Below are 417,245 nucleotides of genomic sequence, written 5' to 3' on the forward strand. Positions count from 1 at the left end.
TGTTAGGCCTGCCGCCAGCGTTCAATCTGAGCCATGATCAAACTCTTCAGTTCAATACTGCTTGGGTTTTTAAGAAACCCTAAACTTGGCTCAGCAATCTCAAATGACTATGTGATTTCTCGCATGGTCACTTGTGATGCTGATAATCTTTTTGACTATCAGTCCGTACTCACAAGCACCCACACGAATTGCTTGATTCGATTTGTTAAAGAGCGTTTGGTTAAGAGCTTTTCGTCTCAACCGAGGCGCGCATTCTACGCTTTCCTCAGAGCCTGTCAAGCGTTTATTTTGAAGTTTTTTGCGAGAAACTCGTTTAGCTTCAAACACTTGGCTCGCTTCGATCTCTCGTAGCGGGAGGCGAATAATACAGCGTTTAGAAGCGCTGTCAACCACCATTTCAACCGCTATCGATCAGATGACCGAAGCACCTCCAGCACTACCTGGATTAAGCAACTCATTGAATTTCAAGGAGTTTCTCGTTCCGACTACGCTGGAAGTGGGGCGCATTATAAGGGGATTCGAGAGGGCGTCAACCTTTAATTACAAGAAAATGACACATAGACGGTAGTGGCTAGATAAAGCGTAAGGATGGTTTGACGTGATCTTCTAGCACCTAAGAAGCCACCCTTCCCCGCCGCCCCATGATTCGAGGCACGCGCCGCGCCACCGCTGGCACCCGCAGCACCATCAACAAGACCCCGATGGCCGCGTAGATCGCCCACTCACGGAGATCGGAGCGCACGATCCACAGGAAATGCAGCAGGCCCAACCCGAGAATCACATAAACCAGCTTGTGCAGTTTCTTCCAGCGTGCGCCCAAGCGCCGCTGGCTGTAGCGATTGGAAGTCACCGCCAGCGCCAGCAAACCCAGGAAGCCGAGGGCACCCACAATAATGTACGGCCGCTTGCGCAGCTCGACGGCAAACTGCCCCCAATCCAGCCCCAGGATAAAGAACAGGTAGCAAAGCAGGTGCAACACGATATAGGCAAAACACCACAACCCCAGCTGCCGACGCACAACGATCCACCCCGACCACCCCGTCAACTTCTGCAGCGGCGTCATGCTCAGCGTGATCAAAAGGAAGATCAACGCCCCCAGCCCAAGCCGATCCATAAGGATCTTCCCCGGGTCCGGTCCAAGCAGGTTCATGGCCGCCTCATACAACCACCACAGCGGAAACAGGCAACCGACGATAAAGATCGCCAAGCGCAGCCAGGGATAACGCATCAATAGTTCTTCCGCAGGTCGAGGCCAGCGTACAGCGACGCCACTTCATCGGCGTAGCCATTGAACATCTGTGTCTGTCGCACATTGGGGCTGAACAGGCCACTGGGCAGGCGCCGCTCGCGCGCCTGGCTCCAACGCGGGTGATCGACCTCAGGGTTCACGTTGGCATAGAAACCATATTCATCAGGCGCAAGGCTCTCCCAGGTGGTGCGCGGCCGTTCGGCCACCAAGCTGATTCGAACGATCGACTTGATGCTCTTGAACCCATACTTCCACGGCACCACCAGCCGCAGCGGCGCACCGTTCTGGTTGGGCAGCTCCCGCCCATACATGCCGACCGCCAGGATCGCCAAGGGATTCATCGCCTCGTCCAGGCGCAAGCCCTCCTCATAAGGCCAATCGATCAAGGCGAAGCCCGAACGCTGCCCCGGCATGTTTTGCGGATCCTGCAGGGTCTCGAACCGCACATAGCGCGCCTTCGAAGTCGGTTCAACCTGCTTGAGCACCTGGGCCAGGGGAAAGCCCAGCCAGGGGATGACCATTGACCAGGCCTCCACGCAGCGCAACCGATAGATACGCTCTTCAAGCGCGTAGGGTTTGACAAAATCTTCCAGCGCATAGCGCCCGGGCTTGCCAACCTCGCCATCGACCACCACCGACCAGGGCTCGGTCTTCAGGCTCCCGCCATTGGCGGCTGGGTCGCCTTTATCAGGCCCGAACTCATAGAAGTTGTTGTAATGCGTGGCATCCTTGAAGGGCGTTATCGCCTCGTCTTTTACCGTCACGGCTTGCCAACGCGTTTCAGCCAGCTTGCTGGTGAACCAGGCCGGTGCGTTGCCTGCCTCGACATCTGCGTAACGCGATGCTTGGGCCGCGCGCGCCGCAAAGGGCATCGCACCCAGCGCAACGGCGGCCATGGAGCCACCCAACAGGGTACGACGGGAAAGGTAGATGCTTTCGGGCGTGATCTCCGATGCCTTGCAATCGGAAGACCTGGGAAGCTTTATAAGCATGACGGCTCCACAGCACTGGTTAGCGGATGTACCAGTAAGACTATGGAGCCGCAGGGTTATTCCATCATTAAATCATTCAAGATTTACGATGGCGGCCTTTGAGCAGGAACTGGATCGGGCCGGAAGCGGCGTAGGCGAGGAAGATCAGCAGCAGGATGCGCGGCGGATCGCTGAATACCACGGCAAACACCAGCACCACCGCCAGGATCGCCACAAACGGCACGCGCCCCTTGAGGTCGAGCTCCTTGAAGCTGTTGTACTTGATGTTGCTGACCATCAGCATACCGGCAGCGGCAACCAGCAGTGCCACCAGGAACGACAACTTGGACCCCTGGATGCCATAGTCGCTGAAGGCCCACACGGTGCCGGCCACCACCCCAGCGGCAGCCGGGCTGGCCAGGCCGATGAAGTAGCGCTTGTCAGCAGTACCGACCTGGGTATTGAAACGCGCCAGGCGCAGCGCGGCGCCAGCGACATAGATGAAGGCGACCATCCAGCCGACCTTGCCCATATCGCCCAGCGCCCAGCCGAAGGCCAGCAGGGCCGGGGCCACGCCGAAGGCGACCATGTCCGACAACGAATCGTACTCGGCCCCAAAGGCGCTCTGGGTGTTGGTCATGCGGGCGACGCGGCCATCGAGGCCGTCGAGCACCATGGCCACGAAGATGGCAATGGCGGCAAAGGCAAAGTACTTGCTCGCCTCGCGCGGGTCGCCAGCACTGAGGGCGCTCTGCGCGCTCATCGAGTTGATGATGGAGTAGAAACCGGCAAACAGGTTGGCGGTGGTGAACAGGTTGGGCAACAGATAGATACCGCGATGGCGCACCTTGCGCCCTTCGGCATCATGCCCTTCTTCAACGTGCTCATCGACAGGTAGCAGGCTTTCGGCGTCGGAGGGCTTGTTCGGCTCTTCGGGACGTTCGCTCATGGAGGGTACCTTGCAACAGGATGGAAAATGTTCGACACGGGCCCGCGAAACAGGTTCTGACGGCAGGCCACTGGTCTGCTTTATACCAGAAGCTGAATGCCAGAACGAAAAAACGCGGCCGAAGCCGCGTTTTTCATCATTCGATAAGACTCAGTTCTTGGTCTTGTCGACGATTTTGTTAGCCGAGATCCACGGCATCATCGAACGCAGTTGCTCGCCGATGACTTCGATACCGTGAGCGGCGTTGTTGCGACGCTTGGCGGTCATCGATGGGTAGTTGGTGGCGCCTTCGGAGATGAACATCTTCGCGTACTCGCCGTCCTGGATGCGCTTCAGAGCGTTGCGCATGGCCTTGCGGGATTCTTCGTTGATGACTTCGGGACCGGTGACGTACTCACCGTACTCGGCGTTGTTGGAGATCGAGTAGTTCATGTTGGCGATACCGCCTTCGTACATGAGGTCGACGATCAGTTTCAGCTCGTGCAGGCACTCGAAGTAGGCCATTTCCGGCGCGTAGCCAGCTTCGACCAGGGTTTCGAAACCGGCTTTGACCAGCTCGACGGTACCGCCGCACAGAACGGCCTGCTCACCGAACAGGTCGGTTTCGGTCTCGTCCTTGAAGGTGGTTTCGATGATGCCGGTACGGCCGCCACCAACGCCCGAAGCGTAGGACAGGGCGACGTTCTTGGCGTTGCCGGAGGCGTCCTGGTAGATAGCGATCAGGTCAGGGATACCGCCGCCTTTGACGAACTCGGAACGCACGGTGTGGCCCGGGGCCTTCGGCGCGATCATGATCACGTCGAGGTCGGCACGTGGAACGACCTGGTTGTAATGGATCGAAAAGCCGTGGGAGAAGGCCAGGGTGGCGCCCTTCTTGATGTTCGGCTCGATTTCGTTCTTGTACAGAGTGCCCTGGAACTCGTCCGGGGTCAGGATCATGACCAGGTCGGCAGCAGCGACGGCGGTGGCAACATCGGCCACTTTCAGGCCGTGGGCTTCAGCCTTGGCAACGGTAGCCGAACCTTTACGCAGACCGACGGTAACGTCTACACCGGAGTCCTTCAGGTTGCACGCTTGAGCGTGGCCCTGAGAACCGTAACCGATGATGGCGACTTTCTTGCCCTGGATGATGGAAAGGTCGCAGTCTTTATCGTAGAAAACTTTCATGAAATACCCCTGGTTATATCTCGGCCCCTACGGAGCCATCGCTAATTTTGAATTCAGATGCTGAGCACTTTGTCGCCACGGGCAATGCCGGTGACGCCACTGCGCACGGTTTCGAGAATCGATGCAGTGCCGATGGCCTGGATGAAGCTGTCCAGTTTGTCGCTGGTACCGCTGAGCTGCACGGTGTACACGCTGGCGGTAACGTCGACGATCTGGCCACGGAAGATGTCCGTGGTGCGCTTGATCTCGGCACGCTGGGCACCGGTGGCCTTGACCTTGACCAGCATCAGTTCACGCTCGATGTGAGCGCTTTCCGACAGGTCGACAAGCTTGACCACTTCGACCAGCTTGTTGAGGTTCTTGGTGATCTGTTCGATCACTTCATCATGGCCAACGGTGGTCAGCGTCAGACGCGACAAGGTCGGGTCTTCGGTAGGCGCCACGGTCAGGCTTTCAATGTTGTAGTTGCGCTGGGAGAACAGGCCGACCACGCGGGACAGAGCTCCGGGTTCGTTTTCCAGCAGCAGGGAAATGATGTGCCGCATATCAGGTACGCTCCGTCTTGCTCAGCCACATGTCACGCATCGAGCCATCCTTGATCTGCATCGGATAGACGTGCTCGGTACGGTCGACCGCGATGTCGATGAACACCAGGCGGTCCTTCATCGCGAAGGCTTCCTCGAGCTTGGGCTTGAGGTCCTTCAGGCTGGTGATGCGGATACCCACATGGCCATAGGCCTCGGCCAGCTTGATGAAGTCAGGCAGCGACTCGACATAGGAATGCGAGTGGCGGCCGTTGTAGGCCATGTCCTGCCACTGACGGACCATGCCCAGCACGCCGTTGTTCAGGTTGACGATCTTCACCGGCAGGCCGTACTGCATGCAGGTGGACAGCTCCTGGATGTTCATCTGGATGCTGCCTTCGCCCGTCACGCAGGCCACGTCCTGATCCGGGAAATTGAGCTTGATGCCCATGGCCGCCGGGAAACCGAAGCCCATGGTGCCCAGGCCACCGGAGTTGATCCAGCGGTTCGGCTTGTTGAAGCGGTAGTACTGCGCCGCGAACATCTGGTGCTGGCCGACGTCGGAGGTGACGAAGGCATCGCCATTGGTCACTTCGCACAAGGTCTCGATGACGGTTTGCGGCTTGATGACGCTGCCGTCGCCCTTGTTGTACGGGAACAGGTCGCCATTACCGCGCCATTCGTCGATCTGCTTCCACCAGGCATCGGCCGCGGCCTTGTCTGGCTGCTCGCCGATTTCCTTGAGGATGCCCAGCATCTCGCTCAAAACGCTGTCGACCGGGCCCACGATCGGCACGTCGGCCTTGATCATCTTGGAGATCGACGCAGGGTCGATGTCGATGTGAATGATCTTGGCATTCGGGCAGAACTTGGCCGGGCCATTGACCACGCGGTCATCGAAACGCGCGCCGACCGCGAAAATCACATCGGCATTGTGCATGGCCATGTTGGCGGTGTAGCTGCCGTGCATGCCGAGCATGCCCAGGAACTGGCGGTCGGTACCCGGGAAGCCGCCAAGGCCCATCAGGGTATTGGTGACTGGCAGGTTCAGCGACTTGGCGATTTCGGTCAGCGCTTCGGAGCCGCCACCGAGGATCACACCGCCACCGGCATAAACGATCGGACGCTTGGCAGCCAGCAGCATCTCGGCAGCCTTGCGGATCTGGCCGGAGTGGCCACGCACTGCCGGGCTGTAGGAGCGCAGCTTGACCTTCTTCGGGTAAACGTATTCGAACTTCTCGGCCGGGTTGGTCATATCTTTTGGAATGTCGACCACGACCGGGCCTGGACGGCCGGATTGCGCCAGGTAGAAGGCTTTTTTCAGGATTTCAGGGATCTCGGTGGCATGTTTGATCATGAAGCTGTGCTTCACGATCGGCCGCGAGATGCCGATCATGTCGGTTTCCTGGAAGGCATCGGTACCCACCATGGTGCTAGGCACCTGGCCGGACAGGATGACCATCGGAATCGAGTCCATGTAAGCGGTGGCAATACCGGTGATGGCATTGGTCGCGCCCGGGCCGGAGGTTACCAGCACCACACCGGCCTTGCCGGTGGCGCGGGCGTAGCCATCCGCCATATGGGTAGCGGCCTGCTCGTGACGAACCAGGATGTGCTCGACTTCCGGTTCTTTGAACAGGGCGTCGTAAACATGCAGGAGAGCACCACCAGGGTACCCGTAGATGTGCTTAACGCCTTCGTCACGCAAGAAGCGGACGACCATCTCAGCGCCAGATAAAAGCTCCACGTTGTTCACCTCTAAAACGCCAGAATACCGTCCCTAGTGGACGGGTCTTAATAGGTTTACTGCCAAGCAGAGCATGAGCGAACGTCAGCACTGACTGAGCAAGTATTGGGAGCGCCCCAGAGTGTTGCGGGGTTATCCCACCCAGCGCGAGGTAACGCGTTGCGGGGTGTAACAGGTCGGCGCGGGTGTGCGCCTCATGATCTGCTTAGCGGGTCTGCTTCTGGCAGTCCCTCTAAAGCGGAATCTGGATTCTTGTGATTTGGCGCCTACAAGTCAAGAAAAATTATTGCCAATTTTTCCTAAAGATGAATTCCAGCCACCACTAAAAACCGACACTGCAGCAGAAAAAATAACATTTACACAAAAAAGGGCCACAATCTGCGGCCCTTGAAGGAAAAATAGAAGAAATCAGGCTCAACTCGCGATCAATCGATCGAACTCTGCCAGCAGGCGCCGCAACTCACGACTCTGCTCCGGCCTGTCGACGAACACCGTCTCGGCCATCACCAGGATGCCCGAGGCGTTGGGCAGCGGTTGACCCAGCTCGATGATGATCTTCATGCGCGGCAGGAAGATCCACTGCAACCACTGCTCGAAGCTCATGCTGTCCACCGCAAAAGGCACCGTGCTGGCCAGCGCCTCATCGCTTGGCGGCTCGTCAGCCCACCACCCCTGCACGATCAACTCACGCTCGATGAGCAGCAGGTGGTCAGCGATATCCAGAATGCGCTGCTCGATCATCACGAGTTGACCCGCGCTTTCTGCCGGGCCAACGCGGCGCCAGCGCTGTCGCCCTGCTTCTCACGAGCCTGGGCGATGGTGTTCCACAGCTCGGCCTGAAGGTCAGGACGGCCATTGGCGTAAGTCAGGGCACGGCGCGCCAACTGCTCGGCCTGTGCTGCATCGCCTTGGGACAGGCGCACCTGCGCCAGACGGAACAGTACCTGCGGCTCGCGCGGGGCGATGCGCTGGGCGCGCTCCAGGCTCGAGGCTGCACCGTTGAAGTCGCCGCTGCCCTGTTGCGACTGGGCAGTGGTCAACAGGGCCAGCACCGGACCATCGAGCTGCTCGTCAGCCGACAGCCCACCGGATGCCGCACTGCTGCGCGGAATGCCGGTTGGCGCGCTGGCAGCGGCCGAGGCACTGTTCATCGACGCGATGTCGAACGGTTCGTCGGCGATCGGGTTGGGGTTGGTCTCCATCGGCGCAGATGTGCCGGGGCCAGGGGTAATCGGCGTGGTGCTGATCGGTGCCACGCCACTGCCTGCTGGGAACGTCTGGATGCCCGTGGCACCGGCGCCTTGCGGAATCATCACGGTCACGCCGGAGTCCTCGGGCAGGGTTTGCGCTTGCGAGGTGCCGTTGTTGATGCCGGCCGCCGAGCGGTTGGCCGTCACCCGTTCGCTGTTGGACACCCGAGTGCTCGAGTCCACGACCGGGATGTTGCCACGCTGAACGCTGGAACAGCCCTGAAGCACCACCAGTGCCGTCACGGCAGGAAACCACCACTTTTTCACTTCACACCTCATCAATGCTGCCAGGGCTTAATTCATCCAGCCTTTGACCCAGTCCATGACCGATTCTGCCGGATTTTGCTCGCCGCCGCAGATTGCGCCGGCGGGCGGTTCGCTGCCGCGAATATACGGCATCTGCACCGCTCCCGGACAGCTTGCGTCGGAACCCTGCCCACTGTAGGGGTCGATCCAGGCCTGTACCACGTTGTCTGGTTGCGGCATGTCCAGCGGCAGCGGGTCAGCCTTCTTCATGAAGCTGGTCCACACCTGCAGGGCACCGGTGGCACCGGTGAACGGCGTCTTGCCGTTATCGTCACGGCCCATCCACACCACCGCCAGCAGGTCCTGGCTGAAGCCAGAGAACCAGCTGTCACGCGAGTCGTTACTGGTACCGGTCTTGCCCGCCAGCGTCAGCGACCTGGGCAGCACGTTGTACACGGAGCGGCCGGTACCTTCGCGCATCACCCGCTGCATCGCGTTCTGCACCAGGTAGATAGAGCCCGGGTCGAAGGTCTGCTGGATCTGAAACGGGTAACGCTTGAGCGGCTCACCTTCGGCGGTAAGCACACTGCGGATGCCGCGCATCGGCGTATTGAAGCCGCCGTTGGCGATGGTCTGGTACATCGTCGCCACCTGCATCGGCGACATGCCACCGGCCCCCAGCAGCATTGCCGGGAACGGCTGCCAATCGACATTGACCCCGAGCCGGCCAATGGTCTTGATGACGTTGGGCACACCTACTTCCAGGCCGATCTTGGCGGTCGACAAGTTGTAGGAATTGGCCAGCCCCTGGTACAGGTAAATGGTGCCATGCGGGCGGCGATCGTAGTTCTGCGGGCGCCACACTTGGCCATTGGCGCCCTTGACCGAAAACGCCTCGTCCTGCACCCAACTGGTCAGGGTGTACTTGCTCGGCTGCTCCAGCGCGGTGAGGTACACCGCTGGCTTGACCAGCGAGCCAATCGGCCGCACGGCATCGATGGCACGGTTGAAGCCGGCGAATCCGGCCTGACGGCTGCCGATGAGCGCCTGCACCTCACCGGTTTCCGGGTTGGTCACGACCATCGCCGATTCGACCTCGTCAGCGCCTTTGCGCCCTGCCAGACGCTTGAAGGTCTCATTCATCGAGGTTTCGGCCTTCATCTGCAGGATCGGGTCGAAACTGGTGAAGATGCGCAGGCCTTCTTCAGTAAGGTCCTCGTCGCGATAGTCCTGGCGCAGTTGACGCTTGACCAGGTCGAGGAAGGCCGGGAACGAACTGTCGGCCAGGCTGCCCCGCTTGGTCACGCCCAGCGGCATCTTCTTGGCCGCATCGACCGCCTCCTGGCTGGCAACGCCCTGCTCGGCCACAAGGTCCAGGACCAGGTTACGCCGCGCCAGGGCCCGCTCAGGGTGGCGACGCGGGTTGTAGTAGGACGGCCCCTTGACCATACCCACCAGCAAGGCGATCTGGTGCAACTTGAGTTCCGACAGCGGTTGGCTGAAGAAGAACTGGCTGGCCAGGCCAAAGCCGTGCACGGCGCGCTGGCCATCCTGGCCGACGAACACCTCGTTGAGGTAGGCCTCGAGGATTTCGCGCTTGTCGTAGTGCATCTCCAGCAGTACGGCCATCATCGCTTCAGTCAGCTTGCGGGTGAGGGTGCGTTCGCTGGTCAGGTAGAAGTTCTTCACCAACTGCTGGGTCAGGGTACTGCCACCCTGGCGCATGGTACCGGCGGAGGTGTTGACCCACACAGCACGCGCGATGGACTTGGGCGACACGCCGAAGTGGCTGTAAAAGTCTCGGTCTTCGGTTGCCACCAGGGTTTCGAGCAAGTACGGGGGCACCTGATCGATCTTGATCAGGATGCGGTCCTCGAGGTTCTTCGGGTAGATGCCGCCGATCATCAACGGCTCGAGGCGCACCACATCCAGCTTGGCATTGTTGGCGCCGGACAGCCCGGCAACGTAGTCGCCGGAGAAGCGCACACGCACGAACTGCGCAGGTTCCATCCCCTCATAGAACTGGAAGCCGCGGGTGTTGAGGTCGACGGTATTACCGTTGACAGCCGCAGCGCCCGGGCCATTGGCCGCGCTTTCTCGACGGTAGCCGAGGGCATCGAGTTCGGTGAGGAAGTCGTTCTTGCTCAGCTTCTGGCCGACGAACAGCTCCAGCGGCCGGGCATATACCTTGGCCGGGATGGTCCAGCGCTTGCCGGAGAACTTCTCCTGGACGACAGCATCGAGGTAAACCGCGAAGCCGGCAACGATCACCAGGCCGACCAGGCTGAGCTTGAACGCCCAGCCCAGCCAGGCGCGCGAGCGGCCGGTCGGGCGTTTCTTAGGGGTACGGGAATTTCGGGTTCGAGTCATGGCGGCGGATTATACGCACTTTGTAAAGGCTGGGCAGGCGCCCTCTGGCGGTATGCAGGGACGGCACCATTGACCATAATGGCGCCTTCGAATTCCCTGCCCCCGGAAGGATTTCCCGTGAGCCAAGCCTTGATCACAGCGTTGCAGAACCCCGCCCTTTACCCTCACCCCGTGGACGGGTTCCAACTCATCGAGACGCACATCTCCTGGGTCCTGCTTACTGGCGAATACGCCTACAAGATCAAGAAGCCGATGAATTTCGGCTTCCTCGACTTCACCGGGCTAGATCAGCGCCAGCATTTCTGTAACGAAGAGTTGCGCCTGAACCAGCGTCTGACGGACGGCCTGTACCTGGAAGTGCTGCCGATCACTGGCAGCGCCGAAGCCCCGCAGCTTGGCGGTGAAGGCGCTACGATCGAGTACGTACTGAAAATGCGCCAGTTCCCGCAGGGGCAGATGCTCAACACCCTGCAGGCCAACGGCGAACTCAATGCCGGCCACATCGACCAGATGGCCCGGCAGATCGCAGAATTCCACCTGCAGACTCCGAAGGTGCCCGCCGAGCAGCCATATGGCTCACCTGAAAGTGTCATGGCCCCGGTCGAGCAGAACTTCGAGCAGATCCGTCCGTTCCTCAGTGACAAGGCCGACCTGCAGCAGCTGGACAACCTGCAAGCTTGGGCGCGCAGCAGTTTCGAGCGCCTTGAAGGCCTGTTCGCGGCGCGCAAGGCCAATGGCTTCACCCGCGAATGCCACGGCGACATTCACTTGGGTAACGCCACCGTGATCGATGGCAAGGTGGTGATCTTCGACTGCATCGAGTTCAACGAACCGTTCCGCATGACCGACGTCTGGGCCGACACCAGCTTCCTCGCCATGGACCTGGAAGACCGCGGCCTGAAATGCCTGGCGCGGCGCTTCGTCAGCCAGTATCTGGAGCTGACCGGCGACTATGAAGGCCTGGAAGTGTTGAACTTCTACAAAGCCTACCGCGCCCTGGTCCGCGCCAAGATCGCCCTGTTCAGCATGCCGGCCAATGCCGATGGCGTGCAGCGTGCCACCAGCCTGCGCACCTACCGCAACTACGCCAACCTGGCAGAAAGCTACAGCGCCATCCCTTCGCGCCTACTGGCCATCACCCATGGCGTGTCGGCCGTAGGCAAGAGCCACGTCGCCATGCGCCTGGTCGAAGCCTTGGGCGCTGTGCGCGTGCGCTCGGACGTGGAGCGCAAGCGCTTGTACGGTGAACAGCAACAAGCCCAAGCAGGCCAACTGCAAGCGGGCATCTACGACAACGATGCCAGCACCGTTACCTACCAGCGCCTGCACCAGCTTGCCGCGACCATCCTGCGCGCAGGTTTCCCGGTAGTGCTCGATGCTACCTACCTCAAGCGCGAACACCGCAAAGCTGCCGCCGAAGTCGCGAACGATACCGGCGTGCCATTGCTGATCCTCGATTGCCAGGCACCTGAGGCGGTCATCGCCAGTTGGCTGGAGCAGCGCCTGGCGGACAACAACGACCCGTCGGACGCCACCCTGGAAGTGGTCAAGGCGCAGCAGGCAAGCCGTGAGCCACTGGATGAAGTGGAACGGCAGCAGAGCACGCGCGTTGATACTCAGGATGCCAGCAGCATGGACCAGGTGATCGATCAGATCCGCCAGCGTTTGCCAGGCCTCTAAAATCAGCTAGATTCGGGCCGGCTGGTGGCCGGCCCGAACACCTCCCCCCGGCGCAAACAGGGCATCTCGTCGCCCCCGATGGCAAAAGGCCGCGCATTTTCCAACCCCCGCTACACTCCTCTCTGACCTGCTCGCGATTTATCCCCTAATACCCGTTCAGCCATCGCCAGGAGGCTCGATGAACGATGAATTGCAGCATCTGAAGAATCTTGGAAAGACCTCCGCGCAGTGGTTACATGCGGCCGGTATCCACAGTGCATCGGATTTGCGTCGGCTCGGCGCGGTAGGTGCTTACCAGGCCGTGAAAACCCGAGGGTTCCGGGCGTCGAAGGTGTTGCTGTACGCCATTGAAGGCGCGCTGCTGGACATGCACTGGAACGATTTGCCGGCCGAGCGCAAGCAAGCGCTCAATCAACAACTCGATGCGAAATGCCCTACGCAAAAAAATGCGAAATAAACATCAGATGGGGATTGACTCGATAATGAGAATCGTTATGATTATCACAACTGGTCGCGAGACTGGTTGGATAAGCTGAAAGCCCTTGGTTCGGACTCTCAGATTATCTCCTCATCAGGCTAATCACGGTTATTGACCCGGCATTTTTTGCCGGGTCTTTTTTTTTGCGGCTTGCCACTGCCTCCTAACCGCCTGCACGCCTACTTACGCAACGGTGCGCAATAATCCTGCTCCGGCATCGCCGCCGTATACCAGACATAATCTGCCATCCCCGCGTCGACCTGCTTACCAATCTCGGCCAACAACAGCACCTTGCTCTGCCCCTCTGCCCCCAGGTCGGCGAGGTGCAACGGCACGCCCAAGTCCTTGCGTACGTGGAATGCACCGGCCAGCAACAGGGCAGGCTGCGGCGCCGAGAGCAGCCGCTGGGCAATGCGCCGGTCACGTTGTTGCTGAACGGCCAGCATGGCCGGCAACTGGCTCACGGGGAGCAAATCACAGTGCCCGGCCCTCACCTGCTCGAGCAATGCTGCCTTCACCTGCGCAGCGTTGGACTGCGCCCCCGGCACCGGCGTCGCCAGGCGATAGGCCTGGCGCATTTCGCCAGCCGACAGGTTGGCGGCCAGAAGGGGAACATGGCTGCCCAATGCTTCACGTACGATCGGCCCGTACAGCTGCCAGTCCCAGCCCTCCTGCCACGCCAGGGCCTTGGGCAGGCCTTGCGGCAATGTGGCCTGGGCTTGAACCGCATCGACCCGAGCCTGCTGCTCCGGTTGCAGCATTTCCAGAAGCAGGCTGCCCTGGGGGCGCCGGGCCTGCATGGCGCGGATCAACCAAAGTTGCAAGGCGTGATGGTCTGCGTTGTCATGCTTTTCGCCTACCAGCACTCGCGGTACGCCAGCCAGGTCCTCCACCAGCTGTTCAGGGCTGATGACCTTGCCGCTGGCCAGGTCGTGGATTTGCCCCAGTTCTGCGTGGTCACGCCCTTCGCTACTCTGCCAGGCGGGTAGCGGCGGCACGCTGGCTTGGCAGCCCCCCAGCGCAAACAACACGCCCAGCAGCGCGCCAGACAGTAAGCAATGATGCATGGGCAACGCCTCCTAGCGGGTGATGATCAGCGGATGCCCCCGTTCCGGATGGGCCTGTACCAATACGTCTATGCCGAACACGGCCTTGAGCGCCGCGGGGGTCAACACCTCCTGCGGCGAGGCCAGAGCATGGGCACGGCCCCCTTCGAGCAACAGAATACGATCACAGTAGCGCGCCGCCAGGTTCAGGTCATGCAGGATCACCAATACCGCTGCGCCGCGGTCGGCAAAACTGCGCACAGCTTGCAAGGTGGTGTGCTGGTGTAAGGGATCGAGCATCGAGGTCGGCTCGTCAAGCAGCAGCGTAGCCCCCTCCTCGCCCGGCCACAGCTGCGCCAGTACGCGGGCCAGGTGCACACGTTGCCGCTCCCCGCCCGACAACGCCAGGTAACTGCGCCCCAGCAGGTGGCAGGCATCTGCTGCATGCAGCGCTGCCTCAACGATCTCAGCGTCACGCACTTGGCCGCTGTCATGCGGCATTCGCCCCATGCCGACCACTTCCTCGACCCTGAACGCAAAGCCCAGGCTGGACACCTGCGGCAACACCGCCAGGCACCTGGCCCGCGCCTGCCCGTCCCAGCTGGCCAACGGCCGGCCCTGCAACGTCACGCGCCCGTGCCCGGGCGCCAGTTCACCACACAGCACGCCCAGCAGGCTGCTCTTGCCTGCACCATTCGGGCCGAGCACACCCACCACCTGGCCCGGATGCATTTGCAAATTGAGGTCATGCAGTACTTCATTCCCACCACGGCGCAGGTAAAGGCCCTCGACTTGCAACATCAACTGCGCCCTCTGATCAACAAAACCAGGAAAAACGGCGCACCGATAAAGGCCGTGACGATACCGATCGGCAACTCGGCCGGCGCCAGCGCCAAGCGCGCCACCAGGTCGGCAAGCAGCATCAGCACGCCGCCAGCCAATAGCGATGCGGGCAACACCACGCGGTGATCAGGCCCGGCCAGCAAGCGCACCAGGTGCGGTACCACCAGGCCGATGAAGCCGATAAGCCCCGCCGCCGCCACGGCCGCGCCCACCCCCAGGGCCGTGCAGAACACCAGCTCGCGCTTGAGCCGCTCCACCTCGATACCCAGGTGCCGCGCCTCGGACTCGCCCAGCAGCAAGGCATTGAGCGCCCGCGCCCGGCGCGGCAACCACAGCGCGACGCCTGCGGCCACGATCAGCAACGGCCACAGCCGGTCGTAGCTGGCACCGTTGAGGCTGCCCAGGTTCCAGAAGGTCAGCGTACGCAGGGTGGCGTCGTCGGCCAGATAAGAAAACAGGCCGACCGCCGCGCCTCCCAGCGCGGTCATGGCTACACCGGCCAGCAACATTGTGGCCACATTGGTCTGCCCATCGCGCCGTCCTAGGCGATAGACCAGCGCGGTGACCGCCAGGCCGCCGATGAAGGCGCACAGTGACAACAAGTAAGGCGCAAATGCCTCAGGCAGGCCGCCAAACCAACTGCCGCCAACGATAGCCACTGCAGCGCCCATGGCTGCCCCGGCGGATACGCCCACAAGCCCAGGGTCGGCCAGCGGATTGCGAAACAACCCCTGCATGGCCACACCGCACAGCGCCAGCACCGCCCCCACTGCCAAGCCCAGCAGCGTGCGTGGCAGGCGAATCTGGCCCAGGATCATTTCGGCCTGCTGCAGGCCTTCGCCGTCGATGCGCAGCCCCACTAACCGCAGGCCCGCGCGCAAGGTATCGAACAGCGGCAAGCTCACAGGGCCCAGGGCGAGGGACAGCCATACCGCCAACAGGCACAGCAGGCTCAGGCAGATAATCAGTGTACGTGGCTGCACGCGCTGCTTCATTGCGTGAGGCTGACCTTTGCCGCCGGGTAGAAGGCAGCCGCCAGGTCTTGCAGGGCCTGCGGCAAGCGCGGGCCAAGGCCGCCGACCAACAGGGTCGGGTCAAGTGGCACCAGGCGCTGGTCGCGTACCGCTCGGGAGGCGGTCAACGCCGGGTTTTCCTTGAGCAGTGCCTGCAGGGCCTGGTCGCCGACCAACGCGCGATCGGAGAACACCACGACATCGGGGTCCAGGGCCGCCAACGCCTCGTTGGAGAAGTTCTTGTATCCCTGATGCTCGGCCAGGTTTCGCCCACCTGCCTGACGCAGCAGCCAGTCACCTGCGGTGCCCTGCCCGGCAATCAGCGGTTTCGCCCCCGCGTGGCCGACCAGCAACAGCACACCCGGCGCTTTGTGGCTGGCCTGTGCCTGCTTGACCTGCATCTGCAACAGCTCAAGCTGCTGATGATAATCAGCGGCGAGTTGCGCGGCCTTCTGCTCGGCGCCGAGCAAAACACCCAGTTGCTTGAGGTTTGCATCCACGGCGGCGAGGTCCGCCTTGCTGGAGAGCAGCTCCACCCGAACGCCGGCTTTGCGGATTTGCGCAAGCACAGGTGGCGGCCCCATCTCTTCTGTGCCGACCAGCACATCCGGGCGCAGGCTGAGGATGCCTTCGGCGGACAACTGGCGCTGGTAACCGATACTTGGCAGGGCCTTGAGCGACTCAGGATGCTGGCTGGTGGTATCCACACCCACCAGGCGCGGCTCGCCGCCCAGGGCGCTGACCCACTCGCTCAATGCGCCGCCAGCACTGACCCAGCGCTGTGGCAAATCGGCGGCCAGCGCCTGGGTGGAAGCGACCAGGGCTGCGCACAAGGCAAACAAGGCAGCGGGACGACGCATCATCGGATTCCTTCTGAAGGCGAGCCACACGCCTTGTGGCGAACGGCGGAACTGCGCACCATAGACAACCGGGCGCAGCGATTGCGCGCAATTTGATAATTATTCGCATTGGCGCGTCAAGCCATCACATGTCTCACGAGTTTTCCTGCACATGCACTTCCTTTGTACTTCCGCAGCGCTGGCCGAGGGCCATAGCCGCGCCTTCAGGGTAGACGGCATCGAACTGTTCGGCGTGCGTCGCCAGGGCCAGGTGCATCTGTATCGCAACCGCTGCCCGCATCGGGGGATCCCCTTGAACTGGCAGGCGGACGCATTTCTCGATGACAGTGCAAGCCTCATTCACTGCGCCCATCACGGTGCGCTGTTCCTGATCGAAAATGGCGAATGCGTGGCAGGCCCCTGCGAGGGTGACGCGCTGCAGGCCCTGGGCTGCCTGGAAGACAGCCAGGGTATCTGGCTCAGGGGTTGACCAACACCGGTAGCGGGCGGTCGATGACGATGTGCCCGGCATCCAGGCGCACGCCATAGGCCAGCACCTCTACCCCATCCGCCACGGCGGCACGCAGCGCCCGGGCATAGGCTGCATCGATCTCGTCGGCCGGACGCACCGCCTCGATGCCCGTCAGGTTCACACAGTACAGCTGCACCGCACGTATACCTTGCCGGGCCAGCGCCGCAAGTTCGCGCAGGTGCTTGGCACCGCGCTGGGTGACGGCATCCGGGAAAGCGGCCACTGCCGTATCCGGGTAGCCCAGGGTCACGCTCTTGACCTCGACATAAGCCGGCCCGTGGTCGAACTCCAGGCGAAAGTCCACGCGGCTGCCCTCCTCACCGTAGGCCACCTCACGTTTAAGTGCAGTGAAGCCCGCCAGCTCTTGGATCACGCCCGCGCGAAGCGCTTCCTCGACCAGCGCGTTGGCCCGCCCCGTATTGATGCAAGCCAGCCGCCCCTGAGGCGTCTCGCTGATTTCCCAGGTGCCCGGCAACTTGCGCTTGGGGTCGTTGGAGCGACTGAACCAGACCTGCCCGCCCTCACGCATGCAATTGAGCATGGAGCCCGTGTTGGGGCAGTGGATGGTCAACTGCTCGCCATTGGCCAGCTGGATGTCCGCCAGGAACCGCTTGTAGCGGCACAGCAGCCGCCCTTGTTCGAGTGGAGGAAAGAACACCATCAGCCCTGCCAGCTCCGCAAGCCACGGGCGATGCGCTGGACCGCCTCCTCCAGCCGCGGCAGGCTCTGTGTATAGGCAAAGCGCACATGATGGCCTGCCAGGTGACGGCCGAAGTCCAGGCCCGGCGTGAACGCCAGGTGCTCGGTTTCCAGAAAATGCTGGCAGAAGGCAAAGGCATCGCCGCCAAAGGCACTGATGTCGGCATATAGATAGAACGCGCCCTGCGGCTCCACGGCAATGCCAAAGCCCAGTTCGCGCAGGGCGGGCAACAGGTAGTCGCGACGGCGGGCAAACTCGGCGCGGCGCGCTTCGAAAATTGCCAGGGTTTCAGGCTGGAAACAGGCCAGTGCGGCGTGCTGGGCCATGCTTGGCGCGCTGATGTACAGATTTTGCGCAAGCTTTTCCAGATCGGCCACGGCCTCAGGCGGTGCAACCAGCCAGCCAAGCCGCCACCCGGTCATGCCGAAATACTTGGAAAAACTATTCAGGACGAATGCCGAATCATCCACTTCCAGGACGCTCGGCGCGTCCATGCCGTATGTCAGCCCGTGGTAGATCTCGTCCACCACCAGGTGGCCATTTCGTTCGCGGGTGGCCTTGGACAAGCTGGCCAGCTCATCACGCTCCAGCACGGTACCGGTGGGGTTGGCTGGCGAGGCGACCAGGGCACCGACAGTGTCCTGGTTCCAGTGCCGGTCCACCAGATCGGCGGTCAATTGATAGTTCACCTCAGGCCCGACAGGTACCAGTTGCGCCCCACCCTCGACCAGTCGCAGGAAGTGGCGGTTGCAGGGGTAGCCGGGGTCTGCCAACAGCCAGTGCTTGCCGGGGTCGACCAGCAGGCTGCTGGCCAGCAGCAGCGCGCCAGAGCCCCCCGGGGTGATCAGAATGCGTTCGGGGTCTATCGCGACGCCATAACGCTGGTCGTAAAAGCCGGCAATCGCCTCACGCAGGGCCGGCAGGCCACGCGCGGCGGTGTAGCGGGTATGCCCGGCGGCCAGCGCCGCCTGGCCTGCTTCGACGATAGGCGCGGCGGTGGTGAAGTCCGGCTCACCGATTTCCAGGTGAATCACATCATGACCGGCCGCTTGCAGCTCGTTGGCCCGCGCCAGCAACGCCATGACATGGAAGGGTTCAATGGCGCGGCTGCGCGCACTGTAGTGGTGGGCCATTACCTTCTCTCAATTGGGTCTAAACTGGTGATTCTACCTCTGCACAGCACCGAACGTACGCCCCATGGCGCTGTCAACACGTAGGATCGGGCGGGCTAGCGCACCCCCGATCTATCTGGTAAGTTCGGCGGCTCGCAGTCGCAGGGCCGGCGGGTGCCGGAGATGGAGCATCCTGCGCATTGGATCAGATGAGTAAGAGGCGGTCTATTCATGTCCACCGTAGAAAAGCAAAAAACCGGTCAAACCATGTACGGTGTCGCGCCCTATAATGAGACCAAGGGCGAAGAGTACATGGGTGAGCCCATGAAGAAGCACTTCACCACGCTTCTCAACGCCTGGAAAGGCGAGCTCATGCAGAGTGTGGATCGCACCGTAGACCACATGAAAGATGAAGCTGCGAACTTCCCGGACCCGGCCGACCGTGCCAGCCAGGAAGAAGAATTTGCTCTTGAGCTGCGCAACCGTGACCGCGAGCGCAAGCTGATCAAGAAAATCGACAAGACCCTGCAGAAGATCCAGGACGAAGAGTACGGCTGGTGCGAATCGTGCGGCATCGAAATCGGCCTGCGTCGCCTGGAAGCCCGCCCCACCGCGGACCTGTGCTTCGACTGCAAGGAAATCGCCGAGAAAAAGGAAAAGACAGTCGGCAAAGGCTGATCCTTCTCTCCTCCGAACGGGGCGCACCATGCGCCCCGTTTTATTTTCAGAAACACCACTGCCCATGAACGACTCGCGCTACATCGGACGCTTCGCCCCCACCCCCAGCGGTTTTCTGCACTTCGGCTCGCTGGTGGCCGCCCTGGCCTCCTGGCTTGACGCCCGCGCGGTCAATGGCCGTTGGCTGCTACGCGTGGAAGACACCGACCCGCCACGGGAAATGCCCGGCGCCCGTGATGCAATCCTGCAGACCCTGGAGCGCTATGGGCTGGAATGGGATGGCGAGGTGGTCTTCCAGAGCCAGCGGCACGACGCTTACGGCGCGGTGGTAGACCGCCTGTTCAATATGGGCCTGGCCTACGCCTGCACCTGTTCGCGCAAACAGCTCGAAGGCTACAACGGCATCTATCCAGGGTTTTGCCGCAACGCCGGGCATGCCCGTGAAGGCGCCGCCATCCGCCTGCGGGTGCCAGAACTGCTCTACCGCTTTACCGATCGCGTGCAAGGGGAGTTCCAGCAACACCTTGGCCGCGAGGTGGGCGACTTCGTGATTCAGCGCCGCGACGGGTTGTATGCGTACCAGCTGGCAGTCGTACTGGACGACGCCTGGCAAGGTGTTACCGACATCGTGCGCGGGGCCGACCTGCTCGACAACACGCCGCGCCAGCTGTACTTGCAGGAATTGCTGGGCTTTTCCCAACCGCGTTACCTGCACATTCCATTGATCGTGCAACCTGATGGGCACAAGCTGGGCAAGTCATACCGTTCACCGCCGCTTGAGGCTGATCAGGCAACGCCGTTGCTGTTGCGGGCGTTGCGCGCATTGGGCCAGGAAGCCGACCCTCAGTTGCTGACGGCAACGCCCGCTGAAGTATTGGCTGTGGCGCGCCAGCGCTGGCAGCCAGAAGCCATTGCCCAGCGAACAACGGTGCCCGAGGCTGATTTGAAGTGAAGCATCACCGGCCCTATCGTCGGCAAGCCGGCTTCCACAGTAACAGTGCGCTACCTCGCGGCCAGCTGGCGACAGGGCGAAATCGGGCAACCCACGTCTCAAAAACAAAAGCCCAATAATTTCAAACCCTTGGCGAACACCACCGATTCCCGCTAGCATCGCTCCAACCATTTGCGCCAATAATAAGTCCAAGCCCGCAGCGCCCAACCATCGAGGCCAGCATGTACATCTATCGTTTGGTCCTGCTTCTGGTCGTGGGGATCTACCTGTTCTCCCCGGCCATCATGGACTGGTGGATCGAACCGACCGGCGCCTGGTATCGCCCTTACCTGCTCTGGCTGATCCTGATCGTCGTCACTTTCATCCTGCAGAGCCAACGAGATGCCGATGAGCTTTAGCCTGACCCAGATGATCCTGATCAGCGCCGGGTACCTGATGGTGCTGTTCGGTGTGGCCTGGATCAGCGAGCGTGGGTTGATACCCCGTTCGATCATTCGCCACCCGCTGACCTACACCCTGTCGCTGGGCGTCTACGCCAGTGCCTGGGCTTTCTACGGCTCGGTGGGCCTGGCCTATCAGTATGGCTACGGCTTCCTCGCCTGTTACCTGGGCGTCTCCGGCGCCTTCCTGCTGGCGCCTGTGCTGCTTTATCCGATCCTCAAGATCACCCGCACCTACCAATTGTCGTCATTGGCCGACTTGCTGGCCTTTCGCTTTCGCAGCACCTGGGCCGGTGCGCTGACGACCATTTTCATGCTGATCGGTGTGCTTCCCTTACTCGCCCTGCAAATTCAGGCAGTGGCCGACTCGATCAGCATTCTCACCGGCGAACCGGTCAAGGCACGCGTGGCCTTTGCCTTCTGCGCACTGATCATCCTGTTCACCATCTTCTTCGGCTCGCGTCACATCGCCACGCGCGAAAAGCATGAAGGGCTGGTGTTCGCCATCGCCTTCGAGTCGGTGATCAAGCTGCTGGCGCTGGGCGGCATTGGCCTGTACGCCCTGTACGGCGTGTTCGGCGGCCCGCACGGGCTGGAAGTGTGGCTGCTGCAGAACCAGACCGCCCTGGCCGCGCTGCACACCCCGCTGCAGGAGGGCCCATGGCGCACCCTGCTGCTGGTGTTCTTCGCCTCGGCCATCGTCATGCCGCACATGTACCACATGGCCTTCACCGAAAACCTCAACCCGCGCTCCCTGGTCAGCGCCAGCTGGGGCCTGCCGCTGTTCCTGCTACTGATGAGCCTGGCCGTGCCGCTGGTGCTGTGGGCGGGCCTGCGCCTGGGCGCCAGCACCAACCCCGAGTACTTCACCCTGGGCCTTGGGATCGCCGCCAACAACAAGGCGCTGGCACTGCTGGCCTATGTCGGCGGGCTGTCCGCCGCCAGCGGCCTGATCATCGTCACCACCCTGGCCCTGTCGGGCATGGCGCTCAACCACCTGGTGCTGCCGCTGTACCAGCCGCCGGCCGAAGGCAACATCTACCGCTGGCTGAAATGGACCCGCCGCGCACTGATCGTCGCCATCATCACCGCCGGCTTCATGTTCTACCTGAACCAGAACACCCACCAGAGCCTGGCCAACCTGGGCATCGTCGCCTTCGTCGCCACGTTGCAGTTCCTGCCGGGGGTGCTGTCGGTGCTGTACTGGCCAACCGCGAACCGCCGCGGCTTCATCGCCGGCCTGCTGGCCGGCACCCTGGTCTGGATGGTGACCATGCTGCTGCCCCTGCTGGGCAACCTGCAGGGCTTCTACATCCCACTGCTGGACATGATCTATGTGCTCGACGACACCAGCTGGCACATGGCAGCGATCGCCTCCCTGGCAGCCAACGTACTGTTGTTCACGCTGATTTCACTGTTCACCAACGCCAGCAGCGAGGAGGTCAGTGCCGCCGAAGCATGTGCAGTGGACAACGTGCGCCGGCCCCAGCGCCGCGAGCTGCATGCAGCTTCACCGCAGGAGTTCGCCACCCAACTGGCCAAGCCACTGGGTGCCAAGGCTGCACAGAAGGAAGTCGAACAAGCCCTGCGCGACCTCTACCTGCCGTTCGACGAGCGCCGCCCCTATGCCCTGCGCCGCCTGCGTGACCGCATCGAGGCCAACCTCTCGGGCCTGATGGGGCCGAGCGTGGCCCAGGACATGGTCGAAACCTTCCTGCCCTACAAGTCTGGCAACGAGAACTACGTCACCGAAGACATCCACTTCATCGAAAGCCGCCTGGAAGATTACCACTCGCGCCTGACGGGCCTGGCTGCCGAACTCGATGCCTTGCGCCGCTACCACCGTCAGACCCTGCAGGAGCTGCCCATGGGCGTCTGCTCGCTGGCCAAGGACAAAGAAATCCTGATGTGGAACAAGGCCATGGAGGAGCTGACCGGCATCGCCGCCAAGCACGTGGTCGGGTCGCGCCTGGTAACCATCGATGAACCTTGGCGCGGCCTGCTGCTGGGTTTCATCAACGTACCCGATGAGCACTTGCACAAACAGCGCCTGGCACTGGACGGCCAGCCGCGCTGGCTCAACCTGCACAAAGCGGCCATCGATGAGCCCCTGGCACCTGGCAATAGCGGGCTGGTGTTGCTGGTCGAAGACCTCACCGAGACACAGGCCCTGGAAGACAAGCTGGTGCACTCCGAACGCTTGGCCAGCATCGGCCGCCTCGCTGCGGGCGTGGCCCACGAGATCGGCAACCCGATCACCGGCATCGCCTGCCTGGCGCAAAACCTGCGCGAGGAGCGCGAAGGCGACGGCGAGATCATCGAATTGTCGAGCCAGATCCTCGAACAGACCAAACGGGTGTCGCGCATCGTGCAGTCGCTGATGAGCTTTGCCCATGCCGGCGGTAGCCACCAGAACAGCGAAGAGCCAGTGTGCCTGGCCGAAGTGGCCCAGGATGCCATCGGTCTGCTGGCGTTGAACCGGCGCAATTTCGAAGTACAGTTCTTCAACCTCTGCGACCCCGACCACTGGGCAGAGGGGGATCCTCAGCGCCTGGCCCAAGTGCTGATCAACCTGCTCTCCAACGCGCGTGACGCGTCGCCGCCTGGCAGCGCCGTGCGGGTACGCACCGAGGTCAGCGAGCACACCGTCGACCTGATCGTCGAGGACGAAGGCAGTGGGATTCCGAAGAACATCATGGACCGCCTGTTCGAACCTTTCTTCACCACCAAGGACCCTGGCGAGGGAACCGGACTAGGGCTCGCTCTGGTCTATTCCATCGTGGAAGAGCATTATGGGCAAATCACCATCGACAGCCCGGCCGACATCGAACGGCAACGTGGCACCCGGATCCGCGTGACCCTGCCCCGGCATGTCGTAGCGACGTCCCCTGAAATTCGAGACCGTCGAGAGAATTGAATCAATGCCGCATATTCTGATCGTCGAAGACGAAACCATCATCCGCTCGGCCTTGCGTCGCCTGCTCGAGCGGAACCAGTACCAGGTCAGCGAAGCCGGCTCGGTGCAGGAAGCCCAGGAACGCTTCAGCATTGCCACCTTCGACCTGATCGTCAGCGACCTGCGCCTGCCCGGCGCGCCGGGTACCGAGTTGATCAAGCTTGGCCAAGGCACCCCAGTGCTGATCATGACCAGTTACGCCAGCCTGCGCTCGGCGGTGGACTCGATGAAGATGGGCGCGGTGGACTACATCGCCAAGCCTTTCGACCACGACGAAATGCTCCAGGCGGTGGCGCGTATTCTGCGCGACCGGCAGAGTGCACCGGCACCCGCCCCAGTGGCCGAGCCACGCAGCAACGGCAAGGCAGCCCCTGCCGACAAAGGCGCTCCGGCATCGGCCAACGGCGAGATCGGCATCATTGGCTCGTGCCCTCCCATGCAGGACATGTACAGCAAGATCCGCAAGGTGGCGCCGACCGATTCCAATGTGCTTATCCAGGGCGAGTCCGGTACCGGTAAGGAACTGGTAGCCCGTGCCCTGCACAACCTGTCACGGCGCGCCAAAGCGCCGATGATCTCGGTGAACTGCGCGGCCATCCCCGAAACCTTGATCGAGTCGGAACTGTTCGGCCACGAAAAAGGGGCATTCACCGGTGCCAGCGCAGGGCGTGCCGGCCTGGTGGAAGCGGCAGACGGCGGCACCCTGTTCCTCGATGAGATCGGTGAACTGCCGCTGGAAGCCCAGGCCCGTCTGCTGCGGGTGTTGCAGGAGGGCGAAATCCGCCGGGTGGGTTCGGTACAGTCGCAAAAAGTCGACGTGCGCCTGATTGCCGCGACCCACCGCGACCTGAAAAACCTGGCCAAGGCTGGGCAATTCCGTGAAGACCTTTATTACCGCCTGCACGTGATCGCCCTCAAGTTGCCAGCCCTGCGTGAGCGCGGCAGTGACGTCAACGAGATCGCCAGCGCCTTCCTCGCCAGGCAGAGCGCGCGCATCGGTCGTGACGATTTGCACTTCTCGTCTGAAGCCGAGCAAGCCATTCGTCATTACAGCTGGCCGGGCAACGTGCGCGAACTGGAGAACGCCGTAGAGCGTGCGGTGATTCTAAGCGAGAGCGCGGAGATATCGGCCGAACTGCTGGGTATCGACATCGAGCTGAGCGACATGGACGATGACGACGCGCTCGACAACGCGATGGCCGCGGGCGCTGCCAACAACGCCAGCCATGAGCCGACCGAGGACCTGTCGCTGGAAGACTACTTCCAGCATTTCGTGCTCGAGCACCAGGACCATATGACCGAAACCGAACTGGCCCGCAAGCTCGGCGTCAGCCGCAAGTGCCTGTGGGAACGCCGCCAACGCCTGGGCATACCGCGCCGCAAGAGCAACGCTACCAGCGAATGAGCGACTCCTATGGAGCGCCGCCCGCGCGGCGCTCCATCGCATGGACGCGCAACAGCCTCTGTGCCCCTGGTAACAATCGGCCCCCGCAAAAATCTGTTACCTAACCTTTTCGCCGTAACAGTTCCCGAGGCGTACGGTAACGAAATCTCGTCATTCCCCACCGGCCAGTCTCTCGCCAAACCCGCCAAACCATTGATTTCATTGGGTTTCTCAAAGTTGGCACGCCACCTGCTATATGTTCAGTACAAGAACAATAACAAGCACTGCAACTCAGAATAAGAACAAGACGAAACGGCTCACGCACAATAAAAACAAGACGGCGGAGGCGCAGCTAACTGATTCTTTTGGAGAGGATGCGTGTTTGGGGCTTGCCCCACGACCAGGCAGAGAACAACAAAAACTGCACTAAAAAGCAGCGCCTGAACTGGTTGGATCGATTGATCAGCATGACATCAGCGGCCAAAGCAATCCGTTTGCTCTTAACCCCTGGATTGGGGGTCGTCCACAAGCTTTGAGATTTGTGGGCAGGGCACTCAACAAAAACAAGAAGCCCGGCATAAAAACAATAAGAGCACGCAACGACTTCTTGGGGAGCTTAGGCTCCCCTTGTCGTTTCTCCCCTTCTGGCAGTCCATCCTGCTACCGCCTACACCATTCCCCGAGTAAATGCTAGAATCCCCGCCCATCATGCGGCCATTCTCCTATTCTTGGCCGAACATTCCTTCACACAGTGCATCCCATGCTGAAGAAGCTGTTCCAGTCTTTCCGCCCTCCCGTACCGGGCCAGCACCACAAGCGCACCACGCCTGAGGTGATCAACAAGAGCCAACACTCGCTGCAGCGCCACCAGTTCAGCCGCCATGCGGTGAATATCGTCGAGCGCCTGCAAGGCGCGGGCTACCAGGCCTACCTGGTCGGTGGTTGCGTGCGCGACCTGATGCTGGGCATCACGCCCAAGGACTTCGACGTCGCCACCAGCGCAACACCTGAGCAGGTACGTGCCGAGTTCCGCAATGCGCGCATCATCGGCCGTCGCTTCAAGCTGGTTCACGTGCATTTCGGCCGTGAAATCATCGAAGTCGCGACCTTCCGTGCCCCTCACTCCGAAGACGACCAGGGTGACAGCCACCGCTCGTCGCACAATGCCAGTGGCCGCATTCTGCGCGACAACGTATACGGCAGCCTGGAAGAGGACGCGCAACGCCGCGACTTCACCATCAACGCCCTGTACTACGACCCGGTCAGCGAACGCATCCTCGATTACGCCAACGGCGTGCATGACGTACGCAACCGTCTGCTGCGCCTGATCGGTGACCCGACGCATCGCTACCAGGAAGACCCGGTACGCATGCTGCGCGCGGTACGTTTCGCCGCCAAGCTCGACTTCGGTATCGAAAAGCACACTTACCAGCCGATCCGCGGCCTGGCGCCGCTGCTGCGCGAAATCCCGCCAGCGCGGCTGTTCGAGGAATGCCTCAAGCTGTTCCTGTCCGGGCAAGGCGCGATCGTCTTCGAGATGCTGGTAGACCTGGCGTTGTTCGAGCCGCTGTTCCCGGCCAGTGCGCATGCACTGGAAGAGCGCCCGACTTACACCCATACCCTGATCAGCCAGGCCCTGAGCAACACTGACCTGCGTATCAAGCAAGGCAAACCGGTGACCCCGGCCTTCCTGTTCGCCGCCCTGCTCTGGCCAGCACTGCCAAGCCGCGTTCTGCACCTGCAAAACCAGGGCGTGCCGCCGATCCCGGCGATGAATGGCGCAGCCCACGACCTGATTGCCGAACAGTGTGCACGCATTGCCATTCCAAAGCGTTTCACCCTGCCCATCCGCGAGATCTGGGACATGCAGGAGCGCCTGCCGCGCCGCAGCGGCAAACGCGCCGACGTGCTGCTCGACAACCCACGCTTCCGCGCCGGCTACGATTTCCTCCTGCTGCGTGAGAGCGCAGGCGAAGAAACCGATGACCTCGGCCAGTGGTGGACCGATTACCAGGACGCCAACGACGCCGAGCGCCGCGAGATGATCCGCGAGCTGGGCAGCCGCGATGAAGGCACCGGCGCCGGCCCACGCAAGCGCAAGCGCAGCTCCAGCAAGCGCAAACGTGGTGGCGATGAGGCGTTCGAGTGACCACTCGCGCCTACATCGGCCTTGGCAGTAACCTGGATGCGCCTGCCGAGCAACTGGGCAACGCCCTGCAGGCGCTGGACCGGGTGGCGAACACCCGCCTGGTGGCAGCGTCTGCCCTGTACACCAGTGACTCCCTGCTGCCTGGCCAGCCGCGTTACACCAACGCCGTCGCTGCCCTGGACACCTCACTCGCCCCCCTGGACCTGCTGGACGCCCTGCAAGCCATCGAGAACGAACAGGGCCGTGTGCGCAAGGAACGCTGGGGCCCACGCACGCTCGACCTGGACATCTTGCTGTTCGGCGACCATGTCATCGATGTGCCACGCCTGCAGGTGCCGCACTACCACATGCATGCCCGCCCCTTCGTGCTATACCCACTGGCCGAGCTGGTGGCAGACGATTTTCACCTGGCCGACGGGCGCCCGCTTGCCCAGTTGCTCCAAGCCTGCCCGTTCGTTGGCCTGGAACGCCTGTAGCCCAGGCGCTGCGGCCTTTCTCCAAGGGCGGTAACGCCAGTAACACCCTGTTAGTAACAATGCGGTAACAGGGTGATTGACTTCCCCCACCTCGCTCACGACTATAGGCGTCCCGTGTGGCACCAAAGTGCCGCATACCCGTATTTAGGCCCGGACGGACCTGTGCCCCGAACATCACGCGCGATGATGTGCCGCTCCGGAAGATGACTACACGCGTTGTTGGCGGTCGTTTTTCACAGCGCCTGAACGAGGATTTTCCTACATGCCTGACGTAACCCTGACCACCCTGCACGGCCTCAAGGCCAAGGGTGAAAAGATCACCATGCTGACCTGCTACGACGCCACCTTTGCCAAGGCTGCCAGCCAGGCCGGCGTCGAAGTGTTGCTGGTGGGCGACTCCTTGGGAATGGTCCTGCAGGGCCATGACAGCACGCTGCCCGTCACCACGGCGGAAATGGCCTACCACACCGCCTGCGTCAAACGCGGCAACGAGGGTGCGCTGATTCTTGCCGACCTGCCGTTCATGGCCCACGCCACCCCCGAGCAGGCCTTCGCCAACTGCGCCATGCTGATGCAGGCTGGCGCCCACATGATCAAGCTTGAAGGCGCTGCATGGCTGGCCGAGACCATTCGCCTGCTGGCCGAGCGCGGCGTGCCGGTGTGCGCCCACATGGGCCTGACCCCGCAAACCGTCAACGTTCTGGGCGGTTATAAAGTGCAGGGGCGCCAGGAAGCCCAGGCCCGGCAGATGCGCGCTGATGCCATCGCGCTGGAACAGGCCGGCGCCGCCATGCTGCTGCTCGAATGCGTACCTGGCGAACTGGCCGCCGAGATTACCCAGGCCGTGAGTATCCCGGTGATCGGCATCGGTGCCGGCAGCGCCACCGACGGCCAGGTGCTGGTCCTGCACGACATGCTGGGCTTGTCCCTGAGCGGCCGGGTGCCGAAGTTCGTGAAGAACTTCATGGTCGGCCAGCCGGACATCGCGAGCGCACTTGCCGCCTACGTCAAGGCGGTCAAAGACGTCAGCTTCCCAGCGAGTGAGCACGGATTCAGCGCATGAACACAGTCAATACCGTCGGTGAACTGCGCGCGGCCATTGCCCGCGCCCGTGGCGAGGGCAAGCGTATCGGCTTCGTGCCAACCATGGGCAACCTGCACAGCGGCCATGCTGCGCTGGTGACCAAAGCGGCCCAACGTGCCGACTTCGTCGTTGCCAGCATCTTCGTCAACCCGCTTCAGTTCGGCGCCCACGAAGACCTCGACAAGTACCCTCGCACCCTTGCCGCCGACCAGGAGCGCCTGCTCCAGGCGGGTTGCGATCTGCTGTTCGCGCCTACTGTGCAAGAGATGTACCCAGACGGCATGGCCGTGCAGACCCGCGTCAGCGTGCCGAACCTCTCCGAAGGCCTGTGTGGCGCAAGCCGTCCGGGGCATTTCGAGGGCGTAGCGACCGTGGTCAGCAAGCTGTTCAACATGGTGCAGCCTGATCTCGCGGTATTCGGCGAAAAGGACTACCAGCAACTGGCGGTGATTCGCGCCATGGTGCGCGACCTGAACATGCCGATCCAGATCATTGGCGAGCCGACCGTGCGCGCCGAAGATGGCCTGGCGCTGTCGTCACGCAATGGTTACCTGACGGCCGAGCAGCGGGCTACCGCGCCGGTGGTCTACCGCACGCTCAAGCACATCGGGGACGCCATCAGCCGTGGCCAACGCGACTTTGCCGCGCTGGTTGCCGAGGGCCAGGATCAGCTGGCAGCAGCCGGCCTGCGCCCGGACTACCTGCAGGTACGCCATGCGCTGACCCTTCGCCCAGCGATGATCGACGACCGTGACCTGGTGATTCTGGTTGCCGCCTACCTGGGGAACACGCGGCTTATCGACAACCTTTATGTGCACCTGGACGAACCGACCGCGTGACGCCGAGGGGCTGCACTGCAGCCCCAAATTCCCCTCCCCGCCCCATTCCCTGCGCGCAACCAATGCCTATAATGATGGCCTGCCTGAACCTGGCCATGACGCCCCTGTCCAAGGCCACACCTACGCAACAAGGAATTCTGCGCAATGGCGTATTACCGGACACCCCATGATGTTACGGCCCTGCCAGCCTGGCAGGCCCTTCAGCAGCACCGCGACGCCATGCAGGATTTCAGCATGCGCGAAGCCTTCGCCGCCGACCCCAAGCGCTTCGATGAATTCTCCCTGAGCTGCTGCGGCCTGTTCCTCGACTACTCGAAAAACCTGATCAACGAACAAAGCCGCGACCTGCTGGTGCAGTTGGCCGAACAAGTCGGCCTGCAGGATGCGATCAAGTCGATGTTCAGCGGCGAAATCATCAACGCCTCCGAAGGCCGCCCGGTGCTGCACACCGCCCTGCGCCGCCCGGTGGGTGACAAGCTCAGCGTCAACGGCGTCAACGTGATGCCCGAGGTGCACAAGGTACTCAACCAGATCACCGAGCTGGTGGGGCGTATCCACGACGGGCTATGGCGTGGCTACAGTGAGAAGCCGATCACCGACGTGGTCAACATTGGCATCGGCGGCTCTTTCCTGGGCCCAGAGCTGGTTTCCGAGGCGCTGCTGCCCTACGCCCAGCGAGGCGTGCGCTGCCACTACCTGGCCAACATCGACGGCAGTGAATTCCATGAACTGTCGGCCAACCTGCGCGCCGAAACCACCTTGTTCATCGTCTCCTCCAAGTCGTTCAACACCCTCGAGACCCTGAAGAACGCCATGGCCGCACGTACCTGGTACCTGGCCCAGGGCGGTTCGGAAGCAGAGCTGTATCGCCACTTCATCGCCGTTTCCAGCAACAAGGCTGCCGCCGTGGCCTTCGGTATCCGCGAAGAAAACATCTTCCCCATGTGGGACTGGGTCGGCGGGCGCTATTCGCTGTGGTCGGCCATCGGCCTGCCGATTGCCCTGGCCATCGGGACCGCCAACTTCAAGGAACTGCTGTCGGGTGCCTACACCATGGACCAGCACTTCCAGACCGCGCCGTTCGAGAAGAACATGCCGGTGCTGCTGGCCCTGCTGGGCGTCTGGTACGGTAATTTCTGGGGTGCCCGCAGCCACGCGATCCTCCCCTACGATCACTACCTGCGCAACATCACCAAACACCTGCAGCAGTTGGACATGGAATCCAACGGCAAGAGCGTGCTGACCGACGGTACGCCAGTGAAGACCGATACCGGCCCGGTCATCTGGGGTGGCGTCGGCTGTAATGGCCAGCACGCCTACCACCAGTTGCTGCACCAGGGCACCCAGCTGATCCCGGCCGACTTCATCGTCCCGGTGGTGAGCTTCAACCCGGTCGCCGACCACCATCAGTGGCTGTACGCCAACTGCCTGTCGCAAAGCCAGGCGCTGATGCTGGGCAAGACACGTGAAGAGGCAGAGGCCGAATTACGTCAAAAAGGCCTGAATGAAGCCGACATCGAAAAACTCGCGCCGCACAAGGTGATCCCGGGCAACCGCCCGAGCAACACCCTTGTGGTCGAACGCATCAGCCCGCGTCGCCTTGGCGCGCTGGTGGCGATGTATGAGCACAAGGTGTTCGTGCAGAGCGTGATCTGGGGCATCAACGCCTTCGACCAATGGGGCGTGGAACTGGGCAAGGAGCTGGGCAAGGGTGTCTACCAGCGTATCGTCGGCAGCCTGGAAGACAGCGCCGAAGATGGTTCCACCCAGGGCCTGATCAACTACTTCCGCGGCCGTCACCGCGGCTGACCGATGCCGGCGTCTTCGTGGCCCGCCCGCGAAGACGCCGGCACAGGTTGAACACCTGTTCCAGCTACACTGTCCAATCGAATAGCCGTTGCAGTCCACCGCCCCGACAAGCGCAAAGGACCACCTGCCATGTTCGATATCCGCGACTATCCCCAGGCCCTGGCAGTCAGCCAGTCCGCCAGCCTTTCTTCCGACGACTACAGCCGCCTCTACCGCCAGTCGGTCGATGACCCCGACACCTTCTGGGCAGAACAGGCCAAGCGCCTGGACTGGATCAGACCGTGGTCCAGCGTACAGCACTGCGACCTCAAGACCGGCGAAGCCCGTTGGTTCGAAGGTGGCCAACTGAACGTCAGCTACAACTGCATCGATCGCCACCTGGCCCAGCGCGGTGCGCAGACCGCCCTGTTGTGGGAAGGCGACGACCCCGCGGACTCCAAGGCCATCACCTACCAAGAGCTGCACCGCCAGGTCTGCCGCTTGGCCAATGCGCTCAAGGCACGTGGCGTGCAAAAAGGCGACCGGGTATGCATCTATATGCCGATGATTCCCGAAGCCGCCTACGCCATGCTTGCCTGCACGCGCATCGGCGCGATTCACTCGGTGGTGTTCGGCGGCTTCTCGCCGGATGCGCTGCGCGACCGCATTCTCGATGCTGACTGCCGCACCGTGATCACCGCCGATGAGGGCGTGCGCGGCGGCAAACGCATCCCGCTCAAGCAGAATGTCGACAAGGCATTGGCCAGTTGCCCGGACGTCAGCAGCGTATTGGTAGTGCGCCGTACGGGTACCGATGTCGCCTGGAGCGAGGGCCGCGACCTCTGGTACGACCAGGCGACGGAAAACGCGGGTGACGACTGCCCACCTGAACCCATGGAGGCCGAAGACCCGCTGTTCATCCTCTACACCTCCGGCAGCACCGGTAAGCCCAAGGGCGTGCTGCACACCACTGCCGGTTACCTGCTGCAGGCCGCCATGACCTTCAAGGTGGTGTTCGACTACCGTGACGGCGAGGTGTTCTGGTGCACCGCCGACGTGGGCTGGGTCACCGGCCACAGTTACATCGTCTATGGCCCGCTGGCCAACGGCGCGGTTTCACTGATGTTCGAGGGCGTTCCCAACTACCCTGACAGCTCCCGGTTCTGGCAGGTGGTGGACAAGCACAAGGTCAATATCTTCTATACCGCACCCACCGCCCTGCGGGCACTGATGCGTGAAGGCTCTGGCCCGTTGCAGGGTACGTCGCGCAAGAGCCTGCGCCTGCTCGGTAGCGTCGGCGAGCCGATCAACCCAGAGGCGTGGGAATGGTACTTCGAGCAAGTCGGCCAAAAACGCTGCCCTATCGTCGACACCTGGTGGCAGACCGAAACCGGCGGCATCATGCTCACCCCGCTGCCCGGCACGCAGAAGCTCAAGCCCGGTTGTGCGACCCAACCCATGTTCGGTGTGCAGCCGGTGCTGCTGGATGACAAAGGCAAGCTGATCGAAGGCCCCGGCGCCGGCCTGCTGGCGATAAAGGCCAGTTGGCCGGGGCAGATCCGCAGCGTCTACGGCGACCACCAACGCATGGTAGACACCTACTTCAAACCCATGCCTGGCTATTACTTCACCGGCGACGGCGCCCGCCGCGATGCCGATGGCGACTACTGGATCACTGGCCGCATCGATGATGTGATCAACGTTTCCGGTCACCGCATCGGCACCGCCGAAGTGGAAAGCGCCTTGGTATTGCACGAAAGCGTCGCCGAGGCCGCAGTGGTCGGTTACCCCCATGACCTCAAGGGTCAGGGTGTGTATGCCTTCGTGACGACCATGAATGGCGTGACGCCGGACGATGCCCTGCAGGCCGAACTGCTGGCACTGGTCAGCAAAGAGATCGGCAGTTTCGCCAAACCCGAGCTGATCCAGTGGGCGCCGGCCTTGCCCAAGACCCGCTCGGGCAAGATCATGCGGCGTATACTGCGCAAGATTGCCTGCAACGAGCTCGACACCCTGGGCGATACCTCGACCCTGGCTGACCCGAGCGTGGTGCAGGGGTTGATCGACAAACGCCTCAACCAATAGCCGGCGGCAGCTGTTCATGGCCGCCCTGAACGACAGGTCACCATGGAAGCCCTACGCCGCCGCATCGAAACCCAGGTCATGAGCCTCACCGGGCTGGCCCTCGGCCAGCTCGACCTGGAATCCCCCAAAGGTGACCCTGGCCTGTTCGGCCCGCACAGCATGAGCTGGCGGGTGCACGGCGATTTCCCCAGCATGCTGGTTGGCGGTATCAGCGCCCTGATGCTGCAACTGCTGCACCCGCTGGCACTGGCGGGGGTGTGGGATCACTCCAACTTTCGCCAGGACCTGCTTGGCCGTCTGCGCCGCACCAGCCAATTCATTTCGGGCACGACATTCGGCTCGACCCGTGATGCCGAATGGCTGATCGACAAGGTCCGCACCATTCACCTGCAGGTCACCGGGACATCGCCCGATGGCCGTCCATACGCTGCCAGCGACCCCGACCTGCTGACCTGGGTCCACGTGGCCGAAGTCAGCAGCTTCCTCGCCGCCCACCTGCGCTATCGCGACCCGCAGCTGTCACGCGCCGAGCAGGATGGCTATTACGATGAGATCGCCCTGATCGCCGAACGCCTCGGCGCCCGCAATGTACCCCGCTCATGCCAGCAGGTTGACGAGTACCTGCAGCGTATGCGGCCTCAATTGCACTGCGGCGCGCGCAGCCTGGAAGTGGTCGAGATCCTGCTTCAGGCCCCAGCCCCGAGCCGACTTGCCGAGCCGGTTGCCAGGTTGATGCTGCAAGCGGGTATCGACCTGTTGCCGGACTGGGCTCAGGCCATGCTCGGCCTGCATCAGAGCCCGTTGCAGCGGCGCATATCCGTATGGGACTCAACCGCACCGCCCCCGTGCTGCGTTGGGCCATGCGTGACGGTTCGGCGCATCGCGCCAGAAGGCGTATGGGGATCGAGTGAGCGCAAATGCCCTCGCCCCGGCGGAACCGATTTAACCTGCCATACTCCAAGCTCTCCTGCCTGGACAGACGAAGCGACACATGTACAAAGGATTGACTCGCGCCCTCGGCGCCCTGTTGGCTCTGGTGGCCCTCTACAGCCTGCTTGGCTTTCTAATCGCGCCTGGCGTTGCCCTGCGCATCGCCAACCAGCAGCTGGCGCAATACGCCACGCTGCCGGCGCACATTGAGCGCATAGAACTCAACCCGTTCAGCCTCGAACTGACGCTGTGGGGCCTGCAGATCGGCGAACCGGGCAAGGAACAGGTAGGCTTCGAGCGGCTGTATGCCAACCTGGCGCTCGACAGCCTGTGGAGCGGCGCCCTGCACCTGCAGGCGGTCGAACTCGACAAGCCCCGCAACGAAGTGCTCTTCGCCAAGGACGGTACGCTCAACCTCACCCAGCTTTTCAAGCTGCCGGCCAGCGAACCCAAAGCTGACGAGCCTGCATCGGATCCGTTCCCCTTGCGCATCGGCAGCATCAAGCTCAACACTGGCTACCTGCATTTTGCCGACCAACGCCCAAGCGAGCCGATCGAATTCGTCTACGACGACATGAACCTGGAGCTGAAAAACCTCAGCACGCTGCCGAACGACAACGCCGACATGACGTTGGTGGCACTGGGCCCTAACGGCGGGCGCATCGACTGGAACGGCACCTTGAGCCTGGCGCCTATAGCGTCCGAAGGCACACTGAAAATCACCGACGGCAAAATGAAGCTGTTCTGGCCCTACGTTCGCGACGCCGTGCCGCTGGTGCTGGAGGACGGCGTGGTCAACTTCGACACGCACTACAGGCTCAACCTGTCCAAGCAAACCGAGCTGTTGCTGGACAACACCTCGGTACGTGTCGCGCCATTCGCCATAAAGGCGCCGGATGGCCGCCCACTGGTCCGCCTGGCGAGCCTCGATGTCAGCGAAACCCGCATCGACCTGGCCAAGCAGCTGGTGACCGTGGGCAAGATCCGCAGTGAAAAACTGGAAACCTGGGCCGCCCTGGAGCCGGACGGCCAACTCGACTGGCAAAAACGCTTCGCCAGCCAGCCGGCCAAGCCCACGCCCAAGGAAAAGGCAGAGCCGGCCGCCGCAGCACCGGCCCCCAACGACGAGGCAGCAAAGCAGCCGAGCAAGCCATGGCAAGTACTACTCAAGGACGTTCAGCTGCGCAATTATCAGGTGCACCTGGCCGACCGCAGCCAGAAAGAGCCGGTGGCGCTGGACGTTGGGCCGCTGAACGTCGACATGCAGGGCTTCGACAGCCTCAACCAGTCGCCCTTCACCCTCAAGCTCGACACCGGCATTGGCAAGCAGGGCAAGCTGCAGGCCAGTGGCGAGGTCAACCTGGCGCCGGTCAGCGCCAGGCTCGACGTCAGCACACGCGACATCGATCTGCGTATTGCGCAGGCCTACATCAACCCGTTCATCCGCCTGGAACTGCGTAGCGGCATGCTCGCCAGCGACCTCAAGGTCGACCTCAAAGGCACCGAGCCACTGGCCTTCACCGTGGCCGGCAAGGCGCAGGTCAACCAGTTGCACACCCTGGACACCATCAAGAACCGCGACTTCGTCAAATGGCAGCAGGTGAATGTCGACGGCCTGGCCTATGTGCACGGCGATACCCTGTCGATCGATAAGGTAACCCTCCTGCAGCCCTATGCCCGCTTCATCATCAACGAAGACCGCACCACCAACGTGGATGACCTGCTTATCCCGCAGCCTGCCGATGCCCCCGCGCCAAACGAAGCCAAGCCGGCCAGCCCCGCAGGCAGCAAGCCGCTGGGCATCCGCATCGGGCAGATCAGCATCAACGATGGCTCAGCCAACTTCGCCGACCTCACCCTCACACCTAACTTCGCCACGGCCGTCCAGCAAATGAACGGCCAGATCGGCACCATCGACAACCGTAAGCCGGCGCCAGCCAAGGTCGACATCAAGGGTAAAGTCGACCGTTACGCACCCGTTACCATCAAAGGCGCGCTCAACCCGTTCAACCCGCTGGCCAGCCTTGATATCGCCACCAGCTTCAAGCGCGTCGAGTTGACCACGCTGACGCCCTACTCCGGCAAGTTTGCAGGCTTTCGCATTCGCAAGGGCCGCCTCAACCTCGACCTGCACTACCTGATCACCAACGGCCAGCTCAAAGCCGAGAACAAAGTGGTGGTCGAACAGCTGCAACTGGGGGAAAAAGTCGATAGCCCGGATGCGGTCGACCTGCCCATCCGCTTGGCGGTCGCGCTGCTCAAGGACACCGAAGGCAAGATTTCGATCGAACTGCCGGTGACCGGCGACCTCAACAACCCGCAGTTCAGCGTCATGCCAATCGTCTGGCAGACCTTGCGTAACCTAGTGCTGCGGGCGGCTCAGGCACCGTTCAAATTCATCGGCGGGCTTATCGCTGGCGGCGGCTCACAAGACCTCGGCAATGTATCGTTCGCCCCAGGTTCCAGCGAGCTCAATGGCGATGCGCAATCGGCCCTGAACAAACTCGCCTCGGCGCTCAAGGAGCGCCCTGAACTGCGCCTGGAAATCGAAGGCACCAGTGCCCAGAGCAGCGATGGCCCACTGCTCGCTCAGCAACGCCTGGAGCGGGAGTATCAGGCCATCTGGTACAAGATTCTGCAACGCCGTGGCGACAAGGTCCCGGCCAACGCGTCCATGCTGGTGGTCGACGACAGCGACAAACCGGCCATGCTCGAAGGCATCTACCGCACCCGCCTGAAACAGCAACCGCCGGCCGACTGGGAACAGCTCAGCCGCGAGGAACGCACCGCCAAGCTGCGCGAGGCGGTACTCAAGTCATGGGCCGAAAGTGCCGCATTGCTGCGGACCCTGGGCCAGGAGCGGGCCAGCAGTATCAAGGACTACCTGGTCGACAAGGGCAAGCTTGAGGATGACCGGGTCTACTTCATCGATACCACGCTGGGGCAGGCTGAATCAGATGGTCGGGTGATTACGCCGCTGCACCTTGATGCTGAGTAATCCCTGCCAGCCGCACCGGCCCCATCGCATCCGCAACCTGAATTCAGACCAACCGCTGCCCCGACACCGTCGGGTGGTACAGCGGCTGCACCTTGTTGCCTGCCGGGTCCAGCAAGTGGAAGCTGCGCGCGCCATCCCCATGATTGAAGGGCCGGTCCAGCAGCGTCACCCCGCAGGCCTTGAAGTACTGATACCAGGCCTCCAATTCCTCTACGCTGTCGACGATGAACCCATAGTGATCCAGCGTCTGCAGACCATTGGCAGCGCCTGCCCCCCGCCCCAGCGACAGGTTGTCGTTACCGCAGGTCAAGTAGACCAGATCCTCGTTGGCCCGATTCAATACCTCCATGCCGAGCACATCGACATAGAAGCGCTCGCATTCTTCAAGGTTGGGCACCAACAGGGCGATATGGCGCAGGCCATTGAGGCGACCGGGGCGTGCAGGTAAATCAGACATTGGCTGGCTCCATTTTTGTATACAATTCATAGTTGAATTTAAAACAAAAGGAGCCTCATGTGTACAGTCTGTTCATCAAGACACGGGTCAAGCCGGGTTGTGCCGAACTATTTCTCAGTGCCATCAAGGTAAACGCTGCCGCTTCCGTTGCCACAGAACCCGGCTGCCTGGTATTCGATGTGTCACAGGATCGAGTCGACCCCGAGGTGATCTACCTCTACGAAATCTACCGCGATGACAAGGCGTACGAAGCGCATACCCAGACCCCGCACTTTCGTGAGAGCCGGCCGCTTGTGGGGCCACTGATCGCCGAGCAGGTGTGTTTCGAAGGCGATGTCGTCGCGCGCAATCCGGTGAATTGAGCGCTAATGAAAAGCCCCGGCCGAGGCCGGGGCTTTTTTAAAGGTGGCCAGGTCCTTCTGGCCGACGGGACATTCCTTATTCGGACTTCAGGCCATCAGCCATGACGCTCTTGACGCCCTTGATGTTCTTGGTAATGCGTACTGCTTCTTCTTTCTGAGAGTCGGTGACCTTCACGTCAGAAGACAGCGAAACCACACCTTGGCTGGTTTCGACTTTGATGTCAGAGCCTGGCACGCCTTTTTCAGTCATCAGGTCAGCTTTGACTTTGGTAGTGATCCAAGTGTCGGAGCCTTCCTGTTGCATGTTGTCCACAGTATCGTTGGCAGCCAGCATGACTGGAGCCTGAACAGGCTCTGCGGCGAACGCGCCACCAGCCATGGTCAGGGTCAGAGCGGTAGCAGTAGCGGCAGCAATGGCGAACTTCTTCATGTGAGTCACTCCTGTTTTTCGAAAGGTCTGCGCCGTATGTCCTGGCGGCAGATATGAAGGTAGTTGCACGGGCTGTGCCAGGTTCTGAGATTTATTTTTTCCCTTGAATATCAACAACTTATACAAGTCTCGAAAAGCGGCTGATCGTGCAAATTGCAACCTGCGAGGTAAATCTGCGTGCAAGATGCAAGTGTGCAAAAGGTTCCCGGCAGGCCATAAAAAAAGGGCCCGCTAGGGGCCCTTTTCATACAGCGTTGCTGGTCGCTTAGACGCCCGAGGCCTTGGCCGCGGCAACGTCTTTGATCGACAGTTTGATACGGCCGCGGTTATCCACGTCCAGTACCAGTACTTCGACTTCCTGACCTTCTTTGAGGATATCGGTCACTTTCTCTACGCGTGCATCGCTGAGCATGGAGATGTGCACCAGACCATCCTTGCCAGGCAGGATGTTGACGAAGGCGCCGAAGTCGACGATACGCTCGACCTTGCCCACGTAGATCTTGCCAATCTCGGCCTCGGCGGTGATGCCCAGAACGCGCTGACGCGCTGCTTCTGCAGCTTCTTTGGTTTCGCCGAAGATCTTGATCGAGCCATCGTCTTCGATATCGATCGAAGCCTTGGTCTCTTCGCAGATGGCGCGAATGGTGGCGCCGCCTTTACCGATGACGTCACGGATCTTGTCGGTGTCGATTTTCATCGCGATCATGGTCGGCGCGTTGGCCGACAGCTCGGTACGCGACTGGCCAATGATCTGGTTCATCTGGCCGAGGATGTTCAGGCGCGCTTCCAGGGCTTGGCCCAGGGCGATTTCCATGATCTCTTCGGTGATGCCGTTGATCTTGATGTCCATCTGCAGTGCGGTAACGCCTTTGGCAGTACCGGCAACCTTGAAGTCCATGTCGCCCAGGTGGTCTTCGTCACCCAGGATGTCGGTCAGGACAGCGAACTTCTCGCCTTCCTTGACCAGGCCCATGGCGATACCGGCCACCGGTGCCTTCATCGGTACACCAGCATCCATCAGTGCCAGGGAAGCACCGCAGACCGATGCCATGGAGCTGGAACCGTTGGATTCGGTGATTTCCGACACGACACGGATGGTGTACGGGAACACGTCAGCGGCAGGCAGCATGGCCTGTACCGAACGGCGGGCCAGGCGGCCGTGGCCGATTTCACGACGGCCAGCACCGCCCATGCGGCCACACTCACCCACCGAGAACGGCGGGAAGTTGTAGTGCAGCATGAAGGGGTCTTTCTTCTCGCCTTCCAGGGTGTCCAGCAGCTGGGCGTCACGGGCAGTACCCAGGGTCGCGACGACCAGGGCCTGGGTTTCACCACGGGTGAACAGTGCCGAACCGTGCGTCTTCGGCAGAACGCCCACTTCGATGTTCAGCGGGCGTACGGTCTTGGTGTCACGACCATCGATACGCGGCTTGCCGTTAACGATGTTTTCGCGAACGGTGCGGTATTCGATCTCGCCGAAGATTTCTTTGACTTCGCTGGCCGAAGGCTGGCCTTCTTCGCCGGAGAACTTGGCGATCGCCTGGTCACGCAGCTCGCCCAGGCGCGCATAGCGGTCGGCCTTGACGGTGATGGTGTAGCCCTGGGAAACCGCTTCGCCGAATTCAGCGCGAATGGCGTTGAACAGCTCGGTGTTGGCAACGGCAGGTTTCCAGTCCCAGGTCGGCTTGCCGGCTTCGGCAGCCAGCTCTTTGACAGCCTGGATAACGGCCTGGAATTCGTCGTGGGCGAACAGTACAGCGCCCAGCATCTGGTCTTCGGTCAGCTCTTGAGCTTCCGATTCAACCATCAGTACGGCGTCGGAGGTACCGGCAACGACCATGTCCAGGCTCGAGGCAGCCAGTTGCTCGTAAGTCGGGTTCAGCAGGTAGCCAGTGCTTTCGTGGAAGGCAACACGGGCAGCGCCGATCGGGCCTTCGAACGGGATACCGGAGATGGCCAGGGCAGCCGAGGTACCGATCATCGCAGCGATGTCCGGATCGGTCTTCTTGCTGGTCGACACCACGGTGCAGACGACCTGGACTTCGTTCATGAAGCCTTCAGGGAACAGCGGGCGGATCGGACGGTCGATCAGGCGCGAGGTCAGCGTCTCTTTCTCGGAAGGACGGCCTTCACGCTTGAAGAAGCCACCCGGGATCTTGCCGGCGGCGTAGGTCTTTTCCTGGTAGTGGACCGACAGAGGGAAGAAGCCCTTGCCTGGATCGGCCTGCTTGGCACCGACTACGGTCACCAGCACGGTGACATCGTTGTCGACGGTAACCAGCACGGCGCCGGTTGCCTGACGGGCAATGCGGCCCGTTTCGAGAGTAACGGTCGATTGACCGAACTGGAATTTCTTGATTACCGGGTTCACGGTTTCCTACCTTTTTTCAGTGGCTCTGGGGGAACTGGTTTCTTGCGAATTCTTGGGCAGAACAGGGAATCGGCCCCATTGACCGTCCAGATACAACACGAGGCTGGGAGCCTGGCGCCGGGCGGAAAAACCGCTCAGCGTTGCCAGGCTGCCAACCTCGAAGATACGCGTGACGTGTCCGACGCAAACGCTGCCAAGCAGCGCTGGCGAAGCATGCAACACGCCATGCACACCACTGACCAGGCCGCTATTAGCGACGCAGGCCCAGGCGACCGATCAGGGCGCTGTAACGCGTGGTGTCTTTGCCCTTCAGGTAGTCCAGCAGCTTACGACGCTGGTTAACCATACGGATCAGGCCACGACGCGAGTGGTGGTCTTTACCGTTGGCCTTGAAGTGGCCTTGCAGCTTGTTGATGTTCGCGGTCAGCAGAGCGACCTGAACTTCCGGGCTACCAGTGTCACCAGCAGCTTGCTGGAAGTCGGTAACGATTTGAGCTTTTTCTTCAACGCTGAGGGCCATTTGGCTTCTCCTGATAACGGAACCCGCAAGCGGGTCCAATAGGCCAGGGACAAATCCCTGTATTAATAAAAAAGGTGTGACCGTGCCTACTGACAGCCACCCTTGTATCCGCGGGCCACAGCAAAAGCCGAAGCCCCCGGTTTCGATCATTCCGATCGAATCAGTCGACGCGGCGCAATACGCCCGTCTTCGCTCACTTCACCGATACCGATGAAACGACCATTGTGATCCTGTACCCGGACCATGCCAAATTGCGGCGCGTCCGGCGCACGTACCGCCTGGCCATGGAGCCAGTAGAACGCGCTGTGTTCGGACAGGCCAATCAGCGGCCAGTCCTGCAGGCCACTGTCCGAAGGCATGAGGAAGCGATCGAGCGCTTCGTTACCGCCATCGGCGTGGGCCTGTTCAAGTTCTTCGAGGGTCACGGTCTGGGCCAGCTCGAAGGGCCCGGCGTGGGTCCTGCGCAGCTCGGCAACATAGGCGCCACAGCCAAGGGCCTCGCCGATATCCTCCACCAGGGTGCGGATATAGGTGCCTTTGCTGCATCCTACGCTCAGCCGTGCTCGGGTACCTTCGCACTCGAGCAACTCCAAGCGGTTAATAGTAACAGAACGCGCCTCGCGCTCCACTACCTCTCCTGCACGCGCCAGCTTGTAAAGCGGCTGACCATCACGCTTGAGCGCCGAGTACATCGGCGGTATCTGGCTAATCGGGCCGCGAAAACGTGGCAGCAGCGCCTCGATGTCGGCACGACCAACGGTCACTTCACGGGTTTGCAGGACCTCGCCTTCCGCATCGGCAGTATTGGTAGTCTGCCCCAGCTGCATGACGGTTTCGTAGCCCTTGTCGGAATCGAGCAGGTACTGCGAAAACTTGGTCGCTTCGCCGAAGCACAGCGGCAGCACGCCAGTAGCCAACGGGTCGAGGCTGCCAGTGTGGCCGGCCTTTTCCGCGTTGAGCAACCAGCGCACTTTCTGCAGTGCGGCGTTGGAAGTGAAGCCAAGTGGCTTGTCCAGTAGGATGATGCCGCTGACGTTGCGGCGGATACGTTTGACCTGGGCCACCGGTTACTCCTTGGTGTCCTGCTCGTCGGTATCCTTGTGCAGGCGGTCTTCGGCCACTGCACGCTCGATCAGCGCCGACAGATGCACACCGCGGCTGACGCTTTCATCGAAATGGAAGTGCAACTGCGGCACGCTGCGCAGCTGCATGGAGCGGCCCAGGTGCAGGCGCAGGAAGCTGGCTGCGCTGTTCAGCGCCTTCAGCGACTGCTGCACGGCGTCAGGGGTTTCTTCACCCATGACGGTGATGTAGACCTTGGCGTGGCCCAGGTCGCGACTGACGTCCACGGCAGTGATCGTCACCAGGCCCACGCGTGGGTCCTTGACTTCACGGCGGATCAGCTCTGCCAGCTCACGCTGCATCTGATCACCGATACGTTGGGTACGGCTGTATTCTTTGGCCATTCTTGCTACCTGTAACGTAAAGCGGCAAACGCCCGGTCAGGCTGAAGCCTGACCGGGCGCTACCTACTGAGGGGCTGCCCACCGCCCTGGGGCGGGGGCTGAGACCCTGCTCGCCCTTAAAGGGTACGAGCAACCTGGACTTTCTCGAAGACTTCGATCTTGTCGCCGACCTTGACGTCGTTGTAGCTCTTGACGCCAATACCGCACTCCATGCCCGAACGTACTTCTGCAGCGTCGTCCTTGAAGCGACGCAGCGATTCCAGCTCGCCTTCGAAGATGACCACGTCGTCGCGCAGTACGCGGATCGGACGGTTGCGGTACACGGTACCCTCGATGACCATACAGCCAGCGATGGCGCCGAACTTCGGCGAACGGAACACGTCACGCACTTCGGCAACGCCCAGGATGTTCTCGCGGACATCGCTGCCGAGCATGCCGGTCAGGGCCTTCTTGACGTCTTCGATGATGTCGTAGATCACGTTGTAGTAACGCATATCCAGACCTTCCTGCTCGACGATCTTGCGCGCACCGGCATCGGCACGCACGTTGAAGCCGAACAGCACCGCATTGGACGCCAGCGCCAGGTTGGCATCGCTCTCGGTGATACCACCGACGCCACCACCGATCACGCGAACCTGAACTTCGTCGTTGCCCAAGCCGCCGAGCGAACCCTGCAGTGCTTCCAGGGAACCGCGCACGTCGGTCTTGAGGACGATGTTGAGGGTCTTCTTCTCTTCCTGACCCATGGTCTCGAAGATGTTTTCCAGCTTGCCGGCGTGAGCACGAGCCAGCTTGACCTCGCGGTACTTGCCCTGACGGAACAGAGCAACTTCGCGGGCTTTCTTCTCGTCGGCGACCACGGACAGCTCGTCACCGGCTTCCGGGGTGCCATCCAGGCCAAGAATCTCGACCGGGATAGACGGGCCGGCTTCCTTAACAGGCTTGCCGTTCTCGTCCAGCATGGCACGCACGCGGCCATAGTTGGAGCCGCACAGGACCATGTCGCCCTGACGCAGGGTACCGTCCTGAACCAGGATGGTAGCCACCGGGCCGCGGCCCTTGTCCAGGCGCGATTCAACCACCACACCACGACCAGGCGCGGTCGGAGTGGCCGTCAACTCGAGCACTTCGGCCTGCAGCAGTACGGCTTCGAGCAGTTCGTCGACACCGGTACCCATCTTCGCCGAAACCTTGACGAACGGCGTGTCACCACCCCATTCCTCGGAGGTCACGCCTTCGACCGACAGCTCGTTACGGATGCGATCGAGGTCTGCACCAGGCTTGTCGATCTTGTTCACCGCAACCACCAGCGGGACGCCAGCTGCCTTGGCATGCTGAACGGCTTCACGGGTCTGTGGCATCACGCCGTCGTCCGCCGCCACCACCAGGATGACGATGTCGGTCGCCTTGGCACCACGGGCACGCATCTGAGTGAACGCAGCGTGGCCTGGGGTATCGAGGAAGGTGACCATGCCGCGGTCGGTTTCCACGTGGTAGGCACCGATGTGCTGGGTGATACCACCGGCTTCGCCAGCGGCAACCTTGGCACGACGGATATAGTCGAGCAGCGAGGTCTTGCCATGGTCAACGTGACCCATGACGGTAACGACCGGTGCACGCGACTCGGCCTGGCCTTCGAACTTCAGCGATTCGGCCAGGGAATCTTCCAGGGCGGTATCGCTGACCAGGGTGACCTTGTGGCCCAGCTCTTCTGCGATCAGCTGAGCGGTTTCCTGGTCGAGCACCTGGTTGATGGTGACCGGAGTACCCATCTTGAACATGAACTTGACGACTTCAGCGGCCTTGACCGACATCTGCTGCGCAAGCTCCGAGACCGTGATGGTCTCGCCGATGGTCACGTCACGGATGACCGGACCAGTCGGGTTCTGGAAGCCATGCTGGTTGCGCTTCTTCAGTTTGCCCTTGCCACCACGACCACGGCGAGCGCCATCGCTCTCTTCGTCGGTGGTGCGCGGAGCGGCACGAGGGGTCGGAGCCTTTTCCTTCTCCTTCACCTTGACCTTGATCGACACACGTGGCGCCTCGCCACGACGACGATCGTCATCGCGAGTGCGGCTTTCGTTGCGACGGGTCTCGTCCTTCTTGCGCTCGGCAGCACGGGCTGCAGCGTCTTCGGAAGCAGGCGCGTCAGCGACGACCGGTGCGGGTGCCGGAGCTGCAGCTGGAGCGGCGGGTGCCGGCTCGGCCTTGGCAGCTGGGGCAGCGGCAGCAGTGGCGTTCGCGTGGCGACGAGCCTGCTCTTCGTTGCGCTGGCGAACGTCGGCGTCGACCTTGTCACGCGCGGCGTTTTCAGCCGCACGGCGCTCGTCCTGCTCACGTTTCTGCTCAGCCTGAATCTCTTCAGGGCTGCGCTGAACGAATACTTTCTTCTTGCGTACTTCTACGCTGATGCTTTTGCTACCGGCGACACGCAGGGTGCTGGTGGTCTTGCGCTGCAAGGTAATCTTGCGCGGCTCTTCCGCCTTGCTCTTGTGGCTGCTCTTCAAATGGGTCAGCAGAGTCTGCTTCTCATTGTCGGTCACTACCTGACCGGCGTCGGTGTGCGGCAGACCTGCCTCACGCATCTGCTGCAGCAGGCGCTCTACCGGTGCCTCGACCTCTTGGGCCAGTTCTTTCACCGTGACTTGCGTCATGCACTTCTCTCCTCAGGCCGCGCCTAATTACTCGAACCAGTGGGCTCGGGCGGCCATGATCAACTTGCCGGCACGCTCTTCGTCGATGCCGTCGATGTCGAGCAGGTCGTCAATCGACTGCTCGGCCAGGTCTTCGCGGTTAACCACGCCGCGCACCGCCAGTTCCGCCGCCAGGTCCTTGTCCATGCCCTCAAGGGAGAGCAGGTCTTCGGCCGGATGGGCGTCTGCCAGTTTTTCTTCGGTAGCGATGGCCTTGGTCAACAAACGGTCCTTGGCTCGAGCGCGGAGCTCATTGACGATTTCCTCGTCAAAGCCATCGATGTTGAGCATTTCTTCCAACGGTACGTAGGCAATTTCTTCGAGGCTGGTAAAGCCTTCGTCGACCAGCACTTGGGCCAGCTCCTCGTCGACTTCCAGTTCCTCGATGAAGTTGCGCAGGATGTCACCGGTTTCCGCCTGCTGCTTGGCCTGGATATCCTTCTCGGTCATCACGTTCAGGGTCCAGCCGGTCAACTGACTGGCCAGGCGAACGTTCTGACCACCACGGCCAATGGCCTGGGCCAGGTTGTCCTCGGCAACGGCGATGTCCATGGCATGGGCATCTTCGTCAACGATGATCGCCGCGACTTCAGCCGGCGACATGGCGTTGATGACAAATTGCGCCGGGTTCTCGTCCCACAGGACGATATCCACACGCTCGCCACCCAGCTCGCCGGATACGGCCTGGACGCGCGAACCGCGCATGCCGATACAGGCACCCTGCGGGTCGATGCGCTTGTCCTTGGAGCGGACGGCGATCTTGGCACGCGAACCCGGATCACGGGAAGCGGCCATGACTTCGATGAGGCCTTCGGCGATTTCCGGCACTTCGATGCGGAACAGTTCGATCAGCATCTGTGGCGCGGTGCGCGACAGGATCAGCTGCGGACCGCGGTTCTCGGTGCGGATTTCCTTGAGCAGCGCACGCAAGCGCACGCTGACCCGGAAGGTCTCACGTGGAATGATGTCTTCGCGAGCCAGCAGCGCCTCGGCGTTGTTGCCCAGGTCGACGATGACATTGTCGCGGGTAACCTTTTTGACAGTGCCGGAGATGATCTCGCCAACGCGTTCGCGGTAGGCATCGACCACCTGGGCGCGCTCGGCCTCACGGACCTTCTGCACGATGACCTGCTTGGCGGTCTGGGCGGCGATACGACCGAATTCGATGGACTCGATCTTCTCCTCGATCACGTCACCCACTTTGGCTTCAGGGTGAGTTTCGTGAATCTTGGCCAGCCAGGTCTCGATCGCCGGATCGTCCAGATCGGCTTCGTCGACCACGGTCCAGCGACGGAAGGTCTCGTAGCTACCGGTGTGGCGGTTGATTTCCACACGCAGATCGACTTCGTCTTCAAAACGTTTTTTGGTTGCAGTGGCCAGAGCCACTTCCAGCGCTTCGAAAATGACGCCGGGCGGTACACCTTTTTCGTTGGATACCGATTCAACAACCAGCAGTACTTCTTTGCTCATCGTACGCCTCGCCTTGCGCAAGCCATTGGGCCCGGATAGTCCGCCGGGCCCGGCACGTCTCAGTCAAAACTGGGAATAATATTGGCCTTGTCGATCGAATCGATCGGCAACAGAAACTCGTGAGTGTCCACCTGGACCACCACATCCTGCTCCTCCACACCGCGGAGAAGGCCCTGGAAGTTACGACGACCTTCGAAGGGCGTACGCAGCTTGATCTTCACTTGTTCGCCGGCATGCGAGGCAAACTGTTCCAGCGTGAACAGCGGGCGATCCATGCCTGGAGAGGACACCTCAAGGGTATATTCACTGCTGATCGGATCTTCCACATCAAGAATGGCGCTGGCCTGACGGCTGACCGCTTCACAGTCCTCCACCAGGATGCCGCCTTCCTTGTCGATATAGATGCGCAGTACCGAATGCTTACCCTGGGAAACGTACTCGATCCCCCAGCATTGATAGCCCAGACCCTCGACCACCGGGGCCAACAAGGCCTGCAACTGTTCTAGCTTGCTCGACACCTGAACCCCCTCGTGCATGCTGTGCAAATAAAAAATGGGCGAAGCGCCCATCCCTGAAAGCGCCGTTGGACAACGACGCCGTAAACTGTTCGGCTAGCAAAAAGCCCCTGAAAAGGGGCTCCGCTGAAGCTGGTTGCGGGGGCTGGATTTGAACCAACGACCTTCGGGTTATGAGCCCGACGAGCTACCAAGCTGCTCCACCCCGCGACAAAGCTGGGGCGAAAGTATAAGACTGAACCCGTCGCTGGGTCAATCTAACCTCCACCTGCAAGAAAGCCCGCTAAAGCGGGCTCTCAAGCTTTAATTGGTACCGAGAAGGGGACTCGAACCCCTACACCCTATGGGCACAACCACCTCAAGGTTGCGTGTCTACCAATTCCACCACCTCGGCAATATTACTTCTTGAAACCCGTTACTTCTGCTCTTCGGCTGGAGGAGGTACGTCACCCGCTGGGGTGGTTTCGCTCTTCTGCTCCTGGAGCACCGGTACATCATCATTTACTGCCGGCTTTGGCTGTTGCACTTCCAAGACCGCTGGATCCGGAAGTCCCGCCTGACCAAGCTGGTGAGCTTGTTGCTTGGCGAAGTATCCTAACCCAAGTGCTGTCAAAAAGAAAGTGGCAGCAAGTATAGCAGTGAATTTACTCAGGAAGGTAGCAGAACCTTGGCTTCCGAACACAGTATTTGAAGCACCTGCGCCGAAAGATGCACCTGCTTCCGCACCCTTACCCTGTTGCAACAGTACCAGCACTACAAGCGACAGCGCTGCCAACAGATGAAAAACAACGATAACTGTTTCCAGCATTTGTTCAGTTTCCTGCGGCGCGACAAATTGCACCGAATTCGTCTGCGTTCAGGGATGCTCCACCAATGAGCCCCCCATCAATATCCGGCATGCCGAACAGTTCGGCCGCATTGGCCGCCTTCACGCTACCGCCGTAGAGAAGCTGCACGTTCTGCGCAACTTCGGCGTCCTTCGCTGCCAACTGCTTGCGGATGGCGGCATGCACATCCTGAGCTTGTTGCGGCGAGGCCGTCAAACCTGTACCGATGGCCCATACAGGCTCATAGGCAATTACTGCATTGGCAAAAGCGGCAATACCGAACGCGTCGATAACACTGCTTAGTTGACGCTCTACAACTTCTAGCGTCTTGCCCGCTTCGCGCTCTTCGAGAGTTTCCCCTATACAGAGCACCGGCGTCAAACCACTTTTCTGAGCAGCTGCAAACTTGCGATTAAGCACTTCTTCACTTTCACCGATAACCTGGCGACGCTCGGAGTGGCCAATCAACACCAACTTGCAACCCGCTTCAGCCAACTGACTCGGTGCAACTTCACCGGTCAGCGCACCCTGTTCGGGCTGTACTGCAGAATTCTGTGCTCCGACGATGATTCCTTTGCCTTGCAGGCCATCAATGACTTGATTGATGAACAGGGCCGGAGGAAAAACCGCGACTTCGATACCGTCGGGGATGAGCATATTGCCCAAGCCCTGAGTCAGCTCAGCGACGCTGGCGCGGGTACCGTGCATCTTCCAGTTACCAGCTACCATGGGGCGACGCATGCTTTACCTCGTCGGTCAAAGTGGGCGCAGATCTTACCCAACCAGATCTGCGCTGGCAAGCCCAATTCAGACACAAACTTCAGCGACCAGCTTGGCCAGGGCTTCGGCATGCGTGCGCACCTGGCTTTCGTCGTCACCTTCAACCATCACCCGCACCAACGGCTCGGTGCCCGACTTGCGCAACAGCACACGCCCACGCCCCGCCATGTCGTCAGTGACCTTGGCACTGGCCTCCTTGACGGCCGGATGCTCCAGGGGGTCGACCTTGCTCGCGCCAAAGCGCACATTGATCAGCACCTGTGGGCACTTGCGCAAGGCCTGGCGAGCCTGCGCCAAGGTCTCGCCGCGGCGCTTGAGCGCCAGCAGTACCTGCAGTGCGGCAATGATCGCATCACCGGTGGTGGTGTGGTTGCAGCACACGACATGCCCAGAGTTTTCACCCCCCACCAGCCAGCCGCGCTCGAGCAGCTCGGCCATCACGTAGCGGTCGCCAACCTTGGCCCGCACGAAAGGAATGTCCAGGTCCTTGAGCGCAAGCTCCAGGCCCAGGTTACTCATCAGCGTACCGACCACACCACCCTGCAACTTGCCCCGCTCGTGCAGGTCCCGGGCAATGATGAACAGCAGCTCGTCACCATCGACGATCGCGCCGGTATGGTCGACCATCAACACCCGGTCGCCGTCACCATCGAAGGCGATACCCAAGTCGGCATGGCCGACCAGTACTGCCGCCTGCAGCGACTCGATATGGGTCGAACCGCAGTTTTCGTTGATGTTCAGGCCATCAGGCTGCGCATGCAGCACCGTCACGTCGGCACCCAGCTCACGGAACACGCTCGGCGCGACTTTGTAGGTCGCACCATGGGCGCAGTCCACCACCAGCTTGAGGCCTTCGAAACCGGTGCTGGTCGGCACACTGCTCTTGCAAAACTCGATGTAGCGGCCAGCGGCATCGTTGATGCGCGAAACCTTGCCCAGCTTGCTGGAGTCGACCACCGTCATCGGCTGGTCAAGAAGCTCCTCGATCATCAGCTCGATTTCGTCGGGCAGCTTGGTGCCCTGGCCCGAGAAGAACTTGATACCGTTGTCATCGTGCGGGTTGTGCGAAGCACTGATGACGATACCCGCTTCGGCATGGAAGGTACGGGTCAGGTAGGCGATGGCCGGGGTCGGCATCGGCCCGAGCAGCAAGACGTCAGCACCTGCAGCAGAAAGGCCCGCCTCGAGCGCGGACTCGAACATGTAACCGGAAATACGCGTGTCTTTGCCCACCAGCACGCGGCAGTTACCTTGCTTGCGGAAGGCCATGCCCGCCGCCCAGCCCAGCTTGAGCATGAAGTCGGGGGTGATCGGGTATTCGCCGACGCGGCCACGGATGCCGTCGGTACCAAAGTATTTTCTGCTCATAGGGACTCCAATGTTCTTATTCGGCGTTCTGTACCGCAGCGATCATGCGCACCACATCGGCGGTCTCGGCCACATCATGGACGCGTAGAATGCTGGCACCCTTGGTCATGGCCAATGCCGCAAGCGCGAGGCTGCCGTACAGCCGCTCGCCGACCGGACGATCCAGCGTCAGGCCGATCATGCTCTTGCGTGAAACCCCCACCAGCAACGGGCGACCGAGGCTGTAGAGCGCTTCCATATGTTTGAACAGGCTGAGGTTATGCGCCAGTGTCTTGGCGAAGCCGAAACCTGGGTCGAGGATGATGCGTTCGGCACCGATGCCCGCCGCTGCGCAAGCCGCCATCCGCTGTTCAAGATAGCGCGTTACGTCAGCAGTCACATCCTCGTAATGCGGGTCGTCCTGCATGTTCCCCGGCTCACCGCGCATGTGCATCAGGCACACCGGCAGCCCGGTATCTGCCGCGGCATCGAGGGCACCATCACGTTCCAGTGCACGCACGTCGTTGATCAGGCCAGCACCGAGGCGGGCCGACTCACGCATGACGGCAGGCGTGGACGTATCGACCGAAATGACCACGTCGAGGCGACTGTTGATCGCCTCGACCATAGGCGCCACACGCTCGAGCTCCTCGGTGACCGACACCGCACGGGCACCCGGGCGAGTCGACTCGCCGCCGATGTCGATCAGCGTCGCGCCTGCCGCAACCATGGCTTCTGCATGACGCAGGGCCTCGTCGCGCTGACTGAAGCGCCCGCCATCAGAGAAGGAATCAGGGGTGATATTGAGGATACCCATGACATGGGTACGGGACAAATCAAGAACCCGGTTGCCGCAAGGCAACCGGGTCGGGTACAGCATAGAGCTCATAGATGCCCTTAGTGTTGAGCCGCTGGGCCGCCGATCGGCGATTCAGGGCGATCATTCTGGGCAGCAGGCGTGCCCGAAGTCTTATCGTCGTCCCAGTCACGCGGTTCGCGAGGCGTACGACCGGACATGATGTCGTCGATCTGGTCGGCGTCGATGGTCTCGTACTTCATCAGTGCTTCGGCCATGGCGTCGAGCTTGTCGCGGTTGTCGGTCAGCAGCTGCTTGGCAGTGGCATAGCACTGGTCGATGATGCTGCGCACCTCCGAATCGATCAGCTTGGCAGTTTCACCGGAAACACTGGCGTGCTGGCTACCGGCGCTGCGGCCGAGGAAGACCTCGCCCTCTTCTTCGGCATACATCAGCGGGCCGAGCTTCTCGGACAGGCCCCACTTGGTGACCATGTTCCGGGCAATCTGGCTGGCGCGCATGATGTCGTTCGAGGCACCGGTGGTGACGCCGTCGAAGCCCAAGGTCATTTCCTCGGCGATACGGCCACCGTACAGCGAGCAGATCTGGCTGATCAGCGCACGCTTGGACAGGCTGTAGCGGTCTTCTTCGGGCAGGAACATGGTCACACCCAGGGCGCGACCGCGCGGGATGATCGAGACCTTGTAGACCGGGTCATGCTCAGGCACCAGACGACCAACGATGGCGTGACCGGCCTCGTGGTAAGCGGTGTTCTGTTTTTCCTTCTCGGACATGACCATGGTCTTGCGCTCGGCGCCCATCATGATCTTGTCTTTGGCCAGTTCGAACTCTTTCATCTCGACCAGGCGCTTGTTGGAGCGGGCCGCGAACAGCGAAGCTTCGTTCACCAGGTTGGCCAGGTCAGCACCGGAGAAGCCTGGCGTACCACGGGCAATGACCGCCGGGTTGACGTTTTCGCCGATCGGCACCTTGCGCATGTGGACCTTGAGGATCTGCTCACGACCACGGATGTCCGGCAGGCCGACCACCACCTGGCGGTCGAAACGGCCAGGACGCAGCAAGGCCGGGTCCAGTACATCCGGACGGTTGGTGGCGGCGATGACGATGATGCCATCATTCATTTCAAAGCCGTCCATCTCGACCAGCAACTGGTTGAGGGTCTGCTCACGCTCGTCGTGACCACCGCCCATGCCGGCGCCACGGTGGCGACCAACGGCGTCGATCTCGTCGATGAAGATGATGCATGGAGCGTGCTTTTTGGCCTGCTCGAACATGTCGCGCACACGGCTGGCGCCCACACCGACGAACATCTCGACGAAGTCCGAACCGGAGATGGTGAAGAAAGGCACCTTGGCTTCGCCGGCAATGGCCTTGGCCAGCAAGGTCTTACCGGTACCCGGTGGGCCAACCATCAACACGCCACGCGGGATGCGCCCGCCCAGGCGCTGGAACTTGCCCGGGTCGCGCAGGAACTCGACCAGCTCGCCGACTTCTTCCTTGGCCTCGTCGCAACCTGCGACGTCGGCCAGGGTGGTCTTGACCTGGTCTTCGGACAACAGGCGCGCCTTGCTCTTGCCGAAACTCATCGGCCCGCCCTTGCCGCCTGCACCGCCCTGCATCTGGCGCATGAAGAACATGAACACGGCGATGATCACCAGGATCGGGAAGCTGGCCACCAAAAGCTGAGTCCAGATGCTCTGCTGCTCAGGCTGCTTGCCTTCGACGACCACGTTATTGTCGACCAGGTCGCCGATCAGGCCGTTATCGGTAATGGCCGGGCGAACGGTCTTGAAGCTGTCGCCATCGGAGCGCTTGCCGGTAATGATGTAGCCATCGACGGTAACACGCTCGACCTTGCCATCCTTGACCTGCTGGATGAAGTCGGAGTAGTTGAGGGTCTGCGGCTCGTTAGGGCTGGAGAAGTTGTTCATCACCGTCACCAGGACAGCTGCGATGATCAACCACAGGATCAGATTCTTTGCCATGTCGTTCAATTCGCTACCCTCTGAGGCCGGCGCACGACGCAGCCGTGCCTCGCATGATATTCATCGCCCTAACTTACTACATTACCTACGCAACCGCAGGCACCGTCTGTAACCCTTTGTGAAATCTAGACTACACGAAGTTCGGACAATCCAGACGGGGCGGCCGATTGGAAATAACTATCGACCACCCCGCAGCACGCCATTCAAGCGCCCTTGAAACCCCTACCCAACAGGTACTGTTCACGCGAGCGGTCCCGCGAAGAGGACGGTTTGCGCATCTGCACCTTGTCGAACTTGGTGCGAACATCCTTCAGGTACATGTCAAAGCCTTCGCCCTGGAAAATCTTGATGAGAAAATCACCACCGGGCTTGAGTACACGTGTTGCCAGGTCCAGGGCCAACTCACAGAGGAACATTGCACGTGGCATGTCCACTTCAGGCGTACCACTCATATTGGGGGCCATGTCGGAAATCACAAGGTCTACGTGCGAATCACCGACAGCGTCGAGAATTTGTTGCAGCACCTCATCCTGGGTGAAGTCGCCCTGAATGAAGGTAACGTCAGGGATCGAGTCCATTTCCAGAATGTCGGAAGCGATCAGGCGGCCTTGGCCACCAATCAGACGACTGGTCACCTGCGACCAACCGCCAGGGGCTGCGCCGAGGTCGATCACGCTCATGCCGGGACGGATCAGGCGGTCCTTTTCCTGGATCTCCAGCAGTTTGTAGCTTGCGCGCGAGCGGTAGCCATCCTTCTGCGCCTGCTTAACAAAAGGGTCGTTAAAATGCTCTCGCAGCCAGTTGGCGCTGCTTTTGGAACGTTGTACCACGGGGCACCTCGATGATATGCGTCGTGTTTGACTGGGCGGAGCCACAGGCCCTCGGGTAAAATGCCCGTCAATTTTACAGAATCAGACGGAAAGGGTCAGATTATGCCGCTCAATAACGAGCAGAAGAAGCAATACAAATCCATTGGTCATGACCTGAAACCGGTCCTGATCGTTGCTGGCAACGGTTTGAATGAAGGCGTGATCGCTGAACTGGACCGCGCCCTGGCCGACCATGAGCTGATCAAGGTCGAAATTCGCTCGGAAGATCGCGAAGAGCGCGCCGAGACCATCGCAGAGCTGTGCAAGCAAGGCCGCGCCGAGCTGGTGCAGACCATCGGCAAGAAAGCGCTGATCTACCGCAAGAACCCGCAGCCGAACAAGCAGCTGTCCAACATCCACCGTTACAAGTAACGGTGGCGCCGCTCAGTGGCGCGCTTGACGCGCCCTGACCGGTACCGGTTGAGCGACCAGCACGATGCCGGAAAACCCCAGCACCAGGAAACAGAACATCTGCCAGCGCTCGCCGACCGAGATACCGTAGCGCAAGGTGTAGTACCCCACGCAGGCCGCAAAGCCCAGCAACAGCATCTGGCCACGGAATTGCCGCCACCAGGCAGCCAGGCCATCGACCCTCGCCAGCACCGCCAGCTGCGTCAGCAGCCCGAGCATCGCCACACCTATCAACCAACGGTCGATCTGCCCGGCGATGTCCTGTACCAGCAAGGGCGCCAGGCCACTGACCTTGAGCGCAGGCACCAGCCCCACATGGAACACCCAAAGGCCACCGACCCAGAAAACCTGGGCCAGCTGCCAGAGGATCCCCTCGAGGGATGGCGCCCGCTGGCGCCGGTCAGATGTGCTTGACTTCGACAATCTCGTACTCGACCGAGCCGCTTGGCGTCTTGACGACGACAGTATCACCTTCTTCCTTGCCGATGATGGCACGGGCGATCGGTGCGCCACTCGAGAGCTTGCCTTGCTTCACGTCGGCTTCATCCTCGCCAACGATCTGGTAGCTCACCTCTTCATCGGTTTCAGTGTTGGCCAGCACCACAGTGGTACCGAAAATCACCTTGCCGGTGTGAGGAATAGTGGTCACATCGATCACGACCGAGTTCTGCAGACGGCCTTCGATGTCGCGGATACGCGCCTCGACCATGCCCTGCTCCTCACGGGCGGCATGGTATTCGGCATTTTCCTTGAGGTCGCCCAGTTCGCGCGCTTCGCCAATGGCCTGACTCAGGCGCGGGCGCTCGGTCTTGCTCAGGAACAGATGTTCCTCTTCCAGGGCGCGAGCGCCCTGAACGGTCATCGGATACTTGGTAATGCTCATGCTTTAAGTCCTGCATGCAGATCCTGCAAGCGACGAACGGTCTTTTCGGGGCCGAATTTCAGCGCTTCGCAGATGGCTTCACCAGCCGCAATGGTCGTGGTGCAGTAGATCTTGTGCTGCAACGCATTGCGACGAATCGAATAGGAGTCAGCAATCGACTGACGGCCTTCGGTGGTGTTGATGATCAACGACACTTCGTCGTTCTTGATCATGTCGACCACGTGCGGACGACCTTCGGTCACCTTGTTCACGCGGCGCACTTTCAGGCCCGCTGCCTCGATGACCTTGGCAGTACCTGCAGTAGCGACCACTTCAAAGCCCAGGGCGATCAGGTCGCGGGCAACGCCAGCCACTTGCGGCTTGTCGTCGTCACGTACGCTGATGAACGCGGTACCGCCCGTTGGCAGCACTTCGCTGGCACCCATCTGGGCCTTGGCGAACGCTTCACCGAAGCTGTCACCGACACCCATGACTTCACCCGTCGATTTCATCTCAGGGCCGAGGATCGGGTCAACCCCCGGGAACTTGGCGAACGGGAAGACGGCTTCCTTGACGCTGTAGAAGTTCGGGATGATTTCCTGGGTGAAGCCCAGCTCTTTCAGGGTTTTGCCAGCCATGACGCGGGCAGCGATCATCGCCAGGGAAGTGCCGATGCACTTGGACACGAACGGCACGGTACGCGAGGCGCGCGGGTTGACTTCGATCACGTAGATCTTGTCGCCCTGCAGGGCCAGCTGCACGTTCATCAGGCCAACCACGCCCAGCTCCAGTGCCATCTTGCGCACCTGGTCGCGAACCTGGTCCTGCACGTCCTTGCTCAGCGAGTAAGGCGGCAGCGAGCACGCCGAGTCACCGGAGTGAACACCGGCCTGTTCGATGTGCTGCATGATCGCGCCGATGACAACGTCGGTGCCGTCGCAGACCGCATCCACGTCCATCTCGATGGCGCAGTTGAGGAAGTGGTCGAGCAGTACCGGGCTGTCGTTGGACACTTGCACGGCTTCACGCAGGTAGCGCTTGAGCTCGTCCAGTTCGTAGACGATCTCCATCGCGCGGCCGCCCAGTACGTAGGACGGGCGCACCACCAGCGGGTAACCGATACCGCCCGCGGCACGGATGGCTTCTTCTTCGCTGCGCACGGTGGCGTTTGGCGGCTGCAGCAGGTTCAGGCGCTGAACCATCTGCTGGAAGCGCTCACGGTCTTCGGCACGGTCGATGGCATCCGGGCTGGTACCGATGATCGGTACGCCGGCCTCTTCCAGGGCGCGCGCCAGTTTCAGTGGGGTCTGGCCGCCGTAGTGGACGATGACGCCCTTGGGCTTCTCGACGCGGCAGACTTCCAGCACGTCTTCCAGGGTCAACGGCTCGAAGTACAGACGGTCGGAGGTGTCGTAGTCGGTGGAGACGGTTTCCGGGTTGCAGTTGACCATGATGGTCTCGTAACCGTCTTCACGCAGCGCCAGTGCCGCGTGCACGCAGCAATAGTCGAACTCGATGCCTTGGCCGATACGGTTCGGGCCGCCACCCAGGATCATGATCTTGTCGCGGGTCGACGGGTTGGCCTCGCACTCTTCCTCATAGGTGGAGTACAGGTAGGCGGTATCGGTGGCGAACTCGGCAGCGCAGGTGTCGACGCGCTTGTACACCGGGAACACTTCCAGCTTGTGGCGGTGACGGCGCAGGTTCTTGTCGGTGATACCGAGCAGCTTGGCCAGACGCTGGTCCGAGAAGCCCTTGCGCTTGAGGCGCAGCATGTAGTCCTTGTCGATCGCCGACAGGGCCAGGGTCTTGACCTTCTCTTCTTCCTTGATCAGGTCTTCCATCTGCACCAGGAACCACATGTCGATGCCGGTCAGGGCGAAGATCTCTTCGCAGGTCATACCCGAACGCATGGCGTCAGCCACGTACCAGATACGCTCGGCGCCCGGCACGGTCAGCTCGCGCTTGAGGATGCTGGCGGCTTCAGGGCTGGCCAGGTCGACTTTCGGGTCCAGGCCGCAAGCACCGACTTCCAGGCCGCGCAGGGCTTTCTGCAGGGACTCCTGGAAGGTACGGCCGATGGCCATGACTTCACCCACGGACTTCATCTGGGTGGTCAGGCGGGCGTCGGCTTTCGGGAATTTCTCGAAGGCGAAGCGTGGCAGCTTGGTGACGACGTAGTCGATCGACGGCTCGAAGGACGCCGGGGTACGGCCGCCCGTGATGTCGTTCTGCAGTTCGTCGAGGGTGTAACCAATGGCCAGCTTGGCGGCGATCTTGGCGATCGGGAAGCCCGTTGCCTTGGAAGCCAGCGCCGAGGAACGCGAAACACGCGGGTTCATCTCGATCACGACCATGCGGCCAGTGTTCGGGCAGATACCGAACTGCACGTTGGAACCGCCGGTTTCAACGCCAATTTCACGCAGCACCGCCAGCGAGGCGTTGCGCATGATCTGGTATTCCTTGTCGGTCAGGGTCTGCGCTGGCGCCACGGTGATGGAGTCACCGGTGTGCACGCCCATCGGGTCGAAGTTTTCGATCGAGCAGACGATGATGCAGTTGTCCTTTTTGTCGCGGACCACTTCCATCTCGTACTCTTTCCAGCCGATCAGCGATTCGTCGATCAGCAGCTCTTTGGTCGGCGACAGGTCCAGACCACGGGTGCAGATTTCTTCGAACTCTTCACGGTTGTAAGCGATACCACCGCCGGTGCCACCCATGGTGAACGACGGGCGGATGATGCAGGGGAAGCCAAGCTTCTCAAGGACCGCATTGGCCTCTTCCATGCTGTGGGCGATACCGGAGCGCGGGCACTCCAGGCCGATGTCCTTCATGGCCTTGTCGAAGCGCGAACGGTCTTCGGCCTTGTCGATGGTGTCGGCGTTGGCACCGATCATCTCTACGCCGAACTTCTCCAGCACGCCGTGGCGCTCCAGGTCCAGGGCGCAGTTCAGTGCGGTCTGGCCACCCATGGTCGGCAATACGGCGTCCGGGCGCTCTTTTTCGATGATCTTGGCCACCGACTGCCACTTGATCGGCTCGATGTAGGTGGCGTCGGCCATGGCCGGGTCGGTCATGATGGTGGCTGGGTTGGAGTTCACCAGGATGACGCGGAAACCTTCCTCGCGCAGGGCTTTACAAGCCTGGGCGCCGGAGTAGTCGAATTCGCAGGCCTGGCCGATCACGATCGGGCCAGCGCCGAGAATCAGGATGCTTTTGATGTCTGTACGTTTTGGCATGGTGGTCACTCAAATCCGGGGTCAGTCGGCAAGCCGCTTTGAACAATCTGGGTCAGGCGCGGCCGGGCGCGGCAGGTGCCGGCCCGGGGCCTTGAAGCAGGATGCTCAGCGGCGCTTGGCCATGGCATCGGTGAAACGATCGAACAGTGGCGCGACGTCGGTCGGGCCCGGGCTCGCTTCAGGGTGGCCCTGGAAGCTGAACGCGCTCTTGTCGGTACGCTCAATACCCTGCAGGGTGCCGTCGAACAGCGACTTGTGGATGGCGCGCACGTTACCCGGCAGGGTGGCTTCGTCTACGGCGAAACCGTGGTTCTGGCTGGTGATCATGACCACGCCGGTGTCCAGGTCCTGGACCGGGTGGTTGGCACCGTGGTGGCCGTGGCCCATTTTCACGGTCTTGGCGCCGGAGGCCAGGGCCAGCAGCTGGTGGCCGAGGCAGATGCCGAACACCGGGATCTCGGTTTCGAGGATCTCTTTGATCGCCTGGATGGCGTAGTCGCATGGCTCCGGATCACCAGGGCCGTTGGACAGGAACACGCCGTCCGGGTTGAGCGCGAGCACTTCGCTGGCCGGGGTCTGGGCAGGCACCACGGTCACGCGGCAGCCGCGGGCGACCAACATGCGCAGGATGTTCAGCTTGACGCCGTAGTCGAAGGCGACAACGTGGTACGGCAGCTCGGAGGCTTCCAGGGTCGGGTGGCTGTCGGTTTTCAGCTCCCACACGCTGGAGCGCCACTCGTAACGCTCCTTGGTGGAAACGACCTTGGCCAGGTCCATGCCCTTGAGGCCGGGGAAGGCGCGGGCCGCGGCGATGGCGGCTTCTTCGCTGATGTTGTCACCAGCCAGAATGCAGCCGTTCTGAGCGCCCTTTTCACGCAGGATACGGGTCAGGCGACGGGTGTCGATGCCGGCGATGGCAACGACATTGTTGGCCTTGAGGTAGTCAGGCAGCGACTGGGTGTTACGCCAGTTGCTGGCCAGCAGCGGCAGGTCACGGATGACCAGGCCGGCGGACCAGACGCGGTTCGACTCGGCATCTTCCGGCGTGGTACCAGTGTTGCCGATGTGCGGGTAAGTCAGGGTAACGATTTGCTGCGCGTAGGAAGGGTCTGTAAGGATTTCCTGGTAGCCGGTCATAGCGGTGTTGAATACCACCTCACCAACGGTCTGACCGTCGGCTCCGATGGCTTCACCGCGAAAAATACTGCCGTCGGCAAGGGCGAGTATGGCTGGCTTTGTCAAGAAGACCTCCCGTAAATCAAGCATGAAAGGGCGATCGCAGGTTGCAAAAAAGCGGAGTGACGTATGGACACGTCACCCCGCTTTTATGTGCTGAATTCAATTCGCTGCGCGCTTTTAGTGGACACACTAAAGCTGTAGCTTACAGAAAAGTGCTTTTTTGGTCTACCGCAAATGTGCCTCTAAAACACATGATTGCGACGGGGGCGCCTTGCACCCCATCGCCGGCAAGCCGGCGATGGGGCCATCACAGTCGCCGCAAGACTCAGCGCAGTTCCAGCACATCCTGCATGTCGTACAAGCCCGCCTCACGCCCGTCCAGCCACAGCGCGGCACGCACCGCACCCTTGGCGAAGGTCATGCGGCTGGACGCCTTGTGGGTGATTTCCAGGCGTTCACCTTCTGCGGCGAACAGCACGGTGTGGTCACCGACCACATCGCCGGCACGCACGGTGGCGAAGCCGATGGTCTTGCGATCACGCGCCCCCGTCTGGCCCTCACGGCCATACACCGCCACTTCCTGAAGGTCACGGCCCAGTGCATTGGCCACCACCTCACCCATGCGCAGCGCAGTGCCTGACGGCGCATCGACCTTGTGCCGGTGGTGCGCCTCGATGATCTCGATGTCGACATCATCGCCCAGCACCCGCGCGGCCATGTCCAGCAACTTCAGGCTGAGGTTGACGCCTACGCTGAAGTTGGCGGCGAAGACGATCGGGATGTCCTTGCCCGCCTCGGCCAACAGCAGCTTCTCGTCGCTGGTGAAACCGGTGGTGCCGATGATCATGGCCTTGCCATGCTTACGGCAGAACGCCAGGTTCTTCAGGGTCACCGAAGGGTGAGTGAAGTCGATCAGCACATCGAAATCGTCGGCAACCTTGGCCAGGTCATCCGACAGCGGCACACCGATACGGCCAAGGGCCGCCAACTCACCGGCATCCGCCCCGACCAGCGAGCTGTCCGGGCGATCGATCGCCGCGGTCAGCCCGGCACCTGGGGTTTGCTGCACAGCTTCGATCAGGGTTTTGCCCATCCGCCCTGCCGCGCCCATCACTGCAATACGTCGCATAGCCTGTTCCTTGTCAGAGATCGCCGAAGAAGCGCTTCACGCCATCGAACCAGCCATTGGCCTTGGGCGAGTGGGAGCTGTCACCTTCGAGCGAGTCGCGCAGCTCTTCGAGCAGTTCACGCTGGCGACGGCTGAGGTTGACCGGGGTCTCGACCGCAACGCGGCACAGCAGGTCACCCGCACCGCCACCACGCACCGGAGCCACACCCTTGCCACGCAGGCGGAACTGCTTGCCGGTTTGAGTGCCTTCCGGGATCTTGAGCTTCACACGACCATCGAGGGTCGGCACTTCCAGCTCGCCACCCAGAGCGGCATCGGTATAGCTGATGGGCACTTCGCAGTAGAGGTGCTTGCCGTCACGCTGGAAAATCTCGTGCTCACGCACGTTGATCACTACGTAAAGGTCGCCAGTCGGGCCACCGTGAGTGCCCGCCTCGCCTTCGCCGGACAGGCGGATACGGTCACCCGTGTCGACGCCGGCTGGCACCTTGACCGACAGGGTCTTGTATTCCTCGACGCGGCCTTCACCGTGGCAAGCATTGCAAGGGTCGGTGATGATCTTGCCCTGGCCATGGCAGCGCGGGCAGGTCTGCTGCACAGAGAAGAAGCCCTGCTGCATGCGCACTTGGCCGATACCGCCGCACGTTGGGCAGGTCGATGGCGTCGAACCCTTCTTCGCACCGCTGCCGTCACAGGGCTGGCAATTGACCAGCGTCGGCACACGAATACTGACCGTGGTGCCGCGCACGGCTTCTTCCAGGTTCAGTTCCAGGGTGTAGCGCAGGTCGCTGCCGCGCGCAGCGCCACCACGACCACCGCCACGCCCACCACCGAAGAAGTCACTGAACACATCGCCAAAGATGTCGGAGAAGTTGGCGCCACCAAAGCCTGCACCGCCGCCACCCATGCTCGGGTCGACACCGGCGTGACCATACTGGTCGAACGCGGCCCGCTTGCTCGCATCAGACAGCACTTCGTAGGCCTCGTTGGCCTCCTTGAACTTGTCTTCGGACTCTTTGTCGCCCGGGTTGCGGTCCGGGTGGTACTTCATCGCCAGGCGGCGATAAGCCTTTTTCAGGTCTGCTTCACTGGCGCCGCGCTCGACACCCAGGACCTCATAATAATCACGCTTGGACATAGGTCATTTGCACCTTGTTGGGCGTTCGGCATCCGCGCCGCGCCGTCAGCACCCGCCTGAAGACCCGATGCGGCCCAGACAAATGCTGTAAAAAATTCTCGAATTCCAGATACGCCAACGCGGGAGCAAGCCCCCGCGCGGCGACATCCTACCAGCTCACCGCCAAACGACGGTGAGCTGGCCGACAACATGCAACGATTACTTCTTGTCGTCGCCTTTCACTTCTTCGAACTCGGCGTCAACCACGTCATCGTGCTTGGCTTCCGGTTCGGCCTGCTGCTGAGCGCCGCCCTGAGGCTGTTCGGCCGACTGCTCGGCGTACATCTTCTGCGCTACCGGCGCGGAGACTTTGGACAGCTCCTCGACCTTGGCATCGATGGCAGCCTTGTCGTCGCCTTTGACAGCGGCTTCCAGGGCAACCACGGCCGCCTCGATGGCAGTCTTCTCTTCGGCAGTGACCTTGTCACCGGCGTCAGCGACCATCTTGCGGGTCGAGTGAACCAGCGCGTCACCCTGGTTACGGGCAGCGGCCAGCTCTTCGAACTTACGGTCTTCCTCGGCATTGGCCTCGGCGTCACGCACCATTTTTTCGATCTCTTCGTCGGACAGACCGGAGTTGGCCTTGATCACGATCGACTGGGTCTTGCCGGTGGCCTTGTCTTTGGCGCCGACGTGCAGGATGCCGTTGGCGTCAATGTCGAAGGTCACTTCGATCTGCGGAACACCACGCGGTGCTGGCGGGATGTCCGCCAGGTCGAACTTGCCCAGCGATTTGTTCTGCGAGGCTTGCTTGCGCTCACCCTGCAGCACGTGAATGGTCACTGCGCCTTGGTTGTCGTCGGCAGTCGAGAACACCTGCGACTTCTTGGTCGGAATGGTGGTGTTCTTCTCGATCAGCGGGGTCATCACGCCGCCCATGGTTTCGATACCCAGGGTCAGCGGGCTGACGTCCAGCAGCAGCACGTCTTTCACGTCACCGGCCAGTACGGCACCCTGGATGGCAGCGCCCATGGCGACTGCTTCGTCCGGGTTGACGTCCTTGCGAGCTTCCTTACCGAAGAAGTCGGCTACGGCCTTCTGAACCAGCGGCATACGGGTCTGGCCACCGACCAGGATCACGTCGTCGATCTTGCTGGCGTCGATGCCTGCGTCTTTCAGGGCAATGCGGCAAGGCTCGATGGTACGGTTGACCAGGTCTTCGACCAGCGACTCCAGCTTGGCGCGGGAGATCTTCACGTTCAGGTGCTTGGGACCTGTCGCGTCTGCAGTGATGTAGGGCAGGTTCACGTCGGTCGACTGGGCCGAGGACAGTTCGATCTTGGCCTTTTCCGCGGCTTCTTTCAGACGCTGCAGGGCCAGAGGGTCGTTCTTCAGGTCCATGCCCGACTCTTTCTTGAACTCGTCGACGAGGTAGTCGATCAGGCGCATGTCGAAGTCTTCGCCACCCAGGAAGGTGTCGCCGTTGGTGGCCAGTACTTCGAACTGGTGCTCACCGTCGACTTCGGCGATTTCGATGACCGATACGTCGAAGGTACCACCACCCAGGTCATAAACGATGACGGTGTGGTCGCCCTTGGCTTTGTCCATGCCATAGGCCAGCGCAGCAGCGGTCGGCTCGTTGATGATGCGTTTTACGTCCAGGCCCGCGATGCGGCCGGCGTCTTTGGTGGCCTGACGCTGGCTGTCGTTGAAGTAGGCCGGAACGGTGATGACCGCTTCGGTGACTGGCTCGCCGAGGTAGTCTTCGGCGGTCTTCTTCATTTTTTTCAGGACTTCGGCGCTGATCTGCGGCGGCGCCATTTCCTTGCCGGAAGCTTCGACCCAGGCGTCACCGTTGTTAGCCTTGACGATCTTGTACGGCACCAGCTTGATGTCTTTCTGCACGACATCTTCTTCGAAGCGGCGGCCGATGAGGCGCTTCACTGCGAACAGGGTGTTGTGCGGGTTGGTGACGGCCTGGCGCTTGGCCGACTGGCCAACCAGGATTTCGCCGTCATTGGCGTAGGCCACGATCGAAGGGGTGGTACGCGCACCTTCGGCGTTTTCGATGACCTTGACGTTACCGTTTTCCAGAATGGAGACGCACGAGTTGGTGGTCCCCAGGTCGATACCGATGATTTTGCCCATGTTTACTCTCCCGAAACTTGAATTTGGTTGCAGCGACTACTTTGGCCAACTGCGGTAATACTTGAAGGCTTGACACCTAGATGGGGATGCCCCGACGGATTTCAAGCCTTTTCATCGATCGAAGGCTGCGGCGCGCTCGGCGCCTTGCTGACCACTACCATGGCAGGGCGCAGCAGGCGGCCATTGAGCAGGTAGCCCTTCTGGAACACGTTCAGCACGCTGTTGGGCTCTACCTCGGCGCTTTCCTGCATGGCCATGGCCTGATGGTGCTCGGCGTTGAACGGCTGCCCGTGCGGGTCGATGGCTTCGAGGTTGTAACGCTTGAGGGTGTCCTGGAACATCTTGAGGGTCAGTTCGACGCCTTCACGGATCTTCTTGACCTGTTCATCCTCAGCGCTGGAGTGCGCCAGGGCCAGCTCAAGGCTGTCGATCACTGGCAGCAGGTCGCCGGCGAACTTTTCCAGGGCGAACTTGTGCGCCTTCTCGACATCCTGCTCGGCGCGGCGGCGCACGTTCTGCAGGTCGGCGACGGCACGCAGGGACTGATCCTTGGCGGCGGCCAGCTGCTCCTCGAGCTCTTGAACGCGGGCGCCGTTATCCACTGCACCTGCCTCTTCGGCGTTAAGGTCTTTCTCATTCAGCTGTTCGTCAGCCATGGGGTCTCTCCTCCGCAATCTCTGTAGTACGAGCAAAGCTCGCCGTGTCTGCCGGCTATATGGGGCCGGAAAAATCAGCTTCAAGGGGCAAAGCGGTTTTGGGTCGACGATGGAAACTGCGAGCAGGCATTGGCAGGGCTGAAAAAAGTACTGTATAAATAACCAGACCTGACTTTTCGGGAGCCGCCCCATGCTGGTGCACCTGTCCATTCACAACTACGCCATCGTCGAACACCTCGATCTCGAACTCGCCCGCGGCATGTCCGTCATCACCGGCGAAACCGGCGCAGGCAAATCGATCATGCTCGACGCCCTCGGCCTGGCCCTGGGTGATCGTGCCGACAGTGGCGTGGTGCGCCCTGGCGCAGACAAGGCGGACATCCTGGCCACCTTCGACCTGGTGGATATCCCCGAAGCGCACACCTGGCTGGCCGATCGCGACCTGGACGATGGCGGCCCGTGCATCCTGCGCCGCGTGATCACGGCCGAAGGCCGCAGCCGCGGCTACATAAACGGTACGCCCTGCCCGCTGGGTGACCTGAAGGCGCTCGGTGAACTGCTGATCGACATCCACAGCCAGCATGAGCACCAGTCGCTGCTCAAGACCGACACCCACCGCCGCCTGCTCGACGAATATGCCGGTGCCATCGACCTGTCCCGTCAGGTTCAGCTGGCCGCCAAGCGCTGGAACCAGACCCGCCTGGAGCTGGAGCAGCTGTCCAACTCCGGCGATGAGCAGCGCGCCCGCCACCAGTTGCTCAGCTATCAGCTCGAAGAGCTCGACAACCTTGGCCTGGGTGAAAACGAACTGGAGCAGTTGGAGCAGGAACACAAGAACCTGACCAACGCCGAGGCCCTGTTCGGCATCTGCCGCCAGGTCATCGACCAGTGCAGCGAAAGCGACTCGGGCAATGTGCTCGGCGCCCTCACCTCCAGCCTCAACCGCCTGGGCGCCGCAGCCAATACGCCCAAGGCACTGGGTGAAGCCGCCAACCTCATCGCCAGCGCACAGATCCAGATAGAAGAAGCCGTAGGCGAACTCAACCGCTTCCTCGACAACTTCGACGCCGACCCCATGCGCCTGCAGGCCCTGGAAGAGCGCCTCGACACCATCTACACCCTGGCGCGCAAACACCGTGTGCACCCGACCGAACTGCCCCACCTGCAGCAGCAACTGCTTGAGGAGCTCGAAGGCCTGAATGCCAGCGACGAATCCATAGAGCGCCTGGGTGAGGAACTGTCCGCCTATGCCAAGCATTATCAGGAAAAGGCAACCGAGCTGAGTGCCTTGCGCCAACAGGCCGCCAAACAGCTCGCCGTCGCGGTCGAACAAGAGATCCAGCGCCTGGGCATGCCTGGCGGGCGGTTCTGCATCGAACTCACACCCAACCAAAGCAACGACCTGTCGCCACACGGCCTTGAGCAGATAGAACTGCTGGTCAGCGCCAACCCCGGGCAGCCGCTCAAAGCGCTGGCCAAAGTGGCCTCGGGCGGTGAACTGTCACGGATCAGCCTGGCGATTCAGGTCATCACGGCGCAAACCTCACGCATCCCGACGCTGGTCTTCGACGAAGTTGACGTGGGTATCGGTGGGCCGACGGCCGAGATCGTCGGCCAGCTGTTGCGCCGCCTCGGTGAACGCGGCCAGGTGCTGACCGTCACCCACCTGCCCCAGGTCGCGGCGCAAGGGCATCATCATTTGTTCGTGCACAAGGTGCGCAACAGCGACACAACGCACACTGCCGTGGCCAACCTTGGCAAGCGCGAGCGGGTCGAAGAGGTGGCGCGGATGTTGGGTGGTATCGACCTGACCAAGGAATCGCTGGCGCATGCACGCAAGATGGTGGTGTCCGGCAAGGCGTGAGGCTGCCTGCAGCCGGCTCCAGCAGTTATCCCTGCGGCACAAAGCACAAAGGCGACCCTAGGGTCGCCTTTGCTGTTCATAACGACCGAAATCGTTACTTTTTCTTACGCACGTAGAGGACCAGGTTGTGGTCCACCAGCTCGAAGCCATGCTCGGCCACGATCTCTTTTTGGCGCCGCTCGATTTCGGCATCCATGAATTCGATGACTTCACTGGTCTCCACGTTGACCATATGGTCGTGGTGACCGCCGTCCGCCAGCTCGAAAACTGCGTGACCGCCATCGAAGTTGTGACGCACCACCAGCCCAGCAGCCTCGAACTGGGTGAGTACGCGATAAACGGTTGCAAGACCGACGTCCTCGCCAGCCTCCATCAGCGCCTTGTAGACATCCTCGGCGCTCATGTGACGTTGCTCGGTCGAATCGAGCATCTGAAGGATCTTGACTCGAGGCAGTGTCACCTTGAGACCGGCTTTGCGCAGTTCGCTATTTTCAACCATGGTCAGCTTTCTCGCCGATGCTGCTTCGCAGCTTCTCTTAATACGGGTATGATCGGGGTTTACGTTGTCCAGCCAAGATAGTGGAAGTCGCCCACCGATGCAAAACAACACCAAGCACTTGCTAACCAGCCTCACCTTCGTGGGACTGCTCGCACTCGCCGGTTGCTCGTTTCCCGGGGTTTACAAAATCGACATCCAGCAGGGCAATGTCGTTACGCAAGACATGATAGACCAATTACGCCCCGGAATGACCCGCCGGCAAGTAAGGTTTATCATGGGCAACCCTCTGCTCCAGGATACTTTCAACACCAATCGTTGGGATTACCTGTACAGCCTGCAGCCTGGTGGCGGCCAACGCCAACAGGAACGCATGAGCATCTTCTTCAATGACAGCGACCAGCTGGTCAGCCTGTCTGGCGACTTCATGCCAGGGGTGAGCCGCGACCAGGAAATCCTGGGCGGCAGCAGCGATACCACTGTCAGCCCGGCCACCGAGCCAGGCCAGCCAGCATCGCAGCCGGAAGAGAAGCCGGCCAAGCCTGGCTCTGTGGAAGAATCCATCCAGCGCGAGATCGACACCATCCAGACCACACCGGTGCCGACACCCGCCCCACTGGATACTTCGCCACAATAAATTGCAGGCGAAAAAAAGCCCGGATCATTCCGGGCTTTTTTGTGCCTGGTGGCTTGGCAGCATCAGCTATTGAGCTGCTTGGCACGCTGGCAGAACGCATCCACCAATGTATTGGCGGCCTGATTGAAAAGCGGCCCCAAGGTCGCCCGCACGATCGGCCCAGCGTAATCGAAGGACAGGTCCAGGCTGATCTTGCAGGCTTTTTCGCCCAGCGCCTTGAACACCCACACGCCATGCAACTGGGTGAACGGCCCTTCCTCCAGGTTCATCTCGATGGACTGCCCCGGCACCAGCACATTGCTGGTCACGAACTGCTGGCTCATCCCCCCTTTGGCCACCTCAAGCTTGGCCCGCATGTGCGTGTCACTGGCTTCGAGCACCGTCGAGGCCGAGCACCAGGGCAAAAACTGCGGGTAGCTGGCTACATCATTGACCAGGTCGTACAGCGCCTGGGCAGGGTACGGCAGCAGGGCGGAGCGTTGAATATGGGTAGTCATCCAGGCGTCACTTCCAAGGCTGGGTGGCGGGCTTCGCAGCGTGCCAAAAACAGAACCTGTGCGTAAGACAGGGCCTGTATTGTCCGGTATTCATTGCGGTGGCTCAAGCGCACCGAAATCCCGTAGCCGACCACGCGATGACTTGCCTATAATGCCGCCCCTATGGCTAAACAAAAGAAACATCCGACCGGGACCATCGCGCAAAACAAAAAGGCGCGACACGATTACTTCATCGAACACAAGTTCGAGGCCGGGCTGGTCCTGTCCGGTTGGGAAGTAAAAAGCCTGCGGGCCGGCAAGGCGCACCTGACCGACAGCTACGTGCTGCTCAAGGATGGCGAAGCCTGGCTGTTCGGCAGCCACATCACCCCGCTGACCACTGCCAGCACCCACGTCATCGCCGACCCCATCCGCTCGCGCAAGCTGCTGCTGAACAAGCGCGAGCTGGAGCGTGTGGAAGCTGCGGTGGCGCAGAAGGGCTACACCTGTGTGGCCCTGGCGCTGTACTGGAGCAAGCACCTGATCAAGTGCGAGATTGCGCTTGGCAAGGGCAAGAAGGAATTCGACAAGCGCGACACCGTGCGCGAACGCGATTCCAACCGCGAGCTGCAGCGTGCGGTGCGCAACAAGGGCAAGGAAGACTAAAGGCTTCTTCGCTTTGTAGCGCCTCTACCGCCGGAAGCGGGCTTTCACAGACAGCCCACTGGCTTCAGGTCAGTGACGCGCCTGTGGAAGCATCTGTCTTGCCCAACTGCTAAAAGCTGGCGCAACCCCTGTGGAAGCCGGCAAGCCGGCGATGGGGGCCACGAACTTCAGCGCCCGCTGCGCCGCTCTGCCCGCGCTACGCGCTGGGCTTCGTTCTGCGCCTCTTCCAGCACCTCCTGCACATACAGAATGTGCCGGCTGGACACCTCCCGCGCATCGTCCGCCCTGCCTTCGACAATCGCCTGGTACAACTCACGGTGCTGGCTGATCAGCATGTCCCGCGTCTCGGTGCGCTGTTGGTACATGCCCCCGATATTGGTCACCACATTGCGCTTGAGCAGGTCGAACAGCCCGCGAATGGTATGCAGCAACACGGCATTGTGGCTGGCCTCGGCAATCGCCAGGTGGAAGCGCGCATCCGCCGCCCCCTCCTCTGCACGGGTAACCTGGTCAGCCCGGGCATAACAGTCCTGCAGGGTGTCGAATGCAGCCTTGAGCCGGGCGCGATCAGGCTCGGTGGCGCGCTGGGCAGCGTAATAGGCGCATGACGCCTCCAGGGTGTGACGGAACTCCAGCAAATCGCGCTGCGCCTCGGCGCTGTGCTCCAGCAGTTGCAGCAACGGGTCACTGAAGGTTGAGCCGAGCGATTCGGCCACATAGTTACCACCCCCCTGCCGGCTGACCAACAACCCCTTGGCCACCAGCTTCTGGATCGCCTCGCGCAGTGAGGGGCGCGACACACCGAACTGCTCGGCCAGGGCGCGCTCGGCCGGCAGCCGCTGGCCCGAGGTCAGCGTGCCTTCGAGAATCATCCCTTCCAACCGGTCGACGATGTCGTCGGACAGGCGCCGCTGGCGGACCTGATCAAAAACCATCACATGCTCTCCACAAACCCCCGGCAAAATTCAGGGGGCGTCTATTCTCGCCGATCCACGCCACGCCGACACCCATCAGGCGACGTTTTTCAAACCCCATCAGCCGCCCGCTCATCGGCACACGACCAAAGTTTTGCACAGGACAAATTGACACACCCATCACAGCGCTTTTAACCTAGCGTCCAGCCATTGTAAATTGGTCTTACCAATTATCCAATGCCAGTGCCTGACCAACAACAATTAGGGGCCACCCCATATGCAAACCTGGCAACAACTCTATTCCCCGCTCGGTAGCCTTGGCCTGTCCGCATTGGCGGCGGTCATACCCATCGTGTTCTTCTTCCTGGCCCTCGCCGTGTTCCGCCTCAAAGGCCACGTCGCCGGCAGCATCACCCTGGGATTAGCCATGCTGGTAGCGATCTTCGCCTTCCAGATGCCGGTCGACATGGCCCTCGCTGCCGCAGGCTATGGCTTCCTCTACGGCCTCTGGCCAATCGCCTGGATCATCGTTGCCGCGGTGTTCCTGTACAAGCTCACCGTCAAGAGCGGCCAGTTCGAGGTCATCCGCAGCTCGGTACTGTCGATCACCGACGACCAGCGCCTGCAGGTGCTGCTGATCGGCTTCTGCTTCGGGGCCTTCCTCGAAGGCGCGGCCGGCTTCGGCGCCCCCGTGGCAATCACTGCCGCCCTGCTGGTGGGCCTGGGCTTCAACCCGCTGTACGCAGCCGGCCTGTGCCTGATCGCCAACACCGCCCCAGTGGCGTTTGGCGCCCTGGGCATCCCGATCATCGTCGCCGGCCAGGTGACCGGCATCGACGCCTTCCACATCGGCGCCATGACCGGCCGCCAGCTGCCGCTGCTGTCGTTGTTCGTGCCGTTCTGGCTGGTGTTCATGATGGACGGCCTGCGCGGCGTCAAAGAAACCTGGCCTGCAGCCCTGGTGGCCGGCCTGAGCTTCGCCGTCACCCAGTACTTCACCTCCAACTTCATCGGCCCCGAACTGCCAGACATCACCTCGGCCCTGGCCAGCCTCGTAGCCCTGACCCTGTTCCTGAAAGTCTGGCAACCCAAGCGCTCGTTCGCCGAAGCCAAAGGCAGCGTCGGCGCCGCCGTGGTCAGCAGCGGCGGCAGCCAGCCGAGCCCTTACAGTTTTGGAGAAATCTTCAAGGCCTGGTCGCCGTTCCTGATCCTCACCGTACTGGTCACCCTCTGGACCCTGAAGCCGTTCAAGGCAGCATTCGCCCCAGGCGGAGCGATGTACAACTTCGTGTTCAACTTCGCCATCCCGCACCTCGACCAACTGGTGATCAAGACCGCGCCGATCGTCGCCGCGCCGACCGCCATGCCAGCGGTGTTCAAGCTCGACCCGATCTCCGCCACCGGCACAGCGATCTTCCTGTCGGCACTGATCTCCATGGCCGTGCTGAAGATCAACTTCAAAACTGGTCTTACCACTTTCAAAGAGACCTTCTGGGAACTGCGCTGGCCAATCCTTTCCATCGGCATGGTCCTGGCCTTCGCCTTCGTCACCAACTATTCGGGCATGTCTTCGACCATGGCCCTGGTCCTGGCCGGCACTGGCGCTGCGTTCCCGTTCTTCTCGCCGTTCCTGGGCTGGCTGGGTGTGTTCCTCACCGGCTCGGACACCTCGTCCAACGCCCTGTTCGGTTCGCTGCAGGCCACCACCGCCCACCAGATCGGCGTCAACGACACCCTGCTGGTAGCGGCCAACACCAGCGGCGGCGTGACCGGCAAGATGATCTCGCCGCAGTCGATCGCCGTGGCCTGCGCAGCCACCGGCCTGGTTGGCAAGGAGTCCGACCTGTTCCGCTTCACCGTCAAGCACAGCCTGTTCTTCGCCACCATCGTCGGCCTGATCACCCTGGTCCAGGCCTACTGGCTGACCGGCATGCTGGTTCATCACTAAAGTGAAAGGGGCCGGGCGCCAGCGAGCGCCCGGCGTCTCCTTCAACCCACGCTGCGAGAATCCATGATCATTTCCGCCTCCACCGACTATCGCGCCGCGGCCCAACGCAAGCTGCCCCCCTTCCTCTTCCACTATGCCGACGGCGGCGCGTACGCCGAGCACACGCTGCGCCACAACGTCTCGGACCTTGCCGGCATCGCCTTGCGCCAGCGGGTGCTCAAGAACATGTCCGAACTGAGCCTGGAAACCCGGCTGTTCGACGAAACCCTGAGCATGCCCGTGGCCCTGGCCCCGGTCGGCCTCACCGGTATGTACGCCCGCCGCGGCGAAGTGCAGGCAGCCCGCGCGGCAGCCGCCCACGGCATCCCGTTCACCATGTCTACCGTGTCGGTCTGCCCGATCGAGGAAGTGGCGCCGGCGATCGACCGGCCGATGTGGTTCCAGCTGTATGTGCTCAAAGACCGCGGCTTCATGCGCAACGCGCTGGAGCGGGCCAAGGCTGCCGGGGTCAAGACCCTGGTATTCACCGTCGACATGCCGGTGCCAGGTGCCCGCTACCGTGATGCCCACTCCGGCATGAGCGGCGCCAACGGGCCCATGCGCCGCGTGTTGCAGGCCATGACCCACCCCGAATGGGCCTGGGACGTTGGCGTGATGGGCCGCCCGCACGACCTGGGCAACATCTCTAAATACCGCGGCAACCCCACCGGCCTTGCCGACTACATCGGCTGGCTGGGTAACAACTTCGACCCGTCCATTTCCTGGAAGGACCTGGAATGGATCCGCGAGTTCTGGGACGGCCCGATGATCATCAAAGGCATCCTCGACGCCGACGACGCACGTGACGCGGTCAAGTTCGGGGCCGACGGCATCGTCGTCTCCAACCACGGCGGCCGCCAACTCGACGGCGTGCAGTCCAGCGCCCGTGCGTTGCCGGCGATTGCCGACGCCGTCAAAGGCGACCTGAAGATCCTCGCCGACTCCGGCATCCGCAGTGGCCTGGATGTGGTGCGCATGATCGCACTGGGTGCAGACACCGTGCTGATCGGCCGCGCCTTCCTCTGGGCCCTTGCCGTGCACGGCCAGGCCGGGGTGAAGAACCTGCTCGAACTGTTCGAAAAGGAAATGCGCGTGGCCATGGTACTCACGGGCGCCAAGTCGATCAGCGATATCAGCCGCGACTCGCTGGTACGCGAACTGGGCGCTTGAGCGCCTGCACAAACACCGCCTGTATGACCGGGGCACGCGGCGCGCCAGACGCCGTGGCCCTGTGAGGAGATAGCATGAGCCTGCCCGCCGCCTTCCTGCGTGATGCCGAGCGCCTGATACCCGCCGACCGCCGTTTCGACGACCCTACGTCCACCCTGGCCTTTGGCACCGACGCCAGTTTCTACCGCCTGATCCCCAAGCTGGTGGTGCGTGTGGAGTCGGAAGACGAAGTGGTCGGGCTGCTGCAGCTGGCCCAGCGCGAGCGCGTGCCGGTAACCTTCCGCGCCGCGGGCACCAGCCTGTCCGGCCAGGCCATCAGTGACTCGGTGCTGATCGTGCTCGGCGATAACTGGGGCAGCAAAGAGATCCGCGGCCAGGGCGAACAGATCCGCCTGCAACCCGGCGTCATCGGTGCCCAGGCCAACGCCTGGCTGGCCCCTTACGGGCGCAAGATCGGCCCGGACCCGGCCTCGATCAATGCCTGCAAGATCGGCGGTATCGTTGCCAACAACGCCAGCGGCATGTGCTGCGGCACCGCGCAAAACACCTACCACACCCTGGCCGGCCTGCGCCTGGTGCTGGCAGACGGCACGCGCCTGGACAGCGAAGACCCGGCCAGCGTTGCCGCCTTTGAAAGCAGCCACGCCGAACTGCTCGACGCGCTGGCCCGGCTTGGCCGCGAAACCCGCGCCAACACCGAGCTGGCAGACCGCATCCGGCACAAATACCGGCTGAAGAACACCACCGGCCTGTCGCTCAACGCCCTGGTGGACTACGACGAGCCGCTGGATATCCTCCAGCATTTGCTGGTTGGGTCTGAAGGCACGCTGGGCTTCATCAGCGCCGTCACCTACGACACCGTGCCCGATCACCCGCACAAGGCCAGCGCGCTGCTGGTGTTCCCCAGCGTAGAAAGCTGCTGCCGCGCGGTGACCGTGCTCAAGCGCCAGCCAGTGTCCGCCGTGGAGCTGCTCGACCGCCGCAGCCTGCGTTCGGTGCAGAACATGCCGGGCATGCCGCTGTGGGTAAAAGGCCTGTCGAACAATGCCTGCGCGCTGTTGATCGAGTCCCGCGCCGCCAGCCAGAGCCTGCTGCACGAACAACTGCAACGGATCATGGCCTCCATCGCCGAATACCCGCTGGAACAGCAAGTCGACTTCAGCGAAGACCCAGCGGTGTACAACCAGCTGTGGAAGATCCGCAAAGACACCTTCCCCGCCGTCGGCGCCGTGCGCCAGACCGGCACCACGGTGATCATCGAAGACGTCACCTTCCCCGTCGAGCAACTGGCCGAAGGCGTCAACCGCCTGATCCAGCTGTTCGACAAGCACCACTATGACGAAGCGATCATCTTCGGCCATGCGCTGGAGGGCAACCTGCACTTTGTCTTCACCCAGGGCTTCAACAGCGCGCAGGAAGTGGCGCGCTACCAGGCCTTCATGGATGACGTGGCGCAACTGGTGGCCGTGGAATTCGGCGGCTCGCTCAAGGCCGAGCACGGCACCGGCCGCAACATGGCGCCGTTCGTGGAGCTGGAGTGGGGGCATGACGCCTATCAGCTGATGTGGACGCTCAAACGCCTGCTCGACCCCAACGGCATTCTCAACCCCGATGTGGTGTTGAGCGAAGACCCGGACATCCACCTGAAAAACCTCAAGCCGCTGCCAGCCGCCGACGAGATCGTCGACAAATGCATCGAGTGCGGCTTCTGCGAACCGGTCTGCCCATCCAAAGGCCTGACCCTCAGCCCACGCCAGCGCATCGTCATGTGGCGTGACATTCAGGCGAAAAAACGCGCCGGCATCGATACCCGCGCCCTGCTGCAGACGTACCAGTACCAAGGCATCGACACCTGCGCCGCCACCGGCCTGTGCGCCCAGCGCTGCCCGGTGGGCATCAACACCGGCGAGCTGGTGAAGAAGTTGCGCAGCCAGGCCGCCGAGCATGCCAAGGCCGCCGACTGGCTGGCCGAACACTTCCACACCACCTTGGCCGGCGCCCGCCTGACCCTGACCGCCGCCAACACTGCCCGCAAGCTGCTCGGCGCCCCGCGTCTGGGCCGCCTGAGCGCCTCGTTGAGCAAAGCCAGCAAAGGCCGCCTGCCGCAATGGTCCCCCGCCATGCCGCAACCGCTGCGCAGCGTAAGTTTTGGCCCAGCGAGCAACGATGCCCGGCCACGGGTGGTGTACCTGGCGGCGTGCGTGTCGCGGGTGATGGGCCCGGCCTATGCCGACCGCGAGCAAAGTTCACTGCTGGACAAAACCCGCGCCCTGCTGGAGAAGGCCGGTTACCAGGTGGTGTTCCCCGGCAACGCCGACAGCCTGTGCTGCGGCCAGCCGTTCGCCTCCAAAGGTTACCCCGAGCAAGCGGAGCACAAGCGCCAAGAGCTGATCAACGCACTGCTGCACGCCAGCCGCGGCGGCCTGGACCCTATCTACTGTGACACCAGCCCCTGCACCCTGCGCCTGGTACAGGACCTGGGCGACACCCGCCTGGACCTGTACGACCCAGTGCGCTTCATCCGCACACACCTGCTGGACAAGCTGGAGTTCACCCCACAGGACGAGCCGGTGGCCGTGCACGTGACCTGCAGCACCCAGCAACTGGGTGAAAGCCAGGCTCTGATCGACCTGGCACGGCGCTGCAGCACGCAGGTGGTGATCCCGGAAGGGATTCACTGTTGCGGTTTTGCCGGTGACAAAGGCTTTACCACACCCGAGCTGAATGCCCACTCACTGCGCAGCCTGAAGGACGCGGTGCAGCATTGCAGCGAAGGGATTTCCACCAGCCGAACCTGCGAGATCGGGCTGTCCAGCCACAGCGGTATCGATTACCACGGGCTGGTCTACCTGGTAGACCGCGTCACCCGCCCCCGCACCCTCTGACCTGCCCGCTGATTCGCCGGCAAACCCCACCCCGGTTGTAGCAACTGTCTTGCTCAACCTCTAAAAGCCGGCGCGATCCAGGTGGGAGCCGGCTTGCCGGCGATCGAGGGCGCAGCCCTCGCCCAAGCCCTCCACCCGTAAGACATTTCCTAACCTGCAACCAAATGCTTCTGGATTAAATGCTTTGGGATTTATCCTACGACCGCCGCTGCCGTTTCGCTGTTGTTGCTCACAACCATCAGGGCTAACTTCCCTGGGTCGTCATCTTTGACGATTTGGGTGTGAGAGCCCGCAAATTTCGGCAGTACTGCTATGGCAGCCGCAACGCGGGCAGGCTTCGGCCTGGCTGGCTTGTGCCGATCTTTGCCGGTCTCTCACCCCGCGTTCGGCTGCCACCCTATTCTGTGAGAGGAAGACGAAGGGCAGCTCAAATCCAGCCACGATCGGATCTGCACCATGAAAAAAATCGTACCCGACCCACCTCGCTCCAAACTCCTCACCAACCCATACTTCTCCATCCACACCGACATGCCCCCTCCAGACGCCCTGGCCCACGCCAGCGAACTGCTGCGCGGCATCGCCGAAACCATCGACGAACATTGCCGCACCCACGCCGGCGAACCGGGCCTGTGCATGCTCAGCAACGCCGAGCACGCCTGCGAGACGTCCAGAGCCCTGATCGAGCACGCCTTGACTGGCCTCTACAACGCGCAAAGGCCGAGGTGATTCAATGAATGACGCATTGAAAAATGTCACCACCGCCGGCAGGGAAACCTTCGACCTGTTTCGCCTGCAACCGGGCGTGCCTTTCGAACACGCCTTCAGCCAGTTATCAGTACTGCTCGGCTGCATCCGCCACCTCACCACCGAAGCCGAGATGGAAAACGACCGCAAGGCCGGCAGCGCGGCGCGCATCCTGAGCGAAATGGCCAAGGCACTGATCGACGACATCGAGCTTGGGCTGAACAAATCTCACTGATGCCACCCGGGCCGCTCCGCGGCCCAATTGCCGGCGATCGAGGGCACAGCCCTCACCTAAGCCCTCCACCCGTAAGACATTTCCTAACCTGCAACCAAATGCTTCTGGATTAAACGCTTTGGGATTTATCCTACGACCGCCGCTGCCGTTTCGCCGTTGTGGCTCACAACCATCGGGGCTAACTTCCCTGGGTCGTTTTCGAACGACAGGGTGTGAGAACCCCGTAAACATGACAGCAGCCTCGTAATGGCGGCCCTGCGTGGGCAGACCTCGGTCTGGCCGGATTTCCCATGTTTACCGGTTTCTCACCCCACGCATGGCTGCCACCCAATCCCGTGAGAAAGGATCGTGTAGCAGCGCCTGTTGAGTAATCAAACTGGGATCTGCACCATGAAAAAAATCGTACCCGACCCACCCCGCTCCAAACTCCTCACCAACCCGTATTTCTCCATCCACACCGACATGCCCCCTCCAGACGCCCTGGCCCACGCCAGCGAACTGCTGCGCGGCGTCGCCGAAACCATCGACGAACACTGCCGCACCCACGCCGGTGAACCGGGCCTGTGCATGCTCAGCAACGCCGAGCACGCCTGCGAAACATCCAGAGCCCTGATCGAGCATGCCTTGACTGGCCTCTACAACGCGCAAAGGCCGAGGTGATTCAATGAATGACGCATTGAAAGATGTCACCACCGCCGGCAGGGAAACATTCGACCTGTTTCGCCTGCAACCGGGCGTGCCTTTCGAGCACGCCTTCAGCCAGCTCTCAGTACTGCTCGGCTGCATCCGCCACCTCACCACCGAAGCCGAAATGGAAAACGACCGCAAGGCCGGCAGCGCAGCGCGCATCCTGAGCGAAATGGCCAAGGCCTTGATCGACGACATCGAGCTTGGCCTGAACAAATCCCACTGATGCCACCCGGGCCGCTCCGCGGCCCATTCAGCGGAAACACCCCGCCACACACCATCATGTCGCCAAGCCAGCACACCGATTGAACCCTCGGCAAACCCCAGCAGTCCATCCTTACAGGCCCACCTCCCAGAGGCCTTCAAGGAGACACCCATGAAAGGTACCGCGCTTTCGGCCCTCTTCGCGGCCGCTACCCTCCTGGCTTCACCGGTGTTCGCTGCTGACGACCTCTGCACCCTCAACCTGCAGAAAATCGATGATGCCATGGCCACCGCTGGCGCCACTTCCGAAGGCCTGGACAAGGCCGTTACCGAACACGTCGACAAGGCCAAGGCCGCGCAGGCAGCGGGCGACACCAAAGAATGCATCGCCATTTCCACCAAAGTGCTGCAGCGCCTGGAGAAAACCGACAAGGGCAGCGGCACGGCCGGTGGCAGCGGTAGCTAAGCTTTGAGCGGGCGGCAAGAAGCCGTTGTCGACGCCGCCCGCGCAAAGGCGTATACTCAGCGGCACGTGCCGAAAGGTACGTCAGCTAGAGCTGAGTGTGGGGCCGATTAGGATTCGACGCCGGTAGCGAAACTCTAGGTGCATGCCGAGTTGGTAACAGAACTCGTAAATCCACTGTTGCAACTTTCTATAGTTGCCAATGACGAAAACTACGAGGGTTACGCTCTCGCTGCGTAAGCAGCTGAGCCCGCTCTCCTGGTAGCTTCGGCTCCAGCAATCATCAGGGGATGCCTGTAAACCCGAAATGATTGTCATACAGAACAGGATCGTCGTGTAGCACGTTGGGGGCAAAGCGACTAAAACTTACCCAACTCGTCCAAAGCACCCTGCCCGTCGGGCGGCTGCGGATTAACTCAATAGACACGGCTAAGCATGTAGTACCGACAGCGGAGTACTGGCGGACGGGGGTTCAAATCCCCCCGGCTCCACCAAATCCTAAAAAGAAGACGCCCTCGGGCGTCTTTTTTTGTGCCTGAATTAACTGATTACACCTGCTTGACGTTACAGATCGTTTCGAAATGCAGCGAAAAAGTCAGATTTATCCCCTTTCCCGTAGTCCATTTCCCAAAGATACTCTCCAACCCTGTTTTCCGTTGCGGACGCTTTTTCAGGGTCTTAGTCTCGGTGCGTCGTTGCACATCAACGGCATGACTTTGACAGGTCGCGACGGTAAACAACAAAACGGCTCGTCGTTATGGCGGCTGTACGTGCGGGCACGCTTGCGTGCGCCGGAACTTGTTGTTTCCGCCGGTCTGTCAACCCGCGTACAGCTGCCACCCTCTGTTTGACAGCAGACGGTGACGGCCCTGAAATGGAAGCAATCATGTTGAAGATAGTCCCCGATCCACCCCACCTCCTCCACTCCCTGGAAGACACGCTGATGATGGCCGCCGACTACGCCCTGTGCGCCGAAGTCGTCGCCCAGCAGGCAATGCTGATGCAGCCCAAGTCACCTGTATCGTTATTGATCATGACCTCAATGCACGAGCTCGAGACGCTACGCAAATTGCTCGAAGCGGCGCTGATCCAGATCCAGAAACCCGCTGATCCGCAAACGCTGCACTGACCCGCATCATGACCTGTCTGGCCTGGCTCTGCCGCACAGCGATGCACTGGTAGGCGCCCGGCTTGCCGGCGATAGGGCCAGGCCAGGCAACTACGACTTCAGGGAGATCAAACAGTGACCACCGAAGAAACCAAATTCACCGTCGGCAAAACCACCTTCTTCCAAGGCGAAAACCAGACCCACGCCCTTTTCCGCATCGAAGCCGGCATCCCATGCCAGGCCGCCCGCGAGCAGGCCTCGGAACTGATGGGCTATGCGCGCGACCTGAGTATTGACGGGCTGATGGAAGACAAACCGCAGTTGCTCTGGGCATCGCACTACCTCTGCGCCCTGGCAAAAGCTCTGCTCGATGATGCCGAATTGGGCATGATGAAGACTTGAATGCAACCCTGAGCCGGCCAAGCGCGCTCCCGTGGTAGAAGCTAGTTTGTTCAAGTTGGCCTACATGTTTTCCACTACCAGTAACGGACCGATACAAGCGCTCCCAATGGTGGTACCAAAGTGGTCAAAGTCGACAAGACCAAACCTACTCCATACGGTGGTTCTTCCAAGAGCGATCAGTATTCGATAGCACACTTGGTGACCTCCTCGGGGTTGGATGCTCTCAAACCCAATGGCCATCATGCGCCCGCTAAACAGTACAGCGCTGCCCTGCAGCAACCCCCTCGCTAGGCCAGCTATTACGCCAACTGCGTCCGTCTCTCTGTGGAAAGAGATGGGCGCTTTTAACACTGCCTTGGTCCTGATCGCACAATCCTTTGCGGCAATCCCCCTCATGACAATTGCCAGGCCTGAAACGGCGCAGGCTGTCGCTAGGCACTGGAAAATCGCTTAAGGCGACTCATGCGCTTTTCAAATGACATAACGGATGCAGGCAAGCAGTTCGCTGGCGGGCAGTGAGCGAGAGAAAAACAAAGAGCCTGCGTAAAAAGCGAAAGGCCTTACAATGCTAAACCTGACTTCCTACATGCCTTCGGCCCCTCGCTGATACCCAAGAGATAGTCCCGTGAGTGACTCAGACAGATCATCCACGCCACTGGTTGACACAACGAAGCTCGCCGCATCGCTCCAGCGTTTCGCAGATGATCGCGACTGGCAGCAGTTCCACTCTCCCAAAAATCTCATCCTTGCTCTCACCGGAGAGGTAGGCGAGCTGTGCGAGATTTTCCAATGGATGAGCGATGCCGACTCGATAGCCGCCGCAACAGATCCCGAAATTGGCCAAGCCGTCAAAGACGAACTGGCGGACGTGCTGATGTACCTGGTTCGCCTGAGCAGCGTACTCGGCGTTGACCTCAACGAGGCGGTGACACGGAAACTCGCCTCGAATGGCCAGAAGTACCCCGTGGATAAAGCCAGAAGCAGCAGCAAAAAGTACGACCGACTCTGACCAACACGTACCTAAGGACAACCCGTGATCGTTTACGCTGCGACCAAACAGCAATTTCTTAAAGACAATGATAACGATGACATTGAGGAGGTGATCCTCAGGCATTACAAGGACGCTACCGGCAAGAACGTAGGCTCCTCGGAAATCCGGTCGTGGCAAGGGTCCCTGACGTACATGGCCAAGGTCCTTAGAGATGAGGGGCTCCCGAGCGATGCAGGCCTGGCCATTGAGTTGCACATTCCGCAGTCGTCGAAGCGAATCGACTTTCTGCTCACCGGTCGCGACGAAAACCAGGCAAAAAAGGCCGTGCTGATCGAGCTGAAGCAATGGAGTAAGGCCAACGCCACAACCAAGGATGCCATCGTCAAAACGGCATTGGGTGGCGGCCTAGTTGAGACCATTCACCCGTCCTATCAGGTATGGTCCTATGCAGCGCTGCTGGAAGGCTTCAACGAGGCGGTGTACGACAAAAGCATCGAAATCCGCCCGTGCGCCTACCTCCATAACTACGTCAGCGACGGCGTCATAGACTCAGATCACTACGAGCCCCACATCAGCAAGGCTCCGCTGTTTCTGAAAGGCCCGGAAGAGCTCAGTAAACTCAGAACCTTTCTGAAGAAGCATATAAGTCATGGTGACAACAAAGAGATTCTTTACGAGCTGTCCGAAGGAAAAATTCGCCCGTCCAAGGCGCTAGCCGAAGCCCTGGCGGGGTTGATGAAAGGCAAACCCGAGTTCGTATTGATTGACGATCAGAAAGCAATTTTTGAGTCGGCGCTCGCGGCGGCAAGCGAGGCCTCGGACCAAGCACCCAAGGTGATGATCATCGAAGGTGGACCGGGCACCGGGAAGACTGTCCTGGCTATCAATCTGCTGGTGAAGCTTACCGAGTTGAAGCTGATGAGCAGATACGTCTCCAAGAATGCTGCCCCACGCAAGGTCTACGAAAGCAAACTGGTTGGCACCATCAAGCGCAGCCATTTCTCAAATTTCTTTTCAGGCTCTGGGGCATTCATCGACACTGAGCCGAACACATTCGATGCGCTTATCGTGGACGAAGCTCATCGGCTGAATGAGAAAAGCGGGCTTTATGGAAACCTTGGGGAAAACCAGATCAAGGAGCTGATTGACTCAGCGAAATGCTCCATTTTCTTGATTGATGAAGACCAGCGAGTAACCTTGAGCGATATCGGCAGCAAGCAGGCGATACGCGCCTTTGCAAAAGCCAAGGGCGCTATGGTTGAAGAATATGTGTTGTCTTCGCAGTTTCGCTGCAGTGGTTCTGACGGTTACCTGGCATGGCTGGATGACACGCTAGGCATTCGATCGACGGCAAATCCAACGCTTGAAACCCAAGAGTACGAATTTAAGGTGTTCGACTCACCTCAGGCGATGCATGAAGCAATCAGCGAGAAAAACCACGGAAACAAAGCTCGTGTGGTCGCGGGCTATTGCTGGCCTTGGTTGAGCAAGAAAGACTCCGCCGCCGCCGATATCGTCATTGGTGACTACAAACGCCAATGGAACCTGGATCAGGATGGCAGCCTGTGGATTATCGCTGAGAACTCCATCGAGCAGGTTGGCTGCATTCATACCTGCCAAGGTTTGGAAGTCGACTACATCGGGGTCATCATCGGGCCAGACCTAGTCGTACGTGACGGTCAGGTAGTGACATCCCCGGAGGAGCGCGACAAGCACGATAAGTCGATTCGTGGCTGGAAAAAAATGATGAAAGAGCAACCTACCCTCGCGAAAAGTGAAACAGACCTCATCATCAAAAATACGTACCGAACCCTGATGACTCGCGGGATGAAGGGTTGCTATCTGTACTGCACCGACAAAGAGACGGCGCAATACTTCGAGAGTCGGCTTAGCCAACACAGCAATCATTGACGGTATCGTTTGCTAGGAGCCCCTGTACCTGCGAGCGCAGGGGCAACAATCTACAACTCGAGCATTGCTTGATAGATTCGGCCCCGATTCGGTTTTGGGGGCGGTTCTCAAAAAGCACCGTCCATCGGAATCCAGGCCATGCAGCGTTCCAACTGGTATTCCAAGCAAGTTGACCAAACAATTATTTACTAGCCAAAACAGATAGATACCGACTGGTTTCAGATTACATCGGCCCACCAAATCCGAAAGAAGGGCACGCCGCCCGAGCGTCTTTTATTGTGCCTGCTATCTGCCAATTCGAAACACGCTGTCACGGTCAAAATCAGATGTAACCCCTTTCGTGTAGGGCATTTCCCAAAGATACTCCCAGCCATTGTGGTGTTCCAGGCAAGGCACTAGTGTCGGTTTGTCGTTGCCAAGCAACGATCGGCTTTGACAGGTCGCCCTGAACTAACCACATGGCTTCGCCGCTTTGGCAGCTGTGCCTGGGGCACCTCGCGTGCGCCGGTTTTGGTCTGTTCACCGGTCTGTCAACCCAGGTACAGCTGCCACCCTTCTGTTTGAAAACAAAGGGTTGTGGCCTCAACCATGCTGAAAATGGTCCCCGACCCACCCCACCTCCTCCATTCCCTGGAAGACACTGATGACCGCTGACTACGCCTTGTGCGCCGAAGTCGTCGCCCAGCAGGCAATGCTGATGCAACCCCAGTCACCTGTATTGTTATTAATCATGACCTCAATACACGAGCTCGAGACGCCACTTAGATTGCTCGAAGCGGCGTTGATCCAAATCCAGAAACCCGCTGATCCGCAAACGCTGCACTGACCCGTATCCCGAGCCGGCAAGCGTTGGTCAAGTATGCTGCAACGCTATCAGATCGACCCTAAGCACCTGGACCATAAGCCAGAAGCGCAGCAGGTCGTGATCGCCAACTTGAACATGCTGGAACCTTGGCTCTATGATTGATTCAACGCGCTCGTTGCATCGCGTAACCACGAAACTGCACTCAAGGAAGAAAGCTCGCTCATGACAGCCGTATCTCCCCCCACAACCATCCCGCAAAGCCAATCCCCCGCGTCAGCGCCCGACCCTTCCGCCTCCAGCAGCCCCCGGCAAGCACTATTTAAACTCCTCGCCGATATCAAATGGTGGCTGCCGGTAGTTTCAACGCTTATTTCAATCTCACTCCTTACAAAATACCTCTGGGTAATCCACCACCCCGAGTTAATCCTGAGTTCGTTAGGTAACCCCTCCAACCTCGTCGCCTGGTTATTCTTCAGCCTGCTGATACTCGCGTCGCTGCTGCTTATCGTATCGGTGCCATCTTTGGTCTTCACGTTGAGCATGTCTGTGTGCAGCGTTGACAGAGCGCTTGAAAAGAGGCTCGCCTTTCGCTTTGGCCTCATCGTAGGCGTGGGCTACCTGCTGCTATCGCTCAACCTACTGGGGGCCCTGTTTGGTTACACCATAGCCCCAGGCTACTTCTTCCCTATCGTCGTAATCGCTGCCACTTGCGCCGTGATAGTTCTGCTTCTCCTCGACGCGCCCCTGCGCAACAAAGTACTGGAGCTGCCGCATCCTCCCCGCAAATCCTGGCATCGCAAACTCTATTACACATCCCTCGTTGGCTGGCTAGGTACGCTGCTAGCGTTTACTTCGGTGAGTGGAGTCATGCCCGCCCAGCTAGCCATCATGACGTGGCGAGGGGGAGAGAGCGACGAAGAGGCAGTCGGGGCTATCGCTCTCTGCTTATTGATAATGTGCCTCTACCTAGCGCCAGTCCTCGTCTTTTATACGACAAACGGCGATGCGATGAAGCGCATCGGCCGAGCTGCAAAGGTGCTGCTCGGGTGCATCTTCGTCAATACCATATTGTTGCCGGCCCTCTTGGACCTGTGGGTCTATTCCGCCGCCAATCTGATCAAAATCAGGGACAATACCGAGCTGAGTTATGTGTTGAACGAAAAGGATTATCCGAAGGAGGTATTCAATAGCGCCCCGTGGCAACTGGAGAGCTACGAGGGGCCGAATGGTTTGTACAGCGTCAGGGCGTTTCGTCAGTTCCGCTTCGGCGATACGTTGTTGATCTGTCCCGCTAGCTACCGAAATATCGCTTTAAAAGAGATCGGCAGCTACGCATACCGCTGTATTGCGTTGTCCGAGGCGAAGGTGCATGTAGCCGCTCCGGTATTAAGCAAGGATGACGCGACGGTAGCCAAACCGAATTGATCCTGCCCGCATGTCTACCCATGTTCCGGTGTTGATTGAATACCGGAACTGTTAATCTATTAGCTTCCGCAATGGTATTCCCACCTGGCTGATCCAGAAAATATTAGGTAGTAAATACCGATTCTTTTCAAACTACCCCGGCCCAAATGATTAAAGTTAAACGCCGACGCACGTCTTTTTGGATTACCCGCGATCCATGTTTGTGTTCGAGCCTCAGCATTTGGCGTATTCCCACTCCCCATCCCCAGCTATCCTAACCATCCAAGCCCCCACCCCCGCCCTCCCCATAGGAGAACCATCCGTGCCCAACGCAGGAAGCGCCCCCCACCACCCCGGCGCAGTAATCTGGCTAACCGGCCTCTCCGGCGCAGGCAAATCCTCCCTGGCAAACGCCCTGGCCCTACGCCTAAACCAATTAGGCCACCCCTCCTACGTTCTCGACGGCGACGCCCTGCGCCACAGCCTAAACGCCGACCTTGGCTTCTCCCCCGCTGACCGCCATGAAAACAACCGCCGTACCGCCGAGGTAGCCGCACTATTCGCCGATGCCGGCCTAATCTGCATCACCGCGCTCATTTCCCCCTACCGCGCCGACCGCGCAGCGGCGCGCCGGGCGTGCAAAACCGGGTTCCATGAAGTGCATGTCAAAGCAGACCTGGCCACCTGCGAAGCGCGCGACCCCAAGGGCCTGTACCGCCGGGCACGGGCTGGCGAGCTCAAGGGTTTCACAGGCATCGATGCCCCCTATGAAGCGCCGCAGCACCCCGAGCTGGTATTGGATACCGCTGGCACCACACTGCAAAGGGCGCAGGACCTGCTGCTGGATTATGTCCTTGAGCAGGTCCTGGCCCCCCAAGGGCTCACGACCCCGGCGTGATCTCGCCTCGCTGCCAGCGGGCCTCGCTGTTGCCCAGCGCCTGGGCGATGTCGGACAGTTTGTCGGACGGCAGGGTTGCCGGCAGCGGGTCAAGGCCGGCGCTGGCGAACAGCTGGCCGTAGCTGTTGCGCAGCTCGGCGTAGGCCAGGTCGCGGCGCAGGTCTGCCTGCAAGGCGTTGAGCTCACCCTGGATCAGTTCCAGCTCGCCAATGCCTTGGGCCTGATGGCGGTTACGCAGCTGTTCGACGATCTGTTGATCGAGGGCGACCATCTGCTGGCTGGTGGCGAACTGGCGACGTGCTTCGCTGTAGTTGGCGTTGGCCACGTACAGCTGGGCCAGGATGGCCATCGACATGGCTTGGCGGCGTGCCTCGACCACCTGCTCACCTGCCTTGGCCACATCGATCGACGCTGGGCCGGACAACACGTTGAACAGGTTCCAGGTGACCTTCACGCCGTAGTCGGCCCAGTGCTGGTTGGTCAGGAAGCTGTTGCTGTCGTAATGGCCGCCAGCGGAGAACTCCAGGCCCGGCAACATGCGCAGCATCGACTTGCGCACCTCGGCGGCGCTGATGCGTGCCTGGTAGTCCTGCTCGCGCAGTTCCGGGCGTGAGGCCAGGGCTTGCTGCTCAAGGCTGTCCAGCCCGACCTTGAGTTCGGGCACGCTGTAGTCGTCGCTGGCGGCCAAGGTCAGGTCGGTGCCCGGCGGCAGGTTGATCAGCGCGCCGAGCTCGGTCTTGGCCAGCGACAGGGCGCGGCGCTGTTCCTCCAGCTGGCGGGTGGCTTCGATCAGCGAGCGCTGGTAGTTGAGGGCCTGGATCTGGTCGCCGATGCGCTGTTCGCCCATGCGCTGGCTGTTGTCACGTGCCTGGTCCACCCGCACCATCAAGGCGTCGATCTGCTTGAGCAGGCGCTCGGCAGCCACCGCCCGCCAGTAGGCCGAGCGCACGTCCTGGATGATGGTCTGCACCACCTTGCGCCGGCGTTCCTGCACGATCAGGCGCTGGTCGCCCTGCTGTTTGGCGCTGACATAGCTGACGCCGAAGTCCAGCACGTTCCACACCATGGTCAGGTCCGCCACGTCGCGGTCGCGGTCCTGGGAGGTGGAGGGTTCCAGCGACTGGGTGTTGGTCAGCACGCTGCGGCTGCTGGCGGCGCTGGTGTTGCTGCGCCCGGCATAGCCTGCCGACATCGCCATGCGTGGCAGCATGTCGAACGTGGCCAGGTCGACCTGGCGCTGGGCCAGGGCTTCTTCCATCACCTTCAGCCGTGCTTCCAGGTTGTACTTGACCGCGCGGGCCATTGCCTGGTGCAGGGTCAGCGGACCTTGCAGTGCCTCCTGGCCCTTGAACATGCTGGCCAGGTCGTCACGCGCGCGCTGTTCGCTGACGCTGCGCTCGATCGGCTGAGTCTTCACGGCACAACCTGTCACCGCCAGTGCCAACATGCTGATCGCAAATATCCTTGATGCCTTGCTCATCCCCACCGCCCCCTGGTACTGCTTTTTGATATCCATTGTGTTGTTATCCGCCATGGCTCTGGCTCACGCCTCGGGCATGGGTGCCTTGATCTGTCCGAGCGCCAGCGCCAGCTCCCTGACCTGGCGCTGCTCGCCCTCCTTGAAAGCTTGCAACTGCTGCCCCAGCGTCGGCGCACCGGCCTGGTCCTCGCCGCCCTGGCGCCACGGGTTGCCGCCACTGAGCTCATACTGGCCGCCGTCGTCCGGCAGCGTCTTGTCGAAAATATTGGCCAGGCTGCTGGCGCCGAACACGCTGGCATCTCCACCGCCAAAGCCGAGGAAACCGCTGCCGCTGCCGTTGCCGATGGCGGAGCCGCCCTGCTGCCCTGCGAACACCTGGGCAAGGTAGCTGGGCGCCAGGGCACCCTCGCGGATAAAGATGCTGCCTAGCGGCGGCAGCCCACCGCCAACACTCGGCACTTCGAACAACGGTACTGGCAGCAGAGGTGACTGGAACGCCGAGAACGCTGGCGCAGCTGTGCCGGGCAGGGGCAGTGGCTGGCCGGCGAGGCTTGGCGGCGCGGCCGGGTAGGCCAGGAACTGCGTGTCAGCGCCCGTGCTCTGCAGCGCACTGCCCTGGCCGACGAAACCGCCCTCCAGCCCGTTGCCCGCCATGTCACTGATACCCGTGCCGCTGTTGTTCAAGGCCAAGGCCAGGCTGCCGCTGCCGGCAACCCCCACGGCATTCACCTGCCAGGTGCGGCTGTCGATCTGCACCAGTGATTGCAGGGTGCCGCTGGCGTTGCCGCTCGCTACCAGTTGGAAGTCGCTCAAATCGACACCGCGAACCGCTTCACTGAAGGTCACGATAAAGCCCTGGCTACCGCTGCCATTGGCAGGCATCGGCACGATCGACTCGACGCTCGGCAAGCGGGTATCGACGATGACGCCCGTGCTGTCGCCAACCGTCCCCAGCCCTGGCTGCAAGGCATTGCCGGCAGCGTCGTGCAAGGTCGCGCCATTGGCGGCCAGCCCCACAACCTGGATGCCGTCGGCATCGTTGTCGCCAGCCTGGATGCGGTACTGGAACACCAGCGTCGGCGTGCCGGAGCCTGCGACGAAATCGGCGTACACCGTACGCCCGCCCACATCCAGTGCCAGCTGCGGTGCGCCGTCGACAATCACCGCTTCGCTGGTATCCACCACGAAGGTCAGGGTATCGCCGGTGTTGTAATGCACGCCCACCGGCACGCTGACGCTAGTCACCGTGGGGGCGTCATGGTCGACGGTGTACACCGCGCCGGTCAGGCCGCCCGTGAGCACGTTGCCGGCCACATCGCTGATGGCGGTGCCTGCAGCCTTCAAGTTCAAGCCCAGGGTACCGCTGCCGCTGACACCGCTGGCGGTGATCTCGTACACACCATCGCTTATCTGCCGCAGGCCGCTGAGCGTCGCGCTGGCGGTACCGCTGGCGACCAGGCTGAAGTCGGCCAGGTCAACGCCGTTGACGCGTTCGCTGAAGGTGACGGTGAAGCGAACGCTCTGGGCGTTGCTCGGGGATGGGTCGAGGGTGACGATGCCGACAGCTGCCGGTGCCTGTGTATCGACCAGCACCGCGCTCGTGTCGGCGATGCCATTCAAGGCCAGGTTCATGGCATTACCCTGGGCATCGCTCAGGGTGGCGCCGTTGGCCGACAGGCCGGTCACGCGGATGCCATCGCTGTCATTGTCGCCGGCCTGGACGATGTACTGGAACACCAGGGTCGGCGTGCCAGCACCGGCTATCAATTCGGCGAACACCGTGCGCCCGCCAACGTCCAGCACCAGGCGTGGCGAACCGGCCACCTGCACGGCTTCACTGGCATTGACCACGAACACCAGCGCGTCGCCGGCGTTGTAGGAAACGCCGGCCGGCCCACCGACACTGGTCACGCTGGGGACGCGGGTGTCGATGGCGTAGTTGTTGGAAATACTGCTGCCCACACCGGCGTTGCCAGAGGCCGTGGCAACTACCCCGCTGTTGTCCAGAGACACGAGGTTGCTGGTGTCTTCGACATTGCTGGTCGGTGTCAGGGTCGCGGTCCAAGTGATGCCACCGTCCTGGCTGCTCAGGTTGCTCAGCACGCCATTGGCCGCGCTCATGTCAGCCAAGGTAAACCCGCTGACCGCTTCGCTGAACGTGATGGTCACCAGGCTGGACTCGCCCGCCCGCAACGCATTGTCGGCCACCACGATGGTGGCGGTGGGCACAATGGTGTCGACCGCGTAGTTGCCTGAGGACGTGGTGCCGCTGCCAAGGTTGCCGGCCAGGTCGGCGATGCCCGTGTTGGCCAGGGTGATGACATTGGTGGCGTCCCGTACACCCACGGCCGGGGTGAAGGTGGCTGTCCAGGTGATGCCGCCGTCGGTGCTGGAAACCGCGCTCAAGGTGCCATTGGCAACCGTCAGGTCGGCATTGGTGAAGCCTGTCACCGCTTCGCTGAAGATGATGGTCACCTGGCTGGTTTCGCCCGCGGTCAGGTTGCTGTCGGCGACCACGATGGTGGCGGTCGGGCGCAGGCTGTCGATGGCGTAATTGTTCGAGTCGGTGCTGCCGGCCCCTGCGTTGCCCGCCAGGTCCGCCACGCCGGTGTTGTCCAGGGTGATCAGGTTGCTGGTGTCGCTGATGCCGGATGAGGGTGTCAAGGTCGCCGTCCAGGTCAGGCCACCGTCGCTGCTGGCGAGCCCGCTGAGGGTACCGTTGGCCACGCTCAGGTCGGCCAAGCTGAAGCCGACCACCGGCTCGCTGAAGGTGATGGTCACCAGCGACGTCTCGCCAATCGCCAGTTGGCTGTCGGCCACCACGATGGTGGCTGTCGGGCGCTGGGTGTCGATGGCGTAGTTGTTCGAATCGGTGGTGCCGACACCGGCGTTGCCGCTCTGGCCGGCCACGCCGGTATTGTCCAGGCTGATCAGGTTGCTGGCGTCGGTGACATTGCTGGTGGGGGTGAAGGTGGCGGTCCAGGTGACGCCGCCATCGCTGCTGCTCACCGCACTCAGGGTACCGTTGGCCACGGTCAGGTCGGCATTGCTGAAGCCGCTCACCGCCTCGCTGAAGGTGATGGTCACCAGGCTGGTTTCGCCAATGCTCAAGGCAGTGTCGGCCACCACGATGGTGGCGGTAGGGACGATGGTGTCGACCGAGTAGTTGCTCGAAGAAGTGGTGCCGGTGCCAAGGTTGCCGGCCAGGTCGGCGATGCCTGTGTTGGCCAGGGTGATGACATTGGTGGCGTCCCGCACACCCACGGCCGGGGTGAAGGTGGCTGTCCAGGTGATGCCGCCGTCGGTACTGGAAACCGCGGTCAAGCTGCCATTGGCAACCGTCAGGTCGGCATTGGTGAAGCCCGTCACCGCTTCGCTGAAGGTGATGGTCACCTGGCTGGTTTCGCCGAGGGTCAGGTTGCTGTCGGCGACCACGATGGTGGCGGTCGGGCGCAGGCTGTCGATGGCGTAATTGTTCGAGTCGGTGCTGCCGGTGCCGGCGTTGCCCGCCAGGTCCGCCACGCCGGTGTTGTCCAGGGTGATCAGGTTGCTGGCGTCGGTGACATTGCTGGTGGGCGTGAAGAGGGCGGTCCAGGTGATGCCGCCGTCTGAACTGGCAACCGCGCTCAGGGTGCCGTTGCTCACGGTCAGGTCGGCATTGGTGAAGCCGACCACCGCCTCGCTGAAGGTGAAGGTCACCAGCGACGTCTCGCCAATCGCCAGTTGGCTTTCGGCCACCACAATGGTTGCGGTCGGGCGCTGGGTGTCGATGGCGTAGTTGTTCGAATCGGTGGTGCCGAAGCCCGCGTTGCCACTGCTCTGGCCCACCACACCGCTGTTGTCGAGGGTGATCAGGTTGGAGGTATCGGTGACATTGCTGGCGGGCGTGAAGGTGGCGGTCCAGGTGATCCCGCCGTCGCTGCTGGAGAGCCCGCTCAGGGTGCCGTTGGCCACGGTCAGGTCAGCAGGGGTGAAGTCGACTACCGCCTCACTGAAGGTGATGGTGACCAGGCTGGTCTCACCGATACGCAGGGCCGAATCGCTGACCACGATCGTCGCCGTGGGTTGCAGGGTGCTGACCGCGTAGTTGCTCGAGTCGGTGGTGCCGCTGCCAGCATTGCCGGCCAGGTCGGTCACGCCGTTGTTGGCCAGGGTGATGACATTGGTGGCGTCCTGCACGTTGATCGACGGCGTGAAGATGGCCGTCCAGGTGATGCCGCCGTCGCTGCTGGTCAGCCCGCTCAGGGTGCCGTTCGGCGCCGACAGGTCGGCCAGGGTCAAGCCGGACACCGCTTCGCTGAAGGTGATGGTCACCGTGGTGCTTTCACCCACGGTCAGCGTGGTGTCGGCCATCACGATGGCTGCAGTTGGCCGCTGGGTGTCGATGGCGTAGTTGTTCGAGCCGGTACTGCCGGTGCCGGCGTTGCCAGCCGTGTCGACCACGCCGGTATTGTCCAAGGTGATCAGGTTGCTGGCATCGGTGACATTGGCAGCGGGCGTGAAGATGGCGGTCCAGGTGATGTTGTCGCTGGTGCTCAGGCCGCTGAGCGTGCCGTTCTGTACCGTGAAGTCGGCCAGGGTCAGGCCGGTGACGGGTTCGTTGAAAGTGATGGTGACGGTGCTGGTTTCGCCAATGGCCAGGTTGCTGTCGGCGACCACGATGGCCGCGACCGGCCGCACGGTGTCGATCGCGTAATTATTGGAGTCGGTGGTGCCGGTACCGGTGTTGCCGGCAGCGTCGGTCACGCCGGTGTTATCCAGGCTGATCAGGTTAGTGGCGTCGGTGACATTGCTGGTGGGCGTGAAGGTGGCGGTCCAGGTGATGCCGCCATCGCTGCTGCTCACCGCACTCAGGGTGCCGTTGGCCACGGTCAGGTCGGCATTGCTGAAGCCGCTCACCGCCTCGCTGAAGGTGATGGTCACCAGGCTGGTTTCGCCAATGCTCAAGGCAGTGTCGGCGACCACGATTGTCGCTACCGGGCGTTGGGTATCGACGCTGTAGTTGTTCGAGTTGGTGGTGCCGGTGCCAGCGTTGCCAGCACTGTCAGTGACCCCGGTGTTGTCCAGGGTAATGAGGTTGGTGGCATCGGTTACGTTGCTGGTCGGCGTGAAAGTCGCTGTCCAGGTGATGCCGCCATCACTGCTGCTGAGCGTGCTCACAGTGCCGTTGGCCACGCTCAGGTCAGCAGCGGTGAAGCCGCTTACCGCCTCGCTGAAGGTGATGGTCACCAGGCTGGTTTCGCCCGCGCGCAAGGCATTGTCTGCGACGACGATGGTGGCGGTAGGGCGCTGGGTATCGATGCTGTAGCTCGGCGACACGGTGGTGCCACTGCCAGCATTGCCCGCCAGGTCAGCGACGCCGGTATTGTTCAGGGTGATCGCCGCACTGGCGACGGTGATGTTGGTGCTCGGGGTGAAGGTAGCCGTCCAGGTGAGGCCACCATCACTGCTGCTCACTGCCGACAGGGTACCGCCCACCACCGTGAGGTCAGCATTGCTGAAACCCGTCACGGCTTCGCTGAAGGTGAAGGTCACGGTCGCTGTGTCACCGACTCTCAGTGCGGTGTCACTGAGGCTGATGGTAGCGGTGGGCGGCACTGTCTCGCGGACAGTTACCTGCACCGTGGCGGTACCGGAGGTAGCGCCATCGCCGTCGCTGACGGTTAGCGAAACCGCCCGGCTGGCCTGGCCGATGCCATTGCCGGCATTGCCGTTGTCATACGTGATACTGCGCACCAGCGCCTGTACCGCCGCGGCGGTGGCATTGGCGTTGAAGGTCACCACCAGGCTGGCGCCGCCTGTGCCGCCGGCCACGGTGCCGATGGCCACGCCGCCGTAACTCACGGTATTGCCACTGAGGCTGATCTGCCCGGCGCCGGTACCCACGCTGCGGATACCCAGGGTGTCTTCGCCGGCTACGCCGTTGGCGCTGATCGAAGCGGTAAGGTTGCCACCGCCAAAATCAGCCGAGTCGCTGTCGCTGACCGTGGCATTGCTACCCGCGTCGAGCAGTATCGCGCCGTTGCCTTGGGTGAATACCGCGCTGTCGCCATTGAGGTTACCGATCACCGGGGCGCTGTTCTGCGGCAGCACGGCCACCGAAGCGGTACGCGTGGTGCTGCCCATGTCATCGTTGACGCTGACGGTCACGGTGCGGGTGCCCGTGGTATAGGCCGCCGCCGCGTTGCCATAGGCCACCGATGCCAGCACTGCCCGGTACTGGGCCAGGGTGGCGACACCGCTGAGGGTCAGCACGGCGCTGCCCGAGCCGCTGACAGTGATGCCGAACCCGGCAGCCGTGGCGATCTGCGCTGCGCTGAGCGACAAGGTTTCGTTGGCGCCATCGGCCACACCGCTCAGCGACAGGGAGGCCCCGCTCACCTGGGTGTCGCCGTCAGTCTGGGTGAGGGAGATGTTCGGCACGATCGCCACTGCGGTGCCGGTAAAGTTGACCGTGCTGTCGTTGCCGCCAGTACCGGTGTCCAGATCGACCACCGGTGGTGCCGAATACAGTACCTCGTAGGCACCGATATCCACACCGCCACCGCGAGGCCGCTCGAAACCGCGCAGGTCGGTGGCCGGCGCACCGCTGCTGGTGCCTTGGTCAATGGCATTGCTGGCCGTGGAGGCCAGGCGGTAATCACCCCCGGCAGCATTGACGAAGTTGACCGTGGTGCCGATCAGGTTGGTGATGCTGGTGTAGCCGCTGCCGGTGACGGCATCGGCCGCAGCACCGTTGACGGTGTTGCCGGTGAGGATGGAGTTCTGCACCGTGATAGTGCCGCCCTGGCCATTGACCCAGCCAAGGCCCGCGGAGGTGATGCTTCCGGTACTGGTATTCAGAAATACGTTATTGGCAATGGTGCTGTTGACGATGTTGACCGAGCCACCCGCGTTGTTCAGGACGATCACTGCCCCCCCGGCGATGGTGCCGGTCGCAGCGTAGGTGCCGGTGTTGTTGTAGATGGCCACGTTTTCCAACACATGGTTGTTGGCGCCACCCAAGCGCACCAGCGATGACATCGCGGTGCCCCCGACAATACTGCCGCTGTTGTCATGAATGGTGGTGTTGCGCACCACTACCGTGGAGCCGACGGTTGTCGCCGAGTTAATCACTGCACCGGCGTTGTTCTGGAAATTAGAATCTTCAATGGTGATCGAACCACTGTTGGCACGGATCGCGCCACCGGTGAGGTTGCCCGAGAAGTCACGAAAATCAAGGTTGCGCACCGTCAGCACGCCGCCGCTGTTGCTCTGCAGCCCCGACGCCTCGGTGGCATCACGCACACCGTTGTTGTTGACGTCGCCACTGAGGATGATGTCGCCTCGGCCGTCGCCATCCACATCACCGTTGATGGTGATGTTGCTGGTGACCAGCAAGGCCGAAGCGGTGGACCAGCGGATGGTCTGGCCACTCAGCGATTGATGGAACACGATGATGTCGCTGCCACTGCCAGCGGCAGAGCCGTCCACCGAGGCGTCGGTGTTGGCGGCCTGGATCGCTTCGGCCAGCGAGACCAAGCCGTTGGCCTGAACGGACGAGGCATTGGTGTCGGTTACCGTGATGGTCGCCAGCGACGTATTGAACGCCGTCAGGTCACCACGTTGCACGCCAACGCCCGTAGCGACCACGCCGGAGACGGTTTCCAGTTCCCAGTCCTCGCCGGCGCGGTTGCCGGTCGAGTCGGCAGACGCGCCTACATCGGCGCCGCTCAGCCTTGCCACTTCATCAACGAACAGCTGGCCATCACTGCCCTGGCCGGTGTTGCAGGCGAAAAAGCGGATGTCGCCACCCTCGGCCAGGCTGGCGCCGATGCGCGCCAGGTCGGCCTGATGGCTGGCCAGCTGGTTGGCCCAGATGGCGTTGCCGGCCAGGTACACATAGCCGCTGTCGCCGTGGCTGATGATGTCGATGGACGTGACATCGGTACGGCCGTCGAGGTAATCAGCGATCTGCTTGAAACCGTCCTTGCCGTTCTCCAGCACCACCACCTCGACCCCGGCGGGCAGGCCGGCGATGAGCTTTTGGTAATCACTGACGGCGGAGTCGACGAACACCACTTCGTAGCGCTCGGCGGCCAGGGTAGCCGGCGCCGTAGCGGGTGCGGCCTGCTGCGCGCTTTCATGGCTGGCGCTGTCCTTTGTGCTGGCCGTATCGCTGGCGGTGGCGGTGTCCTTGCTGGTGGCCGTGGCAGTGGCTGCCTCTGCGGCCTGGGCGCCCTGGTCGGCGACCACGGCCACCGAAGCATCGAACATCATGCGGGGTTCCAAGGCCTGAATCAGGCTCGGCCGGCTCATGGAAACGCTGGGGTTTTGGTTCTTCTTGTTTCGCTTCCAGAATGCCATGCCGACCTCATTCAGCCCTTGGGCTGGTTGATCCTCTCACTGCGCCAGGCGATGGCGCATCCTTGTTGAAAACCCTGTTGCACCGCGGGGCGCCGAGATGCCCCCGCAGTGCCCTGCACGGCCTTGACTCAGTTACGGCTCGGGAAGATGCCTTCCAGGGCGATGATGAAGTTCATGCCCAGGTAGGGGTTCTGCACAGAAACCGGCAGCGAGCCACCACCGAGGTTGACGGTGGTTGGAGGCACCGTGACATTGAACGGCTTGAGGCTGGTGTTGGGCGTGTCACTGGAATAGATATCCGCCGCCGTCCCTGCACCCGAACTGTCAAAAGACTTGGCCAGCACGTTGCCAGACGACGGTGCCGAAGCGTTGGCATCGCCTTCCACCGCCGGTATGGCCACCGAAACGGTCTGCGCCGGGATCACCGCCTGCTGCATCGGCATGTTCGGCTGCAACAGCGTGACCTCGTTGGCACCGGCAGCTTCACCCTGCACCACGTTGTCCAGGCCTGGCCCGGTGCCGAAACCGATTGGCCCGCGGCCGCGCAGGTCGGGCAGGGCGAAGGTGGTGCGGCCATCACCGCCATATGTGGTGCCAAGCAGTGCGAACAACGCGTTGTTCTGGGCAATGCTCATCAACTGGCCTTGGCAGAATGCCCAGCCGCGTGGCGCGAAAGTGCCTGCGAACATCTTGATCTCACCGAGAAACGGATCCATTTGCTGCTCTCCTATGACTATCTGCAAGGCGGACCGGGCGGCCCGTTAAAGGGGTTCAGGAACGATGCATCTTCAGGTACAGGCCATTGTCGTCGACCACTTCGAAGCCACTGCGCTGGTACAGGCGCACGGCCGGGCTGTGGGCAATGACGTGCAAACCGGCGCTCTGGCCCTGGCGGTCAGCCTGTGCCAGCCACTGGCGCAGCAGACGTGTGCCGATACCCTGGCCCTGCCAGGCGGGCAACAGGGCCATATCGATGATCTGCAGGTGGCTGTCGGCCCAGTGCAGGGATGCACGGCCGATACGTTCGTGGGCGGTTTCGATGATCAGAAAGCAGGCGTCGGGGTACTGCGCCTGGTAATGAAGGTGCTGGGCACGCCACTGCTGGTCGAGAAAATGCTCGATCGTTGCCTGGTCCCACGCCAGCGCGGCCATTTCGGCGGCCCGGGTAGCACCGTACAAGGCACGCAGAAACACTTGGTCAGCGTCCACCACGGGGCGCAGAAGCACTTCAGATGTCGACATCGAGTCACGCTTCCCTGCTGTAGTTACCCCTTGGTGGGGGGCACATCCAAGTGAATTGTCCTACACGATGGCGTTGAGCGTAGTCGATTTTCGGGGCAAATCGCCACTACCGAACAGGGCGATTTACACAGTTTTCTCAAACAGCTGTTCCAAGCCTTTTGACGCCAGTTTTCAGGCGTTATGCAAGCGTATGAATTCCAAGCAGTTATAGGGTTCCAACGCCCATTGACGCACACCTTCAAGCACGTGCTCGTTGGCTTGCGCTCGCTTGCGCTGGCTGTCAGCACTGAAGTTCATGCCCGGTTGCTTGGCGTCGAACGCGGCCACTTCACGCAACGACGGCACCTCTCCCGGCATCACGCCGAACACTGGGGCCAGGCGCCCCCAGATGGCCTCAGGCAGTTCACTGTAGTTGACGGCAATGCCGCCATGCTCCCGGCATAGCTGCAGGCCGGCCTTGAGGATCTCGCCCACTACCCGGCAGGTGTATTGCACCGTGTCCATGCCCTCGGCGCTGCCCAGCAAGGTGTCCAGCGCCGACGTGCCAAGCAGGCCCGGCACCCGGTGCATGCCGGCCTGGCGCAACTGCGAGACCACGATCTCCAGCGGGTCGCGATAGAGGAAGATCCGCGGCACGTCGGGGTAAAGTTCGGCCAGCAAGGGCGCCTCGAACACGTTCCAGGCATCGAGCTTGATCACCAACCGGCGCTCCTCGCCTTGGCGCCGCTGGCCGTAGGCTGAAAGCAGTGCGCGCACGCCTTCGGCCTGCCAGTGCCTGGCGTCTGGGTCCTGCAGCGGTGCCCTGAGCAGGTTGTCCAACGGTGGCGGCTCGCTGAGCACGATGTTGTGCGCCTGGCTGGCCATCAGTTGTGCGATCAAGGTGGAGCCACAGCGCGAGGCATGGAACACCAGCACCGAAGGCGCCAGGCCTGGGCTGCTCTCCTGCCAGTCCAACAATGCTTGCAAGTTAGTGTTGCGGCGCAGGGCCTGGTTGAACGGCAGGCGCAAGGCCTGATCGACGTCGTCTCGGAAAAATGGCCTGGTCAGCGGCTGCTGGCCAAACCAGCACCAGTCCAGGCGCCACTCACCCTGCTCACGCCACAGGCGAATGGGCATCCAGCCGTGAAAACTGCCCGAGGCATTCAGATTCGCCATTGATCGCTCCATGCTTGCTTGCCTTGGCGCATGGCACTGAGCACCTCGGCTTCGGAAAACACCAGGCCCAGGGGTGCGCCGAGGGCGATGGCCGCTGCCACGAAGGCCCGTGGGTCCTCCAATACCTGCAGCTTGGCTGCCAGGGCAGGGTCATGCGCCACGTGCTCACGCAAGCGCTCGAATGCCTGCGCTGCCCGCCCCGGGCTCAAAGCCGGGGTCAGCGCCCGCCCTTGGTCGATCAACCCGAGCAGCCAAGTGTCGGGCAAGCAGTCGAGCACCAGGTGGACACGCTCACCGGGGCCGGGGTTGTGCACCCGATGCGCACGTGACAGGTCGACGAACCAGCACTCGCCCGCCTGCATGGGGACCTGCAGGCCGTCGACGATAAACTCAACAGCAGGTGGGCTCAGCAGTGGCACATGCAGGCGCAGGCAGCCGCCAGGGCGCCCCAGGTCTGGGTCGCGGTGCTCGTGAATCCGCGCGCCCTCCCCCAGGCGCAGCAGGCGTGCGGCCTGCAGTGTCGCGCGAAATGGCGCCAGCGCGGCCTGCCACGCCGTCTCCTGCTGCCACCAATCCAGCTTCACTGGCGCGCCGAGGCCGGGTGCCAGCGGCACCGGGGCATCCTCGGCACTGACCAGCGCCACACCGCTCCAGTCGCCCTCGTGATAACCACGGTTGAAATGCGCCTGCCAGGCCTCTGCCTGCACCCGTGCCAGCGCCTGCAGCAAGGCCGGCAGGTCGATGGCAAGCGGCAGCCGGGAACATAGCGGCAACGAGACTTCGCTCATGACTGCTCCTTGCGGTGAATTCGCCCTAGAAACCACTTTCGCGCACGCCCAAGGCCGCCAACCGGCGCCAGGCCGCGCCCAGCAGCGACTCGCGAGCGCCTTCGAGCACCACCACCCCACGCAACGGCTGGGCCACATCAGCCACCTCCACCCGCGGGCTCAGGCGCACCCCGTACTGCGCCTGCAGCGGCTGGGCACGTTGTTGCCCATCGCGGCGCACGGCCACCGGGCCATGCCGGTCAGACGCCAGCGCCTGCAGTTCCAGCGCGGCAACGCCGGTAGCGTCTACCTGCTCCACGCGCACGGGCAAGGCCGCCCGCGCCGGGTCATCGGCAATGAAGCGCCCTTCACTGCCAGCGGCCACGCGCCACAAATCGGCCTCGCCCAGGTAACCACGCAGGCGCACCCCCGGTTCGACCACACGCCCCAGGGGCTGGCCGGTATTGACCCACTGCCCCGCCTGCAGGTCCCGAGGCATGTCGCGCCACACGCCCGCCGCCGGCGCGCGCAAGTGCAAGCGTTCACGCTGGGCAGCCAGGCCCCGGTACTCGGCCACTGCCTCGGCCAGTTGCTGCTCGAGCACCCCGGCATCGCTGGCAGTGGCGCTGCGCCCGGACTGACGGCGCAACAGCAACTGCAGAATGTCTATTTCGCGGCGCACGATCTTCAGGCGCGAATCCAGGTCGGGCGATTCCAGCTCCAGCAGCAACTGCCCCTGGGCGACCGTCTGGCCATCGTGCACCTGCAACTGCTTCACCCGCGCCGCCACCGGCGCATGCAAGGCGCTCACCCGCGATGCCTCAAGCATCGCCGGCACCTCCACGGCACCGCGCCAGGGCACGGCCAGCAGCGCCAACAGCAGCATCAACCCCAGGCCCAGCGCCAGCGTCTTGCGCGGCTGGGCCTGGTCACGGCGCAGCCACCACTGCTGCAGCTCTTTGAATACCGGCAAGCCGATGAACCACACCAGTTCCACCAGCATGAGGAAGATACCCAGCACCTTGAAGAACAGGTGATACACCGCCAGGGCGATACCAAAGAACAACAGTGCACGCCAGATCCAGGCGCCATAGCCCCAGATCAGCAGGCGCTTGCGCATCCGCGGTGGCCACGGCTCCGGCATCGTCTCGCCATAGCCGAACAACGCCTCACGCAGGCGCCACCGGCACAGGGCGAAGGCGCGTTGCTGCAGGTTTTCCACGCCTAACAGGTCACTGACCAGAAAGTACCCGTCAAAGCGCATGAACGGGTTCAGGTTGACCAGCAAGGTGGTGATCCACGTGGCACTGGCCAGCATGAACGCTGCGGTGCGCAGCGGCCCATCGGGCAGCAGCGACCAGGCCAGCAGCGCCAACACCGCCAGCACCAGTTCAGCGAACACCCCACCTGCATCGATCAGCAGCCGTGAGCGCCGGTCGCTGACGCGCCAGGCATCGCTGACATCGGTGTAGAACATCGGCAGCAGCACCATGAACGCCAGCCCCATGCTCTGCACACGGCAGCCGGCGCGCTTGGCCATGTAGGCATGGCCGAACTCGTGGCAAAGCTTGGCCAACGCCAGGGCCAGGCCAAAGGCGAGCATGCCGCCGAGGCTGAACAGGTGCGGGAACGTGGCGATGAAGCGCGACCAGTCGCGAATCACCAGGAACAGGCCAAGCACCAGCAGCGCCGGCAGGCCAAAGCGCAGCAGCCAGCCACCGTGGCGTTCGAGCAGCGGCCAGGTACGGTTGAGAAAGGCATCCGGGCGCCACAGCGGGATGCGGAAGAACAGGTACTGGTGCAACGCTTTTTGCCACAGGCCCTGTTGGCTGGCGGCGGCCTTCACGGCATAACTCTGGCGCTGCTTGGGGTCGTTGGCGCTGAGCAGGTCGTGGTGGCCGAGAAACGCCAACAGGTCCTCCACCTCCTGGGCCTCCAGAGGCAGGCCCGGCTCGGCATTGGCAGCTGCCAGCACCCGTTGCGGCTCACCCAGCGGCCAGTGGCGAAGCAAGCGCACCGCGGCCGCGCCTAGCTTGAAATAACGGCCGCGCAATGGGTCGGCCAAGGTCCATTGCGGGGCACCGTCAAACGCCGGTGCCGCAGGCGAGAGCTGCAGGTCCGCACGCAGCGCCGGCAACATTACAGGCCCAGCCCTTGGCGCAGGGCCGCCAGAGGCCGGCGCAGCAGGTAATAGGCCAACGGCGCGCGTTCGCCGTACAGTTTGGCAGTACCGCGCAGGCCGATGCGTGGTGAGGCCTCGACGAATGACGCATCCAGCCGGTAGGCAAGCTGCCCGGCGGCGGTGGTCTGGGCCTCGTAAGCGGCACGTTCGAGCTTCGCCACGTGCCGATGCAGGGGGTCGCTGTCGAGGAACAGCGCCACCTCGGCCCCCGGCTGCAGGGCGATGGCATCGCCGACCGGCAACTCCAGGCGCAGCTCGGCCTGCTCGGGGTCGGCCAGTTGCATCAGGCGCTCGCCGGTCTGCACCGGTTTGCCGGTCCAGCGCTCTACATCGGCGAACACCGCAATGCCGTCACGTTCGGCGCGGATTTCGCTGCGCGCCAGCAACTGGCGGGCATAGTCGAGCTCGGCGCGTTTCTGTTCGACGCGAGCGGCCAGCAGATCCAGGCGCGCGCTGGAGTCGGCATCGGTAAAGGCGCGCTGGGTACTGACCTTGAGTTCGGCCTCCGCCACACCCAAGGTGCGTGCGGCCACATCGGCCTGGGCCTTGAGGGCGGTGGCATCGAAGCGCACCAGCAAATCCCCGGCCGCCACACGCTGGTTGGGCTTGACCAGGAACTCAGCCACCACACCCTCCAGCGGCGCCGCCACCACCCAGCCGCCACGCGGCACCACCTCGGCCGGCGCCAGCACCGACTGGCGCACCGGCAGCAACAACACCAGCAGGGCGACCGCCAGCACGGCCAGCAAGCGCCGCCGCGGCCAGCGCAGGCGCCATGGGCGCACTGGGTTCAGGGCCTGCCAGGCATGCGCATAGGTTTCTCCCAGCTGCACCAGCAAAGCCTGCTCGGCGGCGTTGAACGCTTGCTCGCGGGCCAGCCACAAGCCGCCGAAGGCTTCACCCTTGCGGTCGTGCAACGGCAACCAGAAGGCTTGCCCTGCCGACAACGCCTGCCAGTCGGCGCGTATCTGGGCATCCAGCACGCTGGGGTCGACTTCACCGGCCTGCCCAGCGACACCGGCAGCCTGCAGCTTGCCAACGGCACGTTCGACAAAGGCCACGAACGGCGCATTGGCTTCCACCACGCTGATGCCGGTCAGCGCCTGCACCTTGCCGGCGATCAGTAACGCAGCATGGCGAAAAGCAAACATCGGCTGGCCGTCGTTGACCATGGCATAGGCCAACTGCTCGCTAGTGCTGGCCTGGCGCGCCTGGCGCTGGAGCCCCAGAAACAAGGCAAAGGCGCGCTCCGCCGTACCATGGGCAGCGGCGGTCATGGCTGCTGCGCAAAGTGGGCCGTACCGCTCATGCCCGCCAGCAAACCGTGGGTGTCGGTGGGCAGTTCGCCGATCAGCAGCAGCGTCTGGCTGCCTTCATCGATTCGCGCGCCCACACGCTTGACCGTGGCCCCCAACGGCTGGCCGGTTTCATCCGGGGTGAACTGAAAGCTTTGCCCGGGCTTGAGCCTAGCCAGCCAGCGCGAAGGCACCAGCAACTGGATTTCCAGCGAACGGTTGTCCACCACCTCCAGCAGCGGGGCGCCGTTGGCGACGCTTTCGTGGGGCTGGGCACGGCGCTGTACCACTCGCCCGTCGAACGGGGCGGTGACCACACAGCGTTTGACCTGCACCTGGTAGACCTGGGCTTCGGCCTGGGCCTGGGCTTGCTTGGCCTCAGCCAGCGACACCTCGAACTGCCCCACCGATTTCAGCGCGGCGAGTTGACGGTTGTGGTTAAGCTCTTCGCGGCTTGCGCGCACCGCCGCCTGGGCGGCATTGAGCTGGGCCTGGTAGGCCGAGCAGTCGAAGCGCGCCAGGGTGCTGCCCTTCTTGAAAGCCTCGCCATCGGCATACGGCATCTCGACGATGCGCCCGGCCAGCTCACTGGCCAGCACTGCCTGATGACGCGCACGCAACACGCCACGAGCGCTTTGCTCGGCGCCTGCATCGCTGGCGCTCGGCGCATCCAGCAGCGGGTCGGCGGGCGCCTGCGCGGCCAGTGCCAATGGCAGGTGCAACATACTCAAGGCCAAAGCCAGTCGAATCCCACGACACATGTTGCACACTCCCTTGCGAGCTGGATGAGCGGAGTGTACGAAAAAACTGATGGCACGGATATATCACACCGATGGAGCCCCCAGTGGCCGGTGGACCCGGCCACTGGGGCGGTGTGGAAGCCGTTGCTCAACCGAGCGAGCGCGCTCCGGCCAGTTGCCGCTGGTGCCCGCGCGTGGTGACGATGCCAAGGAAGGAAATGAAGATCGCCAGGCCCAAGGTCGAACTCACCTCCGCCCGATGCTCGGGCGTATACATCATCACCGCCAACGCCCCGGCAATGAAAATGATCACCGCCCAGGTCAGCCAAGGGAACAGCCACATACGGAACTTCAGTTCCGCGTTTTCACGCTCCAGGCGGCGGCGCATGCGCAGCTGGGAGATGGCGATGACCATGTACACCAGCAGCGCAATCGCGCCAGAGCTGGCCAGCAGGAACTCGAACACGCCCTTGGGTGCGAAATAGTTGAGGATGGCGATGGCCGCGCCGATCAGGGTGCTACCGAACACGGCAGCGCGTGGCACGCCGACCTTGGAGGTCTTGTTGAGGAAGGCCGGTGCATCACCGCGCTTGGCCAGCGAGTACATCATCCGCGAAGCGATATAGATCGACGAGTTCATGCAACTGGTCACGGCCACCAGCACCACCAAATCGACCATGAAGGCGGCATTGGGGATGTTCATGATTTCCAGCGCACGCTGGTAAGAACCCACCACCGCAAGCTGCGGGTCGTTCCACGGCACGATCGAGATGATCACGAAGATCGACAGGATGTAGAAGGTGCTGATGCGCCAGATCACCGAGCGCGTGGCCTTGGCGATGTTGCGCGACGGGTCGCTGGATTCGGAGGCGGCAATGGTCACCGCTTCGGTGCCGATGAAGCTGAACATCACCGTGATGAACGCACCGATCACGGCAGACCAGCCGTTGGGCGCAAAGCCGCCGTAGGCGCTCATCAAACCACTCAAGCCGCTGACTTCGCGGTTGGGCAACCAGCCCATCAGGGCGGCAAAGCCCAAGCCGATGAAACAAAGGATGGCCGTGACTTTGAGAATGGCGAACCAGAACTCGAACTCACCGTACTTGGCCACGCTGAACAGGTTGGTGCACGCCAGCAGCAGCACGGACGCGAGGGCGAAGATCCAGCTGTCCACCTGGGGGAACCAGGCGTTGAGCACATGCCCGGCGGCCAGTGCTTCGATCGGGATCACCAGCACCCAGAACCACCAGTACAGCCAGCCGATGGTGTAGCCGGCCCAGCGGCCGATGGCCTGGTCGGCATAGGTGGAGAACGAACCGGTATCAGGATGCGCGACGGCCATTTCGCCGAGCATGCGCATGACCAGCACCACCAGGGTCCCGGCCACGAAGTAAGAAATAATGGTAGCTGGCCCGGCCGCCGCGATGGCGTGCCCGGAACCGACGAAAAGACCGGCACCGATGATGCCCGCGATGGACAGCATCGTTACATGACGTGGCTTGAAACCTTGAGCAAGGTTGCCATCAGTTCCCACGGTGTTCATTGATGTTGTTCTCTTTTTGCTGACACAAGGAAGGACGGGCAGGCGTAGGCGAAAATATCTCCTTTGGATTCAATGAGTCGACACCACTGTTGTTGATTTTTGGCGCGCATCACAGCGCTGGGCGTCAGTGCGGTTCGGGGTTCATTTAAGCCGCCTGAGGCTGCGGCAAATTACACGAGAACGCCCCGCAACTGTTCGATCACGACAGCGCTTTCCCCTAGGCGTCAGATGTCGTGAATGGCATGCCCAGACACGCCTGATGGCCATTTGAGGGTTTTGTTTTCCATCTGAATATGCGTAGCCGGCGCACAAAAAAAAGGCCCCGGTCTCCCGGGGCCTCTGCTGCTCAGGCGTCTGCCTACGCCTGCCCCGTCCGTTCAAAGCGGCGGGCCAGCAACAGGTAAGCGAGGATCCCCAGCACGCCATGGGCGGCTACGAACCAGAGTGCGTTGTGGAAGGCGCCGGTGCTGGCCACCACATAGCCGATCACCAGCGGGGTGACGATGCCGGCAATGTTGCCGATGCCGTTGAACACGCCACCGCACAGGCCAACCATTTTCTTCGGCGCCACATCCGACAACACCGCCCAGCCGACTGCCGCCAGGCCCTTGCCGAAGAACGCCAAGGTCATCAGGGCGATGACTGCCGCGTTACCCTCGACGTAATTGGCCGGCACCAGGGTGGTGGACAACGCCATGCCTCGAAAGCAGTGGGGTCCTTGTGGGGCCGGCTTGCCGGCGATGGGGCCCTGAGCCTTAGCGCACCAGGCAAGGCCGCTTGTTATCGAACGTCCAGCCCGGAATCAAGAACTGCATCGCCACGCCATCATCCCGCGCGCCCAGGCCCATGCTGCGGTAGCACTCATGGGCCTTGGCCAGTTGGTCTTCATCCAGCTCCACACCCAGCCCTGGCCGCTCCGGCACGCGCACGTGGCCGTCGACGATGCGCAGCGGGTCGCGGGTAAGGCGCTGGCCGTCCTGCCAGATCCAGTGGGTATCGATCGCTGTGATCTCGCCCGGCGCCGCCGCGGCCACCTGGGTGAACATCGCCAGTGAAATGTCGAAGTGGTTGTTCGAGTGCGAACCCCAGGTCAGGCCCCAGTCATTGCACATCTGCGCCACCCGTACCGAACCCTGCAAGGTCCAGAAGTGCGGGTCGGCCAAGGGGATGTCCACCGATTGCAACTGGAGCGCATGGCCCATCTGGCGCCAGTCGGTGGCGATCATGTTGGTGGCGGTAGGCAAACCGGTGGCACGGCGGAACTCGGCCATCACTTCACGCCCCGAATAGCCGTTCTCGGCGCCGCACGGGTCTTCGGCATAGGCCAGCACGTGGTGCTTGTCACGGCACAGCGCGATTGCCTCTTTCAAGGACCAGGCGCCATTGGGGTCTAGCGTGATACGCGCTTCGGGGAAGCGCTCGGCCAGCGCAGTCACCGCCTCCATTTCCTCTTCGCCACGCAGCACGCCGCCCTTGAGCTTGAAGTCGCTGAAGCCATAGCGCTGCTTGGCAGCCTCAGCCAGGCGCACCACGGCCTCAGGGGTCAGTGCCTTCTCGTGACGCAGGCGGAACCAATCATCATCGGCGTCGGCCTCGTTGCGGTACGCCAGATCGGTTTGCTGGCGGTCACCGATGTAGAACAGGTAGCCGAGCATCTTCACCGCCTCGCGCTGCTGGCCTTCGCCGAGCAGCGCGGCCATGGGCACATCGAGGTGCTGGCCGAGCAAGTCGAGCAGCGCCGATTCGATGGCGGTCACCGCATGCACGGTGATGCGCAGGTCGAAGGTCTGCAGCCCGCGCCCGCCAGCATCGCGGTTGGCGAAGGTCTGGCGCATGGCATTGAGCACACGCTGGTAGTGGCCGATGGGCTGGCCGACCACCAGGCTACGGGCATCTTCCAGGGTCTGGCGGATCTTCTCGCCGCCGGGCACTTCGCCAAGGCCGGTGTTACCGGCGCTGTCACGCAGCACCACCACATTACGGGTGAAGAACGGGCCATGGGCGCCACTGAGGTTGAGCAGCATGCTGTCGTGGCCGGCAACCGGGATCACGCGCAGGTCGGTGACCACAGGGGTGCTGGTGTGGAGAGCGGGAGTCGTCTGCATGTTCATGGTTGTTGTCTCGCAGTCATCAGTGGGTCTGGCCCAAGGCCGAAGGGGCCTTGAGGTCATGTGAGGGGATACCTTTTGGGCGGGTGCGCACGAAGAACACTGCAATGGCCGCCAGCACCGAGGTCACGGCCAGGCCGTAAAGGCCGCCCTGGATCGACCCGGTCTGCTGCTCGAGCAAGCCGAAGGTGGTGGGCGCGACGAAGCCGCCCAGGTTGCCCACCGAGTTGATCAGGGCGATCACCGCCGCAGCGATGCGCGCGTCCAGATAGCCTTGGGGGATCGGCCAGAACAGCGACGAGGCCGACTTGAAACCGATAGCGGCAAAGCACACCGCGACAAAGGCGAACACCGGCCCGCCCGTGGTCGACATGAACATGCCGATGGCGGCGATCACCAGGGCAGCAGCCACCCAGGCCTGCTGGAACTTCCAGCGTGAGGAGCCAGCGGCGAAGGCGTACATGGCCAGGATCGAGATCAGCCACGGGATGGAGTTGAAGAAGCCGACCTGCAGGTCGCTCAGGTCGCCCATGCGCTTGATGATGCTGGGCAACCAGAAGGTCGCAGCGTAGATGGTCAACTGGATGCAGAAGTAGATCAGGCAGAACAGCACGATCTGGCGGTCCTTGAGCAGGCTCCAGGACGATACCTTGACGGCGCCGATGGCCTCGCGCTCACGTTGCTCGCGGTCGATGGTATCGACCAGCGCGTCTTGCTCGGCCCTGCTCAGCCACTTGGCGTCGTGCGGTTTGGAGTCGAGCCAGAAGAACACGAAGAAGCACAGCGTGACCGAAGCCATGCCCTCGATGAACAACATCCACTGCCAGCCATGCATGCCCAGGCCCTGGATCTGCATCAACGCCCCGGCCAGGGGGCCGGAGATCAGCGAGGCCAGCGCCGAGCCGCTGAGGAAGATGGCAATCGCCTTGCCGCGTTCGGCGGCTGGCAGCCAGCGGGTGAAGTAATAGATCACCCCAGGGAAGAAACCGGCCTCGGCAACACCGAGCAAAAAGCGCAGCACGTAGAACTGGGTCTCGTTCTGCACGAAGGCCATGGCCGTGGCCACCAACCCCCAGGTGAACATGATGCGGGTCAGCCACAGGCGGGCGCCGACGCGCTGCAACAGCATGTTCGAGGGCACTTCGAACAGCGCATAGCCGATGAAGAACAGCCCGGCACCAAAGCCATAGGCCGCAGCGCTGATGCCCAGGTCGCTTTCCAGGTGAGGCCGGACGAAGCCGATGTTGACGCGGTCGAGGTAGTTGACGATGAACATGATCACGAACAGCGGCAGCACATGGCGCTTGACCTTGGCCACGGCACTGGCCAGCACGTCATTGCCGTTACGGGCAGACGGATCGAGGGTGTCGTTCACTTGTGTATCTCCCACTAATTGTTTTTGTGCGGGTCGAGGTGGTCTGACATGACAGTGGGCAGAGCATAGGCGCGACAAAGTTGTACGACAAGATGGGGAATGTCGTTAAAAACGCAAAATACAAGCTGATAAATCCAGCAAAAGCATCGATTAAACATCGAAAATCAATTTCGAGCTGACTCCTGGCCGCGAAAAAACAGGCAGAAAAATTTTTAATCCGCTAACTTGTCGTACAAGCTAACTCGATACCGGAGCGGCCCATGCCCCAGCAACCCCGCAAAACTGGCCACAGCCGTGCCCACGACCTGATCTCCAGCCTGACCCAGCAGATCCTGCTGGGCACCATCAAGCCGGGCGACAAGCTGCCGTCGGAAAACACCCTGGTGCGCGAGCACGGGGTCAGCCGCACCGTCGTGCGTGAAGCGCTGTCGAAGCTGCAGGCCTCGGGCCTGGTGGAGCCGCGCCACGGGATTGGTACGTTCGTGATGGCGCGCCCGGCGCAGGCCGGGTTGCGGGTGGGCGTGGAGAATGCTGCCAGCGTGCGCGACCTGCTGGAACTGCGCATCGGCCTCGAAGGCCAGGCAGCCGCCCTCGCCGCCGTGCGCCGTAACGACCAACACCTGGCACGCATGCGCCAGGCGCTGGACGATTATCAGGACCTCGCCGCGGCCGGTGACAGCTGCATCGAAGCGGACCGCCGCTTTCACCTGCTGATCGCCGAAGCCACCGGCAACCTGTATTTCAGCGAGATGATGGCGCAGCTGGGCAATGGCCTGATTCCACGCAACCGCATGGCCATCGCCGAGCGCGCCGGGGCCAACCTGGCGCGCCATGCCTACCTGGCCAACCTGGAACATGAGGCAATTCTCAACGCCATCGGCCGGCAAGACCCGGATGCGGCGCGGGCGGCGATCTGCCTGCATCTCTCCAACAGCCGGGACCGCTTGTTGCCGGACTGAGGCCGGCGGTTACCAGGTCAGGCAGATCTTGCCGAAGTGGCGGTTGCTCTCCTGGTAGCGGAACGCCTCGACGATCTGTTCCAGCTCGAAATGCTTGTCCACAACAGGCAGCAAGCCGTTGGCGTCGATCGCCCGAACCATCGCCTGCTGCTGCGCGCGGCTACCCACCAGCACACCCTGCAGCCGGATCTGCCGAACCAGCGCCTGAACCAGCGGCAGCTGCCCGGCGACACCGGTAAGAATGCCGATCAATGACACATGGCCGCCGATCCGTGCGGCAATCATCGACTGCTCCAGCGTCGCCGGCCCGCCCACCTCGATCACATGATCGACGCCACGGTTGCCGGTGAGCTCACGTACCTTCTCGCCCCAGGCCGGGGTGCTCTTGTAGTTGATCAGGTGGTCGGCGCCGAGGGCCTTGAGGCGTTCGAGCTTGGCATCGCTGGACGAGGTGGCGATGACCGTGGCGCCTGCCAGCTTGGCGAACTGCAGGGCGAAGATCGATACGCCGCCGGTGCCCTGCACCAGCACGGTGTCACCTGGCTTGAGGTGGTCGTCGCTCATCAGCGCACGCCAGGCCGTGAGGCCGGCGGTCGTCAGGGTGGCGGCCTCGGCGTGGCTGTAGCCCTTGGGCGCGAGGGTGAAGGCGGTCGCGCGGGCGGTGACCTGTTCACGGGCGTAGCCGTCGATGCCGTCGCCCGGCACGCTGGCGAAGCCTTCGACCAGTGCCTGGCCATCGAGCCAGTCCGGGAAGAAGGTGCTGACCACGCTGTCGCCTACCTTGAACTCACTGACGCCCGCCCCGACAGCGGTCACTTCGCCGGCGCCATCGGCCATGGGGATGCGCCGCTCGCTTGGCCCCCACATGCCGCTGACCACGGCAAAGTCGTGGTAGTTGAGGGAGCTGGCGTGCAGGCGCACGGTGATCTCGCCGGGCTTGGGCGCTGCTGCCTCGCAAGTGCCGACTTCGACCTTGTCGTAGCCGCCGCCGGGTTGCACGTAAATGGCTTTATGGGTCATGGCTGGTTCTCCATTTGAGGAAAAGACTGGGGGTGAGCATAGTCAGTAACGGCCCCATCGCCGGCAAAGCCGGTGCCATGCACCGCTGCGCTCAGCCCAGCAACGCCCGCAACGCCCGGCAGTCCGCCGCATGCCAGTCCGCCAGTTCCGGCCAGGGGTTATCCGGCAGGTTCACCAGCACCGTGCGCGCACCGGCCGCTCGCCCGCAATCCAGGTCGAAGCGGTAGTCACCCACCATCACCAACTCGCTCGACGCCACACCCCAGGCACTGGCGATCTTCAGCAAGCCATCTGGGCTGGGCTTGGGCGCCGCCTCATCACGACCGAGCACGTGCTCGACGGCAAAGCAATCCGCCAGGCCTATCGCCTCGAGCGTGACATGCGCCAGCTCACGCGCATTACGGGTAAGAATGCCCAACCGGCACCCACGCCCGGCCAGCTCCCGCACCAGCTCCACGGCACCGGTCGCTGCAGTCGAGGCAACCGCCAGGTCGCGCTCGTGCTCCAGCAGCCAGGCATGCTTGGCGGCCGCTTGTGCCGCAGGCAATGCCGCCAGGTGGGTGAGGATGTCATCCTCGGGCGGTATCTCCAGCGCCTCCCGAATCGCGGCAAAATCGTGCACCGCCACGGTGAGGGTGCCGTCCATGTCGAACACCCAGTTGCGGATATCGGCCAGGCTCATGCCCAGTCCTTGCGATGACGGATCAAACCTTCCTGCGAAGACGACGCCACCAACTGCCCCGCACGGTTATAGATACTGCCCCGGCAGAACCCACGGGCATTGCCGGCCCAGGGGCTGTCGGTGGCGTACAGCAGCCACTCATCGGCGCGCAGGTTGGCGTGGAACCACAACGAGTGATCGAGGCTGGCGATCTGCATGTCGCGCTGCCACACCGATTTGCCATGGGGCTGCAGCGAGGTGGTCAGCAGGCCGAAGTCCGAGGCGTAGGCCAGCAGGTACTTGTGCAGCGCCGGCACGTCCGGCAGGTTGCCGTCGGCGCGGAACCAGGCGTACTTCACCGGGTCGCCGGGCTTGGGGTTGAACGGGTCACGCTCGGTGACCGGGCGTATCTCGATCGGCTTGGCGCACAGCACCTTGTCACGAATGCGCTCAGGCAGGTGGTCAGCCATGGCGCGGGCCAGTTCGACCTCGCTCGGCAGGTTCTCTGGCCCGACCACATCAGGCATCTGCGCCTGATGCTCGAAACCTTCCTCGTCGTACTGGAACGACGCACTGCAGGTGAAAATGGTCTGGCCCTTCTGGATGGCCGTCACGCGCCGGGTGCTGAAGCTGCCGCCATCGCGCACACGGTCGACCGAATAGACCACCGGCAGGCTGGCATCGCCCGGGCGCAGGAAGTAGCCGTGCAGCGAATGCACATGACGCGCGTCCTCGACCGTCTGGCTAGCCGCCGACAGTGACTGGCCCAGCACCTGGCCACCGTACAGCTGGCGGAAGCCCAGGTCCTGGCTGCGTCCACGGAACAGGTTCTCCTCGATCGATTCGAGGCTCAACAGGTCGACCAGGTCGTCCAACACATGACTCATCGGGGGTTCTCCTAGCAAGGCATCACAGCTCTACGGCGCTTTCATGAAGGCAAATGATACAGGGTTTGTCATCGGCACCGCGCATGACCGCTCATTCAGCGCGCAGGGTCTGCTCCCAGCGGGGCCGGTCGATGCGGTAGAGCACGTGGGGCCGCAGCGGGTGCCCCTCGGGCAGGCGTGGGTGGTCGAAGCTGCCTTGCAGGTCCTGCACCATGCCGATGGCCTGCATGACCTTCTGCGACGGCAGGTTGGCCTCGGTCGTGAACGACACCACCTCCTCCAGGCGCAATTGGGCGAACGCACACCGCAGGCAGGTCCACGCCGCCTCGCTGGCAAAGCCCAGGCCCCAGTGCCGCCGGGCAAGGCGCCAGCCGATTTCCACGGCCGGGGTGAACGGCGCATCGAAGTTGACGTTGAGCAGGCCGGTCATGCCAATGAAGGCGCCACTGTCCTTGCGCTCCAGGGCCCACAGGCCGAAGCCGTATTCGTTGAAATGGCCGCGGATCCTGCCGATCAGTGCCGCCGCCTCCAGCCGCGTCATGGGCGCTGGAAAATAACGCATCACCTGCGGGTCGGCGCTCATGGCGGCGAACTCGCGCAGGTCGTCGTCATGCCATTGGCGCAACACCAGGCGGGCGCTTTCCAGTTCAAGGATGGGGGTCATGGGGCGTGCTCCGGTTTTGCCGTGCTACAGGTTCAAGCGTAGGCGCGGCACAGCACTTTTACCCACAACCCAACAACTGGCAAGATCAGCACTGGCCCCGATTGCGAACCCACCATGCCGTTGCCGCTGATCTACCACGATGACTACAGCCCGGAGTTTCCACCCGAGCATCGCTTCCCCATGGACAAGTTCCGCCTGCTGCGCGACCACCTGGTCGAGAGCGGGCTGACCACCGACCAGGCGTTGCTGCGCCCGGAAATCTGCCCCAACGACATCCTCGCCCTGGCCCACGACCGCGACTACATCGAGCGCTACATGCACGGCGAGCTGTCGCGCGAGGACCAGCGCCGCCTGGGCTTGCCCTGGAGCGAGGCCTTGGCGCGGCGCACCGTGCGTGCGGTGGGCGGCTCGCTGCTGGCCGCTGAAATGGCGCTGCAGCATGGCCTTGCCTGCCACTTGGCCGGCGGTACCCACCACGCCCACCATGACCACCCTGCCGGTTTCTGCATCTTCAATGACCTGGCCGTGATCAGCCGCTACCTGCTCGAGGCCGGGCGGGTGCACCGGGTGCTGATTTTCGATTGCGACGTGCATCAGGGCGACGGCACCGCGCGCATCCTGCAAGACACCCCGGACGCCATCACCGTGTCGTTGCACTGCGAACAGAACTTCCCGGCGCGCAAGGCCCAAAGCGACTGGGACATTCCGCTGCCGCGGGGCATGGGCGATGCCGCCTACCTGAAGGTGGTGGAAGACGCGCTCAACTACCTGCTGCCGCTGTATCAACCCGACCTGGTGCTGTATGACGCCGGGGTGGACGTGCACAAAGACGATGCCCTCGGTTACCTGCAGCTGACCGATGCTGGTTTGGCTGCGCGCGACGAGCATGTCATGCGCCACTGCCTGGGGCGGGATATCCCGGTAGTCGGGGTGATCGGCGGTGGCTACAGCAAGGACCGGCAAGCGCTGGCGCGGCGCCACGGCATCCTTCACCACAGCGCGGCCAAGGTCATCAGTTGTTCACAATGACTGTGGAACCGCTTGTGGATAAGCTGAGTGAAAGCGGCTGCAGCCCAATGCCCGCGTGGCCTGCAGCAGGCTGATCATTTTTTGTTCAGTGCTTCCCTATGCCCTGCTGCGCTAGAATGGGCAACTTTTCCACAGCCCGTCATCCACCATGCCCGATCTACACCCCGCATCCCCTCCCCTCGCCGTTGTCATCGGCGCGGGCCCTGCCGGCTTGATGGCCGCCGAAGCGCTGGCCCAGCAAGGCCTAGCCGTGCAGGTGTTCGACGCCATGCCATCGGTGGGTCGCAAGTTTCTGCTGGCAGGTGTCGGCGGCATGAACATTACCCACTCGGAACCTTATCCACAGTTCGTTGCCCGGTATGCCGAGCGCCAGGACGCGATTGGCCGGCTGCTGCAGGACTTCGATGCCGATGCCCTGCGCCAGTGGATTCACGGCCTGGGCATCGAAACCTTCGTCGGCACCTCGGGACGGGTGTTCCCCACCGACATGAAAGCCGCGCCGTTGCTGCGCGCCTGGCTCAAGCGCTTGCGCGACCGCGGGGTAGTTATCCACACCCGCCACCGCTGGCTTGGTTGGAATCTCGATGGCACCCTGCGGCTCGGTTATCCACAGGGTGAATTGAACATCAAGGCCGACGTGCTGGTACTGGCGTTGGGTGGTGGCAGCTGGGCCAGGCTTGGCTCGGATGGGGCCTGGCAGCCCCTGCTGGCCGAGCGGGCTGTGGATATCTCACCGCTGCAGGCGAGCAACTGCGGTTTTGAAGTGGCAGGCTGGAGTGCGCTGCTCAAGGACAAGTTCGCCGGCGCGCCGCTGAAGAACATTGCCCTGAGCGTACCCGGTAAGGCGCCGCGCAAAGGCGAGTTCATCCTCACCGCACAGGGCGTCGAAGGCAGCCTGGTGTATGCCTGGTCGGCACCGCTGCGCGAAGCCATCAACCAGAAAGGCCAGGCAACGCTGCTGCTCGACCTGCTGCCGGACAAGCCTGTGGACAAAATTGCCCAGGCCCTGGCCAAACCGCGCGGTTCACGGTCGATGGCCAAGCACCTGCATAGCCAGCTGGGCATCGACGGGGTGAAGGCGGCACTGCTGCGTGAACTGACCGATCAGGCGACGTTTGCCGATATGGCCGCGCTGGCGCGAGCGATCAAGGCACTGCCGATCACGCTGGTACGCACCCGACCGCTGGACGAGGCGATCAGCAGTGCCGGTGGCGTGCGCTTCGAGGGGCTGGATGAGGGGTTGATGCTCAAGGGTATGCCCGGGGTGTTCTGCGCCGGCGAGATGCTGGACTGGGAAGCGCCGACCGGGGGGTACCTGTTGACGGCGTGCTTTGCCAGTGGGTTGCGCGCCGGGCGGGCGGCGGCCGATTGGCTGGCGCATTCTGCCTGACAGGGTGCGGGGCCGCTTGGCGGCCCCAATCCCTCAGGGCTTGCGCTTTTTCGGGCCGGTGTTGAAGCTCGGCACTTTGCGCACCGCCTTGACCGGGGCCTCGTCGCCACTGTCCATCCAGCGCCCCAGCCCGCGCTTGGCACTGTTCTCTTTCGGCTTCTTGGGCTTTTTCGGCTTCTTGATCACCTGGCCACTGGCATCGGTCATCGGCACCCGGTGATCGGGGATGAAGTCCGGTTCTTCGTGGCGCGGCAAGGTCTGGCGAATCAGCGTCTCGATCGTTGCCAACTGCTGCACTTCATCGGCGCACACCAGCGAGATTGCCTCGCCCTTGTTACCCGCACGCCCGGTGCGACCAATACGGTGCACGTAATCCTCGGCGACGATCGGCAGGTCGAGGTTGACCACCAACGGCAGGTCGTCGATGTCCAGGCCGCGGGCGGCGACGTCGGTGGCGACCAGTACCTGGACCTCACGGGCCTTGAAGCTGTCCAGCGCGCGCTGGCGCGTAGCTTGCGGGCGGTCGCCGTGAATGCCGTCGGCGTTCACCCCCTCGCCCAGCAGCCGCTCCACCAGCTGGTCAACGCCGTTGCGCGTCTTGGCGAACACCAATACCTGTGTCCAGCGCTGCTTGCGCAGCAGATGGCAGAACAGGTCGACCTTGCGCTTCTTGTCCACCGGCACCAGCCATTGCTTGACCGTGGTGGCAGCAGCGTTGCGCGGGCTGACCTCGATGCTCAGCGGGTCATTGAGCGCCAGCCCTGCCAGCATGCGGATCTGGTCGGAGAAGGTGGCGGAGAACAGCAGCGTCTGGCGCTTGCGCGGCAGTGCCGCGTACACCGACTGCAGCTCTTCGGCAAAACCCAGGTCGAGCATGCGGTCAGCTTCGTCCAGCACCAGGGTTTGCACCTGGTTGAACTTCACCGCGTTCTGGCGGAACAGGTCGAGCAAGCGGCCCGGAGTAGCCACCAGTAGGTCGACGCCACGACGCAGGCGCATCATCTGCGGGTTGATGCTGACCCCGCCATACACCGCGTAGGTGCTCAGCGGCAGGTTTTCGGCATATTCGCGCACGTTGTTGTGCACCTGCTCGGCCAGTTCGCGGGTCGGGACCAACACCAGCGCACGGATCGAGTTGCTGGCGACCTTTTCCCCTTCCAGGGCCAGGCGCTGCAGCACAGGCAATGCAAAGCCTGCGGTCTTGCCGGTGCCGGTCTGAGCCGCGGCCATCAGGTCGCGGCCGGCCAGCACGGCGGGGATGGCCTGGGCCTGGACCGGGGTTGGGGTGGTGTAGTCCAGTTGCTGCAGGGTGCGCAGCAACGGTTCGATCAGGCCGAGTTTGGCGAAATTCATGGCAATACCGTCAGGGGGTTCAGCGAAGGCGGCAAGTTTACCGCAACACCCTGGCCTACTTGCAGGTTTCGCCTTCAAGCGATGCAGCAGGCAGCGCGGGCTTGCGCCACTGCGGCAGGCCGATCAGCACCACGGCGCTGATGATCACCGCCATCGCCAGGCATTCCTCTGCGCCGATCTGCTCACCGGCAAAGACGATACCAAGCAACACCGCCACCGCCGGGTTGACATAGGCATAGCTGGTGGCCGCCGCCGGGCGCACATGCTTGAGCAGGTACATGTAGGCGCTGAATGCCAGGATCGAGCCGAACAACACCAGATAAGCCAATGCTCCCCAGCCTGCGGCTGTGGGCATCTGGGTCATGCGCTCACCCGACAGGGCGCTGCCCAGCAACAATACCGCGCCACCGACCAGCATCTCGGCCGCACTGGCCATGGGGCCTTGGGGCAGCGGCAGGCTCTTGCTCCAGACCGACCCGAACGCCCAGGCGGCAGCCGCAAACAGTATCAGCGCCGCCCCGACGGGGCTGGCCTGCAGGTTAGAGCCAAGGTTGAGCAGGCCGATGCCAACCAGCCCGAGGACGATGCCCGCCCACTCCAGGCGCGAATTGCGATGGCCGAACAGCAGGCCAAACACCAAGGTAAACAGCGGCACCGTGGCCACGGCCAGCGCAGCGACGCCAGAGGCAACGCCAGCATGCTCTGCAACCGTTACGCCACCATTGCCGCAACTGAGCAGCAGAAAACCCACCGCACCTGCCGCACGCCATTGCGGCCAGGTCGGCGCCGGCACCCCGCGCCAGCGCAAAAACCCATAGAGCAGGCCCCCGGCGATAAGGAATCGCACCCCGGCCATCAGCATCGGCGGCCAGGACGCCACTCCGATGCGAATGAAAAGGTAGGTGGAGCCCCAGACCAGGTACAAGGCCAGGAAGGCACCAATCAGCACTATCGGGAAGCGGCGGGAGGCAGGCATGGCAAAACTCGAAATCCGTTTACGGGGGAATGAGTTTAGGGAGCCTCGCCGCCAAGATTAAGTTACAAAACAGGATTAAATGGGCGGCACAATTTGCGTCATGGCAGGGGCATGCGGCGCAATGGCGCTCAGCCGCCAGCAACCCTCAATGCTTCAACAGCAAACGCCCTTCGATCGGCACATAGCGGCTGGCCGCTCTTATCAGCGACATGGCGGTCAAACCCGGCACGCCGTAGACCACCGCCTCGGCGCCATGGCGCTGAATCACTCGCTCCAGCAGCAGGTCGAAATCACCATCACCCGAAGCCAGCACCACCTGGTCGACACGGCTGGCGGCATCGATCACATCCAGGGTTATCCCCACATCCCAGTCACCCTTGGCCGATCCATCGCTGCGCTGGATGAACGGCTTGAGGCGCACGTCGAAACCAAGGTTGCGCAGGATCTGCTGGAACTGCTGCTGTTTGCTGTCCCCGCGATCGATGGCATAGGCCACCGCCTCGACGATCTCACCCTCGCGGCTGACTTCAGACCACAGCGCGGTGTAGTTGAAGTGGCAGCCATGGGCCTGGCGCACGGTGTAGTAGAGGTTCTGCACATCGGCGAACAGTGCGATTTTCTTCACTACATACCCTCGGCTGAGGAGGCGCAGTGCGCCCCCGGAAATGCCAGCAGTATGCCAGAGCGATCAGACGAAGGTGTCGTCGTCCGAGAAGAAGCCGCCATCATCGCTGCCGTAATCGGTATCGGCGTACCCACCTTGATCAGCGCCCCAGCCACCGTTGTCGGCCACCTGCTGCTGCGCGTCCTGGTCATTCCAGCCACCGGTATCACTGGCCGGCGCCGGCTCTTCCTTGATCACCTCGACCACCTCTTCAGGCTGCGAATGGTGGTTGAACAGGCTGCTGATGCCTTGTGCCAGCAACACACCACCGGCCACCCCGGCAGCAGTCTGCATCGCACCGCCAAGGAAGCTGCTGGCACCCCCCCGAGCCGGCGCGGCGCCGAAACCAGGTTGCGCCTGCGGCTGGGAGAAACCCGGTGCATTCGGCTCACGCCAACCGCCTGCCGAAGCGACCGGCGCGGCAGGCCGCTGGGGCTGCTGCGATGCTTGGGCAGGCTGGGGGTTACGCCCGCTGTTGCCAAAAATGCTGGAGAGGAAGCCACCACTGCTGGCGCTGCTGTTGCGAGAAGCCTCTGCCTGGGCACGAGCCTGCTTGAGCTCGGCTTCCAGTTGCTTGTTCTGTTCATCCAGGCGCTTGAGCGCAGCCTCCTGAACCAAAATCGCCTGGGCCATGTAGTAAGGCGCCGCCGGCTGCTCGCGCAGGTGTTCCTCGATGCGCGCCTGGGCCTGGGCATCACGCGGCTGGCTGGGGTCTTCGGCTTGTTTGATGCGGCCAAACAGGCCATCGATCAGGGTTTGCTCTTCAGTGTTCATTGGCTACCTCATGGGAAGCGGGACATCGGACATGTCAAAGATGGGGCGCGCAGGCAGCGGATTCAATCACTGGCACGGTGAAACTTTTTTCAGCAAATGGCTGCTCTGGGCTAAAGTTAGGCCCCTGCTTTTATTGCCATGCGATGTAGACCGATGAATCCGCTGAGCGTTTTTCGCGACTCCCTGTACTTCTTCCGCCGCCACCTGGCAAACATCATTGCGCTGTGCTTGCCGCTGATCGTACTCGAAGCCCTGGTGACCCAACTGATGATGCGGCAGCTGGGCGACCAGGCCTCACTGTCCTACAGCATGCTGGTGAGCCTGCTGTTCTATCCGCTTTACAGTGCAGCGCTGATTCTTTACCTCGATACCCGCAGCAACGGCCAGGACATCCCCAAGCGTGAGCTGTTTGCCCGCGCCATGCAGCTATGGCCGCAGATGGCACTGCTGATCATGATCAGCTCGCTACTGATCTTGGCGGGGCTGATGCTGCTGGTCTTCCCGGGGGTCTGGATCATGATCAACCTGGTGTTCGCCGAGTACCTGCTAGTGCTGCGCGGCCTGCCGGTGGTGCAATCGATGCGCGAAAGCGCACGCATGACCACTGGGCATTTCATGCGCATCATGCTCTGCGTGTTTGGGGTGCTGGCACCGATCTGGCTGATCGACGGGCTGCTGCTGATTGCCTTCCCCGAGCCGGCTCCCGCCCTGGAGCTGGCCACGGCCAGCCTGCTCGGCTTCCTGCAGTTGTTCAGCACCGTGGTGCTGTACCGCCTGTTCATGCTGCTGGAGAGCAAGAGCGGCACCTGAAGGAAAGCGTTCAGACTCCAGCGTGGCCTGCCCGGGAGATTAAGGTGCCGATCCCACCCACCTTGGAGGTTCGCACATGGACCCGGAAATTCAGAGCAGTTACGCCAGGTCGTTCAGTGGCCATCTGTACGCAATGGCCACCGACAGGTATGTCCCCCTTCGCTTGAGCACCCGCCGCGACAAATGGCACTGGGGGATCACACCGCAGGACGACTGGCTCATGGCTGGAGGCGACCAGGCCTCACTACGCCTGGACTTCACATTCGACTCGAGCACGCAAGACCGTCTGCACCATCACATCAGCCTCAGCGGCCCGGCGCAGCCGCCCAAAAAGCTTGGCCTGAGCCTGAACGGATACCTGGGCTTCTACCAGCGGGCAGAAGTCACCGATTACTGGAAGATCGAACCGCTGGAGCTCACGGAACATGGCTTGATCTGCTACCTGCGTGATCACCAGGGCTACCGTGCCGGCGCGATCGCGGACACCCCTCATCACAGCAGGCATCCCATGTACCTGATCAACACGAAAGAGGGTGAAACGCTCACGTTCCTCCTCCAGCAGGTTGCCTGAGCCTTGGTCGTCAGCTACCAGGGGGTCGTCCGGTCCAGTAGGCTCTGTTGGGCCTGCATGTCGCGGCGTAGCAGTTGGTTGATGCGCGTCTGGTAGCCCGCGCCCTGGCCCTTGAACCACTCCAGCACATCGGCATCCAGGCGGATGGTCACCGCCTGTTTCACCGGCACGCGCAGCTCGGCGGGACGAAAGAAATCATCGCCCAGCTCGGGCATGCCGCCGGTGTCGATGTCCTGATCGTCCAGCAGGGCGTTCAGGTACCGCGCGGTTTGGCCCGCGCGGTTGCCTCAGCCACAAGCGGGTCGTCGGGCCAGTAATGCTTGGGGTATCTACCCTTGAGGTCTTTCTTCACCTCTGCATAGGTGGTGCGCCAGAAGTTGGCCAGGTCCTGTGTAACCTGCACCGGCCGCCGTGCTGGCGACAGCAGGTGCAGCTTGACCTGCTGGCGACCTTGGGCGATGCGCGGCGTGTCAGCCAGGCCGAACAGCTCTTGCAGGCGCACGGCGAGGATTGGCGGGTTTTCACTGTAGTCGAGGCGGATACTCGACCCTGACGGCACAGCCAGGTGCGCTGGCGCCCATTCGTCCAGGCGCTGGGGCAGCGGCCAGGGCAACAGGTTACGCAAGATCGACGGCAGGTCCAGGGCGGCGAAATGGCTCAGCCGCGACACCTTGCCCAGATAAGGCTGCAGCCAGTGCTCCAGGCTGGCCAGCAGCGCCTCGTCGCTTAGGTCCGGCCACTCGCTATGGCCGTCTTTTTCCAGGTCAAGCTGGCGCAACAGCGCTATGCGCGCCTGCCACTGGCGCAACTCTGGCGTCCAGCTCAGCAGGTTCAGGCCTTTGCGCCGCACCAGGCCCAGCAGTGCCTTGGCGCGGGCCTCATCATTGAGCCCAGGCAGCGGTTCACGGCTAAGTACCAATTCGCCGACCTTGGTCTGACGCTCGGCACGCAACACCTGCTCGCGCTCGTCCCAGTCGAGAATGTCGACACGCTCGACCTGCTCGGCCAGCACCTCGTCGAGCAGTGCCGGGTCGAATTCGGCAGCCAGGTAAATCCGCTCCTCCCGCTGCCCCTGGCGGCTGCCCAGGTCGGCGATGACCAACCACGGGCATTTCATCAGTGCATCGGCCTCGGCGAACAAGGCAGCACGGCCGTTGGCCAGGCGATACTCGGCCCCGCCTTCGCGACGTTGCTGGGCGACCCGGTCGGGATAAGCCAACGCCAGCAGGGCGCCGAGCCAGCGTGGATGCTCGGGATCGGCAACCGCCGAGCTGGCCTTGCCGCGCAGCAGTCCCCGGTACTGGCGGGCCAACTGTCGGGCACGCTGCACACCGCCCTGGCCGTCACGGCTGACCTTGCTGTCACCGCTGATCAGTGCCAGCCGGCTATGCAGGTCGGCGCCACCTGCGCGCTGGATGTCGCGCTCGCCCAACAAGGCGGCGACATCGCAGGCCATCGCGGCCAAGCCCAGGTCATGGCCGCGCAGCAGCAGGTGAGCGATACGCGGGTGGGCCGGAAGCTCGGCCATGGCCTGGCCGTGTTCACTGAGGTTTTCGCGGGTGCCCATCTTGAAAGCGCCAAGCCGCGCGAGCAGGTCTTGCGCCTGGGAATAGGCCGCCGCTGGCGGCTGGTCCAGCCAGCGCAACTGGTCAGGCGTAACCCCCCATCGACCAAGCTGTAACGCCAGGCCAGCAAGGTCTGCCTGGAGGATTTCGGCACTGCCATGTGCTGCCAACTGATCGTGCTGGGCCTCTGACCACAGGCGGTAGCACACGCCCGGCTCAAGGCGCCCGGCACGGCCAGCCCGTTGGGTCGCACTGGCGCGGGAGATACGCTGGGTGTCCAGGCGCGTCATGCCGCTGCCAGGGTCGAAACGCGGTACCCGGGCAAGGCCGGCATCGATCACCACGCGTACGCCGTCGATGGTCAGGCTGGTCTCGGCGATGTTCGTGGCCAGCACGACCTTGCGCAGGCCCTGGGGCGCCGGATCGATGGCGGCGCGCTGGGCATTGAGGTCGAGTTCGCCATGCAAGGGGCAAAGCAGAATGTCCGGGCGCTCGGCCAATGACGCCTGCAAACGTTGGTGAACCCTGCGGATCTCAGCCTGGCCGGGCAGGAACACCAACACACTGCCAGGCTGATCGGCCAAGGCCTCTAGCACACAGTCCACCACACGTGGCTCGATGAATTCCCCAGGCTGGGACGGCCGCCCCCAACGAATATCAACCGGGTGCATGCGGCCCTCGCTGCTGATCACCGGCGCGTCGTCGAGCAGCCGGGACAGGCGCTCGCCCTCCAGGGTGGCGGACATCAGCAGAATTTTCAGCGGCGGATCATCGCGCAGCAGTTCACGGCCATTGAGACTCAGCGCCAGGGCCAGGTCGGCATCCAGGCTGCGTTCGACGATTTTGTCATTTACACAGCCTTGTCAAATTTGTCAGACTATAGATATCACGGGCCTTACAGACGAGCAAGCGATTCATGGAAAATCTGACAATCCTCAAAGGATCGCTGGCTTTGGTGAACTATCCGTTCACCACCCTGCCCCAGGATGTCCTTGAGCTAATGCACCGCTCCTACGAGCCAATCGCGCTCGCCGGAATGGGGCAGCTGATCAAGATTTTCGACGCCTACTGCAACATCACTGGCAGCACCGTCACCTACCTCGGCCTCTCCTCTCCGGGCTTCGAGCGAATCGTCCGTGGCTTCCTTGGAGCTCTGTACGACCCGACCTTCATTGACGTCACGCGACCGCTCTGCAACAGCTACGCTCGTGAGTTCGTGCGCATGCTGCGCGAGATGGCTAAAGAAATCCCGCTGCTTCACACCTTCGAAGGGAACGGCGGCCGCGACGGCTGGCCGAAGTTTAATGAGAAATACTGGGTAGCAATCAAAGGTAATCTTGACCCGCTTGCTGTGAGATTCTGGAACGGCTGGCGCCTTTCTGATATCACGGGAAAAACATCGTACTTAGCGTTACCCAACGTATGGATTTCGCATGGCCCCAATTTTGCCGAAGAAATCTATAAGTGCATCCGCCAGCATTTTCTTAAGATGCGGCGACCACGGAACTCTGAGTTCAACGGTTTCTTAAACTACATTTCAGAACGCGCACAAGCGTGGCCTGCCGAAACGTTCCAGGATCCGATTCAGATCAAGCGCGTGTTTTTGGCCTACATGCTTCACTATTTCACAGACCAGCACGAGCGCGGAATGGACATTCCTACCGCAACAAAAGCATACGCGGCCCTTATTCAATTAGTGAATGCAACGATGCTGGCGTCTGGCACCTGGGCTAAGCCTTATGCCGGAAGCATTCCCAAACCAGCAGTCCAACATGTTCGAGGCGCAGATACTAACAATAAGAAAAATGCCAAGGGGGAAGTGATCAAAGTGAAGCTGATCACCGAAATCCCTTATCACCTAACTGACACCCAGGCAATCGAGCTAATTTTCAAAAGCATCAAAACCGACAATGACGCGCTGTACCGGTGGGCTAACAAAAAAGCCTGGAGTACTTCTAACGCTCAGAAGTCACGGGATAGACTAGCAAAAGTAGGCAATCCCGAAAAAGTTATTTATGCAACCTATGCCGGTTTTGAGGACGTTAAACCTGAAGACGTATGTGCTGCATTCAGAGAGCACGGGTTCGGATATGTTCATGATGGCTTTTCAAAACGGTTCGGGAAAATCATAAACCGAGAATACCTTAACGGCTTCTTACAGGTGCCATCGGCTAACGATCTGTATCCCTTCAAGATCCTTTTAGTGCATGAGTACCCGTGCATCACAGAGTCGTTCCTGGACAACTTTGAGCTTTACGACAAGAAAGGCAATCTGACCGGATTCATCAAACTCGATGGATATTATCAGCTTACCGGGTACAAAGATCGGAAAGGCGGGGCCAACGCCGAGATCAAGATTAAACTGAGACCTCGCGACGCCGTTCGCGTGCGCCAGATCATCCGCAGCACTCAACCGCTGCGCGACTACCTGCGTGCTGAAGGAGACGATGCATGGCGACAACTATTCATCCAGTGCTCCAGAGGCATCACGTACCCCACTAAGATGAAGCCCACGAACTGGAACAGTGGAACGCTAGAAACTCGCTACCAGCACTTAGCTGGAGAGTTCGCTGAAGTCATCGATTTGCCAAAAAAAGAGATCGAAGAGTTCATCTGCCGGATCTCGATCACTTCCCTGAGAGCTACGCGAGCAGTACTGCTCTACATTGCCAACAACAGTCTGACCGAGACCGCTGCCGCACTGGGTCACACTAACGTCTCGCCAGATCTTCTGAGCAGCTATCTGCCCGAGCCGATTCTGGCGTTCTTCCAAACCAGGTGGATTCGAGCATTCCAGCGCGGGATCATTTGCCATGCAATGAAAGACAGCAAACACCTATTGAAAGTGTCGAATTTTCAATCCATGGAAGAGCTGCATAGGTTTTTAGAAAACAATGCGCTCAAGGATATCCCTGAAGCGATGCGTGATCCAGAAGGCTATCGTGCGGCCCGCGAGCGCAAAGGAGAAGAAGCCCCGACAATGAAAGACAAGAAAAACGCGAAGCAAGCAGCAAACGACGACAGTGCTGACCGCGTGATGATCTCTGTCGACGTCGGCATTCTGACAGCCCTCCTATCACTCGAAGAAGCCGTCAGGAAGTCCAATCGTCAATCCGAAATCTGCGCTAAAGCAATGTATTGGGCCCAATTGACCAAGCTCCTCGTGAACGAGATCACCGAAGGTTACGAGTTCGAGCTTCAAGAATACCTGGCTACTGCCAAAACCCAGATTGACGCTAGCCAAATGGAGAGTCTGATTTATGCTGCTGCCGCCTGAGCTGAAATTCCTGTCCCCGCTACTGAACTCTCCGCGCGAAGAGTACAAAGCGGCGCCTTGGCTGCTTAGCGACTTCGATGCGCCCAAGTGGCAGTACTCGTTTGGCTACAAGAAGAATCCCAAAGAGCTCGACTGGGAAATCACGCTTTCGGATGGCAGCTCCCTACTTGACGAGAAGAACGAAGAGCTCTGCTTGGGGTTCAAGTACTACCTTACTTCAAGTACCCGCCGCGACTTTGACCTGGGCACTACCAATGAGCTGGAAGGCCAGCAAGCAAAGCAGTTCGGTAGAGCTTGTCAGATAATCGACTTCTTGCTTATCAACAACGAGCGCTACCAGCTTTCCACGTATGGCCTGGCAGGTCTCACAGGGGGCAATCTCATCGAAATGCTTGAGACCTTCTCCAAAACGCCTTCGAGCGCAGAATCGGTTTACAACTGGACGCCAACGCTTCGAGAGTTCTGTCACAGCATCTTGGCAGACACGAGCGAGATGGAAATTCTCAGCGTGCTCAGAGAGCGTCCCCAGCTTCTCGTTATCACCAACGAGCAGAAGGATGACGACGAGTTGGGCATTCCCCACAAGCTGATTCCACCGATTCGCGCTGCGCTATACATCCGAGGGCTGTATGGTACACCGCAGGTCGAGTATGGCCATCAGCCCAACACTATCAGACTTTCGGGCATCCTGTATCCAAATGTGCTGTGGGGTAAAAACCAGTTCAAGCCAGTTCACTCGATTCTCGGATTCAATGAAGATACGTCACTCTTCACCCGAGAATATCCAGGAGTTCGAACAAACACTGGTGCGCTCGAGCTAATGCGTGACCAGACGTTCTTCAGCTACAGGAGCGCTGTGTATAATCTCGGCACGCTGCACGAAATCGGCCTGCCCGCTCCTACGTCCAAAGCGCTGAAAGAAGCAGATTGCTTCACGCCTGAGCTTGGCACCAAAGGGCGTTTCCGAACCGTGCCGTCGGATCTGGTATTCACCTCTTTGAAGAATGCTATCGATCTGCACATCGATCATGGCTCAAAGATCATTAAAGGCTTCTGCCGTATCGCGAAAGAATGCCAAAAGCGCGGAATTAATCCCTCTGCGCTTTCCGAAGCCGAAGTCAAAAGAATAGTGGGCAAAGACCTGGTCGAACTCGGCGTATCGCGGCTGTCTCTGAGTGCAAGGATCATCGATACCAAGACCTTACGCGAATCGATCAAAGGAGATAAGGAAGAGTACTACACTAATCTGCGGTCAAACGTCGGCCTGTACGATCTGCTTGCCGTGTACGTTGGAGGCATTCAGCTGACTGTCGGTATACTCATGGCAAGACGCGTCAGCGAACTGTACTCTTTGAAAGCTGACAAATGCTTAGATGAGACCGAGGAATGGCTCCTGTTCGGAAATGGCAAGAGCACTAGGCATCTGTTTGGTCTGCGTCGAACCGAAGCTCGTCCAATTGAGCCCATTGCTGTCGACATGATCAAAAATCTGATCAAGATGCAGAAGATCTTGCTAAGAATCGGCTACATTAAGTCATACAAGACGCTTTTTGCGTTGCCGCAAATGCGCGGGACGCGAGAGTTCATCGACTCGAGCAGCAACGCTTACAATCGCAACCTTGACATGTTCTGCGACTATTTTGAAACACCGGTGAATGATGAAGGTCAGCGCTGGTATCTCCGACAGCACCAAATGCGCCGTTTTTTCGCGATGTTGTTTTTCTATTGTGGCAGCTTCTCCAGTTTGGATACGCTTCGCTGGATGCTGGGTCATACAAGTCTGCAGCACGTCTATAATTACATCACTGAGAGCACAGATGGCGCATTGCTCAACTCTGTTGGCGCTCAATTTGCTGCAGAAAACATCCACGTCGGCAATGTCGAGAACTTCACAGTGTTAGCTGAAATGCTCAAGAAACAATATGGCACCGACGATTTCGGGTTGATTCCGAGCTCTGAGTTGGAAGACTATATCGTTGACAAGATCAACGAAGGCATGGTCGAAATTTCGCCTGTGTTTTTCACTGATGCTACGGGTGAGCATATGAAAGTCGTGGCACGCCTCAAAAATGGAGTCGCAGCATGACAGATCGCCCCTCACGTGGCGACGTAGCCAAGACGGGAGTCTTGGCTCTACAACGCCTGCTTGCCCAGGTGATCACAAAGCCGAGCGATTTTGTTGAGGACGCTGAGCTGCGGAGGGCCCTTAACAGCCAAGCTGGCCTGGCTTCGCTGGATCGCGTTGTGAGTGCAGGCGGGGAACCAGCCACCAATACCTTTCCAACCAGTCTCAATACGCTGAAAAAATACAGCGATGAGTGCCTGACCGGTGGCTTCAACAGCCTCAATGCCTTGCGAATGAAGGCGATCGAGGCTTTTGAGCGTGAGGAGCGCAAGAAAGCAAAGAGCAACAAGCGCACCAAGTCAGGGCTCAGCCTCAAGGTTCAAGATGTTGAATCAGAGCTGGAAATGCTGCGCCAGACGAACTACCTGCTGCTCCGAGGCCTTCAGGAGGCGATCGGACAGTTCCGAGACCTCCGTGATGCCAAGGACTTCAAGATCATAGAAAAATGGTCGTCTGACGCGATTGCTAGCCTGTTATCCATCACCAGCCTGTGCATTCCTCCTTTCAATCTCACCGAGACACCGCTGCCCAAGGTCTCATCCAATACCGTGGCTGACATCAATGACTACCGCAAAAAAGAATAAGGAGCGGTCGACGCACAAGCTCTATAGCTTGCTGGGCGAATTTGATACCTTCAGTCACTATTCTGACGGCCGTACAACATTACGGGATGCAACTAACATCCCTTTTATGAATTGGCCGAATGGATCTCCGTGCATCATCGGAAACCTCTATATGCTCAGCCTCTTCAACAGGAAGGGCCGCGGATCAAAGCGCGGTCTATCTCGTTCAGGGCAGGACGGCGGCACGATGGGGGTTTATGCTGCAAGTTTGAGTCAACTATTACGTCGGTGCTACCACGACAAAATAGATCCGATAATGCTAACAGATGGCGATTTCACAGACTACATTACTGAGTTACGGGAAGAACGGTCGCCAATAAGCCCGAGCGAACCGAAGCGAATCGAGGATACCATTTCCGAGATAGGTCGCGTATGGCTTGATTTTCTGGGAGTTGTCGGTCGACTGCATGGCTATCCTAATTTTGTGGCACCCGAAGGCAGGATTCGAGCTACAGAGAAAACATACCAATATAAGGATAAACTAGGCCAAATAAGAACCGAGACATATTTATCACATCACTCCTTTGGCCCTCCCTCACGGAAAAAGAAGATAAACCCAATCACAGCTGAGCAGATAGCGCTTCTTAGAGATACTGCTCGAAAAGAAAAATCGTCTCTGTTCGTAAAAGCAAGACGATCGCTGCTTATTGATTTACTAACTGACACCGGAGCACGACGCTCAGAAATAGAACAGCTTACAATAGATGATATTAAAGCCGCAAAAAAACTAAAAAACCCCACACTGAGACTAACCACCTTAAAGCAGCACGGCGTACTTAGCTTTAGGGAGGTGCCCGTTCTACCCACGCTTCTTCACCACTTGAACAACTATGTGGAAAGGCAGCGTAACGATATCATGAAGAAAAAATACAAAGATGGCACAGACCATCGACGTTTCTTCGTCTCCGAGAGAAATGGCCGACCGCTATCAAGTAAATACTTATACAATGAAATCGAGAAACTAAAAGTAGCATCCGGAATTGAGTCACCTATTTTCCCACACATGTTCAGACACCGCTTTATTACAAAGCTTTTCATAGATCTTATCCGTACGCATCAGATTACGAACGAAGATGAGTTCCGGCGCAACCTGCTAAATACCGAGACTTTTAAAGTTCAGGTGACACAGTGGACAGGGCATCTGGACACAAAGTCGATTAACACTTATTTGCACTTAGCCCTAGCTGCATCAGCGGACTACGCAGAGACTGTGAATACTGTACACATGCAGCGCGCCATGGATGCATACTTCGAACGCGAAGCCGAGCTAACTCGACGCTTGGAAGAAGGTTTGTCGGTGGCGGAATACAAAAAGGAGTTGAAGCTCCTGAAAGAGCTGGTACAGAAAGACTTTGAGGTTGCGCGGGTACGAGAGGCAACGACCAAGACCAAACATCTCTAAGCAAAGGGCTGGCGTGGGCTAGCCCTCCTTCACCAACTTGTTCGCAAGAACTCCTCAGATACCCGCCTTCCCACCCCTGCGCAGAACACATAGGCGGCCTCTCCGATCCCATAGCGGCGACATACCCACGGCATGGGATACAGCTCTGACATCCCTGCGAGATCCGGTAAGGTACCCTGGACAGTCACTCATCAGGGCTGCGAAAGTTGTCGGCTTGCTACGACGACTCTGCAACAGGATACGCACCTGATCTGCTGGGGCAGGTGCTATCCCCGCAAGCGGCGATGTAGAGAGAGAGCGTCCCATTCGCCTAGCGAGACAACCCTACTTCTCCACCCTAGCCTCTTGCCTAGCCCTTAGCTTTGACAACCGATTCAACGACTTTACCTAGCAGCTCAAGCTCACCCTTCTCCAGCTTTCTGGCTTCAAGGATTTCTGTAGACTGATCTTTCTCAAGGGCGGAAACCTTTGAGAAATAGCAGTCGCTTTTCAGAAGCTCCATTAAATTGATCTTCGGTTCGGATTCAGCCGAGAGTATGAGCAGCGCACTGACTTCTTCGCGCCTTCTTGCGATCGACTCGTAATATCTAAATTCATCCATAGCCGATCGATACTGCCTCAGGAAAAAGAAAGCAACAAACTCAATGAAGAACAATATTCCGAACTTTGGCGCCAAAAGTAGCAGCTTATCGATGAGCTGACCTGGCTCATTTAGAACCGGCGTCTGAATGTAGAAAAAAGCAAGGCCGGAAAATGCCACCAAGATACCGAGCAGTAGGTATACGCCAGCACGCCCATAAATGCTTCTAGCCAAATTCCGGGAATTTTCAGCCTGATCAAACAGAAGATCCGTTCCGTTAGCCAAGCGAGAACGCTTTGCATGGCTACCGTCTGAACCATCCCCAGCCTTTGGCGGGGCAGTATATTCTAGACTGACAGAAACCTGATGGAAAGCCTTACCTTTCAGCAAAAACTCCAAAGGAAAGCTTGAAAATATTTGCTTGAAGAATATTGGAAAAAGGATAAATAGCGTAGCAACAATAATCAACCCAAAATTCTCTTGAAGAGAATAATCAATAGCCTGGTACCCATAAACATATGTCTGACGGAAGAACAAAAGGAATGGCACAACCAGCCAGAGAAGCATCTCGACAGACCGCGGAGGCGACCAAACTGATTTTGGATCATTAACCGGTTTATTCATTTACAGGGGCTCAGGCAATGAAAGTACTAAACATCTTCAAAGGGACGCTCTAGCGCATTTGATAAGTAACTACACGATCATAGCTCAATGCCATCAGCGCAGACAATCGGTTGCGATATCATCTCTTTTGATTCCGACGGCCTCACTTCTACTTCCGAGAGCACATCTAGCTGACCCGCCACAGCCAGGCGGTCACTCCATGTCCAGAGCAGCGACGGACACGAGCGATAGGCGACACCTCCCTCGACAACCAAGAGCTTGGCCGTCACTCCTTGTCGAAGCTCAACGTCCTGCTTTGTTGGATTGACGTAGATGGCATGAGCTAAGCGCCGTCGAAAGCTTGTACCAATCTCGTACTCCAGCTAGCCAGGCAGTGGCTGTTACGGCAGGATTGGAATCCACAGCTCTTATCCAATAGACCACGTCATTCCTCCGTTCTTTGAGCAGTATGATGAGGCATACGAGATTTGAGCTCGGCCTACGGATACCCGTGCTACTAACCGCCACGGACAGCTGAGAAATACGCCATGCCAGTCGATTACCCAACGCTAGATGATGCACAGGAAAAGCGCATCGCCGCCGTTCACGGGGGCTTCCTTTATCAGCATCTGTTTGCTGTCGGCTGTCTGCTGAAAGCCAGCGGCTCAAACGTATCGCATGTGGTGATTGAGCGTGACGAGGATGTCGAAATAGCCCTTGCGGACACCCGCATCTACGTCCAGGTCAAAACGCGTATCGAGCCGCTTGTGCCTAGCGACCTCGGCACTGCCTTTGACCGCTTCCAACAAATTCGCAATCTGCACACTCAAGGACACCGCCACGGCAAGCCTATTTTCGTGATTGCCTCGAACCAGCCCCCAGGCCCGAAGCTTAGTGCGAGCATCAGTCGCAAGGAGCTCGGAGATGACGTTCAATTCGTTTATCCAGGTCAGGCGATGCCGACGGAGCTAGCTTGTTTGCCTGCATGCCAGCCTGGCTTGGCAAGTGCTGTGACTGACTGCGTGAGATTGGCAGAAATGGTACCCCATGCATTGCTAGCTCCGGAGTCGCTGGTTTGGAAGCTGGTGGGAAAGGTGCAAGCCGCAGCCACTGGTCGCGAAGATCTGGGAGGCTACACCTTTGATGCAAAGGAGCTGCACTCGCTCTTCGAACAGCTTCTAAAACAGCTGCAACGGTTGCCGGCACTACCAGCGCACTACCTCCCACAGATAGACGAACCAGCACTCGTCAACAAAGAGCGAATTCGGATCATTTGTGGCTTTTCTGGGGCAGGAAAAACATCATGGTTTGCTCAAGCTGCGATACGCACCCCTGAACCGTGTGTTTACTTCAACACTCGCGAAACCGCAGGCCAAGCCCTCGGTCGCTCACTGACGAGAGAGATTGCGGGTGCTGTTGTTGAGAATCCTCATGAGATCGAGGAGCTCTTCGCAACCGGCGCCTCCGGCATCGACTCATTGACCGCGCTAGATCGTCACTTAGAGGAGCAGGGCATAAGGCCATTGGTGGTGATCGACAATGCTCACGAGCTCCCAGCCGCTGACCTGCAGGCGGTTTTCGGATGCACCCCAAATCTGCGCTTCATTCTGCTGTGTCAGCCCCTGGGATCAATTCAGGAGCTGGAGCAATTATGTGGTTTGCGTCGAGAGCTTCTTCAGGGTTGGAGCCTCGATTCCGTCGCCGCAGAAACGTCTCGCCTGGGCGCGATTGGCGACATCGAAACACTGGAAAAATTGCGCATTTTGACGGCTGGGATGCCACTGTATCTACAAAGCGCAGCCCGGCTGGCGGCTCAGGATTACGCAGGTGACCTAGCACGGCTGTGCGCAGCACTTGAGCAGCAGGCCACACTGGAAACGACCGTGCAGGAACTCATCCTGACCAAGGTGTACCAAGGGCTCCCAGTACCCAGCCAGCAAATCGTTACGCTGTTGAGCATGGTGGATGTCGCCATCTCCCAAGAGGAACTGCTGGAATTGATGCAGTGCTATGCCGATTTATCAACCGTTGCCGTCAACACGGCAGTGCGGACTTTGCGCCCACTCGGAGTCCTGGAGGTTCAAGGTAACCGCGAGATTAAACTCCACGATGCCATGCGGCTGATTGGGGCTGGCCAATCTCACACGGTGGAGGAAGAACACCTAATCGCGACGAAAAATTTGCTGAAAGACCTTCTACTGACGTCATTGCTGCAGACGCGGAGCTTCCACCGATTGAGACTTCTTGTCCGTACATTGTTGGATCTGCATGAGCACGAGTTCCTAATCGAGCTGGCTGGCGAAGAGCTGTTCAAGGAGACGGGGCTGGGAGCAATGGTTATCGAGTTTTTGGAGGCAATCTCCACCGCACCAGGACTTGATCCCGAGACCAGATACTGGGCAGTCGACTCCCTGTTTTTCCTACTCCACCAATCGGACGAGGAGCGCAACAAGCCAGAACACCTCGCGTTGATGGCTAGATTGGTTCACGAGAGCACACTTTCCGACCGAGCAGTCATCTCCTATCACCTCAAACACATGGATTGGCTGGGTATGCAGGGAGACGCATTCAGCGTGCACCAAACTATCGAGCTCGTTAATCGATTGCCGGGGCTCACGGCCGAACGTATACCGAGGTTTCACTACAACGCCGCCGTCGCTTTGTGGCGAGTAGGTGAGCATCATCTCGCCGAAAGGTACGTAGATATGGCCATCAAATACTATCTTGACGCCCTAAAAATTAATGAAGAGTGGATCCTAGGTCGATCAGTGATGGATGTAGCAGATCACCTAGAAGAATCATCTGCTGAACTTGAGGCCGTGAATCACCTCGCAGGGGCCTACGATGTGAAATCCATGCTGATGAAATTGCGTGGGATTAATCCATTAACCTATCGCCTCTTTTCCTTCAAATTCTATTGCTGCGTCCAAGCATTCAGTTCAATTGTCAAGGTGGGGCTGGATGCCGCCCAAGACTGGATAGATCTCAGAGAATTCACTTCCGCCCGAGGAATGATGGAATCAACAATCATTCCTCTCATCACCCAGGCCCAACTTCTGAACGAGCTGACCAGTGCGAGAAGCTTCTACGCCGTGATCCTCGCCTACTGTGGTGATCTTAAGAGTGCTGACAAGGAAATGGCTGCACTTGCTCCGTTCCGCTCCGGTCTTTCAGAAGAAAAGCGCGACGAATACGATTTTCAGCTTCAGCTCATTGAAGACATTCGGGCTGGTCGAATCGTGTGACCATGCGACGTCACTCAAAGCGATCAGAAAGAGCTGAGAATAAGAACATTGCTGGGCCGGCTGGCAGGTGGGATTACGAGAAGGCGTGCTGAGTACCGCTCTGGATCAGACGTTATCCGCGCCGTGCCTTCGAAAGTCGTGAGAAGGTCAAATCCCACCAAACCGCCAGCCGAAAGGCGTAGCGAGAAGGCAATTGATCGACTAGACAAGTAATAACCACACAGCAACGAGACAGAGGTGGCTACGGCGTTAGGTCTAATTTTTAGGGCAGAGCACGAGCTGCGCGCCGATGATGGACGCAAACGCTACGAAATATCTAATGAAGAGCTCACGATGGAAATCGCTTTAGGGCTTCCGGGAGAGGATCGATTGAGCGCTATCGTGACCGCTTCAGGGATGCAGGTCAGAACGATCGACGATGGGGGGGACGCCTTTTGCTGGTGCCGTGAACGCCATCATGGCGCGCAGACGTAGCATTCAGCCCGACGCCCCACTCATCTGCTGATGGGGCCATATAACCACGCTGTTGATGACGGCTCTCAGCGCGGTTATCAGAGACTAGGCCGCGACGACAGCCTTCGGGCTTCCGCCACGCTGGATAAATGCATCAATCCGACGACGGATTTGCCTCATCTTTTCAACACTGAATTTTTCGCCACCTTCACCGAACATATCCGAGTGATCAAGCATGAACCGTATGCTAGCCACATGGTTCATCTTGTCGTCATCAGACTGTTCCTCGAAAACGACCACGATCAGTGGATCATTGTCGCGATTATCGACAATTCGCGCATGGTAGAGGCCTGTATACCAAGGGGTAGACCCAGGAACCGAGTTGGAGTCCTTGATACGCCCCCACTTCCGATCAGCATTTTCCGCGTAGATTTCGATGAAGCCCTGCTTCGACCAAAGGGCGATCAGGTCAGCCAGATGCTCAAGATAGCTTTCAGCGGTGTCGTAGTCGTAGCCAATTTCATCGCTGATCTCGAAGAAGAGATCGTGAATGTAGACGCTGCTGATGGGTTGCTGAGTAACGCTTTTGTCAGTGGGAGACGCTTGCATGGTGGAGAGAACGTTCCTTCGAAAGAGCTAATGCTTTCCGGAGGTTCTCAAGAATAGAAGCCCGATCCGGTGCGCTGACTTTTGTGCCACCCACGCCATTACCCAGCTCAACCAGAGTCTTCACCTCGGGTCGAACAGCTTCGGTACGGTTGGTCATAGCGATAACCTCATAAAGGGATTTAAATCCAGCCCTTGCCCTTCAAAGGTATCAAATTTGATCAACGGTAGCAATGCAGTGGGATCCGAAAATCGGATCCGAACCCTCAATGTCCCTCGCAATGTGAACGCTGACCAGCAACGCCCTGGCAGGACTTGAAGCCCCGTAGCCGCTAAGAACCGCTATCAGCCACCTATCAGCGGGCGCGGCTGCTTCATTACCAGAGAAAGCCAGAGAGATGTCTGACTGGCGCCAGAAGTGCTGTGCGCGAATTTTCACGGTCACACTAGGTCAGCACGTGACTTCCGCCCCGTGGTGAAAACGCCGCCCCAGTGCACAGAGTAGCCGGCTCCACGACCCCGGAGCCACGATGCCAGCTAGACAAGCAGCCTCACAGCTCCGGCACCCAATCATCAGCGGATGACCGAGCCGTCGACTCCCATGATTGATCTGAAAGCAACGCCATGGGCCTCAAAGCCGAGCCGGGGCCAGTCAGATTTGTAATCCAAGCAATCGTGATGGTGTCCATGCACAACCATTTTGGCCCCCATGGATAATGCGAGCTCATCGATTTCATAGAAGCCATGCGGATGGCAGCTTGGAGCTTCGTGGGTTACTAAGATGTCCGCCCTTTCAAGCGCGAGTGAAAAATAGTCGTCTGGGAAAATTGCCGACAGCGCGTGCTGCTTTTTCGTCGCAAGGACATCAGCGTGCTGCGGCTTGAGAGCCAAACGCTCAAGAAAGTCGTCGTAGTTTTGAATCCCTGTATCAGGACTCCCCGGACGCCAAACTGGAGGCTCAAAAGTACCTCCTAGTCCACCAACGCGGTAGCCAGCGATTTCGACTACACGTCCATGCAAGCTGCGCTCGGACAGGCCGCTGCCATACAGATTATGCCAATAAGAGAGTTCGTCGACGTCGTGGTTACCATGGATGAACCATACCTCCGTGAGCCCTAAGATCGGCCGAAGGATGACGTCTAAGGGTAGGCTACATTCAAGGTCACCCAAGAAGACCACTGCCTCGGGCCGATGGCTTTTCACGAGTCGGATCACATGATCAAAACGGCCATGAACGTCCCCGAGGAACCAAATCATTTTTTAGACCCTGCTGCAAAGTCGCGATTCATCAACGCCTGGATGAAGCGTAAGCGGATGGCGAACACACCTTCAAAATCCCCAGATTAAGGGCGATGGTGTCCACCTAAATATACGTGGACACCATTACCCTTAATTTAAGGAGCACCATGCGTCAGCGCATCTCTTATCCCAAACCCTTCAAGGCCCAGATTGTTCAGGAATGTCTCAATCCTGATGTGTCCATCGCCAGCGTGGCGCTGCGGCACGGTATCAACGCCAATCTGGTTCGCAAGTGGATTCCCATCTATCGTGACCGGCAGGCTTCTGCCTTGCCTGCATTTGTACCGGTGAAGCTTGAGACCGCTGTGGCGACGCCTGCTCGCCAGGATGTTGCCCGCATCCATATTTCTTCCGGGCAACTAACAGTCACTATGAACTGGCCGATCTCCGACCCAGCGGGCTGTGCCCGCTTTATCAGCAGCCTCTCCCAGTGATCCGCATCGACGCCATCTGGCTCGCCACTGAGCCCATGGACATGCGTGCCGGCACCGATACGGCGTTGGCTCGTGTGGTCGCGGTGTTCGGTGCGGCGAAGCCGCACTGCGCTTATCTGTTCGCCAACGGCCGCGCCAACCGAATGAAAGTGCTCGTACATGACGGCGTGGGTATCGCGAACCGGTGATACATAGCTTCTATTGGGATCTACGATCCGTCAGGCCTGGCCCGCTTGGAAGAGGCCTACGACAGAAGGCCTGGCGAAGCGCTAGCTCGGGCTACGGCCTGGGGAGCTGATCGGGCCAAGTGTTTTCTCGAAGTGCACCCTTGTAGTCGAAAGCCGTCTTGGCCTTCTTGCAACAGCAACCGTACGGATGATCTTAGAAGGTGGGTGTGCCCTACCCTGTCCGATGCACTGAGGCTCGCGTAATCCGCAGCAGCGATTACGCGAGCCTCAGGCGAGACAGCTGACTGTATCTGGTGATCAGTCTGCTATGAGCCCACGCTGACGCCACCGGGCTCGAACGAAGTCGTTGTAGCGATAGCCCTCTCCCAACTCGAGATGATCCGCGTGATCGCAGACGATGATCTGCGGCATCACACCTGTCTCGTGCTTGGTCTGATCGCAGAATCGGGCAAGTTGGGTGAACATGTTGGCCACTGCATCCAGGTCATCATGCCAATCCACCCCGTTGTTCTCCTCCGAGCGGAGGTTTGCCGGGTCGAACTCATCCCCATGGTCAGCTGAAGGGAAGTAGACCTGGGTCGGCTGATCGAGGAAAAGGATCGGTGGAATCTTGCAGTCCTCGGCTCGCGCCGCAAATTGGTAATGGAGCGCCATGAACAGCGTTAGGTGGGAATATAGCCAGTTGGCACCGCTACCCATGGATCGCAGGAACACTTTTTTGAACGCGTCCTTTTCATGCCACAAATCGAACGTGTTCAGGTCGAATTTGAGTGAGCCCGTCCTGTAATGCTTCTCGAAGGGGAAGCCTTTACCCAGCTCCTTCATCTTCTTGTTGATATCACGCGTCAGCCGATCCAGTTCGACTTCGACGTCATACGAGCCCAGAAGCTCATTCAATGCCGCAACCTTTTCCTCCCAGTAAGCTGCCATATCCTTCGAATCGGAAGGCACATCTTCTAGGAATTTCTCGATCTCGATCTCGAGCCGCATCTTCGTTTTCTTCGGGGCATCCTCCAAGGCGTTCGCCTCTGCGCGCCTTGCCTCTTGCTCTTCAAAGGGCTTGAGCGCCCCTTGGACTTCCCTGATCTGCAGACGAATAGCCTTGATCTCTGCCTTCAGCTCACGGCTTTCCTGCCCTAGGCTCTCCCGGGCATACGACGAAAGCTTCAATTGGCCGTTCAGCCACTCGATGGCCTCGGTTAGCTTATTGGCTTGGTCTTCCGGGATGTCAGAATGAGATTCGCACACGGGGCAGAAGGTGTGATCGAGGCTGGTAGAACGAGGTACCGGCAGTGACGCGAAATTGGCACCGATACCTTTGGCGTGCTCAACAGAACGATCCAGAAGATCGCTCCTGCCCAGCGCTGAGCGGAGCTCCAGAACAAGGTTGGCCTTCTTCTCTCGCAGCGATGCCACGGTGGCTTCGTAATCATCAGCCAGGCCGTCGACCAAAACTGGGGTGCCCTCCAGTTGCCGCAACGCTGCTTTAGGCTTGATAAAAATCTCCTCAGCAGTCATGTCGAACAGGGGTTTGCCTGCGAGGGCTTTGTACTCGGAAAGGAGCCGCTCGAACTTGCCGATGGTGGCTTCTCGCTGCTTGTCGTCCTTCGTAATCTTGAGCTTGGCTCGACGCAGCTCGTACGAGGCCTCAGTGAGCTCTTTGGCGATATCGAAGTACTCCTCGCCTACGATACCCATCAGGATCTTGAAGTGATCGATCGCCTGATCTCGTTTAACCTTCTCGTCGAAGCGGTAGAAAATCGCGTGCTTGTTCGCTACCAGGTTCTGGTGCTGGAGCATCAATGACGGGAAGCTGCGTATCGACGGCGTTGCACCTTTCTTACCGGTGACCTCTTGGTACATTGGGTCGACGTCGATGTTCTCCAAGGTCACGCCGAAGTACCTGCCAAGGCTCTTGAGATACGGATCACGGTGGACGAAGTATCGATCCTCAAAGAAGTAGTCGACGTGCTTCATGGTCTCGATGATTTCAGTAGCGTCCGACTCGAAAGCCTCACGGAGGAAACAACGTTTCGAGCCCGCCACCCGTCCCGTCACAAGGGTAAGCGCGGGGAACTGCAGGACTGTGAAAAACATCTCACCACGTTCGGTGAGCTTGCCATCCGGGATGGTGTCCTCACTGCTACCAAGGCAGTAATCGAAGATCTCCAGGATCGCGCTTTTACCAGTGGACGACCTGCCCGTGATGATATTCAGGCCTGGGGTCAGCGGGACGTAGTGCAGTTCCTTGTTCTTGTCCACGACACCGATGTAGCTAACGTAGCAATTCATAGCGATTTGAGCCCCAGCGACCTGTAAATAGAAACGACAGTTTCACCGTTAAAAACCACCGCCAGCTTTCTTGCGTACTTCATGAGCTTGTCGTCGGCGTTCTCTTCACGGATTTTCCCTTGCGACGCGACCGACATGTCGTCGGCGATCTGAATGCTCCTTTCTGACGTCAGGATCAGCAGGGCTGCATTGGTGATTGGCTTGAACTCTTCGATACGTAGCTCAAGGCCTAGAACGCGGCTTGGCTCCTGCAGCAGCGTACGCATCGAGCTATTCCTGTTAGCGTTATGCAGGAATTTGTGAAGCGGCTTGTACGTCACCAGCGGGAGGATCAGGTAGCTGAGCAAAACGTCCTTCTCGGTGCCATCCCAGTGGTCATAGAAGGAATGGATTACCGGCGCGAGAGCAAAGGGAGTTCTGCGTAGGGTGTAGATGTGATCCGCAGCGTTTTTACTCATCCCAGAGCCTCCAGTAGAACTCATCTTCCACCTTGTCGGCCTTCACATCTGCGAGCATGTGGTAGATGCCGTTGCGAAATTCCGTGGTTGTGTCTTCAAAGGTTTTCAGCTTCTCGACTTGAGCAGAATGCTGGGCGTAGAAAAACTTCAAGGAATGGCGCTTGAGCTGGATAGGGCATGTCTCACCCATGCAGTCGATCATCGCCTCCTGCCGCCCATCTTGGTGACGATCGAAGTGGTTTTTCTGGTAGCGCTTGATGTCGAATGGCGAAGCCAGGCTGTCCGTGTACAGCTGGTCAATGACCTCGCCAGCGATCAGCAACTCCAAGGCAGCCTTCTTGAGCCGCTTCTCGCCTTCGATCTCAAAAATTTTCTTCACGAAAGGTCGGTCAGCGATCTCTGCTAGGTCGATACTCTGCTCCAAGGCATCGACATCAACCTCCGGGAAGATGCTGGAGTGCGACATATAGCGCTTCGTCAGCTCAGCGACCTTGGCGGTGAACTCTTCACAGGTGATCTCCCAGCCGGCCTCGATGTACTTGGTACTGCCGATGAAGCCGAGAATGTCATCGATGAAGCTTTGATGCTTGGACTCCCGGATCGCCCTGAGGTGGCCAACCTTAAAGTCGTGAATGCGTTGCTGGAGCGAAGGCGATCCGGTGAGGAATACGACCTTGTCCAAAATCTCCAAGAGGTCATCCTTCAGCGCGGGATCCATGACCGAACGCTGCAGCGCCAGTCCCTCGGACGGTTCTTTACCACTGGAAGCAGCGAACTTCTTCTCGGCGGGCTCGTAGATGGCAGCGAGAAGCACATACTTCTCAGCGGCGGTGCTGATATTCCAATCCTTCAGGGTCGACCTCGCCGAAAACTGCTGGTTTGTCACCAGCAGCAGGCTCTCATAGGCTCGATGGTCAAATGCTGGATGCAGCCAGTTGTTGATGGTGTTCCAGATATTCTGATGCCCGTCCCGCAGGGTGCCGGTGTAAAGCTTGACCTCTACCTGAGCTACGTCCTCCAGCGTCACATCGCCGTAGACCTCGATCCACAGGCGCTTGCCCTTTTCGAGCTTATAGCAATATTCAAGCGCAACGACGAGCTGATACTGGAGCGCCTCGAATAACTTTGTCGCGTCAAAAGGTAATTTGTCAGGAGATTTGTCCATAAAGATTCCGCGAGCGCCCTAAATGGGCACGTAAGTTATCAAGGATCGCTTCAACACTGCTGCCCTTCGATATTCTAATACGTAGTCATCACTGTACAAAAACACAGCCATCTGAAGCAGGTACTGTACAAAAATACAGCTCAGAATAGTTGGTCGGCCAGATAGTAACACCGCGAAAAGGACAATCGCAAAGAATGTTTAACGGTATGTTAACCGCATACTCTGACAGAGTATAAAAACAGTATGCTAAGAGCATCCTCTTAATTTGATTTGTTTGACGTCAATTTCTCAATCCTAATGAGGATTGTTGTGTTAGGCCTCAACTTTTAACCCCAGCCAAAATTTGATGGAGTTCTTGTGTCTCGCTGCAAGTCCCAATCCCTTGCAGAAGATGCGCGCGCCCCGCTCATCGACCCGATGCCTGCCCCTTTCCACAATTCGAATCTCCGATCCCCAGAGCCTCACGCCCGACGATAGGCGTCCACAAGTAGCCGGACTCTTCGAGCCGGATTAGCAACGATGGTAAGCCATCTCATGAGGGGAGCAGAGTGTCTAAGACGGCGGCCTGGCCAAATGAGAATGCCATTATTTCGTTGTTTTTCGGCCAGCCAGGAATGAATGAAAATGGCTTAGAATCGCCTCCATCCAGGCCCCCATGTCAGAGGCCGCAGAAGGATGGTGATCGAGTGAAAGACAAAAGCCAGGCTCCGAGCAGCAGCGCAGGCAAACCAAAAAAGAGCTCGGAAGGCTCAAAGAACGAACTCAATCAAGCCACCCTTGGATCCGGCATTTCTGCACACGAAGAAGTCGACAGTCAGGAGGCTCGGCCCGCCGCTGCTAAGCCCAAGCCCGAGGCCTTCGTACTTGATCTGGACAAGGCGACTGGCGAAGCTGAGCCTGCACCGCAGAGCCCAAAAAAAGCCGCTCGGAAGTTAGCGAAAGCTCGAAACATGCTGGATTCTCCGTCCATGAAGCAAGCGAGAGCCACACTCGATGCAATAACAAACCCGCCCTGGAAAAAGACGATCTCTGCTCTGAACCTGATGAAAGACTCATCTTGGAAGGAGGCCCTGGCGTCAGTTCAGTCGATGAACACCTCGTCTCTGCAGCAGGCCAGGGCAGTGGTTGAATCGATGAACAACTCGCCGCTCAGGCAGACATTGGCGGCAGCCGAGTTGATGAACAGCTCCTCACTGCTACAAGCAAGAGCTGCGGTTGAATCGTTCAACAGCTCGTCTCTGAGACCGACCTTGGCAGCAGTTGAGTCGATGAACAGCTCGTCCTTGCAGCAGGCGATGGCAGCGGTGAAGTCGATGAACATTCCGTCCATGAAGCTGGCAATCGAAGCGGCCGATTCGATCCATAGCTCGTCCTTGAGACAAGCCGTAGCGGCTATCGAATCGATAAGAAACCCGCCTTGGAAGCAGGCAATGGCTGCCGTGAACGCCATGGACAACGCTTCTTGGAGAGCGACTGCGGCTGCACTCAACTCCCTGAATAACTCCAGCTTGCGATCAGCCAGAGCAGCACTGGATTCGCTGAACCTCGCTTCCTGGAGAAGTACTTTCGCCGGGCTGGATTCGTTAACAAACCGTTCGGCCCTGCGTATGGCTGCAGCAGCTGTCACCTCGTGGGGAGAGCTGAATTCGCCATTGCTGAGCTATCTCGCCTCTGACGAAGCACCTGACCTTGCTCTGCTGCTGCGTAAAGCTGCATTCGATGCTCCGCTGGATTTGATTGAAAGCGGTGAGTTTGAAGAGTTCGAAGCCACTGCAGTGGACGGCCAGATAGTCGAACGGTTAGACCGTGGGGATGCAGTTGAGCAGTTGCCTGCACTCTCCAGAGCCCGTCTGATTGCTTGCCTCGTGTTCCTGATCGCTATGGCAAGTGCGATCATGGATGTCATAGGTGTTTGGCAGGCTTACGACTTTGTACAAGAGAAATTGTTCGGCGCAGAAAGCTCGACAGAGATCACCGAAACTCTAGCCGCGATTCCCGTGGACAAACTCAGCTTGCTAGAAGGGCACAGGGTGCTCACTGGCGACAAGGTAAACTTGCGAACCGAGCCATCAGAACAATCTGAAATCAAGGCTTTGCCCCAGAAGGGCGCCCTACTTGAGGTTCTGGAGGAAGGCGAGGTCTGGATTCGAGTGTCTGTAGATGTCGCTGGTGAGACCCTGGAAGGTTGGATAGCCCGTAGATATACCATTCCGATCCGAATACCAGCCAAAAAGTAGAGCTCAATCGTCCTCGGGCGCCTCCGGTGATGAGATCGTGGGCCAAGGCTCATCACCGCTCCATGTATCTTCCAAGATAAATCTGAACACGCCGGCCAGCCCGGAGTGCTTACCTGCGGCTTGGAGCAATTGTACGAGCTCCCTGAGATCATCTGCTTCTTGGGCTGTGAGTATCACGTCGAGGTAATGCAAGCCTTCTGTAGCTTTCGTGAGCTATGCTTTTTGGTCTTCCTGCATGGGGAAATCCCACTCATGTGCCCGATCTTAGTTCATTTTCCCGCTGAGTTGAGTGTCTCCCGACCTACTTGGAGGGCTAGGGTTGCCCTCATCGACAACAATTGCCTGCATTCTCGGGCATAAAAAAACCTCCACGAGCGGGAGGTTTTTAGGACATCGTGCGATGTTATGAGAGCCAGGTCTCAACAGCTTCTGCGCCGAACTCCTTCTTCCATTGCTTCAAGAGCGTATGGTTGCCGCCCTTCGTTTCAATGATCTCACCAGAATGCGGGTTTTTGTACCGCTTAACCTGACGCTGCCGGCGAGGGGCTTTTTCCGCAGGGGCATTAGTACTGGCACGACCCTTGGATTGGGGATCTAAGATAGCGATGACATCACGGAGGCTGTAGCCATACTCGCCAAGCAGAGCGCGAAGTTTAGTCTCAAACTCAATTTCTTTCTGCAGCTCGGAGCTGCCTTTGAGCGCTTCCAGCTCTGCGAGCTGAGCAGCGAGTTTCTGTTCGAGCTGACGAAATTCGGCCAGGCGAGACATGTTAAATCCTCATTGGAATGGAGACAGGTGGGACATCCTAAAGCATATCGGTGAGAATGTCCTTTCATCTGAGTTTTGTTCCGAAACTTCGTTCGATTTAGCTGCCACGACCCGTCCTTAACCATCAATCTGGAGCGAAAGCCACAAGAAAACCTTAAGCCTGGACACATTAATGATGTCGTACTCACCGCAACTGCGGGCCTGTTACACGCTCAAGCAATCGCACGATTACACCAGACGCCATTCCTAGCAAATCGTTGACTAACCTCACTCGTTGTTTTAAAGCAATCCCAAAGCCCTCTCTCCCGATGAGCAGGGTTTTCAGCGATCGGGATATGTCCGGACAGAGGCCTAGCAGGCCATGCCGTGCTCTTCATCGGCTCAGATTGACACGCTTGAAGATATACAAAATAGTGGCAATGCGACATCTGCATATCCCAAGCTTGCATTTCCGGCTGCTGGGACTGCTCTCGTCTCTTCTATCTGCCTACTAGGACGTAATAATGCAGACCGAATCAAAGCCCCTCTCCTCTGGATCTCGCTGGCTTCGATGGGATCCTCATGTGCATGCCCCAGGAACCCTCTTCAACGATCAATTCAAGGGTGATTGGGACGGGTACCTCAAAGCACTCGAGGAATCATCTCCCACCATCAGCGCGATAGCGGTCACGGACTACTATCTGCTCGACACATACAAGCAAATGGTGGAATTCAAGGATTCTGGCAGGCTTCCACGTTGCGAACTCCTTTTTCCTAACGTGGAGATCCGCTTTGATGTTGGGACAGCAAAATCCTGGATCAACGCCCACCTATTGGTCTGCCCAGATGACAAGAATCATCTGGAGGAGCTCGAGCGTTTTCTTAGCTCGCTCACTTTCAAGGCTTTTGACGATGAATTCAGATGCACACCCAGCGATTTGAGACGCTTAGGAAAAAAAGCCAACTCGGAGATAAAGGATGAACAGGCAGCTCTGAGGTATGGCGCAGAACGTTTCAAGGTCTCCTTTCGGGAGCTTCGGGATAAATACAAGCACAGTCAGTGGGCGCAGGACAATCTGATCATCGCCGTTGCGGCTAAACAGAATGATGGAACCTCCGCCCTGCAGGACGGCGCCGATGAGGTGTTACGTCAAGAGATAGAACGCTTTGCCCATGTGATTTTTGCTTCCAATGCAAATCAACGTGAGTTTTGGTTGGGCAGAAAGTCGTTATCAGCAGCAAGCTTGGTGGAAAGATACAACGGCCTGAAGCCTTGCCTACACGGCAGCGATGCTCATCAAACCGTGAAGGTTGGGGCACCAGACGGGAAGAGGTACAGCTGGCTTAAGGGCAGTCCAACCTTCGATACGCTTCGACAAGCCTGTATCGATCCGGGTGGACGCGCCTTCATCGGAGAAGAACCCCCACCCTACGGAAATGCATCTGAGGTCATCTCTGAGGTTTCCGTTAATAATGCCCCTTGGCTTACTACTCCCGCCGTTTCGCTCAACCCAGGGCTGATCGCCGTGATCGGCGCCAGAGGTTCTGGAAAAACAGCGTTAGCCGACATTCTAGCGGCAGGGTGTGAAGCAAGAGGCAACGCAATTACCGGCCACTCATTTTTAGTGAGGGCACGTGATCACCTTTATGAAGCAGAGGTCAACGTCACCTGGTGCAATGGAGAAACGCAATCCAGCTCGCTCAGCCAGACAACGGATGACGATTTTGTATACCCCAGGGCTAGGTATCTATCGCAACAATTTGTGGAAGAACTCTGTTCCGCTGATGGGATGACAGACGGTTTGCTGACAGAGGTTGAGCGAGTCATCTATGAGGCCCATTCCTCGACCGAGCGCGAGGGTGCAATCAATTTTAACGACCTAAGAGAGATTAAATCTGAGCGGTATCGGGAGGCTCGACGTCGGGAAGAAGAATCGCTGAGTAGCTTGTCAGAACGGATCAATATTGAGTTCGAAAAGCGCAGCCTGGTACCGCAATTGAAAGCCCAGGTTCAGGAAAAGGACGCGCTGGTAACAAGGCTGACCGAGGATAGAAGCAAACTGGTCGCTAAGGGTTCTGAGGATAGGTTGACTAGACTGCAGGCGCTGACAACGGCGTCAGAAAAGATTTCCGGCTATGTCAGACATTACAAAGCCCAGGAACAGCAGATTCTGCTGATGCAAGACGAGGTGGCTAACATCCGCCGCGTTGTCGCGCCCAGCGATCTTCGCGAGATCCAGGCTCGCCATTCGGCAAGTGGTTTGGGTCGTGACGAGTGGAGCGCCTTCTTCCGAGACTATAAGGGAGATGTCGACGCCATCCTATCAGGCATGCTGCTGACGGCTCAGAGAAACAGAGATGGGTGGCTCGGAACGTCGCCTGCAAAAAACGAAGATATCCAACAGCCATACATCAATGATGGCGCCGACTTGGAGCAATGCACTTTAGCTCTGCTGCAGGCGGAGATTGGTCGCCTACAGCAACTGGTCAGTATCGATCAGGATACAGCTAAACGCTTCAAAGAGCTTTCAACCAAAATTTCGACAGAATCCGAACTGTTGCGAGCTAGCAAAGAGAAGCTCAGCGATCATGAGGGTGCAGCCGAACGCCTTCAAAGCTTAATCGGCGAGCGCAATGATTCGTACAAACGCGTATTTTCAGCCTTGGTGGCCGAGGAGTGTGTATTACAGGAATTGTATTCACCGATTAAAGAGCTCCTTGAAAATGCCCAAGGCACGCTTAACAAGCTTTCATTCTCTGTCACCCGTACGGTCGACATCGACGCTTGGTCTGAAGAGGGAGAGTCGTTGCTCAACCTTTCAAAAAAGGGCCCTTTCAGAGGACGAGGCGCTTTACGTGAGAAGGTGATCGAGTCCCTCAGTATACCTTGGCTTCAGGGTGACGAAGAAACGGTGCTAGCAGCGCTGAAAGAGTTCATCAAAACGTATCAAGAGCAACTCCTTGATCATTCCCCGGTTGCCACAACAGACCTCGCCGAATACCGCCGCTGGACTAAACGCTTAGCTCAGTGGTTGTACGGCACCGACCACATATCTGTTCGATACGCAGTCAATTACGACGGAATAGAAATTCAAAAGCTTTCTCCCGGAACTCGAGGTATTGTGCTTTTACTGCTGTACCTTTCTCTCGACGGGAAGGATAGTAGGCCGTTGATTATTGACCAACCAGAAGAGAACCTTGACCCCAAGTCCATTTACAACGACCTCGTCCCGTTGTTTATGGCGGCAAAGGCTAGCCGACAAGTTATTATGGTGACCCACAACGCCAACCTAGTTGTGAATACAGACGCTGACCAGATCATCATCGCCGAATGTGGGCCACACGTACCTGGCCAACTGCCGCCGATCACCTATTTCTCGGGTGGATTGGAGGACAAAGCAATAAGGGAGCGCGTGTGTGAAATTCTGGAGGGAGGCGAAACGGCCTTCAAAGAGCGTTCTCGCAGGCTAAGAGTACGTCTCTCAAGATAAGACCCTCACTCCGCTCAGAACCATGCTCTATCACTGAGCGGGCATCGTTTACCTAACTATTACCTATCCCCGCGTGGATAGACCTTGCCCGCCTAGCAGCGGGCTTTCTTTTGCCCGCAATCGCTCATTGACCCAGGCCACTCGTCCGTTAGGCTGTCTGCTTCACTGGCCATGGCTGTCCTCTAGAGCTTGGGTACATGTCGGGCCGTCTGGGCCGTGGGCGGGCAATGCTTCGCTGCTGAATTCATTCCCAAAGCCAGACTGGTACTGCAGATCAAAGCTCATGGATCCTCCTGCGGATCATCTTGTTATCTATCCCCAAGCTGGGCAGCCGAGGGAATTCCTTTATGCGTAATCAAATTACGCAAAAAGTAATCGCCTAGGCGGAGCGGGGTCAAGAGCTATTGTCAAAATCAGTCACTGCTTGCTCGGGAAAGCTAACCTTGGCGGTTTCGTGAAGAGGCTGGAGAGGGGCAAGCGTGTAGCGGTTGCCTCGGCCCGTTAACGGGCCGAGACTACTCGAGGGGTGCGAGCCGCTGAGCGGTGTGGAGGAACTGTGTGAATGTTGGGGTGCACAGCGTTTGAAATTGTGCGCTTCGGTGCACGCTGCTTCGTCCAGTTGGACGTCTCGGCAAGCCTAGCTAGCCGCCCGTTCCTACCCAACAGTTGCTGAAGGGTTATTCGATCCTTCAGGCGCCCGCAATGGCGCCTGGCTCGCTCGCTGGAGAAGCATTAGGTTGGTCTGCGCTTGTAATCAATGCTCGAAGACTCTTCCGGCCCGTACCGCGTTTGAATGAAGTCAGAACAAAATTCCCTGCCTTTGTATCGACCCCCCAGAAGCGTCCTACTCTAAACAACAAGAAAATCGGCATGGTCGTAAGCAAGTATGCCCCTGTGCGCTTCTCAATAAGCCCTGGAACGATCTGACCAACCACGACCCCGACTGCGCAATCGTTCGAAATTTCAACGTCGCTCAGATAGGCAGTGATCGGCACAGGATACTGCTGACCCATCGCTTGTATGATGCGCGTGAGCTGAAAAATCGATGGTTCTTCACCTGCGTACCTGAGGATTTCATCTGCCATGTGTTCATGCGCTCCTGCGTCCAATTCAACACCCCTCTGAGAGCTTTCGCTGCTAGAGGTGCTTAGATTTCAATGATGAAGTCCGGTACAAAGCCGGTCTTTTCACCTGGATATCCTCTGGGGTTCGATATGAGCCGACATCCCGAAACGATCGTGTCGACCGCGTAATGGCTATGACCGAAGATCCAGGCATCAGTTTGCGAAACTAGGTCACTCCACTGGTTGAAATACGCAGCACCGAGGTGGCCTTCGTGCCCATTACCGGCTACTTCCTGGATCGGGCAGTGGTGAGTGATCACAACCGTTTTCCCCCCAAAATCCCTAGCGAGTTCGGTGGTGAGAAAATCGCGAGCGACAATGTTCCGGGCAATGAGGTCGACGGGGCGAAGTTTCCTGAATCCCTCCCCGCTTCGGATGACCCTGAAGTCACTCATCCACTCCCAGCATTCATACATCGCCTTTTTGTAATCACCGGTTGAGGTGAAGTCCGTCCAGGCAGTGGTCACCAGAAATCGGGTATTACCAATCACGAGGCATTCGTTTTCGAGGACATGCACATGCTCCTCCGCTGCCGCCTTCATCTTGAGTAGCGTACGATCGAGGTGGCCACCTTTGTAGTATTCGTGATTACCGGGGACGTAGATGACTGGGCAGTTGAAGGCTTGGTTCGCCCAAGTCACGCCCTGACTGCGCACCGAAATGTCTCCAGCGAGTACCACCAAATCCGCATCGACCTGGGGAGGCTCAAAGCGCCTGAATTCCAAATGCAGATCTGAGTAAATCAAAACTCTCATCAGCTCTCTCTCACTCCCGAGCAGCATTGTATGGATCGCTTCTCCAAGGCTTCACCGAAGGGAAGCCGGGCTATCTCAGGTAGCTCTAGGGACGCAGCGAGAAAACCGTATCGAGACTTGCCTGCTTCCTGCAGCCGTCACCTAGAAGCAGGTAGAGAGTGCTCCCGGTTTCAAAGACGCATGGATGGTCATACGAGATCCCAAAGTTACTGCGTACCCAGTACCCTGCAGGGAAACGGTTACGACTGTCCATTACGACCTCATGCGCAAGCAGTACCTTCCTGAGCAAGCCCTCGGAAGAAAGCGCTGCCATCTCATCTTCGGGGCCGGTGACATCAACCACTGCCCACTTTCTCACCAGGCAATACGGTTTCCCGGGAAAAGCTCGTTCGGCCAGCCTAACGAGCTCATCAGGAGCTCCCTCCCAACCAAGGACACGTTCCCCCTCTCCGTACAGAAACTGGAAAGCGTCTTCGAGCGAAACCGGCATGTCCGCTCCTACACACGAGCGCTGGTATAGAGGCGGCCATCCTCGGTCAAAAACTCGTAGACCGGCTTGTCTTCGGTACCTGGAACGATTCGAATCTCAGAGAGCACTTCCATGGCGTACCTGCCGTGGTTGTTCTTGGTCGGAGCTGTGATTAGCTGAACCCTGCTGACGCTCACAACATTGCCCTCCTCCGCAGCCTGCATCAGCTGAAGGGTAGGAACATCATCGACCAGGCGGGCAACCGGCTCGATACGACCGTCTTGCAGGCCGAGGCCCTCCACGAAGAACGAGTACTCACGCAGGCTGACGTCGACCGAGCGCCAAAGCATCCGGTTACCCTCAGGTGCATTGAATTGACCTTGGAGCTCATTTCCGTACGTTACAAACACTGACCTCACCTACTCTCCATCACCTCCGCGTTGCGAAGATCAAGACGATCCCAAAAGGCATGCCGGTGCACCGCCCGTGATGGGCTCATCATATGCGCCGATTCCACTAATAATAATACTGTTTATTTGGTGGAATCGCCCAGCTGTGGCTTTATCCTTTCTTTTGAGAGTTCCACTGTGAAGGAAGAGATGGCCATTGCCCTGCGCGCCATTCGGCAGCTAAAGGGCGTAAGAAACGATGCGCTGATGGGGACGATCAGTCAGCCATTTTTGAGCCAGCTGGAACAAGCTAAAACCCTCCCGTCGCTGCCAGTACTGGTCAAAATCGCACATGGGCTAGGGATCCACCCGCTCGCCTTGTTCGCCCTCGTCTTGGGGATGAGTGATCAGAAGGTGCCCGAGGATGAGCTACAGCTGGCCCTGGGAGACCTGCGCATTTTTCATGAAGCTGGCGGATATCAGCTCATTGAGGAACAGAAGACCGACGGCTCGGTGAAGAAGCGCGCGCGGGGTACGAAGGCCAATGCTGAGAACGTTGAAGCTGTGCTGAGACTCAAGAAGCTCGGCAAGACCCAGCTGGAGGTATCCCGGGAGCTAGGCCTGCCTCGTACTACAGTGCACCGGTACTGGTCTAAGGAGTAGACACCGTAGCGGAACACTTCTCGCCAAGCACTGTTTGCAAAACGTTATACGTGTATTGCCGGATCTAAGTTTCTAATGGAGCGGGAGTGCGGCGGGTCACGGTCTAAGTCGCAGAACCTGCCTGCGCATCACGAATTACGCGACCAGCGATCATAAGCGGATGAGCGATGCTGGCCTTCATTTCCTCAGCGCGCTGCGCATCACTATGCATTCCAACGGCTTCACAGGCGATAGCGATGTGCTGAAGCCTCACATACGCTCCGGTGAGAATGTTCGTGTAGAGCTTGAGATGCTCATACGTGAAGCGCAACCCAGTCTCAAGGTAGTTGCTGACACCGTTGAAAATGTTCTGCGGATGATGTTCGATGAGACTGATCTCTTTGCCGATTTCCTGATCGATGAAGCTCTGTTTGTCAGGCATCGCACGTAAGACTTGGGTCATCCAGATGGGGTTGTATCGGTGCTTGTTGATCCCGACGTCATGGTCGTAGTAAGTCAAGTAGTCATTCTCATGCAGAAAGCTGACAACTTTCGCATCGTACTCTGGTCTCTGCAGCAGGAAGGTAGCAACATCGCCGATGGTCTGAATATCAAACTCAGCCTTGAGCGCCGGATCAGAGCCAACCATCTTCCTGACCTTCGCTAACCATTCAAACGTATCCTCGGCGTTCTTTTGCGTAGGGTCGAAGGTCTTCTCAAACTCAATCTCCTCCGCGCTTGCTCGGCGAACCACCCCTTGAACGCGTTCAAAAGCTTTGACTCGCGACAGTTGACCCGGAGTGCAGTAACTGGGCGATCTTAGATTTATGAAGTCGTAATCAATCTCGGCATAGGCAAGCGCGACCAGTCTCGAGCAGAACTGCTTCTTCGTTGTCTCGAGCTTCATCCAGCGTCTCGGAAGCATGAGTATCGCCTCATTCAGCGCGTACAGGGAGCCTACCTGCGAGCGTGCATACGCGCAGATCTTCTCAAGCTGTTGGTCAGTTAACGGCCGCCGACTCCTCAGTACGGTGCACTGGCTAGCTTTTGCGAGCATCAGCCTCTGGCCGCTTTTGGAGAAAACGCCCCTCGGCACAGCCTCAATCATTGTGCCGCCCACCCAGATCGCTGCGTGCGAATACCTAGACAAGGTATTCACTCGTATCCCTTTGCTAGTTGCTGAATTCTCAGCGGTCAGGATGATGTCCCCTTGCCTGAGCAGTGAGCGTTCAAGCGTGTATTTGTCTTCCATTTACCATGCCTCATGCGGTTGAACGACTGGCCTGATCGCAATCTCAGAACGCGAGCCGCCCTCCAGACAGGAGGATTCTGCAATTCCTATGCGAGAATTTAATCACCCGCGCATTGAAGTGGGGGCAAAACGCCACCCTTCAAGGTGGCGTCTGTAGCCATCCCCAATGGCAGCGAGGTTCTCGATCATGTGCCTCTAGGTTTGGCCCGAGCAGTGGCTTGAGCAACGAGAGGATCATCAGGCCAAAAATGTTTCGGATATCTACCCTTCAAATCCTTCTTCACCTCTGCATAAGTCGACGCCCAAAAACTCGCCAAATCCTGAGTAACCTGTACCGGGCGACGAGCAGGCGAAAGAAGATGCAGCTTGAGCACTTGGCGACCATTCGCGATGCGTGGCGTGTCAGCTTGCCCGAAAAGCTCCTGCAGTCTCACTGCAAGAACCGGCGGACGCTCACCGTAATCGATTCGAATATTCGACCCGGACGGTACCAAAACCGTCTGGGGCGCCTGCGCATCCAACTGCTGCGGAAGGGGCCATGGCAGCAGGTTTCGGATGATAGAGGACAGATCGAGCTGACCAAAATGACTAAGCCGAGTCACCTTACCGACATAAGGGCCGAGCCAATCCTCGAGCGACACTAGCAAAGCTTCATCACGAAGATCGGGCCACTCGCTCTGCTTACCCGACTCTTCATCCAACAGACGCAGCAGCTCCACCCTTGATTGCCACTGACGAAGTTCGGCCGTCCACGGAAGGAGCTCCAGCCCCTTCCGGCGAACGTAGTTGAGCAAAGCCTGAACGCGCGCTTCATCGCTCAGGTCGGACAACGGCGCGCGAGACAGAATCAACTCCCCGACTTTCATCTGCCGCTCGGCGCGGAGCACACCCTCACGCTCATCCCAATCAAGTTCATTTACCTGGGTGGCCTGCTCTTGCAGGACAGTGTCGAACAACGCTTCATCCAGATCGGCAGCCAGATAGATCCGCTCCTCACGCTGCCCCTGCCGACTTCCCAAGTCGGCGATCACCAGCCAAGAATGCTTCATCAGTGCATCGGTATCAGTGAACATCGCTGCACGACCATTAGCTAGGCGATACTCAGCCCCACCAGTACGACGCTGTTGCGCTACACGGTCGGGATAAGCCAAAGCTAGCAGGCAGCCCACCCACCTTGGGTGGTCGGGATCAGCGACAGGTTGCAATGCTGCGCCACGCAAGAACGATCGATATTGCTTCGCGAGTTGCTTAGCGCGTTGAGCACCGCCCTGCTCTCCTCGCTGGGCACGCTGCTCACCAGAGAGAATGTGCATGCGACTATGAAGGTCTGCACCGCCACCGCGCTGAATATCGCGCTCGCCGAGCAATGCTGCGATGTTGCACGCGGTCTCAGTCAGACCCAGCTCGTGTCCTCGCAACAGTAGGTGAGCAATCCGTGGATGACTTGGCAGCTCTGCCATGGCCTGGCCGTGCTTTGTCAGTTGCCCATCAGGCTGTAATGCGCCAAGGCGCCGAAGCAAGTCTTTAGCTTGGGAGTAAGCAGCTGCGGGCGGAGCATCAAGCCACTTTAGGTCGCCCGGCTGAACACCCCATTTGGCCAGTTGAAGCGCCAAGGCCGTCAGGTCAGCCTGCTGAATTTCAGGCGAGCTGAATGAGGCCATTTGGTCATGCTGCGTCCCAGACCAGAGTCGATAGCACACACCTGGCTCGACTCGACCTGCCCGACCTGCTCGTTGAGTTGCACTAGCCTTGGATATTCGCTGGGTATCGAGTCGCGTCATCCCACTACGAGGATCGAAGCGCGGAACACGCTCTAGCCCTGCGTCGATCACAACTCGCACTCCGTCGATTGTGACACTGGTCTCGGCGATGTTCGTAGCCATCACCACTTTGCGCTTTCCGGGCGGAGGAGGCTCAATAGCAGCGCGCTGCTGATTGAGATCGAGTTCGCCGTGCAGCGGGCAAATAAGTACGTCACGGCACAGTGACGAAGAGTTAGCTAGGGCGTCTTCCAACCCCGTCGCGACTCGACGGATTTCGGCCTGGCCCGGCAGGAAAACCAACACACTGCCAGGCTGATCAGCAAGCGCCTCAAGACATGCCGTGATCACTCGTGGCTCGATGTCATCGCCAGGTTGCTGAGGCTTGCTCCAGATAGTAGTGACCGGGAACATGCGTCCTTCGCTCGTCACTATCGGTGCGTCATCCAGCAGGCGGGACAACCGTTCACCTTCCAGCGTTGCCGACATCAGCAGCACCTTCAGCGGTGCATCGTCCCTGAAAAGCTCGCGACCATTGAGCGTCAGCGCCAACGCGAGATCGGCATCTAGGTTTCTCAAATGGAATTCGTCGAAGATTACGAGCCCCACACCTTCAAGCGCAGGATCGCTCTGCAGTCGGCGCGTAAGGATACCTTCAGTGACTACTTCGATTCGCGTCTTTGGCCCGACCTTGCCATCCAGGCGAATCCGATAGCCAACGGTCTCACCGACCTTCTCACCTAGCTCGTTCGCCATTCGCTCGGCAGCAGCGCGGGCTGCAAGCCGGCGTGGTTCGAGCATGATGATCGTTTGGCCCTGCAGCCACGGCTCATCGAGCAAAGCGAGCGGGACGCGAGTCGTCTTACCGGCGCCTGGCGGTGCTTGGAGCACCACTTCATCTCGCTCTTGAAGGGCTTTCAGAAGGGCCGGCAGTGCGGCATTTATTGGCAACGAACTCATGTGTACTCCTGCGATAGACGCGCAGTATACAAAAGCTCGTCAGGTGACGGATCTGGGTAGCGGATAGCTGGCTAGGCCGGGCCGCTACCCGCCATTCTTCAGTTGCTGAAAAAGCCTCTACCGGCATCGGCACACACTTAGTTACTCAAGGAACTAAGCTCTTCAAGCACGCTCTCGTCCCGGTAAACAATCCACGAATCCTCTGCCTGAAGCTGCGTGGTTATAGCTGAGTTATCCGTCGTGTAGAGCTCGATTTTCGGCTTCTCGCGATCATCCAGATCAGTGAACAAGGAGAACTCAACGTCGGTGTAAATCGTCTCCACTCGTGGGGCAGTGATCGCCTGACCGAAGAGCTCAAAGGTCATTGTGTCCTTCTGCGCAAGCTTGATCACTGGAGGTACGCCAGTCGACTCAAAAGTTGAAAGATCACACCCCTCGAAGTAAGTAAACGAACCACCGCACAGCCAACCAGGCTTGCGCGTGCTCACCACCGGCCCACTGATCAACCTCGCGTACTTCCGAAGTGCCGTGTAGACCTCGGCGTCAAAGTCGATCTTCTTCAGTAGAATAGGCTCACTGCAGTGCTCTGCCACCTTGCGAGCCAAATCCAGATACTCGATCAACCAACGCAACTGATCGTGATATTCCTCATTGATGGGGCTGCTCTTGGTGTCAAAAGAAGCGACGTTATTGCCGACTTCGATCTCGACTACCAAACGCCCTTTTCCAAGGTTTTGTGCAGCCCTGGCCAAACGGGAGAAACCAGGCAGGTCACGAATGTTCTTGTCGCGCCAAGCGTCCACGTTAAAGGTCAGATCGAACTTCGTATCACTCCCGTCATGAGCGCATGTCGCTATGACGGCAAAGAAACCGCCCAACGCCGTCCCGTTAAAAACAGTCCGCACGCTGCCTGAGGTGTAGTAACAAGTGAATCTATCGATTGCGCGCTCGTGTCCATCAGGGCTGCGGACGTAAAGATTGGCTGTTAGCGCTCGCTTCGGTGCCCCCATAGTAAGCACACCCTGCCCTGAGCGATGAGCTCTTTGATGAATAGCGTCGAACAGCTTGGAACCTTCAAACTTGAAATGCGCTCCGGGGATCTCCAGCTGCCGCCCTTCTTCAAACAGCGCTCTTTCGGCCTCCCAGAAACCCTCCAACTTGTCCAGATCCTTTAGGATTAGTTGCAGACTTACATTTTCTTGCGCAGCGCTGATGAAGTGATGGTAGCTCTTTCCTACTTTGTCGACCTGTACGTTGAATCTTGGGTCGAGAGACGCTAGTCCGGACTCATACCCCTCAAACACTTCCGCTATGGGGGTTTCGAAAGGATCGTTACCCTTGTTCACCCATCGCTGCAGCACCGAGACATTTCCCTCTTCCACAGCAGCCTTCACTTCACTCTCTGTGAAGCTCTTTTGGTTGATGAGGCTGTTGGATCGTGCTTCAGCTTTTTGCTTCCACTCGACCAACGTCTCGACACTGTAAGCCGAGTCGTCAGCGTCAATCAGTTTCGAGTGGGTCTGGCACATCCAGATGCCGTTATCGAAATGCTTGCGTTGATCCTTGGTCTGGTGCTCATCGTAACGTGGGCCACCTGGTGCAGCAGCTTTGATGTGGCATGCGACACCAATACCTACAGTACCCTCTCCGTCTGAGCTCGCACCATGGGTGTGTACATGGCAACCAGGAAAAGAGCATACGTTTCCAGCACTGTCACGAAGCTTATGCCATGTCAAAGAATTGAAGTTGTCGCGCTTTGGAGCAACTGCTGCTTTCTTCTTTGCGCTGGTTTTCGACTTGGATTTCGGCCCGCTCATGCACTGTCCCGGTGATGAATTTGGATGTGCTGATGATGCTTGGAAATGGAGCGGATTGCGATGGTTGCAGGGGCGATGGTGTTGATCGATGGGATCGCTTAGAAGGGCGTCGGGAGGGCTCTAGTCGACGTTAGTAAGTGGGTCGGGTTTGAGATCGTGGCACCCTACCGGCGGTGGGATGTGAGATCGCACCGAGGTTGCTTTGAGAGGGAATCGGAGGAAGAAGACCCTAGAGAGATGTCCTGGATGGAGCTCAGAGGAGGGAGAGGAATGCCCTGCGTTTTGACAAGAAATTAGGTTTTTTCAGTGAAAGTGACAAAACGTGAAACTCGTCGAAGATCAGCAGCCCGACACCCTCCAGCGCAGGGTCTGCCTGCAACCGGCGGGTCAGGATACCTTCGGTGACCACCTCGATACGCGTACCGGGCCCGACCTTGCTGTCCAGGCGAATGCGGTAGCCCACGGTTTCGCCGACTTTTTCACCCAGCTCGCTGGCCAGCCGTTCGGCCGCCGCGCGTGCGGCCAGGCGGCGGGGTTCCAGCATCACGATGGTCTGCCCGGCCAGCCAGGTTTCATTCAACAGCGCCAGCGGCACACGGGTGGTCTTGCCGGCGCCGGGCGGGGCCTCGAGCACCGCTTCGTGACGGTTTTCCAGGGCGTGGCGCAAAGCTGGCAGGGCAGCATCGATTGGTAAAGAAATCATGGTGGTCCTCGAACAGTCTGGCGAGTATAACGGCGAACCCAGCCTGCTCTATCATGGTCTTAGCATCAGGTGCCGGCGTATCGTCCACCTTGTGGCAACTTTCTTCGGAGATTCAAATGCGCATCCCATCCCGCGTCATCGGTGGCGCCCTCATCGCCACCTTGCTGACCCAGCTGACGGCCTGTGGCACGCTGTTCTACCCTGATCGCCGCGGGCAGATCGAAGGCAAGGTCGACCCGGTAATCGTCGCCCTCGATGCCATCGGTATTCTGTTCTACGTGATCCCAGGCCTGATTGCCTTCGGTGTCGACTTCGCCACCGGCGCCATCTATTACCCCGGGGGCACCACGGCACAGGTAGCGCCAGAGAAACTGCGCGAGGCCATCAAGCCCGATGGCAAGGTCGACAACCTCAAGCTGCAAGCCATTCTCGAAAGCGAACTGGGCCAGCGCCTGCCGCTGGACGACCCACGGTTGATCCAGCATCGCGGCAGCGTCGAGCAACTGGCAGCGTTCGGCCTGGTGCCGGCAGCCTGAAACCTGCAAGGAAGCCCCCCACGGCATGATCACCTCCGCCGAAAACGAGCGCCTGCTACGCCTGGCCACCCGCGCGTCGCTCGCGGTGGCCAGCATCCTGGTGCTGAGCAAGGCCGTGGCCTGGTGGCTTAGTGGCTCGGTCAGCTTGCTGGCCGGGCTGACCGATTCGGCGCTGGACGCGGTCGCCTCGTTCCTCAACCTGCTCGCGGTGCACTATGCGCTGCGCCCGGCTGACGATGACCATCGCTTCGGCCACGGCAAGGCAGAGGCCTTGGCAGGCATGGCCCAGGCCGTGTTCATCGGTGTGAGTGCGGTACTGATCGGGGTTCAGGCCGTCGAGCGTCTGCAATCGCCACAACCCTTGGGTGATACCGCCATCGGCATCGGCGTGATGCTGCTGTCGTTGGTACTGACGCTCGCTTTGCTGGCGCTGCAACGCAAGGTCATTCGCGTGACAGGCTCAACGGCGGTGCGTGCTGACTCGCTGCATTATCGCTCTGACCTGCTGCTCAATGGCAGCATCCTGCTGGCCTTGCTGCTGGCGCGTTACGGCTGGCCGCAACTGGACGCGCTGTTTGGCCTGGGTATCGCGCTTTACATCCTGTGGAGTGCACTGCAGATCGCCCGGGAAAGCACGGCAATCCTGATGGACAAGGAACTGCCCGGCGACATCGGCGAGGGCATGGTCGAACTGGTGCTGGGCATTGCCGGGGTCAAGGGTGTGCATGACCTGCGCACCAGGGTGTCGGGCAATCAGTGGTTCGTGCAACTGCATCTTGAACTGCCAGGGCAGTTGCCGTTGCACGAAGCACATGCCCTGTGCGTACAGGCTTCCGAGGTCATCCGCCAGCGTTATCCACAGGCGGATGTGATGGTGCATGCCGACCCCGTCTGAAGGTCAATTGATGCTGTAGCCCCGGCCGCTGAAACAGGCCCCCAGCGCCCGCCGATAGTGGTCTGCAACGTTGGCCGGGGGTGCGCTGGGTGCGGTGGCGGGGTCGAAGTTGGACTCGCTCACCGCCCACCGATGGCACTGGTAGCGGTCCTGGTCCTGTTGCTCCTGGCCTTGCCCGTGCATTGGGTAGGCCACCACATCGTATGCAGTGCCTGAAGGGGCTTGCGCCACCGGGGCCGGCGCGACGGCAGGGGGGCTGACCACTACGTACTCGCGGCTGTCTGCCAGGTACTGGTAATACGTATCGGCAACCAGGAAAAGCAGGGCACCCCCGACCCACACTTCACGTGCATAGGAGGGCAGGTAGCCGACCCGCACCCCGTAAGGCGGGGCGACCACGATGTAGCTGCCGCCCTGCGGTCGGTACCAGTAACCGCCTGAGTAGAAATAGTCCTGCCCACGGTACGGCACTTTCCAGTAGCGGTCCGGGAAACGGTCGACTCTGTGCCCAGGGCGGTATTGCGGCCCCGGCCCCCAACCATTGCCATGGCCATCCGGCCGCCCCTGCCAGTCGCCACCCGGCCGTTGCCCAGGGCCGCCGGCCTCCCAGTGCCGGTAATCGGCATTGCGCCGGGGAATATCCTGATAGTAGCCCTGGCGGGCGGGCTGGGTCTGATGCACTTCATCGCGCGAGTTGAGCGGCGAACGGCCTTCGTAACTGCCGTTGGGATCCTGCCGGCCATTGCCACCATGCCCATCGTCAGGGCCTTGGGCCTGCGCCCCCAGACAGATGCTCACGCCAAGCAAACCAACACCTGCCAACTGCCAGATGCGCGACTTCATGTTGTTCCTCACGGTAAAGATAACGGCACGCTGCCAGTCTACCGCGCCTGTAACGGACAAACAGATGAAATCGCGGCCATGAAAAAAGGGAGGCCTTGTGGCCTCCCTTTGAGAATTGTCGTCCGTGCTCGGCACTTGTGGCGCCGGCTCACCTCATACGCTCTTGTGGAGGTACGTAGCCCGGGGGCCTGGCGGATCCTGTTGGATGGCTGGCCGCGACCGCCCGCTTAGGGCGCGTCGCCGTGGACTGATGTCCGGGCAGTGATTCTGTTGATAAAGATACGTGACAGGCGGCGGCAGCGGATTGCGAAGATTGCTCAGATAAATAGCACTTGCGCAATTTTTAACCCTGGATCGATAATTCACCGCAATCCGATCAGAAAAGGCCTTTTCCATGAGCAAGCTTGACCGCTACGACCTGAGCATCCTCGCCGAATTGCAGCGCGATGCGCGCATTTCCAACCAGGAGCTGGCCGAACGTATTGGCCTGTCGCCCTCCCCCTGCTCGCGTCGGGTCAAGCAACTGGAAGACGACGGCTATATCTCGCGGCAAGTCGCCCTGCTAGACCGGAAAAAGCTCGGCCTGAGCCTGACGGCTTACGTGCTGATCGGCATGGACCGGCACACCCCGGAGCGTTTCGAGGCCTTCGAGGCGGCCATCCGAAACTTGCCACAGGTGCTCGAATGCAGCCTTGTCACCGGCATGGATGCCGACTATCAGCTAAAGGTGGTGGTACCGGACATGGATCACTACCAGAAGCTGCTCCTGGGCAGCCTGACCCGCATCGAAGGCGTCACCAGCGTGCGCTCGAGCTTCGTGCTCAATCAGGTGCTGGCGAGCACCGAACTGCCCCTGACCCACCTTCGTTGATTGGCTGTTGAGCCTGCCTGGAGAACACTGATGGATCCGGCTGTATTCGAAGAGTGGATGATGATCACCCTGGTCACCGTGTTGATCGGTTTCATGGGTTTCATCGTTTGGGACCTGGCAAAAAAATCCAAGGCCGGGCGGTTTGGCACGATGATCTTGTTCTTCGTGCTGGGGCTGGGGGTGCTGGCCTTTATCATCAAGACCGTGGTCGTGGGGATTCTGGAAGGGGTGTAGCGCCCTCCCAAGCTTCATCACCGGCAAGCTGGCGCCCATGGATGCCAAGGCCTGCGCATGTTCTGCAGGGCCCTCTTGCCGGCGATGACGCCAGCGAGCGTTACAGCTTGGCCGGCACCTCGCGCCAACACCCCTGCTCCAGCCCATCCAGCGCCCAGTCACCGATCCGCACACGCACCAGGCGCAAAGTCGGCAAGCCCACCGCCGCTGTCATGCGCCGCACCTGGCGGTTACGCCCCTCGCGAATCACCAGCTCCAGCCAACTTGTCGGCACGCTCTTGCGAAAGCGGACCGGCGGGTTGCGCGGCCACAGTTCTGGCTCATCCAGGCGCCGAGCTTCGGCCGGCAAGGTCGGCCCGTCATTGAGCTCTACACCCTCGCGCAACCGCTTTAGCTGCTCATCGCTGGGCTCGCCTTCCACCTGCACCCAGTACGTCTTAGCCAGCTTGTGCTTGGGGTCGGCGATGCGGGCCTGCAAACCGCCGTCGTTGGTCAGCAGCAGCAACCCTTCACTGTCACGGTCCAGCCGACCGGCCGGGTAAATGCCAGGGATATCGACGTAATCCTTGAGCGTGGCACGGCCATCGCCGTCGCTGAACTGGGTCAGCACATCGAACGGCTTGTTGAACAGCACCAGGCGAGGCTCAGCCGGCGGTGCCTTGGGCTGGCGCCTTGGGCCGGCGGGCCGCGCCTTGGGGTGGCGCGGCTTGGAACGGGGTGGCAGTGGCATGGATCCTCAGCGGAACGGCGGCTCATCGAAGCTGCGCAGTTTACGCGAGTGCAGCGAGTTGAGCTCGGTGCGCAGCAGGTCGAGGGCGGCAATGCCGATCTTCAAGTGCTGGCTGACCGCGCGGTTATAGAAGGCATTGGCCGAACCGGGCAGCTTGATTTCGCTGTGCAGCGGTTTGTCGGACACGCACAGCAAGGTGCCGTATGGCACCCGCAGGCGATACCCCTGGGCGGCGATGGTACCGCTCTCCATGTCTACTGCCACCGCTCGCGACAGGTTGATCAGTGGCCGTTCCTGGGCCCAGCGCAGCTCCCAGTTACGATCGTCGTAGGTCAGTACGGTGCCGGTGCGCAGGCGCTTCTTCAACTCCTCGCCACGCTCGCCGGTCACCTGGGCTGCCGCCTCCTGCAGCGCCAGCTGCACCTCAGCCAGGGCCGGGATGGGGATGTTCGGCGGCACCACCCGGTCAAGAATACCGTCGCGGCGCATGTAAGCGTGCGCCAGCACATAGTCACCGATGGTCTGCGACTGGCGCAGGCCCCCGCAGTGGCCGATCATCAGCCAGCAGTGTGGACGCAGCACGGCCAGGTGGTCGGTGATGTTCTTGGCGTTGGACGGGCCGACACCGATGTTGACCAGGGTGACGCCGTCACCGTCAGCGGCGATCAGGTGATACGCCGGCATCTGATAGCGGTGCCAGACCACGCTGGCCACCAGGGCCTGCGCCTCACCGTGGTCCATGCCTTTTTCGATCGACACGTTGCCCGGCAGCACCATGCGTACGAAGCGCGGGTCGTCACGCAGCTGTTCAAGGCCATGGCTGATGAACTGGTCGACATAACGGTGGTAGTTGGTCAGCAGGATCCACGGCTGCACATGGCGCCAGTCGCTGCCGGTGTAGTGCACCAGGCGGCGCAGCGAGAAGTCCACGCGGGCAGCGTCGAACAGCGCCAGCGGCAGGGTCTGGGCACTGCCCCAGTCGCACAACCCGTCGGCGATGTCGTCAGTGGCGGCAGACAGGTCGGTGCTGGGGAATACCCGCGCCAGCTCGGCGGCAGTGATGCCGCTGCCCGCCAGCTCATCGCCCTGGTCGACCACGTAGGGGTACGGGATGTTCTGTTCGCTGACACCGACCTCGACGGTCACGGTGTAGTCCTGCATCAAGGGGCGCAACTGCTCGAGCAGATAACCCCGAAATGCCGCAGGCTGGGTGACCGTGACGCTGTAGGTGCCCGCCACCTGCACCTTGGCATAGGCACGGGTGGTGGCGGCGACTTCGCCGTGGCTGTAGTAGGTCAGGCGCAACGCCGGGTAGCGGTAGACGGCGCGCTCGTCGGCGTCCGGCTCGGTGCGGTCTTTCAGGTAACGCTTGAGGGCCTGGCTGAGGGCCCCGGTGGCCTGTTCATGCAAGGCCGCCAGACGGTCGACGGCCTGTTCGGGGGTATCAACGACTACAAAGGCTTGGCTCACACTGTGCTTCCTGTCTGGACATGCATGTCAGCCATCTTGCCTGCCTTCGCCAGTAAAAACATCCCCTGTCAGCCGGGCCAGCCAGGCGTGGCCCGTGCAACCAGTGCCTGAACATCGGCGCCCCGCGGCAACGCCCCGTAAACGCGGCCGCCGCCGGCCAGCCGGCTGCCGATGAAGGCATCGCTGACAGAGCTGTTGCCCGCCTCCAGCAACAGCTTGGCCTGCAGCGCCAGGGCGATGTCCTCGGTCAGCTGCCGGGCGCGATACTGGATGTCATTCGTATCGGTGAACGCACCCTTGAGGTTGCCGATGTGCGCGGCCAGCCGTGGATCGCCATGGCCATCGCCCAGTTCAGCGAACAGCGCATCGAGCACACCCGGCTCCTTGGACAGTGCCCGCAGCACATCCAGGCACTGGACGTTGCCTGAGCCCTCCCAGGTGGAATTGACCGGTGCTTCGCGGTACAGGCGCGGCAGGATGCTGTCCTCGACATAACCGGCACCGCCCAGGCACTCGGCAGCTTCGTTGATCATCGCCGGCGCGCGCTTGCAGATCCAGTACTTGCCCACCGCCGTGACCAACCGGGCGAAGTGCGCCTGCTGCGGGTCATCGAGTTGCTCCAGCGCTTGCCCCATGCGCAGGCTCAGGGCCAGGGCCGCTTCGCTTTCCAGCGCCAGGTCGGCCAGCACGTTCTGCATCAGTGGCTGCTCGCTCAGCACCCGGCCGCCGACCTTGCGGTGTGCGCAGTGGTGGGTGGCCTGGGTCAAGGCCTGGCGCATCAGGGCGCTTGAGCCGACCATGCAGTCGAAGCGGGTCATGGCCACCATCTCGATGATGGTCGGCACGCCCCGGCCCTCCTCGCCGACCATCCAGGCCAGCGCGCCCCGAAACTCCACTTCGCTGGAAGCATTGGAGCTGTTGCCAAGCTTGTTCTTCAGGCGCTGGATGTAGAACTGGTTACGGCTGTCATCCGGGCGGTGGCGTGGCAACAGGAAACAGCTCAAGCCTTTGTCGGTCTGCGCCAGTGTCAGGAAGGCGTCACACATTGGCGCCGAGCAGAACCATTTATGCCCAACCAGCTCGTAGGCCTGACCCGGCCCCGGGCTGCCGACAGGATAGGCGCGGGTGGTGTTGGCGCGCACATCGGTACCGCCCTGCTTTTCTGTCATGGCCATGCCGATGGTCACGCCCGCCTTGTGGCGATCGCCGACGTTGCGCGGGTCGTATTCGCGGGCGAGAACCTTCGGCAACCAGTACTCGGCCAGCTCAGGCTGTAGCCTGAGCGCCGGCACAGCGGCAAAGGTCATGGTCAGCGGGCAACCGGTACCGGCCTCTGCCTGGCTGTGCAGGTAAGTCATCGATGCCCGGGCTACATGGGCACCGGGGCGCGGCTCGGCCCAGGGTAACGCGGGCAGGCCGTGCTCGACGGCCGTGCGCATCAGCTCGTGGTAGGCGGGGTGGAACTCAACCAGGTCGATGCGGTGACCATAGCGGTCATGGCTGCTGAACACCGGTTTGTTCGCGTTGGCCAGAAAGCCCGCGGCCATCAGCGGCCCACCGGCCAAGGCACCATAGGCATCGATCCGCGATTCGGCCCAGCCGGCCCCGAAACGCCGCGACCACTCCTGCAGGGGCAGGTCCAGGCGGTACAGGTTGGCACCGTCGAGCGATGGCGGCTGGTTGGTGACTTCGTGGGTTTCAGCGTACTGGTGCAGGTTCATGGGGAGCTCCTGGAGGCCGTGTAGGGCTGAGAAGTCCAGTGAAGCACTCACTGCTGGGCAGACAAAGTGACAATAGTGACTAAACGTGTGATTTGAATTGCCCGCAGGGTCACCCGGTCAGCTGTGGGCGGGCCGAGCAGAGGGCGCAGTGCAACCCCTGGCAGGGGCTACACCGTTGTGCCATCAGAGCCGTGAACTGCCCGACACCGCCCTCCCCGCCGGGATCTGCACCTGCGCTATCGCCACTTCCAGGCTCAACTCGAACCGGCTACCCAGCCCCCGCGTAGACTCATGCACCAGCTGGCCGCCCAGCACCTCGCCCATCTGCCGGCAGATCGACAGGCCAATGCCCAACCCGCCATATCGACGGGTCATCGAGCCATCGACCTGGAAGAAGCGCTGATACAGGATCGCCTGGTCCAGGTCATCGAAGCCGATACCGCTGTCACTGACGGTGAAGGTCAGCGCCAGGCTGCCCGGCCCAAGACGACGGCCACGCACCTGGATCATCACCCCACCCTGGTGGGTGAACTTGAGGCCGTTGTCCACCAGGCACCCCAGGCAACGCGACAGTTTGTGCGCATCGCCCAGCAGTTCGTCCGGCAGCTCGGCGGGGATGTCCAGGCTCAGGTACAGCCCCTTGCCCAGCGCCGTTCCGGCATAGCCGGCCCGCAGCTCCTGGAGCATGCGCCGCAAGCTGAACGGCGCCGCCTGCACGCGCAGGCGACCTGCCTGCAACTCGGTGAGGGTGAGAATATCGTCGACCATGTCCATCATGTTCTGCGCAGAGCCCACCGCCGTGCGGTGGTACTGGGCCATCTCGGCGCTCAGCGGCAAGGTGTGCATCAGCTCCAGCGAGCCGATCACACCGTTCATCGGGGTGCGCAGTTCGTGGGTGATCGTGGCGAGGAACTCATCCTTCAGATGGTTGCTCCTGGCCAACTGCTGGTTCAGTTGTTCCAGCGTGCGCCCGGTATCACGCAGGGTCTGTGCCTGCTGCTCGCGCATGCTGTTGATACGATCGGCCAGCGCCAGGGACAGCAACGCCACTTCCAGCGCCGCACCGAGCTGGCTGGCATACATGGTCAGGAACACATTGGGCAGGTAACCCAGCACCATCAGGGTATTGACCAGCCCGCCCAGCAGGAACGCCGTCCAGGCAATGATGAACCAGCGCGCCACCCGCAGGCCGCGCACCCAGGCATAGAGCCCAGCGGCGAAAATGCTGACGGTGAACAGCAGGGCCAGTACCGTGGCCATACGCAAGGCGATGCCATAGGGCATGCTCACCGCCAGCAGCATCACCAGCACTGCCCCGAGCATCAATAACTGCAGCAGGCGGTCGAACCCTCGGCTGATCGTGCCCAGGCGCAGGAAGTGGCGGGCGAACTGGCAACCGAACAAGCCGGCCGCACCGATGAACAACGGCGTGGCGGCATTCGCCCACCAGGGGCTGTCCGGCCAGAAGTACGCCACCCCTGCGCCGTTGACCGACACCTGGTAGAGGCCGAACGAGGCAATATAGAGGATGTAATAGAGGTAACTGACGTCCCGCACGCTGAGGAAGATGAACAGGTTGTACACCAGCATCACCAGCAAGACCCCGTAGATCATCCCCAGCATATACAGGCGAGTGGGCTGCTCTTCCATGTAGGCCTCGGCAGACCACAACGCCAATGGCGCCTGTACCGAGCCTTGGCTGTGCAGGCGCAGGTACAGGGTGGTTGCCTGGTTGGGCTGCAGCGGCAGTTCGAACAGGTAGTTGTTCTGGAGGATCTGACGGCTGGCGTAGGGCAAGGCATCGCCGGTACGCTGTGCCAGGCGGTAGGTACCATCGGCACCCGGCAGATAGAGCTCGAGGTGATCCAGCGGCGGGTACGCCAGCTCCAGCAACCATTGGCGCGGTGCGGCGTTCGCCGAGGCCAGGTAGCGCAAACCGACCTTGAGCCAGAACACCGAAGTCGAATAGCCGGCGTTCAGCACGTGTTCATGGTGTGGGCGAAAACGGTTGGCGAAGGTGGGCGCGGTAACCTGAGCGATGCTGGCGCTGCCATTGCGGTCTTCATAGACCTGCATGGTGCTGCCCAGCGACAGGTACCGGGTGGAGTCGTCGAAATCGACCGCAGTGGCCATCACGGGCAAGCAGCCCAGAAGCAAAATCAGCAAATAGCGCATACGGCCCCAGCATGGCGTGCCCGGACACGTCGCAATGGCCCCCTATCCCTATGAGACGACGAATTCCGGCAAAGCCCGTTTATCGAGTTATCCGAGCACTCTAGCATAGCTTTGAAGGCTGGCAACGGGCCATCTTGATTTAGGCTAAAAAGGCTCTAGATCGATACTTTCAGGCCATGAAGAAGCCGAAAGCTGACCTATCGATCAACAAAATCCGTTTGTAGGACGATCCGTACAAATGGGTTTGGTGGTAAGCTCGCCGACCATGAATACCTACAGCTCCCGCCCCGTTGTCCTCTGTCTCTCCGGCCACGACCCAAGTGGCGGTGCCGGCTTGCAGGCAGATATCGAAGCCCTGATCGCCCAAGGCTGTCATGCCGCACCCGCGGTAACCGCCCTGACCGTACAGGATACCGTCAACGTTTCCGACTTCCGCGTGCTCGACCGTGAGTGGGTGCTGGCCCAGGCCAATGCCGTACTGGCCGACTCCACGGTCGCCGCGGTCAAGCTGGGCATGCTCGGCTCGATCGAAATGGTCGATACCGTCGCCGAACTGCTCATTGCCCACCCACACCTGCCGGTGGTCTGCGACCCGGTGCTGCGCGCCGGTGGCGGTGGCCGGCTGGGCAAGGACGAGGTCGGCTATGCCGTGCGCGAGCGCCTGTTGCCGCTGGCCGCCATTGCCACACCGAACCTGCCCGAGGCACGCATCCTTGCCGAGCTGCCTGACGGTAGCGCCGACGAGTGCGCCGAAAAATTGCTGCCGTTCTGTAAACACCTGCTGATCACCGGTGGCCACGGCGACGAAGAAGAAATCCACAACCGCCTGTACAGCCGCGATGGCCAGCGTCATACCTGGACCTGCCAGCGCCTGCCTGGCAGCTACCACGGCTCGGGCTGTACCCTGGCCAGCACGTTGGCCGGCCGCCTGGCCTTGGGCGAACACCTGCAAAGCGCAGTGCGCAGTGCCCTCGACTACACCTGGCGCACCCTGCGTGACGCCGAGCAGCTGGGCAAGGGCCAGTTCGTCCCGCGCCGTCTGCCCCTGGATTTCTGCTCCTGATACGAGGCTTTCTGATGAAGCTACGCGGTCTGTATGCAATCACCGACAGCCAGCTGCTCGCCGGCCGTTTCCTGTCCCATGTCGAGGCGGCACTGGAAGGCGGCGTGCGCCTGCTGCAGTACCGCGATAAAAGCGATGATGACGGCCGCCGACTGCGTGAAGCCCAAGCATTGCTCAAGCTCTGCGAACGCTACGGCACCGAGCTGGTCATCAACGACGATGCCGAACTGGCGGCGCGCCTGGGCGTCGGTGTGCACCTGGGGCAGACCGACGGCCCCTTGACCCCGGCCCGTGCCCTGCTGGGCCGTCAGGCCATCATTGGCTCGACCTGCCACGCCAGCCTCGACCTGGCCGCCCAGGCCGCCAGCGAAGGCGCCAGTTACGTTGCCTTTGGCCGTTTCTTCAATTCCGTGACCAAGCCCGGTGCACCCGCCGCCGATGTTGGCCTGCTGGCGCAGGCCCGGGCCCAGGTCAAACTGCCGATCGCCGTGATCGGCGGCATCACCCTCGACAACGCCGCCCCTCTGGTCGCCCACGGTGCCGACCTGCTGGCGGTGATCCATGGCCTGTTCGGTGCCGACAGCGCGCAGGAAGTCACCCGCCGCGCCCGCGCCTTCAACGCCCTGTTCGCTTCCTGATTTCAAGAGAAGATCCCATGTCCCGTTCCGAATCCCTGTTCGCCCAAGCCCAGAAGCACATCCCAGGTGGCGTCAATTCGCCGGTCCGCGCCTTCAAGAGCGTCGGCGGCACCCCGCTGTTCTTCAAGCATGCCGAAGGCGCCTATGTCGTCGACGAAGACGACAAGCGCTATGTTGACTACGTGGGTTCGTGGGGGCCGATGATCCTCGGCCACGGCCACCCACAGGTGCTCGACGCGGTGCGCAACCAGCTGCAGCACGGTTTGTCCTACGGCGCGCCGACCGCCATGGAAACCGAGATGGCAGACCTTGTCTGCTCGCTGGTGCCCTCCATGGAAATGGTGCGCATGGTCAGCTCCGGCACCGAAGCCACCATGAGCGCGATCCGCCTGGCCCGTGGTTACACCGGCCGCGACGCCATCATCAAGTTCGAAGGCTGCTACCACGGCCACTCCGACAGCTTGCTGGTCAAGGCCGGCTCCGGCTTGCTGACCCAGGGCGTGCCAAGCTCGGCAGGCGTGCCAGCGGACTTCGCCAAGCACACCCTGACCCTACCGTTCAACGACATCGCTGCTGTCGAGAAGACCCTGGCCGAGGTCGGCCAGACCGTAGCCTGCATCATCGTCGAACCCGTGGCCGGCAACATGAATTGCGTACCGCCAGCGCCTGGCTTCCTCGAAGGCCTGCGCGAGCAGTGCGACAAGCACGGCGTGGTGTTGATCTTCGACGAAGTGATGACCGGCTTCCGGGTCTCGCTGGGCGGCGCCCAAGGCTACTACGGCATCACCCCGGACCTGTCGACCTTCGGCAAGATCGTCGGCGGTGGCATGCCGGTCGGCTGCTTCGGCGGCAAGCGCGAGATCATGGGCTGCATCGCCCCGCTGGGCCCCGTGTATCAGGCCGGTACCCTGTCGGGTAACCCGCTGGCCATGGCCGCAGGCCTGACCACGCTGAAACTCATCAGCCGCCCAGGCTTCCACGACGAGCTGAGCGACTTCACCAGCCGCATGCTCGACGGCCTGCAGCAGCGCGCAGATGCCGCTGGCGTGCCGTTTGTGACGACCCAGGCAGGTGCCATGTTCGGCCTGTACTTCAGTGGCGCCGACGATATCGTCACCTTCGATGACGTGATGGCCAGCGATGCCGAGCGCTTCAAGCGCTTCTTCCACCTGATGCTCGACGGTGGCGTCTACTTGGCACCTAGCGCCTTCGAGGCCGGCTTCACCTCCATCGCACACGGCGACAAGGAGCTGCAGATCACCCTGGATGCGGCTGAGCGGGCATTTGCCGCACTGAAGTAAAGCGCAGCCAGAGCGCTTCGCCGGGCAATCGGGCGAAGCGCTCTGGCAATAAATGCCCGGCCACACCCGCAACTTTCCCCACCGGCACATAAATTCGAGTAAAACTTTGTAAGGTTGGCGCTGCTTATCCCATAATGTGCCACCAGAGACATTGGCCGTAGCTTTGCAGAGGTATGTCGATCCCCATGAACCGCACCGGCCGCGCCCTTGCCCTGGGCTGCCTGTTGCTTCTTCAGCCCCTGCTGGCACTGGCGGAGGGCGGTAACTCGTTGCTGATTCCTGCAACGGGGCGCTGCACGCTCAATGTCCAGCCAGAGGACCAGCAAAACGCCCTCAAGGCTTGCGAGCAGATGGCGGCGACCGGGGACGCCCAGGCGCAGTACGAACTGGGTGAGTACTACTACACGCAAACCCCCAAAGACCTGAAACTGGCCTTGGACTGGTTCGAAAAAGCCTCGCTGCAAGGCCATGCACAGGCCCAGTACCGCCTTGGCGGCATGTTCTTTCATGGCGAAGGGGTCGAGGCCAACAACGTACAGGCCTACATCCTGCTGAAAATGGCAGCGGTCAACGGTGCAGAAGATGCGCTGGACATGGCCGACGAAGTCACCGAGCAGATGCCCCGCGATGAACTGGAGCATGCCACCCAGGTACTCGGCCAGATCTTCCGCAAATACCTGCTGGAACTGCAAAGCGCCGAAGGGCGCACGCCGTTCTCGCCGCTCCCCTGATCCGCGTTACTTCTCTGGCATCGGCACAGGGAACGGCATCACATTGCCAGTTCCTTTGGCTTCGCTGATCTTGGCCGTGCCCAGGCGCTCCACCTCGTCGATGCGCACGATCGAGTGCATCGGCACGAAGCTGCGGATCACACCTTCGAACTGGTTCTTGAGCTTTTCTTCACTCGGGTCGACGACGATCTGGGTGCGCTCACCAAAAACGAATTCCTCGATTTCCAGGAAGCCCCACAGGTCGCTCTGATAGATCTGTTTGGCATACATCTCGAAGACCTGCCCCTGGTTGAGGAAGATCACTTTATAGATGGCGGGTTCGCGTTTGCTCATGTTTGCCGGGATAACACATGCGTAAGAAAAGGCGCGCATCATAACAGACAGGCCCGTTGATCTGTGCTGCCGATACCGTTGAACGTTTCAGTGCTTTCGCCCCTGCCCTTCAAGGGTTATTCTTGGGTTCACCATCATTGCCGTCGAGCGGCCAAAAACGACCTTGAACGCACCCATACAACCTCATCGCTTCATCCTCGAACCCTTCGAGGCCCACCGTTTCGCCAACCTGTGCGGCCAGTTCGACGAGCACTTGCGCCTGATCGAACAACGCCTGGCCATCGAGATCCGTAACCGCGGCAATCAATTCGAGCTGATCGGCGAACCCAAGACCACCTCTGCTGCCGAGCAACTGCTGCGCCGCCTCTATCGCGAGGCCAAGGCCACCGAGCTGTCGCCGGAAACCGTGCACCTGTACCTGCAGGAATCGACCGTCGAGAACATCGAAAACCCGGCAGTCAACGAGGTCAGCGTTTCCCTGCGCACGCGCAAGGGCAACATTCGCCCGCGCGGCGTCAACCAGCAGCGTTACGTCAAGGAAATCCTGGGCAACGACATCAACTTCGGCGTAGGCCCGGCCGGTACCGGCAAGACCTACCTGGCCGTGGCCTGCGCCGTCGATGCGCTGGAGCGCGAGCAGGTGCGCCGCATCCTGCTGGTGCGCCCGGCGGTCGAGGCCGGCGAAAAGCTCGGCTTCCTGCCTGGCGACCTGGCCCAGAAGATCGACCCGTACCTGCGCCCGCTGTACGACGCCCTGTACGAAATGCTCGGCTTCGAGCACGTGGCCAAGCTGATCGAGCGCCAGGTGATCGAGATCGCCCCGCTGGCCTACATGCGCGGCCGTACCCTGAACAACAGTTTCATCATCCTCGACGAAAGCCAGAACACCACGCTCGAACAGATGAAAATGTTCCTGACCCGTATCGGCTTCGGCTCCACTGCGGTGATCACCGGCGACATCACTCAGGTCGACCTGCCACGTGGCACCAAGTCGGGCCTGGCGCATGTGATCGAGGTGCTCAAGGACGTTCCGGGTATCAGCTTTACCCACTTCCAACCCAAAGATGTGGTTCGTCACCCACTGGTGCAGCGCATTGTCGAGGCCTATGACCGCTTCGATGCCCGCCAGGCCAAGCCCGAGGCGCCCGGCAAAGATGCTTGAACTTGACCTGCAACGCGCCACGGATGCCGCCACGCCTGACGATGCCGCTTTGCGCGCCTGGTGCGAACTGGCCTTGCGCCAGCGCAGCGCCGACTCGGAAATGACCATCCGTCTGGTCGACGAAGCCGAAGGCCGCGAGCTCAACCACACCTACCGGCACAAAGACTACGCGACCAACGTGCTGTCGTTCCCGGCCGATGTGCCCGATGAACTGCTCGATATCCCGCTTTTGGGCGACCTGGTGATCTGCGTGCCAGTGGTCGAGCGTGAGGCTGCCGAACAGGGCAAGTCGCTGCAAGCGCATTGGGCGCACCTGGTCATCCACGGCTGCCTGCATCTGCTGGGCTACGACCACATCGAAGACGATGAAGCCGAGGAAATGGAAGCGCTGGAACGGGAATTGCTGGCAGAACTGGGTCACCCCGACCCGTATGCCGACGATGAAAACGAATCAATCACACACTGATACTGCAAGGATCACGAGAACCGCCATGAGCGAAGATCGATCGAGCAACGGGCAGAAGTCCTGGCTGGGTAAACTGACCCAGGCTTTTGCCCATGAGCCGAAAAACCGCCAGGAGCTGCTTGAGCTGCTGCGCGAAGCCCATCAGAACAAGCTGCTCGACAGCGAAGCGCTGACCATCGTCGAAGGCGCCATCCAGGTCGCCGACCTGCAGGTACGCGACATCATGGTGCCGCGTTCGCAGATGATCAGCATCAAGGCTACCCAGTCGCCTCGCGAATTCCTGCCCGCCGTCATCGACGCCGCGCACTCGCGTTACCCGGTGATCGGCGAAAGTCATGACGATGTGCTCGGGATCCTGCTGGCCAAGGACCTGCTGCCGCTGATCCTCAAGGAGAACGGCGACAGCTTCAACATCAAGGACCTGCTGCGCCCGGCCACGTTCGTGCCCGAGTCCAAGCGCCTGAACGTGCTGCTGCGCGAGTTCCGCGCCAACCATAACCACATGGCCGTCGTCATCGACGAATACGGCGGCGTGGCGGGCCTGGTCACCATCGAGGACGTGCTCGAACAGATCGTCGGCGACATCGAAGACGAGCATGACGTCGAAGAAGACAGCTACATCAAGCCCCTGCCCAGCGGCGACTTCCTGGTCAAGGCGCTGACCCCGATCGAGAACTTCAACGAGTTCTTCGACAGCGAGTTCTCCGATGATGAGTTCGACACGGTTGGCGGCCTGGTGATGAGCGCTTTCGGCCACCTGCCCAAGCGCAACGAGACCACCGAGATCGGTACCTACAAGTTCCGTATTCTCAATGCCGACAGCCGGCGGATACACTTGCTGCGCCTGACCCCGATCACCCGCTAAGGACAAACATGCGTTGGATCACCCGCCCCGGCTGGCCCGGTAACCTGCTGGCCTTGGCGGCCGGCGCCTCTACCCTTCTGGCCCTGGCGCCATTCGACATCTGGCCGCTGGCGCTGCTGTCCATCGCGGTGCTCTACCTCGGCCTGCGCGAGTTGACTCCGCGCCAGGCCATGTGGCGCGGCTGGTGGTTCGGGTTCGGCCTGTACGGCGCCGGCACCTGGTGGATCTACGTCAGCATGAACACCTACGGCGGTGCCTCGCCGCTGCTGGCGATCGTGCTGCTGCTGGCGTTCTTCGCCGCCCTCGCCTGGTTCTTTGCCCTGCCCACCTGGCTGTGGGCCCGCTGGCTGCGCCGCAATGAAGCCCCCTTGGCCGATGCGCTGTGCTTTGCCGCCCTATGGCTGCTGCAAGAGGCCTTCCGTGGCTGGTTCCTGACCGGCTTCCCTTGGCTGTATGCCGGTTACAGCCAGCTGGACGGGCCGTTGGCCGGCTTGGCGCCGCTGGGCGGCGTGTGGCTGATTTCGTTCGCCCTGGCCCTGAGCGCGGCGCTGCTGTGCAACCTGCCACGCCTGCGGGCGCGCCCTTCGTTCCTCGCTGTCGGCGTCGTGTTGCTGCTGGCGCCTTGGGTCGTCGGCATGGCCCTCAAAGGCCACGCGTGGACCAAGCCTGCGGGTGACCCACTCAAGGTCGCGGCCTTGCAGGGCAACGTCGAACAAGAGCTGAAATGGGACCCGGCCCACATCGACGCCCAGCTGGCGCTGTACCGCGACATGAGCTTCAGCTCCAAGCCGGTGGATCTGCTGGTTTGGCCAGAGACAGCGGTGCCGATCCTCAAGGACCAAGCCCAAGGCTACATCGACGTGATGGGGCGTTTTGCAGCCGACCGGCATTCGGCGCTCATCACCGGCGTGCCTGTACGCGAGGTGGTGCATCAGCAGCGCCGCTACTACAACGGCGTGACCGTGACGGGCGAAGGCGACGGCACCTACCTCAAGCAGAAGCTGGTGCCTTTCGGCGAGTACGTGCCACTGCAGGACATGCTGCGCGGGCTGATCGAGTTCTTCAACCTGCCCATGTCGGACTTCGCCCGCGGCCCAGAAGACCAGCCACTGCTCCAGGCCAAGGGTTACCAGATTGCCCCGTACATCTGCTACGAGGTGGTCTACCCCGAATTCGCGGCGGGCTTGGCCGCGCGCAGTGACCTGTTGCTGACCATCAGTAACGACACCTGGTTCGGCACCTCGATCGGCCCGCTGCAGCACCTGCAGATGGCGCAGATGCGCGCGCTGGAAGCAGGCCGCTGGATGATCCGCGCCACCAACAACGGCGTCACCGCCCTGATCGACCCGTTTGGCAGAATCACGGCCCAGGTTCCGCAGTTCCAACGGGCTGTGCTGTATGGCGACGTGGTGCCGATGCAGCAACTGACGCCGTATCTGCAGTGGCGTTCGTGGCCGCTGGCGATTGTCTGCGCCTTGCTGCTGGGTTGGGCACTGCTGGCCGGGCGCATAGCCAAAACCGTCTGATCAGCTGATACAAGGCCGCTCCCGGAAATGCCCGGGAGCGCCTTGATTCAATAGAACAACCGGTACCCCGCCAAGCCTGCCACTTCATTGAGCAACTGCCCGCTCTGCCACATTGCCCGGCTTTCCGGCAGCAACCCGGCGAACGGCCGCGCATGGTCCCGCCCCAGGAACCCCACCGGTGCCGGCACCACCTCGAACCCCGCCTGCTCGAAGCTCCAGCGCGAACGCTGCATGTGCCACGCCTGGGTCACCAGCACCACACGCTCAATACCCAGAGGCTTGAGTAATTGGGCGCTGAATTGGGCATTTTCCCAGGTGGTCCGGCTGGCCTCTTCCTTCCATTTGACCTCGACAGCAAAATCTTCACGCAGCCGATCTGCCATCAACCGCGCCTCACTCGGCGGCGTACCGTAGTGCAAACCGCCGCTGGTCAGCACCGGCAGTCCCGACGCCTTGGCCAGCCGCGCGGCAAAACGCATGCGCTCGAGCGCCGTTGCCGAGGGCTGGTCCTCACCGCCCCACGCCGGATCGCCACGTTCACGCCCCGCGCCCAGCACGACGATGGCATCGGCCCGCTGGGCCAGGCGGGCCCAATCGCCGGGTGCCAGCGCAGGCTCGGTTTCCAGCAGCCGCGCACCTTGCTGCACCACCAGTGGCAGGCTCATCAGCCACAACCCGCCCAGCCCCAGCACGAAGCACAGTGCGGCCAACCGCGGGCGCCTGGCGCGCAGCCACCAGGCGGCGAGCAACAGCAGGAACAGGACGCCCGGCGGCATCAACCATTGTTTGATGAAAAATCGAATCGGCATTGGCTACACCTCCTTGGCAGGCGTGCAGCCTATGAGGATCGGCGCCGGTCAACAAGTGCGCTGCCGGCGTCGATCAGGTGGAGTGTTTATTGAATTACCGGGGCGCGATGGCCTGCGCCGGGCGTCCTGAACGGCTAGCGATGTGGCAGCGTCCGGGGTGTCGCCGTCTTGGCGGGGCGTTTCTTGTCCTTGAGCCAGATGATCTTCGCCGATGTCGGCTCCGCCTGCGGGTAACTACCGGCGCAGGCATTACGGCGTCCCGGGACTGAGTCCAGGTAAGCCTTGATCACTTCGAACTCTGCATGGCTCAAGCCACGCAACTCCAGTTCGGCTGGCATCTCGTCGCGCAATCGTACCGATGTTCTGGCCACTTCCAGGGCCAGGCCAAGACGGTCGATCAGGCGTTCGTAAAGCTCCGGTTTGGTTGCGGGTAGCTGCGTTTCTCCCATCCGTTCACCTCATTGAAGGTAAGAATATCTCCCCCCACACCTGAGCTTAGCGCTGCTTCCAAAAGCAGCCGGATGCAGCGACCAGCGGCCATTCTCAATCAGGGTTTCCCACGATGCGCGGCGCTACTGTATGCTACGGCGTTCACTCTCACGACACCGGAGTGCCGGACGCAGCGAGGTTCCGCTGCCTGGAACAAGGTCTCTTCTCTCTCAGCCAAAAGTAGCCATGCACGAACAATACACGCCCCGTGATATCGAAGCCGCCGCCCAGCATTTCTGGGACGAGCAACAGTCGTTCGCTGTTACCGAACAGCCAGGCAAAGACACCTACTATTGCCTATCGATGTTCCCGTACCCGAGCGGCAAGCTACACATGGGCCACGTGCGCAACTACACCATCGGCGACGTGATTGCCCGCTACCAGCGCATGCTGGGCAAGAACGTCCTGCAGCCAATGGGCTGGGACGCTTTCGGCATGCCCGCGGAAAACGCGGCGATGAAAAACAATGTCGCCCCGGCCAAGTGGACATACGAAAACATCGACTACATGAAGACCCAGCTCAAAAGCCTGGGCCTTGCCATCGACTGGGCACGTGAAGTCACCACCTGCAAGCCGGACTACTACCGCTGGGAACAGTGGCTGTTCACCCGCCTGTTCGAAAAAGGCATCATCTACCGCAAGAACGGTACCGTGAACTGGGACCCGGCCGACCAGACCGTGCTCGCCAACGAGCAGGTCATCGACGGCCGCGGCTGGCGTTCGGGCGCGCTGATCGAAAAGCGCGAAATCCCCATGTACTACTTCCGCATCACCGACTACGCCGACGAGTTGCTCGAAAGCCTCGACGAACTGCCGGGCTGGCCTGAACAGGTCAAGACCATGCAGCGCAACTGGATCGGCAAGTCGCGCGGCATGGAGGTACAGTTCCCCTACGATCAGGCCAGCATCGGCCACGAAGGTGCGCTGAAGGTCTTCACCACCCGTCCGGACACCCTGATGGGCGCCACTTACGTCGCCGTTGCCGCCGAGCACCCGCTGGCTACCCAGGCCGCCCAAGGTAACCCGGCGCTGCAGGCATTCATCGACGAGTGCAAGAGCGGCAGCGTTGCCGAGGCCGACATGGCCACCCAGGAGAAGAAGGGCATGCCCACTTCCCTGCTGGTCGAGCACCCCCTGACCGGTGAAAAACTGCCGGTTTGGGTCGCCAACTACGTGCTGATGCATTACGGCGACGGCGCCGTGATGGCCGTGCCGGCCCACGACGAGCGCGACTTCGAGTTCGCCCACAAGTACAACCTGCCGGTCAAGGCTGTGGTGCGCACCAGCGCCGGCGATGAAGTCGGCAGCGAATGGCAGGCTGCCTACGGCGAGCACGGGCAACTGATCAACTCCGGCGAGTTCGACGGCCTGGACTTCGCCGGTGCCTTCGACGCCATCGAGGCGGCCCTGATCCGCAAGGCACTGGGCAAATCCCGCACCCAGTTCCGCCTGCGCGACTGGGGCATCAGCCGCCAGCGTTACTGGGGCTGCCCGATCCCGATCATCCACTGCCCGTCCTGCGGCGATGTGCCGGTGCCGGAAGACCAGTTGCCGGTCACCCTGCCCGAGAACGTGGTACCGGACGGCGCTGGCTCGCCGCTGGCGCGCATGCCCGAGTTCTACGAGTGCAGCTGCCCGAAATGCGGTACCGCGGCAAAGCGTGAAACCGACACCATGGACACTTTCGTCGAGTCGTCCTGGTACTTCGCCCGCTACGCCTCGCCGAACTACGACAAGGGCATGGTCGATCCGAAAGCCGCCAACCACTGGTTGCCGGTCGACCAGTACATTGGTGGTATCGAACACGCCATCCTGCACCTGCTTTATGCGCGCTTCTTCCACAAGCTGATGCGTGACGAAGGCCTGGTCACCTCCAATGAACCGTTCAAGAACCTGCTGACCCAGGGCATGGTGGTCGCCGAGACCTACTACCGCGTGGCCAGCAACGGTGGCAAAGACTGGTTCAACCCGGCCGACGTCGAAATCGAGCGCGATGCCAAGGCCAAGATCATTGGCGCACGCCTGAAGACCGACGGCCTGCCGGTAGAAATCGGCGGCACCGAGAAGATGTCGAAGTCGAAGAACAACGGCGTCGACCCGCAATCGATGATCGACGCCTACGGCGCCGACACCTGCCGCCTGTTCATGATGTTCGCCTCGCCGCCTGACATGAGCCTGGAATGGTCGGACTCCGGCGTCGAAGGTGCAAGCCGCTTCCTGCGCCGTGTCTGGCGCCTGGCCCAGGGCCACGTCAATCAGGGCCTGCCGGGTAAACTGGACCTCGCCGCGCTGAACGACGAGCAGAAGGTCATCCGCCGTGCCATCCACGCCGCGATCAAGCAGGCCAGCACCGATGTGGGCCAGCACCACAAGTTCAACACCGCCATCGCCCAGGTGATGACCGTGATGAACGTTCTGGAGAAGGCCCCCCAGGGCACCGAGCAAGACCGTGCGCTGCTGCAGGAAGGCCTGGAGGCCGTCACCTTGCTGCTGGCCCCGATCACTCCGCACATTTCCCACGCGCTGTGGAACGCGCTGGGCCATGAGCAAGCCGTTATCGATGCTGGCTGGCCGGTTGTCGATGAAAGCGCTCTGGTACAGGACACCGTAACCCTGGTGGTCCAGGTCAACGGCAAACTGCGTGGCCAGGTAGAGATGCCTGCGGCCGCCAGCCGCGAAGAAATCGAAACCGCCGCCCGCAACAACGAAAATGTCCTGCGCTTCATCGATGGCCTGACCATCCGCAAGGTCATCGTAGTGCCAGGCAAGCTGGTCAACATCGTCGCCAACTGATGGCAACGCCCACCTGCAGCCAGTGCGGGTGGGCGGTATCAGCCCACAAGGGAGCAACAACATGATCAAACGCAATCTGCTGGTATTGGGCCTGGCCATCATGCTCAGCGCCTGCGGTTTCCAGCTGCGCGGCACCGGCACCTCCGAGCTCAGCGTCAAGGAAATGGACGTCAGCGCACGTGATGCCTACGGCCCGACCGTGACGCAACTGCGCGACGTTCTGGAGCGCAGCGGCGTCAACCTGCACACCGGCGCGCCGTATCGCCTGGTACTGACCAACGAACAGCAGAGCCAGCGCGCAGCGTCCTACGCCAGCAGCAACCAATCTGCCGAGTACGAACTGACCACCGTGCTCAGCTACAGCATCCTGGGCCTGAACAACCTGGAACTGATGAGCGACAAGCTGGAAGTGCGCAAAATCTATGTGCGCGACGGCGGCAACATCACCGGCTCCGACCAGGAAGCCACCATTGCCCGCGAAGAAATGCGCCGCGAGCTGGTCAACGCCATGGTCGTGCGCCTGCAAATGCTGACACCGGCTCAGCTGGACCAGTTGCAGCGCGATGCCGACGAACGCGCCAAGGCCGAAGCTGCTGCGCTGGAGGCCGCGCGCAGCCAGCAGGCAGAAACGCCGCAGCAATCGCCTCTGGAAATTCCGGGCAACTAAGCCCGTGCGGGGCACCCCGGTGCCCCGCCTGTTTCCGATGAAACTCGCCCCCGCCCAACTCAACAAGCACCTGCAAGGCGCACTGGCCCCGGTCTATGTCGTCAGTGGCGATGATCCGCTGCTGTGTCAGGAAGCTGCCGACGCCATACGCAATGCCGCGCGTCAGCAGGGTTTTGACGAGCGCCAGGTGTTCAGCGCCGACGCCAGTTTCGACTGGGGCACCTTGCTTCAGGCCGGTGCCAGCCTGTCCCTGTTCGCCCAACGCCGGCTGCTGGAGCTGCGCCTGCCCTCGGGCAAGCCTGGTGACAAAGGCGCTGCGGCGTTGATGGAATACTGCGCCAACCCTGCCGAGGACACGCTGCTGCTGGTCAGCCTACCCAAACTCGATGGCAGTGCGCAGAAGACCAAGTGGGGCAAGGCCCTGATCGAGGGCAACCATTGCCAGTTCATCCAGATCTGGCCGGTGGATGCCCAGCAGTTGCCGCAATGGATCAACCAGCGTTTGGCACAGGCCGGTCTTTCGGCCCAGCGTGATGCGGTCGACCTTATCGCGGCACGTGTCGAGGGCAACCTGCTGGCTGCCGCTCAAGAAATCGAAAAGCTCAAATTGCTCGCCGACGGCAGCCAGGTCACCGTCGAGACGGTGCAGGCAGCCGTTGCCGACAGCGCGCGTTTCGACGTGTTCGGCCTGGTCGATGCCATTCTCAATGGCGACGCTGTGCATGCCCTGCGGATGCTCGAAGGCCTGCGCGGCGAAGGGGTAGAGCCACCCGTGATTCTTTGGGCGCTGGCGCGCGAACTGCGTCTGCTGGTAGGGCTTTCGCAGCAGTTCAGCCAAGGCGTGCCCTTGGACAAGGCCTTCAGCCAGGCCCGCCCACCGGTGTGGGACAAACGCCGGCCGCTGGTCAGCAAAGCCCTGCAGCGCCTGTCGGCGCAGCGCTGGGCGCAGCTGCTGCAAGATGCCCAGCGCATCGATGCGCAGATCAAGGGCCAAGCCGAGGGTTCACCCTGGACCGGGCTGTCACGCTTGTCATTGCTCATGGCCGGGCAGCGATTGGCTCTACCGCCTGAGTGACGCCAGGGTTGGGGCTGCTTTGCAGGCCCGAATCTCAAACCATTGACACAATCAATTGGCCCCAGCTGCTGCACAGGCCTAGAGTCCGCCCGAAACCCAACCGGCCCGGGAGCCCCGCCATGAGCAAAAAGCCGAAGAAACAAGGCCACAACAAGGCCAAATCCATCGTTGCCCAACCCTTGTTCCGCTGCCGTCAGGAACGACCAGACAAGGGCAAAGGCAGCTACCGCCGCGAAGCCTTCCAGTCGAAAGATTGGGAGGCTTCTTACTTTTTGGCCGCATGAAAGCATCGAAAGCGCAGGCATGATATGGTCAACACCTGACCTGAAATTCTGGATCTGTGCATGCCCTTCAGTCTTACCCCCCGCCGGAAATCCCGCCAACTGCTCGCGGCCTCCAGCTTGATCCTGCTCGTCGCCTGCGCGGAAAAACCCACCGCCGCCGACGCCCTGCCGCTGGCCCCCGCCCAGCCTGCGCCGGTAGTGACTTTGCCCAGCGCCACGCCCGACGTCAGCACCGAAATTCAGCCGCTGCAAACATTTGCCCAGTGGCAGGCCGGCTTCCGCCAGCAAGCCCTGCAGGCGGGCATCTCGGCAAGCACCTTCGATCGTGCGTTTCTTGGCGTGACGCCTGACATGGATGTGATCAAGGCAGACCGCAGCCAGCCCGAATTCACCCGCCCAGTGTGGGAATACCTGGAAGGTGCGCTGTCGCCACTGCGAGTACGCAATGGCAAGAAGCTGCTTGAGCAGAATGCCGAACTACTGGCCAGCCTCGAACAGCGCTATGGCGTAGACCGTCAGGTCCTGGTCTCGGTCTGGGGCATGGAGAGCAACTTTGGCCAGTTCCAGGGCAGCAAGTCGGTCATCCGCTCGCTGGCTACCCTCGCGTATGAAGGCCGCCGCCCGCAATTTGCCCAGGATCAGCTGATTGCCGCGCTGCAGATCATCCAGCACGGCGACATCCAGCCGGAGGCCATGCGTGGCTCCTGGGCCGGCGCCATGGGCCAGACCCAGTTCATCCCCACCACCTACAACACCCATGCAGTGGACTTCGACGGTGACGGCCGCCGCGATATCTGGAACAGCACCCCGGATGCCTTGGCATCGACTGCGCATTACCTGCAGAGCTCCGGCTGGAAGCGCGGTCAGCCATGGGGCTTCGAGGTTCAGGTACCGGCAGGCTTCGACTTCTGGTTAGCCGATGGCGCGTTGCGCAAACCCGTCAGTGAGTGGTTGCAATTGGGTGTGAAACTGCCGGCGGGCACAAAACTGCCGATGGGCAGCAACGACCTTTCCGCGGCCCTGCTGCTGCCGGCCGGCGCCCGTGGCCCGGCCTTCCTGGTGCTGGACAACTTCCGCGCCATTCTCAAGTACAACAACTCATCGTCCTATGCGTTGGCCGTGAGCTTGCTGGGCGATCGCTTCTCGGGCTGGGGCTTCATCGCTGGCAGCTGGCCGAAGGATGATCTGCCGCTGAGCCGTAGCGAGCGCATGGAATTGCAGAACCTGCTGAACGCCAACGGGCATGATGCGGGCAACCCCGATGGCATCATCGGCGCCAATACCCGCAAGGCCATTCGCAATGCTCAGCAGGGTTTTGGCTGGCCAGCGGATGGGTACCCGACGCATAAGTTGCTCGATAGCCTGCGTCAACGCTGATAAACCAGGGGGCGCTTTGCGCCCCTGCAACCTCACGCTTTAAACAGGTCCTGCGCCAATACCAGGCGCTGCGCCTCGCTGTCCAGCACCACCTCTGCCCCCAGCGGTAAGCACACATTCGGATCACAATGCCCGCTGCGCCACCCTGCCAGCACCGGCACGCCCAATGGCCGGAAAATATCTTGCAACAGGGGCGTCAGCGCCGCCACGGTGATCCCGGCGAAATCCCCTACCAGCACCCCTTTGACCCCATCCAGCTTGCCTGCCAGGCGCAATTGGGTCAGCAGGCGGTCCACCCGGTAAAGTGGCTCGTTGACATCCTCGATGAACAGGATGCAGCCGTTCGTATCGATCTGCGCCAGCGTTCCCAGGGTCGCGCCCAGAATCGACAGGTTGCCGCCCAGCAGACGCCCACGGGCAACGCCAGGTACCACGCAACTCAAGGCAAATTCGGCCGGGTGCACGATGGCGTCGCCCTCCCCTAACGCGCCACTCAGTTGCGCGATCAGCGACGACTCGGTCGGCGCCAGCTTCGCGCCGAGCAGGTCAGCGTTGAGCATCGCCCCATGAAAGCTGATCAAGCCGCTATGGCGGTAGATAGCTGTGTGCAGCGCGGTGATATCGCTGTAGCCGATCAGCGGCTTGGGGTTGCGCCGGATCAGATCGAAGTCGAGCTGATCGAGCAGGCGCATGCTGCCGTAGCCACCGCGCATGCACAGGACCGCGTCGATGTTGGGGTCAGCGAAGGCGTCGTGCAGATCCTGTAACCGCTGCTGATCAGAGCCCGCCAGATAGCCCTCGGCCTGCCCCACTCCAGGGTAGATACGGCAGCGATAGCCGCGCTCGGCAAACCACTGGCCAGCCTTTTGCGCATCCAGCCTTGCCGGCCCGGCGGGAGCGACAATGGCAAAGCAGGCGTTGCCCGGCAGTGCGGCGGGCAGGCGGTGTTCAGACGTTTCGGCGCAATTCATCGCAACTCCTTGCAGCGCTAGGCACAAAAACAAAAATGCCGATGCCGCCTTTCAGCGTGCATCGGCATGTACGGCTCAAACCAGGATCAGAGCTTGATCTTGGCTTCGTGAGCCTGCTGGTCGGCATGGTAGGACGAACGCACCAACGGGCCCGATGCGACGTTCTTGAAGCCCATCTTGTAGCCTTCCTCGGCAAACCAGGCAAAGGTGTCTGGGTGCACGAAACGCTGCACTGGCAGGTGGCTGCGCGACGGCTGCAGGTACTGGCCGAGGGTGAGCATGTCGATGTCATGCTCACGCATGCGGTGCATCACTTCGATCACTTCTTCGTCCGTCTCGCCCAGGCCGAGCATCAGCCCCGACTTGGTCGGTACGTGCGGCACCATCTGCTTGAACTTCTGCAGCAGGTCCAGCGACCAGTCGTAGTCCGAACCAGGGCGCGCGGCCTTGTACAGGCGCGGAACGGTTTCAAGGTTGTGGTTGAACACATCAGGCGGCTCTTGCGCGGTGATCTCCAGCGCCACATCCATCCGGCCACGGTAATCCGGCACCAGGGTTTCCAGCTGTACGCCCGGCGACAGCGCGCGGATCTCGCGGATGCAGTCGGCGAAATGCTGAGCACCACCGTCACGCAGGTCATCGCGGTCCACCGAGGTGATCACAACGTACTTCAGGCGCAGGTCGGCGATGGCAACAGCCAGGTTTTTCGGCTCGTCGAGGTCCAGCGGTTTCGGCCGGCCATGGCCAACATCGCAGAACGGGCAGCGCCGGGTGCAGATGTCGCCCATGATCATGAAGGTGGCAGTACCACCGGAGAAGCACTCACCCAGGTTCGGGCAGGAGGCCTCTTCGCAGACGCTGTGCAGCTTGTGCTTGCGCAGCAGTTGCTTGATGCGGTCTACCTCGGGGGAAACCGGGATACGCACGCGGATCCAGTCGGGTTTCTTCGGCAGCTCATCGGTAGGGATGATCTTCACCGGGATGCGCGCCACCTTGTCGGCACCACGCAGCTTGACCCCAGCTTCCACCTTCTTCGGCGCGGGGCGCGGGGTGGCATCCTGGGTAGGTATCAGGTTCGGCACGGCTTCTTGCACAGTTGTCATATTCAGTCGATTCCGCCCGTCAGGGTCGTCTGCTCAGCATAGTCGAGGTGCTTGACCAGCTGTCCGCGCAGCCTTGTCCTGACCTCGTCGAGTTCGATCGGGCCTGCCAAGTCACGCAGCTGGGTCATGGCCAGCCCCGCATACCCGCAGGGGTTGATTCGGCGGAATGGCGCAAGGTCCATGTCCACGTTCAGAGCAAGGCCGTGAAAAGAACGGCCATTGCGGATTCGCAGGCCGAGGGAGGCGATTTTCGCTCCGTCGACATAGACACCCGGCGCATCGGGCTTGGCCGCCGCGTTGACACCGTAACTGGCAAGCAGCTCGATCAGCGTCTGCTCTATACGGCTGACCAGTTCGCGTACACCAAAGCCCAGGCGGCGCACATCAAGCAGCAGGTAGGCCACCAGTTGCCCGGGGCCGTGGTAGGTCACCTGGCCCCCTCGATCGGTCTGCACCACCGGAATATCGCCCGGTACCAGCAGGTGCTCGGCCTTGCCGGCCTGGCCCTGGGTGAAAACAGCGGGGTGCTCTACCAGCCAGACTTCGTCCTGGCTGTCTGGGCTACGCTGCTCGGTGAAGCGACGCATGGCTTGCAGCACCGGTTCATAGGGCTGCAGGCCAAGCTCGCGAAAACCGAGGCGAAGGGACATCAGAGCACCATTTTCACGATGCCGGTCGCACGCAGGGCGCTGTTTATATCGTGCAGCTGATTTTCGGTCTCGGCAACGATATGCAACTGCACCGTGGTGTACTTGCCTTCCTTGCTCTGGCGCTCGGCCAGCGTGGCAAGGTCGACTGTGGCATGCTTGCTCAGTACCTCGATCACCATGTCCTTGAAGCCGACAACGGTGTCGCCGATGACCTTGATCGGGTAATCGGCGCAGGGGAATTCGATCTTGTGCGACTTGACGTCAGGTTCGCTCATGGCGGAAACGGCCTCGTAAGCCGTGGCAACAACAACGCCCCCGCTGGATTGCAGGGGCGTGCAGGTCACGTATCAGTTGAACAACCCGTAGAAGAATAGACGGATGCTATCCCACATACGACGGATGAAACCACCTTCCTCGACGCCATCGAGGGCGATCAGGTCGGCGCTGTGAACCACGTTATCGTCCAGTTTGACTTCCACTTTGCCGATCACGTCACCTTTGGCGATCGGTGCAGTGAGTTGTGGGTTCATGGTCATCGAAGCCTGCAGACGCTTCATCTGGCCTTTAGGCATGGTCAGAGTCAGGTCGTCGGCCAGCCCGGCTTTGACGATGCTGGTGGCGCCTTTCCAGACCGGGGCCTGGGTCAGTTCGGTGCCTTTCTGATAGAAGGTCTGGGTTTCGAAGAAGCGGAAGCCGTAAGTCAGCAGCTTCTGGGTTTCGGCAGCACGGGACTGCTCGCTGTTGGTGCCGAACACCACCGCAATCAAACGCTGACCGTCGCGTACAGCCGAAGCCACCATGCAGTAGCCGGCTTCTTCGGTGTGGCCAGTCTTCAGGCCATCGACCGTCTTGTCACGCCACAGCAGCAGGTTGCGGTTTGGCTGCTTGATGTTGTTCCAGAGGAACTCTTTCTGCGAATAGATGGCGTAGTGAGCCGGGTCGACGTTGATGATCGCGCGCGCCAGGATGGCCATGTCGTGGGCCGAGGAGTAGTGGTCCGGGTGCGGCAGGCCGGTCGGGTTCATGAAGTGGCTGTTGGACATGCCCAACTCGGCGCCAGTCTTGTTCATCATGTCGGCGAAGGCATCTTCGCTGCCAGCGATGTGCTCGGCCAAGGCGACCGATGCGTCGTTGCCCGACTGGATGATGATGCCATGCAGCAGGTCACTGACGGTGACCTGGCTACCGACCTTGATGAACATGCGCGAACCGCCGGTACGCCAGGCGTTCTCGCTGACGGTGACCGGGTCGTTCTCGCCGATCTGGCCACGGCGGATGTCCAGGGTGGCGATGTAGGCGGTCATCAGCTTGGTCAGGCTGGCCGGCGGCAGGCGCTCGTCGCCGTTGTTTTCGACCAGCACATTGCCGCTGGACGCGTCCATGAGTACATAGGACTTGGCTGCCAGTTGCGGTGGTGCCGGCATCATCTGCTCTGCCGCAAAGGCAACAGGCGTGATCATCAGCAGTACGGGCAGGCAAAGTCGTTTGGCAAGGTTGGTGATGTTCATCCGTCTCTCGAAAATCGCTAATGGTCTGAGATGTTCCCTGGGCCACATCGTGTGCCCAGCGCCAGTCAGTCTAGTTTTTGCGGCTCGGGGCCGAGCCCACGAAGTGCGGCTTTGTGTCGCTGCGGGCAAAAGCCGACATTGTACATGGCCGCGCGCGGCAATTCATGACAAAACAGACAGCTCGCACCCGCGGTCAGTCTGTGACCAGCTTGGCCTGGCCAAGGTTCGCCAGGCGAATGCTGTCCTGCGCCTGTTGGATTTCGCCCTGGCTGCTGATCGGCCCAAGGCGCACGCGGTGCAGGGTCTGCTGGTTACGCACGATGGAGCTGATGAACACCGGTGCGCTGACCATGGTGCTCAGCTTCGCACGCAACAGCTCGGCCGCATCCGGGTTGGCGAAAGCGCCCACCTGCAAGAAGCTGCCACCGTTGCCTGCCGGCACATTGTTGCCACCCACCTGCACAGGCACTACCGGCGCCGCGTGTTGCTGCGCCGGCGGCGACCATTGCTCGACACGCCCGGTGCTGGCCGCAATCGCCTGAGTCTGGGCTACCTGAGGCTCTTTGAGCATCAAGGGCGGCTGCTGGCCACGCTCGGCCCACCATTTCTGGGGATCGATGCCTTCGACCCGCACGTGCGCGGTGCCGTTCTCGGCATAGCCGAGCTTCTTGGCAGCGGCATAGGACAGGTCGATGATGCGGTCGGAGTAGAACGGGCCACGGTCATTGACCCGCAAGATCACGCTGCGCCCGTTGGCAAGGTTGGTCACCCGTACGTAGGCAGGCAGCGGCAGGGTCTTGTGGGCTGCGCTCATGCCATACAGGTCATAAAGCTCACCGTTGGCGGTGTTCTGCCCGTGGAACTTGGTGCCGTACCACGAGGCGGTACCTTCGGCCCGGTAGTTGCGGAAGTCCTGCATGGGGTAGTAGGTCTTGCCCAGCACCGTGTAAGGGTTAGCCTTGTAGTTGCCGGTGTGCACGGTCGGCGTCGCGTCCGGGATCTTGTTCACATCCACGTCCCACCACGGCGCACCGTCCTTGTGAGCACGGTTGATATCCAGGCCGGGCTGCGCACGAACGACATTGCCGCTTTTCTGTGGGGTCGGCCGGCTGGAGGAACAACTGACCAGCAGCATGCCGACGGCCATGCAGGCCAGCAACTTGAAGGTATTGGCAGATTTCATTGCGCGCATTACTTGACGCCCCGTGCTTGGACCAGCTGTTCCGAAAGCTGATGCACCGCCATGGCATACATCACGCTGCGGTTGTAGCGAGTGATCGCGTAGAAATTCTTCAGCCCCATCCAGTATTCAGGGCCGTTTGCGCCTTCCAGCCGGAAGGCGGTCACTGGCAGATCACCGCGCAACGCATCATGACTCGACCAGCCAAGCGCCTGCAACTGTGCGACGGTCTTCACCGGCTCGATGCCCGTGGTCAGGCCTTCGTCTGCACGCGCGCCACTGACCTGGGCCCGGCTGACCACGCCCTGCCCGGCCACCCAGCCGTGCTCTTTGAAATAGCTGGCGACACTGCCGATGGCATCGTCGGGGTTGTTCCAGATATTGATGTGGCCATCGCCATCGAAGTCCACCGCGTAGTTGCGAAAACTGCTCGGCATGAACTGCGGCAAGCCCATGGCACCGGCGTACGAACCTTTGAGTGTCAGCGGGTCGAGCTGCTCTTCGCGCGCCAGCAGCAGGTATTCACGCAGCTCCTTGCGGAAGAACTCGGCGCGCGGCGGGTAATCGAAGCCCAGGGTCGACAAGGCATCGATCACACGGTAGTTACCAGTGTTGCGGCCAAAAAAGGTTTCCACGCCGATGATCGCGACGATGTACTGCGCCGGTACGCCGTACACCTGCTCCGCCCGGGCCAGCACCGCTTCATGCTGGCGCCAGAAGTCCACACCGCGGGCGATGCGCGCGTCGGTGATGAACATCGGCCGGTAATCCTTCCACGGCTTTACCCGCTCGGCCGGCCGCGATATGGCGTCGAGGATCGATTGCTTGCGCTGCACCTCGCGGAACACGCCCATCAACTGCTCGCTGGCAAAGCCGTAGTCGCGGCTCATCTGGCCGACGAATTCGGCCACCTCACGCGAGCCGTCGTAGTCGCCGGCATGGGCCTGCTGGACAGCGGCGAACAGGCCCACCGCGCCGATCCACGGCGCAAAACGGGCAGCCCAGTTACGCACTGCTTGCATCAAATTCTTCACCTTTTTCAAACCTGTGCGATCCATTTACGGTGCGTATGGATCGACATCAAAACGCCAAACGCTGACAGCAGCGTCACCAACGAAGTTCCGCCATAGCTGATAAAGGGCAGCGGCACGCCCACCACGGGCAAAAGGCCGCTGACCATCCCGATATTGACGAACACATAGACAAAGAAGGTCATGGTCAGGCTGCCTGCCAGCAGCTTGCCGAACAGGGTCTGCGCCTGAGCGGTGATCATCAGGCCACGGCCGATCAACAAGAGGTAAACGACCAGCAGCAGGCAGATGCCGATCAGCCCGAATTCTTCGCCGAGCACGGCGATGATGAAGTCGGTATGGCTCTCTGGAAGGAAGTCCAGGTGCGACTGGGTGCCCAGTAGCCACCCCTTGCCGAACACACCACCCGAGCCGATGGCGGCCTTGGACTGGATGATGTTCCAGCCGGTGCCCAGCGGGTCGCTTTCAGGGTCGAGGAACGTCAGCACGCGCTGTTTCTGGTAGTCGTGCATGACGAAGAACCACATGGCCACCGCCACAGGCACGGTCGCCGTCAGCACGCTCAGGATCCAGCGCCAGCGCAGGCCGCCCATGAACAACACGAAGGCGCCGGAGGCAAGGATCAGCAACGCCGTACCCAGGTCCGGCTGGCGGACGATGAGAATGAACGGTACGCCAATCAGCACCAGGCTGATGGCCACGTGTTTCAGATGAGGCGGCAGGGTGCGTTTGGACAGGTACCAGGCGATGGTCGCGGGCATGATGATCTTCATGAACTCCGAGGGCTGGAAGCGGATTACCCCGGGTATGTTGATCCAGCGCGTGGCGCCCATGGCGTTATGGCCCATGACGTCCACCACGACCAACAGCAGCACCCCCGTGAGATAGGCAAGAGGCACCCAGCGCGCCATGAAGCGTGGTTCAAGCTGGGCGATGACGAACATCGACACCAGCCCGATACCGAATGAAGTGGCCTGTTTGAGCAGCAAGTCCCAGTTTTTGCCACTGGCAGAATAGAGCACGAACAGGCTGCCCGCGGCGAGGATCAACAGGATGACCAGCAAGGGGCCGTCGATGTGGATGCGCTGCAGGAAGCTGGCGCGTCGACGCATTACGTCCTCGCTGGAGAGCATGCGGTCGAAATTGTTCTTCACGGGGCCGTTTCCTGGGCGACAGTGGCAGGAGCGAACCCGGACTTGAGCCGACCGTTCTCGTCGAGCAGCCAGGCGTCCATGATCTGCCGCACCACGGGTGCGGCGACACCGGAGCCGGACTCGCCGTTCTCGACCATCACCGAAACCACGATCTTAGGATCGTCGGCCGGGGCGAAGGCGACGAACAACGCGTGGTCGCGGTGGCGCTCCTGAATTTTGTTGCGGTCGTATTTCTCGCCCTGCCTGATCGCTACCACCTGCGCGGTACCGCTCTTGCCGGCAATGCGGTACTGGGCACCGGCCGCAGCCTTGCGCGCAGTACCGCGGGCGTTGTGCATCACCTGCTCCATGCCGTGGGTGACCTTGGCCCAGTCGGACTTGTCACGCAGGATGATGTTTTCCATCGGGTTCGGGTCCACGGGCGGCTGACCTTCGATGGTCTTGGCCAGGTGCGGACGGTTCCAGACGCCCTTGTTGGCGATCAGCGCGGTGGCCTGGGCCAGTTGCAGCGGCGTTGCCTGCATATAGCCCTGGCCGATGCCCAGAATCAGGGTTTCACCGGGGAACCAGGCTTGGCGGCGGGTGGCGCGCTTCCATTCCCGCGACGGCATCAGCCCCGCCGACTCCTCGAACATGTCCAGGGCAACCTTCTGCCCGATGCCGAACTTGTTCATGTAGGTAGAGAGCCGATCGATGCCCATCTTGTGGGCAAGATCGTAGAAATAGGTGTCATTGGAGCGCATGATTGCGGTATCCAGGTCGACCCAGCCATCACCACTGCGGTTCCAGTTACGGTATTTGTGGTCGTAGTTGGGCAGTTGGTAGTAGCCCGGGTCGAACACCCGACTGCCGGCATTGACCACACCGCTGTCCAGGCCGGCGATGGCAACCGCCGGCTTGATGGTCGAGCCGGGCGGGTACAAGCCGCGCAGCACACGGTTGAACAGCGGCCGGTCGATCGAGTCACGCAACTCGGCGTAGGCCTTGAAACTGATGCCGGTGACGAACAGGTTCGGGTCGAAGCTCGGCTGGCTGACCATTGCCAGCACTTCGCCGCTACGCGGGTCGAGCGCTACCACCGCACCACGGCGCCCACCCAAGGCCGCTTCGGCAGCTTCCTGCAACTTGATGTCCAGGCTCAGCACGATGTCCTTGCCAGGTTTCGGGTCGGTACGCTTGAGCACCCGCAGCACCCGCCCGCGGGCGTTGGTCTCGACTTCCTCGTAACCGACCTGACCATGCAGGTCGTCTTCGTAAAAGCGCTCGATGCCGGTCTTGCCGATATGGTGGGTGCCGCTGTAGTTCACCGGGTCAAGGCTTTTGAGCTCTTTCTCGTTGATCCGCCCGACATACCCTACCGAATGGGCGAAATGCGCCCCTTGCGGATAATGCCGCACCAACTGGGCGACCACTTCGACGCCAGGCAAGCGGAACTGGTTGACCGCCACGCGGGCGATCTGCTCTTCGTTCAGCTCGAACAGGATCGGCACTGGCTCGAAGGGCCGTCGCCCCTGCCTCATGCGCTTTTCGAACAGCGCACGATCGTCGGCTGTCAGCTCCAGCACTTCGACGATCGTATCCAGCACTTGCTGCCAATTGCCGGCACGTTCGCGGGTCATCGACAAGCTGAAGCTGGGCCTATTGTCGGCGATGATCACCCCGTTGCGATCGAAAATCAGCCCGCGAGTCGGCGGGATCGGTTGCACGTGCACCCGGTTGTTTTCCGACAGCGTCGAGTGGTAGTCGTACTGGATGATCTGCAGGTAGTACAGGCGTGCGATCAACACGCAGACAAGCAGCATGACCGCCACGGCGCCGACCACGACGCGGTTACGCACCAGGCGGGCGTCTTTCTCGTGGTCCTTGAGGCGGATCGGCTGCGACATCGGACTGCTTAATGGCTCATTTGTGGTAAGGGTGCCCGGACAACACGGTCCAGGCGCGGTAGATCTGCTCGCCGATGAGTATCCTTACCAACGGGTGCGGCAAGGTCAGCGGCGACAGCGACCAGCGTTGCTCGGCGCGCGCACAAACCTCAGGCGCCAGCCCTTCCGGGCCGCCCACCATCAAATTCACCGTACGCGAGTCCAGCCGCCAGCGGTCCAGCTCGGTAGCCAATTGCTCGGTACTCCAGGGCTTGCCGTGAACCTCGAGGGTAACGATGCGCTCCCCCGGCTGCACCTTGCTCAGCATGGCCTCACCCTCCTGACGAATCAGGCGGGCGACGTCGGCATTCTTGCCTCGGGTATTGAGCGGAATTTCCACCAGCTCCAGCGACAGCTCCTGGGGCAGGCGCTTGGCATATTCATGCCAGCCTTCCTCGACCCACTTGGGCATGCGCGAGCCGACCGCGATCAGGCGCAGACGCACGACGCTTCCTTATTCCCGGTCTTTGAGCTTGTCGGTGAAGTAGTCGCTGGCGTTTTCCGGGCTGTGGTGCTTGGCATCGGCGGCACGGCTCTGCTCGGCACCCAGCCACAGGCGCTCCAGGTCGTAGAACTGGCGGGCAGCGGCGGTCATCATATGCACGATGACGTCGTTCAGGTCCAGCAGTACCCAGTCGCTGTCGCCCTTGCCTTCTTCGCCCAGCGGCTGTGCACCTTCTTTCTTGACCGTTTCACGGACCTTTTCCAGCATCGCGTTGATCTGGCGATTGGAGGTACCCGTGGCAATGATCATGTAGTCGGTCAGGCTGTGTTTGTCGCGAACGTCGATGACCTGGATATCCTGGGCCTTGACGTCTTCCAGCGCGCTGATGGTCAGCTTGACCAGTTCTTCGCCGTTGATTTTCTGCTTGCTCATATAAAACTCGTTCAACTCGTTGGATGAGGCGCCCACAGGGCACCGTCAGTTAGGCGCACGATACAGTTCATGCGCCTCGATGTAGGCCAGTACGGCGTCCGGCACCAGGAACCTCACCGACCTGCCGCTGGCCAGCAGCTGTCGGATCTGTGTAGCCGACACCGCAAGCGGTGTCTGCCAGACGAACGAAATACTACCCGCCGGGCCGGACATGGCGGTGGGATCGCTCTCCGAGCGCGCGGCCAACAGGTTGCGCAGCTCGTCAGGGGGTTCAACGTCCGCATCCGGGCGTTGCAGCACCAGGATGTGACAGTGTTGCAGCAACTCTTCCCAGCGGTGCCAGCCAGGCAAGCCGCAGAAGGCATCCCAGCCCAGCACCAGAAACAGCTGGTCATCCGCGCCCAGTTCGGCGCGGACCGACTCCAGCGTGTCGATGGTATAGGACGGTTTGTCGCGCTCCAGCTCACGGGCATCGACGCTCAGGCGCTCGACACCTTGCACGGCCTCACGCACCATCGCCAGGCGGTCTTCGGCGGCCACTTGCGGGGTGTCGCGGTGCGGCGGCCGGGCATTGGGCAACAGGCGCAGCTCTTCCAGCCCCATGAACTCGGCCACCTCGAGCGCGCTGCGCAGGTGGCCGATGTGCACGGGGTCGAAAGTACCGCCAAGAATGCCGATGCGCCGGACTGCCTGGGCCTTGCTCAACTCAGCAGGACTCCTGGCCGCGCAGCTGGCCATCGCCGATCACTACGTACTTCTCGCACGTCAGGCCTTCCAGGCCGACCGGCCCGCGGGCATGCAGCTTGTCGGTGGAGATGCCGATTTCCGCGCCCAAACCGTACTCGAAGCCGTCGGCAAAGCAGGTCGGGGTGTTGAGCATCACCGAAGCCGAGTCCACCTCGGCCATGAACTGGCGGGCCTGGCCCTGGTGTTCGGTAATGATCGAATCTGTGTGGTGCGAGCCATAGTGGTTGATGTGCTCGATAGCCTGCTCCAGCCCGTCGACCACCCGAATCGACAACACGGCGTCGAGGTACTCGGTGTGCCAGTCGTCTTCGCTGGCCGGCTTGGCCGCGATCAGCTCACAGGTACGCGCGCAGCCGCGCAGTTCGACGCCTTTTTCCTGGAAGCGGCGGGCCATTTCCGGCAGGAAACCTTCAGCCACACGCTGGTCGACCAGCAAGGTTTCCATCGCACCGCAAATACCGTAACGGTACGTCTTGGCGTTGAAAGCGACACGCCAGCCCTTGTCCAGGTCGGCATGCTCGGCGACGTAGACGTGGCAGATACCGTCCAGGTGCTTGATCACGGGCACGCGGGCATCGCGGCTGATGCGTTCAATCAGGCCGCGGCCACCCCGGGGCACGATGACATCGACGAACTCAGGCATGCTGATCAGCGCGCCAACCGCCTCACGGTCGGTGGTCTCGACCACCTGCACCACGGCGGCCGGCAGGCCGGCCTCTGCCAGGCCACGCTGAATGCAGGTGGCGATGGCGCGGTTGGAGTGAATGGCCTCGGAGCCGCCGCGCAGGATGGTGGCGTTGCCAGACTTCAGGCACAGGCTGGCGGCGTCGATGGTCACATTGGGGCGCGACTCGTAGATGATTCCGATCACCCCCAGTGGTACGCGCATCTTGCCGACCTGGATACCCGACGGGCGATAGCTCATGTCGCGGATGGCGCCGACCGGGTCCGGCAGGCTGGCCACCTGGCGCAGACCGGTGATCATGCCGTCGATACGCGCAGGGGTCAGGGCCAGGCGGTCGAGCAGGGCAGGCTCCAGACCATTGGCACGGCCGGCGGCCAGGTCCTGTTCGTTGGCTGCGGCAAGCTCGGCACGCGCAGCGTCCAGTGCATCGGCAGCAGCCTGCAGGGCGCGGTTTTTCTGCGCAGTGCTGGCGCGGGCGATCACCCGGGAGGCCTGGCGAGCGGCGCGACCCAAACGGGTCATGTAGTCAAGAACGGACTCAGTCATGGGTTCGGTGTCTTGGCGAAGGGGAAATCGGCTGATTATAACTGCCGCGCAGGTATACGCCCAGCGGCGGGTGGCGGATGGTAGAAAATGGCAGACAAGAATCTGTAGGAAAGATGTAACCGCTCTTATCGAACTGTCTTGGTTCAGCCTCGATTAAGCCAATCATTGCTATCATCCGCGCCCACACCACCACGAATCGCCAGCATGCCAGACACGCCCTCCTGCCCTGCCCGCGCCTTGCCCGACAGCTTCTTCGACCGGGACGCCCAGGTCTTGGCCAAAGCCCTGCTCGGCAAGGTCATCCGCCATCGGCACGGCGACCTGTGGCTGGCCGCTCGGATCATTGAAACCGAGGCCTATTACCTGACGGACAAGGGCAGCCATGCCTCGCTTGGCTACACAGAGAAACGCCGGGCGCTGTTTCTCGATGGCGGGCATATCTACATGTATTACGCCCGCGGAGGCGACTCGCTCAATTTCAGCGCACACGGCCCGGGCAATGCAGTGCTCATCAAGTCGGCCTACCCCTGGGTGGACGCCCTTTCCGATGCCAACAGCCTGGCGCAAATGCAGTTGAACAACCCCGACGCCAGCGGCAAGCTGCGCCCAGCCGAACGCCTGTGCGCCGGCCAGACATTGCTGTGCCGGGCCTTGGGCCTGAAGGTGCCGCAGTGGGATGGCCAGCGCTTCGACCCTGAACGCCTGTACGTGGAGGATTGTGCGATCGCCGTACCCAAAGTGGTCCAGGCCGCGCGCCTGGGTATCCCCCATGGCCGCGATGAGCACCTGCCGTACCGTTTCATCGACGCCGAATACGCCCGCTTCTGCACCCGGAACCCGCTGCGCCGGGGCCAAGTCGAAGGGCAAGACTATTTCATTCTCGAACAAGGAAGCTGAACCATGGGCCAATGGCTCGACAGCCTGACCGGCTGGCTCAGCGCCAACCCGCAGTGGCTTGGCGTGGCAATTTTCCTGGTGGCCTGCATCGAATGCCTGGCCATCGCGGGCATCATCGTGCCGGGTACGGTACTGCTGTTTGCCGTCGCAGTATTGGCCGGCAGCGGGACTTTCAGCCTGGGCGAAACATTGCTGCTGGGGTTCCTCGGTGGCCTGCTCGGTGACGCCCTGTCGTACACGATCGGCAAGTACTTCCACCAGAACATCCGCCGCCTACCCCTGTTACGCCACCACCCGGAATGGATCGGCAGCGCTGAAACCTACTTCCAGCGCTACGGCATCGCCAGCTTGCTGGTTGGCCGTTTCATCGGCCCGCTGCGGCCGATGCTGCCGATGGTCGCGGGCATGTTCGACATGCCGTTGCCGCGTTTCATCGCGGTCAGCGTGCTGGCCGGTGCCGGCTGGTCGGTCGCCTACCTGTTGCCGGGCTGGGCTACCGGGGCGGCCATGCGCCTGCCATTGCCGGAAGGGTTCTGGCTGGATGCAGGCATCATCGCAGGCTCCCTGGCGGTACTGATCGGGCTGAGCCTGAACAGCAGCGTACGCGACCAGCGCCACGGAACGCGGCTGATCGCCGGCTTGAGCTTTTTGGCGTTGGCCGGCGTGTTTCTGGGATGGCCGTATTTTCACGAGTTCGACCAGGGCGTGATGACCCTGGTGCAGGAGCATCGCAGCCAAGCGGTGGACGGCACCGTGGTGCTGGTGACCCGCTTGGGCGATTTCCGCACCCAATTTTTCCTGGGCGGGCTGCTCACCGGCCTGCTGCTGCTCGCCCGGCAGTGGCGGCACGCACTGTTCGCCGGGGGCGCCTTGATGGGTACGGCCATTGCCAATGGCTCGCTGAAATGGCTGTTCGCGCGGGCGCGACCGGAGGTACTGACCGACCCCTTGACCAGTTACAGCATGCCCAGCGGGCACAGCTCGGCCTCGTTTGCGTTCTTTCTGGTAATGGCCGTGCTGGCCGGGCGGGGCCAGCCGCCACGCTTGCGCCTGACCTGGGTGATGCTGGGGTGCATTCCGGCGCTGGCGATTGCCCTGTCGCGCGTGTACCTGGGAGCGCATTGGCCGACCGACATTCTGGCCGGGGCCTTGCTGGCCTGCTGCGTCTGCGCGCTCAGCCTGACGCTGGTGCAACATCGCCAGCCGCTCAATGCATTGCCACAGCGGGTATGGTGGCTGGTATTACCGGCGTGTATCGCGCTGCTGGCTTTTTTTGCCCTACACGCGTTGCCGCTGGCCCTGGAGCGTTATCAATACTGACATTGGCTGGGCGGCCCTATCGCCGGCAAGCCGGCTCCCACCGGGATCGCGCCAGCTCTTGGAAGTTGAGCAAGCCAGTCGCTGCCACAGGTAAAGCGCAGGCCTGAAGAGCTGCGCGGTCGTGGTGGGAGCCGGCTTGCCGGCGATAGGGCCATGAAAGCAACCAGCCTCGATCAGGCAAACAACTCACCCTGAATCCGCTCCAGCAGCCTCTGGATTTCCGCCAGCCGCTCCGACGGCGAGTCGATCGCCAGCAAGTCCAGCTTGTCCTCCTCCATGAACGGCAGCAGATAAGCCAGCTGATTGGCCAGTGCCTGGCGCCCCGCGACATCACGAGGCATGTCCAGTGCCTCGACCATCGGGTGCTCACCCAACGCCACCAGCAGGGCCAGCAGGTCATCGTCCTGATCGGTCAGCGGGCTGTCCGCCTGCTCCGCCAGCCAATTCACCTCGCCCAGCAACAACTGGTCCTTCTGCACTTCGGTCTGGCTCAGTTCGAAGCGCCGCACACCTTCGACCCGAATACCCAGCAGACCATTGTCCTGCTGAACAAAATCACGGATCAGCGCCTCGCACCCGATCGATGCAACCACAGGTGGCGCCTTGCCGACCTGCTCGCCTTCGACGATGCACACCACTCCAAAGCCTGTGCCCTGCTTCATGCAGCGGCCAATCATGTCCAGGTAGCGGGCTTCGAATATCTGCAAATCCAGCAGGCAACCGGGAAACAACACAGTATTGAGGGGAAACAGCGGTAGCGTCATCACAACTCCTCAAGCCACCAGGCTGACCGCCAACGGCAGGAACACCGCCGTGGCCACCCCCATCAGGCTCATCGCCAGTGCGGCAAACGCGCCACACTCGTCACTTTCCTGCAAGGCCACCGAGGTACCCACGGCATGCGCGGTCACGCCCAGGGACATGCCACGCGCCTCGGGGCTATGCACGCCAAAACGGCTCAACAACGCCGGGCCGAAGATGGCCCCGATCACCCCGGTGATCAACACGAACACCGCCGCCAGCGCCGCCACACCACCAATCTGCTCGGCCACGAGCATGGCAATCGGTGAGGTCACCGATTTCGGCGCCATGGTCATCAGGATCATATGTTCAGCGCCGAACCACCAGCCCAGCAACAGGCAGCAGAGCGTAGCGAACAGGCCTCCGATTACCAGCGTAGTAAATGTCGGCCAGAACAGCTGACGGATACGCCGCAGGTTCAGGTAGAGCGGCACGGCCAACGCCACCGTGGCCGGCCCCAGCAGGATGTTCATGATCTCGGTGCTCGTGCGGTACTCGCGGTAGTCGATACCACAGACCAGCAATACACCGATCACCAAGACCATCGACACGAGTACCGGCTGCAGGAAAATCCAGCGTGTTTTCTCGTAGGCGGCCAGCACGAGCTGGTAGGCCCCCAGCGTGATACCAATGCCAAACAGCGGATGGTGGACAACCGCATCGAGCGCGCCCTGCCAGTCGAGGATCATGGCTGCTCCCCGCGCTTGCCCTGGCGATGCATGAGTTTCTGCATCAATACACCAACAAACACCAAGGTGGCCAGGCAGGAGATCAGAAGAGCGCCGGCGATGGCCCAGAAGTCTGCAGCGATAGCCTTGGCATACACCATCACACCGACTGCTGGCGGTACCAACAGTAGCGGCAGGTAGCGCAACAGGCTGCTCGCCGCCTCGTTCAAGGGTTTGCCGACCTCACCGCGGGCCATGAGGAACAACAACAAGAGCAACAGACCAATGATCGGCCCGGGCAGTATCGGCACCAACAGATGATTGAGCGCCGTACCCAGCAGCTGGAACAGCACCAGCCAGGTCAAACCACGCAGCAGCATAAGGATCTCCTTTGGGCATGCCGGCCATTATAAGCACGCGCAAGCCTATGGGCAGGCATTCGCCACGATGCTGGCAACTTGACTGTCATTGCGCACCGTGCTGATCTTGCACTCTCGTACCAAATGACAACCTGGAGAGTCGTGATGCCCTATGTACCGGTTACCGAGCTTTCGCAGTACGTTGGAAAGGAACTGGGACGTTCCGACTGGCTGAAGATCGACCAGCAACGCATCAACCTGTTCGCCGAGGCCACGGGCGATTTTCAATTCATCCATGTCGACCCTGACAAAGCGGCCAAGACACCGTTCGGCTGCACCATTGCCCACGGTTTCCTGACCTTGTCGCTGATTCCGAAGCTGATGGAAGACATTCTGGTGCTGCCTGAAGGCCTGAAGATGGTGGTCAACTACGGGCTCGACAGCGTGCGGTTCATTCAGCCGGTGAAAGTCGACAGCAAGGTGCGCCTGAAGGTGGACCTGGGTGAGGTGATCGAAAAGAAACCTGGGCAGTGGTTGCTCAAGGCCACCGCGACACTGGAGATCGAAGGTGAGGACAAGCCGGCCTATATCGCCGAGCCGCTTTCGCTCTGCTTCGTCTGATCGTTTTCGGGGCCGCCACGCGGCCCCTGCCATGGCTGTCTCATCCGCCCCATTGTGCGGCATACTCGGCATAACTTTTGCCCGGATTCGGCCATGCGTGCTCTGTTACCTCTCACCCTTACCCTGATGCTCGCTGCCTGTGGCGATGGCGAATCGCTGTTGCCACCGGACGCGCGCCTGCCCGACGGCGGCCGCTACAGGGGCCAGGTGGTCGACGGCCTGCTGCAAGGCGAAGGGCGCATCGACTACCCCAACGGCAGCTGGTACGCCGGCGGCTTCAAGGATGGCCAGTGGCATGGGCAAGGCGAGTGGCATGGCAGCAATGGCGAAATCTATCGTGGCCAGTTCGCTGCCGGCCTGTTCCAGGGCATGGGCGATCTGACCACCCCCGGCAGCCATTACGCCGGCACTTTCAGCCACGGCCGACGCGACGGCGAAGGCACGCTCAAGCAGGCCGACCAGACCTACCGCGGCCAATTCAAGGACGATCAGTACCATGGCGCAGGCGAACTCGAACTCGCCGATGGCAGCCGTTATCAGGGCGTGTTCGCCAGAGGCAAGCCCAACGGTGCCGGCGTACGCAGCGATGCCAGCGGCAATCAGTTCAGCGGCCGCTTCGTCGACGGCCTGCTGCAGGGCAGCGGCACCTACGAAAGCGTCGATGGCGAGCAATATATCGGCGAGTTCAAGGACAATCGCCTGGAAGGTCGTGGCCGCTATGAAAACGCCGAAGGCGATGTGTGGATTGGCGAGTTCAAGGACGGTTCGCTGCTTGGCGAAGGGGAAATGCTCGGCAGCGATGGCAGCCACTACAAGGGCAGCTTCGTCGACTGGCGCCTGGCCGGCCAGGGCAGCCTGCAACTGCCCGATGGCAGCCACTATGTCGGCGGCTTCGAAAACGATGCCTACCAGGGCCGGGGCAAACTGACCCTGGCCAGTGGCAAGGTGCAAAGCGGTTACTGGGTCAATGGTGTGCGGGTTCGCGACCACAACGGCAAATTGCTTCCCGACCCGCTGGAACTGGCGCTGCTCAATCAGGGCAAGCTGCTGGAGCAGGCGCTGGCCCGCGTACCGCGCTCCACGCCGCCGATTGAGCTGTATAGCCTGGTGGTCGCGGGTGACGGCCAACAGAGTGTGTTTCTGCGCGAGGCCGATTACGTCAGCAATCTGTTGAAGGTGCGGTTCGGCGCCCATGGCCAGATCACCCTGGTCAACCACCGCGACCAGATGTCCTCAAGGCCCATGGCAACCCGCGAGAACCTTACCCGCGCCGCCCGCACACTGGCCGAGCGCACCGGCCCGCAGGACCTGGTGTTCATCTACCTGACCAGCCATGGCAGCCAGGACCACCAGTTGGTATTCGACCAGCCACGCCTGCAGCTTGCCGACCTGTCCGCCGACGAACTGGCCAGCGCCCTGGCGCCGCTCAAGGAACGCGACAAGGTAATCGTCATCTCCGCCTGCTATTCCGGGGGCTACATCGCCCCGCTCAAAGATGAGCGGACAATCATCATGACGGCCGCTCGGGCCGACAGGGTGTCATTCGGCTGCTCGGAAGAGGCTGATTTCACCTATTTCGGCGAGGCGCTGTTCGCCCAGGCGCTGAACCAGACCGACGATCTCGAACAAGCGTTTGAACTGGCGCGCAGCAGTGTTGCCGAACGGGAGAAGCGGGAAGGTTTCGAAGCCTCCGAGCCACAGATCTGGGCACCGCCAACCGTACTGGCACATTGGCAACGCCTGCGCCAGCAGCAAGCTGAAAAAGCCTTACGCAATGCCGCACAAGCGACTTCGCAGGGGCAGGAAAAAAGGCCCACCCCGCACTAGACTTGTGTGTAACACAGGAGAGACATCATGTACTTGACGCCTCAGCATGTCCTGCTTGCCGGAGCCACGGGCCTGACGGGTGAACACCTGCTTGACCGCCTGCTCAACGAGCCCACCATCAGCCGCGTTCTGGCACCCACCCGCCGCCCCTTGGCCGAACATCCACACCTGGAAAACCCGGTCGGCGACCCTGCGGTGTTTTTACCGCAGTTGGCCGGGCGCGTGGACATCGCTTACTGCTGCCTGGGGACTACCCTCAAGCAGGCCGGCTCCGAACAGGCGTTTCGCGCCGTCGACCTGGACATGGTGGTGGCCTTCAGCAAGCGGGCCCGGGAGATGGGGGCGCGCCACCTGCTGGTGGTCAGCGCGATCGGCGCCGACCCCAAATCGTCGATCTTCTACAACCGGGTCAAAGGCGAGATGGAAGAGGCACTCAAAGCGCAGGATTGGCCACAACTGACGATTGTCAGGCCTTCGCTGTTGCTGGGCGAGCGTATCGCCCCGCGCCTGGGAGAGCGCCTGGCGTCGCCGTTTGCGCGGTTGATGCCGGGCAAGTATCGGGGGATCGAAGCCTGCACATTGGCGCGAGCGCTGTGGCGCCTGGCGCTGGAAGAAGAGGACGGGATTCGGGTTGTCGAGTCAGATGAGCTGCGGAGATTGGGCAAGAAATAGCGCCCGCCTGTAAGGCCCTGTCACCGGCAAGCCGGCGCTGGGGCCGTTACAGACCGCCAGTGGCCTGGAAACCGATCCCGGCAGCCGTCAGCAACGATAATGGCAGGAGCAGCGTATCGAGCAGCATGCTGCCTGGCAGGTCCAACCGTGGATACGCCGGCGCCTGAGCCCCGAAATGGTCCTCTGGGCAGCACCCGCCGTTGATCACGTATAAGTCCAGCCGGGTGCCGGCATACACCACTGGGGCGCCCGGCTTGTTGGCATCCAGCGTCCGCACCGTGGCACAGCCGTCGAGCAGCAGGACGGCCAGCACAGCAGGCAATGCCCGCCTCAATCATCCGCCCCAAGATGATGTTCGCCCCAGCGCGGCAACATGTCCTGTGGGATGTTCAGCAGGTTGAGAATGCGCGCCACGACGAAGTCGACCAGGTCATCGATGGTTTGTGGCTGGTGATAGAAGCCCGGCGCCGCCGGCAAGATCACTGCCCCCATCTGCGAGAGTTTGAGCATGTTCTCCAGATGGATGGTCGAAAATGGCGCCTCCCGCGGCACCAGGATCAGCTGGCGACGTTCCTTGAGGGTTACGTCGGCGGCACGTTCGATCAGGTTGTTGCAGGCCCCGGTGGCGATGGCCGACAGGGTGCCGGTCGAGCACGGCACCACTACCATGGCCGCCGGTGCGCCGGAGCCCGAGGCCACCGGCGACATCCAGTCCTCCTTGCCATACACGCGGATCTGCCCATCGGCAGCGCCGGTGTACTCGGTGAGAAAGGCCTGCATGGCCTGCGGCTTGGGTGGCAGCAGTACGTCGGTCTCGGTGGACATCACCAATTGCGCGGCCTTGGAGATGAGAAAATGCACCTCACGGTCTTCGCGCACCAGGCAATCGAGCAGGCGCAAGCCATACTGCGCACCGGAGGCGCCGGTCATGGCCAGGGTGATGCGTTCCGGCCCGCTCATTTCAGGGCCTCGGCCAGCTTGCCATGCAGGCCGCCAAAGCCGCCGTTGCTCATGATCACCACATGTGTGCCCGGCCGCGCCTGGCCCTTGACCCGCTCGATGATCGCCTCGAGGCTGTCGGCGACCACGCTTGGCACCTTGCACTGCGCTGCGGTCGCTGCCAGGTCCCAGCCCAGGTTGGCTGGCGCATACCAGACTACCTGGTCGGCATCATTGACGCTTTCTGGCAGGCCGTCACGGTGCGCGCCGAGCTTCATGGAGTTGGAACGAGGCTCGATGATGGCGATCACCGGCGCCTCGCCCACCCGCTTGCGCAGCCCGTCCAGGGTCGTGGCGATGGCCGTCGGATGGTGAGCGAAGTCGTCGTAGATGGTCACGCCCTGCACTTCTGCGACCTTCTCCATGCGCCGCTTGACGCTCTTGAACGCGCTCAGGCCATCGATGCCCATGGCCGGCACGACCCCCACATGACGGGCAGCGGCCAAGGTTGCCAACGCGTTGGCAACGTTGTGCTGGCCGGTCAGGGCCCAGTCCACGATGCCTTGCGCCTGGCCCTCGAACAGCACTTCGAAGCGCGAGCCGTCGGCACTGAGCAGGCGCGCCTGCCATTGGCCACCCTCGCCGGTGGTCTGCACTGGCGTCCAGCAGCCCATGCCGATTACCCGCTCCAGCGCCTGCTCTGTGGTCGGGTGGATCACCAAGCCTTCGCTCGGGATGGTGCGCACCAGGTGATGGAACTGCCGCTCGATGGAGGCCAGGTCCGGGAAAATGTCCGCGTGGTCGAACTCAAGGTTGTTGAGAATGGCTGTGCGCGGATGGTAGTGCACGAATTTTGAGCGCTTGTCGAAGAAGGCGCTGTCGTATTCGTCGGCTTCCACCACGAAGAACGGCGTATCGCCCAAACGTGCCGAGACCGAGAAGTTCTGCGGCACGCCGCCGATCAGGAAGCCAGGGCTCATGCCGGCATGCTCCAGGACCCAGGCCAGCATGCTGCTGGTGGTGGTCTTGCCGTGAGTACCGGCCACGGCCAGCACCCAACGCCCCTGCAGCACATGGTCGGCCAGCCACTGGGGGCCGGAGACGTAAGGCAGGCCTTTGTTGAGCACATACTCCACTGCAGGATTGCCCCGCGACATGGCGTTGCCGATCACCACCAGGTCAGGTGCCGGGTCCAGCTGGGCCGGGTCGTAGCCCTGAGTCAGCTCGATGCCCTGGGCCTGGAGCTGGGTACTCATCGGTGGATAGACGTTGGCGTCCGAACCGGTCACACGGTGGCCAAGCTCCTTGGCCAGCACCGCCAGCGAACCCATGAAAGTGCCGCAAATACCGAGAATATGAATATGCATGGTCGACCTCGCAAAACTTCGAGGCAGGGTAGCCCAGGGCGCGGGAAATCGCACCCGCTGTTTCGCTCAGACGCCCCTGGCGATGCCGTGTTTGCGCAGTTTTCGATACAAGGTATTGCGGCTGATATTCAATTGCTCGGCGACACGGGTCAGGTGCCAGCGGTTTGCCTCCAGTGTGGATAACAGGGCTTGGCGCTCGGCATCCTCCAACCGTCCCGGCCTCATCGCCGGCAAGCCGGCTCCCACAGGGGGAGTGCCAGCCTCTTGGGTGGTGCCAGCCTCTTGGGGGGTGCCAACCTTGTGGGTGGTGCCAGCCTCTTGGGGGGCGCTACAGCTTTTGCCTGCCTTTTTGAGGATGACGGCGGGAAGCTCGCCACACTCGATACGCCCGTGCTCACACAATGCCACCAGCGTACGCAGCACATTGCGCATCTGGCGCACATTGCCCGGCCAGGCATAATCCAGCAGCGCCTGGCGGGCGCTTGGGTCGATTTCGATGGCCTGGCCTTGCGCTTCCTGGCGCAGCAGGAAATCCAGCAACTGAGCCTTGTCACTGCGCTCACGCACCGCCGGCATTGCCACTTCCAGGCCGTTGAGCCGGTAATACAGGTCCTCGCGGAAGGTGCCTTGCTCCACCCGCTCCAGCAAATCTCGGTGGGTAGCACTGACGATGCGCACATCGACCGCTTGCGGCTCACCACCGATCGGCACCACCTGACGTTCTTCCAGCACCCGTAGCAGACGGGTCTGCAGCGCCAGCGGCATGTCACCGATCTCGTCGAGCAACAAGGTGCCGCCATCGGCCTGCAGCAGCTTGCCGCGCATGCCTTCCTTGCGCGCTCCGGTAAAACTGCCGCCGCGGTAACCGAACAGCTCACTCTCTATCAGGCTTTCGGGAATCGATGCGCAGTTGACTGCCACGAACGGTTTGCCGCGCCGTTGGCTAGCCTGGTGCACGGCCTGGGCAAAGGCTTCCTTGCCACAACCGGTCTCGCCCGACACCAGCAGTGGCACATCACGCTCGAACACCCGCAGCGCCCGCTGGAAATCACCCTGCAGCGCCGGGTCCATCAGGCAAATGCCCAGGGCGGCCTCGGGCCGGGCTTCGGGCAAACCAGCCGGCACCGCCCACACCGGCGCCTTAGCCTGCCCGCGCAAGCTGGCAAATACCTGGCGACCATCTCGTGTATAGAGCGGCCAGGCCGGGCTGCCAGTGGGCATGGCGCGGCTGAAGAGCTCATCAGGGTTACAGGCAAAGAACATGTCCAGCGGCTTGCCCAGTACCCCGCCGCGGACGGTGCCCAACAGGTTGAGGGCGCTCTGGTTGGCCGCGCAGATACGGCCATCGGCGCCGAACGCCAGCAGCCCTTCGCTGAACAACCCCACCGACTCGGCCTGCAGGTGAAAGCGCAGCAGCCATTGCTGCTCGAAGTGGCGCAGGAAGTAACAGCTCTCGATCATCTTTGCCGAAAGGTTGACCAGCGCCATGGTATGAAACTGGCTTTGACGCGAAACATCCGGCCTCGCCGATGACACATCGAGCACTGCCAGCAGTTCGCCGTGAGGGTCGAACACCGGGCTGGCCGAACAGGTCAGCCCGGTGTGCCGGCCGCGAAAATGTTCGTTCTGATGGATGGTCAGGGCCTGGCGCTCCACCAGGCAGGTGCCGATGCCGTTGGTGCCCTCGCGCGCTTCGCTCCAGTCAGCGCCCAACCACAACCCTGCACGTTCGAAGATGCGCCGCTCGCTGGGTGCAGTGACACAGTTGAGGATGACACCGCGCGCATCGGTCAGCAGCACCGCATGCCCGGCACCGGATAACTGCTGGTGCAGGCTGTTCATTTCACTGTCGGCGATTTTCAGCACCTGGTTCAGGCGCTCACGGCTTTCGAGCAAGCGGCCGTGCTCCAGCACGACCGGCGCGGCAAGCACCTCGGGATCCAGATGGTAGTCCTCCAGGCATCGCAGCCAGGATCGGGCAATGGACGGATCGCTGCCGGCCCCCCCGGCTTCGCCGTGGGCAACGGTATGCACTTGCTGGGCATGACGACTGAGGTGGTGGCTCTGCATTGGTTTTTGTTCTCCGCAGATAGAGCGTCCTGCCAGCATCCTCCACCCGCCCGGGCTTTGCAATGTGCCGCAATCAAGCGTGTCGCAAACGGTACAAAGTGTCACCCAGCGCGTGCCGTTCCCGGTACAGCGCCCGCTGCAGGCCCCTCAAGAAATCGCGCAAGCCATTGATTCAACTAGCCCTCCCCACGCTGGCCCAACCTTTGCTCTACGCTTTCCAACTCCTCAACAAACACAATTAACCAGGAGACACACCATGCGTTATGCACATCCCGGTACCGAGGGCGCGAAGGTTTCCTTCAAGAGCCGCTACGGCAACTACATCGGTGGTGAATTCGTAGCTCCGGTCAAGGGGCAGTATTTCGACAACACCTCCCCGGTCAATGGCAAGCTGATCGCTGAATTCCCTCGCTCCACTGCCGAAGACATCGACAAGGCCCTGGACGCCGCCCACGCTGCCGCCGATGCCTGGGGCCGCACGTCGGTACAGGACCGCTCCAACGTTCTGCTGAAGATCGCCGAGCGCATCGAGCAAAACCTTGAGGTGTTGGCCATCACCGAAACCTGGGACAACGGCAAGCCGGTCCGCGAAACCCTCAACGCCGACATCCCGCTGGCGGTCGATCATTTCCGCTATTTCGCCGGCTGCATACGCGCCCAGGAGGGCGGTGCCGCCGAGATCAACGAAAACACCGTGGCCTATCACATTCATGAGCCACTGGGCGTGGTCGGGCAGATCATCCCGTGGAACTTCCCGATCCTGATGGCCGCCTGGAAACTGGCACCGGCCCTGGCCGCTGGCAACTGCGTGGTGCTCAAACCAGCCGAACAGACGCCGCTGGGCATCACCGTGCTGGTCGAGCTGATTGGCGACCTGCTGCCGCCCGGCGTGCTCAACGTCGTCCAGGGCTATGGCCGCGAGGCCGGCGAGGCGCTGGCCACCAGCAAGCGCATCGCCAAGATCGCCTTCACCGGCTCTACCCCGGTTGGCTCGCACATCATGAAATGCGCCGCCGAGAACATCATTCCGTCGACTGTCGAGCTGGGCGGCAAATCGCCGAACGTGTACTTCGAAGACATCATGCAGGCTGAGCCGAGCTTCATCGACAAGGCTGCCGAAGGCATGGTGCTGGCATTCTTCAACCAGGGCGAGGTCTGCACCTGCCCGTCACGCGCACTGGTGCAAGAGTCGATTTACCCGCAGTTCATGGAAGTGGTGATGAAGAAGGTGCTGCAGATCAAACGCGGCGACCCGCTCGACACCGACACCATGGTCGGCGCCCAGGCGTCGCAACAGCAGTTCGAAAAAATCCTGTCGTACCTGCAGATTGCCCAGGACGAGGGCGCCGAGCTGCTGACCGGCGGCAAGGTGGAGAAGCTGGAGGGGGCGCTGGCCACGGGTTACTACATCCAGCCGACACTGCTCAAAGGCACCAACAAGATGCGAGTGTTCCAGGAGGAAATCTTCGGCCCGGTGGTCAGCGTCACCACTTTCAAGGACGAAGCTGAAGCACTGGCCATCGCCAACGACACCGAGTTCGGCCTTGGCGCCGGTGTATGGACCCGCGACATCAACCGCGCCTACCGCATGGGCCGCGGCATCAAGGCGGGCCGCGTATGGACCAATTGCTACCACCTGTACCCGGCACACGCCGCGTTCGGCGGTTACAAGAAATCCGGCGTAGGCCGTGAAACCCACAAAATGATGCTCGACCACTACCAGCAAACCAAGAACCTGCTGGTGAGCTACGACATCAACCCGCTGGGCTTCTTCTAAGCGGCAAGCGGCAAGCGGCAAGCGGCAAGCTGCAAGAAAAAGCGAGTACACCGCCGACCTGCTTTTTCTTGAGGCTTGCAGCTTGAAGCTTGAAGCTTGAAGCCCCATGGCTCGCTTCCTGCAGTACCCATCACCATGGGCCGGAACCCTTCCGGCCACCAAGAAAAAGAACAGGTGAAACTATGCCAAGCGATCAATCTTCCGGCACACCGGCAGGTGCTTCCGTCGATTTTGAAAAAGTCGGTTCGGACTACTTCCAGCAGCGTGAACTGAAAAAAGGGGCTGCCGGCTGGGTCCTGCTGGTGGGCCTGGGCGTCGCCTACGTGATCTCCGGCGACTATGCCGGCTGGAACTTCGGACTCGCCCAAGGCGGCTGGGGCGGCATGTTCCTGGCCACCCTGCTGATGGCCACCATGTACTTGTGCATGTGCTTCTCGCTCGCCGAACTGTCCTCGATGATCCCAACCGCCGGGGGCGGCTACGGCTTTGCCCGTAGCGCCTTCGGCCCGTGGGGCGGCTTTCTGACAGGCACGGCGATCCTCATCGAGTACGCCATCGCGCCGGCAGCCATCGCGGTGTTCATCGGCGCCTACTGCCAGTCCCTGTTCGGCATTGGCGGCTGGATGATCTACCTGGCGTTCTACATCGTCTTTATCGGCATCCACATCTTCGGTGTGGGTGAAGCGCTGAAACTGATGTTCATCATCACCGCCATCGCCGCCATCGCCCTGGCTGTCTTCCTTGTGGGCATGGTGCCCCATTTTGATGCAGCGAACCTGTTCGACATCGCCCAGACCGACGCGGTTGGCGCCAGCAGCTTCCTGCCGTTCGGTTATGTCGGCGTGTGGGCGGCAATCCCGTACGCGATCTGGTTCTTCCTGGCGGTAGAAGGCGTGCCACTGGCGGCCGAGGAAACCAAGAACCCGAAACGTGACCTGCCACGTGGCCTGATTGGCGCCATGCTGGTGTTGCTGGCCTTTGCCCTGCTGATCCTCGTGGTCGGCCCGGGCGGTGCGGGCTCCGAAGCGCTCAAAGCCTCCGGTAACCCACTGGTTGAAGCGCTGTCCAAGGCGTATGGCGGCTCCACCTGGATGGGCGGCTTCGTCAACCTGGTTGGCCTGGCCGGCCTGATTGCCAGCTTCTTCTCCATCATCTATGCCTATTCGCGGCAGATCTTCGCCCTTTCCCGCGCGGGCTACCTGCCGCGCAAACTGTCTGAAACCAACAAGAGCAAGGCACCGGTACTGGCCCTGATCATCCCCGGCATCATTGGCTTCGCCCTGTCACTGACCGGCCAGGGCGACCTGCTGATCCTGGTTGCGGTGTTCGGCGCAACGCTGTCTTATGTACTGATGATGGCCGCGCACATCACCCTGCGCATCCGCCGGCCCAAGATGGAACGCCCCTATCGCACCCCGGGTGGCATCTTCACCTCAGGCGTAGCCCTGGTGCTGGCCTGTATCGCCGTGGTCGCAGGCTTCCTGGTCGACCCACGGGTGGTGATTGGCGCTGCAGTGATCTATGCAGTATTGATTGCCTACTTTGCGTTCTACAGCCGCCACCACTTGGTAGCGGGCACACCGGAAGAGGAATTCGCCGCGATCCAGAAGGCCGAAGAGGCCCTGCACTGATCGCCGACACCTGCCGCGGGTACGCCCGCGGCACTCTGGAGATTCTGTATGGCAAGTTTCGTACACACGGTAGGCCACCTGGTCTACCGTTTCGACAGCCTCAAGGACGTGATGGCCAAAGCCAGCCCCGCACGCTCCGGGGATTACCTGGCTGGCGTTGCCGCCGCCAACGATGGCGAGCGGGTGGCGGCGCAGATGGCACTGGCCAATATCCCACTCAGCCACTTCCTCAGCGAAGCGCTGATCCCTTACGAGCAGGATGAAGTTACCCGTCTGATCATCGACACTCACGACGCCCAGGCCTTCGCCCCGGTCAGCCACCTCACCGTCGGTGGCCTGCGTGACTGGCTGCTCAGCGACGAAGCCAACGAAGACAGCCTGCGCGCCCTGGCGCCAGGCCTGACCCCGGAAATGGCCGCTGCAGTCTCGAAGATCATGCGCGTACAGGACCTGGTGCTGGTGGCGCAGAAAATCCGTGTGGTCACCCGTTTTCGCGGCACCATGGGCTTGCGCGGGCGCCTGTCGACCCGCTTGCAGCCCAACCACCCTACCGACGAGCCGGCCGGGATTGCCGCCAGCATTCTCGATGGCTTGCTGTACGGCAACGGCGACGCCATGATCGGCATCAACCCGGCCACCGACAGCACCGCCTCGATCTGCGCGATGCTGGAAATGCTCGACGCCATCATCCAGCGCTATGACATTCCCACCCAGGCCTGTGTGCTGACCCACGTCACCACCTCCATAGAGGCAATCAACCGCGGCGTGCCGCTGGACCTGGTGTTCCAGTCGATTGCCGGCACCGAGGCAGCCAACGCCGGCTTTGGCATCAACCTCAACGTGCTTCAGGAAGGTTACGAAGCCGGGCTGTCGCTCAAGCGCGGCACCCTCGGGCAGAACCTCATGTATTTCGAAACCGGCCAGGGCAGCGCCCTGTCGGCCAACGCTCACCACGGCGTCGATCAGCAAACCTGTGAAACCCGCGCCTATGCCGTGGCCCGTCACTTCAAGCCGTTTCTGGTCAACACCGTGGTCGGTTTCATCGGCCCCGAGTACCTGTACAACGGCAAGCAGATCATCCGTGCCGGCCTGGAGGACCACTTCTGCGGCAAACTGCTGGGCGTGCCGATGGGGTGCGACATTTGCTACACCAACCATGCCGAGGCCGATCAGGACGACATGGACACCCTGCTGACCCTGCTGGGTGTGGCCGGGATCAACTTCATCATGGGCATCCCCGGTTCCGACGACATCATGCTCAACTACCAGACCACCTCGTTCCATGACGCGCTGTATGCGCGCCAGACCCTGGGCCTCAAACCTGGGCCTGAGTTCGAGGCATGGTTGCAGCGCACCGGTATCTTCACCCAGGCCGATGGCCAGGTGCGCTTTGGCGACAACCTGCCCCCGGCGTTCCGCCAGGCCTTGGCGCAACTGTCATAGAGGTGACCATGGACCATCAGACGCCCACCCCCGAAAACCCTTGGCTGGCCCTGCGCAATCTGACCCCGGCGCGTATCGCCCTGGGCCGCAGCGGCATCAGCCTGCCAACCGACGCCCAGCTGGACTTCCAGTTCGCCCACGCCCAGGCCCGCGATGCCGTGCACCTGGCGTTCGACCACCGTTCCCTGGCCGAACAATTGAAGGAGCGCGGCCGTGACAGCCTGGTTCTGCACAGCGCTGCCAGCGACCGCCACCAGTACCTGCAACGCCCCGACCTGGGGCGGCGCCTGAACGAGCACTCGGTGGAGCAGCTGCGCCAGCACGCCCAGGCCAACCCTGGCGGCTGCGACCTTGCCATCGTGGTGGCCGACGGCCTCTCGGCACTGGCCGTGCATCGCCATACCTTGCCGTTCCTGGCCCGTTTCGAGGAGCAGGCCGCCGCCGATGGCTGGACCAGCGCACCGGTGGTGCTGGTGGAGCAAGGCCGGGTGGCCGTGGCCGACGAAGTGGGCCAACTGCTGGGGGCGCGCATGACCGTGGTGCTGATCGGTGAGCGCCCCGGGCTCAGTTCACCCGACAGCCTGGGCTTGTATTTCACCTACGCGCCAAAGGTGGGCCTGACCGACGCTTACCGCAACTGCATCTCCAACGTTCGCCTCGAAGGCCTGAGCTACGGCATGGCCGCCCACCGCCTGCTATACCTGATGCGCGAGGCCTGCCGCCGACAGCTGTCTGGTGTGAATTTAAAGGACGAAGCGCAGGTCCATACCCTCGACAGTGAAAACACTCCTGGCCAAAAAGGTAATTTCCTACTCGGTGAAGGGTAAAAAACATGTCACGGACGGCGGATTGCGCTTCTAGCCTGCATTGGGCAGCATGCTATTGAAAGCTGCTGGCATTCCGCTGTTTCCCAAATGGACTCTGAGGGCCGCACATGCGCATCATCAAGGCAACCCTGGAACACCTCGACCTGCTCACCCCGCTGTTCGTCCGATACCGTGAGTTCTATGGGCAGCTGCCCTACCCGGACAGCTCGCGCAAATTCCTGGAAACGCGCCTCAAACGCGACGAATCGGTCATCTACCTGGCATTGCCGGACGATGACGACGCCAAACTGCTGGGCTTCTGCCAGTTGTACCCGAGCTTCTCGTCGCTGTCGCTCAAGCGGGTGTGGATCCTCAACGACATCTACGTGGCCGAAGACTCACGGCGCATGCTGGTGGCCGATCATCTGATCCGTGAAGCCAAGAAGATGGCCAAGGACACCCAGGCCGTGCGCATGCGGGTTTCGACCAGCGCCAACAACGAGGTAGCGCAGAGGACCTATGAATCCATCGGTTTTCGCAAAGATACCGAGTTCGAAAGCTACATTTTGCCGATCAGCCAAGACTGACCCGTATTGGCCCGAGCGCCGGCTGGCCGGCGATCGGGCCAGTAAAGGCCGCCTCAGTAACCCCCAGCTACAAACTCTCCGGGCATCCTCGCCACTTGGCCGTATAATGCCTGCTCCTGGCATGTCTGAAAATTTACCCTACCGCAAGTCCGCTCGCCCGTCGCTGCGGGTCAAGAACACAGGTGCTGTACATGGATTTCAACCCGCTGGACCTCATCCTGCATCTCGATGCCTACCTTGATCTGCTGGTCACCAATTACGGCCCCTGGATCTACGCGATCCTGTTCACCGTGATTTTCTGCGAGACCGGGCTGGTGGTGATGCCCTTCCTGCCGGGTGATTCCCTGCTGTTCATCGCCGGCGCCGTGGCCGCCGGTGGCGGCATGGACCCGGTACTGCTGGCCGGCCTGCTGATGGCCGCGGCAATCATGGGTGACAGCACCAACTACGTGATCGGGCGAACGGTAGGTGAACGGCTGTTCAACAAACCCAATTCGAAAATCTTCCGCCGTGACTACCTGCAGCGCACCCATGAGTTCTATGAACGCCATGGTGGCAAGACCGTGACCCTCGCACGCTTCTTGCCAATCCTGCGTACCTTCGCACCGTTCGTCGCTGGCATCGCCCACATGCACTACCCGCGTTTCCTGGCCTTCAGCGTTGCAGGCTCGCTGCTGTGGGTCGGCGGCCTGGTGACCCTCGGCTACTTCTTCGGCAACGTGCCGTTCATCAAGCAGCACCTCTCGCTGATGGTGGTCGGCATCATCTTCCTGTCGCTGGTGCCCATGGTCCTGGGCCTGCTGCGCGGGCGCCTGGGCCGCACCGCCAAGGCACACTGACCAACGCCATGTGGTCCTTCAGCGCCTGGCGGCGCAAGCGAACCCTGGCGCGCTACCCGGTCGACCCACAGCAATGGCAGGCGATCCGCGAACGCCTGCCGATGCTCGATGGCATCAGCGACGATGAAGACCGTCGGCTCCGTGATGCGTGCATCCTGTTCCTGCTCGACAAGCACCTGACCACCCTGCCCGGCGTCGAGCTGGATGATCAGCAACGCCTGTTCCTGGCTGCCCAGGCTCAACTACCGCTGTTGCACCTGGGGGACCTCAACTGGTACCAGGGCTTTCACGAGATCATCCTCTACCCGGACGACTTCAAAAGCCCCCAGCGCCACCGGGACGCCAGTGGCGTGGAGCATGTCTGGGAGGGTGAACACAGCGGCGAGGCGTGGCAGCAGGGCCCGGTGATCATGGCCTGGGCCGGGGTGCTGGCCAGCGGCGGCTGGGAAGCCTACAACCTGGTGATCCACGAGCTGGCGCACAAGCTCGACATGCTCAATGGCGATGCCAATGGCCTGCCACCGCTGCACAGCGACATGCAGGTCGAAACCTGGGCCACGGCCATGCAGCAGGCGTATGACGACCTCAACCGCCAGTTGGACGCCGACCCTGAAGCGCAAACGGCCATCGACCCTTATGCGGCCGAAAACCCGGCAGAGTTCTTCGCCGTCACCAGCGAGTACTTCTTCAGCGCGCCCGACCTCTTGCAGCAAGCTTATCCACAGGTGTACCGGCAACTGTCGCTGTTCTACCGCCAGGATCCTCTGGCGCGCCTGACGCGGTTGCAGGACGAACACCCTGACTACCGCCAAAGCCCCACCTGATGCGCCCGCGCATCAGGTGGGGCGTGGCATGCCCTGGCCGAATGTGCCTATAATCGCCGCCACTTTTTTGATCAAACACGGGGGCACTGCCCAATGAGCTACAGCAAGATTCCGGCTGGCAAAGACCTGCCGAACGACATCTACGTCGCCATCGAGATCCCGGCCAACCACGCGCCGATCAAGTACGAAATCGACAAGGACAGCGATACCCTGTTCGTCGATCGCTTCATGGCGACCCCGATGTTCTACCCGGCCAACTACGGCTTCATTCCAAACACCCTGGCCGACGACGGTGATCCGCTGGACGTGCTGGTGGTTACCCCTTACCCGGTCGCCCCTGGTTCGGTCATCCGTGCCCGCCCGGTCGGCGTTCTGAACATGACCGACGACGGCGGCGGCGACGCCAAGGTCATCGCTGTGCCGCACGACAAGCTGTCGCAGCTGTATGTCGACGTCAAGGAATACACCGACCTGCCAGCACTGCTGATCCAGCAGATCGAGCACTTCTTCGCGAACTACAAAGATCTCGAGAAGGGCAAGTGGGTCAAGATCGAGGGCTGGGAAGGCGCCGACGCCGCCCGCGCCGCGATCACCAAATCGGTTGCTGCCTACAAGGGCTGATACCGTTTGCACCAAGCCCCGCTTCGGCGGGGTTTTTTGTGCCTGCCGCAGTGGCAAAAAATCCTACAAGGTCCTAATCCAGCGTCCTACACCTAGGCGCTTTTCGTACACGTCACGTCAACACCTGGTTCGTATCCCTACTGGCACACCGCCGGTACACTCCGGTGCATGAAAACCTCCGGTGACCGCCTCAAGGCCCTCCTCCACGAGTGTGGCTTGACCCCTGCCGATCTCGCCGCCCAGCGTGGTTTGACGGCCCAGCACGTGAACAACTGGTTCAAGCGCGGCATTCCCCTGGCTCGCCTGGACGAACTTGCCGACCTGTTCTGCGTACACCGGCGCTGGTTGCGCTGTGGCGAAGGCCCCAAACACCCCAGTTCGATCCTGCGCAGCCGCGCCCTGCAGCCCGCCCCTGATACTGGTAATGCGCTCTCCTTGCTGTCGACCCAGGCTACCCGGCTCTTGCAGGTGCCATTTCAACAAGTGCACGACGGCAAGCTCGTCGCGCTGGAGGGCAAGTACCTGCAACTGCCGCTTGAAGCGCTGCAGGCCTTGGGCGTTGCAATGGATAATGTCGTTTGCCTGGCCATGCCAAGCCAAAACATGGCGCCGTGGGTTCCATCCGACGCGATAGTGGCCATTGACGTCAGCCAGACCCGGGTCAAGGACGGTGAAACCTATGCCCTGCTGCACAATGGCACCCTCCGGGTGAACAGCCTCAGCCTCGGCCACAACGGCACCCTGTGCCTGCACAGTCACGACAGGCGCAACTACACCGTGGAACGCTTCACCCCGGCCCAGCGCCAGGCACAGCACCTGGAGATACTCGGCTGGGTGTTCCACTGGTCGCATTTTTGCCGGCAACGCCCTGAATGAAACACCCTGTGCCATTTTTTGCTGGGCATCCTGAGCAGGCCCTTGTATGCTACGCGCCACATTCAGCCCCGACCGGCGCAAGCCGCAGGCCAGAGGGCTCGGCAACGTTTCACACGAACGTTCGCCATCTTTTTCAGGCCTTTGATGGCCATCCAGTTAAGGCGGTTGCGGCTTACCATAAATTAGCCGGAAGCGTCCCCGAGAAGCCGGCCACAAGCCGGCTTTTTAATGCCTGCTCTTAATGCTTCATGCCCAGCTCGGCATCATCCATCAGCGCCTTGGCCATGGCACTGAGGTAATGCGAAGCCCAGATCATCATGGGTTTCTCATCCATCAGGCCGATTATGATCGAACCTGGTTGTGTCAGTGGTCATTGTTCAATCTCCTTGAAATTTGCGCTGGCCGGCCTGGCCTCATCGCCGGCAAGCCGGCACAGGGATCGCGCCAGCTTTCAGAAGTTGAGCAAGACCGTTGGGCTCCAATGCCCGCAGCGCCGCTGAAACCTGTGGGAGCCGGCTTGCCGGCGATAGGGCCGGTGCAGGCGGCAAATCTTCCAAGCCCTAATGCAAGGTCCGAGGGCCTGTGGGCATCTGCACCTGGATCAGCGCCGACTCGAGCAAAACCCGTAACGCCTCCATTTCATGCAGCGAGGTCATCATCAAAACCGATGCCGGTGACTTGGGATGCAGCAGCAGTGCCTGGTGCACAACGGTCGTGGCGCACAGCGCATAGTCCGTGGCCTGGATCAGGGTGTCTTCAAGGGAATGGGAATCGCGGGGCGGATCGGGGACAATTTTTAGCATGATGTAATCTCGTCTGTGTCCTCATGGACCACCACGACATCACTTGCATTTGATGGGTGGCGGCTGCGTGCAGGCTGCAAGACCGGACAGACGAAAACCGGCAGATCCGAAGATCTCCAGCACGCAGCCACCATTGGCCGAAGCTGCCGACACGCGGCACTCCGGATAGCGCTGAATTCGTCTGCGGGCTTGCAGGCCCGGTCGCTGATTTGGCAACGACGGGCCCAGACTAGGCCGCAGAGAAAAGCACCGCAATGCCGAAAAGGCGGGAACAAGCTATTTCAGAAATGGACTACAAGCAACGGTAAAAATCTGACAATTTCCTGGAAAATACGTCAGAAATCATAACGCGCGCCAACCATCATGCTGCGCGAAGGCCCGTAGAAGTTGAACGTCGAAGTCGACCCCACCCGCGACAGGTAATCACGGTCCAACAGGTTGTTGACGTTAAATGTGGCCGTCAGCTTCGAGGTAACCGGGTACGACAGCATCGCATCCACCGTGGCGTACCCCGGCGCATCGATGCGCACGCCGCCGTTCTCGGAATGGAAGTTGCTCATCGCCGAGACGCCACCACCAATGGCCAGCCCGGTCAACGGCCCTTGGCTGATGGTGTACTTGCTCCACAGCGACGCCTGGTTGCGCGGCATGATGAAGAAGGTGGTTTCGGCATCACCGTCGAGGGTTTCGGTTTCCATCCAGGTGTAGCCCGCCAGCACCTCCCAGTTCGGCGTCAGCTTGCCGCTGACTTCCACTTCGGCACCCTTCACGCGCGTCTTGCCCGATGCAACAGAAAACCCGGTGTCTACGCCATCCTCGTCATAGTCGGTGCTGGCGCGGTTCTCGTCGGTCAAACGGAATACCGAGACGCGGGTATTGAGGTCGCCGCCAAAGTAACTGCTCTTGAGGCCAAACTCATACTGCTCGCCTTCACGCGGCTTGAGCACCCGGCCACTGCTGTCGGTGTCTGACTGCGGCTTGAATACCTGCGAATAGCTGGCATACAGCGCATGGGTATCGGTCAGGTCGTAGACGACGCCACCGTACGGCGTGAAGCGCCCATCCACGCGCTTGTTGTCATCGACAGTCGAACCCGTGCTCAGGGTGGTGGTGTAGAAATCACCGCGATACCAGCTGAAGCGGCCACCAGCAATCAGCGCCAAACGCTCGACCGGGCGGAAGGTGACCTTTGAGTACAGCCCGTACTCTTCCTCCTGCATGCCGGTTTCGGTGCTGTAGTTCGGCGACGGTTTGGCGAACTGGGTCGGCGAGTAGCTGCCGACGTTGATGCCCCCCAGGTTGGTGGTGCCGTTGAGGTACTCGGTGTCGTAGTTCTTGTAGTCGGTACCCACCACGAATTCGCTGACCTGGCCGAAGGTTTCGAACGGCTGGCTGTAGCTGGCGTCCAGCGAGTAGGTGTCTTGGGTGAAGTCCCGGGCACTGGCACGCTCGGAGTTGGCACCGGTGGTGGCATTGGTGGCGGTAAAGGCATAGAGGTAGTCGGTGTCGCGGTGCGAGCCACGGGCGGCGATACGGCCATAACCACCGTTGTCGAAGCGGTGCGTCAACTCGGCAACCAGGTCGGTGGTCTTGCCATCGAAGTAGTTCCAGTCAGCGCCGAGGAACTTCGAATGGCTGAAATCCGGCACCTCACCAGACAGGGTTGCCGGGTAGCCGTTGTGCGGGGTGATGTTCTTCACTTCATGAATCAGGCCGAATGACAGCTGGGTGTCGTCATCAAGGTCGATATCCAGCGCGCCGTAGTAGCTGTTGCTGGTGTTGGCGTTGTAGTCCACCTCCCCATTGGTGTCATCACGCGAGGCCACGAAGCGCCCACGCACCCGGCCTGCATCATCCAGCGGCCCGCCCAGGTCGATTTCTTCGTGATTGGTGTCCCAGGTGCCGTAGCTGGCCTCGACGTGGCCCTGGAATTCGGCGGTCGGGCGCTTGCGCACCATGTTGACGATACCGCCAAGCTCGCTGGTGCTGCTGAACAACCCCGCCGGGCCGCGCATGATCTCCACACGATCGAAGGCCGCCAGCGACGGCACGGTGCCGAAAATACTGGCCATGGGCGCCGGCAGGCCGTCGATGTTGAACTCGCTGTACTCGTAGCCACGGGCATAGATCGACGAGCGCCCGCTATCGTTTGTCAGGGTGCGCAGCCCAGCGGTGTACTTGGCCAGGTCATCGAGGTGCACGAACTGGCGGTCTTTGACGTAGTCCTGGGTGTAGACAGTGACCGACTGCGGTATTTCCTTGAGCGACGCGGGGGTCTTGGTGCCGACGGTGGCAGCGTCGACGCTGTAACCGCCGGTTTCTTCCGAAGGCAGCATGTCGTACAGGCGGTTGCCTTCGATGGTCAATGCCGGCAGGTCGAGCGAGCTGTCCGCAGCGACCTCATTGGCTACCGTTTCGGCCAATGCCGAGAATGAAAACGGCGCCAACAACCCCAGCATCAGCCAGCCCCGCGCCCGTCGCGGGCTCCCCACACCTTTGAAACTGCTCATGGCACACCTTCGCCCAAATGATATTGAATCGCAAACGACATACGTTGCTTTTTGCGAACGATACCGGACGAAAACGGGGGGTGCAGCAGGATTAACCTTCTTAACACATGCACCCGCCACGGGGTGATTGCCCTTAGCCTGCATGCAATGGGATGATCGCCAACTGATACGAATTCTCATTAAAGACCGCCCATGCCAACCTCACTCCTGCTCGTCGAAGATGACCCACGCCTGCGTGAGGACCTCCAGCGCCACTTCCTGAAGCGGGGCTTTCTGGTCAACGCCTGCGCCACCGGCCCGCAGGCGTTGAACGCGGTGCAACACGATGGCTTCGATCTGGTGCTGCTGGACATCATGCTGCCTGGCCTGGACGGTCTTAGCCTGCTCGACGAATTGCGCCGCCAGCAGGCAGTGCCGGTGATGCTGATGTCGGCACTGGGCGCCGAGCAGGACCGCATCAGTGGCTTTACCCGGGGCGCGGACGACTACCTGCCCAAACCCTTCAGCCTGGCGGAGCTGGACGCGCGGGTCGATGCCCTGATGCGCCGGGTGGCCTTTGACCGCAGGCCGGTAGCGGCAACCGACGCCGGCGAGGTGATGCTCGACCATGACCATCAGGATGTCGTTCACCACGGCAAGGCTGCCGGCCTCACGGGCTCTGAGTTTCGCTTGCTGGCCACCTTGAGCGCCCACCCCGGCGAGGCGTTGAGCAAAGCCTTTCTCTACCAGACCGTACTGCACCGCGCCTACACCCGCCTGGACCGCGGGCTGGACGTGCATGTGTGCAACCTGCGCCGCAAGCTGGCAGATATCGGTGCCCAGCATGTACAGATACAGGCCGTGCGTGGCCAAGGGTACATCCTGGTCGACACGGAACGCCTGTGATGCGCCGCCACCCCTTGCTGTGGAAACTGGCCGCGCTGCAAGTCAGCTTCTGCCTGTTACTGACCTGGCTTATCTGGACCTGGGGCCTGTCGGTGGAGCGCAGCAGTTATTTTCTGTCCCAGGCCGACCAGGATTATCTGGCGCGCTATGCGCAGCAGGCTGAACAGGCCTGGCAGCAAGGGGGGGCGAGCGGGGCCGAGGCCTTTCGCAAACACCTGCAGCACGCCGAGAACACCTGGGCAGCACTGATCGGGCCGCACCTGCAAAGCCTCGGCACCACGCCGTTGGATGCCGACGAGGCCAGCCGCCTGACCTTCATGCGCAAGCCTGACTGGCCGATGAGCCGGCGCCTGCAGGATGAGCTGCCTTACGTCAGCATCGAGTTCCCGCGGCATCCAGCGCGCGGCCGCCTGGTAATGCAACTGCCCGAGCGCCTGTTACCCACCGGCCTGACCCCCTGGACCCACGTCATCACTCACGGCGTAGCACCCACACTGCTGGCGCTGTTACTGGGCCTGGCGATCTATCGGCATCTGGTGGCACCGCTCAACCGCTTGCGCGACCGCGCCGACGCCTTGCGCGCAGACGACCTGGACAGCCCCGGCCTGCCCCTGCAGGATCGCCGCGATGAATTGGGCGAACTGGCGCAGGCCTTTGAACACATGGCCGGGCGCCTGCGCCAAAGCCTGGAGCAGCAACGCCTGCTGCTGCGTACCCTGTCGCACGAACTGCGTACGCCCCTGGCGCGGCTGCGCATCGCCCACGACAGTGATTTGTCGCCCGCGCAGTTGCGGGCGCGCCTGGGGCACGAGGTCAACGACATGCAGAAGCTGCTCGAGGACACCCTGGACCTCGCCTGGATGGACACTGAGCAACCACAGTTACGCACCGAACCGGTACTGATGCTTTCCGTGTGGGAAGCCTTATGCCAGGACGCCTGCTTCGAAAGCGGCTGGGACCGTGCACGGCTACCCTGCTCGCTCGGCGTGGAATGCGTGGTGCAGGCCCATCTGGACAGCCTGGCCCAGGCACTGGAAAACCTCATGCGCAATGCCATCCGCCATTCGCCTGCCGATGGCCGGGTCAGCCTCGATGGCTGGCGTGAGGGCGATTGCTGGCACCTGCGCCTGAGTGACCAAGGCCCCGGCGTGCCTCACGCTGAACTCGAACGCATCTTCAAGCCTTACCAGCGCTTGCCCGACAGCGGCGCAGGGTTCGGCCTGGGGCTTGCCATCGCCCGCCGCGCGGTCGAACTGCAAGGTGGCAGGCTGTGGGCCAGTAATGGTCACCCCGGGCTTTGCCTGCACCTGGTGCTGCCGGCTGCTTCGCAATGTTTAGAAAGTTAATGCGCTTTACGCTCAATCAGGACTGATTATCATCTGAGCCCTTCCGCCTTGCGCTCCTTGCAAAGCATTGATGAGGCGCCTGATGAGCAAGATCACCCTGTCCCTGGCATTGGCGCTGGCCCTTACCGCCCCGGTTGCCCTGGCACAGCCGCAACGCGAGCAGCAGATGGACACTTCACTGCTGCAGCGCCAAGACCTGGCCTACCGCTTCAGCCACCTGGACCTGGACTCGGCCGATGGCCAGCGCCATTACCGCTTATGGATCGGCAAGCCGCAGCGCCCGGCGCCCGCCGCAGGTTACCCGGTGTTGTGGATGCTCGACGGCAATGCCGCACTGGGTGCCCTGGACAGTGCGTTACTGGGCAGACTCGCAGCGGGCCAGGCACCGCTACTGGTGGCGGTTGGGTACCAGACCGAGCAGCGCATCGAGCGAACAGGCCGTACCTACGACTACACACCGGCCATCCCCGGGCTTGCAGAACAGCGCGACCCGCTGACCCACCTGCCCAGCGGTGGCGCGGATGCATTCCTGGATTTGCTTACCGAACGCATGCGGCCGATGGTGGCCGGCGTGGCGCCCATCGACCTGCAACGGCAGACCCTGTGGGGGCACTCGTATGGCGGCTTGGCAGTGTTGCATGCAGTGTTCACCCGGCCTGGAGCGTTCAGCCACTATGTGGCAGCCAGCCCATCGTTATGGTGGCACGACGGGGCGATCGTTCGCCAAGCGCAGACATTGCAGGAGCGCATGGGTGATAACCACCCGACGCTCTGGCTGATGCGCGGCAGCGAGGAGCCGGTGAGCCCGCGGGCACCGCTGCAAGGCGATGTGGAGCGGCCGATGCGAGAGCTGGCGGCGGACCTGGCCAAGGTGCCGGGGTTGCAGGTGCGTTTCGAGCGATTGACGGGGGTTGGGCATGGGCCGATGCTGCCGGCTTCATTGCAACGCGTAATCGAGGATATGTCTCGCTAAGCTTCGCCGCATCAGTAATGGCGGGCTTGCCGCCGGCAATCTGGGGCATATCCTCGAAGCCGTTGCATGAGCCGATCACCCCTGATACGCCGAAGGTCGCAGATCATCGGCTTGTCAGCAGGGTAGCACTGTGCGGTATGCTTGCCCGGTCTTCAGGGCGGGGTGAAAGTCCCCACCGGCGGTAAATCGAAAGATGAGCCCGCGAGCGCCCCGGCCATGCCGGGGGTCAGCAGATCTGGTGCAACTCCAGAGCCGACGGTCATAGTCCGGATGAAAGAAGGCGTCAGGCAAGGGCCATCAGGGCGCCCTTGCGCGCGCATTTTGTTCGCCCCGAGACGTTCATCGATCATTCACGAGGAGCGTTTCATGTCCCCCAAGCATCACCAGCAATTCCCCAATGTGTCCGCTGCCGTCGCCGCCTTCCAGGCCGGCCGTCCCGTACTGCTGCTCGACGATGACGACCGCGAGGACGAAGCGGACATCGTTGCCGCCGCCGAAAACCTGTCGCTGCAGACCATGGCCATGATGATTCGCGATTGCAGCGGCATCGTCTGCTTGTGCCTGGACGAAGCCACCGTCGATGCCCTGCAACTGGCACCGATGGTGCCGAACAACCAGGCCCGCCACGGTACTGGCTTCACCGTGACCATCGAAGCGGCTGAGGGTGTGAGCACCGGCGTCAGCGCGCAGGACCGTATCACCACCATCGAAGCAGCCTTGCGCTCGACGGCCGAGCAACGGCATATCGTCAGCCCCGGCCATGTATTCCCGCTGCGGGCGCGTGATGGCGGGGTGCTGACCCGCCGCGGCCATACCGAGGGCTCGGTGGACCTGGCTCGCCTGGCGGGCCTGCGCCCGGCAGCGGTGCTGTGCGAGCTGATGAACCCCGACGGCAGCATGGCCCGCGGCGAGCAGGTGGCGGTGTATGCCCGCCAGTACAACCTGCCAGTGCTGACCATCGCAGAGCTGGCCCATTGCCGCGAGGCGATGCTGGAGCGGGAAGCTGTGCCAGCCTGATCGATCGACGGGGCCGCTTCGCGGCCCAATCGCCGGCAAGCCGGCTCCCACCGCGACCGCGCAGCTCTTCAGGCCTGCGCCCTGTCTCTGGGAGCTGGGCTTCGGCCATTCTTGAGGCTTGCGCCGTATTTGTGGGCGCCGACTTGCCGGCGATTGGGCCGGGAAATTCACCCTCAAGTTTGCTCCCCCCGCCCCGCTCTGCTAGTGTCGCGCCGTTCTGTACAGCCTCCGAGACCCGTCGCCATGGCCCGCAAAAAAGCCTCCATCGATTTCGAGCAATCCCTCGCCGACCTGCAAACCCTGGTCGAACGCTTGGAGAACGGCGAGCTGTCGCTGGAAGACTCGCTGGCCGCCTTCGAGCAAGGTATCGCCCTGACCCGCGATTGCCAGGGCGCCCTGGCCCAGGCCGAGCAGAAAGTACAGATACTGCTCGAACGCGACGGCGAGCTCGCCGCTCAGCCCTTCGATGCGGAGCCTGAGGCATGATCGGTGCCTACCAGGCCAGTAGCCAGGCGCGCGTCGATGCGGCCCTCGAACCCCTGTTCATCGCGCCCACCAAGGAGCTCGAGCGGCTATACGCCGCGATGCGCTACAGCGTGATGAACGGCGGCAAGCGCGTGCGCCCGCTGCTCGCCTATGCCGCCTGCCAAGCGCTGGGGGCAGCGGCCGAGCAGGCCAACGGCGCCGCCTGCGCAGTGGAGCTGATACACGCTTATTCGCTGGTGCATGACGACCTGCCCGCCATGGACGATGACGACCTGCGCCGCGGCCAGCCGACCACCCATAAAGCCTTCGATGAAGCCTGCGCGATCCTCGCCGGCGACGGCCTGCAGAGCCTGGCCTTCAGTGCCCTGCTCGACCCACGGCTGAGCCCGCAGCCCGACGCCATCCGCCTGGCCATGGTCCAGGCCCTGGCCAAGGCTGCAGGCCCTGCCGGCATGGTCGGAGGCCAGGCCATCGACCTTGGATCCGTAGGCGTGAAGCTGGACCAGCAGGCCCTCGAGTTCATGCATCGGCACAAGACCGGCGCACTGATCGAAGCCAGCGTGCGCCTGGGTGCCTTGGCCAGCGGCCGCGCCGAGCAGGCGCAGCTGGACGCCTTGCAGGTTTATGCACAGGCCATTGGCCTGGCATTCCAGGTGCAGGACGACATCCTCGACGTGGAAAGCGACACCGCCACCCTCGGCAAGCGCCAGGGTGCCGACATCGCCCGTGACAAACCGACCTACCCGGCCCTGCTTGGCCTGGAAGCGGCCAAGGCCTATGCGATCGAACTGCGCGACCAGGCGCTGGTCGCACTTGAAGGGTTTGGTGAAAACGCAGAGCCCCTGCGAGCGTTGGCGCGCTACATCGTCGAACGCCGCCATTAAGCACGGCTTCGAACCCGCACACAGGGGGCGCGCCACCTCTGGTTGAATGGGCACTTTACCCACAATGGGGTAAACTGCCGCGTCTTAACATCTATAACGACTCGCCTGATGCCCACGACGTTTCAAGAGATCCCCCGCGAACGCCCGGTCACGCCGTTGCTCGACCGCGCTGACACGCCTGCCGGCCTGCGCCGGCTGGCCGAAGCCGACCTCGAGCACCTGGCCGACGAGTTGCGCCAGGAGCTGCTCTACACCGTGGGTCAGACCGGTGGGCATTTTGGCGCCGGCCTGGGCGTGATCGAACTGACGATCGCCCTGCACTACGTCTTCGACACCCCGGATGACCGGCTGGTGTGGGACGTCGGCCATCAAGCCTACCCGCACAAGATCCTCACCGGCCGGCGTAACCGCATGCTGAGCCTGCGCCAGAAGGACGGTATCGCCGCCTTCCCGCGCCGCAGCGAGAGTGAGTACGACACCTTTGGCGTCGGCCACTCCAGCACCTCGATCAGCGCCGCACTGGGCATGGCCATTGCCGCCCGCCTGCAGAACAGCGCGCGCAAGTCGATTGCCGTGATCGGCGACGGTGCCCTGACGGCCGGCATGGCGTTCGAGGCGTTGAACCATGCCCAGGAAGTCGACGCCGACATGCTGGTCATCCTCAACGACAACGACATGTCGATCTCGCGCAACGTTGGCGGGCTGTCCAACTACCTGGCCAAGATTCTTTCCAGCCGCACCTACGCAAGCATGCGCGAGGGCAGCAAGAAGGTGCTGTCGCGCCTGCCGGGTGCCTGGGAGATTGCCCGTCGCACCGAGGAATACGCCAAAGGCATGCTGGTGCCCGGCACCCTGTTCGAAGAGCTGGGCTGGAACTACATCGGCCCGATCGATGGCCACGACCTGCCGACCATGATCGCCACCCTGCGTAACATGCGTGACCTCAAAGGCCCGCAGTTCCTGCACGTGGTGACCAAAAAAGGCAAAGGCTTCGCGCCGGCCGAGATCGACCCGATCGGCTACCACGCCATCACCAAGCTCGAGCCTGCCGACAAGCCGGCCGCACCGAAGAAGGCCAGCGGGCCGAAGTACTCGGCGGTGTTCGGCCAATGGCTATGCGACATGGCCGCTGCCGACAACCGCCTGGTGGGCATTACCCCGGCAATGAAGGAAGGCTCGGACCTGGTGACCTTCAGTGAACGGTATCCCGAGCGCTACTTCGATGTGGCCATCGCCGAGCAGCACGCCGTCACGCTGGCGGCGGGCATGGCCTGCGAAGGCAGCAAGCCGGTGGTCGCGATCTACTCGACCTTCCTGCAGCGCGCCTACGACCAGCTGATCCACGATGTGGCGGTACAGAACCTCGACGTGCTGTTCGCCATCGACCGCGCCGGCCTGGTCGGCGAAGACGGCCCGACCCACGCAGGCAGCTACGACCTGTCGTACCTGCGCTGCATCCCGGGCATGCTGGTAATGACCCCCAGCGACGAAAACGAACTGCGCAAGATGCTCAGCACCGGCCACCTGTACAACGGCCCGGCCGCCGTGCGCTACCCACGCGGTACAGGTCCCAACGCGCCGATCAGTGGCGACCTGGACCCGCTGGAAATCGGCAAGGGTGTCGTCCGTCGTCAGGGCGAGAAGGTCGCTTTGCTGGTGTTTGGCGTGCAATTGGCCGAAGCCCTGCAGGTCGCCGAGCAAATCAACGCCACCGTGGTCGACATGCGCTTCGTCAAGCCGCTGGACGAAGCGCTGGTGCTGGAGATGGCAGGCAGTCATGACCTGCTGGTAACCCTCGAGGAGAACGCCATCATGGGCGGCGCCGGGGCTGCCGTGGGTGAGTTCCTGGCCAGCCAGGGGGTGGTCAAGCCGCTGCTGCACCTGGGCCTGCCGGATATCTATGTCGAGCACGCCAAGCCTGCGCAGATGCTGGCTGAATGTGGGCTGGATGCAGCCGGCATCGAGGCGTCTGTGAAGGCGCGCATGGCCAGGCTCGGCCTGTAATTCCCGCGGCCGCCTTGCGGCCCATCGCCGGCAAGCCAGCTCCACAGGTATTGCGCTGAACCGAAGAACAGCGGGGTACGCGTGGCAGCCGGCTTGCCGGCGATTGCTATGGTAATGCCAATGAAATTCCCAACCCTTACCGCTACCCTGCTCTGTCTTCCGGTCCAGCTGCTGGCCGCCGAACGCGACGACGCCCTGAAGCTCCCCGACATGCTGATCAGCGCCAACCGCCAGGCCGAATCACGCACCGCCACCAGCGCAGCCAATACCGTCTTCACCCGCAGCGACATCGACCGCCTGCAACCGGCCAGTGTCACCGACCTGCTCGCCCGCGTGCCCGGCGTGCAAGTGGCGCCCACCGGTGGCCGTGGCAGCCTGCCGGGTATTTTCATCCGCGGCACCAAAGCCGCGCAGAGCCTGGTACTGGTCGACGGTGTGCGTATCGCCAATGCCACCTCCGGCGACAGCGGCCTGCAGTTTATCGACGTCGACCAGATCGAACGTGTCGAAGTGCTGCGCGGCTCACGCTCGGCGATCTACGGCAGCGATGCCATCGGCGGCGTGATTCAGATCTTCACCCGCCGCAGCAACGGCCAGGGCCTGCAGCCGCGCCTGCGCATGGCGGCAGGCACCGACCAGACCTGGCAACGCAGCCTGGGCCTGTCCGGCGGCGACGGCGCGACCCGCTTCAACCTGGGCGCGAGCCTGGACGAAACGGCAGGCATCGACTCGACCGGCCCGTCCTTCGCCAGCGACGGCGATCATGACGCCTACCGCAACACGTCGTTCAACCTGAGCCTGAGCCACACGTTTGGCGAACGTTTCGAAGCCGGCTTGAACCTGCTCGACAGCCAAGGCCGCAGCGAGTACGACAATCCATTCGGCGGCTTCGACCCGGTCACTTTCGAAAGCTTCGGGCAAAAACCCTACACCGAGTTCAGCGTCAGCAGCTTGGGCACGTACTTCGACGCTCAGCTCAATGACCTGTGGCATTCGCGCCTGGAGCTGGGCCATAGCGAAAATCGCGACGACAAGCGCGACAAACTCAGTGATGAGCGCTCGGTGTTCAACACCTATCGCGACCAGGTCACTTGGCAGAACGACCTGGCCCTGAGCGAGCGGCAGAACCTGTTGATCGGTGGCGACTGGTACGAAGACCGCGTGCACGCCAGCACCGATTTCAGTGAAGACAGCCGCTGGAACCGCGCCGCCTTCATCCAGCATCGCTTCCACGGTGAGCACCTGTCTACCGAACTGGGCGTGCGCCGCGACCAGAACCAGCAGTTTGGCGGCCAGACCACGTGGAGCGGTAGCCTTACCGTGCCGCTGAATACCCACAACGATGTGCTGCTGTCCTACAGCGAAGGCTTTCGGGCCCCGACCTTCAACGACCTGTACTACCCACAGTACAGCAACCCGCAGCTGGACCCGGAGCACTCCAGAAGCTACGAGCTGCAATGGCGCAGCCAGCTCAGCCGCGACAGCCGCCTGGAAACGTCGCTGTACCATACTGACCTGCGTGATGCGATTATCTTTGGCCAGGACTCGATCCCGCGTAATGTCGCCTCGGCGCGCATCAACGGGGTGGAAATGGCGTTGAAGCAACAGTGGGGCGAATGGCGCAGCCAGCTGGGCCTGGCATTGATCGATCCGCGTGATCGCGACAGCGGCCACACCCTCGCCCGCCGCGCACGGCGCACCTTGAGCCTGGACCTGGACCGTCAATTCGAGCGCTTCACGGTAGGGGGCAGCTGGCAGGCTGTCAGCGCCAGTTACGACGATGAGGCCAACCGCAACCGCCTCGGCGGCTATGGCCTGCTGGGCCTGCGCGGCAGCTGGGCAGCGACCGACGAGCTCAAGCTGGAAATCAAGCTGGATAACCTGCTGGACAAGGGCTACAGCCGTGCGCTGTATAGCTACGATGGCGCCAGCTACGGCTACCGCGAAGAGGGCCGCACGGCACTGTTCAGCGTCACCTGGACGCCGGCGCTTTAGCTTCGAGCAGTGCACATAAGCGGGCGGTGGCTTCGATCATCTGCCCGCTGGGCCGCTCCAGGCCCTTGTCTGGCACCACCAGCAGACGGCCATCGGCCACAGCGCTCAAACCTGGCCAAGCCTTCCAGCTTGCCAACTGCCCCTGGTCGCCAGCCAGGATCACCTGCGGATCGCGCAGCAGCACTGATTCCACATTCACTTGCGGTGCCGGCTGGCTCAGGTCGGCAAAGATATTGCGCGCCCCACACACCGCCAAGGCATCACTCACCACCTGTCGCCCACCCAAGGTGTACAGGGGCCGGTCCCAGACCTGATAGAACACCCGTAGCGGCTGCTCACGCCGATAGTGCTGACGCAGGTGCTGCAGCCGTTCACGCAGGCCGCCCACATACTGCCGCCCCTGCTCTGCCCGCCCTACACGCACGGCAATGGCCTCGATCTGTTCGAGCAGTTGCTCAAGGTCGTGAGGTTCTGCACTGAAGGTGGCGATACCCAGGCGCGTGAGCTGGTCGCGCTGGGCCGCTGCCACGCTGCCGGGCCAGAGCAACAGCAGGTCGGGCCTGAGGCTGAGCAGGCGTTCCATGTCCAGTTGCCCCTGGCGCCCCACCGAAGGCAGGTTACCCAGCGCCGCCGGGCGCTCGCCGCCGTCGAGCACGCCCACCAGCAGGTCGTCGGCCTGCAGCTCGAGCATGATTTCGCTCATCGATGGGGCAAGGCTGACCACGCGTAGGGGCTCGCCAGCCTGGACAGTGCAGGCCAGCAGCGCCAGCAGGCAGAGCAGGCGGCGCATCACCCCAGCTGACGCGGGATGCGGTAGAGGTAAAGCACCACCACGGTGGATAACGCCAGAAGGATTTGCGGCACTGCTTCGAGCCCTACCAGCACCGACAGTGCAGCGACCCAGGCAGGGAAGCAGGCGAACAGCATGGCCATGCGCCGCACCCGAGCCAGCTCGATCCAGGCGGCCGGCTCTTCAGCGGTGCCAAGTGACTTGGAAGTGGCGATCAAGGCACGCTTGTAGGCGCCAAAACGCGGCAGGCTGAGGAACATGGTTGCCGCACCGGCGATGAACAGCGGCATGGCCAGCACCGGGATCAGCGCATCGCCACCGCCAAAGGCCCAGGCCATCACCGGCAGCGGCACCAGGCCGACCGCCAGGTATTGCCACCAGGCCAGCGCCAGGCGCCGCTTCACCTCGCTGCGGGTCACGCCTGGGGAACCTCACCCTGGTGTTCGTTACCCAGCATGTGGCCAAGCTTGTCGGCCTTGGTCGCCAGGTAGTAGCGGTTGTGCGGGTTATGCCCGGTATGCAGTGGCACACGCTCGGCAACCTTGATGCTCATATCGGTCAGCGCCTTGACCTTGCGCGGGTTGTTGGTCATCAGGCGCAGCGACTTCACACCCAGGTGCTCGAGCATCGGCAGGCAGATCGCGTAATCACGCTGGTCGGCAGCGAAGCCCAAGCGCTCGTTGGCCTCTACAGTGTCGGCACCGCCGTCCTGCAGCTCATAGGCGCGGATCTTGTTCAGCAGGCCAATGCCACGGCCCTCCTGACGCAGGTACAGCAGCACGCCACGGCCTTCACGGGCAATGGCCTGCAGGGCCGCTTCCAGCTGCGAGCCACAGTCGCAACGCTGGCTGAACAGGGCATCGCCAGTCAGGCACTCGGAATGCAGGCGCCCCAACACCGGCTCACCGTCGGCGATGTCACCCAGGCTGAGCACCACGTGCTCACGGCCGGTGGCTTCGTCGAGGAAACCATGCATGGTGAAAGTCGCGAAGGGCGTCGGGAGTTTAGAGGCGGCAACAAAGACGACGGGCACGTTGTGCTCCTGGATAAGTAGGAAAATTCTCGTGCAGCGATTGTATCAGCAGGTCAGCGCCTGTGCGCTGGCTGAATACCGTGGGTTAAGATCGAAAAGTTCGATATTCGGTTAGCCTGCGACAGCCTTGGGTGCTATTGGGGCTTGCTGTCGGCAGTAAAGGGATACGGCTGTTTCCAGTGCTGGAAGATAGGCTTCAACTCGCCGCTGCGTACCAGTTCAGCCATGCGTCGGTCGAACAGCTCACTCAGGGCCTTGCCGTGTTCGTTGCGGGCAAAGGCCAGGTACAACGGCAGTTCGGCGATATGGGTGCGACGAAACCGCTCTGGCTGGGAGGTTTGGCCAAGAACGTAGTCGACCTCGGTCAGCGCATCGATGTAGAAGTCCACGCGATCATGTTCAAGCATTGGCAGGATGCCTTCGCGCCGCTGGATCTCACGCGCCGCCTTCACGTTCGGCAGGTAGCTGCCGTAGTCGTAGCCACGCACCCAGGCCAGGCGATACTGACCCACGGTGTCCAAGGTCGGCACCGGCTTGCTGGCAAGCCCCAGCGCATAGATGTGGTCCATGTCGAAGTGCCAGCGCGGGTAGAGGTTGTCCTCGTTCTCATCCTTGTAGGAACCGACCCAGGCATCGGCCTCGCCGCGTTTGACCAGCCCGACGGCACGGCTGTAAGGGGCACTTTTTGCCACGACCTTGACGCCGGCAGGCTCGAACACCTTGCGCAAGACATCCCAGGCCACGCCGGTACCATCGGCATTGGTGTAATCCAGCCACTCTTCACTGACCAGATGGACCTGTTTCGGTACGCCTTCGGCTGCCAGCGCCCCATGGGCACAGCAGAGCAGTATTGCCAGCAGCACAGTCCGAATGGCCATCAAAGCGCTCCCTGTCTCAGCCAACCGCCCACACCAGAACCTGCATACCCAACCAGGCGAACGCCCCAGCCAGGACATCATCGAGCATGATGCCGACACCGCCGTGCACATGGCGGTCGATCCAGCGAATCGGCCATGGCTTGAGGATGTCGAAGAAGCGGAACATCAGGAACCCCGCCAGAATCCACTGCCACCCTTCCGGCACCAGCCAGAGGGTGATCCACATGCCGACCATTTCATCCCAGACAATGCCTTCATGGTCGTGCACGCGCAAGTCATTGGCGACTTTACCGCACAGCCAGAAACCGAACAGCATGGTGATGCCCAGCAGCAGCCAGTACCCCCAATCGGGCAGCATCTGCCACAGAGGGATGAACGGAATGGCCACCATCGAGCCCCAGGTACCGGGCGCCTTGGGCAGCGTGCCCGAACCGAAGCCGAACGCGATGAAGTGCCATGGGTTGCGCCAGACCGAGGGCGGAACGAACTCCGCAGGCACCTGGTTGGGGTGGTCGGTCACGGTGTCTCCCTAAAGTGTTGATAGCCCCGCTGTACGGGGGTGATGTCCTGGCCTTGGCGGTCACGCAGGGTCACACCCTGCCCTTGTAGCACCCGGCCGATGACATGTATGCCGGCGTCCGCCAGGGATGAAAGCGCCTCAGGCGGCAGGGTGAACGCCAATACGTAGTCGTCGCCACCGGTGAGCGCCGCGTGCACCGCCGCATCGTGCCCGAGAAAGGCCTCTAGTGCAGGAGACACTGGCACCTGCGCCAGGTTCACCTCAAGGGCGACGCCGGAGGCCTTGGCGATATGCCCACAATCGGCGAGCAGGCCGTCGGAAATATCCAGCGCCGCCGTCGCTCGCCCGCGCAAGCGACGGCCCAGCCCCAATTGAGGCAGCGGCGACCAGTAGTGGGCCAGCAGGGGCTCGCTCTGCTCGGCAGGTGCCTCTCGCTCGCCCAGCACCAACGGTAGCGCACCGGCTGCCTTGCCCAACACGCCACCCACACATAGCAGGTCACCCGGCCGGGCACCGCTGCGGCACAGGGCCTGCCCAGCCGGGACGCTGCCGAAAACCGTGACGGTGATGCTCAAAGGGCCGCGCGTGGTGTCGCCACCGATCAGGCTCATGCGGCAACGCTGGGCCATGCGGCTGAGCCCGTCGGCAAAGGCGGCAAGCCAGTCGGGGCCAACGTCGGGCAGGGTGAGGGCAAGGGTGAAGCCGATGGCATTGGCGCCCATGGCTGCAAGGTCGCTGGCCGCCACGGCCAGTGAGCGCTGCCCGAGCAGACGCGGGTCACAGACCGTCGGGAAGTGCACCCCGGCAACCAGGGTGTCGGTAGACACCGCCAACTGCTCGCCCGGGGCAAGCTCGAGCAAGGCGCAGTCGTCGCCAATACCCAGTGCCACGCCCTCACCGCCCTGCGCACAGGGCGCGGCGGCGAAGTAATGGTTGATCAGCTCGAACTCACCCATGGCTCGACAGCGCCAGGATCAGCGCTTGTTCGCCTTGACTTCTGCTTCGCGCAGCGAAGGTGCCAGCTTGTCCAGCACGCCGTTGACGAACTTGTGACCGTCAGTGGCGCCGAAGACCTTGGCCAGCTCTACGCCTTCGTTGATCACCACGCGATACGGTACATCGACGCGCTTGATGAACTCCCAGGTGGACAGGCGCAATACGGCCAGTTCGACCGGGTCGAGCTCTTCCAGGGCGATGTCCATGCACGGTTTCAGCGCGCTGTCGATTTCGCTCTTGATTGCCGGGACCCCATGCAGGATCTCGCGGAAATAGGCGCCATCGACATCGGTAAAATCGTTATCGACCCGGAACTGCGCTTCGATCTCGTTCAGCGAATGCTGAGCCATGTGCCATTGGTACAGGGCCTGGGTCGCGAGCTTGCGGGCTTCGCGGCGCTTGGCGCTCTTCGATGGCTTGCCGGCATCCGCAGGTTTGGGATCGCGCGGGTTGAAACGATCGCTTTCGTCGCTAATCACTTGGCCTCCAACTGCGCCAGCAGGCTGACCATTTCCAGAGCGGACAGGGCAGCTTCAGCACCTTTGTTACCGGCCTTGGTGCCGGAACGCTCGATGGCTTGCTCGATGGAGTCGACGGTCAGGACACCGAAGGCCACCGGCACACCGAACTCCATGGACACCTGGGCCAGGCCCTTGGTGCATTCGCCCGCCACGTATTCGAAGTGCGGGGTACCGCCACGGATCACTGCACCCAGGGCGATGATCGCGTCGTATTCACCTTGCTGGGCGACCTTCTGGGCAACCAGCGGGATTTCGAACGCGCCAGGGGCACGAATGATGGTGATGTCGCTTTCGCTGACACCGTGGCGTACCAGGGCATCAACGGCACCGCTTACCAGGCTTTCTACGACGAAGCTGTTGAAGCGGCCAACCACCAAAGCATAGCGACCTTTGGGGGCAATGAAGGTACCTTCGATGGTCTTCAGGGTCATTCCGATGTTCTCATCTTCAAGAGCGAGGCCGCGCACTGGCGGCCTCGGGAGGGTTTGGACTCGAGCGTGAGGGCGCAGGCGCCGCCTCAAGTCACTCGGAGGGCACGTATTCTACAACTTCCAGATCGAATCCGGATATCGCATTGAATTTCATCGGCGAACTCATCAGGCGCATCTTGCGCACGCCAAGGTCACGCAGGATCTGCGAACCGGCACCCACGGTGCTGTAGGTGGTCGGTGCCTTGGTCGGTGCATCGCCTGCGCTTTCGCGGATATGCGCCAGCAGCACGTCGCCATCCAGGGGGTGGCCCAGCAACAGCACCACGCCGCTACCGGCCTCGGCAACTGCGGCCATGGCGGCGCGAAGGCTCCAGCGGCCAGGCTGCTTGACCAGCAGCAGGTCGCGCAGCGGGTCCATGTTGTGCACACGCACCAGGGTCGGTTCTTCGGCGCAGACCTTGCCCAGGGTCAGGGCCATGTGCACATCGCCTTCCACTGCGTCGCGGTAGGTGACCAGGTTGAACTCACCCAGCTCACTTTCGATCAGCTGCTCGGAAACGCGCTGCACGGTGCGCTCGTGGATCATGCGGTAGTGGATCAGGTCAGCGATGGTGCCGATCTTCAGGCCATGCTCGGCGGCGAACACTTCGAGTTCGGCGCGACGCGACATGGTGCCGTCATCGTTCATTACTTCACAGATCACGCCACTGGGCTCGAAGCCGGCCATGCGCGCCAGGTCGCAGGCGGCCTCGGTGTGACCGGCGCGTGCCAGGGTACCGCCAGGCTGCGCCATCAGCGGGAAAATGTGGCCCGGGCTGACGATGTCTTCGGCCTTGGCATCCTTGGCGGCTGCGGCCTGCACGGTGCGCGCGCGGTCGGCCGCCGAGATGCCGGTGGTAACGCCTTCGGCCGCTTCGATCGAAACGGTGAACTTGGTACCGAAGCCTGAACCGTTGCGCGGCGCCATCAGCGGCAGCTTGAGCGTTTCGCAACGTTCGCGGGTCATCGGCATGCAGATCAGGCCACGGGCGTGCTTGGCCATGAAGTTGATGTGCTCAGGCAGGCAGCACTCGGCCGCCATGATGATGTCGCCTTCGTTTTCACGGTCTTCGTCATCCATGAGGATGACCATTTTGCCCTGGCGGATGTCTTCGACCAGTTCTTCGATGCTGTTGAGCGCCACGCGGCACCCCCTTCTCAATCAGGATTTCAAGAAGCCGTTGGCGGCCAGGAAGCTTTCGGTAATGCCACTGCCCTTGCTCGGTTCGGCAGCCTTGTCGCCCAGCAGCAAGCGCTCCAGGTAACGGGCCAGCAAATCGACCTCAAGGTTTACCCGACGCCCTGCGCGGTAGTCGGCCATGATGGTTTCGGACAGGGTGTGCGGGACGATGGTCAGCTCGAACTCGGCGCCATTGACCTCGTTGACCGTCAGGCTGGTGCCGTCGACGGTGATCGAACCCTTGTGGGCGATGTACTTGGCCAGTTCCTTGGGTGCACGCACGCGGAACTGGATGGCGCGAGCGCTATCGCTGCGCGAGATGATTTCACCGACACCGTCGACGTGGCCGCTGACCAGGTGGCCGCCCAGGCGGGTGGTCGGGGTCAGGGCCTTCTCCAGGTTGACCTTGCTGCCACCCTTGAGGTCGATGAAAGCGGTGCGCTTGAGGGTCTCGACGCTGACGTCGGCCCAGAAACCATCACCTGGCAGCTCAACGGCGGTCAGGCACACACCGTTGACGGCGATGCTGTCGCCGAGCTTGACGTCACCCAGGTCGAGCTTGCCGGTCTCGACGTAGACGCGCACGTCACCGCCCTTTGGGGTCAGGCTGCGGATGGTGCCGATGGATTCGATGATGCCGGTGAACATGGGGTCTTCCTCAAAAACGGGTTGCGCGGGGCAAGCCCGGCATTATACGCCGGGCGCCGGCAGAGGGATGGCCGTGACCCGCCAGTCATCGCCCACTGCACGCATTTCGGTGATTTTCAGCCGTGGCGCTTCGCTCATCTTCGACAGGGGCCAGTCCAGCAACGGGCGGGCCTGGGAGCCAAGGAAAGTGCCGGCGACGAACAGCTGGTACTCGTCGATCAGGCCACGTTGGGCAAAAGCGCCGACCAGGCCAGGGCCAGCTTCCAGCAGGATGTCGTTGACGCCCCGCGCAGCCAGCGTTTGCATCAAGGCGAGCAGGTCGACCTGGCCATTGCTGCCCGGCAGGCTGAGCAGCTCATGGCCAGCCTGGGTGTAGCGCGGGTCGTCGCCCAGGGCGGTTACCACCAGCGCCGGGCCGGCCTGGAAGAACGGCGCGTCCAGTGGCAGGCGCAGGCGGCCATCGATCAGTACGCGCAAGGGGGGGCGGCTGAGCGCCAGCGCGGTGGTGTCGGGGTCCAGGCCCAGCTCGGCAGCGCGCACGGTCATCCGTGCGTTGTCGGCCAGCACGCTGGCGGCGCTGGTCAGCACCACACTGGCACGGGCGCGCAGGCGCTGCACCGCAGAGCGGGCGGCAGGCCCGGTGATCCATTGGCTTTCGCCGCTGGCCATGGCGGTGCGGCCATCCAGGCTCATGGCCAGCTTGGCCCGCACGAACGGCAAACCGTGCTCCATGCGCTTGAGGAAACCGGGGTTCAGGGCACGGGCCTGGGCTTCGAGCACGCCGCTGGCGACTTCGATGCCTGCGTCAGCCAGGCGGCGCAGGCCCTGCCCAGCGACTTGCGGGTTGGGGTCCTGCATGGCTGCCACCACCCGCGCCACGCCTGCCTGTACCAGCGCCTCGGCACACGGTGGGGTGCGGCCATGGTGGCTGCACGGCTCCAGCGTCACGTATGCACAGGCACCGCGGGCACGCTCACCGGCCTGGCGCAGGGCATGCACTTCGGCATGGGGTTCACCGGCACGCACATGCCACCCCTCACCCACCACTTCACCGTCACGGACGATCACACAACCCACACGCGGGTTGGGGTGCGTGGTGTAGATGCCCTTGCGGGCAAGCTCCAGGGCACGGGCCATGTAATGGGCGTCGAGGATCGCGGTCTGGCTCGGCATGCTCACTCTTTAGCCGGCTCGCGGGCCAGGCGGTCGATTTCTTCACGGAACTCATCGAGGTCCTGGAAGCGCCGGTACACCGAAGCGAAGCGGATGTAGGCCACTTCATCGAGCTTGCGCAATTCGGCCATCACCAGCTCACCCACCACCAGCGACTTGACTTCGCGCTCACCCGTAGCGCGCAGGCGGCTCTTGATATGCGCCAGGGCCGCCTCGAGGCGTTCGACGCTGACCGGGCGCTTCTCCAACGCACGCTGCATGCCGGCACGCAGCTTTTCTTCGTCGAAAGGCTGGCGCGTGCCGTCCTGCTTGATCAGCCGGGGCAATACCAACTCGGCGGTTTCGAAGGTGGTGAAACGCTCGCCGCAGGCCACGCATTCGCGACGGCGGCGCACTTGTTCGCCCTCGGCGACCAGGCGCGAGTCGATGACCTTGGTGTCGTTGGCACCGCAAAAGGGACAGTGCATGGTGGCAGGCAACAAAAAAAGGGAGGGCCATGGTAGCGCATCCCACTGGCAAGACAAGCCAAAGGGGTTAACATCCAAGGTAAATCTGCCCCTGAAGGATTACCCCATGCATTATCGAGCGCTCGTCGTGCTGGGCTGCGCCGCCCTGCTCGCCGCCTGTGGCAGCGACCGGCCGAAGACCGAGCCAGCCCCGGCACCTGCGCCCGCCAAGGTGGCGAAAAAGGCCGAACCGCTGGGCCCGCTGCCCGCCTATCAACGCGAACTGAGCGGTACCTTGCTGGAAATCCCCCGTGGTGCCGACGTGGAACTGGCCTTGCTGGTCATCGACGAGCGCGACCGCCCGCAACAGCTTCTGGCCAGCAGTACCCTGACCGGCACCGGCCAGGCGCTGCCCTACCGCCTGCGCTTCAACCCCGAGGTCTTCCCGGCCGGCGGTCGGGTCGAGCTGCGTGGGCGCGCCAGCCAATCGGGCCAACTGATCATGCACCTGCCGCCCGTGCGCATCATCCAGGCCCAGACTCAGGCCACTGGCCCGCTGCGCTTCAAAAAGGCGCCTTAGGTGGCGCCGCTTGCCCTGCAACAGGCCCTCAGCGGCCTGATCGGCGAAGCGCGGCTGGTCGTCACTGAACTGCCCGGGTGCGCGCTCAAACTCTGGTTGATCGACGATCAGAACATGGACCGCGCCTTCAGCAGCGAAGAAACCCGGCGCATTCTCGAAGACCCACCGTACTGGAGCTTTTGCTGGGCCAGCGGCCTGGCCATGGCCCGTTACCTGGCAGCGCACCCGCAGTGGGTGGCCGGCAAGCGCGTGCTGGACTTCGGCGCCGGTTCCGGTATCGCCGGCATTGCTGCGGCGCGCGCCGGCGCATCGGAAGTGGTGGCCTGCGATCTCGACCCACTGGCACTCGATGCCAGCCGCGCCAATGCCGAGCTGAACGGGGTCGAGCTCAGCTACAGCAACGACTTCTTCGCCAAAGACGACCGTTTCGACCTGATTCTGGTTGCGGATGTGCTTTACGACCGTGCCAATCTGCCGTTGCTGGATGCCTTCCTCGGCCGTGGCCGTCAGGCCCTGGTGGCCGATTCCCGAGTACGCGACTTCAGCCACCCGCTTTACCAGCAGCTGGGCGTGCTTGAGGCACTGACCCTCCCGGACCTGGCCGAGCCGCACGAATTCCGCCGGGTCAGCCTGTACCACGCCAGCCGCGAGCCTTTATAGTGGTGCCATTCACGGATTTGCGAGAGTCACGATGAGCCAGGAAACACCGTTTATCTTCGATGCCACCGACGCCAACTTTCAGCAACTGGTGATCGAGAACTCCTTTCACAAGCCGGTCCTCGTGGACTTCTGGGCAGAGTGGTGCGCGCCCTGCAAGGCGCTGATGCCACTGCTGGCGAAGATCGCCGAGGGTTATCAGGGCGAGCTGCTGCTGGCCAAGATCAACTGCGACGTTGAGCAGCAAGTCGTTGCCCAGTTCGGCATTCGCAGCCTGCCCACGGTGGTGCTGTTCAAGGATGGCCAGCCAGTCGACGGCTTTGCCGGCGCGCAGCCGGAGTCGGCGATCCGCGCCATGCTTGAGCCGCATGTGCAGATGCCTGCCGCGCCGGCAGCATCCCCCTTGGAACAGGCCAAAGCCTTGTTCGCCGAGAGCCGTTTCGCCGAAGCTGAGGCACTGCTGCAGGCCCTGCTGGGGGAAGACAACAGCAATGCCGAGGCGCTGATCCTGTATGCCCGCTGCCTGGCCGAGCGCGGCGAGCTGGGCGAAGCGCAGGTCGTGCTGGACGCGGTCAAGACCGATGAGCACAAGGCTGCCCTGGCCGGGGCCAAAGCGCAGCTGACCTTCCTGCGCCAGGCCGCCAGCCTGCCGGAAGTCGCCGACCTGAAAAGCCGCCTGGCGCAGAACCCACAGGATGATGAGGCGGCCTACCAACTGTGCATCCAGCAGTTGGCACGCCAGCAGTATGAAGCGGCGCTGGATGGCCTGCTGAAACTGTTCCAGCGTAACCGCGCCTATGAAAACGGCTTGCCGCAGAAGGCGATGCTGCAGGTGTTCGACTTGCTCGGTGGCGACCATCCGTTGGTCGCGGTTTACCGCCGCAGGCTGTCTTCGGCCATGTTCTGATTCGCACAACAGGCGAGGGCTATGCCCTCGCTTGCGCGGCCGCACAGGGCAATCGCCTCAACCGATCCAGTGATACACCGGCGCATCCGCGCCACTTTCCACCTTCACCTCACGGCTGTGTCGCAACCGCACCAACAGCCGCTTACCCGCCGCCGTACTGCCCGCCAGCCCTTCCAAGCGGTCCAGCAATTCAGGCCCGTTCATCTGCCCCGCCTTACGAAGCACCTCGCGCGCGGCCGTCCACTGCCCGTCATCCTGGCGCGGCGCTGCCGCCATGGCCTGCGGTGCGACCTCGGCCGCCACAGGCACCTCAAGCTGCCGCCCCAGCTGCGCCCACTCCGCGGGCTCCAGTTCGATGGTCAGGTCCACCGGCCAGTCCCCAATCTGTCCCCGAATTCTCACGATGCATTCCTTCAAGCGCTCCAATGCCCCCATGCTACAACAACATGAAACCTGCAGAACGCAGGCTGGCGGCACAGATAGAAGCTGTTATAACATCACCAATTCATTCCCAGCCCGCTTCTGGAGTCGTCCATGCGTCGCCTGCTGCTCGCCCTGCCCTTCGCCCTGCTGCCCCTGGCCGTGGCTCATGCCCACGACGAACACGACCACGACCATGATCACGCCCACGGCACGCTCGGCGCGCATGAGCACGGGGTGGCCAAGCTCAACGTGGTACTCGACGGCAACACCCTCGAGCTGGAGCTCGACAGCCCGGCAATGAACCTCGTGGGCTTTGAACACAGTGCCAGCAGCGACGCCGACAAAGCCAAGGTCGCCGCCGTGCGCCAACAGCTCGAGCAACCCCTGAAGCTGTTTGGTCTGCCAGCGGCTGCTGGCTGCACGGAAGAGGCTCAGGAACTGGAGAGCCCACTGTTCGGTGATGCGGCAAAAGATGACGACGGTGATGACCATGAGCATGAGCATGGCCACCAGCACAGCGATATCGAAGCGCACTATCAGCTCAAATGCTCCGCCCCGGAGAAAATCGCTGAGCTCGACCTCGCACCGCTGTTCAAGGCCTTCCCTGCTACGCAAAAAATCAATGTGCAGTTGATCGGCCCGAACGGCCAGAAAGGCCTGGAAACCTCGCCTGCCAATGCCGTGGTTCGGTTCTGAATGAGCCTGCCGCTGATCGCGCTGCAAGACCTGGTGTTTGCCTGGCCGGGGCAGCCGCCATTGCTGGATATCCCCGCGTTTCGCCTGGAAGCAGGCGAAGCCCTGTTCCTCAAGGGCCCCAGCGGCAGTGGCAAGACCACGCTACTGGGGCTGTTGGGCGGGGTGAACGTGCCTGCCCAGGGCCGCATCCAGTTGCTCGGCCAGGATCTCGGCGGCTTGGGCCAGAGCGCTCGCGACCGCTTTCGGGTCGATCACACCGGTTATATCTTCCAGCAGTTCAACCTGCTGCCGTTTCTTTCGGTACGGGAAAACGTCGAACTGCCATGTCGCTTCTCCAGCAGCCGCAAGGCTCGGGCCGAGCAGCGTCATGGCAGTGTCCACCAGGCGGCCAGCGCACTGCTGGCCCACCTGGGCCTGGACGAGCCCGCACTGCTTGCCCGCCGCGCCGACAGCCTATCGATTGGCCAGCAACAACGAGTTGCCGCGGCCCGTGCATTGATCGGCCAACCCGAGCTGGTCATTGCCGACGAACCCACCTCGGCACTGGATGCCGACACCCGGGAAGCGTTCATCCGCCTGCTGTTCGATGAATGCCGTGCTGCCGGCGCCAGCCTGCTGTTCGTCAGCCATGACCAGAGCCTTGCACCGCTGTTCGACCGTCATCTGTCACTGGCCGAGCTGAACCGCGCAGCCAAGCCCCGGGAGGCCTGATGTACCTGCTTCGCCTTGCCCTGGCCAGCCTGGCCAATCGCCGTTTCACCGCGTTCCTCACCGCCTTCGCCATCGCCTTGTCGGTGTGCCTGCTGCTGGCGGTCGAGCGCGTGCGCACCGAAGCCCGTGCCAGTTTCGCCAGCACCATCAGCGGCACCGACCTGATCGTTGGCGCCCGCTCAGGCTCGGTAAACCTGCTGCTGTATTCCGTATTCCGCATTGGCAATGCCACCAACAATATCCGTTGGGACAGTTACCAGCATTACGCCCAGGATCCACGGGTGAAGTGGGCGATCCCTATTTCACTGGGCGACTCGCACCGCGGGTATCGGGTGATGGGCACCACCGGTGAGTACTTCAGCCATTACCAGTATGGTCGCCGGCAGCATCTGGAGCTGAGCCAGGGGCGTGAGTTTGCCAGTGATCCGTTCGAGGTGGTGCTGGGCGCCGAGGTGGCCGAGGCCCTGCACTACAGGCTTGGCGACAAGCTGGTGCTGGCTCACGGCGTGGCGGCGATAAGCCTGGTCAAGCATGACGACAAGCCGTTCACCGTGGTCGGCGTGCTGAAACGCACCGGCACGCCGGTCGACCGCACACTGCACATCAGCCTGGCGGGGATGGAAGCGATCCATATCGACTGGCATAACGGCGTGCCTGCACGTGGCGCCGGGCGCATCAGCGCCGAGCAGGCCCGAACCATGGACTTGCAGCCGGCCGCCATCACCGCGTTCATGCTCGGCCTGAACAGCAAGATCGCCACCTTCAGCCTGCAGCGCGAGATCAATGAATACCGCAGCGAGCCGCTGCTGGCGATCTTGCCCGGGGTAGCGCTGCAGGAGCTGTGGAGCCTGATGGGCACGGCCGAACAAGCCTTGTTCGTGGTCTCGCTGTTTGTCGTACTGACCGGTTTGATCGGCATGCTCACGGCGATTCTCACCAGCCTCAACGAACGTCGCCGGGAGATGGCGATTCTGCGTTCGGTGGGCGCCCGGCCTTGGCACATTGCCGGGTTGCTGGTGCTTGAAGCGCTGGCGCTGGCCAGTGCGGGTATCGTTGCCGGGCTCGGCCTGCTGTATGCCGGCATCGCGCTGGCCCAAGGCTACGTTCAGGCCAATTACGGCCTGTACCTGCCGCTGGCCTGGCCCAGCACGCACGAGTGGACGCTGCTTGCTATCATCCTCGGCGCAGCGCTGCTGATGGGCAGCGTGCCGGCCTGGCGCGCCTATCGGCAGTCGCTGGCCGATGGCCTGTCGATTCACCTCTGAGAAAACGCCATGCTTCGCGCGCTGTTGTTATCCCTACTGATGCTCGCCGCCCCCACCTGGGCGGCCGAGCCCCGCGAACTCGACTGGCCTGCACTGATCCCCGAAGGCGCGCCGATCATCCCGCCGCAGCTGGCCCCACTGCACGACATGTCGCAGCTGAGCAATGCCCTGTCCGCGGAATCAGCCCCAGCGGCGCGCCAGCAAGCGCCCGATGCGCCGGTGGTGCCGGAACTGGACGGCCAGCACATCAAACTTCCCGGCTATATCGTGCCGCTGGAGGTCAGCGAAGAAGGTCGCACTACCGAGTTTCTGTTGGTGCCCTACTACGGCGCCTGCATCCATGTTCCGCCACCACCCTCCAACCAGATCGTGCATATTTTCAGCGAAATGGGGGTACGCGTCGAAGACCTGTACCAGCCTTACTGGATTGAAGGAAAGCTGCATGTCAAAGCCTCCAGCAGCGAGCTGGCCGACGCCGGTTACCAGATGGACGCCGAGAAAATATACGCTTATGAGCTGAAGTGAGAACTGTTTCTAATTCATGAATGCAGTTCTTTGAGCTGGGTCAAACATTACGTTTAGACGGCTCCGTACCATTGGACAACTCGATTACTCACGTCCTTTCGGAGCTTCCATGAACAAGTCCTTGCTCGGCGCCTCACTTGTGGCCCTTGCGCTCGCCGCCCCTGCCGCCCACGCCTACCAGGCGGGAGACATGATCCTTCGTGCAGGCGCGATCACCACCGCCCCGAACGAAAGCAGCGGCGACCTGAAGTTCGACGGCAACAAGGTGTCGGGCACCAAGGCGACACTGGACAGCGACACCCAGCTGGGCCTGACCTTCGCCTACATGCTCACCGACCACATCGGCCTCGAACTGCTGGCCGCCACGCCGTTCCAGCACACCGTTGGTGTCAAAGGCCTGGGCGGCGGCCTGGACGGCAAGCTGGCCGACATCAAGCAGCTGCCACCGACCCTGTCGCTGCAGTACTACCCGATGGCGCCCAACTCGCGCTTCCAGCCCTACGCTGGCATCGGTATCAACTACACCCTGTTCTTCGACGAAGACTTGAGCAGCGAGCGCAAGCAACAAGGCTTCAGCAACCTCGAGCTGCAGGACTCGGTCGGTATCGCCGGCCAACTGGGCATGGACTACATGCTCACGGACAACCTGCTGGTCAACGCCTCGGTGTGGTACGTCGATATCGACACCAAGGCCAGCGTCGACGGCCCGAGCGCGCTGGGCTACAGCAAGACCAAGGTCAACGTGGAAGTCGACCCATGGGTCTACATGGTCGGCCTTGGCTACAAGTTCTGACCACTGCGGTGCAAGCCGGCCAAGGCTTGATGGCAGTCAGTTAGCGTTATCAGGGCTGCTACGCAGCCCTGTGGAAGCCGGCTAGCCGGCGATGGGCCTCAAAGCCCCCTGAGTCAGGCCTTGCCGAGCAAACGAGCCAGGCCTTCTTCCATCGAGGTCGGCTGCGGGAAGTCGAACCGGGCCAGCAAGCGCTGGTTATCCGCGCGCGAATGGCGGATATCACCCGAGCGCGCGGGGCCATAGCTGATCGCCGGCAGGCTGCCCACCACCGTTTCCAGTGCCTTGAGCAACTGGTTGAGCGAGGTTGCCTGGTTCAGGCCGATGTTCACCGCGCCCTCTTCCACCTGCGCCATTTCCAGCGCTTGCACCATCACCTGCACCAGATCGCCGACATAAAGGAAATCGCGGGTCTGCTCGCCGTCGCCAAACACGGTGATCGGCAGCCCCTGGGTCGCTCGCTCGCTGAAGATGCTGATCACCCCGGAGTACGGCGAGGATGGGTCCTGGCGCGGCCCGAAGATATTGAAGAAGCGGAACACCACCGGCTCCAGCCCATGCTGGCGACGGTAGAAGTCCAGGTACTGCTCACTGGCCAGCTTGTCCACCGCATAGGGGGTCAGCGGCGCCTTGGGCGTCTCCTCGGCAATCGACTGGCCTTCGCCGTTGTTGCCATACACGGCCGCGCTGGAGGCGAACAGCACCCGGCGCACACCCTGCAGGCGCATGGCCTCACAGATATTCAGGGTGCCGATGAAATTGCTCTGGTGGGTCTTTACCGGGTCTTCGACCGAGGCCTGCACCGAAGCCACAGCAGCCAAGTGGACCACTGCGCTGCAACCGGTCGCGGCGCGCTGAACCAGTGCGGCATCGGCAACATCGCCTTCGACCAGCTCGAGGCGCGGGTTGCCCAGTTGCAGGTTGTCGCGCTTGCCAGTGGACAGGTCGTCGAGCACACGCACCGCGTAGCCTTTAGCCAGCAACGCATCGCACAGGTGGGAGCCAATGAAGCCGGCACCGCCGGTGATCAGGATGGGGGCGTCAGCCATGGCGGTAGAATCGGTCCAGTAAAGGCGGCAGGCCGGCGCGCCAGGCACGCGGCTTGATGCCGAAGGTATGAAGGATTTTCTTGCAGGCCAGCACTGCGTTCTGTGGTTCTTCACTGGCATCCGGGCGGGCGGCATGGGCCTGCGCGGTCGGCGCCTGCACGGCCAGCTGGCGGTGCTGCCCGGCCTCGGCCAGGATCGCCTGGCCCAGCGCCAGCGGCGTGGTCGCCTCGTTACCGGCGTAGTGGTATGTGCCCCACAGCGGCGCGGTGCAATCGAGCTGCTTGAGCACCGACAGGATCACCCGTGCGGCATCGTCGACCGGCGTCGGGTTACCGCGACGGTCATCGGCCAGCAGCAGTTCCTGTGGCTGCTCGGCGCGGGTAAGGAAGCGGCCCAAGGCACCGTCGATGCTCTCGTCCAGCAGCCAGCCAAAGCGCAGCAGCACATGCTGCGGGCACGCCGCACGCACGCTCTGCTCGATGCGCCACAACGCCTGACCACGCAGGCCCAACGGCACCGGCTCATCCTTTTCGCTATACGCCGTGGCACGCGAGCCATCGAACACCCGGTAGCTGGAAGGCTGCACCAGGGTGATCTGGTGGTGCTGGCACAGCTCCGCCAGCCGCTCCACCGACCGCTCCTGCTGAGCCAGGCGCTGTTCGCTGACCGACTCGGCCTGGAACCAGTCGAAGTAGTAAGCCAGGTTGACCAAGGCGTCAGGGCGATGATCGTCGAGCAGCTGGGTCAGGCTGGCCGGCGTCCAGCCGTCTTCCGGCGGGCGCGGCGCCAGAAATGCGATGTCCTCCTCGGCCCCGAGACGAATCAGCGCTTGCCCAAGGGCATTGCCACCACCCAACAGCATCAGGCGCATACGCATAGAGTCAGCAGATCCGAACAGGTTGATGAGGGAAAGGGGTCATTTTGCGGTTTCCAGGCGGGGAAGTCCAACCCTGAGGTTGACAGCACTGCCTGCGTAAGACGATTCCTACCATAGCAACGGACATTCCCCACGAATCGCAAGAGCGCGGCCCTACATCCGCGGTAAAAAATATCGAGTTAGATAGTCAGCACCCTAAAAACAAGTTCCACCTTCCCCTACATACAAAGAAATAACAATGACAGGGTTAAACTCAAAGTCCAGATCTCAGATCCTCAATCTCACATTCAACAAACCGCCAGCCAGCACCGACTTCTTACCAAGCCCTGACTCCGCAATATTGATCAACAATAGCCAGGCACTTCATGCTCCCGACATTATCAAGGACAACCGAAGATTGCTGGTTCGACTATTCGGGTATTCACCGGATGCAAGGCCAGTGACTTTACAACAAGATCCACTGCTCGTACGCGGCCAAGGCGGGGGAAATATAAATGGAGATTGAAGTTTCATTACTCTTATCGCTGCTGATCACTTTTTGCTGCCTGGTGTCATTGAAGCGGCTACTCAGCGAGGCGCATCCGGTTGGGGAGTGGTTGCGACAACTTTGAGCCTTCATTGAACAGGCAATGAGCCGGGAGTCCGGCCCCTTCCCAACCGGTGCGGCCCCGGCAAAGTTGGCCCACCAACTGGCTATTTACTTCTCAGAGGTCACCGGCGGCAATACCTGTACAAGCGCTCATCTATTCGATTTCGAACAACCCGTTACTGAGCGGGCCCACACTCAACCGCTCACGCACATCGTCATCGATGCGCGGATCATCCGGTCGATACAGCTTCACCTGCCGGTAGGCATTGATGCGATTGATCTCCTCACCCAGGTACTCCCACACCACGCGGGTGCAGGCCGGGTTGCGCCGGTCGCCGCTGGAGACGCCGGTCTTCAGGCCGTTCAAGCGGGTGATGCGGCTTTTGAAGCTGGGGATGAGGATGGTCTGGCTCATCTCGTTCAGGGTCAGCGACTCGTAGTCGATGAGAAACATCCGGTCCTGCAGCTGAAACGCCGCGCCCAGGTAGCGGCAACGCACCTCGGCATGCAGGTCAGTAGCGCTCGAGCGCTCCTGGCGCTCCTGGCGTTCGAACAGGAAGCGGCCGCGCTCCTCGCGCAGGTGCACCAGCGACACCAGGATCGTGCCGGGTACCGACATGCAGTTGGAGTACTCGAAGTAGTAGCCGCAATAGCGCGACAGGTTGCCGGCGTGCTCGTGCAGCGGGCGGAACAGCTCGCTGATCGGGTCGCTGGGCTGGTCGGCCAAAGCCGATACCCGGGCCCCGATCAAGCGGGCGAACTGTTCGGGTGGCAAATTCAGCTCGTAATCCTCGACACCGAAGAAATCACCGATGCGTTTGAGGTTGAACGCTGTCGGACGGCTCTGCCCGCTCAGGTACTTGTTGAACTGCGCGCGGTTGATCGACAGCTGGCGGCAAACTTCGGAGATAGAGCGGTAGTGGCTGCAGGCCAATTTGAGATTGCTAGCGAAATGATCGCTCATTTTAGGCATCCAGGGTGACGCGAATGGCGCAAGTGTAGCATCAAGTCGCATCAACTCAGAGCAACCAGCGAAATTGTAACCACTCTTGTCATGGCCAACCATGCGCCCCAACGATAGCGGTGCGCCTGCCGTCCGCTGGTCTTTCACGCGAAGAATAAGAATCGAGGTCATTTTCCAATGCTCGAAGCACTCAACGATTTCCTTTCGGGGAAGCTTCTCATCGTGCTGATCGTCGGTCTCGGCGGTTACTTCACCATCCGCTCGCGGTTCGTACAGTTCCGCCATTTCGCCCACATGTTCAGTGTGTTCAAGGAATCGCTGCGTGGCCAGGCAGGCCAGTTGAGCTCCTTCCAGGCCCTGATGCTGAGCCTGGCCGGCCGCGTCGGCGCCGGTAACATCGCCGGTGTCGGCATCGCCGTGACCCTGGGTGGCCCGGGCGCCGTGTTCTGGATGTGGGTCACCGCCTTGGTGGGCATGGCCAGCAGCTTCTTCGAATGCACCCTGGCCCAGGTGTACAAGCGCGCCGATGGCGATGGCCTGTACCGTGGTGGCCCGGCCTACTACATCCTGCACGGCCTGAAGCTCAGGAGCATGGCCATCGTGTTCTCGATCCTGCTGCTGGTCACCTACGGCTTCGCCTTCATGGGCCTGCAGTCGTACACCGTGACACACTCGCTACAGAACGCTTTCGGCTTTGACCCAAGCCACACCGGTATCGCCCTGGCGGTGCTGCTGGCCATCGTGTTCCTGGGCGGCATCAAGCGTATCGCTGCGGTCTCCGACCTGCTGGTACCGGTCAAGACCCTGGCCTACATCGCCGTAACCTTGTACGTGATCGGCACCCAGATCGAACACGTGCCGGCCATGCTGGAAACCATCTTCAAGAGCGCCTTCGGTCTGGACCCTGCATTCGCCGGCCTGCTCGGCAGCGCCATCGTCATGGGCGTGAAACGCGGCGTGTTCGCCAACGAAGCAGGCTTGGGCAGTGCGCCCAACGTTGCTGCCGTGGCAGCCGTGAAACACCCGGGCGCACAAGGCGTGGTCCAGGCATTCAGCGTGTTCCTCGACACCTTCCTGATCTGCACCTGCACCGCCCTGCTGATTCTGTTGTCTGGCTTCTATACTCCGGGCTTCGAAGGTGACGGTATCGTCCTGACCCAGAACTCGCTGGCCGCGGTGGTCGGTGACTGGGGCCGCCTGTTCGTCAGCGTCGCGCTGTCGCTCTTCGTCTTCACCTGCATCCTCTACAACTACTACCTGGGTGAGAACAGCCTGCAGTTCCTCAGCCGCAACCGCGTGGTATTGCTGGTGTTCCGTGGCCTGGTGCTGGCGCTGGTGGTATGGGGCTCGGTACAGGACCTGACGACCGTGTTCGCATTCGCCGACATCACCATGACCTGCCTGGCCTTCGTCAACCTGGTCGCCCTGGCCCTGCTGTTCAAGGTCGGCTTGCGCGTGATGCGCGATTACGATGACCAGCGCAAAGCCGGCATCAAGCAGCCTGTGTTCGACTCGAGCAAATTCGCCGACCTGGACCTGGACCGCGACGCCTGGCCGGCCAATCCTCAGGCCGAAACTGCCGCTGACACGACCGTCGGCCAAGTTCAGCCGCAGCGCTGATATCCTCGCCTGCCCAGCCGCCCCATTCGCGGGCGGCTGCCTACTCTCCGCTCACCGCTACGGATGCTTTCCATGCGTGCAGTCAAGAATCTTCTCGTCCTCTACACCGGGGGCACCATCGGCATGCTCGAAACCGCCGAAGGACTGGCACCGGCCGGTGGTTTCGATGCGCGAATGCGCGAACACTTCGCCCAACTGAGCGATGCACCCCAGCTGCAGTGGACGCTGCAGGAAATGAACCCACTGCTCGACAGTGCCAACATGCAGCAGCACAACTGGCTGGCAATGCGTGATGCCATCGTCGATGCAGTGGACAATGACGGCCACGATGGCGTGCTGGTGCTGCATGGCACCGATACCCTCGCCCACAGCGCGGCGGCGTTGTCGTTCCTGCTGCTGGGCCTGCCGGTACCCGTACTGCTGACCGGGTCTATGTTGCCGGCCGGTGCACCGGGCAGTGATGCCTGGGACAACCTGTGCGGTGCCCTGCACCAGTTCGAACAAGGCCTTGAGGATGGCGTACAGCTGTACTTCCATGGCCAGCTGCTGCCGGGCTGCCGCGCCTCGAAGCTTCGCAGCGAAGCGTTCGACGCCTTCGCCGCGTTGCCACGTCATCGTGAAGGCGAGCGGGCGAGCGACGTACCGACCAAGTTGGGTTATCGCCAGCAGCGCCAGCCGGTGAACCTCGCGGTGATGCCGGTATTCCCGGGGTTGCAGGCCGAACACCTGCGTGCGCTGCTCGACACCGGGGTGCAAGGGCTGCTGCTGGAGTGTTACGGCAGCGGCACCGGGCCGTCGGATGACCAGGCCCTGCTCGACGTGCTGCGCTCTGCGCGCCAACGTGGGGTGATGCTGGTTGCCATCAGCCAGTGCCCAGAGGGTTCGGTGGTGTTTGATACCTATGCAGCGGGCAACCGCCTGCGTGGTGCCGGCCTGGTCAGTGGCGGTGGCATGACCCGTGAGGCGGCGCTGGGTAAGCTGTTTGCGCTGCTGGGCGCGGGGCTGGATGCAGAGGCTGCAGAGCCGTGGTTTGCGCTGGACCTGTGCGGCGAGCGCGCGTGACCAGGAAATTGGCGGAAGGCAGCGGGAGTCGAACCTGCCCGGGAACGGCTGCCGTCCCCAACCGGGTTTGAAGCCCGGCCGCGCCACCGGGCGCGATTGCCTTCCTTGAACTCAGTGCCTGGCCTGCTGCTGGGCCAGGGCGCTGTCGGCGCGGATGTGACGCTGATCGGCAACCCTGCGGGTCAGGCCGATACGGTCGAAGTATTCCAGAATTTGCACACTGCGCTTGCGACCGATGCCCAACATATCGCGAAATGCGGCCACCTGCACTACCGGCGTTTCATTCGCTTGCCCAAGCAGCAGCTCTGCCATGCGCTGTAGCGTCGTCTCGGGGTAGAACAGGTCACGTACCACCTGATGCACGACGCCAAGCCTGGCCAACTTTCGGAGCAACAGGCGCACATCCCCCTCGGCACACTGTTCTTCGCTGGCCAGCGTCCGCACCCATGGCGGATCGAACTGCCCTTCCAGCAACCTTGGCTGCAGCCGCGACCATAGCGCGCTGTCGGCGTCGCTCAATTGCACCTTGTGATCGGGCAGATGCAACCACGGCCCGCTGCTGGCAATGGCGCCTTCGCCGAGCATTTCCTCGAGCAGGCTGACGAAGGCGGGACGCTCGACGGGCAAAGCGGCGAAGCGGCGCAGGCGGTCACGGTCCGGGCCGAGCTGATCGGGCTCTCGCTCATGGAACGACACCAGTTGTTCGCGCAGCTGATGTTTGAGCGCCTGCCACTGGGTCTTGGCGAACAACAACTGGCCTTGCCTTGTGGCGACCACCAGCACATCAGCAGGCAACTGCCAGCCCTCACGCAAGCGGTTGAATTGGCGCTCCAGCCGCTGCGGGTCAAGCCCGCCCGGCGCGTTGTGGAGCAAGGCCATCAGGGCCTGCTCCAGCCCCTCGGCATCACGCAGCACCTTCAACTGGCGCAAGCGCGCCTCGCTGCGACGCTGCCGGCTCGGGGCGAACGGGTCCAGCACCGTACCGCCGCCGAGCGTGCGCTGGGCACGCTGGTCGCGCAGCACCAGGCGGTCGCCGTGCACGGCTTGCAGCGGCGCATTGAGCAACAATTGGGCGAACATACGCTGGCCTGCAGGCAGGCGCTCGCCTTCGAGCAGGGCGACCCGCGCGGTGACGTCCTGGGTGCCCAGATGTACGTGCACGGCACTGAAATGTTCGAAGGGACGGGCTTCCCCGGCGAGCAGTTGCAGTTCGATGTCCACCCGTGTGCTGGGCGCGTGCAGCCACTGCGATACCAGCCAGTCGCCACGGCGCACCTGCTCCATGGCGAGCCGCTCGGCTGCAATGTTCAGTGCCACACGCTGCCCGGCTTCAGCCACCAGCGCGGCCTGGTTCTGCGCATGCAGACCGCGTACGCGCACGGCTTTACCGGCCTTGCCCAGCAACAACGTATCACCCGCGCTGACACGCCCAGCCAGCGCCGTACCGGTGACCACCAGGCCAGCCCCGGTGACCGCGAAGACGCGGTCGATAGCCAAGCGAAAGCCCCCACGCACGCTGCGCCGCTTCAAGCGCTCGCCCGCCGCCAGCACAGCATCACGCAGCGCCTCGACCCCCTTGCCGGTGACACTCGACAGCGGGAACTGCGCCGCCCCGGCATAAGGCCCGGGCGCCAGCAGTTGCGCAATCTGCGCCTGTACCTCGGCCACGCGCGCCGGCGCGACCCGGTCGCACTTGCTGATTGCCACCAGTGCCTGGGGGATGCCCAGCAACTCGATGATCGCCAGGTGCTCACGGGTCTGCGGCATGACGCCGTCATCGGCAGCCACCACCAGCAACACCAGATCGATACCATGGGCGCCGGCAAGCATGTTGTGGATGAAACGCTCGTGGCCGGGCACATCGATGAAGCCCGTCAGTGGCGCGCCTTCAGCGAGGGCGGCATAGCGATAGCCCAGGTCGATGGTCATGCCGCGCTCGCGTTCTTCCTGGCGGTGATCGCCGGCCTGCCCGGTCAGGGCCTGGAGCAATGCAGTCTTGCCGTGGTCGATGTGGCCGGCAGTCCCAACGATCACTGCACCGGCCCCAGCTGCAGGGCCGGTAACTGCGCCAACCACTGGGCTTCGTCGTCCAGTTGGCGCAGGTCGAGCCACAACGCATCATCGTCGATACGGCCAAGTACCGGCACCGCAAGATCGCGCAAGGCGCGTTCCAGCACATGCAGGCTGCGCCCGCGCAATTTCTTCGACACCTGTGGGCGCAGGCACAGCGCGGCGCTGGGCAGGCGGGCGACCGGCTGGCTGCCGCTGCCGATCATGCCGAGCGCGGGCTCGACGCTGACCGCCCATTGCCCCCCTAGACGGGCTTTGAGCTCGGGTGCCAGGCGCTCGGCCTGGGCGTGGATCTCAGCCTGGGTGCGGGTCAACAGGCGCAGGCTGGGCAAGCGCTCGGCCAGCCTGTCCGGGTTGCGGTACAACGCCAGCACGGCTTCGAGGGCCGCGAGGGTGATCTTGTCGACGCGCAGGGCACGTTTGAGCGGGTTTTTCTTGATCCTGGCGATCAGGTCCTTGCGCCCGACGATGATCCCGGCCTGCGGGCCGCCCAGCAGCTTGTCACCGCTGAAGGTCACGATATCCGCGCCATCGGCCAGGGCCTGGCGCACAGTCGGTTCGGCGGGCAGGCCCCAGCGGGTCAGGTCGAGCAGACTGCCGCTGCCCAAGTCTTCGAGCAGTGGCAGCTCATGCAGGTGAGCGATACGTGCAAGCTCTGCGGTGGGCACCTGGGTGGTGAAGCCCTGGATGCTGTAGTTGCTGCAATGCACCCGCATCAACAAGCCGGTACGCGGGCCGATGGCAGCTTCGTAATCGCGGGCATGGGTGCGGTTGGTGGTGCCGACCTCGTGCAGGCGTACACCGGCACGGGCCATGATGTCGGGAATGCGAAAGGCGCCACCGATCTCGATCAGCTCCCCGCGGGAGATGATGCCCTCCTTGCGCGCGCCCAGGCTGTTGAGTGCAAGCAGCACGGCGGCAGCATTGTTGTTGACCACGGTGACCGCTTCGGCGCCGGTCAGCTCGCGGATCAGCCCTTCGATGAGATCGTCTCGGTCGCCACGCTTGCCGGTGGCAAGGTCGAACTCCAGGTTGAGCGGATGGCGGGCGGCGGTCTGCATGGCTGCAACGGCTTCCTCCGGCAACAGGGCACGACCCAGGTTGGTGTGCAGTACCGTGCCGGTGAGGTTGAAGACGCGGCGTACCTGGCTGCGCTGCTGGGCCGCCAGGCGCTCGCCGCTGCGGCCCAGGAGGATTTCAGCGCCCAGTTCGGCAGTGCCGAGTTGGCCGTTGCGAACAGGTTCGCGTAGGTCGTCGAGCAGTTGGCGCAGGGTAGCGAGCACGGCGTCGCGGCCATGGCGCTCGATCAGCGGGAGGCAGGCCGGGTGGCGTAGCAGGGTGTCGATGGACGGGAGCCGTGGCGTGTTGCTGGCGAGGCTTGAAGACATCAGGTACTACCTTATCCATTGTCTGTTCGGCCCTCATCGCCGGCAAGCCGGCGCTTGGTGGGAGCCGGCTTGCCGGCGATGAGGGCAACTCAATTGTGCAGTGTAGACACTCACCCACCACCCGGCGCCAGCATCAGGTTGGGCGCCAGCCGATGAAAGCCCTCCTCGTCCAAGCGGATATCCAGTGCCAGGCTGGCCAGATCATCGGCCAACGGCTCGGCAGCAGCGTCGTTCTCAAGATAATTCTGCTTCAGGTAGGTATTGCACCCCGGGCAGCATTCAGCCCGCAGCGGCGCCTTGCCCGGCGCATGGCGGTCATCCTCCAGGCTGGTATAGCGCAAACCCTTGCTCGCCTCGCAGTACACGCACTTGACCCGCACCACATGCCATTCGCAGGCACACAACGAGCACGCCAGATAACGCAGGCCGTTGTGCTTGCCACGGTTACGTACCACCCCGGCCATGGCCGGCGAACCACAGGCCGGGCACTGGGCCTGGCTGCCCGACGGCTTGAGCTCAGGTGACGGTAGCCCCAGCAACCAGCTGGACCACGCCGCCTGCAGCGCGCCCCCCAGAAACGGCACCAAAGCTACGGGCACAGCGTCGTACTGCCCTGCCAGTAATGCGGCCCCCCAGCCTTTGCGCTGGCTGTCGTCACTGCCGCGCAGTGCCTGCAAGGCTGCCGCCAAAGGGCCATCGGCCTCATCGTCGAACCGGTCGAGCAGCGCCTGCAACCACACCAGCCACGCCCCCTCGCGCACCAGGCCATCGGCTGCCAGGGGTGGCAAGCCATGACTTATGCACAGGCGCTGCCGGTCATCGGCCACGGGCAAACCACCAGGCGGGTTATCCACAAGCTGCTGCTGAATGCGACACAGCCGTGCGACCAGACGCAAATAGTCGCCAAGGGCATGCCCTGCAGCGAGCTGCTCGAGGCGCACGGCGCGCAGTTCGAACAGGTTGGCGGGCGGCAGGTGCAAGAACGGCGGCATCACCGCCGACGCTTCGATCTGCCCCGGTTCGAGTATCGTGCTCAAGCCTTCATCCTTCTTTACGTCCATGATCACTCGGCGTCTTGTCGCCGGTCACTTCGCGGTACCACAACTGATGGTGCTTGCGTGCCCAGGCGCGGCTGACCCAGCCATGCAGCATGGCGCCGATCGAGCCCTTGATCCAGATACCGGCGTAGATGTGCACGATGATGCTGAGTATCAGCACGAAGCCCGCCAGCGCATGGGCCAACGACGCCAGGCGGATCGAACCGATGTCGAAGAAATGGCTGAAATACGCGCGCCAGATCACCAGGCCGCTGAGCAGCAACACCAGCATGCACACCAACAGCGTCCAGAACAGCAGCTTCTGGCCAGCGTTGTACTTGCCGATCGGCGGCACACCCTCCTCTTTGTTGAGCATCACCCGGTCGATGCGGCGCAGCCACAGGCGGTCGTTGGCAGTGATGAAGTTGGCGCGCCAGAAACGCACCACCAGGAACAGAAAGAACACGAACATGGCCACCCCGATGAAGGGGTGCAAGATCCGTGTCCACGGCCCCCCGCCGAACAGATGGCTGAGCCAGAACAGCGCCGGATGGAACAGCGCCAGCCCGGAAAGCCCGGCCAGCACGAACAGGAGGGCGACGATCCAGTGGTTGGTGCGCTCGTTGGCGTTGTAGCGCAATATGGGTTTTTCGTCGTTCATGGCCGCTGCTCCCCTTGCCCACCGGGCTGCTTCGGATCATAGACATGCACCGCGGGGTCCACCTGGTGCACGCTGTCATCAGGTGGCGCGGGGTTGGGGTGTTCGTCCTCCTCGACCCGCTGCGGGCCAACCCGCACATAGTGGAAGAACCCGGCCAGCACCGCTGCGCCCATCGCCAGCAGCGCTAGGGGCTTGGTGATGCCCTTCCACAAGCCTACCAGTGGGCTGATCACCGGCTGGTCCGGCAGGCCGGCATACAGCCTGGGCGTATCGGCATGGTGCAATACATACATCACGTGCGTGCCGCCGACGCCGTCCGGGTCGTAGAGCCCGGCGTTGTCGTAGCCACGCGATTTGAGGTCGACGATGCGTTCGGCAGCATGCACCTTCATTTCGTCCTTGCTGCCGAAGACGATCGCGCCGGTCGGGCAGGTTTTCACGCAGGCAGGCTCCAGGCCCACGCTCACGCGGTCGGAACACAGCGAGCACTTGTAGGCCTTGTGGTCTTTCTGCGAGATGCGCGGAATGTTGAACGGGCAGCCAGTGATGCAATAGCCACAGCCGATGCAGTGGTCCTGATTGAAATCGACGATGCCGTTGGCGTGCTTGATGATCGCTCCCGGGCTGGGGCAGGCCTTCAGGCAACCTGGCTCGGCGCAGTGCATGCAGCCGTCCTTGCGGATCAGCCACTCCAGGTTGCCATCGTCGCGCTCGTGTTCGGTGAAGCGCATCAGGGTCCAGGTCTCGGCCGTCAGGTCCTGGGGGTTGTCGTAGGTGCCGTGGTTATGGCCCACCTCGTCACGCAGCTCGTTCCACTCCGAACACGCCACCTGGCACGCTTTGCAGCCGATGCATTTGGTGGTGTCGATCAGCTTGGCGACTTCCTGTTGCTGGCGTACCGAAGGGGGGACGGTGGTGGTGGCCGAGCGGGCAATGATGTCTTGGCTGGCCATCAGATTTTCTCCACTTTGACGAGGAACGACTTGGACTCCGGCGTCTGCGTGTTGCCGTCACCAAGGAAGGGCACCAAGGTGTTGGTCAGGTAACCGTGCCGCGTCGCGCCGGTGAAGCCCCAGTGCAAGGGGATGCCGACCTGGTGCACGGTCTGGTTGTTGACCTGCAGCGGGCGAATCCGCTTGGTCACCACCGCCACCGCTTCGATATGCCCGCGCTTGCTCGACACCCGCACGCGGTCCCCTGCCTTGATGCCCTTCTCGTTGGCCAGCACCTCACCGATCTCGACGAACTGCTCGGGCTGGGCAATGGCGTTGAGCCGGCAGTGTTTGCTCCAGAAGTGGAAGTGCTCGGTCAAACGGTAGGTCGTTGCCGCATAGGGGAATTCGTCGTGCTTGCCGAGGGTGTCCCACACCGAATCGAAGATCCGCCCGGCCGGGTTGCTGGTGGCCTTGTTGTTCTTCGGGTGCAGTGGGTTGATGCCGATCGGCGTCTCGAACGGCTCATAGTGCTCGGGGAATGGCCCTTCGGCCATCTTGTCGATGGCAAAGAACCGTGCGACGCCCTCGGGGTTCATGATGAACGGGTTCATGCCCGCTTCCGGTGGCGAATCGACCTTGAAGTCGGGCACGTCGGTGCCGGTCCAGGCCTTGCCGTTCCACCATACCAGGCGCTTTTTCTCCGGGTCCCATGGCTTGCCTTGCAGGTCGCTGGAGGCACGGTTGTACAAGATGCGGCGGTTGGCCGGCCAGGCCCAGGCCCAGTTCTGCGCCTGATGCATGCCGTACGGGTCACTGTTGTCACGCCGGGCCATCTGGTTGCCCTGCTCGGTCCAGCAGCCGGCGAAGATCCAGCAGCCGGACGCTGTGCTGCCGTCGTCCTTGAGCTGGCCGAAGCCTGCCAACTGTTGCCCGGCCTTGATCAGCGTACCGGTCGGATCGGTCACATCAGTGACCGCCCAGCCGTTCATTTCCTTGGCCAGTTCCTCCGGTGACGGCTCGTGTGCCAGCTTGTAGGGCCAACTGATGTTGATGATCGGGTCAGGGTAAGTGCCGCCCTCGGTCTGGTAGCGCTGGCGCATGCGCAGGAACAACTCGCTCATGATCTGCACGTCGGTGCGGGTCTCGCCCGGGCCGTCGGCGCCCTTCCAGTGCCACTGCAGCCAGCGGCTGCTGTTGACCAGCGACCCATCTTCCTCGGCGAAACAGGTGGTGGGCAGGCGGATCACTTCGGTCTGGATATTGGCCGTGTCGACGTCATTGAAGGGCCCGGCATTACGCCAGAACTCCGAGGTCTCGGTGGCCAGCGGGTCCATGACCACCAGCCACTTGAGCTTGCCCAAGGCCGCGGTCACGCGGTTCTTGTCGGGCAATGCGGCGATAGGGTTGAAACCTTGGCAGATGTAACCGTTGACCTTGCCTTGGCCCATCATTTCGAACATGCGCAGCACGTCATAGGCCGGCACATCGAGCTTGGGCAACCAGTCGTAACCCCAGTTGTTGTCTGCCGTGGCATTGGCGCCATACCAGGCCTTCATCAGGCTGACATGGAACTTGCCGTAGTTCTGCCAATAGGACAGCTGCCCAGGGCGCAGCGGCTTGGAAGCCCGCTTGTCAATGTAGGCGGCATAGTCCTGCTCGGCATCGCCAGGCAGGCTCAAGTAGCCCGGTAGTGAGTTGGAGAGCAAGCCAAGGTCGGTCAACCCCTGGATGTTGGAATGCCCGCGCAAGGCATTGACCCCGCCACCCGGCATGCCGACGTTACCCAGCAGCAACTGGACCATGGCCGCACTGCGGATGATCTGAGCGCCGATCGAATGCTGCGTCCAGCCCAGTGCATAGAGAATCGTCATGGTCTTGCCCGGTACCGAGCAGGTGGCGATTTCTTCCCAGATCTTCATCATGGCGTCCTGCGGCATGCCACAGGTCATGCTCGCCAGTTCCGGGGTATAGCGGCTGTAATGCTGCTTCATCAACTGGAACACGCAACGCGGGTGCTGCAGGGTCGGGTCGACCTTGGCGAAACCGTCTTCGCCCAGTTCGTAACCCCAACCGGACTTGTCGGCATACACACGCTTGGCCGCGTCGTAGCCGCTGAACAGCCCGTCTTCGAAGCCATAGCTTTCTTTGACGATGAACGACACGTCGGTGTAGTTGCGCACGTACTCGTGCTGGATCTTGTCAGTGCTCAGCAGGTAATTGATCAGCCCGCCCATGAAGGCGATATCGCTGCCGGTACGAATCGGCGCGTAGTAGTCCGCCACCGAGGCGGTACGGGTAAACCGCGGGTCGACCACGATCAGCCGCGCCTTGTTGTGCGCCTTGGCCTCGGTCACCCACTTGAAGCCGCACGGGTGCGCTTCTGCTGCGTTGCCACCCATCACCAGGACCAGATTCGCGTTGGCGATATCTGACCAGTGGTTGGTCATGGCGCCACGGCCATACGTCGGGGCAAGACTTGCCACCGTCGGGCCATGTCAGACACGTGCCTGGTTATCGAACCCCAGCATGCCGGTTGCGCGGATGACCTTGTGGGTCAGGTAGCCGGCCTCGCTGGAGGCGGCGGAGGCAGCGAGAAAACCGGTGGTAACCCAGCGGTTGACGGTTTGCCCTTGGTCGTTCTTTTCGATGAAGTTGGCGTCGCGGTCCTGCTTCATCAGTTCGGCAACGCGGTCGAGTGCCTCGTCCCAGCTCACCCGCACCCACTCCTTGCTACCCGCCTTGCGCACTTCGGGGTACTTGAGGCGGCTCTCACTGTGGATGAAGTCCAGCAGACCGGCGCCTTTCGGGCACAGGGTGCCGCGGTTGACCGGATGGTCGGCGTCGCCTTCGATATGGATGATGTTCTGTTTGACGTTCTTGCCCGCATCGCCCTGGCTGTAAAGGATCAGGCCGCAGCCGACCGAGCAGTAGGGGCAGGTGTTGCGGGTTTCCTTGGTGTGCGCCAGCTTGAAGTGGCGCACCTGCTCGGCGAAGGCCGGCGTCGGGGCCATGCCCAACGCCGCCAGGCTCGAGCCTCCAAGGCCGACAGCGGCGACCTTGAAGAATTGCCGACGGTTGAGGTCCATCGTGCACTCCTGATCAGGTTTCGGGCGCTCGGGGCTTTGCCGACGCCTCGGGTCATCACGGTAGCGGCAAAGTGATGCCGCCAACCGTTAAGACTAGCCAAGAATGCCAAAAGTGCGATTGACCGTAATCAGCAAGGCGGCAGATTGCGCGCCACATTCAAGGCCGCACTGCTCTGCGCCACCGGCATGATTTCGAGGGTGTTGATGTTCACGTGGGGCGGCTGCTCAGCGATCCACGCAACCGTGGCGGCAATGTCTTCGGGCAGGATCGCCTGCACGTCACGGTACAAGGCATCCACCGCATTGAGGTCGCCGTTCAGGCGCACCACGGAAAAATCGGTCCCGGAACACAGCCCTGGCTCGATGTTGCTGACCCGCACGCGGGTCCCTGCCAGATCGGCGCGCAGGTTCAGGCTGAACTGCCGCACGAACGCCTTGCTCGCACCATAGACGTTGCCGCCCGGGTAGGGATAGGTGCCGGCAATCGAACCGATGTTGATGATCATGCCGCTGTCGGCCTGCACCATCTGCGGCAGTACCGCATGGGTGACCATGGCCAGCCCGGTAATGTTGGTGTCGATCATGCGCTGCCAGTTCTCGGCGCTGCAGGCCTGGGCCCGCTCGATACCCAGCGCCAATCCTGCGTTGTTGACCAGCACATCGATGCCCGGTGCAGCTTCGTTGATCTGCGCCACCGCTGCGCTGATCGACTGCCCATCAGTCACATCAAGCGCCAGTGGAATGAAGTTGTCGCCAAGCGCTTGCTCCAGCGCCTGCAGCTTTTCCATACGGCGGGCGCCCCCGATCACGCGGTAGCCCTTGGCAACCAGGGTGGCGCATATGGCCCGGCCAAAGCCTGAGGAGGCGCCGGTTACGAATGCAGTTTTCATCAGGTTTGTCTCCCAGAAGGTAATGTCAGACCAGGTATTTCACGCCAAGGCTGGTGAACAGGCACAACATCGAAAACACCAGCGCCTTGCGCACCACGTCGTTGCCTTTGCGCAGCGCCAGAGCACTGCCCATGTGATTGCCGAGGATGTTGCAAGCCACCAGGGGCAGCGCCAGCAGGTAGACCACCTTGCCGGCCATGATGAATGCGACCAGCGCACCGATGTTGGAGGCGAAGTTGAACGTCTTGGAGTTGGCCGAACTGGAAACCAGGTCCATACGCAGCAGGTAGTGGAAGGCGATGATGAACATGCTGCCCGTGCCTGGGCCGAAGAAGCCGTCGTAGAAGCCGATGGCCAGGCAGGTCAATGGCACGACGGTGTAGAGCATCCGCGTCGACAGCGCCCGCTCCTCTATCGGGCGGTCCTTGGGGGTGAGGAAGATCAGGATGCCGAAAGGGATCAACGCCAGAATGATCTTGCCCACGGTTTCCTGAGAGATCGACACGATCAGGTGCGCCCCCAGGTAGGCGCCGAGCAGTGAGAAAGGCACGCCGACCAGTGCCACCTGCCAGACCATCTTGCTGTTGGCCAGGAAGTTGCGGATGGCCGCCAGTGTGCCCAGCGTACTGACCAGTTTCTCCTGCCCCAACGCTACCTGAGGCGGCATGCCCACCAGCAGAAACCCTGGTACCAGAAACAACCCGCCGCCCCCGGCAATGCTGTCCACGAAGCCCGCGACAAAGGCAATGGCGCCCAGCAGCAGGATCGCCAGCAGCCAGTGTTCCGCCCAGTAAGCGCCTAACAGTTCCATAGCAGTAATTCCGTCGATGAATGAAGAGAAATCAGGAGAGCACTTCGTACAGGTGGTCGGCCCGGGCGAAGCGCACCCGGTTCAGGTCGTTGACCGCGAACACCCGCAGCAGCCAACGGTCAGCGCCGTCGTTCTGGGGTTCGAAACCATCGCGGGCATGCAGCACACGCTGGTTCTTGAAGATCATGAAATCGCCTGGCAGCAGCAGGTGCGGCTCATCGAAACGCCGGGTCTCCAACAACCCGCGCAGGGTGGCCAGGGCCTGCTCGGCGCGCAGGTTCAGGCCGTGGGTGTTCTCGCTGTCGAAGCGGCACAACCACTCGCCTGAATGGCCACGCACCAGCACCGGCAGCTCGGCAGTGCAGCGGCGGTTACCGGTGAACGAGTCAGGGCGGCGGATTTCAAATTGCGCGTCGCAAAGTTCGCGCACGGTCGCCAAGGGTAGCGCTGCGATCACGGCATCAAGGTTGACCAAGGTGGTGCTGATACGGGGGTCGCAGCGCATGCCGAAGAACGACAGGTATTCCGGGCAGCAGGACACGGTCCCCAGCGGCTCGGAAGACAATGGCAGGTCGGGATTGTCGACATGGTAGGAAAACCGCAGCCGCGAGCCATGCGAGCTCTTGTGACTGGAGGAGGTACGGGCCGGGATTACGTGGCGAAACAGCCGACCGTCATTTTCACCCTCGTAGACAACCGGGTGAATACCCATCAGGTGCTGCATGGTCAGGCTGACCAGGCAGGCAATTGGCGTGCTGCGTGGGCTGAGCACACCGGAATAAGGGGTAGGCGGTACATCGCGATCGCGTGGGCAGTTGCGCACGATCATGCTGGTCAGTTGCGGATCTTCAACGAAACCCCGTATCTGCTGGCACAGCGCTTTGCCCAATACCTCTTGCGCCTGCTCCTTGAGTTGCGGGTAAAGCTCTTTGCTGGTTTCGAAGTCGAGCGGGGTGTTGTTGAGCAAGGTTTGCCAGGCGCTGGAGACAACCCAGGGCAGGCGGATTTCCAGTGACGTCTGAGGCTCGGCTGCTTGTTGCAGGTGTGCGCTTTCCATTTCGGGTGCTATTCCATTGACCATTCGGTGTCGTGCCAAGCCGGGCAGAGGCGGCAGTCTTTGTTTTTTTTGAATCCGTTCACAGCTGGGCGATGTGAAAGGGCGATACCGCTCCAGGCATCGCCGCATTGCATCGACTCAATCATTGTAATTACAAAAATAGAATCGATTCAATTTATTTCATTGGCCGATTGCCATCATGATTGAGTCGATCTAATCAACTCATTGATTTCAAAAGATTTCTTCGTAGCACCCATTGATCACACCCACGCCAGTGCTCAAGCGGGGCCTGGTGGACCGACCGAGACGACCCTCGAAGTCATATCAATAGAGGCAATTTACAGCGTAAAAACCCGATTACTCCGATCCTGACTTTCGTGCTAGGCTTCCGCGCTCTTGCAGATTCTGGTGCCATTTCCATGTGGGTTCCTCACTACAGCGACCTGGCGCAGCCGGTCTACCTGATGATTGCCGATGCGCTTGAGCAGGACATAGGCAACGGCTGGCTGTCGCCGGGCGACCGCCTGCCAACACTCAAGGACCTCGCCGAGGCACTGCACGTGACCCCTGGCACCATTGGCCGAGCCTATGACGAAGCGGCCAAGCGGGGCCTGGTGGTGGGTGAGGTTGGTCGCGGGACTTTCGTCCTGCAGCAACGGCCGGCGCCTGCCCCCACCGCCACCTCGCGGCCCGCACCGTTCAAGCAGGAAAGCGGCCAGATCGACCTGTCGATCATCAAGCCCAACGATGCGCACATGGCCGACTGGCTGCGCGGAGCAATCACCGAGCTGGCGGCATCCCCCGACCTGGACCAGGTGCTCGACTACGTTACCGACGGTGGCCATGCAACGCACAAGCAGGCTGGCGCCACATGGATCCAGCGCTGGTTGCCCGAAGCTCGCCCGCAACAGGTGGTGCTGACCTCCGGCGCCCAGCACGGCCTGTTGGTGGCCATCAGCAGCCTGTCAAAAAGCGATGATGTGATCCTGTGCGAGTCGCTTTGCTACCCCGGCATCATTTCCCTGGCCCACAGCATGGGCCGCCGCTTGCGCGGGGTCGCCATGGACGAGCACGGCCTGATTCCCGAGGCTTTGCGGGCTGCCTGCCTGGAGCACCGCCCTTCGCTGCTGGTATGTGTGACCACCCACCAGAACCCCACCAACTCGGTGATGCCGCACGCGCGTCGCGAGGCTATCGCCCAGATTGCCCGCGAATTCGACCTGTTCATCGTGGATGACGATATCTACGGTTTCCTCGAGCCGGCACCTGACTACAAACCCTTGGCCGCCTACGCACCTGAGCGCTCGGTGTACCTGACCAGCCTGTCCAAGAGCGTGCTGCCGGCCCTGCGTATCGGCTACCTCTACGCGCCGCCACAAACGCTTTCACGGTTGTCGTCGATGGTGCGCAGCAGCGTCTGGATGCCGTCCCCGCTGATGGCCCAGTTGGCCAGCAACCTGATCAACAGCGGTATGGCTGAACAACTGGTGCGAGTGCAGCAGGAAGAAGCCGCCGCACGCCAGTTGATGGCGCTGGAAATCCTCGGCAGGTACAAGGTGCGCAGCCAGCCGAACAGTTTTCATATCTGGCTGGAACTGCCGGAGCCATGGACCAGCGATGAGTTCGCCAACCTGGCGCGCAACAATGGGGTAACCGTGGTCAGCGGCAGCCAGTTCCAGCCTGAGCGCAGCCCAGCCAGCAGTGGCGTGCGCATCGCCCTGATGACGCCAAGCCGTGCCGAGTTGAGTTTCGCCTTGACCAAACTCGCAAGCTTACTGGACTCCTCCGAACCGCGGCTTTTCTACTAGAGAAACACCAGGCGCGGTTCAGCGGATCAACCGCCCCAGCCCCTCCAGCAAGCGCTGCAAGGCGCCCTGATTGGCCTGCATCACCGCCCTGCCCGCCTCACCCATGCGCCGGGCATCCTGCGGCAGCTCGATCAACTGCCGCACGACCACCGCCAACCCTTGGGCATCGTCCACCTGCTGCAGCGCCCCGGCATCACGCAACATCGCGCTGATTTCGAGGAAGTTGAACACATGCGGCCCCATGATCACTGGCAGCGCCAGCGCTGCCGGCTCCAGTGGGTTGTGGCCGCCAGTGGCGACCAAGCTGCCACCGACGAAAGCGATGTCGGCCAATGCGTAGAGGAACAGCAGCTCGCCCATGGTATCGCCGAGCAACACGCGGGTCTGGGCATCGACCGCAGTCGCGGCAGAACGGCGAACGGTAGCGAACTGCGCGCTGCACAAGGCGTGCACTGCATCGAAACGCTCGGGGTGGCGCGGCACCAGGACCAGCAGCGCGTCGCCATGCACCTGCAGTAATTGTTGATGAGCCTGCAGGATCAGTGCGTCCTCACCCTCATGGGTACTGGCCGCAATCCACACCGGCCGCTCCCCCGCGCCCCACTGCTCACGCAGTGCCCTGGCACGCGGCAACAGCTGATCATCGACCTTCAGGTCGAACTTGATCGAACCGGTGACCTGCACGCACTCAGGGCGGGCACCCAAGTCGCGAAAGCGTTGCGCCTCGGTTTCGGTCTGCACCGCAATCAGGCTCATCTCGGCGAGCATCGGCCGGGTAAGCCTGGCAAACCGCGCATAGCCCCGGGCGGAACGCTCGGACAACCGGGCATTGGCCAGCGCGACCGGAATGCCCCGCTTGGCACATTGGTGAATATGGTTGGGCCATAGCTCGGTTTCCATGATGATGCCCAGCTGCGGGCGCACATGGTCGAGAAAACGCCCCGCCGCCCACGGCAGGTCATAAGGCAGGTAGCAATGCTGGATGCGTGGTTCATCGGCGAAGAGCGCGCGAATGCGCTCGGAGCCGGTGGGGGTCATGCAGGTGAGGGTGACCGGCAGGTCCGGGTAAGCCTTGAGCAACGCGCGCACCATAGGCGCGGCGGCAATGCTTTCACCGACCGAAACGGCATGAACCCAGATGCCACCCTGGCGCATCGCCGGCAGGTTGCGGGCGAAGCGTTCGCCGATACGCTGGCGGTAGGCCGGAGCCTTGCGTGCACGCAGGTAAAGGCGCAGCGCGACCAGCGGCAGGCCCAGGTGGAACAACAGGGTATAGAGAGTTCTGTTCATGGCGGCGAAGTTTACCCGATCGCGCGCAAGTGCACCGCAAAGCGCTCGGCCAGCCACTGCGCGGCGGGCCCCAGTGGTTCGTCACGGCGCCAGGCCAGTTCGACGACCAAGGCCGGTGGCCGCCATTCGCTGGCGAGCTCGACCATATGCGCCTGGTAGGTCGGGTATTGCACCACATGGCGCGGCAGCCACGCCCAGCCCAGCCCTCGCATCAGCAGCTCGGCCATGGCGTAGAAGCTGTCGGCGCGCCATACCTGCGGGCTGATCGCTTCGCCGCCGGGGTAGCCACTTTGCTGTGGGGTGATCAGCAACTGGCGGTAACGTGCCAGCTGCTGGCGTGTCACGCGGCGTTCCCGCGCCAATGGATGGTCCACCGCGCACACCGTGACCATCTCCACGCTGCCCAGTGCACGTCGCTCCAGTGAGACAGGCATGCTTTCATGGTGGAAAAACAAACCCAGGTCTGCACGCCGCTCCACCAGCTTGCGCGCCACATCACCTTGGGCACCGCTGGCCAGTTGAACTTCCAGAAAAGGGTAATGGCTGGCCAGTTCGTCGAGGCTGTCGATCACCGGTTGATACGGCATGGCTTCATCCTGCGCCACCCGCAGCAACGCTTCCTGGCCACGCATCAGGGCCAGGGCCCGGCCATCGAGCCGTTCGCACTGGCGCAGCAGTTCGCGGGCATCCTCCAGCAGCGCAGTGCCGTTTTCGGTCAGCCTGGGCTGGCGGCCGCTGCTGCGCTCGAACAACGTGACGCCCAGGTCCGCTTCGAGCATGGCAATGGCAGTGCTGACGGCGGATTGCGCTTTGCCCTGCTCGCGGGCAACGGCAGAAAAGGAGCGCAGTTCGACGACACGCGCAAAGGTTCGCAACTGCTCAAGGTTCCACTGCTCGGCCATCAACCTATCTCCTGGGGTGATAGGTAATGACTTTACCGCATCCTGGGACCCTCTAGAATGCCGGACCAGAACCGGAGGATCGAACCATGAACGCCTACACCTACCTCGCCATCGCTATCGTTGCCGAAGTCATCGCCACAGCCTCCATGAAGGCAGTGAAAGGCCTGAGCACGCCATTGCCACTGCTGCTGATGGTGGTCGGCTACGCAATCGCCTTCTGGATGCTGACCCTGGTGGTGCGCAGCATTCCGGTAGGCATCGCCTATGCGGTCTGGTCGGGGCTGGGGATCGTGCTGATCAGCGTGGCGGCGCTGGTGATCTATGGCCAGAAACTCGATGTGCCGGCGATGCTGGGGATGGCAATGATCGTCGGCGGCGTGGTGGTGATCCAGTTGTTTTCCAAGACTGCCGGGCATTGATGGGGCCGGTCGGCGATGAGCCAACCCAGGCATAGCCTGTATACTTGCCAGCTGTCCCAGAATTCGAGGTACCGCCATGCCATCTGCCATTTCCACTGACGTGCTCATCGTCGGCGCCGGGGTCGCAGGCCTGTGGCTCAACGCCCGCCTGCGCAGCCTGGGTTATTCGACAGTGCTGGTGGAGCGCGCCAGCCTTGGCGGCGAACAGACCATCAAATCCCAGGGCATCATCCATGGTGGCACCAAGTACGCCCTGCACGGTGCGTTGACGGGCGCCTCGGAGGCCATCGCCGACATGCCACGGCGCTGGCGCGAGGCCCTGGCCGGCAGCGGCGAACTGGACCTGAGCCGCACCCGCCTGCTTTCCGATGCCCACTACCTGTGGTCGCCGGGTACCCTGGCCGGCAACCTCACCAGCTTCTTCGCCAGCAAGGCCGTGCGCGGCCGGGTTGACCAGGTCAAGGGCGACCAGTTGCCCCCCGCACTGCAGGACCGCGCCTTCAAAGGCAAGGTGTATCGCCTGGCCGAACTGGTGGTCGACGTTCCCAGCCTGCTGGCCAACCTGGCTGAACTGGCAGGCGACTCCTTGCTCGCCGGTGAGCACATCGAACGCCTGCATGAAGGTGAAACACTGGCCGGCTTGCGCGTGGACGGCCGTGACATCCGCGCCCAGCGCATCGTGCTCAGCGCTGGTGCAGGCACCGAGGGGCTGCTGCACGCCTTGGGCCTTGAGCAACCGGCCATGCAGACACGGCCGCTGCATATGGTCATGGCCAAAGGCCCCAACCTCAAACCACTGTATGCCCACTGCCTGGGCGGCGGGCCCAAGCCGCGCGTCACCATCACCACCCACCCCGCGGCCGATGGCCAGTGGGTCTGGTACCTCGGCGGCGACCTGGCTGAAGCCGATGGCGTAGCCCGCGACACGGCGGCGCAGATTGCTGCAGCCCAGAAGGAGGTCAGCCAGCTCTTGCCATGGGTAGATCAAAGCCAGGTGCGCTGGGCCACCCTGCGCGTGGACCGCGCAGAACCTGCGCAATCGGGCCTGGTACGGCCTGACAACGCGTTCCTCGCCGACCAGCAACGGCTGATGGTCGGCTGGCCGACCAAGCTCGCCCTGGCCCCCGACTTCAGTGACCGCGTGCTGGCCAGCCTGCAGCGCGACGGCATCCGCCCCAGCGCCCAGGCCGAGCTCGCCGGGCTGCCACGCCCACCACTGGGCATCCCCGCCTGGGAGCGACTGCTGCCATGACCCTGCCAACCCTGCACGACTTCCACCGCCCGCTGGGCAGCACAGGCTTCAAGGTTTCCCCCCTGGGCCTGGGTACGGTCAAGCTTGGCCGCGACCAAGGCGTGAAGTACCCCACCGGGTTCACGATCCCCGGGGATGACGAAGCGCGCCTGCTGCTGGCCCAGGCCCGCGAGCTGGGTATCAACCTGATCGACACGGCTCCGGCCTACGGCCGCAGCGAAGAGCGCCTGGGGCCGCTGCTGCGCGGCCAGCGCGATGAATGGGTGATCGTCAGCAAGGTGGGCGAAGAGTTCGAAGGCGGCCAATCGCGTTTCGACTTCAGCGCAGCCCACACCCGCCTCTCAGTAGAGCGCAGCCTGCGCCGGCTGGAGACCGACCGCCTCGAACTGGTGCTGGTGCACTCCGATGGCAACGACCTGGAAATTCTCGAGCAGCAAGAGGTCTACCAGACCCTCGCCGCCCTCAAGCAGGAGGGCAAGATCCTCGGCTACGGCCTGTCGGGCAAGACCGTCGCCGGCGGGCTGAAGGCCCTCGAACAAGGCGACTGCGCCATGGTCACCTTCAACCTCAACGAGCAGGCAGAACGACCGGTACTGGACTACGCTGCCGAACACGGCAAAGCCATTCTGGTGAAGAAGGCCTTGGCCAGTGGGCATGTCTGCCTTGCACCCGGTGTCGACCCGGTACACGCCAGCTTCGAACTGTTGTTCGCCCACCCTGGCGTCAGCAGTGCTATCGTCGGCACTATCAACCCGTTGCACCTGGCCCACAACGTGGCCACCGTCGCCCGTATCCTGGGCCAGCATTGAGTTGTCCCCACCCCCGGGCCTGGACACTGACCCGACGCAAGGAGGAGCCTCGTGCCGCGTACGCTGATCCGCAAGAACCCGAGCAACTTCAAAACACTGCCACTGCATGTCGAAGCCACCCCCGAGAGCCTGGTTTACCAGAGCATCGGCATGCCGCTGAACTTCGCCCAGACGCAACAACGGCGTCGGGCCATCGAGCTGCCCGATAACCAGCGCTTCGTCGCAGAGCTTGCCAACCTCGGCGTTTCGGTACGCCTGACCCTGCACTGGCAGCACCGTGACTACTGGGTACTGGTGCGCCAGCGCCGCCAGGACCGGGGCGATGTGGTGCTTAAATTGATTTCAGGGTATGTCCCGGCTCAGGAGCTCAATCTGCCGCTGCACACTGCGGTCCAGGAAGTGGCGGAAGAGTGCCTGCTGGAAACACCGGAAGGCTGGCTGGGTGGTCGCTTCAACGACACCTGGCTACCTGCACCTTACGCTGCCGCGCTGCACTACCGGGAAGCGCTGCCGTTCGTGCTGACCCCCGAATCAGGTGCCGCCCGGTCGGTGTATTGCGGCAACCTGATGTTGTTGGAGCGCCCTCGGGCGTACGTGCACCTGCCTACGGCATCGCTGCAACTGATTTACGACATGCGCCTGCAAGTGCCCAAGGACGCGAAAAAGCTGAGCCTTTTCCACGTCGATGAACGCTTGGAGGGCGATCAGCTGGTCGCGCGGCTCAACCGTAAGCGGCCGGACTTGTACCTGATGCCGGTGCAGGATGGTCAGCCACTGGCCGAGCTGTATACCTTGAAGAAAGATGAACTGGTACCGGCCAGTACCCGCGGGCTTTACCTGGCGGAGAGCTTTGCCCAGCAGGACGGGTGGGTGGTCGCGGACGAGCGGATACGCTGGAAGGATTGGGTGAAGCAGCAGGGGCTGGTGGAGCGCAAAGCGGCGAAGGCGTCACACCTGCGCCGCTTTGGCGACAAGGCGCGGGCACTGCTGGAGCGCGCGCGCACCTCGCTGAACAAATGAGTATCCGGGGCCGCCGCGCGGCCCCGGGCACGTCAGTTCTTGCGGATTTTTTCGACGATTGCGGTGGTCGAGCTGTTCTCGACCAACCCCAGTACCTTCACTGTGCCGCCGTAGGCCTTGACGATATCGGCACCCACCACCTGGTCGATACCGTAGTCACCGCCCTTGACCAGCACATCCGGTTTCACCTGGCTCAGCAGATTCTCCGGCGTGCCTTCAGGGAAGCTGATGACCCAGTCCACCGCGCCCAGCCCAGCCAGCACGGCCATACGCCGATCGACACTGTTGATCGGGCGGCCAGGGCCCTTCAGACGGCTTACCGAGGCATCGTCGTTGACCGCGACGATAAGACGATCACCCTGGGCACGCGCCTGCTCAAGGTACGTCACATGCCCTGCATGCAGGATGTCGAAGCAACCATTGGTGAACACGATCTTCTCTTTGTGCGCACGCGCATCGTCGATGGCCAGCAGCAGTTGCTCCAGGCCCAGCACGCCACGTTCGGAACCCTCCTCGCGCTGGATCGCGCGACGCAGCTCAGGTGCACTGATCGCTGCAGTACCCAGTTTGCCGACCACGATGCCGGCCGCCAGGTTGGCCAGGGCAACCGCGTGGGGCAGGTCCTCACCGGCTGCGATGGCTGCAGCCAGGGTGGAAATCACGGTATCGCCAGCGCCGGTCACATCGAACACTTCGCGGGCACGGGCCGGCAGGTGCAGCGCCGGGTGGCCGGTGCGCAGCAGGGTCATGCCGTGCTCGCCACGGGTAACCAGCAACGCCCCCAGGTCGAGGTCCAGCAGCAGCTGCAGGCCTTTGGCGACCAGCTCGGCCTCATCGGCGCAGCGGCCCACGATGGTCTCGAACTCGCTGAGGTTCGGCGTGATCAGACTGGCACCGCGGTAGATCGAGAAGTCCTTGCCCTTGGGGTCGGCCAGTACCGGTATGCCCTTGGCACGGGCGGCCTCGATCAGGCTCTGATGATTTTTCAGCGCGCCTTTGCCGTAGTCGGACAACACCAGCACTTTGACACCGTCGAGCAGGCTTTCGACTTCGGCGCCCAGCGACAGCGGGTCAGTGGCGAACGGCTCTTCGAAATCGATGCGCAGCAACTGCTGGTGCCGGCTCATGACCCGCAGCTTGACGATGGTCGGCTGGTGCGCAATGCGCTGGAAAACCGAACGCACACCCGCCGCCTGCAGGCTGTTGGCCAGGCTGTCGGCGGCTTCATCCTGGCCGGTAACGCCGATCAGTGCCGCCGGAGCGCCGAGGGCGGCAATGTTCAAGGCAACGTTGGCCGCGCCGCCGGGGCGATCCTCGATCTGATCGACCTTCACCACCGGCACTGGCGCTTCTGGCGAGATACGTGAAGTACCGCCATGCCAGTAGCGGTCCAGCATGACATCGCCGACCACCAATACCGGGGCTTGATCGAAACGCGGCAGGGACAACTTCATGGGCAACCCATATGGAAATAATGAACAGGGGCAGGATATTAGCACAGGGTAAGCGACGGCTTTATGGCCAGATCGGGCCCTGGAAAATTCCGGTGACAATCGGGGCCATACGGCCCCGATCAACGACAACTCAGGTGATATCGGCCTTCGCCGGCTCGTCCAAGCCCATGGCATGCAAGCGGGCATAATAGCCATTGGCTGCCAGCAGCTCGGTATGGGTGCCGCGCTCCACCAGACGGCCCTGGTCCATCACCAGGATCTGGTCGGCTTTTTCGATGGTCGACAGGCGGTGCGCGATCACCAGCGTGGTGCGCCCCTGCATGACATGGTCCAGCGCAGCCTGGATATGACGCTCGGACTCGGTGTCCAGTGCCGAAGTCGCTTCGTCGAGGATCAGCAGCGGCGCGTTCTTCAACAGGGCCCGGGCAATCGCCAGGCGCTGGCGCTGGCCACCGGACAGCAGCACGCCGTTTTCACCCACGTCGGTGTCGAAGCCCTTGGGCAGCTTGTCGACGAACTCCTTGGCATAGGCATCGGCAGCCGCCGCTTCGATGTCCGCACGCGGCGCGCCGGCCAGGTCGCCGTAGGCGATGTTGTTGGCCACGGTGTCGTTGAACAGGGTCACATGTTGGGTCACCTGCGACACGTGCCGGCGCAGGTTGCGCAGGCGGTAGTCTTCGATCTCTACGCCATCGAGCAGGATCTGCCCTTGGTCATGGTGATAGAAGCGCGGAATCAGCGCCGCCAGCGTGGACTTGCCGCTACCAGAGCGCCCGACCAGCGCGATCATCTGCCCAGGCTCGGCGGTGAAGCTGATGTCGCTCAGCACTTCGCGATCGGTGCCCGGATAGGTGAAGCTCAGGTTGCGTACCTCGAGGCGACCTGCCAGGCGCTCCTTCTCGATCGTACCGCGGTCGATCTCGGGCTGCTCGTCCAGTTGCTCGAAGATGCTCTCAGCACCGGCCAGGCCTTTCTGGATGGTCGAGCTGACTTCTGAAAGCTGGCGGATCGGCTTTGGCAGCAGGCCCGCGGCGGTGATGTAGGCCACCAGATCGCCCGCGGTCGAGTCGCCCCGCAGGAACAGCACCAGGAACATCAACGCGGCCATGGCGCTGTAGATCACCAGCTGCAACATGGGCGTGTACAGGGCGCCCGTCTTGGTCATGCGCAACTGTTTGTCGGTGTTGCTCTGGCTGGCACGGCTGAAGCGCTGCTGCTCGTAAGCCTCGCCGCCGAAGCTGCGCACCACACGGTAGCCCTGGATGGTTTCGGAAGCCACGTGGGTCACGTCGCCCATCGCCACCTGGATCTTCTTGCTCTGTTTACGGAATTTCTTGCTGGCGACGCTGACCATCACCGCGATCACCGGCAGGATGGCGACCATCACCAGGGTCAAGTGCCAGTTCATCCAAAGCAGGTAGGCAAACAGGAAGACCACCGTCAGGCCTTCACGGATCACGACCTTGATTGCATCGGTGGCGGCCCCCGTCACCATGGTCACGTTGAAGGTGATGCGTGAGATCAGGTGCCCGGAGTTGTGGTTGTCGAAATAGCGGTTGGGCAGTACCAGCAGCTTGTTGAACAACTCCACGCGCAGGTCATGCACCAGGGAGAGGGAAACCTTGGCCAGGAAATAGTTGCCGAGGAACGAACCCAGGCCCTGCCAGGCCGCGATCAGGATGATCAGCAGCGGTACCGCCTGCAGCAATTGCAGGTCGCGCAAATAGGGGACGTTGGGGAACAACACCGCTTCGGGGTTGCTCAGGCCATCGACAAAGTACTTGAGGATCCCGGCCAGCATTGGCTGGGTAGAGGCAAAGATCACGAAACCGATGATACTCAGCAGGAAAATGCCGATATAGGGTTTCACGTAGCTCAGCAACCGGAAGTAGATCTTCAGGCTGGAGGTGTGCTCCGCCGGTAGCGGTGTTTCGGCCATCATCGAGCTCGCTGTTCAGGTTGAACCGGAAATTTTACCACAGGCGTCATTTTCGGCACGCCTGCGGTGCAACAACATGCCGGGCCGACGGCCCACACGACCTGCGCCCGGTTTTTTCATACGGCTTAAGCCCCCTGGTCGGTCGAAAAAGACCAACATGGTGCTGGAGGATTATTTTCGGCATTATTGCCGGTCATTTTGCTCGCCAGACGACAAGGCTCAACTCATGCAATGCTCTCGGCTCACCCAGGTCGACTTCGATCAGCTGACACTTGGCGCCCAGATACTGGAGGCAGACAGCCATGGCGCCAAAGTCTACCTGCTTGAGGATGGTAACTTCCTCAAGGTTTTTCGGCGCAAGCGTCTGATTTCATCTGCGCTGCTGCGCCCCTACTCCCAGCGCTTTGTGGACAACGCTGCGCGCCTTGCACAGCTGGGCATCCCTACGCTCGAGGTCATCAGCCAGCACAAGCTGGACCTGCCGGGCAGAACCGCAGTGCTGTACAGGCCGTTGCCGGGGCGCACACTGCTGCAGATGTCGCGGGACGAAGGCTTCAGCTGGGACATCTACCTGCCCCGCCTGATCACCCTGATCCGCCAGTTGCACCGTAACGGCGTGTACTTCCGCTCCCTGCACCTGGGCAATGTGGTGGTCACGCCCGACCAGCACCTGGGCTTGATCGACGTTGCCGACATGCGCTTTTTGCGCCCACCACTGTCTGCCCGTATGGTTCGACGCAACGTGCAACACATGGTGAGTTACATCGCACGGGAGAAACTGGGCGACCGCTTCCCCCTCGCCGATTTCCAAGCGGCCCTGCTGGCACGCTGAACCTCAGCCCCAGCGCCTGGCAGGGCGTTACAAACCCCGGCCAGGCGCTGCGCCGAGCGCGGTATCAGTGCACGAAGATGGATATACCCATGCCTGCCAAGGCGCCGATCACCAGCGTCAGTGCCAGCTTGATCCGGTCGCGATTACGCCGTTTGGCCTTGCGGTGAACTTCTTCAGGCACGGTGACGTGGCTACCAAAGCCGGTGTGCAGGACGGCGTCTCCCTCCAGGGTGACCGCTGTCAGGTTCAATTGCGCGTAACGCCGCGACAGCGCCTTCTCGCCCGCATAGCCGGCAAAGGGCGCACAGCGCTGATAATCGCTCAGCCGACGCAACCCCGGATTCAGGGAAAAGGCCTGCCACTCGGCTTTCTCGGAGTGCAGTGGATAGCAGGGTACCCCGGCGATGACCTGCCGATCCCCCAGATGGATATAGGGGCTGTGGATCGACAGGTCATGAGCATGGCTGCGCAACCAGACCTGCAGCACCTGGGGGCTGGCCTCAAGGATCGCCCTGGAGTCTTCGACGAAGGCCTGGCGGTAGAAGCGCCAGTCGTCCTCGCAATGAAAGATGTAAGGCGTCTTGACATGGCTGTAGGCCAGGTCGATCGAGGCCAACTGCCCAAGCTTGGGGCGGTTGACGAATACCGTGCAGTGGGGCTTCCAGTGCTCGGGTACGGCACCGTGAACAGCGTCGTCACCGGAGTCCTCGGTAATGAAGACCTCGCGAATGGGCGCTGTGTTGTAGCGATCGAAGCTCTCAAGGGTTTCCTTGAGCAGATCGAACCGACCGCAGCTGGTCACGACAAGCGTGACATCACTATCATTTGAAAAGCGCACCGGACTCCCTCCGCGTTGCGACAACAGACTTTACGCAGCCACTCCCTGGTCACGAAAGCTCTTTTAGTTAAATGCCCAGCGTCAACCGCAGCCTCTGCCAGACGGACAAGGGCGGGTGCGGCCTGAGTGCCGGGCGCATATGGTCGACGATGCTACGGCCAACTTCAGCGAAACTGAAGCGGGAAACCGCCAGATGCCGACCATTTTCTGCAATTTGCCGGGCCAGGCCCGGATCGGCGCGCAGGGTACGCAGCTTCGCCTGGAGCGTCGGGATGCTGTCGTACAACACCACGTTGTGCATATCCTGCAGGCCCAAGGCGCTATTTTCTTCGGCCCCCTGGTCGAACGCCAGCAACACGCAGCCGCAAGCCATGGCCTCGAAGTTCTTGATCATGTACTCGCCCATGCCCACATCGGCACTGACAAAGAAGCGGATCCGGTTGAGCGTGTTGCAATAGTCTTCGCCAGATTTGGTGCGGGTCACCACCAGGTTTTCCACCCGCCCCAATTCATCCAGCAACGCCTTGCGCCCGCTGTAGGCAACACTGTTGGTACTGCCGACGAACGCCAGTTCGATATCGCGCTCAAGCCCTTGGTCCGTGAGCAGGCGCTCGTCATAACCCTTGGGCACGAACACCGCATCGAACCCTTCCTGACGCAAGCGCTCGCTGACCATGTAGCCGGAACTGATCACCCGTGCCCACGGCAGCTTGCGGTAATGCGCGCTGAACTTGCCGGTGTACTTGCAGGGGATGTAGTTCTGGTAGGCATCATGCTCGAGGATCACCAGGTTGGGCACGGTACGGATGAACGCGGCCTGACGTATTTCCTGCTTGAAGCGCAGGAAGAACACGATGCGGTCGTAGCGCTCGACCTGCACTTCGCGCTTGAAATAACGGCGCAGGTTGCGCTGGTCATCGCTGGTCAACCAGCGCAGGTCGCACTCACAGTTGACCGCGACGCCGTCGTACAGGCGATCGAGGATGGCCCGCTGTTCTTTCTGCACCAGAAATAAGACTTTCATTGCTTTCCTTGGGCGCTCTGCGCCTTCGCGGTCAACCATGGGCATTGTCTACAGCTCACGGCGCCAGAACAGTTCATGCCGGCGCACGGCCTTGCGGAAGAACTCATTCTCACCGTAAGGCGATGGCCGGCGCCCGGCCAGCCAGCGCTGCAACAGCCGACGCAAGCGGCGCTTGAACGGCGCGGCAGGCTGCAGGTCATGCATCATGCCCAGGGCCATCGCCTTGTCGCGCTGCGTTGGCAGGTCCAGCACCAGGCTGCACGGTGCCCACGGCTGGCCGGCACTCAGTTGCGGTGGCAAGGCCACGCCATCGCCGCTATCGCCCATGGGCCAGCGGTCGTTGTCGTGCAGATGGTTGGCATAGCACAGCAGCGTCTGCGGGTGCCACGCCAAGCCCTCAAGGGCCTGCATGACGGCCACATGGGCGCAGATGTGATCAGGGTGCGGGTCCAGCTGCGGGTGCGGCAGGACCAGCACTTCAGGCCGGGCCATCTCCAGCAGCGCACGCACGTCAGCCAGCAGGTTGTGCCAGGTGGGCGCGCCATCGCTGTCAGCCGGCAACGACAACGGGTTGAAGCGACGGAACGGGCGGATATCGGCCATCTCGGCTTCACGGGAAACAGCCGGCACATCGGGCGCTGCCTGCATGGCCGGCAGCTGCAGGCAGAAGTAGCCTAATTGCACGCAACGCGCCTCTGGCACCCCGGCCCAGCGCGGCACGGCAATACTGTCCCAGGCGCGCAGGCGGCCCTTGAGCCGTGCTGCCTCGGCCTTGCCCATGCCCATCTGCTGGTAGTGTTCTGCTTCGATTTCGCCAGCGGTCAAGGTCACCACCCAGGCTTCGTCGGCCTGGCTGTAAAGGCCATAGGCCGCCAGCTCGGCATCATCGGCATGGGGTGCGATCACCATCAGGCGACGGCGCTGCATGTCGACGCCGGGGGTTATCCACAGGCGCGGCTGGCCCTGCAGGCGACAGTGACGGCCGCGCACGCGCAGCGTACCCGCCTGCAGCGGTGCAGCCAGCCCGGTCAGGTTCAGGAAGCGAACGCCGTCGACACCACGCTCCAACGTCTGCCGGTCAGCGCGCTCATCGCCCAGCAGCTCGACACAGGGGTCGAGAAAACGCCCCAGCCACCTGCTTTTCACCCGCACTTCGACGATCAGCGTTTCATTACCCTGCAGCGCCGTATCGACCTTGAGCACGCCGTCACGCAAGGTGACAGGCGCTTCGCGGGTCTGCTCGCCGAAGTCGTAGGCGTAGTCTTCGTTCGGGGCATAGAAAAGATGATCGGCGAACCAGGCTTCGTGGCCCGCCCAGAGCAGTGGCAGCAGCAACAACGGCAGCCACCACCAGGTGAATGTGCCCAGGGCAACCAGCACCGCCAGCCCAGCCAGCAGCCCCAGGCGCTTGTTGCGCCGGTGGCGCTTGAGCAACTGCTGTTTGCGGCTCACGCCTGGAACACCGGCACAGGGTTGCACCAACGGTCTTTGTACTCGCGGTCGGCACGGCCGAACGAGAAGCGCAGAGGCTTGTTGCGTGCGCGAGCCTCTTCCCAGGCAGCCTGGGTGTTGAGGAAGCTCAGTACGCTGCCAGGGCTGAAGGCCTTGGTCTCGGGGTCGACGCCGCCATTGACGTACTCGACACTGATCCACTGCGGCGCTTCCACCCGGTAGACCAGCTGGATGGCGATGGGCTTGTCGTCGAGCAACAGCACCGAGCCGATCAGCAGCTCACGCAGACGCTCGAGCACATCGGCCATACGCTCGGCACCGGTGGCCGGGAACCCCCAGCGGCGCTGGAACAGATCGCAGTACATGGCGGCGATCTGCTGGGCACTGAAATCGGCAATCGGGCGCACCACCCCACCCGCCTCTTCCAGCAGGCGCAACTCGCGGCGCTGGTTGTAGCGGAATTTCTTCGACAGGTCTTCATGGGCGCGGGCCATCGCCAACTGCTCTTTCTGAGCCTTCAGGCCACTGAAGCGCCCCTGGTTCAGCTCGGACAGGTAGCGCGCGGTATGGCGCAAGGGTGCGGCGGCGTCGCCTGCGGCTGGCAGAATGATCTCGGCATTGCCCAGGTCGAACAGGCCTTTCTTGCCGGCACGCTTGAGCACGTCCTTGGACAGCGCCAAATGACGCCCCCAAGTGGCAATGCCAGCCTTCAGCTCGCCTGCCTGATGCCAACCCAGGTAACGCACGGGGATCTGCGCCAGGTCCGCCAATCGTTCGATCACCAGCGGGTGCGTGGCAACGCTACCACCGAACCGCTCCCACGCCTCGGCGTAGGCGGCGGCGTCGATGACCTGCCAACCACGCTCACGCACAGCCTGAATATGATTGAGCATCACTTGCGCACCGCCAGCGCACTGACTTGCGGCAGCTGCCAGAAGGTTTCACGCACGGCCTGATCGGAGAAACGCTCGTGCAGGCGCTGCAGCATGTGCGAGGCGCATGCTTCGCGCTGCTGCTCATCCAGCAACGCCATGTGCTTCAAGCCCTGGGCCAGCTGCGAGGCATCGCCGAGGGGGAACAACACACCCACGCCTTCGACCACTTCACGAGCCCCACCGCAGGCCGTTGCCAGCACCGGTACGCCGGCCACCATGGCTTCGAGCAGGACCATCCCGAACGGCTCATGATCGGAGCTCAGCGCGAACACGTCGAACGCCTGGAAGTAGCGGCGCGCATCCGCGACCTGGCCGAGGAAGTCGACCTGCCCGGCAATGCCCAGCTCGCCAGCCAACGCCTTGAGCTGGCCTTCCAGCCGCCCCGTGCCGAGGATCGCCAGACGAGCGCCGGCCGGCAGCCCTGGCAGGGCCTGGGCAAAACCGCGCAGCAAGGTCGCCTGGTCCTTGTCCGGGTGCAGGCGCCCGACATTGCCGACGACCCACGCCTGCGCATCCAGGCCAAGGGCCTGACGCGCTTGCGCGCGCGGCACCAGCGAAGCCTGCAGGGCCTCGATGTCGATACGGTTGTACAGCGTCTGGATCCGCTCGGCCGGCCACCCAGGCAGGCAGCGGCGCATGTCGTCGCGCACCGCGTCCGACACGCCAAGCAGGCTCAGCCGCTTGCTGAACAGGTTGGCGAACAGGCGCCGCCCCTTGCGTTCATAGTCGCCGAACGCATGGTGCACCCCGATCACCGGCAGGCCGGTCGCCAACAAAGCCACGTAGATCGGCTTGAAGCGGTGGGCGATGCAGAAGCTGAAATTGCGCTCGGCCGCGATACGGCGCAGGGCGCGTATGGCGCCGAGCTTCAGGCCGCGAACGGCCTTGGAGCTGAATTGCAGGAACAGCACTTCGTCCGACGCGCAGCCAGCCGCAACCTGCGGGTCGGCGGCGCCGGTGAGAAATACCGTGGTGACCTTGTAGCCACTGCCTTGGAACAGGCTGGCGTACTGACGGGCACAGTCCAGGAACGGCCCGTCATAACCATGGCAGAACTGCAGGATGCGCGGCTCAGAGCGGCTGGTCATACGCGGCGGCGCCGTCCTTCACAACAAGAATGTCTTCCATGATCAGGTACTGCAGGTCCGAGCCGAAGAACATGTTCAGCGCATCGGTCGGCGAGCAGATCATCGGCTCGCCGCGGCGGTTGAGCGACGTGTTCAGCGACACGCCATTGCCGGTCAGGTCTTCCAGCGCCTTCATCATGTCGTAGTAACGCGGGTTGTACTCACGCTTGAGCACCTGGGCGCGCGAAGTGCCGTCCTCGTGCACCACTTCCGGCACGCGGGTCTTCCACTCTTCAGCCACTTCGAAGGTGAAGGTCATGAACGGCGCCGGGTGATCGATCTTGATCATTTGCGGGGCGACGGTGTCGAGCATCGACGGGCAGAAAGGCCTCCACCGTTCGCGGAACTTGATCTGGTGGTTGATACGGTCAGCCACCCCTTCGACGCTCGGGCAGCCGATGATCGAACGGCCACCCAACGCGCGCGGGCCGAATTCCATGCGGCCCTGGAACCAGGCCACCGGGTTGCCGTCGACCATGATCCTGGCGATCTGCTGAGGCATGTCGTCGAGCTTGCGCCATTGCGGCTGGTTCGGGTGACGGGCACAGGCGGCGATCACGTCTTCGTTGGAGTACGAAGGGCCGAGGTAGACGTGCTCCATCTTCTCGACCGGTACGCCACGGGCGTGGGACACATAGGCGGCAGCACCGACCGCAGTACCGGCGTCACCGGAAGCCGGCTGGACGAACAACTCTTTGACGTCCGGGCGGGCGATGATCTTCTGGTTGAGCTTGACGTTCAGCGCGCAGCCGCCGGCAAAGGCCAACTTGCCGGTTTCACGCAGGGTGTCGCCCAGGTAGTGGTCGATCATCTGCAGGGCCAGCTTCTCGAACAACGCCTGCATGCTCGCTGCGTAATGGATATAGGGCTCGTCGGCAATGTCGCCTTCGCGCTTGGGGCCCAGCCATTCGATCAGTTTCGGCGAGAAGTAGAAGCCCTTGCCCTTCTCTTTATAGCGGCGCAGGCCGATGACGTTGGCGTACTCAGTGTTGATCACCAATTCGCCGTTCTCGAAGCTGGCCAGGCGGGAGAAGTCGTATTTGCTCGCATCGCCATAGGGCGCCATGCCCATGACCTTGAACTCGCCATCGAGCATTTCGAAGCCGAGGAACTCGGTGATCGCACCGTACAGGCCGCCCAGCGAATCCGGGTCGAAGAACTCTTTGATCTTGTGGATCTTGCCGTTTTCGCCATAGCCGAAGAACGTGGTGGCGTACTCACCCTTGCCGTCGATACCGAGGATCGCTGTCTTTTCCTTGAAGCCCGAGCAGTGATAGGCACTGGAGGCATGCGCCAGGTGGTGCTCGACCGGCTCGATCTTGACTTTTTTCGGGTCGAAGCCCAGTTGCTCCAGGCACCAGACGATCTTCTTGCGGTAGCGCTTGTAGCGACGGTTGCCCATCAGAATCGCGTCCAGGGCCCGGTCCGGTGCGTACCAGTAGCGCTTGGCATAGTGCCAGCGAGCCTTGCCGAACAGGCTGATCGGGGCGAACGGGATAGCGACCACGTCGACATCGGACGGCTTGATGCCAGCCTGTTCCAGACAGAACTTCGCCGACTCGTAAGGCATGCGGTTCTTCGCATGCTTGTCACGCACGAAGCGCTCTTCTTCGGCGGCGGCAATCAGTTTGCCGTCGATGTACAGGGCCGCGGAAGGGTCATGGCTAAGGGCGCCGGACAGGCCAAGAATCGTCAATGCCAAGGGATCAGCCTCTTCATTCGGTAGAGATGCGCCAGCGGCCTCAGGGGCGGGTGACGGCTAAAAGGCGGGATTATAACGCAAACACTTGCAACTGGCCCTATCGCCGGCAAGGCGGCTCCGACAGGCGCGGCGCGGCGTTAAGCGCGTGCCGCGCCGGCGACAGGGGCAGACTGGGCAACCGCTCTATTCAGCGATCAACCAGTCCATGCGGTAGCTGCCGGCAGTCTGCGCCAGCTCTCTGGCCAGCCAGGGCAGCAGCGCCTTGAGTTCGTCTTCCAGCCCCCATGGCGGGTTGGCAATGGCCAGGCCCGAACCATTGAGACCCTGTGGGCTGTCCTGGTGGTGAACATACAGCTCGACCCGCAGCAGCTTGGGCGCGCCAGTGCTGGTCAGGTCCTGATAGAACCGTGTGAGCGAGCGCTGGTCCTTGATCGGGTACCAGATGGCCGCGACGGTCTGGCGCATGCGGCCGATCGCCTCTTTCAGCGACGTGGTGCAGCGCTTGAGCTCATCGGCTTGCTCGAACGGCGGATCGATCAGCATGATCGCGCGTTTTTCCGCCACTGGCAGCAATGCCCGCGGCACGTGCCAGCCCTCGCCCAGGTGCACCACCACGCGCGGGTCTTTCTTCATGTTCTCTTTGAGCAGCGGCCCGTCTTCAGGGTGCTTTTCGTTGAGCAGGGCGCGGTCCTGCTGGCGCATCAGCCGGCGGGCAAGCTCCGGCGAACCGGGGTAGTAGCGCAGCTCGCCATCGCTGTTCAGGCGCTTGATGACGCGAAGGTAATCGGCGGCGATGGCCGGCAAATCATCGCGATTCCACAAGCGCGCGACCCCTTCCAGGTACTCACCGGTACGGGTGGCCTGGTCGCCTTGCAGGTCATAGAGACCCAGGCCGGCGTGGGTGTCGATATAGGCGAACGGCTGTTCTTTGCGCGACATCAGGGCGATGAGGCGGGTCAGCACGATGTGCTTGAGGACGTCGGCATGGTTGCCGGCGTGGAAGGCGTGACGATAGTTCATGGCAACTCCTGCGCGGGCAGCAAGTTTACCTTGCCTTGCCGGCGGAGTCAGGCCTGGCTGCCGCTCGACAGCGCCCCGACCGCCAGTTACCGGCGATCAGGGCACCTCGACCCGACAGGTGTCAGGTATTACTTTTCAGCGTGATACGCAGCATCAGCGGTTTCAAAGCGCGAAACCATGCTGTTCGTCGGGCTGCCGAGCTTGCTCACCACGACGATGGCGATGCTGGCGAACAGGAAGCCTGGGATGATTTCGTACAACCCGATGGTGTCGAACTGCTTCCACAGGATCACGGTCAGCGCACCGACCACGATACCGGCCAGCGCACCGTTACGGGTCATGCCTTTCCACAGTACCGAGATCAGCACGACCGGACCGAAGGCGGCACCGAAGCCGGCCCAGGCATAGGCCACCAGACCTAGCACGCGGTTTTCCGGGTTGGCAGCCATGGCGATGGCGATCAGCGCCACGGCCAGTACCATCAGGCGCCCCACCCAGACCAGCTCACGCTGCGAGGCGCTCTTGCGCAGGAAGGCTTTGTAGAAGTCCTCGGTCAAAGCACTGGAGCACACCAGCAACTGGCAGCTCAAGGTGCTCATGACCGCAGCCAGGATGGCCGACAGCAGCACACCGGCCACCCACGGATTGAACAGGATCTTCGCCAGCTCGATGAACACACGCTCGCGGTTCTCGGTGACCGGGCCGGCCAGGTCAGGGTTGGCCGAGAAATAGGCGATACCGAAGAAGCCCACGGCGCAGGTACCGGCCAGGCACAGGATCATCCAGGTCATGGAAATGCGGCGCGCCTTGGCGATGGATTTCACCGAGTCGGCGGCCATGAAGCGCGCCAGGATGTGCGGCTGACCGAAGTAGCCCAGGCCCCAGCCCATCAGCGAAATGATGCCGATGAAGGTCGCACCCTTGAGCATGTCGAAGTTCGCCGGGTTCTGCGCTTCGATTGCCAGGATGGTCGTGTCGAATCCGCCGGTGGAGATCAGCACGATGATCGGGGTCAGGATCAGCGCGAAGATCATCAGCGTAGCCTGCACGGTGTCTGTCCAGCTAACCGCCAGGAAGCCACCGATGAAGGTGTAGGCGATGGTCGCCGCAGCGCCGGCCCACAGCGCAGTCTCGTAGGACATGCCGAAAGTGCTTTCGAACAGGCGGGCGCCAGCGACGATACCGGAGGCGCAATAGATGGTGAAGAACACCAGGATGACGATGGCGGAAATGATCCGCAGCAGGCCACTGCTGTCTTCGAAGCGGCTGGAGAAGTAGTCCGGCAGGGTCAGCGCATCGCCATTGTGCTCGGTCTGCACCCGCAGACGGCCAGCGACGAACAACCAGTTGAGGTAAGCGCCGACGGTCAGGCCGATGGCGATCCAGGCCTCGGACAGGCCTGAGAAGTAGATGGCGCCCGGCAGGCCCATCAACAGCCAGCCGCTCATGTCGGAAGCACCAGCGGAAAGCGCGGTGACCACGCTACCCAGGCTGCGACCGCCCAGAATGTAGTCGGAAAGGTTGTTGGTAGAGCGATAGGCGGCGAAGCCGATCAGTACCATTACCGCGATATAGATCACGAAAGTGATCGTTAGTGGATTGCCCATGCTTGTGCCCTGGCGTTTGTTTTTATGTCATGTACAACCGAATCGGGACGGTTGCACCCAGGCGGCGAATCCTATGCAACAACGTTAATGGGGTGCAACCACTTTTCATCGGCCAGTTGCACCTTCTCGTGCATTTTCAGGTCATGCCGCTTTTTTGCTCCTTTCTGGAGCAAAACCTGCTTTTTTCAGAACAAAATGCATCAGAAAGAGGCAGCTTTACCGCGTAGGATTATTCATCAGACGAGTTGCACCTCTTCCGCCAAAAAATAGGGTTGCACCTGGTTGCACCTGAAATGTCCTACGGCTACTCTTGGCGTTAGCTTAGGCCACAACCGTGGCAATAACGAGGATAAGAAATGGCGACGACCACCCTTGGGGTCAAACTCGATGACCCTACCCGTGAACGACTCAAGGCAGCTGCGCAGTCTATCGACCGCACGCCGCACTGGTTGATCAAGCAAGCGATCTTCAACTACCTGGAGAAGCTGGAGGGTGGCGCCACCCTGACCGAACTCAACGGTCAGGCCAACAACCCGGCCGACGATGCCGGTGAAGTACAGCCCGACCACGCGCACCAGTGTTTCCTGGAGTTCGCTGAGAGCATCCTGCCACAGTCGGTGCTGCGCTCGGCCATTACAGCCGCCTACCGCCGCCCCGAGCAGGAAGTGGTCCCGATGTTGCTGGAACAGGCGCGCCTGAGCGCGCCACTGGCCGAGGCGACCAACAAGATGGCCGCCGGCATCGCCGAGAAGCTGCGCAACCAGAAGAGCGCTGGCGGCCGCGCCGGCATCGTCCAGGGCCTGCTGCAGGAATTCTCCCTGTCGTCCCAGGAAGGCGTGGCGCTGATGTGCTTGGCCGAAGCCCTGCTGCGCATCCCCGACAAAGGCACCCGTGACGCGCTGATCCGCGACAAGATCAGCAGTGGCAACTGGCATCCGCACCTGGGCAACAGCCCGTCGCTGTTCGTCAACGCGGCCACCTGGGGCTTGCTGCTCACCGGCAAGCTGGTCTCCACCCACAACGAAGCCGGCCTCACCACCTCGCTCACCCGCATCATCGGCAAGAGCGGCGAACCGATGATCCGCAAGGGCGTCGACATGGCCATGCGCCTGATGGGCGAACAGTTCGTCACCGGCGAGACCATCGCCGAGGCGCTGGCCAACGCCAGCCGCTTCGAATCCAAAGGCTTCCGCTACTCCTACGACATGCTCGGCGAAGCCGCGCTGACCGAGCACGACGCGCAGAAATACCTGGCGTCTTACGAGCAGGCGATCCACTCGATCGGCAAGGCCTCCCACGGCCGTGGCATCTATGAAGGCCCTGGCATCTCGATCAAGCTCTCGGCACTGCACCCACGCTACAGCCGCGCTCAATACGAGCGGGTGATGGAAGAGTTGTACCCGCGCCTGCTGTCGCTGACCCTGCTGGCCAAGCAATATGACATCGGCCTGAACATCGACGCTGAAGAGGCCGACCGCCTGGAGCTGTCGCTCGACCTGCTCGAGCGCCTGTGCTTCGAGCCATCGCTGGCCGGCTGGAACGGCATCGGCTTCGTCATCCAGGCCTACCAGAAGCGCTGCCCGTATGTGATCGACTATGTCATCGACCTGGCCAAACGCAGCCGCCACCGTCTGATGATCCGCCTGGTGAAAGGCGCCTACTGGGACAGCGAAATCAAGCGCGCCCAGGTCGAGGGCCTGGAAGGCTATCCGGTCTACACCCGCAAGGTGTACACCGACGTTTCCTACGTCGCTTGCGCCCGCAAGCTGCTGTCAGTACCGGAAGCCATCTACCCGCAGTTCGCCACCCACAACGCCCATACCTTGTCGGCCATCTATCACATCGCCGGCCAGAACTATTATCCGGGGCAGTACGAGTTCCAATGCCTGCACGGCATGGGCGAACCGCTGTACGAGCAGGTTGTCGGTAAAGTCTCGGAAGGCAAGCTGAACCGCCCGTGCCGCGTTTACGCGCCGGTCGGCACCCACGAAACCCTGCTCGCCTACCTGGTGCGCCGCCTGCTGGAAAACGGCGCGAACACCTCGTTCGTCAACCGCATTGCCGACCACTCGATCTCCATCCAGGAACTGGTCGCCGACCCGGTCGCCAGCATCGAGCGCATGGCCACCCAGGAAGGCAGCATCGGCCTGCCGCACCCGCGCATCCCGTTGCCGCGTGACCTTTATGGCAGTGAGCGGGCCAACTCGGCCGGTATCGACATGGCCAACGAACACCGCCTGGCGTCGCTGTCCTGCGCCATGCTGGCCACGGCACACAATGACTGGAAAGCCACCCCATTGCTCGCCTGCGCCGCCAGCGAAGGCGCTGCCACCGCGGTACTGAACCCGGCGGACCATCGCGACGTGGTCGGCCACGTGCAGGAAGCCACCGTTGCCGACGTCGACAACGCCATCCAGTGCGCGCTCAATGCGGCACCGATCTGGCAGGCCACGCCGCCCGCCGAGCGTGCAGCGATTCTGGAGCGCACCGCTGACCTGATGGAAGCCGAGATCCAGCCGCTGATGGGCCTGCTCATCCGCGAGGCCGGCAAGACCTTCGCCAACGCCATCGCCGAAGTGCGCGAGGCCGTCGACTTCCTGCGCTACTACGCCGTGCAGGCGCGCAACGATTTCAGCAACGACGCCCACCGCCCGCTGGGCCCGGTAGTGTGCATCAGCCCGTGGAACTTCCCGCTGGCCATCTTCACCGGCCAGGTCGCCGCAGCCTTGGCTGCCGGTAACCCAGTGCTGGCCAAACCAGCGGAGCAGACGCCACTGATCGCGGCCCAGGCGGTGCGCCTGCTGCTCGAAGCCGGCATTCCGGAAGGCGTGCTGCAACTGCTGCCAGGGCGCGGCGAAACCGTGGGTGCCGGCCTGGTCGGCGACGAACGCGTCAAGGGCGTGATGTTCACCGGGTCCACCGAAGTGGCGCGCCTGCTGCAGCGCAACGTGGCCGGCCGCCTGGACAACCAGGGCCGCCCGATCCCGCTGATCGCCGAAACCGGTGGCCAGAATGCGATGATCGTCGACTCCTCGGCATTGACCGAGCAAGTGGTGATCGACGTGGTGTCCTCGGCCTTCGACAGTGCCGGCCAGCGCTGCTCGGCCCTGCGCGTGCTGTGCCTGCAGGAAGACTCGGCTGACCGTGTGATCGAGATGCTCAAAGGTGCCATGGCCGAAAGCCGCCTGGGCAACCCGGACCGCCTGGCGGTAGACATTGGCCCGGTGATCGATGCCGAAGCCAAGGCCGGTATCGAGAAGCACATCCAGGGCATGCGCGAAAAAGGCCGCCCGGTTTATCAGGTCGCGATCGCAGAGGCTGCTGAAACCAAGCGTGGCACCTTCGTGATGCCGACCCTGATCGAGCTGGAGAGCTTCGATGAGCTCAAGCGCGAGATCTTCGGCCCAGTACTGCACGTGGTGCGTTACAACCGCCGCAACCTCGACCAGTTGATCGAGCAGATCAACAACTCCGGCTACGGCCTGACCCTCGGCGTGCATACCCGCATCGACGAGACCATCGCCAAGGTGGTGGAGAACGCCAACGCCGGCAACATGTACGTCAACCGCAACATCGTGGGAGCGGTGGTGGGCGTGCAGCCGTTCGGTGGTGAAGGCCTGTCCGGTACCGGCCCGAAAGCGGGTGGCCCTCTGTACCTGTACCGCCTGCTGTCGACCCGCCCGACCGACGCCATCGGCCGGCACTTCCAGCAACAGGACGGCGAAGGCAAACCGGACCGCACCCTGCACGAACAGCTGATCAAGCCGCTGCACAGCCTCAAAGCCTGGGCCCAGAACAACCAGCAAGCGGAGCTGGCCACGCTGTGCGACCAGTTCGCCAGCCAGTCGCAGAGCGGCATCGCCCGCCTGCTGCCAGGCCCGACCGGCGAGCGCAACACCTACACCATCCTGCCGCGAGAGCACGTGCTGTGCCTGGCAGACAACGAAGCCGACCTGCTGGCACAGTTCGCTGCAGTCCTGGCGGTGGGCAGCTCGGCAGTCTGGGTGGATGGCGAGCCAGGCAAAGCCCTGCGCGGTCGCCTGCCAAAAGAGCTGCAGGCCAAGGTCAAGCTGGTGGCGGACTGGAACAAGGATGAGGTGGCGTTCGACGCGGTGATCCATCACGGCGACTCCGACCAGTTGCGTGGCGTGTGCCAGCAAGTGGCCAAGCGCGCCGGTGCGATCGTCGGCGTGCACGGCTTGTCCAGCGGCGACCATCAGATTGCCCTGGAGCGGCTGGTGATCGAGCGAGCGGTGAGTGTGAATACCGCTGCAGCGGGGGGTAATGCCAGCTTGATGACCATTGGTTGAACAGGCTGAGGTAACGAAAAGGAGAGCTTCGGCTCTCCTTTTTTTGCCTGTCTCGAAACAGAGGAATGTGGTGGGAAATTTCTCTCAGCGTATAACGTTGAAATGCTCCACACCCACGCCAAACACGCGTCCCATTCCTCGTTTTGAACCCATATCACCCAAACTTATCAATCTCCCCCCTCACCAGCCGATTCCCTACACTCGCAGCATCCCGCCTCAGGACCGCCACCATGCCCGAGACCCTGCTCAGCCCCCGCAACCTCGCCTTCGAACTCTTTGAGGTGCTCGACGCAGAAGCCCTGACCCAGCGCCCGCGCTTCGCCGAGCACAGCCGCGAAACGTTCGACGCCGCGCTGACCACCGCCCGCACCATCGCCGAAAAGTACTTCGCCCCGCACAACCGCAAGGCCGATGAAAACGAGCCGCGCTATGTGGATGGCCGCGCCGAACTGATCCCCGAGGTGAAACCGGCGGTCGATGCCTTTCTCGAAGCAGGCTTCCTCAATGCCAACCGCGACTTCGAAGTCGGCGGCATGCAGCTGCCCAGCCTGGTCTCGCAAGCCTGCTTTGCCCACTTCCAGGCCGCCAACGCCGGCACCACGGCCTACCCGTTCCTGACCATGGGCGCGGCCAACCTGATCGAAAGCTTCGGCAGCGATGAGCAGAAACGTCTGTTCCTGCAGCCGATGATCGAGGGGCGCTACTTCGGCACCATGGCGCTGACCGAACCGCACGCCGGCTCGTCGCTGGCCGATATCCGCACCCGTGCCGAACCTGCCGGCGATGGCAGCTACCGGATCAAAGGCAACAAGATCTTCATTTCCGGCGGCGACCACGAACTGTCGGAAAACATCGTGCACATGGTCCTGGCCAAGCTGCCCGATGCACCAGCCGGGGTGAAAGGCATTTCGCTGTTCATCGTCCCGAAATTCCTGGTCAATCAGGACGGTAGCCGTGGCGAACGCAACGACGTGCTGCTGGCCGGGTTGTTCCACAAGATGGGCTGGCGCGGCACCACGTCCACCGCGCTGAACTTCGGCGATAACGGGCAGTGTGTCGGCTATCTGGTGGGCCAGCCGCACCAGGGCCTGGCCTGCATGTTCCAGATGATGAACGAGGCACGTATCGGTGTCGGTATGGGCGCGGTCATGCTCGGTTACGCCGGCTACCTGTACGCGTTGGAATACGCGCGCCAACGGCCCCAGGGGCGGTTGCCGGATAACAAGGATCCTCAAAGCGCTGCGGTTCCAATCATCAGCCACACCGACGTCAAGCGCATGCTGCTGGCGCAGAAGGCCTACGTGGAAGGTGCCTTCGACCTGGGCCTGTACGCCGCGCGGCTGTTCGACGACACCCACACCGCCAGCGACGAAAACGGCCGCGCTCAAGCCCAGCAACTGCTCGACCTGCTGACCCCGATCGTCAAGTCCTGGCCATCGACCTTCTGCCTCAAGGCCAACGAACTGGCGATTCAGATCCTCGGCGGCCACGGCTACACCCGCGAATACCCGGTGGAGCAGTACTACCGCGACAACCGCCTGAACCCGATCCACGAAGGCACCGAGGGCATCCAGTCGCTAGACCTGCTCGGACGCAAGCTGGCGCAAAACAATGGCGCCGGCCTCAAGCAGCTGATTCGGTTGATCGCCAGCACCGCGGAGCGCGCCAGCCACCACCCCAATCTTGATACCTTGCGCCAACCCCTCGAGCAACTGGTCAGTCGCCTGCAAGCCGTGACCCTTGCCCTGCTGGGTGATCTTGCCCAAGGCCAGGTTGCCGACGCCCTTGCCAACTCGGCGCTGTACCTCAAGGCCTTTGGCCATTGCGTGATCGGCTGGCGCTGGCTGGAGCAAGCGATACATGCCGAACTTGGCCTGCTCAAGGGCAATGCCGCAGACCGCGACTTCTACCTGGGCAAACTGCAGGCAGCCCGTTATTTCCTGACTTGGGAAGTACCAGGCTGCCATAATGAGCTGGCATTGCTCGAGGCGCGCGACACCACTTGCCTCGCCATGCAGGACGAGTGGTTCTAAGGGGGAGCCACCGTGTACACGGAGGCTTGCGCATGTTCGATTCCAGCGCCCTGCTGCGCCAGCGCTTTGCTGCGCTGCGCAGTACGGCCGAGTTGTTTTCCCTACGCCATGTAAAACAGTCGCACCAAGCGCTGTCGGTTCGCCGCAATGTCGCCGAACCGCCATGCTTCAGCCTGGACGAAGGCGCCATGCTCAGCGTGCGGGTCAATGGCGTGGAGGCCTATGCGGCGACGGCCGACCTGTCCCAGGCTGGGCTGCAGCGCGCCCTGGAGCAAGCCGAGACGCTGGCCCGGCAGATCGCCCGGCACAGCCTGCTGGACCTGCGCGACCAGCCCGTGGCCAGCGCACGCCACGATCATGTCTCGCCCAACTTCGACCAGCCCGTCCCCAGCCTTGCCGATTGCCTGGGCCTGCTCGCCGCCGAATCGGCCAGCGTGCCCAAGGACAGCCGCCTGGTGGACTGGCAGGCCAGCCTGGGCTTGAGCCTGGTCGAGCAAACCTACCTCAACTCCGCCGGCGCCGAACTGCGCCATGCCCAACGTTTTCTGTTCCCAGGCCTTGGCGTAACGGCCAGCGATGGCCAGGACAGCCAAAGCCGCAGCCTTGGCCGTGACAACTTCGGCCAGCAGGGTGGTTTCGAAATCATCGAGCGTTGTGGCCTGGTCGGCGCGGCCAGCCGGGTAGCCGACGAGGCACTGCAATTGCTGCTGGCCCCGAACACCCCCAGCGGCCCGCGCGACCTGCTGTTGATGCCCGACCAGATGATGCTGCAGATCCACGAATCCATTGGCCACCCACTGGAGATGGACCGCATCCTCGGTGACGAACGCAACTACGCCGGCACCAGCTTCGTCAACGCCAGCGACTTCGGCCACCTGCAGTACGGTTCCAGCCTGCTCAACGTGACCTTCGACCCAACCATCGGCGAAGAGCTGGCCAGTTACAGCTTCGATGACGACGGCAGTGCCGCCAGCAAGCAGTTCCTGATCCGCGACGGCCTGCTGCTGCGCCCGCTGGGCGGGGCGCTGTCGCAGTTCCGCTCCGGCCTGGACGGCGTGGCCAACAGCCGCGCCTGCGGCTGGAACCGGGCACCCATCGACCGCATGGCCAACCTCAACATCGAGCCGGGCGACCAGTCTCTCGAGCAACTGATGGGAGGCATCGAGCACGGCATCCTGATGCGTACCAACCGTTCCTGGTCCATCGACGATGCGCGCAACAAGTTTCAGTTCGGCTGCGAATGGGGCCAACTGATCGAGAACGGCCAGCTCAAGGGCATCGTCAAGAACCCGAATTACCGCGGCATCTCTGCGCAGTTCTGGCGCAACCTGTCGGCAGTCGGCGACCGCAGCACCTTCCAGGTGCTGGGCACGCCCAACTGCGGCAAGGGCGAACCCAACCAGGTGGTGCGCGTAGGGCACGCCTCGCCGGCCTGCGTGTTCCGCCAGATCGACGTATTCGGAGGAGACGCGTGATGAAACAGGCTTTCGAAACCCTGGTCGGGGACGTGCGCGCCGCCCTGCACGCGGGCGAGCAGTTCACCCTGAGCTACAGCGCCGAGCAGTCGCAATTCGTGCGTTTCAACCACGCCAAGGTCCGCCAGGCCGGCGAAGTGAGCCAGGCCAGCGCGCAACTGCGGCTGATCCGCGATGGCCGCCAGGCCGAACAGCAAGTGACCTTGAGCGGCGATGCGCAGCGGGATCGCCAACGCCTGGCGGATGCGCTGCAGCAGCTGCGCCAGACACTGCCACTGCTCGCCGTCGACCCTTACCTGCGCCTGGACGAGAGCGCCTGGCACAGCCACAGCCAACAAGCGCAGGCGCTGCCAGACCTGAGCGATGTGCTGGCGCTGCTGGAGCATGAAGCCGGTGACCTCGACCTGGTCGGTATATACGCCGCGGGCCCGATCTGCCGAGGCTTCGCCAGCTCGTTCGGCGCCTTCGGCTGGCACCAGGCCAACAGCTTCAACTTCGATTGGAGCCTGTTCCACCCAAACGGCGAGGCGGTGAAGGCCAACTATGCCGGCCAGTCGTGGAGCGCCGACGACTTCAGCGCACGCCTGCGCCAGGCGCGGGAGCAGTTGGGCTTTCTCGGGCGCCCGGCGGTCACCCTCAAGCCGGGCAACTACCGCGCTTTCCTGGCGCCGGCAGCGATGGACGAGATCGCCGGCATGCTGTGTTGGGGCGGTTTTTCCGCGCAGGCCCTGGCGACTGGCAACAGTGCCTTGCAGCGCCTGTACAACGGCGATGCGCGGCTTAGCCCGCTGGTGAGCTTCTCCGAGCAAGTCAGCGGTTCGTTGAGCCCGGCGTTTTCCGATGAAGGCTCACCGCGCCTGGATGTGCCGTTGATTCAGCAAGGACAGGCGCAGCAACGGCTGATCAGTGCCCGCAGCGCTGCTGAGTTCGAGTTGCTGGCCAATGGCGCAGACAGCTACGAATCGCCCTGCGCCCTCAGCCTGGCAGCGGGAAATCTTGCCAACGCAGACATCCTGGCGCGGTTGGGTACTGGCCTGTACATCAGCAACCTGTGGTACCTGAACTACTCGGACCTGCCGGCAGCGCGCATGACCGGGCTCACCCGCTTCGCGACCTTCTGGGTGGAAAACGGTCAGATCCAGGGGCCGGTAAGCACCATGCGTTTCGATGACAGCCTGTACAACGTGCTGGGGAGCCAGCTGGAAGACCTGACCTGTGAGCGGGAAATGATCCTGTCGACCAGCACCTATGGACAGCGCAGCACTGGGTCGAGTCATTTGCCCGGGGCACTGGTCAAAGGCCTGACTCTGACATTGTGATCGGCTCTCCCGGCCCCATCGCCGACAAGCCGGCTGCCACAGATTCAGCACAGGCACCGGACCTGCTGCAGTACCTGTGGGGCCGGCTTGCCGGCGATGAGGCCAGGACAGGCAACACTGAACATTGAGGTTCGTATGCCCGAACGCACCCCGCTAGACCCCACCACCGCCCGCTGGATCCCCTGGGTGGTGGCCATCGCTTTCTTCATGCAGTCCTTGGACGGCACCATCCTCAACACCGCGCTGCCAGCCATGGCCCGCTCGCTGGCCGAAGACCCGCTGCGCATGCAGGGTGTGATCATCGCCTACATGCTCACCGTGGCCCTGCTGATCCCCGCCTCGGGCTGGATCGCCGACCGCTTCGGCACCAAACGCATCTTCTTCAGTGCCATCCTGCTGTTCAGCTTCGGCTCGCTGCTGTGCGCCGCCGCCAATAGCCTCGGTTTCCTGATCTTTGCCCGTGTGGTGCAGGGCCTGGGCGGCGCCCTGATGCTGCCGGTCGGGCGGCTGGTAGTGCTGCGCGCCTACCCGCGCACCGAGTTGGTGCGCATCATGAGTTTCATCACCATCCCCGGCCTGCTGGGGCCGCTGCTGGGCCCGACGGTTGGCGGCTGGCTGGTGGAAATTCTCAGCTGGCACTGGATCTTCCTGCTCAACCTGCCGGTCGGCCTGATCGGCTGCTACGCCGTGTGGAAGTTCATCCCCGACCTGCGCGGCGCCGAACGGACCCGTTTCGACACGCCGGGCTTCCTGCTGTTCGGCGCCGCGATGGTGCTGATCACCATCGCCATGGAAGGCCTGGGCGAGCTGCACCTGCCGCACCTGCGGGTGATGCTGCTGTTGTTCGCCGGCATGGCATGCCTGGCGGCTTACTGGCTGCGCGCCGGGCGCGATCCCGAACCGCTGTTCTCGCCCAGCCTGTTCCGGGTGCGCACCTTCGCCATCGGTATTCTGGGCAACCTGTTCGCCCGCCTGGGCAGCGGCGCCCTGCCGTTCCTGGTGCCGTTACTGTTGCAGGTGGCGCTGGGCTATTCGCCAGCGCAGGCCGGCATGAGCATGATCCCGCTGGCGGCGGCCGCGATGGTCGCCAAGTCCGTTGCCCGGCCGCTGATCGAGCGGCTCGGCTACCGGATCGTCCTCACCGGCAACACCGTGCTGCTCGGCCTGCTGCTGGCCAGCCTGGGGCTGGTCGACGGGCAGACCCCGTATGCCGTACTGCTGGTGCAACTGGCCCTGCTGGGCGCGGTGAATTCCATGCAGTTCACCGCCATGAACACGGTAACCCTGATCGACCTCGACGATGCCAGCGCCAGCAGCGGCAACAGCCTGCTATCGGTGGTCGCGCAGCTGTCGCTGAGCCTGGGCGTAGCCTGCGCAGGCGCACTGCTTGGCGGTTTCACCGCAGCTGGCAATGCCGATGGCGTGGACACCACCTTGGGCGCCTTCCAGCTGACCTTCGTGACCATCGGTATCATGGCCATGCTGGCGGCGGCGATCTTCCTGCAGCTGTCGCCGACGGACGGAAGGCGTGCCCGTCGTCCGGAACAGCACATGGAGTCTTAGGGCGAATGGCCATGAGGCTGGTAGACTGCGTGGCATTTTTCGCTTCGCAACGCAGGCCCGCCTCGTGACCACCGAAACCACCGCTTTTGCCACCTTGCCGCTGTCCGCCGCCATGCTGGCCAACCTGGACGCCCTCGGCTATGCCGCGATGACGCCGATCCAGGCCCAGAGCCTGCCCGTCATCCTCAGAGGCCAGGACCTGATTGCCCAGGCCAAGACCGGCAGCGGCAAGACCGCTGCCTTCGGCATCGGCCTGCTCAACCCGATCAACCCGCGTTACTTCGGTTGCCAGGCACTGGTTCTGTGCCCCACCCGCGAGCTTGCCGACCAGGTTGCCAAAGAGCTGCGCCGCCTGGCCCGCGCTGAAGACAACATCAAGATCCTCACCCTGTGCGGTGGGGTGTCGCTGGGCCCGCAGATCGCTTCGCTGGAGCATGGCGCGCACATCATCGTCGGCACCCCAGGGCGCATCCAGCAGCACCTGGACAAGGGTACCCTGGTGCTCGACGGGCTCAATACCCTGGTGCTGGACGAAGCCGACCGTATGCTCGACATGGGCTTTTTCGACGCCATCGCCAGCATCATCGGCAAGACCCCGTCGCGCCGCCAGACCCTGCTGTTCTCCGCCACTTACCCGGCCGGTATCGAGCAATTGGCCGCCGACTTCATGCGCAAGCCGCAGCAGGTCAAGGTCGAGAGCCTGCACACCGACAACCAGATCGAACAGCGCTTCATCGAGATCGACCCGCAACAGCGCCTGGAGGCCGTCACGCGCGTGCTCGGCCACTACCGCCCGCAGTCTTGCGTGGCATTCTGCTTCACCAAGCAGCAGTGCGAAGACGTGGTCGCCCACCTCACCGCCAAAGGCATTGTGGCCCAGGCCCTGCACGGCGACCTCGAGCAGCGCGACCGTGACCAAGTGCTGACGATGTTCGCCAACCGCAGCACTTCGGTGCTGGTAGCCACCGATGTGGCTGCACGCGGTCTGGATATCGATGGCCTGGACATGGTCATCAACGTGGAGCTGGCGCGCGATGCCGAAATCCACGTGCACCGCGTCGGCCGTACCGGTCGCGCCGGCGAGAAAGGCATTGCCGTGAGCCTGGTGGCACCGGCCGAAGGCCATCGCGCCCAGGCCATCGAGGCACTGCAAAAGAGCCCGCTGCGCTGGGACCAGCTGGACAGCTTGAAGAGCAAAGGTGGCGAACCGCTGTTGCCGGTCATGACCACGCTGTGTATCGCCGCAGGCCGCAAGGACAAGCTGCGCCCGGGTGACATCCTGGGTGCACTGACCGGTGATGCCGGCATCCCGGGCAAGCAGGTGGGCAAGATCGCCATCTTTGACTTCCAGGCCTTCGTGGCCGTGGAGCGGGCGTTGGCCAAGCAGGCGATGCAGCGGCTGAACAGTGGCAAGATCAAGGGCCGCGCCCTGAAAGTCCGCATTCTCTGACATTTTTTTGCGGCTGCTTTGCAGCCCATCGCCGGCAAGCCAGTTCCCACAGGACCACCACAGGCCTCAGGCATTGTGCGATGCCCGTGGCTGCTGGCTTGCCGGCAATGGCCGCGCAGCGGCCCCGAACCAGCAATGAGGTAACACCGTGCACACCACCGACGTGATCATCCTCGGCGCCGGCGCCGCCGGCCTGATGTGCGCCCAGCTCAGCGCCCGCCGTGGCCGCCGGGTGCTGCTGCTCGACCATGCCAACAAGCCCGGCAAGAAGATCCTCATGTCGGGCGGCGGGCGTTGCAACTTCACCAATATGTACACCGAGCCGGCCAACTTCCTTTCGCAGAACGCACATTTCTGCAAGTCGGCCCTGGCCCGCTACACCCAATGGGACTTCATCGAGCTGGTGGCCAAGCATGGCGTGCCCTACCACGAGAAGAAGCTCGGCCAGCTGTTCTGTGACAACAAGGCCAGCGACATCCTCGACATGTTGCTGGCCGAATGCGACGAAGCCGGTGCCGAGCTGCGCATGAACACCAGCATCGAGCAGATCGAGAAGACCGAAAACGGCTATCTCCTGCAAACCAGCGCCGGCCAGTTCGCCTGCCAATCGCTGGTGATCGCCACCGGTGGCCTGTCGATCCCAACGTTGGGCGCGACCGGCTTCGGCTATCAGGTAGCCCGCCAGTTCGGCCATACCTTGCTACCGACCCGCGCAGGCCTGGTGCCGTTCACCATCACCGAGCCTCAACTCAAGGCATTGTGCACCGAACTGTCGGGCACCTCGCTCGATTGCACAGCCAGCTGCAACGGCACCCGCTTCCGCGAGAACCTGTTGTTCACCCACCGCGGCCTCAGCGGCCCGGCGATCCTGCAGATTTCCTCGTTCTGGGAGGCCGGCGACACCGTTGAAATCAACCTGCTGCCCGACCGTGATGCACTGGCCTGGCTGCAACAGCAGCAGGCCGAGCGCGCCAACGCGGAAATCAAGACCGTCTTGGGCGAGGTGTTCACCCGCAAGCTGGCGAACCTGCTGGCCGAACAGTGGTTCGAATCAAAACCCATGAAGCAGTACACCCCGGCGGAGCTGGCGCAGATCGCCGACAAACTGGCCGCCTGGCAGCTGGTACCGGCAGGCACCGAAGGCTATCGCACCGCCGAAGTCACCTTGGGCGGCGTCGATACCCGCGAGGTGTCGTCGAAAACCATGGAATCGCTGAAATCCCCCAGCCTCTATTTCATTGGCGAGGTGCTGGATGTCACCGGCCATCTGGGCGGTTTCAATTTCCAATGGGCATGGGCATCAGCCAACGCTGCAGCACAGTTCGTGTAGAGTAGAATCCATTCAGCAGCACGGAACGCTTCTTGCTGGTCCGTGCCGTAATGCATTCATTCGATCACTGCCAGCAGGCCATCATGTCATCGAGTTCGTTCCGTCAGTCATTGCGTCGCCTGTGGGGTCAAGACAAATTCAGCTACGCCATCCGGGTGACCATCGCCCTCACCGGCAGCATGGCCTGGTGCTGGTACCAGAACGAGATGAGCCTGCTCATCCCGTTGTTCCTCGGCATCATCGCTAGCGCGCTGGCCGAGACCGACGATAGCTGGCAAGGCCGCCTCAGCGCGTTGCTCGTCACCCTGGTGTGTTTCGCCATCGCTGCAATTTCGGTGGAACTGCTGTTCCCCTACCCCTGGATCTTCGCCATCTCCATGGCCTTGGCCGCCTTCTCCCTGACCATGCTTGGCGCACTGGGTGAACGCTACGGAGCGATTGCGTCGGCAACGCTGATTCTGTCGGTGTACACCATGATCGGCGTGGACCAGCGCGGCGGCGAAGTCAGCGACTTCTGGCATGAACCAATGCTGCTGGTGGCCGGTGCCGCCTGGTATGGCCTGCTCTCGGTAGTGTGGCAGGCACTGTTCTCCAACCAACCGGTACAGCAGAGCCTGGCCAAACTGTTCTTCGAACTGGGCACCTACCTCAAGCTCAAGGCCAGCTTGTTCGAGCCGATTCGCACACTCGATGTCGAAGCCCAGCGCCTGGCATTGGCCCGGCAAAACGGCAAGGTGGTCGCCGCGCTGAACGCCGCCAAGGAAATCATTCTGCACCGGGTCGGCAACAGCCAACCCAACTCCAAGGTCAGCCGCTACCTGAAGCTGTACTTCCTGGCCCAGGACATCCACGAACGGGTGAGCGCCTCGCACTACCCTTACAACGCCCTGACCGAGGCGTTCTTCCACAGCGACGTGATGTTCCGCTGCCAGCGCCTGCTGCGCAAACAAGGGGCGTCCTGCCAGGAACTGGCACGCTCGATCCGGCTGCGCCAGCCGTTCGTTCTGGCCACCGGCTTCGCCGAGGCCCTCGATGACCTCAACGCCTCGCTGGAGCACCTGCGCAACCAGAACAACCCCGCCTGGCGCGGGCTGTTGCGCTCACTACGCGCCCTGGCGGCAAACCTGGCCACGCTGGACCGCCTGCTTGGCGCCGCCAGCAACCCGGACAGCCTGGCCGACGCCAGCGACAGCAGCCTGCTCGACCGTTCGCCACGCAACCTCAAGGATGTGTGGAAGCGATTGCGCACCCAGCTCACACCGACCTCGCTGCTGTTCCGCCATGCCCTGCGCCTGTCGTTGGCGCTGTCGGTGGGCTACGGCATGGTGCACTTGATCCACCCGACCCAAGGCTACTGGATCATCCTCACCACCCTGTTCGTCTGCCAGCCCAACTATGGCGCGACCCGGCGCAAGCTCGTGCAGCGGATCTTCGGCACAGCCATCGGCCTGACCGTTGGCTGGGCGCTGTTCGACCTGTTCCCGAATCAGCTGATCCAATCGGCGTTCGCAGTGGTGGCCGGGGTGGTGTTCTTCGTCAACCGGACCACCCGCTACACCCTGGCCACAGCGGCGATCACACTGATGATCCTGTTCTGCTTCAACCAGATCGGCGATGGCTACGGCCTGTTCCTGCCACGGCTGTTCGATACCTTGGTCGGTAGCCTGATCGCCATCGTCGCGGTGTTCCTGTTCCTACCCGACTGGCAAGGCCGGCGCCTGAACAAGGCGCTGGCCAACACCCTGGCCTGCGCCAGTGTGTACCTGCGTCAAATCATGCAGCAGTATGCCCACGGCAAGCGTGATGACCTGGCCTACCGTCTGGCCCGGCGCAACGCACACAACGCCGACGCAGCGCTGTCCACCACCCTGGCCAACATGCTCATGGAGCCGGGGCACTTCCGTAAGGAGGCCGATGTGGGCTTCCGCTTCCTGGTGCTGTCGCATACCTTGCTCAGCTACCTCTCAGGGCTGGGGGCGCACCGTGATACGGCGCTGCCGGCAGAAGTCCATGAGCAGCTGATCGAGGGCGCGGGGCAGGCATTGGCCGCCAGCCTCGACGAAATCGCCAACGGCCTGTCGGCGCGGTTACCCGTGGCGATCCACAGCGATGCAGAGGAAGCCTTGGCCAATACGCTGGAGCAGATGCCCGAAGAACTGGATGAACATCAACGATTGGTGCAAACCCAATTGGCGCTGATCTGCCGGCAGCTGGGGCCGTTGCGCACCTTGGCAGCGCACTTGATCAAAGAGAGCTCACCGGCCTGATCGTTCTTGCCTGCGCCGCAGATCAAAAGCCATGCTGGCGCAGAAGCCGTGCATAGCTGCCGTCTGCCTTCATCGCTTCGATGCTGCGCTCGAATCGCTCGACGATCTGCCGATGCTCCGGGTGCTTGAGGCTGACCAGGATATGCAGGGTGTTCTCGCCCAGCGCGGGTTCGACCAACACCACCCCATTGCGCACCGACTCCGGTTCGCGCTGCAGGTTGTAGCGCGCCACGAACTCATCTTCCACCGCCAGGTTTACCCGCCCAGCAGCCAGCATGCGCACGGCGGAGGAAAAGTTGCGTACGGGCACCTTTTGTAAGCGGGTGTCGCTATCGAATGCCGGTGAGTAGGCATAATCACGCACCACGGCAATGCTGTAGGGGTACAGATCGGCCTGGCGGCTGTAACGGAAGCTGTCACCCTTGCGCTTGAGCAAACGGATGCGGTTGGTCAGGTAGGCCTTGGAAAACTGGCCGATGCGGGTGCGCGAATCGTTGTACCAGGCATTGATCAGTACGTCGTAGCGGCCTTCGCTCACCCCGAGCAGCGCCCGCGCCCACGGTACTTCCTCGTACTCGCTGGGGTAACCTGCACGCGCCAGCGCCGTGGTGACGATGCTGGTGGCAAGGCCACCACCGGGCATACCGGCATCGGTGAACGGCGGCCAGGTATCGGCCACCAGCCGCAGCTTGGCCTGGCCCAGGGCTGGCGCCGCCAGCATTACGGCCAACACTCCCAGAACGCAAAACAGTGGCCGCATGCTCAAGTCCTTTTGCAGTAGGGGGCACAGGCTGTTGATGGCGGTCTTCGATCACGCTGGTAGAGAGACTACACAAAGCCGCCGTACAGGGCAGCGGCCAATAGTGTCAATTAGCCTCTATTTTGGCCGAGGCACATAGACTTACGGGTAGCCGAGCACTTCCCTGATCTGGCGTAGGTGGCGGATGATCCACTGCTTGTCGATCGCTCCCCAGTCACGGATCCGATAATGCCCGGCGTGGTTGCGCGCCCCGTCCTGCTGCTCGAACTCGCAGACAATGTCCAGGTCGGCCAGCGCAGCGATGGTGTCCTGCGCGGTGCGGCGCGGCATGCCGGTGGCTTCCATCAAGGCGGGCACGCTGGTAGCGGTCTGGCTGTCGATCAGCCAGGCCACGTACAGGCGGCGATAGAAACTGCTCTTGGTCTTGCTCACATCCATGCTGCGTGATCCTTACAGGTTACCCGGCAGCTCCCGATAGGTCAGGTAGACGCGCAGGTCGAATTCCAGTTGGTGGTAGTCCGGCTCCATATGCTGACAAAGCTGATAGAAGGCTTTGCTGTGGTCACGCTCGCGCAGGTGCGCCAGCTCGTGTACCACGATCATGCGCAGGAACTGCGGCGCGGCCTCCTTGAACAGCGAGGCGATGCGGATTTCCTTCTTCGCCTTGAGCTTGCCCCCCTGCACCCGCGATACCGCAGTATTGAGCCCGAGCGCACGGTGGGTGAGGTCCAGACGGTTGTCGAACAATACCTTGTCCAGGCTTGGCGCACTGCGCAGGTACTGCTGGCGCAGATCCTGAGCGTAGCCGTACAGCGCCTTGTCGCTCTGCACGTCATGGCGACCGGGATAGCGGCGCTGCAGGTAGTCACCCAGGCGGTCGCTGTCGATCATCAACTGCACCTGCTCCTGCAGGTGCGGCGGGTAAGCTTGCAAATAGCGTAAGACGGTCATGGCATGGCATTCGGCGTAACGAATGCCGATTCTAGCCAATCAGGGCGCCGGCCAGGGAAAAATTGCCGGAAAGCCGCTGGCATCGGCGGCGGTCATCGGGCGGGCGACAAGGAAGCCCTGCACGTAGGCGCAACCGTTTGCCTTGAGCCAAGTGGCCTGGGCCGCTGTTTCCACGCCCTCGGCGATGACCGTGACATTGTAATCGGCGCACAGGCCGATGACGCTGCGCACCAGGGCGGCATCCGCCGCCGAATCGGGCAGGCGCGCCACCAGGTGACGGTCCAACTTCAAGGTGTCGATAGGCAGGTCGCGCAGCATGCGCAGCGAGCAGTCGCCAGCACCAAAGTCGTCCAGCGCCACGCGCACGCCCAGCTCGCGCAGGCGGTGGATCTGCTTGATCGCCGCGTCGATGTTGTACATCAGTGAGGTCTCGGCGACTTCCACTTCCAGCTGCGCCGGGTTGAGCTGGTAATCCTCTATCACCCGCTGCAACTCATCGACCAGCCCAGGCATGGCGAACTGGGCTCGGCTCAGGCTGATACCCAGCACCAGGTCCGGCGCAAAACGCTCACACCAGGCCTGGCGCTGCGCCGCGCCCTGGCGGTAGATCCAGCTGGCCAGGCGCGTTATCAGTCGCGCCTCCTCCAGCAAGGGGATGAACAAGCCCGGCGGTACATCGCCAACACTGGGGTGCTGCCAGCGCAGCAGGGCTTCGAAACCGCGCAGATGCCCGTCGGCGAAAGCGACCTGGGGTTGGTACACCATGTTGAAACCTTGCGACTCGACCGCGTCGCGCACACTGTCCTCGAGCATCAACCGTGAACGCGCCCGGCCATTGAGCTCCTGGTCGTAGAAACGGTACTGCCCGCGCCCAGCTTGCTTGGCCGCATACATCGCCGCATCGGCGGCACGCAACAGGCCTTCGACCGTGGCACCGCAGTCCGGGTAGGTGGCAATACCGATGCTGACACCCAGGGATACATCCAGGCCGGCCACCTGCCGCTGAACGGATACACGCTCAAGCAGTTGCTCGGCAAAGCGGCCGGCTTGTTCCGGATACGGCAGGCCATCGAACAGCGCAGTGAACTCGTCTCCGCCCATGCGTGCCAGCAGCGCCTCACTGCCCAGGCAGTCCTTGAGCTGCTCGGCAACCCAACCCAGTACCCGGTCCCCGGCATCGTGGCCGAGCGAATCATTGATCCGTTTGAAGCCATCCAGGTCCATGTACATCAAAGCCTGCGTCTTGTCCGAGCGTTCATTGCGCAGCAGCACACTTTCAGCTGCCTGATAGAACCCTCGGCGGTTGAGCAGGCCGGTGAGCGGGTCGGTGACCGCCTGGTATTCGAGCTGCTGGTGCAAATTACGCACTACCGACATGTCCAGCACCGTCACCACCATCGCCTGCTGATCAGCCGGCAGCGGCGCGCAGGACAAGGCTACCGGCACCAGGTGGCCGCCTGACGTGCGCAGGTGAGCATCGTGTACACGGAAAATCTGCCGCGACTGGTAGGCGTGATGAAAATCCGATTCGCTCCATACGGTGGCATTGGGCAGTTGCAGCAAGCCAAGCAACTGCGCGCCCTGCAATTGCTCGACCGGGGCATCGAGCAAGCGCGAGATCGCCGGGTTGGCAAAGCTGATGCTGCCGTGAGCGTCGACCACCAGAATACCTTCGGCGGCATTTTCCAGGATGGACGCATTGAACGCCCTGGCTGCCTCCAGTTCGCGCGTCAAGCGTTGCAGCATGCGCCGGTTGCGCTGCTGGTCCAGCTGCGCCTGCACCTTGGGCTTGAGGATCTGCGGGTCGAACGGCTTGAACAGGTAGTCCACCGCACCGCTGGCATAGCCCTTGAGCACGGCGGCATCGGACTGCTCGTTGGCGGTGAGGAAAATGATCGGAGTCAGCTTGGTCCGGTGGCTGCCACGCATCAGCCGGGCAACCTCGAAACCGTCCATTTCCGGCATCTGCACGTCGAGCAGCACAAGGTCGACTTCGTGCTCCAGCAAGGCGCTCAAGGCTTCCATCCCTGAACCTGCGGTCAGCACCTGCCAATCTGTGCGGGCCAGCAAGGCGCGCATGCTTATGAGGTTCTCAGGGTAATCGTCCACCACCAGGAGAACCGAGTTGCCATCCGGTGGTTGAGGGTAAGCGCCATCCATGCTGCTTTCTCTTTTATGACCGACTTCGACTTGCAATTGGATCCGATTAAACACTCTAGACGCGAGTGCGTAACGCGCAATGCAATCAGAACGCTATCAATGACTAAATGTAAGGGTAGTCGACTAACGGTTGTTTGCTGGCCATTGGCCCATAAAAAAACCCGCATTTCTGCGGGTTTTTGCGTGGCGGCCTGTGATCAGTTGACCTTGGCGGCCAACTCACCTTTCAGGTAACGCTGGAACATGCCTTCCAGGGAGATCGGCTTGATCTTCGAGGCATTGCCGGCGGTGCCGAAGGCTTCGTAACGAGCGATACAGACATCGCGCATGGCTTTGACGGTTTCGCCGAAGAACTTGCGCGGGTCGAACTCGCTTGGGTTCTGCGCCATCAGGCGGCGCATGGCACCGGTGGAAGCCAGACGCAGGTCGGTATCGATGTTGACCTTGCGCACGCCGTGCTTGATGCCTTCAACGATTTCTTCGACCGGTACGCCGTAGGTTTCTTTGATGTCGCCGCCGTACTGGTTGATGATCGCCAGCCACTCCTGCGGTACCGAGGAAGAACCGTGCATCACCAGGTGAGTGTTGGGGATGCGCTTGTGGATTTCCTTGATGCGGTCGATCGCCAGCACGTCACCGGTCGGCGGCTTGGTGAACTTGTAGGCACCGTGGCTGGTGCCGATGGCGATGGCCAGGGCATCCACCTGGGTTTTCTTGACGAAATCCGCGGCTTCTTCCGGGTCGGTGAGCATTTGGCTGTGGTCCAGCACGCCTTCGGCGCCGATGCCGTCTTCTTCACCGGCCATGCCGGTTTCCAGCGAACCCAGGCAGCCCAGCTCGCCCTCGACCGAAACACCGCAGGCGTGCGCCATGGCGACAGTCTGTTGAGTGACACGGACGTTGTACTCGTAGTCAGTCGGGGTCTTGCCGTCTTCACCCAGCGAGCCGTCCATCATGACCGAGCTGAAGCCCAGCTGGATCGAACGCTGGCACACGTCAGGGCTGGTGCCGTGGTCCTGGTGCATGCACACAGGGATGTGCGGGAATTCTTCGATGGCGGCCAGGATCAGGTGACGCAGGAATGGCGCGCCAGCGTATTTGCGGGCACCGGCAGAAGCCTGGACGATCACTGGGGAGTCGGTCTTGTCGGCCGCTTCCATGATGGCGCGCATCTGCTCGAGGTTGTTGACGTTGAAAGCTGGAACGCCGTAACCGAACTCGGCGGCGTGGTCCAGCATCTGGCGCATGCTAATGAGTGCCATTGTGTATCTCTCTCCCGACAAGCGTCGTTTTGTTTCGTGCAAGCCTGCCGCAGGGGCGGTTGCTGTTCAAGTAGTGTGGGCCACCCGTGCGGCCCGGCCAGTCACGGTGCCTTGCAGCCCCGCCCAATCAGATCGTTGGTTGCCACCCAGTACACCAGGCCTTCCTCGCCCTTGGTATGGAAGGCCAGTACACCATCGCTGTACATCGCACCCGAGGCACTGGGCTCGGCCTTGAGCCGGTAGACCTGGTCGCCGCCGCCAAGGCGCACGTCGACCGAATCCTGTTGTGCATCGGCGAAGCGCCATAGCACTTCGTTCTGGCTGTCACAGACCCAGCGGGTCCAGGTGGCTGCCGGGGCGGGTTGCGCCGGCTGCAGCAGCGAGCATCCTGCCAGTGTCGCCAGGGCCATCAAGGCCATCAGCGCTTTCATTGCATATCCTCTAGATGACCACACAACGGCCACTTGGTTGCCTGCACCGACGAAGCGCATCGGTTCATGGGCAGCCAGGCGCCTTGCGCTGGTGGTCTTCGTCATACTTTTCCAGGCCTTCCGGGCCCACGCGCTTGCTGATTACCGGCACGGTCTCGGCCTGCCACTCAGACTGGTAGCACCCGCCTTTGGGCGGCTGCGCCGGATCGTTGTCCGAGGGCGGGCTGCTGGAGCATGCGCTCAGCAAACCCGCCAGCAAGATCACAGGCAATTGCTTGACCATCAGGTCGCTCCCTTTGCCAGGCGCCGCCATTGTCAGGCTTTTGCCCGCTCTTCCAGAATCGCCACCGCCGGCAGTACCTTGCCTTCGACGAATTCGAGGAATGCACCGCCACCGGTAGAAATGTAGGAGATCTCGGCGCTGACGCCATATTTGTCGATGGCCGCCAGGGTATCGCCACCACCGGCGATGGAGAATGCGGCGCTTTCGGCGATGGCCTTGGCCAGTACCTGGGTGCCGTTGCCGAACTGGTCGAACTCGAACACACCGACCGGGCCGTTCCACAGGATGGTTTTCGACGATTTCAGCAGTTCGGCGAAGTTGGCCGCAGTCTGTGGCCCGATGTCCAGGATCATGTCGTCAGCAGCCACGTCGGCGATGGCCTTGACGGTGGCCTCGGCGCTCTCGGCAAACGCCTTGGCCACCACCACGTCGACTGGCAGCGGTACGCTGACCTTGGCGGCGATGGCCTTGGCGGTGTCCACCAGGTCAGGCTCATACAGCGACTTGCCCACCGGGTGGCCGGCGGCGGCCAGGAAGGTGTTGGCGATGCCGCCACCTACGATCAACTGGTCGCAAACCGAGCTCAGGCTGTTCAGAACGTCCAGTTTGGTGGACACCTTGGAGCCGGCAACGATGGCGGCCATGGGTTTGGCCGGTGCCTTCAGGGCCTTGCCCAGGGCGTCCAGCTCGGCGGCCAGCAGCGGGCCAGCCGCAGCGACCTTGGCGAACTTGGCCACGCCATGGGTGGAGCCTTCGGCACGGTGAGCGGTACCGAAGGCGTCCATGACGAAAACGTCGCACAGGGCCGCGTACTTCTGCGCCAGTTCGTCGGCGTTCTTCTTCTCACCCTTGTTGAAGCGAACGTTCTCGAACAGCACCAGGTCACCAGCCTTGACCTCGATGCCATCGAGGTAGTCGGCGACCAGCGCAACGTCGCGGCCCAGGGCCTTGCTCAGGTAATCGGCAACCGGCTTGAGGCTGTTTTCGGCCGAGAACTCACCTTCGGTAGGGCGGCCCAGGTGCGAGCAGACCATCACCGCCGCGCCCTTCTCCAAGGCCAGCTTGATGGTCGGCAGCGCAGCCAGGATACGCGCGTCGCTGGTTACCACACCGTCCTTCACAGGCACGTTGAGGTCTTCGCGGATCAGTACGCGTTTACCTTGCAGGTCGAGGTCGGTCATCTTCAACACGGTCATGAATGCAGTCCTTCAGGGCTGTTTGGTGCGGGTTGGGTGGACGACGTGCAGATAATGTTCGGCAACGTCGAGCATACGGTTGGCAAAACCCCATTCGTTGTCGAACCAGGCCAGCAGGTTCACCAGGCGGGGGCCCGAGACGCGTGTCTGGCTGGCATCGACGATCGCCGAATGCGGGTCATGGTTGAAATCACAGCTGGCGTGGGGCAATTCGGTGTAAGCCAGCAAGCCTTTGAGCGGGCCATCCAGCGCCGCCTCGCGCAGCACCCGATTGACTTCAGCGGCAGTGGTGTCACGGCCGGTCTGCAGGGTGATGTCAAGGCACGACACGTTGACGGTCGGCACGCGTACCGCTTTGGCCTGTATTCGCCCGGCAAGTTCCGGCAGCAAGCGCTCGATACCACGCGCCAGCCCCGTGGACACCGGGATCACCGACTGGAAAGCCGAGCGCGTGCGGCGCAGATCCTCATGATGGTAGGCGTCGATCACCGGCTGGTCGTTCATCGCCGAGTGAATGGTGGTGATCTGCACGTACTCGATGCCGAACGCCTGGTCCAGCACCCGCAGCAGCGGTACGCCACAGTTGGTGGTACAGGAGGCGTTGGACACAAGCCGCTCGGCGCCGGTCAGGCAAGCCTGGTTGATGCCGTAGACCACCGTTGCATCCACATCGGCCTCGCTGGCCATGGGCTGCGAAAACAGCACCCGCGGCGCACCGGCATCGAGAAAGCGCTGACCATCGGCACGGGTGTGATAGGCGCCGGAACACTCCAGCACCAGGTCGATGTCCAGGGCGGCCCAGTCGACGCCCTCGGGGGTGGCGCTGCGCAGGACCTTCACGCAGTCGCCATTGATATGCAGACAGTCGCCGTCGACCTTCACATCGCCGGGGAATCGGCCGTGAGTGGAGTCGAAGCGTGTCAGGTATTCCACGCTGGCCTGGTCGGCCAGGTCGTTCAACGCAACGATGTCGAAGCCCGCCTTTGCCCCACGCTCAAACAGTGCGCGCAGGACACAGCGGCCGATGCGGCCGTAACCGTTGAGTGCAACTTTGAAGGGACGCGGGTGAGGCATGGGTGGGCTCGCTAACGCAGGGTGGCTGTTGGGGCGGCGTTGCGGCCCATCGCGGCACAAGGCCGCTTCTGCAGTTCCCTCGCCAGCATCGAGTCTGCGCGGTAACTGTAGCAGCGGCCTTGCATCGCGATGGAGGGCAAAGCCCTCCCCTACACGACCTGGAGGGCGTCACCGCCCTCCGTGGTTACATCAGTCTTCCAGCAGCTCTTCGGCAGTACCCAGAATATTTTCCAGGGTGAAGCCGAATTCTTCGAACAGTGCGCTGGCCGGAGCCGACTCGCCGTAAGTGGTCATGCCGATGACACGGCCTTCGAGGCCGACGTACTTGTACCAGAAGTCGGCGTGAGCCGCTTCGATGGCGATACGTGCACCCACTTCCAGCGGCAGTACCGACTGCTTGTAGGCCGCATCCTGGGCGTCGAACACGCTGGTGCTCGGCATCGACACGACACGCACCTTGCGGCCCTGCTCGCTCAGCTTGTCGAACGCCTGAACAGCCAGGCCCACTTCCGAGCCGGTGGCGATCAGGATCAGCTCAGGCTCGCCGGCGCAGTCCTTGAGCACGTAACCGCCGCGGGCGATATCGGCGATCTGCTGGGCGTCGCGCTGCTGATGCTGCAGGTTCTGGCGCGAGAAGATCAGCGCCGAAGGGCCGTCCTTGCGCTCCAGGGCGTGCTTCCAGGACACAGCCGACTCGACTGCGTCGGCCGGGCGCCAGGTGTCCAGGTTCGGCGTGCTGCGCAGGCTGGTCAGTTGCTCGATCGGTTGGTGGGTCGGGCCGTCTTCGCCCAGGCCGATGGAGTCGTGGGTGTACACATGGATGACGCGCTGTTTCATCAGGGCGGACATGCGCACAGCGTTACGGGCGTACTCCATGAACATCAGGAACGTCGCGCCGTAAGGCACCAGGCCGCCGTGCAGGGCGACGCCGTTCATGATCGCGGTCATGCCGAATTCGCGCACGCCGTAGAACACGTAGTTGCCGCTGGCGTCGTTGGCGTCCACACCCTTGCAACCCTTCCATAGGGTCAGGTTGGAGCCGGCGAGGTCGGCCGAGCCGCCAAGGAATTCCGGCAGCAGTGGGCCGAAGGCGTTCAGGGTGTTCTGGCTGGCCTTGCGGCTGGCGATGGTCTCGCCCTTGGCAGCGACTTCAGCGATGTAGGCAGCGGCCTTTTCGGAGAAGTCGGCCGGCAGGTCACCGCTCAGACGGCGCTTGAGTTCGCTGGCCAGCTCCGGGAAGGCGGCGGCATAGGCATCGAAACGCTTGTTCCACTCGGCTTCAGCCTTGGCGCCTGCTTCTTTGGCGTCCCATTCGGCGTAGATGTCGGCAGGCACTTCGAACGGCGCGTGGTTCCAGTTCAGTTCCTTGCGGGCCAGGGCGATTTCGTCGTTGCCCAGCGGAGCACCGTGGCAGTCTTCCTTGCCCTGCTTGTTGGGCGAGCCGAAACCGATGATGGTCTTGCAGCAGATCAGGGTCGGACGGTCGCTCTTGCGCGCAGTCTCGATGGCGGTGCGGATCTCGTCGGCGTCGTGGCCGTTGACGTTGCGGATCACCAGCCAGTTGTAGGCCTCGAAGCGCTTGGGCGTGTCGTCGGTGAACCAGCCTTCCACTTCACCGTCGATGGAGATGCCGTTGTCGTCATAGAAGGCGACCAGCTTGTTCAGGCCCAGGGTGCCGGCCAGCGAGGCGACTTCGTGGGAGATGCCTTCCATCATGCAGCCGTCGCCGAGGAACACGTAGGTGTTGTGGTCGACGATGTTGTGGCCTTCACGGTTGAACTGGGCACCCAGCACTTTCTCAGCCAAGGCAAAGCCCACGGCATTGGCCAAACCCTGGCCCAGCGGGCCGGTGGTGGTTTCCACACCCGGGGTGTAGCCGAACTCGGGGTGGCCCGGGGTACGGCTATGCAGCTGACGGAACGACTTGAGGTCGTCAATGGTGACGTCGTAGCCGGTCAGGTGCAGCAACGAATAGATCAGCATCGAGCCGTGGCCGTTGGACAGCACGAAGCGGTCACGGTCGGCGAAGCTCGGGTTGCTCGGGTTGTGCTTCAGATAGTCGCGCCAAAGCACTTCGGCGATATCCGCCATGCCCATGGGGGCACCTGGGTGGCCGCTGTTGGCCTTTTGCACGGCATCCATGCTGAGGGCACGAATGGCGTTGGCACGTTCACGACGGCTGGGCATCGCTTATCTCCTGGGGCTTGAATAGGTGGTGTAACGAAAAAGGCGGCCATTTTCCCCCACTGGGGGGCTGGGGGCAAACATTTAAGCGGCCAGCGGCACGCTTTAATCAGCGAGAGAAAGCGGACCCGAGCGCGCAAGGCTCTATTTCCTGCAGCTCATCGCCAATATCAAAACTTTTTGATATTGGCCTTGCTAGGGCAACGATGCCTGTCTAGACTGCCGCGTCATGAACCTGCGTACGCGACCGATCCCTCAGCGAAGCGACACATTGGCAGCCCTGTGCAAAGCCAGTGGCGACGAACTGCGCCTGAATGTCCTGCGCGCCCTGGCCAGCGATTCGTTCGGCGTCCTGGAGCTGGCACAGATCTTCGACATCGGGCAGTCGGGCATGAGCCACCACCTCAAGGTTCTGGCCCAGGCCGAGTTGGTGGCTACACGCCGCGAAGGCAATGCGATTTTCTACCGCAGGGCCCTGCCCGACAGCCAACGGCTGGGCGGCCGCCTGCATACCGCGCTGCTCGAAGAGGTCGACGACCTGACACTGCCGCTGGACGTGCAGGCGCGCATCGCCCAGGTGCAGCAACGCCGCGCCGCCACCAGCCAGGACTTTTTCCTGCGCGTGGAAGAAAAGTTCCGCGCCCAGCAGGACCTGATCGCCGGCCTGCCGCAGTACCGCGAAAGCCTGCTGGCGCTGCTCGACACACTGAATTTCCAGCCGACGGCCAGCGCGCTGGAAGTCGGCCCCGGCGACGGCGGCTTCCTGCCCGACCTGGCCCGGCGCTTTGCCTGCGTCACAGCCATGGACAACAGCCCGACCATGCTCGAGCTGGCGCGCCAGGTCTGCGAACGCGAACGCCTGGATAATGTAAACCTGCAGTTGGCCGATGCACTGGGTGCAACGGATGTGGAAGCCGACTGCGTTGTGCTGAACATGGTCCTGCACCATTTCAGCGACCCGGCCCTGGCCCTGCGCCTTTTGGCCAAACGGGTGAAGGCAGGCGGCAGCCTGCTGGTCACCGAACTGTGCAGCCATGATCAGGGTTGGGCGCGGGAAGCCTGCGGCGATCTCTGGCTTGGTTTTGAACAGGACGACCTGGCCCGTTGGGCCAACGCTGCCGGGCTGGCCCCGGGGGACAGCCTCTATGTGGGCTTGCGTAACGGTTTCCAGATACAGGTCCGCCATTTTCAGCGGACGGCTGGCGACACACACCATCGGTAAATTTTAGGAACCCGTCGAGATGAGCGAATACTCCCTTTTCACCTCCGAGTCCGTGTCCGAAGGGCATCCGGACAAGATCGCCGACCAGATTTCGGATGCGGTCCTGGATGCCATCATCACCCAGGACAAATACGCCCGCGTGGCGTGTGAAACCCTGGTCAAGACCGGTGTCGCCATCATCGCCGGCGAAGTCACCACGTCAGCCTGGGTCGACCTGGAAGAGCTGGTGCGCAAAGTCATCATCGACATCGGCTACAACAGCTCCGACGTCGGCTTCGACGGCGCTACCTGCGCCGTGATGAACATCATCGGCAAACAGTCGGTGGACATCGCCCAGGGCGTGGACCGCTCCAAGCCGGAAGACCAGGGCGCCGGTGACCAGGGCCTGATGTTCGGTTACGCCAGCAACGAAACCGACGTGCTGATGCCGGCGCCGATCTGCTTCTCGCACCGCCTGGTCGAGCGCCAGGCCGAAGCGCGCAAATCCGGGCTGCTGCCTTGGCTGCGCCCGGACGCCAAGTCCCAGGTCACCTGCCGCTATGAAAACGGTAAGGTAGTGGGCATCGACGCGGTGGTGCTGTCGACCCAGCACAACCCTGAGGTCTCGCAAAAAGACCTGCAGGAAGCCGTGATGGAGCTGATCGTCAAGCACACCCTGCCTGCCGAACTGCTGCACAAGGACACCCAGTACCACATCAACCCGACCGGTAACTTCATCATCGGTGGCCCGGTAGGTGACTGTGGCCTGACCGGCCGCAAGATCATCGTTGACTCCTACGGCGGCATGGCCCGCCACGGTGGTGGCGCGTTCTCCGGCAAGGACCCGTCCAAGGTCGACCGTTCTGCTGCCTACGCCGGCCGTTACGTGGCCAAGAACATCGTCGCCGCCGGCCTGGCCGAACGTTGCGAGATCCAGGTGTCCTACGCCATCGGCGTAGCCCAGCCGACCTCCATCTCGATCAACACCTTCGGTACCGGCAAGGTCTCGGACGACAAGATCATCCAGCTGGTGCGTGAGTGCTTCGACCTGCGCCCGTATGCCATCACCAAGATGCTCGACCTGCTGCATCCGATGTACCAGGAAACCGCTGCCTACGGACACTTCGGCCGTACCCCGCAGCAGAAGACTGTCGGCGACGACACCTTCACCACCTTCACCTGGGAACGCACCGACCGCGCCCAGTCGCTGCGTGACGCTGCCGGCCTGTAATCAGCCTGCCGCGGTAAATCGAAGCCCTTGCCGAGTGATCGGCAGGGGCTTTTTTGTACCCCATGCCATCGCCCCCCGCGACACATCACCTGACAACTGAACCCGCCGACCTGCGCCCCGCTTGCCTAGCCTGAACACTCCACTCCGCCACGCAAGGATGCTGGCCATGTCACTGTTCCCGCGCCTCGCAGCCCTGTTGCTGCTGCACACGTCCACCGCTCAAGCCGGCCACTGTCCGGACTGGAGTGCCCAGCAAGCCAGAACCGAAATGGCACAACTTCGCGCAACCCTGGCCAACTGGGACGACCACTACCACCGCCAGGGTAAAGCGCTGGTGGCCGATGAGCTCTACGACCAGGCCCGGCACCACCTGCTGCACCTGCAACAGTGCTTTGGCCAGCCATCCACAGGCCCAAGCCCGCTGGCCAGCGCACGCGGCCCCATTGCCCACCCCGTGGCCCACACCGGCGTCGAAAAGCTCCCCGACGCAGCTGCCGTTGCACGCTGGATGGCCGGCAAGAAGGGCGTGTGGATGCAGCCGAAGGTCGATGGCGTGGCGGTTACACTGGTCTACCGCCAAGGCCGGCTGGTACAGCTGCTCAGCCGTGGTGATGGCCTGCAAGGGCATGACTGGAGCCGCCACATCAAGGACCTGGGCAATATCACTGGGCAATTGCCTGAGCCACGGGACGTCGTACTGCAAGGCGAGTTGTACCTGCGTCTGCAAGCGCACGTGCAAGCTCAAGCAGGCAGCAGCAACGCGCGTGGGACCGTGGCCGGGATGCTGGCGCGCAAGCAGCTTGGCCCTGAACGGGGTGCGAGCGTCGGCCTGTTCGTCTGGGACTGGCCGCACGGGCCGGACAACCAGGGCGAGCGCCTCACACAGCTTGCGGCCTGGGGGTTCACCGACAGTCAGCATTTCAGCACCTCTATCGCCACCCCCGAGGAGGCTAGCCACTGGCGCCTGCACTGGTATCGCTCACCGCTGCCTTTCGCCACCGACGGCGTGATTCTGCGACAGGACTCCCGCCCCCCAGCCGACCGCTGGCAGGCCAACGCCCCCTATTGGATCGCCGCCTGGAAATACCCCTTCGCCCAAGCGCTGGCAGAGGTCCGAGAGGTGCGCTTTCTGATCGGCCGCACGGGCAAAGTCACGCCCTTGCTCAGGCTCAAACCGGTCACATTGGATGATCGCCGGATCAGCCAGGTCAGCCTTGGGTCCCTTGCTCGCTGGCAGGCACTCGACATTCGCCCAGGCGATCAGGTTGCGATCAGCCTCGCCGGCCTGACCATTCCACGCTTCGAGCAAGTGGTTCACCACGCCGTCGAGCGCCAGGCATTGCCTGTACCTGAAGCGCAGCGGTACGGCCCACACAGTTGCTGGCAAGCCAGCGATGGCTGCCACGAGCAGTTCATCGCCCGCCTCGTCTGGCTCACTGGCAAGCAGGGGCTGGCCATGCCAGGCACCGGCAAGGGCACCTGGACGCGGCTGGTGCAGGCAGGGCTGGTGACATCGCTGACGGACTGGTTGACGCTCGATGCCCAGCAACTGCTATCGGTGCCGGGCATCAGCGGGAAAACCGCCGTGCAGCTTCAACGTAGCTTCGAGAGCGGTCGCGACAGGCCTTTCGCTCAGTGGCGCAAAGGGTTGGGCGTACCGGCGCCAGGCCAGGTGCCACAGGACGAGAACTGGCAGAGGCTGGCCAGCCGGTCTGCCCGCGATTGGCAAGCCCTGCCGGGCATTGGCGCAACACGGGCCAATCAGCTCGCGAACTTTTTCAATCACGAACAGGTACAACGGATAGCCGCTGCACTGGGGGCACGTGGGATCGATGGTTTTGACGGGGCAGCGGACCTTGGTTCGCAATAGTTCATGGGCAAGGCGTACGCGGAATGTTCGCCAATCTCAGCCTGAAAAAACCACCAAGGGTTTAAAAATCGGCAAAACCAAGGCAGGATTTCCCCACTTTTTGCTGCCCCGCCCCGTTCAGGAGGCTTTTTGATGAAGCGTATTTCTACCCTTTTTCTGCTGGTAACGTTCGCTCTGTCGGCTCACGCCGCGCAGCCCACCGAAGAACAAACAGGCCTGACCGGCTGCGCCGCCAAGCGTAAGGCAATCAGCGAACAGATCGAACAGGCCAAGGCTGACAACAACAGCGAGCAGCAAGCCGGCCTGGAAAAAGCCCTGAGCGAAGTTGACGCGAACTGCACCGAGGCCGGCTTGCGTAAAGAGCGCGAACAGAAAGTGCTCGAGGCCCGGCACGAGGTCAACCAGCGCACCAAGGACCTGGACAAGGCCATGAAAAAGGGCGACCCGGAGCGCATCAACAAGCGCAAGGACAAACTTGCCGAGGCGAAAAAGGAGTTGCAAGAGGCCGTCGACGATCTGGAGCGTTGACAGCCAGTTTCCAGTCAACTTGGCTTGTAGGACTTTTCTGAAGTTACCCACCGAAGGGTTCACTAGGTATTGGGGAATGGGCACCATTGCAGCGCTTACTGCCATATGCCCCTACAAGGAGGCTCCCATGAAAGTCGTTTCTTCCGTAGTCATGCTGGCTGTTCTGGGCTTGAGCGCAGCCGCCGCCCAAGCAGCACAGCCGACGCCTGGCCTGACCGGATGCGCCGCCAAGCGCAGCGCTATCGAAAACCAGCTGCAATATGCCCGGGCGCACAATAACTCGGGTGAGATTCGCGGCCTGGAAAAGGCCCTGCAGGAGAACACCGAGCACTGCACCGATGCTGGCTTGAAAGAAGAGCGTGAACAGAAAGTGCGCAAAGCCGAAGCAGAGGTCCAGGAGCGCGAAGCAGACCTGAAGCAGGCACAGGCGAAAGGCGATCCCAGCAAAATCGCCAAGCGTGAACAGAAACTGGCCGAATCCAAAGCAGAACTCGAAGACGCCAAAGCCGAATTGGCCAAGTGATCTGAGGCTTCAGTTCCGTGCGCCAGCCAGCAGCCTGCAGACCACCGGCTGGCGCATCAATGATTACGGAACTCTGTATGGCACGCCTTGCAGGCTGCCTCTACCTTGTCCATAGGTGCCTTGAGCATCGCCGCATCCAGCGGCTGCTTGCGTGTTACCGCCAGCAACTCGCCCGTCACCCCTTCCAACGCTTGCGCCAAGTCATGAAAGCGCGCCTGGCGCTCCCAGACCTCGGGCCGCGCACTGCTGTCGCCAGCATCCTTTACCTGCGGAAAATGCTGCCATGGCGCATGGGCCAGGCTATCGAGCTTCACCGCACCCGCTGAAAATTTCTCGCCATCGAACGGCAACCGCCCGCGCAACATGCCCCCCATGTCCTCGCTGGTCTTGAGCATCTGCTTGAAGATCGCCTTGCGCTGCCCCAGGGGTGAGTTAGGATCGACACGGTCGCAGGCTACCAGGGACAGGCTGACCAGCAGGATGGCGGTGAAACATTTGAACATCACGGTCACATTGGCAGAGGAAAGGGCCAACAGTATCCTCGCCTGCCGTGCAAAGACCAATACCCTTACGAACACTACGGGCAGAAACCACCTGCTGCCCTCCAAGGATGCAACCATGAAATCTGCTCTGCGCCATCTCGCCTGGGCGCTGCCGGCCCTGGCCTTGCTGGCCGGCTGCAACGGCGGCGAAACCGCCAAGCCTGAACCCCACGCCGTCGCTACCTACACCCCTGCGGCCTGGGATGACCTGCCCAGCGTCAGCGACAGCGACCTGCTCGCAGGTTTCAACGCCTGGCGCACTGGTTGTGAAAAACTCAAGCGGGACCCGGTATGGGCCGCCACGTGCGAAGCAGCACAGCCCATTGCCCTGGAGGCGACCCAAGTGCGCGCGTTCCTGCAGGCGCAATTACAGGTCTATGGCCTGCGCTCGGCCGAGAACAATGCCAATGGCTTGATCACCGGTTACTACGAACCGGTCTACCCCGGCAGCCTGACGCGCACCGACGCGGCTCAGGTACCGGTGTACGGCATCCCGGATGACATGATCGTGGTCGACCTGGCCAGCGTTTACCCGGAACTGAAGGGCAAGCGCCTGCGAGGTCGCCTCGATGGCCGCGTACTCAAGCCCTATGACACCGCTGAAGTGATCTACCGGGACGGCGTCAAGGCACCGGTACTGGCATGGCTGACCGACCCGATGGACCTGCAGTTTCTGCAGATCCAGGGTTCAGGCCGGGTACAGCTGGAAGATGGCAGTCAATTGCGCCTGGGCTACGCCGACCAGAACGGGCACCCGTACCGGCCGATCGGTCGCTGGCTGATCGAGCAAGGCCAATTGAAGAAGGAAGACGTGAGCATGGGCGCCATCCATGCCTGGGCTGAGGCCAATCCGCAGCGGGTGCCTGAATTGCTGGCGAGCAACCCCAGTTATGTGTTCTTCAGCACCCGCCCCGCCAGCAACGAAGGCCCGCGCGGTTCATTGAACGTACCCCTCACCGCGGGCTACAGCGTGGCCATCGATCGCAAGGTCATTCCACTGGGCAGCCTGCTTTGGCTGTCCACCACGCGCCCGGACGGCACACCGGTGGTGCGGCCGGTGGGCGCTCAGGATACGGGTGGCGCGATTACAGGCGAAGTTCGTGCGGATCTATTCTGGGGCACCGGGCCTGAGGCCGGCGAACTGGCAGGGAACATGAAGCAGCAGGGCCAGATATGGATGCTCTGGCCAAAAGGCAAGCCGCTGCCTGACGTGCCTAAAGTCCTTTGACCGATGGCTGCACTGCTCGCGGTTTAGCCGCGAGAAGTGCAGCCGGCTTCAGGCTGAGACAACGAAGAACGACACGATCAGCGCCACCCCGGTGAACCACACCAGCGAGCGCAATGCCGCCCAGTCGGCCAGATAGCAGATGATGTAGAGCAGCCGGCTGGTGATGTACAAGACCCCAAGCACGTCCTGCGTCACCTGCTCGGCATTGCCGACGATATCGGCCACCAGCACCGCCGCGGCAAACGCCGGGAACGCTTCATAGCTGTTCTGCTGCGCGGCATGGGCACGCCGTGGCAGGCCCGACAATGTGTCGAGGAAGGCGCGCGGGTCGTGATTGTCCTTCAAGCCGAAGCGGCCACTGCTCACCTTGGCGATCAAGGCGCAGAGCGGTGGTAGGAACAATGCGATCAGGATGCACCACAGGGCAACGGTCATGGACAGGACTCCTTCAGTCGTCAGGGTAGAGCTTCATCACCAGCATGCCTGCCAGCACCAGCCCGCAAGCTAGGAGTCTCGGGCCGCCAAAAGGTTCTTTCAGGTAGCGCATGCCCAGCAGCACCACCAAGATGACGCTCAGCTCGCGCAAGGCCGCCGCCTCGGCCACCGACCCCAGATGCATGGCCCACAAGACCAGCGCATAGCTGAACAGCACGCAAAAGCCCACGGCCAACCCCAAGCGCCACTGGGTGCGCCAGAACAGCACGAACGGCCCCCGCCGTGCCACACCGGCCAGCAGCGGAAACGGCCAGGCGCTGAGCAGGGTCAGCCATACCAGGTAGTCCCAGGGCTTGCCCCACAACCGCACGGCCTGCCCGTCGAACCAGGTGTAGCAACCGATGCACAGGCCGATCAGCGCCACTACCGGCAGCATCGACCAGGGCAGACGGTCCCCGCCACCTCCCTGCCACAGCAGGCACGCCATGCCACAGGGGATCAGCAGTATGCCGATGATCTGCCGTTCGCTGAGCGACTCGCCGGCGAACGCCAGGGTCAGCCCCAGTACCACCAGCGGTGACAAGCCACGCATCAGAGGATAGACCAGCCCCAGATCGCCCACTCGATAAGCCTGAATCAACAGGAATCGGTACAACTGCTCTGCCAATGCCGAAGCGATCAGCCAAGGCCAGACCTGGGCAGGCGGCAGGTCGACGAAAGCCACTGCGAGCACGGCAAAGGCCAGGGCTACCGAGTCCATGCTGGCGATCACCAGCAAGCGCTCGCCACTGAATTTGATCAGGGTGTTCCAGGTCGCGTGCAGTAAGGCCGCGATCAATACCAGGGAAGTTGCCAGCACGCCTTCAGGTCCTTGTGACGTTATCAGCCTGTGAATATAGAGCGTTGATGGGACCGCGGGGTGCGAAGCAGTTCTGTATCGAAGTGGAACGAATCCAGCCAATCAGGTCGAAAACTGTGTCCCGAGTCCCTCGCCAGGTCATCAAAGAACTGCCCGAGCCATTCGGGTTACGACTTGGAAGCCACTGTTACAGGATTTGGGATGCTTGAATTAGTCGCTGCGTTTATCTGCCTCACCACACTCCTCACCTACGTCAATTATCGCTTTATCGGCCTGCCACCTGCCATCGGCGTGATGGTCACGGCATTGCTGTTCTCGCTGATACTGCAGGGCCTGAGCCTGATCGGCTTCCCTGGCCTTGAAGAACGCGTCGAAGGGCTGATGAACCAGATCGACTTCAATGACCTGTTGATGCACTGGATGCTGGCGTTTCTGCTGTTCGCCGGTGCCCTGCACGTCAACCTCACCGATCTGCGCAGCTACCGCTGGCCGATCGGGCTGCTGGCAACGCTCGGCGTACTGATCGCCACCGTGATGATCGGCTTTCTGGCGCACTGGGTGTTCGCGATGTTCGGCTGGCAGGTGCCGCTGATCTACTGCCTGCTGTTCGGTGCACTGATCTCGCCCACCGACCCGATCGCGGTGCTGGGGGCCCTGCGCACCGCCAACGCCTCCAAACCACTGAAGACCACCATCGTCGGCGAATCACTGTTCAACGACGGCACCGCCGTGGTGGTGTTCACCGTGCTGCTGGGCATCATCGAACTGGGTGAAACGCCAGGCATGACGGACACGGCGATCCTGTTCGCCCGCGAAGCCATTGGCGGCGCGGTGTTTGGCGGGCTGCTCGGTTACGCCACCTACCGCATGATCAAGAGCGTCGAGCAGTACCAGGTCGAGGTCATGCTGACCCTGGCGTTGGTCATCGGTGGCTCGGCCATGTGCTACGAGCTGCATGTTTCGGCACCGATCGCGATGGTGGTAGCCGGGCTGATCATCGGTAACCTGGGGCGCAACCTGGCGATGAACGACATGACTCGTCGCTACATGGATGGTTTCTGGGAGTTGATCGACGACATGCTCAATGCCCTGCTCTTCGCCCTGATCGGCCTGGAGCTGTTGCTGCTGCCGTTCAACTGGCTACACCTGGCGGCTGGCGGTGTGCTGGCGGTGGCGGTGCTGTTGTCGCGGCTGCTGACCGTGGCCCCTGCGATCCTGTTGCTGCGCCGCTGGCGTAGTGTGCCCAAGGGCACCATACGGGTCCTGACCTGGGGCGGCTTGCGTGGGGGGGTATCGGTGGCGCTGGCATTGTCGCTGCCGTTGGGCGAGGAGCGTGACCTGCTGCTTTCGATCACCTACATCGTGGTGCTGTCGTCGATCCTGGTACAAGGTTTGAGCATCGGGCGGGTGGTGCGCAAGGTCAGCGCACAACCCTGAAAACCCGGGCTCGCCGTACGGCCCTTTCGCCGGCAAGCCCCACATGGGTTGCGCCGGCTTTTAGAGGTTGAGCAAGACAGTTGCGGCCACAGGTAAAGCGCAGATCTGCAGACCTGCGCGGTCGCGGTGGGCGCCGGCTTGCCGGCGATGGGCTGCGCAGCAGCCCTAGCACGTCACTCTACGGCGCTGTCCGGAAACTGGTCCTGAACATACTTGATCTCGGTCCGCCCATGGGCCGCCGGCTGGCCATCTTCGCCCAGGTTGACGAAGACCATCTTGTCGACGGTCAGGATGCTCTTGCGGGTGATCTTGTTGCGTACTTCACACTTGAGGGTGATCGAGGTGCGGCCGAACTCGGTGGCAGTGATGCCCAGCTCGATGATATCGCCCTGGCGCGAGGCACTGACGAAGTTGATCTCCGACATGTACTTGGTCACCACGCGCTGGTTGCCCAATTGGACAATGGCATAGATCGCCGCCTCTTCGTCGATCCAGCGCAACAGGCTGCCGCCGAACAGCGTGCCGTTGGGGTTGAGGTCTTCGGGTTTTACCCATTTGCGGGTGTGAAAGTTCATCTGTACTCCTGACCTGCTTGGCTAACGTACGGTAATGATGGCAGAGCGGCCCGCGCCGCTCCATTGATCATCGACTATCGTCGCGATTAATCGACAGAAAACCTTGGGCGAAGACTCCCGCCAAGGCTATAATCTGCGCCGATTCACATGGCCACCCGCCGCGGTGCCATGCCCGCCACCTGTCCGAGGGGCGCTGCAGCAGGGTCATCCTGTCAGGCTCGGATGGGGCGTTGTCCGCTCCCGCGGACGCTGAACGCACAACGGCGCCCATTCGCACACTACGAATGGAGGCTCTCATGAGCGCTGTAAACACGCCTGCAGGTTTTACCGATTTCAAAGTCGCAGACATCTCCCTGGCCGCCTGGGGTCGTCGCGAAACCATCATCGCCGAATCGGAAATGCCTGCCCTGATGGGCCTGCGTCGCAAATACCTCGCTGAGCAGCCGCTCAAAGGTGCGAAGATTCTGGGCTGCATCCACATGACCATTCAGACCGCCGTGCTGATCGAAACCCTGGTTGCCCTGGGTGCCGAAGTGCGCTGGTCGTCGTGCAACATCTTCTCCACCCAGGACCAGGCCGCTGCCTCCATCGCTGCTGCCGGCATCCCGGTGTTCGCCTGGAAAGGTGAAACCGAGGAAGAGTACGAGTGGTGCCTGGAGCAGACCATCCTCAAGGATGGCCAGCCATGGGACGCCAACATGATCCTCGACGACGGCGGCGACCTGACCGAGCTGCTGCACAAGAAGTACCCGGCCGTGCTGGACCGCGTCCACGGTGTCACCGAAGAAACCACCACCGGCGTGCACCGCCTGCTGGACATGCTGGCCAAAGGCGAGCTGAAGGTCCCGGCCATCAACGTCAACGACTCGGTCACCAAGAGCAAGAACGACAACAAGTATGGCTGCCGTCACAGCCTGAACGATGCCATCAAGCGCGGTACCGACCACCTGCTGTCGGGCAAGCAGGCCCTGGTCATCGGCTACGGTGACGTGGGCAAGGGCTCTGCGCAGTCGCTGCGCCAGGAAGGCATGATCGTCAAGGTCACCGAAGTTGACCCGATCTGTGCCATGCAGGCATGCATGGACGGCTTCGAGCTGGTCTCGCCGTTCATCGACGGTATCAACGACGGCACCGAAGCCAGTATCGACAAGGCCCTGCTGGGCAAGATCGACCTGATCGTCACCACCACCGGTAACGTCAACGTCTGCGACGCCAACATGCTCAAGGCCCTGAAGAAGCGCGCCGTAGTCTGCAACATCGGCCACTTCGACAACGAGATCGACACCGCCTTCATGCGCAAGCACTGGGCATGGGAAGAGGTCAAACCGCAGGTCCACAAGATCCACCGCACCGGCGCTGGCGACTTCGACCCGCAGAATGATGACTACCTGATCCTGCTGGCCGAAGGCCGCCTGGTGAACCTGGGCAATGCCACCGGCCACCCAAGCCGCATCATGGACGGTTCGTTCGCCAACCAGGTACTGGCCCAGATCTTCCTGTTCGAGCAGAAGTTCGCTGACCTGTCGGCCGAGAAGAAAGCTGAGCGCCTGACCGTTGAAGTGCTGCCCAAGAAGCTCGACGAAGAAGTAGCCCTGGAAATGGTCCGCGGCTTCGGCGGCGTGGTCACCAAGCTGACCCAGCAGCAGGCCGACTACATCGGCGTGACTGTCGAAGGCCCGTTCAAGCCGCACGCTTACCGCTACTAAGCGGCAAGCTTGAAGCGGCAAGCGACAAGAAAAGGCAGACAGTGCCATTGCCGCTTGCAGCTCCAGCACCCACGATCTTGAACGATGCCAAGCCAGATCGGCCATCACCGATCTGGCTTTTACTTGCAGCTTGCCGCTAGCAGCTTGCTGCTTGAGGAACGAGTGATGTCACAAGAACGCCGCTACAGTTTCGAATTTTTCCCGACCAAGACCGATGCCGGTCATGAAAAGCTGATGGGCGTGGCCCGCCAACTGGCCACCTACAATCCGGACTTCTTCTCCTGCACCTACGGTGCCGGGGGCTCGACGCGCGACCGCACGCTGAACACCGTGCTGCAGCTGGAGAACGAAGTGAAGGTGCCTGCCGCACCGCATCTGTCGTGCGTCGGCGATACCAAAGACGAGCTGCGCGCCCTGCTGGCCGAATACAAGACGGCAGGCATCAAGCGTATCGTCGCCCTGCGTGGTGACCTGCCCTCTGGCATGGGCATGGCCAGCGGCGAGCTGCGCTACGCCAGCGACCTCGTCGAGTTCATCCGCCAGGAAACCGGTGATCACTTCCACCTGGAAGTGGCTGCCTATCCGGAAATGCACCCGCAGGCACGCCACTTCGAAGCCGACCTTGCCAACTTCGTTCACAAGGTCAAGGCCGGTGCCGACAGCGCCATCACCCAGTACTTCTTCAATGCCGACAGCTATTTCTACTTTGTCGAGCGCGCACAGAAGCTGGGCGTGGATATTCCGGTAGTGCCCGGCATCATGCCGATCACCAACTACAGCAAGCTGGCGCGCTTCTCTGACGCCTGCGGCGCTGAAATCCCGCGCTGGATCCGCAAACAGCTGGAAGCCTATGCCGACGATGCCGCCAGCATTCAGGCCTTCGGTGAAGAAGTCATCAGCCACATGTGCGAACAACTGCTGCAAGGCGGTGCACCGGGCCTGCATTTCTACACCCTGAACCAGGCAGAGCCGAGCCTGGCGATCTGGAACAACCTGAAGCTGCCTCGCTGAAATTTTTTTGCAAGATCTCGTTCAGAAATGCTTAAGGCTCTAGTCATAGACTAAAGCCTTAACTTTTTCTGGTTCAAGCGAGTCTTGCCAGCCATGCTGGCATCTCACGCCATCGTGCCCTCAGTTGCATTCCTGGCTACGCCTCTCGCCCGGAGCTAAACGCAAGGAGATCGATGCGCATCTGCTGCAGTGCGCACAGCTTTGAGCGTTATGTTACCGCCAAGATCCTGTCTCAGCGCCTGCAACTGGCCTTACCAGAGCCGAGCGCGTAATCTCGCGTTATGCCGTTCATCGTCCGTTTCTACTGCATCCTGCTGCTCGCCTGCCTGAGCCCCATGGCGCAGGCCGAACGCCTGCGCCTGGTTACCGACGACTGGGCACCTTATGTGTACCAGCACAACGGCCAGCCCCAAGGCATAGATTACGAAGTGACCACTGAAGTATTCCGGCGCCTGGGTATCGAGCTGGAGTGGGCGTTCATGCCCTGGAAGCGATGCCTGAGCATGATCGAACATGGCCAGGCCGATGGGGTCATGGACATCTTCAAAGTGGACTCGCGCCAGGCATACATGGTCTACCCGCTGGAGCCCATGTCGGATGTCGAATTCGTGCTGTATCAATCCAGCCACCGTCGCCATACCGTCAACCAAATGAGCGACCTCACCGACCTGACGGTCGGCACCTCACCGGGCTATGCCTATGGCGCGCAGTTCAACGACGCATCAGGCTTTCGCCGTGAAGCGGCGCCAAGCCACGAAGCCAATTTTGGCAAGCTGGTGCTCGGGCGCATCGATCTGCTGATCACCGATCGCCTGGTCGGGCGCTACCTGCGCCGCCATCTCGGCCTCGAGCAGGAGGTAGAGGAACTGCCACTGGTCATCAGCCGTCAAGCGCAATACCTGGGGCTGGCGCGCAAGCCTGGCCGCGATGCCTTGGCACTGGCGTTTTCCGAAGAGCTGCGGCGCTTCAAGGAGGAGCCCGCCTACCTAGCGATAATCGAACGCTATATCGGCAGCACCGGCCACCCTCCTCACACCGTTGAGCAGCAGGAAAGCAGCACACAGCGATAGCTCTGTTATACTCGGGCCTTCCCGCCCGGCTCACGCCCGGACGCTCGGCCTCGCAACAGGCATCCCGATCGGCACCGACGCACCTTGCGTCCTCACGCCGTTTTCCGGATGCGCAGTGAAAGCCCAGCTGGACCGGACGCGATCGCATCCCACCGATGCCCGTCGCGCCAGGCAGAATATCCCTACGGGCCCAGCCCCCACAGAACAGGATTGCCCATGTCCTTTGCTTCCCTCGGTCTCTCCGAGGCACTCGTCCGCGCTATCGAGGCTGCGGGCTATACCCAGCCGACTCCGGTGCAACAGCGGGCGATTCCCGCCGTGTTGCAAGGCCGCGACCTGATGGTCGCCGCACAGACAGGTACAGGTAAAACCGGCGGTTTCGCCCTGCCGATCCTTGAGCGCCTGTTCCCGGCAGGTCACCCGGACAAATCACAGCGCCATGGCCCTCGCCAACCGCGCGTGCTGGTCCTGACCCCGACCCGCGAACTGGCGGCTCAGGTTCACGACAGCTTCAAGGTTTACGCTCGCGATCTGCCACTGGTCAGTGCCTGCATTTTCGGCGGCGTTGGCATGAACCCTCAGATCCAGGCCATTGCCAAGGGTGTCGATGTGCTGGTGGCCTGCCCGGGTCGCCTGCTGGACCTGGCAGGCCAAGGCCGCGTCGACCTGGCCCACGTGGAAATCCTGGTCCTCGACGAAGCCGACCGCATGCTCGACATGGGCTTCATCCACGACGTCAAGAAGGTCCTTGCCCGCCTGCCGAGCAAGCGGCAGAACCTGCTGTTCTCGGCGACGTTCTCCAAAGACATCACTGACCTGGCCGACAAGCTCCTGCACAACCCGGAGCGCATCGAGGTCACCCCGCCGAACACGACCGTCGAGCGTATCGAACAGCGGGTCTACCGCCTGCCCGCCAGCCACAAGCGCGCGCTGCTGGCCCACCTGATCACGCTCGGCGCCTGGGAGCAGGTGCTGGTGTTCACCCGTACCAAGCACGGCGCCAACCGCCTGGCCGAGTACCTGGAAAAGCACGGCCTGAGCGCCGCCGCCATCCACGGCAACAAGAGCCAGAACGCTCGTACCAAGGCCCTGGCCGACTTCAAGGCCAACACCGTACGCGTACTGGTCGCCACCGACATTGCCGCCCGTGGCCTGGACATCGACCAGCTGCCACATGTGGTCAACTTCGAGCTGCCCAATGTCGAGGAAGACTACGTTCACCGTATCGGCCGCACCGGCCGTGCCGGCCGCTCGGGCGAGGCTATCTCCCTGGTCGCGCCGGATGAAGAAAAGCTGCTCAAGAGCATTGAGCGCGTTACCCGGCAGAAAATCGCTGATGGCGACCTGATGGGCTTTGACTCAAGCCAGGTAGAAGCCGAGAAACCTGAGGTGCGTGAACGGCCGCAGAATAACGGTCGCGGCGGCCGTAACCAGCAGGCCCGTGGTGACGGTGGCAAAGACGGCAGCAGCGGTCGCAAGGACAAGGGCAAGGATAAAGGCAAGGCCAAGCAGCCGGCTGCCGACAAGTCTGCCGACAAGGAGAAGTCCGCCGACAAGCAACAGCCGCGCAAGCCGCGCGACAAGAAGCCGCGCCAACAGCAGGCCAGCCAGAACAGTGTGCCGAAAGTACCGGCCGACCGTGCTCCGGATGAATTCCTGGACGACGAAATCGACAATTTCGGTAACCGTGCCGACTACGTCAGCCCGTACCAGAATGCCAAGAATCAGGGCCGCAACCGTCGCCCTGGTGCTGGTGCCGGAGCGGGTCAGGCCCAGGCCAACCCTGGGCGCAGCAACAGTGGTGGTGGCCAAGGGCGTAACGGCAGCCAGCCGCGCAGCGCCAGTGGTGAGAAACGCCCGCCGCGCAATAACAAGGGTGGCGAGGCGCGCCGCGACAGCAAAGGTGGTGGCCGCAACCGTTCGAGCGGCCGTGACGACGCATCCCGTCAGGAACCTGCCGTACGTAGCTCGCGAGAGCCGCAAAACCAGCCTGTGATCATCCGCAAGGAGTCCAAGCTCGACCGTTTCCCAACGCCTGAGCAACTGGACGACCTGCCAAGCCGCCCACGTGGTGAGCGGCCTGCGTTGTTGACCCGCAAAGGCGGCTAACGCTGCTGGCAAATAACAACGCCGCGCCATGGAGCGAATGCTGTTCACTTGAGCATTTGAGTCCAAGCCGGGGTTTCTAGAGAATCCGATACCAGCCACCTGGTATCGGATTTTTTATGCCCATTGAGCAGCAGTCGCTCGACCTCGGCGATCTCTTCAACTTCTCCGACCTCAGCACTTTCACCCAGAATATTCCTGTGGGTGGGTTGCCAGTGCCTCAACCTCTCGGCGCAAGCCACCATCCGGCGGCGGCGCCTGCCAAGCGAGCACTGGGAGGTGCGGGAGCCACGGCGTGTTTCATGGGGCCATCGCAGGCAGGATGACCAGGCATAGGGTAGGCAAACGCAGGGAACGGAAAACCTGGGTAATCGGTAAAAGACGCTCACACGCCGGCCTCTGGATCAGCCTTTAGGCGGGGAGCAGCAGGCTGACCCGTAACCCGCCACCGGCTCGGTTCGACAGCATCAGCTCACCCCCATGGCTGGCTGCGATCCGCTGGGCAATGCTCAGCCCTAGCCCATATCCCCCGGATGCCTGGCTACGCGACCCCTCACCGCGCACGAACGGGTCGGTAATGGTCGGCAGCAGCGCTGGCGAAATCCCTGGCCCGCGGTCGTCGATGTGGATGAAAACCCCTGTGGTGGTTCGCTCCAGCGTGACAGAAACATCCTTGGCATAACGCAACGCATTGACCAACAAGTTCTGCAGGCAGCGCTGCAGCAGCAGGGCATCACCCCGCAGGCTGTTCACCCGGCCGTGCACGGGCAGGGGTTCCTGGTCAGTCGCCAGGTCCGCACACTGGCGCGTCACCAGCCGGTCCAGATCCACCTGCTGCAAGTTCTGCTGCTCTCCGGCACGCAGGTAATCCAGAACCTGACCGATCATATCGTCCATCTGCGTGATGTTCTGCCGCAGGCGCTGGCGGTGTTCGTCATCGGGTAAGCCTTCCAGTCGCAGGCGCATGCGAGTCAGTGGGGTGCGCAGGTCGTGAGACACGGCGGCCAGGAAGTAGGCCTTGTCGTTGACCATGGCAATCAGCCGCTGCTGCATGGCGTTAAACGCCTGCGCCGCCTGGCGCACTTCCTCCGGGCCATCCAGTGCCAGGGGAGGCTGTTCGAGGTTACTGCCCAGGCCGCGTGCAGCATCGGCCAGGCGCCGCAACGGGCGCAGGCACAGGCGCACGGCAACCAGGCACACCAGCAATACGGCGACGATACGCAGCGCATACACCCGCAGCAGATAATCGCTGATCAGCAACCACGCCGACTCGCCGCTCCAGCCATGCAGTTCCTGGCCCGCAATGGTCAGCCAGTGCCCATCGGCCAGCGGCACCGCGAACTGGATATGCGCCTGGGCCGTGCGCAGGCCGAACAGGCTGCGCCAGACGATCGGTTGGCCCAGTTCGTCGGTGAGTTGCACGTTCATCAGGCGCACGTCCTGGGCATGCCCCAGTTCGTACTTCAGGGCCTGCTGCAGCAACAGCTCGACCCGCCTGCGCCCAGGGCGCTCGTCATGCTCTTGCGCAGGCAGGCTTTCGACGCAGCGAAGCTGGTAGTGGGCTGGCGCCTGCAATGTACCGCCCTGACAGTCGGCTTGGGCAATCAGGGCGGCGCTGCGTGCAGCAACCAGTCGCACGGGCACCTCTAGCGCCTGGGCGAAACGCACATCGAACCAGATGCTGCTCGACATCAACTGGATCACCAGCGTGCCACTGACCATGATCAGCAGCAGCTGACCAAACAAGGTGCGTGGCCACAGCCGGTGAAACCAGCGCATGTCAGGCACCGGCCGCGAGGGTGGCGATACTCAGCAGGTAGCCTTCGTTGCGGATGGTCAGGATTTGCGCGGCCCCCGCCGGCGCCCGGCGCAGCTGCTGGCGCAGGCGGCTGACGCACATGTCCACCGAGCGGTCGTCGGGCAGGTGGTCGCGGCCGAACGCGCTACGGGTCAGTTGGTCACGGGAGACCACACGGTTGTTGGCTTCCAGCAGTTCGCGCAGCACGCGGTAGTCGGAGCGCGGCAGGGTCAGGGTCTCGCCATCCGGGCCGGCGAGCACGCGCTTGGCGTGTTCCAGGCGAAAGCCTGCGAACAGCTGGGCCTCCACCACGGGTTCTTCGGCACAGGTGCCCAGGCGTTGCGGACGACGTAGTACGGCTTTGATCCGGGCGATCAGTTCGCGTGGTTCGAAGGGCTTGGCCAGATAGTCGTCGGCGCCCACTTCCAGGCCGATGATGCGGTCCAGCGTGCTGCCCTTGGCTGACAGCATGATCACCGCCACCCCGGGGGTGGCCTGCAGCTGCCTGCACAGGCTAAGGCCATCTTCACCCGGCAGCATCAGGTCGAGCACCACCAGTTCCACTTTGTGCTGGGCCAGCTGGTCGCGCATCTGTTCACCGTCGGCTGCGGACAGCACGTTGTAGCCGGCATCGGTCAGGTAATCAGAAAGAAGTTCACGGATCTCGTCGTCATCATCGACAACCAGCAGGGTCGTGCTCATGCAGAAAAACACCTGTTAGGTGAGGGCCGGTGGCGCTCGTTACGTTCAATTACATCCCCGTACATGTCGGGTCTGGAGCCCGGAGGGCTGATCCCTAGAATCCTAACAAAAAATCATCTGCAAATACGAAGCCTTCCCAAATGAATCCCAAGAGCATCCCGACAGCGTTCACTCCCTCCAGTCAAAGTGGCAGTCGCCTCAAGCCGCTGGCCTTCTGCGTTGCCGTCGCCATCAGCGGTGGGGCAATGGCTGCCGACGGCAAGCCCCTTGTACTGGAGGCCACGCAGATCGAAGACAGCGCATTGATGCCTGCCGACGACGCCGGCCAGTTGGGCTACACGGTCGAGAGCACCCGTAGCTCCACAGGCCTGGCACTGACGCCACGGCAGACACCGCAATCGGTTACCACCATCACCCGCCAGCAGATGGATGACCGCGATATCCACACTATCGAGCAGGCACTGGAAACCGCCCCAGGTGTAACGGCCAACAAGTCCGAGGTGGGTGGGCGCACCGACTACCGCGCGCGTGGTTACTCGATCAGCAACTGGAAGGTCGATGGCCTGCAGACCCAGGGCGGCTCCGATTTCAGTGGCAGCGGTAATGCGCTGAACATGGACCTGTATGAACGCATCGACATCGTGCGCGGCGCCAACGGCCTGCTGGGCGGCACCGGCGACCCCTCGGCCACCGTCAACCTGATCCGCAAGGCACCGACCAAAACCTTCGGCGGCAGCGCCTATGCCACCTACGGCAGCTGGGACAAGCGTCGTCTGGGTGCTGACTTGAACCTGCCGCTATCCGAAGATGGCCGCCTGCGCTCGCGTTTCGTGATGACCCAGCAGGATGCCAACTCCTTCCGTGACAACCAGTCAGAGCGCTTGCGCGCCGCGTTGGCCAATTTCGAGTTCGACCTGGACGACGCCACTACCCTGGGCGCCGGTTACCAGTATGAATACAGCAAGGTCGTGGGCGGCGGCTGGGGGGCGAATATCCCGATCTGGTACCGCGATGGCAGCAAGACCGACTTGCCGCGCAGCACCAACGTGGTGCCCAGCTGGAGCTTTGGCGAATACACCACCCGCACTGCGTTCGGCTCGCTAGAGCACCGCTTCGACAACGACTGGACCCTGGACCTGAAAGCCGCCCAGGCCACCACCGAAGCCCTGAACCACCGGGGCCTTGCCAAGGTGAACTCGGCAGGACGCGGCAGCTACGGTGGCTATTGGGACCAGGACGGCAGCGGCGCCGTACTGAACGGCTTGCACAGCTCCAGCGACACCACTCAGCAGTCGGCGCAGATCGACCTGTCTGGCCCGTTCCAGCTGCTCGGCCGCACCCACCAGGCCATGGTCGGCTACAACGACAGCCGCACCGTCGGCTGGTCACCCCAGTACACCTGCACCATGGTCGGTGACAGCATGACCAGCGCGCCTGCACTGGGCTGCCAGTTCCGCGCCAACAACGGCTTTCCAGTGACCGACTGGCACAATGGCGTGGATGACGACTATGACCTCGTCGCCTCGCGCACCGGCCTTCACAGCAAGACCACCACCCGCCTGCAGGGCATGTACGCCGCCACCCGCCTGAGCATTACCGACCCGTTGTCGGTGATCGTTGGCGTGCGCACCAGCAACTATTCTTCGGTCACCCGCAGCGTGGCCGGCGAGCGCACCAGCCAGGAAGAAAACGGCATCGTCACCCCCTACCTGGGCGCGGTTTATGACCTCAGCGACAACTACTCGGTGTATGCCAGCTACACCGATATCTTCACGCCGCAAACCTCTGAAACCAGCAGCGGCAGCAAGGTCGAGCCGATTCGTGGGCAAAGCTACGAAACAGGTATCAAGGGTGAGTGGTTCGATGGTCGCCTGAACGCCTCGGCGGCCTACTTTCGCACCAAGCAGGAAAACAAGGCCGTGCTGGACGGCGACCTGACCACCCCGACCGGCGACAGCGCCTACAAGGCCGGTTCCGGGCAGGAAACCGACGGTATCGATCTGGAAGCCGCAGGCGCCCTGACCCCGAACTGGAACGTCTACGCCGGTTACACCTACCTGCACTTGCGCCGCGTCGACAGCGACGGCCGCAGCGACCCGTCGCACCTGTTCAAGGCCTCCACCACGTACCGCCTGAGCGGCCCGCTCGACCGCCTGACACTGGGTGCCGGCGTGACTGCGCAGACCAACATCCGCGCCATCTCCAGCCCGGCTGGCCAGCCCACCAACGGTGTGAGTAATGGTGCCACCGACGTGAACTGGTCCGGGTATGCCATCTGGAATGCCATGGCCAAGTACCAGCTGACCGACGACACCAGCGTCAGCCTCAACGCCAACAACCTGTTCGACAAACACTACTACACCCAATACGGGTTCTATGCCGGGGCCATCTACGGCGACCCGCGTAATCTGTCGCTGACGGTAAGCACCGCGTTCTGATCAAGCCCAGCTTGCCCTGGATCAATCGGCTTCTCCAACGGGCTCTCAAAGCTGTTGCAATCCTCGCCCAGCCCGTCGTATGACGGGCATCAATCCATTGGCGATCGCCAGGTCACCGTGCATCGCCACCCAGATATCTGGTTGGCAGATATATGGATCCGAGATTTTTTCCACCCAATGTGGGTGCCCCGGGACAACACAATACGGGTCATAATGAAAGCGGCGGTTACCAGGGCGATTGAAGCCCACGGCCAGTGGAAAGCGCCCCTTAGCCTGTGGCTGACGACCTTTGACAGGGCGACGTTGCGGTTTGAATCTTTTGAACAATTGAGGCAGACGTGGGCCACTGTGTCTGGCTGGAATGTTGATCGCATCCCCCACTCAAGACTCAGGCCCGCCAGCCGCAAAGGGCCGCTTGATATCTACGTGTTCGATATCAAGAAAAACGAATGCCGCCTGATCGCGTGGCTCAATGCGCGAACGGGCACTCTCTACATCAAGGCCATTCTGTCGCACGCCGAGTACGACAAATGGTGCAGAAGCGATATCAGGTAGCAACCTGGGCCGCGCCCTATTTCAATTCGACAGGTGACAACATGAAGCGGGATAACGTCGAAGCCAATGGACTAGATGCCTTCATCGCTAATATTTCACCCATGCTCGATGGCCTGAACACTCAGATGGCAACCATGGCCCAGCTTCTGGCCGCCTGCCATGACCCCATCAAGGACGATGCCGAGCTTGAGGCACGCATGGCATTGATCGACGAGCTCTACTCCCACGCGGACAGCGAAGGCCACGCTGCGGCACGTTTTGCGGAGATGGTAGCGGACCGCGTCTACGCGTATGAAAGTGACTCTGTATTGGTGCCGTTCGCGAGCCAGGCCGAAGCGTTGGCCTTTCTGCTAGCGGACAGGGGCGTGAAGCAGAAGGACCTGTCGGCGATAGCGACCAAGAGCGCGGTATCCGAGATTCTGAACAACAAGCGGAAGATGACGGTTGCGCAGATAAAGGGCTTTGCTGAGTTTTTCAGCGTACCGGTTGAGTTCTTCATGCATGGGGTGGTTTGACTGAGAAGAAAGGGTGGTGCCGCTCAGTAAAAGCCAAAACATGCTGTTCACTGCTGCCTTACAACATCATCCGCCGGGAGGCCAGCCAAGCCGCAATCGCCTTTGGTCGAACACCATCGGACATAAGCTCAAACCCGCCTTCCAGTACATCGCTATCGGCTACGGGCAGGAGGTTGGCTGAGTTACGGGGAGGTGTTGCGGGGATGTTTCTGGATCACCGCCCAAGCCCAGGAAGGCCTGGGACGGTGAAGATTTTTCAAAACCCGGTATCCGGTGGAGCGCAAGGCTGCTCCGCTTAAGTGAACAGCATTACGCCCATAGGGCGGCGTTTTCATTGCTCAGGCAATGATCACTTCTGCTTCACGCCTTCGACGCTGATGTCCAGGTCGAGGGTCTGCGAGGTTGGGCCTGGGCCCTTGATGCCGAAGTCGTTCAGGTTCAGCGTGGTGGTGGCGTTGAAGCCAGCACGCTCACCGCCCCACGGGTCCTTGCCTTCACCGTTGAAGGTGGCCTTGAAGGTCACCGGCTTGGTCACACCGTGCAGTGTCAGGTCACCGGTCACGTCTGCGGTTTTTTCGCCGGTGGACTTGACGGCGGTGGAAACGAATTTGGCTTCTGGGTACTTCTTCACATCCAGGAAGTCAGCGCTGGCGATGTGCTTGTCACGCTCGGCGTGATTCGACCACAGGCTGGCGGTTTTCAGGTCGACGCTGATCTTGCTGGCTTCAGGCTTCTCGCTATCCCACGTGAAGTTACCGTCGAAGTCCTTGAAGGTACCGTGAATGAAGCTGTAGCCCAGGTGGCTGATTTTCCAGTCGACGAACGCGTGCTGGCCTTCCTTGTCGATCTTGTACTCGGCGGCCATGGCCTGACCAGCACTGAGCAGAGCGGTACCGAGCGCCAAAGCGGCAAAAGTCTTTTTCAACATCCTTTAAGTTCCTTGCAATTGAGGTTGAGAGTCAAGCTTTGCGGCCCAGCATGCGAACCAGGGTCGCGTCACGGTCAATGTAATGGTGCTTCAGGGCAGCCACGGCATGCAGCGCGGCGAAAATCACCAGGCCCCACGCCAGCCACAGATGAACCACGCCAGCCAGGTCTGCCTGGTCAGGCAGGTCACTGACAAGGGCAGGTACTTCAAACAAGCCAAACACTGGAATACCGACACCATCGGCGGTCGAGATCAGGTAGCCGGCGATCATCACCGCGAACAGGCCCACGTACAGCGCCAAATGCCCCAACTTGGCAGCCAGCCGGGTGAATGCACCGTGGCTGGCAGGCGCCGGCGGCGGTGGGCTGATGAAGCGCCACAGCACACGCATGAGCATGACGGCCATGAGCACCAGGCCGATGCTCTTGTGCAAGTCCGGGCCAGCCTTGCGCCAAGGGCTGTAATAATCGAGACCGACCATCCACAGACCAAGACCGAACAGGCCAAAGACCACCAGCGCAACGCCCCAGTGCAAGAGAATGCTGACAACGCCATAGCGAGAAGGTGAATTGCGCAGTTGCATGATGCCGTGTTTCCCCGTGGAAGCTGTGCACAGACTAACGCGTAACGTATCGAATAAAAGCACAAAAAATTGCTTTGGATTATCGATAAATCCGATGGTAATTGTCCGAGTCGGCTATTAAGGAAACATTAACGATAGTGGGTAATGCCAAGTTGTCAGCCCTGGCCCTGACATCCGCTTGGCGGTGACAGGGCCAGGTGATCGCCTCTCAGCCAGCCTTGGCCTGGGCCGGTTCTGGAGCTGGAGCTGGAGAAGCCTTGGCTTCAGGCTTGTCGGCGCTGCCGAACCACCGCGAGAAGAAACCAGGCTTGTCCACCTTCGCCTCCTCGGCCTTCACCGGTTCTGCTTTGGCGGGTGCCTTCTCGGCGTCGTCCGCCTTGTCGGATGAACCACCGAACAGGTTGGAGAAGAACCCAACGTTGTCCTGCCTTGCCGCCCCTGTCGCCGCCACAGGGGCAGCTTTGGCGGGGTCGAACGACTTGCCGGCCAGCAGGTCCTGCACTTGGCTGGCGGCACGCTGGCCACTGCGCAGGGCACCTTCAAGGGTGCCTGGGTACAGCGCGTCGGTATGCTCACCGGCAAACGCAATGCGTTGCACCGGGCGCTCCCACAGGCGCCAGTACTTGCTGATCTGCCCTGGGCCATAGGCCAGGTAAGCACCGCCGGTGCCAGCATCGGCGCTGTAGCGCTTGACCTCATAACCGGTGAACGCACCACGGGCCTTTGGATAGAAGGCATGCAGGCGGATCAATACCTGGTCGACCATCTGTTTGTCGCCGAACGCCTGCAACAGACGGGCGTTGTCACCCGACAGGTTGATCACCACGTTGGCGCCGCCTTTGAGTGCTGGCTCGATCCACAGCATGCCAAGGCCTGCGTTGCTGAAGATTTCGCCAGACATGCGAGCGCGGCTTTCCCAGACCGGCTGCTTGAATTTGAGCAGCAACTGATCGCGCCAACCATAGTTGGTGCCCCTTAGCGCCGCGATGTGCTGGGTGTCCAGGGCTGGAGTGATCTGGATCTTGGCCAGGGCACGCAGCGGCACCGCCATGACCACATAATCGGCCTGATAGCTGGCGCTGCCGACCTTGACGGTGACCCCGCCGCTGTCCTGAACGATGGAGGTGACCGGCGAGCTGGTCTTGATGGTTTTCAGCTGCTTGACGAAAGCCTGGGCCAGCACCGGGCTGCCGCCAGGCAAGCGTGCGGCACGCAGGTCACGGTCGCTGACGCCGCGGTAGACACGGCTCTGCTGGGCGAAGTACAGCAGTGAGAGACGCGATGGTTCGTCATAGCGGGTACGGATCTGCTGGTTGATCAGCTGCCGTGCAGTGCTGGGCAACTGCAGCTTGTTGAGCCAGGTGGAAACGTTCATCTGGTCGAGGGCGAACAGCGTACTGGTGGCCTGCGGTTTGAGCGGGTCATCGATCGAACGGGCCAGGTCATCGAGGGTCTTCTCGTAGCGCTTGAGCGCTTCGGCGGTAGCTGGCTGGCGGGTAGTCAGGTCGCTGGCGCTGAAGTACTCCCCGTCGATCAGATACCCCGGAGTACGGACGAACTCGGGCGCGGGCAGTGTCTCGAGCTTGAAACGCTCAAGGTACTGGTTGAGCACCGGCTGAGCCTTGCTGTTGCCGACCCACTCACTGGTGGCCAGGCCCGAGCGGCCGCCCATGCCGGCCTTGGCTTCCAGCAAGGTTACCTGCCAACCCTTGTTCTGCAGCTCGTAGGCCGCAGTCAGGCCTGCCAGGCCGCCACCCACCACGATTGCCGAAGGTGTCTTGTCCTTGGCCAGCGCGGCGCCGCTGGACACACCGATCAATACCAACGCGCACAGGCGCACCCAAGCAGCAGCCATGATGGCGAACTCCGAGTTGACGTTACAGAAATGGGAAGAGGCAAATGCCCCGAGATGATGCGTTAAGAATACGTCAGGTATGGCGACCCTGCCACCACAGCGCCATCAAGTGCCTTTGGCAACTGGCATTTTTGTCAGTAGACAGGCCTGCTGCCCTTGCGCAACGCTGGTCTGGGTAGCCAGAAAAACCGACAAAAGGAACTGCGCATGATCTACGAGGAGCACTTTGCCCAGGTCAAAAGGCAGCTCCTGTGGCACAAACAAACGTTACAGACGCCATCAGGCTTGCGCATCCGCAGCAATGGCACTTCCTGGGCCGGTGTTCACGAAGCGTGCAAAGGTGAGGACGGCACCGAACTGGTGATAGGCGAGCAGTGTGAGGTGGAAATCAGCTTCAGCCAGGAGGTCGAGAGCCTTCGCCTGGAATGCTATGTCGTCAGCGACCAGCACTTCGAAGATGTAACGATGCTCCTGGATACAGAGAACTTGGATTGGGGCGTGTTTGCCCCGCCCCCGCACAACTTCTATTGGCTGACGCTTTCAGGCAGCGGCTATACCGAGTTCATGCCTGGGCATTTCTCCACTCAACCTTGCTATCAGCACCTCCCCGGGCCCTTTCGCTGCCTGACCATCTCCACCTCCAGAGCCGGCACCGTGCATATCCGCAAGTTCGAATGGACCCACACCAGTCGCCATTGACCCGCAGCGGTTGTCCTGCCTCCTGGCATTGCTTAGGCTTACGCGGTCAAACATGCCGTAACGCCAGGAGAAGTGCCAATGGGCCTCAATGATCAATGGATGCAGCGTGACCTGAAGGTCTTGTGGCACCCCTGCACCCAGATGAAAGACCACGAGCAGTTGCCGCTGATCCCGATCAAGCGCGGGGAAGGCGTGTGGCTCGAGGACTTCGAAGGCAAACGCTACCTGGATGCGGTGAGCAGTTGGTGGGTGAATGTGTTTGGCCACGCCAACCCGCGCATCAATCAGCGCATCAAGGACCAGGTCGATCAACTCGAGCATGTGATCCTGGCAGGTTTCAGCCACCAGCCGGTGATCGAACTGTCCGAGCGCCTGGTGGCGATGACGCCTGCCGGCCTGGACCGGGTGTTCTATGCCGACAATGGCTCGTCGTGCATCGAAGTGGCGCTGAAAATGAGCTTCCATTATTGGCAGAACATCGGCAAACCGGCGAAAAAGCGCTTCGTCACCCTGACCAACAGCTACCACGGCGAGACCATCGCTGCGATGTCGGTGGGCGATGTACCGCTGTTCACCGAAACCTACAAAGCGCTGCTGCTCGATACCATCAAGGTACCCAGCCCGGATTGCTACCTGCGCCCCGAAGGCATGGGATGGGAAGAGCACTCGCGCAACATGTTCAGCGCCATGGAACAGACGCTGGCCGAACACCACGAAACGATCTCGGCGGTCATCATCGAGCCGCTGATCCAGGGTGCAGGCGGCATGCGCATGTACCACCCGGTCTACCTCAAGCTGCTGCGCGAGGCGTGCGACCGCTATGGCGTGCACTTGATCCACGACGAGATTGCCGTGGGCTTTGGGCGCACCGGCACGATGTTCGCTTGTGAGCAGGCTGGCATCCGCCCTGATTTCCTGTGCCTGTCCAAGGCGCTGACCGGTGGCTACCTGCCGCTGGCCGCGTGCCTGACCACCGACACGGTGTACCAGGCGTTCTACGACGACTACCCGACCCTGCGCGCATTCCTGCATTCGCACAGCTACACCGGCAACCCGCTGGCCTGCGCCGCGGCCCTGGCGACCCTGGACATCTTCGAACAGGACAACGTCATCGAGGCCAACAAGGCGTTGTCCTCACGCATGGCCAGTGCCACTGCGCACCTGGCCGATCATGCCCATGTTGCCGAAATCCGCCAGACCGGCATGGCCCTGGCGATCGAAATGGTCCAGGAGAAGGCGGGCAAGGTCGCCTACCCGTGGCAGGAGCGCCGTGGCCTGAAAGTGTTCGAGCATGCCCTGACCCGCGGCGCCCTGCTGCGCCCGCTGGGCAGCGTGGTGTACTTCCTGCCGCCGTACGTGATCACGCCCGAGCAGATCGACTTCCTTGCCGAGGTGGCCAGTGAAGGCATCGATATCGCCACGCGAGAAAGCGTCAGCGTGGCAGTGCCAGCGAACTTCCACCCCGATTTCCGCGATCCGGGCTAACCGACCAGCAATCGCACTGCCATGCAGGTGGGCCTTGTGTCGCGCCTGCAAGGCCGATGTCCAACCTTCTTCCTGAGCAAAACCATGAGACTGTCCCGTTTCTTCATCGACGCCCCCCTGAGCCTCGGCGAGCACGACCTGCCCGAAGCCCAGGCCCACTATATCGGCCGCGTACTGCGCATGGCCCCCGGCGACGCCGTGCAATTGTTCGATGGCAGCGGCCAGGAATACCTGGGCCAATTGCTCGAAGTGGGCAAGAAGAGCGTGCGCGTGAGCCTCGACCAGGCCGTCGCCGGCCAGGCCGAGTCGCCCTTGCACATACACCTGGGCCAGGGGCTTTCCCGCGGCGAGCGCATGGACTGGGCGATCCAGAAGGCCACTGAACTGGGCGCCAATGAAATCACCCCGATCGTCAGCGAACGCTGTGAAGTGCGCCTCAAAGACGAGCGCGCCGACAAGCGCCTCGCCCACTGGCGCCAGGTGGCGATCAGCGCCTGCGAACAATGCGGCCGCTCGACCTTGCCGATCATCCATGCGCCCGTGACCTTGGGAGACTGGATCAAGGGCAGCGATGCTGACCTGAAACTGGTCTTGCACCCTGTCGCTGAGCCGTTGACCAGTCATGACAAACCGGCACGCCTGGCGTTTCTGATCGGCCCCGAGGGTGGTTTGAGCGAAGCGGAAGTCGACCAGGCAAAGGGCGCGGGCTTCCACGCTGCCCGCCTCGGCCCGCGGGTGCTGCGCACCGAAACAGCACCGGTGGTGGCCCTGTCGGTGGCGCAACAGCTGTGGGGCGACTTCTAACGCACGTAGAAGGACACTGCCACGAAGTGCATCAGGCTGCCAGCGATCACGAACAGGTGCCAGATGCCATGCCAGTGTCGGAATCGGCTGTCGAAGGCGAAGAAGATGATGCCCACGGTATAAAACACACCGCCCGCCGCCAGCCAGGCAAAGCCGGCGGTGCCCAGGCTTTGCAGCAGCGGGTTGACCGCCACCAGCACGATCCAGCCCATCACTGCATAGATGATGATGGACAGGACCCGAGCCTCTGAGCGTGGCTTGATTTCCTGCAGCATGCCGATCACCGCCAGCCCCCAGACCACTCCGAACAGGCTCCAGCCCCAGGGCCCGCGCAGGCTCACCAGGCAGAACGGTGTGTAGCTGCCGGCGATGAGCAGGTAGATGGACAGGTGATCGAGCTTGCGCATGATCACCTTGGCCCGCCCGCGGGTGCTGTGGTAGAGGGTGGAGATGCTGTAGAGCAGCAGCAGTGTGCCGCCGTAGATCGAGAAGCTGACGATCTTCCAAGGATCGCCCTGCAGCCCTGCGCTGACGATCAGCCAGATGGCGCCAGTGCAGGCCAGCACGGCACCGACCAAATGGGTCCAAGCGTTGAAGCGTTCACCGTAATACATGCAAAAACAGACCTCCCAAACGTCTGCAAGTTGCGTCGAGCGGCAAGCTGCAAGCTGCAAGCTGCAAGCAAGAGCAAGAGCAAGAGCAAGAGCAAGAGCAAGAGCAAGAGCAAGAGCGATACTCTCCCACTCAACGCGATCAGCTTGAAGCTTGAAGCTTGCCGCTTGCAGCTGCTGTCATGGCAGGTGCGCGTCACGCACGAGCCTTTCCAGCCCAACCAGGTCAGGCACCCGTGCCACCTGCTCGCCCACCTGCACCGCCGCCAACTCCAGGCTGGCCAACGCCACATCCACATAATTCAGCTGGCTGTCGAGCTTGCACGAGCGTGGGATGTCCTGCAGCAACACCGCCAGATATCGCAGGCCGGTATCGCCCAAAGCGTTCAGCACCACGATACGCGCCCGCTCGCCACACGGGGTTTCACCACCGCACGCTGCCTCGAAGCCGATCAGCGGCAGGTGCTGCTGGCGCCAGTCGATCCACCCCAGGTGCCAGGACGGTTGGGCACGCTGGCACACCAGGTTGCGCTGGCCGATAAGCTCGGCCACAGCCACATTGGGCAACACCAGGGTTCGGTCGCCCAACGGCAACAACAGGCCGGTCAGGCTGCTGCGCTGGCCTGCGATCAACTCAAGCATGGGTTTGGCTCCAATGGGCGATACTCTGCAGCAGCACCGACTCCTGATACGGCTTGCCCAGGTAGTCGTTGACACCGATGGCCATGGCCCGGTCGCGGTGCTTCTGCCCGGTGCGTGAGGTGATCATGATGATCGGCAGGTCCTTCAGGCGCTCATCGCGACGAATGCGGGTGGCCACTTCAAAGCCATCCATGCGCGGCATCTCGATATCCAGCAGCAACACATCCGGGCGGTGCTCTTCCAGCAGTGCCATGGCATCCACACCGTCCTTGGCCGTCAGCACGCTCATGCCATGGCGCTCCAGCAGGCGGCTGGTCACCTTGCGCACGGTCACCGAATCATCCACCACCATCACCAGCAATGCCCGCCGCGGCGCCGGGCCGAACAGCGTGCGCTGCACCCCGCTACCACCCGGCAGCCGCGCCAGGCGGCGCTGCTGGCCGCGCAACTGGCCAAGCAGATCAAGAATCAGCACCACCCGACCATCACCGAGCAAGGTCGCGCCGGACAACCCTGGCACGGCGGCGAACTGCGGGCCCAAGCTCTTCACCACGATCTCGCGGCTCGGCGACAGGCTGTCGACCTGGATCGCGAACGACTGTTGCTGGGAATGCACCAGCAACACCGGCAATGGCACGCTCTGGCCCAGAAGGCTCGGCCGCGGCAGGCCTTGCAGCAGCTCGCCCAGGTAACGCAAATCGTATTCATGGCCAGCATAGGCGTAGCGCGGCACATCCCGCTGGTAACAGATAGCCAGCTCGGCCGGCGGCACCCGCACGATGCCTTCGATGGTATTGAGCGGGATGGCGTACTGCTCCTCACCCAGGTGAACCATCACGGCACGGTTGATCGACACCGTGAACGGCAGGCGAATCAGAAAGCGTGCGCCCTTGCCCTGCGCCGACTCGATACTCATCGAGCCGCCCAGTTGCTTGACCTCTTCGTGCACCACGTCCATGCCCAGGCCACGCCCGGAGATCTGGGTGATCTTCTCTGCGGTGGAAAACCCCGGGCGCAAAATGAATTGCAGGATCTCGTGGTCACTCAGGTGGGCCTGGGGGTCCAGCAGGCCACGCTTGATCGCCTTGCGCCGCACCGCATCCAGCGGCACGCCGGCGCCGTCGTCGGTCATCTCGATGACGATATCGGCCCCCTCATGGAGCAAATTGAGATGGATGGTGCCTTGCTCAGGTTTACCGGCAGCCAGGCGCGCTTCCCGGGTCTCGAGGCCATGATCCACAGCATTGCGCAGCATGTGCTCCAAGGGCGCGACCATACGTTCCAGAACACTGCGATCAAGCTCGCCTTCGGCGTTGCCGACCACCAGTTCCACCTGCTTGCCCAACTCGCTGGCCACTTGGCGCACCACCCGTTGCAAGCGCGGCACCAGGCGTTCGAATGGCACCATCAACGTCGCGGTAAGGCCTTCCTGCAACTGGCTGTTCACCCTCGCCTGCTGCTGCAGCAGGGCCTGCGCCTCCTGCGCGCGCTGGGCCAGCGTCTCTTTCAGGTCAAGCAGGTCAGAGGCCGATTCGAACAATGCCCGTGATAATTGTTGCAGTTGGGAATGGCGGTCCATTTCCAGCGGGTCGAAATCCTCGTAGGCGTCACCTTCGAACGGCTGACGGCTGCTGATCCGACCTTGGGTTTCCATGTCCAGGCGCAGCAACTGGTCGCGCATGCGCTCCAGCGTGGTTTCCATCTCGCTCAAGGCGAATTGGGCGTCATTGACCTGTTGCTCGATACGCCCACGGATCACCGAGTGCTCACCTGCCAGATTGCCCAGGTCATCGAGCAGTTCGGCATCCACCTTGACCAGGTCACCGGGGGGCCGCTCGGGCGAAGCGGCAGGTGCGTCGGCAGGTGCTGCCCCGGCCGGGGCCTGCCCGGCAACGCTGTCGGTCAGGGCGGCGCTGCTGAAGTTGCGGATGTAGTCGATCAACGCAGTCGCCGCATGCAGCGGCTGCCCCAGGCGCACCGCGTCGAGCATGTGCGCCAGGCGGTCATGGCAGTTCTGCAACAGGGCGAACAACGGGGCACCCGGTGGCAAGCGCCCGGCAGCCAGCAGTTCGTACAGGAATTCCAGTTCGTGGGCCAGGTCACCGATAGCGGCGATTTCCACCATGCGCGCCCCGCCCTTGAGCGTGTGCAAATCACGCAGCAGGTTGTCCACCTCGGTGCTGTTGCGCGGGTCGGCCTGCCAACGCGCAAGCGCGGCGGCGGCGCTTTCAACAATGTCGGAGCTTTCTTCGAGGAAGACTTCAAGCAGCTCCTTGTCGCCCGGGTTTTCCGCCTCCTCAGCCGGCGCCGGGGGGCCATCGAGGCGTGTGACCGAGCCTGGTGCCACCAGGCCAGTGGCCTCGGGCGCCAGGGCGTCGTCCAGCAAGCTCCGCAAACCCTCGACGCAGGCTGGGCGGGCGGTCGGCTCCTGGCCGGCAGCGACTTCGTCGAGCATGTCGAGCAGCGCCTCGTGCGCCTGCCGTGCCAGGACAAAAAAGCGGTCATCGGCGGCCAGGCTGCCCTCTTCCACCGCGCCGTACAGGTCCAGCAGCGCTTCACAGACATCGTCCATCTGCCACAGGTCGGCCAGGTGTGCACCGTGGCAGAGGGTGGTCAGCCCGTCGAGCAAGCTGTCCAGCGACTGGCGTTGGTCGGGCTGCTCCTGCCAGCGCGCCAACAGGGCCTCGGCATCCAGCAGGATGTCCATCGACTGGGCGAGGAAGCTGGCGATCAACTGCGGGTCACGCTTGCCCCGCCGTCCATGCGGCGGCTCTTCATGCAAGCTGGCCAAGCGCATGTCCACAGCTTCACCGACCTGTTCGATCAGTTGCGCCGCGCCGCCAATGGGTGCCAGCGGAGTGCTGGTCAATTGCGCCAGGCCCAGCTGGAACAAGCCGCGTGCCTCTTCAAGCCATTGGCGTTCTGCCGCTTGCAAGGGCAGGTGGTGCCCCCGGTACTCGCGCACCAGCCGGTCGAGCGCGGTGGCGAGCTCGGCGATTGGCAATACGCCGGCCATCGCGGCGCTGCCCTTCAAGGTGTGCAAGGCGCGTTGCAAGGTGTCGCTGACCTCGGTGCCCTGACCGTCTGTGCCCTGCAGAAATGCCTCCAGGCTGGCCAGATGGCCCTGGGCTTCATTGCGGAAGATGTCCAGCAGCAGCGGATCGAGGCCATCGATTTCGGCACCCGCGGGCGAATCCCTCTCCGCCAGCGCATGCAGGTGGCTCGCCAACTGCTCGATCTCGGTCACCTGTGGCATCTGACCGGCAGCAAAGTCGGCCAGCAGGTCGGGCAAATGCACCACGACCTGCTGCAGCGCCACCACACCCTCGGGGGCCAGTGTCGTGCGCCCTTCGAGTACCCGGTTGAGCAGGTGCTCACCGCCCCAGGCCAATTCGGCGACCGCCTGAGCATGGACCATGCGGCCACTGCCTTTGAGCGTATGCAAGTCGCGGCGCACCTCCAGCAAGGCATCCCGCAGGCTGTTATCGGCGCGCCAGCGCAACCAATGCCGCTCGATCTGCGGCAGCAGCTCGCCGGCCTCTTCCAGGAAGACCTCGCGCAACTCGTCATCCACCCCGTCGGTACTGCCGTCCTGGGCCATGGCGCCTTCGCCGAGCGTGCACTGCACACCGAGCGCCGCCAGGCTGGCGCGCGCCCTGGCGAGGAAAGGCTGGGCATCGGCCAGAGGGTCGGCTACCCGCCATTGCAGGTAACACTCACTGGCGCTGAGGGCATCGGCCAGGTGGTCAAGCTCAACCGCCGGCGGCTCGACATCCAGGTGCTGCAACCAACCGTGCACATAACCCGCGCAACCAGCCAAGACTTCCGCCGCGTCCGGCAGCATCAGCATCGCCAACGCCCCTCGTACCTGCTGCAGCAACCCCGGCAATGGTTGCAGGCGCTGGCGCGGCCAACCGGATTCCAGACAATCGCCGATCAGGTCCTTGGCCTGCTGCAACACGTTCAGCGATTCGTTCAACACCAGCTGGCGAATCTCGGCCAGGTCCGAACCGGGCAAGCCGCCCTGCCCGCCCTCTTCCAGCGGGCCGACCATGCCATTGAGGCTCGCCTCCACATACAACAAGGCCCCCGCCACATCCATGAGTACCGCGTCATCCGCCGCGCGTTGGCCTTGAGCCAACGCCTGCAGGGTCATTACCTGATCGATGATGACCCGCCGAGGCTGCTGAAAGCCCAGCACCGCCAGGGTATCGGCCACATGACGCAAGGGCGCCAACAGGCTGTCCAGCTGTTCGCTGTGCTGACGGTCCCCGCGGACGAACTGGTCCAGGCGTTCCTTGATGCGCATCAGGTCGTCGCACAACGCGCTGATCACCGAACGCAGCGCGTCACGCCCAGGCCCTGCCTGAACCTGCTCCCGCCAATTGCCCAGCGACAGGTCGAGGTTGGCCAGGTCGTCCGAGCCGGCGAAGCGCTGCGCCGCTGCGCTGATCAGGCTGCCCTGGGCCAACGGTTCGACACCCCGGCAAGCCCGCAACTGGTTGAGCAGCGGCAGCATGACCAGAGGCAGGTCATGGCGCGCACCGCGCAGCCGCTCCAGGTACGAGGGCAGTTGCTCAAGGCCGCGGAACAGCGGGCCCAGGCAGTCGCCGCGGGGGCTCACCTGGCCCTCGGCAAAGGCCCTGGCCAGCAGCTCCAGCTCTTCGGCCAGGCGCGTGGCACCGCGCAGTTCGAGCATGCGCAGGCAACCGTGAACCTGGTGCAGGTTATCCACCACGAACGCCAGGATGGACACATCGCCGGTATCCCCGGCAAAGCGCTCAAGGGCCTGGCGCGCCTGCCCCAGGCAATCGAGGATGGACGCCTTGGTCCAGGCCAGAGCGACGGTATCATGGCGCTCGGGGCTTGTTGCTGCAGCCATCATGACTCCTCAGCGCCGCTCGGCGGGTGCCGGCAGGGTGAAACCGGACACGGAGCGGCGCATCTCGCTGGCCATCCGCGCCAGGTGGCGGATACTGTCGGCGGTGGCGCCGGAGCCCGCGGAGGTCTGCGCGGTAATCTGCTGGATGACCGACATGGTGTGGGAAATTTGCCCGGCCGACGAAGTCTGCAACTGGGCAGCGTCGGAGATGCTGTGGATAAGTTCGGCCAGGGTCTGCGACACCCCCTCGATTTCGGCCAGCGCCACCCCGGCGTCCTGCGCCAGGCGTGCGCCGCGCACGACCTCGGCGGTGGTCTGCTCCATGGAGATCACGGCCTCGTTGGTATCGGCCTGAATGGTGCGTACCAGTGCCTCGATCTGCCGCGTCGCCGAAGATGAACGCTCAGCCAGACGCTGAACTTCATCGGCCACCACGGCAAAGCCACGACCGGCCTCTCCCGCCAACGAAGCCTGGATGGCGGCATTGAGCGCGAGAATGTTGGTCTGGTCGGCAATGTCGTCGATCAGGCTGACGATGTCGCCGATTTCCTGGGAAGACTCACCCAGGCGCTTGATCCGCTTGGCGGTGTCCTGGATCTGCTCGCGGATGTTGTCCATGCCATTGATGGTGTTGTGCACCACTTCGTTGCCTTTGTTGGCGATCGCCACCGAACGCTCGGCTACCTTGGCCGACTCGTAGGCATGCGCGGAAACCCGGTCGATCGATTCGACCATGTCGCCCACCGCCTCGGACGCCTCACTGATTTGCTCGGCCTGATGCTCGGAGGCCTTGGCCAACTGGCGGGCGGTGTTCTGCGTGTCTTGTACCGCCGCTGCCACCTGCTCGGCGCTGTGGTTGATGGTGGCTACCAAGTCGCGCAGCTGGTCAACGGAATAGTTGATCGAGTCGGCGATCGCGCCGGTGAAATCTTCGGTCACCGAGACCGTCACCGTCAGGTCGCCGTCGGCGAGTTCTTCTATTTCGTCGAGCAGGCGCATGATCGCCTGCTGGTTGCGCTCGTTCTTCTCGGCGGTTTCTTGCAACTGGCGGTGGGTAGTGCGGACCATCACCAGGCCGATCAGGATGATCGAGGCCAGCGCCAGCAGGCCCAGTACATACCCACCGACAGTATCGAGGGTGCGTCCGGCGGCCAGGTTTTCGAAGCCGTTGGCGAGGTGCGAGGCCTCGTCGAGCAGCGTTTGCGACAGGCTGAAGATGTTGCCGGCCGCTTCACGCACGCGGAACAGCTCTGGCGACGTTTCGAGGATTTCGTCGACGGATCCGGCGACGAACTGGAACAGCTCGGCGATTTCCGTCAGGCGCGCCCGTGCGTCGGCATCTTCGACGCGGGTCACCTGAATCGCCGGATTGCCCGCCAGCATGCCTTCGAGTACCTGACCAAAGCGGCTGGCATCGCGGCCGAAGGTATCGGCAGCCTGCGCCGCCGTATCGTCGCCCGCCAGCACGGTATTGACCGAACCCAGAATGCGCTCGGCGAGCAGCAGCTGGCGCTGGGCAACCACCACCTGGCTGGCCGGGGCGCCGCTCTGCAACAGAATCTCCACCACCTTCTCGTATTCGACCTGCAGTTGCGGCACGGTTTCGGCCAGGGTCGCCGCCACCTGGTGCAGCGAGAGTACGGTCTGCTCACTGGCAAGGATGGTATCGGTGTTCTTGCGCAGGTTTTCCCAGTCCTGAAGCACCGCCTCCATTTCATCCTTCACCTTGACCGGCGCGGCTGGCAGGCCGGTGGACGGGTCGCCCTCTCGCAGGTAGCTCCAGCGCCGCTCGAAGTCGTTGCGCGCATCCGACAGCAGCTTGAAGGCCAAAGCCTTGCCCGCTGCTGCCTCGGTGGCATTCTTGGCGATGCGTTGCGACAGCACGCGCAGCTCACCCGCATGGCCGATGTACTGCTTGTCGTGGTTGGACTGGGTGTTGAGGTAGGCGAAATTGGCGAACAGCAGAATGATCGACAGAATCAGCACCACGAACAGCACGGTGATCTGAACGATGCTGCGCGTGCGCGGTGTCATGCTGCTGGGGGCGACATTGGTGGCCGGCTTGTTCACGTTCGAATGTCCTATAGCGCCACGTCGAGAAAGCCCGGCGCCTGGGCCAGGGCGAAGGGGCTGAAGATGGCCCAGTTGCGCTCACGCGGGAAATGCCCCTGAACGAACCGTGCAGCGGCGCGGATCAGCGGCTGGGGGGGCGAAAGCTCCAAGGTATCCAGGGCAAAATGCTGCAAGCCGAGCACTTCGTCCACCAGCAGGCCGACGAACAGGTCTTCATGGTCCAGCACCAGCACCCGACGCTGCTTGCCCGGTGCCGCAGGGCCAAGGCCGAAAAAGCTGCTCAGGTCCATCACCGGCAACAACCTGCCGCGCAGGTTGGCTACCCCGCACACCCAAGGCTGTACGCCCGGCACCCGACTGCTGCGCGGCTCGCGCGTCACTTCGGCCACCTCGCCCATCGGCGCGACGAACCACTGCCCGGCAATGCGAAAACCGATACCGCTCCATTGCTGCAGGCGCATGTCCTGGGGCGGCTGGTCGGCCACCAGCAGGCGGCAGCGCCGGTCTATATCCAGCAACAGCTCGAAGGCGGTCAGCGACGCGCCTTGGGGGCGGGTGGTCAAGCGCCCAGCACTTCGTTGAGCTTGGCGATCAGGGCATGTTCTTCCACCGGCTTGGTGACGAAGCCGCGCGCGCCCTGGCGCTGCGCCCAGATACGGTCGGTTTCCTGGTCCTTGGTGGTAACGATGAGTACGGGAATGGCGCTGGTTTCCGGGTCCTTGGTCAATTGCCGGGTGGCCTGGAAGCCGTTCATGCCAGGCATGACGATGTCCATCAGTACCGCGTCGGGCTTTTCCTGGCGGGCCAGGGCCACAGCGTCAGCGCCGTTGTTGGCCTTGAGCACTTGGTGGCCATGCTTTTCCAGCCACTCGGTCAACCTGTACATCTCTGTCGGCGAATCGTCGACAATCAGAACTCGGGCCATGCTGTTTCCCCATCAGGAAAATAAAGGCCACACCGCCTCGGGCGTGGTCAGGGTGCGTGTTGTTCGTGCGCCGCGAACCCGGGCACGTGGGCCCTGATCGCGTCGAGCAGCTCTTCCTTGCTGAATGGCTTGGTCAGGAACTGGTCGGAGCCGACCACCCGCCCGCGCGCCTTGTCGAACAGGCCATCGCGCGACGACAGCAGGATCACCGGGATGTCCTTGAAGGCGCTGTTGTGCTTGATCACGGCGCAGGTCTGGTAGCCATCCAGGCGCGGCATGAGCACGTCGACGAAGATGATCTGCGGCTGGTGGTCGATGATCTTGGCCAGGGCATCGAAACCGTCGCTGGCGGTGATCACCTCGCAGCCTGCTTCACCGAGCAACATCTGCGCGGTGCGGCGGATCGTGCGTGAATCGTCGATCACCATCACCTTCAGGGGTTGTTCCATAGATGCCTACCAGAAGAAATTGAGCTGCAAGGTGCAAGCGTCAAGCGGCAAGAAAAGCTGCACCGGCACAAGGCCAGGTTTTTCTTGAGGCTTGTAGCTTAAGGCTTGCAGCTCATTTTTAGCACACTCCGGGTGGCCATTCCATCCACCGCACCCCTTGACCCGCGGCGTTGGCGGCGCCACCCTGAGCCACTTTTCTTTCGATTCGTCGCGGCTACCGGCCGCCAAGAGGAACCACCCCCATGAGCGTTCGCCTCGGCATTGTCATGGACCCAATCGCGTCCATCTCCTACAAGAAGGACAGCTCGCTGGCCATGCTGCTGGCCGCCCAGGCCCGTGGCTGGAGCCTGTTCTACATGGAACAGCGCGACCTGTACCAGGCCGAAGGCAAGGCCCGCGCGCGGATGCGCCCACTCACCGTGTTCGCCGACCCTGAGCGCTGGTTCGAGCTGGACGAGGAGCAGGACAGCCCGCTGGCCGAACTGGACGTGATCCTGATGCGCAAGGACCCGCCGTTCGACATGGAATTCGTCTACAGCACCTACCTGCTGGAGCAGGCCGAAGCCGAAGGCGTGCTGGTGGTCAACCGCCCGCAGAGCCTGCGCGACTGTAACGAAAAACTGTTCGCCACCCTGTTCCCGCAGTGCACGCCGCCGACCCTGGTCAGCCGCCGCCCGGACATCATTCGGGCCTTCGCCGCCCAGCATGGCGATGTGATTCTCAAGCCCCTGGACGGCATGGGTGGCACCTCGATCTTCCGCCACCGGGCGGGTGACCCCAACCTGTCGGTCATTCTCGAAACCCTGACGGCGCTCGGCGCCCAGCAAATCATGGCCCAGGCCTACCTGCCGGCCATCAAGGACGGCGACAAGCGGATCCTGATGATCGACGGCGAACCGGTCGACTACTGCCTGGCGCGCATCCCGGCCAGCGGTGAGACGCGCGGTAACCTGGCCGCTGGCGGGCGTGGCGAAGCACGCCCGCTGAGCGAACGTGACCGCTGGATTGCCGCCCAGGTCGGCCCGACCCTGCGTGCGAAAGGCCTGCTGTTCGTCGGCCTTGACGTGATCGGCGACTACCTCACCGAGATCAACGTCACCAGCCCGACCTGCATCCGCGAGATCGACGCGGCCTACAACACCGACATCGGTGGCAAGCTGATGGATGCCATTGATCGCCAGTTGAAGGCGCGCTGACCGCCGACGCGGAGCAAAAGCGCAGAGTGGGGTATGATGCGCAGCCGCAAGCTTCAAGCTGCAAGCCGCAATAAGACGTTGGCCTGCACCAGTCTGCCGTTACTTGCAGCTTGCGGCTTGTAGCTTGAAGCTGACTGTGGATACCTGATGACGCTGCCCGCCGACATCCCCTCCGACCTGCTTCCACCGCGCGTTCGCCCGGTGGACCGGCTTGGTTTTACCCTGTTCCTGGCTGCCTTGGTGCACCTGGCGCTGATCCTCGGCGTGGGCTTTACCGTGGTCAAGCCGGCTGAAATCCGCCAGACCATGGACATCACCCTGGCCACCTTCAAAAGCGAGAAGCCGCCCGAGAAGGCCGATTTCCAGGCCCAGGCCAACCAGCAAGGCAGCGGCACCCTGGAGAAGAAGGCGGTGCCCACCACCACCGAGATCGCGCCGTTCCAGGACAGCAAGATCAACAAGGTCACCCCGCCGCCGGCGGCTAAGCCTGAGGTGAAACCGCCGCCTGTACCGCAAAAGTCCGCGGTGGCCACCCAAGCGCCCAAGGCGCAGAAGGTTGAGCCCAAGCCGAAGGAAAGCAAGCCGCAGCCCAAACCGGCAGCTACGCCGGATTTTGACAGTTCGCAGTTGTCGAGCCAGATCGCCAGCCTCGAGGCGGAGCTGTCCAACGAGCAGCAGATGTACGCCAAGCGCCCGCGCATCCACCGCCTGAACGCTGCCTCGACCATGCGCGACAAGGGTGCCTGGTACAAGGAGGAGTGGCGCAAGAAGGTCGAGCGGGTGGGCAACCTCAACTACCCCGACGAAGCACGCCGCCAGCAGATCTACGGCAACCTGCGGATGATGGTGTCGATCAACCGCGATGGGTCGTTGTATGAAGTGCTGGTATTGGAGTCGTCCGGCCAGCCAGTGCTGGACCAGGCCGCGCAGCGCATCGTGCGGCTGGCAGCGCCATTTGCGCCGTTTACCGGAGACCTGGCGGAATACGACAGGCTGGAAATCATCCGCACCTGGCGGTTCGCCCGTGGCGACAGGCTTTCCAGCAATTGAGCGGGAAGCTGCAAGCTGCAAGCTACAAGCTGCAAGAAAAGGCCGATCGGTGAGCACCCTGCTTTTTCTTGCAGCTTGCAGCTTGCAGCTTGCAGCTCGAATGCCTTGTCAGCCTCGCCACCTGGCGCCACACTATCCCTCATGAAAACCCTCGCCCCGAGCTACCTCAAGCATCAGTTCCTGATCGCCATGCCGCACATGGCCGATCCGAACTTCGCCCAGACCCTCACGTACATCGTCGAGCACAACGCCAATGGCGCCATGGGCCTGGTGGTCAATCGACCTCAGGAGCTGAACCTGGCGGACATTCTCGAGCAGTTGCGCCCGGACGAGGAACCGCCGGCCAGCACCCTGCAGGTGCCGATCTACCAAGGTGGCCCGGTGCAGACCGACCGCGGTTTCGTACTGCACAGCAGCGAATGCAGCTACCAGGCCACTGTCGAACTGCAGGGGCTGTCGCTGTCCACCTCGCAGGATGTGCTGTTCGCCATCGCCGAAGGTGTTGGGCCGGAAAAGAGCCTGATCACCCTGGGCTATGCCGGCTGGGAAGCGGGGCAACTGGAGGCGGAGCTCGCCGACAACGCCTGGCTCAACTGCCCGTTCGACCCGGACATCATCTTTGGCCTGGGCAGTGAACAGCGCCTGGCTGCCGCAGCCGCCAGCCTGGGCATCAACCTCAGCTTGCTGACCAGCCAGGCGGGGCACGCCTGATGGCCGAGCTGCGCCTGCTGCTGGGCTTCGACTACGGCAGCAAACAGATTGGCGTGGCCGTCGGCCAGGTAGTGACCGGTCAGGCACGTGAGCTGTGCACGCTCAAGGCGCAAAATGGCGTACCGGACTGGGCCCAGGTGGAAAAACTGATCAATGAGTGGAAGCCCGATGCTATCGTCGTCGGCCTGCCATTGAACATGGACGGCACGCCAAGCGAAATGAGCGCCCGCGCCGAAAAGTTCGCCCGTCGCCTCAACGGCCGCTTCAACCTGCCAGTGCACACCCACGATGAACGCCTCACCACCTTCGAGGCCAAGGGTGAGCGCATGGCCCGCGGCGGCCAGCGCGGCAGCTACCGTGACAACCCGGTCGATGCCATCGCCGCGGCCCTGCTGCTGCAAGGCTGGCTGGAGGCCAACACCTAATTTTCCGCTTTGCCGTCGGGCCAACCCGGCGCCCTCCTGGAGACACGCAATGAGCCTACCCAATCCCGCCGACCTGATCCGGCAGATGGCTGTCGACCTTCGCGCCCATCTCGCCCGCCGCAGCATTACCGAGCCGCGCTACATCGGTATCCGCACCGGCGGCGTCTGGGTAGCCCAGGCCCTGCAGCAGGAGCTGGCCGATACCAGCCCACTGGGCACCCTGGACGTGTCCTTCTACCGCGACGACTTCAGCCAGAACGGCCTGCACCCGCAAGTGCGCCCGTCCGAGCTGCCGTTCGAGGTCGAAGGCCAGCACCTGGTGCTGATCGACGACGTGCTGATGAGCGGCCGCACCATCCGCGCCGCGCTCAACGAACTGTTCGATTACGGCCGCCCGGCCAGCGTGACCCTGGTTTGCCTGCTTGACCTGGATGCTGGCGAACTGCCAATCCGCCCCAACGTGCTGGGCGCCACCCTGTCGCTGGCGGCCCATGAACGGGTAAAATTGACCGGCCCCACACCGCTCGCACTCGAGCGCCAGGACCTCGCCACCGCTTCCGCCCTTTAAGAGTCCACCCGCGATGACGCCAATCGACGCCAAGCGCCCGCTGCAGCTCAATGATCAGGGCCAGCTGCGCCACTTCCTCTCGCTCGACGGTTTGCCCCGCGAACTGCTCACCGAGATCCTCGACACCGCTGACTCGTTCCTCGAAGTCGGCGCACGGGCCGTCAAGAAAGTCCCGTTGCTGCGCGGCAAGACCGTGTGCAACGTGTTCTTCGAAAACTCGACCCGCACCCGCACCACCTTCGAACTGGCCGCCCAGCGCCTGTCGGCCGACGTGATCAGCCTGAATGTGTCGACCTCCTCGACCAGCAAGGGCGAAACCCTGTTCGACACCCTGCGCAACCTCGAAGCCATGGCCGCCGACATGTTCGTCGTGCGCCACTCCGACTCCGGTGCCGCGCACTTCATCGCCGAGCATGTATGCCCGGATGTCGCGGTCATCAATGGCGGTGACGGCCGCCATGCGCACCCGACCCAAGGCATGCTCGACATGCTGACCATCCGCCGCCACAAAGGCAGCTTCGAGAACCTGTCCGTGGCGATCGTCGGCGATATCCTGCACTCGCGTGTAGCCCGCTCCGACATGCTCGCGCTCAAGGCCCTGGGTTGCCCGGATATCCGCGTGATCGGCCCGAAAACCCTGATCCCGATCGGTATCGAGCAGTACGGCGTGAAGGTCTACAGCGACCTCACCGAAGGCCTGAAGGACGTCGACGTGGTGATCATGCTGCGCCTGCAGCGTGAGCGCATGGCTGGCGGCCTGCTGCCCAGCGAGGGTGAGTTCTACCGCCTGTTCGGCCTGACCACCGCGCGCCTCGCCGGCGCCAAGCCGGATGCCATCGTCATGCACCCGGGGCCGATCAACCGCGGCGTGGAGATCGAGTCGGCAGTGGCTGATGGCAAACACTCGGTGATCCTCAACCAGGTCACCTACGGCATCGCCGTGCGCATGGCGGTGCTGTCCATGGCCATGAGCGGGCAGAACACGCAACGTCAACTCGACCAGGAGAACGCCCAGTGACCCTCAGCATTCTTGGCGCCCGGGTCATCGACCCCAAGAGTGGCCTGGACCACGTCACCGACCTGCACCTGGACGGTGGCCGAATTGCCGCCATCGGCGCGGCCCCGGCCGGCTTCAGTGCCAGCCGTACGATCCAGGCCGACGGCCTGATCGCCGCACCCGGCCTGGTCGACCTCGGCGTATCGCTGCGCGAGCCGGGCTACAGCCGCAAGGGCACCATCGCCAGTGAAACCCGCGCCGCCGTAGCCGGTGGCGTCACCAGCCTGTGCTGCCCGCCGCAGACCAAGCCGGTGCTCGATACCTCGGCAGTGGCCGAACTGATCCTCGACCGCGCCCGTGAAGCCGGCAACAGCAAGGTCTACCCCATCGGCGCCCTGACCAAGGGCCTGGAAGGCGAGCAACTGGCCGAACTGGTCGCCCTGCGTGACACCGGCTGCGTGGCCTTCGGCAACGGCCTGAAAGAAATCCCCAACAACCGTACCCTGGCCCGCGCCCTGGAATACGCCGCCACCTTCGACCTGACCGTGGTCTTCCACTCCCAGGACCGCGACCTGGCACAAGGCGGCCTGGCCCATGAAGGCGCGATGGCCAGTTTCCTCGGCCTGCCCGGCATCCCGGAAACCGCCGAGACCGTGGCCCTGGCGCGCAATCTGCTGCTGGTGGAACAGGCCGGCGTACGTGCGCACTTCACACAGATCACCAGCGCCCGTGGCGCGCAGCTGATCGCCCAGGCCCAACAACTTGGCCTGCCGGTGACCGCCGATGTGGCGCTGTACCAGCTGATCCTCACCGACGAGTCGCTGCGCGAGTTCTCAAGCCTTTACCACGTGCAACCGCCACTGCGTAGCGCCGCCGACCGCGATGGCCTGCGCGAAGCGGTCAGATCGGGCGTGATCCAAGCCATCGCCAGCCATCACCAGCCCCACGAGCGCGATGCCAAGCTGGCCCCGTTCGGTGCCACAGAGCCAGGTATCAGCAGTGTCGAACTGCTGCTGCCACTGGCCATGACGCTGGTCGACGATGGCCTGCTCGACCTGCCGACCCTGCTCGCCCGCCTGAGCAGCGGCCCCGCGGCCGCCATGCGCCTGCCGGCGGGCGAACTGAAGGTGGGTGGTGCGGCAGACCTGGTGCTGTTCGATGCCAAGGCCTCGACGGTTGCCGGCGAGCAGTGGTACTCGCGCGGCGACAACTGCCCGTTCATCGGCCACTGCCTGCCCGGCGCGGTGCGTTACACCGTGGTCGACGGGCATGTCTGCCACGAGGGCTGAGCCCGCGTAGCACGCCGCAAGCTGCAAGCTGCAAGCTGCAAGAAAAGCAGGCCCGCCGGTTTTTCTTGCCGCTTGCAGCTTGCAGCTCGTCGCCAATGGTTGAAATCCTTCCCCCCACCCCCATATGAGTCTGCATCAGGCAATTTTGCCCCGCTGCGTGGAGACTCTCCCTTGACCACCATCGTTTCTGTCCGCCGTCACGGCAAAGTCGTCATGGGCGGCGACGGCCAAGTATCCCTCGGCAACACCGTCATGAAAGGCAACGCCAAAAAGGTACGCCGCCTGTACAACGGTGAGGTCATCGCCGGTTTCGCCGGCGCCACCGCCGACGCGTTCACCCTCTTCGAGCGTTTCGAAGCCCAACTGCAGAAACACTCTGGCCATTTGGTACGTGCCGCCGTCGAGCTGGCCAAGGAATGGCGTACCGACCGTTCCCTGAGCCGCCTGGAGGCCATGCTGGCCGTGGCCAACAAGGACGCATCGCTGATCATCACTGGCAACGGTGACGTGGTCGAGCCAGAAGACGGCCTGATCGCCATGGGCTCCGGCGGCGCCTACGCCCAGGCCGCAGCCCGTGCCCTGCTGAACAAGACTGACCTCTCGGCCCGCGAAATCGCTGAGACCGCACTGAACATCGCCGGTGACATTTGCGTGTTCACCAACCACAACCTGACCATCGAGGAGCAGGACCTGGCCGAGTGATCAGCTGTTCTGGCGCCCCGTCCCGGTGACGGGGCTTTTCCACGCTGACTCATTCTGCTCGAGGACCATTTTCATCATGTCCATGACCCCCCGCGAGATCGTCCACGAACTCAACCGCCACATCATCGGCCAGGACGACGCAAAGCGCGCCGTGGCCATCGCCCTGCGCAACCGCTGGCGCCGTATGCAGCTGCCTGCCGAGCTGCGCGCCGAGGTGACGCCCAAGAACATCCTGATGATCGGCCCCACCGGCGTTGGCAAGACCGAAATTGCCCGTCGCCTGGCCAAGCTGGCCAACGCACCGTTCCTCAAGGTCGAAGCGACCAAGTTCACCGAGGTGGGCTATGTTGGCCGCGATGTCGAATCGATCATCCGCGACCTGGCTGACGCGGCCATGAAGATGCTGCGTGAGCAGGAGATCATCCGCGTGCGCCACCGCGCCGAAGATGCCGCTGAAGACCGCATTCTCGACGCCCTGCTGCCGCAGGCCCGGGTCACCAGCTTCAGCGAAGAAGCCGCGCAGACCAGCAGCGACTCCAATACCCGCCAGCTGTTCCGCAAGCGCCTGCGTGAAGGCCAGCTGGACGACAAGGAAATCGAAATCGAGGTGGCCGACGCTGTAGGCGTCGAAATCGCCGCGCCGCCCGGCATGGAAGAGATGACCAACCAGCTGCAGAGCCTGTTCGCCAACATGGGCAAGGGCAAGCGCAAGGCGCGCAAGCTCAAGGTCAAGGAAGCGTTGAAGATGGTTCGCGACGAAGAAGCGAGCCGCCTGGTCAACGATGATGACTTGAAGGCCAAGGCTCTGGAAGCGGTGGAGCAGCACGGCATCGTGTTCATCGACGAAATCGACAAGGTGGCCAAGCGTGGCAACGTCGGTGGTGCTGATGTGTCCCGTGAAGGCGTGCAGCGCGACCTGCTGCCGCTGATCGAAGGCTGCACGGTCAACACCAAGCTGGGCATGGTCAAGACCGACCACATTCTGTTCATCGCCTCTGGCGCGTTCCACCTGAGCAAGCCGAGCGACCTGGTCCCTGAACTGCAAGGCCGCCTGCCGATCCGTGTCGAGCTCAAGGCACTCACCCCAGAGGACTTCGAGCGCATCCTGCAAGAGCCGCACGCTTCGCTGACTGAACAGTACCGCGAGTTGCTCAAGACCGAAGGGCTGAACATCGAGTTCAAGGCCGACGGTATCAAGCGCCTGGCCGAGATCGCCTACCAGGTCAACGAGAAGACCGAAAACATCGGTGCCCGCCGCCTGCACACCCTGCTCGAGCGCCTGCTCGAAGAGCTGTCGTTCAGTGCTGGCGACCTGGCCAGCGCCCATGACGAAGCGCCGATCCAGATCGACGCAGCCTATGTGAACGGCCATCTGGGTGAGCTGGCGCAGAACGAAGACCTGTCGCGCTACATTCTCTAAGCGGGCAAGCTGTAAGCTGCAAGCGACAAGCTGTTTAGCGTCGCTTGCAGCACTGCGTTCAGATGGTATTTGCGGGGGTGGCTCTACTGTCACTTCTTGCAGCTTCGAGCTGTAAGCTGCAAGCGACAAGCTGTTTGGCGTCGCTTGCGGCACTGCGTTCAGATGGTCCTTGTGGGGTGGCTCTACTATCACTTCTTGCAGCTTGCAGCTTGAAGCTTGAAGCTTGCAACTTGTCGCTCAGAAGAGATTCAGACCATGGCCCGCATGCCCACCGCCATCAACCTGCACAAAGCCTCCAGGACACTCAGCCTCACCTACGGTCCCGACGAGGTCTACCACCTGCCCGCCGAATTCCTGCGCGTGCACTCACCCTCCGCCGAGGTCCAGGGCCACGGCAACCCCATCCTGCAATTCGGCAAACTCAATGTCGGCCTCAGCGGCCTCGAGCCCGCTGGCCAATATGCACTGAAATTGACCTTCGACGACGGCCATGACAGCGGGCTGTTCACCTGGGAGTACCTGGAGCAGCTGTGCCTGCGCCAGAAACAACTCTGGGCCGAGTACCTCGATGAACTGCACAAGGCCGGCAAATCCCGCGATCCTGCCGAAACAGTGGTCAAACTGATGCTCTAGCTCAAGCCTTCCACGGTTTAGAGCGCATTTTCTAATCTCATCTGCTTGAATGCCCTACAGACAGCTCATTCATGGGCTGTCTTGCGCATTACATGAAAGTCGGGTAACCAATGGAGCTGGCAAGTTCCCTGCATTGCTTTGAAGGCAGTCAGGGCATGGCTGGTATGTAGAGGTCGCGAGCGAAAGCAGGCTGTCTTCACACGCAGACTCCCCCGCAGCTCATCGCCGATAGCATCCGGCCCGCAGCACCGCTGTTCCTTATCACTGGTCACCCGAGTAGCAGTACCGGGCTGTCGACTGTGCATGCGCCACAGCAAACCGGTACTCGTCTCAGGACAACGGAGCGTCGTAGATGAGTAACAAGAACAACGATGAGTTGCAGCGGCAAGCCTCGGACAACACCCTGGGCCTGAACCCGGTCATCGGCATTCGCCGCAAAGACCTGCTGAGCTCTGCGCGTACCGTGCTGCGCCAGGCCGTGCGCCAGCCGCTGCACAGCGCCAAACACGTGGCACATTTCGGCCTGGAGCTGAAAAACGTACTGCTGGGCAAGTCCAGCCTGGCCCCCGAAGGCGACGACCGCCGCTTCCAGGACCCGGCCTGGAGCAAGAACCCGCTGTACCGCCGCTACCTGCAAACCTATCTGGCCTGGCGCAAGGAGCTGCAGGACTGGATCGGCAGCAGCGACCTGTCGCCCCAGGACATCAGCCGCGGGCAATTCGTCATCAACCTGATGACCGAAGCCATGGCACCGACCAACACCCTGTCCAACCCGGCGGCGGTCAAACGGTTCTTCGAAACCGGCGGCAAGAGCCTGCTCGACGGCCTGTCCAACCTGGCCAAGGACGTGGTCAACAACGGCGGCATGCCCAGCCAGGTCAACATGGACGCCTTTGAAGTGGGCAAGAACCTCGGCACCAGCGAAGGCGCCGTGGTGTACCGCAATGACGTGCTGGAACTGATCCAGTACAGCCCCATCACCGAACAGGTGCACAGCCGCCCTTTGCTGGTGGTGCCGCCCCAGATCAACAAGTTCTACGTCTTCGACCTGAGCCCGGAAAAAAGCCTGGCGCGCTTCTGCCTGCGCTCGCATCAGCAGACCTTCATCATCAGCTGGCGCAACCCGACCAAAGCCCAGCGTGAGTGGGGCCTGTCGACCTACATCGACGCACTCAAGGAAGCGGTCGACGCGGTCCTGGCGATTACCGGCAGCAAGGACCTGAACATGCTCGGCGCCTGCTCCGGCGGCATCACCTGCACCGCGCTGGTCGGCCACTACGCCGCGCTGGGCGAGAAGAAGGTGAATGCGCTCACCCTGCTGGTCAGCGTGCTGGATACCACCCTGGATACCCAGGTCGCATTGTTCGTCGACGAGCAGACCCTCGAGTCGGCCAAGCGCCACTCCTACCAGGCCGGCGTGCTCGAAGGCAGCGACATGGCCAAGGTGTTCGCCTGGATGCGCCCCAACGACCTGATCTGGAACTACTGGGTCAACAATTACCTGCTCGGCAACGAGCCGCCGGTGTTCGACATCCTGTTCTGGAACAACGACACCACACGCCTGCCCGCGGCCTTCCACGGCGACCTGATCGAGATGTTCAAGAACAACCCGCTGACCCGCGCCGATGCACTGGAAGTGTGCGGGACCGCCATCGACCTGAAAAAGGTCAAGTGCGACATCTTCAGCGTGGCCGGCACCGCCGACCACATTACCCCGTGGCAGTCGTGCTACCGCTCGGCGCACCTGTTTGGCGGCAAGATCGAATTTGTCCTGTCCAACAGCGGCCACATCCAGAGCATCCTCAACCCGCCAGGCAACCCCAAGGCACGCTTCCTGACCGGTGTGGACCGCCCCGGGGACCCTTTGGCCTGGCAAGAGAACGCAGACAAACATGCCGACTCCTGGTGGCTGTATTGGCAGACATGGCTGAGCGAGCGCGCCGGCGAGCTGAAAAAGGCGCCGACCCGCCTGGGCAACCGTGCCTACGTCGCAGGTGAAGCCGCACCGGGAACTTACGTTCACGAACGTTGAGTTGTAACGCCGTGGCAGCCCACGGGCAGGCCACGGCGCTTCATTCACCACAGAGTCATGCGCATGTCGTCACACTACATATTCCGGACCGTCGAGCTGGACGACCAGTCCATCCGCACTGCCGTGCGCCCAGGCAAGCCGCACCTGACGCCGCTCTTGATCTTCAATGGTATCGGCGCCAACCTGGAGCTGGTTTTCCCGTTCATCGAAGCGCTGGACCCGGACCTCGAAGTCATTGCCTTCGACGTGCCGGGCGTGGGTGGCTCCTCCACCCCTCGCCGCCCCTATCGCTTCCCCGGCCTGGCCAAGCTGACCGCGCGCATGCTCGACTACCTGGACTACGGCCAGGTCAACGCGATCGGGGTGTCCTGGGGGGGCGCCCTGGCCCAGCAGTTCGCCCATGACTACCCAGAGCGTTGCAAGAAGCTGGTGCTGGCCGCCACCGCCGCCGGTGCATTCATGGTACCGGGTAAGCCCCGGGTGCTGTGGAACATGGCCAGCCCCCGGCGCTACATCCAGCCCTCGCATGTGATCCGTATCGCGCCGCTGATTTATGGCGGCGCCTTTCGCCGTGACCCTGACCTTGCCATGCACCATGCATCCAAAGTGCGCTCCGGCGGCAAGATGGGCTACTACTGGCAGTTGTTCGCCGGGCTGGGCTGGACCAGCATCCACTGGCTGCACAGGATCCAGCAGCCCACGTTGGTGCTGGCCGGCGACGACGATCCGCTGATCCCGCTGATCAACATGCGCTTGCTGGCCTGGCGAATTCCCAATGCCCAGCTACATATTATCGACGACGGTCATTTGTTCCTGATCACCCGGGCCGAAGCCGTCGCCCCGATCATCATGAAGTTCCTCGAGCAAGAACGTCAGCGCGCGGTCATGCACCCCCGCCCGGCCTCCGGCGGCTAGGGTGCTGTTTGCTGTTGTTCTGTCCCGACCGTGGCCTGACGAAGGAGTGCTGCCATGAAAGACAAACCGGCCAAAGGAACGACAACGCTCCCAGCCATCAGCATGAACGCACAGAACGCGATCGTCGGCCTGCGCGGCCGCGACCTGATTTCCACGCTGCGCAATGTTGGCCGGCATGGTTTGCTCAACCCCATGCATACCGCACGCCACCTGCTTGCCCTGAGCGGCCAGCTGGGTCGCGTCATGCTCGGCGACACGCCTTATTCGCCAAGCCCGCGGGACGCGCGCTTCAGCGATCCGACATGGAGCCAGAACCCGTTTTACCGCCGTGGCCTGCAGGCCTACCTGGCCTGGCAGAAGCAGACCCGCCTGTGGATAGATGAAAGCCACCTGGACGACGATGACCGGGCCCGGGCGCATTTTCTGTTCAACCAGATCAACGACGCCCTGGCACCGAGCAACTCGTTGCTCAATCCGTTGGCGGTCAAGGAACTGCTCAATACCGGCGGGCAGAGCCTGGTGCGCGGCGTGGCCCACCTGCTCGACGACCTGCGGCACAACGACGGCCTGCCGCGCCAGGTGGACGAGCGGGCTTTCGAAGTCGGCGGCAACCTGGCGGCAACGCCGGGCGCGGTAGTGTTTCGCAACGAGATGCTGGAACTGATCCAGTACAAGCCGATGAGTGAGAAACAGCACGCTCGGCCTTTGCTGGTGGTGCCACCGCAGATCAACAAGTTCTATATCTTCGACATGCAGGCGAACAACAGTTTCGTCCAGTTCATGCTCAAGAACGGTTTGCAGGTGTTCATGGTCAGCTGGCGCAACCCCGACCCGCGCCACCGCGAATGGGGCCTGTCCAGCTACGTGGAGGCGCTTGAAGAAGCCCTCAACGCCTGCCGCAGCATCAGCGGCAACCGCGACCCCAACCTGATGGGCGCCTGCGCCGGCGGCCTGACCATGGCCGCGCTGCAGGGCCACCTGCAAGCCAAGCACCAACTACGCCGGGTGCGCAGCGCCACCTACCTGGTCAGCTTGCTCGACAGCAAGTTCGACAGCCCCGCCAGCCTGTTCGCCGACGAGCAGACCATCGAAGCGGCCAAGCGCCGCTCCTACCAGCGCGGGGTACTGGATGGCAGCGAAGTGGCGCGGATCTTCGCCTGGATGCGGCCCAACGACCTGATCTGGAACTACTGGGTCAACAACTACCTGCTGGGCAAGACGCCGCCTGCTTTCGACATTCTCTACTGGAATGCCGACAGCACGCGGCTGCCCGCTGCACTGCATGGCGAACTGTTGGACTTCTTCAAGCTCAACCCGCTCACCCACCCCGCCGGGCTGGAGGTCTGCGGCACGCCTATCGACCTCAAGCAGGTCAACCTCGACAGTTTTACCGTGGCCGGCAGCAACGACCACATCACGCCATGGGATGCCGTGTACCGTTCGGCCTTGTTGCTGGGCGGCGAGCGGCGGTTCGTGCTGGCCAACAGCGGGCACATCCAGAGCATCATCAACCCGCCCGGCAACCCCAAGGCCTATTACCTGGACAACCCCAGGCTATCGAGTGACCCGCGTGCCTGGTTCCACGATGCCAAGCGCAACGACGGCAGCTGGTGGCCCCTGTGGCTGGAGTGGATCACCCCCCGTTCCGGCCCGCTCAAGGCGCCGCGAGTGGAGCTGGGCAACGCGACCTATCCACCGCTGGGCCCCGCGCCAGGCACCTATGTCCTGACCCGATGAGTACAACGACTGGATGAAGACCCGCGACCGTATTCTCGAATGCGCCCTGCAGCTGTTCAACCAGCAGGGCGAGCCCAACGTTTCGACGCTTGAGATTGCCAACGAGCTGGGCATCAGCCCAGGCAACCTGTATTACCACTTCCACGGTAAGGAGCCTTTGATAATCGGCCTGTTCGAGCGCTTCGAAGAAGCGCTGATGCCGCTGCTGGACCCGCCCCTGGAAGTGCGCCTGGATGCCGAGGACTACTGGCTTTTTCTTCACTTGATCGTCGAACGCATGGCCCAGTACCGCTTCCTGTTCCAGGACCTGTCGAACCTGACCGGGCGCCTGCCCAAGCTGGCACGGGGCATGCGCAGCCTGATCAATGCACTTAAACGCACACTGGCGGCACTGCTGGCCAGCCTCAAAGGCCAGGGCCAGGTGGTCAGTGAAACCCAGGGGCTGGGACAGCTGGTGGAGCAGATCACCCTGACGCTCCTGTTCTCGCTGGATTACCAGCGGGTACTGGGGCGCGAGGGGGATGTAGGGATCGTGGTGTATCAGGTGATGATGCTGGTGGCGCCGCATCTGCAGGCGCCAGCGCGTGAAGCGGCGGAGCAGTTGGCGGTGCGCTACCTGGAGGGGTAGGGGTAAAGATTTCCGGGGGCGCGCCTGGCCCCATCGCCGGCAAGCCGGCCCCCAAGTACTGCGCGGGTTTCAACGCTTGCGCAGTACGTGTGGGGGGCCGGCTTGCCGGCGATGACGGCGACGCGGTATCAGGCCTCGGTAGCGCTCACCGGTGCCGACGCAGCGCTGCTGGCGGGAGCTGCGCTGGGTGCTGGCGCTGCAGTAGCGGCCGGTGCGGCGCTGGCTGCGGGTGCTGCCGGCTTGGCAGCGGCCGGCTTGGCCGGTGCCTTTTTCACCGCCGGTTTTTTCGCAGCAGCAGGCTTTGCCGCAGGCTTGGCAGCAACGGGTTTGGCTGCAGGTTTCGCGGCGGGTTTGGCCGCAGCAGTCTTGGCCGCGGGTTTGGCCGCCGCCGTTTTTGCTGCAGGCTTGGCAGCTGCCTTGGCCAGCGGTTTGGCTGCAGTCTTGCTGGCTGCAGGCTTGGCTGCCGCGGCGCGCGACGAGATCGGCGTGACCGAAGCCCCGGTCAGTTTCTCGATCTGCTTGGTCAGGCTATCGACCTGCTGGTGCAGGGCCTTGATCTCGTTCCTGCTTGGCACGCCAAGGCGCGAGATAGCGCTGTTCAGGCGCTTGTCGAAGGCTTCTTCGAGCTCGCTCCACTTGCCCAGTGCACGGTCCTTCACGCCAGAAACACGCGAAGTGGTCGAGGCCTTGGCGTTATCGGCCACATCCTCAGCGGTTTTCTTCGCCTGCTTCTCGGCCTTCTCGCCATCTTTGACCAACGAGTCGAACAGCTTCGGGCCGTCCTGGTCGATCTTCGAATAGATACCCAGCCCTGCCAGCCAGATCTTGCGGGAGTACTTCTCGATCCCGCCGACCCAGGAGCTGCCGTCTTTGTCGGAATTCTTCTTGCCAGCCATCCTGCTCTCCTTATGGTTTGTGCGCGACGCGCTCGAGCAGCTCATGCAGCTGTTCAAGCTTGATGGACAACGCCTCAACGTCATGTTTAGACGGAATGCCGAGGCGATTCAAGGCGCGACCGACCCGCGCGTCGAAAGCCTTCTCGATCTTGTCGAGTTGCACTTCGACCTTGCCACGTACGCGGCTGACTTCTTCGGCCGCTTCGTCGATCTGGTTGTTGGCGGCATCGAGTTCTTTGTCGATGCGCTTCTTGCCACGCTTCTCGACCCCTTCACCGGCCTTTACCAGCTCCTGAAAGTAGTCCGAACCCTCCTGGCCAACCCGGGCATAAGCGCCGATGCCTGCCAGCCAGATCTTGCGCGCATAGCCGCGCACTTCGCCCAGCGTGCTTTGGGCGTCTTCCTTTTTCTTCACGGTTACTTTAGCCATGTTCTGTACCTCATGCTCACGAGTGGAGAGGAACCGCCCATGGAGGTGGGCTTGAGCATAAGGTAGAGACAGAAATTAGAATCTTCACCCTAAGCAGAGGCAGTACATGACTGCCCGTTGCAACCGATCTCCATATCCTGCGCGCTTCGTCCAATGTACCCGGGCGTGCGACGTATTTACCTCACCCGGTAACCTCGCCGCCTCTAGTGTTCGCGCTCATTTGCAAACTGGAGCTCGACGTGCATGGCGGTATCGCCCTCGAACATCACCTATCGGCAGCTGGTGGCCAGCCGCTTCGCCGAACGCCCCACACTACGCCGCGTGCTGGCTGACGAAGGCTTCAGCGTGCTTGCCGACCGCTACCCGTGGATCGTTCGCAACTATCCGCACCTTGAAAGCCTGGAGCGATTCACCGTACTGCGAGCAGAACCATCCGGACCGCCAGAGCAGTCGCTGGTGCCACTGCTGCTGGAGCACTACCTGAGCGGCCGCCCCATGGACCTGGGCGCAGGGGATCAACTCAGCATCGCCCCACCGCAGCCCTTCTACCCCCAGGAGCAAGGCGCCAACCCTGCCGACCAGCCCAGAATCACGCTTGATATGGCGATGCTCAACCGCGATTTCGACACAGTGCTCGGCGCCCTGGGCGATGCCTTCGGGCAGGCCCAGATCAGCTTCTGGGCTGGCACCGCCGGCGCTTACGAGCGCTCCAACCTGCGCTGGCTGGCGCATGTGCTGAAAGCTTCACTGCTGAACAACGTGGAACGCCAGGGGCTCAATGCCACCGCCAGAGCCAGGCTCTATCGCCTGCTGTCGAACGGCACCAACACACCGGTCGTCAGCGCCCTGCAGATATCGCTGGGCCTGCCGGGCAACATCCTGTCGTTCACGCTGCCGGACTTTGTACTGTTCTGGCCCGACCTGGTGCTGTGGTGCAGCCCTTCGGGCAGAGTACGCAGCTATAGGGATGCAACCACTTTCGCCAGTGCCCTGCGCGATCAGTTGGCCCAAACGTATCGCTTCGACACCTTGCGCTGGGCGCAGCGTCCCTTGCCCGGCGACCCGTTCGAACACCAGGCTACGGCCATGCTCAATGGCATCGTCGAGCGCCTCGGCCACCTGAGGGTGGCGCCCATCAGCTCTGTAGAGGCGCTGGAACACACGCTCGACACCGTTACCAACCCCGCCGCTGGCATTTCCGGCCAGCCAGTGCTGGATCAAGACCAACCGGCAATCGCCTTACCAGGCTGGCTGGCTTCGGCAGACGCCAGCGACCGCCTGCTGTACAGCGCCGCCTTGCTGCAGTTGGGCGCCCGCCAGGCGCAGGCAGGCAGCAAAGGGTCACTGGACGATGTCGAAACGCTTCAGGCTTATGCCAGGCGGCGCCTGCGCGAACACATGCAACTCGACCACCCCGACGAGCCACTGCCCGACCCCAACGCGCTGATGATAGAGATCTCCGTTGTCGTGCCTGTGTCATCGACAGGGCCAGCCCAGCTGCCTTACCTCAAAAGCATGTCCCTCACCGAACTGGCCATAGAACGCCTGCACACCGCGTCGAACGAAGTGGCATCGGGCCTGACCTACCAGGGGCGCCTACCGGAGCAAGCCTGGATCACCCTCGATTACGTTCAGGCCCTGATCGTTGCGGTCGACATCGGCGGTCAGTATCCGCTGCATGTGGCCGCTCAGCTTCAGGCATTCGAGCATGACCCCGGGCAAGTCCAACGCTTTGCCCAGGAATGGCGCAGTAATCTGGCGTTTTCGGCCCTCAAGGCGAAAATTGCCGGCCAGCTTGGCGAGACGGCCTACCGGGCGATTGCCGAATTTTGCCTGGGCAAAGCACTGCCCTCGACGCCATTGACGGTCTCGGCACTGCTGCTGCGACCGTTCGCAGGCGCCCGCAAGGGCGACACCGTGCATGGCATGTTCCTGCTGCATGTCCAGGCCAGCGCCAGCTATGTACTCTACCGCCCGTTTTTTGCCCAACGCCCTTTGATGGAACATGCCAGCCTGGATGCGCTGATGGCGCTTATCCGCACGGATGTGCAGTTGCAGCAGGACGTGCTCGACTGGATAGACGATGAAAACCGGCCCGTGTATCAGCACGGTGGCTTCATCCGCCCTCACCTGCACCCGGGCATGTCCAGCCTGGCGCACTGGCTGGGCGGTGGCACCGCGTGGACCGATGACGCGCTGGAATCGCTGCGTACCCCGGTAACGCTGATGCATGAGCCTTGGCGGGGCGATCTGGACATCAAGGTGCACAACGCCAGGGTGCAGGCACTGTTACTGCTTGCCTCGCGTCAGGCGGTCTCGAACTCGCAACAGCGCTGGGCGCTGGCCAGGCAGCTTGGCTGGATGCTGTTCAACGCCACCACGCCATTACTGCGCGGCCCGGCAGCGGTCGTGGCCTGGGTGGTGGCTGCAGTGGCTGCATTGAAAGACGATCTGTCGGCACTCACTCAAGGCACACCCGAGGAAAAGGCCCTGGCAGTCACCGACCTGCTGGCTAATGTCGCCATGTTGCTGATCCATGATGTCGGCAGTGTCACCCCAGAACCCCCTGCGGCCCGGCTGCAAGGCCCGCTGCCACGGCTTGAAGGCCTGGAAGCCCGGCCGGCTGCCGCTGCGCCCTGGCGGGAGGTGCCTGACGAAGGCGCCTGGCAATCGCCGGTTCAGCCGCAGAGCCACGTCGCGCTGCTGAACTGGGGCGACAACCAACGCCTGGGCAACCTCCCAGCGCCCACCCGACACGCGCTGGGGCAACTGCAGGCCAACATTTCCCTGCACGGGCTCAAGGTGCAGCGCCAAGGCCGGCTTCGCGGGTTGTATACCCTCGATGACCGCTACTTCGTCAACTTGCACGGGGCTGCCTACGAGGTGCAGGAAAGCGAAACAGGCCTGCGAATCATCGGCCCGCCGCAAAACATGGATGAATGGCAAAGCCGGTGGGGTGGCAACCCGGACGGCTACCATATCGTTGGCCGCCAACGCCGTTACGGTCCCTGGCTGACACGCTGGAACGATACCTGGGTACTGGACCTCGCCCTGGCTGGCGGCATGCCCAGAACCCGGCAGCAAGTCGTCGCGCAGAATCAGCAGCAGTTCGACAGCCTGAACCAGGCGGTGGCTACCCACCACGCCGCGCTGAAGAAGATCAAACCGCTGCTGGAGTCGAACCAGCGATTGATGGCCGACTACGATGCCGATGCCAATGCCTTCGGGCACGCCTTGGCCAGGGCAGGGGGCCCGGCAGCCATGGACGAACAGCTGCAGCAACGAAACCAGGCCCTGACTGCCCGGCGCCAGGCGCTTATGCCGCAGATCCGCACGATATCGCTGTGCCTGGAAAAACAGGCGTCATTGCTGCAAACCAGTGCCTCCCTCCTGCGCCAACTGATCGAGCCGCGGTTCGCCAGGCTGGACCGGCACGGCAGCGCCAGGCGCAGCCTGGGGGTACTTTGCGAAACATTCGTCGAGAACGACATACTGTTGCTTCGCCGTCTGCTGGAACAAACGGACCACAACAGCATCGAGCAACGCTCCGTCGGCCTGAGCAAACTGCCCGTGACCGACGAACAAATACAACGCCATGTTTCGCTTCGCCAGGCCATGCAGGACACGCTGGGCATCGTCAACCGCCTGCTCACGGTCAGTGAGCGGCTAGACAACCTCTTGCCGCAGATACTGGATGACCCGCTGATCACCTTCCAGAACAAGGACAAGAAAGCCAGGATCGAAGAGGCCGTGGCGCTGCGCCCCTATTCAACCTTGATCATTCGCGCGCAGAAGCTGAGCGACATGGCGAACCTGTTGCTGGACAAGACGCGCCTGACCGAGCAAGCGGCCGTCGATCTTCTGCCCTTGCAGCAAGCGCTGGACAGCAAGCAGTTCTCACAGACCATCTGGACACATGATGGCATCGCCACGGCAAACCTGCCCCAGGAAGAGCAGGCAGGCTTGCTCGGCGATGCACTACGCGAGTATCAGACCACGCTCGGCAAGGCCCAGTACCTGCAGTCGTTCGATCACCCGGCCATCGACCAGGCCATGCTGCAAGGGTACATCGAGGAATTGTCGACACTGGTGCACATCACTGAAGCGCAGCTTGCCAGTGCCCTGGTGAACGTGGACAGCGGCGCAAGCCCCGCCCCCGCTCCAGTGATGCACCGTGTACACCCTCGCAAGAACACGGTCATCAGGACGGCGCAAGGTCGCCGGCTGCTGGTCGACCGTGCGCAAGGCAGCAACCGAGCGGTGCAGCACGACCCCGTCACTCAGCAACCTGCCAGCACGTTCGAACAGCGCGACGGCGAGTGGTATGAGCTGCCGCCGGAGCAGCCTTCGGTGGCCCTCAACACCTCCGAACTGCGCCAACGCGCCACCAGCCTGCTCGCCAGCCGTGACGAGCGCATCGCCAAGGCCGCACGTCACATCAACGAGCCGAATGCCCTGTCCAACCTCATGGACTGGCATATCGAAGACATGCTTGAGATCGCCGTCAAACTCAAGGCCATCAAGGGCGATGCCCGGCTGGCCGCATTGAGCAGCGAACTGCAGGAAGCGATAACCTACGTGCGGGCAGAGAAACAACGGCTGCTGACCCAGTCCTACCTCACCACGCAACACCCCGACGCCGCTGCATTGCGCTACCTGCATGAACGAAAGCGCCTGCAGATCACGCCAACGGTGGCGAGAAAACCGACGCGCCGTGCGAGTGACTTCCTGGACGTGTATGAAATCCGAGATACCCATGCACCCGCCAACGTGCTGTGGGAGGCGCACTTTCATTACCGCAGCCAGCAGGCCAGCGCCCGCGACTTCGCCAAGGGCCACTTGAAATTCTGGGAGCCCCGGAGCCTGGAGCGAGAGGAACAACTCAAGCACGCCACCACCGCCGAACGGATCAAGATCTACCGGGGCGATCTGAAGCTCGAAGATGTGGACGGCATCGTACCGTTTCCGGCCGATTGAGCGTGCCACGGGCCGACCTCGGTCGGCCCGTCATCCTCAGGCCAGCGCCTTGTCCAGCGCCCGCTCGATTTCACCCTTGATGGTGCCGCTCATCATCGACAGCATCATGCCCAGTTTCAGGTCCACACGGATGCTGTCTTCGCCAATGTGCACACTGCCGTTGGCGCCGCTGCGGGCGACGTCCACCCGGTCACCGTTCCAGGTGGCCTTGAGGTCGTATTCACGGCTCAGTTTTTCCACCAGCGTTTGAGCCTTGGCACGGGCCGCCTCGCGACCGAGGGTGTGTTTGCGTTCGACGCTGATCTGAGTCATACGGGTGTTCCTGGATATGAAGACATAATTGGCATTATGCCCGCCCCCGCCGCACGGTACACCCTGCCAAGACAAATGCGCCCATTCGCCCTAGAATGGCGATAATTTTTTCCGGTGAAGCGATATGAACGACCAGCGCAAAGGCGAACACGCCGAACCCACCACCCATTTCGGTTACCAGGATGTGCCCGAGAGCCAGAAAGCGAAGAAAGTCGCCGAAGTGTTCCACTCGGTGGCTGCCAAGTACGACCTGATGAACGATGTGCTTTCCGGCGGCATGCACCGCCTGTGGAAGCGCTTCACCATCGAGCTGTCAGGTGTGCGTAGCGGCAATCGGGTGCTGGACATCGCCGGCGGCACGGGTGATCTGGCTGCCAAGTTTTCGCGCCTGGTCGGCCCTACCGGCCAGGTGGTGCTCGCCGACATCAACGACTCGATGCTCAAGGTCGGCCGCGACCGCCTGCTCGACCGCGGTGTTGCCGGCAACATCGAGTTCGTCCAGGCCGACGCCGAGAAGCTGCCATTCCCGGACAACCACTTCGACTGTGTGACCATCGCCTTCGGCCTGCGCAACGTCACCCACAAGGACGAGGCCATCCGCTCGATGCTGCGTGTGCTCAAGCCGGGCGGGCGCCTGTTGATCCTGGAGTTCTCCAAGCCGACCAACAAACTGATGTCCAAGGCCTACGACGCCTACTCGTTCGCCTTCATGCCCCTGGCCGGCAAGCTGATCACCAATGACTCCGAGAGCTATCGCTACCTCGCCGAGTCGATCCGCATGCACCCCGACCAGGAAACCCTGAAGACCATGATGGTCGATGCCGGTTTCGACCGGGTCACCTACCACAACATGACCAGCGGCATCGTCGCCGTGCACCGGGGAATCAAGCCCTGATGTTGCTGGCAGGGCTGCTCGCCAGCGTCGAACATGGCCTGAACCGCGTCCTGCGCATGGACAGCACGGCATTGCCGCGGCTGGGTGCGCTGGAAGGCAAGGTCATCGAAATCGATTGTCGCCAGCCGGCCCTGCAAGTGTTCATCCTGCTCGATGAACAGGGCCTGATGCTTGCCGCACACTGGCAAGGCGAGGTCGACTGCAGCCTGCGCGCGCCGGCCGGTAGCCTGCTGCAACTGGCCGTGGCCAAGGACAAGACCGCTGTGCTGCATAGCCCTCAGGTCGAACTGCATGGCGACACTGCCGTGCTGCTCGACCTGTTCGGCATACTGCAGGACCTGGAACTGGACTGGGAGCACGAACTGCAACACTGGCTCGGCCCGGTCGCCACTTCGCTGCTCGCCGGCCACGTGCGCCTGCGTGCACGCTGGACCCGCCAAGGGCTGGCACGCTTCAGCCAGAACCTGTCCGAGTACCTGGCCGAAGAGTCGCGCACCCTGGTAGGCAAGCGCGAAGCTGAAGCTGCCTTCATCGAGCTAGACACCCTGAAGGTCGATACAGAACGCCTCGAGGCGCGCCTGCAGCGCCTCTCCCGATCCCTTGATACCAGCGATAACGCATGAAGCTGCTCGCCGTCCGTCGTCTCTTTCGCATCCAGCGCGTGGTGATCCGCTACCGCCTCGATGACTTGCTCTTCGACCTACCGCTGCCGTGGTGGCTGCGCAGCCTGCGCCTGCTGATGCCGTGGCGCTGGTTGCCTCGCGGGCACTCCGAACTCAGCCGGGGGGCCCGTCTGCGCCTGGCGCTACAGGACCTGGGGCCGATATTCATCAAATTCGGCCAGTTGCTGTCCACCCGCCGCGACCTGCTGCCCACCGACATCGCCGATGAGCTGATGCTGCTGCAGGACCGTGTACCCCCGTTCGACCCGAAACAGGCCGTGGCGCTTATCGAAAGCCAGCTTGGCGCCAAGGTGGGTGAAGTGTTCAGCCGCTTCGACGTCGAACCGCTGGCCTCCGCCTCGGTGGCCCAGGTGCATGCCGCGCGCCTGAAGACCGGCGAGGAAGTGGTGGTCAAGGTCGTGCGCCCTGGCCTCAAGCCGGTGATCGCCCAGGACCTTGCCTGGCTGTTCCTGATCGCCAAGGGCGCCGAGCGGGCTTCGGCCGATGCCCGTCGCCTGCACCCGGTGGAAATCGTCGGCGACTACGAAAAAACCATCTACGACGAGCTCGACCTGCTCCGCGAGGCGGCCAACGCCAGCCAGCTGCGGCGCAACTTCGAAGGCTCGGAGCTGATGTACGTGCCCCAGGTCTACTGGGACCTGTGCCGCCCCAAAGTGCTGGTGATGGAGCGCATCTACGGCGTGCCAGTGACCGACATGGCCACCCTGGCAGACCAGCGCACCGACATGAAACTGCTGGCCGAGCGCGGAGTGGAGGTGTTTTTCACCCAGGTGTTCCGCCACAGTTTCTTCCATGCCGACATGCACCCCGGCAATATCTTCGTCAGCACCGTCAAACCGTGGAGCCCTCAGTACATCGCCATCGACTGCGGGATCGTCGGCAGCCTCACCGCCGAAGACCAGGACTACCTGGCGCGCAACCTGATCGCCTTCTTCAAGCGCGACTACCGCCGCGTCGCCGAGCTGCACATCGACTCGGGCTGGGTACCGGCGCATACCAAGGCCAATGAATTCGAAGCGGCCATCCGTACCGTGTGCGAGCCGATCTTCGAAAAACCGCTCAAGGACATTTCCTTCGGCCAAGTGCTGATGCGCCTGTTCCAGACAGCCCGGCGCTTCAACATGGAAGTCCAGCCGCAGTTGGTGCTGCTGCAGAAGACGCTGCTCAACATCGAGGGCCTGGGCCGCCAGCTGTACCCTGACCTTGACCTGTGGAGCACCGCCAAACCGTTCCTGGAACGCTGGATGCGCGAGCGCTACAGCCCCAAGGCCATGTTCGGCAACCTGTACAGCCAGGCCGAACAGCTGCCGCACCTGGCCGGCATGACCCGCGACCTGCTCGAACGTCTTTCCCAGCCGCACCTGCACGACCCGCAGCTGCCCGAGCGGCGTCGCCAGGGCGACCGCTGGGCGCTGCGCCTGCTCGGTGCCGGCCTGCTGGGCGGCGGTGCGGTGCTGGCCGCAGGCGCCGCCGAGGCCGCCAGCCTGGCCGCCCCGGCCGCCTGGCCGGCGTGGCTGATGCTGGCAGCCGGCCTTTACCTGATCGTGCGCCAATAGCCAGCCGCGCTGCTGGCTGGCACACTAGCGCAAAGGGCCCGGCACAGAAGCGGGCCCGGTTTTGGAGTCGACGATGAAAGAGTGGCTGGACGAGATCAAGTGGAACAGCGATGGCCTGGTACCGGCGATCGCTCAGGACCACAAGACCGGACGCGTACTGATGATGGCCTGGATGAACCGCGAATCGCTGGTACTCACTGCCGCCGAGCAACGCGCCATCTACTGGTCGCGCTCGCGTGGCAAGCTATGGCGCAAGGGCGAGGAATCGGGGCATGTGCAGAAGCTGCACGAAATGCGCCTGGACTGTGATGCCGACGTGATCATCCTGATGGTCGAGCAACTGGGCCATATCGCCTGCCATACCGGCCGTGAAAGCTGCTTCTACCGCGTCTTCGAAGACGGCCAGTGGAAAACCGTCGATCCGATGTTGAAAGACCCGGATGCCATCTACAACGCAGGACACTGACATGAGCGACACCCTCAACCGCCTGGCCGAAGTGCTCGAAGAACGCAAGCAAGCGGCCCCCGACAGCTCCTACGTCGCCAGCCTGTACCACAAGGGCCTGAACAAGATTCTCGAAAAGCTCGGCGAAGAGTCCGTCGAGACCATCATTGCTGCCAAGGACGCTGCGGTCAGCAAGGATTACAGTGATGTCATCTATGAAACCGCCGACCTGTGGTTTCATAGCCTGGTCATGCTCAGTGCATTGGGCCAGCATCCACAAGCCGTGCTCGATGAGCTGGAGCGCCGCTTCGGCCTGTCCGGGCACGATGAAAAGGCCGCTCGCGGGCCTTCGGCCTGACTCAATAGCATTCTAGGAGAGCACCATGGGTATTTTTGACTGGAAACACTGGATCGTCCTGCTGGTCGTCGTCGTCCTGGTGTTCGGCACCAAGAAGCTGAAGAACTTCGGCAGTGACCTTGGCGAATCGATCAAGGGCTTCCGCAAAGCCATGAACGAAGAAGAAAGCAAACCCGCCGAGCAGACCCCACCGCCTGCCCAGCCGGTACCGCCCGTGCAGAACACCGCACAACAACCACAGGGCCAGACCATCGAGGGCCAGGCCCAGCCGGTCCAAGAGCCGCAGCGGAAAGACTGAGCCATGTTCGGCATGAGTTTCAGCGAGTTACTGCTCGTCGGCCTGGTAGCGCTGCTGGTGCTCGGCCCCGAGCGCCTGCCCGGTGCCGCGCGTACTGCGGGGCTGTGGATCGGCCGGCTCAAACGAAGCTTCAATTCGATCAAGATGGAAGTCGAGCGCGAAATTGGCGCCGATGACATCCGCCGCCAGTTGCACAACGAGCACATCATGCAGATGGAACAGGACGCCAAGCGCATCCTCAACCCGCTGACGCCGCCTGCCCCGCCACCCGCTGCAGGGGCCACCGAGCAGCCCGTTGCCACGCCAACGTCGGCACCGGTAGCGCCTGCCCCTGCACCTGGGCAGCCCGAACAGTCTCAACCGCCGCGAGCCCCATGAGCGAAAAACCGCAAGACGACCAGCCCATGCCGCTGGTCTCGCACCTGACCGAACTGCGCACCCGCCTGCTGCGCTGCGTGGCTGCCATCTTCCTGATCTTTGCCGGGTTGTTCTCCTTTGCCCAGCAGATCTACACCTTGGTCTCGGCGCCACTGCGCGAACACCTGCCGGCCAACGCAACGATGATCGCCACCGACGTGGCCTCGCCGTTCTTGACGCCGTTCAAGCTGACCATGATCGTTTCGCTGTTCCTGGCGATCCCGTTCATCCTGCAGCAGATCTGGGGTTTCATCGCCCCGGGCCTGTATCGCCACGAAAAGCGCATCGCCATCCCCCTGCTGGTGTCGAGCATCTTCCTGTTCTACGCCGGCATGGCGTTCGCCTACTTCCTGGTGTTCCCGCTGATCTTCGGCTTCTTCGCCAGCGCCACGCCGGAAGGCGTGTCGATGATGACCGACATTTCCAGCTATCTGGACTTCGTCATGACGTTGTTCTTCGCCTTCGGCGTTGCCTTCGAGATCCCGGTCGCGGTGGTGCTGCTGGTGTGGATCGGCGTGGTCGACGTGCAATACCTGAAGAAAATCCGCCCCTACGTGATCATCGGCTGTTTCGTGGTCGGCATGATCCTGACCCCGCCCGACATCTTCTCGCAGACCTTGCTCGCCGTGCCGATGTGGCTGCTGTTCGAGATCGGCGTGCTGTGCGGCAGCCTGATCCGCAAGCGCAGCCATGCCGAAGACGAAGCGGCAAACGACCATAACGACCAGCCGCCAGCGACCCAGCCGTGAATCTTTTGCTTCTTGAAGAGGCCGACTTCGTGTCGGCCGACCGCGTCGTCCTTGCCGATAGGCGCTTCACCCATATGCAGGAAATTCACCGCGTGGTGGTCGGCGACAGCCTGCGCGTAGGCCGCATCAATGGCCTGATGGGCACCGCTACCGTGGTACGCCTGGCACAGCACGAAGCCGAGCTTGAAGTCGGCTTCGACCAGCCGCCGCCGGCCAAGCTGCCGCTGACGCTGGTGCTTGCCGTGCCGCGGCCGAAAATGCTGCGCCGGCTGTTCCAGACCGTCGCCACGCTGGGCGTAGAGCGGTTGATCCTGGTCAACAGCTACAAGGTCGAGAAAAGCTTCTGGCAGACGCCGTTCCTGAGCCCCGAGAGCATCCGCGACAACCTGATACTGGGCCTGGAACAGGCCCGCGACACGGTGCTGCCCGAGGTGCTCATCGAAAAACGCTTCAAACCGTTCGTCGAAGACCGCCTGCCCGCGATCGCCGACGGCACCTTAGGCCTGGTCGGCCACCCCGGCCCCTACCCCGCCTGCCCGCGCGCCGTCGAAGGCCCGGTAACACTGGCCATTGGCCCCGAAGGTGGCTGGATCCCGTACGAAGTCGAACTGCTGGGCAAGGCAGGGCTCGCGCCAGTACAGCTCGGTGACCGCATCCTGCGTGTGGAAACCGCCGTAACAGCCTTGCTCTCAAGGATTTTCTGACAAACGGGTCAGGTTTTTCCCATCAAGTTTCCCCGGCGCAGGCCGATGCCTAGGCAACACAACAATAATCCGTGCTGCCAAGTCTACCGGGGAGTCGAACATGTTCCGATGGGTTACCGAAACGCTGGGAAATGTGAGCGTCAATCGCAAATTGGGGCTGGGCTTTGGCCTGGTACTGTTACTGACCCTGGCCATCACCTTCACAGGCTGGCAAGGCATGGACAGCATCATCGACCGTGGTGACAAGCTGGGCAATATCTCGGTCATCAGCCAAGGCACCCAGGAACTGCGCATCGCGCGCCAGCACTACCAGCGCGAACGCAGCGAAGCGGCGATCGGCGAACTGGAAAAAACCCTCGCTGGCCTCGACCGCCAGATCAGCCTGATGCTCGGCCAGATCGAACAGCCCGTCGATCATCAGCGCCTGCAGCAACAGCAGGAGGCGGTGCGCAAATACCAGCAAGCATTCGCCGACCTCAAGCAGGCCGGGCAACGCCGCGAAGCCAGCCGAAGCGTACTGGGTGACAGCGCCGACAAGGCAGCCGCACTTATCAGCAAGGTGCAGGAACGCCTGCTGCAAGCCGGCGACATCACGCCCTATCAGAGCACGGTAGAAGTCAGTGCCCTGCTCCAGCAAGCACGCTTCCAGGTGCGCGGCTACACCTACAGTGGCGATGCGAACTACCAGCAGACTGCGCTCAACGCCATCGACCAGGCCATGACCAACCTCAAGGGGCTACCCGCCAAGCTGCCCGCCGAATATGCCGCCAGCCTCGACGACGCGTTGTCGGCCCTCGCCGCCTACCGCGATGCGGTCAACCAGTTCGGTAGCGCGCAATTGGCCAGTGATCAGGCCCTGCAGGTGATGACTGATCAAGGCACCGTGCTGATGGATAACAGCCAGAAGATGACGGTTTCACAGACCGAAGTCCGCGATGCAGGCTCGCGCCAGGCGAAGGCCCTGCTTGCCTGCGCCACGGCACTGGCGTTGGTGCTGGGCCTGATCGCGGCCTGGGCCATCACTCGGCAGATCATCGTGCCACTGCGCCAGACACTGGCCGCCGCCGAGCGCGTGGCCAACGGCGACCTGCGCCAGGACCTTCTGGCAACCCGTCGTGACGAGCTGGGGCAGTTGCAGGCCAGCATGCAGCGCATGACCCAAGGCCTGCGTGAACTGATAGGGGGTATCGGTGACGGTGTCACGCAGATCGCCAGCGCCGCCGAAGAGCTTTCGGCGGTAACCGAGCAAACCAGCGCCGGGGTCAGCAACCAAAAGGTCGAAACCGACCAGGTGGCCACCGCCATGAACGAAATGGCGGCCACCGTGCATGAGGTGGCACGCAACGCTGAGCAAGCCTCGGAAGCGGCCCTGATGGCCGACCAACAGGCGCGTGAAGGTGATCGGGTGGTCAGTGAAGCCGTGGCGCAAATCGAGCGCCTGGCCGGTGAAGTGGTCAACTCCAGTGAGGCGATGAACCAGCTCAAGGCCGAAAGCGACAAGATCGGCAGCGTGCTGGATGTGATCAAGTCGGTGGCCCAGCAGACCAACCTGCTGGCGCTGAATGCGGCTATCGAAGCGGCGCGGGCCGGTGAGGCTGGACGTGGCTTTGCCGTGGTCGCTGACGAAGTGCGCAGCCTGGCGCAGCGTACCCAGCAGTCCACCGAAGAGATCGAAGAGCTGATTGCCGGCTTGCAAAGCGGGACCCAGCGAGTGGCCAGCGTGATGGACGCCAGCCGCCAGCTCACCGACAGCAGCGTCGAGTTGACCCGCCGCGCGGGCACTTCGCTGGAGACCATCACCCGGACCGTATCGTCGATCCAGGCGATGAACCAGCAGATTGCCACGGCCGCTGAACAGCAAAGTGCAACCGCTGAGGAGATCAACCGCAGCGTGATCAATGTGCGGGATATCTCCGACCAGACCTCGGCGGCGAGCGAGGAGACGGCCAGCTCCAGTGTCGAGCTCGCGCGGCTGGGCACCCACCTGCAAGACCTGGTAAGGCGCTTCAGGCTGTAAGCCCGTACTGGCCCCATCGCCGGCGATTTGGCCGTGGGGCCAGTGTGAATTCCCAAGCGCGCTGCTGAAATTTCCTACCCGATTCTCAGGTCAAGTCCTACAAGCCTTCCGCCGATGGGCAGGGGTGTCATGCCAGTAAAACGCCGGCATGGCTCCCCTACTCAACTGGATGGAGACTTGCCATGTTCGGCTACCTCAACCGCAGGATTGGCAACATCAGCGTCGGCGCCAAACTCGCTCTGGGTTTTGCCGTGGTACTGCTGCTCACCGTGGCCACTGCCGTCAGCGGCTGGCGCGCCCTGGACGGCGCAATTACGCGCTCCGAGCAGCTCAGCGAAATTGGCCAGATCAATGATCTGGTCAAGGACCTGCGCGCCGAGCGCATCACCTACAGGGTGTTGGCCGATGATGCCAGCAAGGCGCAGATCAGCCGCATCCTGCAGCAACTCGACGCCAGGCTGAGCGCGCTGCAGCAACGCAGCAGCGTCGATGAATCACGCCAGATGCTGACTCAGAAGCTGCAATTGCTGCAGCGCCTTCAGGATAATTTCGCCACCTTGCAACGCACCGTTGAAAGCCGGCGTGGCTTGCGCGAGGCCATGCAGGCGCAAGAGCAGAAGCTCAACGCTGTGATCGACGAACTGGAAACCCAGGCCTTGCTGAAGATGCCTGCCGACAGCCAGCAAAGTGGCCTGCTGGGCCTGATGGACAGCCTCACCCGGCACGTGGACGGCGCCAACCAGCAAAGCCTGGTGCCGGCGTACACCTTCTCGCCGCTGGAGGATTTCAGCAAGGTCGGCCAGGCGGCGCTGGATGCTGCTGACAAAAGCCTCGCACAATTGATCCAAGCCCTCGCCCCCTTGGGCCTTGCGCGTGCAGTCATGGACCAGCCCGGCGTGGAGCTGGGGAAATACCGCACCAGCCTGGAGCAGTACCGCCGCGCCGCCTTGCGTGTCGAGCAATTGCAAAACGACATGGAGCAGATGGGTAACGAACTGCGTGCTGTGAGCCTGGAGCTGGGTCAGAGGAAGGTCGAGCAGCGCGACAGCGAAGCACTGGCCGCCCGCTCGCTGCTGACCAGCGTTGCGCTGCTGGCGTTGCTGGTGGGTGTAGCGGCCGGCTGGCTGATCACCTTGCAGATCACCCAGCCGCTACGCCAGACCCTGGCGTTGGCTGCGCGCATTGCCCGGGGCGACCTGAGCCAGGTGGAGCCTGTAGATCGTCGTGACGAAATGGGCCAGTTGCAGGCCAGCATGCAGGGAATGACCTTGAGCCTGCGCGAGCTGATCGGCGGTATCGATCAGGGTGTCGGCCATCTGTCACAGGCCGCCACGCAACTGGCCGCCAGCAGCGAGGACACCAAGCTGCGCATCAGCCAGCAGCGCGAGGAAACCGATCAGGTTGCCACGGCCATGAACCAGATGAGCGCCACGGTGCAGGAAGTGGCACAGAACGCCGAACAGGCCTCGCTGGCGGCAACCAACGCCGACCAGCAGGCCCAGCAGGGTGATCAGGTGGTGACTGAAGCCATAGGCCGTATCGAGCAGCTGGCCAGGCAGATGGACGATTGCCTGGCAGCGATGCAACACCTGGCGGGCGAAAGCCAGCGTATCGGCAGCATTCTCGACGTGATCAAATCGGTCTCCGAGCAAACCAACCTGTTGGCGCTGAACGCCGCCATCGAGGCGGCGCGAGCAGGCGAGGCCGGGCGTGGCTTTGCCGTGGTGGCTGACGAAGTGCGCGGCTTGGCCCAGCGTACGCAGCAGTCGACGGAGGAGATCGAGCAGTTGATCGAAAGCTTGCACAACGGCACCGACGAGGTGACCAGCCTGCTCGACAACAGCAAGCGCCTGACCGAGCAGAGTGTCGAGCTGAGCCGCAAGGCGGGGGATGCGTTGAGCCAGATCACTGATACGGTGTCGAGCATCCAAGGCATGAACCAGCAGATTGCCACGGCGAGCGAGGAGCAGAGTGTGGTGGCCGAGCAGATAAACCGCAGTGTCATCAGCGTGCGCGACGCGTCGGACCAGACCAGTGCAGCCAGTGAACAAACGGCAGCCTCAAGCGGCGAGCTCGAGCAGCTAGGACAGCAGCTGCGAGGCATGGTCGGCCGTTTCAGCCTTTGAAAGCTGCAAGCTTTAAGCTGCAAGCTGCAAGCTAAAGCCGAACGCGGTGAACCAGCCATCACCGCTCAGCTTGTAGCTTGTAGCTGCTTCTAGAGCTCTTGGCGCAGGAAGGCCTGGGCCGCGAGGGAACAAACGGCAGCTTCAAGCTTCAAGCTTCAAGCTAAAGCCGAACGCGGTGAACCGGCCATCACAGCTCAGCTTGTAGCTTGTAGCTTGTAGCTTGCAGCTGCCCCTAGAGCACTTGGCGCAGGAAGGTCTGGGCGCGGGGATCTTTAGGTGAGGCAAAGAACGCCGCGGGCGGCGAGTCTTCCAGCAGTTTGCCGTGATCGAAGAACAGTACGCGGTCAGCCACTTCCCTCGCAAAGCCCATCTCATGCGTCACGCAGACCATGGTCATGCCTTCCTGGGCCAACGTCTTCATCACGTCCAGCACCTCACCGACCATCTCCGGGTCCAGCGCCGAGGTTGGCTCGTCGAACAGCATCACCTTCGGCTCCATCGCCAGCGCACGGGCAATCGCCACCCGTTGCTGCTGACCACCGGAAAGCCGCGAAGGGAACTCATTGGCCTTCTCCGAGATGCCAACCTTTTCCAGCAACGCCCGCGCCTTGGCCTCACGCTCGGCCTTGCCACGCTTGCGCACGACCTTCTGCGCCAGGCACAGGTTTTCCAGCACCGTCATGTGCGGGAACAGGTTGAAATGCTGAAACACCATGCCGACTTCGCGGCGGTAGGCGTTGATGTCGGTCTTCGGGTCTTCCAAGCGCAGCCCGTTGATGGCCACATGGCCCTCGTCGAAATGCTCCAGCCCGTTGAGGCAGCGCAGGAAGGTCGACTTGCCGGACCCCGACGGGCCCAGCACTACCACCACTTCACCCTTGGCCACCTGGGTGGTGACGTTGTCCACCGCACGCACCACCTGGCCTCGGGTGTCGAATACCTTCAAAAGGTCACGGACTTCAATCACTTTGCGCAAGCCTCCGCTCGAGCCGGCTGGCCAAATGCGACAGCGGCAGGTTGATCAGCAGGTACAGGCCTGCCACGCAGAACCAGATCTCGAATGTCGAGAACGACGTGGTGATGGCCTCACGGCCGCTCTTGGTCAGTTCGGTGATAGCGATCACCGAGACCAGCGAGGTGTCCTTGACCAGGCTGATGAACTGCCCGGCCAGGGGAGGCAGCACGCGCTTGAAGGCCTGCGGCAGGATCACATGGCGCATCGACTGGCTGGCGTTCAGGCCCAGCGAGCGGGCGGCCTCGTTCTGCCCTTTGGCGATCGACTGCACGCCGGCACGCACGATCTCGGCCACGTAAGCACCGGTGAACAGCGCCAGCGCCGCCACCCCGGCGAACTCACGGGACAGGTTGAGCACGGTACCGATGAAGAAGTAGAAGATGAAAATCTGCACCAGCAGCGGCGTGCCGCGCACCAGTTCGACATACACGGTCGACAGGTCACGCAGGGTCGGGTTGTTCGACAACCGGCACAACCCGGCAAACAGGCCGATCACCAGGCCGAGGGCCCCGGACACCACCGAGATCCACAAGGTGGTCCACAGGCCCCAGGCCAGTGGGCCTGCAGCCCAGTGACGGGTGACGCCGACCTGATCACCTTCGGCCACATCGTCACCGCGGCTCAGTTGCAGGCTGTCCTTGGCCACTTCGAGCACCTGCTCACCGCCGCGCTCATCCTTGAGGGTAACGCGGGCGCTATCGCCGGAGACGACAATGTCCTGCACCGTGCCGTAATCGCTGGCACGCTGCACGTCCTCGGCCTGGTAGGCAAAGTATTGGGGTACGCGGTTCCAGCGCCACTCGTAGGAAATCATCGAGGTGGCCAGGTACAGGCTGATCGCCAAGCCCCCAAGGACCAGCGCAGTCAGCGCATGCCAGGGCCATTGGGCTTTCTTGTGTTTGATCACGTGGTTACTCCAGAAAGCGGCAAGCCGCAAGCCACAAGCTGCAAGAGCAAGCAGACCGCGTATGGGCCGACCTCCTCCTGCAGCTTGCAGCTTGCGGCTTGAAGCTGCTTCTTATTCCATTTCCTTCAGCCAGTCCTTGTTCTTGAACCACTTGTCGTGGATACGATCGTAGGTCCCGTCATGCTTGATCTGGTGCAGGAAGTTATTGATGAAGTTGATGCTGTCGTAGTCGCCTTTCTTCAAGCCGAAAGCCAGGGGCTCGTAGGTGAAGGGCTCGTCGAGGAACAGCAGCTTGCCGGCACCGGCCTTGTCGACCGCCACTACGTTGTACGGCGCATCGTAGACGAAGGCATCGGCCTTGCCGCTGACTACGTCCATCACCGCTTCCTGCTCGTTGTCGTAGCCGTGGTACTTGGCCTTGGCGATCAGTTTCTTGGCGACCATCTCGCCGGTGGTGCCGAGCTTGGAAGTGATGCGGTACTTCTCGTTGTTCAGGTCTTTGTACGACTTGATCTCGCCAGCCAGCTCCTTGCGGATCAGCAGGGTCTGGCCAACCACGATGAAGGGTTCGCTGAAGTTCAGGCGCAGGTTGCGTTCCTGGGTCAGGGTCATGCCGCTGCCGATCATGTCGAACTTGTCGGTCAGCAGGGCCGGGATGATGCCGTCATAGGCGGTGGAGACGGTCTCCAGCTTCACGCCCATGGATTTGGCCATGGCCTTGAGCAGATCCACTTCGAAGCCGATGATTTCGCCGCGCTTGTTGGTCATCTGGAACGGCATGTAGGTCGGGTCCATGCCCACCCGCAAGGTACCGCGCTTGACGGCATCGTCGATGGCACCGGCCTGGGCCGAGGCCACCGCGACCAGCGCCGTGACGCCGACCAGCAGCCGCGAAAGGTATTTCTTCATCATCACCAAGTCCCCTAGCAAGAAAAGTAGCGAATCTTATTGTTAGCACGGCCGTACCGGCCGGCATGGCTTTTCGGAGAGGGATGCTAACGCATGGCGGCCCTGGGACCTAGAGCCGGGGGGGACTTTGTTGGCCAAAATCCGAGGGGGTGAGGAAGATAGGAAAACCCTTTCGCCGGCAAGCCGGCGAAAGGGCCGCATGGCGGCCCCAGGGTCGGTCAGGCGCCAACCAGGCTAGGTTGAGCCTCGTTCGCCGGGTGCAAGGGCAGCAACGGCGAATGCGGGTCGTTGTTGATCGATGCACGCCACGCGTCGATCCAGGCCGCATTGTGCTCTGCCCACACCTGAGCATGCAGGCGCGCCAAGGCGACCGGGTCGCTCAGCAAGGCGAGGCGAGTACCCAGGTCCAGGCCTTTGGGCCCAGCCTCTATCGCCTTGGCAAGGCGCTCGGCACGCATCGCCTCGATCGCTGCCGACTGGCCATGACGGGCAGTGGCCATGGCACAGGCCAGGGCGTTCTGCCGCGGGTCGACCACAGCGCGCACGAAGCCGTCGTGCAGGGCATGCCAGCGATTCTCGTGGGTGTACTGGTCGGTGGCGAGCAGCTCCTGGGGCGTTGCGTACTCCTCAGGGATCAGGAACAGCTTCTCGTCCTTGGCTGCCAGGCCCAGGCGTGTACGGCTGGAGATCACCGAAACGGGGATCGACAGCACCAGCGAACCAACGATCGGTGCCAGCCACCACAGGAAGCTTGGGTTCAGCCATGCCACCAGCGCCGCCCAGGCAATACCCAGCAGGGTTTGCGGGCCATGGCGACGTACCGCCTCGCTCCACGGGGTCGAATCGTCGTCGCGCTGCGGCGAGTTCCAGGTCGCAGCCCAGCCAAGGAATGCGGCCAACACGAAGCGGGTGTGGAAGATCATCCGTACTGGCGCCAGCAGCATGGAGAACAGCATCTCCATCAGCATCGACAAGGTGACCTTGACCCGCCCACCGAACTCGACCGCGCCCTTGGCCCAGATCAGGATGATACTGAGCAGCTTGGGCAGGAACAGCAGCACGATGGTGGTGGAGAACAGCGCCACGGCCTTCTCCGGGTGCCACTGCGGCCACAGCGGATACAGCTGGTACGGCTCGATGAAGTATTGCGGCTCCATCAGCGTGTTGGTGGCCAGCAACGCGGTCGACAGCACCAGGAAGAAGAACCACAACGGCGCCGACAGGTAAGACATCACGCCGGTGAGGAACACCGCACGGTGCACCGGGTGCATGCCCTTGACCAGGAACAGGCGGAAGTTCATCAGGTTGCCATGGCACCAGCGGCGGTCCCGCTTGAGCTCGTCAAGCAGGTTCGGCGGCAGCTCTTCATAGCTGCCCGGCAGATCATAGGCAATCCACACGCCCCAGCCCGCACGGCGCATCAGCGCTGCTTCGACGAAGTCGTGGGAAAGGATCGCGCCGGCGAAGGCGCCCTTGCCGGGCAACGGCGCCAAGGCGCAGTGCTCGATGAACGGCTTCATGCGGATGATCGCGTTATGGCCCCAGTAGTGCGACTCACCCAGCTGCCAGAAGTGCAGGCCGGCGGTGAACAGCGGGCCGTACACACGGGTGGCGAACTGCTGCATGCGCGCGTACAGCGTGTCCATGCCCGATGCCTTGGGCGCGGTCTGGATGATGCCGGCGTCCGGATTGGCCTCCATCAGGCGTACCAGGCTGCTCAGGCACTCGCCACTCATGACGCTGTCGGCGTCGAGCACGACCATGTACTTGTATTCGCCCCCCCAGCGACGGCAGAAGTCGTCGAGGTTACCGCTCTTGCGCTTCACACGGCGGCGGCGGCGGCGGTAGAAGATGCGGCCGAAACCTTTGGTCTCGCGGCAAACGTCCAGCCAGGCCTGTTGCTCGGCCACGGCGATGTCAGTGTCGTTGGTATCGCTGAGCACGAAGAAATCGAAACGGTCGAGGTTGCCGCTGGCTGCGACCGATTCAAAGGTCGCCCGCAGCCCTGCGAACACGCGCGGCACGTCTTCGTTGCAAATAGGCATCACCAACGCCGTACGTGCTTCAGGAGCGATCGGCTCACTGCCGGCACTGCTGCCGGAGATACGGTATTTGTCACGCCCGGTGAGCAGCTCGAGGAAGCCCATCAGCGCGGTCCAGAAGCCCGCCGACACCCAGCAGAAGAGGATGCCGAAAAGGATCAGGATGGAGGTCTGCAAGGCATAGGGCCAGACCTGTACGACGGTGTCCCACAGCGGCTGGTTGACCACTTCGTCGAGCTCGACGAACGACCAGCCCTGGTACGGCAGGATGCCCTTCATGTACCAGCCGGCGACGAGGGTCTGGCCGATCATGAGGGTCAGCAGGATATAGCGGCGGATCGAGCCGACCATGCGCCAACGCGCCGGAGGCAGCTCGCGCTTGGGCGGCTGCGGCGCGTTGGTGCGGCCGGTCATGCGCCGCCACATGCGGATCAGCACATTGGTACGCCATGGCTCGGGCACAACCCGGGTGCGCTTGATCGGCGGTGCGATCTTCAGGCACAGCCGGCCGCTGCCGTCGACGCCGAGCATCTCGGCATCTTCCAGTTCGGCGGCGCTGCCCACCGTCAGGCGCGGGCCCACCGAGGCCTGCACGGCCTCGTGGGTGGTGGCGGGCGCATTGCCCGCCAGGCGTTGGTGCAGCTCACTGAACGAGGTACAGCTGGCGAGTTCCGCGCGCTGCTCATCGCTCAGTGGGAGGTGGGCCAGGTACTCGCCAAGCGATTCCGGCCTTGCGCTTGAGTTACTCATCGGCAGGCAACTGATAGCTCCAGGTCTCGGTCAGCACTTGTTCAGTGGTGGCCGGGGCCCCGTTGGTGGATGCCGCGTCGGCGGCAGGTTGTTCAGCCTTGGCAGGTTGCTCGGCCTTGGCAGTTTTTTCAGCCTTGCCATGCTTGGTCGCGGCCTTGTCCTGCTTGGCTTCTTCGGCAGGCTTGGCCGCCTCGACCGGAACGTCACGAACCAGTGCGGCACGCATCTCGGTAGCCTTGTTGGCCTCCTTGATCTTCATCCGCAGGGTCAGGCGCCAGCCCTTGGTCTCTGGGTTATAGCGCAGATTGTTCTCGACCACCTCAGCGTTGTCGCCGACGCTGATCTGGCTGCGTACCGCAGCGTCTTCCGGCAGGGCGGCCAAGGCCGGGCCGGCGAAGTCGACCAGAAACGCCACGCTGCCGTCTGGTTGACGGATCAGGTTGGACTGCTTGACGTCACCGGTTGACCGCATGGTCTGGGTCACCGAACCCAGCTCCTGGGCCTGGAAACGCGCTTCGTCGATGGTCCAGTGCAGGCGGTAGGCGTACTCGAACGGCTTGCCGGGTTCTGGCAAGGTTTCCGGGCTCCAGAAGGCAACTATATTGTCGTTGGTTTCGTCGGCGGTCGGGATCTCGACCAGATCGACGGTGCCCTTGCCCCAATCGCCCTTAGGCTCGATCCAGGCGCTCGGACGCTTCTGGTAGTTGTCGTCGAGGTCTTCGTAATCCTTGAACTCGCGATGACGCTGCATCAGGCCGAAACCGCGCGGGTTCTCGACGCTGAAGTTGCTTACCGACAGGTGTTTGGGGTTGTTCAGCGGGCGCCACAGCCACTCGCCGTTACCGGCGTGGATCGACAGCCCTTCGGAGTCGTGCAGGGCCGGGCGATAGTTCATGACCTTGGACGGCTGGTTTGGGCCGAACAGGAACATGCTGGTCAGCGGCGCGATGCCCAGACGGCTGACGTGGTCACGCAGGAACACGCGGGACTGCACATCGACCACGGTATCGCTGCCCGGGCGCAGGATCAGCTTGTAGGCACCCGTCGAGCGCGGCGAATCCAGCAGGGCGTAGATCACCAGGTGCTTGTCGGCCGGCTTGGGTTTTTCGACCCAGAATTCGGTGAAACGCGGGAACTCTTCGCCCGAAGGCAACGCGGTGTCGATGGCCAGGCCACGGGCCGACAGGCCGTACACATGCCCTTTGCCGACCACACGGAAATAACTGGCCCCCAGCAGGGTCATGATTTCGTCCTGCTTGTCGGCCTTGTTGATCGGGTAAAGCACGCGGAAACCGGCGTAGCCAAGGTTCTTGGTGGTTTCAGGGTCGTGCGGCACGTCACCGAACTCGAAACGGCTCGGGTCGTACTTGATTTCCTCGACGGTGGTGGCGGTGACTTCGTTGATTTTCACCGGTGTGTCGAAGTGCATGCCCTGGTGGTAGAAGGACAGCTTGAACGGCGTCTTGTCCTTGGCCCACTCGGCCTTTTCCTGCAGGAAGTGAATCTTCTGGTAGTCCGCGAATTTCATGTCGCGGAACACTGCCGGCAGATTGCTTTTCGGTGCTTCGTACTTCTGGCCGGCGAGATCCTTTGCCTTGGCTGCAACATCGTCAAGATTGAATGCCCACAGCTGGCCCGCGCTCATCAGGCCGACCAGTGCCGCACTGGCCATCAGGGCCTTGCGCAGCCGATTGCCGGGGATTCTAGATGCTTTATGGGGACTAACAATCACGAGCAACCCTCGCCGAAAACAGATCATGAAACCAACGGCCAGCGACAAATGCCGGGTTGGCGAGCACTGTTCGGACCCCGTGAGGGCGTAATGATTCCCCAAACGGATCCAGACAATGCTCGAGTCAGAGTAAAACGAACCTGCGAACGCAGGCCCTAACAGCGCGCGATTATCCAGCAGGATGCATTACAACGCATCAGGCTGGATCAACTATTTAGCGTACAAAACCCCTTGTTTCGCACAACCTAGGCCGTTTTTTCATTCATATTTGTAACAGAAAAGTCACAGGGCCATCATTGACCAGATGTACCTGCATGTCGGCACCGAATCGGCCGCTCGCCACATCTGCATGCTGGCCCTGGGCTTGCTGCAAAAGATAGTCGAACAGTTCGGCACCGAGCGCTGGCGGTGCAGCTGTCGAAAAGCTCGGACGCATGCCGCTGCGGGTGTCCGCCGCCAACGTGAACTGCGACACCAGCAGCAAACCGCCGCCCACATCCTTGAGGGACAGATTCATCTTGCCCTGCTCATCGCTGAACACGCGGTAGTTGAGCAACTTGTGCAACAGTTTATCGGCCTGTTCACGGGTATCTTCAGGCTCTACCGCCACCAGCACCAGCAAGCCTTGGTCGATGGCGCCGACAATTTCACCCGCCACCTCTACCCGCGCGCCGCGCACACGCTGCAGCAGCCCCTTCATGCTTCTTCCAGAGGCAGGTCGAGCAGGCGACGTGCCATCTGATCGGCGGCCCGCACCAGCGCATCGGTGATCCCCGGCTCGGACGCCGCATGGCCGGCGTCGCGGATCACCTTCAGCTCGCTGTTGGGCCATGCCTGGTGCAATGCCCAGGCGTTGTCCAGCGGGCAAATCACATCATAGCGGCCATGCACGATCACGGCCGGCAGGTGGGCGATCTTGGGCATGTCACGGATCAACTGGTCGGGTGCGAGGAACGCGTTGTTCATGAAGTAGTGGCATTCGATCCGGGCGATCGACAAGGCGCGCTGAGGCTCGGAGAAGCGGTCGATCACCAGTGGGTTGGGGCGCAGGGTGGCAGTGCGGCCCTCCCAGGTGGACCACGCCTTGGCGGCATGCATCTGGGCGATCTGGTCGTTGCCGGTCAGGCGCTTGTGGAATGCCTTGACCAGGTCATTACGCTCATCCGGCGGAATCGGCGCGATGTAGTCCTGCCAGTAATCGGGGAACAGGCGGCTGGCGCCCTCCTGATAGAACCACTCGATCTCTTGCGGGCGGCACAGGAAGATACCGCGCAGGATCAGGCCGTGAACCCGCTCGGGGTGGGTCTGGGCATAGGCCAGGGCCAAGGTAGAGCCCCAGGAGCCGCCGAACAGTACCCACTTGTCGATGCCCAGATGCTCGCGAATGCGCTCCAGGTCTTCGACCAGGTGCCAGGTGGTGTTGTTCTCCAGGCTTGCATGCGGGGTGGAACGGCCACAGCCGCGCTGGTCGAACGTGATGATGCGGTACAGGTTGGGGTCGAAGTAGCAACGGCTCTGGGCATCGCAACCCGCGCCCGGGCCACCGTGGATGAACACCACCGGCAGACCTTCAGGCGAGCCGCTTTCATCGACATAAAGCACATGCGGCGCTTCCACGGCCAGATCGTGCCGGGCGTAGGGTTTGATCTGCGGGTAGAGGGTCTGCATTGCGCACTCCGTGTGAGGATTTAGTCTGCCGTTGGGCATCATAAACCTGAATTGCGCTTTGAGCATGTATCTGAAGACAACTCCCCCGCACAAGCCTGCCATGCCTTTGCCACTGCGCTGACACCCCACCAGATTTATCTACCCCATCGAGGCTTTTCCACTCGCCATAGTCCCTTGTCCCGTTTCCTGCAATGGACCTCACGATGCCTAGCCCAACCGGCAAGACCACCCCCCCACCGGGTACCCCATACGCCACCATCGAGCAGAAAATCCCCACGTGGCTGAAATCAGCCTCCCCCGACACCCTGCGCGCAATGCGCAACTGGGAGCAGGCCCCCACCTGGCTGGCCACGGCGATCCTGCAGATGCCGGACATCGGCAACGCCTGGCGTGACGAACATGCGCGCCACCGTGACCACGCGGCACAGGTGCGCAGGCTGTTTGAAGCGCTTCCCGAGCTGCAGTCCTACGCCAGCCAGCAACTGTCAGAGGCGATCAGCGAACGGTTTGGCCTGACCGTCGATGTGCAGAACTGCTACCTGGTGGATGCACGCCTTATCGACATGGCCAACGCCATCGACAGCCGTCAGGCCATCGACCGCGCCACCCGCTCGCTGCTGCACTGCGCCCTGCACAACTTCGATGCTGCCGCCGCCGTCAAGCATGGGATGGATGCAGAGGGCGGGCCACTGAAGAAATCCGTCATCGTCGATCACCGGCGTTTCATGGGCACAGTGCCCATCACCAATACCCTGAACATCGAAGCGGAGGCGTTTGCCGAGCTGTGCCGTGACCTGGACCTGGGCCGCAAATACCACGACAAGGTTCACGCCATCTACTATCCCCAAGCCACAGCACAGCTGAGCGCCGACGAAGCTGCGCTGAACGTGTATCAAACCCTGGGCCGCGCCGAGGTATCGGCATTCAGGCAATCCCTGCATTTCGCCCGCCTCAAGGGCGATATCAGCGAGGTGCTGTACACCACCGCCCTTGCCACCCCCCTCGACAGGCTCCCAGCCGAATCTGCAGGACCGGCGATCGCTTTCAGCCTGCTCACACTGTGGGAAGCCGAACTCACCGGCGTCGCGCTCATCACCTTGCGAACGTCGGCCCAAGACACCGTGGCGCTGTACATCCCTGATGACAGCGAGACGCCGCTCAAGGAATTCGCCTCCCTGGAGGCCTTGAAGGCCGACCTGAGCGGTCGACTGAGGGCGAACATCGCTTACCTGGACAGGCATCTAGCCGACCGCGACAAAGGCCCGGTGATCGCGCGCCTCAAGGACCGCCTGACCCCCATCGGCTGGAGTGTCCGCGGCCTGCATGAGCGGGTGCCGGACCCGCATGCAACGCTGTACCCGGTCGCACAGCCGTTTCGTCATGCATTCGAGGGTGTGATGGCCTTCCAGAAAGCCGAGCGCCACGAAAAGGATGTGCTTTTCCACGCGATACCAACAGCGATCGTCGATCGACGTACCGCTCTCGCCCACCGGCAGTTGATTGCCGGTCGCGTACTGACGGGCTTGAACATCGCAGGCTTCTTCGTGCCGGGCCTGGGCGAGGCGATGCTGGCTGTATGCCTGACACAGCTGGCCTGCGAGGTGTACGAAGGAATCGATGCGTGGAAAAACGACGAACGTGATGCGGCCTACGGGTATCTGGTCGATGTTGTCGAGAACGTGGCGCTCATGGTGGCGCTCTCTGCCGCAGCCAAGGCACTGAAGAACCCAGGGGAAGGTGCTGCAGGCGGGCCGGGAGAGGAACAGGAGGTGGAACGGATTCCCGTGGAAACGCCCTCCTTCATCGAAGCGCTGGAAACTGTCGAATTACCCAATGGCGAGGCCCGCCTGTGGAAGCCCGACCTGACGCCGTACCGCAGCCCCCAGGTGCTGCCCGCAAACCTGGAACCCGACGAACATGGCTTGCTTCACTATCAAGGCAAGCGCTGGCTTGTCGTGCAGGGTAACCAGTACATCGTCAGGCCCACTGCGGCCACTGACCAATACCGCCTGGTGCACCCGGCCAGGCCTGTTGCGCACGAGCCTGCGCTTCGCCATAACGGCGCCGGCGCCTGGTTGTTGCCCCTGGAGCACCCTCTGCAATGGCCAATGACGACCCTGGTGCAACGCATGGGCCTTGCGAGCGAGCAATTCTCAGAAGAAACAGCCTTGCAGATACTGCGTGTCTGCGATGTACATGAAAACGTGCTGCGCCATGTCCTGACCGAAAACCAGCGGTTGCCTGCCCTGCTTGAGGACACCCTGACCCGCTTCAGGCTGGACAGGGCTGTCCGTCAGCTGCCTGACAGGAGCCGATGGCCCACCGAGCTCGAACGTGCCTACGCGCGCCTCCCCGCCAGCCAGGCTAGCGGCGCGGCAGTCATTCAGCGGGTCTATCCGAACGTGCCCGCAGCAATCACCGATGAGGTGCTGCGAAACGCCACCAGCGGCGAAATTGCAGCACTCGGCACGGGCAAGCTGCCTCTGCGCCTGGCTGAAGAGATACGCGTCTTCCAGCAGCAGGTACGCCTCGCCCGGGCCTACGAAGGGCTGTTCCTCGCCAGCGTTCGCAACGGCGACACCGACCGGCTGATCATGCATTCACTCGAACGGCTGCCTGGCTGGCCCGCTGACATCAACCTCGAACTTCGCCAGCACCGCTTCTGGCCTGCTCATCGCGAAAGCGTGGGGCCAACGGATGCACAGTCTTTCACGGTGATTACCAGCGCCGAAGCAGGTTACATCGTCCACACCGAGGCAGGAGCGCAAACCCCGGTCACCGTTTATGGCGATCTGTGTACGGCGTTATATGCCGCGCTGCCCCAGGCGATGGCCCAAGTGGGCATCGTAGACGGGGCTGAGTTACGCCTGCGGTTGCAGGAAGGCCCCCTGTTGTCACGTACCTCGCTCAGGCAGGTGCTGGGCATGCAACCTGTACGGCCGGGTTACCGCTCCCCCATGCGGCTCGCCAACGGACGTATTGGCTACCCGTTGAGTGGTGGCCTGCCGACAGCCCCCATTGTCAGCCGCCAGGCCCTGCTTGAGGCGGTCAACGCCACAGGGCTCGCCGAAAACACCCCCAGATCGGCGGATCAGATTCTGATGATCATCGCCGGCGGTGGCCGTAACCCACAGCAAGTGCTTGGACGGCTGCAGCAACTGGTGGATCAACGCATAGAGATGCAAAGCCGGCTGGACGACTGGAACGAGGGGATTTCAACTGCGTCCGATCAGGCCGCGCAGCAGTACAGCGCCCTGCGGCAAGCCATCATGCAGCACTGGTACGACACGGCATTGGTCGAGGGGGACAGCCACACCAGCGAGCTGAGCCTGGAGCAGGTGCCCCTGGCCGATATCCCCATGACTCTGCCAACATTCTTCACCTCGAATATTCGCAGGTTGCGGCTTTACGACCTGCCATCAGGCACCCTCGCCGGTTGGGCGCAGAACGAACGCTTGCTGCAACGCCTGCTCAGGCAGGTACCGCAACTTGAATCGCTGGAGATCAGCCGGGCCTACGACCCCAGCATTACACCGTCCTCTTTCATTTTCAGTATCCCCACCATCACAGAGCACTTGCCTGGCCTGCGGGCGCTGAGGTTCATCAACCAGAACGTCGCACTCACCTCCAATGACATGAACCAACTGGCCCAGTTGCCACTGCTCAGGTACCTGGACCTGAGCGGCAATCGTTTCGCGCAGCGCGACAGCCCCAGCTTCCATGAGTTTTCGCTGGACTACCTCGGCCTGAACGCCATGCAACTGCATCAATGGCCGATCGGGCTGGGCAGTGACGCCCTGGAGCGAATCGCTCACGTTTCGCTGCGTGACAACAACCTCCGGTCGCTGCCCTCGTTCCTGCTCAACGAGGCAGAAGCGATCCAGCGCCCGTCGAGCCTTTCGCTGGAGGGTAACGAGATCAACGAAACCCACCTGCAGCGCCTGCTACTGAGCGAGAACCGGATGAATGTGCAGGTCAATGTGGATCACTCCCCCGAGCTGACCCAACGGCTTGAACGCATCCAGAATGAGCGCCAGCAACTGCGCGAGGCGATCGAAGGCTGGGCGCAAGCTTCCAGTTCCAACACCCCGCTGACCCAAGCGGTGCTCGAAGACCGGCAACGCATCGAAGTGGCGATCACCGAATTCTGGTCCCGGCAGGAGCAGGGTTTGCAGTACCTTCGGCTGCAGCTTGAAAATGTGGCACTGGAGCATTTCCCGAGACGGCTGCCGGCCTTCTTCGGTGAACGCGTGACCGCCTTGACGCTGACCCGCGTCAGTGGCTCAACCGCCCAGCTCAACGAACTGCTGGGGCGCTTCCCCAATATCACCCGGCTGACCGTCGAAGCGCACGTAGCGCCAATGCCCTCGCTGCCGTCGGCCCTGGTACGGTTGCAGCGACTCGCGCATCTGGAATTTCGCAACATGGGCCTGGAAATCGACCAGGCCATGATCGAAGCCTTCGCCCGTTTGCCGCAACTTTCGTCGCTGGACCTGTCGGGTAACCAGATCGGTGCCATTACCCAGGTACCCGCCAACCTCTCAGCGAACCTGACATCACTGAGCCTGACCAACATGAACCTGCAGGCCTGGCCAGCCTGGTGCGACGCCCTGCTGCCATTGGAGCTGCTGGATTTGAGCTCCAACCATATCTCGGAGCTGCCCAACCATATTCTGGAAAACATCCACAACCCGATGCCGATCTCGTCGATTTCGATGTTCGACAACCCGTTGTCAGAAGATACGATCCAACGGGTGCGCACGTTCTCCGACAGCCAGCACAGCCTGTCCTTCGCCCTCGACATTCCCGACAACCTGATCCTGATTGAATCGTCCGATGAGGGCTCACTCCTCGATCATCCTCACTTCCCAGTGCCCTTCGCTGGCGATGACTCACCAAGGCTGGAGGATTGGGCGCTTGGCAACCAAGCGCAGAACGAAGCCCTGAGCGACTGCTGGCAAAGGCTGCAGACACTCGAAAATGGCCATAACCTGTTGGCCCTAGCTGGGCGTTTGCGCAATGCGGCGCCGTACCTCGACCCTACCTCGCAAGCCGCGTTCTGCGAGCGCGTGCGCATCATGCTGGTGATTGCGGCAACCCATGAGCATGAGCTGCCCACCATGAGCAGCATCGCTGCGGCGGCCTTGCCCGACCCGGTAACCGGCTCGCAGACCTGCCATGACGGCGCACTTCAGGAATTCAACAATATCGAGCTGTACCTGATGTCCAACCGCATCCTCACCGACGCGGGCGACTCCTTGCCGGCCTTGTACCGGCGCCTGCTGCAACTGTACCGGATCGGCCAGCTGGAACTGCTGGCCAACAGCCGGACCGGGCAAGGTGACCGGGTCTCGGTACGCCTGGCCTACCGCCGGGAGCTGGCCCGGGAGCTGGACCTGCCGATTGCCGACAGTATGCGTTTTCGCGGCGCGGCCATGCTGGCACCGGGCGAGATCTCCAGTGTCCTGGAGCGCGTCAGGCAAAAGGAAAACAGTGATGCGTTCATCCAGTACATGCTGGCAAACGCTGACTGGACCCGCCGATTGCGCGCTGAATACCCCGGCCGTTTTGCCGAAATAGAGCAACGCTATGGCGAGCAGGTGCTCGAACTGGCTGCACTCGACCTGCCGCTGGCGGAGGAGCTGGCACTGCAGCAAAACCTGCAAGACGCTAAAGAACATCAGGAGCTGGAGCTGCTTCAGGAACTGACCCGGATGCAGGGCCGGCCCGAATGATCACCCCCTGAAACGAACTGCGAGGGCCTTCACCCGGCCAGGCCCTCGTCGGTCACTGCGCGTAGTGCCCCTGCCCCCACGCCAACATGGCCGTCAACAGCTGGTGCAGAACCACTTGCGTCGGTTGAGCCAGGTCTTCGCGATAGTCGAACGGTAGGCTCTCTTCCATGTAGGTACTTTGCGCCAGCTCCAGCTGCACGGCATGGATATGGCCGCCAGGGTCACCATAATGCCGAGTGATGTGCCCCCCCTTGAAGCGGCCATTGAGCACATGGCTGTAGCCGTGCGCTTGGGCACATACGCTTTGCAACCGTTCGACCAGCCCCGGGGCACAACTGGCACCATTGAAGGTGCCCAGGTTGAAATCTGGCAACCTGCCTTCGAACAGGTGGGGGATAAAAGAGCGGATCGAGTGGGCATCCCAGAGGAGTGCGTAGCCGAACTCGGTGCGCAAGCGTGCCAGCTCCTGCTCGATGACCTGGTGATACGGCCGCCAGATTTGCTCGAGATAAACCTTGCGCTCCTCGGCGGAAGGCTCGCAGCCTTCCTTGAACAGCGGCTGCCCCTCGAACAATGCAGCCGGAAACAGGCCTGTAGTAGCCCCTGCATACAACGGCTTGTCGTCATCCGGGCGGTTGAGGTCGATGACGAAGCGCGAATACTCTGCCGCCACCACACTGGCCCCAAGCTCACGGGCGAAATCGTACAGGCGCGGGATATGCCAGTCGGTGTCGGGCAGGCTGCGCGCCTGGTCGACCAACCCGTCGCGCACGGCCGGGGTCAGGCGGAGCCCCGCGTGGGGCATGCTGATCAGCAGGGGCACACGGCCCTGGTGGAAACTCAGTACCTTGTCCATTTCGCCTCGCTCAGTGGGCTATTTCATGGCCTTTGCGCACCACGCGCTTGGGCAAGTCGCCACCCAGCCAGTAAGCCAGGTCGGCGGGGCGTTCGATCTGCCAGGCGACAAAGTCCGCCACCTTGCCGATTTCCAGCGTGCCATGGGTGTCGCCCATGCCCAGTGCCGTGGCGGCATGGAGGGTAACGCCCGCCAGGGCTTCTTCCGGGGTCATGCGAAACAGCGTGCACCCCATGTTCAGCATCAGCCGCAGCGACAGGCCTGGCGCTGTGCCGGGGTTGAGGTCGCTGGCAAGGGCAATCTTCACGCCGTGACGACGCAAGGCGTCCATGGGAGGCAGCCGGGTTTCGCGCAGGAAGTAGAACGCGCCCGGTAGCAGCACCGCGACAGTGCCCGCCTCGGCCATCGCCACGGCGTCTTCCTCGGTCATGAATTCCAGGTGGTCGGCCGACAGCGCCTGGTAGCGGGCGGCCAGGCTGGAGCCGTGCAGCGACGAGAGCTGCTCGGCGTGCAGCTTGACCGGCAAACCCAGTTCGCGCGCCCTGATGAACACCTGCTCGACCTGGGCCGGGGAAAACGCCAGGTGCTCGCAGAACGCGTCCACGGCGTCCACCAACCCCTCGGCGGCGAGTGCAGGCAGCATCTGGTCGCAGATGTGCGCAATGTAGTCGTCGGGGCGCCCGGCGTATTCCGGCGGCAAGGCGTGGGCGGCCAGGCAGGTAGCGCGCACGGCAACCGGCAATTCGTCGGCCAGACGCCGCGCCACACGCAGCATCTTGCGTTCGTTGGCCAGGTCCAGGCCGTAGCCGGACTTGATCTCAAGGGTAGTCACACCGTCACGCATCAGCGCCTGGACCCGCTGGCGGGCACTGGCGAACAACTCATCCTCGCTGGCCGCACGGGTGGCCCGCACGGTACTGGCGATGCCGCCGCCTTGCGCGGCGATGTCGGCATAACTCACGCCCTGCAGGCGCCGCTCGAACTCGTCGCTACGGTTGCCACCGAATACGGCGTGGGTGTGGCAGTCGATCAGCCCGGGGGTGACCCAGGCGCCGTCAAGGCTCACTGTGCGAGCGATGCCCTGCACCGGCGCGTCAGACCGTGGCCCGATCCACTCGATCAAGCCCGCGTTGCTGACGATGGCCGCGTCCTCGATGATCGAGTAGCTGCCCTGGGCCATGGTTGCCGCCTGGCAGTTCTGCCAGAGAGTTCTCATATTCAGTCTCCGTTACTAGCGATAGTGCGCGAGGCAACTGACCGGTTGTCACAAGCTCGGCAACACGCCACGCGGCAACAGCCCCGTCAGTTTGCCCTCTGCCAACAGCGCGCTGGCGGCCTCGATATCCGGCGAAAAGAAGCGATCACGGTCATAGTGCGGCACTTCACGGCGCAGCACCTGGCGGGCCTGCTCCAGTTTCACCGAGGTCTTGAGCCCCTCGCGCAGATCGAGCCCCTGGCATGCACCCAGCCACTCGATGGCCAGCACACCACGGGTATTTTCGGCCATTTCCCACAGCCGTTTGCCAGCCGCCGGGGCCATGGACACGTGGTCCTCCTGGTTGGCCGAGGTCGGCAGGCTGTCGACGCTGTGCGGGTGTGACAGCGCCTTGTTCTCACTGGCCAGGGCCGCCGCAGTCACCTGGGCGATCATGAAGCCGGAGTTGACCCCGCCGTTTTCCACCAGGAACGGCGGCAGCTGCGACATGTGCTTGTCCATCATCAACGAGATACGGCGCTCGCTCAGTGCGCCGATTTCAGCGATGGCCAGCGCCAGGTTATCGGCGGCCATGGCCACCGGCTCGGCGTGGAAGTTACCGCCCGAGACCACATCGCCTTCGACGGCGAACACCAATGGGTTGTCCGACACCGCGTTGGACTCGATCGCCAGCACCTCCGCCGCCTGGCGCAGCTGGGTGAGGCACGCGCCCATGACCTGGGGTTGGCAGCGCAGCGAGTACGGATCCTGGACCTTGCCACAGTGCTTGTGCGACAGCGAAACCTCGCTGGACTCGCCCAGCAGGTCCCGGAAACAGGCGGCTGTATCGATCTGCCCGGGCTGGCCGCGCGCGTCGTGGATGCGCGGGTCGAACGGCGAACGCGAACCGAGCACCGCCTCGACCGTGAGGCCGCCGCAAGCGATGGCTGCAGCGAACAGGTCTTCGGCCTGGAACAGGCCGCGCAAGGCATAGGCAGTGGACGCTTGGGTGCCGTTGAGCAACGCCAGGCCTTCCTTGGCGGCCAGGGTCAGCGGTTGCAACCCGGCAACGGCAAGCGCCTCGACAGCGGGCAGCCATTGGCCCTGGTAACGCGCCTTGCCTTCGCCCAACAGCACCAGGGACATGTGCGCCAACGGCGCCAGGTCACCGGAAGCCCCCACCGACCCCTTGAGCGGAATGTGCGGGTAGACTTCGGCGTTCACCAATGCGATCAAGGCATCGATGACCTTGCGGCGAATGCCGGAAAAACCACGGCTGAGGCTGTTGATCTTCAGCACCATGATCAGCCGGACCATCGCATCGTCCAGCGGCGCGCCAATGCCCGCGGCATGCGATAGCACCAGCGAGCGCTGCAGGTTTTCCAGATCGTGGCTGGCAATACGGGTCGAGGCCAAAAGGCCGAACCCGGTGTTGATGCCGTAAGCGGTGCGATCTTCAGCGATGATCTGCTCGACAACGGCAACGCTGGCATCGATGGCCGCACCTGCGCTGGCATCCAGGCTCAGGCGCAGTGGCGCCAGGTGGATCTGGCGCAGTTGGGCCAGCGTCAGCCGGCCAGGGATGAGGTTCAGGGCGTCCATGTACAGGCTCCTTTGTTATTGTTCAGTGCAGTGCCGCGAGAACAGGCTGCGGCCCTTGCGAAGCTTTGAGCAGCGCGGCAGTGCGGGCGATGTCCGGCGCCAGCCAACGGTCTTCCAGGTAAGCCGGAACCTGCTCACGGAGCAGGCGCCAGGCGGCATCGGTACCTGCGCCAAAACGCTGATGCTTGAGAAATTCGAACGCCTGGCTCGCCAACAGATATTCGATGGCAAGTATCTGGGTGCAGTTCTCCAGCACCTGGTGCAGTTTCAGCGCGGCGTTGGTGCCAAGGCTCAGGTGGTCTTCCTGCAGACCGGAGGTGACGTAATTGTCGAGCACTGCCGGTTGCGCCAGCTGGCGGTTCTGCGCGCACAGCGAGGCGGCCACGTACTGGGCGATCATCATCCCCGAGTTGACCCCTGGGTTGCTGACCAGAAATGCCGGCAGCCCACTGACGTGGGGGTTGACCAGGCGATCCAGGCGGCGCTCGGCAATCGAACCGATCTCGGCCATGGCAATCGCCAGCAGGTCGGCGGCCATTGCCACCGACTGGCCGTGTGGGTTGGCTTGGGACACCACACGGAAGTCATCCGGGGTGCCCAGCAGCAACGGGTTGTCGTTGGCGCCGTTGAGTTCGGCCTCGATCTGCCGCACAGCATGGGCGAACTGATCACGGGCCGCGCCGTGCACCTGCGGGATCGAGCGGATGCTCAGCGCATCCTGGGTGCGGATCCCCTTGCTGGCAGCGATCACTTCGCTCCCCGCGAGCAACGCGCGCAGGTTCTCGCCCACCACTTGCATGCCAGGGTGCGGCTTGAGGGCGATGATCTCGGGGTCGAACGCAGTGATCTGCCCGCGCAGTGCCTCGAAGCTCATGGCACCGGTCACGTCGGCCCATTGCAACAGCCGGCTGGCGTCGTCCAGGGCGAGGCTGGCCAGGCCGGTCATGCACGGCGTGCCGTTGACCAGGCACAGCCCATCCTTGGCCCCCAGCAGCACCGGCTGCAGGCCCGCCTCGGCCAGGGCCTGGGCGGCGTCGACGACGTGCCCACGGTAGCTGACCTTGCCGATCCCCAGCAGGCACACGCCAACGTGCGCCATGTGCGTCAGGTAACCGACCGACCCCTGCGAGGGTACCTGCGGCGTGATGCCATGGTTGAGCAACGCCAGCAACGCTTCGACCACACACCGGGCGATACCCGATTTGCCGTGGCTGTAGTTGGCGATTGCAGCGCAGATGATCGCCCGCGTCTGTTCCTCGGCGAGCGCTGGCCCAACGCCACAGGCGTGGCTGAGCAAGGTATTGCGGGACAGCTGGCTGAGCTGTTCGCCTTGCAGCGACACGTTGCACAGTGCGCCCAGGCCCGTGTTCACGCCATAGGCACGCTCACCGCTCTCGACGATATGGCGGACGATGGCTTGGGCATTGTCGATACGCGCCCATACCTGCGGTGCCAGTTCCAATGGCGCGCCATGGCGGGCAACGGCGGCTATGTCCTGCCAACGCAACGGGGCATCTTCGAAGACAACGGTCTCAACGTGCGACATGGTGCCCCTCATACCGCGACCGCGCGGCGCTGGACGAAGCGGTCGACATACTCATCGGCCGGGTTGTGGAGGATCTGGTGCGGCGTTCCCACCTGGATCAGGCGGCCGTCCTTGAGGATGGCGATGCGGTTGCCGATGCGTACCGCTTCGTCCAGGTCATGGGTGATGAACACGATGGTCTTGTGCAGGGTCTTCTGCAGTTCGAGCAATTGGTCCTGCATCTCGGCGCGGATCAAGGGGTCGAGCGCACTGAAGGCCTCGTCCATGAGGATGATATCGGTGTCCGCTGCCAGTGCCCGGGCCAGGCCGACACGCTGGCGCATGCCACCGGACAGCTGGTGCGGGTATTTCTTCTCGTAACCCTTCAGGCCTACGGTCTCGATCCATTGCTGGGCGCGCTCGGCGCACAGCTGCTTGCTTTCGCCGCGCACCTTCAGGCCATAGGCGACGTTTTCCATCACATTGCGGTGCGGCAGCAGGCCGAAGCTCTGGAACACCATGCTGATCTTGCGTCGGCGAAAATCGCGCAGAGCCTCCATGTCGTACTGCAGGATGTCTTCGCCATCGACCAGGATCTGCCCGCTGGTAGGGTCTATCAGGCGGTTGAAATGGCGTACCAAGGTCGATTTTCCTGAGCCCGACAGGCCCATGATCACGAAAATTTCGCCGCTGGCGATGGACAGCGACAGGTCGTTGACCCCGACCACGCAGCCGGTCTGCGCCAGCACTTGCTCTTTGCCCTGGGCGCTGCGGATCAGGCGCATGGCTTCGTCGGCCCGGTCGCCGAAGATCTTGAAGACGTTCTTCACCTCGATCTTGCTGATCGGCTGCGTGCTCATTTGCTCACCTCGTGGCGTGGCCGGCCATAAGCCTGGGTAATGCGGTCGATGACCACCGCGAGAATGACGATGGCCAGGCCCGCTTCCAGGCCGCGGCCAACGTTGAGGGTCTGGATGCCGACCAGCACGTCTTCACCAAGGCCACGTGCCCCGATCATCGAAGCGATCACGACCATCGACAGGGCCATCATGGTGGTCTGGTTGATACCGGCCATGATGCTCGGCAGCGCCAGCGGCAACTGCACACCGAACAGCTGCTGCCAGCGGTTGGCACCGAAGGCGTTGATCGCCTCCATCACCTCCCCATCGACCTGGCGGATACCCAGGTCAGTCAGGCGGATCAGCGGCGGCGCGGCATAGATCACCGTAGCGAAGATGGCCGGCACCTTGCCCAGGCCGAACAGCATCAGCACCGGAATCAGGTACACGAAGCTGGGCATGGTCTGCATAATGTCGAGCAGTGGCATCAGTACCGCCCGCAGACGGTTGCTGCGCGCCGACAGGATGCCAAGCGGGATGCCCACCAGCACCGAGATCAGCGTAGCTACCAGCATCAGTGCCAAGGTCTGCATCAGCTTGTCCCACAGGCCAACGGCACCGACCAGGAACAACAGGCCGGTGATCAGCAGCGCCGGCAGGATGCGCCGGGTCGCGTGCCAGGCGACCACTGCCACCACACCGAGCATCAGCCACCAAGGGGTAGCGCGCAACAAGCCCTCAAGGCCGACGATGGCCCATAGCAGCGTATCGGAGATGTGCCGGAACACATCGCCATAGTTGGTCACCAGGGCGTCGACCCAGCCGTTGACCCAGTCGGCGATGGAAAATGTCAGGTTGTCAGGAAACATAAATTCCACTCATCGGCAGAGGACGCTCAAAGCGCCGCGTTGATCTTCTTGGCAGCCTCTTCGCTGACCCATGCCTGCCAGACTTCAGGATGTTCCTTGAGGAATGCCTTGGCCAGTGCCGGCGACTCGATCCGCTCCTTGGTCATGCGCGCCAGGTTCTGGTTCAGCAGGTCGATCGGGATGTTGACCTTCTCCAGCACAGCCACCAGCTCGGGCGCTTGTTCGTGGAAAACCTTGGACAGCCCGACCTTGATCGAGACGGTCTTGTCCACACCCTGCTTTTCCTGCAGCTTGACCAGATCGACCTGGCCCATCAGCGGCGTGGGGGTCCAGTAATAGAAGAGAATGGGTTCCCCGCGCTTGTAGCTGGACAACACCGCAGCATCCAATGCCGGGCCGGTGCCGGGGCGGAAGTTGGTATAGCTGCTTTCCAGGCCGTACTCCTTGAGCATCTTGCTGTTGTCCAGCTCGCAGGTCCAACCGGCCGGGCAATTGTAGAAGCGGCCCTTGGCGGGCTCTTCCTGGTCTTTGAAGACACTGGCATATCTGGCCAGATCGGCCACGTTCTCGAGGCCTGGGGCCTTGGCCTGGAGCTTGCGTTTGGCGTCACCCTCGATCACATAGCGCGGCACGTACCAACCCTCTTGCGCGCCCACCACCGGGGCGCCGACGCCCACCACCTTGCCGGCTGCCTCGGCCTTCTTCCACACCTCGCTACGGCCGACCCACTCCTCGGCGAACACCTGAATGTCATTGGTGCCCAGCGCGTTCTCCATGGTGATGGAGTTGCCGGGCAGACTGTCGGTTGCACAGCCGTAGCCGTTCTTCAGCACGAACTGCATCACGTCAGTCAGCAGCATGCCGCTTTCCCAGTTCAGGCCGGCGAATTTGACCGGCTTGCCGGACTCACACCAACCAGCAGCCTGGCTGCTGCCGGTGGCGCCGAGCAGGCCAAGGGTGAACAGCGAGGCAAGCAAGGTCTTGTTGGTTTTCATTGCATGACGCTCCAAACTTGAAAGTGGAAATCGGCAGTCCTTACAACAAAAATCACCGATTGGGGGCCGCCGTGCGGCCCACCGGGGCTGTCAGCCAGTGATCATCGGCAGGTTCAGACCCTGCTCTTTGGCGCAATCGATCGCAATCTGATAGCCGGCATCGGCGTGGCGCATCACACCGGTGGCCGGGTCGTTGGTCAGCACGCGAGCGATGCGCTCAGCCGCTTCGTCGCTACCGTCACACACAATCACCATGCCAGAGTGCTGGGAGAAGCCCATGCCCACGCCACCACCATGGTGCAGCGAGACCCAGGTGGCACCGCTGGCGGTGTTCAACAGTGCATTGAGCAGTGGCCAGTCGGACACCGCATCCGAGCCATCCTGCATGGCCTCGGTCTCGCGATTGGGGCTGGACACCGAGCCCGAGTCCAGGTGGTCACGGCCGATGACGATCGGCGCCGACAGTTCACCGCTGCGCACCATCTCGTTGAACGCCAGGCCCAACTTGGCGCGCAGGCCCAGGCCGACCCAACAGATGCGGGCTGGCAGCCCCTGGAAGCTGATGCGTTCGCGGGCCATGTCCAACCAGCGGTGCAGGTGGGCGTCGTCCGGGATCAGCGCCTTGACCTTGGCGTCGGTCTTGTAGATGTCCTCGGCATCACCCGACAGCGCCGCCCAGCGGAACGGGCCGATACCGCGGCAGAACAGCGGGCGGATATAGGCAGGGACGAAACCTGGGAAGTCAAAGGCGTTGGCGACCCCTTCTTCCTTGGCCATCTGGCGGATGTTGTTGCCGTAATCGAAGGTCGGAATACCCTGGCTCTGGAAGTCGAGCATGGCTTGCACATGCACGGCCATGGACTGCTTGGCGGCCTTGACCACAGCCGCCGGTTCAGTCTGGGCGCGGTCACGATACTGTTCCCAGGTCCAACCCGCTGGCAGGTAGCCATTGAGCGGGTCATGGGCACTGGTCTGGTCAGTGACCATGTCCGGGCGCACGCCACGCTTGACCAGCTCAGGCAGGATTTCGGCAGCGTTGCCATGCAGGGCGATGGAGATGGCCTTGCCTTCGCCGGTGTACTGGGCGATGCGCGCCAAGGCGTCGTCGAGATCGCTAGCCTGCTCGTCGACGTACCGCGTCTGCAGGCGGAAGTCGATGCGGCTCTGTTGGCACTCGATGTTCAGCGAGCAGGCACCCGCCAAGGTTGCAGCCAGTGGCTGGGCGCCGCCCATGCCGCCCAGGCCTGCCGTCAGTACCCACTTGCCCTTGAGGCTGCCGCCGTAGTGCTGGCGACCGGCTTCGACGAAGGTTTCGTAGGTGCCCTGAACGATGCCTTGGCTGCCGATGTAGATCCAGCTGCCGGCGGTCATCTGCCCGTACATGGCAAGGCCCTTGGCATCCAGTTCGTTGAAGTGCTCCCAGTTGGCCCAGTGCGGTACCAGGTTGGAGTTGGCGATCAGCACGCGCGGGGCGTTAGCGTGGGTCTTGAATACGCCGACCGGCTTGCCCGACTGAACCAGCAGGGTTTCATCGTCGTTCAGGTTGGTCAGGCTCTCGACGATCTTGTCGTAGCAGGCCCAGTTGCGCGCGGCGCGGCCAATGCCGCCATACACCACCAGCTCTTTCGGATTTTCGGCAACCTGTGGATCGAGGTTGTTCATCAACATGCGCAGCGGCGCTTCGGTCAGCCAGCTTTTGGCCGTCAGCTTGTTGCCGCGCGGGGCGCGGATTTCGACATCACGAAATTTGTTCAGCTTGTTGTCAGTCACGAAAGTGCTCCTCGGATGCTTACAGCGCGAAGGGGACGGCCTATCCACAATCGCGCACTTGGCTTTACTTGTACATACAAGCATATGCAATTGAATTGCCAAGTTGCCTGACAGCGCCTCGCCGAGGACGCTGAAAACAGCTTGCAGCCCATGCACGTCAAGGGCTCAGAGCAAGAAGAAAAGCTGTGGTGGGGTAAAAACCAGACGTTTTTCACACTGGACGGCATTGCGCCATCCTGGGGCGTTCGGTAACAGACTGCTCCGTTTGGAAGCGTTACCAGGTTACTCTCGACCGACTGCAATGGCCCTGTCGCCTGCAAGCCGGCGGATCAGGGCCACTACATCCACTTATAGAGGGGACAGCTCGATCACGCAGCAGCGCCCGAGCACATCAATCTCCTGCAGGCGGGTGTTTTCGCTCACCTGCAAGCAGTCGTACAACCCCAGTGGCGGCTGCAGTTGCCCATCGATGCTCGCCTGCAATTGCGCCTGGCCACTGAACACGAGCACGGTGCTGGCCGCACTGAGCAGCCGGCTGCCACCGTTGAACCATTGCAGCCGGGCGCGGTAACGCCCAGGCGCATAGATCAGGTTGAAATCGCGAATCGGCCCGCCCAGCAGACTACAGTTCACCTGGCTTTCACCACTGAAGGCATAGGCATCGAAGGGCAACAGCGGCCGGCTGGATTCGCCGTCCACCGTCAAACGCATGCCATCGCCCTGCAGCACGGTGATGATGCGTTGGTAGCCGGCAAAGCTCGAAAAACCGCCGGACGCCTCAATGTCGGCAATCGACAGCCGCCAACCGAAGCCATCAAGCCCATCGCCGGTATCGCGGGTGATTTCTTCGGTAAACCCGCCACCGTTCTTCCACGGCATGCGCGGGTACTCTTCGGCGTGCAACCAGTGTATCTGCCTCATTTGCTGAATCGCCCTTCCAGACGATGACGAGACCCCGGATGGATCAGGCGCGCTGCGGTCACCGGCTGACGCCCGGACCAGGTACGGCGACGGATCAGCAGGCAAGGCTCGCCACGCTCGATCGTCAACAGTTGGCATTCGTCAGGCTCGGCAAGGATGGCCTCGACCACATGCTCGCCCTCCGTCAGCGGCGCCACCTGCGACAGGTAGGCGTAGGGCGTCTGCAGGGTAAAGTCCTGCTTGAGGTAGTCTGGAGCGATCTGCGCGTTGACGTAGCGATCCTCGATCTGCACCGGCACGCCGTTTTCGTAATGCACGATCAGCGAATGGAACACTCGCTGACCTTCACGCATGTCCAGCGCCAGCGCGCGCTCGGAACCGGCCGTCTCCTCGGCCAAGGTGATCACCTGGCAGCTATGCTGGTGGCCACGCGCGGCGATTTCGTCGGCAATGTTGTGAACTTCGAACAGCGCGGACTGGGTCTTGGGCTCGGCAACGAAAGTGCCGACGCCCTGCATCCGCACCAGCAGCCCATCAGCCGTGAGCTCGCGCAACGCACGGTTGATGGTCATGCGGCTGAAGCCAAGCTGGCTGACCAGTTCGCTCTCGGACGGCACCCGGTGGTGCGGGGGCCAGCTGCCACTTTCGATCTGCTGGATGATCATCTGCTTGACCCGGGCGTACAACGGCGCCGGGCCCTCGCCCATCGGGGCGACCAGCGCGGGGACAGGAGGTGTCGGCACGGCGTGGATCCTTGTGCGGAATGAATGAACGGTAGCTTGCCGCAGTTTACCCGGCAGGCAAACGGCTGTATATGTATATACAAGCTGAACACTCACAGGATAGCGCAATGCCCGCCTACTACGCCGAACGTGCCCTGCTGCCCACCGGTTGGGCCCACAATGTCCGCCTGGAGGTGGCCGCCGATGGTCATCTGGTGGGGGTCCAGGCCGATGCTACGGCCGAGGGCGCCGAACACCTCAAAGGGCCGGTACTGCCCGGCATGCCCAACCTGCACTCGCACGCGTTCCAGCGCGCGATGGCCGGCCTGGCCGAAGTGGCAGGCAATCCCAACGACAGCTTCTGGACCTGGCGCGAACTGATGTATCGCCTGGTCGGCAAAATCACCCCCGAGCAACTGCAGGTCATCGCCCGTCAGCTCTACATCGAGATGCTCAAGGCCGGCTACACCTCGGTGGCCGAGTTTCACTACGTGCACCATGACCCGGCGGGCAAGGCCTATGCCGACCCAACCGAGCTGTCCCGGCGCATCAGCGCGGCGGCGGCCAGCAGCGGTATCGGCCTGACCCTGCTGCCGGTGCTGTACAGCCATGCCGGCTTCGGTGGCCAGCCACCCAACCAGGGGCAGCGGCGCTTCATCAATTCCACCGAGCAGTACCTGCGACTGCACGCGCAACTCGCAGCGACGATCGCCGCACAACCCGCGCAGCAGCTGGGCTTGTGCTTCCACTCACTGCGGGCGGTGACGCCAGGGCAGATCGCCCAGGTGTTGGCAGCAGGCGATCAGCAATGTCCAATCCACATTCATATCGCCGAGCAACAGAAGGAAGTCGACGACTGCCTGGCCTGGAGCGGCCTGCGCCCATTGCAGTGGCTGTATGAGCATGTGCAGGTCGATGCGCGCTGGTGCCTGGTACACGCCACCCACGCGCAGACTGACGAAGTGGCAGCCATGGCCAGCAGTGGCGCGGTGGCCGGGTTGTGCCTGACCACCGAAGCCAACCTGGGTGACGGGATTTTCCCGGCGGTGGACTACCTGAGCCAGGGTGGCCGGATGGGGATCGGCTCTGACAGCCATGTATCACTGAGCGTGGTCGAAGAGCTGCGCTGGCTGGAATATGGCCAGCGCCTTCGTGACCAACGGCGCAACCGGCTTTATCGCGACGATCAGCCGAGGGTCGGCCGTACGCTGTATGGCGCGGCGCTGATGGGTGGGGCTCAGGCAGTCGGGCAGCCTGTGGGGGCGCTGGCCATGGGCAAACGTGCCGACTGGCTGGTGCTCGATGGGCAAGACCCGTATATCGCCACGGCCGACGAAGATGCAATTCTCAACCGCTGGCTGTTTGCCGGTGGCGACCGCCAGGTGCGCGATGTGATGGTCAACGGGCAGTGGGTGGTGCGCCAGGGGCGGCACGGGCAGGAGGAAGAAAGCGCTCGGGCGTTTGTCGAGGTGTTGCGACAGCTGTTGGGCTGACGACAGAGGGCCGCAAAGCGGCCTCTATGCCCTCAATGCATCTGCACGATCTGCTTGTCCGCCATTCGCCAGATCAGCCGGCTGGTGTCGTAGCCCTGCTGACGGGCCTTGGCCAGCAGGCTCTCGCGCTCCCATGCCGGCAGCGTCGGTGTACGCGACAGGATCCACAGGTACCTGCGGTCGGGGCTGCCGACGATCGCCGAGCGGTAGTGGTCGTCCACGTACAGGATCCAGTACTCCCCCTTGGTCAGGCCAGGGACCAGGCGGGTGAACCAGTTGTCGAACTCCACCCACAGCCTGTCGGTATGCCCCGGCTGCTGGATGTTGGCATGCCCCTCGGCGCGCAGCCACTCGTCACCCATCGTGCGGCAGCGGCTCAGCACCCCGTACGAACCGTCAGGCTTGAGGTTGTAATGCGCTTCGGACTGAGCGCACTCGCTCTGGTACGGCATCGGTAAGCGCGCCAGCTCGTACCATTTGCCTTGATAGCGCTTGAGGTCGACATTGCCGGCGGTCTTGGGCGCCAGCGGGTCATTGGCCGACGTGGCGCAGCCACCCAACAGCATCACCAGGCACAACCCCAGCAGCAGGTGCAGACGCGTCATTTGAGGCCCTGCCCTGAATACATCAGTACCTTGTCGGCCGCGTATTGCACGCTGATGAAGCTCTTTTCGTCCCCCCAGGTACAGCTGCTCATGCCCAGTGCGCCGGAGCACTCGGTGGGCGTGCCGAGCAGTTGCTCGACCTCGGCCTTGTTCATGCCGGCCTTGAGCTTGGAATAGTTTTCCTGGTTGATCTTGCTGCACGCAGTCAGGATGACGCACAGGGACAACAGGGCGAGGGAACGCAACGACATGAAGGAACACTCCTGAATGGTGGGCGCAGGCGAGAGGCCTGCAGGGACCTTCGACGGGAAAAACGGTCCCTGGTTCCCTGCCATGCCCTTTTCGTTCTACACCATTGGTCGGCGGGCGCTGCGCAAACGATTAATGTTTTGCCATGGCGAGTCGACACAGCGAGCACGCTGTGACGCGTGATCGCAGCACTCCTTTGCCTTGCCTTGTGCAGACCCAAAAAAATGACCAAGAATCTCAAGTTCAGCCACAAGATCCTGCTGGCCGCCGCCCTGGTGGTGGCCGTCGCCTTTACCTGTTTCGTGCTGTTCAACGACTACCGCCAACGCCAGTCCCTGCGCAGCGATACCCAGGCCAACCTGCAGGACCTCGGCCGCCTCACCGCAGGCAACATCCGCACCTGGCTCGACAGCCGCGTTCAGCTGCTGGCCTCGCTGGCCCAGCAGATTGCCGTCGATGGCCCGGGCAAGACCAGCCTCGACAGAAGCCTGGCGCTGCCGGTGTACGCCAGCAATTTTCAGCTCACCTATTTCGGCGGCCAGGACGGCAGCATGCTGTCGGTGCCGGCCGGCAACCGCGCCGCCGACTACGACCCTCGTGCGCGCGGCTGGTACAAGGCAGCCAGTGCAGGCAGCCAGACCATCGTGACCGAACCGTACATTTCGGCTTCTGCCGGCAAGCTGGTCATCACCCTGGCCGCTCCCGTGCAGCAAGGGGGCCGGCTGATTGGCGTCAGCGGCGTGGACACCGACCTGCAAACCATCAGCAACCTGATCAACACGCTCGACTTCGATGGCCACGGCCACGCCTTCATCGTCAACGGCGAGGGCAAGATCCTGATCCACCCCAAGGCCGACCTGGCGCTCAAGACCTTGGCGGATGTCTACCCGGACAACACGCCGCACATCAGTAGCGGCCTTGAAGAAGTGGTGCTCGATGGACGCAGGCAGTTCATCAGCTTCACCCACGTCGACGGCGTGCCCTCGGCGGACTGGTATGTGGCGCTGGTGGTCGATCAGGACGCGGCCTTCGCCATGCTCGGCGAGCTGCGAACCTCGGCCATCGTCGCGACGATGATCGCGATACTGGTCATCATCGCCCTGCTCGGCCTGCTGATCCGCGTGCTGATGGAGCCGTTGCACCTGATGGGCCGGGCCATGCATGACATTGCCGAAGGCGAAGGCGACCTGACCCGGCGCCTGGCCATCCACGCGCAGGACGAGTTCGGCAGCCTTGCCCAGTCATTCAACCGTTTCGTCGAGCGCATTCATGAGTCGATCCGCGAAGTGGCCTCGGCCACTGGCCAGGTCAATGCAGTAGCCACGCAGGTAGTGAGTGCCTCGAATGCCTCGATCTGCAACGCCGACCAGCAGTCCAGCCGCACCAACAGCGTGGCCGCGGCCATCAACCAGCTGGGTGCCGCAGCCCAGGAGATCGCCCAGAACGCAGCGCTGGCCTCGCAACATTCCAGTGAGGCACGCGGCCTGGCCGAGGACGGCCAGCAGGTGGTCGGGCGCACCATCGACGTGATGAACCAGCTGTCGGCGCGCATCAGCGATTCATGCGGCAACATTGAAACGCTCAATGCCCACACCGCCAACATTGGGCAGATTCTCGATGTAATCAGCGGCATTTCCCAACAGACCAACCTGCTGGCACTCAATGCCGCGATCGAGGCAGCCCGTGCCGGTGAAGCTGGGCGAGGTTTTGCCGTGGTCGCCGACGAGGTCCGCAACCTGGCGCACCGCACCCAAGAGTCGGCGCAGCAGGTTCAGCGCCTGATCGAAGAATTGCAGGCCGGTGCACAGATGGCCGTCAGCACCATGAACCAGAGCCGTGAACACAGCGACCAGAGCGTCGGGATCGCCAACCAGGCGGGTGCGCGCCTGGGCAGCGTGACCCAGCGCATTGGCGAAATCGATGGCATGAACCAGTCAGTGGCTACCGCTACCGAGGAGCAGACGGCGGTGGTCGAGTCGATCAATGTCGACATCACCGAGATCAATACGCTGAATCAGGAAGGGGTGCAGAACCTGCAGAGCACGTTGCGTGCCTGCACCGACCTTGAACACCAGGTCGAGCGGTTGAAGCATCTGGTGGGTAGTTTCAGGATCTGAAACGAATGGGGGCCGCGTTGCGGCCCCATTCGTTACTCAAAACCTGGAGCCTGGCTCCAGCAAAAAGTCCATCTCTTCACTGGTGCTTGGCCGCTCCAGCAGCAGATTGCGATGCGGGAAGCGCCCGAACCGGGCAATCACCCGCTGGTGCTGCTCGGCATAATCCAGGAACCCCTCGAACAACCGCCGGTTGGCCTCGGGCTGCTCATCCAGCAGCATCTGGTAACGTTCCACGCACAGGTTCTGCCAGTCCAGCACCTCGGCATGCTCGAGCACCAGCAGCACGAATACCCGCTGGATCGGCAACAGCTGGTAATCCCAGCCCTTCTGCAACCCCTGCAGGGCCACTACCTGGGCACGCCGGTCGCCCTCGAAGGCACGCGGCGTGTCGCGGTAGATCATGCGCGGCAGCTGGTCCAGCAGTAGCAGCAGGCCGAGCCACCCCTGCGGGCTTTGCTGCCACTCCTCGAGCCCGCCCGCCAGGGCATGCTCGACAAGCTCGCCAAACAGCGCATGCGCTTCGGCATCATGATGCTTGCCGAACCACAGCGTGCTCTTCTCGTCAGCCACGGCCTGGGGACTGGAGCCCCAACCGAACCACCACTCCAGCAACGGCTGCCAAGGTGCGAGCATGATTTACTCCTTGTGATAGGCGGTGACGCGCTCGACCTCTTCCTTCGAGCCGAGAATCACCGATACACGCTGGTGCAGGCTCTCTGGCTTGATGTCGAGGATGCGTTCGTAACCGTTGGTGGAGGCGCCGCCGGCCTGCTCGATGATGAACGACATCGGGTTGGCTTCGTACATCAGGCGCAGCTTGCCCGGCTTGCTCGGCTCGCGGGCGTCGCGCGGGTACATGAACAGACCGCCACGGGTCAGGATACGGTGCACGTCGGCCACCATCGAGGCGATCCAGCGCATGTTGTAGTTCTTTTTCAGCGGCCCGGTCTCACCGGCCAGCAGTTCGCCCACGTAGCGCTGAACCGGGGCTTCCCAGTGGCGCTGGTTGGACATGTTGATGGCGAACTCGGCGGTGGTTGCCGGGACCTGAATATTTTCGTGGGTCAGGACGAAGCTGCCCAGCTCACGGTCCAGGGTGAAGCCCTTGACGCCGTTGCCCAGGGTCAGGATCAGCATGGTCTGCGGGCCATAGATGGCATAACCGGCGGCGACCTGCTCGGTACCTGGCTGCAGGAAGGCGTTTTCGTTCAGGGTTTCGTTCTGGCTCAGGTATTCATTGGGGCAACGCAGTACCGAGAAGATGGTACCGACCGAAACGTTGACGTCGATGTTCGACGAGCCGTCCAGCGGGTCGAAGACCAGAAGGTAGGCACCTTTGGGGTATCTGCCCGGGATCTGGTAGGCGTTGTCCATTTCCTCGGACGCCATGCCGGCCAGGTGGCCACCCCACTCGTTGGCCTCGAGCAGGATATCGTTGGAAATAACGTCGAGCTTCTTCTGCACTTCGCCCTGTACGTTTTCAGTGCCCATGCTGCCCAGCACGCCGCCGAGGGCGCCCTTGGACACGTGATGGCTGATTTCCTTGCACGCACGCGCCACCACTTCGATCAGGAAGCGCAGATCGGCAGGGGTATTGTTGCTGCGGGTCTGCTCAATCAGATAGCGACTCAAGGTAACGCGGGACATGTATGGCTCCGAAAGGATGGGGGAGAAAAACCCTCGCAGTTTACAGGGAGAGTTCAATGCTAGCGAGTAAAGAGACACGCCTGGGCAGTCAGACGGCACATCGGGTCGGTAGTTCAGCGCTCGCCAGGCCAGTGGTCAGGTGGGGCCGCTGTGCGGCCCCCAGGCTCAATCCAGCACCTTCCAGATCTCGGTCGCATACTCGCGAATGGTCCGGTCCGAAGAGAACCACCCCATCCGTGCGGTATTGAGCACCGCCATCCGCCACCACTCCTGGGGCGTATGCCACAACTCCTCCACCCGCTGCTGGGCATCCCAGTAGGCATCGAAGTCGGCACAGACCAGGAAGCGGTCGTAAGCCACCAGCCCGTCGATCAGCCCGGTATAGCGTGACGGGTCATCTGGAGAGAACACGCCACTGCGAACCGCCTGCAGCACATCGTTCAAGCGGTTGGAGGCGGCGATCGCGGCCACGGCGCCAAAATCGCCGGCACGCTTGCGCGCCTCCACCTGCTGCGCGGTCAGGCCGAAAATGAACATGTTGTCGGCACCCACCTGTTCGCACATCTCCACATTGGCGCCATCGAGGGTACCGATGGTGAGTGCACCGTTGAGGCCGAACTTCATATTGCTGGTGCCCGACGCTTCGTAGCCGGCCGTGGAAATCTGTTCCGACAGGTCCGCCGCCGGGATGATGCTCTCGGCCAGGCTGACGTTGTAGTTGGGCAGGAACACCACCTTGAGCAGGCCGCGCACGGTGGGGTCGTTGTTGACCACCCGGGCGATGTCGTTGGCCAGCTTGATGATCAGCTTGGCCTGGTGGTAGCTGGCCGCAGCCTTGCCGGCAAAGATCTTCACCCGCGGCACCCAGTTGGCACCCGGGTCGTTACGAATGGCCTGGTACAGCGCTACGGTGTGCAGCAGGTTGAGCAGCTGGCGCTTGTACTCGTGGATACGCTTGACCTGCACATCGAACAGCGCCTCTGGGTTGACCGTGACGCCCACGCGGTCCTGGATGATGCTGGCCAACGCGCGCTTGCTGTGCAGGCGCTGCTCGGCGAACTGCTTGAGGAAGACGCCCTTGTCGGCGAACGGTACCAGGTTGGCCAGGCGCCCTTGCGGGTCGTCGAGCAACTCTGGCCCCAGGGCTTCCACCAGCATCGACGTCAACTTCGGGTTGGACTGGTACAGCCAGCGGCGGAAGGTAATGCCGTTGGTCTTGTTGTTGATCCGCTGGGGGTACAGCTTGTGCAACTCGGCGAACACCGTGCTTTTCATCAGTTTGCTGTGCAGCGCCGATACCCCGTTGACGCTGTGCGAGCCCAGAAACGCAAGGTTGCCCATGCGCACCCGGCGGCCGTTGTCTTCCTCGATCAGCGACACCGCCCGCAGCACGTCGAAGTCATGCAGGCCCTTCGCGCGCAGGGCATCGATATGGTAGGCATTGATCAGGTAGATGATCTGCATGTGCCGCGGCAGCATGCGCTCCATCAAGGCCACCGGCCACGTCTCCAGCGCCTCGGGCAGCAGGGTGTGGTTTGTGTAGGCCAGGGTGCCGACGGTCAGCTCCCAGGCTTTCTCCCACGGGATTTCATGCTGGTCCACCAACAGCCGCATCAATTCGGCGACGGCGATCGACGGGTGCGTGTCGTTGAGCTGGATGGCCGCAGCATCCGGCAGGTTGAGCAAGTCCTTGTGCATGTTCAGATGGCGTCGCAGCAGGTCCTGCAGCGATGCCGACACGAAGAAGTATTCCTGGCGCAGGCGCAATTCCTGCCCCGCTTCGGTGCTGTCGGCCGGGTACAGCACGCGGGAGATGCTCTCGGCGCGAGCCACTTCGGCCACCGCGCCAAGGTGGTCACCGGCATTGAAACGCTCCAGGTGCAGCTCTTCCAACGCCCGTGCGCGCCAGAGGCGCAAGGTGTTGACGCTGGAACCGCGCCAGCCGACCACCGGCGTGTCGTAGGCGACCGCCCGCACCGTCTCGCCCGGCGACCACACCTGACGCTGCTGGCCATGGGTATCGTGCACCGTTTCGACGCTGCCGCCGAAGCTGATCGGGTAGATCACCTCGGCGCGCTCGAACTCCCAAGGGTTACCGAAATCCAGCCAGTTTTCGGTCTGTTCCTGCTGCCATCCGTCGACCATGGCCTGGCGGAACAGCCCGTGCTCATAGCGGATGCCGTAACCGTGGGCGGCGATGCCCAGCGTCGACATGCTCTCCATGAAACAGGCAGCCAGACGGCCCAGGCCACCGTTGCCCAGCGCGGCGTCCGGCTCCAGCAGGCGGATGCGCTCCAGGTCCACGTCCAGCCCCTCCAGCGCATCACGGGCGATGTCCAGCAGGCCTAGGTTGCTCAGGCTGTCGTAGAGCAGGCGCCCGATGAGAAATTCCAGAGAGAGGTAATAGACCCTTTTCTGGCTGCGCCGGTAGGCCTGACGGGTGTGATCCATCCAGTGATCGACCATGTGATCACGGGCAGCCAGGGCTATGGCCTCGAACCAGTCGTGGTCAAAGGCGTGCTCCGGGTCCTTGCCGACCGCGTAGGTCAGTTTGTCCAGTACAGCGGCGCGAAAGTCGGCCACCTCGGCGTCACGTGCTTTGGGTTCCTGGGACATGTGGCATCCTCGGGCAAATTGGCGAAAGTGGCGGGAGAGTGTTGAGACTAGACCCTTCGACAGGGAGTGACAGTCTCCGTTCGCAGTTTTCATGCCGGCTTGGCCAATCCGGCAAAAGGTTGTTCACAAATTGAACAACTCCGGTATCATCGCGCGCCCCAAGACCGTGATCCACCCCTTATAACGATGAAAACGACCCTGATTGCCGCAGCCGAAGTCGACCGCCTGGAAACCTGGCAACGCTATGCCAGCCACATGTGCGGGGGCTGTCATTCGACCTGCTGCACCCTGCCTGTGGAAGTGAAGATCAAAGACCTGATCCGCATCGGCGTGGTGGACGAGTTCGAAAAGGACGAACCCCCGAAGAACGTGGCCAAGCGCCTGCAAAAGGAAGGCATCATCGAGCGATTCAACCAGAAGTCGGGGATCTTCACCCTGACCCGGATGAGCAACGATGACTGCATGTACCTGGACCGTAAGAGCCGGCTGTGCACCATTTATGACAAGCGCCCGGATACCTGCCGGAACCACCCGAAGGTCGGGCCGCGGCCGGGGTATTGTGCTTACAAGCCGAAAGCACCCGGACGTTGACGAGCCATCTGAGACCCAATAGACTTTTAACCGTCTTGATGTACACGGAGCTTCCTTCGGGAAGTGTCTAGACGCCGCCATCTGGTTCCGGCCGTGCCGGTTGATGGGATTAGTCCCTAAGGGCCTCCGCGATACGACCCCCTTCATTGGGGGTTTCGTATTTTTACAGGTTGCTATCGCCTTACAGGCCGTCGAATCGGCTCATTTCTCAGTTTCTTCAGCATCAGCAACCAGCCTTTAATCTTCTCGTGCCGCTTCAGCGCCGTAGGCCGATTCGAAGGATGGCCAGGGTCACGCACATAAGCACTTTCCACATGGAGTTTCAGGCTACGGGGCGAGTCTCGACGCAAGTTGAAATACACCTCATATCGACTGCCCTCCGGATACCCGAACTGATTACCCTCGATGGTCAACCAGTTGCTATGCCCAGTAAATAGGCACTGTCGCTCAGGCAACGAAGCAATAATCGAAGGCAACTGAACTGACAGCTTGTGACGACCAGGGCAGAAGGCACGGCGAATTCCCCGATGATCGATCAAGAGGTGATCGTGCCCCATCTGTTCGAAGTCCAGTTCAGTACCTTGCTTGGGACCCTAGCTGACGCAGTGACTTGAGTACTCGACCGCCAGTGCTACTTCCCCCATGCCCCGATCAGCCAGGCCCGGGATCTTCAACTGATGTGAGATTGGACGCAAATGAAGCAGACTCCACGAACTGCCTGCGACCTCGATCTGGCCACGAGCCAAGTGTTCCTTCCACCCCTTGCCCTTCATTTTCAGCCTCAATCAATTGCCAATAGGCAGCGTACTGAGGCCATCGGCTATTGCCAAAGACAGCTTGGTAAGTAATTGAGTAGAAAGAAACATGCTGTAACCGACACTGGAAATATCGGTTTCCAGTTTGCCCAAAATCAAGTCTTCACACCTCCGACCCAAGGCAACTCAACGCTGTGCATCTATTCCACTAAGAAAATTTCCCACTATTGATACAGATAGTTCCTACAGGTTTGGGCTGGCGACATCAGCCCTCGCGAAATACCCTACAAACCCTGTCGACTCGCGTCTGATTGTTACTGGAAAGCTGTCCCCCTAGGCTTTCCAGGTCGCTGCACAGTTCAGCGATCGAGGTGTGGAAACCTCGGCAATTCAACATGGAGGCTGTCGTCATGACAGCTGTACGCGGGAGGCTTCCGAGCCTACCGGGTTTTCCATGTGCCTGGTTTTCCACCCCGTGTGCAGCTGTCACCCCAATGTGTGGAAACGGACGGGTGGCACATGAATGACATGGAGCCGATATGAAAAAGCTAGTCCCTGACCCACTCCACCACTTCGACCTCCCAGACGGCACGACCCTCACCCACGCCATCTGCGAAAACCTCGTCCCCCTCGACCACGTCGTGGTCAACATCACCCATTACCTGATGATCGCCTACAACCACAGCCACCGCGCCCTCGACGGCATCGAGGATGACCGCACGCGGGAGACGCTGGTGAATGGCTTGCGGGCCATGCAGTTGGCCTGGGGACAGGCGGATGCCTTGTCGCTCGCCTTGGAACGTGCCGGCAGCACGCGCCTTTTCGCGGGCATGCCCGCCCCCACAGGGACTGTGCAATGCCCGAGGCCTGCGCCGTACCTGTGGGAGCGGGCGAGCCCGCGAAACCGGCGAAGCCGGTGCCATCCACAACAACACTCCGGGTGAAAAACCAATGACCGAAAACAACCAGACCACCCCCGGCAAAACCTGCTTCTACCAGGGCGATGAGCACAAACAACCCCTGTTCCAGGTCTGCGCAGGGATCCCCTGCCAGGACGCCCGAGACCAAGCCTCCGAACTGCTGGGATGCGTGCGCGACCTGACCCTTACCGCCGTCATGGACAACGACCCGCAACTGATCTGGGCCGCACACTACCTCAGTGCATTGGCCAAGGCCCTGCTGGACGATGCCGAACTGGGCATGCGGCACTGAGCCAGCGCTTCACGCGCTTTCTGCCGGGAAGCTGCGGCAAGCACCGCCGTGATCCGTCGGCGGATGCGCGGGATATGTCTGCGGCAGCACCCTGACCGGGCTGGTGGCGATGAAGCCATCAGCGAACTTCGCTTCGACGAACTGCGCCTGCCACCCCGTTGCTGGCGCCGTGCGTTGCAGGGTGAAGTGTTGCTGAGGGTCCAGCGTCTCGGACTGGTAGCGAACCGCGCAGGCATAGCGGAAATCGCGATCCTGGCTGTTGTTTGCCGTCCATACCCTCACTTCCACGGGCGGCTCGGACAAGTCGACAGCCATCAGCCCAGGTTGCCCGCCCTCTGACACCTGCACGCTCGGCAGCGCTTTGCCATCGCGCAGGCGTGTCACCGCCGGCACCAAGGTGCTGACCACCTGCTGACGCACCCCACCGTGGTCCGAGTTCGGCAACACTCTCAGGCTGGTCTGGCCTGGCAGGCGTTGCTGATAATCGGTGACGGGGTCGGGCGCGAAGAAATCATCGCCGCTGGCAGACACCAGATACTTGGGAATCGCCAGGCGCTGCCCCTCCTCGCTCAGGTACTGCATCGGGTCCATCATCGCCATGAGCCGCTCGAATGCCGGGGTGCCCAGTTGTTGCAGCACACCGGCCTGCTGGTAGGAGCCCAGCGCCAAGGGCCAGTGACCGCCATAGCGCTTGCGCAATCCAGCCAGCATGTCCGAGGTGTCCGCCACGTCGATTACGGCAGGCACGATGGCGATCACCCGCTCATCGGCCAGCGCCGTGAGCCACGCGCTCCAGCCACGCTTGGAGGCACCTGTGATGATGAAACTGTCCACCGTGAGCCCTTGCTTACCCAGTTCCAGTTCGGCCAGGTCCATCGCCCGGCTCGCCGCCGCAGCCATCGGCACATGCAGGGGTAGTTCCGGCGCGGCACCGCGCAGCGAATGTGCCCAGGTATGCGCCACGGCGTCATCCTCGCTCAGGGGCTTCTCGACATCACTGAAGGTCACGTACTGGTTGGGCGCATCGCTGATCATGACCACGGCCGTCTGCGACTTGAGAGCCACTTCGCGCAATGCTTCACGGGTATAGTCCGGGCTCTGCGCCGGCCCGTGCCGCACGCCGTTGTTCACCACCAGCAAGGCTTTGCCGGGCACTGCATTGCGCGGCACATGCAGCTCGACGTCGTGCTCCCAGCGACGCGGTTCAACCACCGGCACTGGGTCCCACACCTGCGAAACCATCTGCAAGCGACGGAAATCGTAGCCAGGTTCAGAGGCCTGTTCGAGCAGCACGGCCTCCAGAGGCTTCTGCCGCACATCGCCGATGTGGCAGTGAACGACTTCCTGCGGGCGCAGGCCGCTACAGTCCTGCAGAGCGCAGGCATGGAAACTGGCCATCAGGCAGGGGATGGCAAGCGCAAATCGGTACTTCATGGGCGTGCTTCCTCTGGAGAAAGCACGTCACGCTAGGCGGCCCTACAACCGTACACAAGGCGTGAACACGCCTGAAAGAAGTTCCCTACACCAGCTTGAGACATAGACTACAACTCGCATCTCCAGACAATCGAGTAGGAGGCGGGTTCACACCCGCCGTCCTCTCACACCACCGTGCGTACGGTTCCGTACACGGCGGTTCAGGCTATGCGGCTAAGCCGGTTGATCGTATCCAGTATCGAGACCAGTCCGAGT

The 417,245-nt window shown here is 62.1% G+C and carries 356 protein-coding genes, 3 tRNA genes, 1 other RNA gene, 13 pseudogenes and 2 riboswitches; of the genes and pseudogenes, 170 read left to right on the forward strand and 203 right to left on the reverse strand.

Features of this window, described 5'->3' with window-relative positions:
- Positions 1 to 613: 613 nt before the first annotated feature.
- The 9 genes from msrQ to mrcB all read right to left on the reverse strand — a co-directional run bounded on the left by msrQ (position 614) and on the right by mrcB (position 10,473).
- Positions 614 to 1,228 (reverse strand): protein-methionine-sulfoxide reductase heme-binding subunit MsrQ, encoded by a 615-nt coding sequence (gene msrQ, locus JNA92_RS05765; RefSeq protein ID WP_241803813.1) that lies wholly within the window; start codon positions 1,226 to 1,228, stop codon positions 614 to 616.
- Entirely contained in the window at positions 1,228 to 2,241 is a 1,014-nt protein-coding gene (gene msrP, locus JNA92_RS05770) for a protein-methionine-sulfoxide reductase catalytic subunit MsrP (RefSeq protein ID WP_241803814.1), read from the reverse strand. Before msrP ends, msrQ begins: the two co-directional genes overlap by 1 nt.
- A 76-nt stretch (positions 2,242 to 2,317) precedes the next feature.
- Positions 2,318 to 3,169: a CDP-diacylglycerol--serine O-phosphatidyltransferase gene (gene pssA / locus JNA92_RS05775; RefSeq protein WP_012312687.1), complete on the reverse strand. Its 852-nt coding sequence runs from the start codon at positions 3,167 to 3,169 to the stop codon at positions 2,318 to 2,320.
- A 150-nt stretch (positions 3,170 to 3,319) separates the two neighbouring features.
- Positions 3,320 to 4,336: a ketol-acid reductoisomerase gene (gene ilvC, locus JNA92_RS05780; RefSeq protein ID WP_241803815.1), complete on the reverse strand. Its 1,017-nt coding sequence runs from the start codon at positions 4,334 to 4,336 to the stop codon at positions 3,320 to 3,322.
- Positions 4,337 to 4,389: 53 nt separating this feature from the next.
- Positions 4,390 to 4,881, reverse strand: coding sequence for an acetolactate synthase small subunit (ilvN, locus tag JNA92_RS05785; RefSeq protein WP_003250040.1), 492 nt, complete (start codon positions 4,879 to 4,881; stop codon positions 4,390 to 4,392).
- Between the two features lies 1 nt (position 4,882).
- Positions 4,883 to 6,607 (reverse strand): acetolactate synthase 3 large subunit, encoded by a 1,725-nt coding sequence (locus JNA92_RS05790; RefSeq protein ID WP_241803816.1) that lies wholly within the window; start codon positions 6,605 to 6,607, stop codon positions 4,883 to 4,885.
- A gap of 414 nt (positions 6,608 to 7,021) precedes the next feature.
- Positions 7,022 to 7,348 (reverse strand): YqcC family protein, encoded by a 327-nt coding sequence (locus tag JNA92_RS05795; protein ID WP_241803817.1) that lies wholly within the window; start codon positions 7,346 to 7,348, stop codon positions 7,022 to 7,024.
- On the reverse strand, positions 7,348 to 8,136 hold the full coding sequence (locus tag JNA92_RS05800; protein ID WP_277818053.1) for a tetratricopeptide repeat protein: 789 nt from the start codon (positions 8,134 to 8,136) through the stop codon (positions 7,348 to 7,350). Before JNA92_RS05800 ends, JNA92_RS05795 begins: the two co-directional genes overlap by 1 nt.
- A gap of 15 nt (positions 8,137 to 8,151) precedes the next feature.
- Positions 8,152 to 10,473, reverse strand: coding sequence for a penicillin-binding protein 1B (mrcB, locus tag JNA92_RS05805; protein ID WP_241803819.1), 2,322 nt, complete (start codon positions 10,471 to 10,473; stop codon positions 8,152 to 8,154).
- A 117-nt stretch (positions 10,474 to 10,590) separates the two neighbouring features.
- Here mrcB and JNA92_RS05810 point away from each other — a divergent pair, with 117 nt between their 5' ends.
- Positions 10,591 to 12,153, forward strand: coding sequence for an AAA family ATPase (locus JNA92_RS05810; RefSeq protein ID WP_241803820.1), 1,563 nt, complete (start codon positions 10,591 to 10,593; stop codon positions 12,151 to 12,153).
- Between the two features lie 178 nt (positions 12,154 to 12,331).
- Positions 12,332 to 12,610, forward strand: a complete 279-nt coding sequence (locus tag JNA92_RS05815; RefSeq protein ID WP_241803821.1) for a TfoX/Sxy family protein — start codon at positions 12,332 to 12,334, stop codon at positions 12,608 to 12,610.
- 200 nt (positions 12,611 to 12,810) lie between these two features.
- Here the strand turns inward: JNA92_RS05815 and JNA92_RS05820 are convergent, their stop codons facing one another.
- The 4 genes from JNA92_RS05820 to JNA92_RS05835 are packed head-to-tail and all read right to left on the reverse strand — an operon-like array spanning position 12,811 to position 16,396.
- Positions 12,811 to 13,698, reverse strand: a complete 888-nt coding sequence (locus tag JNA92_RS05820) for a ChaN family lipoprotein (protein ID WP_241803822.1) — start codon at positions 13,696 to 13,698, stop codon at positions 12,811 to 12,813.
- 12 nt (positions 13,699 to 13,710) lie between these two features.
- The gene (locus JNA92_RS05825; RefSeq protein ID WP_241803823.1) at positions 13,711 to 14,478 is read right to left on the reverse strand and encodes a heme ABC transporter ATP-binding protein; all 768 of its coding nucleotides are present in this window, start codon (positions 14,476 to 14,478) and stop codon (positions 13,711 to 13,713) included.
- Entirely contained in the window at positions 14,478 to 15,461 is a 984-nt protein-coding gene (locus JNA92_RS05830) for a FecCD family ABC transporter permease (RefSeq protein ID WP_241804118.1), read from the reverse strand. The genes JNA92_RS05825 and JNA92_RS05830 overlap by 1 nt, the downstream gene beginning before the upstream one ends.
- Before the next feature lie 50 nt (positions 15,462 to 15,511).
- On the reverse strand, positions 15,512 to 16,396 hold the full coding sequence (locus JNA92_RS05835) for a heme/hemin ABC transporter substrate-binding protein (RefSeq protein WP_241803824.1): 885 nt from the start codon (positions 16,394 to 16,396) through the stop codon (positions 15,512 to 15,514).
- Positions 16,397 to 16,544: 148 nt separating this feature from the next.
- Between JNA92_RS05835 and JNA92_RS05840 the strand changes: the two genes are divergently transcribed.
- Complete coding sequence (locus tag JNA92_RS05840; protein WP_241803825.1) at positions 16,545 to 16,862, forward strand: Rieske (2Fe-2S) protein; 318 nt, start codon at positions 16,545 to 16,547, stop codon at positions 16,860 to 16,862.
- Here JNA92_RS05840 and sfsA read toward each other — a convergent pair.
- Both sfsA and JNA92_RS05850 read right to left on the reverse strand, forming a co-directional pair.
- Positions 16,852 to 17,565, reverse strand: coding sequence for a DNA/RNA nuclease SfsA (gene sfsA / locus JNA92_RS05845; RefSeq protein WP_241803826.1), 714 nt, complete (start codon positions 17,563 to 17,565; stop codon positions 16,852 to 16,854). The genes JNA92_RS05840 and sfsA overlap by 11 nt on opposite strands.
- A complete protein-coding gene (locus tag JNA92_RS05850; RefSeq protein WP_241803827.1) occupies positions 17,565 to 18,737 on the reverse strand; it encodes a pyridoxal phosphate-dependent aminotransferase in 1,173 nt (390 codons plus the stop codon). The genes sfsA and JNA92_RS05850 overlap by 1 nt, the downstream gene beginning before the upstream one ends.
- A gap of 210 nt (positions 18,738 to 18,947) precedes the next feature.
- Between JNA92_RS05850 and dksA the strand changes: the two genes are divergently transcribed.
- From dksA to JNA92_RS05915, 13 genes and pseudogenes are all read left to right on the forward strand, one after another.
- Positions 18,948 to 19,394 carry an RNA polymerase-binding protein DksA gene (gene dksA / locus JNA92_RS05855; protein ID WP_241803828.1) on the forward strand — a complete coding sequence of 149 codons (447 nt, stop codon included), beginning with the start codon at positions 18,948 to 18,950 and terminating at the stop codon, positions 19,392 to 19,394.
- A gap of 64 nt (positions 19,395 to 19,458) precedes the next feature.
- On the forward strand, positions 19,459 to 20,346 hold the full coding sequence (gene gluQRS, locus JNA92_RS05860; protein ID WP_241803829.1) for a tRNA glutamyl-Q(34) synthetase GluQRS: 888 nt from the start codon (positions 19,459 to 19,461) through the stop codon (positions 20,344 to 20,346).
- Between the two features lie 221 nt (positions 20,347 to 20,567).
- Positions 20,568 to 20,744 carry a hypothetical protein gene (locus JNA92_RS05865; RefSeq protein WP_003250005.1) on the forward strand — a complete coding sequence of 59 codons (177 nt, stop codon included), beginning with the start codon at positions 20,568 to 20,570 and terminating at the stop codon, positions 20,742 to 20,744.
- Positions 20,728 to 23,703 (forward strand): sensor histidine kinase, encoded by a 2,976-nt coding sequence (locus JNA92_RS05870; protein ID WP_241803830.1) that lies wholly within the window; start codon positions 20,728 to 20,730, stop codon positions 23,701 to 23,703. The genes JNA92_RS05865 and JNA92_RS05870 overlap by 17 nt, the downstream gene beginning before the upstream one ends.
- A gap of 4 nt (positions 23,704 to 23,707) precedes the next feature.
- Positions 23,708 to 25,147 (forward strand): sigma-54-dependent transcriptional regulator, encoded by a 1,440-nt coding sequence (locus JNA92_RS05875; RefSeq protein WP_241803831.1) that lies wholly within the window; start codon positions 23,708 to 23,710, stop codon positions 25,145 to 25,147.
- Positions 25,148 to 25,886: 739 nt separating this feature from the next.
- Complete coding sequence (locus JNA92_RS05880) at positions 25,887 to 27,275, forward strand: polynucleotide adenylyltransferase PcnB (protein ID WP_241803832.1); 1,389 nt, start codon at positions 25,887 to 25,889, stop codon at positions 27,273 to 27,275.
- Entirely contained in the window at positions 27,272 to 27,751 is a 480-nt protein-coding gene (folK, locus tag JNA92_RS05885) for a 2-amino-4-hydroxy-6-hydroxymethyldihydropteridine diphosphokinase (protein WP_241803833.1), read from the forward strand. Before JNA92_RS05880 ends, folK begins: the two co-directional genes overlap by 4 nt.
- A 262-nt stretch (positions 27,752 to 28,013) precedes the next feature.
- The gene (gene panB / locus JNA92_RS05890; protein WP_241803834.1) at positions 28,014 to 28,814 is read left to right on the forward strand and encodes a 3-methyl-2-oxobutanoate hydroxymethyltransferase; all 801 of its coding nucleotides are present in this window, start codon (positions 28,014 to 28,016) and stop codon (positions 28,812 to 28,814) included.
- Positions 28,811 to 29,674 carry a pantoate--beta-alanine ligase gene (panC, locus tag JNA92_RS05895; protein ID WP_241803835.1) on the forward strand — a complete coding sequence of 288 codons (864 nt, stop codon included), beginning with the start codon at positions 28,811 to 28,813 and terminating at the stop codon, positions 29,672 to 29,674. The genes panB and panC overlap by 4 nt, the downstream gene beginning before the upstream one ends.
- Positions 29,675 to 29,818: 144 nt before the next feature.
- Positions 29,819 to 31,483, forward strand: coding sequence for a glucose-6-phosphate isomerase (gene pgi / locus JNA92_RS05900; protein ID WP_241803836.1), 1,665 nt, complete (start codon positions 29,819 to 29,821; stop codon positions 31,481 to 31,483).
- A 129-nt stretch (positions 31,484 to 31,612) separates the two neighbouring features.
- Positions 31,613 to 33,547, forward strand: coding sequence for an acetate--CoA ligase (acs, locus tag JNA92_RS05905; RefSeq protein WP_241803837.1), 1,935 nt, complete (start codon positions 31,613 to 31,615; stop codon positions 33,545 to 33,547).
- A gap of 42 nt (positions 33,548 to 33,589) precedes the next feature.
- A pseudogene (locus JNA92_RS05910) lies at positions 33,590 to 34,458 on the forward strand (oxygenase MpaB family protein).
- Positions 34,459 to 34,538: 80 nt separating this feature from the next.
- A complete protein-coding gene (locus JNA92_RS05915; RefSeq protein WP_241803838.1) occupies positions 34,539 to 37,475 on the forward strand; it encodes a DUF748 domain-containing protein in 2,937 nt (978 codons plus the stop codon).
- A gap of 43 nt (positions 37,476 to 37,518) precedes the next feature.
- Here the strand turns inward: JNA92_RS05915 and JNA92_RS05920 are convergent, their stop codons facing one another.
- Positions 37,519 to 37,932, reverse strand: a complete 414-nt coding sequence (locus tag JNA92_RS05920; RefSeq protein ID WP_241803839.1) for a VOC family protein — start codon at positions 37,930 to 37,932, stop codon at positions 37,519 to 37,521.
- A 59-nt stretch (positions 37,933 to 37,991) separates the two neighbouring features.
- On the opposite strand from JNA92_RS05920, the gene JNA92_RS05925 reads away from it, so the two are divergent.
- On the forward strand, positions 37,992 to 38,294 hold the full coding sequence (locus JNA92_RS05925) for a putative quinol monooxygenase (protein ID WP_241803840.1): 303 nt from the start codon (positions 37,992 to 37,994) through the stop codon (positions 38,292 to 38,294).
- Positions 38,295 to 38,370: 76 nt separating this feature from the next.
- Here the strand turns inward: JNA92_RS05925 and JNA92_RS05930 are convergent, their stop codons facing one another.
- The 16 genes from JNA92_RS05930 to rlmE form a co-directional block, all read right to left on the reverse strand.
- The gene (locus tag JNA92_RS05930) at positions 38,371 to 38,724 is read right to left on the reverse strand and encodes a BON domain-containing protein (RefSeq protein ID WP_241803841.1); all 354 of its coding nucleotides are present in this window, start codon (positions 38,722 to 38,724) and stop codon (positions 38,371 to 38,373) included.
- Positions 38,725 to 38,989: 265 nt separating this feature from the next.
- On the reverse strand, positions 38,990 to 41,095 hold the full coding sequence (gene pnp / locus JNA92_RS05935) for a polyribonucleotide nucleotidyltransferase (RefSeq protein ID WP_012312657.1): 2,106 nt from the start codon (positions 41,093 to 41,095) through the stop codon (positions 38,990 to 38,992).
- Positions 41,096 to 41,345: 250 nt separating this feature from the next.
- The gene (rpsO, locus tag JNA92_RS05940) at positions 41,346 to 41,615 is read right to left on the reverse strand and encodes a 30S ribosomal protein S15 (RefSeq protein WP_012274241.1); all 270 of its coding nucleotides are present in this window, start codon (positions 41,613 to 41,615) and stop codon (positions 41,346 to 41,348) included.
- Positions 41,616 to 41,761: 146 nt separating this feature from the next.
- Positions 41,762 to 42,679 (reverse strand): tRNA pseudouridine(55) synthase TruB, encoded by a 918-nt coding sequence (gene truB, locus JNA92_RS05945; protein WP_119688251.1) that lies wholly within the window; start codon positions 42,677 to 42,679, stop codon positions 41,762 to 41,764.
- Positions 42,680 to 42,682: 3 nt separating this feature from the next.
- On the reverse strand, positions 42,683 to 43,081 hold the full coding sequence (rbfA, locus tag JNA92_RS05950) for a 30S ribosome-binding factor RbfA (RefSeq protein ID WP_241803842.1): 399 nt from the start codon (positions 43,079 to 43,081) through the stop codon (positions 42,683 to 42,685).
- Positions 43,082 to 43,197: 116 nt separating this feature from the next.
- Entirely contained in the window at positions 43,198 to 45,735 is a 2,538-nt protein-coding gene (gene infB, locus JNA92_RS05955; RefSeq protein ID WP_241803843.1) for a translation initiation factor IF-2, read from the reverse strand.
- Positions 45,736 to 45,762: 27 nt separating this feature from the next.
- Positions 45,763 to 47,244 carry a transcription termination factor NusA gene (gene nusA / locus JNA92_RS05960; RefSeq protein ID WP_241803844.1) on the reverse strand — a complete coding sequence of 494 codons (1,482 nt, stop codon included), beginning with the start codon at positions 47,242 to 47,244 and terminating at the stop codon, positions 45,763 to 45,765.
- A 59-nt stretch (positions 47,245 to 47,303) separates the two neighbouring features.
- Positions 47,304 to 47,762 (reverse strand): ribosome maturation factor RimP, encoded by a 459-nt coding sequence (gene rimP / locus JNA92_RS05965; protein WP_241803845.1) that lies wholly within the window; start codon positions 47,760 to 47,762, stop codon positions 47,304 to 47,306.
- A 130-nt stretch (positions 47,763 to 47,892) separates the two neighbouring features.
- Positions 47,893 to 47,969: transfer RNA gene (locus tag JNA92_RS05970), tRNA-Met, on the reverse strand.
- Positions 47,970 to 48,067: 98 nt separating this feature from the next.
- Positions 48,068 to 48,153, reverse strand: a tRNA-Leu gene (locus JNA92_RS05975).
- Positions 48,154 to 48,174: 21 nt separating this feature from the next.
- Positions 48,175 to 48,567 (reverse strand): preprotein translocase subunit SecG, encoded by a 393-nt coding sequence (gene secG / locus JNA92_RS05980; RefSeq protein WP_241803846.1) that lies wholly within the window; start codon positions 48,565 to 48,567, stop codon positions 48,175 to 48,177.
- A gap of 4 nt (positions 48,568 to 48,571) precedes the next feature.
- Positions 48,572 to 49,327: a triose-phosphate isomerase gene (gene tpiA, locus JNA92_RS05985; protein ID WP_241803847.1), complete on the reverse strand. Its 756-nt coding sequence runs from the start codon at positions 49,325 to 49,327 to the stop codon at positions 48,572 to 48,574.
- A gap of 66 nt (positions 49,328 to 49,393) precedes the next feature.
- Positions 49,394 to 50,734, reverse strand: coding sequence for a phosphoglucosamine mutase (gene glmM, locus JNA92_RS05990; RefSeq protein WP_241803848.1), 1,341 nt, complete (start codon positions 50,732 to 50,734; stop codon positions 49,394 to 49,396).
- A gap of 16 nt (positions 50,735 to 50,750) precedes the next feature.
- Complete coding sequence (gene folP, locus JNA92_RS05995) at positions 50,751 to 51,602, reverse strand: dihydropteroate synthase (protein ID WP_241803849.1); 852 nt, start codon at positions 51,600 to 51,602, stop codon at positions 50,751 to 50,753.
- A gap of 8 nt (positions 51,603 to 51,610) precedes the next feature.
- Positions 51,611 to 53,515: an ATP-dependent zinc metalloprotease FtsH gene (gene ftsH / locus JNA92_RS06000; RefSeq protein ID WP_241803850.1), complete on the reverse strand. Its 1,905-nt coding sequence runs from the start codon at positions 53,513 to 53,515 to the stop codon at positions 51,611 to 51,613.
- A gap of 203 nt (positions 53,516 to 53,718) precedes the next feature.
- Complete coding sequence (gene rlmE, locus JNA92_RS06005) at positions 53,719 to 54,345, reverse strand: 23S rRNA (uridine(2552)-2'-O)-methyltransferase RlmE (RefSeq protein WP_241803851.1); 627 nt, start codon at positions 54,343 to 54,345, stop codon at positions 53,719 to 53,721.
- A 102-nt stretch (positions 54,346 to 54,447) separates the two neighbouring features.
- Between rlmE and yhbY the strand changes: the two genes are divergently transcribed.
- Positions 54,448 to 54,756, forward strand: coding sequence for a ribosome assembly RNA-binding protein YhbY (yhbY, locus tag JNA92_RS06010; protein WP_241803852.1), 309 nt, complete (start codon positions 54,448 to 54,450; stop codon positions 54,754 to 54,756).
- 12 nt (positions 54,757 to 54,768) lie between these two features.
- Here the strand turns inward: yhbY and JNA92_RS06015 are convergent, their stop codons facing one another.
- From JNA92_RS06015 to grpE, 8 genes are all read right to left on the reverse strand, one after another.
- Positions 54,769 to 55,218, reverse strand: coding sequence for an MFS transporter (locus JNA92_RS06015; protein WP_241803853.1), 450 nt, complete (start codon positions 55,216 to 55,218; stop codon positions 54,769 to 54,771).
- Complete coding sequence (greA, locus tag JNA92_RS06020; protein WP_012312644.1) at positions 55,196 to 55,678, reverse strand: transcription elongation factor GreA; 483 nt, start codon at positions 55,676 to 55,678, stop codon at positions 55,196 to 55,198. The genes JNA92_RS06015 and greA overlap by 23 nt, the downstream gene beginning before the upstream one ends.
- Complete coding sequence (carB, locus tag JNA92_RS06025; protein WP_241803854.1) at positions 55,675 to 58,896, reverse strand: carbamoyl-phosphate synthase large subunit; 3,222 nt, start codon at positions 58,894 to 58,896, stop codon at positions 55,675 to 55,677. Before carB ends, greA begins: the two co-directional genes overlap by 4 nt.
- A gap of 105 nt (positions 58,897 to 59,001) precedes the next feature.
- Entirely contained in the window at positions 59,002 to 60,138 is a 1,137-nt protein-coding gene (gene carA, locus JNA92_RS06030; RefSeq protein ID WP_241803855.1) for a glutamine-hydrolyzing carbamoyl-phosphate synthase small subunit, read from the reverse strand.
- Between the two features lie 262 nt (positions 60,139 to 60,400).
- Positions 60,401 to 61,204 (reverse strand): 4-hydroxy-tetrahydrodipicolinate reductase, encoded by an 804-nt coding sequence (gene dapB / locus JNA92_RS06035; protein ID WP_241803856.1) that lies wholly within the window; start codon positions 61,202 to 61,204, stop codon positions 60,401 to 60,403.
- Positions 61,205 to 61,217: 13 nt separating this feature from the next.
- Complete coding sequence (gene dnaJ, locus JNA92_RS06040; RefSeq protein WP_241803857.1) at positions 61,218 to 62,342, reverse strand: molecular chaperone DnaJ; 1,125 nt, start codon at positions 62,340 to 62,342, stop codon at positions 61,218 to 61,220.
- A 198-nt stretch (positions 62,343 to 62,540) separates the two neighbouring features.
- On the reverse strand, positions 62,541 to 64,469 hold the full coding sequence (gene dnaK / locus JNA92_RS06045) for a molecular chaperone DnaK (RefSeq protein WP_012312639.1): 1,929 nt from the start codon (positions 64,467 to 64,469) through the stop codon (positions 62,541 to 62,543).
- Between the two features lie 101 nt (positions 64,470 to 64,570).
- On the reverse strand, positions 64,571 to 65,125 hold the full coding sequence (gene grpE, locus JNA92_RS06050) for a nucleotide exchange factor GrpE (RefSeq protein ID WP_012312638.1): 555 nt from the start codon (positions 65,123 to 65,125) through the stop codon (positions 64,571 to 64,573).
- A 190-nt stretch (positions 65,126 to 65,315) separates the two neighbouring features.
- On the opposite strand from grpE, the gene recN reads away from it, so the two are divergent.
- Positions 65,316 to 66,989, forward strand: a complete 1,674-nt coding sequence (recN, locus tag JNA92_RS06055) for a DNA repair protein RecN (protein WP_241803858.1) — start codon at positions 65,316 to 65,318, stop codon at positions 66,987 to 66,989.
- A gap of 94 nt (positions 66,990 to 67,083) precedes the next feature.
- Here the strand turns inward: recN and fur are convergent, their stop codons facing one another.
- Positions 67,084 to 67,488 carry a ferric iron uptake transcriptional regulator gene (fur, locus tag JNA92_RS06060; RefSeq protein ID WP_241803859.1) on the reverse strand — a complete coding sequence of 135 codons (405 nt, stop codon included), beginning with the start codon at positions 67,486 to 67,488 and terminating at the stop codon, positions 67,084 to 67,086.
- A gap of 97 nt (positions 67,489 to 67,585) precedes the next feature.
- Between fur and JNA92_RS06065 the strand changes: the two genes are divergently transcribed.
- A complete protein-coding gene (locus JNA92_RS06065; RefSeq protein ID WP_241803860.1) occupies positions 67,586 to 68,122 on the forward strand; it encodes an outer membrane protein assembly factor BamE in 537 nt (178 codons plus the stop codon).
- Between the two features lie 62 nt (positions 68,123 to 68,184).
- On the opposite strand, the gene JNA92_RS06070 is transcribed toward JNA92_RS06065, so the two are convergent.
- A complete protein-coding gene (locus JNA92_RS06070) occupies positions 68,185 to 68,619 on the reverse strand; it encodes a type II toxin-antitoxin system RatA family toxin (protein ID WP_241803861.1) in 435 nt (144 codons plus the stop codon).
- A 162-nt stretch (positions 68,620 to 68,781) separates the two neighbouring features.
- Between JNA92_RS06070 and smpB the strand changes: the two genes are divergently transcribed.
- Positions 68,782 to 69,264, forward strand: a complete 483-nt coding sequence (gene smpB, locus JNA92_RS06075; RefSeq protein ID WP_012312633.1) for an SsrA-binding protein SmpB — start codon at positions 68,782 to 68,784, stop codon at positions 69,262 to 69,264.
- Between the two features lie 167 nt (positions 69,265 to 69,431).
- Here smpB and JNA92_RS06080 read toward each other — a convergent pair whose 3' ends face one another.
- Entirely contained in the window at positions 69,432 to 70,199 is a 768-nt protein-coding gene (locus JNA92_RS06080; RefSeq protein ID WP_012312632.1) for an FCD domain-containing protein, read from the reverse strand.
- A 256-nt stretch (positions 70,200 to 70,455) separates the two neighbouring features.
- Here JNA92_RS06080 and JNA92_RS06085 point away from each other — a divergent pair, with 256 nt between their 5' ends.
- The 17 genes and pseudogenes from JNA92_RS06085 to cysC all read left to right on the forward strand — a co-directional run bounded on the left by JNA92_RS06085 (position 70,456) and on the right by cysC (position 86,072).
- Positions 70,456 to 72,126, forward strand: a complete 1,671-nt coding sequence (locus JNA92_RS06085) for a lactate permease LctP family transporter (protein ID WP_241803862.1) — start codon at positions 70,456 to 70,458, stop codon at positions 72,124 to 72,126.
- Positions 72,127 to 72,189: 63 nt separating this feature from the next.
- The gene (gene lldD / locus JNA92_RS06090) at positions 72,190 to 73,335 is read left to right on the forward strand and encodes an FMN-dependent L-lactate dehydrogenase LldD (protein ID WP_241803863.1); all 1,146 of its coding nucleotides are present in this window, start codon (positions 72,190 to 72,192) and stop codon (positions 73,333 to 73,335) included.
- A gap of 74 nt (positions 73,336 to 73,409) precedes the next feature.
- Positions 73,410 to 76,220 (forward strand): FAD-binding and (Fe-S)-binding domain-containing protein, encoded by a 2,811-nt coding sequence (locus JNA92_RS06095; RefSeq protein WP_241803864.1) that lies wholly within the window; start codon positions 73,410 to 73,412, stop codon positions 76,218 to 76,220.
- Positions 76,221 to 76,676: 456 nt separating this feature from the next.
- Entirely contained in the window at positions 76,677 to 76,946 is a 270-nt protein-coding gene (locus JNA92_RS06100; RefSeq protein ID WP_241803865.1) for a hypothetical protein, read from the forward strand.
- A 4-nt stretch (positions 76,947 to 76,950) separates the two neighbouring features.
- Positions 76,951 to 77,199, forward strand: coding sequence for a DUF3077 domain-containing protein (locus tag JNA92_RS06105; protein WP_012312626.1), 249 nt, complete (start codon positions 76,951 to 76,953; stop codon positions 77,197 to 77,199).
- A gap of 390 nt (positions 77,200 to 77,589) precedes the next feature.
- On the forward strand, positions 77,590 to 77,859 hold the full coding sequence (locus JNA92_RS06110) for a hypothetical protein (protein ID WP_241803866.1): 270 nt from the start codon (positions 77,590 to 77,592) through the stop codon (positions 77,857 to 77,859).
- A gap of 4 nt (positions 77,860 to 77,863) precedes the next feature.
- On the forward strand, positions 77,864 to 78,112 hold the full coding sequence (locus tag JNA92_RS06115; RefSeq protein ID WP_241803867.1) for a DUF3077 domain-containing protein: 249 nt from the start codon (positions 77,864 to 77,866) through the stop codon (positions 78,110 to 78,112).
- Positions 78,113 to 78,262: 150 nt separating this feature from the next.
- Entirely contained in the window at positions 78,263 to 78,556 is a 294-nt protein-coding gene (locus tag JNA92_RS06120; protein ID WP_241803868.1) for a hypothetical protein, read from the forward strand.
- A 99-nt stretch (positions 78,557 to 78,655) separates the two neighbouring features.
- Positions 78,656 to 79,047, forward strand: a transfer-messenger RNA (tmRNA) gene (gene ssrA / locus JNA92_RS06125).
- Between the two features lie 392 nt (positions 79,048 to 79,439).
- Positions 79,440 to 79,682 (forward strand): hypothetical protein, encoded by a 243-nt coding sequence (locus JNA92_RS06130; RefSeq protein ID WP_012312624.1) that lies wholly within the window; start codon positions 79,440 to 79,442, stop codon positions 79,680 to 79,682.
- A 114-nt stretch (positions 79,683 to 79,796) separates the two neighbouring features.
- On the forward strand, positions 79,797 to 80,063 hold the full coding sequence (locus JNA92_RS06135) for a DUF3077 domain-containing protein (RefSeq protein ID WP_012312623.1): 267 nt from the start codon (positions 79,797 to 79,799) through the stop codon (positions 80,061 to 80,063).
- A gap of 625 nt (positions 80,064 to 80,688) precedes the next feature.
- Positions 80,689 to 81,072, forward strand: a complete 384-nt coding sequence (locus tag JNA92_RS06140; RefSeq protein ID WP_241803869.1) for a nucleotide pyrophosphohydrolase — start codon at positions 80,689 to 80,691, stop codon at positions 81,070 to 81,072.
- A gap of 24 nt (positions 81,073 to 81,096) precedes the next feature.
- Positions 81,097 to 82,965: a DNA/RNA helicase domain-containing protein gene (locus tag JNA92_RS06145; protein WP_241803870.1), complete on the forward strand. Its 1,869-nt coding sequence runs from the start codon at positions 81,097 to 81,099 to the stop codon at positions 82,963 to 82,965.
- Positions 82,966 to 83,553: 588 nt separating this feature from the next.
- Positions 83,554 to 83,791: pseudogene (locus JNA92_RS06150) on the forward strand (hypothetical protein).
- Between the two features lie 5 nt (positions 83,792 to 83,796).
- A pseudogene (locus JNA92_RS26025) lies at positions 83,797 to 83,932 on the forward strand (WYL domain-containing protein); the annotation flags it as partial.
- A 60-nt stretch (positions 83,933 to 83,992) separates the two neighbouring features.
- On the forward strand, positions 83,993 to 85,195 hold the full coding sequence (locus JNA92_RS06155) for a hypothetical protein (protein ID WP_241803871.1): 1,203 nt from the start codon (positions 83,993 to 83,995) through the stop codon (positions 85,193 to 85,195).
- Between the two features lie 301 nt (positions 85,196 to 85,496).
- A complete protein-coding gene (gene cysC / locus JNA92_RS06160) occupies positions 85,497 to 86,072 on the forward strand; it encodes an adenylyl-sulfate kinase (protein ID WP_241803872.1) in 576 nt (191 codons plus the stop codon).
- Here cysC and JNA92_RS06165 read toward each other — a convergent pair.
- From JNA92_RS06165 to JNA92_RS06225, 13 genes are all read right to left on the reverse strand, one after another.
- Positions 86,056 to 87,552, reverse strand: coding sequence for a TolC family protein (locus tag JNA92_RS06165; RefSeq protein ID WP_241804119.1), 1,497 nt, complete (start codon positions 87,550 to 87,552; stop codon positions 86,056 to 86,058). The two genes, cysC and JNA92_RS06165, sit on opposite strands and share 17 nt — an antisense overlap.
- Positions 87,553 to 87,615: 63 nt before the next feature.
- Positions 87,616 to 95,898: an Ig-like domain-containing protein gene (locus JNA92_RS06170; RefSeq protein WP_241803873.1), complete on the reverse strand. Its 8,283-nt coding sequence runs from the start codon at positions 95,896 to 95,898 to the stop codon at positions 87,616 to 87,618.
- A 128-nt stretch (positions 95,899 to 96,026) separates the two neighbouring features.
- Positions 96,027 to 96,614 carry a phage tail protein gene (locus JNA92_RS06175; RefSeq protein ID WP_241803874.1) on the reverse strand — a complete coding sequence of 196 codons (588 nt, stop codon included), beginning with the start codon at positions 96,612 to 96,614 and terminating at the stop codon, positions 96,027 to 96,029.
- Between the two features lie 55 nt (positions 96,615 to 96,669).
- Entirely contained in the window at positions 96,670 to 97,140 is a 471-nt protein-coding gene (locus JNA92_RS06180) for a GNAT family N-acetyltransferase (protein WP_241803875.1), read from the reverse strand.
- 171 nt (positions 97,141 to 97,311) lie between these two features.
- The gene (locus JNA92_RS06185; protein WP_241803876.1) at positions 97,312 to 98,295 is read right to left on the reverse strand and encodes a sulfotransferase; all 984 of its coding nucleotides are present in this window, start codon (positions 98,293 to 98,295) and stop codon (positions 97,312 to 97,314) included.
- A complete protein-coding gene (locus JNA92_RS06190; RefSeq protein WP_241803877.1) occupies positions 98,283 to 99,083 on the reverse strand; it encodes an aspartyl/asparaginyl beta-hydroxylase domain-containing protein in 801 nt (266 codons plus the stop codon). Before JNA92_RS06190 ends, JNA92_RS06185 begins: the two co-directional genes overlap by 13 nt.
- A 25-nt stretch (positions 99,084 to 99,108) precedes the next feature.
- The gene (locus JNA92_RS06195) at positions 99,109 to 101,202 is read right to left on the reverse strand and encodes a biotin/lipoyl-binding protein (RefSeq protein WP_241803878.1); all 2,094 of its coding nucleotides are present in this window, start codon (positions 101,200 to 101,202) and stop codon (positions 99,109 to 99,111) included.
- Entirely contained in the window at positions 101,202 to 102,521 is a 1,320-nt protein-coding gene (locus tag JNA92_RS06200) for an efflux RND transporter periplasmic adaptor subunit (protein ID WP_241803879.1), read from the reverse strand. The genes JNA92_RS06195 and JNA92_RS06200 overlap by 1 nt, the downstream gene beginning before the upstream one ends.
- Positions 102,518 to 103,264, reverse strand: coding sequence for an efflux RND transporter periplasmic adaptor subunit (locus tag JNA92_RS06205; RefSeq protein ID WP_241804120.1), 747 nt, complete (start codon positions 103,262 to 103,264; stop codon positions 102,518 to 102,520). The genes JNA92_RS06200 and JNA92_RS06205 overlap by 4 nt, the downstream gene beginning before the upstream one ends.
- A gap of 163 nt (positions 103,265 to 103,427) precedes the next feature.
- Complete coding sequence (gabP, locus tag JNA92_RS06210) at positions 103,428 to 104,822, reverse strand: GABA permease (protein WP_241803880.1); 1,395 nt, start codon at positions 104,820 to 104,822, stop codon at positions 103,428 to 103,430.
- A 358-nt stretch (positions 104,823 to 105,180) separates the two neighbouring features.
- Positions 105,181 to 105,519 carry a hypothetical protein gene (locus tag JNA92_RS06215; RefSeq protein ID WP_241803881.1) on the reverse strand — a complete coding sequence of 113 codons (339 nt, stop codon included), beginning with the start codon at positions 105,517 to 105,519 and terminating at the stop codon, positions 105,181 to 105,183.
- A 58-nt stretch (positions 105,520 to 105,577) separates the two neighbouring features.
- The gene (gudD, locus tag JNA92_RS06220) at positions 105,578 to 106,933 is read right to left on the reverse strand and encodes a glucarate dehydratase (protein ID WP_241803882.1); all 1,356 of its coding nucleotides are present in this window, start codon (positions 106,931 to 106,933) and stop codon (positions 105,578 to 105,580) included.
- A gap of 19 nt (positions 106,934 to 106,952) precedes the next feature.
- Entirely contained in the window at positions 106,953 to 108,305 is a 1,353-nt protein-coding gene (locus tag JNA92_RS06225; protein WP_241803883.1) for an MFS transporter, read from the reverse strand.
- A 260-nt stretch (positions 108,306 to 108,565) separates the two neighbouring features.
- Here JNA92_RS06225 and JNA92_RS06230 point away from each other — a divergent pair, with 260 nt between their 5' ends.
- Positions 108,566 to 109,264: a FadR/GntR family transcriptional regulator gene (locus tag JNA92_RS06230; protein ID WP_241803884.1), complete on the forward strand. Its 699-nt coding sequence runs from the start codon at positions 108,566 to 108,568 to the stop codon at positions 109,262 to 109,264.
- A gap of 9 nt (positions 109,265 to 109,273) precedes the next feature.
- Here the strand turns inward: JNA92_RS06230 and JNA92_RS06235 are convergent, their stop codons facing one another.
- From JNA92_RS06235 to JNA92_RS06250, 4 genes are all read right to left on the reverse strand, one after another.
- Positions 109,274 to 110,284: a zinc-dependent alcohol dehydrogenase family protein gene (locus tag JNA92_RS06235; RefSeq protein WP_241803885.1), complete on the reverse strand. Its 1,011-nt coding sequence runs from the start codon at positions 110,282 to 110,284 to the stop codon at positions 109,274 to 109,276.
- 91 nt (positions 110,285 to 110,375) lie between these two features.
- A complete protein-coding gene (locus JNA92_RS06240) occupies positions 110,376 to 110,966 on the reverse strand; it encodes an HAD family hydrolase (RefSeq protein ID WP_241803886.1) in 591 nt (196 codons plus the stop codon).
- On the reverse strand, positions 110,963 to 111,832 hold the full coding sequence (gene tesB / locus JNA92_RS06245) for an acyl-CoA thioesterase II (RefSeq protein WP_241803887.1): 870 nt from the start codon (positions 111,830 to 111,832) through the stop codon (positions 110,963 to 110,965). Before tesB ends, JNA92_RS06240 begins: the two co-directional genes overlap by 4 nt.
- Positions 111,833 to 111,923: 91 nt before the next feature.
- Positions 111,924 to 112,496: a GNAT family N-acetyltransferase gene (locus JNA92_RS06250; RefSeq protein ID WP_241803888.1), complete on the reverse strand. Its 573-nt coding sequence runs from the start codon at positions 112,494 to 112,496 to the stop codon at positions 111,924 to 111,926.
- 114 nt (positions 112,497 to 112,610) lie between these two features.
- Between JNA92_RS06250 and JNA92_RS06255 the strand changes: the two genes are divergently transcribed.
- Positions 112,611 to 113,525 (forward strand): histone deacetylase family protein, encoded by a 915-nt coding sequence (locus JNA92_RS06255; RefSeq protein WP_241803889.1) that lies wholly within the window; start codon positions 112,611 to 112,613, stop codon positions 113,523 to 113,525.
- A 148-nt stretch (positions 113,526 to 113,673) separates the two neighbouring features.
- Entirely contained in the window at positions 113,674 to 114,915 is a 1,242-nt protein-coding gene (locus JNA92_RS06260; protein ID WP_241803890.1) for a TIGR03862 family flavoprotein, read from the forward strand.
- A gap of 33 nt (positions 114,916 to 114,948) precedes the next feature.
- On the opposite strand, the gene JNA92_RS06265 is transcribed toward JNA92_RS06260, so the two are convergent.
- The 4 genes from JNA92_RS06265 to JNA92_RS06280 all read right to left on the reverse strand — a co-directional run bounded on the left by JNA92_RS06265 (position 114,949) and on the right by JNA92_RS06280 (position 118,682).
- On the reverse strand, positions 114,949 to 116,268 hold the full coding sequence (locus JNA92_RS06265; protein WP_241803891.1) for a DEAD/DEAH box helicase: 1,320 nt from the start codon (positions 116,266 to 116,268) through the stop codon (positions 114,949 to 114,951).
- 55 nt (positions 116,269 to 116,323) lie between these two features.
- Positions 116,324 to 117,244, reverse strand: coding sequence for a drug/metabolite exporter YedA (gene yedA, locus JNA92_RS06270; RefSeq protein ID WP_241803892.1), 921 nt, complete (start codon positions 117,242 to 117,244; stop codon positions 116,324 to 116,326).
- A gap of 145 nt (positions 117,245 to 117,389) precedes the next feature.
- The gene (locus JNA92_RS06275; protein WP_012312588.1) at positions 117,390 to 117,869 is read right to left on the reverse strand and encodes an NYN domain-containing protein; all 480 of its coding nucleotides are present in this window, start codon (positions 117,867 to 117,869) and stop codon (positions 117,390 to 117,392) included.
- A gap of 63 nt (positions 117,870 to 117,932) precedes the next feature.
- Complete coding sequence (locus tag JNA92_RS06280; protein WP_241803893.1) at positions 117,933 to 118,682, reverse strand: DUF2076 domain-containing protein; 750 nt, start codon at positions 118,680 to 118,682, stop codon at positions 117,933 to 117,935.
- 153 nt (positions 118,683 to 118,835) lie between these two features.
- On the opposite strand from JNA92_RS06280, the gene JNA92_RS06285 reads away from it, so the two are divergent.
- Together JNA92_RS06285 and JNA92_RS06290 are read left to right on the forward strand one after the other, a co-directional pair.
- Positions 118,836 to 119,492 (forward strand): YciC family protein, encoded by a 657-nt coding sequence (locus tag JNA92_RS06285; protein WP_241803894.1) that lies wholly within the window; start codon positions 118,836 to 118,838, stop codon positions 119,490 to 119,492.
- 76 nt (positions 119,493 to 119,568) lie between these two features.
- Positions 119,569 to 120,063 carry a hypothetical protein gene (locus JNA92_RS06290; RefSeq protein WP_241803895.1) on the forward strand — a complete coding sequence of 165 codons (495 nt, stop codon included), beginning with the start codon at positions 119,569 to 119,571 and terminating at the stop codon, positions 120,061 to 120,063.
- Positions 120,064 to 120,077: 14 nt separating this feature from the next.
- On the opposite strand, the gene JNA92_RS06295 is transcribed toward JNA92_RS06290, so the two are convergent.
- Positions 120,078 to 120,278, reverse strand: coding sequence for a BrnA antitoxin family protein (locus JNA92_RS06295; RefSeq protein WP_241803896.1), 201 nt, complete (start codon positions 120,276 to 120,278; stop codon positions 120,078 to 120,080).
- A gap of 38 nt (positions 120,279 to 120,316) precedes the next feature.
- Positions 120,317 to 122,476, reverse strand: a pseudogene (hrpB, locus tag JNA92_RS06300) (ATP-dependent helicase HrpB); the annotation flags it as partial.
- A gap of 68 nt (positions 122,477 to 122,544) precedes the next feature.
- On the opposite strand from hrpB (JNA92_RS06300), the gene JNA92_RS06305 reads away from it, so the two are divergent.
- The 4 genes from JNA92_RS06305 to JNA92_RS06320 are packed head-to-tail and all read left to right on the forward strand — an operon-like array spanning position 122,545 to position 129,055.
- Positions 122,545 to 124,905: a hypothetical protein gene (locus JNA92_RS06305; protein WP_241803897.1), complete on the forward strand. Its 2,361-nt coding sequence runs from the start codon at positions 122,545 to 122,547 to the stop codon at positions 124,903 to 124,905.
- Positions 124,889 to 126,991: an integrase gene (locus tag JNA92_RS06310; RefSeq protein WP_241803898.1), complete on the forward strand. Its 2,103-nt coding sequence runs from the start codon at positions 124,889 to 124,891 to the stop codon at positions 126,989 to 126,991. The genes JNA92_RS06305 and JNA92_RS06310 overlap by 17 nt, the downstream gene beginning before the upstream one ends.
- Complete coding sequence (locus tag JNA92_RS06315; RefSeq protein WP_241803899.1) at positions 126,988 to 127,614, forward strand: hypothetical protein; 627 nt, start codon at positions 126,988 to 126,990, stop codon at positions 127,612 to 127,614. The genes JNA92_RS06310 and JNA92_RS06315 overlap by 4 nt, the downstream gene beginning before the upstream one ends.
- Positions 127,592 to 129,055 (forward strand): tyrosine-type recombinase/integrase, encoded by a 1,464-nt coding sequence (locus tag JNA92_RS06320; protein ID WP_241803900.1) that lies wholly within the window; start codon positions 127,592 to 127,594, stop codon positions 129,053 to 129,055. The genes JNA92_RS06315 and JNA92_RS06320 overlap by 23 nt, the downstream gene beginning before the upstream one ends.
- A 349-nt stretch (positions 129,056 to 129,404) precedes the next feature.
- Here the strand turns inward: JNA92_RS06320 and JNA92_RS06325 are convergent, their stop codons facing one another.
- Entirely contained in the window at positions 129,405 to 130,259 is an 855-nt protein-coding gene (locus tag JNA92_RS06325) for a hypothetical protein (protein ID WP_241803901.1), read from the reverse strand.
- 527 nt (positions 130,260 to 130,786) lie between these two features.
- On the opposite strand from JNA92_RS06325, the gene JNA92_RS06330 reads away from it, so the two are divergent.
- Positions 130,787 to 133,483 carry an ATP-binding protein gene (locus JNA92_RS06330; protein WP_241803902.1) on the forward strand — a complete coding sequence of 899 codons (2,697 nt, stop codon included), beginning with the start codon at positions 130,787 to 130,789 and terminating at the stop codon, positions 133,481 to 133,483.
- Between the two features lie 558 nt (positions 133,484 to 134,041).
- Here the strand turns inward: JNA92_RS06330 and JNA92_RS06335 are convergent.
- Positions 134,042 to 134,545 (reverse strand): hypothetical protein, encoded by a 504-nt coding sequence (locus tag JNA92_RS06335; RefSeq protein WP_241803903.1) that lies wholly within the window; start codon positions 134,543 to 134,545, stop codon positions 134,042 to 134,044.
- Between the two features lie 570 nt (positions 134,546 to 135,115).
- Positions 135,116 to 135,799 (reverse strand): metallophosphoesterase family protein, encoded by a 684-nt coding sequence (locus JNA92_RS06340; protein WP_241803904.1) that lies wholly within the window; start codon positions 135,797 to 135,799, stop codon positions 135,116 to 135,118.
- A 149-nt stretch (positions 135,800 to 135,948) separates the two neighbouring features.
- On the opposite strand from JNA92_RS06340, the gene tnpA reads away from it, so the two are divergent.
- Positions 135,949 to 136,275 (forward strand): IS66-like element accessory protein TnpA, encoded by a 327-nt coding sequence (tnpA, locus tag JNA92_RS06345; RefSeq protein WP_241803905.1) that lies wholly within the window; start codon positions 135,949 to 135,951, stop codon positions 136,273 to 136,275.
- On the forward strand, positions 136,272 to 136,463 hold the full coding sequence (tnpB, locus tag JNA92_RS06350; RefSeq protein ID WP_241803906.1) for an IS66 family insertion sequence element accessory protein TnpB: 192 nt from the start codon (positions 136,272 to 136,274) through the stop codon (positions 136,461 to 136,463). The genes tnpA and tnpB overlap by 4 nt, the downstream gene beginning before the upstream one ends.
- Before the next feature lie 297 nt (positions 136,464 to 136,760).
- On the opposite strand, the gene JNA92_RS06355 is transcribed toward tnpB, so the two are convergent.
- The 3 genes from JNA92_RS06355 to JNA92_RS06365 are packed head-to-tail and all read right to left on the reverse strand — an operon-like array spanning position 136,761 to position 140,378.
- A complete protein-coding gene (locus tag JNA92_RS06355) occupies positions 136,761 to 138,755 on the reverse strand; it encodes a DUF3732 domain-containing protein (protein ID WP_241803907.1) in 1,995 nt (664 codons plus the stop codon).
- A complete protein-coding gene (locus tag JNA92_RS06360; protein WP_241803908.1) occupies positions 138,752 to 139,213 on the reverse strand; it encodes a three component ABC system middle component in 462 nt (153 codons plus the stop codon). Before JNA92_RS06360 ends, JNA92_RS06355 begins: the two co-directional genes overlap by 4 nt.
- Positions 139,206 to 140,378 carry a hypothetical protein gene (locus tag JNA92_RS06365; protein ID WP_241803909.1) on the reverse strand — a complete coding sequence of 391 codons (1,173 nt, stop codon included), beginning with the start codon at positions 140,376 to 140,378 and terminating at the stop codon, positions 139,206 to 139,208. Before JNA92_RS06365 ends, JNA92_RS06360 begins: the two co-directional genes overlap by 8 nt.
- Before the next feature lie 686 nt (positions 140,379 to 141,064).
- Between JNA92_RS06365 and JNA92_RS25910 the strand changes: the two genes are divergently transcribed.
- The gene (locus JNA92_RS25910) at positions 141,065 to 142,615 is read left to right on the forward strand and encodes an SH3 domain-containing protein (RefSeq protein ID WP_241803910.1); all 1,551 of its coding nucleotides are present in this window, start codon (positions 141,065 to 141,067) and stop codon (positions 142,613 to 142,615) included.
- A gap of 403 nt (positions 142,616 to 143,018) precedes the next feature.
- Here the strand turns inward: JNA92_RS25910 and JNA92_RS06375 are convergent, their stop codons facing one another.
- Positions 143,019 to 143,384: a histone-like nucleoid-structuring protein, MvaT/MvaU family gene (locus JNA92_RS06375; RefSeq protein WP_241803911.1), complete on the reverse strand. Its 366-nt coding sequence runs from the start codon at positions 143,382 to 143,384 to the stop codon at positions 143,019 to 143,021.
- Positions 143,385 to 143,887: 503 nt separating this feature from the next.
- Here JNA92_RS06375 and JNA92_RS06380 point away from each other — a divergent pair.
- Entirely contained in the window at positions 143,888 to 146,854 is a 2,967-nt protein-coding gene (locus JNA92_RS06380) for a TrlF family AAA-like ATPase (RefSeq protein WP_241803912.1), read from the forward strand.
- A gap of 189 nt (positions 146,855 to 147,043) precedes the next feature.
- On the opposite strand, the pseudogene JNA92_RS26030 reads toward JNA92_RS06380, so the two are convergent.
- The 5 genes and pseudogenes from JNA92_RS26030 to JNA92_RS06395 form a co-directional block, all read right to left on the reverse strand.
- A pseudogene (locus JNA92_RS26030) lies at positions 147,044 to 147,139 on the reverse strand (hypothetical protein); the annotation flags it as partial.
- A 404-nt stretch (positions 147,140 to 147,543) separates the two neighbouring features.
- Positions 147,544 to 147,939 carry a hypothetical protein gene (locus JNA92_RS06385; RefSeq protein WP_241803913.1) on the reverse strand — a complete coding sequence of 132 codons (396 nt, stop codon included), beginning with the start codon at positions 147,937 to 147,939 and terminating at the stop codon, positions 147,544 to 147,546.
- Positions 147,940 to 148,001: 62 nt separating this feature from the next.
- Positions 148,002 to 148,733 (reverse strand): metallophosphoesterase, encoded by a 732-nt coding sequence (locus JNA92_RS06390; protein ID WP_241803914.1) that lies wholly within the window; start codon positions 148,731 to 148,733, stop codon positions 148,002 to 148,004.
- Between the two features lie 85 nt (positions 148,734 to 148,818).
- Positions 148,819 to 149,223 carry a DUF6957 family protein gene (locus tag JNA92_RS26035; RefSeq protein ID WP_431312453.1) on the reverse strand — a complete coding sequence of 135 codons (405 nt, stop codon included), beginning with the start codon at positions 149,221 to 149,223 and terminating at the stop codon, positions 148,819 to 148,821.
- An 8-nt stretch (positions 149,224 to 149,231) separates the two neighbouring features.
- Entirely contained in the window at positions 149,232 to 149,612 is a 381-nt protein-coding gene (locus tag JNA92_RS06395) for a hypothetical protein (protein ID WP_241803915.1), read from the reverse strand.
- Between the two features lie 189 nt (positions 149,613 to 149,801).
- Here JNA92_RS06395 and JNA92_RS06400 point away from each other — a divergent pair, with 189 nt between their 5' ends.
- Complete coding sequence (locus JNA92_RS06400; RefSeq protein ID WP_241803916.1) at positions 149,802 to 150,254, forward strand: helix-turn-helix domain-containing protein; 453 nt, start codon at positions 149,802 to 149,804, stop codon at positions 150,252 to 150,254.
- A gap of 103 nt (positions 150,255 to 150,357) precedes the next feature.
- On the opposite strand, the gene JNA92_RS06405 is transcribed toward JNA92_RS06400, so the two are convergent.
- The 4 genes and pseudogenes from JNA92_RS06405 to JNA92_RS06420 all read right to left on the reverse strand — a co-directional run.
- Positions 150,358 to 151,485, reverse strand: a complete 1,128-nt coding sequence (locus JNA92_RS06405; protein ID WP_241803917.1) for a YiiX/YebB-like N1pC/P60 family cysteine hydrolase — start codon at positions 151,483 to 151,485, stop codon at positions 150,358 to 150,360.
- Positions 151,486 to 151,670: 185 nt separating this feature from the next.
- Positions 151,671 to 154,205: an ATP-dependent helicase HrpB gene (hrpB, locus tag JNA92_RS06410; RefSeq protein ID WP_241803918.1), complete on the reverse strand. Its 2,535-nt coding sequence runs from the start codon at positions 154,203 to 154,205 to the stop codon at positions 151,671 to 151,673.
- Between the two features lie 137 nt (positions 154,206 to 154,342).
- Entirely contained in the window at positions 154,343 to 156,022 is a 1,680-nt protein-coding gene (locus JNA92_RS06415; RefSeq protein ID WP_241803919.1) for a hypothetical protein, read from the reverse strand.
- A 310-nt stretch (positions 156,023 to 156,332) separates the two neighbouring features.
- A pseudogene (locus tag JNA92_RS06420) lies at positions 156,333 to 156,725 on the reverse strand (DEAD/DEAH box helicase); the annotation flags it as partial.
- A 116-nt stretch (positions 156,726 to 156,841) separates the two neighbouring features.
- On the opposite strand from JNA92_RS06420, the gene JNA92_RS06425 reads away from it, so the two are divergent.
- Positions 156,842 to 157,261 carry a polyribonucleotide nucleotidyltransferase gene (locus tag JNA92_RS06425; protein ID WP_241803920.1) on the forward strand — a complete coding sequence of 140 codons (420 nt, stop codon included), beginning with the start codon at positions 156,842 to 156,844 and terminating at the stop codon, positions 157,259 to 157,261.
- Positions 157,262 to 157,286: 25 nt separating this feature from the next.
- A complete protein-coding gene (locus tag JNA92_RS06430; RefSeq protein WP_241803921.1) occupies positions 157,287 to 158,156 on the forward strand; it encodes a cation diffusion facilitator family transporter in 870 nt (289 codons plus the stop codon).
- A gap of 3 nt (positions 158,157 to 158,159) precedes the next feature.
- Here the strand turns inward: JNA92_RS06430 and JNA92_RS06435 are convergent, their stop codons facing one another.
- Positions 158,160 to 158,999, reverse strand: a complete 840-nt coding sequence (locus JNA92_RS06435) for a DUF6515 family protein (RefSeq protein ID WP_241803922.1) — start codon at positions 158,997 to 158,999, stop codon at positions 158,160 to 158,162.
- Between the two features lie 394 nt (positions 159,000 to 159,393).
- On the opposite strand from JNA92_RS06435, the gene JNA92_RS06440 reads away from it, so the two are divergent.
- The gene (locus JNA92_RS06440) at positions 159,394 to 159,870 is read left to right on the forward strand and encodes an Lrp/AsnC family transcriptional regulator (protein ID WP_241803923.1); all 477 of its coding nucleotides are present in this window, start codon (positions 159,394 to 159,396) and stop codon (positions 159,868 to 159,870) included.
- A 30-nt stretch (positions 159,871 to 159,900) separates the two neighbouring features.
- Positions 159,901 to 160,104, forward strand: a complete 204-nt coding sequence (locus JNA92_RS06445; RefSeq protein WP_241803924.1) for a DUF2788 domain-containing protein — start codon at positions 159,901 to 159,903, stop codon at positions 160,102 to 160,104.
- A gap of 100 nt (positions 160,105 to 160,204) precedes the next feature.
- On the opposite strand, the gene JNA92_RS06450 is transcribed toward JNA92_RS06445, so the two are convergent.
- From JNA92_RS06450 to JNA92_RS06465, 4 genes are all read right to left on the reverse strand, one after another.
- On the reverse strand, positions 160,205 to 160,834 hold the full coding sequence (locus JNA92_RS06450) for a pseudouridine synthase (protein ID WP_241803925.1): 630 nt from the start codon (positions 160,832 to 160,834) through the stop codon (positions 160,205 to 160,207).
- 6 nt (positions 160,835 to 160,840) lie between these two features.
- Positions 160,841 to 162,304: an AMP nucleosidase gene (amn, locus tag JNA92_RS06455; protein WP_241803926.1), complete on the reverse strand. Its 1,464-nt coding sequence runs from the start codon at positions 162,302 to 162,304 to the stop codon at positions 160,841 to 160,843.
- A gap of 68 nt (positions 162,305 to 162,372) precedes the next feature.
- Positions 162,373 to 164,025 (reverse strand): acyl-CoA dehydrogenase family protein, encoded by a 1,653-nt coding sequence (locus JNA92_RS06460; protein WP_241803927.1) that lies wholly within the window; start codon positions 164,023 to 164,025, stop codon positions 162,373 to 162,375.
- 183 nt (positions 164,026 to 164,208) lie between these two features.
- Positions 164,209 to 166,200 (reverse strand): sensor histidine kinase, encoded by a 1,992-nt coding sequence (locus JNA92_RS06465; protein WP_241803928.1) that lies wholly within the window; start codon positions 166,198 to 166,200, stop codon positions 164,209 to 164,211.
- A gap of 265 nt (positions 166,201 to 166,465) precedes the next feature.
- On the opposite strand from JNA92_RS06465, the gene JNA92_RS06470 reads away from it, so the two are divergent.
- The 4 genes from JNA92_RS06470 to JNA92_RS06485 all read left to right on the forward strand — a co-directional run bounded on the left by JNA92_RS06470 (position 166,466) and on the right by JNA92_RS06485 (position 169,933).
- The gene (locus JNA92_RS06470; RefSeq protein WP_241804121.1) at positions 166,466 to 167,263 is read left to right on the forward strand and encodes a hydroxymethylpyrimidine/phosphomethylpyrimidine kinase; all 798 of its coding nucleotides are present in this window, start codon (positions 166,466 to 166,468) and stop codon (positions 167,261 to 167,263) included.
- 14 nt (positions 167,264 to 167,277) lie between these two features.
- Positions 167,278 to 167,901, forward strand: a complete 624-nt coding sequence (thiE, locus tag JNA92_RS06475; protein ID WP_241803929.1) for a thiamine phosphate synthase — start codon at positions 167,278 to 167,280, stop codon at positions 167,899 to 167,901.
- A 17-nt stretch (positions 167,902 to 167,918) separates the two neighbouring features.
- Positions 167,919 to 169,202, forward strand: a complete 1,284-nt coding sequence (gene hemL / locus JNA92_RS06480; RefSeq protein WP_012312573.1) for a glutamate-1-semialdehyde 2,1-aminomutase — start codon at positions 167,919 to 167,921, stop codon at positions 169,200 to 169,202.
- Positions 169,203 to 169,387: 185 nt separating this feature from the next.
- Complete coding sequence (locus tag JNA92_RS06485; protein ID WP_241803930.1) at positions 169,388 to 169,933, forward strand: tetratricopeptide repeat protein; 546 nt, start codon at positions 169,388 to 169,390, stop codon at positions 169,931 to 169,933.
- Positions 169,934 to 169,939: 6 nt separating this feature from the next.
- Here the strand turns inward: JNA92_RS06485 and JNA92_RS06490 are convergent, their stop codons facing one another.
- Positions 169,940 to 170,266, reverse strand: a complete 327-nt coding sequence (locus JNA92_RS06490) for a DUF1820 family protein (RefSeq protein ID WP_241803931.1) — start codon at positions 170,264 to 170,266, stop codon at positions 169,940 to 169,942.
- A gap of 163 nt (positions 170,267 to 170,429) precedes the next feature.
- Between JNA92_RS06490 and JNA92_RS06495 the strand changes: the two genes are divergently transcribed.
- The 4 genes from JNA92_RS06495 to lnt are packed head-to-tail and all read left to right on the forward strand — an operon-like array spanning position 170,430 to position 174,285.
- Positions 170,430 to 171,428 (forward strand): PhoH family protein, encoded by a 999-nt coding sequence (locus tag JNA92_RS06495; protein ID WP_241803932.1) that lies wholly within the window; start codon positions 170,430 to 170,432, stop codon positions 171,426 to 171,428.
- Complete coding sequence (ybeY, locus tag JNA92_RS06500) at positions 171,421 to 171,894, forward strand: rRNA maturation RNase YbeY (RefSeq protein WP_241803933.1); 474 nt, start codon at positions 171,421 to 171,423, stop codon at positions 171,892 to 171,894. Before JNA92_RS06495 ends, ybeY begins: the two co-directional genes overlap by 8 nt.
- A gap of 25 nt (positions 171,895 to 171,919) precedes the next feature.
- Positions 171,920 to 172,759, forward strand: a complete 840-nt coding sequence (locus JNA92_RS06505; protein ID WP_241803934.1) for an HlyC/CorC family transporter — start codon at positions 171,920 to 171,922, stop codon at positions 172,757 to 172,759.
- Positions 172,760 to 172,767: 8 nt separating this feature from the next.
- Positions 172,768 to 174,285: an apolipoprotein N-acyltransferase gene (lnt, locus tag JNA92_RS06510; RefSeq protein ID WP_241803935.1), complete on the forward strand. Its 1,518-nt coding sequence runs from the start codon at positions 172,768 to 172,770 to the stop codon at positions 174,283 to 174,285.
- A gap of 47 nt (positions 174,286 to 174,332) precedes the next feature.
- Here lnt and JNA92_RS06515 read toward each other — a convergent pair whose 3' ends face one another.
- Together JNA92_RS06515 and JNA92_RS06520 are read right to left on the reverse strand one after the other, a co-directional pair.
- On the reverse strand, positions 174,333 to 175,094 hold the full coding sequence (locus JNA92_RS06515) for a YdcF family protein (protein WP_241803936.1): 762 nt from the start codon (positions 175,092 to 175,094) through the stop codon (positions 174,333 to 174,335).
- A 134-nt stretch (positions 175,095 to 175,228) separates the two neighbouring features.
- Positions 175,229 to 175,543: a hypothetical protein gene (locus JNA92_RS06520; RefSeq protein ID WP_241803937.1), complete on the reverse strand. Its 315-nt coding sequence runs from the start codon at positions 175,541 to 175,543 to the stop codon at positions 175,229 to 175,231.
- Between the two features lie 226 nt (positions 175,544 to 175,769).
- Between JNA92_RS06520 and leuS the strand changes: the two genes are divergently transcribed.
- The 5 genes from leuS (at position 175,770) to JNA92_RS06545 (ending at position 181,779) form a co-directional block, all read left to right on the forward strand.
- Complete coding sequence (gene leuS / locus JNA92_RS06525) at positions 175,770 to 178,376, forward strand: leucine--tRNA ligase (RefSeq protein ID WP_241803938.1); 2,607 nt, start codon at positions 175,770 to 175,772, stop codon at positions 178,374 to 178,376.
- 61 nt (positions 178,377 to 178,437) lie between these two features.
- Positions 178,438 to 179,043 carry an LPS assembly lipoprotein LptE gene (gene lptE, locus JNA92_RS06530; protein ID WP_241803939.1) on the forward strand — a complete coding sequence of 202 codons (606 nt, stop codon included), beginning with the start codon at positions 178,438 to 178,440 and terminating at the stop codon, positions 179,041 to 179,043.
- A gap of 37 nt (positions 179,044 to 179,080) precedes the next feature.
- Entirely contained in the window at positions 179,081 to 180,118 is a 1,038-nt protein-coding gene (holA, locus tag JNA92_RS06535) for a DNA polymerase III subunit delta (protein WP_241803940.1), read from the forward strand.
- Positions 180,119 to 180,237: 119 nt separating this feature from the next.
- On the forward strand, positions 180,238 to 180,402 hold the full coding sequence (arfA, locus tag JNA92_RS06540) for an alternative ribosome rescue factor ArfA (RefSeq protein ID WP_241803941.1): 165 nt from the start codon (positions 180,238 to 180,240) through the stop codon (positions 180,400 to 180,402).
- A gap of 60 nt (positions 180,403 to 180,462) precedes the next feature.
- Positions 180,463 to 181,779, forward strand: a complete 1,317-nt coding sequence (locus tag JNA92_RS06545) for a lytic murein transglycosylase (RefSeq protein WP_241803942.1) — start codon at positions 180,463 to 180,465, stop codon at positions 181,777 to 181,779.
- Between the two features lie 32 nt (positions 181,780 to 181,811).
- Here JNA92_RS06545 and JNA92_RS06550 read toward each other — a convergent pair whose 3' ends face one another.
- The 13 genes from JNA92_RS06550 to JNA92_RS06610 form a co-directional block, all read right to left on the reverse strand.
- Positions 181,812 to 182,750 carry a S66 peptidase family protein gene (locus JNA92_RS06550; protein WP_241803943.1) on the reverse strand — a complete coding sequence of 313 codons (939 nt, stop codon included), beginning with the start codon at positions 182,748 to 182,750 and terminating at the stop codon, positions 181,812 to 181,814.
- A gap of 86 nt (positions 182,751 to 182,836) precedes the next feature.
- Positions 182,837 to 183,853 carry a lipoyl synthase gene (lipA, locus tag JNA92_RS06555; RefSeq protein ID WP_027592615.1) on the reverse strand — a complete coding sequence of 339 codons (1,017 nt, stop codon included), beginning with the start codon at positions 183,851 to 183,853 and terminating at the stop codon, positions 182,837 to 182,839.
- Between the two features lie 2 nt (positions 183,854 to 183,855).
- Positions 183,856 to 184,503: a lipoyl(octanoyl) transferase LipB gene (gene lipB, locus JNA92_RS06560; protein WP_241803944.1), complete on the reverse strand. Its 648-nt coding sequence runs from the start codon at positions 184,501 to 184,503 to the stop codon at positions 183,856 to 183,858.
- Complete coding sequence (locus JNA92_RS06565; RefSeq protein ID WP_241803945.1) at positions 184,503 to 184,778, reverse strand: DUF493 domain-containing protein; 276 nt, start codon at positions 184,776 to 184,778, stop codon at positions 184,503 to 184,505. Before JNA92_RS06565 ends, lipB begins: the two co-directional genes overlap by 1 nt.
- A 72-nt stretch (positions 184,779 to 184,850) precedes the next feature.
- Complete coding sequence (locus JNA92_RS06570; RefSeq protein WP_241803946.1) at positions 184,851 to 186,011, reverse strand: D-alanyl-D-alanine carboxypeptidase family protein; 1,161 nt, start codon at positions 186,009 to 186,011, stop codon at positions 184,851 to 184,853.
- A gap of 193 nt (positions 186,012 to 186,204) precedes the next feature.
- Positions 186,205 to 187,203, reverse strand: coding sequence for a septal ring lytic transglycosylase RlpA family protein (locus JNA92_RS06575; RefSeq protein ID WP_241803947.1), 999 nt, complete (start codon positions 187,201 to 187,203; stop codon positions 186,205 to 186,207).
- On the reverse strand, positions 187,203 to 188,213 hold the full coding sequence (gene mltB / locus JNA92_RS06580; RefSeq protein WP_241803948.1) for a lytic murein transglycosylase B: 1,011 nt from the start codon (positions 188,211 to 188,213) through the stop codon (positions 187,203 to 187,205). Before mltB ends, JNA92_RS06575 begins: the two co-directional genes overlap by 1 nt.
- Before the next feature lie 17 nt (positions 188,214 to 188,230).
- The gene (gene rodA / locus JNA92_RS06585) at positions 188,231 to 189,334 is read right to left on the reverse strand and encodes a rod shape-determining protein RodA (protein WP_241804122.1); all 1,104 of its coding nucleotides are present in this window, start codon (positions 189,332 to 189,334) and stop codon (positions 188,231 to 188,233) included.
- Positions 189,335 to 189,372: 38 nt separating this feature from the next.
- Positions 189,373 to 191,262 carry a penicillin-binding protein 2 gene (gene mrdA / locus JNA92_RS06590; protein ID WP_241803949.1) on the reverse strand — a complete coding sequence of 630 codons (1,890 nt, stop codon included), beginning with the start codon at positions 191,260 to 191,262 and terminating at the stop codon, positions 189,373 to 189,375.
- Between the two features lie 16 nt (positions 191,263 to 191,278).
- Entirely contained in the window at positions 191,279 to 191,746 is a 468-nt protein-coding gene (gene rlmH / locus JNA92_RS06595) for a 23S rRNA (pseudouridine(1915)-N(3))-methyltransferase RlmH (protein WP_008090421.1), read from the reverse strand.
- A gap of 9 nt (positions 191,747 to 191,755) precedes the next feature.
- On the reverse strand, positions 191,756 to 192,178 hold the full coding sequence (gene rsfS, locus JNA92_RS06600) for a ribosome silencing factor (protein ID WP_241803950.1): 423 nt from the start codon (positions 192,176 to 192,178) through the stop codon (positions 191,756 to 191,758).
- 45 nt (positions 192,179 to 192,223) lie between these two features.
- Entirely contained in the window at positions 192,224 to 192,916 is a 693-nt protein-coding gene (nadD, locus tag JNA92_RS06605; RefSeq protein WP_241803951.1) for a nicotinate-nucleotide adenylyltransferase, read from the reverse strand.
- On the reverse strand, positions 192,885 to 194,156 hold the full coding sequence (locus JNA92_RS06610; protein WP_241803952.1) for a glutamate-5-semialdehyde dehydrogenase: 1,272 nt from the start codon (positions 194,154 to 194,156) through the stop codon (positions 192,885 to 192,887). The genes nadD and JNA92_RS06610 overlap by 32 nt, the downstream gene beginning before the upstream one ends.
- 204 nt (positions 194,157 to 194,360) lie before the next feature.
- Here JNA92_RS06610 and JNA92_RS06615 point away from each other — a divergent pair, with 204 nt between their 5' ends.
- A complete protein-coding gene (locus tag JNA92_RS06615) occupies positions 194,361 to 195,053 on the forward strand; it encodes a DNA-3-methyladenine glycosylase (protein WP_241803953.1) in 693 nt (230 codons plus the stop codon).
- Between the two features lie 3 nt (positions 195,054 to 195,056).
- Positions 195,057 to 196,373 (forward strand): bifunctional DedA family/phosphatase PAP2 family protein, encoded by a 1,317-nt coding sequence (locus tag JNA92_RS06620; RefSeq protein ID WP_241803954.1) that lies wholly within the window; start codon positions 195,057 to 195,059, stop codon positions 196,371 to 196,373.
- A gap of 173 nt (positions 196,374 to 196,546) precedes the next feature.
- On the opposite strand, the gene JNA92_RS06625 is transcribed toward JNA92_RS06620, so the two are convergent.
- Genes JNA92_RS06625 through JNA92_RS06635 form a run of 3 tightly spaced genes read right to left on the reverse strand, consistent with a single transcriptional unit; the run spans position 196,547 to position 198,222 of the window.
- Positions 196,547 to 197,137 (reverse strand): LON peptidase substrate-binding domain-containing protein, encoded by a 591-nt coding sequence (locus JNA92_RS06625; RefSeq protein ID WP_241803955.1) that lies wholly within the window; start codon positions 197,135 to 197,137, stop codon positions 196,547 to 196,549.
- A gap of 9 nt (positions 197,138 to 197,146) precedes the next feature.
- Positions 197,147 to 197,863, reverse strand: a complete 717-nt coding sequence (locus JNA92_RS06630; protein ID WP_241803956.1) for an LrgB family protein — start codon at positions 197,861 to 197,863, stop codon at positions 197,147 to 197,149.
- Positions 197,860 to 198,222, reverse strand: a complete 363-nt coding sequence (locus tag JNA92_RS06635; RefSeq protein WP_241803957.1) for a CidA/LrgA family protein — start codon at positions 198,220 to 198,222, stop codon at positions 197,860 to 197,862. The genes JNA92_RS06630 and JNA92_RS06635 overlap by 4 nt, the downstream gene beginning before the upstream one ends.
- Before the next feature lie 144 nt (positions 198,223 to 198,366).
- Between JNA92_RS06635 and JNA92_RS06640 the strand changes: the two genes are divergently transcribed.
- The 3 genes from JNA92_RS06640 to JNA92_RS06650 all read left to right on the forward strand — a co-directional run bounded on the left by JNA92_RS06640 (position 198,367) and on the right by JNA92_RS06650 (position 201,321).
- On the forward strand, positions 198,367 to 198,822 hold the full coding sequence (locus JNA92_RS06640) for a MaoC family dehydratase (RefSeq protein ID WP_241803958.1): 456 nt from the start codon (positions 198,367 to 198,369) through the stop codon (positions 198,820 to 198,822).
- A gap of 93 nt (positions 198,823 to 198,915) precedes the next feature.
- A complete protein-coding gene (locus JNA92_RS06645; RefSeq protein ID WP_241803959.1) occupies positions 198,916 to 200,649 on the forward strand; it encodes a C13 family peptidase in 1,734 nt (577 codons plus the stop codon).
- A gap of 27 nt (positions 200,650 to 200,676) precedes the next feature.
- The gene (locus tag JNA92_RS06650; RefSeq protein WP_012312540.1) at positions 200,677 to 201,321 is read left to right on the forward strand and encodes an oxidoreductase; all 645 of its coding nucleotides are present in this window, start codon (positions 200,677 to 200,679) and stop codon (positions 201,319 to 201,321) included.
- 46 nt (positions 201,322 to 201,367) lie between these two features.
- Here JNA92_RS06650 and JNA92_RS06655 read toward each other — a convergent pair whose 3' ends face one another.
- From JNA92_RS06655 to JNA92_RS06670, 4 genes are all read right to left on the reverse strand, one after another.
- Positions 201,368 to 201,655 carry a YceK/YidQ family lipoprotein gene (locus JNA92_RS06655; RefSeq protein WP_241803960.1) on the reverse strand — a complete coding sequence of 96 codons (288 nt, stop codon included), beginning with the start codon at positions 201,653 to 201,655 and terminating at the stop codon, positions 201,368 to 201,370.
- Positions 201,652 to 202,281, reverse strand: coding sequence for a flavin prenyltransferase UbiX (gene ubiX, locus JNA92_RS06660; RefSeq protein ID WP_039603651.1), 630 nt, complete (start codon positions 202,279 to 202,281; stop codon positions 201,652 to 201,654). The genes JNA92_RS06655 and ubiX overlap by 4 nt, the downstream gene beginning before the upstream one ends.
- Positions 202,278 to 203,627, reverse strand: coding sequence for a UDP-N-acetylmuramate:L-alanyl-gamma-D-glutamyl-meso-diaminopimelate ligase (gene mpl, locus JNA92_RS06665; protein WP_241803961.1), 1,350 nt, complete (start codon positions 203,625 to 203,627; stop codon positions 202,278 to 202,280). The genes ubiX and mpl overlap by 4 nt, the downstream gene beginning before the upstream one ends.
- A 66-nt stretch (positions 203,628 to 203,693) precedes the next feature.
- Positions 203,694 to 205,697 (reverse strand): sigma-54-dependent Fis family transcriptional regulator, encoded by a 2,004-nt coding sequence (locus JNA92_RS06670; protein ID WP_241803962.1) that lies wholly within the window; start codon positions 205,695 to 205,697, stop codon positions 203,694 to 203,696.
- A gap of 256 nt (positions 205,698 to 205,953) precedes the next feature.
- Between JNA92_RS06670 and exaC the strand changes: the two genes are divergently transcribed.
- The 9 genes from exaC to JNA92_RS06715 all read left to right on the forward strand — a co-directional run bounded on the left by exaC (position 205,954) and on the right by JNA92_RS06715 (position 215,101).
- Positions 205,954 to 207,474: an acetaldehyde dehydrogenase ExaC gene (gene exaC, locus JNA92_RS06675; RefSeq protein WP_241803963.1), complete on the forward strand. Its 1,521-nt coding sequence runs from the start codon at positions 205,954 to 205,956 to the stop codon at positions 207,472 to 207,474.
- 182 nt (positions 207,475 to 207,656) lie between these two features.
- Entirely contained in the window at positions 207,657 to 209,105 is a 1,449-nt protein-coding gene (gene eat / locus JNA92_RS06680) for an ethanolamine permease (RefSeq protein ID WP_241803964.1), read from the forward strand.
- 48 nt (positions 209,106 to 209,153) lie between these two features.
- The gene (locus JNA92_RS06685) at positions 209,154 to 210,548 is read left to right on the forward strand and encodes an ethanolamine ammonia-lyase subunit EutB (RefSeq protein ID WP_241803965.1); all 1,395 of its coding nucleotides are present in this window, start codon (positions 209,154 to 209,156) and stop codon (positions 210,546 to 210,548) included.
- 8 nt (positions 210,549 to 210,556) lie between these two features.
- Positions 210,557 to 211,375 (forward strand): ethanolamine ammonia-lyase subunit EutC, encoded by an 819-nt coding sequence (gene eutC, locus JNA92_RS06690; RefSeq protein WP_241803966.1) that lies wholly within the window; start codon positions 210,557 to 210,559, stop codon positions 211,373 to 211,375.
- A gap of 107 nt (positions 211,376 to 211,482) precedes the next feature.
- On the forward strand, positions 211,483 to 211,941 hold the full coding sequence (locus JNA92_RS06695) for a GNAT family N-acetyltransferase (protein ID WP_012312531.1): 459 nt from the start codon (positions 211,483 to 211,485) through the stop codon (positions 211,939 to 211,941).
- 191 nt (positions 211,942 to 212,132) lie between these two features.
- Positions 212,133 to 212,780, forward strand: coding sequence for a DedA family protein (locus JNA92_RS06700; RefSeq protein ID WP_241803967.1), 648 nt, complete (start codon positions 212,133 to 212,135; stop codon positions 212,778 to 212,780).
- An 8-nt stretch (positions 212,781 to 212,788) separates the two neighbouring features.
- Positions 212,789 to 213,604 (forward strand): zinc-dependent peptidase, encoded by an 816-nt coding sequence (locus tag JNA92_RS06705; RefSeq protein ID WP_241803968.1) that lies wholly within the window; start codon positions 212,789 to 212,791, stop codon positions 213,602 to 213,604.
- A gap of 93 nt (positions 213,605 to 213,697) precedes the next feature.
- Positions 213,698 to 214,225, forward strand: a complete 528-nt coding sequence (ppa, locus tag JNA92_RS06710) for an inorganic diphosphatase (protein WP_003255365.1) — start codon at positions 213,698 to 213,700, stop codon at positions 214,223 to 214,225.
- Between the two features lie 168 nt (positions 214,226 to 214,393).
- Complete coding sequence (locus JNA92_RS06715; RefSeq protein ID WP_241803969.1) at positions 214,394 to 215,101, forward strand: LexA family transcriptional regulator; 708 nt, start codon at positions 214,394 to 214,396, stop codon at positions 215,099 to 215,101.
- A gap of 238 nt (positions 215,102 to 215,339) precedes the next feature.
- Here JNA92_RS06715 and JNA92_RS06720 read toward each other — a convergent pair.
- The 3 genes and pseudogenes from JNA92_RS06720 to JNA92_RS06730 all read right to left on the reverse strand — a co-directional run.
- Positions 215,340 to 215,447: pseudogene (locus JNA92_RS06720) on the reverse strand (DUF3077 domain-containing protein); the annotation flags it as partial.
- Positions 215,448 to 215,661: 214 nt separating this feature from the next.
- Positions 215,662 to 215,904 (reverse strand): hypothetical protein, encoded by a 243-nt coding sequence (locus JNA92_RS06725; RefSeq protein WP_241803970.1) that lies wholly within the window; start codon positions 215,902 to 215,904, stop codon positions 215,662 to 215,664.
- A gap of 335 nt (positions 215,905 to 216,239) precedes the next feature.
- Complete coding sequence (locus JNA92_RS06730; RefSeq protein ID WP_241803971.1) at positions 216,240 to 218,414, reverse strand: TonB-dependent siderophore receptor; 2,175 nt, start codon at positions 218,412 to 218,414, stop codon at positions 216,240 to 216,242.
- A 192-nt stretch (positions 218,415 to 218,606) separates the two neighbouring features.
- On the opposite strand from JNA92_RS06730, the gene JNA92_RS06735 reads away from it, so the two are divergent.
- The 8 genes from JNA92_RS06735 to JNA92_RS06770 all read left to right on the forward strand — a co-directional run bounded on the left by JNA92_RS06735 (position 218,607) and on the right by JNA92_RS06770 (position 228,004).
- The gene (locus tag JNA92_RS06735; RefSeq protein ID WP_241803972.1) at positions 218,607 to 219,299 is read left to right on the forward strand and encodes a response regulator transcription factor; all 693 of its coding nucleotides are present in this window, start codon (positions 218,607 to 218,609) and stop codon (positions 219,297 to 219,299) included.
- Entirely contained in the window at positions 219,299 to 220,645 is a 1,347-nt protein-coding gene (locus JNA92_RS06740; protein WP_241803973.1) for a HAMP domain-containing sensor histidine kinase, read from the forward strand. Before JNA92_RS06735 ends, JNA92_RS06740 begins: the two co-directional genes overlap by 1 nt.
- A gap of 82 nt (positions 220,646 to 220,727) precedes the next feature.
- Positions 220,728 to 221,618, forward strand: a complete 891-nt coding sequence (locus JNA92_RS06745) for an alpha/beta hydrolase (protein ID WP_241803974.1) — start codon at positions 220,728 to 220,730, stop codon at positions 221,616 to 221,618.
- A 144-nt stretch (positions 221,619 to 221,762) separates the two neighbouring features.
- Positions 221,763 to 221,904, forward strand: a riboswitch (FMN riboswitch).
- Positions 221,905 to 221,984: 80 nt separating this feature from the next.
- Complete coding sequence (gene ribB / locus JNA92_RS06750) at positions 221,985 to 222,635, forward strand: 3,4-dihydroxy-2-butanone-4-phosphate synthase (RefSeq protein ID WP_241803975.1); 651 nt, start codon at positions 221,985 to 221,987, stop codon at positions 222,633 to 222,635.
- Positions 222,636 to 222,878: 243 nt separating this feature from the next.
- Positions 222,879 to 223,121, forward strand: a complete 243-nt coding sequence (locus tag JNA92_RS06755) for an exodeoxyribonuclease VII small subunit (RefSeq protein WP_054900824.1) — start codon at positions 222,879 to 222,881, stop codon at positions 223,119 to 223,121.
- A complete protein-coding gene (gene ispA, locus JNA92_RS06760) occupies positions 223,118 to 224,005 on the forward strand; it encodes a (2E,6E)-farnesyl diphosphate synthase (RefSeq protein WP_241803976.1) in 888 nt (295 codons plus the stop codon). The genes JNA92_RS06755 and ispA overlap by 4 nt, the downstream gene beginning before the upstream one ends.
- Before the next feature lie 108 nt (positions 224,006 to 224,113).
- Positions 224,114 to 226,009, forward strand: a complete 1,896-nt coding sequence (dxs, locus tag JNA92_RS06765; RefSeq protein WP_241803977.1) for a 1-deoxy-D-xylulose-5-phosphate synthase — start codon at positions 224,114 to 224,116, stop codon at positions 226,007 to 226,009.
- A gap of 120 nt (positions 226,010 to 226,129) precedes the next feature.
- Positions 226,130 to 228,004 carry a TonB-dependent receptor domain-containing protein gene (locus JNA92_RS06770; RefSeq protein ID WP_241803978.1) on the forward strand — a complete coding sequence of 625 codons (1,875 nt, stop codon included), beginning with the start codon at positions 226,130 to 226,132 and terminating at the stop codon, positions 228,002 to 228,004.
- Here the strand turns inward: JNA92_RS06770 and JNA92_RS06775 are convergent.
- From JNA92_RS06775 to nrdR, 12 genes are all read right to left on the reverse strand, one after another.
- On the reverse strand, positions 227,982 to 228,794 hold the full coding sequence (locus JNA92_RS06775; RefSeq protein WP_241803979.1) for a cobalamin-binding protein: 813 nt from the start codon (positions 228,792 to 228,794) through the stop codon (positions 227,982 to 227,984). The two genes, JNA92_RS06770 and JNA92_RS06775, sit on opposite strands and share 23 nt — an antisense overlap.
- Complete coding sequence (locus tag JNA92_RS06780) at positions 228,794 to 229,213, reverse strand: MFS transporter (RefSeq protein ID WP_241803980.1); 420 nt, start codon at positions 229,211 to 229,213, stop codon at positions 228,794 to 228,796. The genes JNA92_RS06775 and JNA92_RS06780 overlap by 1 nt, the downstream gene beginning before the upstream one ends.
- On the reverse strand, positions 229,210 to 229,827 hold the full coding sequence (gene ribA / locus JNA92_RS06785) for a GTP cyclohydrolase II (RefSeq protein ID WP_241803981.1): 618 nt from the start codon (positions 229,825 to 229,827) through the stop codon (positions 229,210 to 229,212). The genes JNA92_RS06780 and ribA overlap by 4 nt, the downstream gene beginning before the upstream one ends.
- Before the next feature lie 134 nt (positions 229,828 to 229,961).
- Positions 229,962 to 230,705 carry a substrate-binding periplasmic protein gene (locus tag JNA92_RS06790; RefSeq protein WP_241803982.1) on the reverse strand — a complete coding sequence of 248 codons (744 nt, stop codon included), beginning with the start codon at positions 230,703 to 230,705 and terminating at the stop codon, positions 229,962 to 229,964.
- A 16-nt stretch (positions 230,706 to 230,721) separates the two neighbouring features.
- Positions 230,722 to 231,225 (reverse strand): phosphatidylglycerophosphatase A family protein, encoded by a 504-nt coding sequence (locus JNA92_RS06795; RefSeq protein WP_241803983.1) that lies wholly within the window; start codon positions 231,223 to 231,225, stop codon positions 230,722 to 230,724.
- On the reverse strand, positions 231,222 to 232,181 hold the full coding sequence (gene thiL, locus JNA92_RS06800; protein WP_241803984.1) for a thiamine-phosphate kinase: 960 nt from the start codon (positions 232,179 to 232,181) through the stop codon (positions 231,222 to 231,224). Before thiL ends, JNA92_RS06795 begins: the two co-directional genes overlap by 4 nt.
- 18 nt (positions 232,182 to 232,199) lie before the next feature.
- A complete protein-coding gene (gene nusB, locus JNA92_RS06805) occupies positions 232,200 to 232,700 on the reverse strand; it encodes a transcription antitermination factor NusB (RefSeq protein WP_012312511.1) in 501 nt (166 codons plus the stop codon).
- Positions 232,697 to 233,173, reverse strand: a complete 477-nt coding sequence (gene ribH / locus JNA92_RS06810; protein ID WP_008092356.1) for a 6,7-dimethyl-8-ribityllumazine synthase — start codon at positions 233,171 to 233,173, stop codon at positions 232,697 to 232,699. The genes nusB and ribH overlap by 4 nt, the downstream gene beginning before the upstream one ends.
- Positions 233,174 to 233,264: 91 nt before the next feature.
- Entirely contained in the window at positions 233,265 to 234,356 is a 1,092-nt protein-coding gene (gene ribBA / locus JNA92_RS06815) for a bifunctional 3,4-dihydroxy-2-butanone-4-phosphate synthase/GTP cyclohydrolase II (protein WP_241803985.1), read from the reverse strand.
- Positions 234,357 to 234,374: 18 nt separating this feature from the next.
- On the reverse strand, positions 234,375 to 235,040 hold the full coding sequence (locus JNA92_RS06820) for a riboflavin synthase (protein ID WP_241803986.1): 666 nt from the start codon (positions 235,038 to 235,040) through the stop codon (positions 234,375 to 234,377).
- A gap of 42 nt (positions 235,041 to 235,082) precedes the next feature.
- Positions 235,083 to 236,213 (reverse strand): bifunctional diaminohydroxyphosphoribosylaminopyrimidine deaminase/5-amino-6-(5-phosphoribosylamino)uracil reductase RibD, encoded by a 1,131-nt coding sequence (gene ribD, locus JNA92_RS06825; RefSeq protein WP_241803987.1) that lies wholly within the window; start codon positions 236,211 to 236,213, stop codon positions 235,083 to 235,085.
- A gap of 2 nt (positions 236,214 to 236,215) precedes the next feature.
- Positions 236,216 to 236,680, reverse strand: a complete 465-nt coding sequence (gene nrdR, locus JNA92_RS06830) for a transcriptional regulator NrdR (protein WP_008092351.1) — start codon at positions 236,678 to 236,680, stop codon at positions 236,216 to 236,218.
- Between the two features lie 106 nt (positions 236,681 to 236,786).
- Between nrdR and JNA92_RS06835 the strand changes: the two genes are divergently transcribed.
- The 3 genes from JNA92_RS06835 to trxA are packed head-to-tail and all read left to right on the forward strand — an operon-like array spanning position 236,787 to position 238,803.
- Positions 236,787 to 237,239 carry a YbaY family lipoprotein gene (locus tag JNA92_RS06835; RefSeq protein WP_241803988.1) on the forward strand — a complete coding sequence of 151 codons (453 nt, stop codon included), beginning with the start codon at positions 236,787 to 236,789 and terminating at the stop codon, positions 237,237 to 237,239.
- Positions 237,240 to 237,899, forward strand: a complete 660-nt coding sequence (locus JNA92_RS06840; RefSeq protein ID WP_241803989.1) for a class I SAM-dependent methyltransferase — start codon at positions 237,240 to 237,242, stop codon at positions 237,897 to 237,899.
- Positions 237,900 to 237,930: 31 nt separating this feature from the next.
- Positions 237,931 to 238,803 carry a thioredoxin gene (gene trxA, locus JNA92_RS06845; protein WP_241803990.1) on the forward strand — a complete coding sequence of 291 codons (873 nt, stop codon included), beginning with the start codon at positions 237,931 to 237,933 and terminating at the stop codon, positions 238,801 to 238,803.
- A gap of 57 nt (positions 238,804 to 238,860) precedes the next feature.
- On the opposite strand, the gene JNA92_RS06850 is transcribed toward trxA, so the two are convergent.
- Positions 238,861 to 239,205 (reverse strand): hypothetical protein, encoded by a 345-nt coding sequence (locus JNA92_RS06850; RefSeq protein WP_241803991.1) that lies wholly within the window; start codon positions 239,203 to 239,205, stop codon positions 238,861 to 238,863.
- Positions 239,206 to 239,337: 132 nt separating this feature from the next.
- Here JNA92_RS06850 and JNA92_RS06855 point away from each other — a divergent pair, with 132 nt between their 5' ends.
- The 5 genes from JNA92_RS06855 (at position 239,338) to JNA92_RS06875 (ending at position 243,216) form a co-directional block, all read left to right on the forward strand.
- The gene (locus JNA92_RS06855; RefSeq protein WP_241803992.1) at positions 239,338 to 239,922 is read left to right on the forward strand and encodes a DUF2796 domain-containing protein; all 585 of its coding nucleotides are present in this window, start codon (positions 239,338 to 239,340) and stop codon (positions 239,920 to 239,922) included.
- On the forward strand, positions 239,923 to 240,633 hold the full coding sequence (locus JNA92_RS06860; protein WP_241803993.1) for an ABC transporter ATP-binding protein: 711 nt from the start codon (positions 239,923 to 239,925) through the stop codon (positions 240,631 to 240,633). It abuts the gene before it with no gap.
- The gene (locus JNA92_RS06865) at positions 240,633 to 241,898 is read left to right on the forward strand and encodes an ABC transporter permease (protein WP_241803994.1); all 1,266 of its coding nucleotides are present in this window, start codon (positions 240,633 to 240,635) and stop codon (positions 241,896 to 241,898) included. The genes JNA92_RS06860 and JNA92_RS06865 overlap by 1 nt, the downstream gene beginning before the upstream one ends.
- 9 nt (positions 241,899 to 241,907) lie before the next feature.
- The gene (locus JNA92_RS06870; RefSeq protein ID WP_241803995.1) at positions 241,908 to 242,423 is read left to right on the forward strand and encodes a DUF3299 domain-containing protein; all 516 of its coding nucleotides are present in this window, start codon (positions 241,908 to 241,910) and stop codon (positions 242,421 to 242,423) included.
- A gap of 109 nt (positions 242,424 to 242,532) precedes the next feature.
- The gene (locus tag JNA92_RS06875; protein WP_241803996.1) at positions 242,533 to 243,216 is read left to right on the forward strand and encodes an OmpW/AlkL family protein; all 684 of its coding nucleotides are present in this window, start codon (positions 242,533 to 242,535) and stop codon (positions 243,214 to 243,216) included.
- A 113-nt stretch (positions 243,217 to 243,329) separates the two neighbouring features.
- On the opposite strand, the gene JNA92_RS06880 is transcribed toward JNA92_RS06875, so the two are convergent.
- Both JNA92_RS06880 and JNA92_RS06885 read right to left on the reverse strand, forming a co-directional pair.
- Positions 243,330 to 244,262 carry an NAD-dependent epimerase/dehydratase family protein gene (locus JNA92_RS06880; protein WP_241803997.1) on the reverse strand — a complete coding sequence of 311 codons (933 nt, stop codon included), beginning with the start codon at positions 244,260 to 244,262 and terminating at the stop codon, positions 243,330 to 243,332.
- On the reverse strand, positions 244,255 to 245,139 hold the full coding sequence (locus tag JNA92_RS06885) for a sugar nucleotide-binding protein (RefSeq protein ID WP_241803998.1): 885 nt from the start codon (positions 245,137 to 245,139) through the stop codon (positions 244,255 to 244,257). Before JNA92_RS06885 ends, JNA92_RS06880 begins: the two co-directional genes overlap by 8 nt.
- A 313-nt stretch (positions 245,140 to 245,452) precedes the next feature.
- Between JNA92_RS06885 and JNA92_RS06890 the strand changes: the two are divergent.
- Positions 245,453 to 245,644, forward strand: a pseudogene (locus tag JNA92_RS06890) (hypothetical protein); the annotation flags it as partial.
- A gap of 238 nt (positions 245,645 to 245,882) precedes the next feature.
- Here JNA92_RS06890 and JNA92_RS06895 read toward each other — a convergent pair.
- Positions 245,883 to 246,692, reverse strand: a complete 810-nt coding sequence (locus JNA92_RS06895; RefSeq protein ID WP_241803999.1) for a helix-turn-helix domain-containing protein — start codon at positions 246,690 to 246,692, stop codon at positions 245,883 to 245,885.
- Between the two features lie 177 nt (positions 246,693 to 246,869).
- Between JNA92_RS06895 and JNA92_RS06900 the strand changes: the two genes are divergently transcribed.
- Both JNA92_RS06900 and JNA92_RS06905 read left to right on the forward strand, forming a co-directional pair.
- Positions 246,870 to 248,312: an alanine/glycine:cation symporter family protein gene (locus tag JNA92_RS06900; protein ID WP_241804000.1), complete on the forward strand. Its 1,443-nt coding sequence runs from the start codon at positions 246,870 to 246,872 to the stop codon at positions 248,310 to 248,312.
- A gap of 72 nt (positions 248,313 to 248,384) precedes the next feature.
- Positions 248,385 to 249,374 (forward strand): asparaginase, encoded by a 990-nt coding sequence (locus tag JNA92_RS06905; protein WP_241804001.1) that lies wholly within the window; start codon positions 248,385 to 248,387, stop codon positions 249,372 to 249,374.
- Between the two features lie 9 nt (positions 249,375 to 249,383).
- Here the strand turns inward: JNA92_RS06905 and JNA92_RS06910 are convergent.
- The 10 genes from JNA92_RS06910 to JNA92_RS06955 form a co-directional block, all read right to left on the reverse strand.
- Positions 249,384 to 249,479: transfer RNA gene (locus tag JNA92_RS06910), tRNA-Sec, on the reverse strand.
- 6 nt (positions 249,480 to 249,485) lie between these two features.
- The gene (gene selB, locus JNA92_RS06915) at positions 249,486 to 251,408 is read right to left on the reverse strand and encodes a selenocysteine-specific translation elongation factor (RefSeq protein WP_241804002.1); all 1,923 of its coding nucleotides are present in this window, start codon (positions 251,406 to 251,408) and stop codon (positions 249,486 to 249,488) included.
- Positions 251,405 to 252,832 (reverse strand): L-seryl-tRNA(Sec) selenium transferase, encoded by a 1,428-nt coding sequence (gene selA, locus JNA92_RS06920; protein WP_241804003.1) that lies wholly within the window; start codon positions 252,830 to 252,832, stop codon positions 251,405 to 251,407. The genes selB and selA overlap by 4 nt, the downstream gene beginning before the upstream one ends.
- Before the next feature lie 110 nt (positions 252,833 to 252,942).
- Positions 252,943 to 253,869 (reverse strand): formate dehydrogenase accessory protein FdhE, encoded by a 927-nt coding sequence (fdhE, locus tag JNA92_RS06925; protein ID WP_241804123.1) that lies wholly within the window; start codon positions 253,867 to 253,869, stop codon positions 252,943 to 252,945.
- A 4-nt stretch (positions 253,870 to 253,873) separates the two neighbouring features.
- Positions 253,874 to 254,530, reverse strand: a complete 657-nt coding sequence (locus JNA92_RS06930; protein ID WP_241804004.1) for a formate dehydrogenase subunit gamma — start codon at positions 254,528 to 254,530, stop codon at positions 253,874 to 253,876.
- Positions 254,527 to 255,483, reverse strand: a complete 957-nt coding sequence (gene fdxH, locus JNA92_RS06935; RefSeq protein ID WP_241804005.1) for a formate dehydrogenase subunit beta — start codon at positions 255,481 to 255,483, stop codon at positions 254,527 to 254,529. The genes JNA92_RS06930 and fdxH overlap by 4 nt, the downstream gene beginning before the upstream one ends.
- Positions 255,483 to 258,551 (reverse strand): formate dehydrogenase-N subunit alpha, encoded by a 3,069-nt coding sequence (gene fdnG, locus JNA92_RS06940; RefSeq protein ID WP_241804006.1) that lies wholly within the window; start codon positions 258,549 to 258,551, stop codon positions 255,483 to 255,485. The genes fdxH and fdnG overlap by 1 nt, the downstream gene beginning before the upstream one ends.
- Positions 258,552 to 258,679: 128 nt before the next feature.
- Entirely contained in the window at positions 258,680 to 259,441 is a 762-nt protein-coding gene (locus JNA92_RS06945; protein WP_241804007.1) for an SDR family NAD(P)-dependent oxidoreductase, read from the reverse strand.
- 25 nt (positions 259,442 to 259,466) lie between these two features.
- On the reverse strand, positions 259,467 to 260,252 hold the full coding sequence (locus JNA92_RS06950) for a sulfite exporter TauE/SafE family protein (RefSeq protein ID WP_241804008.1): 786 nt from the start codon (positions 260,250 to 260,252) through the stop codon (positions 259,467 to 259,469).
- 31 nt (positions 260,253 to 260,283) lie between these two features.
- Complete coding sequence (locus tag JNA92_RS06955; protein ID WP_241804009.1) at positions 260,284 to 261,309, reverse strand: TauD/TfdA family dioxygenase; 1,026 nt, start codon at positions 261,307 to 261,309, stop codon at positions 260,284 to 260,286.
- Between the two features lie 419 nt (positions 261,310 to 261,728).
- On the opposite strand from JNA92_RS06955, the gene JNA92_RS06960 reads away from it, so the two are divergent.
- On the forward strand, positions 261,729 to 263,117 hold the full coding sequence (locus JNA92_RS06960; RefSeq protein ID WP_241804010.1) for a PLP-dependent aminotransferase family protein: 1,389 nt from the start codon (positions 261,729 to 261,731) through the stop codon (positions 263,115 to 263,117).
- Between the two features lie 18 nt (positions 263,118 to 263,135).
- Here JNA92_RS06960 and waaA read toward each other — a convergent pair whose 3' ends face one another.
- Together waaA and JNA92_RS06970 are read right to left on the reverse strand one after the other, a co-directional pair.
- Positions 263,136 to 264,407, reverse strand: coding sequence for a lipid IV(A) 3-deoxy-D-manno-octulosonic acid transferase (waaA, locus tag JNA92_RS06965; RefSeq protein ID WP_241804011.1), 1,272 nt, complete (start codon positions 264,405 to 264,407; stop codon positions 263,136 to 263,138).
- An 11-nt stretch (positions 264,408 to 264,418) separates the two neighbouring features.
- On the reverse strand, positions 264,419 to 265,309 hold the full coding sequence (locus JNA92_RS06970; protein WP_241804012.1) for a LysR family transcriptional regulator: 891 nt from the start codon (positions 265,307 to 265,309) through the stop codon (positions 264,419 to 264,421).
- Between the two features lie 86 nt (positions 265,310 to 265,395).
- Between JNA92_RS06970 and JNA92_RS06975 the strand changes: the two genes are divergently transcribed.
- The 4 genes from JNA92_RS06975 to JNA92_RS06990 all read left to right on the forward strand — a co-directional run bounded on the left by JNA92_RS06975 (position 265,396) and on the right by JNA92_RS06990 (position 268,809).
- The gene (locus JNA92_RS06975) at positions 265,396 to 265,728 is read left to right on the forward strand and encodes a DMT family transporter (RefSeq protein WP_241804013.1); all 333 of its coding nucleotides are present in this window, start codon (positions 265,396 to 265,398) and stop codon (positions 265,726 to 265,728) included.
- 76 nt (positions 265,729 to 265,804) lie between these two features.
- A complete protein-coding gene (locus JNA92_RS06980) occupies positions 265,805 to 266,980 on the forward strand; it encodes an NAD(P)/FAD-dependent oxidoreductase (protein ID WP_241804014.1) in 1,176 nt (391 codons plus the stop codon).
- A complete protein-coding gene (locus tag JNA92_RS06985) occupies positions 266,977 to 267,789 on the forward strand; it encodes an aldo/keto reductase (protein ID WP_241804015.1) in 813 nt (270 codons plus the stop codon). Before JNA92_RS06980 ends, JNA92_RS06985 begins: the two co-directional genes overlap by 4 nt.
- A gap of 51 nt (positions 267,790 to 267,840) precedes the next feature.
- Positions 267,841 to 268,809, forward strand: a complete 969-nt coding sequence (locus JNA92_RS06990; protein ID WP_241804016.1) for a metal ABC transporter ATPase — start codon at positions 267,841 to 267,843, stop codon at positions 268,807 to 268,809.
- Between the two features lie 32 nt (positions 268,810 to 268,841).
- Here the strand turns inward: JNA92_RS06990 and hldE are convergent, their stop codons facing one another.
- Both hldE and msbA read right to left on the reverse strand, forming a co-directional pair.
- Positions 268,842 to 270,263, reverse strand: coding sequence for a bifunctional D-glycero-beta-D-manno-heptose-7-phosphate kinase/D-glycero-beta-D-manno-heptose 1-phosphate adenylyltransferase HldE (hldE, locus tag JNA92_RS06995; RefSeq protein ID WP_241804017.1), 1,422 nt, complete (start codon positions 270,261 to 270,263; stop codon positions 268,842 to 268,844).
- A 130-nt stretch (positions 270,264 to 270,393) separates the two neighbouring features.
- Positions 270,394 to 272,202, reverse strand: a complete 1,809-nt coding sequence (gene msbA / locus JNA92_RS07000) for a lipid A export permease/ATP-binding protein MsbA (RefSeq protein ID WP_241804018.1) — start codon at positions 272,200 to 272,202, stop codon at positions 270,394 to 270,396.
- A 226-nt stretch (positions 272,203 to 272,428) separates the two neighbouring features.
- On the opposite strand from msbA, the gene JNA92_RS07005 reads away from it, so the two are divergent.
- Complete coding sequence (locus tag JNA92_RS07005) at positions 272,429 to 273,034, forward strand: toluene tolerance protein (protein WP_241804019.1); 606 nt, start codon at positions 272,429 to 272,431, stop codon at positions 273,032 to 273,034.
- 64 nt (positions 273,035 to 273,098) lie between these two features.
- Here the strand turns inward: JNA92_RS07005 and JNA92_RS07010 are convergent, their stop codons facing one another.
- The 8 genes from JNA92_RS07010 to putP all read right to left on the reverse strand — a co-directional run bounded on the left by JNA92_RS07010 (position 273,099) and on the right by putP (position 282,739).
- On the reverse strand, positions 273,099 to 273,872 hold the full coding sequence (locus JNA92_RS07010) for a glycosyltransferase family 2 protein (protein ID WP_241804020.1): 774 nt from the start codon (positions 273,870 to 273,872) through the stop codon (positions 273,099 to 273,101).
- Between the two features lie 67 nt (positions 273,873 to 273,939).
- Complete coding sequence (locus JNA92_RS07015; RefSeq protein ID WP_241804021.1) at positions 273,940 to 274,896, reverse strand: glycosyltransferase family protein; 957 nt, start codon at positions 274,894 to 274,896, stop codon at positions 273,940 to 273,942.
- Positions 274,897 to 274,944: 48 nt separating this feature from the next.
- The gene (locus JNA92_RS07020; protein WP_241804022.1) at positions 274,945 to 276,348 is read right to left on the reverse strand and encodes a PIG-L deacetylase family protein; all 1,404 of its coding nucleotides are present in this window, start codon (positions 276,346 to 276,348) and stop codon (positions 274,945 to 274,947) included.
- On the reverse strand, positions 276,345 to 277,241 hold the full coding sequence (locus tag JNA92_RS07025) for an antimicrobial resistance protein Mig-14 (protein ID WP_241804023.1): 897 nt from the start codon (positions 277,239 to 277,241) through the stop codon (positions 276,345 to 276,347). The genes JNA92_RS07020 and JNA92_RS07025 overlap by 4 nt, the downstream gene beginning before the upstream one ends.
- Positions 277,241 to 278,371: a glycosyltransferase gene (locus JNA92_RS07030; RefSeq protein ID WP_241804024.1), complete on the reverse strand. Its 1,131-nt coding sequence runs from the start codon at positions 278,369 to 278,371 to the stop codon at positions 277,241 to 277,243. The genes JNA92_RS07025 and JNA92_RS07030 overlap by 1 nt, the downstream gene beginning before the upstream one ends.
- On the reverse strand, positions 278,355 to 280,112 hold the full coding sequence (locus JNA92_RS07035) for a carbamoyltransferase family protein (protein ID WP_241804025.1): 1,758 nt from the start codon (positions 280,110 to 280,112) through the stop codon (positions 278,355 to 278,357). Before JNA92_RS07035 ends, JNA92_RS07030 begins: the two co-directional genes overlap by 17 nt.
- A 183-nt stretch (positions 280,113 to 280,295) precedes the next feature.
- The gene (locus tag JNA92_RS07040; RefSeq protein WP_241804026.1) at positions 280,296 to 281,132 is read right to left on the reverse strand and encodes a 23S rRNA (adenine(2030)-N(6))-methyltransferase RlmJ; all 837 of its coding nucleotides are present in this window, start codon (positions 281,130 to 281,132) and stop codon (positions 280,296 to 280,298) included.
- Positions 281,133 to 281,260: 128 nt separating this feature from the next.
- Positions 281,261 to 282,739 carry a sodium/proline symporter PutP gene (gene putP, locus JNA92_RS07045; RefSeq protein ID WP_241804027.1) on the reverse strand — a complete coding sequence of 493 codons (1,479 nt, stop codon included), beginning with the start codon at positions 282,737 to 282,739 and terminating at the stop codon, positions 281,261 to 281,263.
- 356 nt (positions 282,740 to 283,095) lie between these two features.
- Between putP and putA the strand changes: the two genes are divergently transcribed.
- The 8 genes from putA (at position 283,096) to yccS (ending at position 298,486) form a co-directional block, all read left to right on the forward strand.
- Entirely contained in the window at positions 283,096 to 287,049 is a 3,954-nt protein-coding gene (putA, locus tag JNA92_RS07050) for a trifunctional transcriptional regulator/proline dehydrogenase/L-glutamate gamma-semialdehyde dehydrogenase (protein WP_241804028.1), read from the forward strand.
- Between the two features lie 230 nt (positions 287,050 to 287,279).
- Positions 287,280 to 289,082: an acyl-CoA dehydrogenase gene (locus JNA92_RS07055; RefSeq protein ID WP_241804029.1), complete on the forward strand. Its 1,803-nt coding sequence runs from the start codon at positions 287,280 to 287,282 to the stop codon at positions 289,080 to 289,082.
- 32 nt (positions 289,083 to 289,114) lie between these two features.
- The gene (locus JNA92_RS07060) at positions 289,115 to 290,557 is read left to right on the forward strand and encodes a TldD/PmbA family protein (RefSeq protein ID WP_241804030.1); all 1,443 of its coding nucleotides are present in this window, start codon (positions 289,115 to 289,117) and stop codon (positions 290,555 to 290,557) included.
- Positions 290,557 to 291,876: a TldD/PmbA family protein gene (locus JNA92_RS07065; protein WP_241804031.1), complete on the forward strand. Its 1,320-nt coding sequence runs from the start codon at positions 290,557 to 290,559 to the stop codon at positions 291,874 to 291,876. The genes JNA92_RS07060 and JNA92_RS07065 overlap by 1 nt, the downstream gene beginning before the upstream one ends.
- 135 nt (positions 291,877 to 292,011) lie before the next feature.
- Entirely contained in the window at positions 292,012 to 293,439 is a 1,428-nt protein-coding gene (gene mdtD, locus JNA92_RS07070; RefSeq protein ID WP_241804032.1) for a multidrug transporter subunit MdtD, read from the forward strand.
- Between the two features lie 112 nt (positions 293,440 to 293,551).
- On the forward strand, positions 293,552 to 294,889 hold the full coding sequence (dbpA, locus tag JNA92_RS07075; protein ID WP_241804124.1) for an ATP-dependent RNA helicase DbpA: 1,338 nt from the start codon (positions 293,552 to 293,554) through the stop codon (positions 294,887 to 294,889).
- A gap of 148 nt (positions 294,890 to 295,037) precedes the next feature.
- Positions 295,038 to 296,219, forward strand: coding sequence for an NAD(P)/FAD-dependent oxidoreductase (locus tag JNA92_RS07080; RefSeq protein WP_241804033.1), 1,182 nt, complete (start codon positions 295,038 to 295,040; stop codon positions 296,217 to 296,219).
- 83 nt (positions 296,220 to 296,302) lie between these two features.
- Positions 296,303 to 298,486 (forward strand): YccS family putative transporter, encoded by a 2,184-nt coding sequence (gene yccS, locus JNA92_RS07085; RefSeq protein WP_241804125.1) that lies wholly within the window; start codon positions 296,303 to 296,305, stop codon positions 298,484 to 298,486.
- Between the two features lie 22 nt (positions 298,487 to 298,508).
- On the opposite strand, the gene JNA92_RS07090 is transcribed toward yccS, so the two are convergent.
- From JNA92_RS07090 to tkt, 10 genes are all read right to left on the reverse strand, one after another.
- Positions 298,509 to 299,246 (reverse strand): substrate-binding periplasmic protein, encoded by a 738-nt coding sequence (locus JNA92_RS07090; RefSeq protein ID WP_241804034.1) that lies wholly within the window; start codon positions 299,244 to 299,246, stop codon positions 298,509 to 298,511.
- A 141-nt stretch (positions 299,247 to 299,387) separates the two neighbouring features.
- Entirely contained in the window at positions 299,388 to 299,684 is a 297-nt protein-coding gene (locus JNA92_RS07095) for a winged helix-turn-helix domain-containing protein (RefSeq protein ID WP_241804035.1), read from the reverse strand.
- A gap of 12 nt (positions 299,685 to 299,696) precedes the next feature.
- A complete protein-coding gene (locus JNA92_RS07100) occupies positions 299,697 to 300,197 on the reverse strand; it encodes a M48 metallopeptidase family protein (RefSeq protein WP_241804036.1) in 501 nt (166 codons plus the stop codon).
- Between the two features lie 39 nt (positions 300,198 to 300,236).
- On the reverse strand, positions 300,237 to 302,357 hold the full coding sequence (locus tag JNA92_RS07105) for a putative bifunctional diguanylate cyclase/phosphodiesterase (RefSeq protein ID WP_241804037.1): 2,121 nt from the start codon (positions 302,355 to 302,357) through the stop codon (positions 300,237 to 300,239).
- Positions 302,358 to 302,554: 197 nt separating this feature from the next.
- On the reverse strand, positions 302,555 to 303,619 hold the full coding sequence (gene fba / locus JNA92_RS07110; RefSeq protein WP_008093958.1) for a class II fructose-bisphosphate aldolase: 1,065 nt from the start codon (positions 303,617 to 303,619) through the stop codon (positions 302,555 to 302,557).
- A gap of 101 nt (positions 303,620 to 303,720) precedes the next feature.
- Positions 303,721 to 304,050, reverse strand: coding sequence for an MliC family protein (locus JNA92_RS07115; protein ID WP_241804038.1), 330 nt, complete (start codon positions 304,048 to 304,050; stop codon positions 303,721 to 303,723).
- A gap of 64 nt (positions 304,051 to 304,114) precedes the next feature.
- Positions 304,115 to 304,333: a hypothetical protein gene (locus JNA92_RS07120; protein ID WP_241804039.1), complete on the reverse strand. Its 219-nt coding sequence runs from the start codon at positions 304,331 to 304,333 to the stop codon at positions 304,115 to 304,117.
- A 32-nt stretch (positions 304,334 to 304,365) separates the two neighbouring features.
- Complete coding sequence (locus tag JNA92_RS07125) at positions 304,366 to 305,529, reverse strand: phosphoglycerate kinase (RefSeq protein ID WP_241804040.1); 1,164 nt, start codon at positions 305,527 to 305,529, stop codon at positions 304,366 to 304,368.
- A 12-nt stretch (positions 305,530 to 305,541) separates the two neighbouring features.
- The gene (epd, locus tag JNA92_RS07130) at positions 305,542 to 306,603 is read right to left on the reverse strand and encodes an erythrose-4-phosphate dehydrogenase (protein ID WP_241804041.1); all 1,062 of its coding nucleotides are present in this window, start codon (positions 306,601 to 306,603) and stop codon (positions 305,542 to 305,544) included.
- A 189-nt stretch (positions 306,604 to 306,792) separates the two neighbouring features.
- Positions 306,793 to 308,790 (reverse strand): transketolase, encoded by a 1,998-nt coding sequence (tkt, locus tag JNA92_RS07135; protein WP_241804042.1) that lies wholly within the window; start codon positions 308,788 to 308,790, stop codon positions 306,793 to 306,795.
- 226 nt (positions 308,791 to 309,016) lie between these two features.
- On the opposite strand from tkt, the gene JNA92_RS07140 reads away from it, so the two are divergent.
- The 5 genes from JNA92_RS07140 to JNA92_RS07160 all read left to right on the forward strand — a co-directional run bounded on the left by JNA92_RS07140 (position 309,017) and on the right by JNA92_RS07160 (position 314,140).
- Positions 309,017 to 310,009, forward strand: a complete 993-nt coding sequence (locus tag JNA92_RS07140; protein ID WP_241804043.1) for an ArsR/SmtB family transcription factor — start codon at positions 309,017 to 309,019, stop codon at positions 310,007 to 310,009.
- A 19-nt stretch (positions 310,010 to 310,028) separates the two neighbouring features.
- A complete protein-coding gene (metK, locus tag JNA92_RS07145) occupies positions 310,029 to 311,219 on the forward strand; it encodes a methionine adenosyltransferase (protein WP_012312441.1) in 1,191 nt (396 codons plus the stop codon).
- Positions 311,220 to 311,385: 166 nt separating this feature from the next.
- Positions 311,386 to 313,089 carry an NAD-dependent DNA ligase LigB gene (gene ligB / locus JNA92_RS07150; protein WP_241804044.1) on the forward strand — a complete coding sequence of 568 codons (1,704 nt, stop codon included), beginning with the start codon at positions 311,386 to 311,388 and terminating at the stop codon, positions 313,087 to 313,089.
- Between the two features lie 132 nt (positions 313,090 to 313,221).
- Positions 313,222 to 313,617 (forward strand): DUF1090 domain-containing protein, encoded by a 396-nt coding sequence (locus JNA92_RS07155; protein WP_241804045.1) that lies wholly within the window; start codon positions 313,222 to 313,224, stop codon positions 313,615 to 313,617.
- A gap of 127 nt (positions 313,618 to 313,744) precedes the next feature.
- Positions 313,745 to 314,140, forward strand: coding sequence for a DUF1090 domain-containing protein (locus JNA92_RS07160; RefSeq protein ID WP_241804046.1), 396 nt, complete (start codon positions 313,745 to 313,747; stop codon positions 314,138 to 314,140).
- Positions 314,141 to 314,196: 56 nt separating this feature from the next.
- On the opposite strand, the gene JNA92_RS07165 is transcribed toward JNA92_RS07160, so the two are convergent.
- Positions 314,197 to 314,643: a c-type cytochrome gene (locus tag JNA92_RS07165; RefSeq protein ID WP_241804047.1), complete on the reverse strand. Its 447-nt coding sequence runs from the start codon at positions 314,641 to 314,643 to the stop codon at positions 314,197 to 314,199.
- Positions 314,644 to 314,758: 115 nt separating this feature from the next.
- On the opposite strand from JNA92_RS07165, the gene mltA reads away from it, so the two are divergent.
- Positions 314,759 to 315,910, forward strand: a complete 1,152-nt coding sequence (mltA, locus tag JNA92_RS07170; RefSeq protein ID WP_241804048.1) for a murein transglycosylase A — start codon at positions 314,759 to 314,761, stop codon at positions 315,908 to 315,910.
- Between the two features lie 48 nt (positions 315,911 to 315,958).
- Here mltA and JNA92_RS07175 read toward each other — a convergent pair whose 3' ends face one another.
- Both JNA92_RS07175 and JNA92_RS07180 read right to left on the reverse strand, forming a co-directional pair.
- Positions 315,959 to 316,345, reverse strand: coding sequence for an MAPEG family protein (locus JNA92_RS07175; RefSeq protein ID WP_241804049.1), 387 nt, complete (start codon positions 316,343 to 316,345; stop codon positions 315,959 to 315,961).
- Positions 316,346 to 316,358: 13 nt separating this feature from the next.
- Positions 316,359 to 317,204: an EamA family transporter gene (locus JNA92_RS07180; protein ID WP_241804050.1), complete on the reverse strand. Its 846-nt coding sequence runs from the start codon at positions 317,202 to 317,204 to the stop codon at positions 316,359 to 316,361.
- Positions 317,205 to 317,405: 201 nt separating this feature from the next.
- On the opposite strand from JNA92_RS07180, the gene JNA92_RS07185 reads away from it, so the two are divergent.
- A complete protein-coding gene (locus tag JNA92_RS07185) occupies positions 317,406 to 318,641 on the forward strand; it encodes a cation:proton antiporter (protein WP_241804051.1) in 1,236 nt (411 codons plus the stop codon).
- Positions 318,642 to 318,814: 173 nt separating this feature from the next.
- On the opposite strand, the gene JNA92_RS07190 is transcribed toward JNA92_RS07185, so the two are convergent.
- On the reverse strand, positions 318,815 to 319,216 hold the full coding sequence (locus JNA92_RS07190) for an acyl-CoA thioesterase (protein ID WP_012312432.1): 402 nt from the start codon (positions 319,214 to 319,216) through the stop codon (positions 318,815 to 318,817).
- A gap of 179 nt (positions 319,217 to 319,395) precedes the next feature.
- Positions 319,396 to 319,492: riboswitch (S-adenosyl-L-homocysteine riboswitch) on the forward strand.
- Positions 319,493 to 319,512: 20 nt separating this feature from the next.
- On the opposite strand from JNA92_RS07190, the gene ahcY reads away from it, so the two are divergent.
- The 5 genes and pseudogenes from ahcY to JNA92_RS07215 all read left to right on the forward strand — a co-directional run.
- Positions 319,513 to 320,922: an adenosylhomocysteinase gene (gene ahcY / locus JNA92_RS07195; protein WP_046785039.1), complete on the forward strand. Its 1,410-nt coding sequence runs from the start codon at positions 319,513 to 319,515 to the stop codon at positions 320,920 to 320,922.
- A gap of 165 nt (positions 320,923 to 321,087) precedes the next feature.
- Positions 321,088 to 321,933: a methylenetetrahydrofolate reductase [NAD(P)H] gene (gene metF, locus JNA92_RS07200; protein ID WP_241804052.1), complete on the forward strand. Its 846-nt coding sequence runs from the start codon at positions 321,088 to 321,090 to the stop codon at positions 321,931 to 321,933.
- A gap of 281 nt (positions 321,934 to 322,214) precedes the next feature.
- A complete protein-coding gene (locus tag JNA92_RS07205; protein ID WP_241804053.1) occupies positions 322,215 to 323,003 on the forward strand; it encodes a substrate-binding periplasmic protein in 789 nt (262 codons plus the stop codon).
- A 216-nt stretch (positions 323,004 to 323,219) separates the two neighbouring features.
- A complete protein-coding gene (locus JNA92_RS07210) occupies positions 323,220 to 325,112 on the forward strand; it encodes a DEAD/DEAH box helicase (protein WP_241804054.1) in 1,893 nt (630 codons plus the stop codon).
- Positions 325,113 to 325,234: 122 nt separating this feature from the next.
- Positions 325,235 to 325,379: pseudogene (locus JNA92_RS07215) on the forward strand (IS4 family transposase); the annotation flags it as partial.
- 141 nt (positions 325,380 to 325,520) lie between these two features.
- Here JNA92_RS07215 and JNA92_RS07220 read toward each other — a convergent pair.
- On the reverse strand, positions 325,521 to 326,888 hold the full coding sequence (locus JNA92_RS07220; protein WP_241804055.1) for an ATP-binding protein: 1,368 nt from the start codon (positions 326,886 to 326,888) through the stop codon (positions 325,521 to 325,523).
- Position 326,889: 1 nt separating this feature from the next.
- On the reverse strand, positions 326,890 to 327,609 hold the full coding sequence (locus JNA92_RS07225) for a response regulator (protein ID WP_241804056.1): 720 nt from the start codon (positions 327,607 to 327,609) through the stop codon (positions 326,890 to 326,892).
- 140 nt (positions 327,610 to 327,749) lie between these two features.
- Here JNA92_RS07225 and JNA92_RS07230 point away from each other — a divergent pair, with 140 nt between their 5' ends.
- The 4 genes and pseudogenes from JNA92_RS07230 to JNA92_RS07245 form a co-directional block, all read left to right on the forward strand.
- Positions 327,750 to 330,047: a TonB-dependent siderophore receptor gene (locus tag JNA92_RS07230; protein ID WP_241804057.1), complete on the forward strand. Its 2,298-nt coding sequence runs from the start codon at positions 327,750 to 327,752 to the stop codon at positions 330,045 to 330,047.
- Between the two features lie 213 nt (positions 330,048 to 330,260).
- Entirely contained in the window at positions 330,261 to 330,602 is a 342-nt protein-coding gene (locus tag JNA92_RS07235; RefSeq protein WP_241804058.1) for a type II toxin-antitoxin system HigB family toxin, read from the forward strand.
- Positions 330,603 to 330,643: 41 nt separating this feature from the next.
- Positions 330,644 to 331,117, forward strand: coding sequence for a helix-turn-helix domain-containing protein (locus tag JNA92_RS07240; protein WP_241804059.1), 474 nt, complete (start codon positions 330,644 to 330,646; stop codon positions 331,115 to 331,117).
- Between the two features lie 50 nt (positions 331,118 to 331,167).
- Positions 331,168 to 331,420 (forward strand): annotated as a pseudogene (locus JNA92_RS07245) (IS4 family transposase); the annotation flags it as partial.
- A 46-nt stretch (positions 331,421 to 331,466) separates the two neighbouring features.
- Here the strand turns inward: JNA92_RS07245 and JNA92_RS07250 are convergent.
- From JNA92_RS07250 to JNA92_RS07260, 3 genes are all read right to left on the reverse strand, one after another.
- A complete protein-coding gene (locus JNA92_RS07250; RefSeq protein WP_241804060.1) occupies positions 331,467 to 332,045 on the reverse strand; it encodes a YceI family protein in 579 nt (192 codons plus the stop codon).
- A gap of 31 nt (positions 332,046 to 332,076) precedes the next feature.
- Positions 332,077 to 332,628 carry a cytochrome b gene (locus JNA92_RS07255; RefSeq protein ID WP_241804061.1) on the reverse strand — a complete coding sequence of 184 codons (552 nt, stop codon included), beginning with the start codon at positions 332,626 to 332,628 and terminating at the stop codon, positions 332,077 to 332,079.
- 208 nt (positions 332,629 to 332,836) lie between these two features.
- Positions 332,837 to 334,483, reverse strand: a complete 1,647-nt coding sequence (locus JNA92_RS07260; protein WP_241804062.1) for a flavin monoamine oxidase family protein — start codon at positions 334,481 to 334,483, stop codon at positions 332,837 to 332,839.
- 207 nt (positions 334,484 to 334,690) lie between these two features.
- Between JNA92_RS07260 and JNA92_RS07265 the strand changes: the two genes are divergently transcribed.
- From JNA92_RS07265 to JNA92_RS07275, 3 genes are all read left to right on the forward strand, one after another.
- Entirely contained in the window at positions 334,691 to 335,182 is a 492-nt protein-coding gene (locus JNA92_RS07265; RefSeq protein WP_241804063.1) for a hypothetical protein, read from the forward strand.
- Between the two features lie 78 nt (positions 335,183 to 335,260).
- Positions 335,261 to 336,667: an adenosylmethionine--8-amino-7-oxononanoate transaminase gene (locus JNA92_RS07270; RefSeq protein WP_241804064.1), complete on the forward strand. Its 1,407-nt coding sequence runs from the start codon at positions 335,261 to 335,263 to the stop codon at positions 336,665 to 336,667.
- Between the two features lie 84 nt (positions 336,668 to 336,751).
- On the forward strand, positions 336,752 to 337,471 hold the full coding sequence (locus JNA92_RS07275) for a 16S rRNA (uracil(1498)-N(3))-methyltransferase (protein ID WP_241804065.1): 720 nt from the start codon (positions 336,752 to 336,754) through the stop codon (positions 337,469 to 337,471).
- Here the strand turns inward: JNA92_RS07275 and trhA are convergent.
- The 7 genes from trhA to JNA92_RS07310 all read right to left on the reverse strand — a co-directional run bounded on the left by trhA (position 337,468) and on the right by JNA92_RS07310 (position 347,053).
- Positions 337,468 to 338,085 (reverse strand): PAQR family membrane homeostasis protein TrhA, encoded by a 618-nt coding sequence (gene trhA / locus JNA92_RS07280; protein WP_241804066.1) that lies wholly within the window; start codon positions 338,083 to 338,085, stop codon positions 337,468 to 337,470. The two genes, JNA92_RS07275 and trhA, sit on opposite strands and share 4 nt — an antisense overlap.
- A 177-nt stretch (positions 338,086 to 338,262) precedes the next feature.
- Entirely contained in the window at positions 338,263 to 338,724 is a 462-nt protein-coding gene (locus JNA92_RS07285) for a chemotaxis protein CheW (protein ID WP_241804067.1), read from the reverse strand.
- A complete protein-coding gene (locus JNA92_RS07290; protein WP_241804068.1) occupies positions 338,717 to 343,606 on the reverse strand; it encodes a hybrid sensor histidine kinase/response regulator in 4,890 nt (1,629 codons plus the stop codon). The genes JNA92_RS07285 and JNA92_RS07290 overlap by 8 nt, the downstream gene beginning before the upstream one ends.
- A 9-nt stretch (positions 343,607 to 343,615) precedes the next feature.
- A complete protein-coding gene (locus JNA92_RS07295) occupies positions 343,616 to 345,640 on the reverse strand; it encodes a methyl-accepting chemotaxis protein (protein ID WP_241804126.1) in 2,025 nt (674 codons plus the stop codon).
- A 47-nt stretch (positions 345,641 to 345,687) separates the two neighbouring features.
- Positions 345,688 to 346,242, reverse strand: a complete 555-nt coding sequence (locus JNA92_RS07300) for a chemotaxis protein CheW (protein ID WP_241804069.1) — start codon at positions 346,240 to 346,242, stop codon at positions 345,688 to 345,690.
- Entirely contained in the window at positions 346,239 to 346,604 is a 366-nt protein-coding gene (pilH, locus tag JNA92_RS07305; protein ID WP_241804070.1) for a twitching motility response regulator PilH, read from the reverse strand. Before pilH ends, JNA92_RS07300 begins: the two co-directional genes overlap by 4 nt.
- Before the next feature lie 47 nt (positions 346,605 to 346,651).
- Positions 346,652 to 347,053 (reverse strand): response regulator, encoded by a 402-nt coding sequence (locus tag JNA92_RS07310; RefSeq protein ID WP_241804071.1) that lies wholly within the window; start codon positions 347,051 to 347,053, stop codon positions 346,652 to 346,654.
- Between the two features lie 242 nt (positions 347,054 to 347,295).
- Between JNA92_RS07310 and gshB the strand changes: the two genes are divergently transcribed.
- The 14 genes from gshB (at position 347,296) to JNA92_RS07380 (ending at position 361,356) form a co-directional block, all read left to right on the forward strand.
- On the forward strand, positions 347,296 to 348,249 hold the full coding sequence (gene gshB / locus JNA92_RS07315) for a glutathione synthase (protein WP_241804072.1): 954 nt from the start codon (positions 347,296 to 347,298) through the stop codon (positions 348,247 to 348,249).
- A gap of 147 nt (positions 348,250 to 348,396) precedes the next feature.
- Positions 348,397 to 349,299, forward strand: a complete 903-nt coding sequence (locus tag JNA92_RS07320) for an energy transducer TonB (protein WP_241804073.1) — start codon at positions 348,397 to 348,399, stop codon at positions 349,297 to 349,299.
- Between the two features lie 141 nt (positions 349,300 to 349,440).
- The gene (locus tag JNA92_RS07325; RefSeq protein ID WP_241804074.1) at positions 349,441 to 350,010 is read left to right on the forward strand and encodes a YqgE/AlgH family protein; all 570 of its coding nucleotides are present in this window, start codon (positions 349,441 to 349,443) and stop codon (positions 350,008 to 350,010) included.
- Positions 350,010 to 350,435: a Holliday junction resolvase RuvX gene (gene ruvX / locus JNA92_RS07330; protein ID WP_012312410.1), complete on the forward strand. Its 426-nt coding sequence runs from the start codon at positions 350,010 to 350,012 to the stop codon at positions 350,433 to 350,435. The genes JNA92_RS07325 and ruvX overlap by 1 nt, the downstream gene beginning before the upstream one ends.
- 49 nt (positions 350,436 to 350,484) lie before the next feature.
- Positions 350,485 to 351,003: a bifunctional pyr operon transcriptional regulator/uracil phosphoribosyltransferase PyrR gene (pyrR, locus tag JNA92_RS07335; protein WP_241804075.1), complete on the forward strand. Its 519-nt coding sequence runs from the start codon at positions 350,485 to 350,487 to the stop codon at positions 351,001 to 351,003.
- A gap of 13 nt (positions 351,004 to 351,016) precedes the next feature.
- On the forward strand, positions 351,017 to 352,021 hold the full coding sequence (locus JNA92_RS07340; protein WP_241804076.1) for an aspartate carbamoyltransferase catalytic subunit: 1,005 nt from the start codon (positions 351,017 to 351,019) through the stop codon (positions 352,019 to 352,021).
- On the forward strand, positions 352,018 to 353,289 hold the full coding sequence (locus tag JNA92_RS07345) for a dihydroorotase (protein WP_241804077.1): 1,272 nt from the start codon (positions 352,018 to 352,020) through the stop codon (positions 353,287 to 353,289). The genes JNA92_RS07340 and JNA92_RS07345 overlap by 4 nt, the downstream gene beginning before the upstream one ends.
- Positions 353,290 to 353,460: 171 nt before the next feature.
- Entirely contained in the window at positions 353,461 to 353,991 is a 531-nt protein-coding gene (gene hslV / locus JNA92_RS07350) for an ATP-dependent protease subunit HslV (protein WP_012312406.1), read from the forward strand.
- A gap of 76 nt (positions 353,992 to 354,067) precedes the next feature.
- Complete coding sequence (gene hslU, locus JNA92_RS07355) at positions 354,068 to 355,411, forward strand: ATP-dependent protease ATPase subunit HslU (protein ID WP_241804078.1); 1,344 nt, start codon at positions 354,068 to 354,070, stop codon at positions 355,409 to 355,411.
- A gap of 255 nt (positions 355,412 to 355,666) precedes the next feature.
- Positions 355,667 to 356,044, forward strand: a complete 378-nt coding sequence (locus JNA92_RS07360) for a gamma-butyrobetaine hydroxylase-like domain-containing protein (RefSeq protein WP_241804079.1) — start codon at positions 355,667 to 355,669, stop codon at positions 356,042 to 356,044.
- Between the two features lie 352 nt (positions 356,045 to 356,396).
- A complete protein-coding gene (phaC, locus tag JNA92_RS07365; protein WP_241804080.1) occupies positions 356,397 to 358,076 on the forward strand; it encodes a class II poly(R)-hydroxyalkanoic acid synthase in 1,680 nt (559 codons plus the stop codon).
- A 63-nt stretch (positions 358,077 to 358,139) separates the two neighbouring features.
- The gene (phaZ, locus tag JNA92_RS07370) at positions 358,140 to 358,991 is read left to right on the forward strand and encodes a poly(3-hydroxyalkanoate) depolymerase (protein WP_241804081.1); all 852 of its coding nucleotides are present in this window, start codon (positions 358,140 to 358,142) and stop codon (positions 358,989 to 358,991) included.
- Positions 358,992 to 359,045: 54 nt separating this feature from the next.
- Complete coding sequence (phaC, locus tag JNA92_RS07375; protein ID WP_241804082.1) at positions 359,046 to 360,728, forward strand: class II poly(R)-hydroxyalkanoic acid synthase; 1,683 nt, start codon at positions 359,046 to 359,048, stop codon at positions 360,726 to 360,728.
- 13 nt (positions 360,729 to 360,741) lie between these two features.
- Positions 360,742 to 361,356, forward strand: coding sequence for a TetR/AcrR family transcriptional regulator (locus JNA92_RS07380; protein ID WP_241804083.1), 615 nt, complete (start codon positions 360,742 to 360,744; stop codon positions 361,354 to 361,356).
- A 128-nt stretch (positions 361,357 to 361,484) separates the two neighbouring features.
- Here JNA92_RS07380 and JNA92_RS07385 read toward each other — a convergent pair whose 3' ends face one another.
- Together JNA92_RS07385 and JNA92_RS07390 are read right to left on the reverse strand one after the other, a co-directional pair.
- Positions 361,485 to 362,336: a phasin family protein gene (locus JNA92_RS07385; protein ID WP_431312454.1), complete on the reverse strand. Its 852-nt coding sequence runs from the start codon at positions 362,334 to 362,336 to the stop codon at positions 361,485 to 361,487.
- On the reverse strand, positions 362,263 to 362,682 hold the full coding sequence (locus JNA92_RS07390; RefSeq protein WP_241804085.1) for a phasin family protein: 420 nt from the start codon (positions 362,680 to 362,682) through the stop codon (positions 362,263 to 362,265). Before JNA92_RS07390 ends, JNA92_RS07385 begins: the two co-directional genes overlap by 74 nt.
- A 243-nt stretch (positions 362,683 to 362,925) precedes the next feature.
- Between JNA92_RS07390 and JNA92_RS07395 the strand changes: the two genes are divergently transcribed.
- Positions 362,926 to 367,659: a DUF6543 domain-containing protein gene (locus JNA92_RS07395; RefSeq protein ID WP_241804086.1), complete on the forward strand. Its 4,734-nt coding sequence runs from the start codon at positions 362,926 to 362,928 to the stop codon at positions 367,657 to 367,659.
- A gap of 36 nt (positions 367,660 to 367,695) precedes the next feature.
- On the opposite strand, the gene JNA92_RS07400 is transcribed toward JNA92_RS07395, so the two are convergent.
- Positions 367,696 to 367,971, reverse strand: a complete 276-nt coding sequence (locus JNA92_RS07400) for a polyhydroxyalkanoic acid system family protein (RefSeq protein ID WP_241804087.1) — start codon at positions 367,969 to 367,971, stop codon at positions 367,696 to 367,698.
- Positions 367,972 to 368,095: 124 nt separating this feature from the next.
- Here JNA92_RS07400 and ubiE point away from each other — a divergent pair, with 124 nt between their 5' ends.
- The 12 genes and pseudogenes from ubiE (at position 368,096) to JNA92_RS07455 (ending at position 378,219) form a co-directional block, all read left to right on the forward strand.
- Positions 368,096 to 368,866, forward strand: coding sequence for a bifunctional demethylmenaquinone methyltransferase/2-methoxy-6-polyprenyl-1,4-benzoquinol methylase UbiE (gene ubiE / locus JNA92_RS07405; protein WP_161871600.1), 771 nt, complete (start codon positions 368,096 to 368,098; stop codon positions 368,864 to 368,866).
- Positions 368,866 to 369,489, forward strand: coding sequence for a ubiquinone biosynthesis accessory factor UbiJ (locus JNA92_RS07410; protein WP_241804088.1), 624 nt, complete (start codon positions 368,866 to 368,868; stop codon positions 369,487 to 369,489). The genes ubiE and JNA92_RS07410 overlap by 1 nt, the downstream gene beginning before the upstream one ends.
- Positions 369,486 to 371,105: a ubiquinone biosynthesis regulatory protein kinase UbiB gene (ubiB, locus tag JNA92_RS07415; protein ID WP_241804089.1), complete on the forward strand. Its 1,620-nt coding sequence runs from the start codon at positions 369,486 to 369,488 to the stop codon at positions 371,103 to 371,105. The genes JNA92_RS07410 and ubiB overlap by 4 nt, the downstream gene beginning before the upstream one ends.
- A gap of 73 nt (positions 371,106 to 371,178) precedes the next feature.
- The gene (gene hisI, locus JNA92_RS07420) at positions 371,179 to 371,571 is read left to right on the forward strand and encodes a phosphoribosyl-AMP cyclohydrolase (RefSeq protein WP_241804090.1); all 393 of its coding nucleotides are present in this window, start codon (positions 371,179 to 371,181) and stop codon (positions 371,569 to 371,571) included.
- A gap of 1 nt (position 371,572) precedes the next feature.
- On the forward strand, positions 371,573 to 371,908 hold the full coding sequence (locus JNA92_RS07425; RefSeq protein WP_241804091.1) for a phosphoribosyl-ATP diphosphatase: 336 nt from the start codon (positions 371,573 to 371,575) through the stop codon (positions 371,906 to 371,908).
- Positions 371,909 to 371,933: 25 nt separating this feature from the next.
- Positions 371,934 to 372,206 carry a twin-arginine translocase TatA/TatE family subunit gene (locus tag JNA92_RS07430; RefSeq protein WP_241804092.1) on the forward strand — a complete coding sequence of 91 codons (273 nt, stop codon included), beginning with the start codon at positions 371,934 to 371,936 and terminating at the stop codon, positions 372,204 to 372,206.
- A gap of 3 nt (positions 372,207 to 372,209) precedes the next feature.
- Entirely contained in the window at positions 372,210 to 372,584 is a 375-nt protein-coding gene (gene tatB / locus JNA92_RS07435; protein WP_241804093.1) for a Sec-independent protein translocase protein TatB, read from the forward strand.
- A complete protein-coding gene (gene tatC, locus JNA92_RS07440; RefSeq protein WP_241804094.1) occupies positions 372,581 to 373,372 on the forward strand; it encodes a twin-arginine translocase subunit TatC in 792 nt (263 codons plus the stop codon). The genes tatB and tatC overlap by 4 nt, the downstream gene beginning before the upstream one ends.
- Positions 373,369 to 374,076 carry a 16S rRNA (uracil(1498)-N(3))-methyltransferase gene (locus JNA92_RS07445; RefSeq protein ID WP_241804095.1) on the forward strand — a complete coding sequence of 236 codons (708 nt, stop codon included), beginning with the start codon at positions 373,369 to 373,371 and terminating at the stop codon, positions 374,074 to 374,076. The genes tatC and JNA92_RS07445 overlap by 4 nt, the downstream gene beginning before the upstream one ends.
- A 217-nt stretch (positions 374,077 to 374,293) precedes the next feature.
- Positions 374,294 to 375,238: pseudogene (locus JNA92_RS26040) on the forward strand (methyl-accepting chemotaxis protein); the annotation flags it as partial.
- Positions 375,239 to 375,379: 141 nt separating this feature from the next.
- Entirely contained in the window at positions 375,380 to 376,093 is a 714-nt protein-coding gene (locus tag JNA92_RS26045; RefSeq protein ID WP_425301417.1) for a methyl-accepting chemotaxis protein, read from the forward strand.
- A gap of 182 nt (positions 376,094 to 376,275) precedes the next feature.
- Complete coding sequence (locus JNA92_RS07455; RefSeq protein ID WP_241804097.1) at positions 376,276 to 378,219, forward strand: methyl-accepting chemotaxis protein; 1,944 nt, start codon at positions 376,276 to 376,278, stop codon at positions 378,217 to 378,219.
- Between the two features lie 232 nt (positions 378,220 to 378,451).
- Here the strand turns inward: JNA92_RS07455 and JNA92_RS07460 are convergent, their stop codons facing one another.
- From JNA92_RS07460 to pip, 7 genes are all read right to left on the reverse strand, one after another.
- A complete protein-coding gene (locus tag JNA92_RS07460) occupies positions 378,452 to 379,186 on the reverse strand; it encodes an amino acid ABC transporter ATP-binding protein (RefSeq protein WP_241804127.1) in 735 nt (244 codons plus the stop codon).
- A complete protein-coding gene (locus JNA92_RS07465; protein ID WP_241804098.1) occupies positions 379,179 to 380,141 on the reverse strand; it encodes an amino acid ABC transporter permease in 963 nt (320 codons plus the stop codon). Before JNA92_RS07465 ends, JNA92_RS07460 begins: the two co-directional genes overlap by 8 nt.
- A 111-nt stretch (positions 380,142 to 380,252) precedes the next feature.
- Positions 380,253 to 381,050 carry a transporter substrate-binding domain-containing protein gene (locus JNA92_RS07470; protein ID WP_241804128.1) on the reverse strand — a complete coding sequence of 266 codons (798 nt, stop codon included), beginning with the start codon at positions 381,048 to 381,050 and terminating at the stop codon, positions 380,253 to 380,255.
- A 218-nt stretch (positions 381,051 to 381,268) separates the two neighbouring features.
- The gene (mdoH, locus tag JNA92_RS07475) at positions 381,269 to 383,842 is read right to left on the reverse strand and encodes a glucans biosynthesis glucosyltransferase MdoH (RefSeq protein WP_241804099.1); all 2,574 of its coding nucleotides are present in this window, start codon (positions 383,840 to 383,842) and stop codon (positions 381,269 to 381,271) included.
- Positions 383,835 to 385,514, reverse strand: coding sequence for a glucan biosynthesis protein G (locus tag JNA92_RS07480; RefSeq protein WP_241804129.1), 1,680 nt, complete (start codon positions 385,512 to 385,514; stop codon positions 383,835 to 383,837). The genes mdoH and JNA92_RS07480 overlap by 8 nt, the downstream gene beginning before the upstream one ends.
- Positions 385,515 to 385,836: 322 nt before the next feature.
- Positions 385,837 to 386,274 (reverse strand): D-aminoacyl-tRNA deacylase, encoded by a 438-nt coding sequence (dtd, locus tag JNA92_RS07485; RefSeq protein WP_012312380.1) that lies wholly within the window; start codon positions 386,272 to 386,274, stop codon positions 385,837 to 385,839.
- Positions 386,271 to 387,242, reverse strand: a complete 972-nt coding sequence (pip, locus tag JNA92_RS07490; protein WP_012312379.1) for a prolyl aminopeptidase — start codon at positions 387,240 to 387,242, stop codon at positions 386,271 to 386,273. Before pip ends, dtd begins: the two co-directional genes overlap by 4 nt.
- A gap of 203 nt (positions 387,243 to 387,445) precedes the next feature.
- Between pip and JNA92_RS07495 the strand changes: the two genes are divergently transcribed.
- On the forward strand, positions 387,446 to 392,977 hold the full coding sequence (locus JNA92_RS07495; RefSeq protein WP_241804100.1) for a dermonecrotic toxin domain-containing protein: 5,532 nt from the start codon (positions 387,446 to 387,448) through the stop codon (positions 392,975 to 392,977).
- Between the two features lie 52 nt (positions 392,978 to 393,029).
- Here the strand turns inward: JNA92_RS07495 and hutG are convergent, their stop codons facing one another.
- The 10 genes from hutG to hutC all read right to left on the reverse strand — a co-directional run bounded on the left by hutG (position 393,030) and on the right by hutC (position 404,256).
- A complete protein-coding gene (hutG, locus tag JNA92_RS07500; protein ID WP_241804101.1) occupies positions 393,030 to 393,833 on the reverse strand; it encodes an N-formylglutamate deformylase in 804 nt (267 codons plus the stop codon).
- Between the two features lie 10 nt (positions 393,834 to 393,843).
- The gene (gene hutI / locus JNA92_RS07505) at positions 393,844 to 395,049 is read right to left on the reverse strand and encodes an imidazolonepropionase (RefSeq protein ID WP_241804102.1); all 1,206 of its coding nucleotides are present in this window, start codon (positions 395,047 to 395,049) and stop codon (positions 393,844 to 393,846) included.
- A 48-nt stretch (positions 395,050 to 395,097) separates the two neighbouring features.
- Complete coding sequence (gene hutH / locus JNA92_RS07510) at positions 395,098 to 396,630, reverse strand: histidine ammonia-lyase (protein WP_241804103.1); 1,533 nt, start codon at positions 396,628 to 396,630, stop codon at positions 395,098 to 395,100.
- 22 nt (positions 396,631 to 396,652) lie between these two features.
- Positions 396,653 to 398,176 (reverse strand): HAL/PAL/TAL family ammonia-lyase, encoded by a 1,524-nt coding sequence (locus tag JNA92_RS07515; RefSeq protein ID WP_241804104.1) that lies wholly within the window; start codon positions 398,174 to 398,176, stop codon positions 396,653 to 396,655.
- A gap of 8 nt (positions 398,177 to 398,184) precedes the next feature.
- Complete coding sequence (locus JNA92_RS07520) at positions 398,185 to 399,015, reverse strand: quaternary amine ABC transporter ATP-binding protein (protein WP_241804105.1); 831 nt, start codon at positions 399,013 to 399,015, stop codon at positions 398,185 to 398,187.
- Complete coding sequence (locus tag JNA92_RS07525; protein WP_241804106.1) at positions 399,012 to 399,863, reverse strand: ABC transporter permease; 852 nt, start codon at positions 399,861 to 399,863, stop codon at positions 399,012 to 399,014. Before JNA92_RS07525 ends, JNA92_RS07520 begins: the two co-directional genes overlap by 4 nt.
- A 26-nt stretch (positions 399,864 to 399,889) precedes the next feature.
- Positions 399,890 to 400,858: an ABC transporter substrate-binding protein gene (locus tag JNA92_RS07530; protein WP_241804107.1), complete on the reverse strand. Its 969-nt coding sequence runs from the start codon at positions 400,856 to 400,858 to the stop codon at positions 399,890 to 399,892.
- A gap of 90 nt (positions 400,859 to 400,948) precedes the next feature.
- Positions 400,949 to 402,628, reverse strand: a complete 1,680-nt coding sequence (gene hutU / locus JNA92_RS07535) for a urocanate hydratase (protein WP_241804108.1) — start codon at positions 402,626 to 402,628, stop codon at positions 400,949 to 400,951.
- A gap of 348 nt (positions 402,629 to 402,976) precedes the next feature.
- Positions 402,977 to 403,549: a HutD/Ves family protein gene (locus tag JNA92_RS07540; RefSeq protein WP_241804109.1), complete on the reverse strand. Its 573-nt coding sequence runs from the start codon at positions 403,547 to 403,549 to the stop codon at positions 402,977 to 402,979.
- Entirely contained in the window at positions 403,546 to 404,256 is a 711-nt protein-coding gene (gene hutC / locus JNA92_RS07545) for a histidine utilization repressor (RefSeq protein ID WP_241804130.1), read from the reverse strand. The genes JNA92_RS07540 and hutC overlap by 4 nt, the downstream gene beginning before the upstream one ends.
- A gap of 143 nt (positions 404,257 to 404,399) precedes the next feature.
- On the opposite strand from hutC, the gene JNA92_RS07550 reads away from it, so the two are divergent.
- The gene (locus tag JNA92_RS07550; RefSeq protein WP_241804110.1) at positions 404,400 to 405,764 is read left to right on the forward strand and encodes a formimidoylglutamate deiminase; all 1,365 of its coding nucleotides are present in this window, start codon (positions 404,400 to 404,402) and stop codon (positions 405,762 to 405,764) included.
- A 32-nt stretch (positions 405,765 to 405,796) separates the two neighbouring features.
- Here the strand turns inward: JNA92_RS07550 and JNA92_RS07555 are convergent, their stop codons facing one another.
- Together JNA92_RS07555 and bamE are read right to left on the reverse strand one after the other, a co-directional pair.
- Positions 405,797 to 406,369 carry a lipocalin family protein gene (locus JNA92_RS07555; protein WP_241804111.1) on the reverse strand — a complete coding sequence of 191 codons (573 nt, stop codon included), beginning with the start codon at positions 406,367 to 406,369 and terminating at the stop codon, positions 405,797 to 405,799.
- Positions 406,366 to 406,620: an outer membrane protein assembly factor BamE domain-containing protein gene (gene bamE, locus JNA92_RS07560; RefSeq protein ID WP_012312368.1), complete on the reverse strand. Its 255-nt coding sequence runs from the start codon at positions 406,618 to 406,620 to the stop codon at positions 406,366 to 406,368. Before bamE ends, JNA92_RS07555 begins: the two co-directional genes overlap by 4 nt.
- A 222-nt stretch (positions 406,621 to 406,842) precedes the next feature.
- Here bamE and JNA92_RS26050 point away from each other — a divergent pair.
- Together JNA92_RS26050 and JNA92_RS26055 are read left to right on the forward strand one after the other, a co-directional pair.
- Positions 406,843 to 407,880, forward strand: a pseudogene (locus JNA92_RS26050) (HAMP domain-containing protein); the annotation flags it as partial.
- 129 nt (positions 407,881 to 408,009) lie between these two features.
- Positions 408,010 to 408,735: a methyl-accepting chemotaxis protein gene (locus JNA92_RS26055; RefSeq protein WP_431312455.1), complete on the forward strand. Its 726-nt coding sequence runs from the start codon at positions 408,010 to 408,012 to the stop codon at positions 408,733 to 408,735.
- Positions 408,736 to 408,771: 36 nt separating this feature from the next.
- Here JNA92_RS26055 and JNA92_RS07570 read toward each other — a convergent pair whose 3' ends face one another.
- The 3 genes from JNA92_RS07570 to JNA92_RS07580 form a co-directional block, all read right to left on the reverse strand.
- Positions 408,772 to 409,368: a DUF924 family protein gene (locus tag JNA92_RS07570; protein ID WP_241804113.1), complete on the reverse strand. Its 597-nt coding sequence runs from the start codon at positions 409,366 to 409,368 to the stop codon at positions 408,772 to 408,774.
- A gap of 3 nt (positions 409,369 to 409,371) precedes the next feature.
- The gene (locus JNA92_RS07575; protein ID WP_012312365.1) at positions 409,372 to 410,382 is read right to left on the reverse strand and encodes a class 1 fructose-bisphosphatase; all 1,011 of its coding nucleotides are present in this window, start codon (positions 410,380 to 410,382) and stop codon (positions 409,372 to 409,374) included.
- A gap of 165 nt (positions 410,383 to 410,547) precedes the next feature.
- A complete protein-coding gene (locus tag JNA92_RS07580; protein WP_241804114.1) occupies positions 410,548 to 412,998 on the reverse strand; it encodes a glycogen/starch/alpha-glucan phosphorylase in 2,451 nt (816 codons plus the stop codon).
- Between the two features lie 186 nt (positions 412,999 to 413,184).
- Here JNA92_RS07580 and JNA92_RS07585 point away from each other — a divergent pair, with 186 nt between their 5' ends.
- The 3 genes and pseudogenes from JNA92_RS07585 to JNA92_RS07595 all read left to right on the forward strand — a co-directional run bounded on the left by JNA92_RS07585 (position 413,185) and on the right by JNA92_RS07595 (position 415,556).
- Entirely contained in the window at positions 413,185 to 413,589 is a 405-nt protein-coding gene (locus JNA92_RS07585) for a YkgJ family cysteine cluster protein (RefSeq protein ID WP_241804115.1), read from the forward strand.
- Between the two features lie 1,294 nt (positions 413,590 to 414,883).
- Positions 414,884 to 415,156: pseudogene (locus JNA92_RS07590) on the forward strand (hypothetical protein); the annotation flags it as partial.
- Between the two features lie 139 nt (positions 415,157 to 415,295).
- Positions 415,296 to 415,556, forward strand: coding sequence for a DUF3077 domain-containing protein (locus tag JNA92_RS07595; RefSeq protein WP_241804116.1), 261 nt, complete (start codon positions 415,296 to 415,298; stop codon positions 415,554 to 415,556).
- Between the two features lie 9 nt (positions 415,557 to 415,565).
- Here JNA92_RS07595 and JNA92_RS07600 read toward each other — a convergent pair whose 3' ends face one another.
- The gene (locus JNA92_RS07600) at positions 415,566 to 416,990 is read right to left on the reverse strand and encodes a PhoPQ-activated pathogenicity-related family protein (protein ID WP_241804117.1); all 1,425 of its coding nucleotides are present in this window, start codon (positions 416,988 to 416,990) and stop codon (positions 415,566 to 415,568) included.
- Positions 416,991 to 417,245 lie beyond the last annotated feature (255 nt).

The organism is Pseudomonas putida (assembly GCF_022627325.1).
In the GTDB taxonomy this organism is placed as follows: Bacteria; Pseudomonadota; Gammaproteobacteria; order Pseudomonadales; family Pseudomonadaceae; genus Aquipseudomonas; species Aquipseudomonas putida_X.

Coding starts and splice junctions, on each gene's coding strand:
- msrQ (WP_241803813.1), bottom strand. CDS start 1,228: ATGCGTTATCCCTGGCTGCGCTTGGCGATCTTTATCGTCGGTTGCCTG.
- msrP (WP_241803814.1), bottom strand. CDS start 2,241: ATGCTTATAAAGCTTCCCAGGTCTTCCGATTGCAAGGCATCGGAGATC.
- pssA (WP_012312687.1), bottom strand. CDS start 3,169: ATGAGCGAACGTCCCGAAGAGCCGAACAAGCCCTCCGACGCCGAAAGC.
- ilvC (WP_241803815.1), bottom strand. CDS start 4,336: ATGAAAGTTTTCTACGATAAAGACTGCGACCTTTCCATCATCCAGGGC.
- ilvN (WP_003250040.1), bottom strand. CDS start 4,881: ATGCGGCACATCATTTCCCTGCTGCTGGAAAACGAACCCGGAGCTCTG.
- JNA92_RS05795 (WP_241803817.1), bottom strand. CDS start 7,348: ATGATCGAGCAGCGCATTCTGGATATCGCTGACCACCTGCTGCTCATC.
- JNA92_RS05800 (WP_277818053.1), bottom strand. CDS start 8,136: ATGAGGTGTGAAGTGAAAAAGTGGTGGTTTCCTGCCGTGACGGCACTG.
- mrcB (WP_241803819.1), bottom strand. CDS start 10,473: ATGACTCGAACCCGAAATTCCCGTACCCCTAAGAAACGCCCGACCGGC.
- JNA92_RS05815 (WP_241803821.1), top strand. CDS start 12,332: ATGAACGATGAATTGCAGCATCTGAAGAATCTTGGAAAGACCTCCGCG.
- JNA92_RS05820 (WP_241803822.1), bottom strand. CDS start 13,698: ATGCATCATTGCTTACTGTCTGGCGCGCTGCTGGGCGTGTTGTTTGCG.
- JNA92_RS05825 (WP_241803823.1), bottom strand. CDS start 14,478: ATGTTGCAAGTCGAGGGCCTTTACCTGCGCCGTGGTGGGAATGAAGTA.
- JNA92_RS05835 (WP_241803824.1), bottom strand. CDS start 16,396: ATGATGCGTCGTCCCGCTGCCTTGTTTGCCTTGTGCGCAGCCCTGGTC.
- JNA92_RS05840 (WP_241803825.1), top strand. CDS start 16,545: ATGCACTTCCTTTGTACTTCCGCAGCGCTGGCCGAGGGCCATAGCCGC.
- sfsA (WP_241803826.1), bottom strand. CDS start 17,565: ATGGTGTTCTTTCCTCCACTCGAACAAGGGCGGCTGCTGTGCCGCTAC.
- JNA92_RS05850 (WP_241803827.1), bottom strand. CDS start 18,737: ATGGCCCACCACTACAGTGCGCGCAGCCGCGCCATTGAACCCTTCCAT.
- dksA (WP_241803828.1), top strand. CDS start 18,948: ATGTCCACCGTAGAAAAGCAAAAAACCGGTCAAACCATGTACGGTGTC.
- gluQRS (WP_241803829.1), top strand. CDS start 19,459: ATGAACGACTCGCGCTACATCGGACGCTTCGCCCCCACCCCCAGCGGT.
- JNA92_RS05865 (WP_003250005.1), top strand. CDS start 20,568: ATGTACATCTATCGTTTGGTCCTGCTTCTGGTCGTGGGGATCTACCTG.
- JNA92_RS05870 (WP_241803830.1), top strand. CDS start 20,728: ATGCCGATGAGCTTTAGCCTGACCCAGATGATCCTGATCAGCGCCGGG.
- JNA92_RS05875 (WP_241803831.1), top strand. CDS start 23,708: ATGCCGCATATTCTGATCGTCGAAGACGAAACCATCATCCGCTCGGCC.
- JNA92_RS05880 (WP_241803832.1), top strand. CDS start 25,887: ATGCTGAAGAAGCTGTTCCAGTCTTTCCGCCCTCCCGTACCGGGCCAG.
- panB (WP_241803834.1), top strand. CDS start 28,014: ATGCCTGACGTAACCCTGACCACCCTGCACGGCCTCAAGGCCAAGGGT.
- panC (WP_241803835.1), top strand. CDS start 28,811: ATGAACACAGTCAATACCGTCGGTGAACTGCGCGCGGCCATTGCCCGC.
- pgi (WP_241803836.1), top strand. CDS start 29,819: ATGGCGTATTACCGGACACCCCATGATGTTACGGCCCTGCCAGCCTGG.
- acs (WP_241803837.1), top strand. CDS start 31,613: ATGTTCGATATCCGCGACTATCCCCAGGCCCTGGCAGTCAGCCAGTCC.
- JNA92_RS05915 (WP_241803838.1), top strand. CDS start 34,539: ATGTACAAAGGATTGACTCGCGCCCTCGGCGCCCTGTTGGCTCTGGTG.
- JNA92_RS05920 (WP_241803839.1), bottom strand. CDS start 37,932: ATGTCTGATTTACCTGCACGCCCCGGTCGCCTCAATGGCCTGCGCCAT.
- JNA92_RS05930 (WP_241803841.1), bottom strand. CDS start 38,724: ATGAAGAAGTTCGCCATTGCTGCCGCTACTGCTACCGCTCTGACCCTG.
- rpsO (WP_012274241.1), bottom strand. CDS start 41,615: ATGGCCCTCAGCGTTGAAGAAAAAGCTCAAATCGTTACCGACTTCCAG.
- rbfA (WP_241803842.1), bottom strand. CDS start 43,081: ATGGCCAAAGAATACAGCCGTACCCAACGTATCGGTGATCAGATGCAG.
- infB (WP_241803843.1), bottom strand. CDS start 45,735: ATGACGCAAGTCACGGTGAAAGAACTGGCCCAAGAGGTCGAGGCACCG.
- nusA (WP_241803844.1), bottom strand. CDS start 47,244: ATGAGCAAAGAAGTACTGCTGGTTGTTGAATCGGTATCCAACGAAAAA.
- secG (WP_241803846.1), bottom strand. CDS start 48,567: ATGCTGGAAACAGTTATCGTTGTTTTTCATCTGTTGGCAGCGCTGTCG.
- tpiA (WP_241803847.1), bottom strand. CDS start 49,327: ATGCGTCGCCCCATGGTAGCTGGTAACTGGAAGATGCACGGTACCCGC.
- glmM (WP_241803848.1), bottom strand. CDS start 50,734: ATGAGCAGAAAATACTTTGGTACCGACGGCATCCGTGGCCGCGTCGGC.
- folP (WP_241803849.1), bottom strand. CDS start 51,602: ATGAGCTCTATGCTGTACCCGACCCGGTTGCCTTGCGGCAACCGGGTT.
- ftsH (WP_241803850.1), bottom strand. CDS start 53,515: ATGGCAAAGAATCTGATCCTGTGGTTGATCATCGCAGCTGTCCTGGTG.
- yhbY (WP_241803852.1), top strand. CDS start 54,448: ATGCCGCTCAATAACGAGCAGAAGAAGCAATACAAATCCATTGGTCAT.
- greA (WP_012312644.1), bottom strand. CDS start 55,678: ATGAGCATTACCAAGTATCCGATGACCGTTCAGGGCGCTCGCGCCCTG.
- carB (WP_241803854.1), bottom strand. CDS start 58,896: ATGCCAAAACGTACAGACATCAAAAGCATCCTGATTCTCGGCGCTGGC.
- dapB (WP_241803856.1), bottom strand. CDS start 61,204: ATGCGACGTATTGCAGTGATGGGCGCGGCAGGGCGGATGGGCAAAACC.
- dnaJ (WP_241803857.1), bottom strand. CDS start 62,342: ATGTCCAAGCGTGATTATTATGAGGTCCTGGGTGTCGAGCGCGGCGCC.
- dnaK (WP_012312639.1), bottom strand. CDS start 64,469: ATGGGCAAAATCATCGGTATCGACCTGGGGACCACCAACTCGTGCGTC.
- grpE (WP_012312638.1), bottom strand. CDS start 65,125: ATGGCTGACGAACAGCTGAATGAGAAAGACCTTAACGCCGAAGAGGCA.
- recN (WP_241803858.1), top strand. CDS start 65,316: ATGCTGGTGCACCTGTCCATTCACAACTACGCCATCGTCGAACACCTC.
- fur (WP_241803859.1), bottom strand. CDS start 67,488: ATGGTTGAAAATAGCGAACTGCGCAAAGCCGGTCTCAAGGTGACACTG.
- JNA92_RS06065 (WP_241803860.1), top strand. CDS start 67,586: ATGCAAAACAACACCAAGCACTTGCTAACCAGCCTCACCTTCGTGGGA.
- JNA92_RS06070 (WP_241803861.1), bottom strand. CDS start 68,619: ATGACTACCCATATTCAACGCTCCGCCCTGCTGCCGTACCCTGCCCAG.
- smpB (WP_012312633.1), top strand. CDS start 68,782: ATGGCTAAACAAAAGAAACATCCGACCGGGACCATCGCGCAAAACAAA.
- JNA92_RS06080 (WP_012312632.1), bottom strand. CDS start 70,199: ATGGTTTTTGATCAGGTCCGCCAGCGGCGCCTGTCCGACGACATCGTC.
- JNA92_RS06085 (WP_241803862.1), top strand. CDS start 70,456: ATGCAAACCTGGCAACAACTCTATTCCCCGCTCGGTAGCCTTGGCCTG.
- lldD (WP_241803863.1), top strand. CDS start 72,190: ATGATCATTTCCGCCTCCACCGACTATCGCGCCGCGGCCCAACGCAAG.
- JNA92_RS06095 (WP_241803864.1), top strand. CDS start 73,410: ATGAGCCTGCCCGCCGCCTTCCTGCGTGATGCCGAGCGCCTGATACCC.
- JNA92_RS06100 (WP_241803865.1), top strand. CDS start 76,677: ATGAAAAAAATCGTACCCGACCCACCTCGCTCCAAACTCCTCACCAAC.
- JNA92_RS06105 (WP_012312626.1), top strand. CDS start 76,951: ATGAATGACGCATTGAAAAATGTCACCACCGCCGGCAGGGAAACCTTC.
- JNA92_RS06110 (WP_241803866.1), top strand. CDS start 77,590: ATGAAAAAAATCGTACCCGACCCACCCCGCTCCAAACTCCTCACCAAC.
- JNA92_RS06115 (WP_241803867.1), top strand. CDS start 77,864: ATGAATGACGCATTGAAAGATGTCACCACCGCCGGCAGGGAAACATTC.
- JNA92_RS06120 (WP_241803868.1), top strand. CDS start 78,263: ATGAAAGGTACCGCGCTTTCGGCCCTCTTCGCGGCCGCTACCCTCCTG.
- JNA92_RS06130 (WP_012312624.1), top strand. CDS start 79,440: ATGTTGAAGATAGTCCCCGATCCACCCCACCTCCTCCACTCCCTGGAA.
- JNA92_RS06155 (WP_241803871.1), top strand. CDS start 83,993: ATGACAGCCGTATCTCCCCCCACAACCATCCCGCAAAGCCAATCCCCC.
- JNA92_RS06165 (WP_241804119.1), bottom strand. CDS start 87,552: ATGAGCAAGGCATCAAGGATATTTGCGATCAGCATGTTGGCACTGGCG.
- JNA92_RS06170 (WP_241803873.1), bottom strand. CDS start 95,898: ATGGCATTCTGGAAGCGAAACAAGAAGAACCAAAACCCCAGCGTTTCC.
- JNA92_RS06175 (WP_241803874.1), bottom strand. CDS start 96,614: ATGGATCCGTTTCTCGGTGAGATCAAGATGTTCGCAGGCACTTTCGCG.
- JNA92_RS06180 (WP_241803875.1), bottom strand. CDS start 97,140: ATGTCGACATCTGAAGTGCTTCTGCGCCCCGTGGTGGACGCTGACCAA.
- JNA92_RS06185 (WP_241803876.1), bottom strand. CDS start 98,295: ATGGCGAATCTGAATGCCTCGGGCAGTTTTCACGGCTGGATGCCCATT.
- JNA92_RS06190 (WP_241803877.1), bottom strand. CDS start 99,083: ATGAGCGAAGTCTCGTTGCCGCTATGTTCCCGGCTGCCGCTTGCCATC.
- JNA92_RS06195 (WP_241803878.1), bottom strand. CDS start 101,202: ATGTTGCCGGCGCTGCGTGCGGACCTGCAGCTCTCGCCTGCGGCACCG.
- JNA92_RS06200 (WP_241803879.1), bottom strand. CDS start 102,521: ATGACCGCCGCTGCCCATGGTACGGCGGAGCGCGCCTTTGCCTTGTTT.
- JNA92_RS06205 (WP_241804120.1), bottom strand. CDS start 103,264: ATGTTGCACCTGCCATTGGCACTGGCCGCGCAGGCGCCCGCCGACCCG.
- gabP (WP_241803880.1), bottom strand. CDS start 104,822: ATGAACACCGTGGGAACTGATGGCAACCTTGCTCAAGGTTTCAAGCCA.
- JNA92_RS06215 (WP_241803881.1), bottom strand. CDS start 105,519: ATGGCGTTGTCCACCACCCTGGTGCCGGCCAATTACGTCGAGGGTAAC.
- gudD (WP_241803882.1), bottom strand. CDS start 106,933: ATGAACATGCAGACGACTCCCGCTCTCCACACCAGCACCCCTGTGGTC.
- JNA92_RS06230 (WP_241803884.1), top strand. CDS start 108,566: ATGCCCCAGCAACCCCGCAAAACTGGCCACAGCCGTGCCCACGACCTG.
- JNA92_RS06235 (WP_241803885.1), bottom strand. CDS start 110,284: ATGACCCATAAAGCCATTTACGTGCAACCCGGCGGCGGCTACGACAAG.
- JNA92_RS06240 (WP_241803886.1), bottom strand. CDS start 110,966: ATGAGCCTGGCCGATATCCGCAACTGGGTGTTCGACATGGACGGCACC.
- tesB (WP_241803887.1), bottom strand. CDS start 111,832: ATGAGTCATGTGTTGGACGACCTGGTCGACCTGTTGAGCCTCGAATCG.
- JNA92_RS06250 (WP_241803888.1), bottom strand. CDS start 112,496: ATGACCCCCATCCTTGAACTGGAAAGCGCCCGCCTGGTGTTGCGCCAA.
- JNA92_RS06255 (WP_241803889.1), top strand. CDS start 112,611: ATGCCGTTGCCGCTGATCTACCACGATGACTACAGCCCGGAGTTTCCA.
- JNA92_RS06260 (WP_241803890.1), top strand. CDS start 113,674: ATGCCCGATCTACACCCCGCATCCCCTCCCCTCGCCGTTGTCATCGGC.
- JNA92_RS06265 (WP_241803891.1), bottom strand. CDS start 116,268: ATGAATTTCGCCAAACTCGGCCTGATCGAACCGTTGCTGCGCACCCTG.
- yedA (WP_241803892.1), bottom strand. CDS start 117,244: ATGCCTGCCTCCCGCCGCTTCCCGATAGTGCTGATTGGTGCCTTCCTG.
- JNA92_RS06280 (WP_241803893.1), bottom strand. CDS start 118,682: ATGAACACTGAAGAGCAAACCCTGATCGATGGCCTGTTTGGCCGCATC.
- JNA92_RS06285 (WP_241803894.1), top strand. CDS start 118,836: ATGAATCCGCTGAGCGTTTTTCGCGACTCCCTGTACTTCTTCCGCCGC.
- JNA92_RS06290 (WP_241803895.1), top strand. CDS start 119,569: ATGGACCCGGAAATTCAGAGCAGTTACGCCAGGTCGTTCAGTGGCCAT.
- JNA92_RS06295 (WP_241803896.1), bottom strand. CDS start 120,278: ATGCCCGAGCTGGGCGATGATTTCTTTCGTCCCGCCGAGCTGCGCGTG.
- JNA92_RS06305 (WP_241803897.1), top strand. CDS start 122,545: ATGGAAAATCTGACAATCCTCAAAGGATCGCTGGCTTTGGTGAACTAT.
- JNA92_RS06310 (WP_241803898.1), top strand. CDS start 124,889: ATGCTGCTGCCGCCTGAGCTGAAATTCCTGTCCCCGCTACTGAACTCT.
- JNA92_RS06315 (WP_241803899.1), top strand. CDS start 126,988: ATGACAGATCGCCCCTCACGTGGCGACGTAGCCAAGACGGGAGTCTTG.
- JNA92_RS06320 (WP_241803900.1), top strand. CDS start 127,592: ATGACTACCGCAAAAAAGAATAAGGAGCGGTCGACGCACAAGCTCTAT.
- JNA92_RS06325 (WP_241803901.1), bottom strand. CDS start 130,259: ATGAATAAACCGGTTAATGATCCAAAATCAGTTTGGTCGCCTCCGCGG.
- JNA92_RS06330 (WP_241803902.1), top strand. CDS start 130,787: ATGCCAGTCGATTACCCAACGCTAGATGATGCACAGGAAAAGCGCATC.
- JNA92_RS06335 (WP_241803903.1), bottom strand. CDS start 134,545: ATGCAAGCGTCTCCCACTGACAAAAGCGTTACTCAGCAACCCATCAGC.
- JNA92_RS06340 (WP_241803904.1), bottom strand. CDS start 135,799: ATGATTTGGTTCCTCGGGGACGTTCATGGCCGTTTTGATCATGTGATC.
- tnpA (WP_241803905.1), top strand. CDS start 135,949: ATGCGTCAGCGCATCTCTTATCCCAAACCCTTCAAGGCCCAGATTGTT.
- JNA92_RS06355 (WP_241803907.1), bottom strand. CDS start 138,755: ATGAATTGCTACGTTAGCTACATCGGTGTCGTGGACAAGAACAAGGAA.
- JNA92_RS06360 (WP_241803908.1), bottom strand. CDS start 139,213: ATGAGTAAAAACGCTGCGGATCACATCTACACCCTACGCAGAACTCCC.
- JNA92_RS06365 (WP_241803909.1), bottom strand. CDS start 140,378: ATGGACAAATCTCCTGACAAATTACCTTTTGACGCGACAAAGTTATTC.
- JNA92_RS06375 (WP_241803911.1), bottom strand. CDS start 143,384: ATGTCTCGCCTGGCCGAATTTCGTCAGCTCGAACAGAAACTCGCTGCT.
- JNA92_RS06380 (WP_241803912.1), top strand. CDS start 143,888: ATGCAGACCGAATCAAAGCCCCTCTCCTCTGGATCTCGCTGGCTTCGA.
- JNA92_RS06385 (WP_241803913.1), bottom strand. CDS start 147,939: ATGGCAGATGAAATCCTCAGGTACGCAGGTGAAGAACCATCGATTTTT.
- JNA92_RS06390 (WP_241803914.1), bottom strand. CDS start 148,733: ATGAGAGTTTTGATTTACTCAGATCTGCATTTGGAATTCAGGCGCTTT.
- JNA92_RS26035 (WP_431312453.1), bottom strand. CDS start 149,223: ATGCCGGTTTCGCTCGAAGACGCTTTCCAGTTTCTGTACGGAGAGGGG.
- JNA92_RS06400 (WP_241803916.1), top strand. CDS start 149,802: ATGGCCATTGCCCTGCGCGCCATTCGGCAGCTAAAGGGCGTAAGAAAC.
- JNA92_RS06405 (WP_241803917.1), bottom strand. CDS start 151,485: ATGGAAGACAAATACACGCTTGAACGCTCACTGCTCAGGCAAGGGGAC.
- hrpB (WP_241803918.1), bottom strand. CDS start 154,205: ATGAGTTCGTTGCCAATAAATGCCGCACTGCCGGCCCTTCTGAAAGCC.
- JNA92_RS06415 (WP_241803919.1), bottom strand. CDS start 156,022: ATGAGCGGGCCGAAATCCAAGTCGAAAACCAGCGCAAAGAAGAAAGCA.
- JNA92_RS06425 (WP_241803920.1), top strand. CDS start 156,842: ATGCGCATCCCATCCCGCGTCATCGGTGGCGCCCTCATCGCCACCTTG.
- JNA92_RS06430 (WP_241803921.1), top strand. CDS start 157,287: ATGATCACCTCCGCCGAAAACGAGCGCCTGCTACGCCTGGCCACCCGC.
- JNA92_RS06435 (WP_241803922.1), bottom strand. CDS start 158,999: ATGAAGTCGCGCATCTGGCAGTTGGCAGGTGTTGGTTTGCTTGGCGTG.
- JNA92_RS06440 (WP_241803923.1), top strand. CDS start 159,394: ATGAGCAAGCTTGACCGCTACGACCTGAGCATCCTCGCCGAATTGCAG.
- JNA92_RS06445 (WP_241803924.1), top strand. CDS start 159,901: ATGGATCCGGCTGTATTCGAAGAGTGGATGATGATCACCCTGGTCACC.
- JNA92_RS06450 (WP_241803925.1), bottom strand. CDS start 160,834: ATGCCACTGCCACCCCGTTCCAAGCCGCGCCACCCCAAGGCGCGGCCC.
- JNA92_RS06460 (WP_241803927.1), bottom strand. CDS start 164,025: ATGAACCTGCACCAGTACGCTGAAACCCACGAAGTCACCAACCAGCCG.
- JNA92_RS06465 (WP_241803928.1), bottom strand. CDS start 166,200: ATGCGCTATTTGCTGATTTTGCTTCTGGGCTGCTTGCCCGTGATGGCC.
- JNA92_RS06470 (WP_241804121.1), top strand. CDS start 166,466: ATGAATACCTACAGCTCCCGCCCCGTTGTCCTCTGTCTCTCCGGCCAC.
- thiE (WP_241803929.1), top strand. CDS start 167,278: ATGAAGCTACGCGGTCTGTATGCAATCACCGACAGCCAGCTGCTCGCC.
- hemL (WP_012312573.1), top strand. CDS start 167,919: ATGTCCCGTTCCGAATCCCTGTTCGCCCAAGCCCAGAAGCACATCCCA.
- JNA92_RS06485 (WP_241803930.1), top strand. CDS start 169,388: ATGAACCGCACCGGCCGCGCCCTTGCCCTGGGCTGCCTGTTGCTTCTT.
- JNA92_RS06490 (WP_241803931.1), bottom strand. CDS start 170,266: ATGAGCAAACGCGAACCCGCCATCTATAAAGTGATCTTCCTCAACCAG.
- ybeY (WP_241803933.1), top strand. CDS start 171,421: ATGCTTGAACTTGACCTGCAACGCGCCACGGATGCCGCCACGCCTGAC.
- JNA92_RS06505 (WP_241803934.1), top strand. CDS start 171,920: ATGAGCGAAGATCGATCGAGCAACGGGCAGAAGTCCTGGCTGGGTAAA.
- lnt (WP_241803935.1), top strand. CDS start 172,768: ATGCGTTGGATCACCCGCCCCGGCTGGCCCGGTAACCTGCTGGCCTTG.
- JNA92_RS06515 (WP_241803936.1), bottom strand. CDS start 175,094: ATGCCGATTCGATTTTTCATCAAACAATGGTTGATGCCGCCGGGCGTC.
- JNA92_RS06520 (WP_241803937.1), bottom strand. CDS start 175,543: ATGGGAGAAACGCAGCTACCCGCAACCAAACCGGAGCTTTACGAACGC.
- leuS (WP_241803938.1), top strand. CDS start 175,770: ATGCACGAACAATACACGCCCCGTGATATCGAAGCCGCCGCCCAGCAT.
- lptE (WP_241803939.1), top strand. CDS start 178,438: ATGATCAAACGCAATCTGCTGGTATTGGGCCTGGCCATCATGCTCAGC.
- holA (WP_241803940.1), top strand. CDS start 179,081: ATGAAACTCGCCCCCGCCCAACTCAACAAGCACCTGCAAGGCGCACTG.
- arfA (WP_241803941.1), top strand. CDS start 180,238: ATGAGCAAAAAGCCGAAGAAACAAGGCCACAACAAGGCCAAATCCATC.
- JNA92_RS06545 (WP_241803942.1), top strand. CDS start 180,463: ATGCCCTTCAGTCTTACCCCCCGCCGGAAATCCCGCCAACTGCTCGCG.
- JNA92_RS06550 (WP_241803943.1), bottom strand. CDS start 182,750: ATGAATTGCGCCGAAACGTCTGAACACCGCCTGCCCGCCGCACTGCCG.
- lipA (WP_027592615.1), bottom strand. CDS start 183,853: ATGACAACTGTGCAAGAAGCCGTGCCGAACCTGATACCTACCCAGGAT.
- lipB (WP_241803944.1), bottom strand. CDS start 184,503: ATGTCCCTTCGCCTCGGTTTTCGCGAGCTTGGCCTGCAGCCCTATGAA.
- JNA92_RS06565 (WP_241803945.1), bottom strand. CDS start 184,778: ATGAGCGAACCTGACGTCAAGTCGCACAAGATCGAATTCCCCTGCGCC.
- JNA92_RS06570 (WP_241803946.1), bottom strand. CDS start 186,011: ATGAACATCACCAACCTTGCCAAACGACTTTGCCTGCCCGTACTGCTG.
- JNA92_RS06575 (WP_241803947.1), bottom strand. CDS start 187,203: ATGCGCGCAATGAAATCTGCCAATACCTTCAAGTTGCTGGCCTGCATG.
- mltB (WP_241803948.1), bottom strand. CDS start 188,213: ATGCAAGCAGTGCGTAACTGGGCTGCCCGTTTTGCGCCGTGGATCGGC.
- rodA (WP_241804122.1), bottom strand. CDS start 189,334: ATGCGTCGACGCGCCAGCTTCCTGCAGCGCATCCACATCGACGGCCCC.
- mrdA (WP_241803949.1), bottom strand. CDS start 191,262: ATGTCGCAGCCGATCCGCCTCAAGGACCACGAGAAAGACGCCCGCCTG.
- rsfS (WP_241803950.1), bottom strand. CDS start 192,178: ATGAGCAAGCAGAAAATCAACGGCGAAGAACTGGTCAAGCTGACCATC.
- nadD (WP_241803951.1), bottom strand. CDS start 192,916: ATGGCCAGCTGCGCGGCCAGGAGTCCTGCTGAGTTGAGCAAGGCCCAG.
- JNA92_RS06610 (WP_241803952.1), bottom strand. CDS start 194,156: ATGACTGAGTCCGTTCTTGACTACATGACCCGTTTGGGTCGCGCCGCT.
- JNA92_RS06615 (WP_241803953.1), top strand. CDS start 194,361: ATGCCAGACACGCCCTCCTGCCCTGCCCGCGCCTTGCCCGACAGCTTC.
- JNA92_RS06620 (WP_241803954.1), top strand. CDS start 195,057: ATGGGCCAATGGCTCGACAGCCTGACCGGCTGGCTCAGCGCCAACCCG.
- JNA92_RS06625 (WP_241803955.1), bottom strand. CDS start 197,137: ATGACGCTACCGCTGTTTCCCCTCAATACTGTGTTGTTTCCCGGTTGC.
- JNA92_RS06630 (WP_241803956.1), bottom strand. CDS start 197,863: ATGATCCTCGACTGGCAGGGCGCGCTCGATGCGGTTGTCCACCATCCG.
- JNA92_RS06635 (WP_241803957.1), bottom strand. CDS start 198,222: ATGCTGCTGCGTGGTTTGACCTGGCTGGTGCTGTTCCAGCTGCTGGGT.
- JNA92_RS06640 (WP_241803958.1), top strand. CDS start 198,367: ATGCCCTATGTACCGGTTACCGAGCTTTCGCAGTACGTTGGAAAGGAA.
- JNA92_RS06645 (WP_241803959.1), top strand. CDS start 198,916: ATGCGTGCTCTGTTACCTCTCACCCTTACCCTGATGCTCGCTGCCTGT.
- JNA92_RS06650 (WP_012312540.1), top strand. CDS start 200,677: ATGTACTTGACGCCTCAGCATGTCCTGCTTGCCGGAGCCACGGGCCTG.
- ubiX (WP_039603651.1), bottom strand. CDS start 202,281: ATGAGCGGGCCGGAACGCATCACCCTGGCCATGACCGGCGCCTCCGGT.
- mpl (WP_241803961.1), bottom strand. CDS start 203,627: ATGCATATTCATATTCTCGGTATTTGCGGCACTTTCATGGGTTCGCTG.
- JNA92_RS06670 (WP_241803962.1), bottom strand. CDS start 205,697: ATGCAGAGCCACCACCTCAGTCGTCATGCCCAGCAAGTGCATACCGTT.
- exaC (WP_241803963.1), top strand. CDS start 205,954: ATGCGTTATGCACATCCCGGTACCGAGGGCGCGAAGGTTTCCTTCAAG.
- eat (WP_241803964.1), top strand. CDS start 207,657: ATGCCAAGCGATCAATCTTCCGGCACACCGGCAGGTGCTTCCGTCGAT.
- JNA92_RS06685 (WP_241803965.1), top strand. CDS start 209,154: ATGGCAAGTTTCGTACACACGGTAGGCCACCTGGTCTACCGTTTCGAC.
- eutC (WP_241803966.1), top strand. CDS start 210,557: ATGGACCATCAGACGCCCACCCCCGAAAACCCTTGGCTGGCCCTGCGC.
- JNA92_RS06695 (WP_012312531.1), top strand. CDS start 211,483: ATGCGCATCATCAAGGCAACCCTGGAACACCTCGACCTGCTCACCCCG.
- JNA92_RS06700 (WP_241803967.1), top strand. CDS start 212,133: ATGGATTTCAACCCGCTGGACCTCATCCTGCATCTCGATGCCTACCTT.
- JNA92_RS06705 (WP_241803968.1), top strand. CDS start 212,789: ATGTGGTCCTTCAGCGCCTGGCGGCGCAAGCGAACCCTGGCGCGCTAC.
- ppa (WP_003255365.1), top strand. CDS start 213,698: ATGAGCTACAGCAAGATTCCGGCTGGCAAAGACCTGCCGAACGACATC.
- JNA92_RS06715 (WP_241803969.1), top strand. CDS start 214,394: ATGAAAACCTCCGGTGACCGCCTCAAGGCCCTCCTCCACGAGTGTGGC.
- JNA92_RS06725 (WP_241803970.1), bottom strand. CDS start 215,904: ATGCTAAAAATTGTCCCCGATCCGCCCCGCGATTCCCATTCCCTTGAA.
- JNA92_RS06730 (WP_241803971.1), bottom strand. CDS start 218,414: ATGAGCAGTTTCAAAGGTGTGGGGAGCCCGCGACGGGCGCGGGGCTGG.
- JNA92_RS06735 (WP_241803972.1), top strand. CDS start 218,607: ATGCCAACCTCACTCCTGCTCGTCGAAGATGACCCACGCCTGCGTGAG.
- JNA92_RS06740 (WP_241803973.1), top strand. CDS start 219,299: ATGCGCCGCCACCCCTTGCTGTGGAAACTGGCCGCGCTGCAAGTCAGC.
- JNA92_RS06745 (WP_241803974.1), top strand. CDS start 220,728: ATGAGCAAGATCACCCTGTCCCTGGCATTGGCGCTGGCCCTTACCGCC.
- ribB (WP_241803975.1), top strand. CDS start 221,985: ATGTCCCCCAAGCATCACCAGCAATTCCCCAATGTGTCCGCTGCCGTC.
- JNA92_RS06755 (WP_054900824.1), top strand. CDS start 222,879: ATGGCCCGCAAAAAAGCCTCCATCGATTTCGAGCAATCCCTCGCCGAC.
- ispA (WP_241803976.1), top strand. CDS start 223,118: ATGATCGGTGCCTACCAGGCCAGTAGCCAGGCGCGCGTCGATGCGGCC.
- dxs (WP_241803977.1), top strand. CDS start 224,114: ATGCCCACGACGTTTCAAGAGATCCCCCGCGAACGCCCGGTCACGCCG.
- JNA92_RS06770 (WP_241803978.1), top strand. CDS start 226,130: ATGAAATTCCCAACCCTTACCGCTACCCTGCTCTGTCTTCCGGTCCAG.
- JNA92_RS06775 (WP_241803979.1), bottom strand. CDS start 228,794: ATGCGCCGCCTGCTCTGCCTGCTGGCGCTGCTGGCCTGCACTGTCCAG.
- JNA92_RS06790 (WP_241803982.1), bottom strand. CDS start 230,705: ATGGCCATTCGGACTGTGCTGCTGGCAATACTGCTCTGCTGTGCCCAT.
- thiL (WP_241803984.1), bottom strand. CDS start 232,181: ATGGGTGAGTTCGAGCTGATCAACCATTACTTCGCCGCCGCGCCCTGT.
- ribH (WP_008092356.1), bottom strand. CDS start 233,173: ATGACCCTGAAGACCATCGAAGGTACCTTCATTGCCCCCAAAGGTCGC.
- JNA92_RS06820 (WP_241803986.1), bottom strand. CDS start 235,040: ATGTTCACCGGCATCATCGAATCCATCGGCACCATCCGCAGCCTGACC.
- ribD (WP_241803987.1), bottom strand. CDS start 236,213: ATGCCGAGCCAGACCGCGATCCTCGACGCCCATTACATGGCCCGTGCC.
- nrdR (WP_008092351.1), bottom strand. CDS start 236,680: ATGCACTGTCCCTTTTGCGGTGCCAACGACACCAAGGTCATCGACTCG.
- JNA92_RS06835 (WP_241803988.1), top strand. CDS start 236,787: ATGCATTATCGAGCGCTCGTCGTGCTGGGCTGCGCCGCCCTGCTCGCC.
- trxA (WP_241803990.1), top strand. CDS start 237,931: ATGAGCCAGGAAACACCGTTTATCTTCGATGCCACCGACGCCAACTTT.
- JNA92_RS06855 (WP_241803992.1), top strand. CDS start 239,338: ATGCGTCGCCTGCTGCTCGCCCTGCCCTTCGCCCTGCTGCCCCTGGCC.
- JNA92_RS06860 (WP_241803993.1), top strand. CDS start 239,923: ATGAGCCTGCCGCTGATCGCGCTGCAAGACCTGGTGTTTGCCTGGCCG.
- JNA92_RS06865 (WP_241803994.1), top strand. CDS start 240,633: ATGTACCTGCTTCGCCTTGCCCTGGCCAGCCTGGCCAATCGCCGTTTC.
- JNA92_RS06870 (WP_241803995.1), top strand. CDS start 241,908: ATGCTTCGCGCGCTGTTGTTATCCCTACTGATGCTCGCCGCCCCCACC.
- JNA92_RS06875 (WP_241803996.1), top strand. CDS start 242,533: ATGAACAAGTCCTTGCTCGGCGCCTCACTTGTGGCCCTTGCGCTCGCC.
- JNA92_RS06880 (WP_241803997.1), bottom strand. CDS start 244,262: ATGGCTGACGCCCCCATCCTGATCACCGGCGGTGCCGGCTTCATTGGC.
- JNA92_RS06885 (WP_241803998.1), bottom strand. CDS start 245,139: ATGCGTATGCGCCTGATGCTGTTGGGTGGTGGCAATGCCCTTGGGCAA.
- JNA92_RS06895 (WP_241803999.1), bottom strand. CDS start 246,692: ATGAGCGATCATTTCGCTAGCAATCTCAAATTGGCCTGCAGCCACTAC.
- JNA92_RS06900 (WP_241804000.1), top strand. CDS start 246,870: ATGCTCGAAGCACTCAACGATTTCCTTTCGGGGAAGCTTCTCATCGTG.
- JNA92_RS06905 (WP_241804001.1), top strand. CDS start 248,385: ATGCGTGCAGTCAAGAATCTTCTCGTCCTCTACACCGGGGGCACCATC.
- selA (WP_241804003.1), bottom strand. CDS start 252,832: ATGTCTTCAAGCCTCGCCAGCAACACGCCACGGCTCCCGTCCATCGAC.
- JNA92_RS06930 (WP_241804004.1), bottom strand. CDS start 254,530: ATGAACGACGAAAAACCCATATTGCGCTACAACGCCAACGAGCGCACC.
- fdxH (WP_241804005.1), bottom strand. CDS start 255,483: ATGGCCAGCCAAGACATCATTGCCCGCTCGGCCACCACCACCGTCCCC.
- JNA92_RS06945 (WP_241804007.1), bottom strand. CDS start 259,441: ATGAAAACTGCATTCGTAACCGGCGCCTCCTCAGGCTTTGGCCGGGCC.
- JNA92_RS06950 (WP_241804008.1), bottom strand. CDS start 260,252: ATGGAACTGTTAGGCGCTTACTGGGCGGAACACTGGCTGCTGGCGATC.
- JNA92_RS06955 (WP_241804009.1), bottom strand. CDS start 261,309: ATGGAAAGCGCACACCTGCAACAAGCAGCCGAGCCTCAGACGTCACTG.
- JNA92_RS06960 (WP_241804010.1), top strand. CDS start 261,729: ATGTGGGTTCCTCACTACAGCGACCTGGCGCAGCCGGTCTACCTGATG.
- waaA (WP_241804011.1), bottom strand. CDS start 264,407: ATGAACAGAACTCTCTATACCCTGTTGTTCCACCTGGGCCTGCCGCTG.
- JNA92_RS06970 (WP_241804012.1), bottom strand. CDS start 265,309: ATGGCCGAGCAGTGGAACCTTGAGCAGTTGCGAACCTTTGCGCGTGTC.
- JNA92_RS06975 (WP_241804013.1), top strand. CDS start 265,396: ATGAACGCCTACACCTACCTCGCCATCGCTATCGTTGCCGAAGTCATC.
- JNA92_RS06980 (WP_241804014.1), top strand. CDS start 265,805: ATGCCATCTGCCATTTCCACTGACGTGCTCATCGTCGGCGCCGGGGTC.
- JNA92_RS06985 (WP_241804015.1), top strand. CDS start 266,977: ATGACCCTGCCAACCCTGCACGACTTCCACCGCCCGCTGGGCAGCACA.
- hldE (WP_241804017.1), bottom strand. CDS start 270,263: ATGAAGTTGTCCCTGCCGCGTTTCGATCAAGCCCCGGTATTGGTGGTC.
- msbA (WP_241804018.1), bottom strand. CDS start 272,202: ATGGCCGAAACACCGCTACCGGCGGAGCACACCTCCAGCCTGAAGATC.
- JNA92_RS07005 (WP_241804019.1), top strand. CDS start 272,429: ATGCAATGCTCTCGGCTCACCCAGGTCGACTTCGATCAGCTGACACTT.
- JNA92_RS07015 (WP_241804021.1), bottom strand. CDS start 274,896: ATGAAAGTCTTATTTCTGGTGCAGAAAGAACAGCGGGCCATCCTCGAT.
- JNA92_RS07025 (WP_241804023.1), bottom strand. CDS start 277,241: ATGCTCAATCATATTCAGGCTGTGCGTGAGCGTGGTTGGCAGGTCATC.
- JNA92_RS07030 (WP_241804024.1), bottom strand. CDS start 278,371: ATGACCAGCCGCTCTGAGCCGCGCATCCTGCAGTTCTGCCATGGTTAT.
- JNA92_RS07040 (WP_241804026.1), bottom strand. CDS start 281,132: ATGAACTATCGTCACGCCTTCCACGCCGGCAACCATGCCGACGTCCTC.
- putP (WP_241804027.1), bottom strand. CDS start 282,739: ATGGGCAATCCACTAACGATCACTTTCGTGATCTATATCGCGGTAATG.
- putA (WP_241804028.1), top strand. CDS start 283,096: ATGGCGACGACCACCCTTGGGGTCAAACTCGATGACCCTACCCGTGAA.
- JNA92_RS07055 (WP_241804029.1), top strand. CDS start 287,280: ATGCCCGAGACCCTGCTCAGCCCCCGCAACCTCGCCTTCGAACTCTTT.
- JNA92_RS07060 (WP_241804030.1), top strand. CDS start 289,115: ATGTTCGATTCCAGCGCCCTGCTGCGCCAGCGCTTTGCTGCGCTGCGC.
- JNA92_RS07065 (WP_241804031.1), top strand. CDS start 290,557: ATGAAACAGGCTTTCGAAACCCTGGTCGGGGACGTGCGCGCCGCCCTG.
- mdtD (WP_241804032.1), top strand. CDS start 292,012: ATGCCCGAACGCACCCCGCTAGACCCCACCACCGCCCGCTGGATCCCC.
- dbpA (WP_241804124.1), top strand. CDS start 293,552: ATGCTGGCCAACCTGGACGCCCTCGGCTATGCCGCGATGACGCCGATC.
- yccS (WP_241804125.1), top strand. CDS start 296,303: ATGTCATCGAGTTCGTTCCGTCAGTCATTGCGTCGCCTGTGGGGTCAA.
- JNA92_RS07090 (WP_241804034.1), bottom strand. CDS start 299,246: ATGCGGCCACTGTTTTGCGTTCTGGGAGTGTTGGCCGTAATGCTGGCG.
- JNA92_RS07095 (WP_241804035.1), bottom strand. CDS start 299,684: ATGGATGTGAGCAAGACCAAGAGCAGTTTCTATCGCCGCCTGTACGTG.
- JNA92_RS07100 (WP_241804036.1), bottom strand. CDS start 300,197: ATGACCGTCTTACGCTATTTGCAAGCTTACCCGCCGCACCTGCAGGAG.
- JNA92_RS07105 (WP_241804037.1), bottom strand. CDS start 302,357: ATGGATGGCGCTTACCCTCAACCACCGGATGGCAACTCGGTTCTCCTG.
- fba (WP_008093958.1), bottom strand. CDS start 303,619: ATGGCACTCATTAGCATGCGCCAGATGCTGGACCACGCCGCCGAGTTC.
- JNA92_RS07115 (WP_241804038.1), bottom strand. CDS start 304,050: ATGAAAGCGCTGATGGCCTTGATGGCCCTGGCGACACTGGCAGGATGC.
- JNA92_RS07120 (WP_241804039.1), bottom strand. CDS start 304,333: ATGGTCAAGCAATTGCCTGTGATCTTGCTGGCGGGTTTGCTGAGCGCA.
- JNA92_RS07125 (WP_241804040.1), bottom strand. CDS start 305,529: ATGACCGTGTTGAAGATGACCGACCTCGACCTGCAAGGTAAACGCGTA.
- epd (WP_241804041.1), bottom strand. CDS start 306,603: ATGCCTCACCCGCGTCCCTTCAAAGTTGCACTCAACGGTTACGGCCGC.
- tkt (WP_241804042.1), bottom strand. CDS start 308,790: ATGCCCAGCCGTCGTGAACGTGCCAACGCCATTCGTGCCCTCAGCATG.
- JNA92_RS07140 (WP_241804043.1), top strand. CDS start 309,017: ATGAACCTGCGTACGCGACCGATCCCTCAGCGAAGCGACACATTGGCA.
- metK (WP_012312441.1), top strand. CDS start 310,029: ATGAGCGAATACTCCCTTTTCACCTCCGAGTCCGTGTCCGAAGGGCAT.
- ligB (WP_241804044.1), top strand. CDS start 311,386: ATGTCACTGTTCCCGCGCCTCGCAGCCCTGTTGCTGCTGCACACGTCC.
- JNA92_RS07155 (WP_241804045.1), top strand. CDS start 313,222: ATGAAGCGTATTTCTACCCTTTTTCTGCTGGTAACGTTCGCTCTGTCG.
- JNA92_RS07160 (WP_241804046.1), top strand. CDS start 313,745: ATGAAAGTCGTTTCTTCCGTAGTCATGCTGGCTGTTCTGGGCTTGAGC.
- JNA92_RS07165 (WP_241804047.1), bottom strand. CDS start 314,643: ATGTTCAAATGTTTCACCGCCATCCTGCTGGTCAGCCTGTCCCTGGTA.
- mltA (WP_241804048.1), top strand. CDS start 314,759: ATGAAATCTGCTCTGCGCCATCTCGCCTGGGCGCTGCCGGCCCTGGCC.
- JNA92_RS07175 (WP_241804049.1), bottom strand. CDS start 316,345: ATGACCGTTGCCCTGTGGTGCATCCTGATCGCATTGTTCCTACCACCG.
- JNA92_RS07185 (WP_241804051.1), top strand. CDS start 317,406: ATGCTTGAATTAGTCGCTGCGTTTATCTGCCTCACCACACTCCTCACC.
- JNA92_RS07190 (WP_012312432.1), bottom strand. CDS start 319,216: ATGAACTTTCACACCCGCAAATGGGTAAAACCCGAAGACCTCAACCCC.
- ahcY (WP_046785039.1), top strand. CDS start 319,513: ATGAGCGCTGTAAACACGCCTGCAGGTTTTACCGATTTCAAAGTCGCA.
- metF (WP_241804052.1), top strand. CDS start 321,088: ATGTCACAAGAACGCCGCTACAGTTTCGAATTTTTCCCGACCAAGACC.
- JNA92_RS07205 (WP_241804053.1), top strand. CDS start 322,215: ATGCCGTTCATCGTCCGTTTCTACTGCATCCTGCTGCTCGCCTGCCTG.
- JNA92_RS07210 (WP_241804054.1), top strand. CDS start 323,220: ATGTCCTTTGCTTCCCTCGGTCTCTCCGAGGCACTCGTCCGCGCTATC.
- JNA92_RS07220 (WP_241804055.1), bottom strand. CDS start 326,888: ATGCGCTGGTTTCACCGGCTGTGGCCACGCACCTTGTTTGGTCAGCTG.
- JNA92_RS07225 (WP_241804056.1), bottom strand. CDS start 327,609: ATGAGCACGACCCTGCTGGTTGTCGATGATGACGACGAGATCCGTGAA.
- JNA92_RS07230 (WP_241804057.1), top strand. CDS start 327,750: ATGAATCCCAAGAGCATCCCGACAGCGTTCACTCCCTCCAGTCAAAGT.
- JNA92_RS07235 (WP_241804058.1), top strand. CDS start 330,261: ATGAAAGCGGCGGTTACCAGGGCGATTGAAGCCCACGGCCAGTGGAAA.
- JNA92_RS07240 (WP_241804059.1), top strand. CDS start 330,644: ATGAAGCGGGATAACGTCGAAGCCAATGGACTAGATGCCTTCATCGCT.
- JNA92_RS07250 (WP_241804060.1), bottom strand. CDS start 332,045: ATGTTGAAAAAGACTTTTGCCGCTTTGGCGCTCGGTACCGCTCTGCTC.
- JNA92_RS07255 (WP_241804061.1), bottom strand. CDS start 332,628: ATGCAACTGCGCAATTCACCTTCTCGCTATGGCGTTGTCAGCATTCTC.
- JNA92_RS07260 (WP_241804062.1), bottom strand. CDS start 334,483: ATGGCTGCTGCTTGGGTGCGCCTGTGCGCGTTGGTATTGATCGGTGTG.
- JNA92_RS07265 (WP_241804063.1), top strand. CDS start 334,691: ATGATCTACGAGGAGCACTTTGCCCAGGTCAAAAGGCAGCTCCTGTGG.
- JNA92_RS07270 (WP_241804064.1), top strand. CDS start 335,261: ATGGGCCTCAATGATCAATGGATGCAGCGTGACCTGAAGGTCTTGTGG.
- JNA92_RS07275 (WP_241804065.1), top strand. CDS start 336,752: ATGAGACTGTCCCGTTTCTTCATCGACGCCCCCCTGAGCCTCGGCGAG.
- trhA (WP_241804066.1), bottom strand. CDS start 338,085: ATGTATTACGGTGAACGCTTCAACGCTTGGACCCATTTGGTCGGTGCC.
- JNA92_RS07285 (WP_241804067.1), bottom strand. CDS start 338,724: ATGCTTGAGTTGATCGCAGGCCAGCGCAGCAGCCTGACCGGCCTGTTG.
- JNA92_RS07290 (WP_241804068.1), bottom strand. CDS start 343,606: ATGGCTGCAGCAACAAGCCCCGAGCGCCATGATACCGTCGCTCTGGCC.
- JNA92_RS07295 (WP_241804126.1), bottom strand. CDS start 345,640: ATGACACCGCGCACGCGCAGCATCGTTCAGATCACCGTGCTGTTCGTG.
- pilH (WP_241804070.1), bottom strand. CDS start 346,604: ATGGCCCGAGTTCTGATTGTCGACGATTCGCCGACAGAGATGTACAGG.
- JNA92_RS07310 (WP_241804071.1), bottom strand. CDS start 347,053: ATGGAACAACCCCTGAAGGTGATGGTGATCGACGATTCACGCACGATC.
- gshB (WP_241804072.1), top strand. CDS start 347,296: ATGAGCGTTCGCCTCGGCATTGTCATGGACCCAATCGCGTCCATCTCC.
- JNA92_RS07320 (WP_241804073.1), top strand. CDS start 348,397: ATGACGCTGCCCGCCGACATCCCCTCCGACCTGCTTCCACCGCGCGTT.
- JNA92_RS07325 (WP_241804074.1), top strand. CDS start 349,441: ATGAAAACCCTCGCCCCGAGCTACCTCAAGCATCAGTTCCTGATCGCC.
- ruvX (WP_012312410.1), top strand. CDS start 350,010: ATGGCCGAGCTGCGCCTGCTGCTGGGCTTCGACTACGGCAGCAAACAG.
- pyrR (WP_241804075.1), top strand. CDS start 350,485: ATGAGCCTACCCAATCCCGCCGACCTGATCCGGCAGATGGCTGTCGAC.
- JNA92_RS07340 (WP_241804076.1), top strand. CDS start 351,017: ATGACGCCAATCGACGCCAAGCGCCCGCTGCAGCTCAATGATCAGGGC.
- hslU (WP_241804078.1), top strand. CDS start 354,068: ATGTCCATGACCCCCCGCGAGATCGTCCACGAACTCAACCGCCACATC.
- JNA92_RS07360 (WP_241804079.1), top strand. CDS start 355,667: ATGGCCCGCATGCCCACCGCCATCAACCTGCACAAAGCCTCCAGGACA.
- phaC (WP_241804080.1), top strand. CDS start 356,397: ATGAGTAACAAGAACAACGATGAGTTGCAGCGGCAAGCCTCGGACAAC.
- phaZ (WP_241804081.1), top strand. CDS start 358,140: ATGTCGTCACACTACATATTCCGGACCGTCGAGCTGGACGACCAGTCC.
- phaC (WP_241804082.1), top strand. CDS start 359,046: ATGAAAGACAAACCGGCCAAAGGAACGACAACGCTCCCAGCCATCAGC.
- JNA92_RS07380 (WP_241804083.1), top strand. CDS start 360,742: ATGAAGACCCGCGACCGTATTCTCGAATGCGCCCTGCAGCTGTTCAAC.
- JNA92_RS07385 (WP_431312454.1), bottom strand. CDS start 362,336: ATGACGTTGAGGCGTTGTCCATCAAGCTTGAACAGCTGCATGAGCTGC.
- JNA92_RS07390 (WP_241804085.1), bottom strand. CDS start 362,682: ATGGCTAAAGTAACCGTGAAGAAAAAGGAAGACGCCCAAAGCACGCTG.
- JNA92_RS07395 (WP_241804086.1), top strand. CDS start 362,926: ATGGCGGTATCGCCCTCGAACATCACCTATCGGCAGCTGGTGGCCAGC.
- JNA92_RS07400 (WP_241804087.1), bottom strand. CDS start 367,971: ATGACTCAGATCAGCGTCGAACGCAAACACACCCTCGGTCGCGAGGCG.
- ubiE (WP_161871600.1), top strand. CDS start 368,096: ATGAACGACCAGCGCAAAGGCGAACACGCCGAACCCACCACCCATTTC.
- JNA92_RS07410 (WP_241804088.1), top strand. CDS start 368,866: ATGTTGCTGGCAGGGCTGCTCGCCAGCGTCGAACATGGCCTGAACCGC.
- ubiB (WP_241804089.1), top strand. CDS start 369,486: ATGAAGCTGCTCGCCGTCCGTCGTCTCTTTCGCATCCAGCGCGTGGTG.
- hisI (WP_241804090.1), top strand. CDS start 371,179: ATGAAAGAGTGGCTGGACGAGATCAAGTGGAACAGCGATGGCCTGGTA.
- JNA92_RS07425 (WP_241804091.1), top strand. CDS start 371,573: ATGAGCGACACCCTCAACCGCCTGGCCGAAGTGCTCGAAGAACGCAAG.
- JNA92_RS07430 (WP_241804092.1), top strand. CDS start 371,934: ATGGGTATTTTTGACTGGAAACACTGGATCGTCCTGCTGGTCGTCGTC.
- tatB (WP_241804093.1), top strand. CDS start 372,210: ATGTTCGGCATGAGTTTCAGCGAGTTACTGCTCGTCGGCCTGGTAGCG.
- tatC (WP_241804094.1), top strand. CDS start 372,581: ATGAGCGAAAAACCGCAAGACGACCAGCCCATGCCGCTGGTCTCGCAC.
- JNA92_RS26045 (WP_425301417.1), top strand. CDS start 375,380: ATGAACGAAATGGCGGCCACCGTGCATGAGGTGGCACGCAACGCTGAG.
- JNA92_RS07455 (WP_241804097.1), top strand. CDS start 376,276: ATGTTCGGCTACCTCAACCGCAGGATTGGCAACATCAGCGTCGGCGCC.
- JNA92_RS07470 (WP_241804128.1), bottom strand. CDS start 381,050: ATGAAGAAATACCTTTCGCGGCTGCTGGTCGGCGTCACGGCGCTGGTC.
- mdoH (WP_241804099.1), bottom strand. CDS start 383,842: ATGAGTAACTCAAGCGCAAGGCCGGAATCGCTTGGCGAGTACCTGGCC.
- JNA92_RS07480 (WP_241804129.1), bottom strand. CDS start 385,514: ATGGCCAGTGCGGCACTGGTCGGCCTGATGAGCGCGGGCCAGCTGTGG.
- dtd (WP_012312380.1), bottom strand. CDS start 386,274: ATGAAGGGGCTGCTGCAGCGTGTGCGCGGCGCGCGGGTAGAGGTGGCG.
- pip (WP_012312379.1), bottom strand. CDS start 387,242: ATGCAGACCCTCTACCCGCAGATCAAACCCTACGCCCGGCACGATCTG.
- JNA92_RS07495 (WP_241804100.1), top strand. CDS start 387,446: ATGCCTAGCCCAACCGGCAAGACCACCCCCCCACCGGGTACCCCATAC.
- hutG (WP_241804101.1), bottom strand. CDS start 393,833: ATGGACAAGGTACTGAGTTTCCACCAGGGCCGTGTGCCCCTGCTGATC.
- hutI (WP_241804102.1), bottom strand. CDS start 395,049: ATGAGAACTCTCTGGCAGAACTGCCAGGCGGCAACCATGGCCCAGGGC.
- hutH (WP_241804103.1), bottom strand. CDS start 396,630: ATGGACGCCCTGAACCTCATCCCTGGCCGGCTGACGCTGGCCCAACTG.
- JNA92_RS07515 (WP_241804104.1), bottom strand. CDS start 398,176: ATGTCGCACGTTGAGACCGTTGTCTTCGAAGATGCCCCGTTGCGTTGG.
- JNA92_RS07520 (WP_241804105.1), bottom strand. CDS start 399,015: ATGAGCACGCAGCCGATCAGCAAGATCGAGGTGAAGAACGTCTTCAAG.
- JNA92_RS07525 (WP_241804106.1), bottom strand. CDS start 399,863: ATGTTTCCTGACAACCTGACATTTTCCATCGCCGACTGGGTCAACGGC.
- JNA92_RS07530 (WP_241804107.1), bottom strand. CDS start 400,858: ATGAAAACCAACAAGACCTTGCTTGCCTCGCTGTTCACCCTTGGCCTG.
- JNA92_RS07540 (WP_241804109.1), bottom strand. CDS start 403,549: ATGAGGCAGATACACTGGTTGCACGCCGAAGAGTACCCGCGCATGCCG.
- hutC (WP_241804130.1), bottom strand. CDS start 404,256: ATGGGCGAGGGCCCGGCGCCGTTGTACGCCCGGGTCAAGCAGATGATC.
- JNA92_RS07550 (WP_241804110.1), top strand. CDS start 404,400: ATGCCCGCCTACTACGCCGAACGTGCCCTGCTGCCCACCGGTTGGGCC.
- JNA92_RS07555 (WP_241804111.1), bottom strand. CDS start 406,369: ATGACGCGTCTGCACCTGCTGCTGGGGTTGTGCCTGGTGATGCTGTTG.
- bamE (WP_012312368.1), bottom strand. CDS start 406,620: ATGTCGTTGCGTTCCCTCGCCCTGTTGTCCCTGTGCGTCATCCTGACT.
- JNA92_RS07570 (WP_241804113.1), bottom strand. CDS start 409,368: ATGCTCGCACCTTGGCAGCCGTTGCTGGAGTGGTGGTTCGGTTGGGGC.
- JNA92_RS07575 (WP_012312365.1), bottom strand. CDS start 410,382: ATGTCCCGCGTTACCTTGAGTCGCTATCTGATTGAGCAGACCCGCAGC.
- JNA92_RS07580 (WP_241804114.1), bottom strand. CDS start 412,998: ATGTCCCAGGAACCCAAAGCACGTGACGCCGAGGTGGCCGACTTTCGC.
- JNA92_RS07585 (WP_241804115.1), top strand. CDS start 413,185: ATGAAAACGACCCTGATTGCCGCAGCCGAAGTCGACCGCCTGGAAACC.
- JNA92_RS07595 (WP_241804116.1), top strand. CDS start 415,296: ATGACCGAAAACAACCAGACCACCCCCGGCAAAACCTGCTTCTACCAG.
- JNA92_RS07600 (WP_241804117.1), bottom strand. CDS start 416,990: ATGAAGTACCGATTTGCGCTTGCCATCCCCTGCCTGATGGCCAGTTTC.